The organism is Stenotrophomonas sp. GSD10 (assembly GCF_056172695.1).
Map to the genome: position 1 here is coordinate 121,140 of NZ_JAOCMC010000002.1, position 455,956 is coordinate 577,095.

At 67.2% G+C, this 455,956-nt stretch carries 392 protein-coding genes, 5 tRNA genes, 1 other RNA gene, 25 pseudogenes and 3 riboswitches (2 of these 426 only partly in view); of the genes and pseudogenes, 263 read left to right on the forward strand and 160 right to left on the reverse strand.

The window, feature by feature from the left end:
* Positions 1-586: the final stretch of a gluconolaconase gene (locus tag N4G47_RS00670; protein WP_475284590.1), read on the forward strand. Its footprint begins 1,496 nt before the window's first position; only the last 586 of its 2,082 coding nucleotides appear in the window; the start codon falls outside the window, past its left edge; its stop codon occupies positions 584-586.
* Here N4G47_RS00670 and N4G47_RS00675 read toward each other — a convergent pair.
* Positions 564-971, reverse strand: a complete 408-nt coding sequence (locus N4G47_RS00675; RefSeq protein ID WP_475284592.1) for a YciI family protein — start codon at positions 969-971, stop codon at positions 564-566. The genes N4G47_RS00670 and N4G47_RS00675 overlap by 23 nt on opposite strands.
* A 725-nt stretch (positions 972-1,696) precedes the next feature.
* Here N4G47_RS00675 and N4G47_RS00680 point away from each other — a divergent pair.
* From N4G47_RS00680 to N4G47_RS00715, 8 genes and pseudogenes are all read left to right on the forward strand, one after another.
* Positions 1,697-2,110, forward strand: coding sequence for a YciI family protein (locus N4G47_RS00680; protein WP_107232177.1), 414 nt, complete (start codon positions 1,697-1,699; stop codon positions 2,108-2,110).
* 63 nt (positions 2,111-2,173) lie between these two features.
* Complete coding sequence (locus N4G47_RS00685) at positions 2,174-2,596, forward strand: VOC family protein (RefSeq protein ID WP_249842071.1); 423 nt, start codon at positions 2,174-2,176, stop codon at positions 2,594-2,596.
* Positions 2,597-2,630: 34 nt separating this feature from the next.
* Positions 2,631-3,040, forward strand: a pseudogene (locus N4G47_RS00690) (VOC family protein).
* A gap of 23 nt (positions 3,041-3,063) precedes the next feature.
* Positions 3,064-3,420 (forward strand): DUF1428 domain-containing protein, encoded by a 357-nt coding sequence (locus tag N4G47_RS00695; protein WP_107232180.1) that lies wholly within the window; start codon positions 3,064-3,066, stop codon positions 3,418-3,420.
* A 45-nt stretch (positions 3,421-3,465) separates the two neighbouring features.
* Positions 3,466-4,720: pseudogene (locus tag N4G47_RS00700) on the forward strand (RNA polymerase sigma factor).
* A gap of 97 nt (positions 4,721-4,817) precedes the next feature.
* Positions 4,818-6,467, forward strand: a complete 1,650-nt coding sequence (locus N4G47_RS00705) for a M28 family metallopeptidase (RefSeq protein ID WP_475284595.1) — start codon at positions 4,818-4,820, stop codon at positions 6,465-6,467.
* A gap of 173 nt (positions 6,468-6,640) precedes the next feature.
* A complete protein-coding gene (locus N4G47_RS00710) occupies positions 6,641-7,900 on the forward strand; it encodes a sensor histidine kinase (RefSeq protein ID WP_249842066.1) in 1,260 nt (419 codons plus the stop codon).
* A complete protein-coding gene (locus N4G47_RS00715) occupies positions 7,890-8,660 on the forward strand; it encodes a LytR/AlgR family response regulator transcription factor (protein WP_309336045.1) in 771 nt (256 codons plus the stop codon). The genes N4G47_RS00710 and N4G47_RS00715 overlap by 11 nt, the downstream gene beginning before the upstream one ends.
* 78 nt (positions 8,661-8,738) lie before the next feature.
* Here N4G47_RS00715 and N4G47_RS00720 read toward each other — a convergent pair whose 3' ends face one another.
* Positions 8,739-9,353 carry a hypothetical protein gene (locus N4G47_RS00720; protein ID WP_249842064.1) on the reverse strand — a complete coding sequence of 205 codons (615 nt, stop codon included), beginning with the start codon at positions 9,351-9,353 and terminating at the stop codon, positions 8,739-8,741.
* A 309-nt stretch (positions 9,354-9,662) separates the two neighbouring features.
* Between N4G47_RS00720 and N4G47_RS00725 the strand changes: the two genes are divergently transcribed.
* Positions 9,663-10,592: an oxygenase MpaB family protein gene (locus N4G47_RS00725; RefSeq protein WP_475284598.1), complete on the forward strand. Its 930-nt coding sequence runs from the start codon at positions 9,663-9,665 to the stop codon at positions 10,590-10,592.
* A gap of 110 nt (positions 10,593-10,702) precedes the next feature.
* Here the strand turns inward: N4G47_RS00725 and N4G47_RS00730 are convergent, their stop codons facing one another.
* A complete protein-coding gene (locus N4G47_RS00730; RefSeq protein ID WP_475284600.1) occupies positions 10,703-12,814 on the reverse strand; it encodes a M13 family metallopeptidase in 2,112 nt (703 codons plus the stop codon).
* A 177-nt stretch (positions 12,815-12,991) separates the two neighbouring features.
* Between N4G47_RS00730 and N4G47_RS00735 the strand changes: the two genes are divergently transcribed.
* Complete coding sequence (locus tag N4G47_RS00735) at positions 12,992-16,054, forward strand: bifunctional diguanylate cyclase/phosphodiesterase (protein WP_475284603.1); 3,063 nt, start codon at positions 12,992-12,994, stop codon at positions 16,052-16,054.
* 84 nt (positions 16,055-16,138) lie between these two features.
* Here the strand turns inward: N4G47_RS00735 and N4G47_RS00740 are convergent, their stop codons facing one another.
* The gene (locus N4G47_RS00740) at positions 16,139-17,020 is read right to left on the reverse strand and encodes a LysR family transcriptional regulator (protein ID WP_475284605.1); all 882 of its coding nucleotides are present in this window, start codon (positions 17,018-17,020) and stop codon (positions 16,139-16,141) included.
* Between the two features lie 96 nt (positions 17,021-17,116).
* Here N4G47_RS00740 and N4G47_RS00745 point away from each other — a divergent pair, with 96 nt between their 5' ends.
* The 3 genes from N4G47_RS00745 to N4G47_RS00755 all read left to right on the forward strand — a co-directional run bounded on the left by N4G47_RS00745 (position 17,117) and on the right by N4G47_RS00755 (position 20,116).
* Positions 17,117-17,527 carry a DoxX family protein gene (locus N4G47_RS00745; protein WP_475284607.1) on the forward strand — a complete coding sequence of 137 codons (411 nt, stop codon included), beginning with the start codon at positions 17,117-17,119 and terminating at the stop codon, positions 17,525-17,527.
* A 31-nt stretch (positions 17,528-17,558) separates the two neighbouring features.
* On the forward strand, positions 17,559-18,347 hold the full coding sequence (locus N4G47_RS00750) for a dioxygenase family protein (protein ID WP_475284609.1): 789 nt from the start codon (positions 17,559-17,561) through the stop codon (positions 18,345-18,347).
* Positions 18,348-18,466: 119 nt separating this feature from the next.
* Entirely contained in the window at positions 18,467-20,116 is a 1,650-nt protein-coding gene (locus N4G47_RS00755) for a Na+/H+ antiporter (RefSeq protein WP_057498198.1), read from the forward strand.
* 142 nt (positions 20,117-20,258) lie between these two features.
* On the opposite strand, the gene N4G47_RS00760 is transcribed toward N4G47_RS00755, so the two are convergent.
* Positions 20,259-20,483: a DUF3297 family protein gene (locus N4G47_RS00760; RefSeq protein ID WP_475289870.1), complete on the reverse strand. Its 225-nt coding sequence runs from the start codon at positions 20,481-20,483 to the stop codon at positions 20,259-20,261.
* Between the two features lie 112 nt (positions 20,484-20,595).
* On the opposite strand from N4G47_RS00760, the gene N4G47_RS00765 reads away from it, so the two are divergent.
* Positions 20,596-21,138, forward strand: coding sequence for a DUF6630 family protein (locus N4G47_RS00765; protein ID WP_107232295.1), 543 nt, complete (start codon positions 20,596-20,598; stop codon positions 21,136-21,138).
* 64 nt (positions 21,139-21,202) lie between these two features.
* Here N4G47_RS00765 and N4G47_RS00770 read toward each other — a convergent pair whose 3' ends face one another.
* The 5 genes and pseudogenes from N4G47_RS00770 to msrB (N4G47_RS00790) form a co-directional block, all read right to left on the reverse strand.
* Positions 21,203-21,478 carry a DUF4031 domain-containing protein gene (locus tag N4G47_RS00770; protein ID WP_475284612.1) on the reverse strand — a complete coding sequence of 92 codons (276 nt, stop codon included), beginning with the start codon at positions 21,476-21,478 and terminating at the stop codon, positions 21,203-21,205.
* A 13-nt stretch (positions 21,479-21,491) separates the two neighbouring features.
* Positions 21,492-21,986 carry a hypothetical protein gene (locus N4G47_RS00775; RefSeq protein ID WP_475284614.1) on the reverse strand — a complete coding sequence of 165 codons (495 nt, stop codon included), beginning with the start codon at positions 21,984-21,986 and terminating at the stop codon, positions 21,492-21,494.
* Positions 21,987-22,114: 128 nt separating this feature from the next.
* Positions 22,115-23,053 (reverse strand): flagellar motor protein MotB, encoded by a 939-nt coding sequence (gene motB, locus N4G47_RS00780; RefSeq protein ID WP_475284616.1) that lies wholly within the window; start codon positions 23,051-23,053, stop codon positions 22,115-22,117.
* 3 nt (positions 23,054-23,056) lie between these two features.
* Positions 23,057-23,911, reverse strand: a complete 855-nt coding sequence (gene motA / locus N4G47_RS00785; protein WP_008264562.1) for a flagellar motor stator protein MotA — start codon at positions 23,909-23,911, stop codon at positions 23,057-23,059.
* Positions 23,912-24,002: 91 nt separating this feature from the next.
* Positions 24,003-24,469: pseudogene (gene msrB / locus N4G47_RS00790) on the reverse strand (peptide-methionine (R)-S-oxide reductase MsrB).
* Positions 24,470-24,608: 139 nt separating this feature from the next.
* Here msrB (N4G47_RS00790) and N4G47_RS00795 point away from each other — a divergent pair.
* Together N4G47_RS00795 and N4G47_RS00800 are read left to right on the forward strand one after the other, a co-directional pair.
* Complete coding sequence (locus N4G47_RS00795) at positions 24,609-24,980, forward strand: classical arabinogalactan protein 4 (RefSeq protein ID WP_475284618.1); 372 nt, start codon at positions 24,609-24,611, stop codon at positions 24,978-24,980.
* Between the two features lie 114 nt (positions 24,981-25,094).
* Positions 25,095-25,277 carry a hypothetical protein gene (locus N4G47_RS00800; RefSeq protein WP_032128744.1) on the forward strand — a complete coding sequence of 61 codons (183 nt, stop codon included), beginning with the start codon at positions 25,095-25,097 and terminating at the stop codon, positions 25,275-25,277.
* A 105-nt stretch (positions 25,278-25,382) separates the two neighbouring features.
* Here the strand turns inward: N4G47_RS00800 and N4G47_RS00805 are convergent, their stop codons facing one another.
* Positions 25,383-25,862 (reverse strand): winged helix-turn-helix transcriptional regulator, encoded by a 480-nt coding sequence (locus N4G47_RS00805; RefSeq protein WP_005407919.1) that lies wholly within the window; start codon positions 25,860-25,862, stop codon positions 25,383-25,385.
* Between the two features lie 149 nt (positions 25,863-26,011).
* Between N4G47_RS00805 and N4G47_RS00810 the strand changes: the two genes are divergently transcribed.
* On the forward strand, positions 26,012-27,316 hold the full coding sequence (locus N4G47_RS00810; RefSeq protein ID WP_475284620.1) for a D-amino acid dehydrogenase: 1,305 nt from the start codon (positions 26,012-26,014) through the stop codon (positions 27,314-27,316).
* Positions 27,295-28,362, forward strand: coding sequence for an alanine racemase (gene alr / locus N4G47_RS00815; RefSeq protein ID WP_475284622.1), 1,068 nt, complete (start codon positions 27,295-27,297; stop codon positions 28,360-28,362). Before N4G47_RS00810 ends, alr begins: the two co-directional genes overlap by 22 nt.
* Before the next feature lie 644 nt (positions 28,363-29,006).
* Here alr and N4G47_RS00820 read toward each other — a convergent pair.
* Positions 29,007-29,573: a DUF3016 domain-containing protein gene (locus tag N4G47_RS00820; RefSeq protein WP_107232198.1), complete on the reverse strand. Its 567-nt coding sequence runs from the start codon at positions 29,571-29,573 to the stop codon at positions 29,007-29,009.
* Between the two features lie 245 nt (positions 29,574-29,818).
* On the opposite strand from N4G47_RS00820, the gene N4G47_RS00825 reads away from it, so the two are divergent.
* On the forward strand, positions 29,819-31,807 hold the full coding sequence (locus tag N4G47_RS00825) for a hybrid sensor histidine kinase/response regulator (RefSeq protein WP_249842049.1): 1,989 nt from the start codon (positions 29,819-29,821) through the stop codon (positions 31,805-31,807).
* A gap of 43 nt (positions 31,808-31,850) precedes the next feature.
* Entirely contained in the window at positions 31,851-32,144 is a 294-nt protein-coding gene (locus N4G47_RS00830; protein WP_475284625.1) for a DUF3247 family protein, read from the forward strand.
* 126 nt (positions 32,145-32,270) lie between these two features.
* On the opposite strand, the gene N4G47_RS00835 is transcribed toward N4G47_RS00830, so the two are convergent.
* Positions 32,271-32,534, reverse strand: a complete 264-nt coding sequence (locus N4G47_RS00835) for a hypothetical protein (protein WP_005407925.1) — start codon at positions 32,532-32,534, stop codon at positions 32,271-32,273.
* A 238-nt stretch (positions 32,535-32,772) separates the two neighbouring features.
* On the opposite strand from N4G47_RS00835, the gene N4G47_RS00840 reads away from it, so the two are divergent.
* From N4G47_RS00840 to N4G47_RS00850, 3 genes and pseudogenes are all read left to right on the forward strand, one after another.
* On the forward strand, positions 32,773-33,756 hold the full coding sequence (locus N4G47_RS00840) for a class I SAM-dependent methyltransferase (RefSeq protein WP_475284627.1): 984 nt from the start codon (positions 32,773-32,775) through the stop codon (positions 33,754-33,756).
* Positions 33,753-34,453, forward strand: a pseudogene (locus N4G47_RS00845) (pseudouridine synthase). The gene N4G47_RS00840 and the pseudogene N4G47_RS00845 overlap by 4 nt, the downstream one beginning before the upstream one ends.
* Positions 34,450-35,133, forward strand: coding sequence for an HAD family hydrolase (locus N4G47_RS00850; protein ID WP_475284629.1), 684 nt, complete (start codon positions 34,450-34,452; stop codon positions 35,131-35,133). Before N4G47_RS00845 ends, N4G47_RS00850 begins: the two are co-directional and overlap by 4 nt.
* Before the next feature lie 250 nt (positions 35,134-35,383).
* On the opposite strand, the gene fabB is transcribed toward N4G47_RS00850, so the two are convergent.
* The gene (fabB, locus tag N4G47_RS00855; RefSeq protein ID WP_475284631.1) at positions 35,384-36,592 is read right to left on the reverse strand and encodes a beta-ketoacyl-ACP synthase I; all 1,209 of its coding nucleotides are present in this window, start codon (positions 36,590-36,592) and stop codon (positions 35,384-35,386) included.
* Entirely contained in the window at positions 36,592-37,107 is a 516-nt protein-coding gene (gene fabA, locus N4G47_RS00860; RefSeq protein ID WP_249842043.1) for a 3-hydroxyacyl-[acyl-carrier-protein] dehydratase FabA, read from the reverse strand. Before fabA ends, fabB begins: the two co-directional genes overlap by 1 nt.
* A 191-nt stretch (positions 37,108-37,298) precedes the next feature.
* On the opposite strand from fabA, the gene dinB reads away from it, so the two are divergent.
* Positions 37,299-38,393, forward strand: a complete 1,095-nt coding sequence (gene dinB / locus N4G47_RS00865) for a DNA polymerase IV (RefSeq protein ID WP_475284634.1) — start codon at positions 37,299-37,301, stop codon at positions 38,391-38,393.
* A 271-nt stretch (positions 38,394-38,664) separates the two neighbouring features.
* Here dinB and N4G47_RS00870 read toward each other — a convergent pair whose 3' ends face one another.
* Together N4G47_RS00870 and N4G47_RS00875 are read right to left on the reverse strand one after the other, a co-directional pair.
* Positions 38,665-39,576: an MBL fold metallo-hydrolase gene (locus tag N4G47_RS00870; protein WP_475284636.1), complete on the reverse strand. Its 912-nt coding sequence runs from the start codon at positions 39,574-39,576 to the stop codon at positions 38,665-38,667.
* 161 nt (positions 39,577-39,737) lie between these two features.
* Positions 39,738-40,376: an NAD(P)-dependent oxidoreductase gene (locus N4G47_RS00875; RefSeq protein ID WP_475284638.1), complete on the reverse strand. Its 639-nt coding sequence runs from the start codon at positions 40,374-40,376 to the stop codon at positions 39,738-39,740.
* A gap of 108 nt (positions 40,377-40,484) precedes the next feature.
* Between N4G47_RS00875 and N4G47_RS00880 the strand changes: the two genes are divergently transcribed.
* The 3 genes and pseudogenes from N4G47_RS00880 (at position 40,485) to gph (ending at position 42,923) form a co-directional block, all read left to right on the forward strand.
* Positions 40,485-41,414 carry a LysR family transcriptional regulator gene (locus N4G47_RS00880; RefSeq protein WP_475284640.1) on the forward strand — a complete coding sequence of 310 codons (930 nt, stop codon included), beginning with the start codon at positions 40,485-40,487 and terminating at the stop codon, positions 41,412-41,414.
* Positions 41,411-42,201, forward strand: a pseudogene (locus N4G47_RS00885) (class I SAM-dependent methyltransferase). Before N4G47_RS00880 ends, N4G47_RS00885 begins: the two are co-directional and overlap by 4 nt.
* A gap of 65 nt (positions 42,202-42,266) precedes the next feature.
* Positions 42,267-42,923, forward strand: a complete 657-nt coding sequence (gene gph / locus N4G47_RS00890; protein ID WP_475284642.1) for a phosphoglycolate phosphatase — start codon at positions 42,267-42,269, stop codon at positions 42,921-42,923.
* A 123-nt stretch (positions 42,924-43,046) separates the two neighbouring features.
* On the opposite strand, the gene btuB is transcribed toward gph, so the two are convergent.
* The gene (gene btuB / locus N4G47_RS00895) at positions 43,047-44,888 is read right to left on the reverse strand and encodes a TonB-dependent vitamin B12 receptor (RefSeq protein WP_475284644.1); all 1,842 of its coding nucleotides are present in this window, start codon (positions 44,886-44,888) and stop codon (positions 43,047-43,049) included.
* 111 nt (positions 44,889-44,999) lie between these two features.
* A riboswitch (cobalamin riboswitch) is annotated at positions 45,000-45,221 on the reverse strand.
* 59 nt (positions 45,222-45,280) lie between these two features.
* Here btuB and N4G47_RS00900 point away from each other — a divergent pair.
* The 3 genes and pseudogenes from N4G47_RS00900 to N4G47_RS00910 all read left to right on the forward strand — a co-directional run.
* Positions 45,281-45,517, forward strand: a pseudogene (locus tag N4G47_RS00900) (acyltransferase family protein); the annotation flags it as partial.
* A 95-nt stretch (positions 45,518-45,612) separates the two neighbouring features.
* The gene (locus N4G47_RS00905) at positions 45,613-46,404 is read left to right on the forward strand and encodes an acyltransferase family protein (protein WP_475284646.1); all 792 of its coding nucleotides are present in this window, start codon (positions 45,613-45,615) and stop codon (positions 46,402-46,404) included.
* A gap of 131 nt (positions 46,405-46,535) precedes the next feature.
* A complete protein-coding gene (locus N4G47_RS00910) occupies positions 46,536-47,114 on the forward strand; it encodes a histidine phosphatase family protein (protein WP_107232213.1) in 579 nt (192 codons plus the stop codon).
* Positions 47,115-47,205: 91 nt separating this feature from the next.
* On the opposite strand, the gene N4G47_RS00915 is transcribed toward N4G47_RS00910, so the two are convergent.
* Together N4G47_RS00915 and N4G47_RS00920 are read right to left on the reverse strand one after the other, a co-directional pair.
* Positions 47,206-47,568 carry a TfoX/Sxy family protein gene (locus N4G47_RS00915; RefSeq protein WP_475284649.1) on the reverse strand — a complete coding sequence of 121 codons (363 nt, stop codon included), beginning with the start codon at positions 47,566-47,568 and terminating at the stop codon, positions 47,206-47,208.
* A complete protein-coding gene (locus tag N4G47_RS00920) occupies positions 47,565-48,047 on the reverse strand; it encodes a GAF domain-containing protein (protein WP_110710949.1) in 483 nt (160 codons plus the stop codon). The genes N4G47_RS00915 and N4G47_RS00920 overlap by 4 nt, the downstream gene beginning before the upstream one ends.
* A 68-nt stretch (positions 48,048-48,115) precedes the next feature.
* On the opposite strand from N4G47_RS00920, the gene bioD reads away from it, so the two are divergent.
* A complete protein-coding gene (gene bioD, locus N4G47_RS00925; RefSeq protein ID WP_475284651.1) occupies positions 48,116-48,802 on the forward strand; it encodes a dethiobiotin synthase in 687 nt (228 codons plus the stop codon).
* A 51-nt stretch (positions 48,803-48,853) separates the two neighbouring features.
* Here bioD and N4G47_RS00930 read toward each other — a convergent pair whose 3' ends face one another.
* The 4 genes from N4G47_RS00930 to msrB (N4G47_RS00945) all read right to left on the reverse strand — a co-directional run bounded on the left by N4G47_RS00930 (position 48,854) and on the right by msrB (N4G47_RS00945) (position 53,601).
* Entirely contained in the window at positions 48,854-50,302 is a 1,449-nt protein-coding gene (locus N4G47_RS00930) for an aminotransferase-like domain-containing protein (protein WP_475284653.1), read from the reverse strand.
* 202 nt (positions 50,303-50,504) lie between these two features.
* Positions 50,505-51,242 (reverse strand): peptide-methionine (S)-S-oxide reductase MsrA, encoded by a 738-nt coding sequence (gene msrA, locus N4G47_RS00935; protein ID WP_475284655.1) that lies wholly within the window; start codon positions 51,240-51,242, stop codon positions 50,505-50,507.
* A gap of 14 nt (positions 51,243-51,256) precedes the next feature.
* Complete coding sequence (locus tag N4G47_RS00940) at positions 51,257-53,026, reverse strand: cytochrome c biogenesis protein DipZ (protein WP_475284657.1); 1,770 nt, start codon at positions 53,024-53,026, stop codon at positions 51,257-51,259.
* Between the two features lie 2 nt (positions 53,027-53,028).
* Positions 53,029-53,601 carry a peptide-methionine (R)-S-oxide reductase MsrB gene (msrB, locus tag N4G47_RS00945; RefSeq protein ID WP_475284659.1) on the reverse strand — a complete coding sequence of 191 codons (573 nt, stop codon included), beginning with the start codon at positions 53,599-53,601 and terminating at the stop codon, positions 53,029-53,031.
* A 144-nt stretch (positions 53,602-53,745) separates the two neighbouring features.
* On the opposite strand from msrB (N4G47_RS00945), the gene N4G47_RS00950 reads away from it, so the two are divergent.
* Together N4G47_RS00950 and N4G47_RS00955 are read left to right on the forward strand one after the other, a co-directional pair.
* Positions 53,746-54,465: a response regulator transcription factor gene (locus N4G47_RS00950; protein WP_014035866.1), complete on the forward strand. Its 720-nt coding sequence runs from the start codon at positions 53,746-53,748 to the stop codon at positions 54,463-54,465.
* Positions 54,462-55,931 carry a sensor histidine kinase gene (locus N4G47_RS00955; protein ID WP_249842028.1) on the forward strand — a complete coding sequence of 490 codons (1,470 nt, stop codon included), beginning with the start codon at positions 54,462-54,464 and terminating at the stop codon, positions 55,929-55,931. The genes N4G47_RS00950 and N4G47_RS00955 overlap by 4 nt, the downstream gene beginning before the upstream one ends.
* Here N4G47_RS00955 and N4G47_RS00960 read toward each other — a convergent pair.
* Both N4G47_RS00960 and N4G47_RS00965 read right to left on the reverse strand, forming a co-directional pair.
* Complete coding sequence (locus N4G47_RS00960) at positions 55,928-57,274, reverse strand: ATP-binding protein (RefSeq protein WP_475284662.1); 1,347 nt, start codon at positions 57,272-57,274, stop codon at positions 55,928-55,930. The two genes, N4G47_RS00955 and N4G47_RS00960, sit on opposite strands and share 4 nt — an antisense overlap.
* Positions 57,271-57,960, reverse strand: coding sequence for a winged helix-turn-helix domain-containing protein (locus N4G47_RS00965; protein WP_057498295.1), 690 nt, complete (start codon positions 57,958-57,960; stop codon positions 57,271-57,273). The genes N4G47_RS00960 and N4G47_RS00965 overlap by 4 nt, the downstream gene beginning before the upstream one ends.
* 350 nt (positions 57,961-58,310) lie before the next feature.
* On the opposite strand from N4G47_RS00965, the pseudogene asnB reads away from it, so the two are divergent.
* Positions 58,311-60,210 (forward strand): annotated as a pseudogene (gene asnB / locus N4G47_RS00970) (asparagine synthase (glutamine-hydrolyzing)).
* A 626-nt stretch (positions 60,211-60,836) separates the two neighbouring features.
* On the opposite strand, the gene N4G47_RS00975 reads toward asnB, so the two are convergent.
* Positions 60,837-61,184: a phasin family protein gene (locus N4G47_RS00975; protein ID WP_475284665.1), complete on the reverse strand. Its 348-nt coding sequence runs from the start codon at positions 61,182-61,184 to the stop codon at positions 60,837-60,839.
* 116 nt (positions 61,185-61,300) lie between these two features.
* A complete protein-coding gene (gene queD / locus N4G47_RS00980) occupies positions 61,301-61,663 on the reverse strand; it encodes a 6-carboxytetrahydropterin synthase QueD (protein ID WP_475284667.1) in 363 nt (120 codons plus the stop codon).
* Between the two features lie 196 nt (positions 61,664-61,859).
* Here queD and N4G47_RS00985 point away from each other — a divergent pair, with 196 nt between their 5' ends.
* Both N4G47_RS00985 and N4G47_RS00990 read left to right on the forward strand, forming a co-directional pair.
* Positions 61,860-64,499, forward strand: coding sequence for a TonB-dependent receptor (locus N4G47_RS00985; protein ID WP_475284669.1), 2,640 nt, complete (start codon positions 61,860-61,862; stop codon positions 64,497-64,499).
* 74 nt (positions 64,500-64,573) lie between these two features.
* On the forward strand, positions 64,574-67,168 hold the full coding sequence (locus tag N4G47_RS00990; RefSeq protein ID WP_475284671.1) for a M14 metallopeptidase family protein: 2,595 nt from the start codon (positions 64,574-64,576) through the stop codon (positions 67,166-67,168).
* Positions 67,169-67,690: 522 nt separating this feature from the next.
* Here N4G47_RS00990 and N4G47_RS00995 read toward each other — a convergent pair.
* Positions 67,691-69,106, reverse strand: a complete 1,416-nt coding sequence (locus N4G47_RS00995; protein WP_107232229.1) for a DEAD/DEAH box helicase — start codon at positions 69,104-69,106, stop codon at positions 67,691-67,693.
* A 949-nt stretch (positions 69,107-70,055) separates the two neighbouring features.
* Here N4G47_RS00995 and N4G47_RS01000 point away from each other — a divergent pair.
* Positions 70,056-71,045: a fumarylacetoacetate hydrolase family protein gene (locus tag N4G47_RS01000; protein ID WP_475284674.1), complete on the forward strand. Its 990-nt coding sequence runs from the start codon at positions 70,056-70,058 to the stop codon at positions 71,043-71,045.
* A gap of 14 nt (positions 71,046-71,059) precedes the next feature.
* On the forward strand, positions 71,060-71,728 hold the full coding sequence (gene maiA / locus N4G47_RS01005; protein WP_475284676.1) for a maleylacetoacetate isomerase: 669 nt from the start codon (positions 71,060-71,062) through the stop codon (positions 71,726-71,728).
* 70 nt (positions 71,729-71,798) lie between these two features.
* On the opposite strand, the pseudogene N4G47_RS01010 reads toward maiA, so the two are convergent.
* Positions 71,799-72,928 (reverse strand): annotated as a pseudogene (locus tag N4G47_RS01010) (PilT/PilU family type 4a pilus ATPase).
* A 121-nt stretch (positions 72,929-73,049) separates the two neighbouring features.
* On the opposite strand from N4G47_RS01010, the gene N4G47_RS01015 reads away from it, so the two are divergent.
* The 15 genes and pseudogenes from N4G47_RS01015 to N4G47_RS01085 all read left to right on the forward strand — a co-directional run bounded on the left by N4G47_RS01015 (position 73,050) and on the right by N4G47_RS01085 (position 87,654).
* Entirely contained in the window at positions 73,050-73,415 is a 366-nt protein-coding gene (locus N4G47_RS01015; RefSeq protein WP_057496724.1) for a DUF4398 domain-containing protein, read from the forward strand.
* Positions 73,412-74,305: an OmpA family protein gene (locus N4G47_RS01020; protein WP_475284678.1), complete on the forward strand. Its 894-nt coding sequence runs from the start codon at positions 73,412-73,414 to the stop codon at positions 74,303-74,305. The genes N4G47_RS01015 and N4G47_RS01020 overlap by 4 nt, the downstream gene beginning before the upstream one ends.
* Before the next feature lie 322 nt (positions 74,306-74,627).
* Entirely contained in the window at positions 74,628-74,864 is a 237-nt protein-coding gene (locus tag N4G47_RS01025) for an HP1242/YdcH family protein (RefSeq protein WP_057496722.1), read from the forward strand.
* Between the two features lie 301 nt (positions 74,865-75,165).
* Positions 75,166-76,536 carry a pyridoxal-phosphate dependent enzyme gene (locus N4G47_RS01030; protein ID WP_107232235.1) on the forward strand — a complete coding sequence of 457 codons (1,371 nt, stop codon included), beginning with the start codon at positions 75,166-75,168 and terminating at the stop codon, positions 76,534-76,536.
* 123 nt (positions 76,537-76,659) lie between these two features.
* Positions 76,660-77,844, forward strand: coding sequence for a cystathionine gamma-synthase (locus N4G47_RS01035; RefSeq protein WP_475284681.1), 1,185 nt, complete (start codon positions 76,660-76,662; stop codon positions 77,842-77,844).
* 3 nt (positions 77,845-77,847) lie between these two features.
* Positions 77,848-78,630 (forward strand): ABC transporter permease, encoded by a 783-nt coding sequence (locus N4G47_RS01040; RefSeq protein ID WP_249842011.1) that lies wholly within the window; start codon positions 77,848-77,850, stop codon positions 78,628-78,630.
* Positions 78,631-78,650: 20 nt separating this feature from the next.
* Positions 78,651-79,859, forward strand: coding sequence for an ABC transporter ATP-binding protein (locus N4G47_RS01045; protein ID WP_475289871.1), 1,209 nt, complete (start codon positions 78,651-78,653; stop codon positions 79,857-79,859).
* A pseudogene (locus N4G47_RS01050) lies at positions 79,840-80,106 on the forward strand (class I SAM-dependent methyltransferase); the annotation flags it as partial. The gene N4G47_RS01045 and the pseudogene N4G47_RS01050, both read left to right, overlap by 20 nt.
* A gap of 48 nt (positions 80,107-80,154) precedes the next feature.
* Positions 80,155-81,087: a wsae gene (locus N4G47_RS01055; protein ID WP_475289872.1), complete on the forward strand. Its 933-nt coding sequence runs from the start codon at positions 80,155-80,157 to the stop codon at positions 81,085-81,087.
* Between the two features lie 52 nt (positions 81,088-81,139).
* Positions 81,140-82,972, forward strand: a complete 1,833-nt coding sequence (locus N4G47_RS01060; RefSeq protein WP_475284684.1) for a glycosyltransferase family 2 protein — start codon at positions 81,140-81,142, stop codon at positions 82,970-82,972.
* Positions 82,969-83,109: a hypothetical protein gene (locus N4G47_RS01065; RefSeq protein ID WP_475284685.1), complete on the forward strand. Its 141-nt coding sequence runs from the start codon at positions 82,969-82,971 to the stop codon at positions 83,107-83,109. Before N4G47_RS01060 ends, N4G47_RS01065 begins: the two co-directional genes overlap by 4 nt.
* Before the next feature lie 5 nt (positions 83,110-83,114).
* Positions 83,115-84,221 carry a rhamnosyltransferase WsaF family glycosyltransferase gene (locus N4G47_RS01070; RefSeq protein WP_475284687.1) on the forward strand — a complete coding sequence of 369 codons (1,107 nt, stop codon included), beginning with the start codon at positions 83,115-83,117 and terminating at the stop codon, positions 84,219-84,221.
* Positions 84,222-84,288: 67 nt separating this feature from the next.
* On the forward strand, positions 84,289-84,513 hold the full coding sequence (locus N4G47_RS01075; RefSeq protein WP_475284689.1) for a hypothetical protein: 225 nt from the start codon (positions 84,289-84,291) through the stop codon (positions 84,511-84,513).
* Positions 84,514-84,545: 32 nt separating this feature from the next.
* Positions 84,546-86,501, forward strand: coding sequence for a hypothetical protein (locus N4G47_RS01080; RefSeq protein ID WP_475284691.1), 1,956 nt, complete (start codon positions 84,546-84,548; stop codon positions 86,499-86,501).
* Between the two features lie 55 nt (positions 86,502-86,556).
* Positions 86,557-87,654 (forward strand): glycosyltransferase family 2 protein, encoded by a 1,098-nt coding sequence (locus N4G47_RS01085; RefSeq protein WP_475284693.1) that lies wholly within the window; start codon positions 86,557-86,559, stop codon positions 87,652-87,654.
* Here N4G47_RS01085 and N4G47_RS01090 read toward each other — a convergent pair.
* From N4G47_RS01090 to N4G47_RS01150, 13 genes are all read right to left on the reverse strand, one after another.
* Positions 87,647-88,603 (reverse strand): hypothetical protein, encoded by a 957-nt coding sequence (locus tag N4G47_RS01090; RefSeq protein WP_475284695.1) that lies wholly within the window; start codon positions 88,601-88,603, stop codon positions 87,647-87,649. The genes N4G47_RS01085 and N4G47_RS01090 overlap by 8 nt on opposite strands.
* Entirely contained in the window at positions 88,600-89,622 is a 1,023-nt protein-coding gene (locus tag N4G47_RS01095) for a hypothetical protein (RefSeq protein ID WP_475284697.1), read from the reverse strand. Before N4G47_RS01095 ends, N4G47_RS01090 begins: the two co-directional genes overlap by 4 nt.
* Positions 89,619-90,743, reverse strand: coding sequence for a dTDP-4-amino-4,6-dideoxygalactose transaminase (rffA, locus tag N4G47_RS01100; protein WP_279919831.1), 1,125 nt, complete (start codon positions 90,741-90,743; stop codon positions 89,619-89,621). The genes N4G47_RS01095 and rffA overlap by 4 nt, the downstream gene beginning before the upstream one ends.
* 34 nt (positions 90,744-90,777) lie before the next feature.
* Entirely contained in the window at positions 90,778-91,143 is a 366-nt protein-coding gene (locus N4G47_RS01105) for an EamA family transporter (protein WP_249842005.1), read from the reverse strand.
* Between the two features lie 4 nt (positions 91,144-91,147).
* Entirely contained in the window at positions 91,148-92,374 is a 1,227-nt protein-coding gene (locus N4G47_RS01110; protein ID WP_475284700.1) for an acyl-CoA reductase, read from the reverse strand.
* Positions 92,371-93,474, reverse strand: coding sequence for a LuxE/PaaK family acyltransferase (locus N4G47_RS01115; RefSeq protein ID WP_475284702.1), 1,104 nt, complete (start codon positions 93,472-93,474; stop codon positions 92,371-92,373). Before N4G47_RS01115 ends, N4G47_RS01110 begins: the two co-directional genes overlap by 4 nt.
* The gene (locus N4G47_RS01120; RefSeq protein WP_475284704.1) at positions 93,471-94,868 is read right to left on the reverse strand and encodes an AMP-binding protein; all 1,398 of its coding nucleotides are present in this window, start codon (positions 94,866-94,868) and stop codon (positions 93,471-93,473) included. Before N4G47_RS01120 ends, N4G47_RS01115 begins: the two co-directional genes overlap by 4 nt.
* Positions 94,869-95,615 (reverse strand): SDR family NAD(P)-dependent oxidoreductase, encoded by a 747-nt coding sequence (locus N4G47_RS01125; RefSeq protein WP_475284706.1) that lies wholly within the window; start codon positions 95,613-95,615, stop codon positions 94,869-94,871. It abuts the gene before it with no gap.
* Between the two features lie 2 nt (positions 95,616-95,617).
* Positions 95,618-95,866 carry an acyl carrier protein gene (locus tag N4G47_RS01130; protein ID WP_475284708.1) on the reverse strand — a complete coding sequence of 83 codons (249 nt, stop codon included), beginning with the start codon at positions 95,864-95,866 and terminating at the stop codon, positions 95,618-95,620.
* Positions 95,863-96,591 (reverse strand): GNAT family protein, encoded by a 729-nt coding sequence (locus tag N4G47_RS01135; protein WP_475284710.1) that lies wholly within the window; start codon positions 96,589-96,591, stop codon positions 95,863-95,865. Before N4G47_RS01135 ends, N4G47_RS01130 begins: the two co-directional genes overlap by 4 nt.
* Positions 96,592-96,620: 29 nt before the next feature.
* Complete coding sequence (locus N4G47_RS01140; protein WP_309336146.1) at positions 96,621-97,592, reverse strand: glycosyltransferase family 2 protein; 972 nt, start codon at positions 97,590-97,592, stop codon at positions 96,621-96,623.
* 155 nt (positions 97,593-97,747) lie between these two features.
* A complete protein-coding gene (locus tag N4G47_RS01145) occupies positions 97,748-98,686 on the reverse strand; it encodes an electron transfer flavoprotein subunit alpha/FixB family protein (RefSeq protein ID WP_107232252.1) in 939 nt (312 codons plus the stop codon).
* Positions 98,686-99,432 carry an electron transfer flavoprotein subunit beta/FixA family protein gene (locus N4G47_RS01150; protein WP_032127985.1) on the reverse strand — a complete coding sequence of 249 codons (747 nt, stop codon included), beginning with the start codon at positions 99,430-99,432 and terminating at the stop codon, positions 98,686-98,688. The genes N4G47_RS01145 and N4G47_RS01150 overlap by 1 nt, the downstream gene beginning before the upstream one ends.
* A gap of 289 nt (positions 99,433-99,721) precedes the next feature.
* Here N4G47_RS01150 and rfbB point away from each other — a divergent pair, with 289 nt between their 5' ends.
* From rfbB to rfbD, 4 genes are read left to right on the forward strand one after another with little or no spacing between them, the layout of a single operon-like run.
* Complete coding sequence (rfbB, locus tag N4G47_RS01155) at positions 99,722-100,777, forward strand: dTDP-glucose 4,6-dehydratase (protein WP_475284713.1); 1,056 nt, start codon at positions 99,722-99,724, stop codon at positions 100,775-100,777.
* Between the two features lie 14 nt (positions 100,778-100,791).
* Positions 100,792-101,679: a glucose-1-phosphate thymidylyltransferase RfbA gene (gene rfbA, locus N4G47_RS01160; RefSeq protein WP_249841996.1), complete on the forward strand. Its 888-nt coding sequence runs from the start codon at positions 100,792-100,794 to the stop codon at positions 101,677-101,679.
* Positions 101,676-102,233 carry a dTDP-4-dehydrorhamnose 3,5-epimerase gene (rfbC, locus tag N4G47_RS01165; RefSeq protein ID WP_249841995.1) on the forward strand — a complete coding sequence of 186 codons (558 nt, stop codon included), beginning with the start codon at positions 101,676-101,678 and terminating at the stop codon, positions 102,231-102,233. Before rfbA ends, rfbC begins: the two co-directional genes overlap by 4 nt.
* Positions 102,230-103,129 carry a dTDP-4-dehydrorhamnose reductase gene (gene rfbD, locus N4G47_RS01170; RefSeq protein ID WP_475284716.1) on the forward strand — a complete coding sequence of 300 codons (900 nt, stop codon included), beginning with the start codon at positions 102,230-102,232 and terminating at the stop codon, positions 103,127-103,129. The genes rfbC and rfbD overlap by 4 nt, the downstream gene beginning before the upstream one ends.
* Before the next feature lie 75 nt (positions 103,130-103,204).
* Here the strand turns inward: rfbD and N4G47_RS01175 are convergent, their stop codons facing one another.
* Both N4G47_RS01175 and N4G47_RS01180 read right to left on the reverse strand, forming a co-directional pair.
* On the reverse strand, positions 103,205-104,608 hold the full coding sequence (locus tag N4G47_RS01175; RefSeq protein ID WP_475284718.1) for a mannose-1-phosphate guanylyltransferase/mannose-6-phosphate isomerase: 1,404 nt from the start codon (positions 104,606-104,608) through the stop codon (positions 103,205-103,207).
* 12 nt (positions 104,609-104,620) lie between these two features.
* Positions 104,621-105,967 carry a phosphohexomutase domain-containing protein gene (locus N4G47_RS01180; RefSeq protein WP_475284720.1) on the reverse strand — a complete coding sequence of 449 codons (1,347 nt, stop codon included), beginning with the start codon at positions 105,965-105,967 and terminating at the stop codon, positions 104,621-104,623.
* Between the two features lie 139 nt (positions 105,968-106,106).
* Between N4G47_RS01180 and N4G47_RS01185 the strand changes: the two genes are divergently transcribed.
* Complete coding sequence (locus N4G47_RS01185; RefSeq protein WP_249841991.1) at positions 106,107-106,841, forward strand: CoA transferase subunit A; 735 nt, start codon at positions 106,107-106,109, stop codon at positions 106,839-106,841.
* A 1-nt stretch (position 106,842) separates the two neighbouring features.
* Entirely contained in the window at positions 106,843-107,475 is a 633-nt protein-coding gene (locus N4G47_RS01190; RefSeq protein ID WP_475284722.1) for a CoA transferase subunit B, read from the forward strand.
* A gap of 35 nt (positions 107,476-107,510) precedes the next feature.
* Here N4G47_RS01190 and N4G47_RS01195 read toward each other — a convergent pair whose 3' ends face one another.
* Complete coding sequence (locus tag N4G47_RS01195) at positions 107,511-109,559, reverse strand: glycoside hydrolase family 99-like domain-containing protein (protein ID WP_475284724.1); 2,049 nt, start codon at positions 109,557-109,559, stop codon at positions 107,511-107,513.
* Positions 109,560-109,677: 118 nt separating this feature from the next.
* On the opposite strand from N4G47_RS01195, the gene N4G47_RS01200 reads away from it, so the two are divergent.
* Positions 109,678-110,268: an alpha-ketoglutarate-dependent dioxygenase AlkB family protein gene (locus N4G47_RS01200; protein ID WP_475284726.1), complete on the forward strand. Its 591-nt coding sequence runs from the start codon at positions 109,678-109,680 to the stop codon at positions 110,266-110,268.
* 68 nt (positions 110,269-110,336) lie between these two features.
* On the opposite strand, the gene N4G47_RS01205 is transcribed toward N4G47_RS01200, so the two are convergent.
* Genes N4G47_RS01205 through N4G47_RS01220 form a run of 4 tightly spaced genes read right to left on the reverse strand, consistent with a single transcriptional unit; the run spans position 110,337 to position 113,792 of the window.
* On the reverse strand, positions 110,337-110,975 hold the full coding sequence (locus N4G47_RS01205) for an ABC-type transport auxiliary lipoprotein family protein (RefSeq protein WP_107232262.1): 639 nt from the start codon (positions 110,973-110,975) through the stop codon (positions 110,337-110,339).
* Positions 110,972-111,898, reverse strand: coding sequence for an MlaD family protein (locus N4G47_RS01210; RefSeq protein WP_057496696.1), 927 nt, complete (start codon positions 111,896-111,898; stop codon positions 110,972-110,974). Before N4G47_RS01210 ends, N4G47_RS01205 begins: the two co-directional genes overlap by 4 nt.
* Before the next feature lie 3 nt (positions 111,899-111,901).
* Entirely contained in the window at positions 111,902-112,729 is an 828-nt protein-coding gene (locus tag N4G47_RS01215; protein WP_475284729.1) for an ABC transporter ATP-binding protein, read from the reverse strand.
* Between the two features lies 1 nt (position 112,730).
* Complete coding sequence (locus N4G47_RS01220) at positions 112,731-113,792, reverse strand: MlaE family ABC transporter permease (protein ID WP_475289873.1); 1,062 nt, start codon at positions 113,790-113,792, stop codon at positions 112,731-112,733.
* A 151-nt stretch (positions 113,793-113,943) separates the two neighbouring features.
* On the opposite strand from N4G47_RS01220, the gene N4G47_RS01225 reads away from it, so the two are divergent.
* On the forward strand, positions 113,944-115,203 hold the full coding sequence (locus N4G47_RS01225) for a threonine/serine exporter family protein (protein WP_475284731.1): 1,260 nt from the start codon (positions 113,944-113,946) through the stop codon (positions 115,201-115,203).
* 79 nt (positions 115,204-115,282) lie between these two features.
* Here N4G47_RS01225 and N4G47_RS01230 read toward each other — a convergent pair whose 3' ends face one another.
* From N4G47_RS01230 to N4G47_RS01240, 3 genes are all read right to left on the reverse strand, one after another.
* On the reverse strand, positions 115,283-115,666 hold the full coding sequence (locus N4G47_RS01230) for an H-NS histone family protein (RefSeq protein ID WP_049398421.1): 384 nt from the start codon (positions 115,664-115,666) through the stop codon (positions 115,283-115,285).
* Positions 115,667-115,890: 224 nt separating this feature from the next.
* Positions 115,891-117,594, reverse strand: coding sequence for a proline--tRNA ligase (locus N4G47_RS01235; protein WP_475284733.1), 1,704 nt, complete (start codon positions 117,592-117,594; stop codon positions 115,891-115,893).
* Between the two features lie 610 nt (positions 117,595-118,204).
* Positions 118,205-118,579, reverse strand: a complete 375-nt coding sequence (locus N4G47_RS01240) for a DUF4124 domain-containing protein (RefSeq protein ID WP_475284735.1) — start codon at positions 118,577-118,579, stop codon at positions 118,205-118,207.
* 80 nt (positions 118,580-118,659) lie between these two features.
* Here N4G47_RS01240 and pssA point away from each other — a divergent pair, with 80 nt between their 5' ends.
* From pssA to rimI, 3 genes are read left to right on the forward strand one after another with little or no spacing between them, the layout of a single operon-like run.
* The gene (pssA, locus tag N4G47_RS01245; RefSeq protein ID WP_475284737.1) at positions 118,660-119,436 is read left to right on the forward strand and encodes a CDP-diacylglycerol--serine O-phosphatidyltransferase; all 777 of its coding nucleotides are present in this window, start codon (positions 118,660-118,662) and stop codon (positions 119,434-119,436) included.
* The gene (locus N4G47_RS01250) at positions 119,433-119,939 is read left to right on the forward strand and encodes a hypothetical protein (protein ID WP_475284738.1); all 507 of its coding nucleotides are present in this window, start codon (positions 119,433-119,435) and stop codon (positions 119,937-119,939) included. The genes pssA and N4G47_RS01250 overlap by 4 nt, the downstream gene beginning before the upstream one ends.
* Complete coding sequence (gene rimI, locus N4G47_RS01255) at positions 119,936-120,433, forward strand: ribosomal protein S18-alanine N-acetyltransferase (RefSeq protein WP_475284739.1); 498 nt, start codon at positions 119,936-119,938, stop codon at positions 120,431-120,433. The genes N4G47_RS01250 and rimI overlap by 4 nt, the downstream gene beginning before the upstream one ends.
* A 36-nt stretch (positions 120,434-120,469) precedes the next feature.
* Here the strand turns inward: rimI and N4G47_RS01260 are convergent, their stop codons facing one another.
* The 5 genes from N4G47_RS01260 to N4G47_RS01280 all read right to left on the reverse strand — a co-directional run bounded on the left by N4G47_RS01260 (position 120,470) and on the right by N4G47_RS01280 (position 126,495).
* On the reverse strand, positions 120,470-121,291 hold the full coding sequence (locus N4G47_RS01260) for an EamA family transporter (RefSeq protein ID WP_475284740.1): 822 nt from the start codon (positions 121,289-121,291) through the stop codon (positions 120,470-120,472).
* A gap of 144 nt (positions 121,292-121,435) precedes the next feature.
* Complete coding sequence (locus tag N4G47_RS01265; RefSeq protein ID WP_475284742.1) at positions 121,436-124,264, reverse strand: valine--tRNA ligase; 2,829 nt, start codon at positions 124,262-124,264, stop codon at positions 121,436-121,438.
* 33 nt (positions 124,265-124,297) lie between these two features.
* Positions 124,298-124,489, reverse strand: a complete 192-nt coding sequence (locus N4G47_RS01270) for a YqaE/Pmp3 family membrane protein (protein WP_014035920.1) — start codon at positions 124,487-124,489, stop codon at positions 124,298-124,300.
* 19 nt (positions 124,490-124,508) lie between these two features.
* Positions 124,509-124,934: a DNA polymerase III subunit chi gene (locus tag N4G47_RS01275; RefSeq protein WP_014645876.1), complete on the reverse strand. Its 426-nt coding sequence runs from the start codon at positions 124,932-124,934 to the stop codon at positions 124,509-124,511.
* A gap of 82 nt (positions 124,935-125,016) precedes the next feature.
* On the reverse strand, positions 125,017-126,495 hold the full coding sequence (locus tag N4G47_RS01280; protein WP_475284743.1) for a leucyl aminopeptidase: 1,479 nt from the start codon (positions 126,493-126,495) through the stop codon (positions 125,017-125,019).
* 104 nt (positions 126,496-126,599) lie between these two features.
* Here N4G47_RS01280 and lptF point away from each other — a divergent pair, with 104 nt between their 5' ends.
* A complete protein-coding gene (lptF, locus tag N4G47_RS01285; protein ID WP_475284745.1) occupies positions 126,600-127,682 on the forward strand; it encodes an LPS export ABC transporter permease LptF in 1,083 nt (360 codons plus the stop codon).
* Positions 127,679-128,785 carry an LPS export ABC transporter permease LptG gene (gene lptG / locus N4G47_RS01290; RefSeq protein ID WP_475284747.1) on the forward strand — a complete coding sequence of 369 codons (1,107 nt, stop codon included), beginning with the start codon at positions 127,679-127,681 and terminating at the stop codon, positions 128,783-128,785. The genes lptF and lptG overlap by 4 nt, the downstream gene beginning before the upstream one ends.
* A 123-nt stretch (positions 128,786-128,908) precedes the next feature.
* Here the strand turns inward: lptG and N4G47_RS01295 are convergent, their stop codons facing one another.
* On the reverse strand, positions 128,909-129,400 hold the full coding sequence (locus N4G47_RS01295; protein WP_475284749.1) for an RDD family protein: 492 nt from the start codon (positions 129,398-129,400) through the stop codon (positions 128,909-128,911).
* A 56-nt stretch (positions 129,401-129,456) separates the two neighbouring features.
* On the opposite strand from N4G47_RS01295, the gene xerD reads away from it, so the two are divergent.
* Entirely contained in the window at positions 129,457-130,434 is a 978-nt protein-coding gene (gene xerD / locus N4G47_RS01300; RefSeq protein WP_475284751.1) for a site-specific tyrosine recombinase XerD, read from the forward strand.
* A gap of 99 nt (positions 130,435-130,533) precedes the next feature.
* Positions 130,534-131,319: a DsbC family protein gene (locus N4G47_RS01305; protein WP_475284753.1), complete on the forward strand. Its 786-nt coding sequence runs from the start codon at positions 130,534-130,536 to the stop codon at positions 131,317-131,319.
* A 108-nt stretch (positions 131,320-131,427) separates the two neighbouring features.
* On the opposite strand, the gene N4G47_RS01310 is transcribed toward N4G47_RS01305, so the two are convergent.
* Positions 131,428-133,527: a glycosyl hydrolase family 18 protein gene (locus N4G47_RS01310; RefSeq protein WP_475284755.1), complete on the reverse strand. Its 2,100-nt coding sequence runs from the start codon at positions 133,525-133,527 to the stop codon at positions 131,428-131,430.
* A gap of 806 nt (positions 133,528-134,333) precedes the next feature.
* Here N4G47_RS01310 and purL point away from each other — a divergent pair.
* From purL to pncB, 17 genes are all read left to right on the forward strand, one after another.
* Positions 134,334-138,218, forward strand: coding sequence for a phosphoribosylformylglycinamidine synthase (purL, locus tag N4G47_RS01315; protein ID WP_475284757.1), 3,885 nt, complete (start codon positions 134,334-134,336; stop codon positions 138,216-138,218).
* Between the two features lie 427 nt (positions 138,219-138,645).
* The gene (locus tag N4G47_RS01320; RefSeq protein WP_475284759.1) at positions 138,646-146,763 is read left to right on the forward strand and encodes an ESPR-type extended signal peptide-containing protein; all 8,118 of its coding nucleotides are present in this window, start codon (positions 138,646-138,648) and stop codon (positions 146,761-146,763) included.
* A gap of 185 nt (positions 146,764-146,948) precedes the next feature.
* Positions 146,949-148,811 (forward strand): S8 family peptidase, encoded by a 1,863-nt coding sequence (locus N4G47_RS01325; protein ID WP_475289874.1) that lies wholly within the window; start codon positions 146,949-146,951, stop codon positions 148,809-148,811.
* Between the two features lie 135 nt (positions 148,812-148,946).
* On the forward strand, positions 148,947-150,668 hold the full coding sequence (gene gspE, locus N4G47_RS01330) for a type II secretion system ATPase GspE (RefSeq protein ID WP_475284761.1): 1,722 nt from the start codon (positions 148,947-148,949) through the stop codon (positions 150,666-150,668).
* 24 nt (positions 150,669-150,692) lie between these two features.
* Entirely contained in the window at positions 150,693-151,913 is a 1,221-nt protein-coding gene (gene xpsF, locus N4G47_RS01335) for a type II secretion system protein XpsF (RefSeq protein ID WP_249841971.1), read from the forward strand.
* Between the two features lie 48 nt (positions 151,914-151,961).
* Positions 151,962-152,405 carry a type II secretion system major pseudopilin GspG gene (gene gspG, locus N4G47_RS01340; protein WP_107232281.1) on the forward strand — a complete coding sequence of 148 codons (444 nt, stop codon included), beginning with the start codon at positions 151,962-151,964 and terminating at the stop codon, positions 152,403-152,405.
* An 83-nt stretch (positions 152,406-152,488) separates the two neighbouring features.
* Positions 152,489-152,905 carry a type II secretion system protein XpsH gene (xpsH, locus tag N4G47_RS01345; RefSeq protein ID WP_475284763.1) on the forward strand — a complete coding sequence of 139 codons (417 nt, stop codon included), beginning with the start codon at positions 152,489-152,491 and terminating at the stop codon, positions 152,903-152,905.
* Positions 152,902-153,327, forward strand: a complete 426-nt coding sequence (gene xpsI / locus N4G47_RS01350; protein ID WP_107232302.1) for a type II secretion system protein XpsI — start codon at positions 152,902-152,904, stop codon at positions 153,325-153,327. Before xpsH ends, xpsI begins: the two co-directional genes overlap by 4 nt.
* Positions 153,324-153,956, forward strand: coding sequence for a type II secretion system protein J (locus N4G47_RS01355; RefSeq protein WP_475284766.1), 633 nt, complete (start codon positions 153,324-153,326; stop codon positions 153,954-153,956). Before xpsI ends, N4G47_RS01355 begins: the two co-directional genes overlap by 4 nt.
* The gene (locus N4G47_RS01360; RefSeq protein ID WP_475284768.1) at positions 153,953-154,816 is read left to right on the forward strand and encodes a type II secretion system minor pseudopilin; all 864 of its coding nucleotides are present in this window, start codon (positions 153,953-153,955) and stop codon (positions 154,814-154,816) included. The genes N4G47_RS01355 and N4G47_RS01360 overlap by 4 nt, the downstream gene beginning before the upstream one ends.
* On the forward strand, positions 154,813-155,955 hold the full coding sequence (locus N4G47_RS01365; protein WP_475284770.1) for a PilN domain-containing protein: 1,143 nt from the start codon (positions 154,813-154,815) through the stop codon (positions 155,953-155,955). Before N4G47_RS01360 ends, N4G47_RS01365 begins: the two co-directional genes overlap by 4 nt.
* Positions 155,930-156,649 (forward strand): type II secretion system protein GspM, encoded by a 720-nt coding sequence (gspM, locus tag N4G47_RS01370; protein WP_475284771.1) that lies wholly within the window; start codon positions 155,930-155,932, stop codon positions 156,647-156,649. The genes N4G47_RS01365 and gspM overlap by 26 nt, the downstream gene beginning before the upstream one ends.
* A complete protein-coding gene (locus tag N4G47_RS01375; RefSeq protein ID WP_475284773.1) occupies positions 156,639-157,427 on the forward strand; it encodes a hypothetical protein in 789 nt (262 codons plus the stop codon). Before gspM ends, N4G47_RS01375 begins: the two co-directional genes overlap by 11 nt.
* A gap of 9 nt (positions 157,428-157,436) precedes the next feature.
* Positions 157,437-159,635, forward strand: a complete 2,199-nt coding sequence (gene gspD, locus N4G47_RS01380; protein ID WP_107232287.1) for a type II secretion system secretin GspD — start codon at positions 157,437-157,439, stop codon at positions 159,633-159,635.
* A 610-nt stretch (positions 159,636-160,245) separates the two neighbouring features.
* Positions 160,246-161,097: a glycosyltransferase family 2 protein gene (locus N4G47_RS01385; protein ID WP_475284776.1), complete on the forward strand. Its 852-nt coding sequence runs from the start codon at positions 160,246-160,248 to the stop codon at positions 161,095-161,097.
* Entirely contained in the window at positions 161,094-161,933 is an 840-nt protein-coding gene (locus N4G47_RS01390) for a glycosyltransferase family 2 protein (RefSeq protein WP_249841961.1), read from the forward strand. The genes N4G47_RS01385 and N4G47_RS01390 overlap by 4 nt, the downstream gene beginning before the upstream one ends.
* 105 nt (positions 161,934-162,038) lie before the next feature.
* The gene (pncB, locus tag N4G47_RS01395; protein WP_475284778.1) at positions 162,039-163,220 is read left to right on the forward strand and encodes a nicotinate phosphoribosyltransferase; all 1,182 of its coding nucleotides are present in this window, start codon (positions 162,039-162,041) and stop codon (positions 163,218-163,220) included.
* 18 nt (positions 163,221-163,238) lie between these two features.
* Here the strand turns inward: pncB and N4G47_RS01400 are convergent, their stop codons facing one another.
* Positions 163,239-163,604 carry a hypothetical protein gene (locus N4G47_RS01400; RefSeq protein ID WP_107229806.1) on the reverse strand — a complete coding sequence of 122 codons (366 nt, stop codon included), beginning with the start codon at positions 163,602-163,604 and terminating at the stop codon, positions 163,239-163,241.
* A 457-nt stretch (positions 163,605-164,061) separates the two neighbouring features.
* Between N4G47_RS01400 and N4G47_RS01405 the strand changes: the two genes are divergently transcribed.
* The 13 genes and pseudogenes from N4G47_RS01405 (at position 164,062) to bcsZ (ending at position 183,304) form a co-directional block, all read left to right on the forward strand.
* Positions 164,062-164,601, forward strand: coding sequence for a fimbrial protein (locus N4G47_RS01405; protein WP_107229807.1), 540 nt, complete (start codon positions 164,062-164,064; stop codon positions 164,599-164,601).
* A gap of 85 nt (positions 164,602-164,686) precedes the next feature.
* The gene (locus N4G47_RS01410) at positions 164,687-165,415 is read left to right on the forward strand and encodes a fimbrial biogenesis chaperone (RefSeq protein WP_475284781.1); all 729 of its coding nucleotides are present in this window, start codon (positions 164,687-164,689) and stop codon (positions 165,413-165,415) included.
* 92 nt (positions 165,416-165,507) lie between these two features.
* On the forward strand, positions 165,508-168,072 hold the full coding sequence (locus N4G47_RS01415; protein ID WP_475289875.1) for a fimbria/pilus outer membrane usher protein: 2,565 nt from the start codon (positions 165,508-165,510) through the stop codon (positions 168,070-168,072).
* A 128-nt stretch (positions 168,073-168,200) separates the two neighbouring features.
* A pseudogene (locus tag N4G47_RS01420) lies at positions 168,201-168,254 on the forward strand (hypothetical protein); the annotation flags it as partial.
* 98 nt (positions 168,255-168,352) lie between these two features.
* A pseudogene (locus tag N4G47_RS01425) lies at positions 168,353-168,567 on the forward strand (fimbrial protein); the annotation flags it as partial.
* 120 nt (positions 168,568-168,687) lie between these two features.
* A complete protein-coding gene (locus N4G47_RS01430) occupies positions 168,688-169,095 on the forward strand; it encodes a fimbrial protein (RefSeq protein WP_475289876.1) in 408 nt (135 codons plus the stop codon).
* 195 nt (positions 169,096-169,290) lie between these two features.
* Positions 169,291-172,656 (forward strand): cellulose biosynthesis protein BcsG, encoded by a 3,366-nt coding sequence (bcsG, locus tag N4G47_RS01435; protein WP_475289877.1) that lies wholly within the window; start codon positions 169,291-169,293, stop codon positions 172,654-172,656.
* Positions 172,656-172,850, forward strand: a complete 195-nt coding sequence (gene bcsR, locus N4G47_RS01440) for a cellulose biosynthesis protein BcsR (RefSeq protein WP_475284783.1) — start codon at positions 172,656-172,658, stop codon at positions 172,848-172,850. Before bcsG ends, bcsR begins: the two co-directional genes overlap by 1 nt.
* Positions 172,847-173,602 (forward strand): cellulose biosynthesis protein BcsQ, encoded by a 756-nt coding sequence (gene bcsQ, locus N4G47_RS01445; protein ID WP_475284785.1) that lies wholly within the window; start codon positions 172,847-172,849, stop codon positions 173,600-173,602. The genes bcsR and bcsQ overlap by 4 nt, the downstream gene beginning before the upstream one ends.
* Positions 173,602-176,226 carry a UDP-forming cellulose synthase catalytic subunit gene (gene bcsA, locus N4G47_RS01450; RefSeq protein ID WP_475284787.1) on the forward strand — a complete coding sequence of 875 codons (2,625 nt, stop codon included), beginning with the start codon at positions 173,602-173,604 and terminating at the stop codon, positions 176,224-176,226. Before bcsQ ends, bcsA begins: the two co-directional genes overlap by 1 nt.
* On the forward strand, positions 176,223-178,607 hold the full coding sequence (gene bcsB / locus N4G47_RS01455) for a cellulose biosynthesis cyclic di-GMP-binding regulatory protein BcsB (protein ID WP_475284789.1): 2,385 nt from the start codon (positions 176,223-176,225) through the stop codon (positions 178,605-178,607). The genes bcsA and bcsB overlap by 4 nt, the downstream gene beginning before the upstream one ends.
* A 686-nt stretch (positions 178,608-179,293) precedes the next feature.
* Positions 179,294-182,187: pseudogene (gene bcsC, locus N4G47_RS01460) on the forward strand (cellulose synthase complex outer membrane protein BcsC).
* Positions 182,171-183,304, forward strand: a complete 1,134-nt coding sequence (gene bcsZ / locus N4G47_RS01465; protein WP_475284791.1) for a cellulose synthase complex periplasmic endoglucanase BcsZ — start codon at positions 182,171-182,173, stop codon at positions 183,302-183,304. Before bcsC ends, bcsZ begins: the two are co-directional and overlap by 17 nt.
* Before the next feature lie 61 nt (positions 183,305-183,365).
* Here bcsZ and N4G47_RS01470 read toward each other — a convergent pair whose 3' ends face one another.
* Positions 183,366-184,682: an NCS2 family permease gene (locus N4G47_RS01470; protein ID WP_005408048.1), complete on the reverse strand. Its 1,317-nt coding sequence runs from the start codon at positions 184,680-184,682 to the stop codon at positions 183,366-183,368.
* A 162-nt stretch (positions 184,683-184,844) separates the two neighbouring features.
* Complete coding sequence (gene ettA, locus N4G47_RS01475; protein WP_010481992.1) at positions 184,845-186,509, reverse strand: energy-dependent translational throttle protein EttA; 1,665 nt, start codon at positions 186,507-186,509, stop codon at positions 184,845-184,847.
* Positions 186,510-186,762: 253 nt separating this feature from the next.
* On the opposite strand from ettA, the gene N4G47_RS01480 reads away from it, so the two are divergent.
* The 7 genes from N4G47_RS01480 to ribD all read left to right on the forward strand — a co-directional run bounded on the left by N4G47_RS01480 (position 186,763) and on the right by ribD (position 192,451).
* The gene (locus N4G47_RS01480; protein WP_107229822.1) at positions 186,763-187,239 is read left to right on the forward strand and encodes an RcnB family protein; all 477 of its coding nucleotides are present in this window, start codon (positions 186,763-186,765) and stop codon (positions 187,237-187,239) included.
* A 185-nt stretch (positions 187,240-187,424) separates the two neighbouring features.
* Positions 187,425-188,678 carry a serine hydroxymethyltransferase gene (gene glyA, locus N4G47_RS01485; RefSeq protein ID WP_053509807.1) on the forward strand — a complete coding sequence of 418 codons (1,254 nt, stop codon included), beginning with the start codon at positions 187,425-187,427 and terminating at the stop codon, positions 188,676-188,678.
* A 65-nt stretch (positions 188,679-188,743) separates the two neighbouring features.
* Positions 188,744-189,178, forward strand: a complete 435-nt coding sequence (locus tag N4G47_RS01490) for a hypothetical protein (RefSeq protein WP_475284794.1) — start codon at positions 188,744-188,746, stop codon at positions 189,176-189,178.
* A 569-nt stretch (positions 189,179-189,747) separates the two neighbouring features.
* Entirely contained in the window at positions 189,748-189,951 is a 204-nt protein-coding gene (locus N4G47_RS01495) for a hypothetical protein (protein WP_475284796.1), read from the forward strand.
* Positions 189,952-190,025: 74 nt separating this feature from the next.
* Positions 190,026-190,460: a hypothetical protein gene (locus N4G47_RS01500; protein ID WP_475284798.1), complete on the forward strand. Its 435-nt coding sequence runs from the start codon at positions 190,026-190,028 to the stop codon at positions 190,458-190,460.
* Positions 190,461-190,690: 230 nt separating this feature from the next.
* Positions 190,691-191,212 carry a transcriptional regulator NrdR gene (gene nrdR / locus N4G47_RS01505; protein WP_004143350.1) on the forward strand — a complete coding sequence of 174 codons (522 nt, stop codon included), beginning with the start codon at positions 190,691-190,693 and terminating at the stop codon, positions 191,210-191,212.
* A gap of 153 nt (positions 191,213-191,365) precedes the next feature.
* A complete protein-coding gene (ribD, locus tag N4G47_RS01510) occupies positions 191,366-192,451 on the forward strand; it encodes a bifunctional diaminohydroxyphosphoribosylaminopyrimidine deaminase/5-amino-6-(5-phosphoribosylamino)uracil reductase RibD (RefSeq protein WP_475284800.1) in 1,086 nt (361 codons plus the stop codon).
* A 55-nt stretch (positions 192,452-192,506) separates the two neighbouring features.
* Here ribD and N4G47_RS01515 read toward each other — a convergent pair whose 3' ends face one another.
* From N4G47_RS01515 to N4G47_RS01555, 9 genes are all read right to left on the reverse strand, one after another.
* Complete coding sequence (locus N4G47_RS01515; protein ID WP_475284802.1) at positions 192,507-193,427, reverse strand: hypothetical protein; 921 nt, start codon at positions 193,425-193,427, stop codon at positions 192,507-192,509.
* The gene (locus tag N4G47_RS01520) at positions 193,403-193,744 is read right to left on the reverse strand and encodes a hypothetical protein (RefSeq protein ID WP_475284804.1); all 342 of its coding nucleotides are present in this window, start codon (positions 193,742-193,744) and stop codon (positions 193,403-193,405) included. The genes N4G47_RS01515 and N4G47_RS01520 overlap by 25 nt, the downstream gene beginning before the upstream one ends.
* Positions 193,745-193,811: 67 nt before the next feature.
* Positions 193,812-194,504 carry a hypothetical protein gene (locus N4G47_RS01525; RefSeq protein ID WP_475284806.1) on the reverse strand — a complete coding sequence of 231 codons (693 nt, stop codon included), beginning with the start codon at positions 194,502-194,504 and terminating at the stop codon, positions 193,812-193,814.
* Between the two features lie 71 nt (positions 194,505-194,575).
* Positions 194,576-195,115: an energy transducer TonB gene (locus tag N4G47_RS01530; RefSeq protein ID WP_475284808.1), complete on the reverse strand. Its 540-nt coding sequence runs from the start codon at positions 195,113-195,115 to the stop codon at positions 194,576-194,578.
* Positions 195,112-195,978, reverse strand: a complete 867-nt coding sequence (locus N4G47_RS01535) for a hypothetical protein (protein ID WP_475284810.1) — start codon at positions 195,976-195,978, stop codon at positions 195,112-195,114. Before N4G47_RS01535 ends, N4G47_RS01530 begins: the two co-directional genes overlap by 4 nt.
* Before the next feature lie 168 nt (positions 195,979-196,146).
* On the reverse strand, positions 196,147-196,743 hold the full coding sequence (locus tag N4G47_RS01540; protein WP_475284812.1) for a hypothetical protein: 597 nt from the start codon (positions 196,741-196,743) through the stop codon (positions 196,147-196,149).
* Positions 196,744-196,792: 49 nt separating this feature from the next.
* The gene (locus N4G47_RS01545; protein WP_475284814.1) at positions 196,793-197,332 is read right to left on the reverse strand and encodes a hypothetical protein; all 540 of its coding nucleotides are present in this window, start codon (positions 197,330-197,332) and stop codon (positions 196,793-196,795) included.
* A gap of 91 nt (positions 197,333-197,423) precedes the next feature.
* A complete protein-coding gene (locus N4G47_RS01550) occupies positions 197,424-198,305 on the reverse strand; it encodes a hypothetical protein (protein WP_475284816.1) in 882 nt (293 codons plus the stop codon).
* A gap of 150 nt (positions 198,306-198,455) precedes the next feature.
* Entirely contained in the window at positions 198,456-199,079 is a 624-nt protein-coding gene (locus N4G47_RS01555) for an outer membrane beta-barrel protein (protein WP_475284818.1), read from the reverse strand.
* A 200-nt stretch (positions 199,080-199,279) separates the two neighbouring features.
* A riboswitch (FMN riboswitch) is annotated at positions 199,280-199,424 on the forward strand.
* Positions 199,425-199,501: 77 nt separating this feature from the next.
* On the opposite strand from N4G47_RS01555, the gene N4G47_RS01560 reads away from it, so the two are divergent.
* The 5 genes from N4G47_RS01560 (at position 199,502) to thiL (ending at position 203,392) form a co-directional block, all read left to right on the forward strand.
* Positions 199,502-200,149 (forward strand): riboflavin synthase, encoded by a 648-nt coding sequence (locus N4G47_RS01560; RefSeq protein WP_475284820.1) that lies wholly within the window; start codon positions 199,502-199,504, stop codon positions 200,147-200,149.
* The gene (gene ribB, locus N4G47_RS01565) at positions 200,146-201,246 is read left to right on the forward strand and encodes a 3,4-dihydroxy-2-butanone-4-phosphate synthase (RefSeq protein ID WP_475284822.1); all 1,101 of its coding nucleotides are present in this window, start codon (positions 200,146-200,148) and stop codon (positions 201,244-201,246) included. The genes N4G47_RS01560 and ribB overlap by 4 nt, the downstream gene beginning before the upstream one ends.
* 117 nt (positions 201,247-201,363) lie before the next feature.
* On the forward strand, positions 201,364-201,831 hold the full coding sequence (gene ribH / locus N4G47_RS01570) for a 6,7-dimethyl-8-ribityllumazine synthase (protein ID WP_107229832.1): 468 nt from the start codon (positions 201,364-201,366) through the stop codon (positions 201,829-201,831).
* On the forward strand, positions 201,828-202,307 hold the full coding sequence (nusB, locus tag N4G47_RS01575; RefSeq protein ID WP_005408062.1) for a transcription antitermination factor NusB: 480 nt from the start codon (positions 201,828-201,830) through the stop codon (positions 202,305-202,307). The genes ribH and nusB overlap by 4 nt, the downstream gene beginning before the upstream one ends.
* Before the next feature lie 122 nt (positions 202,308-202,429).
* A complete protein-coding gene (gene thiL / locus N4G47_RS01580) occupies positions 202,430-203,392 on the forward strand; it encodes a thiamine-phosphate kinase (protein ID WP_475284825.1) in 963 nt (320 codons plus the stop codon).
* A gap of 254 nt (positions 203,393-203,646) precedes the next feature.
* Here the strand turns inward: thiL and N4G47_RS01585 are convergent, their stop codons facing one another.
* Positions 203,647-204,018 carry a DUF805 domain-containing protein gene (locus tag N4G47_RS01585; protein WP_475284827.1) on the reverse strand — a complete coding sequence of 124 codons (372 nt, stop codon included), beginning with the start codon at positions 204,016-204,018 and terminating at the stop codon, positions 203,647-203,649.
* 201 nt (positions 204,019-204,219) lie between these two features.
* On the opposite strand from N4G47_RS01585, the gene N4G47_RS01590 reads away from it, so the two are divergent.
* The 5 genes from N4G47_RS01590 (at position 204,220) to N4G47_RS01610 (ending at position 209,395) form a co-directional block, all read left to right on the forward strand.
* A complete protein-coding gene (locus tag N4G47_RS01590; protein ID WP_475284829.1) occupies positions 204,220-204,951 on the forward strand; it encodes a CS1 fimbrial subunit B flags: Precursor in 732 nt (243 codons plus the stop codon).
* Positions 204,952-205,127: 176 nt separating this feature from the next.
* Positions 205,128-205,565, forward strand: coding sequence for a CS1 type fimbrial major subunit (locus N4G47_RS01595; RefSeq protein WP_475284831.1), 438 nt, complete (start codon positions 205,128-205,130; stop codon positions 205,563-205,565).
* 53 nt (positions 205,566-205,618) lie between these two features.
* Positions 205,619-207,832 carry a TcfC E-set like domain-containing protein gene (locus tag N4G47_RS01600; RefSeq protein ID WP_475284833.1) on the forward strand — a complete coding sequence of 738 codons (2,214 nt, stop codon included), beginning with the start codon at positions 205,619-205,621 and terminating at the stop codon, positions 207,830-207,832.
* Complete coding sequence (locus N4G47_RS01605) at positions 207,832-208,122, forward strand: CS1-pili formation C-terminal domain-containing protein (RefSeq protein WP_475284835.1); 291 nt, start codon at positions 207,832-207,834, stop codon at positions 208,120-208,122. The genes N4G47_RS01600 and N4G47_RS01605 overlap by 1 nt, the downstream gene beginning before the upstream one ends.
* A gap of 493 nt (positions 208,123-208,615) precedes the next feature.
* Positions 208,616-209,395 carry a hypothetical protein gene (locus N4G47_RS01610; protein WP_475284837.1) on the forward strand — a complete coding sequence of 260 codons (780 nt, stop codon included), beginning with the start codon at positions 208,616-208,618 and terminating at the stop codon, positions 209,393-209,395.
* Between the two features lie 147 nt (positions 209,396-209,542).
* On the opposite strand, the gene N4G47_RS01615 is transcribed toward N4G47_RS01610, so the two are convergent.
* From N4G47_RS01615 to N4G47_RS01625, 3 genes and pseudogenes are all read right to left on the reverse strand, one after another.
* Complete coding sequence (locus N4G47_RS01615) at positions 209,543-209,953, reverse strand: hypothetical protein (RefSeq protein ID WP_475284839.1); 411 nt, start codon at positions 209,951-209,953, stop codon at positions 209,543-209,545.
* 537 nt (positions 209,954-210,490) lie between these two features.
* On the reverse strand, positions 210,491-212,455 hold the full coding sequence (locus N4G47_RS01620; RefSeq protein WP_475284841.1) for an autotransporter family protein: 1,965 nt from the start codon (positions 212,453-212,455) through the stop codon (positions 210,491-210,493).
* Between the two features lie 821 nt (positions 212,456-213,276).
* Positions 213,277-213,369 (reverse strand): annotated as a pseudogene (locus N4G47_RS01625) (FAD-linked oxidase C-terminal domain-containing protein); the annotation flags it as partial.
* On the opposite strand from N4G47_RS01625, the gene N4G47_RS01630 reads away from it, so the two are divergent.
* On the forward strand, positions 213,329-213,454 hold the full coding sequence (locus N4G47_RS01630; protein WP_475289994.1) for a hypothetical protein: 126 nt from the start codon (positions 213,329-213,331) through the stop codon (positions 213,452-213,454). The pseudogene N4G47_RS01625 and the gene N4G47_RS01630 overlap by 41 nt on opposite strands.
* 92 nt (positions 213,455-213,546) lie before the next feature.
* Here N4G47_RS01630 and N4G47_RS01635 read toward each other — a convergent pair whose 3' ends face one another.
* Positions 213,547-215,943, reverse strand: coding sequence for an autotransporter family protein (locus tag N4G47_RS01635; protein WP_475284843.1), 2,397 nt, complete (start codon positions 215,941-215,943; stop codon positions 213,547-213,549).
* 346 nt (positions 215,944-216,289) lie between these two features.
* Here N4G47_RS01635 and N4G47_RS01640 point away from each other — a divergent pair, with 346 nt between their 5' ends.
* The 5 genes from N4G47_RS01640 to N4G47_RS01660 all read left to right on the forward strand — a co-directional run bounded on the left by N4G47_RS01640 (position 216,290) and on the right by N4G47_RS01660 (position 222,667).
* Positions 216,290-217,204: a hypothetical protein gene (locus N4G47_RS01640; RefSeq protein WP_475284845.1), complete on the forward strand. Its 915-nt coding sequence runs from the start codon at positions 216,290-216,292 to the stop codon at positions 217,202-217,204.
* Positions 217,105-217,923 carry a right-handed parallel beta-helix repeat-containing protein gene (locus tag N4G47_RS01645; protein ID WP_475284847.1) on the forward strand — a complete coding sequence of 273 codons (819 nt, stop codon included), beginning with the start codon at positions 217,105-217,107 and terminating at the stop codon, positions 217,921-217,923. Before N4G47_RS01640 ends, N4G47_RS01645 begins: the two co-directional genes overlap by 100 nt.
* Complete coding sequence (locus tag N4G47_RS01650; RefSeq protein ID WP_475284849.1) at positions 217,881-219,515, forward strand: autotransporter family protein; 1,635 nt, start codon at positions 217,881-217,883, stop codon at positions 219,513-219,515. Before N4G47_RS01645 ends, N4G47_RS01650 begins: the two co-directional genes overlap by 43 nt.
* A 153-nt stretch (positions 219,516-219,668) precedes the next feature.
* A complete protein-coding gene (locus N4G47_RS01655) occupies positions 219,669-220,649 on the forward strand; it encodes a hypothetical protein (protein WP_475284851.1) in 981 nt (326 codons plus the stop codon).
* A 65-nt stretch (positions 220,650-220,714) separates the two neighbouring features.
* Positions 220,715-222,667, forward strand: a complete 1,953-nt coding sequence (locus N4G47_RS01660) for an acyltransferase family protein (protein ID WP_475284853.1) — start codon at positions 220,715-220,717, stop codon at positions 222,665-222,667.
* Between the two features lie 101 nt (positions 222,668-222,768).
* On the opposite strand, the gene N4G47_RS01665 is transcribed toward N4G47_RS01660, so the two are convergent.
* From N4G47_RS01665 to N4G47_RS01680, 4 genes are read right to left on the reverse strand one after another with little or no spacing between them, the layout of a single operon-like run.
* Positions 222,769-224,154: an FAD-binding oxidoreductase gene (locus tag N4G47_RS01665; protein WP_475284855.1), complete on the reverse strand. Its 1,386-nt coding sequence runs from the start codon at positions 224,152-224,154 to the stop codon at positions 222,769-222,771.
* Positions 224,151-224,759: a metal-dependent hydrolase gene (locus tag N4G47_RS01670; RefSeq protein ID WP_475284856.1), complete on the reverse strand. Its 609-nt coding sequence runs from the start codon at positions 224,757-224,759 to the stop codon at positions 224,151-224,153. The genes N4G47_RS01665 and N4G47_RS01670 overlap by 4 nt, the downstream gene beginning before the upstream one ends.
* Complete coding sequence (locus N4G47_RS01675) at positions 224,759-225,127, reverse strand: YraN family protein (protein ID WP_475284858.1); 369 nt, start codon at positions 225,125-225,127, stop codon at positions 224,759-224,761. The genes N4G47_RS01670 and N4G47_RS01675 overlap by 1 nt, the downstream gene beginning before the upstream one ends.
* On the reverse strand, positions 225,117-226,838 hold the full coding sequence (locus tag N4G47_RS01680; RefSeq protein ID WP_475284860.1) for a penicillin-binding protein activator: 1,722 nt from the start codon (positions 226,836-226,838) through the stop codon (positions 225,117-225,119). Before N4G47_RS01680 ends, N4G47_RS01675 begins: the two co-directional genes overlap by 11 nt.
* An 81-nt stretch (positions 226,839-226,919) precedes the next feature.
* Here N4G47_RS01680 and rsmI point away from each other — a divergent pair, with 81 nt between their 5' ends.
* Entirely contained in the window at positions 226,920-227,738 is an 819-nt protein-coding gene (gene rsmI / locus N4G47_RS01685; RefSeq protein ID WP_475284862.1) for a 16S rRNA (cytidine(1402)-2'-O)-methyltransferase, read from the forward strand.
* A 142-nt stretch (positions 227,739-227,880) separates the two neighbouring features.
* Positions 227,881-228,232, forward strand: an RNA gene (rnpB, locus tag N4G47_RS01690) — RNase P RNA component class A.
* 145 nt (positions 228,233-228,377) lie between these two features.
* Here rnpB and N4G47_RS01695 read toward each other — a convergent pair.
* Entirely contained in the window at positions 228,378-228,857 is a 480-nt protein-coding gene (locus N4G47_RS01695; protein ID WP_475284864.1) for a DM13 domain-containing protein, read from the reverse strand.
* A gap of 101 nt (positions 228,858-228,958) precedes the next feature.
* Positions 228,959-229,734, reverse strand: a pseudogene (locus N4G47_RS01700) (NRDE family protein).
* A gap of 323 nt (positions 229,735-230,057) precedes the next feature.
* On the opposite strand from N4G47_RS01700, the gene mraZ reads away from it, so the two are divergent.
* From mraZ to lpxC, 15 genes and pseudogenes are all read left to right on the forward strand, one after another.
* Positions 230,058-230,504: a division/cell wall cluster transcriptional repressor MraZ gene (gene mraZ, locus N4G47_RS01705; RefSeq protein WP_004143635.1), complete on the forward strand. Its 447-nt coding sequence runs from the start codon at positions 230,058-230,060 to the stop codon at positions 230,502-230,504.
* A gap of 14 nt (positions 230,505-230,518) precedes the next feature.
* Positions 230,519-231,487, forward strand: coding sequence for a 16S rRNA (cytosine(1402)-N(4))-methyltransferase RsmH (gene rsmH / locus N4G47_RS01710; protein ID WP_329892164.1), 969 nt, complete (start codon positions 230,519-230,521; stop codon positions 231,485-231,487).
* Positions 231,484-231,747 (forward strand): cell division protein FtsL, encoded by a 264-nt coding sequence (gene ftsL / locus N4G47_RS01715; RefSeq protein ID WP_005412242.1) that lies wholly within the window; start codon positions 231,484-231,486, stop codon positions 231,745-231,747. The genes rsmH and ftsL overlap by 4 nt, the downstream gene beginning before the upstream one ends.
* Positions 231,744-233,588, forward strand: coding sequence for a peptidoglycan D,D-transpeptidase FtsI family protein (locus tag N4G47_RS01720; RefSeq protein WP_107229851.1), 1,845 nt, complete (start codon positions 231,744-231,746; stop codon positions 233,586-233,588). Before ftsL ends, N4G47_RS01720 begins: the two co-directional genes overlap by 4 nt.
* The gene (locus N4G47_RS01725) at positions 233,585-235,144 is read left to right on the forward strand and encodes a UDP-N-acetylmuramoyl-L-alanyl-D-glutamate--2,6-diaminopimelate ligase (RefSeq protein ID WP_475284867.1); all 1,560 of its coding nucleotides are present in this window, start codon (positions 233,585-233,587) and stop codon (positions 235,142-235,144) included. The genes N4G47_RS01720 and N4G47_RS01725 overlap by 4 nt, the downstream gene beginning before the upstream one ends.
* Positions 235,141-236,535, forward strand: a complete 1,395-nt coding sequence (locus N4G47_RS01730) for a UDP-N-acetylmuramoyl-tripeptide--D-alanyl-D-alanine ligase (RefSeq protein WP_475284869.1) — start codon at positions 235,141-235,143, stop codon at positions 236,533-236,535. Before N4G47_RS01725 ends, N4G47_RS01730 begins: the two co-directional genes overlap by 4 nt.
* A complete protein-coding gene (gene mraY / locus N4G47_RS01735) occupies positions 236,525-237,610 on the forward strand; it encodes a phospho-N-acetylmuramoyl-pentapeptide-transferase (RefSeq protein WP_057498482.1) in 1,086 nt (361 codons plus the stop codon). Before N4G47_RS01730 ends, mraY begins: the two co-directional genes overlap by 11 nt.
* A 1-nt stretch (position 237,611) precedes the next feature.
* Positions 237,612-238,934, forward strand: a complete 1,323-nt coding sequence (gene ftsW / locus N4G47_RS01740; protein WP_475284872.1) for a putative lipid II flippase FtsW — start codon at positions 237,612-237,614, stop codon at positions 238,932-238,934.
* Positions 238,931-240,016, forward strand: coding sequence for an undecaprenyldiphospho-muramoylpentapeptide beta-N-acetylglucosaminyltransferase (murG, locus tag N4G47_RS01745; protein WP_107229854.1), 1,086 nt, complete (start codon positions 238,931-238,933; stop codon positions 240,014-240,016). Before ftsW ends, murG begins: the two co-directional genes overlap by 4 nt.
* A 40-nt stretch (positions 240,017-240,056) precedes the next feature.
* Complete coding sequence (gene murC, locus N4G47_RS01750) at positions 240,057-241,493, forward strand: UDP-N-acetylmuramate--L-alanine ligase (protein ID WP_475284874.1); 1,437 nt, start codon at positions 240,057-240,059, stop codon at positions 241,491-241,493.
* Entirely contained in the window at positions 241,490-242,452 is a 963-nt protein-coding gene (locus N4G47_RS01755; protein ID WP_475284876.1) for a D-alanine--D-alanine ligase, read from the forward strand. Before murC ends, N4G47_RS01755 begins: the two co-directional genes overlap by 4 nt.
* Positions 242,449-243,126: pseudogene (locus tag N4G47_RS01760) on the forward strand (cell division protein FtsQ/DivIB); the annotation flags it as partial. The gene N4G47_RS01755 and the pseudogene N4G47_RS01760, both read left to right, overlap by 4 nt.
* A 68-nt stretch (positions 243,127-243,194) precedes the next feature.
* Positions 243,195-244,430, forward strand: coding sequence for a cell division protein FtsA (gene ftsA, locus N4G47_RS01765; protein ID WP_005408083.1), 1,236 nt, complete (start codon positions 243,195-243,197; stop codon positions 244,428-244,430).
* 162 nt (positions 244,431-244,592) lie between these two features.
* Positions 244,593-245,828 carry a cell division protein FtsZ gene (ftsZ, locus tag N4G47_RS01770; protein ID WP_107229858.1) on the forward strand — a complete coding sequence of 412 codons (1,236 nt, stop codon included), beginning with the start codon at positions 244,593-244,595 and terminating at the stop codon, positions 245,826-245,828.
* 192 nt (positions 245,829-246,020) lie between these two features.
* A complete protein-coding gene (gene lpxC / locus N4G47_RS01775) occupies positions 246,021-246,932 on the forward strand; it encodes a UDP-3-O-acyl-N-acetylglucosamine deacetylase (protein WP_475284878.1) in 912 nt (303 codons plus the stop codon).
* Positions 246,933-247,212: 280 nt separating this feature from the next.
* Here lpxC and N4G47_RS01780 read toward each other — a convergent pair whose 3' ends face one another.
* A complete protein-coding gene (locus N4G47_RS01780; RefSeq protein WP_014035989.1) occupies positions 247,213-247,662 on the reverse strand; it encodes a DciA family protein in 450 nt (149 codons plus the stop codon).
* Between the two features lie 12 nt (positions 247,663-247,674).
* Between N4G47_RS01780 and N4G47_RS01785 the strand changes: the two genes are divergently transcribed.
* The 3 genes from N4G47_RS01785 (at position 247,675) to N4G47_RS01795 (ending at position 252,650) form a co-directional block, all read left to right on the forward strand.
* A complete protein-coding gene (locus N4G47_RS01785) occupies positions 247,675-248,631 on the forward strand; it encodes a M23 family metallopeptidase (RefSeq protein WP_475284881.1) in 957 nt (318 codons plus the stop codon).
* A gap of 230 nt (positions 248,632-248,861) precedes the next feature.
* Entirely contained in the window at positions 248,862-251,594 is a 2,733-nt protein-coding gene (secA, locus tag N4G47_RS01790; protein WP_107229862.1) for a preprotein translocase subunit SecA, read from the forward strand.
* Positions 251,595-251,693: 99 nt separating this feature from the next.
* Positions 251,694-252,650 (forward strand): Nudix family hydrolase, encoded by a 957-nt coding sequence (locus N4G47_RS01795; protein WP_475284883.1) that lies wholly within the window; start codon positions 251,694-251,696, stop codon positions 252,648-252,650.
* 19 nt (positions 252,651-252,669) lie between these two features.
* Here N4G47_RS01795 and N4G47_RS01800 read toward each other — a convergent pair whose 3' ends face one another.
* The 3 genes from N4G47_RS01800 to N4G47_RS01810 form a co-directional block, all read right to left on the reverse strand.
* Positions 252,670-253,254 carry a DUF4124 domain-containing protein gene (locus N4G47_RS01800; protein ID WP_475284885.1) on the reverse strand — a complete coding sequence of 195 codons (585 nt, stop codon included), beginning with the start codon at positions 253,252-253,254 and terminating at the stop codon, positions 252,670-252,672.
* A 40-nt stretch (positions 253,255-253,294) separates the two neighbouring features.
* On the reverse strand, positions 253,295-254,122 hold the full coding sequence (gene metF, locus N4G47_RS01805; RefSeq protein WP_475284887.1) for a methylenetetrahydrofolate reductase [NAD(P)H]: 828 nt from the start codon (positions 254,120-254,122) through the stop codon (positions 253,295-253,297).
* A gap of 110 nt (positions 254,123-254,232) precedes the next feature.
* Positions 254,233-255,750: an amidohydrolase family protein gene (locus N4G47_RS01810; RefSeq protein WP_475284889.1), complete on the reverse strand. Its 1,518-nt coding sequence runs from the start codon at positions 255,748-255,750 to the stop codon at positions 254,233-254,235.
* A 136-nt stretch (positions 255,751-255,886) separates the two neighbouring features.
* Here N4G47_RS01810 and N4G47_RS01815 point away from each other — a divergent pair, with 136 nt between their 5' ends.
* On the forward strand, positions 255,887-256,444 hold the full coding sequence (locus N4G47_RS01815; protein ID WP_475284891.1) for a DUF3228 family protein: 558 nt from the start codon (positions 255,887-255,889) through the stop codon (positions 256,442-256,444).
* A gap of 112 nt (positions 256,445-256,556) precedes the next feature.
* Positions 256,557-257,180 (forward strand): TonB family protein, encoded by a 624-nt coding sequence (locus N4G47_RS01820; RefSeq protein WP_475284893.1) that lies wholly within the window; start codon positions 256,557-256,559, stop codon positions 257,178-257,180.
* A 68-nt stretch (positions 257,181-257,248) separates the two neighbouring features.
* Here N4G47_RS01820 and N4G47_RS01825 read toward each other — a convergent pair whose 3' ends face one another.
* The 3 genes from N4G47_RS01825 to ahcY all read right to left on the reverse strand — a co-directional run bounded on the left by N4G47_RS01825 (position 257,249) and on the right by ahcY (position 259,865).
* Positions 257,249-257,734 carry a hypothetical protein gene (locus N4G47_RS01825; protein WP_475284895.1) on the reverse strand — a complete coding sequence of 162 codons (486 nt, stop codon included), beginning with the start codon at positions 257,732-257,734 and terminating at the stop codon, positions 257,249-257,251.
* Complete coding sequence (gene ybaK / locus N4G47_RS01830; protein WP_475284897.1) at positions 257,734-258,207, reverse strand: Cys-tRNA(Pro) deacylase; 474 nt, start codon at positions 258,205-258,207, stop codon at positions 257,734-257,736. Before ybaK ends, N4G47_RS01825 begins: the two co-directional genes overlap by 1 nt.
* 212 nt (positions 258,208-258,419) lie before the next feature.
* The gene (ahcY, locus tag N4G47_RS01835) at positions 258,420-259,865 is read right to left on the reverse strand and encodes an adenosylhomocysteinase (RefSeq protein ID WP_475284899.1); all 1,446 of its coding nucleotides are present in this window, start codon (positions 259,863-259,865) and stop codon (positions 258,420-258,422) included.
* Between the two features lie 36 nt (positions 259,866-259,901).
* Positions 259,902-259,985, reverse strand: a riboswitch (S-adenosyl-L-homocysteine riboswitch).
* 120 nt (positions 259,986-260,105) lie between these two features.
* On the opposite strand from ahcY, the gene N4G47_RS01840 reads away from it, so the two are divergent.
* Both N4G47_RS01840 and ppc read left to right on the forward strand, forming a co-directional pair.
* Positions 260,106-262,622: a S9 family peptidase gene (locus N4G47_RS01840; RefSeq protein ID WP_475284901.1), complete on the forward strand. Its 2,517-nt coding sequence runs from the start codon at positions 260,106-260,108 to the stop codon at positions 262,620-262,622.
* 233 nt (positions 262,623-262,855) lie between these two features.
* A pseudogene (gene ppc, locus N4G47_RS01845) lies at positions 262,856-265,566 on the forward strand (phosphoenolpyruvate carboxylase).
* Positions 265,567-265,600: 34 nt separating this feature from the next.
* Here the strand turns inward: ppc and N4G47_RS01850 are convergent.
* Together N4G47_RS01850 and metK are read right to left on the reverse strand one after the other, a co-directional pair.
* Positions 265,601-266,107, reverse strand: coding sequence for an acyl-CoA thioesterase (locus tag N4G47_RS01850; protein WP_475284903.1), 507 nt, complete (start codon positions 266,105-266,107; stop codon positions 265,601-265,603).
* 123 nt (positions 266,108-266,230) lie between these two features.
* A complete protein-coding gene (metK, locus tag N4G47_RS01855; protein ID WP_010481882.1) occupies positions 266,231-267,442 on the reverse strand; it encodes a methionine adenosyltransferase in 1,212 nt (403 codons plus the stop codon).
* Between the two features lie 334 nt (positions 267,443-267,776).
* Here metK and olsF point away from each other — a divergent pair.
* The 3 genes and pseudogenes from olsF to N4G47_RS01870 all read left to right on the forward strand — a co-directional run bounded on the left by olsF (position 267,777) and on the right by N4G47_RS01870 (position 271,487).
* A pseudogene (gene olsF, locus N4G47_RS01860) lies at positions 267,777-269,490 on the forward strand (bifunctional ornithine lipid synthase OlsF).
* Complete coding sequence (locus N4G47_RS01865; protein WP_475284905.1) at positions 269,487-270,287, forward strand: UDP-2,3-diacylglucosamine diphosphatase; 801 nt, start codon at positions 269,487-269,489, stop codon at positions 270,285-270,287. The pseudogene olsF and the gene N4G47_RS01865 overlap by 4 nt, the downstream one beginning before the upstream one ends.
* Positions 270,288-270,455: 168 nt before the next feature.
* Entirely contained in the window at positions 270,456-271,487 is a 1,032-nt protein-coding gene (locus N4G47_RS01870) for a metal-dependent hydrolase (RefSeq protein WP_475284907.1), read from the forward strand.
* Between the two features lie 26 nt (positions 271,488-271,513).
* On the opposite strand, the gene N4G47_RS01875 is transcribed toward N4G47_RS01870, so the two are convergent.
* The 5 genes from N4G47_RS01875 to N4G47_RS01895 form a co-directional block, all read right to left on the reverse strand.
* A complete protein-coding gene (locus tag N4G47_RS01875; RefSeq protein WP_107229881.1) occupies positions 271,514-272,341 on the reverse strand; it encodes a methyltransferase domain-containing protein in 828 nt (275 codons plus the stop codon).
* A gap of 193 nt (positions 272,342-272,534) precedes the next feature.
* On the reverse strand, positions 272,535-273,530 hold the full coding sequence (gene dusB / locus N4G47_RS01880) for a tRNA dihydrouridine synthase DusB (RefSeq protein WP_475289878.1): 996 nt from the start codon (positions 273,528-273,530) through the stop codon (positions 272,535-272,537).
* A 147-nt stretch (positions 273,531-273,677) separates the two neighbouring features.
* On the reverse strand, positions 273,678-274,109 hold the full coding sequence (locus N4G47_RS01885) for a hypothetical protein (RefSeq protein ID WP_475284909.1): 432 nt from the start codon (positions 274,107-274,109) through the stop codon (positions 273,678-273,680).
* A 146-nt stretch (positions 274,110-274,255) separates the two neighbouring features.
* Positions 274,256-275,221: a ribokinase gene (locus N4G47_RS01890; RefSeq protein WP_475284911.1), complete on the reverse strand. Its 966-nt coding sequence runs from the start codon at positions 275,219-275,221 to the stop codon at positions 274,256-274,258.
* 25 nt (positions 275,222-275,246) lie between these two features.
* Entirely contained in the window at positions 275,247-276,545 is a 1,299-nt protein-coding gene (locus tag N4G47_RS01895) for a NupC/NupG family nucleoside CNT transporter (protein WP_107229884.1), read from the reverse strand.
* A gap of 193 nt (positions 276,546-276,738) precedes the next feature.
* Here N4G47_RS01895 and N4G47_RS01900 point away from each other — a divergent pair, with 193 nt between their 5' ends.
* The 5 genes and pseudogenes from N4G47_RS01900 to N4G47_RS01920 all read left to right on the forward strand — a co-directional run bounded on the left by N4G47_RS01900 (position 276,739) and on the right by N4G47_RS01920 (position 282,104).
* The gene (locus N4G47_RS01900) at positions 276,739-277,710 is read left to right on the forward strand and encodes an aldo/keto reductase (RefSeq protein WP_409460922.1); all 972 of its coding nucleotides are present in this window, start codon (positions 276,739-276,741) and stop codon (positions 277,708-277,710) included.
* Between the two features lie 238 nt (positions 277,711-277,948).
* Entirely contained in the window at positions 277,949-278,143 is a 195-nt protein-coding gene (hemP, locus tag N4G47_RS01905; protein ID WP_005412278.1) for a hemin uptake protein HemP, read from the forward strand.
* A 153-nt stretch (positions 278,144-278,296) separates the two neighbouring features.
* Positions 278,297-280,488, forward strand: a pseudogene (locus N4G47_RS01910) (TonB-dependent hemoglobin/transferrin/lactoferrin family receptor).
* Positions 280,489-280,492: 4 nt separating this feature from the next.
* Positions 280,493-281,095 carry a Hemin transport protein gene (locus tag N4G47_RS01915; RefSeq protein ID WP_475284914.1) on the forward strand — a complete coding sequence of 201 codons (603 nt, stop codon included), beginning with the start codon at positions 280,493-280,495 and terminating at the stop codon, positions 281,093-281,095.
* Positions 281,096-281,168: 73 nt separating this feature from the next.
* Positions 281,169-282,104 (forward strand): DUF6607 family protein, encoded by a 936-nt coding sequence (locus tag N4G47_RS01920; RefSeq protein WP_475284916.1) that lies wholly within the window; start codon positions 281,169-281,171, stop codon positions 282,102-282,104.
* 33 nt (positions 282,105-282,137) lie between these two features.
* On the opposite strand, the gene N4G47_RS01925 is transcribed toward N4G47_RS01920, so the two are convergent.
* The 3 genes from N4G47_RS01925 to N4G47_RS01935 all read right to left on the reverse strand — a co-directional run bounded on the left by N4G47_RS01925 (position 282,138) and on the right by N4G47_RS01935 (position 285,720).
* Complete coding sequence (locus N4G47_RS01925; protein ID WP_106550131.1) at positions 282,138-282,491, reverse strand: DMT family protein; 354 nt, start codon at positions 282,489-282,491, stop codon at positions 282,138-282,140.
* A 68-nt stretch (positions 282,492-282,559) separates the two neighbouring features.
* Positions 282,560-285,076: an ABC transporter permease gene (locus tag N4G47_RS01930; RefSeq protein WP_475284918.1), complete on the reverse strand. Its 2,517-nt coding sequence runs from the start codon at positions 285,074-285,076 to the stop codon at positions 282,560-282,562.
* Positions 285,073-285,720 (reverse strand): ABC transporter ATP-binding protein, encoded by a 648-nt coding sequence (locus tag N4G47_RS01935; protein ID WP_309334487.1) that lies wholly within the window; start codon positions 285,718-285,720, stop codon positions 285,073-285,075. The genes N4G47_RS01930 and N4G47_RS01935 overlap by 4 nt, the downstream gene beginning before the upstream one ends.
* A 75-nt stretch (positions 285,721-285,795) precedes the next feature.
* Between N4G47_RS01935 and N4G47_RS01940 the strand changes: the two genes are divergently transcribed.
* The 3 genes from N4G47_RS01940 to N4G47_RS01950 all read left to right on the forward strand — a co-directional run bounded on the left by N4G47_RS01940 (position 285,796) and on the right by N4G47_RS01950 (position 288,668).
* On the forward strand, positions 285,796-286,440 hold the full coding sequence (locus tag N4G47_RS01940) for an arylesterase (RefSeq protein ID WP_475284921.1): 645 nt from the start codon (positions 285,796-285,798) through the stop codon (positions 286,438-286,440).
* Positions 286,441-286,527: 87 nt separating this feature from the next.
* Positions 286,528-287,241, forward strand: a complete 714-nt coding sequence (locus N4G47_RS01945) for a response regulator transcription factor (protein ID WP_002811889.1) — start codon at positions 286,528-286,530, stop codon at positions 287,239-287,241.
* Positions 287,242-287,396: 155 nt separating this feature from the next.
* Positions 287,397-288,668 carry a sensor histidine kinase gene (locus N4G47_RS01950; protein WP_475284923.1) on the forward strand — a complete coding sequence of 424 codons (1,272 nt, stop codon included), beginning with the start codon at positions 287,397-287,399 and terminating at the stop codon, positions 288,666-288,668.
* Positions 288,669-288,802: 134 nt separating this feature from the next.
* Here the strand turns inward: N4G47_RS01950 and N4G47_RS01955 are convergent, their stop codons facing one another.
* On the reverse strand, positions 288,803-289,504 hold the full coding sequence (locus N4G47_RS01955; protein ID WP_475284925.1) for an SGNH/GDSL hydrolase family protein: 702 nt from the start codon (positions 289,502-289,504) through the stop codon (positions 288,803-288,805).
* Positions 289,505-289,714: 210 nt separating this feature from the next.
* On the opposite strand from N4G47_RS01955, the gene N4G47_RS01960 reads away from it, so the two are divergent.
* The 9 genes and pseudogenes from N4G47_RS01960 to N4G47_RS02000 all read left to right on the forward strand — a co-directional run bounded on the left by N4G47_RS01960 (position 289,715) and on the right by N4G47_RS02000 (position 297,150).
* The gene (locus N4G47_RS01960; RefSeq protein ID WP_107230410.1) at positions 289,715-290,110 is read left to right on the forward strand and encodes a diacylglycerol kinase; all 396 of its coding nucleotides are present in this window, start codon (positions 289,715-289,717) and stop codon (positions 290,108-290,110) included.
* A gap of 33 nt (positions 290,111-290,143) precedes the next feature.
* Entirely contained in the window at positions 290,144-290,893 is a 750-nt protein-coding gene (locus N4G47_RS01965; protein ID WP_106467106.1) for a TerC family protein, read from the forward strand.
* 243 nt (positions 290,894-291,136) lie between these two features.
* Positions 291,137-292,295 (forward strand): annotated as a pseudogene (locus tag N4G47_RS01970) (MFS transporter).
* A 572-nt stretch (positions 292,296-292,867) separates the two neighbouring features.
* On the forward strand, positions 292,868-293,488 hold the full coding sequence (locus N4G47_RS01975) for a LemA family protein (RefSeq protein WP_069139522.1): 621 nt from the start codon (positions 292,868-292,870) through the stop codon (positions 293,486-293,488).
* A 3-nt stretch (positions 293,489-293,491) separates the two neighbouring features.
* A complete protein-coding gene (locus N4G47_RS01980; protein ID WP_475284928.1) occupies positions 293,492-294,379 on the forward strand; it encodes a TPM domain-containing protein in 888 nt (295 codons plus the stop codon).
* A complete protein-coding gene (locus N4G47_RS01985) occupies positions 294,379-294,873 on the forward strand; it encodes a TPM domain-containing protein (RefSeq protein ID WP_249841882.1) in 495 nt (164 codons plus the stop codon). The genes N4G47_RS01980 and N4G47_RS01985 overlap by 1 nt, the downstream gene beginning before the upstream one ends.
* 95 nt (positions 294,874-294,968) lie before the next feature.
* On the forward strand, positions 294,969-295,862 hold the full coding sequence (gene lgt, locus N4G47_RS01990; RefSeq protein WP_475284930.1) for a prolipoprotein diacylglyceryl transferase: 894 nt from the start codon (positions 294,969-294,971) through the stop codon (positions 295,860-295,862).
* Positions 295,859-296,653, forward strand: a complete 795-nt coding sequence (locus N4G47_RS01995; RefSeq protein ID WP_475284932.1) for a thymidylate synthase — start codon at positions 295,859-295,861, stop codon at positions 296,651-296,653. Before lgt ends, N4G47_RS01995 begins: the two co-directional genes overlap by 4 nt.
* Positions 296,654-296,658: 5 nt before the next feature.
* Positions 296,659-297,150: a dihydrofolate reductase gene (locus tag N4G47_RS02000; RefSeq protein ID WP_475289879.1), complete on the forward strand. Its 492-nt coding sequence runs from the start codon at positions 296,659-296,661 to the stop codon at positions 297,148-297,150.
* A gap of 116 nt (positions 297,151-297,266) precedes the next feature.
* Here the strand turns inward: N4G47_RS02000 and N4G47_RS02005 are convergent, their stop codons facing one another.
* The 10 genes and pseudogenes from N4G47_RS02005 to N4G47_RS02050 all read right to left on the reverse strand — a co-directional run bounded on the left by N4G47_RS02005 (position 297,267) and on the right by N4G47_RS02050 (position 307,152).
* A complete protein-coding gene (locus N4G47_RS02005) occupies positions 297,267-297,917 on the reverse strand; it encodes a DUF1287 domain-containing protein (protein WP_475284933.1) in 651 nt (216 codons plus the stop codon).
* Positions 297,914-298,948, reverse strand: a complete 1,035-nt coding sequence (locus N4G47_RS02010; protein ID WP_475284935.1) for a symmetrical bis(5'-nucleosyl)-tetraphosphatase — start codon at positions 298,946-298,948, stop codon at positions 297,914-297,916. The genes N4G47_RS02005 and N4G47_RS02010 overlap by 4 nt, the downstream gene beginning before the upstream one ends.
* Positions 298,949-298,963: 15 nt before the next feature.
* A complete protein-coding gene (apaG, locus tag N4G47_RS02015) occupies positions 298,964-299,347 on the reverse strand; it encodes a Co2+/Mg2+ efflux protein ApaG (protein ID WP_249841877.1) in 384 nt (127 codons plus the stop codon).
* A 13-nt stretch (positions 299,348-299,360) separates the two neighbouring features.
* Positions 299,361-300,164 carry a 16S rRNA (adenine(1518)-N(6)/adenine(1519)-N(6))-dimethyltransferase RsmA gene (gene rsmA / locus N4G47_RS02020; RefSeq protein ID WP_475284937.1) on the reverse strand — a complete coding sequence of 268 codons (804 nt, stop codon included), beginning with the start codon at positions 300,162-300,164 and terminating at the stop codon, positions 299,361-299,363.
* On the reverse strand, positions 300,161-301,141 hold the full coding sequence (pdxA, locus tag N4G47_RS02025) for a 4-hydroxythreonine-4-phosphate dehydrogenase PdxA (RefSeq protein ID WP_475284939.1): 981 nt from the start codon (positions 301,139-301,141) through the stop codon (positions 300,161-300,163). The genes rsmA and pdxA overlap by 4 nt, the downstream gene beginning before the upstream one ends.
* A 3-nt stretch (positions 301,142-301,144) precedes the next feature.
* Positions 301,145-302,490 (reverse strand): annotated as a pseudogene (locus N4G47_RS02030) (peptidylprolyl isomerase).
* Positions 302,487-304,967 carry an LPS-assembly protein LptD gene (gene lptD / locus N4G47_RS02035; RefSeq protein WP_475284941.1) on the reverse strand — a complete coding sequence of 827 codons (2,481 nt, stop codon included), beginning with the start codon at positions 304,965-304,967 and terminating at the stop codon, positions 302,487-302,489. Before lptD ends, N4G47_RS02030 begins: the two are co-directional and overlap by 4 nt.
* Before the next feature lie 89 nt (positions 304,968-305,056).
* Positions 305,057-305,995 (reverse strand): histone deacetylase family protein, encoded by a 939-nt coding sequence (locus N4G47_RS02040; protein ID WP_475284943.1) that lies wholly within the window; start codon positions 305,993-305,995, stop codon positions 305,057-305,059.
* A 9-nt stretch (positions 305,996-306,004) separates the two neighbouring features.
* Positions 306,005-306,559, reverse strand: a complete 555-nt coding sequence (locus tag N4G47_RS02045) for a cob(I)yrinic acid a,c-diamide adenosyltransferase (protein ID WP_475284945.1) — start codon at positions 306,557-306,559, stop codon at positions 306,005-306,007.
* A gap of 8 nt (positions 306,560-306,567) precedes the next feature.
* On the reverse strand, positions 306,568-307,152 hold the full coding sequence (locus tag N4G47_RS02050) for a hypothetical protein (RefSeq protein ID WP_107229907.1): 585 nt from the start codon (positions 307,150-307,152) through the stop codon (positions 306,568-306,570).
* 107 nt (positions 307,153-307,259) lie between these two features.
* Here N4G47_RS02050 and ubiH point away from each other — a divergent pair, with 107 nt between their 5' ends.
* Entirely contained in the window at positions 307,260-308,468 is a 1,209-nt protein-coding gene (gene ubiH / locus N4G47_RS02055) for a 2-octaprenyl-6-methoxyphenyl hydroxylase (protein WP_475284947.1), read from the forward strand.
* On the forward strand, positions 308,465-309,646 hold the full coding sequence (locus N4G47_RS02060; RefSeq protein WP_475284949.1) for a UbiH/UbiF family hydroxylase: 1,182 nt from the start codon (positions 308,465-308,467) through the stop codon (positions 309,644-309,646). Before ubiH ends, N4G47_RS02060 begins: the two co-directional genes overlap by 4 nt.
* A gap of 124 nt (positions 309,647-309,770) precedes the next feature.
* Here the strand turns inward: N4G47_RS02060 and N4G47_RS02065 are convergent, their stop codons facing one another.
* The 6 genes from N4G47_RS02065 to N4G47_RS02090 form a co-directional block, all read right to left on the reverse strand.
* Positions 309,771-310,166, reverse strand: a complete 396-nt coding sequence (locus N4G47_RS02065; RefSeq protein WP_475284951.1) for an EF-hand domain-containing protein — start codon at positions 310,164-310,166, stop codon at positions 309,771-309,773.
* A gap of 49 nt (positions 310,167-310,215) precedes the next feature.
* Positions 310,216-311,283 carry a 23S rRNA (cytidine(2498)-2'-O)-methyltransferase RlmM gene (rlmM, locus tag N4G47_RS02070; protein WP_475284953.1) on the reverse strand — a complete coding sequence of 356 codons (1,068 nt, stop codon included), beginning with the start codon at positions 311,281-311,283 and terminating at the stop codon, positions 310,216-310,218.
* Positions 311,267-311,827 carry a nucleoside deaminase gene (locus N4G47_RS02075; protein ID WP_004154307.1) on the reverse strand — a complete coding sequence of 187 codons (561 nt, stop codon included), beginning with the start codon at positions 311,825-311,827 and terminating at the stop codon, positions 311,267-311,269. Before N4G47_RS02075 ends, rlmM begins: the two co-directional genes overlap by 17 nt.
* 97 nt (positions 311,828-311,924) lie before the next feature.
* Positions 311,925-312,647 (reverse strand): DUF6348 family protein, encoded by a 723-nt coding sequence (locus tag N4G47_RS02080; RefSeq protein WP_475284955.1) that lies wholly within the window; start codon positions 312,645-312,647, stop codon positions 311,925-311,927.
* 48 nt (positions 312,648-312,695) lie between these two features.
* A complete protein-coding gene (locus N4G47_RS02085; RefSeq protein ID WP_475284957.1) occupies positions 312,696-313,358 on the reverse strand; it encodes a hypothetical protein in 663 nt (220 codons plus the stop codon).
* Positions 313,359-313,401: 43 nt separating this feature from the next.
* Positions 313,402-315,150, reverse strand: coding sequence for a glutamine--tRNA ligase/YqeY domain fusion protein (locus tag N4G47_RS02090; protein ID WP_475284959.1), 1,749 nt, complete (start codon positions 315,148-315,150; stop codon positions 313,402-313,404).
* A gap of 158 nt (positions 315,151-315,308) precedes the next feature.
* Here N4G47_RS02090 and N4G47_RS02095 point away from each other — a divergent pair, with 158 nt between their 5' ends.
* Both N4G47_RS02095 and msrA (N4G47_RS02100) read left to right on the forward strand, forming a co-directional pair.
* On the forward strand, positions 315,309-315,572 hold the full coding sequence (locus N4G47_RS02095) for a putative signal transducing protein (RefSeq protein ID WP_106550103.1): 264 nt from the start codon (positions 315,309-315,311) through the stop codon (positions 315,570-315,572).
* Positions 315,573-315,602: 30 nt separating this feature from the next.
* A complete protein-coding gene (msrA, locus tag N4G47_RS02100) occupies positions 315,603-316,268 on the forward strand; it encodes a peptide-methionine (S)-S-oxide reductase MsrA (protein ID WP_475289880.1) in 666 nt (221 codons plus the stop codon).
* A gap of 494 nt (positions 316,269-316,762) precedes the next feature.
* Here msrA (N4G47_RS02100) and N4G47_RS02105 read toward each other — a convergent pair whose 3' ends face one another.
* The 5 genes from N4G47_RS02105 to ahpC form a co-directional block, all read right to left on the reverse strand.
* Entirely contained in the window at positions 316,763-317,719 is a 957-nt protein-coding gene (locus N4G47_RS02105) for a transaldolase (RefSeq protein WP_475284961.1), read from the reverse strand.
* A gap of 50 nt (positions 317,720-317,769) precedes the next feature.
* Positions 317,770-318,174 carry a nucleoside diphosphate kinase regulator gene (gene rnk / locus N4G47_RS02110; RefSeq protein ID WP_475284963.1) on the reverse strand — a complete coding sequence of 135 codons (405 nt, stop codon included), beginning with the start codon at positions 318,172-318,174 and terminating at the stop codon, positions 317,770-317,772.
* 123 nt (positions 318,175-318,297) lie between these two features.
* Positions 318,298-319,263 (reverse strand): LysR substrate-binding domain-containing protein, encoded by a 966-nt coding sequence (locus tag N4G47_RS02115; RefSeq protein ID WP_107229918.1) that lies wholly within the window; start codon positions 319,261-319,263, stop codon positions 318,298-318,300.
* An 85-nt stretch (positions 319,264-319,348) separates the two neighbouring features.
* Entirely contained in the window at positions 319,349-320,941 is a 1,593-nt protein-coding gene (gene ahpF, locus N4G47_RS02120; protein ID WP_475284966.1) for an alkyl hydroperoxide reductase subunit F, read from the reverse strand.
* A gap of 224 nt (positions 320,942-321,165) precedes the next feature.
* Complete coding sequence (ahpC, locus tag N4G47_RS02125) at positions 321,166-321,729, reverse strand: alkyl hydroperoxide reductase subunit C (protein ID WP_107229920.1); 564 nt, start codon at positions 321,727-321,729, stop codon at positions 321,166-321,168.
* Positions 321,730-322,075: 346 nt separating this feature from the next.
* Between ahpC and prmC the strand changes: the two genes are divergently transcribed.
* Together prmC and pip are read left to right on the forward strand one after the other, a co-directional pair.
* Entirely contained in the window at positions 322,076-322,933 is an 858-nt protein-coding gene (gene prmC, locus N4G47_RS02130) for a peptide chain release factor N(5)-glutamine methyltransferase (RefSeq protein WP_475284968.1), read from the forward strand.
* 48 nt (positions 322,934-322,981) lie between these two features.
* Positions 322,982-323,923 carry a prolyl aminopeptidase gene (gene pip / locus N4G47_RS02135; protein WP_014646006.1) on the forward strand — a complete coding sequence of 314 codons (942 nt, stop codon included), beginning with the start codon at positions 322,982-322,984 and terminating at the stop codon, positions 323,921-323,923.
* Between the two features lie 109 nt (positions 323,924-324,032).
* Here pip and N4G47_RS02140 read toward each other — a convergent pair whose 3' ends face one another.
* Entirely contained in the window at positions 324,033-324,917 is an 885-nt protein-coding gene (locus tag N4G47_RS02140; RefSeq protein WP_475284970.1) for a LysR family transcriptional regulator, read from the reverse strand.
* A 104-nt stretch (positions 324,918-325,021) separates the two neighbouring features.
* Between N4G47_RS02140 and N4G47_RS02145 the strand changes: the two genes are divergently transcribed.
* Positions 325,022-326,440, forward strand: a complete 1,419-nt coding sequence (locus N4G47_RS02145; RefSeq protein WP_475284972.1) for an MFS transporter — start codon at positions 325,022-325,024, stop codon at positions 326,438-326,440.
* 170 nt (positions 326,441-326,610) lie between these two features.
* Here the strand turns inward: N4G47_RS02145 and N4G47_RS02150 are convergent, their stop codons facing one another.
* The 4 genes and pseudogenes from N4G47_RS02150 to N4G47_RS02165 form a co-directional block, all read right to left on the reverse strand.
* A complete protein-coding gene (locus N4G47_RS02150) occupies positions 326,611-327,408 on the reverse strand; it encodes an N-formylglutamate amidohydrolase (protein WP_475284974.1) in 798 nt (265 codons plus the stop codon).
* A complete protein-coding gene (locus N4G47_RS02155) occupies positions 327,401-327,955 on the reverse strand; it encodes an NUDIX hydrolase (protein WP_475284976.1) in 555 nt (184 codons plus the stop codon). The genes N4G47_RS02150 and N4G47_RS02155 overlap by 8 nt, the downstream gene beginning before the upstream one ends.
* Before the next feature lie 31 nt (positions 327,956-327,986).
* A pseudogene (locus tag N4G47_RS02160) lies at positions 327,987-328,919 on the reverse strand (5'-3' exonuclease); the annotation flags it as partial.
* Positions 328,904-329,482 (reverse strand): nitroreductase family protein, encoded by a 579-nt coding sequence (locus N4G47_RS02165; RefSeq protein ID WP_107230412.1) that lies wholly within the window; start codon positions 329,480-329,482, stop codon positions 328,904-328,906. The pseudogene N4G47_RS02160 and the gene N4G47_RS02165, both read right to left, overlap by 16 nt.
* A gap of 331 nt (positions 329,483-329,813) precedes the next feature.
* Between N4G47_RS02165 and N4G47_RS02170 the strand changes: the two genes are divergently transcribed.
* Together N4G47_RS02170 and N4G47_RS02175 are read left to right on the forward strand one after the other, a co-directional pair.
* Entirely contained in the window at positions 329,814-332,129 is a 2,316-nt protein-coding gene (locus N4G47_RS02170; protein ID WP_475284979.1) for a DUF1631 domain-containing protein, read from the forward strand.
* A 52-nt stretch (positions 332,130-332,181) separates the two neighbouring features.
* The gene (locus N4G47_RS02175) at positions 332,182-333,261 is read left to right on the forward strand and encodes an NAD(P) transhydrogenase subunit alpha (RefSeq protein WP_475284981.1); all 1,080 of its coding nucleotides are present in this window, start codon (positions 332,182-332,184) and stop codon (positions 333,259-333,261) included.
* 102 nt (positions 333,262-333,363) lie between these two features.
* Here N4G47_RS02175 and N4G47_RS02180 read toward each other — a convergent pair.
* From N4G47_RS02180 to N4G47_RS02190, 3 genes and pseudogenes are all read right to left on the reverse strand, one after another.
* Positions 333,364-333,824, reverse strand: a pseudogene (locus N4G47_RS02180) (DUF3106 domain-containing protein).
* 3 nt (positions 333,825-333,827) lie between these two features.
* Positions 333,828-334,154, reverse strand: coding sequence for a hypothetical protein (locus tag N4G47_RS02185; RefSeq protein WP_475284983.1), 327 nt, complete (start codon positions 334,152-334,154; stop codon positions 333,828-333,830).
* Positions 334,151-334,735: an RNA polymerase sigma factor gene (locus N4G47_RS02190; protein WP_475284985.1), complete on the reverse strand. Its 585-nt coding sequence runs from the start codon at positions 334,733-334,735 to the stop codon at positions 334,151-334,153. Before N4G47_RS02190 ends, N4G47_RS02185 begins: the two co-directional genes overlap by 4 nt.
* A gap of 97 nt (positions 334,736-334,832) precedes the next feature.
* Here N4G47_RS02190 and N4G47_RS02195 point away from each other — a divergent pair, with 97 nt between their 5' ends.
* Positions 334,833-335,153, forward strand: a complete 321-nt coding sequence (locus tag N4G47_RS02195) for an NAD(P) transhydrogenase subunit alpha part 2 (protein ID WP_475284987.1) — start codon at positions 334,833-334,835, stop codon at positions 335,151-335,153.
* A complete protein-coding gene (locus N4G47_RS02200) occupies positions 335,150-336,610 on the forward strand; it encodes an NAD(P)(+) transhydrogenase (Re/Si-specific) subunit beta (RefSeq protein WP_475284989.1) in 1,461 nt (486 codons plus the stop codon). Before N4G47_RS02195 ends, N4G47_RS02200 begins: the two co-directional genes overlap by 4 nt.
* A gap of 101 nt (positions 336,611-336,711) precedes the next feature.
* Here the strand turns inward: N4G47_RS02200 and N4G47_RS02205 are convergent, their stop codons facing one another.
* Entirely contained in the window at positions 336,712-337,131 is a 420-nt protein-coding gene (locus N4G47_RS02205) for a hypothetical protein (RefSeq protein WP_107229935.1), read from the reverse strand.
* A gap of 122 nt (positions 337,132-337,253) precedes the next feature.
* On the opposite strand from N4G47_RS02205, the gene sufT reads away from it, so the two are divergent.
* The 3 genes from sufT (at position 337,254) to N4G47_RS02220 (ending at position 341,148) form a co-directional block, all read left to right on the forward strand.
* The gene (gene sufT / locus N4G47_RS02210; protein ID WP_004144911.1) at positions 337,254-337,805 is read left to right on the forward strand and encodes a putative Fe-S cluster assembly protein SufT; all 552 of its coding nucleotides are present in this window, start codon (positions 337,254-337,256) and stop codon (positions 337,803-337,805) included.
* Between the two features lie 59 nt (positions 337,806-337,864).
* On the forward strand, positions 337,865-338,959 hold the full coding sequence (locus tag N4G47_RS02215) for a branched-chain amino acid aminotransferase (RefSeq protein ID WP_475284992.1): 1,095 nt from the start codon (positions 337,865-337,867) through the stop codon (positions 338,957-338,959).
* Between the two features lie 449 nt (positions 338,960-339,408).
* Positions 339,409-341,148 (forward strand): S8 family peptidase, encoded by a 1,740-nt coding sequence (locus N4G47_RS02220; protein ID WP_107229937.1) that lies wholly within the window; start codon positions 339,409-339,411, stop codon positions 341,146-341,148.
* A gap of 88 nt (positions 341,149-341,236) precedes the next feature.
* Here N4G47_RS02220 and N4G47_RS02225 read toward each other — a convergent pair whose 3' ends face one another.
* From N4G47_RS02225 to wrbA, 3 genes are all read right to left on the reverse strand, one after another.
* Entirely contained in the window at positions 341,237-341,722 is a 486-nt protein-coding gene (locus tag N4G47_RS02225) for an asparaginase domain-containing protein (RefSeq protein ID WP_010481766.1), read from the reverse strand.
* Positions 341,723-341,801: 79 nt separating this feature from the next.
* Positions 341,802-342,137: a DUF2069 domain-containing protein gene (locus tag N4G47_RS02230; protein ID WP_107229938.1), complete on the reverse strand. Its 336-nt coding sequence runs from the start codon at positions 342,135-342,137 to the stop codon at positions 341,802-341,804.
* Positions 342,134-342,727, reverse strand: a complete 594-nt coding sequence (gene wrbA, locus N4G47_RS02235) for an NAD(P)H:quinone oxidoreductase (protein WP_329833165.1) — start codon at positions 342,725-342,727, stop codon at positions 342,134-342,136. The genes N4G47_RS02230 and wrbA overlap by 4 nt, the downstream gene beginning before the upstream one ends.
* 77 nt (positions 342,728-342,804) lie before the next feature.
* Here wrbA and N4G47_RS02240 point away from each other — a divergent pair, with 77 nt between their 5' ends.
* Both N4G47_RS02240 and N4G47_RS02245 read left to right on the forward strand, forming a co-directional pair.
* Complete coding sequence (locus N4G47_RS02240) at positions 342,805-344,079, forward strand: YihY family inner membrane protein (protein ID WP_107229940.1); 1,275 nt, start codon at positions 342,805-342,807, stop codon at positions 344,077-344,079.
* Complete coding sequence (locus tag N4G47_RS02245) at positions 344,076-344,651, forward strand: TlpA family protein disulfide reductase (RefSeq protein ID WP_475284995.1); 576 nt, start codon at positions 344,076-344,078, stop codon at positions 344,649-344,651. The genes N4G47_RS02240 and N4G47_RS02245 overlap by 4 nt, the downstream gene beginning before the upstream one ends.
* Positions 344,652-345,198: 547 nt before the next feature.
* On the opposite strand, the gene ppk2 is transcribed toward N4G47_RS02245, so the two are convergent.
* The 4 genes from ppk2 to hemA all read right to left on the reverse strand — a co-directional run bounded on the left by ppk2 (position 345,199) and on the right by hemA (position 350,218).
* Positions 345,199-345,981 (reverse strand): polyphosphate kinase 2, encoded by a 783-nt coding sequence (gene ppk2 / locus N4G47_RS02250; RefSeq protein ID WP_107229942.1) that lies wholly within the window; start codon positions 345,979-345,981, stop codon positions 345,199-345,201.
* Positions 345,982-346,157: 176 nt separating this feature from the next.
* Positions 346,158-347,870 carry an O-linked N-acetylglucosamine transferase, SPINDLY family protein gene (locus N4G47_RS02255; protein WP_475284997.1) on the reverse strand — a complete coding sequence of 571 codons (1,713 nt, stop codon included), beginning with the start codon at positions 347,868-347,870 and terminating at the stop codon, positions 346,158-346,160.
* A 4-nt stretch (positions 347,871-347,874) separates the two neighbouring features.
* On the reverse strand, positions 347,875-348,957 hold the full coding sequence (prfA, locus tag N4G47_RS02260) for a peptide chain release factor 1 (protein WP_409460940.1): 1,083 nt from the start codon (positions 348,955-348,957) through the stop codon (positions 347,875-347,877).
* Positions 348,935-350,218, reverse strand: coding sequence for a glutamyl-tRNA reductase (gene hemA, locus N4G47_RS02265; protein WP_475285000.1), 1,284 nt, complete (start codon positions 350,216-350,218; stop codon positions 348,935-348,937). The genes prfA and hemA overlap by 23 nt, the downstream gene beginning before the upstream one ends.
* Before the next feature lie 63 nt (positions 350,219-350,281).
* Here hemA and N4G47_RS02270 point away from each other — a divergent pair, with 63 nt between their 5' ends.
* From N4G47_RS02270 to ychF, 8 genes are all read left to right on the forward strand, one after another.
* Complete coding sequence (locus N4G47_RS02270; RefSeq protein WP_475285001.1) at positions 350,282-351,967, forward strand: tetratricopeptide repeat protein; 1,686 nt, start codon at positions 350,282-350,284, stop codon at positions 351,965-351,967.
* Positions 351,964-352,623, forward strand: a complete 660-nt coding sequence (lolB, locus tag N4G47_RS02275) for a lipoprotein insertase outer membrane protein LolB (protein ID WP_475285003.1) — start codon at positions 351,964-351,966, stop codon at positions 352,621-352,623. The genes N4G47_RS02270 and lolB overlap by 4 nt, the downstream gene beginning before the upstream one ends.
* Entirely contained in the window at positions 352,620-353,489 is an 870-nt protein-coding gene (ispE, locus tag N4G47_RS02280; protein WP_475285005.1) for a 4-(cytidine 5'-diphospho)-2-C-methyl-D-erythritol kinase, read from the forward strand. Before lolB ends, ispE begins: the two co-directional genes overlap by 4 nt.
* 11 nt (positions 353,490-353,500) lie before the next feature.
* Positions 353,501-353,577, forward strand: a tRNA-Gln gene (locus N4G47_RS02285).
* A gap of 139 nt (positions 353,578-353,716) precedes the next feature.
* Positions 353,717-354,676 carry a ribose-phosphate diphosphokinase gene (locus tag N4G47_RS02290; protein ID WP_005415400.1) on the forward strand — a complete coding sequence of 320 codons (960 nt, stop codon included), beginning with the start codon at positions 353,717-353,719 and terminating at the stop codon, positions 354,674-354,676.
* Positions 354,677-354,786: 110 nt separating this feature from the next.
* The gene (locus N4G47_RS02295) at positions 354,787-355,401 is read left to right on the forward strand and encodes a 50S ribosomal protein L25/general stress protein Ctc (RefSeq protein ID WP_107229949.1); all 615 of its coding nucleotides are present in this window, start codon (positions 354,787-354,789) and stop codon (positions 355,399-355,401) included.
* Between the two features lie 48 nt (positions 355,402-355,449).
* Positions 355,450-356,028, forward strand: coding sequence for an aminoacyl-tRNA hydrolase (pth, locus tag N4G47_RS02300; protein ID WP_008268208.1), 579 nt, complete (start codon positions 355,450-355,452; stop codon positions 356,026-356,028).
* Positions 356,029-356,128: 100 nt separating this feature from the next.
* On the forward strand, positions 356,129-357,220 hold the full coding sequence (gene ychF, locus N4G47_RS02305) for a redox-regulated ATPase YchF (protein ID WP_010481740.1): 1,092 nt from the start codon (positions 356,129-356,131) through the stop codon (positions 357,218-357,220).
* Positions 357,221-357,951: 731 nt separating this feature from the next.
* Here ychF and N4G47_RS02310 read toward each other — a convergent pair.
* On the reverse strand, positions 357,952-360,690 hold the full coding sequence (locus N4G47_RS02310; protein WP_475285008.1) for a TonB-dependent receptor plug domain-containing protein: 2,739 nt from the start codon (positions 360,688-360,690) through the stop codon (positions 357,952-357,954).
* A gap of 171 nt (positions 360,691-360,861) precedes the next feature.
* Here N4G47_RS02310 and N4G47_RS02315 point away from each other — a divergent pair, with 171 nt between their 5' ends.
* The 47 genes and pseudogenes from N4G47_RS02315 (at position 360,862) to N4G47_RS02545 (ending at position 397,515) form a co-directional block, all read left to right on the forward strand.
* Positions 360,862-361,881 carry a cyanophycinase gene (locus tag N4G47_RS02315; RefSeq protein WP_475285010.1) on the forward strand — a complete coding sequence of 340 codons (1,020 nt, stop codon included), beginning with the start codon at positions 360,862-360,864 and terminating at the stop codon, positions 361,879-361,881.
* Between the two features lie 138 nt (positions 361,882-362,019).
* Positions 362,020-363,036, forward strand: coding sequence for an isoaspartyl peptidase/L-asparaginase family protein (locus N4G47_RS02320; RefSeq protein WP_475285012.1), 1,017 nt, complete (start codon positions 362,020-362,022; stop codon positions 363,034-363,036).
* Positions 363,037-363,173: 137 nt separating this feature from the next.
* A tRNA-Tyr gene (locus N4G47_RS02325) sits at positions 363,174-363,259 on the forward strand.
* A gap of 24 nt (positions 363,260-363,283) precedes the next feature.
* Positions 363,284-363,357, forward strand: a tRNA-Gly gene (locus tag N4G47_RS02330).
* A 49-nt stretch (positions 363,358-363,406) separates the two neighbouring features.
* Positions 363,407-363,482, forward strand: a tRNA-Thr gene (locus tag N4G47_RS02335).
* Between the two features lie 41 nt (positions 363,483-363,523).
* Positions 363,524-364,714 (forward strand): elongation factor Tu, encoded by a 1,191-nt coding sequence (gene tuf, locus N4G47_RS02340; RefSeq protein WP_057497303.1) that lies wholly within the window; start codon positions 363,524-363,526, stop codon positions 364,712-364,714.
* Positions 364,715-364,816: 102 nt separating this feature from the next.
* Positions 364,817-364,892: transfer RNA gene (locus N4G47_RS02345), tRNA-Trp, on the forward strand.
* 49 nt (positions 364,893-364,941) lie between these two features.
* Positions 364,942-365,355 carry a preprotein translocase subunit SecE gene (gene secE / locus N4G47_RS02350; protein ID WP_107229953.1) on the forward strand — a complete coding sequence of 138 codons (414 nt, stop codon included), beginning with the start codon at positions 364,942-364,944 and terminating at the stop codon, positions 365,353-365,355.
* A gap of 10 nt (positions 365,356-365,365) precedes the next feature.
* Complete coding sequence (nusG, locus tag N4G47_RS02355) at positions 365,366-365,926, forward strand: transcription termination/antitermination protein NusG (protein WP_004154362.1); 561 nt, start codon at positions 365,366-365,368, stop codon at positions 365,924-365,926.
* A gap of 313 nt (positions 365,927-366,239) precedes the next feature.
* Positions 366,240-366,668, forward strand: coding sequence for a 50S ribosomal protein L11 (rplK, locus tag N4G47_RS02360; protein ID WP_004145248.1), 429 nt, complete (start codon positions 366,240-366,242; stop codon positions 366,666-366,668).
* A gap of 4 nt (positions 366,669-366,672) precedes the next feature.
* On the forward strand, positions 366,673-367,371 hold the full coding sequence (gene rplA, locus N4G47_RS02365) for a 50S ribosomal protein L1 (RefSeq protein WP_004154350.1): 699 nt from the start codon (positions 366,673-366,675) through the stop codon (positions 367,369-367,371).
* A gap of 386 nt (positions 367,372-367,757) precedes the next feature.
* Positions 367,758-368,294, forward strand: coding sequence for a 50S ribosomal protein L10 (rplJ, locus tag N4G47_RS02370; protein ID WP_005408203.1), 537 nt, complete (start codon positions 367,758-367,760; stop codon positions 368,292-368,294).
* Positions 368,295-368,357: 63 nt separating this feature from the next.
* Positions 368,358-368,726, forward strand: coding sequence for a 50S ribosomal protein L7/L12 (rplL, locus tag N4G47_RS02375; RefSeq protein WP_057497299.1), 369 nt, complete (start codon positions 368,358-368,360; stop codon positions 368,724-368,726).
* Between the two features lie 326 nt (positions 368,727-369,052).
* A pseudogene (gene rpoB, locus N4G47_RS02380) lies at positions 369,053-373,206 on the forward strand (DNA-directed RNA polymerase subunit beta).
* An 87-nt stretch (positions 373,207-373,293) separates the two neighbouring features.
* Positions 373,294-377,514 carry a DNA-directed RNA polymerase subunit beta' gene (gene rpoC / locus N4G47_RS02385; RefSeq protein ID WP_475285016.1) on the forward strand — a complete coding sequence of 1,407 codons (4,221 nt, stop codon included), beginning with the start codon at positions 373,294-373,296 and terminating at the stop codon, positions 377,512-377,514.
* 283 nt (positions 377,515-377,797) lie between these two features.
* Positions 377,798-378,172 carry a 30S ribosomal protein S12 gene (gene rpsL / locus N4G47_RS02390; RefSeq protein ID WP_004145320.1) on the forward strand — a complete coding sequence of 125 codons (375 nt, stop codon included), beginning with the start codon at positions 377,798-377,800 and terminating at the stop codon, positions 378,170-378,172.
* Between the two features lie 12 nt (positions 378,173-378,184).
* The gene (rpsG, locus tag N4G47_RS02395; protein ID WP_004145321.1) at positions 378,185-378,658 is read left to right on the forward strand and encodes a 30S ribosomal protein S7; all 474 of its coding nucleotides are present in this window, start codon (positions 378,185-378,187) and stop codon (positions 378,656-378,658) included.
* Between the two features lie 138 nt (positions 378,659-378,796).
* The gene (fusA, locus tag N4G47_RS02400) at positions 378,797-380,938 is read left to right on the forward strand and encodes an elongation factor G (RefSeq protein ID WP_107229956.1); all 2,142 of its coding nucleotides are present in this window, start codon (positions 378,797-378,799) and stop codon (positions 380,936-380,938) included.
* Between the two features lie 52 nt (positions 380,939-380,990).
* A complete protein-coding gene (gene tuf / locus N4G47_RS02405) occupies positions 380,991-382,181 on the forward strand; it encodes an elongation factor Tu (RefSeq protein ID WP_057497303.1) in 1,191 nt (396 codons plus the stop codon).
* Between the two features lie 331 nt (positions 382,182-382,512).
* Complete coding sequence (gene rpsJ / locus N4G47_RS02410) at positions 382,513-382,824, forward strand: 30S ribosomal protein S10 (RefSeq protein ID WP_005408208.1); 312 nt, start codon at positions 382,513-382,515, stop codon at positions 382,822-382,824.
* A gap of 11 nt (positions 382,825-382,835) precedes the next feature.
* Complete coding sequence (gene rplC / locus N4G47_RS02415) at positions 382,836-383,486, forward strand: 50S ribosomal protein L3 (RefSeq protein WP_004145336.1); 651 nt, start codon at positions 382,836-382,838, stop codon at positions 383,484-383,486.
* Between the two features lie 12 nt (positions 383,487-383,498).
* Complete coding sequence (gene rplD / locus N4G47_RS02420) at positions 383,499-384,104, forward strand: 50S ribosomal protein L4 (RefSeq protein ID WP_057497304.1); 606 nt, start codon at positions 383,499-383,501, stop codon at positions 384,102-384,104.
* Positions 384,101-384,400 (forward strand): 50S ribosomal protein L23, encoded by a 300-nt coding sequence (gene rplW, locus N4G47_RS02425; protein ID WP_004145338.1) that lies wholly within the window; start codon positions 384,101-384,103, stop codon positions 384,398-384,400. Before rplD ends, rplW begins: the two co-directional genes overlap by 4 nt.
* Before the next feature lie 10 nt (positions 384,401-384,410).
* Positions 384,411-385,237, forward strand: a pseudogene (gene rplB / locus N4G47_RS02430) (50S ribosomal protein L2).
* 6 nt (positions 385,238-385,243) lie between these two features.
* Positions 385,244-385,513 (forward strand): 30S ribosomal protein S19, encoded by a 270-nt coding sequence (gene rpsS, locus N4G47_RS02435; RefSeq protein WP_005415413.1) that lies wholly within the window; start codon positions 385,244-385,246, stop codon positions 385,511-385,513.
* Positions 385,514-385,525: 12 nt separating this feature from the next.
* Entirely contained in the window at positions 385,526-385,861 is a 336-nt protein-coding gene (rplV, locus tag N4G47_RS02440; RefSeq protein ID WP_080375339.1) for a 50S ribosomal protein L22, read from the forward strand.
* An 18-nt stretch (positions 385,862-385,879) separates the two neighbouring features.
* Positions 385,880-386,614, forward strand: coding sequence for a 30S ribosomal protein S3 (gene rpsC, locus N4G47_RS02445; RefSeq protein ID WP_004145350.1), 735 nt, complete (start codon positions 385,880-385,882; stop codon positions 386,612-386,614).
* Between the two features lie 5 nt (positions 386,615-386,619).
* Positions 386,620-387,033, forward strand: a complete 414-nt coding sequence (gene rplP / locus N4G47_RS02450; protein WP_025879305.1) for a 50S ribosomal protein L16 — start codon at positions 386,620-386,622, stop codon at positions 387,031-387,033.
* Positions 387,033-387,218: a 50S ribosomal protein L29 gene (gene rpmC, locus N4G47_RS02455; RefSeq protein WP_004154487.1), complete on the forward strand. Its 186-nt coding sequence runs from the start codon at positions 387,033-387,035 to the stop codon at positions 387,216-387,218. The genes rplP and rpmC overlap by 1 nt, the downstream gene beginning before the upstream one ends.
* Positions 387,219-387,229: 11 nt before the next feature.
* The gene (gene rpsQ, locus N4G47_RS02460) at positions 387,230-387,499 is read left to right on the forward strand and encodes a 30S ribosomal protein S17 (RefSeq protein WP_053519744.1); all 270 of its coding nucleotides are present in this window, start codon (positions 387,230-387,232) and stop codon (positions 387,497-387,499) included.
* A gap of 12 nt (positions 387,500-387,511) precedes the next feature.
* Entirely contained in the window at positions 387,512-387,880 is a 369-nt protein-coding gene (gene rplN, locus N4G47_RS02465) for a 50S ribosomal protein L14 (protein WP_010483978.1), read from the forward strand.
* A gap of 16 nt (positions 387,881-387,896) precedes the next feature.
* Positions 387,897-388,214 carry a 50S ribosomal protein L24 gene (gene rplX / locus N4G47_RS02470; RefSeq protein WP_053519745.1) on the forward strand — a complete coding sequence of 106 codons (318 nt, stop codon included), beginning with the start codon at positions 387,897-387,899 and terminating at the stop codon, positions 388,212-388,214.
* 11 nt (positions 388,215-388,225) lie between these two features.
* Positions 388,226-388,768, forward strand: a complete 543-nt coding sequence (gene rplE, locus N4G47_RS02475) for a 50S ribosomal protein L5 (protein WP_004145361.1) — start codon at positions 388,226-388,228, stop codon at positions 388,766-388,768.
* 18 nt (positions 388,769-388,786) lie between these two features.
* Complete coding sequence (gene rpsN, locus N4G47_RS02480; RefSeq protein ID WP_057497305.1) at positions 388,787-389,092, forward strand: 30S ribosomal protein S14; 306 nt, start codon at positions 388,787-388,789, stop codon at positions 389,090-389,092.
* A 255-nt stretch (positions 389,093-389,347) separates the two neighbouring features.
* Positions 389,348-389,746 carry a 30S ribosomal protein S8 gene (gene rpsH, locus N4G47_RS02485; protein WP_005408210.1) on the forward strand — a complete coding sequence of 133 codons (399 nt, stop codon included), beginning with the start codon at positions 389,348-389,350 and terminating at the stop codon, positions 389,744-389,746.
* Positions 389,747-389,764: 18 nt separating this feature from the next.
* Positions 389,765-390,289 (forward strand): 50S ribosomal protein L6, encoded by a 525-nt coding sequence (gene rplF / locus N4G47_RS02490; protein WP_107229958.1) that lies wholly within the window; start codon positions 389,765-389,767, stop codon positions 390,287-390,289.
* 80 nt (positions 390,290-390,369) lie between these two features.
* Positions 390,370-390,729, forward strand: a complete 360-nt coding sequence (gene rplR / locus N4G47_RS02495) for a 50S ribosomal protein L18 (protein ID WP_197583409.1) — start codon at positions 390,370-390,372, stop codon at positions 390,727-390,729.
* A gap of 161 nt (positions 390,730-390,890) precedes the next feature.
* Entirely contained in the window at positions 390,891-391,433 is a 543-nt protein-coding gene (gene rpsE, locus N4G47_RS02500) for a 30S ribosomal protein S5 (protein ID WP_005415419.1), read from the forward strand.
* Positions 391,426-391,617 carry a 50S ribosomal protein L30 gene (rpmD, locus tag N4G47_RS02505; protein ID WP_004145412.1) on the forward strand — a complete coding sequence of 64 codons (192 nt, stop codon included), beginning with the start codon at positions 391,426-391,428 and terminating at the stop codon, positions 391,615-391,617. The genes rpsE and rpmD overlap by 8 nt, the downstream gene beginning before the upstream one ends.
* 6 nt (positions 391,618-391,623) lie before the next feature.
* Positions 391,624-392,067, forward strand: a complete 444-nt coding sequence (gene rplO / locus N4G47_RS02510) for a 50S ribosomal protein L15 (RefSeq protein ID WP_004154498.1) — start codon at positions 391,624-391,626, stop codon at positions 392,065-392,067.
* 7 nt (positions 392,068-392,074) lie between these two features.
* Positions 392,075-393,442, forward strand: coding sequence for a preprotein translocase subunit SecY (gene secY / locus N4G47_RS02515; RefSeq protein ID WP_005415420.1), 1,368 nt, complete (start codon positions 392,075-392,077; stop codon positions 393,440-393,442).
* Positions 393,443-393,788: 346 nt separating this feature from the next.
* Entirely contained in the window at positions 393,789-394,145 is a 357-nt protein-coding gene (rpsM, locus tag N4G47_RS02520) for a 30S ribosomal protein S13 (protein ID WP_004154500.1), read from the forward strand.
* Between the two features lie 11 nt (positions 394,146-394,156).
* The gene (gene rpsK, locus N4G47_RS02525; RefSeq protein ID WP_004145443.1) at positions 394,157-394,546 is read left to right on the forward strand and encodes a 30S ribosomal protein S11; all 390 of its coding nucleotides are present in this window, start codon (positions 394,157-394,159) and stop codon (positions 394,544-394,546) included.
* A gap of 15 nt (positions 394,547-394,561) precedes the next feature.
* Positions 394,562-395,191 (forward strand): 30S ribosomal protein S4, encoded by a 630-nt coding sequence (rpsD, locus tag N4G47_RS02530; protein WP_004145446.1) that lies wholly within the window; start codon positions 394,562-394,564, stop codon positions 395,189-395,191.
* A 55-nt stretch (positions 395,192-395,246) separates the two neighbouring features.
* Complete coding sequence (locus tag N4G47_RS02535; RefSeq protein WP_004145453.1) at positions 395,247-396,245, forward strand: DNA-directed RNA polymerase subunit alpha; 999 nt, start codon at positions 395,247-395,249, stop codon at positions 396,243-396,245.
* A gap of 193 nt (positions 396,246-396,438) precedes the next feature.
* Positions 396,439-396,822, forward strand: coding sequence for a 50S ribosomal protein L17 (gene rplQ, locus N4G47_RS02540; protein WP_053519752.1), 384 nt, complete (start codon positions 396,439-396,441; stop codon positions 396,820-396,822).
* A 186-nt stretch (positions 396,823-397,008) separates the two neighbouring features.
* Positions 397,009-397,515 carry a disulfide bond formation protein B gene (locus N4G47_RS02545; RefSeq protein ID WP_409460948.1) on the forward strand — a complete coding sequence of 169 codons (507 nt, stop codon included), beginning with the start codon at positions 397,009-397,011 and terminating at the stop codon, positions 397,513-397,515.
* A gap of 88 nt (positions 397,516-397,603) precedes the next feature.
* On the opposite strand, the gene N4G47_RS02550 is transcribed toward N4G47_RS02545, so the two are convergent.
* Positions 397,604-399,730 carry a TonB-dependent receptor gene (locus N4G47_RS02550; protein WP_475285021.1) on the reverse strand — a complete coding sequence of 709 codons (2,127 nt, stop codon included), beginning with the start codon at positions 399,728-399,730 and terminating at the stop codon, positions 397,604-397,606.
* 217 nt (positions 399,731-399,947) lie between these two features.
* Between N4G47_RS02550 and N4G47_RS02555 the strand changes: the two genes are divergently transcribed.
* Positions 399,948-401,339 (forward strand): class II 3-deoxy-7-phosphoheptulonate synthase, encoded by a 1,392-nt coding sequence (locus N4G47_RS02555; protein ID WP_475285023.1) that lies wholly within the window; start codon positions 399,948-399,950, stop codon positions 401,337-401,339.
* A gap of 605 nt (positions 401,340-401,944) precedes the next feature.
* On the forward strand, positions 401,945-403,132 hold the full coding sequence (locus N4G47_RS02560) for a mechanosensitive ion channel family protein (RefSeq protein WP_475285025.1): 1,188 nt from the start codon (positions 401,945-401,947) through the stop codon (positions 403,130-403,132).
* A 158-nt stretch (positions 403,133-403,290) separates the two neighbouring features.
* On the opposite strand, the gene N4G47_RS02565 is transcribed toward N4G47_RS02560, so the two are convergent.
* The 3 genes from N4G47_RS02565 to typA are packed head-to-tail and all read right to left on the reverse strand — an operon-like array spanning position 403,291 to position 407,281.
* The gene (locus N4G47_RS02565; protein ID WP_475285027.1) at positions 403,291-404,913 is read right to left on the reverse strand and encodes an amidase; all 1,623 of its coding nucleotides are present in this window, start codon (positions 404,911-404,913) and stop codon (positions 403,291-403,293) included.
* A 41-nt stretch (positions 404,914-404,954) separates the two neighbouring features.
* Complete coding sequence (locus N4G47_RS02570) at positions 404,955-405,422, reverse strand: DUF2127 domain-containing protein (RefSeq protein WP_049467554.1); 468 nt, start codon at positions 405,420-405,422, stop codon at positions 404,955-404,957.
* An 11-nt stretch (positions 405,423-405,433) separates the two neighbouring features.
* On the reverse strand, positions 405,434-407,281 hold the full coding sequence (gene typA / locus N4G47_RS02575; RefSeq protein WP_107229964.1) for a translational GTPase TypA: 1,848 nt from the start codon (positions 407,279-407,281) through the stop codon (positions 405,434-405,436).
* Positions 407,282-407,553: 272 nt separating this feature from the next.
* Between typA and N4G47_RS02580 the strand changes: the two genes are divergently transcribed.
* The 6 genes from N4G47_RS02580 to N4G47_RS02605 all read left to right on the forward strand — a co-directional run bounded on the left by N4G47_RS02580 (position 407,554) and on the right by N4G47_RS02605 (position 414,194).
* On the forward strand, positions 407,554-408,045 hold the full coding sequence (locus N4G47_RS02580; RefSeq protein ID WP_005408225.1) for a peptidylprolyl isomerase: 492 nt from the start codon (positions 407,554-407,556) through the stop codon (positions 408,043-408,045).
* A gap of 117 nt (positions 408,046-408,162) precedes the next feature.
* On the forward strand, positions 408,163-409,149 hold the full coding sequence (locus N4G47_RS02585; RefSeq protein ID WP_004153634.1) for a malate dehydrogenase: 987 nt from the start codon (positions 408,163-408,165) through the stop codon (positions 409,147-409,149).
* A gap of 114 nt (positions 409,150-409,263) precedes the next feature.
* On the forward strand, positions 409,264-409,878 hold the full coding sequence (locus N4G47_RS02590; protein WP_475285029.1) for an RluA family pseudouridine synthase: 615 nt from the start codon (positions 409,264-409,266) through the stop codon (positions 409,876-409,878).
* Between the two features lie 636 nt (positions 409,879-410,514).
* Positions 410,515-412,395: a propionate--CoA ligase gene (gene prpE / locus N4G47_RS02595; RefSeq protein ID WP_475285031.1), complete on the forward strand. Its 1,881-nt coding sequence runs from the start codon at positions 410,515-410,517 to the stop codon at positions 412,393-412,395.
* A 193-nt stretch (positions 412,396-412,588) separates the two neighbouring features.
* Complete coding sequence (locus tag N4G47_RS02600) at positions 412,589-413,092, forward strand: hypothetical protein (RefSeq protein WP_475285033.1); 504 nt, start codon at positions 412,589-412,591, stop codon at positions 413,090-413,092.
* Between the two features lie 46 nt (positions 413,093-413,138).
* The gene (locus N4G47_RS02605; protein WP_475285035.1) at positions 413,139-414,194 is read left to right on the forward strand and encodes a suppressor of fused domain protein; all 1,056 of its coding nucleotides are present in this window, start codon (positions 413,139-413,141) and stop codon (positions 414,192-414,194) included.
* 56 nt (positions 414,195-414,250) lie between these two features.
* Here N4G47_RS02605 and N4G47_RS02610 read toward each other — a convergent pair whose 3' ends face one another.
* The 5 genes from N4G47_RS02610 to N4G47_RS02630 all read right to left on the reverse strand — a co-directional run bounded on the left by N4G47_RS02610 (position 414,251) and on the right by N4G47_RS02630 (position 419,692).
* Positions 414,251-414,862 (reverse strand): glutathione S-transferase N-terminal domain-containing protein, encoded by a 612-nt coding sequence (locus N4G47_RS02610; protein WP_249841822.1) that lies wholly within the window; start codon positions 414,860-414,862, stop codon positions 414,251-414,253.
* Between the two features lie 84 nt (positions 414,863-414,946).
* Positions 414,947-415,405, reverse strand: a complete 459-nt coding sequence (locus N4G47_RS02615) for a cell wall hydrolase (RefSeq protein WP_004154513.1) — start codon at positions 415,403-415,405, stop codon at positions 414,947-414,949.
* 297 nt (positions 415,406-415,702) lie between these two features.
* Positions 415,703-417,733: an FAD-dependent oxidoreductase gene (locus tag N4G47_RS02620; protein ID WP_475285037.1), complete on the reverse strand. Its 2,031-nt coding sequence runs from the start codon at positions 417,731-417,733 to the stop codon at positions 415,703-415,705.
* A gap of 101 nt (positions 417,734-417,834) precedes the next feature.
* On the reverse strand, positions 417,835-418,467 hold the full coding sequence (gene yczE, locus N4G47_RS02625; RefSeq protein ID WP_475285039.1) for a membrane protein YczE: 633 nt from the start codon (positions 418,465-418,467) through the stop codon (positions 417,835-417,837).
* A gap of 235 nt (positions 418,468-418,702) precedes the next feature.
* Positions 418,703-419,692, reverse strand: a complete 990-nt coding sequence (locus N4G47_RS02630) for a zinc-binding alcohol dehydrogenase family protein (RefSeq protein WP_475289881.1) — start codon at positions 419,690-419,692, stop codon at positions 418,703-418,705.
* Between the two features lie 383 nt (positions 419,693-420,075).
* Here N4G47_RS02630 and N4G47_RS02635 point away from each other — a divergent pair, with 383 nt between their 5' ends.
* The 4 genes and pseudogenes from N4G47_RS02635 to N4G47_RS02650 form a co-directional block, all read left to right on the forward strand.
* On the forward strand, positions 420,076-421,167 hold the full coding sequence (locus N4G47_RS02635; protein ID WP_107229974.1) for an OmpA family protein: 1,092 nt from the start codon (positions 420,076-420,078) through the stop codon (positions 421,165-421,167).
* 218 nt (positions 421,168-421,385) lie between these two features.
* Positions 421,386-421,892 carry a hypothetical protein gene (locus N4G47_RS02640; protein ID WP_249841818.1) on the forward strand — a complete coding sequence of 169 codons (507 nt, stop codon included), beginning with the start codon at positions 421,386-421,388 and terminating at the stop codon, positions 421,890-421,892.
* 94 nt (positions 421,893-421,986) lie between these two features.
* Positions 421,987-422,721 (forward strand): pseudouridine synthase, encoded by a 735-nt coding sequence (locus N4G47_RS02645; protein ID WP_249841817.1) that lies wholly within the window; start codon positions 421,987-421,989, stop codon positions 422,719-422,721.
* Positions 422,722-422,806: 85 nt separating this feature from the next.
* Positions 422,807-423,133: pseudogene (locus tag N4G47_RS02650) on the forward strand (hypothetical protein); the annotation flags it as partial.
* Positions 423,134-423,264: 131 nt separating this feature from the next.
* Here the strand turns inward: N4G47_RS02650 and kbl are convergent.
* Complete coding sequence (kbl, locus tag N4G47_RS02655) at positions 423,265-424,473, reverse strand: glycine C-acetyltransferase (protein WP_475285043.1); 1,209 nt, start codon at positions 424,471-424,473, stop codon at positions 423,265-423,267.
* Positions 424,474-424,671: 198 nt separating this feature from the next.
* Here kbl and N4G47_RS02660 point away from each other — a divergent pair, with 198 nt between their 5' ends.
* Positions 424,672-425,364 (forward strand): TorF family putative porin, encoded by a 693-nt coding sequence (locus tag N4G47_RS02660; RefSeq protein WP_475285045.1) that lies wholly within the window; start codon positions 424,672-424,674, stop codon positions 425,362-425,364.
* A gap of 131 nt (positions 425,365-425,495) precedes the next feature.
* On the opposite strand, the gene tdh is transcribed toward N4G47_RS02660, so the two are convergent.
* Entirely contained in the window at positions 425,496-426,518 is a 1,023-nt protein-coding gene (gene tdh, locus N4G47_RS02665; RefSeq protein ID WP_032955954.1) for an L-threonine 3-dehydrogenase, read from the reverse strand.
* Between the two features lie 432 nt (positions 426,519-426,950).
* Here tdh and N4G47_RS02670 point away from each other — a divergent pair, with 432 nt between their 5' ends.
* The 7 genes from N4G47_RS02670 (at position 426,951) to N4G47_RS02700 (ending at position 435,497) form a co-directional block, all read left to right on the forward strand.
* Positions 426,951-429,116: a S46 family peptidase gene (locus tag N4G47_RS02670; protein ID WP_475285047.1), complete on the forward strand. Its 2,166-nt coding sequence runs from the start codon at positions 426,951-426,953 to the stop codon at positions 429,114-429,116.
* A gap of 180 nt (positions 429,117-429,296) precedes the next feature.
* Positions 429,297-429,941, forward strand: a complete 645-nt coding sequence (locus N4G47_RS02675; protein ID WP_008268389.1) for a histidine phosphatase family protein — start codon at positions 429,297-429,299, stop codon at positions 429,939-429,941.
* Between the two features lie 41 nt (positions 429,942-429,982).
* Positions 429,983-431,254, forward strand: coding sequence for a bifunctional tetrahydrofolate synthase/dihydrofolate synthase (gene folC / locus N4G47_RS02680; RefSeq protein ID WP_475285049.1), 1,272 nt, complete (start codon positions 429,983-429,985; stop codon positions 431,252-431,254).
* A gap of 81 nt (positions 431,255-431,335) precedes the next feature.
* Positions 431,336-432,361 (forward strand): SPOR domain-containing protein, encoded by a 1,026-nt coding sequence (locus tag N4G47_RS02685; RefSeq protein WP_475285051.1) that lies wholly within the window; start codon positions 431,336-431,338, stop codon positions 432,359-432,361.
* A 43-nt stretch (positions 432,362-432,404) separates the two neighbouring features.
* Entirely contained in the window at positions 432,405-433,166 is a 762-nt protein-coding gene (locus tag N4G47_RS02690) for a CvpA family protein (RefSeq protein ID WP_475285053.1), read from the forward strand.
* A 30-nt stretch (positions 433,167-433,196) separates the two neighbouring features.
* Positions 433,197-434,663, forward strand: a complete 1,467-nt coding sequence (gene purF, locus N4G47_RS02695; protein ID WP_057497638.1) for an amidophosphoribosyltransferase — start codon at positions 433,197-433,199, stop codon at positions 434,661-434,663.
* A 9-nt stretch (positions 434,664-434,672) separates the two neighbouring features.
* Positions 434,673-435,497, forward strand: coding sequence for a ferritin-like domain-containing protein (locus tag N4G47_RS02700; RefSeq protein ID WP_475285055.1), 825 nt, complete (start codon positions 434,673-434,675; stop codon positions 435,495-435,497).
* A 65-nt stretch (positions 435,498-435,562) separates the two neighbouring features.
* Here the strand turns inward: N4G47_RS02700 and N4G47_RS02705 are convergent, their stop codons facing one another.
* Entirely contained in the window at positions 435,563-437,020 is a 1,458-nt protein-coding gene (locus N4G47_RS02705) for a phospholipase effector Tle1 domain-containing protein (protein ID WP_475285057.1), read from the reverse strand.
* 226 nt (positions 437,021-437,246) lie between these two features.
* On the opposite strand from N4G47_RS02705, the gene N4G47_RS02710 reads away from it, so the two are divergent.
* The gene (locus tag N4G47_RS02710) at positions 437,247-438,500 is read left to right on the forward strand and encodes a M12 family metallo-peptidase (protein ID WP_475285059.1); all 1,254 of its coding nucleotides are present in this window, start codon (positions 437,247-437,249) and stop codon (positions 438,498-438,500) included.
* A gap of 87 nt (positions 438,501-438,587) precedes the next feature.
* On the opposite strand, the gene lpxH is transcribed toward N4G47_RS02710, so the two are convergent.
* The 9 genes from lpxH to N4G47_RS02755 form a co-directional block, all read right to left on the reverse strand.
* Complete coding sequence (gene lpxH / locus N4G47_RS02715; protein ID WP_309333425.1) at positions 438,588-439,334, reverse strand: UDP-2,3-diacylglucosamine diphosphatase; 747 nt, start codon at positions 439,332-439,334, stop codon at positions 438,588-438,590.
* A gap of 94 nt (positions 439,335-439,428) precedes the next feature.
* Positions 439,429-439,968: a phosphatase PAP2 family protein gene (locus tag N4G47_RS02720; RefSeq protein WP_309333427.1), complete on the reverse strand. Its 540-nt coding sequence runs from the start codon at positions 439,966-439,968 to the stop codon at positions 439,429-439,431.
* Positions 439,949-441,094 (reverse strand): glycosyltransferase family 4 protein, encoded by a 1,146-nt coding sequence (locus tag N4G47_RS02725; RefSeq protein ID WP_475285062.1) that lies wholly within the window; start codon positions 441,092-441,094, stop codon positions 439,949-439,951. The genes N4G47_RS02720 and N4G47_RS02725 overlap by 20 nt, the downstream gene beginning before the upstream one ends.
* Positions 441,095-441,263: 169 nt before the next feature.
* Positions 441,264-444,203 carry a TonB-dependent receptor domain-containing protein gene (locus tag N4G47_RS02730; protein WP_475285064.1) on the reverse strand — a complete coding sequence of 980 codons (2,940 nt, stop codon included), beginning with the start codon at positions 444,201-444,203 and terminating at the stop codon, positions 441,264-441,266.
* A 316-nt stretch (positions 444,204-444,519) separates the two neighbouring features.
* Positions 444,520-446,046 carry an exopolyphosphatase gene (gene ppx / locus N4G47_RS02735; RefSeq protein WP_475285066.1) on the reverse strand — a complete coding sequence of 509 codons (1,527 nt, stop codon included), beginning with the start codon at positions 446,044-446,046 and terminating at the stop codon, positions 444,520-444,522.
* A gap of 361 nt (positions 446,047-446,407) precedes the next feature.
* On the reverse strand, positions 446,408-448,465 hold the full coding sequence (gene ppk1 / locus N4G47_RS02740; RefSeq protein ID WP_475285068.1) for a polyphosphate kinase 1: 2,058 nt from the start codon (positions 448,463-448,465) through the stop codon (positions 446,408-446,410).
* Positions 448,466-448,515: 50 nt separating this feature from the next.
* On the reverse strand, positions 448,516-449,829 hold the full coding sequence (gene phoR, locus N4G47_RS02745) for a phosphate regulon sensor histidine kinase PhoR (RefSeq protein WP_475285070.1): 1,314 nt from the start codon (positions 449,827-449,829) through the stop codon (positions 448,516-448,518).
* A 106-nt stretch (positions 449,830-449,935) separates the two neighbouring features.
* On the reverse strand, positions 449,936-450,625 hold the full coding sequence (phoB, locus tag N4G47_RS02750; RefSeq protein ID WP_005408258.1) for a phosphate regulon transcriptional regulator PhoB: 690 nt from the start codon (positions 450,623-450,625) through the stop codon (positions 449,936-449,938).
* A 116-nt stretch (positions 450,626-450,741) separates the two neighbouring features.
* Positions 450,742-452,388 carry a M48 family metalloprotease gene (locus tag N4G47_RS02755; RefSeq protein ID WP_475285072.1) on the reverse strand — a complete coding sequence of 549 codons (1,647 nt, stop codon included), beginning with the start codon at positions 452,386-452,388 and terminating at the stop codon, positions 450,742-450,744.
* A 142-nt stretch (positions 452,389-452,530) separates the two neighbouring features.
* Here N4G47_RS02755 and grxC point away from each other — a divergent pair, with 142 nt between their 5' ends.
* From grxC to N4G47_RS02780, 5 genes are all read left to right on the forward strand, one after another.
* Positions 452,531-452,821 (forward strand): glutaredoxin 3, encoded by a 291-nt coding sequence (gene grxC / locus N4G47_RS02760; RefSeq protein ID WP_049400919.1) that lies wholly within the window; start codon positions 452,531-452,533, stop codon positions 452,819-452,821.
* Positions 452,818-453,210 carry a carboxymuconolactone decarboxylase family protein gene (locus N4G47_RS02765; RefSeq protein ID WP_005408260.1) on the forward strand — a complete coding sequence of 131 codons (393 nt, stop codon included), beginning with the start codon at positions 452,818-452,820 and terminating at the stop codon, positions 453,208-453,210. Before grxC ends, N4G47_RS02765 begins: the two co-directional genes overlap by 4 nt.
* 319 nt (positions 453,211-453,529) lie before the next feature.
* Positions 453,530-454,534, forward strand: coding sequence for an isocitrate dehydrogenase (locus N4G47_RS02770; protein WP_107229995.1), 1,005 nt, complete (start codon positions 453,530-453,532; stop codon positions 454,532-454,534).
* Positions 454,535-454,760: 226 nt separating this feature from the next.
* Positions 454,761-455,504: a cysteine hydrolase family protein gene (locus N4G47_RS02775; protein WP_475285075.1), complete on the forward strand. Its 744-nt coding sequence runs from the start codon at positions 454,761-454,763 to the stop codon at positions 455,502-455,504.
* Between the two features lie 53 nt (positions 455,505-455,557).
* On the forward strand, positions 455,558-455,956 hold the 5' end (the start) of the coding sequence (locus N4G47_RS02780) for a LysR family transcriptional regulator (RefSeq protein ID WP_475285077.1). The gene runs 510 nt beyond the window's last position; the window shows 399 of its 909 coding nt (coding positions 1-399); its start codon is at positions 455,558-455,560; its stop codon lies beyond the right edge, outside the window.

Below are 455,956 nucleotides of genomic sequence, written 5' to 3' on the forward strand. Positions count from 1 at the left end.
GGCCCATGTGCACCTGGCGGTGGGCACCGGCGGTTTCGAGACCAATGCGGTGGCGCTGGGCTTCCACAACTACGCCGATCACTTCGCGCCACGCATCACCGATGTAGCGCTGCTGGACGACAACGACCAGCCGCTGGCCGCCGGCGCCGATGGCGTGGTGATGCTGGCGCGCCAGGGCCGTGGTGTGCAGATCGTGGTGGAGGCCTGGGACCAGGTCGACAACAACCTGCCGCGCCGTCGCCTGGGCATGTACCAGGTGGGTTACCAGATCCTCGATGCCGGCGGCCAGCCCTTGCAGGGCTACGAGCAGCCACGCTGGAACATCGTTTTCAACCGCATGCCGCCGCAGATGGAAGCGGTGCGCGTGGCCTATGCGCCGGACAGCGGCATCACCGTGCATGGCAGCGCGGTGACCCGGTTCCGCTACCTGGCCACCAACACCGTGCGCGATGGCCTGATGGAAACCGGGCGCTGGCAGCCGGCGGCGCTGCCGCCGGGCGAGTACATCGTGCGTGCCAGCGTGCGCGACTACAGCGGCAACGAAGGCGTCGGCCCGCGCGAGATCAGAGTGCGGTTGCTGCCATAGCGGCGGCCGGGGCGCCGCAGCGTTCGCGCTCGGCGTCCATGTCTTCCAGCGGCCGCACTTCGATGCTGCCGAAGCGTGCCCACGGGAACTGGCGGGCGATGCGCATGGCTTCGTCGCGGTCGCGGGCCATGATCAGGTTGAAGCCGGCCAGCAGCTCGCGGGTTTCGGCGAACGGGCCATCGAGCACGCGGCTGTGGCCGTCGCGCACGCGCAGGGTCTGTGCGGTGTCGACTGGCTGCAGCTTCTGTGCAATCAGCAGGGTGCCTTCGGCCTGCAGCTGGTCGGCGTGGGCGAGGCAGTCGCGCATCAGCGCGTTGAATTCTTCGGTCGGCAGGGCCTGCAGCAGGGCAGGCTCGATATAGATCAGAAGCAGGTACTGCTGCATGGCACGGTCCTGGCGGGGGCGGGGGCGGGTGCCCATGATGGCGCAGGTCTGCGCACGGGCATGTTGCAGCGCGGGAAGCGCGCCTTCGGCGGATGGCGGCGAACGGCGGAGCCCCTCCGTGGTGGGGTGGGTGGGTCGCTGAAAGCGGGTTTCCTGAGGGTGGGCCGGGCGGGTGGGATTGGCGGGGACGCCGTGAACCCGTCCTTGGGGGCTTAGCCGCGCCATCCATGGCGCGGATACCCCGCCAACCCCACCCGCCCGGCCCCAGACAGATTCCGGCGGCCGATCCACCACGGGAAATCAACAACAACAGCAGAAGCGGGTCGCTGCGCTCGCAAAGCCGAGGCCGCCAGCCAATCGTTGCTGCTGCTGTTGCTGTTGCCTTTTCTCTTGATCTTCCCGTGGTGCGTATCGGAGGCGGGAAACTGTCCGTGGCCGGGTGGGTAGGCGGGGCGGGGGTGTCCGCGGCATGGATGCCGCGGCCAAGCCCCCATGGACGGGTTTACGGCGTCCCCCGACCCGCCTACCCACCCGGCCATACCCATGAGCCGGAGCTTTCAGCGACCCACCCACCCCACCACGGAGGGGCTGCGCCGTTCGCCGACCCCGCCGGAGGCGCGCTTTCTGCGGAAGAAAAAATTTCCAACAGACGTGTCGATTCCCAGCCCGCTGGTTCGTTGTACCCAGTGAAGGGCACGCACCACGCGTCCCCACGGGAGACCGAAATGAAAGTGATGGTGATCGTGAAGGCCAACGCCGACTCCGAAGCCGGCCGCATGCCCAGCGAACAGGACCTGTCTGAAATGGGCGCCTTCAACGAGCAGCTGGTCGCCGCCGGCATCATGCTGGCCGGTGAGGGCCTGCATGCCACCCAGCGCGGCCGCCGCATCCACTTCGGCCACGGCGCGCCGAAGGTCGAGTCCGGCCCGTTCGGCCCGGCCGACCAGCAGATTGCCGGCTTCTGGCTGTGGAACGTGCGCTCGCTGGAGGAGGCGGTGGAATGGGCCAGCCGTGCGCCGTTCCGCAGTGGCGGCACGCTGGAAGTGCGTCCCCTGATCGCGCCGGAAGATTTCGGCGAAGCCTTCACCGCCGACTTACAGCAGCAGGAACAGCGTCTGCGTGCACAGCTGCAGGATTGACCCGGATTCCCCGCCGGGCGTGGCCCGGTGCAACCGACCTGAACCACACAACGGAGTAGTGCGATGAAACTGATTCCCTTCCTCGGCTTCAGCGGCCAGACCCACGATGCGATGGCGTTCTACGCCAAGGCACTGGGCGGCCAGGTCACCTCGGAAATGAAGTACCGCGACATGCCGCCCTCCGATGGCGCGCCGGGCTGCAATGAAATGCCGCCGGAAACCCTGGACCACGTGGCGCACAGCCAGCTGGAGATCGGCAACGCGATCCTGATGGCGGCCGACGGCCCCGGCGGTGGCGAGGGCGGCTCGACCACCATCAACGTCGATGTCGACAGCATCGAGGAAGCCGAGCGTGTGTTCGCCGCACTGGCCGAAGGTGGCCAGGTGCAGATGCCGATCGCGGAAACCTTCTGGGCCCATCGCTGGGGCATGCTGATCGACCGCTTCGGCAAGCCGTGGATGGTCAACTGCATGAAGCAGCCCTGATCCCTCTGTCTTCCGTCCACCAGGAGCGTTACCGATGAGTGCACCACAACCGCAGATGATCTTCGTCAACCTGCCGGTGAAGGACCTGGAAAAATCCAAGGCGTTCTTCAGCGCGCTGGGCTACAGCTTCAATCCCACCTACACCAATGACGTAGCGGCCGGCATGGTCATCAGCGAGAGCATCTACGTGATGCTGCTGACCCAGCCTTTTTCCAGCAGTTCACCAACAAGCCGATTGCCGATGCGCACACCCACACGGAAGTGATCAATGCACTTTCTGCGCCCAGTCGCCAGGCTGTTGACGTGTTGGTGGACAAGGCACTGGCCGCAGGTGCCAGCGAGCCGCAGCCGGCGCGCGACCTTGGCTTCATGTACCAGCGCGGCTTCCAGGACCTGGATGGGCACCTCTGGGAAATCGCACACATGGACGGCGAGCCGGGCTGACCGCCGCCGCACGGAGAACCCTCATGGCTTACGTGGATGCCTACGTGCTGCCGTGCCCGCAGGACAAGGTGGCGGCTTACCGCCGCCTTGCCCGCAAGGCCGGCACGGTGTGGAAGGAACATGGCGCGCTGCAGTACATGGAGTGCGTGGCCGACGATGTGGAGCCGGGGAAAACCACCTCGTTTCCGCGCGCGGTGAAGGCCAGGGCCGGTGAGACGGTGATCGTCGCCTTCGTGGTGTTCCGCTCGCGCGCCGCGCGCGACCGTATCAACGCGAAGGTGATGGCCGACCCGCGGCTGGCGTCACTCGGCCCCAAGGACATGCCGTTCGATACCCGGCGCATGTTCTGGGGCGGCTTCAAGCCGATCGTTGAAGCGTGAGCGGCGGCGCTTGTGCAGGCCGGGCGTGCGTGCTGTGATCGGCGCATGCTCGAGCCCGCACTGACGCAGCGTCTGGAAACCCTCTGGCGGATGGAGTCGCCAGTGTTGATCGCGCGCCTGGCGCGGCTGCTCGGCGGCGATGTCGGCCGTGCCGAGGAGCTGGCCCAGGACACCTGGCTGGCCGCGCTGGAGCGTTGGCCGGAGCAGGGCATCCCGGACAATCCCGGAGCCTGGCTGATGACCACCGCGCGCAACCGTGCCATCGATGTGCTGCGCCAGCACCAGCGGGTGGCGCAGCAGCACGCGCAATGGGGCGAGGAACTGCATCCGGCCGCGCTGCCAGCGCCGGATGACAGCCAGGCGCTGGAAGACGACCTGGGTGACGATCTGCTGCGGCTGATGTTCGTGGCCTGTCATCCGGTGCTGCCCGCCGATGCGCGGGTGGCGCTGACCCTGCGCCTGCTGGGGGCTGACCACGCTGGAGATCGCCCGCGCCTTCCTGCAACCCGAGCCGACCATTGCCCAGCGCATCGTGCGTGCCAAGCGCACGCTGGCGCAGAAGCAGGTGCCGTATGAAGTGCCACGCGCCGAGGCGATGCCCGAGCGGCTGGGCTCGGTGCTGGAGGCGATCTATCTGGTGTTCAACGAAGGCTATGCCGCCAGCAGCGGGGATGACTGGATGCGTCCGGCGCTGTGTGAGGAAGCGTTGCGGCTGGCGCGCATCCTGGCCTACCGCATGCCGGTGGCACCGGTGCTGGGTCTGCTGGCGTTGATGGAACTGCAGGCCTCGCGTGCGGCGGCGCGGGTGGATGCCCGCGGCGCGGCGGTGGTGCTGGACCAGCAGAACCGTGCCCGCTGGGACTGGTTGCAGATCGAGCGCGGCCAGCAGCTGCTGGCACGCGCGCTGGCGGCCGGTGGCAGTGACGATCCCTACGTGCTGCAGGCCCGCATTGCGGCCTGCCATGCCGGTGCGCGCCGTGCCGAGGATACCGACTGGCCGCGCATTGCCTCGCTCTATGCGCAGCTGTTGCAGGTGCAGCCCTCCCCGGTGGTGGCGCTGAACCGGGTGGTGGCGGTGCTGCGCAGTGACGGCGCCTTCGCCGCATGGGCGCAGTTGCAGCCGTTGCTGGTCGAGCCCCGGTTGCAGGACTACGCGCCGTTGCAGGTGGTGCGGGGCGAACTGCTGCAGCAGCTGGGCCGAACCGATGATGCCCGCCAGGCGTTCACCGCCGCCGCCGCGCTGACCACCAACGCACGCGAACGCGAGCACCTGCTGGCCCGCGCGCAAGGACCGGGATGACCATCGGGGTCAGATCCCTCTCCCGACGGGAGAGGGATCTGACCCCTCTTTCCGAATCCCATTACACTCCGGAAGGATTTCCCTGCTGGAGAGAGCAATGAAGCGAGTAGCACTGGGCGTGCTGGCCCTGTCGGTGTCGAGCGCACTGATGGCGGCCACCCCGAAATTCGATGGCGCGCGGATTTCCGCCGACGTCAAGGAACTGGCCTCTGACGCCTACGAAGGCCGCTCGCCGGCCACTGCCGGCGAAGAGAAGACCGTTGCCTATCTCAGCAAGCAGTTCGCCGAAGCCGGCCTGCAGCCGGGCGGCGACCTGAAGGACGGCAAGCGCCTGTGGACCCAGGCCGTGCCGCTGCGCAAGGGCGACATCGTCGGCACCCCGCAGCTGGCGCTGCACCAGGGCGGCAAGACCATTGCGCTTGAGCAGGGCAAGCAGATTGCCGTGCGTGCGGCGATGAACGGCGCCAGCAACGTCGACATCAGCAAGGCACCGCTGGTGTTCCTCGGCTACGGCGTGAAGGCGCCGGAGCGCAACTGGGATGACTTCAAGGGCGTGGACCTGAAGGGCAAGATCGCCGTGGTGCTGATCAACGATCCGGACTTCGAGAGCGGCCAGGGCGACTTCGACGGCAAGGGCATGACCTACTACGGCCGTTGGACCTACAAGTACGAGGAAGGCGCCCGCCAGGGCGCGCTGGGCGTGCTGATCGTGCACGAGACCGCGCCGGCATCGTACGGCTGGGCCACCGTGGCCGGCTCCAACACCAACACCATGTTCGACGTGGTGCGCGACAACCCGGCCGGCAGCCATCCGCTGCTGGAAGGCTGGATCCAGCGTGACCTGGCGGTGGAGCTGTTCCGCTCGGCCGGGCAGGACTTCGAGGCGCTGAAGAAGAAGGCGCAGCAGCGCGACTTCACCCCGGTGGCGCTGACCGGCGCCAGCCTGGATGCGAAGTACGCGGTGAAGACCGAAGTGATCACCTCGCACAACGTGGCCGCACGCCTGGAAGGCAGCCGCCATCCGGATGAGACGATCATCTACAGCGCGCATTGGGACCACATCGGCGTGGGTGAGCCGGACGCACGCGGCGATCGCATCTTCAATGGCGCGCTGGACAATGCCAGCGGTACCGCCTCGCTGATCGAACTGGCGCGTGGTTTCGCCAAGGCCAAACGCCCCGAGCGCTCGCTGCTGTTCCTGGCGGTGACCGCCGAGGAGAAGGGCCTGCTGGGTTCGGAGTATTACGCCACGCACCCGCTGTATCCGCTGGAAAAGACCGTAGCGGTGATCAACATGGACGGCATGGCGCCGTTCGGCCCGTCGCGTGACTTCGGCATCTACGGTGCCGCACGCTTCGAGCTGCTGGACCAGCTGAAGGATGTGGCCAAGGGCTGGGACATCCGCTACACCCCGGACCCGAAGCCGGAGGCCGGCCTGTTCTTCCGCTCCGATCACTTCCCGTTCGCCAAGCGCGGCGTGCCGGCACTGTCGTGGTCGGCCGGCCAGGACTGGGTGGACGGTGGCGTGGCCGCCGGCAAGAAGGCCTCGGAGGACTACACCGCCAAGCGTTACCACCAGCAGGGCGACGAATGGCAGCCGGACTGGGTGTTCGCCGGTGCCGCCCGCGACCTGGAAGTGCTGTACACGCTGGGCAACCAGCTGGCCAATTCCCGTGCCTGGCCGAACTGGAGCAAGGACGAGTCGTTCCGCGCCGTGCGTGACGCCAGCGCCGACCAGCGCAAGTAACGGCGTTGGGTAGTGCCGGCCGCTGGCCGGCATTGCCGCCCCGGAAACGCCGGGCCATGCCCGGCGTTCCGGTAACGGCTTCCATCCCCGCTTTCCGGCCCTTCGTCGCAACCCGCTTGTTTGCCCGGCGGGCCGCCCTATGCTCGGCTCACCCCTTCCTCCAAGGCGCTGCCGTGTTCGCCAGCCTCTCTCTCCTGATTCGCCACCTGCTGGCCTGGGCCGCCGCGCTGGTTGTTGCCGGCATGGTCTGGAGCGGCATCTTCAGCGGCATGAACGACGGCCCCGGCTGGGTGTTCGGCCTGCTGGCGATGTTCCTGATGATCTCCGCGCTGGGCAGCGCGATCACCCACATCCGCCGGGTCTGGCTGGTGGCCGGACGACTGGATGCGACCACCCTGTCCGGGCGCCAGCGCCGCCAGGTGGAACTGCCGATGGATGCCGGCCACGCCTACGCGGTGGTGGAAGCGGCCATCGCCGAACTGCCGCGTGTGGAAGAGGTGGAAAGCTCGGCCGGCAGCCTGCAGGTGCGCGCCTACGTGCGCCGCGTCGATCTCTGGAACGGCCGCCAGCCCTCGCGCTGGAACCTGCCGGCGCGGCTGGCGATCAAGCGCAACAGCGTGCTGGCCACAGTCACCCCGGGGCAGGGCACCAGCACCGTCACCCTGCTGTTTGAACCCGATGCCGGCTGGTGGGCCGACCTGCTGGCGCTGGACGAGGGCAGCAACTTCGAGAACGCCGAAGCGGTCACCCGCGCGATCAGCCGCCGCGTGGCCGACCAGCGTCGTGACGAGCAGGCGGCGGCCGAACAGACCCAGGTGGAAAAGGAACTGTCGGTGGCGCGCTTGAACCTGCTGCATGCGCAGGTCGAGCCGCACTTCCTGTACAACACCCTGGCCAACGCGCAGGTGCTGACCCGCACCGATCCGGCGCGCGCTGAACAGATGCTCGGGCACCTGATCCAGTACCTGCGCAGTTCGTTGCCGCAGGTGGATGAATCGGTGTCCACGCTGGGCGTGGAGCTGGATCGCACCCGTGCCTACCTGGAGATCCTGCGCATCCGCATGGGCGCACGCCTGGCGGTGGAGGTGCAGGTGCCCAACGAGCTGCACGGCGTGCACCTGCCGGCGATGGCGCTGCAGACGCTGGTGGAGAACGCGATCAAGCATGGCCTGGAGCCGAAGCCGGGCGGTGGCACGATCTGGATCCTGGCGCGTGGTTTCGAGGACCACGTGACGGTGACCGTGGCCGACGACGGCCTCGGTTTCGGCCAGGGCACCAGCGGCACCGGCATCGGCCTGAAGAACCTGCGCGAGCGCCTGCGCCTGACCTGCGGCGAGCAGGCCGGTGTGGCGATCGTCGCCAATTTCCCCAGCGGCGTGGCCGCGACCATGACCCTGCCGCAGTCGCACAAGGAGCGCAGCCATGCCGCTTGAAGCCCTGATCGCTGAAGACGAAGAGCTGCTGCGGCAGTCACTGCTGGAGCAGCTGCGCCGGCTGTGGCCGGAACTGAAGGTGGTGGCCGAATGCGAGGATGGGGCCAGTGCGCTGGAGCAGCTGGCCGAGAAGCAACCGGACATCGCCTTCCTCGATATCCGCATGCCTGGCATCAGTGGCATCGAAGTAGCGCGTTCGCTGTCCGAATTGAGCCCGCGCACGCAGGTGGTGTTTGTGACCGCCTACGACCAGTACGCCATCGATGCGTTCGAGCAGGGCGCGATGGATTACCTGCTCAAGCCGGTCAGCGACGAGCGCCTGCTGGCCACCCGCGAGCGCATCCTGTCGCGGCTGCCATCGACGCGCCAGGACGATGCCGTGCTGGAGCGCCTGCTGCAGCGGCTGGGCCCGGCGCAGGGCGCGGCCGAACGCCCGCCGCTGGCCTGGATCACCGCCAGCAATGGCCGCGAGACACAGCTGATCATGCTGGAAGACGTGGCCTACTTCCGCGCCGACAACAAGTACACCACGGTGGTCACCGCCGCAGGCGAGAGCCTGCTGCGCACGCCGCTGCGTGAGCTGCTGGATGTGCTCGACCCGCAGCACTTCCGCCAGATCCACCGCTCGACCATCGTCAACATGAAGGCGGTGGCCGCGGTGAGCCGCGACGATACCGGGCGCGGCGTGCTGCGCCTGCGCGAGCGTGCCGAGACGCTGGTGGTCAGCCAACCGTTCATGAGCCTGTTCCGCGGCATGTGATCCACGCCGGCGGCTGAAAGAACAATGCCACCGTGATCGCGCACGGTGGCATTGTGGGTCCCCCGCTTTCCCGAAGGGTCAGTAGGCAGGCTGCAAGGTCAGGTCGTGGTGATGCTCGTTCTCACCGACATGGTTCAAGCGGCCGACCAGTTCGGAGTGCTGCTTCATGCGCCCGATCTCGGTCATGATGCGGATGTCCTCGTGGCGCAGTTCGCGCTTGGCGGTGACGGCCTGCTTGTAGTCCAGCACTTCCGGGTAGTGCTCGGCCAGGTCCAGCGCCTCGGCCACGTGCTCCACGCTGTCGGCCTTGGAGCTGATGCGGGCGCGGCTGTTGAATGCCTTCATCCAGCGCTCGAAACCGGCCGTGCGGTCGAACATGTTGGCCATGAACCAGATCACGAACAGGATCGATACCCACGAACCGAACACGATCACCACGCGGGTGAAGGTGATATGGAAGTCGTCGCGCCACAGGTAGTTGGCGATCAGGCCCAGGATCAGCAGCGATGCCGCCTGCCAGCCGACGATCGAGGCGATCAGCCATTGGCACTTGGCCTGTGCCATCACCGCTACTTCATCGCGGATCTGCTGCTCGCTGAGATTGCGCCAGTGCGCGACCTGTTTGTCGAACGGGCTGCTGTAGAGCTCGTTGTCGCGAAGCAGAATTCCCAAACCCTTGAACAAAGCAATCATGGCTGGCTCCTTGTGGAACGTGCGTCGATCAGCATTTGACGGTGTGGCGGGTTCAGTTCTAGCACTTCCAGCGAGCGGTGCAATGGGCGCAATGCCAAGCGGCGCAAGGGTTTTATCTGAATGGGTGAAGATTGGTGCGATGCAGCATCGGGGCCGCAGCCTGCGACAGGATGTCGCAGGGTGAAACGTGCTGCGGCCGCACATGAAACCGCGACTGAGTGCGCAGGCTCGCCGCCGGCGTCGTGATCGCCCAGAATCGGGGCCGACCGCGCAAGGCGTGGCCCTACTTCCGCCGTTTCTGGACCTGTGATGCCCGCTCTGCTGCAGCGACTGTCCCGCCCCGTCACCGCGCCGATCCGGCGCTGGGTGCTGGAGGCCTTCCCGCGTGGCCAGAGCGGCATCGACTATGACCATCCGCCGGGCGACCCGGGCTGGTTCGGCCCGGACAGCGTGACCTGGCGGCTGCACGCCGAATTCCCCTCGATGCTGGCCGGTGGGTTATGCGCGCTGATGCTGCAGACCCTGCACCCACGCGCGCTCGCCGGCGTCTACGACCACTCCAATTTCCGCCAGGACCTGGTGGGCCGGCTGCGCCGCACCACCGCGTTCGTCGCCGGCACCAGCTATGCGCCGCGCGGCGAGGTGGAGGCGCTGGTGGGCAAGGTGCGCCGCATCCATGCGCAGATCCATGGCCAGACCGCGCAGGGCGAGCCTTACGCCGCCGATGATCCGCAGTTGCTGACCTGGGTGCACGTGACCGAAGCGTTTGGCTTCCTGCAGGGCTTCCGTCGCTACGGGCGCGAGGTGCCGGAGCCCATCGCCGACCGCTACTACGACGAGTATCGCCGCGTGGCTGAAGCACTGGGCGCGGTGGATGTGCCGCGCAGCGAAGCGGAAGTGGCGGCGTATTTCTGCGCGCGGCAACCGCAGCTGCGGGTGGATGAGCGCTCGCGCGAAGTGCTGGAGGTGTTGTCCGGCGTGCGCCTGCCGGTACCGGTGCCGGGGCTGTCGCGCGAGGTGTTCCTCGGCGCCGGCGCGGCACTGCTGCCGGACTGGGCCGAGGCCATGCTGGGACACACGGGCCGCCAGCGCGCGCAGGCCGCAGCGTCGGCGAAACTGATGCAGGGCATGGCACCGCTGTTCCGCCGCGCGCTGCCCGATGGCCTGGCCAGCCGCGCCTGCGCGCGCATGGGCGTGCCGGTGGAGATCCTGCGCGAGTGGCCCGACGCGCGTGGGTAGATGCCGACCTGGGTTGGCACGCATTTCGCGCGGTGCCGCAGAAGCGCCAACCAAGGTCGACACCCACCCGCAAATGAAACGGGCGCCTTGCGGCGCCCGTTCCGGTTACATCACCACACCTTGACCCGCTTGTCCGGGGCCAGGTACAGCTTCTGGCCTTCCTTTACTTCGAACGCCGGGTACCAGGCGTCGATGTTGCGCACGGTCAGTGCGCGGAACTGGCCCGGTGCGTGCACATCGGTCAGCAGCGAGTTGCGCAGCGCCTGCTCGCGACTCTTGCTGCGCCAGGCCTGGGCGAAGCCGAGGAAGAAGCGCTGGTCCGGGGTGAAGCCTTCCAGGGTCTGGCCCGGCTTGCCCTGCAGCGACAGCTGGTAGGCGTCATAGGCGGTGCCCAGGCCGGCCACGTCGGCGATGTTCTCGCCCAGGGTCAGCCTGCCGTTCACATGCACGCCCGGGAACGGCTCGTAGCTGCTGAACTGCGCGGCCAGCGCGTCGCCGGCGGCGTTGAACTGCTTCAGGTCCTCGGCGGTCCACCAGTTGTGCAGCTTGCCGGTTTCGTCGAACAGCGCACCGGCGTTGTCGAAGCCGTGGCTGATCTCATGGCCGATCACCGCGCCGATCGCACCGTAGTTCACCGCATCGTCGGCAGCGCCGTCGAAGAACGGCGGCTGCAGGATCGCCGCCGGGAACACCAGGCGGTTTTCCAGCGGCACGTTCATGGCGTTGATGGTCTGCGGCAGCATCGCCCACTCGCTGTGGTCGACCGGCTTGCCCAGCTTGGCGATGTTGCGCTGGTACTCGAACAGCTCGGCGCGCTGTGCATTGCCCAGCGCGTCATCGCGGCGGATCTCCAGGCCGGTGTAGTCGCGCCACTTCTCCGGGTAGCCCATGCCCACGGTCAGCCCGGCCACCTTGGCCTTGGCGTGCGCCTTGGTCTGCGGCGACATCCACGACAGTGCATCGATGCGCTTGGCGAAGGCGGCGATGATGTTCTTGGCCATCTCGTCCGCACGTTCCTTGGTCTTGGCGTCGAAGTGCTTCTCGACGTAGCGCTTGCCGATGGCCTCGCCAACCGCGTGGTTGGCATCGTCCACCGCGCGCTTCCAGCGGTCGCTCTGCTGCGGCGTGCCGCTCAGTGCGGTGCCATGGAAGGCGAAGCGGGCATCGGCGAATTTCTTCGGCAGGTAGGCGGCGGCGCGGTCCAGCGCGTGGAACGCCAGGTAGTCCTTCCACACCTCCAGCGGCTCGGTGGCCACCAGCTTGGACAGGCCGGCCACGGCCTTGGGCTGCCACACGATGAAGTCCTGCTGCTGGCCCAGCTTGGCCGCCTCCAGGAACGCGGCCCAGTCCATGCCCGGCGCCTTGGCGCTGAAATCGGCCTGGGTCCACGGGTTGGCACCCTTGGTCACGTCGTTGGTTTCTTCCTGGGTGGCGTGCGCCTGCGCGATCTTCGTTTCGAGTGCGAGGATGCGCTGCGCCTTGCCGGCCGGGTCGGCGACACCGGCCAGCTGCAGCATCTGCGCGATGTAGGCCTGGTACTGCTTGCGCAGCTCGGCCATGCGGCCGTCACCGAGGTAGAAGTCGCGGTCGGGCATGCCCAGCCCGCCCTGCACCAGGTAGGGCGCGTTGCGGTCCGGCTGCAGCAGGTCCACCGATACCCACAGGCCGAACAGGCGGTCGGTGTAGAAGTTGGTTGCGTTGAGCAGGTCGACGTCGGCGCGCACGTCGCCGCCGAGGGCACGGGCCAGGCCGGCCTTGTCGGCGATGGCATCGATCGCCTTCAGCTGCGGCTGCACCGGGGCGACGCCGTGCTGCTCGATGCCGGCCTCGTCCATGTAGGCGGCGTAGTAGTCGCCGATCAGCTTGTCGTCACCGCTGGCCTGGGTGTTGCCGGCGGCGCCTTCGAGGATGGCGCGGGTGTCGGCCAGGGTCTTCTCGGCGATGACATTGAAACTGCCGAAGCGCGAGCGGTCGGCCGGGATCTCGGTGTTCTTCACCCAGGTGCCGTTGGCGAAGCCGAAGAAGTCGTCACCGGCGGCGATGCTGCGGTCCATGCCGCTGGCATCGAAGCCGAAGCTGCCCAGCATCGGCTTGGCGGCCACGGGGGTGGCATCGGCCGGCGCGGCGGTGCCGGCTGCCGGATCGGCCGGACGGTCGCAGGCGGCCAGGGACAGGCTGGCAACGATGGCCAGCGCCAGGGTGGGACGGCGCAGCTTGGACATGGACTTCTCTTGCAGCGGGAAAACACTAAGTCTAATCCGCCGCGGGGCGGCTGGCCGCTCCTGCATGCCGGCTGTGCTGTGCAGCATCTGGCTGAACGCGCGGGCGTGATCTTCACGCCGTCATCGGTGTGGTGCATGCTGGCCGCTGGCGCCCTGCGCGGACACGGGGAGGTGACCATGCGGGGCAGGGTCAGGCGTCAAGAATGGCGTCCGCCGGCCGTTGAGGTCGGGGATGTGGAGGATTCGTTCGCGCATGAAGCCAGCCGACTGCACAAGGACACCCAACCGATGCCCGCGTTGAAACGGGCGTTGGCCCGACCCCTGCGCGCCATCACCTGGGGCGGCGTGCTGCTGGGGGTGCTGCTGGTGGCCGGCTTGACCACGATGCTGGTCAACGACCACCACCGCCGCCTGGAAGCCGCGCAGCGGCAGAGCCGTGCGCTGGCGGTGGGCAGCGAACGCCTGCTGGCGCTGGAACTGCGCAATCTGGAGCGGGCGATGACCGGCATTGCCGGCGATGCCGGCGAGCTGTTCCGCAGCGTGCCGGCACAGGCACCGGCCTTGCTCGATGCCGCCATCGGCGGCGTGCTGCGCCGCCACGCCGAGCTGCACAGCATCGTGGTGCTCGACCGCCATGGGCGCGCACTGACCGCCGGCAGCGGCGACCTGCAGCTGCCGCTGTGGACCGACCCGCAGCGACGCGGCCAGGGCAGCGCGCTGTACATCGGCCCGCCGCTGCGGGCCAGCGACGGCGGCTGGGTGGTGCCGCTGGCCTTGCCGATGAGCGGTGAGCGCTGGCTGCTGGCGCGGCTGCGCTGCGCCGAGCTGCAGCGCATTGCCGGTGGTCTGGACGTGGGCCCGAACGGGCTGGTTTCGATCAGCGACGCCGAAGGCTACATGCTGGCCCGTGTGCCCGATCCGCATGGCACGGTCGGCCGCCGTTACGATCTTCCGCGGCGTGAGCTGCTGGGCCAGCAGACCGTGGTCGAACTGGGCAGCCTGGCCGGCGTGGTGGATGGCGTGCCGCGCATCACCACCATCAGCACGCTCGACCGCAGCCCGCTGGCGGTGCAGGTGGGGTTGGCCGACGAGGACGTGCTGGCGCCGTGGTGGCCGTACCTGCAGGCGTCGGTGGCGATCGTGCTGGCCTACGTGCTGGTGTTGCTGGTGCTGCTGTATGCGGTGCGCCGCACCACGCGCCGCCAGCAGTCGATGGCCGAGGAACTGAAGGCCGGCCATGCCGAGCTGCGGCTGGCCCACCAGGTCGGGCGGGTCTGCACCTGGTACGTGGACGAAGACGCGGCATTGCTGCGCTGGTCGCCGTTGGCACGCGAAATTTTCGGGGTGCACACCGACGCGCTGCCGGTGGCGGACTTCTTCGCACGGGTGCACCGCGACGACGCCGCGCACCTGCAGCAGGCGTTCGACCAGGCCTTCGCCGGTGGTGCGGTGCTGGATGAGGTGTTCCGCCTGGTGTTGCCCGGAGGCGATGTGCGCTGGGTGGGGGCGCGCGGCCAGCGCGTGGAGGTGGCCGACAGCGAGCGGCGCATGATCGGCGCGCTGACCGACCTGAGCGAGCGCTACCAGGCGCGCGAACAGATGAGCGAGGTCGAACGCCGTTTCCGCCTGTTGTTCGACCGCAACCCGGCGCCGTTCTGGGTATTCGATCCGGACACGCTGCGCTTCATCGAAGTCAACGACGCTGCGGTGCGGCAGTACGGCTACAGCCGCGAGGAATTCCTGGCGATGAGCATTCTCGACATCCGCCCCCGCGAAGGCTGGGACGAGGTGAAGGGCGCCATTGCCAAGGCCCGCGTCGGCGAGCTGCAGGACGCAACGGTGCGCCTGCATCGGCGCAAGGACGGCAGCGTGTTCGAAGTGCGCGCACACCTGTCCAAGCTCGATTTCGATGGCCAGCCGGCCTGTCTGGTGCTGGCCGAGGACGTCAGCGAACGCCTGGCCTACGAACGCGACCTGGCCTACCAGGCGCGGCACAACCCGGCCACCGGCCTGCTCAATGTGCGCGCGCTGACCGGGCAGCTGGACGAGCGCGATGTCGGCTACACCATCGCCTTCGTGCAGCTGCGCGGCCTGCAGCTGGTGGCCGATACGCTGGGGCGCGAGATCGGCGATGCCGTGCTGCAGTCGATGGCGACCCGGCTTGGTGGGCTGGGGGCCCGCTGCGGCACGCTGGCGTTCCAGCCGGCCGAGGACTTCGTGTTCGCCATCGCCGCCGAGCACGATACCCAGCGCGTGCTCGACGACCTGCTGCAGATCGTATCGGCACCGATGCGCGGCAAGGATTCGCTGCACCAGTTCGAGCCGCGCGTGGGCGTGGCCGTGCATGTGGCCGGTGATGGCCACAGCGCCGAACAGGTGATCGGCATGGCGGCGCAGGCGGCGCATGCGGCACGCGCCGAGGGCAACGTGGTGGTGTGGTTCGATGCCGCGGTGACCACGCGGCTGGCCGACCGCCTGCGCCTGGCTGGACGTATCCATGCGGCCATCGACAACGAGTTCCAGCTGTACTTCCAGCCGATCCGGCATGCCGGTGACGGCAGCCCGGCGGCGCTGGAGGCGCTGCTGCGCTGGCCACAGGCCGACGGCAGCTTCATTCCGCCCAACGAGTTCATCCCGTTGTGCGAGGACACCGGCCTGATCCTGGCCCTGGGCCGCTGGGTGATCCGCGCGGCGGCGAAGGCGCAGCGGCGGTTGGTCGAGGCCGGTTGGGGCGAGCTGCCGATTGCGGTCAATGTCTCGGCCGTGCAGTTCTTCAACAGCGATCTGGTGGCCGAGTTCACCCGCGCCCAGCAGGAGTTCGGCCTGGCCCGCGGTGCGCTGCATGTTGAATTGACCGAGAGCAGCCTGATGCGCAAGCCGGCGCAGGCGATGCAGACCATGCAGCGCCTGCACGAGCAGGGCATCAGCGTGTCGCTGGATGATTTCGGCACCGGTTATTCCAGCATGTCCTACCTGCAGCACCTGCCGCTGGACATCCTGAAGATCGACCGCAGTTTCGTCGCCGACGTGGAAACCAATCCGCGCAACGCCTCGATCTGCCGCGCGCTGCTGTCGCTGGGCCACAGCATGGGGCTGACCATCATCGCCGAGGGCGTGGAGACGCCAGGGCAGCTGGACTGGCTGGCCGCGCACGGCTGCGACCAGGTGCAGGGCTACCTGCTGGGACGGCCGGCACCGCTGGAACGGATCATCGACGCGTTGGATGAAGTGGCGGCGTGATCGATCATGCCGGCCAGCGGCCGGCACTACCGGACCGAACCACGACGGTAGTGCCGGCCGCTGGCCGGCAAACGCCAGACCCGGCTACACCCCGTTTTCCACCAGGTGGTCGATGAAACTGCGCACCTTCGGTGCCAGGTGGCTGCGGCTGGTATAGACGGCGAAGATGCCGATCGGCGCGGCTTCCCATTCGGGCAGGATGCGCACCAGCCGGCCATCGGCCAGTGCGTCGTGCAACAGGAAATCCGGTTGCAGGATCACCCCCATCCCGGCAATCGCCGCCTCGCGCAGCACATCGCCGTTGTTGGCGTGCAGCAGGCTGTGCACCGCCACTTTCACTTCGCCGCCCGGTCCCTGCAGCGGCCAGTGATCGCCGGCCGACCAGTAGCTGTAGCCCAGGCAGGCGTGCGCTTGCAGGTCCTGCGGGACCTGCGGGGTGCCGTGTGCGGCCAGGTACGACGGCGCGGCACACAGGCTCACCCGGGATTCGCCCAGGCGGCGCGCGATCAACGCCGGGCTCGGCTCGCGGGTGATGCGGATGGCCACGTCGTAACCTTCCTCGACCATGTCCACCAGCCGGTCGGACAGCGCCAGATCCAGTTCCACCTGCGGAAAGCGCTGGCGGTAGCCGGCCAGCAATGGCCCCATCCGGGCGATGCCCCAGCTGACCGGTGCGTTGATGCGCAGGGTGCCGGAGGGCTCCAGCGCCTGCGCGCCGATGCTGGCCTCCAGCGCGTCGAACTCGGCCAGCAGGCGCACGCACTGGGCGTAGTAGGCCGCGCCGGCACTGGTCGGGCTGACCCGGCGCGTGGTGCGGTGGAGCAGGCGGGTGGACAGGCGCTTTTCCAGCGCGGCCACCTGGCGGGTAACGCCGGCGGTGGACATGTCCAGGGCCTGGGCGGCGGCGCTGAAGCCGTTGCGCTCGACCACCGCCACGAACACACGCATCGCCTCGAGGGTGTCCATTGTTGCGCCTTTTGAAATAAATACGGTCAAACGATCGTATTTATCGGCCGGTGAAGGCGCAATAACCTGTGCCCATTCCTTCCGAGGTGCTTCCCCATGCACACCACGACTGCTCCTGTTTCTTCGCTGGCCCCGTATGGCGCCACCCTGCTGCGCCTGGCCCTGGGCGTGCTGTTCCTGGTCCATGCGCTGACCAAGCTGCTGGTCTTCACCCCGGCCGGAACCGCCGCGTTCTTCGAGTCGATCGGCCTGCCCGGCGTACTCGGCTACCTCACCATCGGCGTGGAGCTGGCCATCACCGCTGCACTGCTGCTGGGCATCTATGCGCGCTGGGTCGGCCTGGTCGGCGTGCCGCTGCTGCTGGGCACCATCGTTACCGTGCACGGCGCCAATGGCTTCAGCTTCGCCAACGCCGGTGGTGGCTGGGAATATCCGGCCTTCTGGGCACTGGCGCTGGTGGTGCTGTTCCTGGTCGGCGATGGCAAGTGGACCCTGCGTTCGCGCTGATCGCCGCCTGATCCTGCAACTGGAGAATTCCATGTCCCGTCTGCCTTCGCTGTACATCTCGCATGGTTCGCCGATGACCGCCCTGCATCCGGGCCAGGTCGGCGTGCGCCTGGCCGAGCTGGCGCGCGACCTGCCGACCCCGCGTGCCATCGTGATGGCCTCGGCGCACTGGCTGGGCCGGCAGCCGCTGGTCGGCGCGCATCCGCAGCCGCCCACCATCCACGACTTCGGTGGCTTCCCGCGCGCGCTGTTCGAACTGCAGTACCCGGCGCCGGGTGATCCGGCGCTGGCCGAAGAGGTGGCCGGCCGCATCGCCGCCGCCGGCCTGCCGGTGGCCATCGACCCGCAGCGCGGCCTCGACCACGGCGCGTGGGTGCCGCTGCGCCTGCTGCGCCCGCAGGCCGATATCCCGGTGGTGCCGGTGTCAATCCAGCCACTGCTCGGCCCCGAGCACCAGTTCGCGCTGGGCCGGGCACTGGCGCCGCTGCGCGAGCAGGGCGTGCTGCTGGTCGGTTCGGGCAGCATCACCCACAACCTGCACGACTGGGGCGACTACCAGGACGGCAAGGAAGCGCCGTATGTGCGGCCCTTCATCGAGTGGGTGGAACAGCGCCTGGCCGCCGATGACCGCCAGGCCCTGTTCGACTATCGCCGGCAGGCGCCGTTCGCCGAGCGCGCGCATCCAACCGACGAGCACCTGCTGCCGCTGTTCTTCGCGATGGGCGCGGCGGGCGAGGGCGGCTTCGGTGCACGTCGCATCGATGCCGGCATCGATGCCGGCTTCCTGGCCATGGATCTGTATCGCTTCGACGGGGCATGAGCCGGGGCTGACGCGCGGCCGCGCCCGTTGTCGCGGGTGCGGCCGCGTGTGGTAGTTTTTCCCGGGTTTCCGGCGCTGGCCTTCGAGCCTCTCCCCGCGCGCCGCTTCCTGGAAGAAGCATGCATACCATCGAAGTCGTCCTGGCGATGCTGGTGGCCGTTGTCGCCAGCGGCTACCTGGTTCGCGTCCTGCCGTTCTCGTTGCCGCTGCCGCTGGTGCAGATCGGCCTGGGCGCGGTGATTGCCGGGGTATTCAACCGTGGCCACGCGCTGGAGCCGGAGGTGTTCTTCCTGCTGTTCCTGCCGCCGCTGCTGTTCCTCGATGGCTGGCGCATTCCCAAACAGGGCCTGTTCCGCGACAAGGGCGCGATCCTCGAGCTGGCGTTCGGCCTGGTGGTGTTCACCGTGATCGGTGCGGGCTTCCTGATCCATTGGCTGATTCCGGTGATGCCGCTGGCGGTGTGCTTCGCGCTGGCGGCGATCGTCTCGCCCACCGATCCGGTGGCGGTGGGTGCGATTGCGTCCAAGGCACCGATCCCCAAGCGCCTGATGCACATCCTGGAAGGCGAATCGCTGCTCAACGATGCGTCCGGTCTGGTCTGCTTCCGCTTCGCGGTAGCCGCAGTGATGACCGGCACCTTCTCGCTGGCCACCGCCTCGCTGACCTTCGTGTGGGTGGCCGTGGCCGGCCTGGCGGTGGGTGTGGCGGTCACCCTCGGCGTGTCCACCTTCCAGCGCTGGCTGTGGCGCCGCTTCGGCGAAGAGCCGGGCGCGGCGATGCTGGTCAACCTGCTCATTCCGTTCGCGGCCTACCTGTTGGCCGAAGAAATCCATGCTTCGGGCATCCTCGCCGCCGTCGCCGCCGGCATCGCGATGAGCTACGTGGAGCTGACCGGCCGCGTCTCCGGCAGCATGCGCGTGCAGCGCGCCGGGGTCTGGAACATGCTGCAGTTCAGCTTCAACGGCATCATGTTCGTGCTGCTGGGCGAGCAGCTGCCGGGCATCGTTGAACGTGCCACCACCACCATGAACGAAAGCGGCCACCAGAGCGCGTGGTGGCTGCTGGTGTACGTGGTGGTGATCAACCTGGCGCTGATCACCCTGCGCCTGCTGTGGGTGTGGCTGTCGCTGCGCTGGAACCTGCTGCGTGCACGGCGGCGTGGCCTGGAGCGCGGCGAAGCGCCGAACTGGCGCATCGTGGTGGCGACCTCGGTGGCCGGTGTGCGTGGTGCGATCACCCTGGCCGGTGTGTTGACCCTGCCGCTGTTCCTGCCCGACGGCAGTGCCTTCCCGGCGCGCGACCTGGTGATCTTCCTGGCCGCCTCGGTGATCCTGTTCTCGCTGCTGGGCGCCAGCATCGCGCTGCCGCAGCTGCTGAAGGGCCTGCAGCTGCCGGCCGATTCGGGCGAACGCAAGGAAGAGGACCTGGCGCGCCGGCTGTCGTCGAAGGCCGCGCTGGCCGGGGTCGAGCGCATGCGCCAGCAGCTGGTGATGAACCAGAACACCGAGAACGTGCAGCTGTACAACGACGCCGCGTCGCGGGTGAGCCTGCTCTACCAGCGCCACCTGGAGCGCGACAGCGAGGGGCCCGACGTGGACCCGGAGAAGGTGCGGCGCATGGAAATGGGCTACCGCCAGCTGCGCAGCGCCGGCCTCAATGCCGAGCGCGAGGAACTGTTCCGGCTGACCCGGCGCGGGGTGATCTCCGATGAGATCTCGCGGCGCCTGATCCGCAACCTGGACCTGCTGGAGTCGCGCAAGCGCGAATGATGCCCGGGCCGGGCCGTGCTGGCGCCGATGCGGATCCGGCATTGGAATGTAGAGCCGAGCCTATGCTCGGCTGCTCTTGCTTCAGGCGTCATGAACCCGGAACGGAAAGCAGTCGAGCATGGCTCGACTCTACAAGAGCCGCTTATTCCGGCTTCGTTTCCAGGAAATACGCCTCGACCTTGCCCTTGACCTTGATGGTCATCGGGTTGCCGCGGCGGTCGCGGGCCTTGCCGGCCTGCACGCGGATCCAGCCTTCGCTGACCGAGTATTCCTCGACATTGTCGCGCTCGACGTCGTTGAACCGCACGCCGACGCCGCGCTCCAGCGCCTGCGCATCATGGAAGGGGCTGGCCGGGTTGATCGCCAGGTGGTCGGGAGGGTATCGCTCATCGCTTCATTCACAGTGACGGCCACCAAGGCCGGCTTCAGCGGCACAGGATAAACCGTAGAATGCCGGCCTGCCCCAAGGAATGCCGACCATGCCCGACAACAGCGACTATTTCGACTTCGAGGAAGACGCCCACGATTTCGACGAGGACGATTTCGAGGCGCGGGTCTGGAACCTGCTGGTGCTGATCAACCCGGGCGACGAGGAACTGGCCCTGCAGCAGTTCAACCGCTGGCGCGAGCACCTGGCCGAGGACGGGCAGCCGCTGGAAGCGGACAGCGACTGGCTGCCGGCGCTGTTCACGGCCATCGCCTGGCAGTCCGGTTTCGAGGTGGAGCGCGATGACCTGGAGTCGCTGCAGTCGGCGGTGAACGAGCTGTCGGCGCGCTTCAACCTGCAGCTGGACTGGGGCGGCGACCTGGACGATGAGGATTTCGCCGCCGATCTGGACGGGGTGCAGCTGATGTCCACCGCCTTTGATCGCCTGCGCGAGCACAACTACACGCTGTGGAGCGTGGATGCCGGCAACGGCGGCTTCAGCGGCGTGATGGCGCTGACCCGCGACGACGACGCGATGCTGGCGCTGTGCTCGCTGCTGAACGTGGAAATCCGGCTGGGCAGCGACCCGTTCTGAGGGATGGGCCGATCTGCCGGACCCCGTGGGTTCGGACCTTGGTCCGCACGCTTTGTGCGCCGGCCTACGGCCGGTACTGCGCCCTGGCGTTGGCGATCACCGCTTTGAGCAGCTCGCGGTCGGTGTGCCGGGAAATCGCCCGTGCACCGAGCGCAATGGCCTGCGCGCGCAGCTCGGCGGTGACATCGTAGTGGGCGCCGCTGGCCTTGTTCTGGAAGGCCCGCGGTGGGATGCCGAGCTGCGCCGCCATCGCGTGCAGCTCGGCCAGGGTGTCGGCCATCAGGTGCGCCCAGCGCTGTCCGCGCCAGGCATGCACCGCGTCATCGACGTAGACCGTCACCGCCGCGGCCGGTTCAGGCCTGCGGCTTGCTGTCGCTGTCGGCGGCCGGGGCGGCCTCGGCGTCGGCAGCAGCGGCTTCGGCCACGTCGCCTTCGGCGGCTGCGTCGTCCTCGCCCTCGCTGGCTTCGACGCCTTCGAACTCGGCAACCAGCTTGTCCAGGTACTCGTCAGCGGTCTGGCCGGACTCTTCGGCCAGGGTGTCCAGCAGCTTCTGCAGCAGCTCGGAGTATTCCAGGTTGACCTTGCGGCCTTCCTTCTCCTGCACGTTGGCCAGGTGCTTGAGCATGGCCAGCATCGGCACCGGGTTCTCGGCATTGCCCATGGTCTGGCCGCCGATGGCCAGCAGCCACTCACGGCCCTGCAGGCCGATGGCCGCGACCACCTGGCCGTCTTCGCTGGTCAGCACGGCGTGGTTCTGCACCTGCTGCTGGGCGTTCAGACGGAGGAACGGGCGCTTGCCCTGCTGCTTCTTGCGCTTGTCGCGCTTGGCCTTGGAGTTCTGGGACATGAGGTGGGGTCACCTGGAAACGGAAAGACCGCCATTGTAGCCGGTGTGCCGGGCCATGCCCTTGGTAGGTGCGGACCTTGGTCCGCACGCTTTTCCCGGATGTGCGGACCAAGGGCCGCACCCACCGTTTACCTTGCCTCGCCCTGCGCGGCCTGCACGTCCGGATCGGCGGTGGGCGCCGACAGCCCCACCTGCGGGCCGGCGCCGGCCAGGGCGGCTGCTTCGGCGGCCTGGGTCATCACCACGATGCTGATGCGGCGGTTGATCGGGTTCTGCGGGTCGGCCTTGTCAAACAGCACCGACGAGGACAGGCCGACCACGCGGGTGATCTTGCCGTCGTCCAGGCCACCGTCGATCAATGCGCGCCGCGCGGCATTGGCGCGGTCGGCGCTCAGTTCCCAGTTGCCGTAGCCGTGTGCGGCCGAATACGCGGTGATGTCGGTGTGGCCGGTCAGGCTGATCCGGTTCGGCACATGGTTCAGGTAATTGGCCAGCTCGTGCAGGATCTGCTGCGTGTACGGCTTCAGCGTGGCGCTGCCGAGGTCGAACATCGGCCGGTTCTGCTTGTCCACGATCTGGATGCGCAGGCCTTCCGGGGTCAGGTCCAGCAGCAGCTGGTCCTTGAACGGCTCCAGCGCCTGGCTCTTGCTGATCGCTTCCTGCAGCTCCTTCATCAGCTGCTCCAGCTGCTGCTTGTCGCGCTGCTGCTGGTCCACCGGCTGCGGCACCGCTTCCTTCTGGTTCTGGAAGGGATCGTTGCTGCTGCCGCGCGAGATGTCGGTGGCACCGCCCAGCTTGATCATCGAGGTACTGGCGCCGCCCGGGCCGGCCATGCCGGGGGCCGGCGTGGCGCTCTGCCCGCTCAGCGGGCTGGGGTTGCGGAAGTACTCGGAAATGGCGGCGCGGTCATTCTTGTTGGTGGTGGCCATCAGCCACAGCACCAGGAAGAAGGCCATCATCGCGGTCACGAAGTCGGCGTAGGCCACCTTCCACGAGCCGCCATGGTGGGCGGCGTGGCCGGCCTTCTTGACCCGGCGGACGATGACGGTGGGCTTGGTCTCGGCCATGGCTTACTTGACCGTCTTCAGGTGCTGCTCGAAATCGGAGAAGGCCGGACGCACGTTCGAGGGCAGCGTCTTGCGGGCGAATTCCAGCGCGATCTTCGGGTTGTAGCCGCGCAGGCAGGCCAGCAGGGCGGTCTTCACCGATTCATAGATGCGGCTGTCCTGTTCGGCGCGGGCTTCCATCGCCGCCGCCATCGGGCCGACGAAGCCGTAGCCCAGGAGGATGCCGAGGAAGGTACCGACCAGCGCACCGGCGACGTGGCCACCGACCTCGACGATGTCGCCGCCGATCGAGCCCATGGTGATGACGATGCCCAGCACCGCCGCCACGATGCCGAAACCGGGCAATCCGTCGGCGACCTTGGTCAGCACCTGCGACGGCGCCATGGCCTCGGCGTGGTGCTTTTCCAGCTCCAGTTCCAGCAGCGGCTCCAGCTCGTGCGGCTCGATGTTGCTGCCGATCATCAGGCGCAGGCAGTCGGTGATGAAGTCGATCAGGTGGTGATCGGCCTGCACCTTGGGGTAGTTGCCGAACAGTGCGCTCTCGGCCGGGCGCTCGACATGGTCTTCCAGCGCCATGAAGCCTTCGCGGCGGGCCTTGTTGAGCAGTTCGTAGAGCAGGCTGAGCACATCGATGTAGTCCTGCTGCTTGTAACGCGGGCCCTTGAACACGCCCACCATCGCCTGCAGGGTCTGCTTGACCGTCTTGGCCGGGGTGCCGACCAGGAACGCACCCAGCGCGGCACCGCCGATGATGACCAGCTCATACGGCTGCCACAGCGCCCCCAGGCGGCCATGTGCGCCGAGGTAGCCGCCCAGCACGCTGATGATGACAACCAGGAATCCAACGATGATGAGCATGGCGCAACGCAAGGAGCGGGGATATCTCCTTGTCGGCCCATCACCGGGTTTTCTGAAGAGGGAATTCTGTGAAATCGGTCAGCGGGGTGTTTCAGCCCGCCACGCCGCTTTCGGCGCCGCCACGCTGCAACGGATCAGGCCACGGCTCGCCGTTGCCGGTGAACGAAAGTGAGACGGAGTTCAGGCAGTGGCGCTCGTAGGTCGGCGGCGGGCCGTCCGGGAACACGTGGCCCAGATGGCTGCCGCAGCGGGCGCAGGTGATTTCGGTGCGGACCATGCCGTGGCTGGTGTCGCGGATCTCGCGCACGTGCGCCGGGTCGAACGGCGCGAAGAAGCTGGGCCAGCCGGTGCCGGAATCGAACTTGGTGCTGGAGCGGAACAGCGGCAGCGCACACAGCCGGCAGCAGTAGACGCCCTCGCGCTTGTTGTCCAGGAACACGCCGCAGAACGGAGCCTCGGTGCCGTGCTGCAGCAGCACGCGGCGCTCTTCGCCGCTGAGGCCGGCGACCAGCGCCTCGGTCTGGGTGGCAGTGGGGGCGTCAGGTCGAAGGCGGTCATGGCGGCGCTCCGTGGGTTCGTGGCCTGGGGATGCGGGAAAAGGTGGGGGTGCCGGCCCCGGCTTGCAAGTGTGATGGCCGTTCATGGGGGGCACACGCGCACGGGCGCAAGGTGAAGCCGATCCACGCCGGAGCGTGCCATGAAACCGACTCTTTCCCTGCTGTTGCTCGCCCTGCTGCCGGCGATGGCGCTGGCCCAGGTGCCGACTGCCGACCCGACCGCCACCCGCAGCGCCACCACCGTGGCGCCCGCGCCGGTGACGCCGCCACCCCAGCCGGCACGCCCGCAGCCGCAGGTGCTGCCCAGCCCGCAGCCGGCGCAGCCGATCAAGTCCACCGGCCCGGCCCAGGTTGCGCCGATGGCGGTGCCGAAGCCGGCCGACAAGGTCTACGACCGCAACGGCCGCATCATTCCCGGGGTGCGCCCGGCCGGGCCGAACCGGGTGTTCGACTCGCGCACAGGTCGCTATTACGACAGCGTGCCGCAGGGCGACGGGCAGCAGGTCCGGTAGCGCCGGGCGGTGTAGCTGAACTGCCGAAAACAGCCTGCGGGCGATCACTGCTTTTTCGCCTGCGATTAACCGTTCCGGGACCACCGTGGCCCTGCGCCGGCATTTCGCCGCCGCATGTCCTTCGTCCACTGGATCGCGATCATGAAAAACCAGCAGAACCGTCATCCCGGCAAGGAACCGCAGGGCCGCAACCCGCAGCAACAGCAACAGCAACAGCAGCAGATGGAGCCGCAGCAGCCGCACAAGGGTGGCAAGCAGCAGGAACAGCGCTCGCAGAAGCATCCACAGCAGCGCTGACGGATCTGGGGTCAGAGCCCGCGTTGCGGGATCTGACCCCTCGCAGCACCCCGTCCGGGGTCGGATCCCGCACAGCGGGCTCTGGCCCCCAACCGTTTTCCGGCCTCAATCCGGAATCGGCAGGCTCAGCGTTTCCTTCACTTCTTCCATCACGATGTAGCTCTTCGACTCACGTACGTGCGGCAGTGTCAGCAACGTGCTGCCGAGCAGCTTGCGGTAGGAGGCCATTTCGCTGATCCGCGCTTTCAGCAGGTAATCGAAGTCGCCGGACACCAGGTGGCACTCCAGTACGTTGGGCAGCTTCAGCGCCGCGCGCCGGAACTCCTCGAAGATGTCACCGGATTTGTAGGCCAGGCTGATCTCCACGAACACCAGCAGGCTGGCCTTCACCGCAGCCGGGTCGAGGTGGGCGTGGTAGCCAGTGATCACCCCTTCGCGCTCCAACCGGCGCACGCGCTCGGTGCACGGCGTGGTCGACAGGCCGACCCGCTCACCCAGTTCGGTGAAGGAAATACGGCCCTCGGCCTGCAGGATGCGCAGGATCTTGCGGTCGATCTTGTCCAGTTCGCGGGTACGGGTGGCCATGGCCGTCAACCTTGGGGAATGAATTGCAGGAGAACATCCTGCCGGTGTATTTCAAAACAGGCAAATCAACTGGTATCGGCTGTCTATACTTCCCCAATTCTGGTCCCTGCACGCTCCAGTGCAGGGAATGATCGGGTTGGAGAAGTCCCATGCGAGTCCTAGTTCTCGGCAGCGGCGTGATCGGCACCACCAGTGCCTGGTACCTGCGACAGGCCGGGTTTGAAGTCACGGTCATCGACCGCCAGCCCGGCCCGGCGCTGGAGACCAGCTTCGCCAACGCCGGCCAGCTGTCGTTCGGCTACACCTCGCCGTGGGCGGCCCCGGGCGTGCCGAAGAAGGCGATCGGCTGGCTGTTCGAGAAGCACGCGCCACTGGCGATCAAGCCGGGCATGGACCTGGCCCAGTACCGCTGGCTGTGGCAGATGCTGCGCAACTGCACCCACGAACGCTATGCGATCAACAAGGCGCGCATGGTGCGCATGTCCGAGTACAGTCGTGACTGCCTGAACGAGCTGCGCGCGCAGGTCGGCATCGAATTCGAAGGCCGCGACCTGGGCACCACCCAGCTGTTCCGCACCCAGCAGCAGCTGGACGCCTCGGCGCAGGACATCGAGATCCTGGCCCAGTACGGGGTGCCGTACGAGGTGCTGGACCGTGCCGGCATCATCCAGGCCGAACCGGCCCTGGCCCACGTCGATGGCCTGGTCGGCGCGCTGCGCCTGCCGCGCGACCAGACCGGTGACTGCCAGCTGTTCACCCGCCGCCTGGCGCAGATGTGCGTGGACGCCGGCGTCGAATTCCGCTTCGACCAGGACATCACCGGCCTGGAGTTCGACGGTGACCGCATCACCGGCGTGCGCATCGACGGCAAGCTGGAAACCGCAGACCGCTTCGTGGTCGCGCTCGGCAGCTATTCGCCGGCGCTGGTGGCACCGCTGGGCATGCGCCTGCCGGTGTACCCGCTGAAGGGCTACTCGCTGACCCTGCCGATCACCGACCCGGCGATGGCGCCAACCTCGACCATCCTCGATGAGAGCTACAAGGTGGCGGTGACCCGCTTCGACGACCGCATCCGCGTCGGTGGCATGGCCGAAGTGGCCGGCTTCGACCTGTCGTTGTCGCAGCGCCGCCGCGAGACCCTGGAGCTGGTGGTCCGCGACCTGTACCCGAAGGGCGGCGACCTGTCGCGCGCGCAGTTCTGGACCGGCCTGCGCCCGGCCACGCCGGATGGCACGCCGGTGATCGGCGCCACGCCGTTCCGCAACCTGTTCCTCAACACCGGCCATGGCACGCTGGGCTGGACCATGGCCTGCGGTTCGGGCCGCTACCTGGCCGATCTGATGAGCGCGCGCCAGCCGCAGATCAGCACCGAAGGCCTGGATATTTTCCGCTACGGCCAGTACGGTCACGCGCCGCAACATGAGAACCGCACATGCGTCCTGCCCGCGCGCTGATCGACCTGGGCGCCCTGCGCAGCAACTACCGGCTCGCCCGCGAACTGGGCGGTGGCAAGGCCCTGGCGATCATCAAGGCCGATGCCTATGGGCATGGCGCGGTGCGCTGTGCTCAGGCGCTGGAAGGCGAGGCCGATGGTTTCGGCGTGGCCACCATCGAGGAGGCGCTGGAGCTGCGCCAGGCCGGCATTGGTGCGCCGATCCTGCTGCTGGAAGGCATCTTCGAACCCAGCGACATGGCGCTGGTGGCCGAGCACGATTTCTGGTGCGCGGTCGGTTCGCCGTGGCAGCTGGAAGCGCTGGCCGCCTTCGACAGCCCGCGCCCGCTGACGGTGTGGCTGAAGCTGGACAGTGGCATGCACCGCCTTGGCCTGGACGTGGACAGTTTCCGTGCCGCGCATGCGCGCCTGTCGGCGCTGTCGCAGGTCGAGCGCATCGTACTGATGACCCACCTGGCGCGTGCCGATGAGCTGGACAGCGAACGTACCCACGAGCAGGCGGCCACCTTTGCGCGTGCCATCGATGGCCTCGAGGGTGAGACCAGTGTGTGCAATTCGCCGGCGCTGCTGGGCTGGCCGGATGTGCGCAGCGACTGGGTGCGCCCGGGTTTGATGCTGTACGGCGCCAACCCGCTGCCGGACAACAGCGCGCTGACCGAGCGCCTGCGCCCGGTGATGACCATGCAGTCCAAGGTGATTGCCGAGCGCTGGATCGAGCCCGGAGAGCCGGTCGGCTATGGTGCGCGCTTCGTGTCCAAGGTGCGCACCCGCGTGGGCGTGGTTGCGCTGGGCTATGCCGATGGCTATCCGCAGTTCGCGCCCAACGGCACACCGGTGTTGATCGATGGCCAGCCCGGTGCGCTGATCGGCCGTGTATCGATGGACATGCTGACCGTGGATCTGACCGCACACCCGCAGGCTGCAGTCGGCAGCGTGGTGGAGCTGTGGGGCACTGCGCCCACCCTGGCGGAACTGGCACCGCGTTGTGGCGTAAGCGCCTATCAGCTGCCGTGCGCGGTCAAGCGCGTGGCCAAGGTGTACGTGTAGAGCCGAGCTCATGCTCGGCTCTGGTAGCGGCCGACCTTGGTCGGCGCCGTACATGCGTGTCGACCAAGGTCGACACCTACCGAGGGCCTACCGCGCAGCGGTAGCCTGACGATGGTCGCCATGCGCGGCTCTGGTAGCCGCCGACCTTGGTCGGCGCCGTACGTGCGTGTCGACCAAGGTCGACACCTACCGAGGGGCCTACCGCGCAGCGGTAGCCTGACGATGGTCGCCATGCTCGGCTCTGGTAGCGGCCGACCTTGGTCGGCGCCGTACATGCGTGTCGACCAAGGTCGACACCTACCGAGGGGCCTACCGCGCAGCGGTAGCCTGACGATGGTCGCCATGCTCGGCTCTGGTAGCGGCCGACCTTGGTCGGCGCCGTACATGCGTGTCGACCAAGGTCGACACCTACCGAGGGGCCTACCGCGCAGCGGTAGCCTGACGATGGTCGCCATGCGCGGCTCTGGTAGCCGCCGGCCGCTGGTCGGCGCCGTACGTGCGTGTCGACCAAGGTCGACACCTACCGAGGGGCCTACCGCGCAGCGGTAGCCTGACGATGGTCGCCATGCGCGGCTCTGGTAGCGGCCGACCTTGGTCGGCGCCGTGCATGCGTGTCGACCAAGGTCGACACCTACCGAGGGGCGTTACCGCGCAGCCGTAGCCTGCGCCGTCAGCTCGCGCTTCACCCAGTCATCGATCAGGCGCTTCTCGTAGCGCAGCGGGTCGCTGTCACTCCTCAGCCCGAGGTTGTGCAGGTAGCCACTGTCGCTGAGCTTGGCTTCGCCTTCGTCGACGATGCGGCCACTGGCGTCCTTCAGCGTGTACTGCAGCGTGATGCGCGGTGGGTAGATGTCGCGCATGACCCGGATATCGCTGCCGCGCGGGCCGTGCCAGGGTTCATAGTCGCCCGCACGCTTGATGTCGACCAGGGTCACATCCAGGGTCTGCCCCGGCTGCAGCGGCTTGGCCGCCGTGTCCTGCACATAGCTGGCCAGCTGCTGCACCCAGTTGCCGCGTTCGGCCTCGAAGCGGTTGGTGCTCTGGCGGATCTCGGTGAAGGTGGCCGGATCGTCCCACTTCACGCTGACCGGGCCCTTGGCCTGCAGCGCGCGCGGTGCATCCGGGGCGGTCACGGTGCGTGGTGCCGCGTGCGCACCACCGGCCAGAAGAGCACCTGCCAGCAGCAGGGCAGTTGCACGTGTGAGTTTCATGACGGTCTCCTGCGTCCCGCAACGGGGCGCGACGTTGATCACGGATTCGAGTGTGATCCTGCTGCCAGAGCGCCGCAATGGCCGATTGCGACATGCGCAAGAGCGGTTGCCGCCAATTCATCCTCGTCAAGCATGACTGACGGCGCTTGACGCTGTGAATACGCCCTTTGGAAGATGCTGTGCCTCCAACCCGGCCTGTCCAGACGCCCTTGTCCACTCTGCCGCCCCTCGTGGAGCGCCCACCGATGATGGTGCCGGCGCCCGAACCCGACCTGCATCATGGCGTGCTTGAGCGCATCAACGCCGGCTTCTGTGTGATCCAGGTGCTGTTCGAGGGCGAGCGTGCCGTCGACTACCGTTTCATCGAAGTCAACGACGCCTTCGAACGCCATACCGGGCTGAAGGATGCGCGGGGCCAGCGCATGACCGCGCTGGAGCCGAACCATGAGCAGGACTGGTTCCGGATCTACGGCGACGTGGCCCGCAGCGGCCGCCCGGCCCAGTTCGAGATGGAAGCGCGCGCGCTGGGCCGCTCGTTCGCGGTCGATGCGGTGCGCGTGGGCCGGCCCGGCGAGGACAAGGTCGGCATCCTGTTCTTCGACATCACCGCCCGCAAGCAGATGGAAGTGGAACTGGGCGAGAGCGAAGCGCGCTTCAGCGCACTGGCCGACGGCCTGCCGATGCCGGTGTGGGTGCTCGACGAACGTGGCCACGCCCGCTTCGTCAACAGTGCCTTCAGCGAATTCTTCGGTGGCGACGAAACGCGCGTGCCGGAGGATGTATGGCGCGGCCTGGTGCATCCCGATGACGCCTCGGTGTTCGAGTACGAACTGCAGGAGGCGTTGAAGGCGCAGCGTTCGATGCATGCGCTGGTGCGTGCACGCCGTGCCGATGGCCAGTGGCGCTGGCTGGAGATGAACGCGCGGCCGCGTTTTTCGCGCATGGGCCGGTTCATCGGTCTGGCCGGCAGCAGCCCGGACGTGACCGAACGTCGCGAGATCGAGCTGGCGCGCGAGGAGCTGCTGCAGTCCGAGCGGGCCGCGCGCAGTGCCGCCGAGAACATGGCGCGGTTGAAGGACGAATTCCTGGCCACGCTGTCGCACGAACTGCGCACGCCGCTGACCACCATCCTGGGATGGAGTGAACTGCTGCTGCAGCGCGTGGACAACACCAGCCCGCTGTTCAAGGGCCTGAATGTGATCGCCAACAGCGCCGCGGCGCAGAAACGCCTGATCTCGGACATGCTCGACCTCAGCAGCATGCTGCTGGGCAAGGTGCAGCTGGAAGTGGAAGTGTTGGACCTGCGCGACCTGCTGGGTGAAGCCATTGGTGCGCAGGAACTGGTGGCCGAAGGCAAGGCGCTGGACGTCACCCTGCAGCTGCCCGAACAGCCCAGCCAGGTGCTGGGCGACGCCACCCGCCTGCAACAGGTGTTCTGGAACCTGCTGTCGAACGCGATCAAGTTCACTCCGGCCGAAGGCCGCATCGATCTGCAGCTGCAGTCCGACGGCAACCACTGGGTGATCACCGTGCGCGACAGCGGCGACGGCATCGCGCCGGAATTCCTCAACCACCTGTTCAGCCGCTTCCGCCAGGCCGATGGCACCACCACCCGCCGCCACGGCGGCCTGGGCCTGGGCCTGGCGATCGTGCAGCAGCTGGTGGAACTGCATGGCGGCACCGTCACGGCGGCCAGCGAGGGCCATGGCCACGGCGCCACCTTCACCGTGCGCCTGCCCAAGCACATCCCGGATGCCGAACGACGGCCGTTGCGTGAAGTGATCAGCGGGCCGATCCTGGAACCGGTGATCGTCGAGCCCTATCCGTTGCGTGGCATGCATGTGCTGGCGGTGGAAGACCAGCCGGAAGTGCTGGAGTACCTGCGGCGCATGCTGGAAGAGCAGGGCGCCAGCGTGTCGGCAGCCAGTTCGGCCGGCGAAGCCCTGGCGCTGCTGGCCGACACCGGCCACCTGCAGTACCACGTGATGCTGACCGACATCGGCATGCCCGGCATGGACGGCTATGGGCTGGTGCGCACGCTGCGCGAGGACATGGGCGTGGATGCGGCTACCCTGCCGGCGGTGGCGGTGACCGCGCTGGCACGTGCCGATGATCGTCGGCGCGCGCTGGCATCGGGCTTCCAGGAACACGTCGCCAAGCCGTACTCGGTGGCACAGCTGGTGTCTGCGGTACGCAAGGTGCAGGTACCGCGCGTCGACAGCGCGCTGCACTGAGCATTCACGGCCGATCGGCGACCCTGTACGCAGGAGGTCGCCGATGTCCCGCTTAGCTCCCCGCATCCATACCGATCTGGCGCAGATCGCGCGCCTGGAAGCCCTGCTTCCACAGCTTGAAGGTGAAACACAGGTGCAGCTGACCCTGCACGATGGCCGCCGCCTGCTCGGTACGGTGGCGGTGAAGCCGACCGTGCAGCAGTACCGCAACGATGCCGGTGATGAAGGCAGCAATGGCCAGCTGCGCCTGGATGACTACGACACGCCGGTGCAGCAGCACCATGTGTGGCTGGATGAGATCGCCAGCATCGACCGGTTGCCGCCGAAGGCGCCTTGATCCGAAACGCCGTCGGCGTGGCCTCGAACCGCCGGTTTGATCCTGATGTGGAGCCGAGCCCACGCTCGGCTGTGGTCTGCGCGGCTGCGCCGTCGCCCGAGCATGGGCTCGGGCGCTACAGGTGTGTCAATGCTCGAACAGCGTTGGCGTAGCCTCGAACCGCCGCGCATAGGCGCGTTCCTCGGCCACCCGCGCCACCTCGTCATCGGCCAGGTCCGGTGCACCGTACACCGCATAGGCCACGCTGCCGTCGGCGCCATGGCCGACCTGGTGCAGCCGATAGCGCGAATGGCCGCCGCCGGTGTCCTCGGGGTAATGCACGGGCGGATGGCTGCCTTCCAGGTCCATTTCACTGTTGTCGACCACGCCACCGACGAACAAGGCTCGCATGCAGGTTCTCCTGAGGTTTGCGGGGGAGCCTCTACCCTGAACGTTTCAATGTTTCTGGCGGATCAAGGCCCCGTTCGGGTTTTGCAAAGCGGCCTGCCGGGGCCGGCCCGGCCAAGCCGGTACAATGGACGGCCCTCACGCTTGAAGTACCCGCGCCGATGGCCTCCAGCGACGACGCCCCCTGCAGACCCTGTTCCTGCCGTTCTCCCAAGGCGCCCTGCGCTGGCCGGAGGGCACGGTGGCCTTCCTGCGCGCCCGCGATGGCTGGCCGCTGCGCGAGGTGGCCGGCAACCGCGAGCTGCACTGCGAACAGAGCTTTGCCCCGTTTGCGCAGCCGCTGCAGCAGGCCGCTGGCTGGACCGTCAGCGGCCTGCTGGACGACGTGGCCGGCAAGGGCCGCTACCCGCTGGTGCTGGTGCTGCCGCCGCGCCAGCGCGAGGAAGCCCGGGCGCTGTTCGCCCGCGCCCTGGCGCTGGTGGCCGACGGCGGCCGCATCGTCGCCTGCCAGTCCAACAATGAAGGCGCGCGCTCGGGCGAGGGCGACCTCAAGCAGCTGGCCGGCCTTGGCGGCAGCCTGACCAAGAACCACTGCCGCGTTTACTGGACCGCACCGCTGCAGGGCCAGCACGACGCCGACCTGGCCAAGCGCTGGGCCGCCCTGGACGCGGTGCGCCCGATCGTCGGCGGGCGCTTCCTCAGCCGCCCGGGCGTGTTCGCCTGGGACCGCATCGACCCGGCGTCGGCGCTGCTGGCCGAGCATCTGCCGGCTGACCTGGCCGGCCGCGCCGCCGACCTCGGTGCCGGCTACGGCTACCTGTCGCGCGAGCTGCTGGAGCGCTGCCCGAAGATCACCGCGCTGGACCTGTACGAGGCCGAGCAGCGTGCCCTGGCGCTGGCCGAACTGAACCTGGCACCGCCGCCGCGCCCGCTGCCGCTGCGCTTCCTGTGGCGTGACGTCACCGCCGGCATCGAGCCGGGCTACGACGTCATCATCAGCAATCCGCCGTTCCATACGCCCTCGCGGGCCGACCGCCCGGATATCGGCCAGCGCTTCATCGCCGTGGCCGCGCAGGCGCTGCGCCCGGGCGGGCGCCTGTATGTGGTGGCCAACCGCCATCTGCCGTACGAGCACACCCTCAACGACAGCTTCGGCGCGGTGCGCGTGGTGGCCGAGCGCGACGGCTTCAAGCTGGTCGAAGCAGTGAAGGGGAAGGGCCGATGAAACTGGTCAAGCACATCGCCAACCTGGGCTATGGCAGCCGCAAGCAGGTGCAGTGGATGTTCCGCGAAGGCCGCGTCACCGACGCCGAGGGTGAAGTGCTGTACGCCGATGACCAGGTGCCGCACGAGGCCATCCGGGTTGATGGTGAGCCGCTTGATCCCCCGGTGGGCCTGTCTATCGCGCTGCACAAGCCGGCCGGCTACACCTGCTCGACCAAGGACACCGGCCGCCTGATCTACGATCTGCTGCCGCCGCGTTTCCGCGACCGCGACCCGGTGCTGTCCACCGTCGGCCGGCTGGACCGGGACACCAGTGGCCTGCTGCTGCTGACCGACGACGGTGGCCTGCTGCACCGGATCATCTCGCCGAAGTCGAAGCTGCCCAAGGTCTACGAAGTGGAACTGGGCGAGGATCTGCGCGGCGACGAAGTGGCGCTGTTCGCCAGCGGCACGCTGATGCTGGAATCGGAGAAGACCCCCTGCTGCCGGCTGAACTGGAAGTGCTGGACGCGCGTCGTGCGCGCCTGGTGCTGCACGAAGGCCGCTACCATCAGGTACGCCGCATGTTCGCCGCCACCGGCAACCACGTGCAGGCCCTGCATCGCAGCCGCGTTGGCGGCCTGGACCTGCAGGGGCTGGACGAGGGGCAGTGGCGGCAGCTCACGTCCACCGACCTGGATACGCTGTTCGCTCCATGACCGCCATCGCTGCGCTGCCGTTCCTGCCCGCTGCCGTCATCTTCGATATGGACGGCCTGATGATTGACAGCGAGCGGGTCTCGCTGGCCTGCTGGAGCGAGGCGGCTGATGCATTCGGCCTGGGCCTGGACGACTCGGTATTCCTGCGCATGGTCGGACTGGGCGACCGCGATTCGCACGCGCTGCTGCGTGCGCAGGGCATCGAGGACAGCGTGATCGAAGCGGTGGCCGCACACTGCCATGAGTTGTACGAAGCGCGCACCCAGACCGGCCTGCCGCTGCGGCCGGGCATCGTGGCGCTGCTGGAACTGCTGAAGGTGCACGCAATTCCGCGTGCGGTGGCGACCACCACGCGGCAGCCGCGCGCCAACCGCAAGCTGGCCGCTGCCGGCCTGCTGCCGTACTTCGATGCGGTGATCACCAGTGGCGATGTGGCGCGGCCGAAGCCGGCACCGGATATCTATCTGCTGGCCGCGCAGCGGCTGGGCCAGGCACCGGAACGCTGCCTGGCGCTGGAGGATTCACCGGCCGGTACGCGCGCCGCATTGGCGGCGGGCATGACCGTCATCCAGGTGCCGGACCTGGTGCACCCGGACGAGGAACTGCGCGCGCTGGGCCACCGCATCGTCGGCTCGCTGGTGGACGCGCACGCGCTGCTGCTGCCGCTGCTGCCGAAATAACCGGGTTGGCAGTCGAGCAAGCTCGACTCTACATTCAAGGGTGGGTGCCAACCTGGGTTGGTACTGAGCCGAGCATGGGCTCGGCTCTACATCCATGGCAACCGCTCCGGTGGGCGCCGACCGTTGGTCGGCACGCTTCACCGCTCTGGTAGGTGCCAATCTTGGTTGGCACGCTTTTCGATGCAGTCGAGCAAGCTCGACTCTACATCCACCGGTGGGTGCCGACCGGTGGTCGGCACACCTGTCCCCATCACACGCGCCCGAACACCAGCGCCGCGTTGGTGCCACCGAAACCGAAGCTGTTGGACATCACCGTGTCCAGCTTCTGCTCGCGGCTCTCACGCAGGATCGGGAAGCTCTCCACCTTCGGGTCCAGCTCGCCGATGTTGGCCGAGCCGGCAACGAAGCCATCGCGCATCATCAGCAGGCAGTAGATCGCCTCGTGCACGCTGGCCGCACCCAAGGAGTGGCCGGACAACGCCTTGGTCGACGACAGCGGCGGCACCGCATCGCCGAACACTTCGCGGATCGCGTTGAGCTCGGTGACATCACCCAGCGGGGTCGAGGTGCCGTGGGTGTTGAGGTAGTCCAGCGGGCGATCGACGCCCTGCAGTGCCATCTTCATGCAGCGCACCGCGCCTTCGCCGGACGGCGCCACCATGTCGGCACCGTCGGAGGTGACGCCATAGCCGATCAGTTCGGCATGGATGTGCGCACCGCGCGCGACCGCGTGCTCGTAATCCTCCAGCACCAGCATGCCGCCGCCACCGGCGATGACGAAGCCGTCGCGGTCCTTGTCATAGGGGCGCGAGGCGCTGGCCGGGGTGTCGTTGAAGCTGGTCGACAGCGCGCCCATCGCATCGAACATCACGCTCATCGACCAGTGCAGGTCTTCGCCGCCACCGGCGAACATGATGTCCTGCGCGCCATGACGGATCATGTCCGCGGCCGCGCCGATGCAGTGCGCCGAGGTCGCGCAGGCGGCCGACAGCGAGTAGCTGACGCCCTTGATCTGATAGGCGGTGGCCAGGCAGGCCGAGACCGTCGAGCACATCGTGCGCGGCACCATGTACGGGCCGACCTTGCGCACGCCGCGCTCGCGCAGCAGATCAACCGCACCGATCTGCCATTCGCTGGAGCCGCCGCCAGAACCGGCGATCAGGCCGGTACGAAGGCTGCTGACCTGCTCGGCGCTGAGCCCGGCATCGGCGATGGCATCGCGCATGGCCAGGTAGGCGAAGGCCGCCGCATCGCTCATGAAGCGCTTCTGCTTGCGGTCGATCAGTGCTTCCAGTTCGAGGTCGACGCGACCACCCACCTGGCTGCGCAGGCCGGCCTCGGCATGGTCGGCCAGTGCGGTGATGCCCGAGCGGCCTTCGCGCAGCGCGCTGGAGACCGTATCCAGATCATTGCCGAGGCAGGACGTGATGCCCATGCCGGTGATGACGACGCGACGCATCAGAAGCTCCCGGTTTCGGTGAACAGGCCGACGCGCAGGTCGCGGGCGCTGTAGATTTCGCGATCATCCACGTACATGCGGGCGTCGGACTGGGCCATCACCAGCTTGCGGTTGATCACCCGGCTGATGTCGATCTCGTAGCGCACGAGCTTGGCCTCCGGCAGCACCTGGCCGGTGAACTTCACCTCGCCACAGCCGAGCGCGCGGCCCTTGCCGGGGGCGCCCAGCCAGGTCAGGTAGAAGCCGGTCAGCTGCCACATGGCATCCAGGCCCAGGCAGCCGGGCATCACCGGGTCGCCGATGAAGTGGCAGCCGAAGAACCACAGGTCCGGGCGGATATCCAGTTCGGCGCGTACCATGCCCTTGCCATGCGGTCCGCCGTCCTCGCGGATTTCGGTGATGCGGTCGAACATCAGCATCGGGTCGTTGGGCAAACGGCCGGCAGCGGTGCCGAACAGTTCACCGCGTGCGCTGGCCAGCAGCTGTTCGCGGTTGAACGCGTGGAGACGGGTCATGAAGCACAATCCTGGAAGCGGGGAAACAGGGAAACAAGCGCTCGAGGATGCCCGTGGAAACTGCGCCGAGCAAACATTTCAACCGTACGCAACCGTAGTGTTTTCAAGGGAATACGCGCATCCTGTTGATGTGCAACGACCATACTTCGGCGTGTGGCCCGCACCGCCTGCCCCCGCCTCTCCCACCTGACATGACCCGACTGCGCAAGATCATCCACGTCGACATGGACGCGTTCTACGCGTCGGTGGAGCAGCGCGACGATCCCTCGCTGCGCGGCAAGCCGGTGGTGGTGGCCTGGCGCGGCGCGCGTTCAGTGGTCTGCGCGGCGTCGTACGAGGCGCGGGTGTTCGGCGTGCGTTCGGCGATGCCTGCGGTGCGCGCTGAACGCCTGTGCCCGGACGCGATCTTCGTGCCGCCCGACTTCGCACGTTACAAGGCGGTGTCACAGCAGGTGCGGGCGATCTTCCTGCGCCATACCGACCTGGTCGAGCCGCTGTCGCTGGACGAGGCCTATCTGGATGTGACCGAACCGAAGAGCGGCATCGAACTGGCCACCGAGATCGCCCGCACCATCCGCGCGCAGATCCGCGAGGAAACGAACCTGACTGCTTCAGCCGGGATTGCGCCGAACAAGTTCCTGGCCAAGATCGCCTCGGACTGGCGCAAGCCCGATGGCCAGTTCGTGATTCCGCCGCAGCGCGTGGATGCGTTCCTGGCACCGCTGCCGGTGAACCGCGTGCCGGGTGTGGGCAAGGTGATGGAAGGCAAGCTGGCCGCGCGCGGCATCGTCACCTGTGGCGACCTGCGGCAATGGGCACTGATCGATCTGGAAGAGGCCTTCGGCAGCTTCGGCCGCAGCCTGTACAACCGCGCACGCGGCGTCGACGAGCGCCCGGTGGAACCGGACCAGCAGGTGCAGTCGATTTCCTCGGAAGATACTTTTGCCGAAGACCTGCTGCTGGAAGACCTGGGCGAGGCCATCGTGCAGCTGGCTGAAAAGACCTGGAAGGCCACCCGCAAGACCGAGCGCATCGGCCACACCGTGGTGCTGAAGCTGAAGACCGCGCAGTTCCGGATCCTTACCCGCAGCTTCACCCCGGAGCGCCCGCCGGAGTCGATGGAAGAGCTGCGCGACATTGCGTTGGCGCTGCGCGCGCGCGTCGACCTGCCGGCCGCGACCCGTTACCGCCTGGTCGGTGTCGGCCTGGGTGGCTTCCGCGAAAAGGAGCCGGTGGTGCAGGGGGAATTGTTCGAGCACGAACCCAACGATTCCCCGCGAAGCTGATCTATGTGTCGACCAAGGTCGACACCCACCAAGAGCAGGCCATGCCATCCAGACAGATTGCGGAGATCTGTCGAAGGCGGGGTGGGTCCGGTTGCGGGGGCGCGAGCGCCATGGATGGCGCGACCGAGCCTCCATGGACGGATTCACGGCGTCCCCCGCAACCGGATCCACCTCGCCATCCCACGGATAGCCAGCTGTTGCTGTTGCTTCGGCTGTGGCCGTTGCATTGAGCAGGTGCAGGGCGCAGCCCTGCAAAAGAAAACTCCCTACCTCACGGCCATTGCATCTCGCCCTTGGCCACCTTCGCGCTCAGCTCCAGCGAACTTTCGCCGGCCAGCGTCGGGTAGCGCGCCTGCATCGCCTTCACCAGTGCCGCACTGTCCCTGGCCTTCGCCGTCTCGGCATCGAAGGCACGGATGTAGTCGGCGGTGAAGCGCAGCGCGCTGGTGTCCAGCGCCGCACCGGGTGCGTAGTGGCCCGGCACCACCACCTTCGGCTTCAGTGCCTGCAGGCGTTGCAGCGTCTGCAGCCAGTCGGCGTGCGACTTCGGCGTCTGCGTATCGGCCATCCACACATGTTCACCGGCCACCACCGGAATGCCGCCGACGATCGCACGCAGCGACGGCACCCACAGCACGCTGCGGTCCGGGGTCGGGCCGTCCAGACCGATCAACGGCAGGCGTTGGCCTTCCAGCTGCAGGGCATCGCCGTCGAGCACCTGCGGCAGCACAATGCGTGCGGGTGCATCGGCGCCCATCTTCGGCCCCCAGTAGGCCAGCTTGCCGGCCTGGGTCTGCTGGATGTGGGCGACGGTCTGTGCGGTGGCAACGATGCGCGCCTGCGGGAACGCATCCTGCACGGTGGCCAGGCCGAAGTAGTAGTCCGGATCGCCGTGGCTGATGTAGATCGTGGTCAGCTGCTTGCCGCTGGCGCGGATCAGGTCCACCAGCCTGCGCGCATCGCTGGCACCGAACTGCGCATCGACCAGGATCGCGTCGTGGCGGCCCTCGATCAGCACCGAAGACACCGAGAACATCGCCTGCGGGCCAGGATGGAAGGTCTGCAGGTGCAGCTGGGATTTCGCCGCCGTGGCGTGCGCCGGGCTGGCCGGCGCGGCCAGCAGCGGGGCACTGGTGAAACTGGCGGCCAGTGCGAAGGGAAGCAGCAGGGCAGCGGTGCGCATGGGCAATTCCTTGTGTCGGATGGGGAGCCGAGCGTGGGCTATGCCGGGCGTCCTTGCCCGGCCCCCTACGGGCCGTCGCAAGCGACGTTGGCAACGGCTCCTGCCGTTGCCTTCGGCTCTACAGGTAGGTAGCGCCGGGCCAAGCTCGGCGGACGGCATGATCAATACGCGGCAGTGATGATCTGCTTCGGGTACTGGTGCGCCTCCAGCTCGGCCACGAACGCCGCGCCGTAGTCGGCGTAGCTGATGCGGCTGTGGCCGCTGGCGTCGGCCAGGAAGGCCCTGGGCTGCACGCGGTACTGGCCACGTTCTTCGCCCGGGCCGATTTCAGCGGCCGGCGAGAAGAAGGTCCAGTCCAGGTCGTCCACCGCCTGCAGGCGCTTGAACGCTTCGCGGTGGGCCAGCGCGTACGGCTTGTAGGCCTCCGGGAAGTTCGGGGTATCGACCAGCTGCATGCCCGGCGCGACTTCCAGGCTGCCGGCGCCACCGACCACCACCAGGCGCGGCACACCGGCCTTGCGTGCGGCCGCAGCCAGCTGCGCGGCCACTTCGCCGACGCGGCCGACGTCATCACCCGGGCGCGGGCCGTAGGCGCTGGCCAGCACGTCGTGGCCGGCGATGGCGGCCACCAGGGCGTCCTGGTCATCCAGCGAGGCGATCACCGGATGCGCGCCGGCCAGTTCGGCCGGCAGGTCCTGCGCGCTGCGCACGATGACGGTGAGTTGATGGCCGTGGGCCAGCGCGTGGCGGGCGATCTGGCGGCCGATATTGCCGGTGGAACCAACGAGGGCGATCTTCATGGCAGGACTCCGTGGGGCGGTGTGGGGTGGGAATGGGGTCACTCTAGGCCGCTGCAGTCGCTCGAAAAACAGCGTATAACGCGCTTGTTTGTTGCAGGAATCGAGCAGATGGACCGATTGACCGCCATGACCGTGTTCGTCGAGGTGGCCGAGCGCGGCAGCCTCACCGCCGCCGCCGAGGTGCTGGACATGTCGCGGGCGATGGTCACCCGCTACCTGGCCGAGGTCGAGGGTTGGCTGGGCGTGCGCCTGCTGCACCGGACCACGCGCCGGATCAGCCTGACCGGTCCCGGCGAAGCGGCACTGGCGCGCTTCCGGCAGATGCTGGCCATCGGCGAGGAGCTGCAGGGCGAACTGGCCAGCGACGATCCCGAGCCGCACGGCACGCTGCGGGTGACGGCCAGCGTGTCGTTCGGACAGAGTCACCTGGCGCGCGCGGTGGCCGGCTTCGTCGCGCGGCACCCGGCGGCGCGCATCGAGCTGCTGCTGGTCGACCGCACGGTCAACCTGGTGGAGGAACGGGTGGACCTGGCGGTGCGCATCGCCCGCCAGATCGACCCGAGCCTGATCGCGCGACGGCTGGCCACCTGCCGCTCGGTGCTGTGCGCGACCCCCGCCTACCTGCAGTTGCACGGTACTCCCACGGCGCCCGAACATCTGGCCGCGCACAACTGCCTGACCCATCACTACGTGGGCAAGAGCCTGTGGCAGCTGCACCGCGATGGCCGCTCACTCTCGGTGGCGGTGGGCGGCAACATCAGCGCCAACGAGGCGTCGCTGTTGCTGGAAGCGGTGCGTGCCGGCGCCGGCATCGCCATGTTGCCGACCTACCAGGTGGCGCCGCTGCTGCGCAGTGGCGAGCTGATCGAGCTGTTGCCCGAGTTCAGTCTGGACGAGCTGGGCATTCATGCGGTGTACGCATCGCGGCGCCAGCAGCCCGTTATCATGCGGCGATTCCTGGACTTCCTGGCCGAATGCTTCGCCAGCCCGTCCTTCCAGGATCTGGATTGGCGCCCACCGGGCAAGGAGAACGCATGAACCATGGACAGGCCCTGATCGACCACAACCGTGCTGCCTGGGATCGCCAGGCCAGCGAGGTGCGCGAATGGTCGCGCCCCGTGGACAGTGCCACCGTCGCCGCCGCCCGCGAAGGGCGATGGCAGGTGCACCTGACCCGCGCGCGCTGCCGCTGGACTGGCTGGGTGATGTGCGCGGCCGCCGCATCCTGTGCCTGGCCTCTGGCGGCGGCCAGCAGGCGCCGGTACTGGCGGCGGCCGGTGCCGAGGTCACCGTGTTCGACCTTTCCGATGGGCAGCTGGAACAGGACCGTGCGGTGGCCGCGCGCGATGGCCTGCAGCTGCGCACCGTGCAGGGCGACATGCGCGATCTGCACGCCTTCGCCAGCGGCAGCTTCGATGTGGTGTTCCAGCCGATCTCCAATCTGTACGTGCCCGACGTGCGCCCGGTGTGGAACGAGTGCCACCGCGTGCTGGCCCGCGATGGCCTGTTGATGGCCAGCTTCTACAACCCGGTGCTGTTTGTCGGTGCACGCGATCCGCAGCTGGATGCGCAGGGCCTGATCCGGCCGCAGTACGCCATTCCCTACTCGGATCTGGAAGACCTGGCGCCGGCCGAGCGCGAAGCGAAACTGGCCCGTGGCGATGCATTGACCTTCGGCCACAGCCTGACCGAACTGCTCGGCGGCCAGCTCGATGCCGGCTTCGTCATCGATCGCTTCATGGAAGACTGGCAGCCACAGCCACGCTTCCTCATCGATCGCTATCTGCCCACTTTCCTGGCCACGCGCGCGCGCCGCATCGGTTGAGGCCGGTCTGGCAGGAAAACGGGCGGCGTACAATGGACGGCTCCACGTCGTGCAGGTGCCGTCCCTTGTCGTATCCCTATCCGCTGGTTGTGTTCGACCTTGATGGCACGCTGGTGGACAGCGCTGCCGATATCGCTGAAGCGCTGAACCGCACGCTGGAGCAGATCGGCATGGCGCGCGTGCCCGAATCCACCGTGCTGGGCTGGATCGGCGACGGCGTGGGCCGGCTGGTTGAACAGGCCATGCAGGCGGCCGGTCGCAAGGTCGATCTGGCTGCCGTGATGCCGGTGTTCATGGTGCATTACCGCGACTGCCTGCTGCGCAGCCCGCAGCTGTTCGAAGGGGTGACCGGGGCGCTGGCGCAGCTGCGTGCCCGCGACGTGCCGTTGGCAATCTGCACCAACAAGCCCGAAGCCCTGGTGCCGCCACTGCTGCAGCACCTGGGCATCGCCGACGCGTTCGCGCTGGTGCTGGGCGGTGATTCGCTGCCACAGCGCAAGCCCAGCGGCGAGCCGCTGCGCCACATCGCCGCCCATTTCGGGCTGCCGGTGGAGGACTGCCTGATGGTCGGTGACTCGCTCACCGATTTCCGCGCCGCCGAAGATGCCGGCATGCCGATCGCACTGGTGCGCTACGGCTATCCGCGCGGCCTGGATCTGGCCACCGCGCATGCGGTGGCGGTGATCGATGACCTGCGCGAACTGCCGGGGTTGCAGCGTTGATTCAACGGACAACGCCGGTCGTCGGGCGGTAACCCGGGCCAACGCACTGGGTAGTGCCGGCCGCTGGCCGGCACCCCGGAATGCGTTGCCGAAGATCCCGATGTTGCCGGCCAGCGGCCGGCACTACCTCGGCTGGTAGCGCACGCTCAACTGGTACTCGCGGCCGGGCTGGTTGAACCACGCCACCGTCTCGTACCTGCGGTCAAACACGTTGGCCGCGCGCGCCAGCAGCGACCACGACGGCGTCAATGCGTACTCGGCGCGCAGATCCAGCGTGCCGTAGCCGCCGACCTTCACCGTGTTGGCGGCATCGTCATAGCGCTTGCCCGCACCCTGCACGGTCAGCCCGGCGCGGAAATCACCGAAGCGACGGTCGATGTCCAGGCGAGCGGTCTGCTGCGCGCGGCGCGGCAGCCAGTTGTCGAACTGGGCATTGTCAGCGGTGCGGTTGCGCGGGTCGGTGTAGCTCAGCTGCGCGGTGATGTCGAAGCCGGCCAGCAGCGCGCCACCGGTCAGTTCGGCGCCGCGGATGCGCGCCTTCTCCACCTGCTGCATCCGGAACGTCGCGGCATCGTAGGTGATCAGATCGTCGATGCGCGTTTCGTACACGTCCAGGCCCCAGTGCCAGCCCTGGCCCTGCTGCGAAACGCCCAGATTGGCGCTTCTGGACTTCTCCGGATCCAGGGTCGGCACGCCGCTCCATGGGTCGTACAGGTCGCTGAAGGTCGGTGCCTTGAAGGCGGTGCCGTAGCTGGCGTTGAGGCGCAGGCCGTGGCCCAGCTCCATCGCCCAGCCGACGCTGCCGGTGGCGTGGTTGCCGAACTGCTGGTTGTCGTCGTTGCGCGCGCTGGCCTGCAGCTGGTGGCGACCGAAGCGACCCTGGTACTGCACGAACACGCCGGTATTGCGGCGGCTGTCGACGAGGTAACCGGCGCTGCTGCCGTCCAGATTGTCTTCGCTCCAGTCGACGCCGGCGCTCAGCAGCTGGCCTTCGGCCACGCTGAAATCACTCTGCAGCGAAGCGCTGTCACGGTGGGTCTGCGCGCTGCCACGCACATCGAAGGCGCCGAAGTTGTCCGATTCGTTGTCGCTGCGTCCGACGTTGGCGGTGACGGCCACGCGCTCGGACGGGGTGTAGCGCACCTTGCCGGCCAGCACCTGCTGGCGGGTTTCCGAATAGTTGTAGTAGCCGTCGTAATGGTTCTTGCCATCGGCGCGCAGCGCGCTGCCTTCCACGTTCCACTGCTCGTTGAAGGTATAGCCGCCGCGCAGACTCTTGGACAGGTTGCGGTAGCCGTCGCGGTCAGGCTCGTCGGCGAAGCAGCCGGTGAACAGCGTGGCCGAGCCACGGCAGGCATCAATGCCATCGGAATGCTGGTAGGCGATGTCGGCGCCGAACCAGCCGCGCTCGCTGCCGCCGCCGATGCCACCGCTGGCCTCGCGCAGGCCATTGCTGCCGCCACCGAGCTGGAAGTGCGGGGCGAAATCGCCCTGGTTGCGGCGGGTGAAGATCTGGATCACGCCACCGATGGCGTCGGCACCGTACAGGCTCGACTGCGGACCACGGACGATTTCCACGCGCTCGATCTGCGCCAGCGGCAGGTCCTGGTACATGGCCAGACCGAGATCGGCGCTGTTGATGCGCACGCCATCGACCAGCACCACGGTATGGCCCGAGTTGGTGCCGCGCAGGAACAGCGAGCTCTGCTTGCCGAGGCCACCGGCATTGGTCAGGTTGATGCCGGCACGGCCGCGCAGCAGTTCCTGCAGCGAGGTGGCCTGGCTGGATTCGATCTGCGCACGGTCGATCACCTGCGCTGGCGCGATGCTGTCCTGCAGGGCGATCGGGGTGCGGGTGGCGGTGACCAGGATCTGGTCGAGCGCGGTGGTGTTTTCGTTGGCCTGCGCCAGCGCGGGCAGGGCGGCCAGCACGGCCAGGGACAGCATTCGGGACTGCAGCTTCATGGGGGACTCCAGGTGCCACGCACGCCCGCGTGGCGAAGGGGAGAAGCCGTGAAGGCAGGCACGCGCCGATGCCCGCAGGCTGCAGGCATCCGGCGCCATGCCCACCGCATCGCGACCTGAGGCTTCCGGGCCGGTCTCCGGGCTCGCCGCCGGGTGGCGCGAGGCCACCGTCCAGGCGCCTTCCCGTGCGCGCGGCACAGTGGCGTATTGCCTGGAACTGACGTGCTTACCGTTGCGGGGGCAGCGCCGGCATGGCGCGGAATCACGCGTCACCGGCTTCCCGTTTCAACCTGCCGGCCGAAGCCGCAGGTCACCTGGAAGTGCGCGCAGTCTAAGTCATTGCCTGCCGCGGGCGTTAGAGTAGTGGCCTCTTCAGGTTCGTGCGAGTGGCCATGGTTGCGAAGGATCGCCTGCAGTTTCTCGATGCCCTGCGCGGCCTGGCGGCGGTGTACGTGGTGCTGTACCACGTACAGTCGATGCCGGCACCGGCCCTGCCGGTAGCGGCGGCCTGGCTGCCGGCCGTGCACATGGGGGCCACCGGCGTTGCGCTGTTCTTCGTCATCAGTGCGTTTTCCCTGTGTTACACCATGCCCCGGCACCAGGCCAGTGGCCGGCCGCTGCTGAGCTTCTACCTGCATCGATTCCTTCGCATCGCGCCGCTCTTCTATGTGCTGTTGATGTTCTCCCTGTTCCGCGATGGTCGCGGCGACCATGCCGGCCATTCATGGGGGAGATCGCGGCCAACCTGTCCTTCACCTTCAACCTGTTCCCGGGATGGGAAGCGGGCATCGTGTGGGCCAGTTGGGCGGTGGGCGTGGAGATGCTGTTCTACGCCATCTTTCCCGCGCTCTACGTGCTGGTCGGCAAGGCGCGCAGCGCCTGGGCCCTGTTGATCGGGTTGCTGGCGCTGGTGGCGTTGGCCTGGACGGGCGTGCTGGGCCCGAGCCTCCAGGCCTCGCTGGGTGACTACGGTTGGCTGCGCCATGCCCCCGTCTTCGCGATGGGGCTGGTGGGCTTCCATGCCTTTGCTGCATTGGCGCGGTTGCCGGCACCGCGCGCGCGGCGCTGGGCAAAGGGGTTGAACCTGGCGGGTGTGCTGTTGTTGCTGCTGGCCGCGTCCTCAGCCGCGTGGGCTGCCGCCGGCCCCTGGCAGTGGCAGTTGTCGGGGCTGGGCTACCTGTGCCTGCTGCTGGGCTTCTCGCAGTGCCCGCCGCGTTGGCTGGTGAATCGCTTCTCCGCCTGGCTGGGCACGGTGAGCTATTCGCTTTATCTCGGGCATCCGATCGTCATCGCGGTGCTCGGTCCAGTGTTCGCGCGGGTGCTTGCCGTCCAGGGCGGCAGTGTCGGCTACCTGTTGTGCGCGGCGATGACGCTGCTGGTGGTACTGCCGCTGGCTGCACTCGGCCATCGCTTCGTCGAAGCACCGATGATCCGTCTCGGCAAACGGCTGATGTCGCCCGCCACGCCGGTGCGCAGCGCCGTTGCAGGTGGGCAGCCAGAGGGCGGCGCACGCTAGAATGATGCGCCCCGTCGCGGGGCATCCGTTCTGGAAGTGTTGCCGATGATTCTGTTCCAACCGCTACCGATCCCCGCCGCTGGCCTGTCCGAGGCGCTGCCGCGCCGGCAGGTACAGACCGGCCGGCAGCGATGATTCTCGATCTGGTCCGCCACGCGGGCAACGGCCGTGATGAATACCTCGATGGCCGCAGCGATCCGCCGCAGCTGGCGCGCCTGCCGCAGGAACTGGTGGAGGCTTACGCCGGGCAGGAATGGCAGCGGGTGATCAGTTCGCCGCGCCTGCGTTCGCTGCATACGGCGATGGCGCTGGCCACCCCGCGCGGACTGGATGTGGAAGCAGACGAGGAATGGGAGGAGCTGGATTTCGGCGATTGGGACGGGCAGTCGCTGTTCGACCTGCCGGAGGACGCGCTGGCAGCCTTCCACGCCGATCCGCATGCGTTCCCGCCGCCCAACGGTGAAAGCTGGGGCCACTTCGAACGGCGCATCGCGCGCGCGCTCGACCGGCTGCTGGACGAGGAGGAGCCGCTACCGACGCTGGTGGTCAGCCACGGTGGCCCGCTGCGCATGGTGCTGTCGCAGGTCTGCGGTCTGCCGATGTCGCTGTGCTGGGCCTTGCGCATCGACCACGGTACCCGTCTGCGGGTGTGGCTGGAGCGCGGTGAGGTGGGCCTGGTGGGCGAACTGCTGGAGCTGCAGCAGCCGTAACCCTGTTGGTGCTTCGGCCGTCCGTAGAGTCGAGCTTGCTCGACTGCTTTCGGCAGAAGTCGAGCAAGCTCGACTCTACCGGCGCGCGCCGTCAATCCTCGTCGGCGTCGTCCGCTGCGCTGTCCTCAGCGTCACCGTCGTCATCGAAGCGCTGCTCATGCACCGGACCCGAGGCCGGGCCGGCTGCCTTCAGCGGATGCGCGGCGATGCGTGCCTCGTAGTCCTGCACCAGCGCTTGACGCTGCGGCTCGCTCAGTTCCTGCCAGTGGCAGTCCAGCAAGGCCCCTTCCAGCGAGTACAGCAGGTTCAGGCTGGGCTTGAAGCCGGCCCGCTTGACCTTGACGAACGCACCGACCGCACCGATCGCGGCCAGGTCCTCGCGGCTGCGCAGGCCGACCTGGCGCAGCCAGGCTGCACTTTTCGGGCCGATGTTGCGCAGCTTCGGTGCGCTCATCCCAGCGCCTCGACGAACACGCGCGCGATGGCTTCCAGGCCGGCCTGGTCGTCGGCATCGAAGCGGCCGACCTTGGGGCTGTCGATGTCGAACACGCCGATCAGCTCATCGCCGCGCAGCAGCGGCACCACCAGTTCCGAGCGTGAGGCCGAATCGCAGGCGATATGGCCGGGGAAGGCATCGACGTCCTCCACACGCTGGGTTACGCGCTGGCTGGCAGCGGCGCCACACACACCCTTGTCCAGCGGAATGCGCACGCAGGCCGGCAAGCCCTGGAATGGGCCGACCACCAGCTCCTTGCCGTCGTACAGGTAGAAGCCCACCCAGTTCAGGTCGGGCAGGGCGTGGTAGACCAGTGCGGAGAGGTTGGCCGCATTGGCAATGCGGTCGGACTCACCGTAGACCAGGCCACGGGCCTGCTCCAGCAGCTGGGCGTATTGTTCCGGCTTGCTGCCGGTCAGCGAGGCATTGGCGAACATGCATGCAGTCTAGCAAGCGCACCGGGCCGGCGATAATGAACGCTCTGTTGCCCTGTTGGAGCCTGTCGATGCCGTTGCCTGCCACCCTGCCGCCCGCGCTGTTCGTGACCGGCACCGATACCGAGATCGGCAAGACCGCCACCAGCACGGCGCTGCTGCATGCCCTGCGCCGGCGCGGCCTGCGTGCCGTTGGCATGAAGCCGGTGGCCAGCGGCAGCGAAGACCGGGGGCAGGGCCTGCGCAACGAGGATGCGCTGGCGCTGCAGGCGGCCAGCTGGCCGGTACCGGACTATGCCGACCTCAACCCCTATGCGCTGCGGCAGCCGCTGGCCCCGGAACTGGCGGCCGCCGAGGACGGCGTGCAGGTGCAGCTGGCACCGATCGTGGCCGCGTTCGAACGCCTGCGCGCGCAGGCCGACATCGTGGTGGTGGAGGGCGTGGGCGGCTGGCTGGCGCCGGTCTCGGCCACGCTGGATCAGCTCGATCTGGTGCGTGCGCTGCAGCTGCCGGTGCTGCTGGTGGTGGGCATGCGCCTGGGCTGCGTCAACCACGCGCGGCTGACCGCGCAATCGCTGCAGGCCAGCGGCGTGGAATGCCTGGGCTGGATCGGCAATCACATCGACCCGGCCATGCAGCGCCAGGACGAGAACATCGCCACGTTGCAGCAGCGCTTGCCGATGCCGTGCTGGGGCCGCCTGCCGCATCTGCCGGGGGCGGACGGCCAGATCCTGGGCACGCATCTGCTTGACCGTTGAGGGTAGTGCCGGCCGCTGGCCGGCAGTGCAGTTGCCGGCCAGCGACCGGCACTACCGTGTTGCAGCCGCCAGCTCGCACGCCATCGCTCCCAGGCGCTCCACCGCGCCAACGAAGCGCACGTCCAGCGTCTGGCAGCACGACAGGCGCAGGGCATGGCGGTAGCGCGCGCCGCGCGAATACACCTGGCCGGGCATGAACACGATGTCCTCCACCAGCGCACGCTCGAACAGCTCGCGGGTATCGACGCCGGGAAGTTCCAGCCACAGCAGGAAGCCGCCCTGCGGTTCGGTGGCACGGGTGCCGGCCGGGAAGTGCTCGGCCACCAGTTGGCGCAGCCGTCCGACCTGTTCGCGATACAGGCGGCGCATGCGGTGCAGGTGGTGCTCGTAGCTGCCCGCTTCCAGATACGCGGCCACTGCGTCACCCAGCAGCTGCGGTTCGCCGCCGGTGGACTGGAATTTCAGCAGTGCGATGCGCTCGGCGAAGCGGCCGCCATCGAGCCAGCCGATGCGGTAGTCCGGCGCCAGCGTCTTGGAAAAGCCACCGACCACCATCACCCAGCCGTCGCGATCGAAGGCCTTCAGCAGCGGTGCCGGTGGCTCGCAGAACTGCAGCTCGGCATACACCGCATCTTCGATCAGCGGCAGCTGGCGCGCGTTGACCAGTTCGGCCAGGCGCTGCTTGGCGGCCATCGGCATGGTGCAGCCCAACGGGTTGTGCACCGTCGGCATCACCACCAGTGCCGCCAGTGGCGTGTGCTCCAGCAGCGCCTCCAGCGCGTCCACGTCCAGGCCGTGTTGTGGATGGGTCGGCAGTTCGATGGCCTGCAGGCCCAGCGTGGCCAGCAGCGGGTAAAGGTTGAAGTACGACGGCGCTTCGATGCCCACCGCATCACCGGGCTGGGTGACCGCACGCAGTGCCAGCTGCAGGGCCTCCATCGCGCCATGGGTGAGCAGCAGACGCTCGCTGTGGGTGTGCAGGCCCATGCGCGGGCCGCGCCGTACGATCTGCGCCAGCAACCGCGGTGATCCATTCGGGCGTGCGTAGGTCTCCACTGTCTGCTGGCCATGGCGCAGCACCTGCGCGGTGTGCTTGGCCAACTGCGCGCCGGGATAGAACTGGCGACCGCGCGGGCCGGCGAAGGCCAGGTCGATCACACCGGGGCGCCGTTGCGCTTCCAGTACACGGGCCATCAGCACCTGCTGCAGCGGCGCGGTCGGTGCCGAGGGCACATCGCGCAGCGAGCGATCCGGCACTGACAGCCGCGGCGCCACCTCGAAGCCGGCCTTGGGCCGCGGAATCACCAGGCCGGCATCCTCCAGCTGGCGATAGGCGGCGATCACGGTGTTCAGGCTGAGCTGCCGCTGCGATGCCATCTGCCGCAACGACGGCAGGCGGCTGCCTACGGGCAGGCGGCCACCGTGGATGGCCTCGGCCAGTTCATCGGACAGCCGCTGGTAGCGGGGAGGGATCATCGCGCTGCGGTCATCTGTATCCATCGAATGTCCCGTCATCTGGAGCTGTACCCATGATGACGGCGAGCCTAGCATGCTGTTGTCGGCCAGGCCTGATCGGTGCCCGGGCGATACTTTCCATGCGCACGGCTGGATGGCCGTGCGCTTTTTTGTTGTGTAGGTAGTGCCGACCGCTGGCCGGCAATCCCTTTGTCGGGACGGCGGGGTAGCCGGCCAGCGGCCGGCTCTACCGCATCGGCACCAGCACCGCATCGCGCCGGTACAGCGCTGGGAACTGCCTGCCCAACGCCGCCAGCTTGGGCGCGTCGTAATAGCGGATGTAGGCCGCCTGCGGGTAGTTGCTCATGTAGTTCTGGTGGTAGCTCTCGGCCGGGTAGAAGTGCTGGCCGCTGACCAGCTGGGTGACGATCGGTGCGGAATAACTGCCGGCCTGGCCGAGCTGGGCAATGTAGGCACGGCTGGCCGCCTGCTGGCGGGCGTCGTCGCTGAAGATGGCCGAGCGGTACTGGCTGCCGTGGTCCGGGCCCTGCCGGTTGAGCTGGGTCGGGTCATGGGCCACCGCGAAGAACACCTGCATCAGCTGCCCGTAGCTCACCTGGCGCGGGTCGTAGTCGATCTTCACCGCTTCGGCGTGGCCGGTCTGGCCACTGCTGACCCGTTCGTACCGCGCGTTGGCAGCGCTGCCGCCGATATAGCCGGACACCGCATTGCTCACGCCCTTGACGTGCTGGAACACGCCCTGCACGCCCCAGAAGCAGCCGCCGGCAAAGACCACGCTGGCATGAGTGGCGTCATCGCCGAACGCAGCGTCGCCGGTGGGTGCGGGCAGCGCTTTCAGCGATGCCGCCGCCTCGGAAGGGGCCGCCATCGCGCCGTGATCGACCAGCAGCACTGCAGCGATCAGCGCGGTGGCGACCAGCCCGGCAACACCCGCGGCGACGCCCTGTTCAAAGGAGAGTTTCATCATGTCCTCCTGGTTCAACCGAAGGTGAAGGCATAGGCCTGTACGCCCGCATCGAGGAACTCGATCTCGAAGCGGTGCGGGCCGACCGTGCCGCGCTGGCGCACCAGCTGGTACAGCCGGTGTTCGTCGACCACGCCACTGCCGTCGGCGCCGACATCGCTGCCGGCGTCGGTGGCCGGCAGCGGCTTGCCATCGAGCAGCACGCGGAAGCGCACCGGCTTTCCTTCCTGGCTCGGCGCCAGCACCAGGTGCAGGTCGCGCGCATGGAACTGGAAGGCGATACGGCCGCCGGCCTGTTGCAGCTGTGCCGCCTCGTCGGTGACCGTCCAGTGGCCGGACAGCCCCCACTGGTTCAGCGCCAGCGCAGTGGGCAGCGAGTAGTCGAAGGCGGTATCGGCACGCTGTCCACCGGGCGAGGCGAACTGCTCGGCGCGGGCGTGGCCCAGGTAGGTCTCCGGCGAACGCAGGTTGCCCATGTCGGCCTGCGCGGCCACGCCCTTCAGTTCGGCAGCGGCCGGGTCGGCCGGCGGCGGCAGATGGGTCTGGCCGGCCTCGGCCAGCAGGCGGCGGATCACCTGTTCCGAACGCGCGTAGTTGCCTTCACCGAACTGGTGGCCACGGATGTTGCCCTGGGCATCGACGAAGTACTGCGCTGGCCAGTAGCGGTTGTTGAACGCGCGCCAGATCGTGTACTGGTTGTCCAGCGCCACCGGGTACGCGACCTTCAACTGCTCAACCGCCTTCATGACGTTGCGTGGGTCACGTTCGAAAGCGAACTCCGGGGTGTGCACACCGATCACCACCAGGCCGTGGTCGCGGTAGCGCCGCTCCCATTCGTGCACGAACGGCATCGCGCGCAGGCAGTTGATGCAGGAGTACGTCCAGAAATCGACCAGTACTACCTTGCCGCGCAGCTGCTGGGCGCTCAGCGGCGGGCTGTTGAGCCAGCCGGTGGCACCGTCCAGCGCGGGCAGGGTGCCTTCCACCGGCAGCGGTGCATCGGCAGCGGCGTTGGCACCGGCCATCATCATCATCGGCGGTGCCGCCGGCTGCGCGCCGGGCACCGCATCGAGCAGGCCCTGTTCGATGCGCGCCGTGCTGAGCGTGGACAGGCGGGTCAGCAGGCCGGTATCCCAGCCCAGACCGATCGCCACCACCGCCAGCAGCGCGGCCACGCCCAACATCTTGCGCAGCACGTCACCCAGACCGAGGCGCGCCTGCAGGGCGCGGAATACGCGGCCACCCACCCAGACCGCCAGCGCCAACGCGGTGATCGCACCGAGCGCATAGGCCAGCAGCAGCGTGCTGGTGCCGACGCTGGCACCGTGCAGGGCCGCGCCGGTCAGCACCAGGCCAAGGATCGGCCCGGCGCAGGGCGCCCACAGCAGGCCGGTGGCGATGCCGATCAGCAGCGAGGTCCACGCGCCGCCACGGCCGGCGGCATCAGCGGCATCGGCGCGCGCACTCAGCCGCGCACCCACGCGCTGGAACGGCGCCAGCAGATGGTCGGCCAGTCGTGGCCACAACAGTGCCAGCGCGAACAGCGCCATCAGCAGCAGGGCGATCCAGCGTCCGACCTGGTTGGCCTGTGCCACCCACTGGCTGCCCACCGCGGCCAGGCTGGCAACCACGGTGAAGGTCAGTGCCATGCCCAGCAGCAACGGCAGCGTGCTGCGCAGGAAGGGGCGGTCGGCGCGTGCGAACACGAACGGCAGCACCGGCAGGATGCACGGGCTGAGCAGGGTCAGCGCACCGCCCAGGTAGGCAAGCAGCAACAGCAGCATGGTCAGGCTCCGGAAACAGGGGAAGAACCGACCGGCACGCGCCAGCCGTCGGCAGCGCCATCACCGGCGCCGGGAACAAACACCATGGCCACACCGTTCATGCAGTAACGCAGCCCGGTCGGGCGCGGGCCATCGTTGAAAACGTGGCCGAGATGGCCACCACAGCGCCGGCAGTGCACTTCCACCCGCAGCATGCCGAAGGTGACGTCGCGGTCCTCGCCGATTGCGTTGTGCAGCGGTGCCCAGAAGCTGGGCCAGCCGGTACCGCTCTCGAACTTGGTGGAGGAGGAGAACAGCGGCAGCGCGCAGCCGGCGCAGGCGAAGGTGCCCTGCCGGTGTTCCTTGTTGAGCGGGCTGCTCCAGGGCCGTTCGGTGGCCTGCTGGCGCAGCACCGCGTACTGCGCTGGGGTCAGCTGCTGGCGCCATTGCGCATCGCTGTGCATGACCTCGAACTGGCGCACCGGCCGTGCCTCGGCGGCGGCCGGTGCGGCACGGCTGCAGGCGCCCAGTCCGAACAGGCCGGCGGCGGTGGCGACACCGCCCAGGCCCAGCAGATGGCGTCGGGTGAGGGGCATGGCGGACTCCGGGAAGGGGCGACGGGGCCATGCTGCGCTTGCCCGGGTCAACGAATCCTCACGCAGGATTCAATTTTTCGTGAGGTATCGGCGGCCGTCCCGCGCCACAATGCGGGCAGCCTCCCCACTGGCCCTGAGCTGCCGATGTCCACCAAACGCGTGCTGATCGTTGAAGACGATGCCCACATCGCCGACCTGCTGCGCATGCACCTGGGCGATGAAGGCTACGACGTCGCCCACGCCGCCAGCGGCGACGCCGGCCTGCGCCTGCTCGAACAGGACGGACCGTGGGATGCGCTGGTGCTGGACGTGATGCTGCCCGGCGTGGATGGCCTGCAGGTGTGCCAGCGTGCACGCGCGATGGCGCGTTACGTGCCGATCATCATCATCAGTGCGCGCGGCAGCGAGACCCAGCGCATCGTCGGCCTGGAACTGGGTGCGGACGACTATCTGGCCAAGCCGTTTTCGATGCCGGAGCTGGTGGCGCGGGTACGTGCGCTGTTGCGCCGTGCCGAGGCGATGGCGCAGAGCGCACGCATTGATGCCGGTGCGATCGAGCTGGGCGGATTGCAGCTGGACCCGGTGGCACGCACCGCTTCGGTGGATGGCAACGCGCTTGAGCTGACCCCGCGCGAGTTCGACCTGCTGCTGTTCTTCGCGCGCCACCCGGACCAGGTGTTCGCGCGCATGGAGCTGCTCAACCAGGTCTGGGGCTACCAGCACGATGGTTACGAGCACACGGTCAACACCCACATCAATCGGCTGCGCAGCAAGATCGAGCCGGACCCGGCCAACCCGCGGCGGCTGCTGACGGTGTGGGGACGCGGCTACAAGCTGGTCGATCCGGCCGGGGCGGCGGCATGATCAAGCCCAACCTGTGGCAGAAGCTGGCGGCGGTGATCGCCGCGCTGATGCTGATGTGCTGCATGGCGCTGCTGGCCCTGCAGATGCGCGCCAACACGCGCCACGAACAGGAAGTCGTGCAGCGGCTGTCGCTGGGCCTGGCCGAACATATCGCCCAGCGCAGCGAGCTGATGGACACCAGCGGCATGCGCGATGCCGCGGTACGTGCGCTGTTCGGCCAGCTGATGGCGGTCAATCCCAGCGTCGAGGTGTATCTGCTGGACGATCAGGGCCGCATCCTCGGCCACGATGCGCCCAGCGGCCATCTGGTGCGCAACCGGGTGGACGTGGCGCCATTGCGTCGCCTGCTGTCCGGTGCGCCGTTGCCGATCCTTGGCGATGACCCGCGCAGTGCGGACGGGCGCAAGGTGTTCAGTGCCGCGCCGCTGATCGTGCAGGGACGCCAGGCCGGTTACGTGTACGTGGTGCTGGTGGGCGAGCACCGGCAGATGCTGTCCGATGATCTTGCCGCCGGCAGCCAGTGGAACACCACATGGTGGTCGGTGGTGCTGGTAGGTGGCCTCGGCCTGCTGGCCGGGCTGGTGGCCTTCTACTGGGTGACCCGGCCGCTGCGCCGGCTGACCCGTCGCATCCAGGCCTTCGACATCGACGCCCCCACACCGTTGCCGCCGCCGGAACCGCTGCGGCCGGGTGAGCGCGACGAGCTGGTGATCCTTGAACACGCGCATGCGCAGATGGCGCAGCGGCTGGGAGAGCAATGGCAGCAGCTGCGCCAGCAGGACCTGCAGCGGCGCGAGCTGGTGGCCAACATCTCGCATGACCTGCGCACTCCGCTGTCATCGCTGCACGGCTATCTGGAGACGCTGGCGTTGAAGGATGCCACGCTGTCGCCGGACGAGCGCCGCCGCTACCTCGGCATCGCGCTGGCGCAGAGCGCCAAGGTCGGCCGCCTTGCACGCGCGCTGTTCGAGCTGGCGCGGCTGGAGCATGGCGAAGTGCGGCTGGAGTGGGAGGTGTTCGCGCTGCCGGAGCTGCTGCAGGACGTACTGCAGAAGTTCGAGCTGGCCGCGCAGGCCCGCAACCAGAGGTTGCATGCGGACTTCCCGCCGGGCCTGCCACTGGTGCGCGCCGACCTGGGCCTGGTCGAGCGGGTGTTGACCAATCTGCTCGACAACGCCCTGCGTCATGCGCCCGAGGGTGGCCGGATCGAGGTACGCCTGCGTGCGACACCGGACAGCGTCGAGGTGAGTGTGGCCGATGATGGCCCGGGTGTAGCGCCGGCACTGCGCGCGCAGCTGTTCCAGGCACCGGCTGCGCTGGGCGCGCGCCGTGGCGAGAACGGTGGCCTGGGCCTGTTGATCGTGCAGCGCATCGTGCAGCTGCATGGCCGCCGCATCGAACTGCGCGACAGCGAGCAGGGTGCGTTGTTCGTGTTCGCGTTGCCGCGCGCGGAAGCGGCAGCCTAGCAGGCCCCCTCGCACTCCACCACGCCGCTGCTTTCCAGCGGCAGGTGCAGGCGGATGCAGGCGCCGCCCAGCTCGGAATCGGTCACCTCGACGTGGCCGTCGTGCTTGTCGGCCACCACCTGCACCAGGGCCAGGCCCAGCCCGAAGCCGGGGCTGCCGGGGTCGAGCCGCACGTAGGGCTGCAGCACCTGGCCACGCAGTTCGGGCGCGATGCCGGGGCCGTCGTCCTCTACCTGCAGGCACAGCCAGCCATCATTGACCGTGCTGGCAATTCGGATCTGCCGGCGTGCATAGCGCAGCGCGTTGCCCAGCAGGTTGCGCAGGGCCAGCTCCAGCATGTGCCGGTTGACGTTGACCAGGCCGGCCGGCGACAGCGCCTGCTGCACCGGCATCGGCAGCGGCGCGAACTGGGCGACCACGCCGCGCACCAGCGCGGCCAGCTGCAGGCGCTGGCGGGTCAGCTGATGACAACGGCCGAGCGCGGCGTACTGGACGCCGGCATCGGTCAGGTGCTGCAGACGATCGACATCGGTGCGCAGCCCGCCCAGGGCATCGCGCTGGATCTCGTCCAGCGCGGTGTCCTCCAGGTCGGCCAGGCCGAAGCGCATGCGGGCCAGCGGCGTGCGCACTTCATGTGCCACCGCCTGCGCCAGCACGCGCTGGCTTTCCAGCAGCTGCTGCAGCTGTTCGGCCATGTGGTTGAAGGCATTGGCCAACGGCCGCACCAGTGCGGTGCCGGCGCGCGGCGCACGCGTATCCAGCTGGCCATCGCGCATGCGCCGCGCGGCCTGTGCCAGCTGCGAGACATCGCGCCACAGGCGGTAGACCATCACGTACATCGGCAGCGCCACGGCCACCATCAGGATCAGCAGCAGGATCGCCACGCCGGAGACATCGCTGTCCTGCCAGCCTTCGTCGGGCAACGCTTCGTCCAGTGGGCCCAGCATCACCGCATAGTCGCTGTCGCCGATGCGCTGCAGGCTGCGCATGTGCTCCAGATCGATCTGCACCCGGCCATTGTTGAAGGGCGGGCGCTGGCTGGCGGGCAGTTCCTTCACTGCCTCGGCCAGCGGCACCATGCGCAGGGCATAGGCGAAATCGGTGTCGAGCTGGCGCGCCAGTGCCGGCCACTGTTCGCGCGGCGTCTCGGCGAAACGGTGCTGCAACAGCGCATGGGTACCGCGCATCTCGGCCTGCAGGCCCGCTTCGGTGCGGTCTTCCAGCAGCGCGTCCCAGGCCCACAGGCCAAGCACGATCAACAACAGGTGGGCGACCAGGAAGCCGATGCCATAGCGCAGGAAATGAAAGGCGTGACCGCGCATCGCCGAGGGCGTGCGCTTCATCCCCATGCCGAGCGGCTGAACAGGTAGCCGCGCCCGCGGACGGTCTTGATCCGTTCCGGTTGCTCGGGGTTGTCGCCCAGCTTGCGCCGCAGGCGCGAGATGCGCGCATCGATCGAGCGGTCCAGGCCGTCGAAGGCAATCCCGCGCAGGCCGCGCAGCAGCGCGTCGCGGTCCAGGATCTGGCCGGCGTTGCTGGCCAGCAGGAACAGCAGGTCGAACTCGGCGGTGGTCAGTTCCAGCAGGCCGCCCTGCAGGTGCACGTTGCGCGTGGACGGGTCGATGTTCAGCTCGCCGAAGCGCAGGCTGCCGTCACGCGGTTCAACCCGGCGGTGGCGGCGCAGGTGGGCGCGCAGGCGGGCCAGCAGGACCCGCGGTTCGATCGGCTTGCCGATGTAATCGTCGGCACCCAGTTCCAGCCCCAGCACCTGGTCGATGTTGTCGGTGCGGGCGGTCAGCACGCAGATGATGCCGTCATAGTGGGGGCGGATCTGCCGACACACTTCGAAACCATCCTGGTCGGGCAGGCCGACGTCGAGCAGCACCAGCGCCGGCTTTTCGGCCAGGATGCGGGTCACTGCACGCGCTCCGCTGCGCTCGTGGGCCACCTGGTAGCCATGCCGCTGCAGATAGTCGCTGACCATCGTACCCAGGCGGGCATCGTCTTCGACCAGTACGATATCCAGCATTCTCAAGGCCTCCGTGGGCGCAAACGTACCGCCACGGCACGAGCGCGGCGATCCTATCCCAGCCTTCGGGCCGCCCGGGTCCCGGGGGCGGGCGCCATTCAGCCGGGGTTGCTGACGCGCGGGCCGGGTCTCAGTCCCGGCAACACCTTGCCGCCCAGCATAGCCGGTTGCCGTTACAAAACGTTACGTGGCGGCCACGGCCGGTGACGATCGCTGACAGCAAAGCGACTGACAGCGCACGCCGGCCGCGCCGAGCATGGAGTCTCCTCCGCTCCGCGTGCCGTCCCCATGTCAGCCGCTGCCCCCTGCCTGCCGAACCTGTCCTGCCGCCGCCGTCATGGGGGCCTGCGATGAGCGGCGTGGTTGGCGCCTGGCTGCCGCCCGCCGACGATGAGCAGCTGCTCCAGCAGCTGGCGCCGATGCTGCGGGCCCTGCAGCAGCGCGGTCGCGGTCGCATCGGTTACTGGACCGACGCTGACGCCGGCCTCGCCCTGGGCCACTGCCGGGCACCCAGCGATACGCCGCTGCAGCCGCTCAGCTCGGACTGTGGCCGCTACGTGCTGTGCCTGGATGGCCGGCTGTACAACCGCGCCCATCTGCAGGGGCAACTGCGCGACCTGCCACGCAGCTGCAGCGACGCGCGGTTGCTGTTGCAGGCAATCGTGGAATGGGGCGTGCAGCGGGCGCTGTCACGCATCGAAGGCGCCTTCGGGTTCAGTGTCTGGGATCGCCAGTCGCGCGAACTCTGGCTGGCCCGCGACCCGGTGGGCGAGCGCCCGTTGTACTACGGCTGGCACCAGGGGCAGTTCCTGTTCGCCTCCGAGCTGAAGGCGCTGCAGGCATTCGCTGGTTTCTCGCCCAGCATCGACCAGGACGCGCTGAGCCTGCTGCTGCGCCACGACTACGTGCCGGCACCGCACACGATCTATCGCGGCATCCACAAGCTGGTGGCCGGCGCCATGCTGCGCATCGATCTTGCCGACCACGCCGCGCGCGGTTCCGCGCAGGCCGCGCAGGGCGGTTCGCGCTACTGGTGCGCGCGCGATGCGATGCACAGCGCGCTGCAGGAACCGCTGCAGCCGGCACCCGACCTTGAGCAGGCCACCGATCAGCTGGAGGCCGTGCTGCAGAAGGCCATCGCCGCGCGCATGCACTCGCCGCTGGCCTGTGGCGCGTTCCTGTCCGGCGGCACCGATTCGTCGCTGGTGACGGCGATGATGCAGGCGCAGTCGGCGCTTCCGATCGAAGCGTGGACGGTGGGCTTCGACGATCCCGGACATGACGAGAGCGACTGGGCCTCGCAGGTCGCGCGGCATCTGGGCGTGCAGCACCACCTGCACCGCATGGATGCGCGCCAGGGCCTGGACCTGCTGCAACGCCTGCCGCAGGTCTGGTGCGAGCCATTCGCCGACGCTTCGCAGCTGCCGACCCTGTTGGCCAGCGAACTGCTGGGTGCGCGCAAGCCGGTGGCGTTGACCGGCGACGGCGGCGACGAGCTGTTCTTTGGCCATCCCAGTTACGGCCGTGCGCTGCGCAACGCCCGCCTGTGTGGTGGCCTGCCGGACTGGGTGCGCGATCTGGCGCGGCGCAGCGGCACGCGCATGAACGCCGAACGCGGCCGCCTGGGGCTGGCGCGCGCTGGTGGCCGAAGTGGCGGCCAACGATGTGGAAGGCCACTACCTGCAGCGCGTCACCCGCTGGCGGCAGCCGGCGCAGGTGGTGCTGGGGGCACGCGAACCGATGACGATCTTCCAGCAGCAGGACACCGGGCTGCCGGCGGAGGCGCGCATCCAGCTGCTGGATTTCCGCATGGATCTGGCCGAGGGCATCCTGGCCAAGGTCGATCGTGCCGGCATGGCGGCGGGGGTGGAAACGCGCGCGCCGCTGCTGGACATGGACGTGGTGCGTCTTGCCTGGCGCCTGCCGCAGCACCTGAAGTACCACGATGGCGAGCACAAGCGGATCCTCAAGCATCTGCTGGCGCGCTATCTGCCCGAGCCGCTGGTGTACCGTCCCAAGCGCGGCTTCGGGCCGCCGATGGCGCGCTGGCTGGCCGGCCCGCTGCGCGACTGGGCCGAGGCATTGCTGGATCCGCAGCGGCTGCGCAACCAGGGCTGCTTCGATGCAGTACGCGTGCGCAGCATCTGGGAGGCGTTCCTGCGCGGCGAGCGCAAATGGCACACGCACCTGTGGAATGTGTTGATGTTCCAGGCGTGGCACCAGCACTGGCACGGCGGCCGGGGGCGCTGAGCCGTTCCTGCATCGCGTGTGGCGGATTCATTCTGCGTGGCGCAGGGCGGAGGCCCGTGCGTACGAATGTCCTCCGGCGCCGGCCGTTGGCCGTCACCTCCCCTTTACTTCGTACGCACGGGCCTCCGCCCTGCGTTCGGAATCTATCGGCGCCTCATTGAAAGGCTGCCGCGAGCACTGCGCGTTAGCTACCGCAAGCCGAGCCTCGTCGGGGCGGGCAGGGGTCTGGGCAAAGTAAAGGAGGAGGGGACGGCCAACGGCCGGCGCCGGGGGACATTTGCCCAGACCCCTGCCTGCCCCGGCGGGGCCGATCAGTTCGCGGGGAAGTGCGTCGAAGAAGTGCTCTGCAATCCAGACGTCAGACAAAAGCACGACGGGTTCTGCGCGGTGCAGGGCCTCCGCCCTGCGTTCGGAATCTATCGGCGCCTCATTGAAAGGCTGCCGCCAGCACTGCGCTCTACCTGCCGCAAGCTGAGCCCCGGCGGGGCCGATCAGTTCGCAGGGAAGTGAGACGAAGAAGTGCTCTGCAATCCAGACACCAGGCAAAAAAAGACCCGGCAGAGGGAGGGATCTGCCGGGTCCGGATTGCATGGGGGAGGGACCCATGCAATGAGCGTTGCGTCGCGTCAGTGGTTGTTCGCGTCCGCCGTTGATTCGTTGTAGCCCTGCACCAGTTCGGACCAGGCCTTGCTGGCCTGCAGGCCGAGACCGACCACGTCCTGCTGCGCCTGGCCCAGTCGCTGCAGGTTGTCCTGCCACAGCTGTGCGCCCCTGGAGAGTGCACCGGCCGCGTCATCGCTGCGGGCCAGCTCGCCCAGCCAGCCGCCGGTGGCGGTCAGGTTGCGCTCCATCGCCTTCAGCTGCACGCCGAACATGCTTTCCGCGTTCTCCAGCGCCAACCGGTTCGCGCGCGTTGCTGCAGCGGCGAGCTGGCGGGTGGCATCACTGAAGCGATCGCTGAAGGCGGCGGCCATGGGGCATCAGGGAGTGACTTGATGCAATGCAGCATACGCCGTTGATGCGGCAATGCAACAAAAATAACAAAGGCGCCCAAGGCGCCTTTGAAAATCCTTGAAGATCAATGGGTTGATCAGGCGGACGGGCCGCGGTAACGACAGCCGGAAGTGCAGGTTTCGTGCACGGTGATCTCGCTCAGCGCCGGCAGGCCGGGCTTGAGTTCGTTCCAGATCCACACCGCCAGGTTCTCGCTGGTCGGGTTCTCCAAGCCAGGGATATCGTTGAGGTAGTGGTGGTCCAGGCGGTCGTAGATCGGCTGGAAGGCGGCCTTCACGTCTCCGAAATCCATGATCCAGCCGGTCTGCGCGCCCGGCTCGCCCTCGACCTTCAGTTCCACTCGGAACGAGTGTCCATGCAGGCGCGCGCACTTGTGCCCGGGCGGCACGTTGGGGAGGCGGTGCGCCGCCTCGATCATGAAGACTTTGAAGATTTCCATGGCGCCCATTGTACGTTGCAGGTGTCGCTTACGGCCGGTCGGCGCGGGCACACCCGTGAAGAAATTCTTTCCATCCGGATGAAGAGATGTTAGCTTCTCTTATATCCGTATGAAGAGATGTTATTGGCCGGACCCCGGCCAGGCATGGACTACTGCGGAACTTACGTCGTCCTTCCACTACCTCCCCCACATCGTCATGCCCCAGCACACCCTGCTTGTGGCGGCCCTGGCCGTCGCTCTGGCCGCGCCTTTGTCCGCCGCCGCCGAAACCTCCGCCGACGCCAGTGGCGAAGCCAGCACACTGGCTGCCGTGCGCGTCACCGGCTCCAACATCAAGCGCGCCGATACCGAAGCCTCCAACCCGGTGCAGGTGATCGGCCGGCAGCAGCTGGAGCAGACCGGCAAGGCCACCGTGGCCGATGTGCTGCGTTCGATCTCGGCCAACACCGGTAATGCGGCCAACGAAACCACCAACAATGGCTGGGCCTCCGGTTCGGCCGGCATCGGCCTGCGTGGCCTGTCGCAGAAGAACACGCTGGTGCTGCTCAACGGTCGCCGCCTGGCCAACTACGGTTTCCCGGCCGGTGGCCTGTCCGACACCTTCGTCGATCTCAATGCACTGCCGCTGGTGGCGGTGGAGCGCATCGAAGTGCTCAAGGACGGCGCCTCGGCCGTGTACGGTTCCGACGCGGTGGCCGGCGTGGTCAACATCATCACCCGGCAGAACTTCGAAGGCGTCGAGATCGGCGGCAGCTTCGGCGGTGCCGACCAGGGCGGCCTGCACGAGCAGAACCTGAAATTCGTCGGCGGCCTGGGTGATCTCGACACCGACGGCTACAACATCCTCTTCAGCCTGCAGGGTTACAACCGCGAACGCCTGGACCAGGACGAACGCAACCTCACCAAGAGTGGCATCTACAGCGACCAACCGGGCGGCCGCTGGAACGGCTGGTCGGCCAAGGGCGCGCGTTACCTGGTCAACGGCGTGTCGGTGCCGATGCTCGATGCCAGCGGCAACTGCCCGGCCGGCACCACCCGCGTCGCCAGTGCGCCGATCGACGGCCTGGCCGGCGATACCTGCGGTTTCAACCAGGCGCCGTTCACCACGCTGATTCCTTCAACCAAGCGCTACCAGGCCTATGCCAACGGCACCTTCCGCCTGAACGACAACGTCGAAGCCTTCGGCGAAGTGCTGTACAGCCAGATCAAGAGCGCTGCGTGGTTCGGCAGCAGTCCGTTCTTCACCCTCGAAAGCGGTCGCTTCGCGTTGAACGCCAACAGCGGCCTGGCCGAGCCGGTGTCGTCGCTGCTGCCGGCCAGCAATCCGTACAACCCGTACGGCCGCGCGATCCCGATCGAGTACACCTTCTTCGACCTCGGCGGCACCATCAAGACCAACCGCTCCACCGCCTATCGCGGCGTGTTCGGCCTGCGCGGCACCACTGCGAACTGGGACTGGGAAGTGGCCGCATTCGGCGCGCGCAGCAGCGAGCGCGAGACCGTGTCCGGTGGTTTCGCCAACCGTTGGGCACTGGCCGATGCGCTGGCCACGGGCAGCTACAACCTGCTCAACCCCGCCGCGACGGCGCAGTCGGTACGCGATGCGATCAACATCGCCACGTTGCGCCCGGCCGAGTCCAAGCTGCAGGGCATCGACGCGAAGATCTCCGGCACGCTCGGCCACACCTGGGCCGGTGACATCGGCTTCGCCGCCGGTGCCGAGTGGCGCCGCGAGAAGCTCGACTCCAACAACCCGTGGCAGATCGACGCCGGCCTGCAGGTACGCCCGGCCATCGCCGAAGTGCACGGCGAGCGCCAGGTCAGCGCCGCCTACGCTGAGGTGAATGTACCGCTGGCCTCGACGCTGGAGCTGTCCGCCGCTGCGCGCGCCGACCATTACGACGATTTCGGTGACGCGTTCTCGCCGAAGATCGGCCTGCGCTGGCAGCCGCTGGACTTCCTGCTGGTGCGCGCCTCGGCCTCGAAGGGTTTCCGTGCACCGTCGCTGTCGGAGAACTCCAACAGCACCAGCATCGCCTACGGCAGCGTGGTCGACCCGCGTGATCCGGACGTGCCGGGCTCGCGGCAGAACCCGACCTTCTTCACCGTCGGCAACAACGCGCTGAAGCCCGAGCGCACCAGGAGCGTGAACTTCGGCGTGGTGCTGTCGCCGTGGGCCAACACCAACCTGAGCGTGGATTACTACCGCATCCAGCTGGACAACCTGGTCGGCACCAACAACACCCAGACCCTGGTCAATGACAACGTGGCCGGCGCGGTGCAGCGCGACGAGCGCGGCAAGCTGCAGGCGGTCTACAACCGCTACCAGAACCTGAGCGAACTGAAGACCTCCGGCATCGACGTTGAACTGCGCCAGCGCATCCCGACCGCTGCACTAGGCGACTTCACCGTGTCCTCGGCCTACACCCATGTGCGCGATTACCGTCGGCCGACCGTGGTCGGTGGCCCGCTGGTCGATTACGCCGGCAGCAATCTCGGCGCGACCCTGCCCAAGGACAAGGCCACCACCACGCTGGACTGGAAGCTGGGCGACTTCAACGCGGCAGTGACCTGGTACTACACCAGCGGCTACCGGCAGGAAGCCAGCACCGCGGCCAAGGCCGTGCAGACGCGCGTCGGCAGCTACAGCCAGTACGACCTGTACCTGGCCTACACCGGCGTGGACAAGCTGACCGTGTACGCCAAGGTGCAGAACCTGGCCGACAAGACGCCGCCGTATGACGCCTCGTTCCCGGGCATCCGCGCGCCGTACGACTTCAGCCAGTACGACCTGCGCGGCCGCTACTTCACGCTGGGCTTCGATTACCGCTTCTGATCCATCCGCCGCGGCCGGTCACCTTCAGGGGCCGGCCGCGCGATTGCCTGCCGTTGTGTTCCTGGGGAGTTACCGTGTCCTTGCATCGCCGTGCCGTTCTTCCGTTGCTGATCGCCGTCGCCACCGCACTGTCCTGCCCGCAGCCGGCGCAGGCACAGAGTGCGTACTTCTTCCCGCAGGCCACCGACGCGGCCGCATTCGATACGTCCATTCCCACGCCGGAGCAGTTCCTGGGCTATCCGATCGGCAGCCGCTACACCCGGCATGACCAGCTGGTGGCGTACCTGCAGGAACTGGCCCGCCGTTCGGACACGATCAGCGTGCGCGAGATCGGTCGCAGTTACGAGGGTCGCCCGCTGCTGATCGTTACCGTCACCGCCGCCAGCAACCACGCGCGGCTGGAGCAGATCCGCCAGCAGCACGCCACCCTGGTCGATCCGGCGCAGCCGCGCAGCGCCGCCGGCGACAGCCCGGTGGTGGTCTGGCTGGGCTACAGCGTGCATGGCAACGAAACGTCCAGCGCCGAAGCGGCGATGCTGACCGCTTACTACCTGGTGGCCAACCGCAGCGCCGAAACCCGGCAGTGGCTGCAACAGGCGGTGGTGCTGTTCGACCCGGCGCAGAATCCCGATGGCCGCGACCGTGCCGCCAACTGGCACAACGCCTGGGCCTCGGACCCGGCTTCGGCCGACCCGGCCGACAAGGAACACGTCGAGCCCTTCCCGCAGGGGCGCACCAACCACTACTTCACCGATCTCAACCGCGACTGGCTGGCCCTGACCCAGCGCGAGTCGCGGCCGAAGGTGGAGGTGTTCCATCAGTGGTATCCCAACGTGCAGATCGACTTCCACGAAATGGGCAAGGACAGCACGTACTATTTCGAGCCCTCGCCGAAGAGCATGCACAGCCCGCTGATTCCGCCGGCGTCGTACGAGTTCAACAAGACCCTGGCCAAATACCACGCGCAGGCGCTGGATGCGTTGGGATCGCTGTACTACACCGGCGAGAATTTCGACAACTTCTCACCGGTGTACGGCTCGACCTATCCGGACTTCCACGGCGCTGTCGGCGTCACCGTCGAACAGGCCAGCTCGCGCGGCCGCGTGCAGGAATCGGTGAATGGGCTGCTGACGTTCCCGTTCACCATCCGCAACCAGGTCGCCACCGGGCTGGGCACCGTGCGTGGTGCGGTGACCGAGCGCAGCGGCCTGTTCGATCTGCAGAAGCAGTTCTTCCAGAGTGCACTGAAGCAGGCCGCACAGCAGCCGGTGAAAAGCTTCGTGTTCGGTGATGCGCATGACCCGGCACTGACCCGTCGCCTGCTGGAACTGTTGCTGCTGCATCGCATCGAGGTGCACGCTCTGGATCGTGCCGTCACTGTCGATGGACAGCGTTTCGATGCCGGCAGCGCCTACGTGGTGCCGGTGCAGCAGGCGCAGTTCCGCCTGGTGCATTCGATCTTTGCCGAGACCCCGCCGATCAAGGGCGATGTGTTCTATGGCAGCACCAGCTACGCGATTGCGCCCGCCTACGGTGTGGCGTTCGCGGGTAGCCGCAGCCGTATCGACGGGGGTGCCCGCGTGACCGCGCTGCCGGCGGAGCTGGGCACAGTCAATGGCGGCCAGGCCAGCTTCGCCTATGCCATCGACTGGCGCGATTACAACGCCGGGCGCGCATTGGCGGTGCTGCAGGGCAAGGGGTTGAACGCGCGTGCGGCGTTCCAGCCCTTCACCACCGCGACCGCACAGGGCGAGGTCCGCTTCGCCACCGGCAGCCTGGTGATTCCGGTGGCCGGGCAACCCCTGCAGGGCGCCGCGCTGCTGGAGGCCATCACCTCCGCCGCGCGCGAGGCCGGTGTGCAGGTGCAGGCACTGTCCAGTGGCCGCAGCCGCGAAGGCATCGATCTCGGCAGCGATGGCGTCAGGGCGCTGCGCACGCCAGCCGTGGCACTGGTGATGGGCGAGGGCGTGGCCGCCACCGAGATCGGCTCGGCCTGGTTCCTGCTCGACCAGCAGCTGCGGCTTCCCGCCAGCAAGCTTGACCCGCTGCAGCTGGGCAAGGTGCCACTGGATCGTTACACCACCATCGTGCTGTCTGGTGGTACCTACACCGGTGTTGATGCCACGGCAGTGGCTGCACTGAAGCGCTGGGTGCAGGCCGGAGGCTCACTGGTGACCTACGGCAGCGCCTCCAAGTGGGCGATCGAGCAGAAGCTGGCCGACGGCGAGACGCTGGGCAAGGAGGAAGAGGCGGCCGATGCAGGACGTCGCGCATTCGGCGACCAGCGTGACATCGCCGCGATCGAGCGGGTCAGCGGCAACATCCTCAGTGCCGACGTCGATACCAGCCATCCGCTGGCCTTCGGCGTGCCGCGCCGGCAGCTGGCGATCAACAAGGAGAACACGGTGACGCTGCAGCCGAGCGCGAACCCGTTCTCGACGGTGGTACGCATCGACACGCCGCCGCGGGTGAACGGTTATCTGTCAGAGCGCAACCGCGCGCGGGTGGCGGGCAGTGCGTGGCTGCTGGTGTCGGCGCAGGGGCAGGGCAATGTGGTGCTGTTTGCCGATGACCCGGCGCACCGCAAGTACTGGCACGGGACGGATCGGCTGCTGATCAACGCGATCTTCTTCGGGAATCTGGTGAATCCGAGTAAAGCGCGGAGTTGAGGTTTTACGCGCCTTGATTGATGCGTGTGGGGAGGCCGGGCGGACTGCGCAGGACACGCTGAAAATACGTCCATGTAAGCTCGATCGGCGCATCCATGCGCCTCACGGTCCCGCGCAGCCCGCCCGGCCTCCCCTCGACAGGCTCCTGCGGGCGCGGACGCATCGAACCGCAAGGCGGGAGCAAAAGCGAAAGCGGGCACTGCGGCTTCGGCTTTTGCCTTTGCCTTTGAATTTGAATTTGATCTTTCTTCTCCCGACTACCCGGCGGGAGAAGAAGGCGCAGGCAATGCTTGAAGCGGATGGGCGTGGGGCCAGCGCAAAACCGTGAGGCGCATGGATGCGCCGACCGAGCCCCCATGGACGGGTTTACGGCGTGTTTTGCGCTGGCCCCACGCCCATCCGCCCTCAGCGCAGCATACCGCCGGCTTCTACTCACGGTAGCCCGCAACAAAAAAGGACGGCGCGTCAGCGCCGTCCTCGATAGCCCCGCGCAGCGGGAAGCACCATCCATGTCAGCTGGGATCAGCCGGCGCGACCGCCGCCGTTGCCACCCTGGCCGCGGCCACGGCCGCCACCATTGCCGCCGCCGCCACGACGCTGGCCCTGACCCGCACCGGCGCGCTGCTGGCCATTGCCACCGCCCTCGCGACGGCCGCCGCCGGCCTTCTTCGGGCCCGCATGCGCATGGCGCGGCGCATCGCCGTGCGGACGGCGTGCGTGGCTCTTGCGCGGCGCGCGCTCGCCGGTATCGTGCTCGGCCTTGCCCGGCGCACTGTTGCCCCAGCGGATCGGCACCTGCAGCTCGAAGCCCGGCACATCGCGGATGTCCATGTCGCGGCCCAGCAGGCGCACGATTGCGCGCAGCAGCTTCACTTCATCCTGCGCCACCAGCGAAATCGCCTGGCCGGTGGAACCGTTGCGGCCGGTACGGCCGATGCGGTGCACGTAATCCTCGGCCACCATCGGCAGATCGAAGTTGATCACCTTCGGCAGCTCGTTGATGTCGATGCCACGCGCGGCGATGTCGGTGGCCACCAGCACGGTCACGCGGCCGGCCTTGAAATCGCCCAGTGCACGCAGGCGCTGGCCCTGGCTCTTGTTGCCATGGATCGCCGCAGTCTTGATGCCGGACTTTTCCAGGAACGTGGCCAGCTTGTCGCTGCCGTGCTTGGTCCGTGCGAACACCAGGGTCTGTTCGCGGCTGTCCTGCGCCAGCAGGTGCAGCAGCAGGTCGCGCTTGCGGCCGGCATCGACCGGGTGCACGCGGTGGGTGATGGTTTCAGCCACGGTGTTCTTCGGCGTCACCTGGATCTGTTCCGGGTTGCGCATGAACTCCAGCGCCAGCTGGCGGATGTTGTCCTCGAAGGTGGCCGAGAACAGCAGGGTCTGGCGGTTCTGCTTCGGCAGTTTGGCCAGGATGCGCTTGATCGACGGCAGGAAGCCCATGTCGAGCATGCGGTCGGCTTCGTCCAGGATCAGCACTTCGATGCCGGACAGGTCGACGCTGCGACGCTCCAGGTGGTCGATCAGGCGGCCCGGGCAGGCCACCAGCAGGTCCACGCCGCGACGCAGGATGTCCAGCTGGTTGCCCATGCCGACGCCGCCGTAGATGCAGGCGCTGGGGATGCGCAGGTACTTGCTGTAACCGCGCAGGCTGTCATGCACCTGGGTGGCCAGCTCACGGGTCGGGGCCAGGATCAGCGCGCGCGGCTTGCGCGGGCCGGCGCGCACTTCCTGCGAGGCGGTGCCCAGGTGCTGCAGCAGCGGCAGGCCGAACGCGGCGGTCTTGCCGGTGCCGGTCTGGGCGCCGGCCAGCAGGTCGCGACCGGCCAGCGCCAACGGGATTGCCTGCTGCTGGATCGGGGTCGGGTTTTCGTAGCCCTGCTCGGCGAGCGCACGCAGCAGGAAGGGCGCCAGGCCCAGCGATTCAAAAGACATTGAGTTTGCTCCAAGTACAAGAAACGCCTGTCCGAACGGACAGACGGGGGCAGATCAGAGTGATCGGCTGACTCGGAGCGTTCCCGTGAACCGCGCTGCGAGAAGTTGGGTGCAGCCGGCGCGGAGCGCAGGCTGGAATGCGTGACGAACGGTGTCGGAGTGGGGGCGGGCGACGGGGCGGACCCCGGACGCCGGCGATCCCGAAGGGAAACGGACGGCCGCTGCAGACCTGCCTAGTCTAACCGATGGCTGAGACCTCGCGCAAAAAGCCCCGTTCAGGTAGGGGCTCTCTGCAGGGCTGCGCCCTGCACCCGCAGAGGCCGAAGCGACGTCAACGTCAACGTCAAAAGCGGGCTTGCTGAGGGTAGGCGGGGTGGGTCCGGTGGCGGGAGACGCCGTAAACCCATCCATGGGGGCTTGGCCGCGGCATCCATGCCGCGGACACTCCCGCCACCGGACCCACCCCGCCTTCGACAGTTTTCCGCGATCTGTCAGATCTCATTCGATCAATTTCGATGTCTGATCGATTTCGACGGTGAATGATGTGGATGTTCGATCCGTCATCGGGAAATTGTCGGGGGTGGGGAGGTGTGGGCGGGCAGGACCGTTGGCGCCATGGATGGCGCCATCGAGCCCCCAGGGGTGAGGGCGCTTTGCTTGCGAAGCACTGCTTCGCAAGCGCCCGAACGCCCAGCCGCTAGCGGCTGGGCCGGACCGCGGAGCGGGGTTTACAGCGTGTCCTGCCCGCCCACACCGCCCCGCCAACCCGCGGACAACCCAGAGCCGGCTGTTGCCTTTGACGTTGCCGTTGCATTGAGCAGGTGCAGGGCTGCAAGCCCTGCCGAACCCCCACTACGGTAGGGTGGGCTGATGCCGCGCTGCAGCTTGGCGCCGCCGCATATTTGATTACACTTGAAACTTGTTTGCCCACGACTCCGGACACCCACCCATGAAGCTTGGTTCTTTGAAGGAAGGCGGCCGCGACGGCACCCTGATCGTCGTCTCGCGTGACCTGCGCCACGGCGTGCGCGCCACCGGCATTGCCGCCACCCTGCAGCAGGCCCTGGAGGACTGGAGCCACATTGCGCCGCGCCTGAACGCCCTGTCCGAATCGCTCAATGCCGGCGACGCCGATGGCGTGTTCGACCTCGATCCGCAGGCGCTGGCCGCGCCGATGCCGCGCGCCTATGAATTCGTCGATGGCAGCGCCTACCTGCCGCACGTCGAGCGCGTGCGCCGCGCCCGCGGCGCCGAAGTGCCGGAGAGCTTCTACACCGACCCGCTGATGTACCAGGCCACCAGCGCCGGTTTCTACGGCCCGCGCGATGCGGTCAAGGTGGTCAGCGAGGACTACGGCATCGACCTGGAAGCGGAGATCGTGGTGATCACCGACGACGTGCCGATGGCGGCCACCCCGGAACAGGCTGCCGGCCACATCCAGCTGGTCGGCCTGGTCAACGATGTCTCGCTGCGCAACCTGATCCCGGGCGAGCTGGCCAAGGGTTTCGGCTTCCTGCAGTCCAAGCCGCGTTCGGCGCTGTCGCCGGTGTTCGTCACCCCCGATGAGCTGGGCGCTGCGTGGCAGGACAGCAAGGTGCACCTGCCGCTGTTGACCCACATCAACGGCCAGTGGTTCGGTGCGCCGGAAGCAGGCGTGGACATGCAGTTCAACTTCGCCCAGCTGGTCGCGCATGCGGCCAAGACCCGTCCGCTGGGCGCTGGCACCATCGTCGGCTCGGGCACCATCGCCAACGAAGACACCAGCAAGGGTGCATCGTGCTTCGCCGAGCAGCGCGTGGTGGAAACCCTGCGCGACGGCAAGCCGAGCACGCCGTTCATGTCCTTCGGCGATGTGGTCCGCATCGAGATGCTCGATGCCGCCGGCAACAGCATCTTCGGTGCCATTGAACAGCGCATCGAGCAGGCGGCCAAGCCCTGAGCATGGAGGCGGCGATGGACATCCCGGTCGACGACGGCATCGTGCTGTACACCTACTGGCGATCCAGCGCCGCCTACCGCGTGCGCATCGGCCTGGAGCTGAAGGGCCTGGCCTGGGAAGCGCGGCCGGTGCACCTGGTGCGCGAGGGCGGCGAGCAGCATCTGCACGCCTATCGCGCGCTCAACCCGCAGCAGCTGGTGCCGACCCTGCTGCACGAGGGACACACGCTGACCCAGTCGCTGGCGATCCTGGAATACCTGGACGAGCGCTTCCCGCAGGTGCCGCTGCTGCCGGCCGACGCTGCCGGCCGCGCACGGGTGCGGGCGCTGGCCCAGCTGGTGGCCTGCGATATCCATCCGATCAACAACCTGCGGGTGATGCAGTACCTGGAACGCGACCTGAAACTGCCGGCCGACGCCCGCACGCAATGGACCCTGCACTGGATCGCCGAAGGCTTTGCTGCGATGGAAGCGATGCTGGCCAACAGCCGCGATACCGGCACCTTCTGCCACGGCGACCGCCCCGGCCTGGCCGACCTCTGTCTGCTGCCGCAGCTGTACAACGCCCACCGCTTCGGCCTGGACCTGGCGCCGTACCCGACTCTGCGCCGCATCGAAGCGGCGTGCCAGGCATTGGACGCCTTCGATCGCGCGCGCCCGGAAAACCAGCCCGACGCCACCTGAAAGCAGAAGGGGCGGAGGGGATCAAGTCGTAAGTGCATATACGACTTGATCCCTTCCGTCCCTTTTTAGCTCAGAACCCGTGGGTGATGGTGGGCTGGGTTGGCGAGGAGAAATCCGCGTACGGATCGTGCTCGCCGCTGCTGCCTTCGGACAGGCGGAACTTCAGCGCCAGGCCATCGCGCGAATCGGCTGCACGCAGCGCCTCTTCCTGCTCGATCACGCCGCTCTTGGCCAGCCGGAACAGGCACTGGTCGAAGCTCTCCATGCCTTCCTCCAGCGAACCTTCCATCGCCGCCTTGATCTCGTGCACCTGGCCGCGGCGCAGCAGGTCGCGGATCATCGGCGTGTTGATCAGCACCTCGGTGGCCGGCAGGCGACGGCCTTCCTTGTTCTTCACCAGGCGCTGGCTGATCACCGCGCGCAGGTTCAGCGCCAGGTTCATCAGCACGTTCTTGTGCGCGCTTTCCGGGAAGAAGTTCAGGATGCGCTCGATGGTCTGGTCGGCGTTGTTGGAGTGCAGGGTGGCCAGGCACAGGTGGCCGGTCTCGGCGAAGGCGATCGCCGCCTCCATCGTTTCCGCATCCAGGATTTCGCCGATCAGGATCACGTCCGGCGCTTCACGCATCGCGTTCTTCAGCGCGTTGTGGAAGGCATGGGTGTCCAGCCCGACCTCGCGCTGGTTGACGATCGACATCTTGTGCTTGTGCAGGTACTCGATCGGGTCCTCGATGGTGAGGATGTGACCGGTGGTGGTGCTGTTGCGGTGGTCGATCATCGACGCCAGCGAGGTGGACTTGCCCGAGCCGGTGGACCCCACCACCAGCACCAGCCCGCGCGGGGTCATGATGACGTCCTTCAGCACCTGCGGCAGGTTCAGCTCCTCGATGCTCGGGATGCGGCTGCGGATGGCGCGGATGACCATGCCGACCTCGCCGCGCTGCTTGAACACGTTGACGCGGAAGCGCCCGGCATCGGGCAGGGCAATGGCCATGTTGAGTTCCAGCTCGCGCTCGAACTGCGGCACCTGGCCTTCGTCCATCAGCGAGTAGGCGATCTTCTTGACCATGCCCGGCGGCAGGCCGGTGTTGCCCAGCGGATAAAGCTTCCCTCGATCTTGATGTAGACCGGTGCTCCGGTGGTCAGGAACATGTCCGAAGCGTTCTTTTCGGTCATCAGCTTCAGGAAGTAGCCGATATCCATTGCGAATTTTCCCCAACGAAACGGCCGACGCCCGTTGCCAGCACGGTGTCGGCTTGACGACAATGGCCGTGAACCGACAACCGGTACGGCCTCCCCAATGAAACGACTTAGCTTCGCACGAATGCGCCATGTCCTGTATGTGATGGCGTTTGCATTCGCACTGTCTGCCCCCGCCTGGGCGCAGGACGCCGCCCTGGAACTGGCGCAGGCCCGGCAGGCGGTGGACAAGGCCACCCAGGCCGATGCCGACCAGTACGCCCCGGACCTGATCGGCCTGGCCCGCCAGGGCCTGGAGCAGGCCCAGCGTGCCGCCGCCGACCGCCGCGAGCGCAAGAACGCCCCGGCGATGGCCCTGCGTGCCGCTGCCGACGCCGACCTGGCGCGTGTGCGCAGCGAGGAAGCCACGGCCACCGCCCAGCTGCAGCTGCGCCGCAACGAGGTCAACCAGCTGCAGCGCCAGCTGTCGACCGGGGAGGACCGCCGATGAAGCCGATGACTGCCGCAACCCTGGCCGCGCTGCTGGCGCTGCTGGCGCTGCCGTCGCTGGCCATGGCCGCCGACAACCCGATGGTGGCGCAGCTGAGCCAGCGCCTGATGGTCATCCAGGCCAACCCGGACACCGCCGAGCTGGGCGCCTTCGAGCGCATGCAGGCGCAGCAGGCCATCGCCACCCTGGACAAGGCCAAGCGCCGCGATCAGGAGCTGGCCACCTACCTGGCCGAGCGCCGGGTGGAGATTGCCGAGACCGCCGTGCGCACCGCCCTGGCCGCGCGCGAGGTTGACCGTCTGGAGCGGACCCGCAGCGACCTGCTGATCGAGGCCAGCCGCCGCGATGCTGCCCGTGCCCGCCAGGAAGCCGAGCAGCTGCGCATGCAGGCGCAGATGCAGGCCGAGGAGGCCGAGCGCCTGCGCCAGGCCGCCGAGGCCGAGACCCTGGCCCGCCAGGATGCCGAGAATGCCCTGACCAGCGTGGCCGGCAAGCAGCAGCAGCGGCTCAGCGCCGCCCAGCAGAACGCGGCCAAGCTGGCCCGCGAAGAAGCCGAGCTGGTGTCCGGGCAGAAGCTGCCCGGGTCGAAGTTCGACGGCCGTGGCGAGGTCTTCACCTTCACTGGTGATGCCTTCGCCGCCGGTGCCTCCAGCCTGTCCGGCGGCGCCCGCAACCAGGCAAAGGCGCTGGCCGAATACCTGAACATCGGCAAGAAGGGCCGCCTGCGCATCGAGGCCTATGACAGCGCCAACGGCGTCGGCCAGAAGCGGGCCGAAGCGCTGCGCGACGCACTGGTCGCGGCCGGTGTCGCAAGCAACCGCATCCAGCTCAGTGGCAAGAAGGCGGCCTCCACCCGGGCGCGCTCGGCCGAGGTCATCATCGCCCCGTAATTGCTTGATATTGTTTGTTTTTCGTTGCAATGAGCATTCAGCCTGAACCCCGCCCCGGCGGGGTTCGGTCTTTTGCCGCAGGGGCTTGAACCCCGCCCGGAGCAGGCGTAGGGTCAATCGTCCGGGACGCAATGCTGCGGACCGGACGATGGGAGGGCCGGGCCGATGCAAGCAGGGCGCGAACCGCAGCAGATCGACGTGCGCAGGCCAGTGCCGCAGGTCGTTGCAGGCGTCCAGGTGGCCATCGACCGGCGCTCCTCCATGAACAACGCCCCGTGCCTTGCGGCCGGGGCGTTCGTGTATCTGTCGAAGGAGGTCCATCATGTTTGAAGATCAGCCCCAGAGCGAGATCGACGCACGTCGTGCGCGGGATCCGGAGTTCAGGGCACTCCATGACCAGCACCGCAAGTTGAACAAGAAGTGCATGGATGCGGAGTTGGGTGTACTCCCGATCGATGATGTCACCCTGGGTCGCATGAAGCGCGAGAAGCTGCTGGCCAAGCAACGACTTCTGCGAATGTACGCAACACCGCTCTCAGCACCATCCCCCACGCTTTGACGCACCCCGTCACGCCCGGAACGGCGTGGCCCGGCCATTGATGGCCCCGCCAGGCGCTCCTGCCCTGGCATCGCGGCACCGCCGATGAGGCGGCCGCGCCAAGGCACCACAGGCCGTGGTGCCTTGGCCTGCAGGCACAACTCACCGATGCGGGCGGTACCGGTCTCCTCGTCGATCCGGGGCCGTCCGCATCCCTTTTCCGGGCAGGATGCGGGCGCCCGCGCGCCGACCTGACTTTCCGCGCCATCCGTCGGATAATCATCGGTCCGGCCCTGTGTGGCGCGAATCGAAAGTCCTCCGAATGCCCATCCATTCCTCCGTCCTCGAACTCATCGGCCAGACCCCGATCGTCAAGGCCCAGCGCCTGGATACCGGTGTCTGCGAGCTCTACCTGAAGCTCGAAAGCGCCAACCCGGGCGGATCGATCAAGGATCGCATCGGCCTGTCGATGATCGAAGCGGCGGAGCAGCGCGGCGAGCTGAAGCCCGGCGCCACCCTGGTGGAGGGCACCGCCGGCAACACCGGCCTGGGCCTGGCGCTGGTGGCCCAGCAGAAGGGCTACAAACTGATCCTGGTCGTTCCCGACAAAATGAGCCGGGAAAAGATCTTCAACCTGAAGGCGATGGGCGCCGAGGTGCGCCTGACCCGTTCAGACGTGGCCAAGGGCCACCCGGAGTACTACCAGGATCTGGCCAAGACCATCGCCGAGCAGACCCCCGGCGCGTACTTCATCAACCAGTTCGGCAACCCGGACAATCCGGCCGCGCACGAATTCGGCACCGGCCCGGAAATCCTGGAGCAGATGGGCGGCGATCTCGACGCCATCGTATTCGGCTGTGGCAGTTCGGGCACCATGACCGGCCTGTCGCGGGCCTTCGCCAAGCTGTCGCCGAAGACCGAACTGGTGCTGGCCGACCCGGTGGGCTCGATCCTGGCCGAGTACATCAACGACGGCACGCTCAACGACAAGTCGGGCAGCTGGCTGGTGGAGGGCATCGGCGAGGATTTCCTGCCGTCGATCTCCGATTTCAGCCGGGTGAAGAAGGCCTACGCCATCACCGATGCGGAAAGCTTCCATACGGCCCGCGAACTGCTGGGCAAGGAAGGCATCCTGGGCGGTTCGTCCACCGGCACCCTGCTGGCCGCCGGCCTGAAGTACTGCCGCGAGCAGACCACGCCGAAGAAGGTGCTGGTGCTGGTGCCCGATACCGGCAACAAGTACCTGTCCAAGATGTACAACGACTACTGGATGCTGGACAACGGCTTCCTGCAGCGCCCGCAGCACGGCGATCTGCGCGACCTGATCCTGCGCCCCTACGGCCAGCGCGACACCGTGGTGATCGGCCCGAACGATCTGCTGACCACCGCCTACCAGCGCATGAAGCTGTACGACGTGTCGCAGCTGCCGGTGATGGACGGCGACCAGCTGGTCGGCATCGTCGATGAAAGCGACGTGCTGCTGCACGTCTACGGCGACGAAGCGCGCTTCCGCGACTCGGTGGCCACCGCGATGGTCAGCAAGCTGGACCGGTTGGACGTCAAATCGCCGATCGAAGCGCTGCTGCCGGTGTTCGACCGCGGGCAGGTGGCGATCGTGATGGACGGCGACGCCTTCCTGGGCCTGATCACCCGCATCGACCTGCTGAACTATCTGCGCCGTCGCGTGCAATAAGCCGCTGATCGCCGACATTCGCCACTGAATCCCGGTTTATCTGCGTCAAAGGTCGTTAAGGCCGCGCTGATAGACTCCCGATCCTTTGACGGCGCCGCCTGCCGGCGCCCACCAGGAAAGAACATGTCCAACGCTACTTCCCAGGATCGCGCCCTGGCCCTGGCTACCCTGGCCATCCACGGCGGCCAGTCGCCGGACCCGAGCACCGGCGCAGTGATGCCGCCGATCTACGCCACTTCGACCTACGCCCAGTCCAGCCCGGGCGAGCACCAGGGCTTCGAGTACTCGCGTACGCACAACCCGACCCGCTTCGCCTATGAGCGGTGCGTGGCGTCGCTGGAAGGCGGCACCCGCGGCTTCGCCTTCGCCTCGGGCATGGCGGCCAGCTCGACCGTGATCGAACTGCTGGACGCCGGCAGCCACGTGGTGGCGATGGACGATATCTACGGCGGCAGCTTCCGCCTGTTCGAGCGCGTGCGCCGCCGCACCGCCGGGCTGGATTTCAGCTTCGTCGACCTGACCGATCTGGCGGCCTTCGAAGCGGCCATCACGCCGAAAACGAAGATGGTGTGGATCGAGACCCCGACCAACCCGATGCTGAAGATCGTGGACATCGCTGCGGTGACCGCCATCGCCAAGCGCCGTGGCCTGATCGTGGTGGTCGACAACACCTTCGCCTCGCCGATGCTGCAGCGTCCGCTGGAACTGGGCGCCGACCTGGTGCTGCATTCGGCCACCAAGTACCTCAACGGCCACTCGGACATGGTCGGCGGCATGGTGGTGGTCGGCGACAACGCCGAACTGGCCGAACAGATGGCCTTCCTGCAGAACTCGGTGGGTGGCGTGCAGGGCCCGTTCGACAGCTTCCTGGCCCTGCGTGGCCTGAAGACCCTGCCGTTGCGCATGAAGGCGCACTGCGCCAACGCGCTGGCCCTGGCGCAGTGGCTGGACAAGCACCCGGCGGTGGAGAAGGTGATCTACCCGGGCCTGCCGTCGCACCCGCAGCACGAGCTGGCCGGCAAGCAGATGGCCGGCTACGGCGGCATCGTCTCGATCGTGCTCAAGGGCGGTTTCGAAGCGGCCAAGCGCTTCTGCGAGAAGACCGAGCTGTTCACCCTGGCCGAGTCGCTGGGCGGCGTGGAAAGCCTGGTCAATCACCCGGCGGTGATGACCCATGCCTCCATTCCGGTCGCGCGCCGCGAGCAGCTGGGCATCAGCGATGCGCTGGTGCGCCTGAGCGTGGGCGTGGAAGACCTGGGTGATCTTCAGGTGGATCTGGAACGCGCACTGTCGGCAGGGAACCGCTGATTCATGCAGAAGCACGCCAATCTCCTGTTCCTGTTCCGCCAGCTGCTGGGGCGTGAGTTGGCAGCACGGTACCGCACCACCACGTTGGGTGTTCTGTGGCTGGTGCTGCAACCGTTGCTGATGTTGTGCGTGTACACGCTGGTGTTCAGTGGTGTGTTCAAGGCGCGATGGGCGGGGGCCGAATCCACCGGCGACTTCGCCCTGATGCTGTTTGCGGGCCTGGTGCCGTTCACGCTGCTGTCCGAAGTGCTGATCACCGCACCGGGGATCATCGCCGGGCAACCCAACTTCGTGAAGAAGGTGGTCTTCCCGCTGCCGGTGCTGTCGATCGTGAAGGTGGCCGCAGCGCTGACCACCGCCGGCATCGGCCTGACCATCCTGCTGGTCGCGCAGACCTGGCAGTCGGGGCTGCCGTCGGCGTGGGCGCTGGCCTCGCCGCTGATCCTGCTGGAAATGACCCCCATGCTGCTTGCGATCGCCTGGTCGCTGTCGGCGCTGGGAGTCTATCTGCGCGACATCAGCCAGTTCGTCGGCATCCTCAGCAGCGTGCTGCTGTTCCTCAGCCCGATCTTCTTCCCGGCGCATGCCATGCCCGAGGCGGCGCGGGGCCTGGTGTTCTTCAACCCGCTGGTCACGCCCATCGAACAGCTGCGCGCGGTGACGGTGCAGAACTCGGCGCCCGATCTGGCCGCGCTGTTGCCGCACTTCCTGCTTTCCGTGGTGGCGGCGATGCTGGCCTACGCGCTCTTCCGTCGCCTCTCGCGCGGCTTCTCGGACGTCCTATGAACAACCCGCAGACCACCACGATGCATGGCTCACCCGACGCGGCCATCGAAGTGGTGGGCGTGACCAAGGACTATCCGGTCTACGCCAACCCGCGCGAGCGCCTGCTGTCGCTGCTCAAGCCTTCCGGTGACCGTGCCAGCCGCACCTTCCGTGCGCTGGATGGCATCAACCTGGTTGTGCCGAAGGGCGAAACGGTCGGCATCATTGGCCGCAACGGCGCCGGCAAATCGACCCTGCTGCAGATCCTGTGCGGCACGGTGCGCCCGACCTCCGGCTCGGTCAGCATCCGCGGGCGCTTTGCCGCACTGCTCGAACTGGGGGCCGGCTTCAATCCGGATTTCTCCGGCCGCGACAACGTGTACCTGAGCGCCTCGCTGCTGGGCCTGAGCCGCAAGGAAGTGGACGACAAGCTGCAGTCGATCATCGACTTCGCCGATATCGGCGATTTCTTCGACCGGCCGGTCAAGACCTATTCCAGTGGCATGTACGTGCGCCTGGCGTTCTCGGTGGCCATCCACACCGAGCCGGATGTGCTGATCATCGACGAAGCGCTGTCGGTGGGTGACATCCGCTTCCAGATGAAATGCCTTGCGCGCATCGAACAGATCCGTGCACGCGGCGCCACCATCCTGTTCGTGTCGCATTCGCTCGAGCAGGTCAAGCGCTTCTGCCAGACCGCGCTGTGGCTGGAAGGCGGCAAGGTCAAGCTGCACGGTGAAGCCAGCTTCGTGGCCGACCGTTTCCGCGACTACGAACTGGGCAAGGACCTGGCCGTGGCGCAGGACGCCGAAGTGCGCCAGGCACCCGCCCCGGGCAGCATTCCCGCGCATCTTGAAACGGTTGCACTGAGCACCGACATGCTGGCGCCGTTCGAGCCGCTGACGGTGGACATCAGCTATACCGTCGGCGATGAGACGGTCGATGGCCTGCTGCTCGGCGTAGCGATCAAGGGCATGGATGGCCTGCATATCTTTGGCCCCAACACCTATCTTGAGCGGGTGGTGATTCCCACCTCGCGCGGCTCGCACCGCGTCAGCTACTGCATCCCGTCGATGACCCTGCTGACCGGCAGCTACCGCGTTGACGTGGGACTGTTCACCGACAAGGGCCTGGTCTGCCTGGACTACCTGTCCGAAGCCAGTGTCTTCACCGTGGCCGCGCCCTACTTCAGTGAGGGCGTGGTCTATATCCCGCATGAGTGGAAGGTCCATGACCCCGACGCTGCTTGAAATTCCCTTTGACCATTACCAGCGCTACGGTGCGGCCACGCATCTGCTGCAGGCGCTGGATCTGCCCGCGCCGCGGGTGCTGGAAGTAGGGGCCAACCGTCAGCGTCTGCTCGGGCAGTTCCTGCCGCAGGCAACGTTCCTGTACACCGACCTGCATGCCGAAGGGGACGAGAAGGACTTCGTGGTGGCCGACGCCACCGCGCTGCCGTTCCCGGAGCAGGGCTTCGACGCCGTGGTGTCGCTGGATGTGCTCGAGCATATTCCCGCGCCGCTGCGTGCCAAGGCCGCGGCCGAGATGGCGCGTGTCGCCGGCCGTGCGGTCATCGTCGGCTTCCCGCCGGACCAGCCGTGGGTGCGCGACGCTGAAGTGGATGCGAATGGCCGCTGGCATGAGCTGTTCGGCGAGGACTACGTCTGGCTGCAGGAGCACAAGGAATTCGGCCTGGTCGACACCGCCGAGATCGTGGCTGCGTTTGAGAGTGCCGGCATGACGGTGCTGCGCTTCGGCCAGGGCAATGCCGCATTGTGGTCCAGCCTGATGGGCGCACACTTCATCAAGGTGAGGTTCCCCGAGCTGGAGCCGCTGGTCAGCGCCGCCGACCGTCTCTACAACAGCCGGGTGTTCGCTGGCGACCACAGCGACCAGCCTTACCGCGAATACTGCGTGGCCGTGCGCCTGCCCAGCGATGCAGCGCGCCTGCAGGCCAACCCGCCGTTCCGTGCCGACCTCGACGCGGAAGCGACTGCGCTGCTGAGCGGTCTCGCCGGCGGCTTGCGTGAGCTGGCGGTACGTACCGCCAATTCCGAGAAGGAATGGGAATCCACGGCGCGGATGCTGGATGCCTATATCGCCGATCTTGCCGTGGCCAAGCGCGAGTGGGGCGCCACCGCCGCCTATGCGCAGCAGCTGCAGCAGGGCAAGGACGAGGCCGATGCCGGGTGGATCGCCCGCCATGCCCAATGGCAGCAGCGCGAGCAGGAGCTGCAGGCGCGTGTGGCCGATGAGCTGCAGCAGTTGCAGAGTGCCCAGGCCCGCATGGCGGAACTGGTGGACGCCGCCGAGGCCGCCCGCCTGCAGGCACGGGATGTGGAGCGCGAGCTCGAGCAGCGCCTGCAGCAGCGCACGGCGGACTACCAGCGCTCGCGCCGCAAGTGGAAAGCCGCCATGGTGGTGTTGGCGCTGGGCAGCCTGGTCATTGGCGCGCTGGTGGGTTGGGCCGTGTCTTGAAGCGATGGGGCAACCGGGAAGTGACCGTACTGAATCAACGAGGTAATGCCTGATGTCCAAGATGGGTAATCTGCTTCGCGGAATCTACTGGAGCATTCGTCGCGCACAGGGGCAGGGTGTCTCTGTCGGCACCATCCTCTCGGCCCTGGCGCGCGCCGCACGCCGGGGGCCGAAGCATCTGGCCCGGTCGATTCTTGCCTATGCCAATGGATCGCACACGGCAGCAGCGACCACGCCGCCGGACGTCTACGCCGAATGGCTGCGCCAGCAGGCACCGGCCGCAGTTCCGGCCGACGCCGGCCTGATCAGCATCGTCATGCCGGTGTGCAACACGCCGGAGGTGTTCCTGCGCGAGGCCGTGGCCAGCGTCGAAGCGCAGACCTACCCGAACTGGGAGCTGTGCATCCACGACGACGCATCCGATCAACCGCATGTGGCACGCGTGCTGGGCGAACTGTCGCAGCGCCTGCCGAACCTGCGGGTTTCGCGCTCAAGCGAACGGCAGGGCATTGCGGCCACGACCAACGCGGCGGTCGCACTGGCCAAGGGGCGCTGGATCACCTTCCTCGACCATGACGACCTGCTGGAGCCGGATGCACTGGCGGCGGTGGTTGCCTGCCATGTGGCCACCTCGGCCGGGGTCGTGTATACCGACCACGACGTGCTGGGCGAAGATGGCCGCCTTCGCCATCCCTACTTCAAGCCCGACTGGAACCTGGACCTGTTCCTGTCGCAGATGTACCTGGGTCATCTGGTCAGCTTCGATGCCGCGCTGGTGGCGCAGCTGGGCGGGCTGCGCAGCGACTGCGATGGCTCGCAGGACTACGATCTGGTGCTTCGCTGTGCCGCTGCCGGCGCCACCATCGCCCATGTGCCCAAGGTGCTCTATCACTGGCGCGCGCACGCCGGTTCCACTGCGGCCAATGCCGGCTCCAAGCCCTACGCGCACCACGCCGGCCGCCGCGCGCTGCAGCAGCATGTGCAGGCGGCCCACCCCGGGGCGCAGGTGGACGATGGCGAGCAGCTGTTCTGCTACGACGTGCGCTACCCGTACGCAGACAAGGGGCCTCTGGCCAGCATCATCATTCCCACCCGCGACGGCCTGGACCTGCTGCGCACCTGCGTGGAATCGCTGTACGCCAAGACCGACTACCGTGCGTTCGAGATCATCGTGGTCGACAATGGCTCAACCCAGGCCGAAACGCTGCAGTGGCTGGAGGCGATGTCCCGCCGCGAAAGCTTTCGGGTGATCCGCGCCGATGTGCCGTTCAACTGGTCTGCACTGAACAACCTGGCGGCGCGCGAAGCGCAGGGCGAGGTGCTGGTGTTCCTCAACAACGACACCGAGATCATCGATGGCCAGTGGTTGCAGCGGCTTGCCGAGAATGCGCTGCGGCCGGACGTGGGCGTGTGCGGCCCGTTGCTGCTGTACGGCGATCGCACCATCCAGCACGCCGGCGTGGTGATCGGCATGGGCGGCTGGGCCGACCATGTATTCAAGGGTGAAACGCCGGTGCACAACCAGAACCTGTTCGTTTCCCCGGTACTGCAGCGCCAGGTGCTTGCGGTCACCGGCGCCTGCATGGTGGTGGCGCGTGACACGTTCGCGTCACTGGGCGGGTTCGATGAAACCTTCATCGTCTGCGGCAGCGATGTGGAGCTGTGCCTGCGCGCGCATGCGCGTGGCCTGGCCACTGTGTACGTCGCACGTTCGGTGATGATCCACCACGAATCCAAGACGCGTGATCCGCGTGCGATTCCGGAAAGCGACTTCGTGCGCTCGGCCGAGGCGTACTCGCCGTATCGCGAAGAAGGCGATCCGTTCTTCAGCCCGAATCTGGATTACATGGCGTCTTCGCCGCGCCTGCGCGGAGGCGTGCAATGAGCCGTCTGGGTCACCTGCTGCGGCGCATTGCCGCGCGCCTGGATGCGAGCGCTCCCGGTGTGCCCACGCCCAACACCCACGTTGCCGAGATCACCCCCTGTACCCCCGGCATGACCCCTGGGAGGGCAAGCGGCTGAATCTGGTGCTGCCATCGATCAACAAGCAGCATTACTTCGGCGGTATCCATACCGCCGTGCTGATCTACCGCGAACTGTGCCGCTACTTCCCCGCATCGCGGATCATTCTGGTTGACAGTTCGCCGGATGAAGAAGCGCTTTCGCGCTTCTCCGACCACGTGCTGGTGCCTGCGGACCAGACCTCCACGGCGATGCGGCAGATCGTGCCGTTCAGCGATCGCTACCAGAAGACCCTGCCGGTGGCCGGTGAGGACATCTGGGTGGCCACCGCCTGGTGGACGGCGTATGCCGCACAGCGCATGTCGCAATGGCAGGGCGACCACGGCGGCATTGATCGCCCGATGATCTATCTCATCCAGGACTTCGAGCCCGGGTTCTATGCCTGGTCGAGCCAGTACGCGCTGTCGCTGAGCACGTATCGCCCTGCGCGCGACATCGGCATCTTCAACACGGCCCTGCTTGCCGGGTTCTTCGAGCAGCATGGCCTGCAGTACGAGAAGCGTTCGGTGTTCGAACCGGTTCTGCATGACGGGCTGCGTCCAGCGCTGCAGCAGGTGCGTGATGCGGCTGTTCCCCGCCAGCGCCGCATCGTTGTCTATGCGCGCCCGGGCACCCCGCGCAATGCGTTCGAGCTGATCTGCGAGGGCCTTCGCCTGTGGGGCTGGAAGGACCCGCGCGCGGGGCAGTGGGAAGTGGCGGCGCCGGGTGAACTGCAGGCCGATCTGGATCTGGGCCCGTTCGCGTTGAAGGCGCTCGGCAAGCTGGATATCGATGCGTACGCCCGGTTGCTGTCGACCTCGGCGATCGGCCTGTCGTTGATGGTCTCGCCGCACCCCAGTTACCCGCCGCTGGAAATGGCCGCGTTCGGCATGGAGGTGCTGACCAACCGCTATGACAACAAGCGGCTGGACCAGACCGTGGCCAACGTCCATTCGCTCGACAGCATGACCCCCGAGGCGATCTGTGCAGGGCTTGTGGCGCTGGTGGATGCGTTCGAACAGCGTGGCATGATGCAGAGTGCCGTTGCCGGAAGCGATCACGCCCTGCTCGGCCAGGGGGAGTTCGGCCGAATTGCCAGCGACGTGCACAGCCGCGTGCTGGCAGACGGCTGACTACATGTTCGCCAGCGCAGGGAACGGGCCAAACCATGGCGTGCTGGGGCGCAGCCGCGGCAGGTGGGTGGCCGCCGGCGTCCTGATCTTCATCCTGCTCTGCTCGCGCAGTGTTTCCCAGTTCCAGTTCGTCATTCTGCTGGCGGTCTCCCTGTTGTCCATGGGGTGGTTCGGTGACCGGGTACTGGCATGGCTGGGGTTGGCAAGGACCGCGATGGGGTCTGGCCTGTTCCTGAAGGCCTGGCTGGGCCAGTTCGCACTGCTGCTGGTCTGGCTGGTTTCGGCTCCCTGACCTGGGCCTGGACGACACAGGCCCACCTGCCGTTGGGCCTGCCGTTGCTGGTGATGGCGGCGCTGTCGATCAGCCTGCTGGCGCATCGAACGCAGGCACGCCGGTTTGTGCGCAGCCTGGTGCCCTCATCCGGTGGTTCTTCGCTGCCGAGCCTGCTGGGCGTGTTCGCCCTGGTCGCCACCGCCGCGCTGTACTCGCGGCGTGCCGGCGCGCTGGGCCTTGATACCCACCAGCATATTGCCTTCACAACGGCCATGTACGAAGCGGGCTATCCGCTGCTGACCGCCGGCGGCACCGCCTGGCTGGAGAAGTACCCGAAGCTGCTGCATGTGTTGGCCTCGCTGTGGGCCTGGCCCGGCATGGGTCATCACCTGGGGCCGTTCCTGAAGGTGCAACCGGCTCTGCAGGCAACCCTGGCCGTGGTCGGGCTGACCGAGCTGGTGTGGGGGCGCTTGCGCTCAGGGGGCCTGTCGCCGGCGCTGTCGATGGCCGGTGGTGTGGTGCTGCTGGCGGGCCTGGGCGCGCTCATGCTGCGCGGAACCACGTACTTCTATCCCGTGGCAGACCTCAACAGCACCGGGCGCCTGAGTGCGCTGGCGGTGCTGTTGCTGCCCGCCCTGGCGGCCACCCTGCACGGGATGGCGCGGAACCGGCGCAGCGCCGCGTTCTGCTGGGCCGCGCTGCCCTTTGCCGGGGCCATGGCGGTCAAGCTCAATCCTTCACTGGCAGTGGCCTACGTGGGTTTCTCCGTGCCGCTGTTCGTCTGCGTCGCGGTGTTGCCGTGGGTGTACACGCGCGGTCTGTCCCTGCGCCTGCTGATGCCGCTGCTGGGTCTGTTCACCGGAACGGTGGCCGGTGTTGTGCTGCTGCTGGCTGATCCTTACTACCTCCAGCTTGTGGCAGAAGCCGTGCCGCAGGTGCACGCGGGGCTGCAGCAGTTGCTGGGGCTGCGCCTGTACATGCCACCTTCGGTTCCACTGGTGGAGGGTTCACTGCCGGAGGCGCTTCGAGCTGCAGTGATGTGGGAGCTCTGGCACGGCCCCCAGCCGGCGCCCTGGACGCAGTGGATGCCCGCTTCCAGCCAGTTCCTGTGGCGCGCCATCCATCCGCTGGGACATGCGCTGGCGCTCGCCAGCATTGCAACGGGCCTGGCAGCGCTGCTCTGGCGGCGCTGGGCCGCGGAAAGCCGGTGCCTGCTGGTGTCGATTCTGGGGTGGCAGATTGGCTTGCTGCTCTCGGTGCTGTGTGCGCAGCGGCTTGCCAACATCGTCCTGCTCGCGCTGGGCCACAGTTCGCTGGAAGCAAGCCTGCTGAGCACCTACTCGCAGCGCTACATCGATCTGCTGGGCATGTATGCGCTGCTCATCCAGTCGATGCTGGCACTGGCGTCGCTGTTGCTGCTGCTGGACGCGGTAGGCGTGGGCCTTCGCCTGCGTGCCCTGCCCAAGGCCAGCCTGCGCCGCGCCACCGCCGTTGTGGTCGCCCTGGGGGCCCTGGCCTTTGCCTTGGTGCCACCGCCCGCACCACGGGCCAGGACCATGGGCTGGCCCTATCCGGTGGACGAAACGCAGGTGCGGGCGTTCCAGCAGGCCGAGGCGCGCTTGCCGGCCGATGCGGTTGTGCTGGTACCGGCCTACTCGGTCATGCTCAACGGGCGCGAAGACTGGGTGCTGCCCTCGGCCAGCGTCGCGCCCTATCTTCCGTTCGGCCACCATGACTATCTGTTCAACGTCCGACTGGGTGCCGGTTATCCGTTCACCGCGCGTGATCTCCGGCAGCTGCTCTGCAGCAACAAGCCCGCCGCAGCGCGTCAGCAGCTGCGCCGGCTTGGGGTGACCCATGTGCTGATCGATCGCTCCGGCCGCGCAACCGATCGTGACCTGCTGGAAACACGGCTGTGCATGACCGAGCTCGGCAGGCTGGGCCTGAGTGTGCAGGATGCGATTGCCGCACCGGGCGACCTCTTCTTCTATCCTCTGCAACCATGACCGCTGCTCTCTCGCCCGACTCCCCCAGGCCGCTGCCTGCGCACTGCGCATCGCGGTGATCATCCCCTGCTACAAGGTTACCCGCCACATTCGGGATGTGCTGGCAGCGATCGGCCCCGAGGTGACGGCCATCTACTGCGTGGACGATGCGTGCCCCGAGGCGTCGGGTGATTTCATCCAATCGCACACCGTTGATGCCCGGGTACGGGTGTTGCGCCATGCGCGGAACAAGGGCGTCGGCGGTGCGGTGGTGACCGGCTACCGGGCTGCCATTGCCGACGGCATGGAGATCCTGGTCAAAGTGGACGGCGACGGGCAGATGGATCCGCGACTGCTGCCACTGTTCGTGACCCCGATCGCGCGCGGGCAGGCCGACTATGCCAAAGGCAACCGCTTCTGGGATCTGGGCCAGATCAGCCGCATGCCCTGGCTCCGTCGCCTGGGCAACCTGGGGCTTTCCTTCCTGGCCAAAGCATCCACCGGCTACTGGGACCTGTTCGATCCCACCAATGGATACACCGCCATCCATGCCGCGGTCGCCGCGCGCCTGCCGCTGGCAAAGCTCAGCGAGCGCTACTTCTTCGAAACCGACCTGCTGTTCCGGCTCAACGCCGTGCGTGCGGTGGTGGTGGACGTGCCGATGGACGCGCACTACGGCGAAGAGGTCAGCAACCTCAGTGTAGGCAAGGTGCTGGGCGAGTTTGCCCTGAAGCACGCACGCAACTTCGCCAAGCGCATCAGCTACAACTATTTCCTGCGCGACCTGTCGGTGGCATCGCTGCAGCTGGTGGCCGGTGTCGTGCTGTTGCTCGGCGGCGGTGCCTACGGCGCTGTTCGCTGGTTCGAACTATCCGCGGCGGGGCTGGCAGCCCCCGTGGGTACGGTGGTGCTGCCTGCCATGGCCATTCTCAGTGGACTCCAGCTGATCCTGGCCTTCCTCAACTACGACATCGCGCTTCGCCCGCGCGATGTCCTGCACACCGGCTGCCGCCACTGGTGTCAGACCAGGTGCGGCAGCGCGATATGGGTGAATGAAGCGGCTGACAGTACAAACAGCAGCAGCGCCACAGCGGTGAACAGGACCCGACCCCATTGCGATTCACCGGTGCGCATGAACAGCGGCACCATCATCACCACCAGGCCCATCACATAGCGCCCCTGCGGCTGGAAATCATAGGTCCAGCTGTGCAGGAACGAGGCCAGTACCAGTGCCAGCCCGCAGCCGACACTGGTGATGGCCAGGGCAGGGAGAGCGTGCGGGTGCCCAGTCCCCAGCCAAGCGCGAGCACCAGCACCCCGAGCACGCACCAGCCGACGAACCGATAGGCGTCCTCGGTGTCGAAGTACTCCATGTAGCCATAGACGCCAAAGAAGCTGCGGAACGTTCCCACGTGCCACTCCTTCGGTGCGTCGAGCAGTTGCCCGATCTGCACGCCCTTCTCCTGCAGCTTGAACCCGGAGACCTCTGCGGACAGCGTGCGGGTCACCGAGGGCTTGAATGCGGGCTCGGCGAAGCGCTCGCGCTGCTGTTCGATCAGTGCGGTCTTGCCTGGGCCGTCGCGGTGCTTGTAGGCATCGGCGGCGATCCACGGCAGGGCCACCGCCGCCGACAGTGCGAGGGTCAGACAGATGCGCCCGATCGCCGCGCGGCTGTGGGACTCGCGCAGCAGGACCCAGGCTGCATAGACGCAGTAGAGCAGCGACAGGCCGGCCATGATGCCCACCACCGTGAGCAGGGAAGAGCCCGCCGCAGCAGCCAGCCCCGCGCCGGCGCCGTTGGCGGCAACGCCGGCCAGCAGCAGCACCACCAGGGACAAAGCCAGCAGGGCGCGCAGTCGCAGCGCGACGACCGACATCGACAACGCGATGAACGCTGCGACCGGCCAGTAGTTCTTCTTCGACAGAAGCAACAGGCCCAGGCAGGTGCAGAACACCAGCAGATGCCCCAGCGTGGCTGCATCGAAGGGCCCGCGGCGCTGCAGGAAGCGCTGCAATGGGCCCTCGGGCATCAGTGCGATCACCGTGGCCAGCATGCCCAGCGCGAACGGCAGTGCATCGCCATTGAAATAGGAGAACACGTACCAGAGCTGTGGCGTGATCAACAGCGGGATGTAGCTGCCCGCGGCGCGCGGATCACCACCAGGCCAACGAGCATCAGCGCAAACAGCGCCAGATTGAACGCGCGGTAGGACAGCATCACATCCAGGCCCAGCTCGCCAAAGATCCGTGAGGTCTTGGCGGCGAACAGGTAGACGACGTTCCATTCGGAAAGATAGGTCACGCCATACGGACTGCTGGTGAAGCTGGTTGCCAGGTCCGGTGCATCCATGCGCGGCGGCGCCCAATGGTGCTGGAAGTACCCCGCATCGGCATCGTGCAGCAGCTCATCGGGGTGCACCGAACGGCCCGACGTCGGCGAGAACATCGACAGCGCGGTGCACAGCCCGAGCACGATCAATGCCAATGCCAGCAGCGGCATGGGCCGGCGCAGGAACTGCAGACTGATGGCCACCAGCAGGCTCAACCAGAATGCCCACCACAGCAGGTTCCAGGTAGCCGGTGCCACGCCGGAGTTGCTCTGCATCGGCACCGCCAGCGGGATCGCCAGCTGCGGGTCGGTGGCATCGGCGGCGATCAGGAACCGAGCCTGTTCCGGGTCGGCACTGCTATCGCGTGCCATCTGCACGCCTTCCAGCTGCAGCGGGTCGGCGAGCGTCTGCCGTTCGCGGCCGCCGAAGCCAACCGCCCCGATGTGCGTGAAGACGATGGGTGCTGCGCCGGGATCAGGGTCCATCCGGACGCCGTGCAGCGTGCCGCGTGGCAGCTCGTAGCGCAGTTCGGTTGGGCCGGTCTGATAGCGCTTGACCGTGGACAGGGCCTCGGAGAGTCCCTGCCCCATGTCGAAATAGACCTGCAGCCGCCCGGGCTGGGCGCTCTCCAGGTCAATGACCAGCACCTGCCGGTTGTAGGGCACGACCAGCAGGATCAGCAGCAACAGACCCGCTACCAGCAGCATCAGCCCTTGCAGGCGACGGTGCACGGACAGGCCGGCGTACCAGGCGGGCAAGCCCTTGAGCAGCTCCCGGGCTTCGCGTGCTGCTGAACTGGCCGGTTGATTCATGCGAGCACGTCGTCGGCAGCTGCGAAGATCGCCTCAAGGTGCTCTTCCACGCCCACCCACAGCGGCATGCGCACCAGCCGCTCACTGAGCGCGTCGGTATTGTGCAGCTCGCCATGGGTACGGCCGGCCTGCAGGCCGGCAGGTGCCGAATGCAGCGGGATGTAATGGAAAACGGTCTGCACGCCGCGGTTTTTCATCTCCGAGATGAAGCGGGTGCGCGCGTCGAGGTCGGGCAGCAGCATGTAGAACATGTGCGCGTTGTGCTGGCAGTCGGCCGGCACGATCGGACGGCGCAGCCGGCCAGCCGCTTCATGCGGCGCGGCCCATTGCTGGTAACGGTCCCAGATGGCCAGGCGGCGCGCGGTGATCTGGTCTGCTTCTTCGATCTGCGCGCAGAGGAACGCGGCGGTGATCTCGCCGGGCAGGAAGGAGGATCCGACGTCCACCCAGGTGTACTTGTCGACCTGGCCGCGGAAGAAGCGGCTGCGGTTGGTTCCCTTCTCGCGCAGGATCTCCGCGCGTTCGCCGAACCGGGCGTCTCGGCAGAGCAGGGCGCCGCCTTCACCTGAAATGATGTTCTTGGTTTCGTGGAAGCTGAGGGCCCCCAGTTCGCCAATCGTGCCCAGTGGCCGCCCCTTGTAGGTGGACATGATGGCCTGTGCGGCATCTTCGACGATGGCCAGGCCGTGGCGGGCGGCGATGTCCAGCAGGCTGTCCATTTCGCAGGCGACACCGGCATAGTGCACAACGCAGATGGCGCGGGTGCGCGGCGTGATCGCGGCCTCCACCAGGCGCTCGTCCAGGTTCAGCGTGTCCTCGCGGATGTCCACGAACACCGGCACCGCCCCTCGCAGTACGAATGCGTTGGCGGTGGACACGAAGGTATAGGACGGCATGATGACTTCGTCACCGGGCTGCAGGTCGAGCAGCAGCGCGGCCATTTCCAGTGCCGCCGTGCAGCTGTGGGTCAGCAGGGCCCGCTGCGCCCCGGTGCGCTGTTCAAGCCAGGCGTGGCTGCGCTTGGTGAACTGGCCGTCGCCGGACAGGTGGCCGTTGGCGTGCGCCTGCGCAATGTGCCAGAGCTCACGACCGGTCATGAAGGGCTTGTTGAAGGGAATCAAGAGTGTGCCTCGCAGGGTGGGCGTTGTAATGGTGTCAGGCGACCGATCGTGACAGCACGACCACACCCAGCATGATGATCAGCGTTCCGGCGATCTTGTATCCATCCAGCTGCTCACGGAAGATCACGCTGGCAAACAGCGCAACCAGGAAGAAGTTGATCGCCATGTACGGGTAGGCCCGGCTGATCGGCATCTTGCTGATGGCCGCCATCCAGCACAGCGATGCACCGAAGGCCGCCGCAAAGGCGGAAATGACCCATGGCTTGAGCAGCAGTTGCAGCACGTTCAACGGCTGCAGCGGCGCGGAAAGCAGGTGGCCGTGGATGCCCACCTGCCATTTCAGGATCAGCTGGCCGTAGACCGTCAGCATGATCGTCAACGCGATGAAGAGGTAGCTCATCGTCTCAGTTCCCAGGCAGGGTGATCTTGCGGGTCAGCACGTCCAGCAGATCGGTGCCGTCCCAGACCGGATGGAAGTCGAGTGCGCGGCCGAAGGGCACGATGCGGTCGATGGCGCGATTGCCGAGCCGATCAAGCAGCCTGATCAGCGATTCCCGCGCGAAACCCTGCACGACCAGCGTCTGGTCGCGATCGTCCAGTTGTGGCGCAAGAGCTTCCAGTGCGTCCAACTGGACGTCCACCACCAGGCCGTGGCCGCTCTGCAGTTCGCGCAGGTTGCCATCAGCGCGGGTGGCGTCCAGGGTAAGGGGATAGCTGCCCAGGAAAGAGCCGGAATGCAGGTCGTCCGAGGAGAGTGCAGCCATCAGGTGGGCATCGGTCACCCGGGCCATCATCGCCGCAGGTTCATCTGCGACCACGCCGGACTGCGAGCGTACTGCAGGCCAGAACCGCGCACGCGCGGCCTGCACGATGTCCTGCGCGCCAACCCAGTACAGGGTGCGGGGTGAGGAGCACGCCTGCTGGCCGAACCAGAGAACATCGTTGATGAACCGGTGGGCGAGCTGCTGCAGGTCCGCATCGCTGCTCTGCAGTACATGCGCGGCATCAATGGCGGCGACACCGAAACGATCCGGGAAGGCCAGTTCAACGGCCAACGGCGCCAGCGGCAGGGAACGAATCTTGGCCACCGTCGCATCGCCGCCCCAGATGATCCGCGCATGGCAGCTGCGGGAGATCAACGTGGTCACCGCATCATCATGCGGATAGGTCAGCAGCACGCTGCGCTGCAGGACGTCGGCATGCAGCCCTTCGTCGCGCATGGCGTGCAGGATCGAGACCAGTGCTTCGCGCTGCGGGCTGTGCTTCTGCGACAGGCGGGCAACGTTGCGATTGCCGGCCAGTACGGACATCAGCCAGGCATAGGCGAACAACACATCGACGTTGGCCGGCGCAAGATGGAACACCAGGCCACGCGCCAGCAGATGTTCGGTGGCCGGTGCCAGCAGGCGCCGCGACAGCTGCTCCTGCGCCGCCGGGCGGAACCAGTGTGCCAGCGTCGCCAGTTCGGGATGCTCGCGCAGTACCGGCAGCGCGAATACACGTCGTGCGAAATCGGCGACGAACGCACGCGCCTCCGCGCTGAAGGGTGACAGCGGCGGCAGGCTGGCCAGGCGCGCCAGCTGATCCGGCAGCGCTGCGTCGGCGTCCATGGAAAACAGGATCTGGGTCATGCGCGGGGTACCGTTCGTGTGTCACTGCAGCCGCGCACTTCAACGTTCTTGATGCGGCCCAGTACGCTGAAATGCTTTCCGAGTCGACCGCAGGGGCAATCGTCCTCGCCGTGGATCACGCCCAGGTCTTCGGTGAGCAGGCTGTGCCCGGGGTAGCTGCCAGGCAACAGGCTCAGGACCTGCACGGCACCTGCGGTTCCATTGGCCGTTGGGCTGAGATCCTGCAGGTCACGGATGATCACATCGGCATAAGCCGGTGCATGAAGATGACCGTGCTCGCACTCGAAGAAGATCGAGCCGACCTGCTCGACCATGCCGTAATAGTTGTGGACGCGATCAATACCGAAGGTGCTGGAGAGCGAGGCCTTGTACGCGGCATTGTCCACCTTCTGTTCGTCCATCTTCTTCCAGCCGCCGCCATGCACCAGCATGCTGCCTTCCGGAAAGCGCAGCGTTACGCCGTCGCGCGCGGCAGCCTGGACAAAGGACTGCCAGACGATGAAGGTGAAGCCGAACAGCAGCACCGGTTCGTCCGGCGCCTTGGCCAGCCAGCTCTCCAGTGCTGCCCAATCAGGCTGCAGCTGCTCATCGAGCAGGTACAGATGGTCGCGGCCGAAGTTGGAGAAGCCCAGGATGCCGGCCGCACGTGCGTTGAAGCGGCTGCGATCGCGCAGGAACGAGTCGTCGTCGACCACCAGCATGCGCATCCGGCGGTTGCCGGCAAAGTGGGAGAAGATCCGCGTCAGGGCGCGGGTCTGCGCGCGCGCAGTTTCCGCATCGAGGAAGATCCTGGAAACGGCAGCGCCGGTGGTGCCGCTGGAAACCAGCGTACGCAGCACCTGGTCGTCGGCGACGCTCTTCAGGTCGAGCTGCTTGAACAGCCGGACCGGCAGCCAGGGCAGCGATTCCAGCGAGTCCGCCTGGCCGCCGCGCCACAGCGCATCGAGCATGGCGCGGTAGGGCGGGCAGGACCGGTGGTGATGCCGGGTGAGCGACTGCAGGCCATCCAGCAGCCATTCGCGCTTGGCCTGGCGGCCCAGCCCATAGACCTCCGCTTCCAGCGCAGCCGCTGCCAGCGAACTGTCCGTGCCTGCGTTCATTGACGTGCTCCTTGCGCGGCAAGCTGCCGCAGCGACAGGTAGTCGATCTTGCCGCTGGACAGCAGCGGCAGCGAATCCAGATGGATGCAGCGGACAAAGCCGCCGAACAGCTTGTAGCGCGCCTGCACCAGCTGGCGGACGGTGTCCTGCGCGGCCGGCGCATCGCCATGGCTGAACACCACCAGATCGTCGTCATTGCCCGAGCAGGCGATCTGACGGCCGAGCGCGGCCGACAGCATCGCTTCGACTTCATCGAGATTGACGCGGTTGCCGGAGATCTTCAGGAACCGTTTGGCGCGCCCGGTGATGTAATGGAACCCTTCGTCATCGACACGGGCCAGATCGCCCGTGCGAAGCAGGCCGTGCAGTTCGTCGGGGTGCGCAAGCTCTTCGCGCGAGGTGGCATAGCCCATCATGACATTGGGCCCCTCGTAGACCAGTTCGCTGCTTTCCGCATCGACCTGCATCCGACCGCCGGGCACCGGAATGCCGATGCTGCCGATCTTGTCCAGAAGGCGCTCGGAGGGAACGTAGCTGATGCGCGGGGAGGCCTCGGTCTGGCCGTACATGACGAAGAACTGCAGGCCATGGTCCCTGGCGGATTCGGCAAAATGCTGGACCAGTTCGTCGCGCAGGCGGCCACCGGCCTGGGTCAGCATGCGCAGGCTGGGCAACTGCAGGCGGGCAAGGCCCATGCGGCGCAGTATTTCGTAGGTGGCCGGAACCCCGGACAGGGAGGTGACCGCGTTGCCACGTGCGGCTTCCCAGAACTCGCGGGTCATCAGGCTGTCTTCGCTCAGCACCACGCAGCCACCGCAGCCCAGATGGCTGTTGAGGATGGACATGCCGAACGAATAGGCCAACGGCAATGTGGTGATGGCGCGGTCGTCCGGACCCAGGCCGAGATAGGCAACGATCGATGCCGTGTTCGCGGCCAGGCCCTGCGCGGACAACCGCACCAGCTTGGACGAACCAGTACTGCCCGATGTGCTCAGCAGCAGCGCAAGGTCGCCATGCGGCGATGGGAACGTGACCTGGTTTTCGCGCAGGTGGATGCCCAGCGTGCCGGCGGCATGCACCGTCCGGTATCCCGCAGGCGCCGGGCCCGGCATGGCAACCCAGTCCGGCGCGTACTGCGCCAGCAACGCGTCCAGCAGCCCGGGGTCGACATCGGGTTGGATCAGCAGGGGCACCTGGCGGGTACTGCGCAGGGCACCCAGATAAAGCGCGACTGCATCGATCGTGCTGGGCATTGCCAGCACGCCCATCCCGCGCCCGGCGGGCAGGTGCATGGCCAGGGTATCGGCCAGCACGCCCAGCTGGTCATAGCTGAGCGTCCGTGTTCCCTCGATGAGCGCAGTGCGATTGCCGTGCGCCAACTGCCAGAACTGCATTCAGACCACCATCTGTCCGTCGATGCCGATGATCTGGCCGGTGATGTAGGCGGAGCTGTCGCCGAGCAGGAACGCGACCAGCTCGGCCACTTCGCGCGGCGTGCCTGCGCGGCCCATGCCGATCGATTCCACCCGCTTGGCGTGGGCAGCCTGCGGCATGGCGCGGGTCATGTCGGTATCGATGAAACCCGGCGAGATCGCGTTCACGCGAATGCCCTTGGCAGCCAGTTCCTTCGACGCAGACCGGGTCGCGCCGACCAGTGCCGCCTTGCTGGCCGAGTACAGGCTCAAACCTGCTGCGCCATTGACGCCCATGATCGAGACCAGGTTGACGATGCTGCCCGTTCGGGACCGCGCCATCATCCGGCTTGCATACTGCATCATCATCAACGGCGCTTTGACATTCACCGCCAGCACGCGGTCGATGTCTTCGGCACGGATCATGCCCAGCAGCCCTTCGTGCAGGACCCCGGCGTTGTTCACCAGCCCATCCAGGCGGCCGAACTGGCTGAATATCTGTTTGAACACGGCGGCCACCGCGTCGACGTCGGCCAGATCGATGGCCGCGACCATCGGTTCCGGTGCCCCCTGCGCGGTGACCTCGGCGGCGAGCGCGCGCAGCGCCTCGTCATCGCGGGCGACAATCACCAGCTGGACGTGCTGTGCTGCCAGCCGATCGCAGATGGCCCGGCCGATGCCGCGTGAGGCCCCGGTAACCAGGACGACGGGAGCGTGGGTGCCGGTCATTGTCAGACAGCAGCGCCGTGCTTGCGCAGGATTTCACGCGCCTTGCCGACCGAGCTCATGTCGATCACTTCGTCCATGTCGATCATGACGTTGAACGCTTCTTCCAGCGCCGCGACCACGGACATGTGCGCGATCGAATCCCACTGCGGAATCGTGTTGTAACGCAGTTCGTCGGTCACCTGCGCGGTATCGATGCCCAACACGCGGGCGAACACGGCCACAACCTGATCTTCGTTGCTGGAGTTGCTCATAGGAATTTCCGGAATCCGTTAAGAGATGAATTGAATTGGAAGCCAAGCCGGGCATACAGATTGATGATGCCGGTATTGGCGGCGGACACCAGCGTCGTGCAGCGCTGGATATCCCGGGCGGCCAGTGATTGCAGTGCCGTGACCCATAGCGGCATGGCCAGCATGGCGTACGGGGCGGCGGCGCCGGTCAGCAGCAGCTCTGCCCTGTGCTCGTCAGCGAAGACACGCTCTGCATGGAAGCCAATGACGCGGCCGCGTGATTCGGCGGTCTGCACCAGCTGGGCGTTGACCAGGTCCTCGATCCAGTTGGCGGTGCGAAGACGCGCGTGTGCAGGGTCGATGGCAGGGTCTTCCAGAAAACGGCCATGCCCGAAATCGTCGGCGGCGATGGACCGCAGCAACGGGATGTCTGCGGCAACTGCCGGTCGCAGCGCAGGCAGCATCCCGCGCGGGACCGCGGGCAGCTGTCCCATGCCGCTGCGCGACACCGTCAGTGAGGTTTCAACGAACTGGAAGCCACAGCCGAGCACCGCGGCACGCAGCGCATGCGCATTGGCATCGATGCGGCCGAACAGGTAGTGGACACCCTGTTGCCTGGCCCAGGCCTGGGTCTGGTCCAGCAATGCGGCCGCCTGGTCGGTGGTGGCCGCATCCAGACGGGTGATCTCGGCGGTGGTGAAAGCCAGCGCGCGCTCGTCCCAGGGCGTCAGGCGCGCCTCGACCACGCCGCCGTCCGCCTGCACAGACAGGTGGGTCATGGCGCCGCTCCGTGAACGGTCGTTTCAGAGACGATGTAGTAGGGGCGCCGCTGCACGTTGCGGAAGACCTGGCCGACGTACAGGCCCACAACGCCCATGGAGAACATCATCAAGCCGCCAATCAGCCAGATGGCGGCGATGATCGAGGTGTAACCTGCAACCTGGATGTCCCCGTCCCACCAGCGCCAGAGGCTGATGGCAACCATGACGAAGGCGACCAGCGCGCAGAACATGCCGGTGCCGGCCACCATGCGCAGCGGCTTCTCCGAATAACCCAGAGCGATGTTCATGGCCAGGCGCAGCAGGCGTCGCAGGGTGTAGGACGATTCACCCTCTGCACGTTGCTGGTGGCGTACGGGAAGCTTGCCGGTGCGGAAGCCGGCCCATTTCACCATCAGCGGGAACGAGCGATCACGCTCCGGCATTGCACAGACCGCATCGATGACCTTGCGGTGGAAAATGCCGAAATTGGCGGTGGAAGGGTCCTGCGGTACGCCGGTCAGCCAACCCAGCACCGCAAAGAACCCCCACGACGAGAGGCGCTTGAGCGGAGAGTCCATCCGCTGTACCCGCTGCGCGAACACGGCTTCAAACTGCTCATCCACGGCCTTGCGGTACAGGCCGGGAATTTCTGCAGGTACATCCTGCAGATCGCAATCCATGACGACCGTCCAACGGCCTTGCGCGTGCTCGATGCCGGCCGAAATGGCCGAGTGCTGCCCGAAATTGCGCGAGAGCTTCAGGCCCTTGAGCCAGGGCCGGCTGGCAGCCAGTTCCTGGATGCGCGGCCATGCGCCGTCGGGGCTGGCGTCGTCGACCAGAATCATCTCGAACGACACGCCCATGGATCCTGCCGCAGCCTGGACCTGATCGACGAGATCTTCCAGGCACCCTTTACAGCCATAGACAGGTGCGACGACGGACAGTTCGACGTGCGGCTGCGGAGGGGAAGGCGGAACAGCGGTCATGGAGTGGTGGGCCTCGGCGCCATCTTCAGGGAAATCGGATCCATCGCGCCGGCGCTTCCGCCAGGAGGGGATAAATCCGGCAACGGAAGAGTATAGACGCCCGGGCAGAGTCCGGCATGACGGCGGCGGCGCAGGCGCCGCCACCGTCGCGTGAGTCAGAGCGCCTTTTCCAGCTCCGGCAGGATTGCGAACAGGTCGCCGACCAGGCCGATGTCGGCAATCTCGAAGATCGGCGCATCGCCGTCCTTGTTGATTGCCACGATGGTGCCGGCGTCCTTGATGCCGGTGAGATGCTGGATCGCACCGCTGATGCCCACGGCCACATACAGCTCCGGCGCGATGATCTTGCCGGTCTGGCCGACCTGCAGATCGCTGGGCACATAGCCGGCATCGACGGCGGCGCGCGAGGCACCGACGGCGGCACCGAGCTTGTCGGCCAGCTGGAAGATGACCTTGAAGTTCTCTTCCGAACCCACGCCGCGGCCACCGGAGACCACGCGCTTGGCGGCCTGCAGGTCCGGGCGGTCGCTGGCACCGGCGGCCAGTCCGACGAAGCGGGTGTGGGTCGGCAGGGCCGCGTCGACGCTGGCCGCTTCAACGGTGGCGTTGCCACCCTGGGCGGCTTCCGGCCAGGACGCGGCGCGCACGGTGGCGACCACGATCTGGTCGGCCGGGGCTTCCACGGTGATGATCGCGTTGCCGGCGTAGATCGGGCGCTTGAAGGTGTGGCTGCCTTCCACGCTCATCAGGTCAGAGACCTGGTTGACGCCGAGCAGGGCGGCCACGCACGGCATCAGGTCCTTGCCGAAGGTGGTCGACGGGCCGAACACATGGGTATAGCCCTTGGCCAGCTGCGCGATCTGCGGCGCCAGCACCTGGGCGATGGCCTGCGCGTTGGCGGCGTTGGCCACGGTCAGGACCTTGGCGACGCCGGCGATTTTCGCCGCTTCGGCGGCAACGGCGGCCGGGTCGGCGGCCAGCACCAGCACGTCGATGCTGGCACCGCTGATGGCGGCGGCGGCGCTGACGGTCTTGGCGGTGGCGGCGTTGAGCTTGCCGTCGTGGTGCTCGGCGATGACGAGAATCTTGCTCATTACAGCAGCCCCTTCTGCTTGAGTGCGGCAACCAGTTCGGCCGCGTCCTTGACCATCACACCCTTGCTGCGCTTGGACGGCGCGGCGTACTGGGTGGTCTTGAAGGTGTCGGCGGCTTCAACGCCGAGGTCGGCCAGCTGCAGGGTCTCCAGCGGCTTGGCCTTGGCCTTCATGATGTCCGGCAGCTTGATGAAGCGCGGCTCGTTCAGGCGCAGGTCGGTGGTGACCACCGCCGGCAGATCGACTTCCAGCGTTTCCAGGCCGGCATCGACTTCGCGGGTCACCGTGGCCTTGCCGTCGGCAATGTCCAGCTTGCTGGCGAAAGTCGCCTGCGGGCGGCCCCACAGCGTGGCCAGCATCTGGCCGGTCTGGTTGGCGTCGTCGTCGATGGCCTGCTTGCCCAGGATCACCAGGTCCGGCTGTTCCTTCTCGATCAGCTTGAGCAGGGTGCGCGAGGCGGTCAGCGGCTGGATGGCCTGGTCGGTGACGACGTGGATGGCACGGTTGGCGCCCATGGCCAGGCCGTTGCGCAGGTGCGCCTGGGCGTCGGCCGGAGCGATGGTGGCAACCACGACTTCGCTGGCGATGCCCTTGTCGCGCAGGCGCAGAGCTTCTTCCAGGGCGATTTCATCGAAGGGATTGGGAGACAGCTTGACGCCGTCGGTGACCACGCCGGAACCGTCCGGCTTGACCTGAATGCGGACGTTGTAGTCCACCACGCGCTTGTACGCGACGAGGATTTTCATCTGGTACGGGGTCCTTGTAGTGCCGGCCGCTGGCCGGCTCACATTTGCTGGGGGGAACATCCGGTCCTGCAACAGCAACCGGTTCGGGGGTGGGATCCCGATTCTAGCTGGCTTGGGGCGACCATGCGAATGCGTATGGTGATGCTGCATCGCGGCATGAAACGGGCCTGCCAGGAGCGCCATTCACGCCACACTGGCAGTCGTGAAGACGGGGGCATGTATGCTGTGCCGCTGTGCGGGAGCGCCCACGTGCGCCCCATGGATGACATTTCGATCAGGAGAACAGGTAGTGCCCACATGGCTTGTCACCGGCGGCGCCGGATTCATTGGCGGTAATTTCGTTCTTGAAGCCGTCGCTCGCGGCATCAAGGTCGTCAACCTTGACGTGCTGACCTACGCCGGCAACCTGAAGACCCTGTCCAGCCTGGAGGGCAACCCCAACCACGTGTTCGTGCAGGGCGACATCGGCGACCGTGAGCTGGTCGCCCGCCTGCTGGCCGAGCACCAGCCGGACGCGGTGCTGAATTTCGCCGCCGAAAGCCACGTCGATCGTTCCATCGATGGCCCGGGCGCCTTCATCCAGACCAACGTGGTGGGCACCCTGGGCCTGCTGGAAGCCGTGCGCGACCATTGGAAGGCGCTGCCGGCCGAGCAGGGCGCGGCGTTCCGCTTCCTGCACGTGTCCACCGACGAGGTGTACGGCACCCTGGGTGAGACCGGCAAGTTCAGCGAAACCACCCCGTATGCGCCCAATTCGCCGTACTCGGCGTCCAAGGCCGCTTCGGACCACCTGGTGCGTGCGTTCCACCACACCTACGGGTTGCCGGTGCTGACCACCAACTGCTCCAACAACTACGGCCCGTACCACTTCCCGGAAAAGCTCATTCCGCTGGTGATCGCCAAGGCGCTGGCCGGCGAGCCGCTGCCGGTGTACGGCGATGGCAAGCAGGTGCGCGACTGGCTGTTCGTGTCCGACCACTGCGAGGCGATCCGCACCGTACTGGCCAAGGGCCAGGTGGGCGAGACCTACAACGTGGGCGGCAACTCGGAAAAGCAGAACATCGAAGTGGTGCAGGCCATCTGCGCACTGCTGGACCAGCGCCGCCCGCGTGCGGACGGCCAGCCGCGCAGCAGCCAGATCACCTATGTCACCGACCGCCCCGGCCATGACCGCCGCTATGCGATCGATGCCTCCAAGCTGAAGAACGACCTGGGCTGGGAGCCGGCCTACACCTTCGAGCAGGGCATCACCTTCACCGTCGACTGGTACCTGGACAACCAGGAATGGGTCAACGGCGTGCTGGACGGCAGCTACCGCCTGCAGCGCATCGGCACCGCGGCCTGAACCCAGGAGACGACATGACCCAACGCAAAGGCATCATCCTGGCCGGCGGTTCCGGCACCCGGCTGTATCCGATCACCAAGGGCGTCAGCAAGCAGCTGCTGCCGGTGTATGACAAGCCGATGATCTATTACCCGCTCAGCGTGCTGATGCTGGCGGGCATCCGCGAGGTGCTGATCATCAACACCCCGCACGAGCAGGCGCTGTTCCAGCAGCTGCTGGGCGACGGCTCGCAGTGGGGCATGGACATCCAGTACGCCGTGCAGCCCAGCCCCGATGGCCTGGCCCAGGCCTACCTGATCGGCCGCGATTTCGTGGCCGGCAAACCGAGCTGCCTGGTGCTGGGCGACAACATCTTCCACGGCCACGGTCTGCGCGAGGTGCTCAAGCGCGCCGACGAGCGCACCGACGGTGCCACTGTGTTCGGCTACTGGGTGAATGACCCGGAACGCTACGGCGTGGCCGAGTTCGACAAGACCGGCAAGGTCATCGACCTGGTCGAGAAGCCGGAGAATCCGCGTTCGAACTATGCGGTGACCGGCCTGTACTTCTATGACGGCAATGCCAGCGCGCACGCCGCCGAACTGAAGCCGTCGCCGCGTGGCGAACTGGAGATCACCGATCTCAACAAGCGCTACCTGGCCGAGGGCAACCTGCACCTGGAAGCGCTGGGCCGCGGCTATGCCTGGCTCGATACCGGCACCCACCAGTCGCTGCTGGAAGCGTCCAACTTCATCGAAACCATCCAGACCCGGCAGGGCCTGCAGGTCTGCTGCCCGGAGGAAATCGCCTTCGGCCAGGGCTGGATCAACGCCGAACAGCTGGAAGCGCTGGCGGCGCCGCTGATCAAGAATGGCTACGGCCAGTACCTGCACAAGCTGGCATTGCGTGGAGTTGTTCCGTGAAAGTGATTGAAACCAAGTTGCCCGGCTGCGTGGTGATCGAGCCGGCCGTGTTCGGTGATGCGCGCGGCTATTTCTTCGAGACCTGGAACGCCGAGCGCTTCGCTGCGCTGGGCCTGCCGGATCGCTTCGTGCAGAGCAATGTTTCCACTTCGGCGCAGGGTGTGCTGCGTGGCCTGCATTACCAGTGGCCGCGCCCGCAGGGCAAGCTGGTCAGCGTGCTGGAAGGCGAGGTCTATGACGTGGCCGTCGACATCCGTCGCGGTTCGCCGACCTTCGGCCAGTGGGAAGCGGTGGTGCTGAGCGCGGAGAACAAGAAGCAGTTCTGGATTCCCGAAGGCTTCGCCCACGGCTTTGCCGTGCTGTCCGAGCGCGCGGTGTTCAGCTATCTGTGCACCGAGGTCTACCTGAAGGACTTCGATGCCGGCGTGCGCTGGAACGATGCCGACATCGCCGTGGATTGGCCGATCAGTGCGCCGACGTTGTCGGCCAAGGACGAGAACGCGCCATTCCTGAAGGACATCGCTGAAGACCGCCTGCCGGTCTACACCCCATGACGGTGCTGGTGTTCGGCGGCAACGGCCAGGTCGGCCAGGAACTGCTGCGCGCGCTGGCGCCGCTGGGTGCAGTGGTTGCCACCACCCGCAGCGGCCAGCTGCCCGACGGCAGCGCCTGCGAAGTGGCCGACTTCGGCCAGCCCGACAGCCTGCCGGCGCTGCTGGACCGGCTGCAGCCGTCGGTGGTGGTCAATGCCGCCGCCTACACGGCGGTGGATCGTGCCGAACAGGACGCCGAGGCCGCGTTCGCGGCCAACGCGCAGGCGCCGGGTGTGCTCGCGCGCTGGTGCGCGGCCCACGACGTGCCATTCGTGCACTACTCGACCGACTACGTGTTCGACGGGCAGGGCACTGCGCCGTATCGCGAGGACGAGCCGACCGCACCGCTGGGCGTGTACGGCACCAGCAAGCGCGACGGTGAGGATGCCGTGCGTGCCGCAGGCGGGCGCCATCTGATCTTCCGCACGGCGTGGGTGTATGCCTCGCACGGCGCGAACTTCATGCGCACCATGCTGCGCGTGGGGGCCGAGCGTGACCAGCTGCGGGTGGTGGCCGACCAGATCGGTACGCCGACGCCGGCCGCGCTGATTGCCGATGTCACCGCGCAGGCACTGCAGCATCCGGGCCAGCTTTCGGGCACCTGGCATCTGACTGCCAGTGGCCAGACCAGCTGGCATGGCTTCGCCGAGGCGATCTTCGCGCAGGCATTGGCGACCGGCGTGCTGGCCAAAGTGCCAGCGGTGGAAGCGATTGCCAGCTCCGAGTACCCGACCCCGGCCCAGCGTCCGGCCTGGTCGGTGCTGGACAACCGCAAGCTGCAGCAGGATTTCGGCATCGTGCTGCCGGCGTGGCAGGACGGCCTGAAGCGGGTGATGGCCGAAGTGGCCAGCGCGTAGCGTCGAGCTTGCTCGACGGCGCCTGCACCGTGTGCCGACCAACGGTCGGCACCCACCCCACCCACGGGCGCCGGATCAGCTGCGCCCGTAGGTGTCCTCGAAGCGCACGATGTCGTCTTCGCCGAGATAGCTGCCCGACTGCACTTCGATCAGTTCCAGCGGCAGCTTGCCCGGGTTGCGCAGGCGATGGGTCACGCCCAGCGGGATGTAGGTGCTCTGGTTCTCGCTGAGCAGGATCACCTCGTCGCCGCGGGTTACCTCGGCCGTGCCGCTGACCACGATCCAGTGCTCGGCGCGGTGGTGGTGCATCTGCAGGCTCAACGTACCGCCCGGCTTGACCGTGATCCGCTTGACCTGGAAGCGCTCGCCGTTGTCGATCGAATCGTAGGCGCCCCACGGACGATAGACCTTGCGGTGCCAGGTGGCCTCGCTGCGGCCTTCGGCCTTGAGCTGCGCCACCACTGTCTTGACGTCCTGCATGCGGTCGGCCTTGCCGACCAGCACCGCGTCATCGGTTTCCACCACCACCACATCGTCCAGCCCCACCAGCGCCACCAGGCGCTGCGCGTAGGCATAGGTGTTGCGGCAATCAATGGCGATCACATCGCCGTGGTGGGCGTTGCCGTCGCCGTCCTGCTGCGAGACATCGCGCAGCGCCGTCCACGAGCCGACGTCATTCCAGCCCGCATCCAGCGGGATCACCACCGCATCGGCGGTCTTTTCCATCACCGCGTAGTCGATTGAATCGGACGGCACCGCACTGAAAGCGTCCTTGTCCAGGCGGGTGAAGTCGGCATCGCGGCGGGCCTGCTGCCAGGCGCTGCGGCTGCCGGCCAGCATCGCCGGCTGGAAGCGTTCCAGTTCCTGCAGGTAGCGCGAGGCCTTGAACAGGAACATGCCGCTGTTCCAGTAGTACTGGCCGCTGGCCACGTAGCCGGTGGCGGTCTCCAGGTCGGGCTTTTCGACGAAGCGCTCGACCGCACGCAGGCCCTGGCCGTCGGCCGCCTTGATGTAGCCGTAGCCGGTTTCCGGGCCGGTCGGCACGATGCCGAAGGTGACCAGCTTGCCGGCTTCGGCGGCACCGCCGGCGGCCTGAACCGCTGCGCGGAACGCCGCTTCGTCGGTGATCACGTGGTCGGAGGGCAGCACCAGCAGCAGCGCATCGGCGCCGTCGCGGGTGGCTTCCAGCGCGGCCACCGCGATCGCCGGCGCGGTGTTGCGGCCGACCGGCTCGAGGATGATCGCGGCCGGTTCGGCGCCCACCTGCTGCAGCTGCTCGGCGGCGACGAAGCGGTGTTCTTCGTTGGCGATCACCAGCGGGCCACGCGCGGCGAGCGGCGCCACGCGCTGCCAGGTGGCCTGCAGCATCGTCAGTTCACCGGCCAGCGGCAGGAACTGCTTCGGGTAGGCCTCGCGCGAAAGCGGCCACAGGCGGGTGCCGGATCCGCCGGACAGGATGACAGGCTGGAGGCTGCTCATGGTCTTCCCCGGTTACTGCTGGATGAGGCGGGAGAGCTCATCGGTGCGCGCCTGCATCAGCGCGGCATCGCCGCGCGACTCGACGTTCAGGCGCAGCAGCGGCTCGGTGTTGGAACTGCGCAGGTTGAAGCGCCAGGCACCAAAGTCGGCACTGATGCCATCGGTGTGGTCCAGCGCCGGCGACTGCGCGGCGAAATGCTCCATCACGCGCGCCACGGCAGCCTTGGCATCGGCCACCTTGAAATTGATCTCGCCGCTGCACGGATAGGCAGCCATGCGGTCCTCCACCCAGTCGGCCAGCGAGCGGCCGCTTTCGGAAACCAGCTGTGCGATCAGCAGCCACGGGATCATGCCGGAGTCGGCATAGGCAAACTCGCGGAAGTAGTGGTGGGCGCTCATCTCGCCGCCGTACACCGCGTCCTCGGCGCGCATCTTTTCCTTGATGAAGGCGTGGCCGCTCTTGCACTGCACCGGCACGCCGCCGGCCTGCTCAACCATGTCCACGGTGTTCCAGACCAGGCGCGGGTCATGCACGATCTTGCCGCCGGGGTTGCGCGCCAGGATTGCCTTGGCCAGCAGGCCGACCAGGTAGTAGCCCTCGATGAAGCGGCCGCTGTGGTCGAAGAAGAAGCAACGGTCGAAGTCACCATCCCAGGCGATGCCGAAATCGGCGCCGTGTTCGCGCACCGCGTCGGCGGTGGCGGCGCGGTTTTCCGGCAGCAGCGGATTGGGGATGCCGTTGGGGAAGCTGCCATCGGGTTCGTGGCAGATGCGGATGAACTCGAACGGCAGGTGCGGGGCGAGCAGGTCGACGATGGCGCCGGCGCCACCGTTGCCGGCATTGACCACCAGCTTCAGCGGCTTGAGCTTGCCGGCATCGACGTAACTCAACAGATGGTCGATGTAGGCGCTCTTGTCGTGCTGCTCACTCTGCCCGGCGCGCGGCGGCTCTGCCGCGGAGGTATCGGCGGCCACCGCATCGGAAATCGCGAACAGGCCGGTATCGGAGCTGATCGGCCGTGCGTTTTCCTTGACCAGCTTCATGCCGTTGTAATCCATCGGATTGTGGCTGGCGGTGACCATCACGCCGCCGGCCGCACCCAGATGATCGGTCTGGAAATAGACCTCTTCGGTGCCGCACAGGCCGATGTCGATCACCTCGCGGCCGGTGCCGCGCAGGCCGGCCGCCAGCGCGTCCTGCAGCGCCGGGCTGGTCAGGCGCACGTCGTGGCCGAGGACCACCGGGCCCGGCGCGAGCTGCGCGGCCAGGGCCACGCCGATGCGGCGTGCCAGGTCTTCGTTCAGTTCTTCCGGCACGCGGCCGCGGATGTCGTAGGCCTTGAAGGCGGGCAGGGGCATCGATCGGATCCTTGGTGAGCTCAGCCCCCGATTGTAGTGCCTGCGCTGTATGGGAAGCGTTTCCATGCCGCAACGCCACGTGACCGGTGCAGCGGCTGGCCTAGAATGGGCGCATTACATCAACGAGGTGAGGGCGTAGATGAGCAACCCGGCAACGACCGGCGGCAGGCGCAGCAAGCGCTTTGCCAGCGCGGCCCAGGCGCTGGAGGGCGTGGTCGCCGATGGCCAGACCCTGGCGGTGGGCGGCTTCGGCCTGTGTGGCATTCCCGAGGCGCTGATCGCTGCACTGCGTGACAGCGGCGCCAAGGGCCTGACCGTGATCTCCAACAATGCCGGCGTCGATGGCTTCGGCCTGGGCCAGCTGCTGGAAACGCGGCAGATCAGCAAGATGATCTCGTCCTACGTGGGCGAGAACAAGGAATTCGAGCGGCAGTTCCTGGCCGGTGAGCTGGAGCTGGAGTTCAATCCGCAGGGCACCCTGGCCGAACGCCTGCGTGCCGGCGGCGCGGGCATTCCGGCATTCTTCACCGCCACCGGCTACGGCACGGTGGTGGCCGAAGGCAAGGAAACACGCGAGTTCGACGGCAAGCACTACGTGATGGAAACCGCGCTGCGCGCCGACGTGGCGCTGGTCAAGGCGTGGAAGGCCGACGAAGCCGGCAACCTGGTGTTCCGCAAGACCGCGCGCAACTTCAACCCGGCCTGTGCGATGGCCGGCAAGGTCTGCATCGTGGAAGTGGAGGAGGTGGTGCCGGTGGGCGCCATCGATCCGGACCAGGTGCATCTGCCGGGCATCTATGTGCACCGCATCGTGCACAACGCGCACCCTGAGAAACGCATCGAACAGCGCACCATCCGCGCGGAGGGCAACTGACATGGCGTGGACCCGTGACGAGATGGCGGCGCGCGCTGCCCAGGAACTGACCGATGGTGCCTACGTGAACCTGGGCATCGGCCTGCCGACCCTGGTCGCCAACCATATCCCCGAGGGCGTGGATGTGTGGTTGCAGTCGGAGAATGGCCTGCTCGGCATCGGCCCGTTCCCGACTGAAGCCGAAGTCGACGCCGACCTGATCAATGCCGGCAAGCAGACCGTCACCGCCCGCGCCGGCGCCAGCTATTTCGGCAGCCACGACAGCTTCGCGATGATCCGCGGTGGCCACGTCAACCTGGCCATCCTCGGGGCCATGCAGGTGACCGACAAGGGCGACCTGGCCAACTGGATGGTGCCCGGCAAGATGGTCAAGGGCATGGGCGGTGCGATGGACCTGGTGGCCGGCGTACAGCGCGTGGTGGTGCTGATGGAGCACACTGCCAGGAACGGCGAACACAAGATCCTGACCGAATGCACGCTGCCGCTGACCGGCGTGGGCGTGGTCGACCGCATCATCACCGATCTGGCGGTGTTCGATGTCACCGATGACGGATTGCGGCTGGTGGAAGCCGCGCCGGGTGTCGGCGATGACGAGCTGAAGGAAAAGACCGGCGTCGCTTTCCAGCGCGCCTGACTGGTACCGGCAGGGGCCCATGCGGGCCCCTGCGTTCAGCTGCGCCGTGCGTAGGTGTAGTCGCCGTCGTCGATGTCGGGCTCGCCCAGGCACGCCGCTGCACTGATCATGCGCAGCCCGGCCTGCTCGCAACAGGCGCCCAGTGCACGCTCGATGGCATGGGCGAGGGTGCCATCGATCTGGCCGTGTTCGGCCTCGAAGTCACTGCGATAGAGGTGTGCGTCCAGCAACGGGCGCAGCGCCTGCAGCCGCCACCACCCCATGCTGCCGGCCGCAAAGCGGCTGGCCTGCAGCGGTTGCCGCAGACCCAGTCGGGCCTGCAGGCGCGCCAGCGCGGGACCGTTGCCGCCCACAAAACCGCTCACCGGCAGCAGGTGGCCCTCAGCGGCCACCATGCCCAATGCAGGGTCGGCCTGGAAGGCGGCGTGGAGGCGTGCGGCGCGCCCGCCCTGTACCAGCCGTTGCAGCAGTTCCTGCCGCCATTGATCGCCGTCGGCGCGGTGGGTTGAACGCTTGGTATGCAGCTTCAGCACCACATCGTGGTGATCCTGGAGCAGCCGCTCGGCCACTTCGAGGAAGGGCAGGATGTCGCGTCCCCGGTTTTCCACCGCGCTGACCTCACCCTGCAGCCCCTGTGCCGACAGTGCCTGCTGGACCGCCTCGACCTGATGCGCCGGCGTGGTCACGATGATCCGCCACGGCAGCGACGCCTCGCGCAGCGCGCCCAGCACCTCCGGCAGCGTTTCCAGATACCAGGCATGGATGTGCACCGCCGGTTGCCGATTCCCGGCCGGTGCCGGTGACAGCGCATCGCGCGTTGCCTGCAGCCAGGCGTGGCCGAGCCGTGCGTCGGGCTCCAGTACGGCGCCTTCGGCCCATTCGTTCCAGGCGTTGATGAAGACCAGGCGTTGGTTCTGCGCTGCCGTCGACAGGCGCTCATGCACGGTACTGCGCAGCCAGTCGCGGTAGCCGCGCGGCGAGGCGTGCAGGTACACGCGGCCACGCCCGGAGCGGCGTGCCTCGTTGTCCCAGCCGGGGTTCACGCCGGGATAGAGCGGATAGTCCGGCAGCGGGCGTGCAGCGATGTCGGCCGCCAGTTCGCGCCAGTCGCGGACATCGCCATGGAACTCCGGGTTGAGCAGCCACTGCTGTGCCGACAACGAGCCGGGATTGCTCATGTTCGGCGGAAACTCGATGGCCGCGTCGAAGCCGATGTCGCGCGGATCCGGGCGTTCGAACCCCTGTACGTAGGCCAGATGGATCTCGCCGATGCCGTTGTCGCGGCACCAGTGGCGCCAGCGCTCGCCGGTGGCGCGTGCGTCGGGCAGCAGATTGGGGCGGTAGACCAGCAGCATCGGCCGGCCATCGACCTTCAGGGCGCGGCGGTCGCGCAGGTACGGCGCCACGTGGGCGATGAAGGCCAGATCGTCTTCAGCGCTGTGCTGCTGGCCGATCAGGATGTCTTCGTCGCGGCCATCCCAGCGGCGTGCCCAGTTTTCGTTGGCCCAGCACAGGCAGAACGGCAGTTCGATGCTGTCATCGGCCAGCCACTGGCGCACCGGATCTTCCATCAGGGTGCGGCCGCTGAACCAGTAGAAATAGAAGCAGAACGCGCCGATGCCGTGCTCGGCCGCAAGTTGCGCCTGGTCACGCATTACCTGCCGGTTGCGCAGATCGTAGAAGCCCAGGTCCGCCGGCAGGCGTGGTTGCACGTGCCCTTCAAACTGCGGCAGTGCACGCGTGACGTTGCGCCATTCGGTGAAGCCCTTGCCCCACCACGCGTCATTCTCGGGGAAGGTATGGAACTGCGGCAGGTAGAAGGCGACCAGCGTGGCCGGCAGCGTGGAAGGCAGTGCCTGCGACAGCTGCGGGCGGTATCCGATGGCCGCCTCGTCGGCCCGCCAGCGCAGTTGCGCGTTGGCCGGCGCACCCTCGGCATCGCGCTGGCCCCGCGGTGGCGGCGGCACCCAATCGGCATGCCGGGCCAGCAGCCGCGCGCGCAACCGGTCGCGCTGTGCCTGTGGCAGCGGCAGCGCCCGGAACGCGGCGCGCAGCAGCGGGAACAGTGTCTGGCGCAGGCTCATCGGGGGTGGCACCAGGACGGCAGGCGGAACACGGGGATCGGCATCGGGGCAACGGTCATGCGGGCATTTTCAGCGCTGGCGGCCGTGACGGCAAACACCGGCATGCTAGCGTGTGGCCATGCTCTTCCCCCACCACCTGCCCGATGCCGATGTCCAGCACCTGCCGGGCTGGCTGGCCGCTGCCCGGGCCGATGCCCTGATGGCTGGGCTGCAGGCCGACGTGCCCTGGGAGGTGCATCGCATCCGCATGTTCGGCCACTGGGTGGACTCGCCACGGTTGAGCTGCTGGATCGGCGACCCACAGGCCCGCTATCGCTACTCCGGCGCCGACTTCGTGCCGCAGCCGTGGCCGCCTGCGCTGCAGGCTCTGCGTGAGCAGCTGCAGGCCGACGGTGTCGGCCGCTTCAACAGCGTGCTGCTGAACCGCTACCGCAGTGGCGGCGATTACATGGGCTGGCACAGTGACGACGAACCGGAGCTGGGGCCGGCACCGGTGATCGCCTCGCTGACCCTCGGTGCGGCACGGCGCTTCCTGTTGCGCCGGCGCGATGATCCGGCGCGCAAGGCCGAATTCGTGCTGGGCCACGGCGACCTGCTGGTGATGGCCGGGCCGACCCAGCGCTATTACCAGCATGCGCTGCCGAAGATGGCGCGGGTGCAGGGCGAGCGCATCAACCTGACGTTCCGCTGGATCACGCCGCGCGGGTGAGGGCGGGGTCAGTGCAGATGGGGTCAGAGCCCTTTCGCGGTGCGAAAGGGATCCGACCCCGCTGCGCTTCAGCGCTTGCTGCCGGCGTCCGCCTGGCCGCTGGTCAGGGTCCAGCCAACCACGTCCTGCGCCAGCTGCTGCAGGCCGCGTTCGAAGGCGGCGGTCACCGCCGGCACGTCCGTGCTGCCGACCGGTTGTGCCTGACGGAACGTGCGGTCGGCGACCACACGCTGGTCGGCCACGTGGATCAGCTTGGCGTTGAGCTCGATCACCACCGTCGGCGTCGCCTGGCCCTGGTAGTCCGATTCGAAGCGGCGCACGTCGGTGGACAGCTTGTAGTCGGCACGGATGCCGGCAGCGCTGCGGGCCACCCCGCCGATGCGGCCGGAGTCCTCGAAGCCGCGCAGCAGGGTGTCTTCGATCATGTCGGTGGCCGGCTGCGCCCAGCTGGCACCCTTGTAGATCTCCAGCTGCGAAGGCGTCGGCCGCACATTGATGCGCGGGCTGTCGACCATGCGTGCGGCGCTGGGCTTGGCCAGCACCAGCTGCCAGCTGGCCTGCGGCCACGACGGATCGGCCTTGACCTGCACGGCCGGCGAGTACAGCGTCACCGCCGTTTTCTCGCTGCTGCCCAGGATGGAGCAGCCACCCAGCAGGGCGACCATCGAAGCGGCCAGCAGCAGGCGCGGAAGCGGCATCGGGTTCATTTGGGTTCGAACTCCTTCGGTGCGTCGCGGCCCAGCAGGTAGCGCGCGGGGTTGTTCTCGAGGCGGTCGCTGACCCGGCGCAGGTCGCGGATCAGGCCGCGCAGTTCGGTCAGCGTCGGGCCCAGCTGGCCCAGGCCATCGTTGGCGAAGCTGTTGATGGCCGCGCGGTTCTCGCCCAGGATCGAATCGGCGTTGCCGGCCGCCGAATCGAGCTTGGCCAGGGTCGCGTCGAGCTTGTCGATGATGCCCGGCAGCTGCTGCACCAGGTTCTTGTCCAGGCGCTCGATGGTGCCGTTGGTTGTCTTCAGCGTGGTATCGAGGCTGCGCGCGGCATCACGCGCGCTGAGCAGCAGCGCCTGGGTGCCCTGGTCGCGGTCGGCCAGGCCCCCACTGATGGTTTCCAGGTTGGCCAGGGTGGCGTTGATCGAGGCCACGTTGCGGTCGCTGAGAATCTGGTCCATGCGCTCGACGATGCGGTTGGCCACATCGGTGATGTTCTGCAGCGCGGAGGGCGTGGTCGGGATGATCGGTGCCGGGTCCTTGTTGACCGTGGTCAGCGCCGGCGACTGCGGCGTGCCGCCACTGAGCTGGATGATCGACGGCCCGGTCAGGCTGGTGATCGCCAGCTTGGCGCGGGTATCGGTCTTGACCGGCGTGGTCGAATTGAGGCGGATGCGCGCAACCACCTGGCGCGGGTCATCGGGGACCAGATTCAGCTCGGTGATCGAGCCGACCGCGATGCCGTTGTACTGCACCGGGCTGCCGACCGACAGGCCGGTCACCGCCTCGCGGAACACCACGCGGTATTCCTGCCAGGTGCGGTCGGACGAATACTTGGCCGCCCACAGGCCGAAGGCCAGCAGGGCCAGGCCGGTGATCAGGGTGAACGCGCCGATCAGCACGTAGTTGGCTTTGGTTTCCATGGCTCAGGCACTCTCGATCTGTTCGCCGCGCGCGGCACGCGCACGCGGTCCGTGGAAGTATTCCTGGATCCACGGATGATCCAGTTTCTCGATGTCCGGCAACGGCGCGTTGGCGACCACCTTGCGGTCAGCCAGCACGGCGACGCGGTCGCAGATGGCGTACAGCGTGTCCAGGTCATGGGTGATCAGGAACACGGTCAGCCCCAGCGCTTCCTGCAGGGTCTTGATCAGGCGGTCGAACGCCGCCGCACCGATCGGGTCCAGGCCGGCGGTGGGTTCATCCAGGAACAGCAGCGGTGGGTCCAGTGCCAGCGCACGGGCCAGCCCGGCGCGCTTGCGCATGCCGCCGGACAGCTGCGAGGGCAGCTTGTTGATCGCATCGGCCGGCAGGCCCGCCAGCTTCACCTTCAGCAGCGCCAGTTCGTAGTGCCAGCGCTCGGGCAGCTCGCGGTGGTGCTCCTTCAGCGGCACCTGCACGTTCTCGCCCACGGTCAGCGAGGAGAACAGGGCGCCGTCCTGGAACAGCACGCCGGTATTGCGCTCGATGTGCAGGCGGCTTTCGGCATCGTCGGCACGCGCGTCGCGGCCGAGCACTTCGATCTGCCCCGCATCGGGTGTACGCAGGCCGAGGATGGAGCGCATCAGCACCGACTTGCCGGTACCCGAACCCCCGACCACGCCGAGGATTTCGCCACGGCGCACGTCCAGGTCCAGGTCTTCGTGCACGGTCTGGCTGCCGAAGCGGTTGACCAGCCCGCGCACGCGGATGGCCAGCTCATGGCCGTCGCCATCGCGCATGTCGAGGGTTTCGTTGGCAGGCGATAGGGTCATCTCACCAGTCCATGTGCATGAACCACAACGCCGCGAAGGCGTCGATGATGATCACCAGCGAGATGGTCTGCACCACGCTGGAGGTGGTGCGTTCGCCCACCGACTGCGCGGTGCCTTCCACCTTCAGCCCTTCCAGGCAGCCGATCAGGCCGATCACCAGCGCGAACACCGGCGCCTTGGACAGGCCGACCAGCATGTGCCGCACTTCCATCGTCTCGTGCATGCGCGCGATGTACATCTGTGGCGGAATATCCAGGTCGAACGCACCCACGGTGATGCCACCGGCCAGGCCGGCGATCATCGCGATGAAGGTCAGCAGCGGCAGCGTGACCAGCAATGCCAGCAGGCGCGGCAGCACCAGCAGATCGACCGGGTCCAGCCCCAGCGTGCGCATCGCATCGATCTCCTCGCGTGCCTTCATCGCACCGATCTGCGCGGTGAACGCACTGGCGGTGCGGCCGGCCAGCACGATCGCGGTCAGCAGCACGGCGAACTCGCGCAGGAAGGCGATGTTGACCAGCTCGACCACGTAGATCTCGGCGCCGAAGTCGCGCAGGATGGTCGAGCCGAGGAAGGCGATGACCGCGCCGACCAGGTAGGACAGCAGCGCCACCAGTGGCACCGCATCCAGGCCCACCTGTTCCATCTGGTGCACGGTGGCGGTGAGCCGGAACCGGCGCGGTTCCTTGACCAGGCGTGCGGCCTTGACCAGGTTCTCGCCGAGGAAGCTGCACAACGCCTTGATGTTGTGGCCGGTGGCATGCACGCTGACACCCAGGCGCTCCAGCGCGGCCAGCACGCCGAAATCGCGCTTGGGCTTGGGCCGGTCATCGGCCACTTCCTCGATGGTGCACACCAGCGCCTGATGATCCGGACGGAACTGCAGGGCCTCTTCGCCCAGGTCGGCGCGGTGGGCCACACGCAGCACCTGCAGCACGCCGGCCGAGTCCAGCTGTTCGATGCCCGTGGCATCGATGCCGGTCAGCTTGTCGGGAACGCCATGCAGGACCTCGGCCGCGGCCAGCGCGGTCTTCAAGGTCCAGGTGCCGGACAGGTGGATCAGGCCCGGGTCATGGGCGTCCTGCTCGAGCTGGGGGCGTGGTTCGGGGTCACGTGGGCCATTCGGATCGCAGCATAACCGTTCTGTAGCGGACGTCGGGTCGAACCCGGCTGAATTTATCCGGCAGGGCCCGGCGTAGGTAATACTACGGCGCATGTCCGCAGACGCTCACACGATCCCCACGCCCCAGGCCACCTACGCACAGCGCGTGGCCTTCGTTTCCGAGATCGCCGGACGCCTGCACAGCTATGGCACCACGGCCCAGCGCCTGGAAGCGGCGGTGGTGGCACTGGCACGCCAGCTCGATCTGGATTGTGAACCGTGGTCGAATCCCACCGGTATCATCCTCAGCTTCAGCGACCCGGCACAGGCGATCGGTTCCAGCGACATCACCCGCGTGATCCGCCTGGCGCCCGGTGAGAACGACCTGCACAAGCTCAGCGTGGCCGACCACATTGCCGAGGAAGTGTCCAACGGCCGGATGAGCATCGCCCAGGGTCACACCGCGCTGCGCCAGCTGGACAAGGACCCGGGACGGCGCGGCAAGCTGCGCACCATCCTGTCCTTCAGCCTGGGCGCGGCCGGCGTGGCCGGCATGTGGAAGCTGCCGTGGCTGGACATCGCCACCGCCGGTGTCATCGGCCTGATGATCGGCCTGCTCGGCATGGTCACCGACCGTCGCCCGGCCACCCGCGAGGCGGCCGAGGCGCTGGCTGCGCTGCTGGCGGGCATGGTCGCCACGCTGGTGGCCTCCTTCATCGGTGCGCTCAACCTCAACACCGTGATCATCGCTTCGCTGGTGGTGCTGCTGCCCGGCATGTCGCTGACCAATGCGGTCAACGAACTGGCCAGCCAGCATTGGGTATCGGGCACGGCGCGCTTTGCCGGCGCGCTGACCACCATCATGAAGCTCAGCGTCGGCGCGATGATCGCGGTGACCCTGGCCGATGTGCTCGGCCTGGACCCGGTGATCCGCGCCGCGCGGCCGCAGGGGCCATGGGTGGAGTGGGGCTCGCTGCTGACCGCGGCATTCGCCTTTGCGATGCTGTTCAAGGCCAACCGTCGCGACTATCCATGGGTGATCGCCGCGTCGGTGGCCGGCTATGCCATCTCCAAGTTCGGTGGCCATGCCTGGGGTGCACCGGCCGGCATCTTCCTGTCGGCGATGCTGTTGACCGCCGGCGGCAATCTGTTCGGCCGCCTGGTCGGGCGCCCCGGCGCGATCATCCGCCTGCCGGGCATCATCATGATGGTGCCCGGCAGCACCAGCCTGCGCGGCGTGCTGACCCTGGTCCAGCAGCAGGACGTGGGCGCCGGGCAAAGCGTGTTCCTCACCGTGCTCAACGTGGTGATGGCGCTGGTGGCCGGCCTGCTGTTCGGCAACCTGCTGATGCCGGCCCGCAAAACCCTGTAGGTGTGGACCGTTGGTCCACACACCGGGAATGAAAAACGCCGGCTTTCGCCGGCGTTTTTCATTGCATCCCGATCCGGCCTCAGGCCTTCTTGATCAGGAAATCTTCCGGCTTCTTGTTGCCCTTGGCGGTCAGCTCGGCCATCCAGCGCGGCTGCTTGCCACGGCCGGTCCAGGTTTCCTTCGGGTTGGCCGGGTTGCGGTACTTCGGCGCCACCTTGCCCAGCTTGCGGCCGGCGGTCTTGGACGGCGCCTTGGCGGCCTTGGCCACCTTGCGCGCGCGCGGTGCCGGGGCGTCGCCGAACAGTTCCTCGATCGTGTAACCCTCGGTCTTGGCCAGCTTGGTCAGCTGGGCGCGAACCTTGGTGATCGGCCGGCGCTTGGCAACGATGGTCTGCTGCTTCTTCGCGGTGCGGATCAGGGCGCCCAGCTCGCGTGCCGACAGGCCGGTCAGGTCAATGCTCATTTACGGTTACTCCAGAAACTAATGTGTGGACGGGACGAGCCAGTCCATGGCGTCGCGGGACAGAATAGAGATGAATTATTCCAAGCACAAATACTGCCGGGACAGGTCTTGGCGAGCTGCCGGCTGCAACGCGGGCATTTTGACCGGATTATGTCTGCTGCCATATTCCGGCGGGCCGATCACCGGCAAAAAAGACCGGGGCATGCCCCGGTCCTGTGTGCCGATCAACCCTGCAGGCGCTGCAGCAGGGAGGCCTTGTCCAGGCTCTCGGCTTCGCTGGCACGGCGCGAACGGTACTCGTAGGTGCCCGCGGCCAGGCCACGTTCGCTGACCACCACGCGGTGCGGAATACCGATCAGTTCCATGTCGGCGAACATCGCGCCCGGGCGCAGGCCACGGTCATCGAGCGCCGCATCCAGGCCGGCGTCGCGCAGTTCCTGCAACAGGCTGGCCGCCGCTTCGGCCACCGCAGCGTCACCCTTCGGGTTGATCACGCACACCACCACCTGCCACGGCGCCATCGCGTCCGGCCAGATGATGCCGGCATCGTCATGGTTCTGTTCAATTGCGGCAGCCACCACGCGCGAGATGCCGATGCCATAGCACCCCATCGCCATCACTGCGGCCTTGCCGTTCTCGTCCAGCACGGTGGCGTCGAGTGCTTCGGCGTACTTGCGGCCAAGCTGGAACACGTGGCCGACTTCGATGCCGCGGGCGATCTTCAGCTCGCCACCATCCAGTGCCCGGTCACCGGCACGCACGTTGCGGATGTCGGCCACTTCCGGTTCCGGCAGATCGCGGCCCCAGTTGACGCCGGCCAGGTGGAAGCCGGCTTCGTTGGCGCCGACGACGAAGTCGGACATCGCCGCCACTTCGCGATCGGCGACCACGCGGATGGCCTTGGCCGGGGCGACCGGGCCGAGGAAGCCGGGCACGCTGCCCAGGTACTCGGCGATCTCCGCTTCGCTGGCGAAGCGCTGTTCGTCCAGGCCGGCCACCTTGGCCAGCTTGATCTCGTTGACCTCATGGTCGCCGCGCACCAGCACCAGCACGAACTGCTGCGCCTGGCCTTCGCCGGCGACCAGCGCCACCGACTTCACGGTGCGCTGCAGGTCGATGCCGAGCAGGGCGGCGACGTCCTCGCAGGTCTTCTGGGTGGGCGTGTCGAGCTTGCGCATCGCTTCGGTGGCGGCCGCACGCGGCGCCGGATCGGCCGCGATCGCCGCCTCCATGTTGGCCGCGTAGTCCGAGCCGGTGGAGAACACCAGCGCGTCTTCGCCGGAATCGGCGATCACGTGGAATTCCTGCGAGGCATCGCCGCCGATCGCGCCGGAGTCGGCCTGCACCATGCGGAAGTCCAGGCCGAGGCGGGTGAAGATGCGGCTGTAGGCCGACTTCATGTTTTCGTATTCGCGCACCAGGCATTCATCGTGCAGGTGGAACGAATAGGCGTCCTTCATCAGGAACTCGCGCGAACGCATCACGCCGAAGCGCGGGCGGATCTCGTCGCGGAACTTGGTCTGCACCTGGTAGAAATTCACCGGCAGCTGCTTGTAGCTGGACAGCTCGCTGCGCGCGAAGTCGCAGGCGGCTTCCTCGGCGGTCGGGCTGTAGCAGAACACCTGGTCCTTGCGGTCCTTGATCTTCAGCAGCTGCGGGCCGAACTTCTGCCAGCGCCCGGTCTGCTCCCACAGTTCCTTCGGCTGGATGGTGGGGATCTGGAATTCCACCGCGCCGGCACGGTCCATTTCCTCGCGCACGATACGTTCGACCTTGCGCAGCACGCGCAGGCCCAGCGGCGACCAGGTGTACAGGCCGGAGGCGAGCTTGCGGATCATCCCCGCGCGCAGCATCAGCCGGTGGCTGGTCAGCTCGGCGTCGCTGGGGGTTTCCTTGGTGGTGTGCAGGTGGAACTGGGAGAGGCGCATCGTCGGCTTCGGATAACGGCAGAGACGCCTATTCTGCCAGCCCGGCCGGGGTGGGGGTACTGGCAGGGCTGCGCCCTGCACCCGCCTCAAGCAACGTCAACTGCAACAGCCGAAGCAACGGCAAAGGCGGGCTTCCCGTGGGATGGCGGGGTGGGTCCGGTTGCGGGGGACGCCGTAAACCCGTCCGTGGGGGCTTGGCCGCGGCATCCATGCCGCGGACACCCCCGCAACCGGACCCACCCCGCCTTCGACAGTTTCCTGCGATTTGTTGGGCATGCCATTGGGGTCAGATCCGTTTTCCGCCGGAAAACGGATCTGACCCCGGATTCAATTCGATCTCTGACAGATTTCATCCACGCATGGCGTGGATCTACCGCCGTCACCTGGAACCTGTCGAAGGCGGGGCGGTGTCGGATTGCGGGGTGTCCGCGGCATGGATGCCGCGGCCAAGCCCCCAGGGATGGGTTTACGGCGTCCCCGCAATACGACACCGCCCCGCCAAACCCGCAGAAAGCCCAGAGCCGGCTGTTGCCGTTGCTGTTGCTGCTGAGGTTGCCGGCCAGCGGCCGGCACTACCGCAGGTGCAGGGCTGCAAGCCCTGCCGATACCCTCACTCCGCCGGGCAGTACGCCTTGATCGCCGCTTCCGCCAACCCCTTCTGCGCGCTGCGCTGTTCCGGGGTCAACGCGGTATCGGGCTTGCCGTCGCCATCGGTGTCGTGCATCACCTGGCCGGTGCCTTCCAGCAGGGCCAGGTTGGCGCGGGCGGTACTGCACGGCTCGGGCACCGTCGCAGCCGGAGCCTCGGCGCTGGCCGCAGCCTGGGGGCTGCGGGCCTGCTCGCGGGTCTCATACTTCCTGCCCGCCGGAGGGGTCTCCGAGTACTGCGTAACGCCATTGGCGTCCTTCCACTTGTACACCGGGCCGGCCACGGCGTTGGCACTGGCCAACAGCAGCAGGCATCCAAGGCTGGACAGGGCACGCATGGCAAACTCCGCAGAATGGGCGTAGAACGCCGATTGCAGCATTGGCGCCGACGGCTGGCAAGTCGATTAAACTGGATTCCATGGACCCGATCACACCGCCGCCGCGCTCGCGCACGATTTACCTGCTGCCCAACCTGTTCACCACGGCCGGCCTGTTCGCGGGCTTCTACGCGATCATCGCTGCCGCCAACGGCGATTTCGTCAACGCCAGCATTGCGGTGTTCGTGGCCGCAGTGATGGATGGGCTGGACGGGCGCGTGGCGCGCCTGACCGGTACCAGCAGCGAGTTCGGCGTGCAGTACGACTCACTGGCCGACCTGGTCAGCTTTGGCATGGCGCCGGCGCTGGTGATGTATCACTGGTCGCTGTCGTGGCTGAAGTTCGATGACCCGCTGCTGGGCCGCGTCGGCTGGGCGGTGGCATTCCTGTATGCCGCGTGCGCGGCCCTGCGCCTGGCCCGCTTCAACACCCAGGTGGCGGTGGTCGACAAGCGCTGGTTCGTCGGCCTGGCCAGCCCGGCCGCGGCCGGCCTGATGATGTCCTTTGTCTGGGCCTTCGCCGACGGCAATCTGGGCTGGGATGGCAATCAGCTGCGCTACGTCGCACTGGCGGTGACCCTGGTCGCCGCGCTGCTGATGGTCAGCCGTATCCGCTTCTGGAGCTTCAAGGGCGGTGCCGCCAAGGACGGCCGTGCTGACCGTGTGCCGTTCCTGGTGCTGGCGCTGGTGCCGGTGGCCATCGCCATCGCGGTGATCGACCTGCCGCGCGTGCTGTTCGCGGTCGGCATCCTGTACGCCCTGTCCGGCCCGGTGATGTGGGCCGTACAACGCCTGCGCAAGAAGTCCGAGGCCGCGTGAGCCAGGACCTGCCCGTGCTGTGGTCGCCGGCCCAGCAGGCCTGGCTGCAGGCCATGGGCTACACCGTCTATCACGACGGCCAGCTGGCTGCCGAGCTGGATGCCGCGCTGCAGCTGAGCGTGGCCAACGCCGAAGCCCGTGCCGCGCCGCCGGCCGGGCCCGCTCACGTGGACGCCGCCGCGAACGAACGCCATGGCGGCGCCGAAGCTGTGGCGCGCCCGGAACGCCCGGCACCGTCACGTCGCGAACCTCCGGTCACCGCACCGGATACCGCACCGGCTTCGGCACGTCCGTTGCCCAGCGGCAACGCCCGGCAACCGGTGGTGCGCCTGCCGGACCGGCTGCAGATCGCCTTGCTGCGTGCGTCGGGCTGCAACCCGAACGACCCGGCCACCCAGGCGCTGATGGACAGTTGGCCGCTGGACCAGCTGCGCGACGATCCGGCCGCCAAGCGCGCGCTGTGGCCGCAGCTGCGTGCCCTGCGCAAGCGGGGTGCCGCATGAGTGCGGTCAGCCAGCCGGGGCCGGTGCGCCTGCGCGCGCTGCGCGAGAGCGATCTCAATGCGGTGATGGCGATCGAGCTGCGTGGCTATCCGTTTCCGTGGACCCGCGGCATCTTCATCGACTGCCTGCGCGCCGGCTACCCCGGCCTGGCGATGGAGCGCGACGGTCAGCTGATCGGCTACGGCGTGCTCAGCCTCGCCGCCGATGAGGCGCACGTGCTGAACATCTGCATCGATCCGCTGGCGCAATCGCGTGGCCTGGGCCGCCAGCTGCTGCGCGCGCTGGTCCAGCTGGCCCGTGATCGGGGCGCGCAGCGGGTGTTCCTTGAGGTGCGCCCGTCGAACACGCCGGCATTGGCGCTGTACCACAGCGAAGGCTTCAACGAGATCGGCCGCCGGCCGCGCTATTACCCGGCCGCACAGGGGCGGGAGGATGCGGTGGTGATGGCCATCGAACTGGTCGACGGCGACCTGCAGGCGATGCCGCCGCTGTAACGGGGAAGGGTTGCCGGCCAGCGGCCGGCACTACCTCTACGCCAACCGCAAGGCCAGCACCCCACCGACGATGAGCGACGCTGCCAGCCAGCGCGCGCGCGGTATGCGTTCGCGCAGCAGGAACACCGAGATCAGCAGCGCGAACAGGATCGAGGATTCGCGCAGCGCCGAGACCATGGCCACCGGTGCCTGGGTCATGGCCCACAAGGCCATCGCATAGGAGGCCGTGGTGCCGACGCCACCGGCCAGTCCCAGCGGCCAATGCTGCCGCGCATAGTCCAGCACCGCGCCGCCGCGCGTGTACAACGCCCACAGCGGCAGCGGAATGCCCGACAGCAGGAACAGCCACAGCGTGTAGCTGAGCGCGTTGCCAGACTGGCGTGCGCCCTGCGCATCGACCAGGGTGTAGGTGGCGATCATCGCGGCGGTCAGCAGCGGCAGGCGCAGTTGGCCGCCGCGTGCACCCAGTGCCATGCACAGGATGCCGGTACCGACCAGCAGCACGCCCAGCCAGGCCGCCGGTGGCAGCCGTTCGCCGAGCAGGGTGCCCGCCAGCGCGACCAGGATCGGCGCACTGCCACGCATCAGCGGATAGGCCAGGCTCATATCGACCTGCTGATAGCAACGTGCGACCAGGCCGTAGTAGGTCACCTGCAGCAGCACCGATGCGCCCAGCCAGGGCCAGCTGTGCGCGGCGGGAAAAGGCAGGAAGGGCAGGGCGGCGGCCGACAGCAGCGCGGCGCTGCCGGTAACCAGCACGGTGCCGAGGAACTTGTCCGGCCCGCGCTTGACGATCGCATTCCAGCTGGCATGCAGTGCCGCCGCGGCGAGAACCAGCAGGAAGATCGAAAGAGGCATCGGGCGATGATGCCATGCGGGCGAAATGGAAACGCCGGGCATCGCCCGGCGTTTCTTGAAACGATGTGCCAACCAAGGTTGGCAGCTACCACTGCAGAACGGGTAGCGCCGGGTCATGCCCGGCGTGCGTATGCCCGCGTGGCGTTACAGCTTCGCGCGCTGCTCGCGCAGGCCGGCCAGCTGGGTGTTCCAGTCGGCCAGGCGCACACGCTCCTGCTCGACCACGGCCGGCGGCACCTTGTCGGTGAACCTGGCCAGCTTGGTCTCGCTCTTCTCCTTTTCTGCTTCGACGCGGGCGATTTCCTTGTCCAGGCGCACGCGCTCGGCATCGAGATCGACCAGGCCTTCCAGCGGCACCAGCAGCTTCAGCTCACCGACGATGGCCGCAGCGGCCGGCGGTGCGCTTTCACCCTCGGCCAGCCACTGGATGCTGTCCAGCTTCAGCAGGAACGACAGCGAGGCACGGAAGCGTTCGATGCGCACGCGGTCCTGTGCCAGCCCGGCCTGCAGGCGCAGCGGCACCAGCTTGGACGGGGCGACATTCAGCTCGCTGCGCACGCGCCGCACCGCGCTGATCACCGCCTTCAGCCACTCCACGTCGGCCTCGGCCTGGGCGAAATCGCCTTCGAACTCGGCGGCGGTCGGGTATGGGCGCAGCGACAGCGTGGTTTCGGCCAGGCCCAGACGCGGCGCCAGCTGCTGCCACAGCTGTTCGGTGATGAACGGGGTCAGCGGATGCAGCAGGCGCAGCAGTGCTTCAAGCACGTACAGCAGGGTGTGGCGGGTGCTCTCGGCGTCGGCGGCGTCGGCACCGTTCAATGCCGGCTTGCTCAGTTCCAGGAACCAGTCGCAGAACTCGTTCCAGGCGAACTCGTACAGGCACTGCGCCAGCAGGTCGAAGCGGTAGTTGGCGTAGTGGCCCTGTGCTTCGGCCGACACCGCCGCCAGGCGCGACAGGATCCAGCGCTCGGCGTCGGTGCGCGGCGTGGGCACGCCGGTGAACGCGGCGCCCTCGGTGTTCATCAGGGCGAAGCGGCTGGCGTTCCACAGCTTGTTGCAGAAGTTCTTGTAGCCTTCCGCGCGGTTCATGTCGAACTTGATGTCGCGGCCGTGGGTGGCCAGCGCGGCGATGGTGAAGCGCAGCGCATCGGCACCGTGGGCAGCAATGCCGTCCGGGAACTCCTTGCGGGTGGCCTTCTCGATCTTCTCCACCATCTTCGGCTGCATCAGGCCGCCGGTGCGCTTGGCGACCAGATCGTCGATGCTGATGCCATCGATGATGTCCAGCGGGTCGAGCACGTTGCCCTTGCTCTTGGACATCTTCTGGCCCTGGCCGTCGCGGATCAGGCCGGTGAAGTAGACGTCCTTGAACGGGATCTTCCCGACCAGGTTGTCGGTGGCCATGATCATGCGCGCCACCCAGAAGAAGATGATGTCGAAGCCGGTGATCAGCACCGACGACGGCAGGTAGCGGTCGAAGCCACGCTCGGCCATGGCCTGCTCATTCGGCCAGCCCAGGGTGGAGAACGGCCACAGCTGCGAGGAGAACCAGGTCTCCAGCACGTCGCTTTCCTGGTTCAGCACCACGTCGCTGCCGAGGTTGTGCTTGGCGCGCACTTCGTCTTCGCTGCGACCGACGTAGCAGCTGCCGGTGGCGGCGTCGAACCACGCCGGAATGCGATGGCCCCACCACAGCTGGCGGCTGATGCACCAGTCCTGGATGTTGTTCATCCAGTGGCGGTAGGTGTTGATCCAGTTCGGCGGCACGAAGGCGATGGTTCCGTCTTCGACCAGTTCCAGGCCACGCTTGGCCAGGTCGTCCATCTTCACGAACCACTGGTCGGTCAGGTACGGCTCGATCACCTGGCCGGTACGGTCGCCGCGCGGCACCTGCAGCTTGTGCGCGCGGGTCTCGACCAGGATGCCCAGGTCTTCCAGCTCGGCCAGCACCGCCTTGCGCGCGGCGTAGCGGTCCAGGCCCTGGAAGCGCTCCGGCGCGTTTTCGTTCAGCGCGGCCACCGGGGTGAACAGGTTGATCATCGGCAGGCTGTGGCGCACGCCGACTTCGTAGTCGTTGAAATCGTGCGCCGGGGTGACCTTGACCACGCCGGTGCCGAACGCACGGTCCACGTAGTCGTCGGCGATCACCGGCACGCGGCGGCCGGTCAACGGCAGCACCACCTGCTTGCCGATCAGGTGCGCATAGCGCTCGTCTTCGGGATGCACCATCACCGCGGTATCACCCAGCAGGGTTTCCGGGCGGGTGGTGGCAACGACCAGGTAGTCGCGGGTTTCGCGCAGGGTTTCCACGCCGTCGGCATCGCGCTCGACGTGCTCGTAGCTCAGGCCGTCATCGAGCGTGTAGGCGATCGACCACAGGAAGCCGTCTTCCTCGGCGCTCTCCACTTCCAGGTCGGAGATGGCGGTCTTCAGCACCGGGTCCCAGTTGACCAGGCGCTGGCCACGGTAGATCAGGCCCTGCTCGTACCAACGCACGAAGGCTTCGTTGACCGCCGCCGACGGCTGCGGATCCATGGTGAAGGTGCTGCGCGACCAGTCGGCGGAGGTGCCAAGGCGGCGCATCTGGCGTTCGATGGTGTCGCCGGACTGCTGCTTCCACTCCCAGACCTTGCCGATGAAGCCCTCGCGGCCCAGCGAATCACGGGTCTCGCCCTTGCCTTCCAGCGCCAGGTTGCGGCTGACCACCATTTCGGTGGCGATGCCGGCGTGGTCGGTACCGACCTGCCACAGCGTGTCGTAGCCGCGCATGCGGTGGTAGCGCACCAGCGCATCCATCAGGGTCTGCTGGAAGGCGTGGCCCATGTGCAGGGTGCCGGTCACGTTCGGCGGCGGCAGCAGGATGGTGTACGGCTCGCCCGTGCCGGACGGCTTGAAGTGGCCGGCCTTCTCCCAGGCCTCGTAGAGGTCGGTCTCGAAGGACTTCGGGTCGTAGCTGGAGGCGAGTTGGGTCATGCGGGGGAACCGGTAATCAAGGCGGAAGGGAGATCAGCGCGACCCGAGGGCGCGCCGGATCTTCTGGTCGGTGTGGTACTGGCTGACCGCATAGGCGGCCCAGATGGCGGCGGGCAGCCAGCCGATCAGGGTGATCTGCAGGATCAGACAGACGATCCCGGCCAGCGGTCGGCCGATGGTGAAGAAGGACAGCCAGGGAAGAATCAGGGCGATCAGCAGGCGCATCAAGGGGTCCTCGCAGGGCTTACATGTCGTGCTTGTTCAGGTCGTAGCCGGCGGCCTTGTACTGGCGCCAGCGCTCGCGCAGCGGTTCGCGCGCTTCCGGATCGGCCGGGACCACTTCCAGCACGCGCTCGCACTGGCCCAGCCAGGGCTCATCGCGCAGGTTGATCACCAGCGGACGTGCCGGCGCATCGGTGCCGGGTACGGCGATCAGCACCAGCGCCTCTTCCTCGTCCATGTCTTCGCCGGCGATCTGGTGCGGGATGTAGGCATCGTTGTCGAACGCCCACAGCAGCTCGTCCAGCTCTTCGGCCTGGGCCTGGTCGCGGGCCAGCACCAGGGTGAACAGCCCGGCGTCGTTGGCCTTGCGCGCCAGCTCGCAGACCAGGCGCAACGGCTCGGTCAGGAAGCGGGGCTTGGCGATCAGGTAGAAGTCGGCGCGGGGCATGGCAGGGTCCGGGTCAGGCAGGGGCCCGGTCGTGCCGGGCGAGGCCCTGGCCGGCGGTTGCCGGCCAGGGTCGGGTACGGCATCAGGCGCGGGCGGCCTGGTCCAGCAGCCACTGGCTCAGCAGGCCGACCGGGCGGCCGGTGGCCATGCCACGCTTGCCTTCATCGCTGGCCACGCCGGCAATGTCCAGGTGCGCCCAGCGCTGGCCTTCGGCAAAGCGCGACAGGAAGCAGCCGGCGGTGATCGCACCAGCCCAGCGGCCGCCGATGTTGTAGACGTCGGCGAAGCTCGAATCCAGCATCGGCTGGTACTCGTCCCACAGCGGCAGGCGCCAGGCGCGGTCGAACACGTGCTCGCCGGCGGCCAGCAGCTCGTTGGCCAGGTCGTCGTGCTTGCTCATCAGGCCGGCGGTCTGGTGGCCGAGGGCGACCATGCAGGCACCGGTCAGGGTGGCCACGTCGACCAGGGCCTGCGGCTCGAAGCGCTGCGCGTAGGTCAGCGCGTCGCACAGGATCAGGCGGCCTTCGGCGTCGGTGTTGCCCACTTCGATGGTCTTGCCCGACATCGAGGTGATCACGTCGGACGGACGATAGGCGTTGCCATCGATGGCGTTTTCCACCGCCGGGACCACCACGACGAGGTTCAGCGGCAGCTTGGCCTTGACCGCAGCGACGAAGGTGCCGATGACGTTGGCGCCACCGCACATGTCGTACTTCATCTCTTCGATGCCGCCCTGGGTCTTCAGGTTGACGCCACCGGTATCGAAGGTGATGCCCTTGCCGACCAGCACATAGGGCTTGGCGTCGCCCGCACCGGTCCACTTCAGCACCACCAGGCGCGGGCGGTTGGCCGAGCCACGGGCCACGGCCAGCAGCGAGCCCATGCCCAGCGCTTCCATCTGGTGCTCGTCGAGGATCTCGGCTTCGGCACCCTCGTGCTCGCCGGCGAACTTCACGCCCACCTCGGCCAGGTAGGCCGGGGTGCAGTAGTTCGGCGGCAGGTTGCCCAGCTCGCGGGCGAACTCGACACCGGCGGCGATGGCCTGGCCCTGGGCCAGCGCCTGCGCGTCGTCACCGGCGATGGCCAGCTGGGTCAGGCCGGCGTCGTCGGCCTTCTTCTTGCCCAGGGTGGCGGTGTAGCGGTAGGCGGCGTGATCGGCGGCGATCACCGCCTGGCGGATGGCCCAGGCCGCGTCGCGGTCCTTGATCGCCACCTCGGACAGGGTGAACAGCGCGCTGCGGGTGGCGCCGGCCTTCAGCGCGCGCACGGCGTCGCCCACGGCCTTCAGGTACTGCGGCACGCCGAAGCGGGCGGCGTCGCCCAGGCCGACCACCAGCACGCGCGCGGCGCTCACGCCCGGCAGGTCGTGCAGCAGAGTGGTGGCGCCGGTCTTGCCGGACAGGTCGCCACGCTGGGCCAGGGCGGCCAGGCGGCCACCGCTGGCGGCGTCCAGGGCCTGCGCGGCCGGGGTCAGGGTATGGTCGGCGTACGCGCCGACCACCAGGCAGTCAACGCTGGCGGCGGCCGGAGCGAGGTGGTTCAGGGTGAATTCGAGGGCCATTGAGCAGATTCCATTGGCGAGTCCGTACAATCGCAGGCCGTTTACGCCCAGACAGTAGACTGGGCGGCACCGCGAACGAACCCCAGAGTTTAAACCACCGCCCCATGCTGAAGCTCGACCGATACCTGCTGGGCGATTTCGTCCAGAGTTTCCTGGCTACCCTGATCGTCCTGCTGGTGGTCAGCGTGGGCGGCGTGCTGGTGGACATCCTCGGCAACATCGCCGACGGGCGCCTGCCGGCCAAGCTGCTGTTCTCGCAGCTGGGCCTGCAGTTCATCGCCTACCTGCCGCTGATCCTGCCGCTGGCGCTGATGCTGGGCCTGCTGCTGGCGATCGCCCGGCTGTACCGCGACTCGGAAATGGCGGTCATCACCGCCATTGGCGTGGGCCCCAAGCGCCTGCTGCGGCCGCTGCTGATGCTGGTGGTGCCAGTGGTGCTGCTGGTCGGCGCCTGTTCGCTGTGGCTGGGGCCCTGGGCCGGGCGGGTGGCCGAGCAGATGATCATCGAGGCCAACCGCAGCGTGCTGATGGCCGGGCTGGAGCCGGGTCGCTTCACCCCGCTGCCCAATGGCGGGGTGGTCTACCTGTCCTCGATCTCGCCCGATGGCACCCAGCTGGGCAAGGTGTTCCTGCAGCGGCAGAAGGATGACCGCCTGGAAGTGGTGTCGGCCAACGGCGGCCGCATGTACTTCGAGGGCACCCGCCAGCGCTTCCTGGAGCTGGATGACGGCCACCAGGTGGAAGGGCCGGTGGCCGGTGGGCTGGATTACCGGCTGGCGACCTTCGCCCGCAACGACGTGGCCCTGCCCGATGGCGCACAGGCCCGCACCGAGGATGATCCCGAACTGATGCCGACCCTGCAGTTGATCGGAGATGCGCGGCCGCAGGCGCAGGCACAGCTGCACCGCCGCCTGGCGCCGCCGCTGATCGCGCTGGCGTTTGCCTTGTTGACCGTGCCGCTGGGCCGCAGCTCGCCGCGCCAGCAGCGCTATGGACGCATGATGCTGGCCCTGATGGCCTACATGGTGGGCACCAACCTGATGTTCATCGGCAGCGGCTGGATCGCCAACGGCAAGATCCCGGCCGCACTCGGCCTGTGGTGGCTGACTTTGCCGCTGCTGGCGCTGGCAATCTGGATGTATGCACGTGATGGCCGCCTGGGCCGCCCGAAGGGAGCCCGCGCATGAGGCTGCGCCCGATGCGTTTCGACCTGTACCTGGGGCGCTCGGTGTTCACCACCGTGCTGCTGACCTGGGCGGTGCTGGTGGGCCTGGACGTGGTGATGGCCTTCTCCGGCGAATTCAAGGACATCGGCAAGAACGGCTACACGCTGGGCCACGCTGCGGCCTGGGTGCTGTACACCGTGCCGCGCCGTGCCTACACCTTCTTCCCGACCGCCGCGGTGATCGGCTCACTGATGGGCCTGGGGCAGCTGGCGGCGACCTCGGAGCTGACCGCGCTGCGCGCGCTGGGCCTGTCGCGCAAGCGCCTGAGCGTCTCGGTGGCGATCGCCCTGTCGCTGTTGACCGGCGTGATGGTGCTCAGCGCCGAGACGCTGGGGCCGTGGGGCCAGGACCGCGCCGATGCGCTGAAGACCAGCGCCAAGTGGGGGCTGGATATCTCGACCACCCGCTATTCCGGGCTGTGGGCACGCGAGGGCGATACCTTCCTCAATGCGCAGAGCGGCGAGGAGCAGCTGGTCGGTGACAAGGGAACCCGCTTGATCCTGCGCGACGTGCGCCTGTACCGCGTCGCCGAGGACGGCCAGATCGCCTCGTTGACCCACGCCGCCACGGTCGAGCACGACAGGGATGGCTGGGTGCTGACCGGGGTGCGCCGCGATACGTTCGGCGAACGCTCGGCCACCCGCCAGGAAGTGGCACGTGAACCGTGGAACTCGAAGTTGGACCCGGCCGCGCTGGCGACCGGCATCGCCAAGCCGCGCAACCTCAGCGTGTCCGAGCTCAGCACCAGCATCGCCTACCGGCAGCGCAACGGGCTGGACGCGCGCGATTTCGAGGATGTGTACTGGAGCCGCTGGTTCTACCCGGTGAACGTGCTGGCGCTGTGCCTGGCCGCCGTGCCGTTCGCGTTCGGTTCCCTGCGCAGTGGCGGCATGGGCAAGCGCCTGTTCCTGGGCATCCTGTTCGCGCTGGGCTTCTGGCTGCTGCAGCTGTTCTTCGGCCGCATGGCCGGCGCGTTGAAATTCGATTACCGCATTGCCTATGCGCTGCCGCCGATCGTGATGCTGGCCGTGTCCGGACTGCTGTTCCGGCGCAAATCGGGCTGATCCTGTCTGTTGTAGAGCCGAGCCCATGCTCGGCTGATGCGATGTGAGCGAATCGCAGTCGAGCATGGCTCGACTCTACAAAGCAGGTCAGCCGAGCATCGGCTCGGCTCTACAGGTCCTGCATCAGCGCTTCGGCATGCGCACCAGGCGGGTACCGCTGGCGCGGTCGTGCCAGGTCAGGTGCTGGCGATCGAGCCACGCCCACCAGAACCCCAGCCCGCCCAGCAGCAGCGACAGCGTGCCCACCGCGAAGCGCAGCCACAGCTGCGCGCGCTGCAAGGGCGTGCCATCGCTTGATTCCAGCTTCAGGCGCCAGGGACGCATGCCCAGCGTCTGCCCGCCACGGCGCCAGCTGGCCGTGGCGTACCACCCGGTCACCGCCCAGCACACTGCCCACAGCAGCCACTGCCAGGCGCTGAACGGGGCGATGTTCTCGCGCTGGGCATGGCCGCTGAAGGTGTAGGCCAGGGTGAACAGGGTGCCGGCCAGCATCCACAGGGCCAGCACCGGCAACGCGTCGTAGACCATCGCCAGCATGCGCCACAGCAGCAACGCACGCGGGCGGGGCATCTCGGTGGTGGCCGCAGCGGCGGCCTCGGGGGCAGGGCGGGACATGCGCCGAGCATACGCAATGCTGGCCGCATCCGCAGTTGCGCTCGTATCCTGCACGCATGGCTCTTGTTTCCACCCCCGCCGAACGACGCCAGCTGGTCCAGCAACTGCCCGAGCTGCGCGCCGACGACAGCGTGCGCATCCAGCGCTTCCTCGACGCGATCTGGGCCGAGAACGGTCTGGCCCGCGCCACCCTCGACAGCTACCGGCGCGACCTGGAAGGGCTGGCGCGGTGGATGGATGGACGCGAGGGCGGGCTGGCCGGCATCGAGCGCCCCGGCCTGTTCGACTACCTGGCCTGGCGTACCCGGCATGGCTGGTCGCCGCGCAGCAACGCGCGCCTGCTGTCGGCGCTGCGCGCGTTCTTCGCCGATGGCGTGCGCCGTGGCGAACGCAGCGAGGACCCCAGCGCGCTGCTGGACCCGCCGAAGCTGCCACGGCTGTTGCCCAAGGCGCTGGCCGAAAGCCAGATCGACGCGTTGCTGGCCGCGCCGGACATCGACAGTCCGCTGGGCCTGCGTGATCGCGCCATGCTGGAACTGATGTATGCCGCTGGCCTGCGCGTGAGCGAGCTGGTGCTGCTGCCGGCCACCGCGGTCAACCTGCGCCAGGGCGTGCTGCGGGTCACCGGCAAGGGCAGCAAGGAACGGCTGGTGCCGCTGGGCGAGGAATCACAGCACTGGCTGGAGCGCTACCTGCAGCAGTCGCGGCCGCAGCTGGTCGGCAAGGGCAAGGTGCAGGCGTTGGCCGACGGGCAGACGCCGCTGTTCATCGAGCCGACGCTGCATGCGCTGACCCGCCAGGCCTTCTGGCACCTGGTCAAGCGCCACGCGCAGGTGGCCGGCATCGACCCGGCGCGGATCAGCCCGCACGGCCTGCGCCACAGCTTCGCCACGCATCTGCTCAACCGCGGCGCCGACCTGCGCGCGCTGCAGATGCTGCTGGGCCACAGTTCGCTGTCCACCACCCAGATCTACACCCTGGTGGCGCGCGAGCATCTGCAGAAGCTGCACGCCCGCCATCATCCGCGCGGCTGAGCGAGGGCCTGAACCCTGCCTTGCGCCGTGCCCGGCGTCGCGGCCCGGCTGCGGTGGCTGTGTCAGAATCCGGGGTCTTCTTCTGTCGCGGACCGTTCCATGCTCCGATTTGCCATCGCCGCCGTGTTCGGTGCGCTCAGCCTGACCGCCTGTGCCCAGCCGGCCCCGCCGGCCGCCAAGGCACCCACCGCCGCACCGGCCAAGGCCAGCCCGGCCGCCAACGGTTCGGCCGACCAGGCCGTGCGTGCCGCGCTGACCGCGCTCAACCCCGGCTTCGAGGTGGACTACATCGGTGCCGCGCCGTTCCCCGGTTTCCGCGAGGTGGTGGTCTCCGGCCAGCTGCTGTATGTATCCGATGATGGCCGCTACCTGTTCCAGTCGCAGCCGTACGACACCCGTGCCAAGGGCCCGGCCAACAGCGAAGGCCTGCTCGGCTACCGCCGCGACCTGCTGGCCAAGGCCAACCACGGTGATCGCATCGTGTTCGCCGCGCCGAACGCCAAGTACACCATCAGCGTGTTCACCGACATCGAGTGTGGTTACTGCCGCAAGCTGCACCAGGACATCGCCGAGCTCAACCGCAACGGCATCAGCGTCGAGTACCTGGCGTTCCCGCGCATGGGCCTGGGCAGCAAGGACTACACCGACATGATTTCGGTCTGGTGTGCAGCCGACCGTCGCCAGGCGCTGACCAACGCCAAGCGCGGTGGCAGCGTGCCGGCCAAGAACTGCACCAACCCGGTGGCGATGCAGTACGCACTGGGCCAGCAGCTGGGCGTGAACGGTACGCCGGCGATCTTCGCGCCCGATGGCACCCAGCTGGGCGGTTACCTGCCGCCGGCGCAGCTGCGCGCGGCGCTGGAAAAGCTGTCGGCCAAGCGCTGACCTTTTTCTGTAGAGCCGAGCCCATGCTCGGCTGCGGAAACATCAGCCGAGCATGGGCTCGGCTCTACAGGTAGGAAGCCGGGGCGCGCTGCACCCCCGGCCTTTTTCTTACTTCAGGCCGTCACTGACCGCCTTGGTCAGCGTGCCCTGCGCATCGTCACCACTGAACTCCCAGACGAACGCGCCGCCCAGGCCCTGGGTCTTCACATAGCCCATCTTGCGGGTGATGTTGGCCGGGGTATCGAAGCTCCACAGCGTGCTGCCGTTGTAGATCCAGGTGGCGCCGGCGGTGTTGTCGGTGTAGCCCGGCCACGCCAGGTTCTTCAGCACCTTCCAGTCTTCGATGCCGGCCTCATACGTGCCCGGGGCAGCGCCGGTCGCGGTCTGGTACAGGCCGTTGTTGGCGTTGGCCACGCCGGTCCAGCCACGCCCGTAGTAACCGATGCCCAGGTTGAGCTTGGCGGCGGGCACGCCACGGCTGATGAAGGCCTCGATGGCGTCGTTGCTGTTGTACAGCTTCTGGTCGCCGGTGGACGGGTCATTCGGCGAATCGAACAGCGCCGACTGGTGATTGGTCTTCGCATCCCACGCGCCGTGGAAGTCGTAGGTCATCACGTTGATGTAGTCCAGGTACGGGTGGTACGCGGCCGGATCGGTGACGCGGATCTTGTCGATGCCGGCACCCACCGCCACCGTCAGCAACAGGCCCGGACGCACTGCATCGAGCTGGCGGCGGAACTCGGCCATCAGCGCGGTGAAGTTGGCGTTGTCTTCCGGCTTGCCGCATTCGATACCGCAGGCCACCGGGTACTCCCAGTCGATGTCGATGCCGTCGAACACGCCCAGCGCGGCACCGGCACCACCGGCACCGTCGGTCACCGGCAGGTTGCCCTTGATGTAGGCATCGATGCACGAGGCGACGAAGGCCTGGCGGTTTTCCGGACGTGCCGCGCTGGAGAAGCCGCGCGACCAGGTCCAGCCGCCCAGCGAGATCAGCACCTTCATGCCCGGGTACTTGGCCTTGAGCTGCTTGAGCTGGTTCCAGTTGCCGCGCAGCGGTTGGTCCCAGGTATCGGCGCTGCCGCTGACGCTCTCGGCGGCGCTGAAGGCCTTGGTGTAGTCGGCGAAGGCATCGCCACCGGCACCGCTGTTCGGATCCGATGGCTGGGTGATGCCCACTTCGCAGCGGTTGTTGCGCACGTTGCCGAAGGCGTAGTTGATGTGGGTCAGGCGTGCGGCCGAACCGCTGCTGTCGATGTTCTTGACCCGGTAGTTGCGGCCGTAGATGCCCCACTGGGTGAAGTAGCCGATGACCCGCTTGCCGGTGGTGCCACCGTCACCGGCCAGCGTGGTGGCGCTGATCTCGGTGCCCTGGGCGGACGCGTTGCCGGCGTTGTCGCGGGCGCGCACGCGGTAGCGGTAGGTGGTCGATGCGGTCAGCCCGCCATCGACGTAGCTGGCACTGGACGGCGAACCGACCAGGCTGCCGTTGCGGTACACGTCATAGCCGGCCACGCCGCTGCCGCCGGTGTTGTCGGTGGACGGGCTCCAGCTGAGCGCGATGCTGTTGGCGGTCCGCGTTCCCACCGCCAGCCCGCCCGGCACGCTGGGCGCGGTGGTATCGCCACCGGCGGCGTTGACGGTGATGGTGATGGTCGCGGTGCTGCTGGTGGCGTTGTTGTTGTCGGTGGCCACCGCGCGCAGGGTGTGGCTGCCGGCGCTGGCATTGGCCCAGCTGGCGGCGTACGGCGCACTGGTGGCCACGCCCAGGGTGCTGCCGTCGCGGAAGAACTCGACCTTGGCGACGCTGCCGTCCGGGTCGCTGGCGTTGGCGGTCACATTGACCGTGCTGCCGGCGCTGAAGGTGGCGCCGTTGGCCGGCGAGGTCAGGCTGACCACCGGCGGCTGGTTGGTGCCGCCGCCATCACAGGCGCCGAGGTTGGTGTAGTAGGGCGCACCGGCCGGATGGTCCGGCGGCGCGTTCCAGATGTCCTGGTTCGCCCGATAGAGGACGCCTCCTTTCTGCAGGGTATCGCCGGCCCGGTAGATCTTGGCCTGGTCCCACTGGGCCACCCCGGCACAGCTGGCAGCCTGCGCCAGTCCGGGCAGGGCAGCGGCACCGGCGGCCACGGCAAGCAGCCAGGCCAGGCGGCGGGGACGACAGCTTCGGGTCGCACGTTCGGCACTGCGCACAATCGGGTCGTACATGGGTAAGTCTCCGATCAAAGGGCGCGCGGGCCCCGATGGCGCCGCGCGTGACGCAGGTCCGGGCGTCGCCCGGGAAGGCGACGGAGGGGGCGGACGGAGGTACCTGGGAGGCCGGGGAGAGAGTCCGGCACCAGGTAGGGACAACGTTGTCATCAATCGTGTGGTCAATCCGTGAGCAAGCGCATGGTTCGGGGAATCGGGCGGAGAGCGCGCTGCGCGCGGTCGACGGCCATCGGCGGAGCCCCTCGTGGCTGGGGCTTTCCGCGAACAGCGGGTTTCTGGAGGTTGGCCGGGGGTGGGCTGCGCAGGGGACGCCGTGAATACGTCCCTGTAGGCTCGGGCGCGCCATCCATGGCGCTTACGCCCCTGCGCAGCCCACCCACCCGGCCACGGACAGGTTCCTGCGCGGCCAGCCACGGAAGACAGAACAGAAAATCAAAAGCAAACGCCGGTCGCTTCGCTCTTCAATGCCTGATTTCTGAAATTTCCTGGTTGCCGGCCAGCGGCCGGCACTACAGGGAGCATCCACGCATGGCGGCAGATCGCGGAAATCTGTCGGGGCGGGGTGGTGGGGGCCAGCAGGACCGTTGGCGCCATGGATGGCGCCATCGAGCCCCCATGGACGGGTTTACGGCGTGTCCTGCTGGCCCCCACCACCCCGCCATCCCACGGGAACCCAGCTTTTGCCTGGGCCGTTGCTGTGGTCGTTGCCCTGGCCTCGGCGGGTGCCGGGCGCCGCCCGGCCAAAGCCCTCCCCCGCTTCCGGTACAATGTCGGGCCCGTTTCCCAACTACGGTTCCCCGGACATGATGGTCCTCGAGGGCGCGCCCGCCCTGTCGCTGTTCCGCCGCGAACGTCTTGAATCCCGCCTGCAGTCCATCGCGCCCTCCCTGCGCATCAGCGGTGCCTGGCACGTCTACTTCGTGCAGACCGAAGGTGCCGCCGCCCCCGACCTGACCACCCTGTGCCGCATCCTCGAGGCTGCGCCGCAGGCGCAGGCCGTGGCCGACGGTGCGGTCAGCCGCATCGTGGTGCCGCGCCTGGGCACGCTGTCGCCGTGGTCGAGCAAGGCCACCGAACTGGTCCGCGGTGCCGGCCAGCCGGTGAGCCGGGTCGAGCGTGGCCTGCGCATCGACGTGCAGGGCTGGCCGACCGATGCCGCTGCCCAGCAGGCGCTGGTCAAGGCGCTGCACGACCCGATGACGCAGTCGGTGCTGGAGACCGTCGAGCAGGGCCAGGCCCTGTTCTCGACGCCGGCCCGTGGTGAACTGGAACGCGTGCCGGTGGATCAGCTGGAGGCCGCCAACCAGCGCCTCGGCCTGGCCATGGCCCAGGACGAGATCGACTACCTGCGCGAACGCTTCACCGCGCTGGGCCGCTCGCCGTCGGACGTGGAACTGATGATGTTCGCGCAGGCCAACTCCGAGCACTGCCGGCACAAGATCTTCAACGCCAGCTGGACCATCGACGGCCAGGAACAGGACCGCTCGCTGTTCCGGATGATCAAGAACACCCACCAGCAGACCCCGCAGCACACGCTCAGCGCGTACAGCGACAATGCGGCGGTGATCGAAGGCCATCCGGCCTCGCGCTACCGTCCGGATCCGGCCAGTGGCGAATACCGCCGCGAGCCGCAGGTGCCCAGTGCCTTCCAGATCAAGGTGGAAACGCATAACCACCCGACCGCGATCGCGCCGTTCCCGGGCGCCTCGACCGGTGCCGGTGGCGAGATCCGCGACGAAGGCGCGACCGGCCGCGGTGGCAAGCCCAAGGCCGGCCTGACCGGTTTCTCGGTCTCGCACCTGCGCATTCCCGAACTGCCGCAGCCGTGGGAAGCGCCGCGCGCGCTGAACCCGCGCATGGCACCGGCGCTGGAAATCATGACCGACGGCCCGCTCGGCGGCGCCGCGTTCAACAACGAGTTTGGCCGCCCGAACCTGCTCGGCTACTTCCGCAGCTTCGAACTGCCCGAAGGTGCCGACCTGGTCCGCGCCTACGACAAGCCCATCATGCTGGCCGGTGGCCTCGGCGCCATCGACCGCATCCAGGTCGACAAGATCCAGCTGCAGGCCGGTGATGCGGTCATCGTGCTCGGTGGCCCGGCGATGCTGATCGGCCTCGGCGGTGGTGCCGCCAGTTCGGTGGCCTCCGGCGAAAGCGCCGAGGACCTGGACTTCGCCAGCGTGCAGCGCGACAACCCGGAGATGGAACGTCGCTGCCAGGAGGTCATCGACCGCTGCGTGGCGATGGGGGCCAACAACCCGATCAAGTTCTTCCACGACGTCGGTGCCGGTGGCCTGTCCAATGCCATTCCCGAGCTGCTGCACGATTCGAGCGTGGGCGGTGTCATCGACCTGGGCAAGGTGCCCACCGATGATCCGTCGCTGTCGCCGATGCAGCTGTGGTGCAACGAATCGCAGGAACGTTACGTGCTGGGCGTGGCCCAGGAACGCCTGGCCGAGTTCGCCGCGCTGTGCGCGCGCGAGCGCTGCCCGTTCGCTGCGGTCGGTGTAGCCACCGCCGAGGAACACCTGGTGGTGGCCTACGGCGCCGTGCCCGGCCACACCCCGGCTGACGCGCCGATCGACCTGCCGATGGACGTGCTGTTCGGCAAGCCGCCGAAGATGCACCGCGACACCGCGCACCCGCCAGCCCCGCGCTGGCCGGCGCTGAAGACCGGCGGCCTGGATCTGCACGAAGCGGGCCTGCGCGTGCTGGCGCACCCGACGGTGGCCTCGAAGAACTTCCTGGTCACCATCGGTGACCGCAGCGTCGGCGGCCTGACCGCACGCGAACAGATGGTCGGTCCGTGGCAGCTGCCGGTAGCCGACGTGGCAATCACTGCGGCCGACTTCGACGGCGTGGCCGGCGAAGCCATGTCGATCGGCGAGCGCACCCCGCTGGCCCTGCTCGATGCCGCAGCATCGGCGCGCATGGCGGTGGGCGAAGCACTGACCAACCTGTGCGCGGCGCCGGTGGATGCGTTGGATGAGATCAAGTTGTCGGCGAACTGGATGGCCGCTGCCGGTCACCCGGGCGAAGACGCGCTGCTGTACGACGCAGTGAAGGCGGTGGGCATGGAGCTGTGCCCGCAGCTGGACATCAGCATCCCGGTGGGCAAGGACTCGCTGTCGATGCAGGCGCAGTGGCACGACCAGGGCGAAGCGCACAAGAGCGTGTCGCCGGTGTCGCTGGTGATCTCGGCGTTCGCGCCGGTGCTCGACGTGCGCCAGCAGCTGACCCCGCTGCTCGACCGTGATGTGGACAGCGAGCTGTGGCTGATCGGCCTCGGCGCCGGCAAGCAGCGTCTGGGCGGCTCGATCCTGGCCCAGGTGCATGCCGATCACGGCGATCTGCCGGCGTTCGCCGGTGCCGCGCCGGACCTGGACGATCCGCAGCGCCTGCGTGCCTTCTTCGAACTGATCCGCGATGCGCGCCAGTCCGGCCTGCTGCTGGCCTACCACGACCGCAGCGACGGTGGTGCCTTCGCCGCGCTGTGCGAGATGGCCTTCACCTCGCGCATGGGCCTGGACATCACCCTTGATGCCTGGGGTGATGACCCGTTCCGCAGCCTGTTCAATGAAGAGCTGGGTGCAGTGGTGCAGATCGCACGCGAAGACCGTGCCGCCTTCGCCGACCTGGTCGAGCGCCATGCACTGACCGAATGCGCACAGCGCATTGCCAGGCCGACCACCGCACCGGTGGTGCGCGTGTCGCTGGCCGGCGAGAACCTGGCCGAATGGCGCTGGGACGCGCTGTTCGACGCCTGGTGGTCGGTCACCCACGCCATGCAGAAGCGCCGCGACAACCCCGAAAATGCCGATGCCGAGCGCGACATCGCCCGAGCCTTCAACGCACCGGGCCTGAAGCCGAAGCTCAGCTTCGATCTCAACGAGGATGTGGCGGCACCGTTCATCAACACCGGTGCGCGCCCGCGCGTGGCGGTGCTGCGCGAGCAGGGCGTGAACGGCCAGATCGAAATGGCCAACATCTTCGAACGTGCCGGCTTCCGCGCGTTCGACGTGCACATGAGCGACCTGATCGAAGGCCGCGTGGCGCTGCAGGACTTCACCGGCCTGGTCGCCTGCGGCGGCTTCAGCTACGGCGACGTGCTCGGTGCCGGCCGCGGCTGGGCCACCTCGATCCTGGAGCGCAGCGCGCTGCGTGATGCCTTCGCCGCGTTCTTCGCGCGCGAGGACAGCTTCGCGCTGGGCGTGTGCAACGGCTGCCAGATGATGAGCCAGCTCAAGGGCATCATCCCCGGTGCCGAGCACTGGCCGCAGTTCCGCCGCAACGGCAGCGAGCAGTTCGAAGCCCGCACCGCGCTGTTGGAAGTGGTGGAATCGCCGTCGATCCTGCTGCGTGGCATGGCCGGCTCGCGCCTGCCGGTGGCGGTGGCGCATGGCGAAGGCCAGGCCGTGTTCGACAGTGCCGTCGACCAGGCCGCGGCGCGTGTTTCGCTGCGCTACATCGATGGCCACGGCAACGTGGCCAGCCAGTACCCGCTGAACCCGAACGGTTCGCCGGACGGCATCACCGGCCTGACCAGCACCGACGGTCGCGTCACCATCATGATGCCGCACCCGGAACGCACCCCGCGTGCGCTCAACCTGAGCTGGGCGCCGGCCGAGTGGCAGGGTGATTCGCCGTGGATGCGCATGTTCCGCAACGCACGGGTCTGGTGCGGCTGATCGCGCAACCGACAATGCCTGTGCGTATGGGAAACCCGCCGGACTTCCGGCGGGTTTTTCTTTGCCATCAGGAAAATGCTGACGCGACCATCAGTTACATGCGTTTTCATGCGTCGGATAATCATCACGCACGCCTAACAAAATACTTTCATAAACAGGTGAAACAGTGAACTGCTTCACGGCAATAGGATTTGCCATGTCAAAGTCTTGACGTTTTTCAAAGTTGCCGTTAACACTTGAACCCCGTTTCAGAACCATTCATTCCGCAGTAACCGTCTGGCGCACGCGCTCGGTTTCTTTCGCTGCGCGCCGTTCGGCAATACCCCGTAGTAAATCACGCGAATAAACGCCCCCAGGGGACGTTGGGCCAGAAGGCCCGGCGGTGGCGTTGCTTTGCCCAAAACCAGTCCACTCAGGAGCCGTACCGATGAATCGGATTTATCGCAAGGTCTGGAACAAAGCATTGGGTCAGTTGGTGGTGGCCTCGGAATTGGCCTCCTCCGACAGCAGCGGAGGTGTTGTCGACCAACGCGCCGCGACGACGCAGGCAACACCGGCCCTGCTGGCCGTTGCCCTGGGCCTGGTACTGGGAGTGGGCATGGCCGGCACTGCGGCAGCGCAGTCGGTGCAGATCGGTGGCAGCGCCACCTGCGTGGCGTTCAGCGGCAAGCTGCTGGAAAAGTGCCTGATCGAGGGCAGCGCCAGCGCCAAGGGCAGCAACGCGGTGGCCATCGGCGCCGGTACCAGCGCCAGCGCGGCCAACAGCGTGGCGCTGGGCGCCGGCTCCAAGGCCACCCGTGCCAACACCGTGTCCGTCGGCGATGCTGGCAAGGAACGGCAGGTCACCAACGTCGCCGCCGGTACCCAGGCCACCGACGCCGTGAACAAGGCGCAGCTGGATGCGCAGGCGCGTGCCACCCAGGCCGCGCTGGCCGATGTCGCCGCCGATGGCAACCGCTATTTCAAGGCCGATGGCGCCGGTGATGACAGCGACGCGGCGAAGATCGAAGGGCAGGGTGCCGTGGCCGCAGGCGCCGGCGCGCAGTCGCTGGCCAACGCCACCACCGCCATCGGCACCCAGGCCATTGCCGCCGGCCTTGGCGCCAGCGCATTCGGCCAGGGCGCATTGGCGCTGGGAGATGCCAGCGTGGTGGTGGGGCAGAGCGCGGCTGCGTTCGGTCTGGGTGACACTGCGGTGGGCGCCAGTGCCACCGCCGCCAGCGAGAATGGCGCGGCCACCGCACTGGGCGCGTTGTCCGAAGCGACCGCCGATGGCGCAACCGCCGTCGGTGGCGGTGCCGTGGCCATGGGCCCGGGCAGCACGGCACTGGGTCGTGGCGCCACGGCCGCCAATGAAGCCTCGATCGCGGTCGGCGCGTTCAGCACGGCCGTGGGCGAGTACAGCACCGCGCTGGGTTCCAATTCGGCGGCGGTGGCCACCGGCAGCGTGGCGCTGGGCGCCGGCTCGCTGGCCGATCGCGTCGATACCGTCTCGGTCGGCGCTGTCGATTACGGCCTGACCCGGCAGATCACCAGCGTCGCTGCCGGTACCGAAGACACCGACGCGGTCAACGTTGGCCAATTGAAGGATGTCGCTGCGGTGGCTGACGCGACGGCCAAGCGTTTCCAGGCGACCGGCAGCAGCAACAGTGATGCCGGCGCGCTGGCCGAGGGCGATGACGCGCTCGCGGCCGGCGAAGCCGCCAACGCCATCGGCAACGGCGCTACCGCCGTGGGCGCCGGTGCAACGGCGGTTGCGCAGAACGCCACGGCGGTGGGCACCAACGCGCTGGCGTCGGGCCAGAACAGTGCCGCGTTCGGCAACAACGCGCAGGCCAACGGTCCGGGCAGTGTCGCCGTGGGCGGCGCTGCGGTGGATGCCAACGGCAACCCGCTGATCACCAGCGGCGGCGTGCCGGTGGAAACCGGGGCGACCAGTGCCGGGGTCGGCGGCACCGCAGTGGGTGCCAGTGCCGAGGCCGGTGGGTTTGCTGCCTCCTCATACGGTGTCGGCGCCTACGCCGCCGGCGCGCAGGCTTCCGCGTTCGGTGCGGTGGCCAATGCCATCGGTGATTACTCCACCGCGCTGGGTACGCAGAGCAATGCCACCGGCACCAGCAGTGTGGCCATCGGCGGTCCGGCCGATCTGATTCCGGGCCTGGGCTTCTTCGTGCAGACCCAGGCCAGTGGCGAAGCCGCCACGGCGGTCGGCGCCGGTGCCATCGCCAGTGGCAACTACGCCGTGGCCAACGGCAGCCTGACCGAAGCGTCCGGTGCCGAGTCGGTGGCCGTGGGCTACTTCGCCTACGCGCCTGGCGAAAATGCCAGCGCACTCGGTGCACAGACCTGGGCCAGTGGCGCGCAGAGTACCGCGGTGGGCTACTACGCCACGGCACGCGGCGCCAACAGTGTCGCATTGGGTGCCAATTCCGAAGCCGTGCGCGCCAACAGCGTGGCCGTGGGCAGCGCGGGCAACGAACGGCAGATCACCAATGTGGCCGCTGGCAGTGAAGCCACCGATGCGGTGAACAAGGCGCAGCTGGATGCGGTGGCCACGACCGCCGACAGCACCGCGCGCTTCTTCCAGGCCCAGCCGGAAACCGGCAGCGATGCCGGGGCCTATGCCGAAGGCGAGGGTGCGGTGGCGGCCGGTTCGGCCAGCAATGCCATCGGTGCCGGCGCCGTGGCACAGGGCGCCGGCGCGTCGGCGCTGGGCGATGACAGTGTGGCCCTGGGCCGCAACACCAGTGCTACCGGTGCTGGCGGGGTGGCCATTGGTGGCCTTGGCCAGGCCTACGACGCGTTCAACCAGCCGCTGGTCGATGACCAGGGCAACCCGGTGCGCGTGGGCACCACGGCTGCCGCGGATGCGACGGCGGTGGGCAACGCCGCACAGGCCACCGGCGCAACCAGCAATGCGTTCGGCAGCGCCGCCAAGGCCAGCGGCGACAACAGCCTGGCGGCCGGTGGCAAATCACGCGCCACCGGCAGCTACGCCGTCGCGCTCGGCGACAGCGCGTTCGCCAGCAGCGATGACAGCACCGCGGTGGGCGGCTACAGCTGGGCCACGGCCAGTGGCGCCAGCGCGTTCGGTGCCGGTGCGTGGGCCACGGCCACCAACGCATCCGCGTTCGGCAACGCGGCCTGGGCCAGTGGCAACGGCGCCACCTCGATCGGCTACAACAGCTGGGCCAACGGCAACAGTGCCACCGCTGTCGGCCGTGGTGCGTTCGGCTATGGCGACAACAGTGTCGCGCTGGGCTTCCAGGCGCTTGGCAACAGCATCAACAGCATTGCCATCGGCACCAACACGGTGGCCGGCGGAGAGAGTGCCATCGCGGTCGGTGCCGGCAGCAACGCCAGCGGCAACAACGCGGTCGCGCTGGGCGCCGGCTCCGTGGCCAGCCGTGACCGCAGCGTGGCGGTGGGCAGCGCAGGCAACGAGCGGCAGATCACCAGCGTGGCCGCCGGTACCCAGGCCACCGATGCGGTGAACAAATCGCAGCTCGATGCGGTAGCCGCCAGTGCGGCCAACACCAGCAAGTACTTCCAGGCCAGCGGCAGCGACGACAGCGACGCCGGTGCCCACGTGGAAGGCGACAACGCGCTGGCCGCGGGTGAAGCGGCCACGGCCATCGGCAATGGTGCGACCGCGCTCGGCAGCGGCGCCAACGCCCTGGCCGGCAATGCGCAGGCCATCGGCTTCAATGCACTGGCCACGGCCGCCAATGCCAGCGCCATCGGCGCCAACGCACAGGCCACCGGCGAGTACGCCACCGCCCACGGTGCCGAGAGCGAAGCCAGCGGTGAACAGAGCGCGGCGTTTGGTGCGGCCGCGGTGGCCAGCGGCGCCGGCAGCACCGCGACCGGCGTGCTGTCTGAAGCCAGTGGCGAGGAAGCCGTGGCGGTGGGCTACTTCAGCAACGCCAGCGGCGAAGCGGCGACCGCCGTAGGCAGCGAAAGCGTGGCCAGCGGCACGGCCTCGGCGGCGTTCGGTATCGGCGCCGAAGCCACCGGCGGTTACAGCACTGCCATCGGCGGCTATGCGCAGGCTTCGGCATTCAACGCAACCGCCTTCGGCAACTTCGCCAATGCATCCGGTTCCAACAGCGTGGCGCTTGGCGGCGATTCGGAAGCATCCGGCGCCTACAGCACCGCGACCGGCCAGGGCAGCCTGGCGTCGGGCACCAATGCGGTGGCCGTCGGTGGTTCGCTGTTTGGCCTGCTGGCCACTGAAGCATCCGGCGACTACTCCACTGCCGTGGGTGGTGGTGCCTATGCGCCCGGCATCAACAGCACCGCGCTGGGCAACGCGGCCGAATCGCGCGGTGCCAACAGCGTGGCGCTGGGCGCCGACTCGATTGCCGACCGCGACAACACGGTCTCGGTGGGTGGCGGCGGCAACACCCGCCAGGTCACCAACGTGGCGGCGGGCACCCAGGGCACCGATGCGGTGAACAAGGACCAGCTGGATGCGGTCGCCGCCGAGGGCGCAACCACCCGCAAGTACTTCCAGGCCAGTGGCAGCGCAGACAGCGATGCCGGTGCCTATGTGGAAGGTGACAGCGCGCTGGCTGCTGGCGAAGCGGCCAATGCCATCGGCAATGGCGCCACGGCGCTGGGCAGTGGCGCCACAGCCGTCGCAGCCAACGCCACCGCAATCGGCTTCAACAGCCTGGCCACCGGCACCAACGCCGCGGCCGTCGGCAACAACGCGCAGGCCAGCGGCGATGACAGTGCCGCACTGGGCAGCGGTGCTGCGGCCAGCGGCATCAGTGCCACGGCCACCGGCGCTGCGGCGCAGGCCAGTGGCGTGTACAGCACGGCCAACGGTGCAGAGTCCATCGCCAGCGGTGCGCAGTCGCTGGCCAGCGGCTTCCGTGCGGCGGCGTCGGCTGACGGCACCACGGCCGTGGGCGGTTACAGCGAAGCCAGCGGCCGTCTCGGCACCGCACTGGGCTACGGCTCGGCGGCGACCGGCGCCAACACCACCGCCGTCGGCTTCGGTGCTGCGGCTGCGGGGACCGGTGCGGTGGCAGTCGGCCAGTCCAGCGAAGCCAGTGGTGCGGAGAGTGTCGCCATCGGCGGCAGCACCTTCTTCGGCCTGATTCCGTCGCGCGCCAGTGGTACCGGTGCTGCGGCCTTCGGTGCCGGTGCCTGGGCCACCGAGGATTACGCCACGGCAATCGGCTGGAATTCGTGGGCCGATGGCGCCGATTCGACCGCCCTGGGCGCCAGCGCTACCGCCACTGGCCTCAACAGCGTCGCACTCGGTGCCGGCTCCAAGGCCGAGCGTGACAACAGCGTGGCCGTCGGCAGTGCCGGCAGCGAGCGCCAGGTCACCCATGTCGCTGCCGGTACCGAAGGCACCGACGCGGTGAACAAGAACCAGCTCGACGCGGTGGCCGCCACGGCGGACAAGACCAGCCGCTACTTCCAGGCCAGTGGCAGCGCCGACAGCGATGCCGGTGCCTATGTGGAAGGTGACAGCGCGCTGGCTGCTGGCGAAGCGGCCAACGCCATCGGCAACGGCGCCACGGCGCTGGGCAGTGGTGCCACCGCTGTTGCAGCCAACGCCACGGCGGTGGGCTTCAACAGCCTGGCCACCGGCACCAACGCCGCGGCCGTCGGCAACAACGCGCAGGCCAGCGGCGATGACAGTGCCGCACTGGGCAGCGGTGCCGCGGCCAGCGGCATCAGTGCCACGGCCACCGGCGCTGCGGCGCAGGCCAGTGGCGTGTACAGCACGGCCAACGGTGCAGAGTCCATCGCCAGCGGTGCGCAGTCGCTGGCCAGCGGCTTCCGCGCGGCGGCGTCGGCTGACGGCACCACGGCCGTGGGCGGTTACAGCGAAGCCAGCGGCCGCCTCGGCACTGCACTGGGTTACGGCTCGGCGGCGACCGGCGCCAACACCACCGCCGTCGGCTTCGGTGCCGCCGCTGCGGGGACCGGTGCAGTGGCCGTCGGCCAGTCCAGCGAAGCCAGTGGTGAGGAGAGTGTCGCCATCGGCGGCAGCACCTTCTTCGGCCTGATTCCGTCGCGCGCCAGTGGCACCGGTGCTGCGGCCTTCGGTGCCGGTGCGTGGGCCACCGAGGATTACGCCACGGCAATCGGCTGGAATTCGTGGGCCGATGGCGCCGATTCGACCGCCCTGGGCGCCAGCGCTACTGCCACTGGCCTCAACAGCGTCGCACTCGGTGCCGGCTCCAAGGCCGAGCGTGACAACAGCGTGGCCGTCGGCAGTGCCGGCAGCGAGCGCCAGGTCACCCATGTCGCTGCCGGTACCGAAGGCACCGACGCGGTGAACAAGAACCAGCTCGACGCGGTGGCCGCCACGGCGGACAAGACCAGCCGCTACTTCCAGGCCAGTGGCAGCGCCGACAGCGATGCCGGTGCCTATGTGGAAGGTGACAGCGCGCTGGCTGCTGGTGAAGCGGCCAACGCCATCGGCAACGGCGCCACGGCGCTGGGTGGTGGTGCCACCGCTGTTGCAGCCAACGCCACGGCGGTGGGCTTCAATGCGCTGGCCACGGGGGCCAACGGCGCTGCACTGGGCAACGCGGCGCAGGCCAGTGGCGTGGACAGCCTGGCGCTGGGCAGTGGCGCGGTGGCCAGTGAACTTGGCGCCAGTGCCACCGGCGCCGGTGCACAGGCCAGCGGTGCCTACAGCACCGCCAGCGGTTCGCAGGCCGTCGCCAGTGGCACGCAGTCGCAGGCCAACGGTTTCCGTGCCAGCGCCACGGCCGATGGTGCCGCCGCACTGGGCGGCTACACCGAAGCCAGCGGCCGCCTGGGCACGGCGGTCGGTTACAGCGCCAAGGCGACGGCGGCCGGTGCCACGGCGGTCGGTTTCGGCGCCACGGCCAGCGCCGCCGGCAGCACCGCGCTGGGCGCGTCCTCGGTGGCCGATCGTGCCAACACCGTATCGGTGGGCAGTGCCGGTGCAGAGCGGCAGATCACCCGCGTCGCGGCCGGTACCCAGGCCAACGATGCGGTGAACCGCGCCCAGCTCGACGCGGTGGCATCCACCGCAGACGCCACCAGCCGTCACTTCCGCGCCAGCGGCAGCGGCACCGCGACCGCCAGTGGCAGCGATGCCATCGCGGTGGGCTCGGCCGCCACCGCCAGTGGCAACCGCAGCAACGCGCTGGGCAGCAACGCCAGCGCCATCGGCAACGCGACCCTGGCACTGGGCGCCAACACCGCGGTGACCGGCAGCAACGCGGTCGCCCTGGGTGCCGGCTCCCGCGCCGTGGAGGCCAACGTGGTCTCGGTCGGCGGTGGCAACGGCACCGATGGCCCGGCGACGCGCCGCATCGTCAATGTGGCCGACGGTCGCATTGCCGCCGGCAGCAGCGATGCGGTCACCGGTTCGCAGCTCAACGTGACCAACCAGCGCGTGGGTGCGGTGGAAACCCGCGTCGGCGACTTCGATTCGCGCATCGCCACGGTTGAAACCACTGCCGCCAGTGCAGTCGGCTACGACGACGCCAGCCGCGATCGCCTGACCCTGGCGGGGATCCAGGGCACCACCCTGGACAACGTCGGTGCAGGCAGCATCGCTTCCGGCAGCCGTCAGGCCATCAACGGCGGGCAGTTGTTCCAGTCGCTCAGCGATGCCGCCAGCTTCCTGGGCGGCGGTGCCAGCGTTGGCCTGCAGGGCGTGTTCGTTGCGCCGAATTATGTGATCCAGGGCTCCACCTACAACAACGTCGGTGATGCGCTGGGCGCACTGGATCGCAAGGTCAGCGAGATCGACCGCCGCACCGCCAGTGGCAGCCGTTCCGGTGCATCCAGCCTGCGCGCCATGTCCGCCTCGCTCGATGCTGAACCGTCCAGCGCCGCGCTGGGCCTGGCCGGTGAGGATGCGAGCGTGGCCGACACCGCGCCTGCCGCCAGCACGGCCCGCGTGCAGGGCACCCCGACCGCCGCCAGTGCGGGCACTGCGCAGCCTGTCCTGGCCAGCGGTGGCGGGCTCAATGCGGTCGCGATGGGTGAAGGTGCCGTCGCCAGCGGCGCCTCGTCCACCGCGCTGGGGCAGGGCGCCAGTGCAACGGCGGCCAACGCCGTGGCACTGGGCCAGGGCTCGGTGGCTGACCGTGCCAACACGGTCTCGGTCGGCAGCGAGGGCAACGAGCGCCAGGTCACCAACGTTGCAGCCGGTACCACGGCCACCGACGCGGTCAACAAGGGCCAGCTGGATCGTGGCATCACCACGGCCAACAGCTATACCGACAGCCGCGTGCAGGCCGTGTCCGACAGCTTCGACGTGTTCAAGGGCGAAGTGGATGGACGTCTGCGTCACATGGACCGTCGCATTGATCGCCAGGGTGCGATGAGCGCCGCGATGCTCAACATGGCCACCAGTGCCGCCGGCATCCGTACCCAGAACCGGGTCGGCGTCGGCATCGGTTTCCAGGGCGGCGAGTCGGCGATGTCGCTGGGCTACCAGCGCGCGATCAGTGATCGCGCCACGGTCACCATCGGCGGCGCCTTCAGCAGTGATGACAGCTCGGTCGGCGTAGGCGCCGGCTTCGGCTGGTAAGTGTGCAACCGCGTGCCGATGGTTCTGCCATCGGCACGCCATGCAGTGAGCGCCAAAGGGGCGTGGCACGGCAACCTTGGTGGGCCAGCCAGGGCAGTCGCAGGGAGTGATGGCCGTAGTGAGCTCCGTCCGTGCAATGGACGGAGAAGGAAAGCTCAACCATGACCTTGAAGAGGATTTCGAACGTGACCAACAAGCAGACCCTTCGCATCAATGTGCTGGCTGCCGCCGTGCTGTCGCTGACGGTGGGCGTCGGTGCCGCGCACGCGGCAACCCCGGGCGTGGCCAAGGAGCCGTCGCGTCTGGCCAGCGCTGCCCAGCAGAGCGTGGACGGCGTCATCGTCAAGTACCGCAGCGGCACCGCCGCCGCCAGTGACCGCTCGGCCAAGCTGTCGGTGGTCCAGTCGGCGCTTTCGCGCGCCATCGTCAGCAGCGGCAACACCAGCCGCGCCACTGCGCTGGCCCCGCAGGTGGAACGCAGGCTGGGCACCGGCGCCGATCTGGTGCGGTTGAAGTCCAGGCTCGGCAATGCCGACATGCAGAAGGTGCTGGCCGAACTGAACGCCGATCCTTCGGTGCAGTACGCGGTGGCCAACGTACGCCTGCAGCGCTCGGACCTGCGCGCGGCGAACGCCCAGCCCGCGCTGGTTCCCAATGATCCGGACTACCAGCGCCTGCAGTGGAACTTCCACAACGCCACTGGTGGCGTGAATGCGCCGGCGGCATGGGACGTATCGCAGGGCGAGGGCATCGTGGTGGCCGTGCTCGACACCGGCATCATTCCCAATGTCCCGGACTTCGGCACGAACCTGCTGGAAGGGTACGACTTCATCAGCGACAAGGAATCCTCGCGCCGGCCGACCGATGGTCGTGCACCGGGCGCCACCGACTATGGCGACTGGGTGGAGAATGCCAACGAGTGCTACACCGGCTCGCTGCCCGATGACAGCTCCTGGCACGGCACGCACGTGGCCGGCACCATTGCCGAAGTGGCCAACAACGGTTCGGCCGTGGCGGGTCTGGCCTACAAGGCCAAGGTTCTGCCGGTGCGCGTGCTGGGCAAGTGCGGTGGCACCCTGGCCGACATCAGCGATGCCATCACCTGGGCATCGGGCGGCACCGTACAGGGCGTCCCGGCCAATGCCAATCCGGCCGAGATCATCAACATGAGCCTGGGCGGTGGCGGTGCGTGCGATCCGGCCTACCAGGATGCGATCAACGGCGCGGTCTCGCGTGGCACGCTGGTGGTGGTGGCCGCCGGCAATGAAACCGACAACGCCGCCAACTACCGTCCGTCCAGCTGCGCCAATGTGGTGGCGGTGGGCGCAACCCGTGTGACCGGTGGCATCACCTACTACTCCAATTACGGCACGGTGGTCGATCTGGCGGCGCCGGGCGGTGGTGGCAGCGTGGATGGCAACCCGAACGGTTACATCTGGCAGATCGGCACCGATGCCACCCAGGGCCCCACCGGTGGCCAGTGGATCTACATGGGCAAGGGCGGCACCTCGATGTCCTCGCCGCATGTGGCTGCCGTGGCCGCGATGGTGCAGAGCGCGCTGATCGCCAGGGGCAAGGAGCCGCTGGCGCCGGCCGCGCTGGAAACCCTGCTCAAGCAGTCCGCGCGTCGCTTCCCGGTCACCATCCCGGCAGCGACGCCGATCGGCAGCGGCATTGTCGATGCCAAGGCCGCACTGGACGCCGCGCTGAAGGAGCCGTGCACCGAGAACTGCGAACCGGAAGGCATCCCGCTGACCAACAAGGTGACCGTGGGTGGCCTGGCCGGCGCAGCCGCCAGCGAAACCGTGTACACCTTCGAAGCGGCAGCGGGCAAGGCGCTGAGCGTGCTGACCTACGGCGGCAGCGGCAACGTGTCGGTGTACCTGGCCCAGGGCCGCGTGCCGACCGCCACCGACAACGACGCCAAGTCCACCCGCCCGGGCAATACCGAAACCGTGCGCGTGGCCAAGACCGTGGCCGGCACCTATTACATCAAGGTGGTGGGTGAGTCGGCCTACAGCGGGGTGAGCATCCTGGCGACCCAGTAATTCAGGGACGTCGTAGATGAACACGCGAAGCCCGTCACGCAGGTGACGGGCTTCGTGTTTTTGCGAATGGCCTGCCGGGGAGGGCGGAATCCACTGCCGAACTGCTAAAGTCGGACCGATTGACAGGAGAGTCATGTGAACGCGCTCGCTGCTACCGTTACCGACGACGCCGAAGGCCGCATCCTGGATGCGCTGCTGGCGCGTGGACGGCTCAAGGAAGCCGACCTGGCGCGCGCGCGACCGCTGCACGCCGAAGCCGGCGGCAGCCTGCTCGGGCTGCTGGTGCGGTTGGGCCTGGTGTCCGAACGCGACCAGGCGCAGGCCAGCGCCGATGTGCTGGGCCTGCCGCTGCTGGAGGGCCGGCAACTGCCCGAAGCGCCTCCGCAGGCGCTGGCCGATGGGTTGCCGCTGTCGCTGCGTTTCCTCAAGCAGTTCCATGTGTGCCCGCTGGACGTCAATGAACAGGGCATGCGGCTATGGCTGGCCGATGCCCACGATCCCTACCCGCAGCAGGCCGTGCAGTTGGCGCTGGGCGTACCGGTCATCCCGGTGCTGGGCATGCGCGCGGAAATCGACGATCTGGTGGAACGCTGGTTCGGTCAAGGGCGCAGCGCGATGGGCGCGATCGTCGAGACCGCCGACGGCGAGGGTGGTGCGGTCGACGACATCGAGCACCTGCGCGACCTCGCCTCCGAAGCGCCGGTGATCCGCCTGGTCAACCTGGTGATCCAGCGTGCGGTGGAACTGCGCGCTTCGGACATCCATGTCGAGCCGTTCGAAAGCCGCCTGAAGGTACGCTACCGCGTTGACGGCGTGCTGGTGGAGGGCGAAAGCCCGCCGGCCAACCTCACCGCTGCGGTGATCAGCCGCATCAAGATCATGGCCCGGCTCAACATCGCCGAGCGTCGCCTGCCGCAGGACGGCCGCATCATGCTGCGCGTGCAGGGCAAGGAGCTGGACCTGCGCGTGAGCACGGTACCGACCGCGCATGGCGAAAGCGTGGTGATGCGCCTGCTCGACCGCGAAACGGTGGTATTCGATTTCCACCGGCTCGGTTTCACCGACGCGTTCCTGCCGCAGTTCCGCAAGGTGCTGGAACAGCCGCACGGCATCCTGCTGGTGACCGGCCCGACCGGTTCGGGCAAGACCACCACGCTGTACACCGCGCTGAGCCAGCTCAACACCGCCGACGTCAAGATCATCACGGTCGAGGATCCGGTCGAGTACCAGATCGAAGGCATCAACCAGATCCAGGCCAAGCCGCAGATCGGCCTGGATTTCGCCAACGCTCTGCGCAGCATCGTGCGCCAGGACCCGGACATCATCATGATCGGCGAAATGCGCGACCTGGAAACCGCGCGCATCGCCATCCAGTCGGCGCTGACCGGCCATCTGGTGCTGTCCACCCTGCACACCAACAATGCGGCCGGCGGCATCACCCGCCTGCTCGACATGGGCGTGGAGGATTACCTGCTCACCTCCACCATCAACGGCATCCTGGCCCAGCGCCTGGTACGCCGGCTGGAGCCGACCCACGCCGAGCGCTACCAAGCCTCGCCGGAGGAGATCGAGCGTTTCGAGCTGCGCCGCCTGCAGCCGCACGGGCCCATCCATCTGTACCGTCCCGTGCCGTCGGCGCTGGCGCCAACCGGTTACCTCGGCCGCACCACCATCATGGAATTCCTGGTGATGAACGATGCGCTGCGGCGGGCGGTGATGCGCCGCGATGGCATGGGCGAAATCGAACGCATCGCCCGTGAAGCGGGCATGCGCACCATGTACGAGGATGGCCTGGCCAAGGCACTCAGTGGGCAGACGACCCTCGAGGAAGTGCTGCGCGTCACCGAGGAAAGCTGATGCGCGCAGGATTCCGGGGCTGACATGCCGAACTACCGTTACAAGGCGCTCAATCCGCACGGCGAGATCTTCGACGGGCAGATGGAGGCCGCCAGCGAGGCCGAGCTGGTGGCGCGGCTGCAGGACCAGGGCCATCTGCCGATGGAAACGCAGCTGGCCGACGGCGGCGCCCTCGGTGGCAGCAGCTGGCGCAACCTGCTGCGCCAGCGCCCGCTGCAGGGGCCGGCACTGCTGCAGTTCACCCAGCAGCTGGCAACCCTGCTCGGCGCCGGCCAGCCGTTGGATCGCGCGCTGTCGATCCTGCTCGGCCTGCCGGAGGACGAACGCTCGCGGCGCGCGATCACCGACATCCGCGACGTGGTGCGCGGTGGCGCGCCGCTGTCGACCGCGCTGGAACGCCAGCATGGCCTGTTCTCGCGCCTGTACGTGAACATGGTGCGCGCCGGTGAAGCCGGTGGCAGCCTGCATGAGACGCTGCAGCGCTTGGCCGACTACCTCGAGCGCAGCCGTGCGCTGCAGGGCAAGGTGATCAACGCGCTGGTCTATCCGGCCATCCTGCTGGTGGTGGTGGGCGGTGCGCTGCTGTTCCTGCTCGGCTACGTGGTGCCGCAGTTCGCGCAGATGTACGAGAGCCTGGACGTGGCGCTGCCCTGGTTCACCAACGCGGTGCTGCAGCTGGGCCTGTTCGTGCGCGATTGGTGGATCGTGTTGCTGGTGGTGCCGGCGGTGCTGGCGCTGCTGTTCGAGCGCAAGCTGCGGCAGCCGGCATTCCGCCTGGCGCTGGATGGCTGGCTGCTGCAACGGCGCGGCATCGGCCGCCTGATGGGCGAACTGGAAACCGCGCGGCTGGCGCGCACGCTCGGCACCCTGCTGCGCAACGGCGTTCCGCTGCTGGGCGCGCTGGGCATCGCCCGCAACGTGCTCGGCAACCGTGCGCTGGCCGCCGACGTGGAAACGGCCGCAGACGAAGTGAAGAACGGCGCCGGGTTGTCGCTGGCGCTGTCACGCGGCAAGCGTTTTCCGCGCCTGGCGCTGCAGATGATCCAGGTAGGCGAGGAGTCCGGCGCCCTCGACACGATGTTGCTGAAGGCGGCCGACACCTTCGAACAGGACAGCGCCCGCCGTATCGACCGCCTGCTGGCGGCCATGGTGCCGGCGATCACCCTGGTGCTGGCCTCGGTGGTCGGCGCGGTGATCGTCGCCGTGCTGGTGCCGCTGTACGACCTGACCAATGCCATCGGTTGACGATGGAATGCCCCGCAACCCCGATACCCGCAACAGAAAGGACCGTCCATGATTGCTTCCCGTCGACCGATCCGCCTTTCCTTCACCGCTGCACGCCACCAGTCGGGCATGAGCCTGCTGGAAATCATCATCGTCATCGTGCTGATCGGCGCGGTGTTGACCCTGGTCGCCAGCCGCGTGCTGGGCGGCGCTGACCGCGGCAAGGCCAACATCGCCAAGGCGCAGGTGCAGACCGTGGCCTCCAAGATCGACAACTACCAGATCGACACCGGCAAGCTGCCGGGTGCGCTCAATGATCTGGTGACCGCACCGGCCGGCGTCGGTGGCTGGCTGGGCCCGTATGCCAAGCCGGCCGATCTGAACGATCCGTGGGGTCACGCGCTGGAGTACCGCGCACCGGGCGAAGGCCAGCCCTATGAGCTGGTCAGCCTGGGCAAGGACGGCAAGACCGGCGGCAGCAGTGTCGACGCCGATATCCGCTACCAGCCGTAAGCCTGCATGAGCGCTTTCCTGCCGCGCCGGCTGCCCCGCCCGCGCCTGCACGGCAGGCGCGCAGGGGGCTGTCGCTGCTGGAAATGCTGCTGGTGATCGCCTTGATCGCGGCGATCGGCCTGATCACCGCGGCCGGCCTGTCGCGCGGCTTTGCCGGCATGCAGCTGCGCAGTGCCGGCAAGGACATCGCCAATCAGCTGCGCATGGTGCGCGCGCAGGCCATCGCCCGCGGCGAACCGCAGCGCTTTGTGATCGAACCGGCGCGGCGGCGCTGGGAAGGTGCCAACCAGCGTCAGGGTGACGTCCCGGCGCAGCTGCAGGTGCAGTTCGAAGGCGCCGCACAGCTGGCCACCGCGCCGGGCCAGGGCGTGATCGAGTTCCATCCCGATGGCGGTTCCAGCGGTGGCCGCATCCGCCTGCAACGCGACGGCGCCGAATGGCGCATCGATGTCGGCTGGCTTACCGGTGAGGTCCGATCGGGCCCATGGCGGGCACCATGAAGCGGCGCGCACGCGGCTTCACGCTGCTGGAAGTGATCATCGCCTTCGCCCTGCTCGGCCTGGCGTTGACCCTGCTGCTGGGCAGCCTGTCCGGTGGCGCCAGGCAGGTGCGCGAGGCCGAGCTGCGTACGCGCGCGGTGCTGCATGCGCAGTCACTGCTGGCCGAAGCCGGTGTTGCCGCACCGTTGCAGGCGGGTCGCCAGCAGGGCGAATGGGAGCAGGGCCGCTACCACTGGGAGCTGCAGGTGCAGCCGTGGGTGGAGCCGCGCGCGGGCAACGCCGCGCAGGCACAGGCGCAGTCGCCCGGCACGCCCTGGCTGGCCGAACTGCAGCTGCAGGTGCGCTGGGGCGACAGCGAGCGCGAGCAGTTGCGCTGGCGCAGCCTGCGCCTGCTGCCGCCAGACCTGGAGAGCGCACGATGAAGCGACGCGCCGCCGGCTTTACCCTGGTCGAAGTGATGCTGGCCACCGTGCTGCTGGCCGGTGGCCTGGCCCTGGCCTTCGCCAGCGTGCGCTCGGCGATGGCCGTCAGCCAGCGCGGCGAACAGATCGCGGCCGACAGCGAACGCATGCGCGCGGTGCAGGCGCTGCTGCGGCGGCAACTGGCCGGTGCGCTGCGCACACCGCTGGAGGTCCCCGATCCCACCCGCGAGCCGGTCTTCTTCCAGGGCGAGGAACAGCGCATGCAGTTCGCTGCCGACCTGCCGGGCTATCTCGGTCGTGGCGGCCCCTATCTGCATGCGCTGCAGGTCGATGGCCGCCCGGGTCACCGCCGCCTGCTGCTGGACCTGGTGCTGCTGCAGGAAGGCGAGCGCATCGCCGAGACGCCGCCGCGCCCACCGGAGCTGCTGGTGGACGAGCTGAAGTCGGTGCAGCTGCGCTATCGCGGCATCGACGCCGGTACCGGCCAACTGACCGAGTGGCTGCCGCGCTGGGACGATACCCGGCGGCTGCCGATGCTGGTGGAGATCCAGATCGTGCCGGCCCGTGGCGCGCCCTGGCCCGCACTGGTGGTGGCGCCGCGCGTGGGTGGCAGTGGGGGCCCGCGATGAGGCGTTCACGCGGCGCGGCACTGGTACTGGTGCTGTGGCTGATTGCGCTGATGACCGCGCTGGTGGGCGCATTCGCACTGAGTGCACGGGTTGAGCATCTGCAGCAGCGTGTGCTCGATGACGGCGCGCGGGGCCAGGAGCGCGCGCGTGCCGGGCTGGAGTACGCGCTGACACGCCTGTCCGCCGATCCGCAGCGGGCGCCCTGGCGCGCCGATGGCCGCCTCTATCGCTGGCAGTTCGACGACGCCACCATCGAGATCAAGGTGCTGGACGAAAACGGCAAGATCAACCTGAATCTGGCCGATGTGGCCCTGCTGACAGCTTTCCTCAAGGCGCTGGGCGAGGACGACGGCGCGGCCCGGCAGTTGGCTGGCGCGATCGTCGACTGGCGTGACGAGGACAGTCTGGTACAGGCCGGTGGCGGTGCCGAAGCGCCCGACTATGCTGCAGCAAGGCTGCCCTATGGCCCGCGCAACAAGCGTTTCGAGACCCTGGGTGAGCTGCAGCGGGTGCTGGGCATGCGCGGACCGTTGTATCGGGCGATGCTGCCGCATGTGACGCTGTACAGCCGTCAGGCGCGGCCCGATCCGCAGTTCGCCGGTGCGCCGGTATTGACTGCGCTGGGCCTGGATGCGGAGCAGGCGTTGGCGCAGCGCGCGCAACAGGAGCGTGACGCCGGTGGCGAAGCGGGTGCGACAACGCTTGCCAGCGCCAGCGGCACCTATAGTATCGAGTGCCGTGTCACCGACGGCAGTGGACGCCGGTCGGTGCTGCAGGCAGTGGTACGCAATGGCTCGGGCGGGGCTCCCGGGCAGACCTACACAGTGCTTCGCTGGGAGCAGGGAATGGCAGCAAGATGACAGCTTGGCAGGACAGTCTGCGGCAGGTGCAGGGCCGGATCGGCCCGGGCACGGGCCGTTTCCTGCGTTGGTGGCGGCACGGGTTGCTGGCCTGGGTGCCGGTGCGTTGGCAGTGGGCGCTGGGCTGGGGCCAGGCGCGCCTGCTGTTGCTGCGTGACGGCGATCACCTGCAGGTCTGGCGTGAAGCCGGCGAGCGCCGCGAAGACGTGGTGCGCCTGCCGTGGCCGCTGTCGCCGCAGGCGCTGGACCGGGTGCTGGAGCCGCGCCTGCGCGGCCTGCCGCGGGTATGGTTGTTGCCGGCCGCGGACGTCCTGCGGCGCACCCTGCGCCTGCCGGGAGCGGCCGCCGACCGCCTGCGGGCCGTGGTCGGCTTCGAGATCGACCGGCAGACACCCTTCGAATCGTCCCAGGTCAGTTTTGACGTACGCGAACTCGGCCCGGCCGGCGAAGGCCAGCTGCAGGTGGAGCTGGTCGCCTGGCCGTTGCGCCAGTTGGACGCCTGGCGCGCCAGCGTGGGCGAGTGGGCCGATGCGCTGGCCGGTGTCGATGCCATCGACGCGCAGGGCAGGGCGCTGCAGGTGAACCTGCTGCCCCCGGCGCAGCGCCAGCGGCGACCGGACCCGATGCGGCGCTGGAACGTGCTGCTCACCGTGGCGGCCCTGCTGATGCTGGTGCTGGCGGCCCTGCAGCTGCTGGACAACCGCCGCGCCGCCGCCGATGAACTGCGTGCGCAGGTCGAGCGCAGCGCGCGCAGTGCGCGTGGCGTGGCCAGCGAGCGGGCGCAGCTGCAGGCCCTGGTCGAAGGCGCGGCGTTCCTGGAGAAGCAGCGCAACCAGCGTGCAGGCACGGTCGAAATCTGGAACGAATTGACCCGGCGCCTGCCCGAAGGCACCTACCTGGAAAAACTGGCCATCGAAAGCAACAACCTGCAGCTGATCGGCCTCAGCCGCGAAGCCTCGCAGCTGGTGCAGCTGCTGCAGGACGCGCCGCAGTGGCGCAAGGTCAACCTGACCGGCGTGCTGCAGGCCGATGGCGCCGCCAGTGGCCGCGACCGCTTCACCATGACCGCCGAGCTGCAGCCGCTGGCCGCCGCCCGCACCGAGGAGGCGGCCGATGCTGATGCCAAACGCACGCCGTGACCGCTGGCTGGCGCTGGCCCTGCTGCTGGCCGTGCTGGGCCTGGCCTACCTGCTGCTGGTGCATCCCTGGTTCACCCAGCCGCTGCGTGAGATCGATGCCGATGTCGCGTCGTTGCGCGAACGCGAAGCGCGTGTGCAGGCGCAGCTGCAGCAGCAGCCGCAGATCGAACAGCGCCTGCGTGCCACCCGCGAGGCCCTGCTGCAGCGTCCCGGCTTCCTGCGCGAGGCCACCGCCGAAGCCGCCGCGGCCGCGCTGGGTGCCAAGCTGCAGGATGCGGTGGCGATGGCCAGCCCAGGCAACCGCAGTTGCACCATCAGCAACCGCACGCCGTTGACCGACAACCGGCGCGATGCCGAGTTCGTCCGCGTTGCCATGCAGGTGCGGCTGCGCTGTGGCGTGGCCGAACTGGCCACGGTCCTGCACAGCCTGGAAACCGGCAGCCCACGCCTGTTCGTGGACAACCTCAACCTCATTGCACAGCGTTTCCAGCAATCACCGAACGAATCGGGGCTGGGCCTGGACGTGTCCTTCGAACTGGCCGGTTATCTGTTGCCGGGTGCTGCCGGCGAAGGTGCGGCACCGGAGCCGGCACCGGCGCCGGCCACCGAAGCCGCGCCGACGCCACCGGCCGAGGCGCCCACACCCGCACCGCTGCCGCCGCCCGATGGACAGGAGGTGGCCGATGAAGCGTGAGCAGATCAGCCTACGCACCGGTTTCCTGCTGGCCCTGGCCGGCTGGGCCGGCGCCGTCTGGCTGGCCACCCTGTTCGGGCTGGGCAGCGATCTGCCACAGGCCGGCGGCGATGCCGACGCGGCGCCACCGCTGCCCACCCTGGCGCCCCTGGCCGCCGAACGCATGGCCAGTGCCGACAGCTACAGTGCCATCGCAGCGCGCCCGCTGTTTGCCGAAGACCGCCGCCCCCGTCCGTACCTGCTGGGCGGCAGCGAACCGGCGGCCAGCGCCGCGCTGCGCCTGACCGGCGTGCTGCTCAGCGGCGATTTCGGCATGGCCACCTTCAGCACCGAGCAGAACCGATCGCTGCGCCTGCGCCTGAACGGAGAGGCGGTGGACGGCTGGCAGCTGGTGGCCCTGCAGCCCCGCCAGGCAACGGTGATCGGGCCGGGAGGCAACCAGGTGCTGGAATTGGCCGTGTTCAATGGCCAGGGCGGCGAGCCGCCGACCGTGCTGCGTGGCGCCAACGGCGTGCCCCCTGCGGCCGGTGGTGCCGTGCCGTCGCCGGTTCCGCCGCCGCCGCCGGCAGCGGCCGCCCCTCCGGCGCAGACGGCACAACGCCCGGCCACCGCCACCGCCGCAACCCCGGCCGCACAGACACCTCCCGCCGACACCAACGGCCCCAGCGAAGCGCAGATGCAGGCCATCCGCGAACGCATCCAGGCCCGTCGCCGCCAGCTGCAGCAACAACAGCAGCAACAACCGTCGCCGCCCCCGGGCGATGGCACCAACCGATAGAGTGAATGCATGAACCTGCGTTTTCTTCCCTGGTCCTTTGCCCTTGCGCTGCTGGTCGGCTGCAGTACGGTGTCCGCGCCGCACGTGCAGCGCAACGGCAACCTGTCGCCCAGCGCCGCTGCCGGGCAGGCGGCCGACGTCGCCGCCGATGCCGCCCGTGAGAGCCAGGGCGCGCCGCAGGCGGTGATCCGCCGCGGCACCGGCACCATGATCAACCGCGAAGCCGCGCGCGCACCGGCGCCGGCGCTGCACGGGGCCAGCACCGGCGAGGCCACGTTCAACTTCGAAGGCGAATCGCTGCACGCGGTGGTCAAGGCGATCCTGGGTGACATGCTGGGCCAGAACTACGTGATCGCTCCGGGTGTGCAGGGCACGGTCACCCTGGCCACGCCCAAGCCGGTATCGCCGGCGCAGGCGCTGAATCTGCTGGAGATGGTGCTGGGCTGGAACAACGCGCGCATGGTCTACAGCGGCGGTCGCTACAACATCGTTGCCGCCGACCAGGCATTGGCTGGTACGGTGGCGCCCAGCACGGCCCCCGCCGCCAGCGCACGCGGCTTCGAGGTGCGGGTGATCCCGCTGCAGTTCATCTCGGCCACCGAGATGAAGAAGGTGCTCGAGCCGTACGCGCGGCCCAACGCCATCGTCAACGTCGACAGCGGCCGCAATGTGATCACCCTGGGCGGCACCCGTGCCGAGCTGGAAAACTACATGCGCACCGTCGAGATCTTCGACGTCGATTGGCTGTCGGGCATGTCGGTAGGAGTGTTCCCGATCCAGTCGGGCAAGGCCGAGCAGGTCGCCGCCGACCTTGAGAAGGTGTTCGGTGAGGAGAGCAAGACGCCCAGCGCCGGCATGTTCCGTTTCCTGCCGCTGGAAAACGCCAATGCCGTGCTGGTGATCACCCCGCAGGTGCGGTACCTGGACCAGATCCAGCAATGGCTGGACCGGATCGATACCGCAGGTGGCAGTGCGCGCCTGTTCTCCTATGAACTGCGCTACATCAAGGCACGCGATCTGGCCGAGCGCCTCAGCGAAGCCTTCGCCAGCAGTGGCAACCGTGGCGGCTCCAGCCCGGCGTCGCTGGCACCGGGTGCGATTCCGTCGCAGCTGGGCGGCGAGAGCGACCGCGGCATGGACAGCAGCAACAGCAGCCTCGGTTCCACCACAGGGGGAACCGGCAGCGGCAGCAGTGGCGGCAGCATGAACCTGCCGCAGCGCCAGTCCGGCAATGTCAGTGTCAGCCTGGAGGTGGAAGGCGACCGTGTCGGCGTGTCGGCGGTGGAGGAAACCAACACGCTGCTGGTGCGTTCGACGCCGCAGGCATGGCGCTCGATCCGCGAAGTGATCGAGAAGCTGGACGTGATGCCGTTGCAGGTGCACATCGAAGCACAGGTGGCCGAAGTCGCACTGACCGGCGACCTGAAATATGGCGTGAACTGGTTCTTCGACAACGCCGTGGCCGGGCGCGCGCTGACCGGTGCGCTCAGCGGGCTGACCCTGCCGCCTGCGGCCGCCGGCGCCTGGAACACCTTCGCCGGCGGCGTGACCGGCAACGATGGCGTGGGCTGGGCCTTCACCGGGCACAATGCCGCGGCCGTGGTCAGCGCACTGGACAAGGTCACCGACCTGCGTCTGCTGCAGACCCCTTCGGTGTTCGTGCGCAACAACGCCGAAGCCACGCTCAATGTGGGTGACAAGGTGCCGATCAACACCACCACGGTGAACACCGGTGTGGGCACCAGCACCTACAGTTCGGTGCAGTACATCGATACCGGCGTGATCCTCAAGGTGCGCCCGCGGGTGACCCGCGATGGCACCGTGTTCCTGGACATCGTGCAGGAAGTGAGCAGCGCCTCGGAGATTCCGGAGACCTGCAACCCCAACGAGCGCAACTGCAACCCGCGCATCTCGACCAAGAAGCTGTCCACCGAGGCGGCGGTGCAGAGCGGTGACACCATCATGCTGGCCGGTCTGATCACCGATTCGGCCACCGATGGCAGCAGCGGCATTCCGGGCCTGAGCAGGATTCCGGTGATCGGTGCGCTGTTCGGCCAGAAGACCCGTACCAGCCGTCGTTCGGAGGTGATCGTGCTGCTGACCCCGAGCATCGTCCGCAATGGCCAGGAAGCGCGCAATCTGACTGACGAGTACAGCAAGCGTTTCCGTGCGATGGAACCGCTGAACCAGCCGCGCGCGAAGAAGTAAGGGGTTTATGGCCGGGCTGCGCCCGGCACCCGCGGTAGTGCCGGCCGCTGGCCGGCAACCTCAGAAGCAACAGCAACAGCGGGTCTTCTGAGGGATGGCGGGGCACTGTGGGTATGCGGGGACGCCGTAAACCCATCCATGGGGGCTTGGTCGCCGCATCCATGCGGCTCACACCCCGCAAACCCACAGTGCCCCGCCTTCGACAGATTCCCGCGGTTGTTGGCAGGTGTCGACCTTGGTCGACATGGTAGATCCACGCCATGCGTGGATGACTGTCTGTCAGATTTCGAAATCAGGAAATGGGGTCAGATCCGTTTTCCGAAGGAAAACGAATCTGACCCCAGGAGCCATTCCGACAGATCGCAGGAATCTGTCCAAGGCGGGGTGGGTCCGGTTGCGGGGGTGTCAGCCGCATGGATGCGGCTGCCAAGCCTACAGGGACGTATTCACGGCGTCCCCCGCAACCGGACCCACCCTGCCATCCCTCAGAAAACCCGCTGTTGCTGTTGCTGTTGCCGGCCAGCGGCCGGCACTACCACGGGTGCCGGGTGCAACCCGGCCGATACCCTCCCAGTGCTAGGCTGTGGCCACCGACAACCACGGAGGCGGGATGGGGGCGATCGTGTTGTTGCCGCTGTGCGTGGACGATGCCGCGCTCGACCGTTGCCTGGCTGCACTGGATGCCGGCACCGCGCCGGGTACCGCGGTCTGGCTGGCCGACGATGCGCAGACCGGTCCGCGTGCGCAGGCGGTGGTGGAACACTGGTTGGCGCATACGCCACTGCAGGCCGAGTACACCCGCCGTGCGCGGCCGCTCGGCGAGGTGGCCCATCTGGACGAGATGCTGCGCGCCTGCGATGGCATGGACGTGGTGGTGCTGGCACCGGACAGCGTACCGGCGCCGGGTTGGTTGCAGCAGCTGCAGGACGCCTTTGCCCGCGACGCCGCCATCGCGACCGCAACCCCGTGGTGCAACGCGGGCGAAACCGCGGCGTGGCCACGTTTGGGCGAGATCAACCCCGAGCCCGATGACGCCGAACTGCTGGCGCACGTCTGTAGCGGGTTGCCGACGCTGCACCCGGAGCTGCCATCAGCGGTCACCCATGCGGTGCTGGTGCGTGGCAACGCACGCCGTCGCGCCGGTGGCCTGGATGTGGACAGCTACGCCGGCTGGAACGCGGCGCTGGTCGACCTGAGCCTGCGCATGGCCGGGCTGGGCTGGCGCAACGTGCTGTGCGAGACCGCCTTCGTCAGCCGCGCAGGCGAGGCGGTCAGCCGCGACGGCGATCTGGAAGCGCTGGCCGCGCGCTGGCCGGGCTGGGTGCCACGCCTGGCCGACTTTCTGATGCATGACCCGTTGCACGGGCTGCGGGCCGATCTGCAGCAGCGCATCCGGCAGGTGATAATGCCGCGGGAACAGGGCGACCTGTTCGTCCCGTCCGTGCCGGAGCCTCCCGTTTGAATGCTGCCATTGCCGCCGTTGTCGTCACCTTCCAGAGCGGCAGCACCATCGATGCCTGCCTCTCGCGCCTGCGCCAGGCGCAGGATGTGGCCGAGATCCGGGTGATCGACAACGGTTCGCTGGATGGCACGCTTGAGATCGTGCAGCGCCATGCCAGCCATGACCCGCGCGTGCGCTTTGTCGGCAACCCGGACAACCCGGGCTTCGCTGCGGCCAACAACCAGGGCGTGGCCGATTCGCGCAGCCCGTGGCTGGCCTTCATCAACCCGGACCTGATGGTCGAGGCCGATACCCTGGCCGCGCTGCGCGCCCGTGCCGATGCGCTGGGCGACTGCCTGCTGGGCGTGGAACAGGTGGATGAGCAGGGCCATGCCGATGAAGCGGTGCGGCGCCGTGACCCGGACTTCCTGATGATGCTGCGGTCGCCAGGCAAGGGCTCGAAGCTGGCCGTTCCGCGCGACCCTTCGCAGGCGTTGCAACGGGTGCCGGCGCTGTCCGGCGCACTGCTGATGATGCCGCGTACGCTGTTCGACCGCATCGGCGGCTGGGACGCGGGCTATCGCCTGCATGCCGAAGACCTGGACCTGTGCCGGCGCGCGCGTGCGGCCGGGGCGGTGGTGGCCATCGCCAACGACCTGCAGGTCACCCATGTGCGCGGTGTCTCCAGCCGGTCGCGTCCGTTCTTCGTTGAATGGCACAAGCACAAGGGCCTGTGGCGCTACTTCCAGAAGTTCGAGGCCGGGCAGCGCTCGCTGCCGGTGCGTGTGGCGGTGTTTGCGGCAATCTGGGCCCATGCGCTGATGCTGGTGCCGCGCCTGCTGCGCAGGTCGTTGTAGAGCCGAGCCCACGCTCGGCTCAGGCAAATCCAGCCGAGCGTGGGCTCGGCTCTACGAAAGGCGGGCGCGCCCACGGTTCACGCCGCCGGGCGCATAATCCGCCCCATGCCTATCATCCAGTCCCTGCTCGATACCGACCTGTACAAGTTCACCATGATGCAGGCGGTGCTGCACCAGCATCCCGGCGCCCAGGTGCAGTACCGGTTCAAGTGCCGTACCCCCGGCATCGACCTGGCCCGCTACATCGATCAGATCGACGAAGAAATCGACCACCTGTGTGCGCTGCGCTTCAGCGATGCCGAGCTGGATTACATGCGTGGCCTGCGATTCGTGAAGCCGGACTTCGCCGACTTCCTCGGCCTGTTCCATCTCGATCGCAAGTACATCCAGCTGCGTGCGTCGAAGACCGTGCCCGGCGAGATCGAGCTGGACATCACCGGGCCGTGGCTGCACACCATCCTGTTCGAGGTGCCACTGCTGGCGATCATCAACGAGGTCTGGTTCCGCAACACCACCACCGCCGACTTCGCCGAGGGTGAGCGCCGGCTGCAGGCCAAGGCCGCGCTGCTGCGCGATACGCCCGGTTTCGAACAGTGCCGCATTGCCGACTACGGCAGCCGCCGGCGCTATTCCCGCGACTGGCACGCGCGCCTGCTGCCGTTGCTGCGCGATGCACTGGGGCCGCAACTGGTCGGCACCAGCAACGTACACTTCGCACGCCTGTACGGCATGACGCCGCACGGCACGATGGCCCATGAGTACCTGCAGGCGTTCCAGGCGCTGGGCCCGCGCCTGCGCGATTCGCAGGTGGCCGCGCTGGATTCGTGGGCGCGCGAGTATCGCGGCGACCTGGGCATCGCGCTGTCCGACGTGGTGGGCCTGGACGCGTTCCTGCGCGACTTCGACATGTACTTCTGCAAGCTGTTCGACGGCGTCCGCCACGATTCGGGCGATCCGTTCGACTGGGGCGATCGCATGCTCGCGCATTTCCAGCAGCGCCGGGTCGATCCGCGCAGCAAGGTGCTGGTGTTCAGCGATGGTCTCGACATCGCCAAGGTGATGCGGCTGTACGACTACTTCCGCGGCCGTTGCCAGGTCGCGTTCGGGGTCGGCACCCATCTGACCAATGACCTGGGCCCGACGCCGCTCAACATCGTCATCAAGATGGTCCGCTGCAATGGCCAGCCGGTGGCCAAGCTCAGCGATTCGCCCGGCAAGAGCATGTGCGACGACCCCGGCTACCTGGCCTACCTGCGACAGGTCTTCGAGCTGCCTCAGCCCGAGTAGGGGCGTCGCCCCGGCGCCTTACAGGTAATCGACCACCACCAGGTACGCGCCCTGCAGCGGCTGCTGCCGGGCCGCTTCCACCCGGTAGCGCTCGGAGAAGGCGATATCGCCGGCGCGCAATGCGCTGGCCGACACCGACAGCTTCTGGCCCTGGCGCTTGCCGTCGCGCAGCGTGGCGGCCTGGCCGTCGGCCAGCGCCGTCACCGCCACCGTCGAACCCTTGGCCGACGGCGGGCAGGCCGCCAGGCTCAGCTCGCCCTGGGACAGGTTCGTCGTGCAGCCCGGTTCGGCGATGCGGCCACTGAAGCGGATGCTGCCGCTGCTGGCCTGGGCCACGGCACTGAGCGACATCAGCGCCACGCACAGCAGAAGGGAGTTCCTCATGACACGTTCTCTGGTTCGGTGTGTCCTAGTTAGCGACAGCTTCGATCCAGCTTTAATAGGACGATTCCGAATCTGCTAGGGCCATCACCAACAAAGAGTGATGCGCATCAAATAAGCCGATTTTCCCCTGAAAACGTACGGTTTCCCGCGCGTGCCGGTAGCGTCACTCGTTGCGTCAGAAGACGTCACTTCTCGCTCGATGGCGGCACCGTCAACGTTCCTGCGCCGACGCGCTCTCAATCCGGGTAACACGTCACACATGGGGCGTCAATGAATTGACGTTCAGAAAAATAATGAGACTTTCATCACACTTGTGCATATACTTTCGTCACGGATCCAGGGAGGTACATCCGGATCCGGCCACAGGTGAGACGCAAGGATGGGTCTTGTTAGCCCGGCAGTGCTCCTTGCTTCCTCCTCTACTTCTCATCTCTTCAGTAGGGTTAGGTAAAAGCGAATGCACAAGATCAACCTCATTGCCGCTCTGATGCTGGCCGCCGCTCCGCTGGCCGCCAACGCCGCCGACGGCACCATCACCTTCAATGGCAAGGTGACCGACAAGACCTGCACCATCTCGACCCCGGGCGGCAAGGATTTCGCCGTGACCCTGCCGACCGTGTCCAAGAACACCCTGGCCACCGCCGGTGCCGTGGCCGGTCGTACCCCGTTCGCCATCAACCTGACCAAGTGCAGCGCCGGCAACGTCGCCACCTACTTCGAGCCGGGTTCCACCGTTGACTTCAACAGCGGCCGCCTGGTCAACCAGGCCTCGGCCAACGCTGCCACCAACGTGCAGCTGCAGCTGCTGGGTTCGAACAACCAGTTCCTGCCGGTCAAGGCTGCCGGCGCTGGCCTGGCCCAGACCAACTCGCAGTGGGTCACCGTCGGCACCGATGGTTCGGCTGACCTGAACTACTACGCCGAGTACTACGCCACTGCCGCCGCCACCCCGGGCGACGTCACCAGCAGCGTCAAGTACACGATCATCTACAACTGATCGTCGCCGTACCCGCATTGGCCGGCGTACACGCCGGCCAGTGCTCCGCGGCCTCTGGCCACACCCCTCGAGCGTAGTCCTTCCGATGAAAGCACTCTTTCCCCGGGCGCTGCTGCTGGCAGCGTTCACGCTGCCCTTCTGCCAGAACGCTCTGGCCGGCGTGGTGGTCAATGGCACCCGCGTGATCTACCCGGCGCAGGCGCGCGAAGTCACCGTGCAGGTCGACAACGTGGGCGACTCGCCTGCGCTGGTACAGGCCTGGATTGACAGCGGCGATGCCAACCAGACCGCCGACACCAGCGATGCCCCGTTCGTACTGACGCCGCCGATCGCGCGCGTCGAACCGGGTCGCAGCCAGGCGCTGCGCGTGATCTTCTCCGGCGCGCCGCTGCCGACCGACCGCGAGACGGTGTTCTGGCTCAACGTGCTGGATGTGCCGCCGTCGCCGGACAACGCCGACAGCGGCGACCAGAATTATCTGCAGGTCGCGTTCCGTTCGCGGCTGAAGCTGTTCTACCGGCCGCAGGGCCTGAAGGGCGTCGCCAACGACGCACCGGCAGCGCTGCGCTGGACCCGCACCGGCGACCGCCTGCGGGTGGAAAACCCCAGCCCCTTCCACGTCACGCTGGCCGAAGTGCATGCGCTGACCGGCAGCAGTGAAAAGGCAGTGGAGGACAAGGGCGCAATGGTCGCGCCGAAGCAGAGCCTGGAGTTCGCCGCACCGGCGGGCACCGACCAGGTGCGCTTCATCACCATCAACGATTACGGCGGCCGGGTGGAACACACGATCCGCCTCGGCAGCACCGGGGGCTGAACGCGCCGCGCCGGCCATCGGCCCGCGCATCCCGCCACCGCCGCCGTGCGGCGAATTGAAGGAATGTCAGTGTGATCGGAAACAGATTGACATTGTCGATCCATCAGGCGATCTGCCTGTTGGCTGCCGGCGTGGCCTGCCCAGGATGGGCGCTGGCTGCACCGGCCAATCTCGGCGAACAGGCGCTGATGGCGCAGAGTGGTGCGGCCACCGCGCGTGCGCCGGAGTCGGCCCAGTTCAATTCCAGCTTCCTGTCCGGCCAGGCCAAGCAGGTCGATCTGGCCGCTTTCAGCAACGGCAACCCGATGGTGGCCGGCAGCTACCGTGTCGACGTCTACGTCAACGGTGCCTGGCAGGGCCGTCGTGACCTGCAGTTCAAGGCCGATGCGCAGGGCCGTGTCGACGCCTGCCTGCCGCTGCCGATGCTGGAGGAAATGGGCGTGGACAGCGAGGCCGTGCTGCTGCAGCAGGACCCGTCCGTGCCCACCGACACCAGCAGCTGCGTGCCGGTGCAGCAGCGTATGGCCAACGCCTACGGTGTCTACGACAGCGGCAATCTGCGCTACGACCTCAGCATCCCGCAGGTGTTCCTGCGCCGCGAGGCGCGCGGCTACGTCAATCCGGCGCTGTGGGACCGTGGCATCAATGCCGGTTTCGTCGGCTACAGCTTCAATGCCATCGACAGCAACAGCCGTGTCGAAGGTGGCCAGCGCAACCGCAGTGCCTACTTGGGCCTCAATGCCGGCCTGAACCTGGGCGGCTGGCAGTTCCGCCATGATTCCAACCTGACCTGGAGCGATGGCGACGGCCGCCATTGGCAGAGCATCGCCACCTACGCCCAGCGTGGCATTCCGCAGGTGCGCGGCATGCTCACCCTCGGTGAGGCCTACACCACCGGCGAACTGTTCGATTCGATCGGCTATCGCGGTGCCAGCCTGGCCAGCGACGACCGCATGCTGCCTGATTCGCTGCGCGGTTACGCGCCGGTCGTGCGTGGCATCGCCGAGACCAACGCACGCGTGGAAGTGCGGCAGAACCAGCAGCTGATCTATTCCTCCACCGTCTCGCCGGGCAGCTTCGTCATCGATGACCTGTACCCGACCGGCTACGGCGGCGATCTGGAAGTGAGCGTGATCGAGGCCGACGGCCGCCGCCGCGAATTCAAGGTGCCGTTCGGTTCGGTGCCGCAGATGCTGCGCGAAGGCGTGTCGCGCTACGCGCTGACCGCCGGCCAGGTGCGCAACAAGCTGTTGGCCGACGAACCCTGGCTGGTGCAGGGCACCTACCAGCGCGGCATCGGCAACCAGCTGACCGTGTACGGCGGCAGCGCACTGAGCGAAGGCTACCTGTCGCTGCTGTACGGCGTCGGCCTGTCCACGCGCATCGGCGCGTTCGCCGCCGATGTCACCCACGCGCGTACCTCGTTCGACCACTACGGTGACCACACCGGTGCCAGCGTGCGCCTGAGCTACAGCAACATGATCGGCGAGACCGGGACCAACCTGACTCTGGCCGCCTACCGCTACTCCACCGAAGGCTTCTACAGCCTGCAGGACGCGCTGTATGGTCGCGACGCGGACACCCGCGGCATCGATCCGACCACCCGTGGCCGCCAGCGCAGCCAGTTCCAGCTGACCCTGAACCAGCCGCTGGGCCGCCGTGGCGGTGCCCTGTATGTGACCGGCTCGGTGCGCGACTTCTACGACCGCAGCGGTACCTCCAAGCAGTACCAGGTGGGCTACAACAATGCCTGGCGTTCGGTGAACTACGGTTTCTCGGCGCTGCGCACCGAAGAAGGCGTGCTGGGCCGCTCCGACACCCAGTACCTGTTCTCGATGAGCGTGCCGCTGGGTCGCGGTACCCATCCGGTGTCGTTCAGCGCCGACCTCGGCGCGCGCGACCGTGGTGGCTATGACAACAGCCGCGTCGGCATCACCGGTTCGGCCGGCGTGGACAACAACTTCAGCTACGGCGCGGCGCTGTCGGACTCGCGCGAGGGCGGCACCACCGCCGTCGGCAACGTCGAGTACCGCAGCCGTTACTCCGCGTTGAACGCCACCTACAGCCACTCGCGCGACTTCCGCCAGGCCTCGGTCGGCGCCAACGGCAGCGTGGTGGTGCATCCGGGCGGCTTCACCTTCACCCCGCAGCGTGGCGACACCATGGTGCTGGTCGAGGCGCCGGGCGCGCGTGACGCCATGGTCAGCAATGCGCCGGGCCTGCGCGTGGATGGCCGTGGCTACGCGGTGGTGCCTTACGTGTCGCCGTACCGCCTCAACACCGTCACCCTCGACCCGCAGGGCATGGCCCACGACGTCGAGCTGGAAAGCACCAGCCAGTCGGTGGCGCCGTTCGCCGGTGCCATCAGCTACCTGCGCTTCGATACCCGCAAGGGCAACGCACTGCTGATCCAGGTACGCAACACCGATGGCCGCACGATGCCGTTCGGTGCGCAGGTCAAGGACGAGCAGGGCCAGCCGGTGGGCATGGTCAGCCAGGGCGGGCGCCTGTACGTGCGCAGCGAGCACAACCAGGGCCGCCTGCAGGTGGAGTGGGGTGCCGGTGCCGAACAGCGTTGCACCATCGACTACCAGGTTCCGGCGGGCGCCGACGCGTCCAAGACCGGTTTCATTCCGCTGGAGGCAGCATGCCGTTGATTTCTTTCCGAGGCCGCAAGGCGCTGGCCGCGCTGGCGATGCTGGGCGGCGTGCTGCTGGCGCAGCAGGCCAGTGCCGCCTGCCGCATCCAGAGCAGCTGGTTCGTGGCCCAGGACGTGACCATGGACATGGGCCAGATCGTGATCCTGCCCAGCACCCCGGTCGGTGGCGTGATCAAGGAGATCAGCGAGCCGATCAACCAGCAGAACAGCGTGGCGCGCTGCGACTGGTCCGGGGGCGCTCGATCGGCGAGTACGTCAATGCCGCACAGAAGCGCCCGGTGGCCGGATTCTCCAACGTCTATGAAACCGACGTGGCGGGCGTGGGCATCCGGCTGTACCGCGACTCCGGCGCAATCCAGACCTATTACCCGCACACCATCAATTTCGGCAGCAACAACACCATCTCGCTGGTGGGGGTACCTTCCGCATCCAGCTGATCAAGACCGCCGCGCAGACCGGCTCGGGCGTGATCGCACCGAACGGCCGTTTCACCACCTACTACTTCGATGGCGACGGTGCGGGCCGGCCGGTGCTGACCTCCACCTTCAAGGGCTCGGGCACCACCGTGGTCAGCCCCACCTGCGAAGTGCAGGCCGGCAGCCGCAACATCGCCGTGGATTTCGGCAGCGTGCCCAACACCACCTTCACCGGCGTCGGTTCCAAGGCCGTCAACCGCGACTTCGAGATCCGCCTGAACTGCCAGGGCAGCAATGTAGCGGCTTACCAGAGCAAGATCGGCATCCGCCTGGACGCCGACCAGGACAGCTCCAACATGGCGGGCGTGCTCAAGCTCAGCGCGGCCAGCAACAGCGCCACGCGCATCGGCATCCAGATGGTCCAGCGCGACGGCACCACCGAACGCGAAGTGCGCTTCGGCCAGACCATCAATGTCGGCACCACCGCGCCGGGTACCAGCGTCATGGCGCTGCCGCTGCGCGCCCGCTACATCCAGACACAGGCCGGTACCGTCGGTGCCGGTGTCGCAAACGGCCAGGCAACGTTCACCATCCAGTACGAATAACGCGGCCAACGGCCGCCTTCCACCACCGCTGCGCCGCACCCCAACGTCGCCTGCCTGCAGGCGGCGTTGACCGCGTCTTGATCCCGCAAGCGTGAAGATCGGAGCTATCATGACCGTACAGCAACATGAATGTGATGTACGTCATGAAAGCGAGCTTCCCTTCACCACAGTGCCGCCACCGGGTACTCCGCCCGGCTGAGCGCCGCTGAAAGGACCCGGCGTGACAGCGACCCACCTTGCCATTGCCGGACTCCCGCGGAATACGTTGAGATGCGCAGCGGCGGCCTGTACTGGGTGGTCGCCGCCGGCAGCGCGCCGACCGATCTGCTCGGTGCCGGCGTGCTGGCCGCTGCCGACGCACTGCACGACGCCGTGCTGATCACCCTGGGGCGTGGTGCCGAACCGATGCTGTCGCTGTTGCCGGCCGCACAAGGGCCGGCGCAGCTGCGCCTCTTCCAGCGTTCGCACCGTGGCATGCAGCAGGCACTGCGCGGTCTGGTCGGCGATCTGCCGCGCACCGCGTCGGCACAGACACGGCTGAGCCTGGTGCAGTTCCCGGTTGCAGCGCTGGATGGATGGGATGACGCGCGCCTGGCACGCTGGTGCGCGCAACTGCAGGCGTGGGCCGAGCAGGCGCGCCAGGTGCTGCTGTTGTTGTGCCACGGCGAAGTGGCCACCCTGGCCCCGCGCCTGCTGGCATTGAACCGCACCTGCGCGGGCGTGGCCCAGCTGCATCCGCACCGGGGCGCGCTGCAGCTGCTGCTGCACTACTGGTCCAACAGCCACGGCGTGGTCGCGCAGCAGTCCTTCGGCGTGGTGCAGGAGGGCAACGCGCTGCACCATCGGCGCAGTGACGATGCCGTCCTCGCCCCCGCCCACGATGTCAGCGGCAGCGATCGCGATGTGTTCCTGGCCCAGGCCGAGGTGCTGGAGGGGGCGCCACCGCTGTCGGCCGCATGGCGCCTGTTCGATGGCTGGGGCGGCCTGTTGCCGGCGGCACTGCAGGCGCGCGAGGCGACCGTGGTGCTGGCCATCACCGAAAACGCCCAGGTCGATGCGCTGGCGCGGCTGCTGCATCGCCTGCGCCGCGAGCGTGGCAACGCGTTGAAGCTGGTCGTGCGTGAGCTGCAACCCTGTCTTCGTTATGCCGATGAGCGGCTGCTGATGCAGTGCGGTGGCAGCCTGGTAGTGCCGGCCGATACGCCGTTGCCGCGCCTGTTGACCCTGCTTGAAACCGTGCAGAGGCAGCGCTGGCAAGGCCAGCTTGCCGACGATCCGGAACCGTTGATCCGTGCCCACCGTCCTCCCGCGCTCAGTGGCCTGGTCAATGTGGCGCGCTTCCGCCAGATTGCCGGCGAGCGCATCGACCAGGATGGCAGTGCGGTGGAGAGTGCGGTGCTGGCGCTGCAACCGGTTGCCGGGCTGCGCGCCGAGCAGACGCTGCAGCAGCTGCGCATCCGCCGCCAGGGCGATCTGGCCTGCATCTATCGCGGCCAGGTACGCCTGTTCCTGTTCGGTTGCCGCCGCGATGCCGTCGAGCAGGCGCTGGGCAACCTGTTCCGCCTGCCGTGGCGCGAGCTGTTCGATGGCTACCAGCGCCTGGCCGAATATGACATTGCAGCCATGAATGCCAGTGGCAGCGATCCCGACGCCGATGTGCTGCCGCCCCTCCGGCGGCACTGCCGGTGGTGGCCGCGGCCGTGGAAGGGCCGTCCTTCACCGCTCCAACGCCGCTGCGGCTGGGAGATTCCGCATGACCACCGACCAGCAGCTGTGGACCCTGATCGTCGCCTGTGCACTGGTGATGATTCCCTTTGGCGTAATGCTGGGCAGCCTGTGGCGCGCCCTGCGCCGCAGCGTTGCGCGTGCGCTGCCACCGCGCCACCTGCGCCGGGTTGGCGTGCGCAGGCGTTCACCGCGGGGCGCTGCATGAGTCCGCAGACCGTTCCCGCATCACCGTTCGCGTGGGCCGACCTGCGCGGCTGGAATCTGTACTTCCTGTCCAAGGTGGTGCTGGCCTGGATGGGCGCACTCGACCTGAAGATCCTGCCCAACCTGCTGTTCCTCGGTGCGTTGCTGGTGCCGTTGCGCTGGCGCTGGGCGCGCATCGTGCGCACCGTGGTGGCGGTACCGGTGGGCGTGGCGCTGTATTACCAGGACACCTGGTGGCCACCGTTCAAGCGGCTGCTGGTGCAACCGGGCGTGCTGGATTTTTCGGCCGACTACTGGCTCGAGCTGGCGCAGCGCTTCATCAACTGGCAGATGGTGGCGGTACTGGCGGTACTGCTGGTGGCGTACTTCCTGCTCAAGCCCTGGCTGCGCATCACCACCCTGAGCGTGCTCGGCATGCTCGGCATGGCCGTGCTGGCGATACCGATGCCGGCTGGCCTGGGCTGGGTGCAGGGCGCCGCCACGGCGTCGGCGCGTAGCGATGGCGGCGGCGGTGGTGGCAGCCTGCCACCGGCCAACAATGAAAACCTGAACGCCTGGCTGGCCAGCTTCTACCAGCAGCAGGCCAGGTTGAAGACCAACTTCCCGGCGCCGTCCAGCGGCGCGCCGTTCGACGTGATCATCCTCAACATCTGTTCGCTGGCCTGGAGCGACCTGGATGAGGTGGGGCTGCGCCAGAACAACCTGCTCGACCACATGGACGTGGTGTTCGACGATTTCAACTCGGCCACCGCCTACAGCGGCCCGGCGGCGATCCGCCTGCTGCGCGCCAGTTGTGGCCAGACCTCGCATACCGCGCTGTTCGATCCGGTGCCGGCCGAGTGCCAGCTGTTCTCCAACCTGCAGCGTCTGGGCTTCCAGAGCGAGCTGGCGATGAACCACGACGGCCACTTCGACGACTTCATCGGCGAACTGCACCAGTACGGCGGCCTGCAGGCGCAACCGATGGACATCAACGCGTTCCCCAAGGCGCTGGTGGCCTTCGACAAGTCGCCGCTGCGGCGCGATGGCGACGTGCTGATGGCCTGGTGGAAGCAGCGCCAGGCCGAGGCGTCGCAGCAGGTGGCGCTGTTCTACAACACGATCTCGCTGCACGACGGCAACCGCATCGTCGGTGCCGACGGTCGCTCCAACGCCGCCGACTACAAGGCGCGCGCGGAAATGGTGCTCGGTGACATGGCCGGTTTCGTCGATGCGGTGGAGAAGAGCGGGCGCCGCGCGATGATCGTGGTGGTGCCCGAACACGGCGCGGCCCTGCATGGCGACCGCATGCAGATTCCGGGCATGCGTGAGATTCCCAGCCCGTCGATCACCCACGTGCCGGTGGGCGTCAAGCTGGTGGGCATGGGCGAGCCGGCCGCCGGCGGACCGCGCCACGTGCCCGAGCCGAGCAGCTATCTGGCCCTGTCCGAACTGGTGTCGCGCGTGTATGCGCTCAACGCGCAGTCGCCGCCGAGCGAACGCAACTGGGACACCCTGCTGAAGGGCCTGCCGCAGACCCCTTCGGTTTCCGAGAACGAAGGCGCCAAGGTCATCGACTACGACGGCAAGCCGTGGCTGCAGTTGCAGGGCAGCCAGACCTGGAGCCCTTATCCGGAGGACGCGCGCTGATGGCCGCCGACATTCTTGCCGTGCCTACCACGCTGTCGGTGGAAGAGGATGACATCGACCTGCTGCGTCGCAGCCTGGATATGCCCGGCCTGCCGTACGTGGATTTCTCGGCCCAGCACGAGCGTGCGCAGGCACTGGCGCGCTGGCCGTTGCTGGCCGAACTGGAGCGGGCCGAACTGGAGCCGCGCCGATGAGCACCGTGCTGTCGCTGCAGGGTATCCACGGTGGAACCGGGGTGACCACGGTGCTGGCGGCGCTGGGGCAGGGCCTGCACGCCCAGGGCGTGCGCGTGCTGCTGATCGAGTGCAGTCCCGATCAGATGCTCGGCCTGCATCTGGGCCTGGCGGCCGATGTGGAGGGTGGCTGGGCGCGCGCGCTGCTGGAGGGCAGCGACTGGCGCGATGCCGCCTTCGCCTGCGCGCCGGGCCTGGCCGTGCTGCCGTATGGGCGGGTCGATGCCGAGGGCGCGATGCAGGTGGAACGCCACCTGCACGACACGCCGACCCTGTGGGCTGATCGGCTGCCACAACTGGCCAGCCAGTTCGACTGGCTGTTGTTCGATCTGCCGCAGCGGCTGCCGGCCCATGCGGCCGCGATCAACCAGCACGCACGCTGCACTTTGCCGCTGCGGTTGGCCTGCGTCGACCCGGTCAGCCATGTGTTCCTGCAGCGCCAGCGCGACGACGATCGCCTGTTGCTGGCCAACCGCTACGACCCGGCGATCACGGTGCAGCGCGATCTCATGCAGCTGTGGCTGCATGCGCACGCGCGGCGGTTGGTGCCGCAGCCGCTGCATGAAGATGCCCAGGTGCCGGCGGCGCTGGCCAGCAAGCAGCCGCTGGGGCGGCATGCCGCCAACTCGCTGGCCGCCGCCGATGTCGATGGGCTGGTGTTGTGGTGCCTGGCCGAAGCCGCGCGCCGGCAGGGCAGGGCAGGGGAGCGCTGATGAGCAGCCGCGTCTACTACCTGGGCTGGAGCCGAATGCGCGAGCGCGTCCATGCCGCGTGGCCGACGCGCGCCGTGCTGTGGCTGTTGCAGCTGCTGGGCTGGGCGTTGCTGCGGCTGGAGGGTCCGGCCTGGCAGGCACTGGCGCCGCGCCTGCGCACGGCGTTTCCGCAGGTGCAGGGTGACCGGCGCTGGCGGCTGGGTGACCCGCTGCGCCTGCTGATCCAGGCCGTGTGGCTGTCGGTGGTGCGGCTGGTACCGAAGGCTTCGAGGCGGCGGCTGCGCCTGGCTGAAGCCCGCCGCCAGCGCATTGCCGAGCTGCGCGGTGCCGCCGGGCGCGGCCGCCTGCGCTACCTGCGCGCGATGCGCGATGCGCCCAGCGAATTCTGGAACAGCCGCCTGGCGCACTGGTTCGGGCAACGGGCGCGCGCGCTGTCGCCACGGTCGCGGCAGCTGCTGACGCTGCTGATCGGGCTGGCCACGCTGGGGCTGGCCGTGCTGTGCATCACCCAGCCGTTCACCTATGTCGCACAGTTCGTGTTCGTGCTGCTGCTGTGGGCCATCGCGCTGCTGGTGCGGCGCATGCAGGGCCGCTACGCCACGCTGGTGCTGGTGGTGCTGTCGATCACCGTGTCCTGCCGCTACCTGTGGTGGCGCTACACCGCCACGCTGAACTGGAACAGCACCTTCGACCTGGTCTGCGGCGTGGTGCTGCTGGCGGCCGAGACCTATTCCTGGCTGGTGCTGATGCTGGGCTACGTGCAGGTGGCCTGGCCGCTGCGGCGGCGCCCGGCGGCGCTGCCGCAGGACATCCGGCAGTGGCCGACGGTGGATGTGCTGATTCCCACCTACAACGAAGACCTCGCGCTGGTGCGGCACACCGTGTACGCGGCGATGGGCCTGGACTGGCCGGCCGACAAGCTGCGCATCCATATCCTGGACGACGGCAAGCGCGAGGAATTCCGCGCATTCGCCGCGCAGACCGGGGTCAACTACATCACCCGCAGCGACAACCGCCACGCCAAGGCCGGCAATCTGAACCACGCGCTGACGCTGATCGACGGCGAGCTGGTGGCGATCTTCGACAGCGACCACCTGCCGGTGCGCTCGTTCCTGCAGATCACCTGCGGCTGGTTCCTGCGTGATCCCAAACTGGCCCTCGTACAGACCCCGCATCATTTCTTCTCGGCCGACCCGTTCGAGCGCAACCTGCAGGTGTTCCGCAGCGACCCCAATGAAGGCGAGCTGTTCTATGGGCTGGTGCAGGACGGCAACGACCTGTGGAATGCGGCCTTCTTCTGCGGCTCGTGCGCGGTGCTGCGGCGCGAGGCCATCGATGCGATCGGCGGCTTTGCCACCGAAACCGTCACCGAGGATGCGCACACCGCGCTGCGCCTGCATCGCGGTGGCTGGAACTCGGCCTACCTGCGCATTCCGCAGGCGGCGGGCCTGGCGACCGACAGCCTGGGCGCGCACGTCAACCAGCGCATCCGCTGGGCGCGTGGCATGGTGCAGATCTTCCGCATCGACAACCCGTTGCTGGGCAAAGGCCTGAGCCTGTTCCAGCGCTTCTGCTACGCCAACGCCATGCTGCACTTCCTGGCCGGCATTCCACGCCTGGTGTTCCTGACCGCGCCACTGGCGTTCCTGCTGCTGCACGTCTACATCATCTACGCACCGGCGCTGGCCATCCTGTTGTTCGTGGTGCCGCACATGGCGCACGCCAGCCTCACCAATGCCCGCATCCAGGGCAAGTACCGGCGCCCGTTCTGGGGCGAGGTGTATGAAACGGTGCTGGCCTGGTACATCGCGCGGCCGACCACGGTGGCACTGTTCAGCCCGGGGCGGGGCAAGTTCAACGTGACCGACAAGGGCGGTACGCAGGCCGGTGATCGCTTCGACTGGCGCGTGGCGCGGCCGTACCTGGTGCTGGCGCTGCTCAACGTGCTGGGCCTGTGCTTCGCCGTGTGGCGCTTCATGCACGGGCCGGCCGACGAGCGTGGCACGGTCGTGGTCAGCTCGCTGTGGGTGCTGTACAACCTGCTCATCATTGGTGGCGCGCTGGCCGTGGCCGCCGAAGTGCAGCAGGTGCGGCGCACGCACCGGGTCACCACGCGCCTGCCGATGGCGCTGCAGATTCCCGATGGCCGTCGTCTGCGCGGTGTGCTGCAGGATTACTCCAATGATGGCGTCGGCATCGAGCTGGGCGAGGATGCGCTGCTGGCCGAGGGCGAGCGCGTGCAGGTGCTGCTGGGGCGTGGACGCCGCGAGTTCGCGTTCCCGGCCCGCGTGCAGCGCACCGTCGGCCATCGCCTGGGCCTGTTGCTGCTGTTCGAGAGCGAGCGCCAGCGCGTGGAGTTCGCCCAGTGCACGTTCGCCCGCGCCGATGCCTGGCTGGACTGGCATGCCGGCTACCAGCCCAAGAGCCTGCCGCGCAGCCTGTGGAGCGTGCTGGTGCTGGGCTGGCGTGGTTACCGGCGGATGGGCGACTTCACGCCGTTCGACCTCGACCGTCCGATGCATTGGAGCCGTCGCCTGCTGCGATGGATGGCCAGCTTCGCCCCGCAACGTCCGCTTCCTTCCCACCCGGCTGACCCAGCCGCTGATCCAGGGCTTCGTCCATGAGCACTCCTCTTTCTCTGCGCTGGCTGCTGCTGCCCTTGCTGGCCCTGCCCGTGGCTTCGGGCAACAGTGCGCCGGCGCCGGCCCTCCCCGCCACCCTGCCTGCCGCGCGCGCTGCGGCGGCCGCACTGCCGCCGCCGTCGTCGTCGCCGACCGGGACGGCGGCCGTGCCCGCCGCGCCTGCCGCAGGCAGCGAACCGGCGCTGGCGCAGACCTGGGCCGGTAGTGCCTGGCCGTGGCAGCGGCAGAACACCTTTGCCCAGCTCGGGCGGCGCCAGGACACGCTGCTGTCCGGCGTGCGCAATGCCACCACGTTCGAGTTCCAAGTGCGCCGTGACCGCCTGGTGCGCGACGCCGAACTGGATCTGAGCTTCACGCCCTCACCGTCGCTGCTGCCGACCCTGTCGCATCTTCGGGTCTATCTCAACGACGCGATGATGGGCGTGGTGCCGATCAGCAACGATCAGCTGGGCCGCCCGGTGCAGGCCAAGCTGCCGCTGGATGCGCGCCTGATCGCCGATTTCAACCAGGTGCGGCTGGAGTTCGTCGGCCACTACACGGATATCTGCGAAGAGCCGACCCACAGCTCGCTGTGGGTCAACCTGTCCAGCAACAGCACCTTGCGCCTGGGCGGCCAGCCGCTGGCGATGCAGGACGATCTGGCCAATTTCCCGCTGCCCTTCTTCGACCCGCGCGATACCGCACGTCTGGAACTGCCGGTGGTGTTCGCCGCCGCACCCAGCCTGGGCCAGCAGCGTGCAGCGGCGGTGATGGCTTCCTATTTCGGCAGCCTGTCCGGCTGGTGGCGCCAGGCGCGCTTCCCGGTGAGCTTCGGTGCACTGCCCGACAGCGGCCATGCGGTGGTATTGGCGGTCAACGGCAGGTTCCCGCCGGTGATCGCCAACCATGCACCGGTGAAGGGGCCGGTGATCGAACTGATGGCGCTGCCGGAAGACCCGCAGCGCAAGCTGCTGCTGGTGCTCGGCCGCAACGATGAGGACCTGCAGAAGGCGGTGGCCGCGATGGCCGCCGGCAACGTGTTGTTCCGCGGCCGCCAGGTCAGCATCGACGAGATCAAGCCGCTGGCCCCGCGCAAGCCGTACGATGCGCCGAACTGGGTGCGCACCGACCGTGCCGTGCGCCTGGCCGAGCTGCTGGACTACCCGCAGCAGCTGCATGCCAACGGCGTGTCGCCGCAGCCGATCACGGTCAACCTCAACCTGCCGCCGGATCTGTTCATCTGGCGCAACCAGGGTATTCCGCTGAATCTGCGCTACCGCTACACGCCGCCGTTCGGCAGCGATGAATCGCGGTTGGGGGTCGCGATCAACGACCAGTTCATCTCCAGCTTCCCGCTGGTGCGGCGCAACGGCAAGCAGGGCCTGGAGGAAATCCGCCTGCCGGTGCTGGCCGGCGATGCCGGTGCCGATGACGGGCGCCTGCTGATTCCGGCATTGAAGCTGGGTGACCGCAACCAGCTGCGCTTCGATTTCAACTTCGCCAGCGTGATGGGCAGCGCCCAGCGCGACCATTGCCAGACGGTGCTGCCGCCGAACCTGCAGGCGGCCATCGAGGAAGACTCGACCATCGACTTCTCCGGCTTCCATCACTACATGGGGCTGCCGGACCTGTCGGCGTTCGCACTCAGCGGCTTCCCGTTCACCCGCATGGCCGACCTGTCCGAGACCGTGGTGCTGGTGCCGTCGGTTTCCAGCGAAGCGCAGGTGGGCCTGCTGTTGAACCTGGTCGGCGGCCTGGGCGTGCAGAGTGGCTACCCGGCCTACGGTCTGCGCCTGTCCGATGACTGGAAGCAGGCCAGTGCGCTGGATGCGGACCTGCTGATGCTGGGCGCGCTGCCGGCCGAGCTGCGCGGCAGCCAGCAGCTGTCGCTGCTGATCGACGACCAGCGCACGCGCCTGCTCAATGGCCAATCGCCTTCACCGCAGGCGGCGATGGAACAGGCGCGGCGCGGCAGCCGTGCCGGCGACCCGGCGGTGACCGAAGTGGCCGTGACCGCGCAGGCCCCGTTCGCCGCGATCATCGGCATGCAATCGCCGCACCATGCGCAGCGCAGCATCGTTTCGTTGGCTGCCAGCAATGCCGCCGACTATGGCCTGCTCGATGACGCGCTCAGTGATACCGGCAAGCGTGAGGCGATCGCCGGATCGGTGGCGATCCTGCGCAGTTCGGGTATCCACAGCCAGTTCGTCGGCGAGCACTACTACGTGGGCGCGCTGCCGTGGTGGCTGCTGCTGTGGTACCACCTGGCCGACCACCCCGCGCTGCTGGCCGTGCTGGCCACGGTGGTGGTGCTGATGGTGGCCTTCCTGCTGTGGCGCACGCTGCGCTGGGTGGCAGCCAAGCGTCTGGATCCGGGGCACTGATGGCACGCAGGCGGCACCCGTTGGTCACCGCATCCGGCCTGGTCCTGCTTGGGCTGGCCGGGGCCGCCCCGTGTGCGGCGCAGGCGCTGCCGGAGACCCCCGGCGGCACCGTGGCCGAGCAGCGGCAATGGCTGCTGCAGCAGGTGCGCATCGGTGAGGCCACCGGCCGCCAGAGCCTGATCGAGGACGCACTGGCGCGGCTGCGGATGCTGGCCCCGGATGATCGCGCTACGTTGGTGGCGATCCTGGAGGTGCAGCTGTCGCAGCAGAAGCTGGACGATGCCGAGGCCACGTTGAAGCGGCTGCGCCAGCTCGGCGCCGGCAGCCGCGAACTGGCGGCCGGTGAACGCCTCTGGCGCGCCTACCGTGGCGATCTGCAGCAGGAGTTGCAGCAGGCCCGCCTGTTTGCCGCCGGCGGCCGCAGTGCCGAAGCGCTGACGATCTACCGTCGCCTGTTCAATGACGACCCGCCCGGCCTGCAGCTGGGTCTGGAGTACTGGCGCCTGCGTGGCAGCCAGGCCGATGGACGCGCCTTGGCGATCCGTGCGCTGAGCGAGCTGGATCGCAGCTACCCGGGCAATGTGACGCTGCTGCAGACGCTGTCGCAGCTGCTGTTCGCCGCCGGCCGCGACAACGAAGCGCTGGCCGCGCTGCAACGGATGGGACGCAATCCGGAGGCGCGTGGCATGGCCGCCGATGCCGAGTGGGCGTACCTGAAGGAGCAGCCGGCCGATGAACGCAGCGTGCGCCGCCTGCAGGATTTCATCACCCGCAACCCCACGTTCAACGATCTGGCATTGGTGCGCGAACGCTATGCCGATCAGCACAAGCGGGTGAGCGACCCGGCATGGCGTGCGGGCCTGCGTGGCCAGCAGCTGCTGGATGCCGGTCGCAACGCCGAAGCCGAGCGCGCCTTCCTGCAGGCCCTGCGGGGTTATCCACGAGAGGCCGATCTGCTGGGCGGGTTGGGCATGGCGCTGATGCGGCAGGGACGGCGTGAGCAGGCCATCGGCTACTTCCAGCGTGCGGTGCAGGCCACCCCAGCCGGTGACAGCAGCGACAAGTGGCGTGATCTCATTGCCAGCACGCGCTACTGGCTGCAGCTGGACCAGGCCGATGCTGCGCTGGCCGCAGGCCGGTTGGACGAGGCCGAGCGCCTGTATGCCCAGGCACGCCGTCAGCAGCCCCGCGACGTCAATGCGGCGCTGGGCCTGGTTGACGTGGCCGTGGCCCGCGGCGATGACGCGGCCGCCGAACGGCAGCTGCAGCTGGCACGGCGGATGGCCCCCAACGATGCCAACGTGATCCGCAAGCTGGTGCAGCTGTATGGCCGCACCGACCCGCAGCGGTTGGAAGCCTTCATCAACGCATTGCCCGCTGCCCAGCGCAGGTTGTATGCCGAAGACCTGCGCCAGCTGCAGATCAGCCGCCTGCGCGAGCGCCGCGAACAGGCGCTGGCCAGCGGTGATGCCACCACCGCCATCGCGCTGGGGCAGCAGCTGCGCAGCGAACTGCCGGCCGATGCCTGGCTGGCCTACGCGCTGGGCAACGAGCTGCGCAGCGCGGGCCGGCAGGACGAGGCCGATGCCGTGGTGGCCGACATGGCGGCCCGCAACGACAGTGCCGAGGCGCGCTACGCACAGGCGTTGTATCTGTCCGGCTCTGATCGCCTGCCGCAGGCGCTGGCGGTGCTCGACGCGCTGCCGCAGGCGCAGTGGGACGATGACATCCGCGCGCTGTCCACCCGCCTGAAACGCCAGCAGCTGGTCGACCACCTGTGGGAGCTGCGTGCGCAGGGACGTGAGGCCGAGGCCATCGCGCTGCTGCAGCAGCAACCGCCCAGCACCGACAACGATCTGCTGATGGCCGAATGGGCGCGCCTGCGCGGTGACCACGCACAGGCATTGCACTACTACCAGCGCGTGCTCGCCGCGCAGCCGGACAATGTGGATGCGCAGCTGGGCCAGGTACAGGCCTGGATCGGCAGCGGCGACCTGGCCAGCGCACGCCGCCAGATGCACGACGCACCGCCGGCAGTGGACGATGCCGAGATCGGCCAGCAGCGCCAGCTCGCCACGATCTGGACTGACCTGCGCGAAGACACCAAGGCGCTGGCGATCCTGCGCGCACTGCTGGCGCGCAGGACCGGGCCCGATGCACAGTCCTGGCGCGACGCGGCACGGCTGGTGCGCCGCGATGATCCGCAGCAGGCGCTGGACATGTACGCGCAGGCGATGGCCGACAATGGCCTGCTGGCCCCCGCCCAGGCCACGCCACGGGACAATCGTGCGCTGACCCTGGCCAGCCGCGAGACCGCCGGCGATGACTGGTTGCGGCGCAGCCTGCGCAGCGACGTGGAGACCCTGTACCAGCAGGAGAATCCGACCCTGACGGTGATGCAGGATACCGGCCGGCGCAGTGATGGCACCCCGGGCATTTCGCGGCTGTCGCGCGATACCCGCATCGCCCATCTCGATGCCCCGTTCGCCGGTGGCCTGGGCTGGGCGCGCATCGAGCAGGTGAACTTCGATGCCGGTCGTTTCCAGACCGACGCGAATGGGGCCTACGACGAGGATTTCGGCAGCTGCGACCTCGATCTGCTGCGGGCCGACGGCAGCAGCCTGCGTGCACCGGGCTGCACCCGCTTCGTGCACCAGCGGCGCAGCTCTGGTGCCGGTTTCGCCGTCGGCTGGCGCACGCTGGACGACCGCTGGAACCTCGACATCGGCCACACCCCGTCCAACTACGTGGTGGGCAACTGGCTGGGGGCGTCACCCTCAATGGCGATCTCGGCCGGTTCGGCTGGGGCGCCACGGTGTCGCGGCGGCCGATGACCAATTCGCTGCTCTCCCAGGCCGGTGCCATCGACCCGCGCAGTGGCATCGCCTGGGGCGGGGTCACCGCCAACGGCGCCACCTTCAGCCTCGGCTACGACCAAGGCGGCCGCAATGGCGTGTGGTCGAACTGGAGCTGGCACCGGCTGACTGGCCGCAACGTGGTCGACAACACCCGTGCACGCGCGATGGTGGGCTGGTACCACAAGCTGATCCAGCGCACCGACATGCGCCTGGACGTGGGCACCACTGCCATGTACTGGCGCTACCAGAAGGACCTGGGCGGCTACTCGCTGGGCCAGGGCGGTTACTACAGTCCGCAGCGCTACGCCTCGCTGAGCCTGCCGGTCAGCTTTGCCTGGCGTAATGATGTGTGGTCGGTGCGCCTGGATGGCTCGGTCAGTGTGTCCAGTGCGCGTACCGCTTCGATCAGCCGTTTCCCCGATCAGGCATTGATCGAGCGCGTGATTGCACAGCTTGAGCCGCAGTACGGCCCGTTGCGGCTGGACGAGACTGGCCTGTACACCGGCGACAGCAGCAGCACCGGTACCGGCTACCGCCTGTACGGCGCGGTGGAACGCCGCCTCGGCGATCACTTCGTGCTGGGCGCGGCCGGAACCCTGCAGCGCAGCCGCGATTTCTCGCCGAATTCGTTCCAGTTCTATCTGCGCTATACCTTCAAGCCCTGGCAGGGCAACCTGCCGTTGCCTGTGTCTCCGCTGGTGCCCTATGGCGAATTCCGCTGATCTGCGCCGCCGTCGCCTGTTGCAGGCGGCCGCTGTGCTGCCGATGCTGGGCTGGTCGCGCGTGCAGGCGCAGCCGGCGCCGCGTTGGCCGGCCTGGAGGGTGCTGGTGGACAGCAGCCTGAGCCGCGACGGGCGCATGATCGACCGCAGCCAGCAGGACCAGCGCAGCACCTCGGAAGGGCAGTCGTACGCCTTGTTCTTCGCGCTGGTGGACAACGACCAGGCGGTGTTCGATCGCATCCTCGGCTGGACCCAGGACAACCTCGCCGGTGGCGACATGGGCAAGCGCCTGCCGGCCTGGCTGTGGGGACGCGATGACGCCGGAGCGTGGCGGGTACTGGACGACAACCCGGCTTCGGACTCCGATCTGTGGCTGGCCTACGCGCTGCTGGAAGGCGCGCGCCTGTGGCGCCGTCCCGCTCTGAAGGCCATCGCCGAGGGCATGCTGGCGCAGGTGCGGGCACGCGAGATCGTGGACCTGCCCGGGCTTGGCCCGATGCTGCTGCCCGGCCCACAGGGGTTCATCGAAGGGGACGCCACGCGGGTCAACCCCAGCTATCTGCCCCTGCCGCTGCTGCGTCGCTTTGCGGCGGAGGATCGCAGCGGGCCGTGGCAGGCGCTGGCGCGCAATAGCGTGCAGCTGTTGCAGCAGAGCAGCCCGCACGGCTTCGCACCGGACTGGGCAGCGTGGAAAGGCGATCGCTTCGTCGTCGACCCGGTGCGCGGCGCGGTCGGCAGCTACGATGCCATCCGCTGCTATGCCTGGGCCGGCATGACTGCCGCACGCGATCCGTTGTTCCGTGCGCAGTTGGCCGCCTTGTCCGGGCCGCTGCAGCGCCTGCGCAGTGGTGCGCCGATGTGGGAAAAGATCGATACCCGCAGCGGACAAGGGCAGGGCGAAGGCAATTACGGTTTCCGTGCAGCGCTGCTGCCGTACCTGATCGCCCAGGGCGAAGCGGAGCGCGCGCAGTCGCTGCGGGCCAGCCTGCCCAGCGCCGAACAGCAGCGTGCTGAGGCACCGGCCTACTACTCGCAGATGCTGGCCCTGTTTGGCCTGGGCTGGGCCGAAGGGCGCTGGCGTTTCGCTGCCGACGGCCGCCTGCAGCTGCGCAGGTAACTGCAGTGCTGCGGGGTCAGAGCCCTTTGCGTTGCACAGGGCTCTGACCCTCAGCCAGGCATCATTCCAGCGCGTAGCGCAGGGTGAACAGCACCGCCACCAGCCACACTGCTGGATGCACTTCGCGCCAGCGCCCGGTACCGGCCTTCAGCGCGGCATAGGCGATGAAGCCGAACGCCAGGCCGTTGGCAATCGAGTAGGTGAACGGCATCGCCAGCGCACACAGCGCCGCCGGCACCGATTCGGTCAGGTCGCTCCAGTCCACTTCCACCAGCTCGCGCAGCATCAGGCCGGCCACGAACAGCAGCGCCGGTGCGGTGGCATAGCTGGGCACCATCGCTGCCAGCGGCGAGAACAGCAGTGCCGCCAGGAACAGGGCCGACACCACCAAAGCGGTCAGCCCGGTGCGCCCGCCCACCTGCACGCCCGAGGCGCTTTCGGCGAAGGCGGTGGTGCTGCTGGTGCCGAGCATCGAGCCTGCAACAATCGCGGTGCTGTCGGCCAGCAAGGCGCGGCCGAAACGCTTCTGCGCGCCCGGCAGCTTCAGCAGGCCGGCGCGGCCGACCACGCCGTACAGCGTGCCGGTGGCATCGAACACTTCCACCAGCACGAACACCAGCACCACCTGCAGCAGCACGGCGATCGGTGCGCCGCCGTCATGGTGCAGCAGGCCCGGCAGGTCCAGCTGCAGGAAGGTCGGGGCCAGGCTCGGCGGCAACGACACCAGGCCCTGGTACTGCACGTCGCCCAGCGCCCAGCCCGCGCCGGTCACCGCCAGGATGCCGATCAGGATCGCACCGCGGATGCGCCGCGCTTCCAGCACCGCGATCAGCAGGAAGCCGGCCAGGGCCAGCAGCGGCGGCGCCGTGTTCAACGGGCCCAGCGCCACCAGCGTGTCTTCATTGCCGACGATCACGCCGGACTTCTGCAGCGCGATGATCGCCAGGAACAGGCCGATGCCGGCCACGATGGCCGAACGCAGCGAGGAAGGAATACCGGATACCAGCCAGGCGCGCACACCGGTCAGCGACAGCACCAGGAACACCAGGCCGGAAATGAACACCGCACCGAGCGCCTGCTGCCACGGCAGGCCCGCAGCGCCGACCACGGTGAAGGCGAAGAATGCGTTCAGGCCCATGCCCGGCGCCATGCCCACCGGGAAGTTGGCGGCCAGCGCCATCACCGCCGAACCCAGTGCCGCCGCCAGGCAGGTGGCCACGAACACCGCACCGGCATCCATGCCGGTGGTGCCGAGGATCTCGGGGTTCACGAAGACGATGTAGGACATCGTCAGGAAGGTGGTGACACCGGCCAGCAGCTCGGTGCGCACGGTGGTGCCGTGCTGCTGCAGCTGGAACAGGCGCTCGAACAGGGACATCGCGAAATCTCAATCCGTTGGTGGTGGGTACCGACTGTGGGTGGTGGGTACCGACCGTTGGTGGTGGGTACCGACCGTTGGTCGGTACGCTCCAAGCGTCACCACCAACGGTGGTGACCTACCGAAGAGAAAGGCCGCGCGAGCGCGGCCTTTCCGGTTGCCTTATTTCAGCGCCTTGAAGCGCAGGCGCTTGGGCGCGGCGTCGTCGCCCATGCGGCGGCGCTTGTCTTCTTCGTACTCGCGGTAGTTGCCCTGGAAGAACTCCACGTGCGAGTCGCCTTCGAACGCCAGGATGTGGGTCGCGATGCGATCCAGGAACCAGCGGTCATGCGAAATGACGAAGGTGTTGCCCGGGAACTCCAGCAGCGCATCTTCCAGCGCACGCAGGGTTTCGATGTCCAGGTCGTTGGACGGTTCGTCGAGCAGCAGCACGTTGCCACCCTGCAGCAGGGTCTTGGCCATGTGCAGGCGGCCACGCTCACCACCGGACAGCGAACCGACCATCTTCTGCTGGTCCTGGCCCTTGAAGTTGAAGCGGCCGATGTAGGCGCGCGACTGGATCTCGATGCCGTTGATGTTGAGGATGTCCAGGCCGCCAGCGATTTCCTGGAAGACGTTGTGGTTGCCTTCCAGCGCGTCGCGGCTCTGGTCCACGTAGGACAGCTTCACCGTCGGGCCGACCACGATCTCGCCGGTGTCCGGCTTTTCCTGGCCGGTGATCATCTTGAACAGGGTCGACTTACCGGCACCGTTGGGGCCGATGATGCCGACGATGGCGCCGGCCGGCACCAGGAAGCTCAGGTTGTCGAACAGCAGGCGGTCGCCGAACTTCTTGGAGACGTTCTTGAACTCCATCACCGCATTGCCCAGGCGCTCGCCCGGCGGGATGAAGATTTCATTGGTCTCGTTGCGCTTCTGGTAATCGACCGACTGCAGCTCTTCCAGGCGGGCCAGACGCGCCTTGCCCTTGGTACGGCCACCCTTGGCGTTCTGGCGCGACCATTCCAGTTCCTTCTGGATCGCCTTCTGGCGAGCCTTTTCCTGGTTGTCTTCCTGCTTCAGGCGCTCGTCCTTCTGGGTCAGCCAGTCGGTGTAGTTGCCCTTCCACGGAATGCCGCGGCCGCGGTCCAGTTCCAGGATCCACTCGGCGGCGTTGTCCAGGAAGTAACGGTCATGGGTAACGGCCACCACGGTGCCGGTGTAGCGGGCCAGGAACTGCTCCAGCCATTCCACCGACTCGGCGTCGAGGTGGTTGGTCGGTTCGTCGAGCAGCAGCATGTCCGGCTTCTGCAGCAGCAGGCGGCACAGCGCCACGCGGCGCTTCTCACCACCGGACAGCTTGCCCACGACGGCATCCCACGGCGGCAGGCGCAGCGCATCGGCGGCCACGTCCAGCTGGTTTTCCAGGGTGTGCGCGTCGCCGGCGGCCAGGATCGCCTCCAGGCGCTCCTGTTCCTTGGCCAGCGCGTCGAAGTCGGCGCCTTCCTCGGCGTAGGCGGCGTACACCGCTTCCAGCGCGGCCTGGGCCTGCAGCACTTCGCCCACGCCTTCCTCAACCGCTTCACGCACGGTCTTGGTCGGGTCCAGCTCCGGTTCCTGCGCCAGGTAGCCGACCTTGATGCCCGGCTGCGGGCGGGCTTCGCCCTCGAAATCGGTGTCCACGCCGGCCATGATCTTCAGCACGGTGGACTTGCCGGCGCCGTTCAGGCCCAGCAGGCCGATCTTCGCGCCCGGGAAGAACGACAGCGAGATGTCCTTGATGATCTGCCGCTTGGGCGGGACCACCTTGGACACGCGGTTCATGGTGTAGATGTATTGCGAGGACATGCGGTCTCCGTAGGCGCGGCCCTGCGCCCGGCCCGTCACGGGAAGATCCCGATGCGGCAGCGGGCACAGACTGAAATGGAATACCGCCAATTATAGCCGGAACCGGTTCCGGGCCGCGCCCGGCAGGGGGCGCCGGACTGGCTGCGGCCTGAATACTCGGTCACAGTCCCGCAGCGGGAAGCGTTTCCAGCCGGAAACCGTTCAGACCGTATGCGCAATATGGGCTCACCACCCACCCAAGCAGAGGTCCGATATGCGCATCAATCGAGTAATGGCCAGTGCCGTGGCCTCTGTGCTGGCGCTCGGCGCAGTGGCCCCCGCCTTCGCCGACAACGACCACCGTGACCGCCGTGAATGGCGCGAAGACCGCCGAGAGTGGCGCCAGGACCGCCGCGACTGGGAACGCGACCGCCGCGAGGCACGCCGTGATTACCGCGAAGACCGCCGCGACTGGCATCGCGACCACGACCGTTACTACCGCCCGGCACCGCCGCGCGTGGTCTACCGGCCGGCGCCGCCGCCGCCGCGTTATGGCAACTACGGTTGGCGGGTCGGTTCGCCCTACCGCAATTACTACTCCGGCCCGGTCTACGTGGTGAACGACTACCCGCGCTACCACCTGCGCCGCCCGCCGTATGGCCACCACTGGATCCGCGATGACCGCGGCAACATGCTGCTGGTGGCCATCGCCACCGGTGTGATCGCCCAGTACGTGCTCAGCGGCCGCTGAGCCGGCCACGGGGTCGGATCCCGTTCCAAAGGAACGGGCTCTGACCCCACAACACCCATCGAAACCATACGGGGCCGGATTCCTTCGGGGATGCCGGCCCCGTCCGTTTCGGCCCCAGCGGCGCGGTGCGGGGCTACAATCAAGGGCTGAGCCGTACCCCTTTTCCCTGCCTGCTGGAGTACCCGATGTTCCCGCGTGACGTCCGCATCGAATCCTACGATCCCGAACTGGCCAAGGCCATCGCCGCTGAGACCCAGCGCCAGGAAGACCACGTCGAGCTGATCGCCAGCGAGAACTACACCAGCCCGGCGGTGATGGAAGCCCAGGGCAGCCAGCTGACCAACAAGTACGCCGAAGGCTACCCGGGCAAGCGCTACTACGGTGGCTGCGAATACGTGGATATTGCCGAGCAGCTGGCGATCGACCGCCTCAAGCAGCTGTTCGGTGCGGACTACGCCAACGTGCAGCCGCACAGCGGTTCGCAGGCCAACCAGGCCGTGTACTTCGCGCTGCTGCAGCCGGGTGACACCATCCTCGGCATGAGCCTGGCCCACGGCGGCCACCTCACCCACGGCGCCAAGGTCAATGCCTCCGGCAAGCTGTTCAACGCCGTGCAGTACGGCGTGAACGACCAGGGCCTGATCGACTACGACGAAGTCGAGCGCCTGGCCCTGGAGCACAAGCCGAAGATGGTCGTGGCCGGCTTCTCGGCCTACTCGCAGGTGATCGACTGGGCGCGCTTCCGCGCCATCGCCGACAAGGTCGGTGCCTACCTGTTCGTGGACATGGCGCACGTCGCCGGCCTGGTCGCCGCCGGCGTCTACCCGAGCCCGCTGGAACACGCCCACGTGGTCACCTCGACGACCCACAAGACCCTGCGCGGCCCGCGCGGCGGCATCATCGTCGCCAAGGGCGCCGACGAAGACCTGGTCAAGAAGCTGCAGTCGATCGTGTTCCCGGGCATCCAGGGCGGTCCGCTGATGCACGTCATCGCCGGCAAGGCCGTGGCCTTCAAGGAAGCGCTGGAACCGGGCTTCAAGGCCTACCAGCAGCAGGTGGTGAAGAACGCCCAGGCGATGGCCAACACGCTCATTGCGCGTGGTTACAAGATCGTCTCCGGTGGTACCCAGAACCACCTGATGCTGGTGGACATGATCGGCAAGGACGTGTCCGGCAAGGACGCGGAAGCCGCGCTGGGCAAGGCCCACATCACCGTCAACAAGAACTCGGTGCCGAACGACCCGCGTTCGCCGTTCGTCACCTCGGGCCTGCGCCTGGGCACGCCGGCGGTGACCACCCGTGGTTACGTCGAACAGGACTGCGTGGATCTGGCCAACTGGATCGCCGACGTGCTCGACGCACCGGCCGATGAAGCCGTCATCGCCCGCGTGCGCGACGCGGTCAGCGCGCAGTGCCGCAAGTACCCGGTCTACGGCTGATCGAAGCAGGGGTCGGATCCCTTCCCGCAGGGAAGGGCTCTGGCCCGCCATCAGGAATCCCGCGCATGGATGAAAGCGGACACAAGCGCATGGTGGCGGTTGGCGGTCTGTTGCTGGGCCTGCCGGCCCTTGCCGCCGCAGGCACCGTCGCGGTGCTGGGGCTGATGGTCGTGGCGGACGGGAAGTATCTGTCCGGCAACGAACCCACCGTGCTGCTGCTGTGGTCGTCGGGCGGCGTCATCGGCCTGCTGTCGTGGTTGTGGCTGAGCGGTGTGTTCCTGCGCCGTGGCCGCGCCGGTCTGCGGCAATCGTCGCCTGCTGTGTGGGTGGGGTTGGGGCTGGGCGTCCTGGCGGCGTTGGCTGTGGTCGCGGTCACACTGCACCTGGTGTTCAAGCAGGGCGAATTCGCGCTTTTGAGCTACCTGGGCTTGGGGCCACCGTTCCTGCTGCCGGCCGCACATCTGGCCTGGTTGCGACGGGGCGCGACCGACGCTGTATGACTGCTGGTTGGAAGTTTCAAAGAAATTGCATGGTGTGTTGCAGGCGTCAGAACTAGGGTCTTCCGAACGACTGAGTGGAGCCCCCGATGCAACCCTGGCGCCGCCGACACGGCCTCTACCTGCTTCTCCACAGCCTTCTTTTTTCCATTCCCTGCGCGTTGGCTGGCCTGTTGGGTTCGCTGCTGTTTCTATGGGTATGGGCGCACGGAGGTGACAACAGCGCACTTCTTGCATTGCTTGCGATGTGGGGTCTGCTCTCTGTGACGGCGATCCCGCTTGTTTTCCAGCTCGCAAACACGTGGCAGCTGCGCGGACCGGATGGATTGAAGCCCGCCGCGCCAGTGCTGGGGACGCTGTTTCTAGTGTCAGCTGCTCAGGCTGTGTCCGCGTTGGTGATAACAGTTTCAAGTCTTGGAGTGCATCCGATACTGCTGATATTGGCAATCGGTTGGGGGCTCCCTGGATCAGCCTCGCCTGCCACCTCCGATGGCTGTCGAAGGCCAGCGGACCAGTGAAGTGAAGCGGAGTTTGCTGGTTGGGACCTTCTCAAGTGCTGTTGCGACTCTGTCATGACCGTGCCAGCAGGTATTCCCCTGAGCCAGGCGTTCCGATTCGCCTTCGGCGTCGTCGCCGCCACGCTGTACTTCACCTTCAAGCAGGGTGAGATAACGACGCTGGGCTTCCTCGGGCTTGGGCCGCCGTTGCTGGTCATGGTGGGGCACTTGGCGTGGCTGCGCTGGGGAGCGCGAACGTCGACTCTGTCGAGCAGCTGACTTTCAGACAATTTGCATGGAGTGCGGAAAACCCGCCGCCTACCCTTTCCGCAGTCTTCACTCCGGGGTAACCCATGAACACGCCGGGTCGCCAGAAGCCTGTTGGTTTGCTTCTGCATCTCCTGCTGTTTTCCATTCCATGTGCTCTGGCGGGGGCATTGATCGCGTTGGTGCTTCTGATGGCATGGCTCAGCCGCCAGCCATCGGAAGTGTTTCTGATGGCCGCCGCAAGTTGGGCGCTCATGTCGGTATGGAGTGCCTACGCAGCGCCGATGCTGGCGAACACCTGGCGGACTGCAGGTGCCAAAGGGCTGTGTTCCAAAGCTGCCTGGTTGGAGGCTTTGCCCATTGTTTCTGCAGTCCAGGCGGCGGCAGGTGCGGCGATGCTCTTTGCGGCGATTGGGTGGGACCCCGGGCTATTGCTGGTTATGCCTTTCCTGATCGTCTTCGGTGCGCCTTGGGCCAGCCTGAGCTTGCACTTGCGATGGTTGGCAAGGCTGGAGAAATGAGTTGCCCGGTGTGCGCGCCGCCGGTATCTCCGCCCCGAAAGGCCATTCTCCGCCGAGCAGCGATGGGGCGTTGGGTCTACGGTCTGCGCATCACGGTGGTAGTGCTGGCGCCCGACACTCCCCGACCACGGCCGAGCGCTGCCCGGATTTGCTGCCGAACGCTTTCTCAGGTACCTTTGCGACGCTGCCATGACCGTGGCAGTAAGGTTGCTCCCTGAGCCAGGCGTTCCATGCACTGCCCCTTCTGCCAACATGCCGATACCCGGGTCATCGACTCGCGCGTCTCCGAAGACGGCGCGACGATTCGCCGTCGGCGTGAATGCGAAGCGTGCGGCGAGCGTTTCAGCACCATGGAAACGGTCGAGCTGAAGCTGCCGGCCATCGTCAAGAGCGATGGCACCCGCGAAGCGTTCGATCAGCGCAAGGTACGTGCCGGCTTCGATCGCGCGCTGCAGAAGCGTGCGGTGGCCGAAGACAAGATCGAAGCGGCGGTGCGCGCAGTGGTCCACCAGCTGCGCATCAGTGGCGAGCGCGAAGTGCCCTCGATCAAGGTTGGCGAGTTCGTGATGAACGAACTGCGCAAGCTCGATCATGTCGGGTATGTGCGCTTTGCATCGGTGTACCGCAGCTTCGAGGACGTGGCCGATTTCCGCGAGGAGATCGAGAAGCTCGAACGTGACCTGCCGTCCAGTACCGAACAGCTGCAGCTGCTGGGCGATGTGATCGCCCTGACCAAGAAGAAGAAGGGCTGACGCTCTGGTAGCTGCCAACCTTGGTTGGCGCGGAGACACCCATCCACGCGTGGCGTGGATCTACTTTGGCCTGGTGGGTGCCAACCTTGGTTGGCGCTTTGATCTACATCCACGCATGGCGTGGATCTACGCCAACGGCGCTACCATGGCGGCATGACCGCCCCGTTCTCCGTCCTCGACCACCTGCACATGGCCACCGCATTGCGGCTTGCCGAGCGTGCCGCCTACACCACCCGTCCCAACCCGATGGTCGGTTGCGTGATCGCCCATGGCGAACGCGTGGTCGGGCAGGGCTGGCACCAGCGTGCTGGCGGTCCGCATGCCGAAGTGTTCGCGCTGCGCGAAGCAGGTAGTGAAGCACGTGGCGCCACTGCCTACGTCACCCTGGAGCCCTGCGCGCATTACGGGCGCACGCCGCCGTGCGCGTTGGCGCTGATCGAGGCGGGCGTGTCGCGCGTGGTCGCGGCGATGCGCGATCCGTTCCCGAAAGTCGATGGTGGGGGTTTCGACCTGTTGCGCGAAGCCGGCATCGAGGTCGTCGAGGGCTTGATGGCCGCGCAGGCGCGCGAACTCAACAAGGGCTTCCTGTCGCGCGTGCAGCGCAACCGCCCATGGCTGCGGGTGAAGCTGGCCGCCAGCCTGGATGGCCGCACCGCGATGGCCGACGGCACCTCCAAGTGGATTACCGGCCCGGCCGCGCGTGAGGACGTGCAGCATTGGCGCGCACGCGCGGGCGCGATCCTGACCGGTGCCGACACCGTGCTCGCCGACGACCCGATGCTGACCGTGCGTTTGGCCGATACCGAGGTGATGCCGCCGCTGCGCGTGGTGCTCGATTCGCGCCTGCGCTCGCTGGAATGCAGCCGCGTGCGCGAGGGTGGAGCACCCACGCTGTACCTGCACGATGCGATGGTCAGCCCTCCCGACGCAGCCGATGCGGCATTTGCCAGCGTGGCGGTGCGCCACGGCCGGCTTGATCTGGGCGCGGTGCTGGCACTGCTCGCCGAGCGCGGCATCAATGAAGTGCACACCGAAGCCGGCGCGACGCTGGCCGGTGCACTGCTGCGCGGTGGCTGGGTGGACGAATTGCTGCTGTACCAGGCCCCCACGTTGCTGGGTGACAGCGGCCGGCCGCTGCTGGCCGGACTGGGCATTGATGCGATGGACCAGCAGCGCCGCCTGCGCGTGGTCGACCAGCGGCAGTTGGGTGAGGATCTGCGTCTGCTGCTGCGCGCCTGACGGCACCGCCGGGCCGTTGCCCTCACCACCGACATCGCGATCGTCGCGGTGTGCCTCAACGGCACTGCTCCCATCCGGGTTGCGCATGGATGCGAGGTGCAATCTGCAAGTTGCAGTATTCCAGCAGCTGGCGCGCATCCATGCCGACGACGTGCCGAAGGACTTCTGACTGCAACAGGTCGACTCGGCCGATCTGATCCGGGCTGAACTGATTCACGCAGCGACGGTACTGGTAAAGGGGCCAATCACATGCGTTCGACCCGGTCAGGCGGGGAGCATCTTCTTCCAGCATGCGTCGATCCCAGCCAGGGTAGGGGATGAATGCATCCAGCAACTGCCGTTCCAGCGCATCGACGCCGCTGCTCAGCCAGGTGCTTCTGCCGTGGCGGAAGAATTCCAGATTGCCTGAGACCGTTCTGGTGGTCGCGCTTTGCAGCAACTCCATCTGCTGGCGGTAGACCGGCGCCATGGCCGCTGGCGTGACGGCTACCGCGCCGTTCTGGCTTGCCTTGCGGTAGACGGGGTACAACGATTCGAACGCTGGCACCGCACAGCGGTAAGCCAGCGTGGCCGTCGTTCTGCGCGGATGGATGCTGATGGTCATGATGTCGCATGCGAGCTGGCTCCACCGGGATGCAGCCGCCGCACCCAGTGGGGGTGCCGTCAGCTGGGCCCTTTTGAAGGCACTCCGGATCGCACCGTCATTGCCGATGTGCGCCTTCGTTGTCTGCAGGCGTTCGAGATAGCCGGGGCGGGAATACGTTCCCTGCCACTGCGCATCGAGCGTGCGCCGCGCCGCAGGATCGCCATGGATGACCAGTGCCAGATACAGCTGGAAGTTCTCCGCAACCATTTTCTCGACAATGGCGGTGCCCGCAGCGTCGGCGGGCAGGTTGACCATGCTCGCAAGCATGCACAGCGCCACCAGCCAGCGACATCCCGGGGTGGACACTACAACGGACACTTTCCAGCCCATTGCCGCTTCCAGAACGCCTGCATGTCCTTGCAATAGGGACCAAGTTCATCATCGTGCAACTGCATGGCCTGCAGCTGCAGAATACGCCGCGTCGCACCATCGTCCCGTTCCCCGAGAGCGGCGATGCAGGCGTCGTGGTAGTCAAGGAACGTGCGACACGGGGCATTCTGCTCAATCCGTGTCTCCAGCCCTGCCATGCGCACGCTGACCTCTTCACTGGCCGCAGGCGGGGCGGAAAAAGTGATCTCTGGCGCCGCTGCCGGTTGGCAGGCCGTCGCAGCGGAAACCAAGAGCATCGTGGGAAGGCGCTTCAGCATCACATGGCCAGGTCAGTCAGAATCGGGGTGCCGAGGATGGGGGTTGATCGCCGGAGGGTCCATGCAACTAGTCCGAAATCTTCCCATCACGCCGGGCCGCGCGCGGCAGCACACCGGCATTCCGATCATCCTGCGGATGGTGTGCGGGTTCACAGACCTCTTCCGCATTGGCCACAATCGGCTGCCCCAGCCACGTATCAAGCGGCAGCAGCCGTCCCAGAACGACCTGATGCAACTGGTGCGCGCGCTCAGCATGTGCGAATTCATGGCGCGCCTGGTACCAGCCGGTGACCGGCGTGCAGTGCGGGGCATCCGGCGCCTCGCGCAGCAGTGCTGCCCAGCGCGAGAAAAGCCTATCGACGTGCGCCTGCTGCTTGCTCTTCGGAATGTCGCGCAGTGCCAGATACGCCTGCCGCAACGGCTCGACGTCGGGATGCCGGCACAGCAGCCGGTACATGCCGATTTCCGGAGATCCCAGCGCGACGAAGTCCTGCGCGGTGCAGCGCACGTGCGGCAGGCGTAACGCCAGGGCCTCGGCAAACGCGTGGATGATGGTCGGAGAGGGAACGGACAGTGGCTGTCGCGCCAGCCACGCTGGAACGTCGTCGACAATGGGCTGCCAGTCGATGCTGCTGGCGGGGGCTGCGCGTTCGTCCAGCACCCGCAGCGCATGCCGCGCCTCGGTATCGTCCTGCAGCAGCACACGTGCCTGCAGGCTGTATTCCTGCTCGGGAGGCAGGGCGACGGCGTGGCCGCTCAACACGGCCATTACCATCGAAAGGACAGCGACAGCCCACCGTTTGCCTGATCGAGGTGCCCCGGCCAACACGGTCACTGCACACCCTTGGGCTTCTTCTGGCCGTGCACCGGCCAAGTGGAAACATTGAAGTGAAACAGTGCTTCCACGTCGCCACCGACATCGCGACCATCGCGGTGTGCCGGCAGGTAGCACCAGTCCCGTACCGCGTCCGTAGCTGCTGCGTCCAGCAGGGTGTTGCCGCTGGATTCGAGTATCCGCGTATCCAGCAGACGCCCGTCTACGTCCACCCGCATCCGCAGGCGCACCACGCCGCCCTCGCGCGCCTCCGCAGGGAACCTGGCAGGATGCGCATCACGTGTGCGGGGTTCGATCATCACTTTGTCGCCCCGTTCGGTGAATGCGCTGCAATCGGCGCGCGCGGTGAATGTGCGCACAGGCGCCGATGCGAACCGCAGCAGACAGCTCCGTGCGTCGTCTTCATCAGTGCAGCGTGGCGCTTCCGGATGCGGGTGATTGCGGACCCGGTTGGTGGCTTCATCTGAATCCGCCAGAGGCATGCACGCGCAGAGACCCGCTGCAGTGAACAGAAGCGCCGCTCCCCGCAGGCTCACTCGATCATCCCGGCAGCAGGTGCACCGCTGGCATTGGCTTCCAATACAGGACGGTTCTGTTCATGAGTGAGCCGGCAGTAGGTGGCTGCCCCCTCGGGGCCCAACATCGCAACTTTTCCCGCCACGTTGTCCTGCAGTGCTGTTCCGCGTTGCAGTGGGTTTCCCGGGTCGTAGCGCTCGGCGAACTTCAACTGTGCATCCAGCAGAAGATCGCAGGCGGGAATGCCGGAAAAGGCGGTGACGGACTCTGCCCGGATGCGCTCGTTCCAATCGTCGAACGGCATCAGTCTTCTCAACAGACTCATGCCGAGGAGCAGCATGTCGGTGCTGGCCCATGGGCCACTGTCGCCGATACGGGAGAACTGCGCGCTCGACATGTACTTGATCTCAGGAGCATTGCCCAGCGTTGCGGCATGCACGGCCAGGAAGGCCTTGAACCCATCGTCATCCGGATCTCCTGCGCGTGATCGTGTCAGTTGCTCCCGGTAGGCATCAAAGGCTGCAGAAACATCGGGAAGCGTGCACTGGTAGGTCACGATGCCCTGGCGGGATGAGCTGTCCTCTTCGATTCCGACCGCACGGCAGTGGATGGTCTTCAGGCGTGCGTTGACCGTACTGGCAGCAGCTGCATCGAAACCTGAGGCAAGATTCCCGAATGCATGGCGCACGTCGGCGGTGGCCCCGGCACAGGGAAATGCGCCCGGATCCGCCGTGCGCAGGCTGTTGCGCAGTGCGATCCTGGCGCCCTGGTCATTCTGGGTGACGACGCGCACATAGGCATCGAACGTGGCTTCCAGTGACATCGCAGAAGCATTCGCGGCGAAGGGCGCGCACAGCAGCAGGGCAAGGATGGTTCTCAACATGGCACGGACGAAAGCGGGAGACATCCGCGAGGATCAGCGCCTTGCGCCTCCCGGTCCATGCAATTTGTCCGAAATTCCGCGGGCCCTGCTGCCGGCGCGCGCACAGCCTGCACGGCCTGCAGGAATCGGCCGGACAAGATCCGGTGCTGCCGCAGGCGCGGGCTGCACCTACTCCGGCAACGTCAGCAGCATCTGCACCCACAGGTACAGGGGCGTCATGTCCTGCAGCACCCAGGCATCACCATCGCCCTCGCGTGCCAGGGTCGCGCTGTCGGTATGGGGGCGCTTGGGCGCACGCTGCAGCATATCGGCCAACATGCGGATGGCGGCCGGCTCGTCGCGCTCGCCCAGTGCGGCAAGCTGGGCCGCCGTGAGGCCGCCCTGCAGTGCCGCCAGGTCGGGCACCTGGCAGCTGTAGGCCACCCGGGCAACCTGCAGATCGTCACCGTCCTGGCGTTCGCTGCCGGTGCTGCGGCAGCCGGTCTGCCGCAGTGCCTGCGCCACCTGCGCCGACAGTTCACGCCCGGCCTGCGTGCGCGCGTTGTCTGCGCGGGCATCGCCCAGCAGCACCCGGCCCACCGCATCTTCCCAGCGTTCGGTGGGCATCGGCGTGCCGGTCAATGCGGCGACCTGCGCGGCAGCTTCGGCATCACCTTCCAGCATGAAGCGGGCGAACAGGTCGAAGCTCTGCCCGGACGTCGGCGGCGGTGACTGCGCCGACGCAGAGGAAACCACGAACAACAGCAGCATCAGCAGGCGTGACAACGGCGGGTACTCCACGGATCGGCAAACAAGGGTGGTGAATGGCCTGGCATCAGCGCGCGTCGTCGGGCAGGTGCTCGTTCCATTCAAAGAACGGCAGGAACGCGTCAGCCAGCCCGCTCATCAGCGGTGTCGGGTTCTGTATGCGCCAAGGGGCACGGTCATGGTCGCGATGGAACGACACGGTGATGATCTTTTCCCGCTCCGGTGCCACGCCGATCATCTGCGTGTACGCCATCGCAAGCTCCTTCGCCATCTGTGGCGGATGCGGCCCATTGAACGGCACGCGATGCTGTCGATAAACGGGCAGCAGTGCCGACAGGTCGGGCAGGTGGCATCGATAGTCGACGTCGGCGCTGTCGGTCTGCGGATGGCGCACGCTGTCGATGGCGCAGTGCACTGACGTCTGCCGCTCGCGTAGTGCTGCAGCAGCCTTCGGCCAATCAGCCAGTTCGGGCGCTTCTTCCAGATGGCTTGCCGCTGCCAGTGCCGCGGCGAAGGCAGGCCCGTTGTCGGTATCGAGATAGCGGGCCAGCGTAGCCTGCGCGGCCGTATCACCGTGCACTATCACCTGTGCATACAGGTCGAACACCTGCCCAGGCGTCAGCGCAGGTGCCGACGCCAGGGAGGCAACAGGGGCCAGCAGCAGTGCTGCCAGTCCCAGTCGTTTCAGCGCTGTGGCCTCACGCGCACTCATCGGTCCACATCATTTCGGCCATCGGACGCAGCGACTTGCACTCCTGCGTCATCTCCTCGGCCGACATCACCTGCGCCTTGGCCTTCAGCTCTTCGGCCATCGCATCAACACCGCTGATCTGGTCCGGCGCGATTTTCGCCACGCAGCTGCGATGCTGCTGCAGCAGCAGGTCGCAACCCGGTACACCGGTCACCTTCGGTGCTTTGGCCGCTTCAACGTCCTGCAGCCATTCTTCGAACGGCGCCAGCGCCCCCAGCACCGGGTCCACCAGGTCGTCGAAGTTGCTGCTGTACCAGTAAGCCTTGTCCTTGGCGGTGTACAGAGTGAGGGTGCCGGTCACGGCCTTGCGCGGGCCACTCTGCAGGCCCTTGGTGTAGGCCTCGGTGAACTGCGTGCGTGCGGCCTTGTCATCGCCGCTCAAGCTGGCAGTGAACAGCGGGCGTACGCTGTCCAGGTCGGCCAGCTGGCAGCTGAAATCAACCCGGGCGATCTTCTGGTCGTCCACGTACTCGTTGTCTTCCACCGTGCTGCGCGTGGCACGGCACTGCGAGGCCTTCAGCGCCTTGGCGTACATCGCTTCAGCGGCGGCGGGATCGCCCTTCGCGCCAGCGACGGCCAGCACCGTCTGCCACGGTTCGGCCAGCGCCAGGGCCATCATGCCCGGCACTGGCGTCAGCGAATCCTGGCCATCGAATGCCGGCTTCAGGGCGTCGTTGAGGGTGCGGGTGGCGGCGGCATCGTCTTCCAGCAGCGCACGTGCATACAGATCGAAGGTCTGTTCGGGCGTCAGCTGCGCCGGTGCAGCCGCAGCGAACAACGGGGCGCACAGCAGTGCGGTGGCCAGCAGGCCGCGGATGGGGGTCTTCATGACGGTGTTCCTGTTCCAGAGGGCGGCAAGCCTAGCGCACTTGTCATGGCATTCGATGGCGCACGGCAGCCAAGCGCATTGCGCGCGATGGCCAACAGAAAAACGGGCCCCTTGCGGGACCCGTTCGATCACACGACGAGGATCGGGCAATCAGAAGCTGGCGCGAACGCCGGCCGAGTACTGGGTGACGTCACGGTAGCCGGAGATCTCGCCGACCAGGCCCCAGGTACGGGTGAAGTTGATCTGGCCGCCGAGGGTGCCGACCCATGTGCCCTTGAACTCGTTGCCGCCGTCCATGTAACCGGCCTTGATCCAGGCTTCGGTCATGCGCGAGGGCTTGCCGCGCAGGCCCATGGTGGCACGCACCAGGTTGGTGTGGTCCTTGCTGCTGAAGCGGCCGTAGTCCACGTCCTTGACGGTGAGTTCGGCCTGCTGACGCACCCAGGCGATGTCGGCGGTGTAGTCGACGCGGTCGCTGAAGGGCATGTGGTAACCAACGCCCAGCTCCGGCTGGTTCAGCTTCAGCTTCAGCGAGCCGTAGTCGTAGTCGTAGCTCTTGCTGGCGTAGTTCCAGCCGCCGAACACGTGCACCTGCTCGGACAGCGCGATCGAACCGCGCACATAGCCGCCATCAACCTTCGGATCGTTGAACACGTCGTCGTCGGTCTTGACCTGGGTCCAGCCGCCTTCGACGTAGGTGTAGCTCAGGGCGTCGGCCGAGGCCGAGAACGGGGCGGCAGCCAGCAGGGCGGCCACGATCAGGATCTTGCGCATGGGAATTCCTGGGAATTTCAGTCCATTGGCGGTCCACCTATGCGGCAGTCCGTGGCGACCTCATGTCGTCCGACCGCCGATTTTAATGAAAGTTTTACGAAATGCGAGCGACGGCGGTCACAGGCCAGGGCACGCCCCGCTGTATCCCGACCCCGTTCAGCCCGGGCTGGTACACTGGGCGCGCCGGTTCGCCGGTACACAAACGTCTTCAGGGCGGGGTGCGATTCCCCACCGGCGGTAGGTGCGCAAGCACGAGCCCGCGAGCGCCCCGGTCTACGGCCGGGGGTCAGCAGATCCGGTCCAACGCCGGAGCCGACGGTATAGTCCGGATGAAAGAAGACGGTGCCACAGGGCCTTTGCGGCCCTGCGCCCGCCTGTTTGCCTTGCGGCGTTTTTCGCTCACTTTCCGCGGAGAACGTTTCTTGTTTACTGGAATCATCGAAGGCGTCGGCCGTCTGGCCGCACGCGAAGCCATCGGCGGCGATGTCCGCTTCACTTTCAACGTCGGCAACCTGCCGTTCGACCACGTGCAGATGGGCGAGAGCATCGCCATCAACGGTGTCTGCCTCACCGTCATCGCGTTCGACGCCAGCAGCTTCCAGGCCGATGCCTCCACCGAGACCCTGGGCCTGACCACGCTGGGCCAGTTGGCTGAAGGCGCCGTCATCAACCTGGAACGCGCCATGCGCCCGACCGACCGCCTCGGCGGCCATCTGGTCAGCGGCCATGTCGATGGCCTCGGCCAGGTGCTGTCCATCCATGAAGATGCCCGCGCCCAGCGCTGGCGTTTCGCCGCGCCGGCCGCGCTGCGCCGCTACATCGCCAAGAAGGGCTCGATCTGCGTGGACGGCGTCAGCCTCACCGTCAATGAAGTGGACGATGAAGGCTTTGAAGTCGCGCTGATCCCGCACACCGTGGCCAATACCGCGTTTTCCGCCACCGGCGTGGGCAGCGCGATCAATCTGGAAATCGACCTGGTCGCTCGGTATGTCGAGCGGTTGATCGGTGTGCCGACCAACGGTCGGCACCCACCTGTCGAGGGTCAGCACCCACAGGGAGATGCAGCATGAACTTCGCCCCGATTCCCGACATCCTGGAAGACATCCGCCTCGGCCGCATGGTCGTCATCGTCGATGACGAAGACCGCGAGAACGAAGGCGACCTGATCATGGCGGCCGAGCTGGTCAAGGCCAGCGACATCAACTTCATGGTGACCCACGGCCGCGGCCTGGTGTGCCTGCCGCTGACCCGCACCCGCGCCGCCGACCTCGGCCTGGCGCCGATGGTGCAGGCCAATACCGCGCAGTTCCAGACCAACTTCACCGTCAGCATCGAAGCGGCTGAAGGCGTGACCACTGGCATTTCCGCCCACGACCGCGCGCACACCATCCGGACCGCGGTGAAGCCCAACGCCAAGCCGGCCGACCTGCACCAGCCGGGCCACATCTTCCCGCTGATCGCCCAGCCCGGTGGCGTGCTGACCCGCGCCGGCCACACCGAAGCCGGCGTGGACCTGGCGATGCTGGCCGGGCTGGAACCGGCCGGCGTGCTGGTGGAGATCCTCAACCCCGACGGCAGCATGGCGCGCCGCCCGGAGCTGGAAGTGTTCGCCCGCGAGCACGGCCTGAAGATGGGCTCCATCGCCGACCTGATCGCCTACCGCTTGGCCACCGAGAAGACCGTCGAGCGCGTCGACGAGCGTGACATCGACACCGAGTTCGGCCCGTTCAAGCTGGTGACCTACCGCGACCGCATCGCCCACGACCTGCATTTCGCGCTGGTGCGCGGCACGCCGGACGCGGACACCCCCACGCTTGTGCGCGTACAGGTGGAAAACCCGCTGGCCGACCTGCTGCACTGGCGCCGTGATGATTTTGGCGTGGCCGCGACCGATGCCCTGCGGGCCATCGATGCCGAAGGCAGTGGCGTGATGGTGGTGCTGCAGGCCCCGCGCGACGGCGAAAGCCTGCTGGCCCGCCTGCGCCAGCAGCCGGCGCCGGTGGTACCGGGCAAGGACAAGGACGTGAGCCAGTGGCGCCGCAACGGTGCCGGCGCGCAGATCCTGTCCGACCTGGGCCTGGGCAAGCTGCGCGTGCTGGGCACCCCGCGCCGCCAGATCGGCCTGGCCGGGTATGGCCTGGAAGTGGTGGAGACGGTGGCCCTGTAATCCCCTCGGCGTGCCGACCAACGGTCGGCACCCACGGTGGGTGCCGACCGTTGGTCGGCACGCCCCCTGGGCCCATCCACGCTAGAATTACCCCCTTATCGAACCCCCAAGCCGCATATGAGCCACTACGAAGGCGATCTTCGCACCCCCGAGACGGCGCGCTTTGCCATCCTGGCCAGCCGCTGGAACGCCCGCATCACCGATACGCTGGTTGCTGGCGCCCGCCAGAGCCTGGCGGGCAACGGCATCACCGAAGCCAACATCGACGTGATCCGCGTGCCGGGTGCCTGGGAACTGCCGCTGGTCGCCGCGCGCCTGGCTGCCGCCCATGAACACGCCGCCATTCTCACCCTGGGCTGCGTGATCCGTGGCGACACCCGCCACTACGAACACGTGGCTGACCGCTGCGCCGAAGGCCTGATGCGCGTGCAGCTGGATTTCGGCGTGCCGGTGCTGAACGGCGTGCTGGCGGTGGAACGCGTTGAAGACGCCGAGGCCCGCGCAGGCGGCAGCCACGGCAACAAGGGCGAGGAAGTCGCACTCGCCGCATTGGAAATGGTCAATCTTCTGGAGCAGCTGCCATGAACAAGAACACCCAGGGCAAGCCCTCCGGTAAACCCGTCCGCCGCGATGGCGTCGATCCGGTGCTGCGCTCGCGCGCCCGCCGTCGTGCCGTGCAGGCCATCTACGCCTGGCAGATCTCCGGTGGCAACGCGCAGTCGCTGATCGCCCAGTTCGCCCACGAGCAGGCTCGCGAAATCGCCGATCTGGCGTATTTCGAGGCGCTGCTGCACGGCGTGCTCGACAACCGTCGTGACATCGACGAAGCGCTCGGCCCCTATCTGGACCGTGGCATCGAGGAAGTGGACGCGATCGAACGCGCCGTGCTGCGCCTGGCGGCGTACGAGCTGCGTTACCGCCTGGACGTGCCGTATCGCGTGGTGATCAACGAAGCCATCGAATCGGCCAAGCGCTTTGGTTCCGAACACGGCCACACCTACGTCAACGGCGTGCTGGATCGTGCCGCCGTGGAATGGCGCAAGGTCGAATCGGGTCACTGACCCATACCTGTGGTAGTGCCGGCCGCTGGCCGGCAGCTGCGGGGAACCTGAGGTTGCCGGCCAGCGGCCGGCACTACCGCCCACCGCGCATTGCGCGGCATGCATAACCGCGGGAGCGCCCCATGTCCCTGGCCGAATTCGCCCTCATCGACCGCATCCGCGCCCGTACCCTGGAGCGCGACGACATCCTGCTCGGCATCGGCGATGATGCCGCGCTGCTGCAGCCGCGCGCAAACGAGCAGCTGGTCGTCACCGCCGATACGCTCAACAGTGGCGTGCATTTCCCAGTGGAAACCCCGGCTTTCGACATCGGCTGGAAGACCCTGGCGGTCAATCTTTCCGATCTGGCCTCGATGGGCGCGCGCCCGGCCTGGTGCACGCTGGCGCTGTCGTTGCCGGAGGCCACCGAAGACTGGATCGAAGCCTTCGCCGACGGCTTCTTCGCGCTGGCTGATCAGCACGACATCGCGCTGATTGGTGGCGACACCACGCGCGGCCCCCTGTCGTTGTCAGTTACCGCGATGGGCCAGGTCGGTCGTGGCCAGGCACTGCGCCGCGACCGCGCGCAGGTCGGTGATGACATCTGGGTCAGCGGTACGCTGGGTGATGCCGCCGGTGCGCTGCGCCTGTGGCAGCAGGGCGCGCTGAACGTGGCCACGGCAACGCTGCTGGCCGACTACGAAAGCCTGCGCCTGCGCCTGCTGCGGCCGACGCCGCGCGTCACCCTCGGCCTGCGCCTGCGTGCGTTCGCGCATGCGGCGGTGGATGTGTCCGATGGCCTGCTGGCCGACCTGGGCCATATCGCAACGCGCAGCGCGGTGGCCGCACATGTCGATGCCGATCTGCTGCCGATTTCGAATGCGCTGCGTGAGTTGTTGGGCCGCGAAGGCGCCCGAGAATGCGCACTGCGTGGTGGCGACGATTACGAGCTGTGTTTCACCGCTGCCGCCGATCAGCGCGACGCGCTGCATTACCTGGCCGAATCACTGGACCTGCCGCTGACGCGTATCGGCCGCATCGCCGAAGGGCAGGGCGTGCACGTGGATGGTGAAGCCGCCGATGGCGGTTACCAGCACTTCGCGTAACTGAAGACGCCGGGCATGGCCCGGCGCTACCTTGCTGCTGCGGTAGGTGCCAACCTTGGTTGGCACGTCTGTGTCGACCAAGGTCGACACCTACCAGAGCGGAGCAGCTGCACCGAAGCGCTGCTGTGGTGGGTGCCAACCTTGGTTGGCACAGATCTGTCAGGCCTCCTTGCCAGCCTCGTGTCGACCAAGGTCGACACCTACCAGAGCGGGGGCGACAAACAAAAACGCCGGGCATTGCCCGGCGTAATCGCTTATACGTGTGGCACCGGCGAACCGAACCGGTTGTCCCCTGGCGTGCTGGGCAGCACCAGGAACACCAGCAGCACCAGGCTCGCAAACGGTACGAACCCCAGCAGAAGCCACCAGCCCGAGCGATCGGTATCGTGCAGGCGACGCACGGATGCGGCCAGGCAGGGCAGCACGAAGACCAGCGCCATCACCAGGCTCAAGCCAGTCGAAACCAGTGCCAGGCTCTGCGAACCGGTATAGCCGGCAATGAAGCTCAGGATGTACGACGGGATCGAAACGATCAGGATGAACAGCTGGAACCACCAGAACTCACTGCGGCTGGCGCGCCCGTTGAACTGCGTGTAGCGCTTGAGCGGCGTCATCATCTTGTGCATCGGGTTTACTCCTTCAAATGAGAGCCCCGCACTATCTATCTGCATGAAGCCCCAGGCCATACAACTTGTTGCAGTTCCGAGGAACGAAGTGATCCGCCCTTCTCTCCAAGCGAACTCCGATCACGCTTAGAAAAAACGCAACAATTTGTATGTTACCGGCCTGGGGTCTTCATAGAATCGTCTCCCTTCAAGGAGCCATTCATGCGTATCGCCCTCTTTCTGGCGCTGCTTGCCGCTGCCGTCAGCGCTGCCGCCAGCCCGCCCAGCATCAACGTTGGTCCGCTGTTTGATTATCTGCAGCCCGCCAACAGCAATCTGCTCAAGCGCATCCGCAACACGGGTGAGGGCACCGCCTACGTGCGTGTTGAAGTCACCCGCATGCAGTTTGATGCCGCGGGAAAAGCGGCGGAATCCCCTGTGGATACGACGTCATTGGCCCGAAATGTGGCGGGCGCGCAGGGTGTCATCGCCAGCCCAAGCCGTTTGATCATTGCCGCCAATGGCCAGCAGGCCACGCGGCTGGTGCATCGCGGTGATCGCAACGAAGAGCAGTACTACCGGTTGCGCTTCATTCCGGTTGCGCCAACCGCCGAAGAGTTTTCGCTCACCGAAGAGCAAGCGCGTGCGGCGGTGGAAGTAACGTCCTCCATCCAGGTATTCACCGGTTTCGGCACCATTCTGTTCGTTGCGCCGGACAACGTGCGCTACGACACGCGTATCGAAGGCAACCGGATCCAGAACGATGGCAACGCCACGATCGTGCTGGACAACATGCGGCAGTGCGATCGCGCTGCGCCAGATGTCTGCGACGCCGGTGTGCTGGTCCACGTGCGGCCCGGCCGCAGCCATGTTCTTGCAGAAGACCCGTCACGTTTCCATCGGTTTGAACTGATGGAGGGCGGCAGCCGGCGCAGCATCGACTCCCGTCGCTGACGCGAACTCCATACCAAGTACTTCCCGCGATCGGGTCCGCCAGGAGCCCGTCGGGCAGCTGTGTCCTGTTCCTGGCTTTTCTCTCTGTTCCACAACCATTAGGAGCGCATTCCCATGCACCGCAAGAACTTCGCTTTGGCCGCCGCCGCGCCCTGTTGATTGCCCCGGCCATCAGCATGGCCGCCGTTGAAACCAAGAGCATCACCGTGAACGTCCAGGCCGATGTGCCGAACACCGCCGGCCTGCAGGTCTCCACGCCGGATGGCTGGGAAGGCCTGCCGCAGACCCTGCCGTGGGACACCGCCCGCGAGACCCTGGGTGAGCTGACCGGTCGCGTGATCAACGTGAAATCGCCGGCCGAAATCAGTGCCTACCTGACCGCCCCGGCACAGATGTCCTCTGCCGCCGACGTGGTGGACCTGACCGTGAAGCTGGACAACGTCGTGGTTCCGGCCACCGCCGCGTCCAAGATCATCGTCGCCACCGCGGCCCAGGCGGCCGCGGGCAAGTCGCTGGCCTTCGCCATTGCGGCGACCGCGCCGGGCGGCGGCTACAAGCAGGGCAGCTACGGCGGTCAGTTCCACATGATCTTCGAAAGCGATATCGCTCCCTGAGTGATGGGATCTCCCTGCGGTGCTGGCCGCCGCAGGGAGTTCCGGATGACATGATGACATCGCCCCCTCTCTCCGCACGCACACCGCTGCGGCGGCTGACCATCGCCGTCGTCGCTGCGCTTTCGGCGGCCTCTGCTCACGCAGCCGGGCTGGCGGCGGGCGAGCTGCCCAGCCTGCTGGAGCAGCGCCAGCGCATGCCGGCCGAGTTCCGCGATCACCTGTTCGGCAGCCCGCTGACGGTGCGCGTCGAGCTGGACGGCCGCTATCTGGGCGATGCCGAAGTGATGCTGCACGACGACAACCGCGTGCAGGTGATTGGCTTTGGCGACAGCCATGACAGCCCCTGGCCGGAAACCGAACGCGCGCGCTGGGCCGAGCAGTTGGCCGAGCCGATGGCGCTGGGCGTCTGCAGCACGTCGTGCCGTGGTCTGTCCGCGCTGCATTACAGCCTGTCCAACTCCCTGCTTACGCTGCTGACCCCCGGCGGCGCGCAGGCCGAAACACGCCATATCGCGCTGCCCGAGGGCGGCAGCCACGGGTTGATCGTACGCAACAGCCTGGCCGTGCATGCTGGCGAGGACCAGCCGCGCGCGGTCCGCTACAGCGCCGAACTGCAGGGCAGCATCGGCCACTGGAGCACGGTTGGCAGCTACCAGTACTACGCGCAGGCCGGCATGGCCGAGCACTACCTCAGCGCGTTGTACGCACAGCGCGAACTCGGCGATCACTTCCTGCGGGCGGGCTACTTCCTGCCGACGTTCGAGGGCATCATCCGCCAGCCACGCGCGCCGGGTACCCAGAACGACACGGCATTCGGCGTGATGGTCGGTTCGTCGGATGTGCTGTTGGCCGACAGCCGCAGCCCTGCGGCATACCCGGTCTACGTCACCGCCAGCCGCGAGGGGGTGGTCGAGATCTACCGCAACGGCAACCTGCTGGCCACCCAGGCCGTCAGCCCTGGCATCCAGGAGGTGGATACCCGACGCCTGCCCGCCGGCATCTACGACGTCGAACTGCGGGTGATCGAGGACGGCCGCGAGGCCTCGCGCGAAACCGCGGCGGTGCACAAACCCAACCGCTGGCGCGACCCGACGCGACGCTGGCGTTACAGTCTTTTTGCAGGGCAACAGCGCGGCCTGCTGGACAGCGCCGGTGAGGGGCGCGAGGGCACGGTCGCCGCAGGCGCGGTGGTCAACTACCTGGTGCATCCGCGTGCCGTGGCCGGCGCCACCGTACAGCAGATCGGCGAGCGTCGCTCGGCCGGTCTGTCGATGGACTGGCAGGCCAGTGAACGCCTCAGCACCTATACCAACTTCTATACCTCCAGCGATGCCGGGCGTGGTGTCGATCTGCAGGGCTTGTACCGCTACAAGGCGGGCACCATCGTGGCCAACCATGCGCGGGTCTGGGCAGAGCAGCGCCAGCGTGTGGTGCCCGGTGCAGGACAGCCACCGCATTGGGAAACCCGTGGCGGCTGGCAGGACACCACCGCCGTGTCGATCACCCATCGGTTCAGCCATCGCGACAACGCCAGTGTGCGTGTGGCGCGCAGTTCCGGCTTTACCCGCGGTACCGGCATCGACGTGTCCTACGGCCGCCGCGAAACCCTCTTCGGCAGGCACGACGTGAACTGGCGCGTGTCCGCCTACGATCGACCGGGCAGCCGGGTGACGCATTACCGCCGCGACCGCGGCATCGATCTGACTCTCAGCCTGTCGATGGGCAGCGAGCAGCGCAGCTACAGCGGCAGCCTCGGCAGCCGCAGCGGCGATGCAGGCAAGCGCGAAACGTATGTAAGCGCCACGGCCAGCCAGCAACTGGACGGCCGCGTGCTGCGCAGCGTGAACGGCACCGCCAGTGTCGAGCGGGACGGCATCAGTGCCGGTGCCGGTGCCTATCTGCAGAGCCCGCTGTTGGAAGGGGACGTGCAGATCCTGCGCGCGGCCGGCACGGGAGCGGTCAGTGGCAGCGCCAACCTGGACAGCACCGTGGTGTTCGGCGCGGGCCGCGCGGCAGTGCTGGGCCAGGGGCGCAGTGGCCGCGCCGATACCGGCATCATCGTGGATGTGCGCAGTGACTACCCCGGGTTGCAGCTGCGCGCCGATGACAGCGCCGGTGGCGGCGTGAGGCTGCGCCCGGGGCGCAACTTCGTGCCGGTGGCTGCCTACCGTGCTGGTCACGTGCAGTTCGATTTCCAGGGCGGCCAGGCGCCTGCCGCCACCCTGCAACCGTCAAGCGTGCACTACCACCTCAACAAGGGGGCGTGATGCACACCACGCTGGACGTGCTGCGCACCTTCACCGTGATGGGCCAGGTGTTGGATGCCGAAGGGCGTGGCGTGCGTGGCGTGCAGGTCATCAACCATGCCGGGCGCAGCGTCAGCCAGGAAGAAGGCTTCTTCACCCTGGAACTGAGTGCGCGCGCGCCGGTGGTCGAGCTGCGCTACCCGAATCTGGTCAGCTGCACGTTGACCATGGAAGAAGGCCAGTACCCACGCGAAGGCGATGTGCTGATGGTGGGCGGACTGACTTGTCCACCGGTGGTAGCCGGTCCATGAACTTCACTTCAGGGTGTGAAATGAAATCCACGATAGCCACCATGCTCTCCCCGGCTCGATGCGCAATGACAATGCTGCTCGCACTCATCAGCACGAACGGAGCCGCGGCAGATCTGAGTATTACTGCTGAGTTCCGTCCAAACGCGCTGGATCCGACACACGTCAAATTCGTGAACACCACGCCGAACTCAGGGATATGCAGACGTCAGCCCTCCTGGTGTGTGGGGCGTGGCGTCAATGGAAGCATCGAGGTTCCGTTGGGGTTGAAGTACGGTGAGTTCAGAATTGGAGCCGCCGATCGTCAACAGGCGTACTTCAGGTTTCCAAACCATTGGCAGACGCTTCGGGTGGCCCATGTGGGGAGCGGCCGGGAGTTTGACCTGAAATGGAGAATCGTTCTCTTTGGTGGTCGCTACGTGCTTGGGCGCCCGGCAAGTGAGATCACCGGGTCGACGTCGGTGAATGGTCATGGTCCGCTCTGGAACAGAGGAATATGGACCTATCCGCCGCCTGGTTGTCAGGGGTGGGTACCATCTCTTCAGGTCCGACGTGGTACGACTTCCAATGGTACGTACCCACTGAGGGAAATTCCTGTACGAAGACAACAGCCTTCGATTTTGAAGGCATGCATATCGAAGATGTTGGAATCGGCTATGAAATGATTGCTCCAGATCCGCTTGCAATGGAGAGTGGAATGTACGTGGCTTCAGTTGGCTATGGCGTAGGTCCCGGTCGTGATTTCGACTTTGGAGACAATGCGACAACTGAGGTGGACATGATCAACATCGACTTCGCCTTGACAGTGGAACACTCGTTCAAGGTTCAGTTCGCGGCGGCTGAGCCAGTTGCACAGCTTGCACCGGAAGGTGGTTGGCAGCGATGGGTGGATCATGGGATCGCGCCTGCACGACTTTGGCAGGAGCTGCCGTTCCATCTGACCACCTCGATGGATTTCAGCATGCGCCTGCGTTGCGAACATGAGGCGGCCGGACGCTGTGGCATCCGCAATGAAATGAGCAGTGAAGTGGTACCGGTGGATGTGGATGTGACCTTGCCTGGCATGAGCAGCGTGTACGATGGCCGTCCTGCGCAGAACACCCCACTGCCGCCGGAAGGCGGCCCCTCGCCGCGCTTCACCCCGGACGGTTATCTGATGGGCCGGCGCTCCACGCTGCGGTTCACTGCCGGCCGCGAGGCGGTTACCGAGATGCTGAAGGCGCCGGGGTCGCGCTGGGCAGGGGACGTCACCATCGTGTTCGACGCCAATCCCTAGGCGGGCAGCTTCGTGCAGAGCCGAGCCATGCTCGGCTCCCGCGCAACGCGCGGGCTTCTTCGTGGTCTGACCCGGAAGCAGCCGAGCATGGGCTCGGCTCTACGCTGTGGCGCCGACGTCGGTCGCGTCGGGTCCTGGCCGGCGTTGCTACGCCGCCTGCAACTGCACATCCACATACTCGGCCAGCCCACGGCAGGCCAGCAGCAGTCCTTCGCGCGCGCCGTCTCCCATCTGCTGGTCCACCTCGCCATCCACGCGCACGCGTTCTGTAGCGTGCAGCAACTCCAACAGAAACGTCAGCCCGGCGTTGGCGCGGTCGATGCGCGCCAGTGCCAGCCGCTGCCCCGGCGTGCGGCCTTTGCCGGGCCATGGCTGGCCATCGGCGCCATCGCCCTGGCGGATGTGCTGCAGGCAGGCCTGCAGCGTGATGCTGCCCGGGGCCTGGCCCTCCTGCAGGGTTTCGAAGGTGCGTTCCAGCGTGCGCGCCAGATCGTCAGGCAGGCGCGTGGCGGCGTCGCCGTGGGTGGCGAACAGGTGCGGATACTTTGACTTGGTCATGGCAGCTTCCTTATGCATGCGGCAAAGAAGCCACCCCGCTTAACAGCGAGGGTGGCGGACGGTGCGTGGTTGCAATACCGGTGGTAACTACGCGAAACGCCGGCGGGCACTAGGCCCCCACGCACCGTCCGCCATGTACGAGCGAACAGAATGCCTGCCGGCGCCGCCCGAGGGATGAGCGACGCCGACAGACAAGCGTAAACAACGTAGTTACCAAACGGGATTGCAAGCCCGTGCCACCCGTTGTCGGTGGCCATCCATCATGTGCACAGGAGTGCTGCTGTACCAATCAGAAAAGTTTCAAATTCAAAGTTGTTGTAATGCGTATGGGCGCGAATTGTCGCCATGCAGAGTGAGGCGAATGCGTCAAAGTTCATGCAGCTTACTTGTAGAGCCGAGCCATGCTCGGCTTACCGCGCGAAGCGCGGCGCTCTTCGCGATCTGATCGGAAAGCAGCCGAGCATGGCTCGGCTCTACAGAAAGCGCATCGCGCACAGTGGAACGGCGCTGGATTGCTCGGGCGCCGTTTTCGCTTCATTACCAGTTGTAGGCCACAGACAGATTGGCAGTCGCTTCACGATAACCACTGTCACCACGCATCACGCCGAAGCCACCCCAGGCACTGAAACCGGAACGGAATTGCACCCGTGCACCCGCGCTCAGTTCATAGCGGTTGCGCGGAATGCCGGCCTTCAGCACTTCGTCGTCAAAGGCGATGCCATTACCCGCGCCATCGCGGTACCAGTTGGCCGCCAGGTACGGGCTGACCGAGGCACCCGCGGCCGAGCGTGATTCACCCTGCAGGCGCAGGCCGGCGCGACCAGACAGGCCGTTGTTGCCCGCTGCACGCACCACCGTGCCGTTGGTTTCGGTATGCACATCCGTCTTCGCATCGGTGTAGACCAGCTGCAGCTCCGGCTGCAGGCTCAGCGCGGTGTTGCCGATCTGACCGATGCCGAAGCGGTAGCCCGCTTCCATCGACGACTGCCAGATATCCGAGTCGTAACGCTCCTCGGCCAGGCCGTCGCCCTGCACGCGGTTGCGGAACTGGCCGCGCTGCACGCTGGCATCCACGTACATCGCATCGTTGGCCCAGTTGCCGTACATACCCAGCGCGCCACCTTCCACCTTGCCGCGTGCACTGAAGCCGGTCACGTCCGAGCGCGAGGTGGCGCTGCTGCGTGCAGCGGTGCCCATCACGCCGACGCGGCCACGGCCGTCATCGAACACGCCGATGTCCGCACCCAGCTGCAGGCGCGAGCGGTCCACGCGCAGGTCCAGCTGGTCATCCACTGCACCCAGCTTGCTCTGGGTGGCGTCCACACGGGCCCAGCCACGGATGCCGTCCGCGGCAGCGGCGCCGCCCTGGCGGTCGCGGTAGCTGTGGCGCAGCATCTGGTCCATCGCGAACTGGTTGGCCAGGTAGGCGCCGGTTTCCGGTCGCAGGATCGGCAGCGGCGGCTCCACAGGGTCAACAGGATCGACAGGATCGACAGGATCGACAGGTTTGCACTCCGGCAGGCTCGGGTCCACCACGCACGGGTCCGGCGCGGTGGCCAGCTCCGAGCGCAGGTACCAGTTGCCGTTGGCGTCCTTCACCAGGAAATATTCGTACTGCCCACCCACGGCGCGGCCGACCAGATCGAACTGCGCGTTGGACGCGCCGCCGATATCGATCAGCTCGATGCCGCGATCGGTCTTGGCACCGGCGCCGCCGGCATTGAGCACGCGTACATTGGCCTGGCCATTGGCATCGCCGGCAATCACCAGTTTGTCGGTCAGCGATGTGTCGTCACCCAGCTGGGTGTTGAACAACAGCGTGCCGCCGTTGCCGGTGAACTGGTCCAGGTTGAGGGTGTTGAACGCGCTGCCGTTGCCCAGCGCCACGGTGCCGCCGGCGCCCAGAGTGAGGTGGCCGACAGTGCTGTCGCCGGTCATCAGCCAGGTGGCATCGCTGTCGATGCTGGCGGTGGTGACGTTGATGAAGTGGCCGTCGATCTGGGCTTTGTTGCGCAGGGTCACGTCCAAGCTGCCGTTGGTGACGGAGGTCCGGTCGAAGGTGAGGTTGCCTGCCAGGCGCGAATCATCAACGGTGAAGTTCACATCCGTACGTGCACTGCTGGTGTAGTCAGCCCCCACCAGCAGCAGATTGTCGTCGCCACCTGCAAGATGGGCATTGTTGACCACGGCGATGTCGTAGGTGTTGTCAGTCAGTGGCATTACCTGCACGGCGGCGCCGCGCCCGGAATACAGGAAGGAGTCATCGACGGCCAAGCGGACAACGCCGGTTCCGTTGGCTGCGCCCCATAGCAGGGCGCCCACGTTCGCCCCGCTGACGCTGGAGCCGTTCACGATGTCGATCGCGCCCACCTGCAGGCGCACGCCCAGGCCGCTGGCGTACGGCGACGGTGCAGCAGGAACGTCCTGCACATCGATGCGGCTTCCGTCTATCCGCGCGTAGGGATTGGCGCCGGAGGTGGCGCCAAGGCTGATCAGATCCACACCGATCGATTTCTGCGCGGTGGGAAGCAATTGGTTGGTGTGGACGATGACGCTGCCGCCGACTAGCCGGGCCGATGCGCCCGGGCCATCCAACGTGATGCCCCCCGGTGAATCGGCTGCGGGTGGCATCCAGAGAGGCACTGCCATACAGATTGATGGCACTCTGGGAGGTGCCGGCCAGTCCCGTTCGATGGACCTCTGCCCCGTCCAGGATGATGGCGGAGGTGTCGCTGGCGGCGATCTGGTTGCTGCGCGCACCGGTCACAGTCAGCTTCGATCCGTTGATCAGGGTCCAGGCCTCGACCGGATCGCCTGCGACAACGTCGGCCGTCTGACCATCAAGGTCCCCCGCCAGCGCGGTGGCGGCGGGCAGGGTCGCCACCGCGATCAGCAGGCTGCGGAGGAGCGGGCGCACGGTGGGCCCGCAGATTGAGCGGGTATCGGGGGCGATCTGCATGGATGAATCCTTGTGTCAGGGGGAGACACGCGCCACCACACCGGGCCAACCGTATTCAGGTCAGGAGCCGTATTGCCTCGGTTCCTGTGAAACTCCCGTGAGGATGGGGACTCAAAGCGATAGCACGTGTCTTTGTTGGCCGCAGTGTCACGGCCAGCGCTCCGCCGTCCCATGCAAAAAGTTGCAAAGCGCGCTCAACACCCGGCATCGCTTCAGGCACTGTGCAGGACTGCGACACGGTGTCGCATGTGTGTTGCGGCGCGTTCTATCGCCGCGGCTTGTACCGACGCGTCAGGTCCGGCAACGCGGGGGGCAGACCATGCTCCGCGCCCACGCGCCCACCTGCTACCTTGATGAGGCACCCCGGAGGTAACACTTTGCCCAGGTTGAGAACTCCGTTCGGATCGAGCGTGGCCTTGATCGCGCGCATCGTCGCCGGGCTGAACGCCTGCGCCATGAGAATGAAGGCAACGCGGAAAAATTTTGTAGAGCCGAGCCATGCTCGGCTTGCCGCGCAAAGCGCGGCACTCTTCATGATCTGACCGGAAAGCAGCCGAGCATGGCTCGGCTCTACAGAAAGCGCATCGCGCGTAGTGAAACGGCGCCGGATTGCTCCGGCGCCGTTCTCTTTCCATTACCAGCGGTAGGCTACCGACAGATTGCCGGTCGCTTCGCGATACCCACTGTCACCGCGCATCACACCAAACCCGCCCCAGGCGCTGAAGCCGGAGCGGAACTCCACCCGTGCACCCGCGCTCAGTTCATAGCGGTTGCGCGGAATGCCGGCCTTCAACACTTCGTCGTCAAAGGCGATGCCATTACCCGCACCATCGCGGTACCAGTTGGCCACCAGGTACGGGCTGACCGAGGCACCCGCGGCCGAGCGCGATTCACCCTGCAGGCGCAGGCCGGCACGGCCGGAAAGACCACTGTTGCCCTGCGCACGCACCACGGTGCCGTTGGTCTCGGTATGCACATCGGTCTTGGCGTCGGTGTAGATCAGCTGCAGCTCCGGCTGCAGGCTCAGCGCGGTGTTGCCGATCTGGCCGATGCCGAAGCGGTAGCCGGCTTCCACCGACGACTGCCAGATATCCGAGTCGTAACGCTCCTCGGCCAGGCCGTCGCCCTGCACGCGGTTGCGGAACTGGCCGCGCTGCACGCTGGCATCCACGTACATCGCATCATTGGCCCAATTGCCATACACGCCCAGTGCGCCACCTTCCAGCTTGCCGCGTGCACTGAAACCGGTCACGTCCGAACGCGAAGTGGCACTGCTGCGTGCCGCAGTGCCCATCACGCCGACGCGGCCACGGCCGTCATCGAACACGCCCATGTCGGCACCCAGCTGCAGGCGAGAGCGGTCCACGCGCAGGTCGAGCTGGTCATCCACTGCGCCCAGCTTGCTCTGCGTAGCGTCAACACGGGCCCAGCCACGGATTCCATCCACCGGCGCGGCGCCGCCCTGGCGGTCGCGGTAGCTGTGGCGCAGCATCTGGTCCAGCGCGAACTGGTTGGCCAGGTAGGCGCCGGTCTCCGGACGCAGGATCGGCGTCGGCGGGTCGATCGGATCGACCGGGTCCACCGGCTTGCACTCCGGCAGGGTCGGGTCGACCAGGCAGGGGTCCGGCGCACCGCCCAGTTCCGAACGCAGATACCAGTTGCCGTTGGCGTCCTTCATCAGGAAGTACTCGTACTGACCGCCCACGGCGCGGCCGATCAGATCGAACTGCGCGTTGGATGCGCCGCCGATATCGATCAGTTCGATGCCGCGATCAGTCTTTGCACCGGCGCCGCCGGCATTGAGCACGCGCACGTTGGCCTGGCCGTTGGCATCACCTGCAATCACCAACTTGTCGGTCAGCGAGGTGTCGTCGCCCAGCTGGGTGTTGAACAGCAGCGTGCCGCCGTTGCCGGTGAACTCATCCAGGCTGAGCGTGTTGAAGCTGCTGCCATTGCCCAGCGCCACCGTACCGCCCGCGCCCAGGGTGAGATGGCCGACGTTGCTGTCGCCGGTCATCATCCAGGTGCTGTCGGTGTCGATGCTGGCGGTGGTGACGTTGATGAAGCGGCCATCGATCTGCGCCTTGTTGCGCAGGGTGACGTCCAGAGTACCGGCGGCAGTGGCGGTATCGAAAGTGAGGTTGCCGGCCAGCCGGGAATCATCAACGGTGAAACTGACGGTGTTCTGCGCGGCCACTGGAGTGCCGCTGAGCGAGTTGATCAGCAGCAGGTTGCCATCGCCGCCGGATACCTGCGATCCATTGCGGATGTTGATGTTGAACGTTCCATCCTGCACCGCGCCGATGCGGATGGCCGCACCACGGCCCGACTGCACGGTCGAAGCATCGATGTTCAGTCGCACCGGGTCGGCTACGATCGGTGCCCGCCCATAGAGCAGCGCGCCATTGTTGGCCGCTTCGATGCGCGAACCGTTGACGACGTCGATCTGCCCATGCGACATGCGCAGGCCGAGGCCGCTGAAGAAATCATTGGGCGCCGCGGCATCGCTGACCTGGATCAGGGTTGAATCGAGAATCGCGCGGCCGTCCAAAGGGGCCGGCAGCAGACCGCTGTCCACCATGTCCACGCCGATGCTCAGGGTTTGCGCCGGATCCATGCCATTGGTGGGGGTTACAAGGATGCGACTGCCCACCAGATGAGCTGACGAACTGTGGCCGACGAAGATGCCACCGCCGAGGAAGGTGGTATCGGTGGCGTTGAGGATCGCACGGCTGTTCAGTGAGGCCGCGTGCGAACTGGTTCCACTGCGGCTGACTGATGCTTCTTCCAGATTGATGATGGAATCGTCGCCGGCGGTCAGTCGCAGTGTCGATCCGCCCTTGACCAGCAGCAGCGAGCCGTTGATCAGCGTCCATTCCTCAACGGGATCGCCCGCGTTGACGGTTGCGCTCTGTCCATCCAGATCGCCTGCAAGGACAGGGGCGGTGGATACGGCGGCCAGGGCCAGCAGCAGCCCTCGGGCCAGCGGGCGCAGGGTGGGCAGGGTGAGGTGGGCAGTGTGACGGTTCATCGTCTTGTCCTTTGTAGGGAAAGCGTGGGCACAGGTGGGCCGCCACGTATTGATTCACCCATGTGGCCTTTTCGGCTTGATGGCGTGATGTCGATGTGATGGGCTGAAATCGCCGGCCTGTGTCTTGTTCGGCACGAATTCTGGGCGGAGCGCAGGCCGCAACCCATGCAATTAGTTGCAAAGCACCGACGCAATCGAGGCCCGGGACGGCTGCTGTTCAGCGCAGTGAAGCTGCCACGCCTACAGGTGCGACACGTCGCCGCAGCCGCGATGGGTTGCAATCATTTCGATGGGCGCGGCCAGTGCACTTGACTACGGTGGTCCCCCTTCCATTGGATCACTCCGCATGCGTCCTGGGCTTCCCCGTCCCCATCTGCTGGTCGTGGCGTTGTCTGCTGCGTTGGCATCGCCCTTCGCTCTGGCTCAACAGGTCATCGCCGATGGCGACGATCAAACCCCGCCAGCCGGCGATTACCACACCACCGACCCGGTGGAGCCTGGCAATCCCGCAGGCCACGCGTTCCTTGCCATCAATGCAGGTAGCCTCATTCCGTCTGGCGCGGTCAACCTGCGCACCGAGGGGCAACGCGCCGCCGCTGCGCGTTCCGAAGGGGCAGGCAGCCGCATCCAGCTGCAGGCTGGCAGCGTACTAACGACCGGCTATGGCGCCGCAGGCCTCTCCGCTGCCAGCGGTGGGCAGGTACAGGCCAGCGGAACGCATATCGAAACCCAAGGCACTGCGTCGCATGGCGCAGAAGCCGTGGCCGGCACGCTTTCACTGGACAACGTGCACATCAGCACCCGTGGCGGGCTGGCCCATGGCATCCACGTGCAGCAGGGTCAGGCGGTGGTGCGCGACAGCGTGATTGCAATCCAGGGCGACCAGTCCAACGCGCTGGATGTGCACGGAGGCTCGCTGCTGGCCGAACGTGTACGCATCGATCTCGCCGGCAGCGGCGCCGGCGTATGGGCGCAGCCGGGTAGCGATGTGACGCTGCGCGATGTGCAGATCCACGCTGCCGCTGCAGGTGGCAGTGGCGTGCTGTCGGCGCAGGGCAGCACGTTGTTGCTGGAAAATGTGGATATCGTGCTCAGCCATGAGCGGTCTGGCTCTGGACTGATCGTGGGGGCGACCTGCAGATGCACGGTGGGCGCCTGCACGTGGACGGCAACCATGCTACCGCCATCAGCTTTGCCCAGCAGGGCGGCAACGTGGTGCTGGACGGCGTGGATGTGCGTGGCCATTTCGGTGCAGCGATGATGCGTGATGCCGCGCTGACCCTGCGCAACACCACGCTGGCCAGTGTCGGTACGGCGATCGATGCGAACCAGGACAACGGTCAGGTGGCCGTAGAGAGTTCCCGCGTTGCAGCCAACGCCGGCGTGGGCATCTCCCTGCGCGGCGGCTCACAGGCGCAGGTGCATGCCTCGGAGATCGCGGCCGGTGGCCAGTTCAACCAGGCCATTGCGGTACTGGGCGGCACTGCCACAGTGCGCGGCAGCCGCCTGCACACCACCGGTGCCAACGGCCATGGGCTGTATGCGGAAGGGGGCTACGGTGTGCCTTCAGTGGCCGGTGCCGCCTACAGCGAGCTGCACACCGAAGGCGACGGCGCCATCGGTGCCATCGCCCGGCTGGGCGGCACGGTGGCCCTTGCCGACAGCTTGATCCGTACCGGCGGCGTGCAGGCGCATGGCGTACTGTCGGGCGGTGCCGGCGAGATGACGCTGACCAACACCCACGTGCGCACCGAAGGCGAGGGCGCGTGGGCGGCGGTGATCAATGACAACGGGCGGATGAGCATCGATGGAGGTTCGCTGGCCAGTGCACGGCACGGTGGCGTGTGGGTGCGCAGCAGCCGCGTTGCGGGGCTGACGCTGGGTAACGGCGCGGTGCTGGTGGGGGCAATGGCACCGCGCTGGCGCTGGACGCGGCCGTGTCCGGGCGCTTCGATGTGGCCCTGGCCGATGGGGCGGTGATGGAAGGCGATATCGTGATTACACCGGAGGACCTGGATGCGGGTCTGGTGCCGCAGTCGCAGGTGCACATGACCCTGCGCGACGGTTCGCAGTGGTGGGGGAGTTCCGACCGGGTGCAGGCGCTGTCGCTGCAGGAGGGCAGCCAGTGGACGCTGCGCGGCGATGCCAGCGTGGGCGCGCTGGAGGCACGCGACAGCGCGGTGCTGCTGTCGGCCGGCTTGGGTGATGGCTTCAACACCCTCACCGTGGAAGGCGACCTGCACAGCAGCGGCAGCACTTTCCTGTTCCATGGTGCGCTGGCCGATGATGGCTCGGCCGTCGACCGCCTGCACGTGCGTGGTGATACACACGGTGATGGCGCAGTCGTGGTGCGCAACATCGGTGGCGGCGGTGCGGCCACGCTCGATGGCATCCCGCTGATCGAGGTGGACGGTGCTTCGTTGGCGCAGTTCACGCTGTCCGGCCGCGCTGTTGCCGGAGCCTACGAGTACTTCCTGTTCCAGGGTGGTCTGAGCGACCCGGGCGATGGCCACTGGTACCTGCGCTCGCAATGGTTCGATGTCTGCGAAGACGACCCGGCAGCGCCAGGCTGCGTGGTCAATCCCGGCCCGGGTCCGGACCCGATTGAAGGTGGCGAGGGCGAGGACGGTGGCATCGTCGATCCCCTCCGGCCACCGCCGGTATTGCGTCCCGAACCGGGTGCCTATCTGGCGAACCAGTCCGCTGCGGTGAACATGTTCGCGCACCGGATGCATGACCGCACCGGCGCCCTTGCGGGTGAGCGCACTGCATGGGCACGCGTGGGCCGCAGCAATGCGGACTTCACTGCGGTGGGGGGCGAGCTGTCGGTGGATGGCAATACGTCGGTGCTGCAGCTTGGCAGCGACCTGGTGCGTCGTGGCAATGCCGCGTTTGGTGTGATGCTGGGCAACGGCCGTGCTGACAATCGTGTCGCCTCGGAGCTGACCGGCTACACCGCCACCGGCCGCGTGCTGGGCACCGCCGTGGGCGTGTACGGCACCTGGCTGCAGGATGCAGGAGCAACCCATGGCGCCTACGTGGACGCAACCATGCAGTTCGGTCGCTTTGACAACCGTGTGCAGGGTATCGGCTTGGAGCCGGAGCACTACGATTCACGCGTGGCCACTGCGTCACTGGAAATGGGCCATACCTTCAACGTGTGGCAGGGCACTGGCAGTGCGCTGTACGTGCAGCCGCAGCTGCAGCTGACGTATGCAGACTACCGCGCGGATCGCCACGTGGAGGCGAATGGCACGGTTGTCGATCATGCAGATGTGGGCGGTCTGAGTGGGCGCCTGGGCGTGCGCGTGTTCGGTCATGGCACTGCGGCCGGCAACACGGTGCAGCCGTACCTGGGCGTGAACTGGCTGCGCGGCCGCGGTGCCAGCACCCTGCAGTTCAACGATGAAGGGCTGGGCGCGGACGTGCCGCGCAATCGTTATGAAGTGCAGGCCGGTGCCGAGTTGAAGCTGGGCCAGCGCTGGGGCGCATGGGGCGGGCTGAGCGTACAGCGTGGTGACCATGGCTACCGCAACGTAGGTGGTCAGGTGGGCATACGCCGCCGCTGGTGACTGCGCCGGCGCCCAGTCGCTACTTGGCAGGTCCATCATGGGGGCTTGCAACTTTTTGCATGGAACGGGCGACGGATCATCGCCACGATGTGCGTCCTTCGTTGTCATCGGCAGCACGCCATGCATGTTTCCCGTTCGCTGCCATGGGCCCCCATGGCAGCACTCCTGTTCGCACTGCCCTGGGCAAGTGCGCACGCCGCCTGCGTGCCCGACAGCACCAGCGTGGTATATGCCGAAACCGTGCCTGTGCGCTTCGTGCAGGCGCCGGATGTACTGCTGCACCGCGCCTCCAGCCGTGGTATCCGCTTCCAGTGCGATGCCAGCGAGAGCATCGCGCTGCGCCCGATGTTTGCCGGGTTGACCTATGTGCGCGATATCGACGGCGTACCCGCCTACGAGATCAGCCCCGATTCGCCGCTGATGACGGTGTCGTTCGAGAGCCTGCCGGAGCATGACGAAGGTCTGGAAACCGACATGGATGCGATGCGTGACAGCCCCTGGTACCTGCATGGCGGCCGCACCGATCACTGGGCACGACTGAACTTCTACTCGCGGGGCGGGCCGATGCGCCCGCTGCCGCAGCGCGCGGTCGGCAGTGTGCTGATGACCGCCTCGCAGCCGGTGCAGTTCCAGTTCGAGATCGGCTACGAGTTCCACGGCACCACCTGCACGCTGTCCGATGCGAACGTGGTGCTGGATCCGATCAGTGCCGATGTGCTGGACACCTCGCTGGTGGGTGGGCACAAGGCCTTCGACGTGCTGATGGATTGCGGCGTTCCGGGCCGCCCGGTGTCGCTGGAGATCCAGGACGCGGTGGACCGCAGCAACATGACCGATATCCTGGCCCCGGCGGCCGGCTCGGACGCGCGGGGGTGGGTCTGCAGATCCTGCACCAGGGCCAGACCCTGCCGATGGGGCGGGTCTGGGCGCACACCGATTCAACCGGCGCCAGCGAACGCATTCCGTTTGCCGCGCGCTACGTGCGCGTGCCGTCCGAACCGCTGCAGGCCGGGGCCATCGTCGGCCAGGCGGTGCTGGTGGCCAACTACTACTGAGCCGGTGTTGCTTCCTGCGCGGAACAGATCGCTTGATGGGAGCCCAACGCACGTCCTGGCTGTCGTCATTGCCAATTGATCGCCCATGGCACGCCATCAATGCTGTGCACCTTCACGGCACTGGGCCCGATCATGTCGACTGCAATGAGATCCCACAACGCGTCCATCGACGGCATGCGTGCCGTGGCCGTTCTGGCGGTGGTGCTGTTCCATGCCAACGCCAGCTGGCTGCCCGGCGGCTTTGCCGGGGTAGATCTGTTCTTTGTCATTTCCGGGTTCGTGATCAGCCAGTCATTGGCGTCTCGCCCGGATGCGCCGTGGAGGGCGCTGCTGCTCGACTTCTATCGGCGACGGGTGCTCAGGCTGTTGCCTGCACTGCTGGTCATGCTGATGGCCACGTTCGTGCTGGCTGCGCTGTTCATTCCGCGTGCCTGGCGGAACGAGCAGTTCGACCACACCGGTTGGGCGGCACTGGTCGGCGTCAGCAACCTGGTTCTGGCCGGGCAGCAGGATGACTACTTTTCGCCGGGCGCGGAGCTCAATCCGTTCCTGCACACCTGGACGCTGGGTGTGGAGGAGCAGTTCTACCTGCTGTTTCCCTGGCTGTTCATCGCGTGGCTGCGCCTTCGTGATCGTTGGCAGGCGATAGGCTGGATACTGCCTGGGGTGAGCGTATTGTCCCTGGCGCTCGCTGCGTGGCAGAGCATGAACGCGCCCGCCGCAGCGTTCTATCTGCTACCCGCGCGCTTCTGGGAGCTTGCTTCGGGTGCGCTGCTGTATCAGTGCCTCATGCAGCGTGACGAAGGGCGTTCGCTGGCGTGGCTGGCGCTGCCGGGAGTGCTGCTGACAGCGCTGGGTCTGTGGGGTGCTGCGCAGATGGCGTTGCCCTTTCCCGCTGTCGTGCCGGTCGTCGTCGGGGCGCTGTTGCTGCTTGCCGGCATGCACGCGCCTGGCGGCCGCGTCGCGCACGTGATGGCCTGGACACCGTTGGCCTATCTGGGGCGATTGTCCTACTCGCTGTACCTCTGGCACTGGCCGCTGCTGGTGCTGCTGCGCTGGACCCATGGTCTGCATGGCGTAGCGTTGTGGGCCTACCCGCTTCTGCTGCTGGCGGTTTCGGTGGCCTCCTACCATTGCATCGAGCAACCGATGCGTCGCTCGGGGCGGTGGCTGCGGATGGCACCGGCCAAGGTCCTGGCACTGGCCCTGACCATGCTTGCAGTCTGCACCGCAGGAGCCTGGGCCACGGTGGCCTACCACGAGCAGATCACGCTGAGCGTCACGGGTGACAGTGATGCCTGGCAGGCGCGCCGCTACCCGGCCTGGCGCCCGCTGGAGCTGTTCGCCGCGCCGATGCTGGACGGGCGACGCCTGTTCGTGACCGGCGACTCCCATGCTGCCGCCTATCGCACGATGACCAGCATGGTGGCGCGACAGACCGGCATGACCGTGCAGCAGAGCGACCAGGGCGGCTGCAGCTTCGTGAACCTGCTGCGCGCCAGCCCTGCAGATTGTCAGGGCTTCATCGAGCAGGCGCTTTCGCAGATTGAGCGCGAGGCGCGCCCAGGTGACATCGTGCTGCTGGCGGCATTGCGCATGCCGGAGCTGCGTGGATTCGACTGGCAGCGGCAGGATGCACAGGATATCTATCGGCAGTTGCTGGCCGAGCGCACGCCGGCCCATGCACAGGCCGCGCGCGATGAAGCAGATCGCGTGCTGGGGCGGCTGCAGCGGTTGGGTGTACGCGTGGTCATCGATGCGCCACTGCCGTTGTTCAAGGCGGGTGCGTACCGCTGTTCGGACTGGTTCAATCGCCACAACCCGGCATGCGCCGGAGGCCTGAGTATGTCGCGTGCTGATCTGGAGAGGCTGCGCGCGCCGCAGATGGCGTTGCTGGCTGAGCTGGCAGTGCGCTATCCATCGCTGACGGTGTGGGATCCGCTGCCGCTATTGTGCGGGCCGCAGACCTGTTCGGCGGTGGAAGAGGGTGAACCGCTGTTCTTCGACAACGATCATCTGAGCGGACATGGCAACCGCGTGCTGTTGCCCAGCTTCAGGCAGACCCTGATCGATCTCGCCAGCGACAAGCCTTTGTAGAACCGAGCCGACGCTCGGCCTGCCGCGCGCAGCGCGGGCGTCATCGCGATCGGGTCGAAGAGCAGCCGAGCATGGCTCGGCTCTACAGGAGTGCGCGCGGTCTATGCCGGCGGCAGCACCTTGCCCGGGTTGAGAATCCCATCCGGGTCCAGCGCGTGCTTGATGGAACGCATCGCCGCCAGCGTGGCCGGGGTGAACGCCTGCGCCATGAAATCACGCTTGGCCAGGCCAATTCCATGTTCGCCAGACAACGTGCCGCCCAGCGCCAGTGTCAGTTCGAAGATCTTCGGCAGCGCGGCATGCGCGCGTGCGTTCTCGTCGGCATCGTCCGGGTGGTAAAGAATGTTGACGTGCAGGTTGCCGTTGCCGGCATGACCGAAGGTCACGATGGTCAGTGTGTACTCGCGTGCCAATGCCTGCACACCAGCCACCAGGTCGGGAATGCGCGACACCGGCGCCACCACGTCTTCATTGATCTTGCCGGGCGCGACGGTACGCAGTGCGGGCGACAAGGCCTTGCGCGCGGCCCACAACTGGTCACGCGCGCGACCTTCCATTGCCACGTCCAGCTCGATCATGCCGTCGCCTTCGGCGGCGCTGGCCAGTGCCTGCAGCAGGTAGGGCAGGGTGTCGTGGTCACCATCGGCTTCGACCAGCAGCATCGCGCCGGCCTCGGGTACTTCGGCACCGTTCAAGCGCAGCAGCTCCAGGCTGCGTGCATCCATGAATTCCAGGCGCGTGGGTACCACCGGCTGCGACATCAGGCGTGACACCGCGGCTGCGGCCGCATCGGCATCGCGGTACAGCACGCGCAGGCCAGCCTGGCTGACCGGCAGCGGGGTGAGCTTGAGGGTGGCTTCCACGATCAGCGCCAGCGTGCCTTCGCTGCCCACCAGCAGGTGGGTGAGGTCGTAGCCGGTGGAATCCTTGGTGTAGGCGCCACCGCAGCGGATCACCTCGCCGGTGCCGGTGACCGCCACCAGGCCGAGCACGTTGTCGCGGCTGGTGCCGTACTTCACCGCGCGCGGGCCGCCGGCGTTGCAGGCCAGGTTGCCACCCACGCTGCAGATCTCCGCGCTGGACGGGTCCGGCGCCCAGAACAGACCGTGCGGTGCCAGCGCCTGCTGAAGCGTTCCATTGAGCACGCCCGGCTGCACCACGGCGCAGCGGTCGCCGGCACGGATCTCGACAATGCGGTTCATGCGGGTGAACGACAGCACGATGCTGCCCGGCAGCGGCACGGCCGCGCCAGTGGTGCCGGTGCCGGCACCGCGCGCGACCAACGCCACGTGATGTGCACGGCACGCGCGCACCAGTGCCTGCACCTGTTCGACGTTGGCGGGCAGTGCGACGGCGGCAGGGCGCTGGTGGCGCCATGAGTTGTCCTGCGCATTCGCCTCCAGCGCGTTGTCATCCATTCGCCAGCCCTCCGCGCCCAGCAGGGCAGACAGTTCGGCAACCAGGGCGGTGGGCAGGGCAGTACTCATGACGGTTCTCGCGGGGCAGCAGGAGCGGGTTGGATCAGTTTCCAGGCAACAACGGCGCCGGCCAGCGGCAGCCACACCCAGCGCAGTTCCGACAGCAGGGTGGCGATGCCGCGCGCGCTGAAGAACTGCGGCGCGAACGGGGAGACGCGGATCGGCCGCCATGGGGCGAAGAAGCGTTGGTCGCTCCACGGCCAGGCCAGGGCAACGCCCAGGCCGCCGGAGGTCATCGCGTCGAGCAGCGGATGGCTGGCGGCGCAGATGAAGACGAATACCGCCGCCTGCACGGTGGACGCCACCGCTGGCCGCGCCGTGGTAGGTGCCAACCTTGGTTGGCACGAAACCGCCAACCAAGGTCGGCCGCTACCAAAGAACGCCAGCAACGCCGCCAACACCGCCAGCACCCCGGCAAACAACAGCGAATGGCTGGCCCCTCGATGGCCGAACGCATCGGCATAGGGAATGTGCAGCGCGAACGCCAGCACATCGGCGTCGGGCAACATGGCAGCGACCACCCCGGCAGCCAGCAGCCATGCCGGAACGCGGCCACGATCTGCGGCGCACCACAGCGCCAGCGGCACAGCGGCATGGGTGATGATCGAAGGCATCAGCAATCATCCAGCCGGAACGCATCGCGCAGCCAATGCAGCTGCGGTGGTTCTCCCGTGGCTTCCACCACATCAAAGCGGCACGGCGCATCGGCCAGCGCGGGATGGTCCTGCAGGTACAGCGACGCGGCATGCGCCACGCGTCGGCATTTGCGCGTATCCACCGAGGCCGCACCGCCACCGAAATCGGATCGCGCGCGGTAACGCACTTCCACGAACACCACGGTGCCGGCATCGTCCATCACCAGGTCCAGTTCACCGCCGCGATAACGCACGTTGCGTGCGCGCGGCAACAAGCCGGCCTGTTGCAGATGCTGCTCGGCGGCGGCTTCCACCGCCGAGCCCCGTTGGCTGCGCTCAGCGACCACCGACGATCGGCATCGGCCGGCCGCCATTGAAGGTGGACCAGGCCGGCTGGCGCAGGATGTTGCCATTGCTGTCCAGGAACAAGGTGCCGGTCGCACCATCCAGGCCGCCCTCGTTGGACAGCTTGTCCAGGTAAGCGGTGATCTTCCAGGCGTCGGCACCGAAGGCGAACAGGCGGCCGGCCGCACCGCGTGCGCTCGGCAGGGTGCTGGCCACCTGGCTGGCCGACGGCAGGCCCGACACGCTGCGCACGTTCCAGGCTTCGTTCGGGTAGACGATGCCGTCCAGCGCCACGTCTTCTTCGACCTTGCCGCTGCCGACGGTCAGCTGCGAGGTGCCCACGCGGGTGGCACCACCGGCGCCGGCCAGTGCCAGCTGCGGCGCCAGCAGGCGGGCCTGCGGCGCGCGCACGGCCAGGAACACGGCATCGACCTGGCCGGCATTGCGCACCTGCGCACCGACATCGCCGACCGCATCGCTGACGCCGATCGTGGCCACCACCTGGCCGCCACGCTGGGCGAAGCGCTGGGCGAAGGCGGTGGCGGCACGGCGGCCGGTGTCGTCGGCGCTGTTGATCACCAGCGCCTTGCCGCGCTCGCGGCCACGCAGGTATTCGGCGGCGACGATGCCGTCGTCTTCCGGCGCCAGCGAGAAACCGGCGCTGCCGGCCGGCGGTGCGTCCTTGCCACGGTTCAGCGCCAGCACCGGCACTTTCAGCTGCTGGCGGCCATACACCGCGTCCACTTCGTCGCGCCCGAGCGGGCCGACCACGAAGTCGGCGCCGGCGCTGACGGCCTTGTCATAGGCGGCCAATGCACCGGCTGCGGTGCCGGCGGTATCGATGAAGGTGATGTCCGGGCGGCGGCGGGTCTCGCCGTAGTAGGCGGCCAGCAGGCCATCGCGCACCGGCTGCGCGGCGGTGGCCAGGCGGCCGCTGAGCGGCAGCAGCACGGCCAGCTTGACCGGCGGGCGGTAACCGTCGCTCAGTGCCGGTGGGCGCTTGCTGGTATCGAACTGGGCGGCGCCGTCGCGGTCGAACGGGCGCGGCAGCGGCAGGCCACGCGCGATCAGTGCGCGGCCGGCGAAGTTGTACAGCGGGTCGTTGGCCGGCAGCGCGGCGGCGCGGCTGCGCAGGGTGGTGTCGTCGAGGGTGCCGAGCAGGCCGGCGATGGCCGACTGGTTCTCGTTGCGGGCGGTGCCGGTCAGGCCGGCATGCGCGCGGGCACGTTCGGCAGCGGCGCCGAAGCTGTCACCGGTACCCTGCAGGGCACTGGCGCGGGCCAGGTACCAGCGCGTGCGCAGCGCCGGCAGCACGTTGTCGCCACTGTCCTTCAGCAGCGCCAGCGCCTGCGCCGGCTGCTTGTCGGCCAGTGCCAGCTCGGCGCCGGTCAGCTGGTAGCGCTGCAGGCTGGCACCGGTCAGCTGGCGGGCGGTGAGCTGGCCCAGCAGGCTGCGTGCGCGGGCACTGTCGCCGGCCAGGTTCCAGGCCCAGGCGGCATCGGCCAGGGCGTTGGCGCGGGCACCGCCGCGCAGGGTGGCAGCCAGGCCTTCCAGCTGCAGTGCGGCGTCGCGCGGCTTGCCCTGTTCGATCAGTGCCAGCGCCTGGCTCTGGGCCGGCGATTCGGGCGCGCTGGTCAGGCTGGTGGTGGCACAGCCGGCCAGCAGCATCAGCGACAACGACAGGGCGGAGATCCGTGCGGCGGGCTTGTTCATGATCGGGTCCATGCGATGAGGGCAGCGGCCTTGGCCGGGTACACGCTACGATTCTACCCTTGCCCCGTGAGTACCGCTGAAATGAGTGTCCCAACCCTGTACGTCGTCGCCACCCCGATCGGCAACCTGGCCGATCTGAGCCCGCGCGCGCAGGAGGTGCTGCGTTCGGTGGCGGCCATCTGTGCCGAGGACACCCGCCGCAGCGGCCAGCTGCTGTCCCATTTCGGCATCCAGCAGCCGCTGGTGGCCCTGCATGAGCACAACGAAGAGGCCCTGTCGCAGCGGCTGGTCTCGCGCCTGCAGGCGGGCGAATCGCTGGCGCTGGTCAGCGATGCCGGCACCCCGCTGGTCAGCGACCCCGGTTTCCGCCTGGTGCGTGCTGCCCGCGCGGCCGGCATCAAGGTCAGCCCGATCCCGGGCGCCTGCGCCGCCATCGCCGCGTTGAGCGTGGCCGGCCTGCCCAGCGACCGTTTCAGCTTCGAAGGTTTCCTGCCGGCCAAGGCCAGCGGCCGCCGCGACCGCCTGCAGGCGCTGGCCGGCGAAGTGCGCACGATGGTGTTCTATGAATCCTCGCACCGCATCGCCGAATCGCTGGCGGACATGGCGGCGATCTTCGGCGGCGAGCGCCCGGCAGTGCTGGCACGCGAACTGACCAAGCTGTTCGAGACCGTGCTCGACGGCGATCTGGCGGGCCTGCTGGCCCGGGTCGAGGCCGACGACAACCAGCGCAAGGGCGAGTTCGTGGTGATGGTGCAGGGCGCCGGCGATGACGAGGAAGCACAGCTGGCGCACGGCCGCCGGGTGTACGCCAAGCTGAGTGAACATCTGCCGCCGTCTACGGCCGCCAAGCTGGCCGCCGAGTTGACCGGCGCGCCGCGCAAGGCGTTGTACGGGAGTTGATGGATCGTGCGGACCAAGGTCCGCACCCACCAAAGCGGAATCGGCGCGGCATCGGTAGATCCACGCCACGCTTGGATGGATGAACGACGCGCCGCGATCAGCACGGCAGGAAGGGCGTGCGTACGCTAGAATATGCGCTGGCGGAGTCGGCCAGACAGTCGCGTCATCCTTTCGGGGATGCCGAGGAAAGTCCGGGCTCCATAGGGCAAGGTGCCAGGTAACGCCTGGGCGGCGCAAGCCGACGGAAAGTGCAACAGAAAGATACCGCCTACGTCTTCTTCGGAAGGCCGGTAAGGGTGAAATGGTGCGGTAAGAGCGCACCGCGAGTCTGGCAACAGACCGGCACGGCAAACCCCACCTGGAGCAAGACCAAATAGGGATCCTTTGGCGCGGCCCGCGTTGGATCCGGGTAGGTTGCTTGAGCGTTGCGGTGACGTAACGCCTAGAGGAATGACTGTCCACGACAGAACCCGGCTTATCGGCCGGCTCCGCCTCCTTCTTCCATCCACGCATGGCGTGGATCTATCGATGACCATCGCCCGCGCGGTGGGGCGTAGAGTCGAGCTCGCTCGACTGCTCCCTGCAATCGGCGAACAGCGAAAGGCAGTCGAGCAAGCTCGACTCTACGCGGGCGTGCAATCAGCTGGGCGTACGGTACTGCCCGGCGGAAATGAACTGCTCGAAGCGTTCGCACCACACCACGACGGTGGTGTAGTCGTCCACGTTGACGCTTTCAGGCACGTCGACCAGGAAACGGTTGAAGGTCTTCACTTCGCCGATGCGCTGGGCTTGCGCCTTGATCTTCAGGAAGTCGGCCTTGTTGTCGACGAAGTCGCGCACCAGGTAGACCTTGTAGTCCGGCCCCGGGCCCATCTTGCCGTCGAAGGCGACCTGGCGTGGGCTGACGCTGACCTTGCCGTCGGCCCAGTGCACCGCGTCGCTGCCCTTGAGGTCGCGGCGGAAGGTGGTGTGGTAGCGGGCTTCGCCCATGGCGGCCTGCACCTGTGCGACCGGCGGGTCGTCGGGGGCGATCAGGATCGGCAGCAGGTACACGCCCAGGCCGAAGCCGAGGCCGAGCGTGAGCAGGTGGGTGGCGACAAGTACGAGAACACGGCGCATCGATGACTCCCTGTGGATCGGTGGGGCGCGCGGCAGGACCGCGCCCGGTCATCGTGTGGCGTGTGGGCAGACATTTATAGACACAGAAAACAGGTACAGGGTCAGAAGTCGACGCGACTCTGGCCCAGTGCGACGCCCTGCGGGCCGAAGCGGCGTTCGTGGATCTGGCCGTGGCCGTCGGCGTCGATCAGCAGCACGGTGCTGGCGCGGGTGCCGTAGTCGTCACCGCGGATGAAAGCCGGGCTCAGCCAGCGCTCGCGCTCCAGGCCGATGCCGGTGTCGGGCAGGTCGCTGTCGGCGGGGCGGTGTTCGTCGGCGAGGGCCTGCCAGAGCGGGGTCAGATCCCTTTCCCTCGGGAAAGGGATCTGACCCCGTCTTCCTTCAGCCAGGCGGAAAGCGCGGCCATCAGCCGGCGGGTCTTCGGCCAGGGGGCGTCCAGCGCGCCGTTGGACATGCCGTGCACGCCGGGGGCCAGGTGCTGGCGTTCGGCGGGGTGGTTGCCCAGGAACTCCAGGCTGTCGCTATCGGCCAGCAGGAGATTGAACGGGGCATAGGCGCCGGCCACGGTCGCCAAACGCTCGATATGGACTGCGGCTGGGTCGCGGCCACGCAGGAAGTCGGCCACCAGCGCGCCGCGCGATGGGCCGGTCTGTGCGGCCAGCGGGTCGCGGACATTGGTGACCACCGCCATCCGGCCGCCGGCACCGACGCCGGCCCAGCCACCGCCGGAGCGCAGGTCGCGCCCACCGATGACGGAGGTCTCATCTTGCCAGGGGGCCAGCGCCGCCGTCGGGCGGGCGTGGAACTCATCACGGTTGCCGATCATCACCAGCCGCCAGTGCGGGTGGTGCATCCAGCCAAGAGCGAGCAGGCACATGGCCTCATTGTGCACGGTTTGCGCAGTCTGACGCCGTTTTCGACCCGCTGCGGATGAATGCGCGGCCGATGTTTCACGCCCTGTCCACACCCCTGAACTTCCGTTCAATCTCAAAAATTGAGACGGATCAGCAACTTGTGGATAAGCCTTGAACAATTCTCTAAAGGTTGTTGCAAGCCATTGATGTGGCTGGCGATTTCCCTGCTGAAAAGTTGTTGACAACCCTCGGTCCGCTGCTAAGGTGGGCATCAGAGGGAAATCCGGGTGTTTTGTGGGTTTTCGTGGTTCAATGTTTCACCGGGCGAAGGATAGGTGCACGCGTCGTGTTCCAGGGCGAGACGGCCATCACAGTTGACGACAAAGGGCGCATGGCGGTTCCCACCGCTTACCGCGACCTTGTCGCGCGCGCCAGCAACAACCGTCTCGTCTTGACCTACAACCCGTTCGAAGCCGGCTGCCTGTGGCTGTATGCAGAGTCGGAATGGGAGCGGGTCCGCGACGACGTCATGTCCAAGCCCAACACCCAGCGCGTCGTGCGCCTGTTGCAGCAGAAGCTGGTCGGCTCGGCCGCCCATCTGGAGCTGGACGGCAACGGTCGCATCAGCATCCCCGCCAGCCACCGCGGTGCGGTGGGCATTGAGAAGAAGGCGGTATTGCTCGGTATGGGCGACAAGTTCGAATTGTGGAGCGAGCAGGCGCATCGGGCCCTGATCCAGCAGACGTTGTCTGACGAGGATCTGGGTGATGGGTTGCTCGACCTGAAGTTGTGAGCCGGGGTGCCCGGATGCGCCCAGAAGCGCAGACCGGTCACCTTCCGGTGTCGCAGTCGCCGGCGGTGCACCTGCCGGTCCTGTACACCCAGGTCATCGAAGGCCTGAGGGTGATCGAAAACGGACGTTATCTGGATGGCACGTTCGGTCGTGGCGGTCATGCACGTGGCGTGCTCACCCAGCTCGGTCCCGAGGGGCGCCTGCTGGTCATGGACAAGGATCCGGAAGCCATCGCCGTTGCCGAGCGCGATTTCGCGCCGGATGCGCGCGTGTCCATCTTCCGTGGCAGCTTCGCCCAGCTGCTGCAGTGGGATGCGACGGCTGAAGGCCTGGACGGTGTGCTGTTCGACCTGGGCGTGTCGTCGCCGCAGCTGGACGTGGCCGAACGTGGCTTCAGCTTCGGCAAGGATGGCCCGCTGGACATGCGCATGGACCCGGACAGCGGTGAAAGCGCCGCGCAGTGGATCAACCGCGTGGAAGAGCGCGAGATTGCCGACGTGCTGTGGACCTACGGCGAAGAGCGCCAGAGCCGCCGCATCGCCCGTGCCATCGTGGCACGCCGCGAGAAGCAGCCGTTCACCCGCACCGCCGAACTGGCCGAGCTGATCGCTTCGGTGATGCCGCGTGGGAAAGACAAGATCCACCCGGCCACGCGCAGCTTCCAGGCCATCCGCATCCACATCAACCGCGAGCTGGCCGATCTCGAAGCCGGCCTGGATGCGGCGGTGGAACGGCTCAAGCCCGGTGGGCGGCTGGCGGTGATCAGCTTCCACTCGCTGGAAGACCGCATCGTCAAGCAGTACATGAACCGCCTGGCCAAGGCGCCGCCGGCCAACCGCCGCCTGCCCGAGGCGGTGGCGTTCGTGCCGACGCTGGACCTGATCGGCGGTGCCATCAAGGCCACCGACGAAGAGCTGGCGGCCAATCCGCGTGCCCGCAGCGCCGTGCTGCGCGTGGCGCAGAAGCGGGAGGCCAGCGCATGAGCCGGCTGCTGCTGATCATCCTGTTGGCCTCGACCGTGGCCTCGGCGATCGGCGTCGTGTTCGTGCGTCACCGCCATCGGCAGACGTTCATCGAGCTGTCGCGCGCCGAACGCAAGCGCGATGACATCAATCTGGAATTTGGCCGCCTGCAGCTGGAACAGGCCACACTGGCCGAAGCCAACCGCGTCGATCGCATCGCCCGCGAGAAGCTCGGCATGAAGTTCCCCGAGGCCGCCGACATCGTGGTGGTGCGGCCATGAGCAAGACCGGCCGCAACCGCCCGCGCAACGCCTTCAACCTGCGCCAGCGCCTGCGCTGGGTCGCGCTGGCGCTCGGCCTGTGCTCGGTGTCGCTGGTCGGTCGTGCCGCCTACGTGCAGATCATCAACAGCGATTTCTACCAGCGCCAGGGCGAAGCCCGTTACCTGCGCGAGCTGCCGATCAAGACCTCGCGCGGCATGATCACCGACCGCAACGGCGAGCCGCTGGCGGTATCCACGCCGGTCGCCTCGATCTGGGTCAACCCGCAGGACCTGCTGCGCTCGCCCGAGCGCATCCCGGAGCTGGCCCAGGCGGTCGGCATGTCGGTGGACGAGCTGAGCAGCCGCCTGTCGCAGAAGTCGGACAAGGAATTCATGTACCTGCGCCGCCGGATCAATCCGGACGAAGCAGAGAAGGTGGTGGCGCTGAAGATTCCGGGCGTGGCCGCGCAGCGCGAGTTCCGCCGCTTCTACCCGCAGGGTGAGGCGATGGCGCACGTGCTGGGCTTCACCAACATCGACGACCGCGGCCAGGAAGGCCTGGAGCTGGCGTTCGACGAATGGCTGCGCGGCAAGGCCGGTGCCAAGCGGGTGATCCGCAACCGCAAGGGCGAGACCGTCGAGAGCGATCTGCTGCGCGCCGCCGAACCGGGCAAGGACCTGACCCTCAGCATCGACCGCCGCATCCAGTACCTGGCGTTCAAGGAACTGCGCAACGCGCTGGTGGCCAACAAGGCGGCCGGCGGTTCGATGGTGATCATGGACGTGACCACCGGCGAGATCCTGGCCATGGTCAACCTGCCGACCTACAACCCGAATTCGCTGACCGGCGCGCTGCCCGATGCGCGCCGCAACCGTGCGGTGACCGACCTGGTCGAGCCGGGTTCGACGATGAAGCCGCTGACCATCGCTACCGCGCTGCAGGCCGGTGCGGTGACCAAGGACACCATCATCGACACCAACCCGGGTTACATGACCCTGGGCCGCTTCACCATCCGCGACGTGCCGCGCAACAACGGCGTGCTGAACGTGACCGGTGTGATCACCCGCAGCTCGAACGTGGGCGCGGCCAAGGTCGCGGCGAAGATGCCGGACCAGGTGTTCTACGACGGCGTGCGCCGCTTCGGTTATGGCTCGGTGCCGCACAGTGGTTTCCCGGGTGAATCCGGCGGTGTGGTGCTGCGCCCGGCGCGCTGGTCGGGCACCACCAAGACCACGATGTCCTACGGCTACGGCCTGAACGTCACTCCGCTGCAGATCGCTACCGCCTATTCGGCATTGGCCAACGGTGGCCGCTTGATCGCGCCCACCTTCGTCAAGGGCCAGCGCAATGAAGGCCAGCAGATCATCGACGAGAACGTCGCCAAGCAGGTGGTGGCGATGATGGAAACGGTGGTGACCCAGGGCGGCGCCAAGCAGGCGGCGGTGCTGGGCTACCGCGTGGCCGGCAAGACCGGTACCGCACGTAAGGCCGGCCCCGGCGGTTACGAGCGCGGTCATTACAACGCGCTGTTCGCCGGTGTGGTGCCGGCCACCAACCCGCGCTTCGCCACCGTCATCGTCATCAATGACCCGCAGGCCGGCAAGTTCTACGGCGGCCTGGTGTCGGCGCCGGTCTATCACAACGTGATGGAAGGCACCCTGCGCCTGATGGACGTGCCGCTGGACGACCTGCAGTCGTGGCTGGCCGCACAGCAGTCCGGCAAGGTCGGCCACTCGGCTTCGATCCTGCCCGCGCCGCCGGCCGAGGCCGCGCTGCCGGCTGATGCCGCCGCCGAATTCGATGCTGCGCTGCCCAGCGCGCACGCCCAGACGCCGCCCGCTACGGGAGGCACGCAATGAGTCCTTCGATGTTGCTTTCGCAGTTGCTTCCGGACGTGGCCCTTGCAGGGCACGACCCCGTTCTGACCGGCCTGGTGCTGGACAGCCGCGCTGTGCGCCCCGGCAATGCCTTCGTCGCCATTGCCGGTTTCGGCGCGCATGGCCTGGGCTTTGTCGAGCAGGCCCGTGCGGCTGGCGCCGGCGTCATCCTGTTCGAACCGCCGGCCCCTGCCGAACTGCCGGCCCCGGCCGATGCGATCGCGGTGCCGGGCCTGCGCGCGCGCATGGGCGCGATGGCCGACCAGTTCCATGGCGCACCGTCGCGGGCGATGGCGATGGTCGGGGTGACCGGTACCAACGGCAAGACCTCCACCGTGCAGCTGCTGGCCCAGGCCTGGCACCTGCTCGGTACGCCCAGTGGCAGTATCGGCACGCTGGGCGCCGGACTTTATGGCGCGGTCGAGCCGACCGGCTTCACCACCCCACTGGTGCTGCAGATGCATGCGCTGCTGGCGCAGCTGCGCGATGCCGGCGCGCGCGCGGTGGCGATGGAAGTCAGCTCGCACGCGCTGGACCAGGGCCGCGTCGATGCCGTGCACTACGACGTGGCGGTGTTCACCAATCTCACCCGCGACCATCTGGACTACCACGGCGACATGGCCAGCTACGGCGCGGCCAAGGCGCGGCTGTTCCATCGCCCGGGCCTGAAGGCGGCGGTGATCAACCTGGACGACGCCTTCGGTCGCCAGTTGTTCGCCGGCCTGCCGGCGGGCGTGCAGCCGATCGGCCTGAGCTCGCGCGGTGCCAGCGAGGCCAGCGTGCGCGCCGAAGCGCTGCAGCTGGATGGCCGTGGCATCGCCTTTGAACTGGTCATCGACGGCCAGCGCGCCGCGGTGCAGTCGCCGCTGCTGGGCCGCTTCAACGTGGACAACCTGCTGGCCGTGGCCGGCACCCTGCATGCGCAGGGCCAGCCGCTGCCGCGCATCGCCGAGGTGCTGTCGGCGCTGCAGCCGATCCGCGGCCGCATGAACCGCCTCGGCGGCGAAGACGGCCTGCCGACCGTGGTGGTCGATTACGCACATACCCCGGACGCGCTGGAACAGGCGCTGGACAGCCTGCACGGCCATCTGCAGGGCACGCTGTTCTGCGTGTTCGGCTGCGGTGGCGAGCGTGATACCGGCAAGCGTCCGCAGATGGCCGCGATTGCCGAGCGCCTGGCCAACCAGGTCATCGTCACCGACGACAACCCGCGTGGCGAGGACGGCGACGTGATCGTGGCCGACATCCTGGCCGGCTTCCAGAACGCCGATGCCGTGACCGTGCAGCGCAGCCGCGCGCGTGCGATCGGCCTGGCGGTGAAGCGTGCCGGTGCCGGCGACATCATCCTGATCGCCGGCAAGGGCCACGAGCCGTACCAGGAGGTCAATGGCGTGCGCCATGACTTCGACGACACCGAAGTGGCGGCGGCTGCACTGGCGGCCAAGGCCGGTGTTCTAGCGGCGACGCGCATGGATGCGCTAGTGGCCCGGCCGCAGGACGCGGAAGAGGGCCCCCAGGCCGGGGAGGGCGCCGCATGAAGCGCACCCTGCTTTCGCTGATCGCACATTGGGCCGGCGGCGAGATCCACGGCGACGACGTGGCCATTGATGCGGTCAGCAATGACACCCGTAGCCTCGGCCCGGGCAGCCTGTACGTGGCGCTGCGCGGCGAACGTTTCGATGGCCATGATTTCGCCGCCGACGCGCTGGCGCGTGGTGCCAGCGCGCTGCTGGTCGAGCGCCTGCTGCCGATCGAACTGCCGCAGGTGCTGGTGGCCGACAGCGAGCTGGCGCTGGCGAAGATCGCCACCGGCATGCAGCGCGACCGCGGCACCGAGGTGTTCGCGATCACCGGCAGCAATGGCAAGACCAGCGTGAAGAGCCTGCTGCTGTCGATCCTGCAGCAGGTGGCGCGCGAGGCACACAGGGTGGTCTACGCCAACCCGGGCAACCGCAACAACGAGATCGGCCTGCCGCTGGCAGTGATCGACGCGCCGGAAGATGCCGACTACGCCGTCTACGAGATGGGTGCCGGCAAGCCGGGTGACATCGCTTACCTCACCGACATCGCCCGCCCGCGCTATGCGCTGGTCAACAACATCGCCCCGGCGCACCTGGAGCGCATGGGCAGCCTGCTCGGCGTGGCGGTGACCAAGGGCGCGATCTACGCGGCACTGCCGGCCGATGGCGTGGCGGTGATCAACGTGGACGATGCCTACGGGCGCTGGTTCGAACAGCATTTCGTCGGCACTCCGCCGCGCTGCCGCGTACTGCGCTACGGCCTGGAGCACACCGCCGAGGTCACCGCGCGCGATATCCGCGGCGGTGCACAGGGCAGCCAGTTCGTGCTGGTTGCGCCGACGGGAGAGGCCCGCGTGGTGCTGGGCCTGCCGGGGCGCCACAACGTCAGCAACGCGCTGGCCGCCGCCAGCCTGGCGCTGGCCGCCGGTATCGATCTGGCGCTGATTGCGGCCGGGCTGGCCGAGGCACAGCCGGTGCCGGGCCGTCAGATCGCCCATCAGCTGCACAACGGTGCGGTGCTGGTGGACGACAGCTACAACGCCAACCCGGGTTCGCTGGCCGCCGCCATCGACGCTCTGGCCGCTGCGCCGGAAGAGGGCTGGCTGGTACTGGGCGACATGCGTGAGCTGGGTCCGGATGCCGAGGCGCTGCATGCCCAGGCCGGTCTGCGCGCCCGCGCGGCCGGTCTCAAGCGGCTGTACGCGCTGGGTCCGCTCAGTGCCGCCGCTGCGGCCGCCTTCGGTGAAGGTGGCCGCCATTTCGCCACCCATGATGCGCTGTCACAGGCGCTGCAGGACGAGTTGCACGCTGGTGTGCGCTGCCTGGTCAAGGGTTCCCGTGGCAGTGCCATGGACCTGATCGTCAAAGCGCTGCTGGCGCAAGGAGAGGAATCCCCGCATGTTGTATGAACTGGCTCGATGGTTGCAGCAGTTGGAGAGCCTGTTCGGGCTGTTCAACTACCAGACGTTCCGCGCCATCCTTGCCGCGCTGACGGCGCTGTTCCTGTCGCTGTGGCTGGGCCCGGCGATGATCCGCAAGCTTGCCCAGTTCAAGGGCGGCCAGCCGATCCGCAGCGACGGCCCGCAGACCCATTTCTCCAAGGCCGGCACGCCGACCATGGGCGGCTCGCTGATCCTGCTTACCGTCACCCTGTCGGTGCTGATGTGGGCCGACCTGCGCAACCGCTACGTGTGGCTGGTGCTGGCGGTGATGCTGTGCTTCGGCGCCATCGGCTGGTATGACGACTGGATCAAGATCGTCCGTCGCGACCCGAACGGCCTGAAGTCGCGCTGGAAGTACCTGCTGCAGTCGATCTTCGGCCTGGCTGCGGGCATCTTCCTGTTCCAGACCGCCGACGTACCGGCGGCGCTGACCTTCTATATCCCGATGTTCAAGTCGGTGGCGCTGCCGCTGGCCGGCATCGGCTTTGTGGCCATCGCCTATTTCTGGATCGTCGGTTTCTCCAACGCGGTGAACCTGACCGACGGCCTGGACGGCCTGGCCATCATGCCGACCGTGCTGGTGGCCTGCGCGCTGGGCGTGTTCGCCTATGCTTCGGGCAACGTGGTGTTCGCCAACTACCTGCAGATCCCGCAGATTCCGGGGGCCGGCGAGCTGGTGATCATCTGCGCGGCCATTGCCGGCGCCGGCCTGGGCTTCCTCTGGTTCAATACCTATCCGGCCATGGTCTTCATGGGCGACATCGGCGCGCTGTCGCTGGGCGCGGTGCTGGGCACGATCGCGGTGATCACCCGCCAGGAGCTGGTGCTGGTGATCATGGGCGGCGTGTTTGTCATCGAAACGCTGTCGGTGATGATCCAGGTCGCCTCGTTCAAGCTGACCGGCAAGCGCGTGTTCCGCATGGCGCCGATCCACCACCATTTCGAACTGAAGGGTTGGCCCGAACCGCGCGTGATCGTGCGCTTCTGGATCATCTCCGTCGTGCTCGTGCTGATCGGCCTGGCCACGTTGAAGGTGCGCTGAGATGAACGACCTGTCCCGCCAGGCAACACGCCTTGAAGCCATCGAAGGCAGCTACGACAAGTGGCTGCTGGGCGCGATCATCGCGCTCACCGGTGTCGGCGTGGTGATGGTGGCGTCCAGCTCGATCGCCTTGATGAGCAGCCCGTTCTACTACCTCAACCGCCACCTCATCTTCCTGGCGGTCGGCATCGTGCTGGCGGTGGTGGCCGCGCGTACCGAGCTGAAGTCCATCGAGCAGTACAACCAGATGCTGCTGCTGGGTTGCTTCGTGCTGCTGCTGGCGGTGTTCGCGCCGGGCCTGGGCAGCACCGTCAACGGCGCGCGCCGCTGGATCAACCTGGGCATCTCCAAGTTCCAGACCGTGGAAGCGGTGAAAGTGCTCTACATCGTGTGGCTGTCCAGCTACCTGGTGCGCTTCCGCGATGAAGTGAACGCGACCTGGCCGGCCATGCTCAAGCCGCTGGGCGTAGCCGGCGCGCTGGTGGTGCTGCTGCTGCTGCAGCCGGACTTCGGTTCTTCGACCCTGCTGCTGGCGATCACCGCCGGCATGCTGGTGCTGGGCGGGGTGAACATGCCGCGCATGTCGATGCCGGTGATCATCGGCCTGGTCGGCATGAGCGCACTGGCGATCATCGAGCCGTACCGCATGCGCCGCATCACCTCGTTCCTGGACCCATGGGCCGACCAGCAGGGCGACGGCTACCAGCTGTCCAACGCGCTGATGGCAGTGGGCCGTGGCGAGTGGACCGGCGTCGGCCTGGGCAACTCGGTGCAGAAGCTGTACTACCTGCCCGAAGCGCACACCGACTTCATCTTCTCGGTTACCGCCGAGGAATTCGGCTTCCTGGGCACCTGCGTGATCGTGGCCCTGTACGCGCTGCTGGTGGGCCGCACCTTCTGGCTGGGCATGCGCTGCGTGGAAATGAAGCGCCACTTCTCCGGCTACATCGCCTTCGGCATCGGCCTGTGGATCAGCATGCAGACCTTCGTTTCGATCGGCGTGAACCTGGGCATCCTGCCGACCAAGGGCCTGACCCTGCCGCTGATCTCCTCCGGCGGTTCGTCGGTGCTGATGACCTGCGTGGCGATGGGCCTGCTGCTGCGCGTGTCCTATGAACTCAAGCGCGCCGAGCGCCGCCAGGCCGTGCGTATCGGCGGTGGCACCGAAGACGCCGTTGCCGAGCCGATGGACGAACCTGCTGCACCTGCGGCGGCCAGCGTACCGATGAGCGCCGAGCCGGCGGCCACCACTGCGCCGAATGCCGCGCGTGGCACCAGCCGCCTGCAGTCGCGCATCGAACCGACGTTCGGGAGGCTGTCATGAGCAGCGCCTCCAACGCCCGCCCGGTGATGATCCTGGCCGGTGGTACCGGCGGCCACATCTTCCCCGGCCTGGCCGTGGCCCGCGTGCTGCGCGAGCGCGGCGTGCCGGTCACCTGGATGGGCGCCGAGGGCGCGATGGAAACCCGCCTGGTGCCGCAGCACGACATCGCCATCGACACGCTGGCCATTACCGGCCTGCGCGGCAAGGGCAAGCTGGCGCTGCTGGGTGCACCGTGGCGACTGATGCGCGCGCTGCGTGCGGCCGGCATGATCATCCGCAAGCGTCAGCCGCGCGCGGTGGTGGCCTTCGGCGGCTTTGCCTCCGGCCCCGGTGGCATGGCCACGCGCCTGCATGGCCTGCCGCTGATCGTGCATGAGCAGAACCGCGCGCCGGGCCTGACCAACCGCATCCTGTCGCGCTACGCGCGCCGCCTGCTGACCGGTTTCCCGGGCACCTTCGCCAAGGGCGAGGAGTTCGTCGGCAACCCGGTGCGTGCGGAAATCGCCGCCATCGCACCGCCCGAGCAGCGCTTTGCCGACCGCCACGGCCCGCTGCGCGTGCTGGTGGTCGGTGGCAGCCAGGGCGCGCGTGCGCTCAACACCGGCGTGCCGCAGGCCATCGCGGCGCTGGGCGCGGACGTGCCGGTGCAGGTGCGCCACCAGAGTGGCGAGAAACTGCATGCCGAAGCGGTCGAGGCCTATGCCAAGGCCGGCGTGCAGGCTGAAATCACGCCGTTCATCGCCAACATGGCCGAGGCCTTCGCCTGGGCCGACCTGGTGGTATGCCGTGCCGGCGCGTCGACCCTGGCCGAGCTGTGCGCGGTCGGTGTCGGCAGCGTGCTGGTGCCATTCCCCGCTGCCGTCGACGATCACCAGACCCGCAATGCGGAGTACCTGGTCGAGCGCGATGCGGCGGTGTTGCTGAAGCAGGACGGAACGCTGGCCGACGGCATTGCCGCACTGCTGCGCGATCTGTCCGAAAATCCCGCCCGCCGCATGCAGATGGCGCAAGCCGCGCGTGCCCTGGCCAAGGTCGATGCCGCCGAGCGCATCGCCGATATCATTCTTGAGGAAGCTGTATGAAGAAGGCATGCCACCGCGCCTGCCCTGCGCGAGGCCGCGCATGATCCGTCGCCTGCACGACACCAACGACCTGGTGCGCGCGTTCCCGCGCGTGCACTTCGTCGGTATCGGCGGCACCGGCATGAGCGGTATCGCCGAAGTGATGCTGACGCTGGGCTATGAAGTGTCCGGCTCGGACAATGCTGACAACGGCGCCACCCGCCGCCTAGCCAGCCTCGGCGCGCGGATCATGCGCGGCCATTCGGCGGCCAACGTGTTGGGCACCGACTGCGTGGTGGTGTCCAGCGCCATCCGCGAAGACAACCCGGAACTGATGGAAGCGCGCAGCCAGCGCATTCCGATCATGCCGCGTGCGGCCATGCTGGCCGAACTGATGCGCTTCCGCCGCGGCATCGCGGTGGCCGGTACGCACGGCAAGACCACCACCACCAGCCTGACTGCGGCGGTGCTGAGCGAAGGCGGCCTGGACCCGACCTTCGTGATCGGTGGCCAGCTGCTGGCCGCCGGTGCAAACGCCAAGCTGGGCGGTGGCCAGTGGCTGGTGGCCGAGGCCGACGAAAGCGATGGCAGCTTCCTGCGCCTGAACCCGCTGATGTCGATCATCACCAACATTGATGCCGACCACCTGGAAAACTACGGCAACGATTTCGCCCGCGTGCAGGCGGCGTTCGCCGAGTTCCTGCAGCGCCTGCCGTTCTACGGCCTGGCCGTGCTGTGCATCGATGACCCGGAAGTGGCTGCGCTGGCCGCCAAGACCCCGCGCCACGTGATGAGCTACGGCATGAGCCCGCAGGCCGACGTGCGCGCCGAGAATGTGGTGCAGGAAGGTTCGCGCATGCGCTTCACCCTGCGCCTGCCGCAGGGCACCAGCCAGGAAGTGGTACTGGCGCTGCCGGGCAAGCACAACGTGCTGAACGCACTGGCCGCTGCGGCCGTGGGCTGGCAGCTGGGCGTGGCCCCCGACGCCATTGCGCGTGCGCTGGAAAGCTTCGCCGGCGTTGGCCGTCGCTTCAACGATCTGGGCGAAGTGACCACCGCCAGTGGTGCCAAGGTGCGCATCATCGACGACTACGGCCATCACCCCAGCGAGCTGGAAGCGGTGTTCGCCGCCGCCCGCGGTGGCTGGGCCGACAAGCGCCTGGTGGTGGCCTTCCAGCCGCACCGTTACAGCCGTACGCGTGACCAGTTCGACAAGTTCGCCGCCGTGCTGTCCAGCGTCGATGCGCTGGTGCTGAGCGAGGTCTACCCGGCCGGCGAGGAACCGATCGCCGGTGCCGATTCGCATGCGCTGGCGCGCGCCATCCGTGCGCGCGGCCGCAGCGAGCCGGTGGTGGTGGGCAAGGCCGCCGAACTGGCCAGCGTGCTGCCGGACGTGCTGCAGGACGGCGACCTGCTGCTGATGATGGGCGCCGGCGACATCGGTGCCGTGGCCACCCAGATCGCGGTGGAAGGCTTCAAGGCGGAGGGCGAGGCGTGAGCACGCTGACCTTCCCGCCGCTGCGCGTGACCGACCCGGCCGTGTTCGGCCGCGTCGCCGTGCTGCTCGGCGGCAGCTCGAGCGAACGCGAGGTGTCGCTGGATTCGGGCCGCAACGTGCTCGAAGCCCTGCAGTCGCGCGGCATCGATGCGTTCGCGGTGGATGGCATCCCGGCGCTGGCCAAGGCGCTGGCCGCCGGTGGCATCGACCGCGTGTTCAACATCCTGCACGGCCACAACGGTGGCGGTGAGGATGGCATCGTGCAGGGCCTGATGGACGCCTTCGGCGTGCCGTACACCGGTTCGGACGTGCTGGGCTCGGCGCTGAGCATGGACAAGATCCGCACCAAGCAGGTGTGGCTGTCGCTGGGCCTGCCGACCCCGCAGTACCGGAAGGTCGATGCCTCCAACGTGCATGCGCTGGCTGCCGAACTGGGCCTGCCGGTGGTGGTGAAGCCGGCCAATGAAGGTTCCAGCGTGGGCATCAGCCGGGTCACCGACGAGGCCGGCCTGGATGAGGCGGTGGCGCTGGCCGCGCGCTACGACGGCCAGCTGCTGATGGAGCAGATGGTGGTCGGCGACGAACTGACCGTGGCCATTCTCGGCGATGTCGCGCTGCCGTCGATCCGCATCGTGCCCAAGGGCCAGTGGTACGACTACAACGCCAAGTACATCGCCGAAGACACCCAGTACCTGTGCCCGGGCCTGGACGGTGACGCCGAAGAAGAAATCCGGCGCATCGCGCTGGCCGCGTTCCGCGCTGCCGGCTGCCGTGGCTGGGGCCGCGTGGACGTGATGCGCGACCGCAGCAGCGGCCGTTTCTTCCTGCTGGAAGTGAACACCGCGCCGGGCATGACCAGCCATTCGCTGGTGCCCAAGGCCGCACGCCAGGCCGGCATCGGTTTCGAGGAACTGGTGTGGCGCGTGCTGGAGCAGACCCTGGAGGCCAGGCACGCATGAACGCGCTGCTGCGCATCTTCGTCTGGCTGTTGGCGCTGTCGGTGGTTGCACTGCCGGTGGTGGCCGTGGTCAATGGCTGGGTCGGCGCCGAGCGCTGGCCGCTGGCGAAGCTGCGCGTGCATGGCGAGTTCAAGCGGGTACCGGCCGAGCAGCTGCAGCAGGTGCTGCTGCCGTACGCGCGCGCCGGCTTCTTCGCGGTCAAGCTGCAGGATGCCCAGGATGCGCTGGAAAACCTGCCGTGGGTGGAGAGTGCGCGGGTGCGCAAGCAGTGGCCGGACGTGCTGGAAGTGACCCTGGTCGAGCACAAGCCGTTCGCGCGCTGGGGCAACGATCGCCTGGTCTCCGAGCAGGGCAAGCTGTTCCCCACGCCGAAGAAGTTGTCCGACCTGGCACTGCCCGAGCTGGACGGCCCGGACAGCCAGACCGAAGAAGTGATGAAGCTGTACAGCGACTCGCGTGCATTGTTCGCACCGGCCGGTGTGGACGTGCGGCGGGTCACGATGGACGCGCGCGGCAGCTGGTCGCTGGTGCTGAGCAACGGCACCGAGGTGGTGGTCGGCCGTGACGACGCGCGCTCGCGCCTGCAGCGCTTCGTCAAGGTGCTGCCGCAGCTCAACCGCCAGGACGCGCCGATCGAGCGCGCCGACCTCCGTTACACCAATGGTTTCACGCTGAGCTGGGGTACCCCGGCCACGCCGGCGAAAACGCCGGCGACCCCGGCCAGCAGGACGCAGGAAAGGACATGAATCGCAAGGGTGACAAATCGCTGATCGTTGGCCTGGACATCGGCACCTCCAAGGTGGTGGCGCTGGTGGGCGAGTATTCGCCGGGCAACCCGATCGAAGTGATCGGCATCGGCTCGCACGAATCGCGCGGCCTGAAGCGCGGTGTGGTGGTGGATATCGAATCGACCGTGCAGTCGATCCAGCGCGCGGTGGAAGAAGCCGAGCTGATGGCCGGCTGCGAGATCCGCTCGGTGTACGCCTCGATCTCCGGCAACCACGTGCAGTGCAAGAACTCGCCCGGCATCGTGCCGATCCGCGACGGCGAAGTGACCTGGGGCGACCTGGATCGCGTGCTGGACGCGGCCAAGGCGGTGGCGATTCCGGCCGACCAGAAGATCCTGCACGCCATTCCGCGCGAGTACGTGCTGGACGATTCGCAGGAAGGCATCCGCAACCCGGTCGGCATGACCGGCGTGCGCCTGGAAGTGCACGCGCACCTGGTGGTGTGCGCGCAGTCGGCCGCCGCCAACATCAGCAAGTGCGTGCAGCGCTGCGGCCTGCAGGTGGACGACCTGGTGCTGTCCTCGCTGGCGTCCAGCGTGGCCGTGCTGACCGCCGACGAGCGCGAACTGGGCGTGGTGCTGGTCGACATGGGCGCCGGCACCACCGACATCGCGGTGTTCGTGCAGGGCGCGATCTGCCACACCGCCTCGCTGCCGATCGCCGGCGACCACGTGACCAACGACATCGCGCACATGCTGCGCACGCCCACGCCGGAAGCCGAGCAGATCAAGGTGCGCTACGCCTGCGCGCTGGCCCAGCTGGCCACGGCCGAGGAGAGCATCCAGGTGCCGTCGGTGGGTGACCGCCCGCCGCGCCGCATGCCGCGCCATTCGCTGGCGCAGGCGGTGCAGGGCCGTTACGAGGAGATCTTCGAAATGGTGCAGGCCGAACTGCGCCGCTCCGGTTTCGAGGAACTGGTGCGCGCCGGCATGGTGCTGACCGGCGGCGCTTCGAAGATGGAAGGCGTGGTCGAGCTGGCCGAGGAAATGCTGCAGATGCCGGTGCGCGTGGGCATCCCGCAGCACGTGACCGGCCTGGGCGAAGTGGTCGGCAACCCGGTGCACGCCACCGGCGTGGGCCTGCTGCTGATGGGCAGCCAGATCGAGCACCCGCGTCGCCCGTCGCTGCCCACCGGGCGCGCCGGCAGCATGTTCAAGAAATTGAAGACCTGGTTCCGCGGCGAGTTCTGACGCGGCACCGGCACCACCCGGGTGACCCCCGGCAGCAACACCGGCAACACGACGCAACACCGGCAACACACAACCCACACAGCCGCAACGTCGGCATGCAGCAGGACGGCAGGACGCCTGAATGCCCATGCCAGCCAAAGCGGATACAACGAGGACACGGACATGGCGCATTTTGAACTGATCGAAAAGATGGCACCCAATGCGGTGATCAAGGTGGTTGGCGTGGGCGGCGGCGGCGGCAATGCCGTGGCGCACATGGTCAACTCGGCGGTGGATGGCGTGGAATTCATCACCGCCAACACCGACTCGCAGGCCATCAAGAATTGCGGTGCCAAGCTGCAGCTGCAGCTGGGTACCAACGTGACCAAGGGCCTGGGCGCAGGCGCGAACCCGGAAGTCGGCCGCCAGGCCGCGCTGGAAGACCGTGAGCGCATCATGGACGCGCTGCAGGGCGCGGACATGGTGTTCATCACCGCCGGCATGGGCGGCGGCACCGGCACCGGCGCGGCACCGGTGGTGGCCCAGCTGGCCAAGGAAATGGGCATCCTGACCGTGGCCGTGGTCACCAAGCCGTTCCCGTTCGAAGGCCGTCGCCGCATGCAGGTGGCGCTGAAGGGCATCGAGGAGCTGAGCCAGCACTGCGACTCGCTGATCACCATCCCGAACGAGAAGCTGATCACCGTGCTGGGCCGCAACGCGACCATGATCCAGGCCTTCCGTGCCGCCAACGACGTGCTGCAGGGCGCCGTGCAGGGCATCGCCGACCTGATCGTGCGTCCGGGCCTGATCAACGTCGACTTCGCCGACGTGCGCACCGTCATGTCCGAAATGGGCCTGGCGATGATGGGTACCGGCACCGCCCGTGGCGATGACCGCGCCCAGGCCGCCGCCGAAGCCGCGATCCAGAACCCGCTGCTGGATGATGTGAACCTGGCCGGTGCCAACGGCATCCTGGTCAACATCACCGCCGGCGCCGACTTCACCATGGCCGAGTTCGACGAGATCGGCCGCACCATCGATGGCTTCGCTTCCGAAGACGCCACCGTGGTGGTTGGCACCGTGCTGGATCCGGACATGCAGGACGAAGTGCGCGTGACCGTGGTCGCCACCGGCCTGAACCGCGTCTCGGCCAGCAAGACCCAGCGTCCGGGCGAGCGCGCGCCGATCAAGCTGGTCCGCAACGCCACCACCGGCCAGCCGGAGTTCGGCGACTTCGACAACGGCGGCGACGCCGTGTCCAAGGCGGTGGGCGGCATGGGCCTGGGCCTGCGCCGTGCCAGCAGCGATACCGCGGCCGCTTCGACCCCCTCGGCGCCGGCCTCCTCGGCCCCGGCCGCAGCGGAGCTGCCCAACGACTACCTGGACATCCCGGCGTTCCTGCGCCGCCAGGCGGACTGAGCGGAGTCGCCCGGGGCTTGTCCTCCCCGGGTTGCGCCACCATGTCCTGAAAACGCGGGCGCCGGGCCAGGATGGGCCCGGCCGCCCTGCTTCACGCGCGTCCCATCGGCGCGCCGGTGTGTCCTGCCTGCCTTTCAGCCAGGGTAGGGGACCGCGCGTGTTAATCTAATGTGTCACTTCCGGCCATCCCCCATGATCCAGCAACGCACCCTCAAGAACACGATCCGCGCCACCGGCGTTGGCCTGCACAGCGGCGACAAGGTCTACATGACCCTGCGCCCGGCACCGGTCAACCATGGCATCGTGTTCCGCCGCGTCGATCTGGACCCGGTGGTGGAAGTGCCGGCCAAGGCCGAGCTGGTCACCGAAGTGACCCTGTGCACCGGCCTGACCTGCAACGACGCCAAGATCCAGACCGTCGAACACCTGATGTCGGCGCTGGCCGGCCTGGGTGTGGACAACATCATCGTCGAACTGTCCTCGGCCGAGCTGCCGATCATGGACGGTTCGTCCGGCCCGTTCGTGTTCCTGCTGCAGTCGGCGGGCATCGTGGAACAGGATGCGCCCAAGCGCTTCATCCGCGTGCTGAAGACCGTGGAAGTGACCGAGGGCGACAAGGTGGCCCGCTTCACCCCGTACGAGGGCTACAAGCTGGGCTTCACCATCCAGTTCGACCACCCGATGATCCCGGCCAAGCAGTCGCGCCAGGAAATCGAGTTCTCCACGCTGGCCTACACCAAGGAAATCTCCCGCGCGCGCACCTTCGGTTTCATGCGCGACCTGGAGTACATGCGCGAGCGCAACCTGGGCCTGGGCGGTTCGATGGACAACGCGATCGTGCTGGACGAGTTCCGCGTGCTGAACGAAGACGGCCTGCGCTACGCCGACGAATTCGTGCGCCACAAGATCCTCGACGCGATCGGTGACCTCTATCTGGCCGGTGGCCAGGTGCTGGGCGCCTATGAAGGCTTCAAGTCGGGCCATGCGCTCAACAACAAGCTGGTGCGGGCGCTGATGGCCGACGCTACGGCCTGGGAATGGGTCACCTTCGAGTCGCCGGCCACGCCGGATCCGGTTGAGTACGCCACCCCGGCCTACGCCTGATCTGCGTAAATAATTGAATTAAAAGAAAAACGCCGCCTGACAGGGCGGCGTTGTCGTTTCCGGGGCCGTTGCCGCATTCAGCGTGCTTGGCGATCGTCAAGCCGGGTTCGAGGTCACGATTTTGTGAACCTGTTGGATCGGAAGCCTGAATTTAACGTTGTTTTAACAACAATCTAACGACAGGGCCCCGGATGGCAGATAGGATGCGACCCGGCCCCCGAAATGTTTCACGCCGTGGTGACACGTGCGACGGGGAGCGGAGCCGGATGCTCCGTTGCCCTCAGGATCGCTTCTTCGGCTTCGAAGGAATGTCCTGCAGGCAAGCCAAGGCGTCGCGTAGCCCTTTGTGCGTGGCGGCTGAAACTGCGTGGGGGCCATTCCGGTTGTCGATCGCTGGGGAGCGTGAGGGAGTGGTGGACGCAGTCTTGATGGTCACCCTGGTGGCCTTCAGCCCGATGGAACGGGCCGCGTCGAGCAACTGGGCCTCGGCAAGCCGCAACTTGGCATGCCAGACCGGGGATTCGACGAGAAAAACGAGGTGTTCCCCGTCCACATTGGCCAGCCGGCAACGGCTGCGCAGAGGTGGCGGCAACTGGGGGCGCAACTGACGGTCCAGCGCGTCGAGCCACAAGGCACGCCGCAGCGGGTTCCCGCTTTTGTCCGCCATCACCGCATCCAGCGCCGGTTTCGGCACTGACGCGGGGCGAACGCTGGATTTCGGCTCAGACATGAAAACTCACTGATGGCATTCAAAAAGATCGTAATCAAAACGCGTGAAGGACAGGCCAAGGCGTCGCCGATCACGCGTTTGCGGTTCTATTTCGAGGACCGCCCCCGCGCCCTGCTGGGCACCGTGCTCGGGGTAGGCTGCATTATCGGCCTTGCCGGCGGCATTGGCGCCAGCGCGCTGAATGATTCGCGCCTGCAGGCCAAGGTCGAGCGCCAGGACGCGGAGCTGGCCAAGGTCAAGCGCGATGCGCAGACCCAGGTCAACGCATTGGCGGCCCGCCTCGGCGAGCTGCAGGCCCAGGCCACCCGCCTCAACGCCCTGGGCGAACGGCTGACCCAGATGGGCAAGCTGGAAGACGGCGAATTCGACTTCAACGAGACCCCCGGCCTCGGTGACGGCGATGCCGGCGGCCCGACCGCCGACATCCCGGTGAAGGACGTCAACGCCGACTTACAGGTGCTGGAGCAGCGCTTCGCTGCTTCAGGCCGCCAGCTGTCGGTGATGGAATCGCTGATGTTCGACCACCAGCTGCAGCAGAACGCCGTGCCCTCGCGCATGCCGATCCGCAACAGCTATGTGACCTCCGGTTTCGGCACCCGTGCCGACCCGTTCGGCCGCGGTGCCGCCACCCACAAGGGCATGGACTTCCACGCCAGGGTCGGTGACCCGGTGATGGCGGTGGCCGAGGGCGTGGTCAGCTTCGCCGGCGTGAAGGGCGGCTACGGCAACGTGGTCGACGTCGACCACGGCAATGGCTATGTCACCCGCTACGCGCACAATTCGCGCTTGGTGGTGAAGGTCGGCGATCTGGTCCGTGCTGGCCAGGAAGTGGCCAAGGCCGGTTCCACCGGCCGTTCGACCGGCGCCCACGTGCACTTCGAGGTGTGGGAAAACGGCAACGTGGTCAATCCGCGCAAGTTCCTCGGCGACGGTGGCAACACGCCGGTCGGGCGCATCAGCCGCGGCTGATCCCTTGCCTGGGGTAGTGCCGGCCGCTGGCCGGCAAACCCTTGAGGGGACCGAAGCAGGTTGCCGGCCAGCGGCCGGCACTACCCAAAGCGGGGTTGAAACCTCAGCCGCCCGTCCCAAGCTACAATGGGTGTTGCCATCGACAGGGCGCCAGGCGCCCTGTTTCGTTTGCGGCGGACGGATCCCAAGGGGAGGCCGGGCCGCTGTGTCCATCCAACCCGGTTCCTTCAATGATCAACAGCCTGCTTACCCGCGTATTTGGCAGTCGTAACGAACGACAGCTGCGCCAGCTCAACCGCATCGTCGCCAAGATCAATGCGCTGGAGCCGGAGATCGAGAAGCTTTCCGACGAGCAGCTTCAGGCCAAGACGCCGGAGTTCAAGCAGCGCATCGCTGGCGGTGAAGCCCTGGACAAGGTGCTGCCCGAAGCCTTCGCGGTCTGCCGCGAAGCCGGCCGCCGCGTGCTGGGCATGCGCCACTACGACGTGCAGCTGATCGGCGGCATGGTGCTTCACCTGGGCAAGATCGCAGAAATGCGCACCGGTGAAGGCAAGACCCTGGTGGCGACCCTGCCGGTGTACCTGAACGCGCTGGAAGGCCAGGGCGTGCACGTGGTCACCGTCAACGACTACCTGGCCCGCCGCGACGCCGCGCAGATGGGCAAGCTGTACAACTGGCTGGGCCTGAGCGTGGGCGTGGTCTACCCGGGCATGCCGCACAGCGACAAGCGCGAAGCCTACGCCGCCGACATCACCTACGGCACCAACAACGAATTCGGTTTCGACTACCTGCGCGACAACATGGCGCTGTCCAAGGCCGACCGCTACCAGCGCGGCCTGCACTACGCCATCGTCGACGAAGTCGACTCCATCCTGATCGACGAAGCGCGTACCCCGCTGATCATCTCCGGCCCGGCCGACGATTCCCCGGAGCTGTACATCCGCGTCAACCGTGTCGTGCCGAACCTGGTCAAGCAGGAAGCCGAAGACGGCGAGGGCGACTTCTGGGTCGACGAGAAGGGCAAGCAGGTGCACCTGTCCGAAGCGGGCATGGAGCACGCCGAGCGCCTGCTGGTCGAGGCCGGCATTCTGAACGGTGAGACCGAGGGCCTGTACGCGGCACAGAACCTGACCGTGGTCCACCACCTGAATGCCGCACTGCGCGCGCACGCCATCTACCAGCGTGATGTGGACTACATCGTGCGCGACGGCGAAGTGGTCATCGTCGATGAGTTCACCGGCCGCACCCTGTCCGGCCGTCGCTGGTCCGACGGCCTGCACCAGGCGGTGGAAGCGAAGGAAGGCGTGCCGGTGCAGCGCGAGAACCAGACGCTGGCCAGCATCACCTTCCAGAACCTGTTCCGCATGTACAAGAAGCTGTCCGGCATGACCGGTACGGCCGATACCGAAGCGTTCGAATTCCAGAGCATCTACGGCCTGGAAGTGGTGGTGATCCCGACCAACCGCCCGACCATCCGCAAGGACAGCCCGGACCAGGTGTTCCTCAACCGCAAGGGCAAGTTCAATGCGGTGCTGGCCGACATCGAAGAGTGCGCCAAGCGCGGCCAGCCGGTGCTGGTGGGTACCACCTCGATCGAAACCTCGGAAATGCTGTCCGAGCACCTGCGCAAGGCCGGTGTGAAGCACGAAGTGCTCAACGCCAAGCAGCATGACCGCGAAGCGACCATCGTGGCCAACGCCGGCCGTCCGGCGGCGGTGACCATCGCCACCAACATGGCCGGCCGTGGTACCGACATCGTGCTGGGTGGTTCGCTGGAAGCGGAAATCCACGAGCTGGGCGAAGGCGCGACCGACGAGCAGAAGGCGGCGATCAAGGCCGAATGGCAGAAGCGCCATGACGCGGTGAAGGCCGCCGGCGGCCTGCACATCGTCGGTACCGAACGCCACGAATCGCGCCGTATCGACAACCAGCTGCGTGGCCGTTCCGGCCGCCAGGGTGACCCGGGTTCGTCCCGTTTCTACCTGTCGCTGGAAGACAACCTGATGCGCATCTTCGCCTCCGACTGGGTGCAGAAGGCCATGCGCATGATGGGCATGAAGGAAGACGACGTCATCGAGGACCGCCTGGTCAGCCGCCAGATCGAAAAGGCGCAGCGCAAGGTGGAAGCGCACAACTTCGACATCCGCAAGAACCTGCTGGACTTCGACGACGTCAACAACGACCAGCGCAAGGTGATCTACGCCCAGCGTGACGAACTGCTGGACGCCGAATCGGTGAAGGACAACGTCGATGGCATCCGCGACGACGTGATCTTCGACATCGTGGCCCGCTTCGTGCCGCCCAATTCGATCGACGAGCAGTGGGACCTGCGCGGCCTGGAAGCGACCCTGGAGTCGGACTTCGGCCTGCAGATGTCGCTGACCGATCTGGTCAAGTCGCACGAGGAGCTGGACGCCGAAGCCATCGCGGTGAAGGTGCAGGAGCGCGTCAACCAGCACTTCGCCGAGAAGGAAGCCGGGCTGGGCGAAGAGACCATGCGCGCGCTGGAAAAGCACGTGATGCTGACCGTGCTGGACCAGAGCTGGAAGGAGCACCTGGCCCGCATGGATTACCTGCGCCAGGGCATCTACCTGCGCGGCTACGCACAGAAGCAGCCGAAGCAGGAGTACAAGAAGGAAGCCTTCGAGCTGTTCTCGGACATGCTGGAGAACGTCAAGCGCGAAGTGGTGACCCTGCTGGCCCGCGTGCGTATCCGCAGCGACGAGGAAGTGCAGGCGCTGGAAGCGGCCGAGCGCCAGCAGGTCGAAGCACGCCTGAGCCAGTCGCAGTTCCAGCACCAGGATGCCGGTGGCTACAGCGCCGACGAGGAAGCCGCGCAGGTGCAGGCCGCGCAGCAGGGTGTGGCGCAGATGCAGCGCGACGAGCCCAAGATCGGCCGCAACGACCCGTGCCCGTGCGGCAGTGGCAAGAAGTACAAGCACTGCCACGGCCAGCTGAGCTGACCCCGGAAGGCCCCGCGAAAGCGGGGCCTTTTCTTGTGCAGGACGATGCGGCCTTCCGATGCGATTGCGCCGGTCGCCCTGTTCTGGGCATGCTCCCCCATGCCTTCTCCCACCCGATCGATCCACGTCGTGGCCGCCGTCATCACCGACGCCCGTGGCCGTGTGCTGCTCAACCGCCGTACCGGCAACCGCGACATGGCTGGGCTGTGGGAGTTTCCCGGCGGCAAGCGCGAGCCTGGCGAAACCTCCGAACAGGCACTGGTGCGCGAACTGCGCGAGGAACTGGGCATCGAGGCCGATGTCGGCGAGTGGCTGATGGATGTGCCGCAGCGCTACCCGGACAAGCACCTGACCCTGGAAGTGCGCCACGTGCGCAGCTGGAAGGGCACGCCCCGCGGCCGCGAAGGGCAGGCGATCACCTGGGTGGCGCAGGACAAGCTGGGCCGCTATTCGATGCCGCCGGCCGACCTGCCGGTGGTCGCCGCGCTGCGCCAGCCCGACCGTTACCTGATCACTCCGGCGCCGGCGGACGCGGCCGATGGCGTGCAGCGCTGGCACGATCAACTGCAGCACGTGGTGGCGTCGGGCCAGCAGCGCATCCAGCTGCGCCTGCCGCCGGACCATCCACAGCGGCAGGCGATGCTCGAACAGGCACTGCGCACGCATCGGCGCAGCGGCGTGCAGTGGTTGCTCAACCGCGATATCGAACTGGCGCGTGCGCTGGGGGTGGGGGTGCATCTGGGCAGTGAACAGCTGCTGGCGCTGCCGCAGCGCCCATTGCCGGAAGGGCAGCTGGTGGCGGCATCCTGCCACGACCTGCAGCAGCTGCAGGCGGCACAGCAGCTGGGCTGTGACTTCGCGGTGCTCGGCCCGGTGCAGGCCACCGCCAGTCATCCCGAGGCCGTGCCGCTGGGGTGGGATGCGTTCGCCGAGCTGCGTGCGCAGGTGTCACTGCCGATCTACGCGCTGGGTGGCCTGGGCAGTGGCCACATCACCGAAGCGCGCCGCCATGGCGGGCAGGGCATCGCTGCCATCCGCGGGCTGTGGCCGGCGTAACGCCGCACGCGGAGTCGGATCACAACGTGATCCAGAAACACCCGTATTGCCGCCGCAGGCCCAGCACGGTGGACGCACGCGCCACGCTGCCCGGCAGCGTCTGCTCCAGGCGCAGGCCGACCGGATGGCGCACGGCTGGCGGCTCAGGGTCGGATCCCTGCGCAGCAGGGCTCTGAGCCTCGTCCCGCAGGACGTCCTGATCCTGCCGCGGATACACCGGTACCACGTCCACCAGCGGCCGCCGCGCCAGCGATTCCAACTGGCCCAGGATGCGCTGCGCACCCGCGTCCGACACCGCGCCCCACAGGTACAGCGAGGACAGCCGATTCACATCGTTGCTGACGATACCGGTGCGCAGTGCCTCCACCAGCTCGCTCAGGCGCCGTGGGCAGCGCGCACCCAGGGTGTCGGGCGGGGCGGTGTTGCCGCTGGGTGCCGGTGGCGGCAGCCGTGACCGTGCACCCACGCTGTCACAGGGCCGGTCGGTGTAGACGCTCTGCCCCTGCGCATCGGTGCAGCGGTTCAGGCGCGAGGACTGCGCATGGGCGACAGGGGCCATCGACGACAGCAGCACCAGCACCAGCGGGAAGGACATCCGGATCATCGACGCAGGGTAGCGCCGATCGTGGCTGCGCGGCGTGCTTTCAGCCCTGCAGCAGTTTCAGCACTGACGTGGTCGGCTTGGCCAGGTTCAGGGTGTAGAAGTGCAGGCCAGGTGCGCCGCCTTCGATCAGGCGCTGGCACAGACGGGCCACCACCTCGGTGCCGAAGGCGCGCACCGATTCGGCGTCATCGCCGTAGGCCTGCATCTTGCGGCCGATCCAGCGCGGGATCTCCGCCCCGCACTGCTCGGAGAAGCGGCGCAGCTGGCTGAAGTTGGCGATCGGCATGATGCCCGGCGTGATCGGTACCTGCACGCCGAGCCGGCGCACCTCATCGACGAAATGGAAGTAGGCATCCGGATTGAAGAAATACTGGGTGATCGCCGCGTCGGCGCCGGCATCGATCTTGGCCTTGAAGTGCTTCAGGTCGGCCAGCGCATCGCTCGCCTGCGGGTGCGTCTCCGGATACGCACCCACTTCGATGTGGAAGGCGTCGCCGTGCTCGGCGCGGATGAAGGCGATCAGCTCGGCGGCATAACGCATGTCACCGGGAAAGCCCATGCCCGAGGGCAGGTCGCCGCGCAGCGCGACCAGGCGCCGGCAGCCGATGGCGCGGTACAGCTTGAGCAGTTCGCGGATTTCCTGGCGGGTGCCGCCGACGCAGGACAGGTGCGGTGCGGCATCGAAACCGTGGTGCTGGTTGAGGTGGCGCACGGTCTCGGAGGTGTAGCTCAGGGTCGAACCACCGGCGCCGAAGGTGCACGACACGTAGTCGGGGGCGTAGTCCTTCAGCCGGGTCGCGGCACGGTCGAGCTGGCTGCGCTGTTCATCGGTCTTGGGCGGATAGAACTCGAAACTGATGGCGGTCATGGCGCGGGCGGCGGCGGCGGATGTGTATCAGTATATCGCTTCATCAAGATGGATGTGCAACGAAGATGTGAGGGCGCGGCCGCTGCCGGGCGTTCACACGGGAAAGGCGGCTACAGCTCGGCGCTGACCGGGCTGGTGATGAAGCCCCAGAGCAGGCGCGCCATCACCGCCGGCGAGCGTGCCTGCGCATGGGCATACGCCCGCAGTGCGTCCAGGCGCGGGCGGTCGTACAGGTGGCCGGCCAGCAGCACAGCGTGGATGCGGCGGGTGTTGCCGGTGTCCCGCAGCGGATCGCCATCGAGCAGCACCAGGTCGGCGGCCCGGCCGACCTCGACGCTGCCATGTGATGCCTGCAGTTGCAGATGGCGCGCGGCCTGCAGCGTGGCCGCTTGCAGCACGTCAGCCTGGCTCAGCCCGGCCTGCCGCAACCACTGCAGTTCGTCGTGGTAGCGCAGTCCACCCAGCCCGGTATCGGTGCCGACCAGTACGGTCACGCCGGCCCGATGCGCGGTGCCGGTGAGCGCCAGGCCATGGGCGAAGTACGCCTTCAGCGCCTGTTCGCCGCGCGGGCCCGGATAGCGCGCCACGGTGGCGTTCAGATCGTCGCGCCACGCCCAGCGTGAGAGCGGATCCAGATAGGCCAGGCGCGGGTTGTCGATGAACGCCGGATCGCGCGCACGTGCATCCTCTTCGCGGATGACATGGGTCGGTACGAACGCCGCACCGCTGGCCTGCATCAGGCCGAACGCTTCGTTGCAGAGCGCCGGCCGGTAACCACTCACCATGGCTTCGGCGAGCGCGGTCGGGTTCTCGTCGTCGAGCGTGCCCTCGCGCCAGGCGGCAGCGTTGTCCACGCAATGGCGCACGAACAGATGGGCGTGCTCGAAGCTGCGCTGGCCGGCATGCAATGCGGCGTCCAGCGGGACCGCCCTGGGCAGGTGGCCAACCAGGGGCCGATGCAGCTGCCGCGCTTCGCTGGCCAGCCGCTGGTAGGTCTCGGCGCGAAGGCGGTTGTAGACCTTGAACGCATCGACGCCGCGTGCGCGGTACAAGTGTGCACGTGCCGCCGCTGCATCCGGCGTCAGCGCCGGGTCTTCAAAATAGAAGCTGGCGATCTGCACGAAGCGCGGTGCGACCTGTTGCCCGGCGATGGCCTGTGCGGTCCAGCGACGCTTGTCGGCCACGCAGGCGATCAGCGGATCGGTGGCCTGCGGGCAGTCCATCATGTCGCGGGTACCGGTGATGCCGTTGGCCAGCATCAGTGGGAACTGCAACTGCGGTGACAGCTGCAGTGCGTGGGTGTGCATGTCCCAGAAGCCGGGCAGCAGCCAGCGGCCATCGGCATCGAGAACCGGCAACATGGTCTCGCGCGGGTCTTCACCGATGGCGGTGATGGTGCCGTCGCGCACGGTCACCGTGGTGGGTTCGCTGGCCTGGCCGCGGGCGATGTCCAGCACGCGTGCGTTGACGATCACATGGCTGTTGCCGGGGTCGGGCAGCGGTGGTGCCGACAGTGGCCAGAGCAGGGCGGCGGTGAACAGCAGGGGCGGTGCCAGCAGAAGCACGGCCAGCACGCGCGGCCAGCGGCGACGGCGGACGGAGCGGGGTGACGCGCGTGCTGCATCCATGAGCCGGCGATCCTTGCATGGGGTCGCCCGCAGGGTGCGGCAACACGGGTGCCTATGCCAGTGACCATCGGCATCCCGCCCTCCATGCCGCGTGGGCAGGTACCCTGTGCAACGGAATTCCTGATTGCGCCATGCCATGTCCATCGTCCTCACCGACTTCGCCCGCCCCCGCCTGTTCCCGCGTGTACCGCGCGGCAACACCATCCAGGACTGCACTGCCGAGCAGTTCGAAGCCCACCTCAACGCGCATGCGCCGCTGAAGGTGCTCGATGGCTACGCGCCGTTCTGCAAGCTGTTCGTCTATGAGAACTGGACCAGCACGCGCTGCCTGACCGTGCCGATCACCGAGGCCAACCGCCACCAGCTGCGCAGTGGCTACGAGGCGCGCAATCGTGACGAGCTGCCGGTGCTGGTGCGCTGGTTCGAAGGCGTGGAATCGCCGCGTGCGAACTACCTGGTGGTGATCCTGTACAGCGCCGAACAGCTGGCCAAGGAAGGTTCACCGATCGAGGCCGACTGGGGCATCGTCGGCTGCATCTACACCGCCGAGCCGGAAGAGGTGCCGATGGCGCCGATCACGATGATGCGCAATGCGCTGGGCGTGGAGGAGGGCGGTTCCGGCGTGCCGCTGGACCGCGAGGCGTACCAGCGTGCGGTGGCGTTCTGGGAGAGCAACGCCAACTGGCGGCCGTAGGTGGCCCGGGTCGGCCCCCGTACTGCGGGACTCTGACCCGATCATCCGACCCCATGCGCCCGCTATGATCGGGGCCAGGCAAACCGACCAGGGATGGAGCATGGATATCTGGATGAGGATGATTCCGGTGGTGCTGGCAGGCCTGTTGCCCGCGGCCACGGTGTTGGCGGCGAAGCCCGCTGCTGACACCGCGTGTGCGCCACTGGCCACGGTTCCCGGACTTCGCGATGCAAGCGTGACTGCATTGTCGATGCAGCCCCGGGACGGTCGCTGCGTGGTAGAGGTGACGGCGAGCGACGGCAAGGCGTTGCTTCGGCAGCGACAGATGCTGGAGGTGCTGGTGCAGCATGCTTGCGCCGCACCTGCGGAGGTGACGGTAGACAGCCTGCGGCCATCACTGCTGCTGCGCACGCCGAAGCGATGTGCCGCGCGCAGCAGCCAGGACCTGTTCGCCGGCGAAGGTGTGCCCTGGATGCAGCCGCGTGGCAAGCTGCCGCGCTATCCGCGCGAAGCCATGGAGCAGGGGCTTTCCGGGCGCAGTCTGCTCAAGGTGCTGGTCGATGTGCACGGCGCGGTGGCTGCGGTGGTCGTGGAGACCTCCAGTGGCCATGCGGTGCTGGACGAGGCGGCGGTGGAAGAGCTGCGCGGTTGGCGATTCGTGCGTGGCGATACCGGAAGCCCGGCGCCGGCGCTGACCATCGTGCGCGTACCGATGCGGTATGAATTTGTGGAATGATCGGCATCCACGCATGGCGTGGATCTACCTGGCTGCAGTAGAGCCACCCCATGCGTGGATGCATCCGGTCAGGCGGTTTTCCATTCCCACCACGGATAATGGTATTCGCGGTCGATTGCCTGCCAGCGCTGGCCACAGTGTGCACAGGCGACCGTGTGACAATCTCCCCAGCCATCCTCGGCCTCCTGCAACGAAAGCAGCTGCATCTGCCCTTGTTCGATCAGACGACGCGGATCGAAGAACGGGTAGGTGGGGTTGAGCGCGCACAGGCAACCCTCGCGCGCCAGCCAGTAGCGCAATCGTTGCAGCGCGGCCTTGAGGTGGGCCTGGTTGCTGATCAACATGCCGCCGAGCGCGATGCCCTGGCAGCGCTGTTCGACCAGGTCTGCATGCGCGGCCAATGCATCCAGCGAGGACGTGGTGAACAGCCGTGCGACCGTGCGTGCAGCGTCGGTGATGCGCTTGCCATCGCGTGACAGCAGGTCCTGCAGCAGGACATCGGCCTGAGCGTCCTCAAGCCGGGGCGACGGCGCTGCAGACCACGGCCAGCGCATCAGCGTGCCTTGCCGATGGCGGCGTAGTGGCCGGCGGTCAGCCGCAGCAGGTCGGCCGGGGCGAGCTCCACTTCCAGGCCACGACGACCGGCGCTGACATGCAGGCTGGACAGCGCCTGTGCGCTGGCATCCAGGAACGTGCGCAGGCGCTTCTTCTGCCCGAGCGGGCTGATGCCACCGACCAGGTAACCGGTCGCGCGCTGCGCGGCATCGGCGGCGGCCATCTCGCACTTCCTGCAGCCGGCGGCTGCGGCCAGCGCCTTCAGGTCGAGTTGACCGGCGACCGGCACGATCGCCACCAGCAGTTCGTGGGTTTCAGTGCTGGCCAGCAGCGTCTTGAACACCTGGGCCGGGTCCAGGCCGAGCTTGTCGACAGCTTCGCCGCCATAGGATTCGGCGTGTGTGTCGTGCACGTAGCTGCGCACGGTGTGGGCGATCTTCTCGCGCTTGAGCAGGTTGATGGCCGGGGTCATGGGCGCATCGTAGCGCGTGCGGAATGTGTTGCCTTGACCGAGGCTATTGCGGGTGGATGCGTGATGTACGGCCACACGTAAACGCAGAACGGGCGCCCGAAGGCGCCCGTTCTGTCCGAACCGTTGCTGGGGCCAGCGCCCTTTCCTGCGGAAAGGGATCCGACCCCGCGCACGCAGGTAGTGCCGGCCGCTGGCCGGCACCGCGCGCGGCATCAGTAGCGGTAGTGGTCCGGCTTGAACGGGCCTTCCACCGGCACGCCGATGTAGTCGGCCTGTTCCTGGCTCAGGGTGGTCAGCTTCACGCCGATCTTCTCCAGGTGCAGGCGCGCCACTTCTTCGTCCAGCTTCTTCGGCAGCAGGTAAACCTTCTTCTCGTAGCTGTCCTTGTTCGCCCACAGGTCGATCTGGGCCAGGGTCTGGTTGGCGAACGAGTTCGACATCACGAAGCTCGGGTGGCCGGTGGCGCAGCCCAGGTTGACCAGGCGGCCTTCGGCCAGCAGGAAGATCGCGTTGCCGTTCGGGAAGATGTACTTGTCCACCTGCGGCTTGATGTTCACGTGCTTCACGCCCGGGAACGCGACCAGCGCATCGACCTGGATCTCGTTGTCGAAGTGGCCGATGTTGCAGACGATGGCCTGGTCCTTCATCGCGCTCAGGTGTTCGATGCGGATGATGTCCTTGTTGCCGGTGGTGGTGACGTACAGGTCGGCACGGCCCAGGGTCGATTCGATGGTGTTGACTTCATAGCCTTCCATCGCCGCCTGCAGGGCGCAGATCGGGTCGATCTCGGTGACGATCACGCGTGCACCGTAGGCACGCAGCGAGGCGGCGCAGCCCTTGCCGACGTCGCCGTAACCGCAGACCACGGCCACCTTGCCGGCCAGCATCACGTCCATCGCGCGCTTCAGGCCATCGGCCAGCGACTCGCGGCAGCCGTACAGGTTGTCGAACTTGCTCTTGGTGACCGAGTCGTTGACGTTGATCGCCGGGATCAGCAGGGTGCCGGCCTGGGCCAGCTGGTACAGGCGGTGCACGCCGGTGGTGGTCTCTTCGGAGACGCCCTTCCAGTCCTTCACCACGCGGCCCCAGTAACCCGGACGTTCCTTGGCCACGCGCTTGAGCAGGTTCTTGATGACCTGTTCTTCGTGCGAGGACGAGGCGGTGTTGACCCAGTCGCTGCCGTTTTCCAGCTCGTAGCCCTTGTGGATCAGCAGGGTCACGTCACCGCCGTCGTCCACCACCAGCTCCGGGCCGGTCAGGGTGCCGTCGGCCAGGGTGAAGGTCAGCGCGTCCAGGGTGCAGTCCCAGTACTCTTCCAGGGTCTCGCCCTTCCAGGCGAACACCGGGGTGCCGGTGGCGGCGATGGCCGCAGCGGCGTGGTCCTGGGTCGAGAAGATGTTGCACGAGGCCCAGCGCACGTCGGCGCCGATGTCCTTCAGGGTCTCGATCAGCACCGCGGTCTGGATGGTCATGTGCAGCGAGCCGGTCACGCGCACGCCCTTCAGCGGCAGCTCGGCCTGGTACTTGCGGCGGATCGACATCAGGCCCGGCATTTCATGCTCGGCGATGTCCAGTTCCTTGCGGCCCCAGTCGGCCAGGGTGATATCGCGGATCTTGTAGTCGCCTTCGGTGGAGAAGGTCTTGGCAACAGCGTTCATGCAGTAGCTCCGGTTGTGGGCGAGCGGGTGCTCGCATCTAGCCGGGCGCCGTTGTTACAAAGCCACCTTACCGAGCCTGGCCGGGCCTCGTGGGATCCGGTCGCAGCGCCCCTCGGCAGGGGAGAACCCCCATTATATCGCGGCCCCGGCATGAGATCGGGATGACCCAACCATCGGCAGGTGGGCCGGCGTGCACGGCCTGTTAAGGTCGGTGTTTTCACGCATCACACAGGTGGAACGATGAGCATGCACGCGCGCCGTACGCGGCGCTGGACCGGCCTGGTCCTGTCGATGGGACTGCTGGCCGTGGCCCCGCTGGCCTGGGCGGCGGCACCGCAGGCCGCCACGACGCAGGCGCAGGGCGTCAACGGCTACGAGCTGCCTTCGGCCGCGCTGCAGGCGGTGGTCGACGCCCCGCGCGCGCCCTCGCTGTTCCTGTCGCCGCGCCGCGACGTGGCCGCGCTGATGCAGATGCCGTCGCTGCCGTCGATCCAGGTGGTGGCGCAGCCGGAGCTGAAGCTGGCCGGCCTGCGCATCAACCCGCGCACGTTCTCCGACAGCCGCTTCAGCTTCGGCGAGAAGCTGTGGCTGATGAACGTGGCCGATGGCAAGGAGCGGCAGATCAGCGGCCTGCCGGCCACGCTGTCGATCGCCAGCCTGATGTGGTCGCCGGACCAGAAGTGGCTGGCCTTCAACCAGCTCGACGCGGCCAGTGGCGCCAACGAGCTGTGGCTGGTGGATGTGGCCGGCGGCAGCGCCCGGCGCCTGGTGGCGGGCCTGAACACGGTGATCGGCAGCGGTTACCAGTGGCTGCCGGACAGCCGTGGGCTGGTGGTGTTCACCCGCCCGGCCAACCTCGGGGCCGCACCGGCCGCCGATGGCATCCCGACCGGACCTGCGGTGCAGCAGACCAGCCAGGGCGGCGGCGTGGTGTCGATCCGCACCTACCAGGACCTGCTGAAGAACGAGGCCGACGCGCGCCAGTTCGATTACTACGCCACCACCCAGCCGATGGAAGTCGGCCTGGATGGCAGCACCCGCGCAATCGGCGCGCCGGGCATCTTCATGGGCTTTGCGGTGTCGCCCGATGGCCGCTTCGTGCTGCGCCAGCCGGTGCAGCGCCCGTATTCCTACGTGGTGCCGGTGAGCAGTTTCCCGCGCCGCATCGAAGTGATCGACCGTACCAGCGGCAAACTGGTGCACACCGTGGCGGTGCGGCCGCTGGTGGAAGGCCTGCCGACCGGCAACGACGCTGAAGTGACCGGCGTGCGCGATATCAGCTGGCGGGGTGATGCCGATGCCACCCTGGTCTGGGCCGAGGCACAGGATGGTGGTGATCCGAACCGGGAGGCCAAGGTGCGCGATGCGGTGCTGATGCAGGCCGCGCCGTTCGACACGCCGCCGGTGACCCTGGCCCAGCTCGGCAGCCGTCTGGTGGGCATCAACTGGGGCCGTGGCGACCTGGCCCTGCTGACCGAGTCGTGGTGGAAGACGCGCAAGACCAGGACCTGGCTGATCGCCCCGGACAACGCCAGCGCCGAACCGCGCCTGCTGTGGGACCGGGATGCGCAGGACCGCTATTCCGATCCGGGTCGGCCGCTGTTGTCCAGCGACGACCGCGGGCGCTCGCTGCTGCAGACCAGCCCGGATGGCAGCAGCCTGTACCTGGCCGGTGCCGGTGCGTCGCCGGAGGGCGACCGCCCGTTCGTGGACCGCTTCGACATCGCCAGTGGCAAGGCCACCCGCCTGTTCCACTCGCAGGCGCCCAGCTACGCCGCGCCGGTGGCGCTGCTGGACGACCAGGGCAGCTCGCTGCTGCTGAGCCGTGAGAGCCCGGATGAGCCGGCCAACTTCTACGTGCAGTCGCTGGCCGATGCCGGTGCCGCACCGCGCGCGCTGACCCACTTCGCCCACCCGCTGCCGCAGCTGAAGGGCGTGCAGAAGGAGCAGATCCGCTACAAGCGCAAGGACGGCGTCGATCTGACCGCAACCCTGCTGCTGCCGCCGGGCTACGACCCGAAGCGCGATGGTCCGCGTCCGCTGCTGATGTGGGCCTACCCGGGCGAGTTCAAGAGCGCGGCGGCGGCCAGCCAGGTGACCGATTCGCCGTACCGCTTCAATGCGGTCAGCTACTGGGGCCCGCAGGCGTTCCTGGCCAAGGGCTACGTGGTGCTGGCCAGCCCGTCGATGCCGATCATCGGCGAGGGCGACAAGGAGCCCAACGACACCTACATCGAACAGCTGGTGGCCAATGCACAGGCGGCGGTGGATGAAGTGGTGCGGCGTGGCGTGACCGATCGCGACCACATCGCCATCGGTGGCCATTCCTACGGTGCGTTCATGACCGCCAACCTGCTGGCGCATACGCGCCTGTTCAAGGCCGGCATCGCGCGCAGCGGCGCCTACAACCGCACGCTTACCCCGTTCGGCTTCCAGGCCGAGGAACGCAATTACTGGCAGGCGCAGGACGTGTACCAGAAGATGGCGCCGTTCAACTACGCCGACAAGATCAAGGATCCGATCCTGTTCATCCATGGCGTGGACGACAACAACTCCGGCACGTTCCCGATCCAGAGCGAGCGCATGTTCGCTGCGGTAAAGGGCCTGGGCGGCACCGCGCGGCTGGTGATGCTGCCCAACGAATCGCACGCCTACCGTGCACGCGAATCGATCATGACCATGCTGGCCGAAAGCGAGCGCTGGCTGGAGCAGACCATCGGCCCGGCCGGGCAGGGCAAGGTGAAGAAGAAGCGCTGACGCGCATGACGGCGGCCCCTGCAACGGGGCCGCCTGTGCGGCTGCGCCGCCGCCCGGGCATGGGCTCGGGCGCTACACGGTATCCCGCGCCATGACGCTTGTAGAGCCGAGCCCATGCTCGGCTGCGTCCGCCGTGATACGTGCAGATGAAACCATTTTTGCATCGCAGCACGACGCCCGATCTGGGATAGGCTTGGGCTCAGGATCCGTTGACCGAGGCCCGTGCGTCGCCGATGAACGAGTACCGCAGCAGCATCGAATTCGCTTCCCCGATCTTCCGCTTCGCGATGATGTGCGCCGGCTCGGCGCGCTGGTCGGCGACCTGCTGGTGGAACAGGTATCGGCCGCTTTCCTCGACGACGTCGAAGAGGTACGGACCCGCGCCATCGCCCGCCGCGAGAACCAGGCGCCGCTGTCGGAGCTGGCCGAAGGCCTGGCCGGGCGCACGCCGCAGCAGGCCGAAACCATGGTGCGTGCGTTCAGCACCTACTTCCAGGTGGTCAACATCGCCGAGCGCGTGCACCGCATCCGGCGCCGCCGCGATTACCAGCGCGCCGGCACCGCCGCGCCGCAGCCCGATGGCCTGCAGGATGCCCTGCAGCACCTGAAGGCGCAGGGTGTGAGCCTGGATGAACTGGCGCAGTGGCTGCCGCGCATCGACATCGAACCGGTGTTCACCGCGCACCCCACCGAAGCGGTGCGCCGCGCGCTGCTGGAAAAAGAGCAGCTGATGGTGGCCAGTCTGGTCGACAACCTCGACGGCCAGCGTACGCCGGGCGAGGCTGCCGCCGATGCTGCGCGCTTCCGCATGGCGCTGACCGCCTCGTGGCAGACCACCGATTCCTCGCCGGTGCGGCCCACGGTGGATGACGAACGCGAACACGTGGGTTTCTACCTGGTGCAGGTGCTGTACCGGGTGATTCCGGTGCTGTACGAATCGCTGCAGCAGGCGCTGCGCGATACCTATGGCGAAGAACTGCCGTTGCCGCGCCTGCTGCGTTTTGGCACCTGGGTGGGCGGTGACATGGACGGCAATCCGAACGTGGATGCCCACACCATCCGCAACACGCTGGATGCACAGCGGAAGGCAGTGCTGGGGCGCTACCAGAAGGAACTGCTGCAGCTGGCCAGCCTGCTCAGCCAGTCCACCGAGCGGGTGGGTGTCAGTGATGCGCTGCAGGCGCGCGTGGCGCATTACCAGCAGCTGTTGCCGCAGGTGCAGTCGCGGCCGCGCCATGCCGACATGCCGTATCGCCTGCTCAACGACCGCATGCGGGCGCGCCTGCAGGCCACGCTGGATGACGGCCAAGGCGCCTACGCTGGCCCTGATGAACTGATCGAGGATCTGCAGTTGATCCTGGACAGCCTGCGCGCCCACCGCGGTGAGCATGCCGGTGGCTTTGCCGTACAGCGCCTGCTGTGGCGGGTGAAGACCTTCGGCTTCCATCTGGCACGCTTGGATGTGCGGCAGGAATCGAGCGTGCATGCACGTGCACTGGCCTCGGTGCTGGGCGGTGAGGAGGCGTGGCAGGCGCTGGATGCGCTGGGCCGTGCGCGGCTGCTGGGCCCGCATGCCAGCGGTGAGACACCGCTGCCGGTCGGCAACGACGAAGGCAACGTGCGCCTGGATGCGGTGTTCGCCGCGCTGGCCGATGCGCGCGCACGGCATGGTGGCGATGCACTCGGCAGCTACATCATTTCGATGGCGCACGACCGCAGCGACGTGCTGGCGGTGCTGGCGCTGGCGCGCCGTGGCGGGCTGGTGGAAGAGGGCGGATCGGTACCGCTGGACATCGCCCCGCTGTTTGAAACCGTGGACGACCTCAAGCGCGGCACCGCCACCTTGCGTGACCTGTTGGCCGACCCGGTGTATCGCGCCCATCTGCGTGCGCGTGGCGATGTGCAGATGGTGATGCTCGGCTACTCGGACAGCAGCAAGGACGGTGGCATTGCGGCATCACGTTGGGGCCTGCAACGCGCGCAGGTGGAGCTGCTGGAGGTGGCGGCCGAGGCCAGCATCGGGTTGACGTTCTTCCATGGCCGTGGTGGCTCGATCAGCCGTGGCGGCGGCAAGACCACGCACGCGGTCGATGCGTCGCCGCGCGGCAGCATCGATGGACGCCTGCGGGTGACCGAGCAGGGCGAGGTGATCCACCGCAAGTACGGCATCCGTGCGCTGGCGCTGCGTTCACTGGAACAGGCCGCCGGCGCGGTGCTGCGCGCCAGCCTGCGCCCGCGTGCGGCCGAGCCGCGCGAGGATGACTGGCGGCCGGTGATGGACCAGGTGGCAGCGGCGAGCAGTGAAGTCTATCGCGCGTTCGTGGGCCAACCGCAGTTCATGGACTATTTCCGCACCGCCACGCCGATCGATGTGATCGAACGGATGACGCTGGGCTCGCGGCCTTCGCGGCGGCTGGGCCAGGATGCGGCGCTGGGCAACCTGCGCGCGATTCCCTGGGTATTTGCCTGGAGCCAGGCGCGCGCGGTCATTCCCGGCTGGTACGGCGTGGGCAGTGGCCTGCAGGCGGCGGTGGATGCCGGCCACGAACAGACCCTGCGCGATATGGCGCGGGACTGGCCGTTTTTCCGTACGTTCCTGGACGACATCGCGATGGTGCTGTCCAAGGGCGACGTCACCATCGCCGAGCAGTTCTCGAAACTGTCCGGCGACCTGCACGCGCGCTTCTTCCCGCAGGTGCAGCGCGAGCTGGAACTGACCCGGCATTGGCTGCTGGCGCTGATGGGCCAGCAGACGCTGCTGGACCATGACGCACGGCTGGCGCTGTCGATCCGCCTGCGCAATCCCTACGTCGATCCGATCAGTGTGTTGCAGGTGGATCTGCTGCAGCGCTGGCGGGCCAGCGGGCGCGAGGATGACGATCTGCTGCGCGCGTTGGTGGCCTGCGTGAACGGTGTTTCGCAGGGCGTGCAGAACACCGGGTGAAATGCATCTGCCGGGCCATGCCCGGCGAACGCGATCATTCCTCCGGCGAAGGCGGGTTCGACGCCAGCAGTTCCAGATGGCGCTGTTCCATTTCCTGGCGCAGCTGGCGGCGGATCTGTGCAGCAGCCTGGCGGCGCTTCTCGTCGGAGGTGGTCGGCTGCAACGCCGGCACCGGCGTCGGCCGGCCTTCCTCGTCCACCGCCACCATGGTGAAGAAGCAGCTGTTGGCGTGGCGCACGCTGCGCTTGAGGATGTCCTCGGCCACCACCTTGATGCCGATTTCCATCGACGAGGTGCCGGTATGGTTCACCGAGGCTAGGAAAGTGACCAGTTCACCCACCGCGATCGGCTGGCGGAACATCACCTGGTCCACCGACAGAGTGACCACGTAGCGGCCGGCGTAGCGGCTGGCGCAGGCGTAGGCCACCTGGTCGAGCAGGCGCAGGATGGCGCCGCCGTGGACCTTGCCAGAGAAATTGGCCATCTCCGGCGACATCAGCACGGTCATGGACAGCTGGTGGGTTTTCAGTTCGGTCGACATGCGCTGATTGTATCGACCCCGGCCCCGTAGAGTCGAGCTTGCTCGACTGCGGCTGCCAGGAGCAGTCGAGCAAGCTCGACTCTACATAAAGAGAAGGGCCGCTTGGGCGGCCCTTCGAGTTTCTTACTTCAGCTTCGCATCGGCGCGCAGGGCGGCGGCGCGGTCGGTCTTCTCCCAGGAGAAGGCCGTGGCGTTGACGGTCTCGCCTTCGCCGTTGAGGTAGCTGAATTCCTTCGGCTTGCGGCCGAAGTGGCCGTAGGCGGCGGTCTGCTGGTACATCGGGTGCACCAGGTCCAGCATCTTGATGATGCCGTACGGGCGCAGGTCGAAGTGCTTGCGGATCAGCTTCTCGATCTTGTCGTCGCTGATCTTGCCGGTGCCGAAGGTGGTGACCGAGATCGAGGTCGGCTCAGCCACGCCGATGGCGTAGGAGACCTGCACTTCGCAACGGTCGGCCAGGCCGGCGGCAACCACGTTCTTGGCAACGTAGCGTGCGGCGTAGGCAGCCGAACGGTCGACCTTGGACGGGTCCTTGCCGGAGAACGCGCCACCACCGTGACGGGCCCAGCCGCCGTAGGTGTCGACGATGATCTTGCGGCCGGTCAGGCCGCAGTCGCCCACCGGGCCGCCGATCTCGAACTTGCCGGTCGGGTTGATGTGGAACTTGGTGCCCTTGTGCAGCCACTTGGCCGGCAGCACCGGCTTGATGATCTCTTCGCGGACGGCCTCGATGAGGTCCTTCTGCTTGATGCCCGGGGCGTGCTGGGTCGACAGCACCACCGCGTCGATGGCCGAGACCACGCCGTTTTCATAGCGCAGGGTGACCTGGCTCTTGGCGTCCGGGCGCAGCCACGACAGCGGCGAGTTCTTCTTCTTGCGGATCTTGGCCTGCTGCTCGACCAGGCGGTGCGACAGGTGGATCGCCGCCGGCATGTAGCTGTCGGTCTCGTTGGTGGCGTAGCCGAACATCAGGCCCTGGTCGCCCGCGCCCATTTCTTCCGGCTTCTTGCGGTCCACGCCCTGGGCGATGTGCGGCGACTGCTTGCCGATCAGGTTCAGCACGCCGCAGGTGGCGCCGTCGAAGCCGACGTCGGAGCTGTCGTAGCCGATGTCCGTGATGACCTTGCGGGTCAGCGCTTCCAGGTCGATCCAGGCGCTGGTGGTGATTTCACCGGCCACAATGGCAACACCGGTCTTGACCATGGTCTCGCAGGCCACGCGGGCGCGCTGGTCCTGGGTCAGGATCGCGTCCAGCACCGCATCGGAGATCTGGTCGGCAACCTTGTCCGGATGGCCTTCGGAGACCGACTCGGAGGTGAAGAGATAGCTGGACATCAGGCGGTATATCCCTTGATTCGGATGGAAAGATGGGCGCGCATGATACACGGGGTGCGCCGCCTGTGCATTGTGAACCGGTACCGGTTGCCGGTGGTTAAGCCCGCGTAGGCCCGCAGGGGCCGCCAGCGCGGGATTGGGGCCCAGCCTCGAGGCCCAGTGTTCCACCAGCGTGACAACGGCCGGGCGGTCTGGCGGCCCCGGCCGCGCAGGTCGCGACGCCGACGGCCAGGCGGGCCGGCGTCATCGTTCTGCCCCAAAACCGCCATCTGGCTGCCGCCTGCCGGGCGCAGGCTGTCGGCCAATCCGGCCGCCGGGCATGAGTGGATCCGCCATGCAGGAACTCGAACAGCGTCTCCAGCAACGCTTCCCCGATTGGTTCCATGGCCGTCGTGGCCAGCTGGCGCGGCCGTTGCTGCGCAGCGTCGGCCGCTGGTCGCGGCTGGACCAGATCGAGGCCTTCCTGCAGCGCAGCTCAGGCCTGCGCGGCTTCGGCTTCGTCGCCGCCGGCCTGGAGTTCATCGACGGCCAGTACCAGGTGGATCCCGCCGCCCTGGCGAAGATTCCGGCCAGCGGCCGCCTGCTGATCGTGGCCAATCACCCGTCCGGGGCGCTGGATGCACTGGCGCTGCTGGACGCGGTCGGCCGCATCCGCCGCGACGTGCGCATCGTGGCCAATGACCTGCTGGGGGCGATCGCGCCACTGCAGGACCTGCTGCTGCCGGTGCGCATCCTCGGTGGCAAGGCGCAGCGCGGCAGCCTGCATGCGGTCGAAGAAGCGTTGGCGGCCGAGCAGTGCGTGATCGTGTTCCCGGCCGGTGAGGTCTCGCGGCTGTCGCTGCGTGGTATCCGCGATGGCCGCTGGCAGCGCGGGTTCGTCCGCTTTGCCCGCGCCGCGGCGCGCCGGTGCTGCCGGTGCGGGTGGAGGCGCGCAACTCGGCGCTGTTCTACGGCGCCTCGACCCTGTTCAAGCCGGCCGGCACCGCGCTGCTGGCGCGCGAAATGTTCACCCGTCGTGGCCGCCCGCTGCGGCTGAGCATCGGCGAGCCGATGCAGCTGGGCAAGGGCGGTGATCCGGGCGCACAGCTGCTGGCGGTGCGCCGTGCGCTGTATGCGCTGGGCCGCAACGGTGTGGCCGGCAATGCTGCCGCCTTCGCAGGCCCCGAGCCGCTGGCGTCCCCGTGCCGCCCTCGCAGGTCGCCGCCGGCATTGCCGCGGCCACCCAGCTGGGCCAGACCGCCGACGGCAAGCAGATCCTGCTGGCGACCTGTACCGCCGATTCGCCGCTGCTGCTGGAACTGGGCCGCCTGCGCGAGCTGACCTTCCGCCAGGTGGGTGAGGGCACCGGCCGCAGCCGTGACCTGGACGACTACGACCCACAGTACGAGCACATCGTGATCTGGGACGCGGCCGCGCAGCGCATCGCCGGCGCCTACCGGATCATGCGCGGCGCGCAGGCGCTGGCCCGGCACGGCCTGTCCGGGCTCTACAGCGCGTCGTTGTTCCGCTATTCCGACGACGCCATCACCCACATCGCCGAGGGCCTGGAACTGGGCCGCAGCTTCGTGGTGCCCGACTACTGGGGCAGCCGTAGCCTGGACTACCTGTGGCAGGGCATCGGCGCCTACCTGCAGTGCCGGCCGGGCATCCGTTACCTGTTCGGCGCGGTGTCGATCAGCGCGGCGCTGCCGCGCGATGCGCGCGAGCAGCTGGTGGCGTACTACCAGCGCTACTACAGTGGCGCCGCAGGCCTGGCCGAGTCGAACCGGCCCTTCCAGTACTTCGCCGCGCCGCCGAGTTTCGGCGAACTGGATGCAGGCGCAGCCTTCGACGTGCTCAAGGCCAACCTGGCCGCACTCGGCACCGGGGTGCCGACGCTGTACCGCCAGTACACCGATCTGTGCGAACCCGGCGGTGCGCGTTTCCTGGCTTTCGGCGTCGACCCGGACTTCAGTGATTCGATCGACGGCCTGATCGAAGTGGACCTGTGCGCGATCCGGCCGAACAAGCGCAAACGTTATCTGCGCGACGCGGGGACGCCGGCATGAGCACGCTGGCGAACCTGTTGCCGCACCGGCGCGCAGTGTTCGTCTCCGACGTGCACCTGGGTTCGCGTCATTGCCATGCCGCCGAGCTGGCGCGGTTCCTCTCCCAGCTGCGCTGTGATCGGTTGTACCTGGTCGGTGACATCATCGACCTGTGGTGGATGGCCCATCGCCGTGCCAACTGGCGGCAGTCGCACAGCGAAGTGATCCAGGCCCTGCATGCGCTGCGCCGTGCCGGCACCGAGATCATCTACATCCCCGGCAACCACGATGCCTCGCTGCGCCACGTGTGCGGGGTGATGCTGCCGGCGATGCAGGTGCGCCGCCGTGCCATCCACGTGACCGCCGACGGCCGCAGGTTGCTGGTCGCACACGGCGACGAGTACGACGGCGTGACCCACTTCGGTGGCCTGCAGGAGAAGTTCGGCGACTGGCTGTACTACCGCATCCTCACCGGCAACCAGGCGCTGAACGCGGTGCGGCGCCGGCTGGGCATGCGCTACTGGTCGCTGTCGGAGTTCCTGAAGAAGCGCAGTGGCGCGGCCGAGCGTTATATCGAGCGCTTCGTGCAGGCCGGGTTGGACGACGTGCGCAGGCGCGGGCTGGACGGCATCGTCTGCGGGCATATCCACCGCGCCGCGCTGGTGGAGCGCGATGGCCTAGTCTACGCCAACGACGGCGACTGGGTGGAGAGCCTGACGGCGCTGGCCGAGGACCATGATGGCGCGCTGCGCCTGCTCGATCACAATGGCCAGACCCTGGTGGAGCTGCCGGGCGCGCGATTGTCACAGGCGGCGTAGCCCGCTTTTGTCCCCTTGTAGAGCCGAGCCCATGCTCGGCTGCCGTGCATGCAATGTGATTCTGTAGCGTCGAGCTTGCTCGACTGTTCTTCGCTCGGACCCCGTCGCATACGGCAGTCGAGCAAGCTCGACTCTACAAAAGCGTATGCAAGCCGCTAGCATCGGTGCATGGATTCCCTGACCCAGATCGTACTTGGTGGCGCCGTCGCCGCTGCCATCGCCCCGCCCGGCCATCGCCGTGCGGCCCTGCTGGCCGGTGCCGCGCTGGGTACCCTGCCGGACCTCGATGCGTTGTGGCTGGGCTTCACCGCCGCCGACCCAGTGGCGAACATGATCGAGCACCGCAGCTTCAGCCATTCGCTGCTGGTGCTGCCGTGGGTGGCCGCGTTGATCTGGTGGCTGTTCAAGCGCTTCGGCAACGGTCGCGTCGCGCAATCGCCGACGCGCTGGTTCTGGGCGATCCAGCTGGCGCTGGTCACCCATCCGGTACTGGATGCGTTCACCGTGTATGGCACGCAGCTGTGGTGGCCGCTGCGGCCGCATCCGGCGATGGGCTCGAGCGTGTTCATCATCGATCCCGCCTACACGGTGTGGCTGCTGCTGGGCTGCGTGCTGGCCTGGTTCGGACGTGCACGGCCGTGGGCGGGCACGGTGCTGGGCGTGGCGCTGCTGCTCAGCAGCGCCTACCTGGGCTGGGGCCTGATCGCCAAGGCGCAGGTCGACCGTGTCGCGCAGCAGAGCCTGGCGGCGATGGGGCTGGGCGACGCGCCACGCTTCTCGGTGCCGATGCCGTTCAACACGCTGCTGTGGCGGGTGGTGGCGATGACACCCAGCGGCTACGTGGTGGCTGACCGTTCGCTGGTGGCCGACCAGGGCCCCATGCAGTTCGCAGGCCATGCGTCCAACGTGCAGGCGCTGCGCGAAGCCGCGGCGATTCCAGCGGTGCAGCAGCTGCAGTGGTTCAACCGCGGTTTCATGCGTGCGCAGGTGGTGGAAGGCCGGCTGGTGCTGAGCGACCTGCGCATGGGCCTGGAACCGGACTACACCTTCAATTTCGTGGTGGCCGAGCAGGTGGACGGGCGGTGGCAGGCGATCGTGCCCGAGCAGCGCCGCACCGATTACAGCAGCCCTCAGGCACGGGCCGAGATGAAGGGCCGGCTGGCAGCGATGTGGCAGCGGATCTGGCACACCGCGCCGTAGATCCACGCCATGCGTGGATCGAGCCCTCAATACACCGTGGCGCGCCCCTGCACGAACGAATAGAAGAACACCGCATTCGGATCGTTCTGCACCAGGCGGAACTCGCGGCGCATGCCTTCCACCGTTTCCTCATCCACCGTGCCGGCCTGCAGCAGCTGGTCGGCGGCCGACAGCAGCAGCTGTTCCCAGAACGCGATCATCGTCTTGCGACGGGCCGGTTCGCGGTTGTCCAGGTGGATGGTCTTGATCTCGGTGTGCACATCGCGGAAACCGCCGGCCAACAGCAGGTTGCCCAGCTTGGCACCGACGAACGGATCGCCGCCATGGTCGTACTGGAAGTCGTTGAAGGCCATCCAGTAACGCCAGATGTGCGGTGAGTACGGATCGAGCAGGAACGAGGCGTTCATCACTTCGGTGATGTACACCGGCGATCCGGGGGCGAGTACGCGGCGCACTTCACTGAGCACGCGCGCCGGCGACGGTACATGCTCCAGCACCCAGCACAGGAACGCGGCATCGAAGCTGCGCGCTTCGAAGGGCAGCTCGCCTGCGTCGGCCTGCTGCAGCGTGTAGCGGTCGCTGCACCACGGCGTGCGGGCCAGGTTTTCGCGGGCAGTGGCCAACTGGGTCTCGCTCAGGTCTACGCCGGTCACGTGCAGTTCGGGGAAGCGGCGCAGCAGGATCTCGGTCTGCGCCCCCACGCCGCTGCCCACTTCCAGCAGGCGCCGCGCGCCGCTGTAGTCGATCTGGCCGAAGATGCTCGATTCCAGCAGGCGGGCCTGGGTCATCAGGCGCTGCTGCTCGGTGCCGGAGAATCCGTGCAGGTAGGTCGGGGAAGAGATCGGCGGGGTCATGGCGGGCTCGTGTGGAGGTCGAGTTTGCTGATGGGGTGTTGCGCCGCGGGCGGCGCAACGTTGCGTAGAGTCGAGCTTGCTCGACTGTTCTGAAAACCAGTCGAGCAAGCTCGACTCTACAAATGCGCCAGTCGAGCAAGCTCGACGCTACAAATGCGCTGGTCGAGCAAGCTCGACGCTACGGTAGGTTCGGTCAGGCGGCCGACGGCAACGCCGGTTCCCCGGCGATCAGGCGGTCGAAGTACTCGGTGGTCAGCGCGATCTGGCTCTGCGGGTCTTCGGCACGGTTGACCACCGCACGGAAGGCGGCGTTTTCCGGCCGGTCCTTGGCATACCAGCCCAGGTGCTTGCGCGCGATGCGCACACCCTGTGGTTCACCATAGAAGGCATGCAGCGCGTGCAGGTGGCCCAGCAGGATGTCGCGCACTTCGGCCAGCGAGGGCGGTGGCAGTTCCTGCCCGGTGGCCAGGTAATGCGCCACTTCGCGGAAGATCCACGGCCGGCCCTGCGCCGAGCGGCCGATCATCACCGCATCCACGCCGGTCTGCTGCAGCACGTAGGCGGCCTTCTGCGGTGAATCGATGTCGCCGTTGGCGATCACCGGAATGCGCAGCGCGGCCTTGATCTCGGCAATGGTGCTGTATTCGGCCTGGCCGGTGTAATGCTGGTCGCGGGTGCGGCCGTGCACGGCCAGCGCGGCGATGCCGCTGTCTTCGGCAATGCGGGCAATGAGCGGGCCATTGCGGTGGTCGCAATCCCAGCCGGTGCGGATCTTCAGGGTGACCGGCACCTCCACCGCGTTGACCACCGCTTCCAGGATGCGCGCCACCAGCTGCTCGTCGCGCATCAGCGCCGAACCGGCCCAGGCGTTGCACACCTTCTTGGCCGGGCAGCCCATGTTGATGTCGATGATCTGCGCGCCATGGTCGACGTTGTAGCGCGCCGCCTCGGCCAGCTGCTGCGGCTCGGTGCCGGCGATCTGCACGCTGATCGGCGCCGGCTCGCCGTCATGGTCCATGCGGTGGATCGACTTGCGCGTGTTCCAGAAGCGCGGGTCGCTGATGGTCATTTCCGAGGCGGCCAGGCCCGCGCCCAGCCGTTTGCACAGCAGGCGGAACGGCTTGTCGGTGACGCCGGCCATGGGCGCCAGCACGACGTTGGGGGCAATGGTGTACGGGCCGATCTGCATGCGCCCATTGTAGAGCGCGGGCGGCGGCACGGCGGTGTCGGCGGGCCCCGGGTTCAGGCCGATCGGCACCGACCTCATGCCGTACCGGCATCAGTAGATGCTTGACGGTTGCTTCCGCCGCCCCCACGGGCAGGCGATGGTGAGCGGCTAGCCCAGGCTTTCCCAGGCCTGGCCGGTGCCGATGGCGAAGGCCAGCCCCAGGCCCAGGCAGACCAGCGAACTGACCACCCAGAAGCGCCGGCCGTTGTAGCCGGGGCGGAGCAGCGCCAGCACCAAGCCCATCGCGGCACGTAGCAACAGCAGCGCGGCGATGCCGGGCAGCACCAGGCGGCTGGCCGGCAGCGGCGAGTGCCAGCCAGCGGCAGCCAGTGCGTACAGGGCCCAGGCCACCAGCACAGCGGTGATGCCGGCTGTCATCAGCGAGGGCCACCAGTGCCCGGCCTGTGCCAGCCGGACCATGCGCGCACCGGCACCGAAGCGTTCGTACCACGGGGCACCGAAGGCAATGCAAGCAATGTGTAGCAGCGCCGCGACGGCACTGCCGGCGGCCGCGACCAGCAGCCAGGGGAATCCGTCCATGTCCTGCCCAAGCGGGAAGCTGCGCGAATGGTGGGCGCAGGCCAGGGGGACGGCAATGCGACCGGCGGTCGCAGGAGCGTGGGGATGGGCAAAGAAAGCCCGGGTGCCTGCGCCCCCGGGCTTCTTCATCCACGCATCGCGTGGATTTACTTTGCTTCGGAATCGGCCGGGGTGAAGCGCGGCATCGCCGCAGCGGCGCCTTCCTTTTCGGTCGAGCGGCCGGCGAACTGGTTGGCGAAGCGCACGTGGCGGGCGAACGGGGCGTCGGCCACCTGCGCCAGCGAGGCCGCCAGCGCACCGTTGAAGGCGTCACCGGCACCGGTGGTGTCGATCGCCTGCACCTGCTCGGCGCCCACGCGGTAGTACGGCTGGGTGTCGCCGCGCAGGTTTTCGTCGGCATGCGAGACGAACACGCCCACCGAACCCAGGGTCACCACCACCGTGCCGTTGCCCACCAGCTTGCGACACAGCGCATGCAGGCTGGCGCCATCGAGCGCGGCCACGTCGTTGGCATCCACGCGCTCGCCGACATGGCGGCCGAGCAGGGCGGCGAACTCGGTCTCGTTCGGGGTGATCACATCGGCCAGCTTGAGCAGGCCGATGGTCGAGGGCGCGTCGGCCGGCGCGGTGTTGAGCACGGTGATGACACCGGCCTCGCGGGCGGTGGCCAGTGCCGCTTCAATGGTCTGCACCGGCGATTCCAGCTGCACCAGCACCACCTTGGCGGCGGTCAGCCGCGCCTGCTGCTGCTGCAGGAAGTCGGTGCTGAGCGCGGCGTTGGCGCCGGGGCCGATGACGATGGTGTTGCGGCCACGCGCGTCCACGTAGATGCCCGCGGTGCCGGTCGGCTCGCTGCTGGCCTCGGCGATCAGCCCGAACCCATCCTGCGCGGCCAGTTCGCGTGCGGTGGCGCCACCGGCGTCATCGCCGAGCGCGCACACGAAGTGCGTCTCGGCGCCGGCGCGGCAGGCGGCCACGGCCTGGTTGAAGCCCTTGCCACCCGGGCCGGTGCTGTAGCGGCCGGCAATGGTCGCACCCGGTGCCGGCAGCGACTCGCACCGCCACACGTGATCGACATTGAAGGAACCGACGACAACGACACTGCTGCTCATAGGGAATCTTTTCTCAACCAAGGGTTCAACTGAAGTGCGTCAGCACGCCGGCGATGGTGGCCGTCATGAAGGTGGCAATGGTACCGCCCAGCACCGCGCGCAGGCCGAACTTGGCCAGGTCGTGGCGACGTTCCGGGGCCAGGCCGCCGATGCCGCCGATCTGGATGGCGATCGAGCTGAAGTTGGCGAAGCCGCACAGCGCGTAGGTGGCGATCAGGCGGCCTTCGTCGGACAGGGTCACGCCGGCGATCTGGCCGTTCACGATCTGCGACAGTTCGGTGTAGGCCACGAATTCGTTGATCACCACCTTCTGGCCGATCAGCGAACCGACGGTGGTGGCATCGGCCCACGGGGTGCCGATCACCCAGGCGATCGGGGCCAGCACGTAACCGAAGATGGTCGACAGGTTGGTCGGCTTGCCGATCATCGCGGCCAGGCCGGTGACATCACCGATCCAGGTCAGCGGGGCGTTCAGCAGGGCGATCAGGGCGATGAAGGCCAGCAGCATGGCGCCGATGTTCAGCGCCAGCTTCAGGCCGTCACCGGCGCCGGCGGCGGCCGCGTCGATGATGTTGCTGGAGGTCTTCTCCACTTCCATCTTCACCGTGCCACGGGTCAGCGGGGTGCCGGTTTCCGGAATCAGCAGCTTGGCCACGACCAGGGTGGCCGGCGCCGCCATGATGCTCGCCGCCAGCAGGTGCTTGGCGTAGAACGCCTGCTGCACCGGGTCGCCGCCGCCGAGCATGCCCACATAGGCCGCCAGCACGCCGCCGGCGATGTGCGCCATGCCGCCGATCATCATGGTCAGCAGCTCGGACTGGGTCATCTTGGCAATGTACGGGCGCACCGTCAGCGGCGCCTCGGTCTGGCCGATGAACACGCTGGCGCAGACGCTGGTGGTTTCCGCACCGGACACGCGCATCACCTTGGTGATCGCCCACGCCATCACGCGCACGATCGCCTGCATGACGTTGAGGTGGTACATCACGCCCATCAGCGCCGAGAAGAAGATGATGGTCGGCAGCACCTGGAAGGCGAAGATGAAGCCGTAGTTCTGGGTGTCCATCAACGAGCCGAAGATGAACTTCGAGCCTTCGTTGACGAAGCTCAGGACCTTGACGAAGCCGTGGCCCAGCGCGTCGAACACGTCGCGGCCGCCCGGCACCAGGATCACCAGCGCCGCAAAGGCGATCTGCAGGGTGATACCGGTGGCAACCAGCTTCCAGTCAACCGCGCGCTTGTTGTTGGAAAACAACCAGGTGATGCCGATCAGCACCGCCAACCCGAACAGGCCGAAGCCGATCCTGCCCAAACCTTCGACCATGTGAGTGACTCCCCTGGGGCGTCGCGAAAAACGGGAAGCCTAGTGCAGGGCCGGGGCGGGGGCAAGGAAAAGCAGCGTGCAGGCGGCCATCGGTACCGATCAGGCCAGCAACGGCAAGGGCTTGCGGCCGGCGCCGGCAGGTAGAATGGGGTTCGATCCCGGCCCGGATGCGGGCCCGCAGCAGGAGATTTGCATGCACTACCGTCGCCTGGGCTCCACCGGCCTGCCGATTTCCGCCCTGTCCTTCGGCGCCTGGGTGACCTTCGGTGACCAGATCCCGCGCGACGAGGCCCGCAACCTGGTGGCCGCCGCCTGGGACCACGGCGTCAACTTCTTCGACAACGCCGAGGGCTATGCCAACGGCCGCGCCGAACAGGTGATGGGCGATGTGATTGCCGACCTGCGCCTGCCGCGCGATGGCTTCTGCGTGTCCAGCAAGGTGTTCTTCGGTAGCGCCAAGGACCCGCGGCCGACCCAGCGCGGCCTGTCGCGCAAGCACGTGACCGACGCCTGCCACGCCGCGCTCAAGCGTCTGCGGGTGGACTACCTGGACCTTTACTACTGCCACCGCCCGGACCCGGACGCACCGGTTGCCGAGACCGTGCATGCCATGGACACCCTGGTGCGGCAGGGCAAGATCCTCTACTGGGGCACTTCGGAATGGTCGGCTGCGCAGATCCAGCAGGCGCTGGACGTTGCCGAAGCACACAACCTGCAGGGCCCGTCGATGGAGCAGCCGCAGTACAACCTGCTGCACCGCGAGCGGGTCGAGGTCGAGTACGCGCCGCTGTACGCCCGCGCCGGCCTGGGCACCACCATCTTCTCGCCGCTGGCCTCGGGCCTGTTGACCGGCAAGTACGACCAGGGCATTCCCGCCGATGCGCGGCTGGGCCGGGAAGGGATGGAATGGCTGCAGGACCTGGTGCTGGGGGCCGACGCCGAGGCGCGCCTGGCCCAGGTACGCCGTTTCAGCGAGGTGGCGCGCGCGCTCGGCCAGGCCCCGGCCACGCTGGCCATCGCCTGGTGCCTGCGCAACCCGAACGTGTCCAGCGTGATCCTCGGCGCCAGCCGGGTCGGGCAGCTGCTGCAGAACCTGCAGGCGCTGGACGTGCTGGAGCAGGTGGATGCCGCCGGCTGGGCGCAGGTAGAAGCCGCGTTCGCCTGAACGACTGGGCCTCTCGCCTCTGCCTCTCGTAGCGTCGAGCTTGCTCGACGGCGCTTGCGAGTGGATCGCAAACGTCAGTCGAGCAAGCTCGACGCTACACGTGCGGATTTTGATTGATGATATCTATCGAAATTACGAATTCGATCATTAATCCCATCAATGAAAGTGAGAATGGTTGTTGATTGTCAACTGAGAATCATTATCATTTAACTCGTCCCTCGCACGAGTCCAGATGCTCATGAATGCTCAACCTGTACTGCTGCGCCCCGAAACGCTGACCCTCCGCGATCGTCCGGTCCGCGTCGTTCCGCCGGAAGAGGTCATCGACAGCGAAGCCCTGCTCAAGGGCCGTCGCGAAATCCTGATCCAGCACGGCGACCGCTTCTACCGCCTGCGGCACACCAGCAACGACAAGCTGATCCTGACCAAGTAACCGCGGTCTGGTCGCCCGCCTCCCTCCCTCCTGCCGGCAGCGCCGGCAGGGTGGGCGACCCGTCCGCGCCCGCTCTCTCCCCCTCGGTCTACCGCGTGCACCTTCCGGGTGTGCCGGTAACCGGGGGTTCCCCTGCCTGACCGACCGAACCCGATGACCCGCCATACCGCCCTCTGCCTTGCCGTCTGGATCGCGCTGCCGCTGTCCGCCCACGCCGCTGCTGCGGCCAGCGCCGCCCCGAGGCGCGCGAATTCGACCGCGTGCAGGTCACTGCCACGCGCACCGAGCGCGCGGTCAGCGACGTAGCCGCCACCGTCGATGTGATCGACCGCGAACAGATGGATCGCCATCTGGTGCAGGACATCAAGGATCTGCTGCGCTACGAGCCGGGCCTGTCGGTCAGCCGCAGCGCGGCGCGCTTCGGCCTGGGCAGCATCCGCATCCGCGGCCTGGACGGCAATCGCGTGCGCGTGCAGACCGATGGCATCGCAATGCCGACCAGCTTCAACATCGGCTCGTTCTCCAACGCCAACCGCAACTTCACCGATCTGGACACGCTCAAGCGCGTGGAGATCGTGCGCGGCCCGGCCAGCTCGTTGTACGGCTCGGACGCACTCGGTGGTGTAGTGGCGTTCGTCACCAAGGATCCGGCCGATTACCTCAAGGACGGCAAGGACAGCTACGTCGGCCTGAAGTTCGGCTACGACGGCGAGTGGAAAGGTCTGCTTGGCGGGGTGACCAGCGCCTTCGGTGGTGAGCACTGGAGCGGCATGGTCAACATCAACCATCGCCAGGGCCAGGAAACCGACAACAAGGGCGACGTGCGCAGCCTGGACAACACCCGCACCGCCCCCAATCCGCAGGACCGCGACGGTCGCAGCGGCCTGGCCAAGCTGGTCTACGCACCGAGCGAGGACCAGCGCTTCCGCTTGACCGTGGAAGGCAACGAAGACAACACCGACACCAACGTGCTGTCCTCGATCGACCGAACCACCACCACCGGCATGAAGGCACGCGATACGCAGAACCGCACCCGCGTGTCGTTCGCGCATGAAATGGATGCGCTGGACAAGGGCTTCGCCGACAGCCTGCACTGGCAGTTGTACACCCAGCACAGCGAAACCACCCAGATCACCGACGAAGACCGTGCCAACCGCAGCCGTCGCCACCGCGAGTTCAACTTCGACCAGCGCGTGTATGGCCTGCAGGCCCAGTTCAACAAGGCCTTCAGCACCGGCAGCGTCGAGCACGCGCTGACCTATGGCTTCGAGGGCGCACGCACCGAGATCCGCCAGAAGCGCGATGGCTTCCAGGTCCTGGCCAACGGCCAGACCAGCACCACCATCCTGCCCGATGCGTTCCCGGTCCGCGATTTCCCGATCAGCAAGACCACCGAGCTGGGCCTGTACGCACAGGATGAAATGCGCCTGGCGGACGGCAAGCTGTCGCTGGTGCCCGGCGTGCGCGTGGACCGCTACGAACTGAAGCCGGAGGTGGACAGCATCTTCGCCGAAGACAACCCGGGCGTGGCAGTGGCCAAGCTGACCAAGACCAGCGTCTCGCCGAAGTTCGGCCTGGTCTACCGCTTCACCGACCAATGGTCGCTGTTTGCCGGCTACTCGCACGGCTTCCGTTCGCCGCCGTACAACGACGTCAACCTCGGCTTCACCAATTTCGCCTTCGGCTACACCGCCATTCCCAATCCGGACCTGAAGCCGGAAACCAGTGATGGCATGGAACTGGGCCTGCGCTTCCTGTCGCCGGCCGCCTACGTCAGCGTCAGCGGCTACTACAACGAGTACAAGGACTTCATCGAGTCGCAGTCGCTGGTGGGTACCAACGCACAGGGCCTGATGGTGTTCCAGTCGCGCAACATCGCCGACGCCCGCATCTACGGCGCCGAACTGAAGGCCGGCGTCGACTTCGGCCAGATCAGCCCGAGCCTGCAGGGCTGGGCACTGCGCAGTGCGGTGGCGTGGTCGCGTGGCGACAACAAGACCGAGGATGTACCGCTGGATTCGGTCGACCCGCTGCGTGGCACCGTCGGCCTGATGTATGACACCGACACCTGGGGCGTGGAACTGGCCGGCACCTTCGTCAAGCGCAAGGACCGCGTCGCTTCGGCCACGGTGTACCGCCCGGCCGGCTACGGTGTGGCCGACCTGATGGCGCACTGGAACTTCGCCCCGGGCGCCACCTTCAACGTCGGCGTGTTCAACCTGGGCGACAAGCGCTACATCGATTGGTCCAACGTCGGGTCGACGCTGTCGCCGACCAGCCGCGTGCTGGACCGCTATACCAGCCCTGGCCGCACCCTGTCGGCCAGCCTTGCCGTGTCCTGGTGATCCCATGAGCCGAGCCCTGTCCGCCCGTCGTCTGCCGTCCATCCTGCCGCACCCTGCGCAGCAGGCCTGGCCCACGCCGGCGCAGCTGGCAGCGCTGGGCACCGTGTTGTGCCTGTACCACGCCGACGGCAGCGAACTGGGTGGCTGGCACCAGGCGGTGCGCGTACATGCCTGCCAGGGCGTGGACAGCGAGGGGCTGCGCGAAAGCCTGTGCTTCCTCGATGGCCGTGGCCGCTGCGTGTGGCGGCTGTACCTGCTGCCGGACAGCGATTTCCTGGCCTGGGACCGGCTGGTCGCATCGCTGCCACCGGGCCCGGAGCACGACAGCGATGGCAGCGTGGGCGAACGCCTGTGGCGGCGCCTGGCCGGTCATCTGGGCGGGCAGCGCTGGCGCCTGTGCGCACTGCGCCTGCACGCTGCCGACGAGGGCCGCACGCTGGCCGCGAGCCTGTCCACGTTGTCGTCACTGGGCGCGGCCACGGCACGCCGCATCGCACGCATGGAAGGTGCCGAGGGTGAACTGGCGATCGACGACTGCTGCTGCGCCGATGCGGCGCGGCGCCCGGCGCCACGCGTCCCCGGCGATCTGCCGCTGATCCGCCTGTGATCCCTCTTTGATGGAACGCCCGACGGCCACGGATGGCCTCTCAACGAACCTGCAACCCCGAAGGAAGACCCCGATGAAGTTCCAGACAGCCAGCGCCCTGCTGTTGCTCGCCGCCAGCGGCGTGGCCAGCGCGCAGCCCTCCGACATCGCCCGCGACCATGACAGCATCCTGGCCATGCAGGGCGAGTACACCGTCGATTTCGCCTTCGACGAAACCGTGCTGCTGAAGCCGGGCTACGAGCGTGCGCCGGCGATGCGCAGCGGCGGCAACGAAGTGGTCATCGTGGTCGAGGACACTCCGAAGCGCATCGTGCTGCAGCACCTGCTGCTGGACGAGAAGAGCGGCCACATCACCAAGCACTGGCGCCAGGACTGGGTGTACGAAGCGCCCAACCGTTTCGAGTTCAGCGCCGACCAGACCTGGCAGGTGCGCAGCATTCCGGCCGCCGTGAACCAGGGCGCCTGGACCCAGTGCGTGTACGAAGTGAGCGATGCCCCGCGCTACTGCGGCACCGGCAAATGGAGCTACACCAACAACGTGCCGAGCTGGACCAGCGACCTGAGCTGGCGTCCGCTGCCGCGTCGTGAGTACACCAAGCGCAGCGACTACAACGCGCTGGCCGTGATCAACCGCCACACGCTGACCCCGAACGGCTGGACCCACGAACAGTTCAACACCAAGGTGCAGCGCAACGCCGATGGCAGCCAGGTGGAGATCGCCCGCGAGTTCGGTTTCAACGACTACGTGAAGACCACCGAGATCGACTTCACGCCGGCGCGCAACTACTGGAAGGCCACCGCCGGCTACTGGGCCAAGGTGCGCCAGCGCTGGGACGGCTTCCTCGGCCAGGCCCCGGGCGTGCACCTGAAGACCAAGATCGACGGCATGGCGATGATCATTCCGCTGTTCACCCAGGCCGAAGAGATCCAGGCCGGCAAGAAGGTGAAGGACACGCAGATCGACGCGGTGTTCGCCGAGTTTGTCGAAAAGGCGCCAAAGGAAGGTTGATCGGCACCGCATCCACGCCATGCGTGGATGCCTTCATTCCTTGAACATCAAGAACGCCGCCGCCACGATCAACCCGAACGCCGCATAGTGGTTCCACTTCAGCGGCTGGCCCAGGTAGAACGCGGAGAACACCGCGAACACCAGCAGCGTGATCACCTCCTGCATGCCTTTCAGCTGCGGCGCCGAATACACCGCGCTGCCCAGCCGGTTACCCGGCACCTGCAGGCAGTACTCGAAGAAGGCGATGCCCCAGCTGACCAGGATCACCGTCATCAGCGGTGCGCTCTTGTACTTCAGGTGGCCGTACCAGGCGAAGGTCATGAAGATGTTGCTGCCCAGCAGCAGCAACACCGGGTACAGGTAGGCGGCGAACGACGTGCCAGGCATCCGGGCGATCTCATGGGGTGGGGCGCGCAGCATAGCTGCTGCCCCACCCGCAGCGTGTCACGACCGCGTCAGGCTTCGCGCAGGGCCAGCGCCGGCGGCGTGTGCAGGATGCGGCGGGTGCCCCACCAGCCGGCCAGCAGGCTCAGCCCGATACCGGCCAGCCCGCCCAGCAGCAGGCCCGGCCACGGCGGCAGCAGCGGCAGCTCGAACACCTTCTGCGAAACCACCACACCGATGGCCGCGGCCGCGCCCACCGCAAGCAACGCGGCCAGCGTGCCGAGCGCACCGAACTCGACCAGCACCGCGCCACGCAGCTGGCGCCGGGTCGCGCCCAGCGTGCGCAGCACCGCGCTGTCATACCGCCGCTCGCCGGCGGTGGCCTGCAGCGCTGCCAGCAGCACCAGCACGCCGGCCAGCAGGCTGAACACCATCACCAGCTGCACCGCCTGCGCCACCCGCTCCATCACATCGCGCACCTGCGAGATCACCGCATCCACATCCAGCAGCGACAGGTTCGGCTGCGCGCGCACCAGCTCGCCCAGCCCGGCGGCCTTGCCGGCCGGCAGGTGGAACGCCGACAGCAGGTTGTGCGGGGTGTCACCCACCGCATTGGGGTTCAACAGCACGAAGAAGTTGGGCCGGAAGGTGTTCCAGTCCGCCTTGCGTACGCTGGTGACGGTGAATTCGCGCTCCTGCTCGCCCACCGCAATGCTGATGCGGTCGCCGGGGTACACGCCGTAGCGCTTGGCCCAGCCGATCTCCACCGAGGCTTCCGGTGCGGTGCTGTCGGCCTTCCAGAACGTGCCATTGACCAGCGTGTTGGCCGGCGGGAAGGTGCTGCGCCAGCTGAAGTTCAACGGCCGGTTCTCATCATCGTCGTCGCGCTGGCCTTCGCCCTGATCCGCTTGGCCGCTCTGTTCCGGCGTGCGGTCCACCCGCAGCGGCGGCTTGCCGTTGATCGCGATCAGGCGCCCGGTGGCCATCGGTTCGATGCTGGCGTCGTTGGCGCCGAGCCCGCGCAGCGTGGCCAGTACGTCCTGGCGCTGTTCGGGCTGGATGTTGATCAGGAAGTAGTTCGGTGTATCGGCCGGCAGTCGCTCGCGCCACTGTTGCAGCAGGCCGGGTCCGGTCACCGCCAGCAGCAGCAGCGCACACAGCGACAACGACAGCCCGACCAGCTGCATCACCGCCAGCAGCCGGCGCCGGGTCAGTGCGGCCAGACCCAGCCGCCAGTTGCCGTGCAGGCGGTGCTGCAGGCCGCGCAGCAGCTGCAGCAGCACGAAGCCGACCGCGCCGGCCGCCACCGCCAGCGCGGCCAGGCCGCCCAGCACCCACAGCGCCAGTTTCAGGTCACCGGTGACCTGCACCGCCAGCAGCAGGCTGGCGCCCAGCGCGGCCACGTAGGCCAGCAGCGAGGCCGGCGGCAGCGCGGCGAAGGAGCGGTTGAGCACGCGCATCGGCGGCACCCCGCGCAGGCGCAGCAGCGGCGGCAGGCCGAAGCCGAACAGCAGCAACAGGCCGATGCCCGCGCCGGTCAGTGCCGGCATCGCTTCGGGCAGCGGCAGGCGCTGCGGCACCAGGCTGCCCAGCACCTGCACCAGGCCTTCCTGCGCGGCCATGCCAAGGCCGATGCCGAGCGCGCAGGCCGGTACCGCCAGCATCAGCAGCTGCAGCGCCAGGCCAAGCAGGACGTCGCGCTGGCGTGCGCCCAGGCAGCGCAGCACCGCCACCTGGTCGATGCGGCGCAGGGCGAAGCGGTTGGCCGCCAGTGCGGTTGCCACGCCGGCCAGCAGCACCGCCAGCAGCGCACTCAGGCCGAGGAAGCGGCCGGCCAGGTCGAAGGCCTGGCGCACGCCGCGCTGGGTGTCGTCCACACTCAGCAGGCGCTGGCCCTTCACCTGTGGCAGCAGCCACTGGCGCAGCACGGCAACCTGGTCGGCCGGACCGGCGAACATCAGGCGATAGTTGACCCGGCTGCCGGGGCCGAGCAGCCCGGTGCCTTCCACATCGGCGCGGTTGACCAGCAGGGTGGGCGAGAGCGTCAGCAGATCGCCGCCGGTGTCCGGCTCGGCCTCGATGATGCCGGCGATACGCAGCGTGCCGCTGCCGAATTCGAGGTCATCGCCGGCCTTCAGCCCCAGCCCCTGCAGCAGGCGCGGGTCGGCATAGGCCTGGCCCTGCGGCGGCATGCCAGCGTTGTCGATCAGCGCACCGCCGGGTGTGGCGCGCACCCGCAGCGTGCCCCGCAATGGGTAGCCGGCCTGCACCGCCTTGATGCTGGCCATCTGGCTGGCATCGCCCTGGAACAGCACACTGCCGAAACTGGCGATGCGGGTGTGTGCCAAGCCACGGCGCTGCGCTTCTTCGGCGAAGGCCGCCGCCGGATCGGTGCGGCCGGCAATGCCGAGGTCGCCGCCGAGCATCTCCGCTGCGCTGCCGGTCAGCGCCAGGTTGACCCGGTTCACCAGCGTGCCGACCGCGGTCATCACCGCCACGCCCAGCACCAGCGCGGCGAACACGGTCAGCAGGTCGCCGGCCAGGGCTTCGCGACGCAGCGCGCGCCACGCATGCCGCAGCAGGTTCATGCCTGGGCCCCGTGTTCGACCGGCAGCAGGCGGCCGTTGTCGATGCGGTGGATGTACTGGCAGCGCTGGGCCAGGCGCAGGTCATGGGTGACCAGCACCAGCGTGGTGCCGCTGCCGGCATTGAGTTCGAACAGCAGGTCGCTGATGTGCTGGCCGGTGGCGTGGTCCAGCGAGCCGGTCGGTTCGTCGGCAAACAGGATGTGCGGGCGGGTGACGAAGGCGCGTGCCAGTGCCACCCGCTGCTGCTCGCCACCGGACAACTGGCGCGGATAGTGGCGGGCGCGGTGGGACAGGCCGACCTGGGCCAGCACCTCATCGACCCGCGCGCGGTCCTCGCGGCCGGCCAGTTCCAGTGGCAGCGCGACGTTCTCGGCGGCGGTCAGCGCCGGCAGCAGGTGGAAGCTCTGGAACACGAAGCCGACGGTGCGCGCGCGCAGCTGCGCCCGCGCTTCTTCATCCAGGCTGCCCAGATCCTGCCCGGCCACCGCGATGCGGCCACGGCTGGGCAGGTCCAGCCCGGCCAGCAGGCCGAGCAGGGTGGTCTTGCCGGAACCTGAAGCGCCGACGATGGCCACGCTGGTGCCTTCATGGACGGTCAGGGTGATGTTGTCCAGTATGTGGACTTCACCCTCCGGGCCCTGCACGGATTTGCCGACCTGGTCGACGGCGATGGCGACGGACGCGCTGCGGGGGGACAGGCTGTCGATGAGGAGACTCCAATGCGCAAGACGGGATGGAGCCGGCGAGCCGGCGCGATGATGGTGCTGCTGCTAGCGTTGCTGCTGTTGCCCGGGCTGGCCTGTGCCAAAGGTCCGGCCGGTACCGTGCTGGTGCTCGGCGACAGCCTCAGTGCTGCCCACAATATCCCCGCCGATGCCGGTTGGGTCAGCCTGCTGGACAAGCGGGTCAGGCAGCAGTCGAAAACCCCGCCGCGCATCGTCAATGCCAGCATGAGCGGGGAAACCACCGCCGGTGCGCTGACCCGCCTGCCGGGCCTGCTGGCGAAGGAGAAGCCGAGCGTGGTGGTGATCGCGCTGGGCGGCAACGACGCGCTGCGCGGGCTGACCCCGCTGCAGGTGCAGGCGAACCTGGAAAAGATGGTGCAGGCCAGCCAGAAGGCCGGGGCCAAGGTGCTGCTGCTGGGCATCGACGTGCCGCCCAACTATGGCCCGGCCTACCGCCAGCGCCTGGCCGCGGTCTATCGCGCGCTGTCCACGCAGTACAAGGTGCCGCTGCTGCCGTTCCTGCTCGAAGGCGTGGCGCTGCAACCGGGCATGATGCAGGCCGACGGCCTGCACCCTACGGCACAGGCGCAGCCGAGGGTGCTGGACAACGTCTGGCCGTTGCTCAGGCCGCTGCTCTGAACTGTTTGTTTTCCTCTTGACGGAACTTCACATCACGTCCACCGTCGATGCGGCATGTTTCACAAAGCTGAAGTTAGAGGGAATCACATGCGTCAGACGAAGGAGACCTCCGGCTTGGTGCTGGTGGTCGAAGACAACCGCAACATCTCCGAGATGATCGGGGAATACCTGGAAGGTCGCGGCTTCGAAGTCGACTATGCACAGGACGGCCTGGATGGCTACCGCCTTGCGGCGGAAAACAGCTATGACGTCGTGGTGCTCGACTTGATGTTGCCGCGCCTGGATGGCATCGAAGTGTGCCGTCGCCTGCGCAACGATGCGCGCAAGTCCACCCCGGTGCTGATGCTCACCGCACGCGACACGCTGGACGACAAACTCACCGGCCTCGGTTTCGGTGCCGATGACTACCTGACCAAGCCGTTCGCGATCCAGGAACTGGAAGCCCGCCTGCGCGCGCTGATCCGCCGCGAACGTCGCCAGGTCGGTTCGGAAGTACTCAAGGTCGCCGACCTGGTGCTCGATCCGGTCAGCATGCGTGCCACCCGTGCCGGTACCGAGCTGCAGCTGTCGCCGATCGGCCTGCGCCTGCTGACCATCCTGATGCGCGAATCGCCGCGCGTGGTCACCCGCCAGGAAATCGAACGCGAGATCTGGGGCAATGGCCTGCCCGATTCGGACACCCTGCGCAGCCATCTGTACAACCTGCGCAAGATCATCGACAAGCCGTTCGACCGTCCGCTGCTGCACACCGTGCAGAGTGCCGGTTACCGCATTGCCGACATCGCCCAGCCGATGGCCTGAGCGGAGCCCGCGCCGGTGCAGATGCAGGCACGGCCGGGCAACGGCCCAGCAGGATCAGGCCGATGAGCCGCCGGCAGCGCCGGCGGTCATCTGTCGTGCACGACTACGGCGCGGTGCGCTGCCTATAATCGCAGCGCTCTGACCGGGACTCCGTAATGCCGCACGGCCTGCCGCGCAAGATCCGTATCGCTTTCATCCTGCAGGCAGTGCTGGCCAGCCTGGGCATCCTGCTGGGTGCCTGGCTGGTATCGCTGGTGATCAAGCACAGCCTGGTCGGCGCCGCCCTGCGCGAGGAGGCGGCGTACTACTGGACGCTGCACGACGCCTCGGCGGTGCAGCCACCGCCGAACACCCAGAACATCCGCGGCTATCTGCTGGAAAACGGGCAGTCGGCGCTGAGCCTGCCGGCCAACCTGCGCAACCTGGAACCGGGCTTCCACGAGCTGCCCAAGGACGACCAGCTGGTGCTGGTGGATGTACGCCCCGCCGGCCGCCTGTACCTGGTGTTCCTGCGTTCGCGCGCGGAGATGCTGGCGTTCTGGTTCGGCATCGTGCCGGTGCTGTTGACCCTGCTGGCGGTGTATGGCGCCAGCTGGGTGACCTATCGCGCGTCCAAGCGCCTGGTATCGCCGGTGAACTGGCTGGCACGGCGGGTGTCGCGCTGGGACCCGGGTCACCCGGAGGCGGCCGATCTGGAGCCGAACAAGCTGCCCGCCGACATGCAGGGCGAGACCCGTCAGCTGGCCGCCGCACTGCATTCGCTGGCCAACCGGGTCAGCGCGCATGTGGCGCGTGAACGCAACTTCACCCGCGATGCCAGCCACGAACTGCGCACGCCGCTGACCGTCATCCGCGTGGCCAGCGACATGGCGCTGGGCGATGAGACCCTGGAGCCGCGCCTGCGCCGCAGCCTGCAGCGCATCCAGCGCGCCGGGCGCGACATGGAAGCGGTGATTGACGCGTTCCTGATCCTGGCCCGCGAGGCCGATGTCGAGCCGCAGATCGAACTGTTCGACGTCAACGACATCGTCCGCTACGAAGTGGACAACGCCAACGAGCTGCTGGGCAGCCGTCCGCTGTCGGTGCACCTGCACAGTGATGGCCCGGTGCAGCTGCATGCGCCGCCGCGGGTGCTGCAGGTGGTGGTCAGCAATCTGGTGCGCAATGCCTGCAGCTACACCGACGAAGGGCGCATCGACGTGTCCGTGCATAACGATCGGGTGGTGGTGCGCGATACCGGCATCGGCATGTCGGCCGAGGCACTGGCGCGGGCGTTCGAGCCGTTCTACCGCGCCGAGCCGAGCCGCCCGCAGGGCACCGGCCTGGGCCTGTCGATCGTGCGCCGGCTGTGCGACCGCTTCGGCTGGAAGGTCAGCCTGAGCAGCGAACCGGGGCAGGGCACCGAAGCCACGGTGATCTTCCGCTGACGCGGCACCTGCCGCCTCGGTAGATGCCGACCTTGGTCGGCGCGTTCAACAGGATTCACGCCGGTGCCCTATGCCAACCAAGGTTGGCATCTACCGGAGCGCGTGCGCGTGGCAACCTCCGGCACACGCCTACCTCAGTTGCAGTTGACCTTCGGCGCCAGCGCCTGGGTCCAGATCGCATAGCCGGCCGGGGTCATGTGCAGCATGTCCTCGCGGAACAGCTTCGGATCCGGCTGGCCGTCGGTACCGAGCATCGGCGTGTAGATGTCGGTGTAGCCGGTATTGGGCAGTCTGGCCAAGGCGGCCTTGATCAGCGTGTTGGCCTGGTTGATCGCCGGCAGCAGGTGCGCACGCGATGGGCTCGGCTTGATCGACAGGTACTCCACCGTGGTCTTCGGCAGGTAGCGATGCACGCGCTGCACGAAGGCGACCACGTCGTCGCGCACCTGGGTCGCGCTGCGGCCGCTGTTGAGGTCGTTGTCACCGGCGTAGAAGAACACCTTGCACGGTGCATACGGCACTACGATGCGGTCGGCATACCAGGTACTGTCGCGCACTTCCGAACCGCCGAAGCCGCGATTGAACACCGGCTGGCCGGGGAAGTCGGTGGCCAGGCTCTCCCAGTAGCGGATGGAGGAGCTGCCGATGAACTCGATGCCGCCGCGCGGTGGCGGGTTGGCGCGGTCAGCGCGGGCGAAACGGGCCATGTCGTCGGCCCAGGCCACGTTGGAGACCTGTTCGGGCACATGCGGTGCCGAGGGAGGGCTCAGGGCCTGCGCCAACGGTGCGGCGCTCAGCAGGCCCAGCATCAGCAGGCAGGTAGGGCGGCGGGACATCAGGTGCTCCAGCAGGCGGGGACCCCATCTTAGAAGGGCGCGGCGATGCGGTGCTTGCCTCTGGCAGGCCATTCGCCGGGGCGATCCAGGGTATGGCGGCTGGCCTTGTGGCAAAATGGCGTCCATCTGCCTATTCCTGTGCACCCATGATTCCCTGCCGTGCGTCTGAGCGGTCGCTGCGCCGCGCCCCTGTTGCTGGATGCTTCGCCCGTGGCTGACCACTTCGGCCACATGCCCCGGGGCCCGCGTCGCATCTTCCAGGCCGCCCGCTGGTCCTGGCAGGGCCTGCGTGCCGCCTGGCTGCACGAGTCCTCGTTCCGGCTCGAGGTCTACCTGCTGGTGCTGTTGACCCCGCTCGCGATCTGGCTGGGCCAGACCCCGGTGGAGCGCGCGCTGCTGATCGGCTCGATGCTGCTGGTGCTGGCGATGGAGCTGGCCAACTCGGCCATCGAGGCGGTGATCGAACGCTATGGCAGCGAGATCCACGAGCTGGCCGGCCGCGCCAAGGACATGGGCTCGGCGGCGGTGTTCGTGCTGATGATGAACGTGCTGCTGTGCTGGGCCCTGGTCGTGGTTCCGCACGCGCTGGCCGGAACCTACGGCTGAAACCCCATTCCCCCACTGCCTTGAAGAGATTCCATGTCCTTTGAGTTCCTCGCCGACCCCAACGCCTGGGTGACCCTGTTCACCCTCAGCGCGCTGGAAATCGTGCTCGGCATCGACAACCTGGTGTTCATTTCCATCGCGGTCAGCAAGCTGCCCGAAGAGCGCCGTCCGTTCGCACGCAAGCTCGGCATCGCCGTGGCGTGCATCACCCGCATCGCGCTGCTGGTGTCGCTGGCCTACCTGGCACACATGTCGGCCAACCTGTTCACCGTGGCCGGCATGGGCATCTCCATCCGCGACCTGGTGCTGATCGTCGGTGGCCTGTTCCTGATCATCAAGGGCTACATGGAGATCAAGGAGCTGATCACCGGTGGCGAAGACGAGAACCCGGCCACCAGCAAGGCGTCGGGCGTATTCGGCATGGTCATCCTGCAGATCGCCATCATCGACATCGTGTTCTCGCTGGACTCGGTGATCACCGCCGTCGGCATCGCCGACCACATTCCGGTGATGGTCGCCGCCATCCTGCTGTCGGTGCTGGTGATGCTGCTGGCCGCCAACCCGCTGGGCCGCTTCATCGATGCCAACCCGACCGTGAAGATGCTGGCGCTGGCCTTCATCCTGCTGATCGGTGCGGTGCTGATCCTGGACGGTCTGGACGTGCACGTGCCCAAGCCCTACATCTACGCCGCGATGGGCTTCTCGGTGCTGGTGGAGTGGCTGAACCTGCTGATGCGCCGCCGCGCACGCGAACACCACGTGCCGGGTGCCGGCGACTGGTAATCGCATGACCCCGAACCCCCGGCCAACGCCGGGGGTTCTGCGTTCTGCCTTGTAGAGCCGAGCCCACGCTCGGCTGCTTTTGCCGCGGTGTACGGCAGCCGAGCGTGGGCTTGGCTCTACAGGGATGGGTGCAGCGGCCACTTGTGAACGCGGATCAACAGTGTTTTCCCGGGGCGAGGCTTAATCGCCCGCAGCAAAGCGCGCAGGCTACGCACCTGCCCGTTTCCGCCCCCAGGAACCCCCATGAACTCCCGAGCCGCCCTGCTGGCCCTCGCCGTCGGCGCTTTCGCCATCGGCACCACTGAATTCGCACCGATGGGCCTGCTGCCGGTCATCGCCGACGGCGTCGGCGTCGGCATTCCCACCGCCGGCATGCTGATCACCGCCTATGCCGTGGGCGTGATGCTGGGCGCCCCGGTGATGACCCTGCTGATGGGGCGCTTCGGCAAGCGCACCGCGCTGATGCTGCTGATGTCGATCTTCGTGGTCGGCAACCTGCTGTCCGCGCTGGCGCCGAACTACGGCCTGCTGCTGTTGTCGCGGCTGGTCACCAGCCTCAACCACGGTGCCTTCTTCGGCATCGGCGCGGTGGTCGCCGCCAGCCTGGTACCGAAGGAAAAGCAGGCCGCTGCCGTGGCCACCATGTTCATGGGCCTGACCATCGCCAACATCGGTGGCGTGCCGCTGGCCACCTGGGTGGGCCAGCAGCTGGGCTGGCGCCTGTCCTTTGCCGGCACGGCGGTGCTGGGCCTGATCGCGATCACCGCGCTGGGGCTGGCCCTTCCGGCCTCGGCGCCGGGCCCGCGCCCGGACGTGCGCCGCGAGTTGAAGGCCATTGCGCAGCCGCAGGTGCTGCTGGCGATGGCCACCACGGTGCTGGGTGCGGGCGCGATGTTCACCCTCTACACCTACGTGGCGCCGGTGCTGACCGAACTGACCGGCGCCTCCAATGCCTTCATTGCGATGTCGCTGGCGCTGATCGGCATCGGTTTCACCTTCGGCAACGGTATCGGTGGCCGCATGGCCGACTGGTCGCTGGATGGCGCCACCCGCATCCTGCTGGCGGTCCTGGCCGTGCTGATGTTCGTGCTGCCGTTGGCCTTCATGAGCCACGCCACCGCCGCGGTGGGTGTGTTGCTGTTCGGTGCGGCGACCTTCGCCATCGTGCCGCCGCTGCAGATCCGGGTGATGCAGGCGGCCAGCGAAGCGCCGGGCCTGGCCTCGTCGATCAACGTGGGTGCGTTCAACCTGGGCAATGCGCTGGGGGCTGCGCTGGGGGGCGGTGATCAGCCTGGGCCTGGGCTACGCCGCGATTCCGGTGGCCGGTGGCCTGCTGGCGGCTGCCGCGCTGGTGTTGGCGTGGTGGGGGCGGGTGCGTTCCCCGGTGGCCGAAGCCTGCTGAGGGGTGGGTTCCGGCAGGGCTTGCAGCCCTGCACCCGCCTTGGATCAACGTCAACATCAAGAGCGGGTGTGCTGAGGGATGGCGGGGTGGGTCCGGTGTCAGGGGACGGCGCAAGTACGTCCATGTAGCCTCGGTCGCGCCATCCATGGCGCTCACGCCCCTGCCACCGGACCCACCCCGCCTTCGACAGTTTCCTGCGGTCTGTCGGAACGGCATCCCGCTTGGGTGCGTGTCGACCTCCCGCTCTGGTAGGTGTCGACCTTGGTCGACACGAATGCCTGAAGCATGGGCTTTTGCTTCTGCTCTTTCTTTTGATCTTCCCGCGGTGCGCAGGAAACCGTATGAGGCCGGGCGGGTGGGCATGGTGGGGGTATCCGCGCCATGGATGGCGCGGTTAAGCCTCCATGGACGGATTCACGGCGTCCCTCGCCATGCCCACCCGCCCTGACTACCCCGGCCATCCATGAGCACCACCACCGCGGAGGGGCAGCGCCCGATGGCCGACACTTTCCACACGCTCATTAACACCGGCCATGGCATGCTCGGCGCCAAGCCCACCCGGAACCTCCGCCATGCGCCTGTTCACCCGTGTCCTGCCCCTGATGCTGCTGGCCTCCCTGTTGTCCGGCTGTGGCTACAACGCGATCCAGCAGAAGGATGAAGCGGTCAAGGCCAGCTGGTCCGAAGTGCTCAACCAGTACAAGCGGCGCGCCGATCTGGTGCCCAACCTGGTGCAGACCGTGAAGGGCTTCGCCAGCCAGGAAGAGCGCGTGCTGACCGAAGTCACCAACGCCCGTTCGCGCGTCGGCCAGATCAACGTCAACGCCGATGACGAGGCTTCGCTCAAGCAGTTCCAGCAGGCCCAGGGCGAACTCGGCAGTGCGCTGTCGCGGCTGCTGGTGGTCACCGAGAACTACCCGGTGCTGAAGTCGGACCAGAACTTCCGCGACCTGCAGGCGCAGCTGGAAGGCACCGAAAACCGCATTACGGTGGCTCGTGGCCGCTACATCCAGCAGGTGCAGGACTACAACACCTACATCCGCTCGTTCCCGCAGGTGATCACCGCCAAGATCTTCGGCTACAAGACCAAGCCGAACTTCACCGTGGAAAACGAAGCGCAGATCTCCAACGCGCCGGCGGTCGATTTCGGCAACGCACCGCAGCAGCAGCCGGCCCCGCAGCCGGGTCACTGACCCATGCGCCTGACCACTGCGCTGCTGGCCCTGCTGCTGTGGCTGCCGCTGGCGTCGCAGGCGCAGCAGCTGGCGCCGATTCCGGCGCTGGATTCGCCGGTGGTCGATACCACCGGCACGCTCGATGCCACGCAGAAGCAGGCGCTGGTACAGCAGGCGCTGGACCTCCAGCAGCGCAAGGGCAGCCAGCTGCAGGTGCTGGTGATACCCACGACCCAACCGGAAGACATCGCGCAGTACACCACGCGTGTCTTCGACCAGTGGCAGATCGGCCGCAAGGGCGTGGATGACGGTGTGCTGCTGGTGGTGGCCAAGGACGACCGGCGCGTGCGCATCGAACCGGGCTACGGCCTGGAAGGGGCGATCCCCGACGCCATCGCCAACCGCGTCATCCAGGAATATCTGGTGCCGCGTTTCCGCGCCGGCGACTACGCCGGTGGCATCACCGATGCCACTGCGGTGCTGGTGAAGATCGTCGAGGGTGAAGCACTGCCTGCGCCGGTCAGCAGCCAGCGTGGCCGCGAGCCCGAGGGTGGCGGCGATACCTGGTTCCTGGCGCTGTTCATCGGCGTGTTCGCCGGCAGCATCCTGCGCGGCGTGTTCTCGCGCGTACCGCGACCGCTGCGTGGCCTGCTGGGCGGTGCCGGTGCAGCACTGGCGGCGTTCCTGTTCACCTCAACCCTGCTGGCCAGTGGCCTGGCGGGCATCGTGGGCCTGATTGTGGCGATGCTCTCCGGCCACCCGGGCCGCTTTGCCGGTGGCGGCGGCTGGGGCGGGGGCAGCTGGGGCGGCGGAGGCGGCTTCGGCGGAGGGGGTGGATTCGGTAGCGGCGGTGGCTGGGGCGGCGGCGGTGGCCGTTCCGGCGGCGGCGGTGCTTCGGGAGGCTGGTGATGATCCAACGTCTGTGTCGCCATGTGTTCTCGCCCTCGGTACGGCGGGCGTTCCCGCCGGCCACGCTGCAGGCGATCACCGAGGCCATCGCCGCCGGTGAGCAGCGCCATGGCGGGCAGGTGATGTTCGCGGTGGAGGCCGACCTGCCGCTGGACGCGCTGTGGCAGCGGGTCACCCCGCGCCAGGCCGCCGAGCAGGCGTTCGCCCGACTGCGCACCTGGGATACCGCCCATAACAATGGCGTGCTGATCTACCTGCTGCTGGCCGACCACGCCATCGAGATCGTGGCCGACCGTGGCCTGCACGGACGGGTCAGCCCGGCGCAATGGCAGCGGGTCTGCACCCATCTGCGCGAGGGCCTGCGCGGTGCCAATCCGGTGGCGGCGCTGCAGGGGGCCATCGATGAGGTGTCGAGCCTGATTGAAGGGCACTTTCCGGCCGCGGCGCGGTCCGAGGATGACGCGTTGCCGGACACCCCGCAGATCCTGGGCTGAACCCCGTTCTGCGATGTGTGGGCCGACCCGTGCCGATGCCGGCCCGGGGCCGGGCCGGGACGCTAAAATGTCCGTACTCCTGCCAGGCGTCTTCCATGATCTATTTCCACGACATCGACCCCATCGCCCTCTCGCTGGGGCCGATCAAGGTGCATTGGTACGGCATCATGTACCTGCTGGGCTTTACTGCGGCCTGGCTGCTGGGCCGTAAGCGCATTGCCGACGGGCGCCTGCCGGGGGTCGATGCCAATGGCTTCTCCGACCTGCTGTTCTACGCCATGCTGGGCGTGGTGCTGGGCGGGCGCATCGGCTACATGCTGTTCTACGCGCTGGGCGATTTCCTGCACAACCCGCTGCTGCTGTTCAAGGTGTGGGATGGCGGCATGAGCTTCCACGGCGGCCTGCTGGGCGTGCTCGGTGCCTGCTGGTGGTGGTCGCGCAAGCACAAGCTGCATTTCTTCGACACCATGGATTTCATGGCGCCGCTGGTGCCGCTGGGCCTGGGCTTCGGCCGCATCGGCAACTTCATCGGCGCCGAGCTGTGGGGCAAGTACACCGATGGCACGTGGGGCGTGGTGTTCCCGTCCGGCCTGCCGGCGCCGCTGAACCAGCTCGATCACGCGACGCTGCAGGCGCAGTTCGCCAGCGGCGGGCTGAACCCGTTCGCCCGTCATCCCTCGCAGCTGTATGAAGCCTTCCTGGAAGGCCTGGTGATGTTCGTGGTGCTGTGGGCGGTGTCGGCCAAGCCGCGCCATCGCTACCTCGTCGGTGGCCTGTTCGCGCTGATGTACGGCCTGTTCCGCTTCGCGGTGGAGTTCGTGCGCATGCCCGACAACGGTGTCTACGTCGCGTTCGACTGGCTGACCCGGGGCCAGATCCTGAGCCTGCCGCTGATCGCCTTCGGCCTGGTGCTGCTGGTGATGTCGCGCCGTGCGCCGGTGTTGCAGCCGCAGCCGCAGCCGCCGGTGGCCGCCGAGGGCAAGGCATGAAGCCCTACCTGGACCTGCTCTCGCATGTGCTCGAACACGGCGCGGAGAAGAGTGATCGCACCGGCACCGGCACCCGCAGCGTGTTCGGCTGGCAGATGCGCTTCATCCTCAACGAAGGCTTCCCGCTGGTCACCACCAAGAAGCTGCACCTGCGCTCGATCATCCACGAGCTGCTGTGGTTCCTGAAGGGCGACACCAACATCGGCTACCTGAAGGACAACCAGGTGCGGATCTGGGACGAGTGGGCCGACGCCAACGGCGATCTCGGCCCGGTGTACGGCAAGCAGTGGCGCAGCTGGGCCACTGCCGATGGCGGCGCGATCGACCAGATGCAGTGGCTGGTGGACGAGATCAAGCGCAACCCCGATTCGCGGCGGCTGGTGGTCAGCGCCTGGAACGTGGGCGAGCTTTCGCAGATGGCGCTGATGCCGTGCCACAACCTGTTCCAGTTCTATGTGGTGGACGGCAAGCTCAGCTGCCAGCTGTACCAGCGCAGCGGCGACATCTTCCTCGGCGTGCCGTTCAACATCGCCAGCTACGCGCTGCTCACCCACATGGTGGCGCAGGCCACCGGCCTGGGTGTCGGCGACTTCGTGCATACGCTGGGCGATGCGCACCTGTATTCGAATCACTTCGAGCAGGCGCGCGAGCAGCTGTCGCGCGAACCGCGCGCACTGCCCAGGTTGTGGTTGAACCCCGAAGTGACCGATCTGTTCGGTTTCCAGTTCGACGACATCCGCATCGACGGCTACGACCCGCATCCGGCGATCAAGGCACCGGTGGCGGTGTGAGCGCGATGAAGCTGTCGATGATCGTGGCGCTGGACCGCAACCGTGGCATCGGCCAGGGCAATGCGATGCCCTGGCATCTGCCGGACGACTTCAAGCACTTCAAGGCGCTGACCCTGGGCAAGCCGATCTTGATGGGGCGCAAGACCGCCGAATCGATCGGGCGGGTGTTGCCGGGGCGGACCAACCTGGTGCTTACCCGCAGCGGCCAGGTGCCGTTCGAGGGCATGCGTGCGGTGGCGTCGCTGGAGGAGGCCAAGGCGATTGCCGAAGGCGAGGGCGCCAGTGAGCTGTGCATCATCGGCGGCGGCGAGATATTCCGCCAGCTGCTGGACCAGGCCAGCGACCTGTACCTGACCTGGGTCGATGCGGAGGTGCCGGCTGACACCCATTTCCCTGAAGTGGATGCGCAGGACTGGCAGGAAGTGAGCAGCGAGCCGCACCCGGCCGACGAGCGCCACGCCTACGCGTTCCGCTTCGCGCACTACACGCGCCGCTGAGGGCAACGCACGAGTAGAGTCGAGCTTGCTCGACTGCTCTTGGCGGATACACACGGCTTCGTCGAGCAAGCTCGACGCTACGAGGCCTGTACCGGCACCGTCGAGCAAGCTCGACGCTACGGCCCGGGCATCCGGTAATGGCCGATGATCGTGTGCTGGAACAACAGGTTCTCCTCGCGCGTGCCGCGCGCGATGTTGTGCAGCACCAGCGGCGTGCCATCGGCCAGTCGCCGGTCGGAGACGATGCCCACATGCAGCAGGCCGTTGCCGTTGAGCTTCCAGGCGACGATGTCGCCCGCCGCGTAGTCGGCGGCAGCGGCAGTGATCGGCTGCTGCCACCCCTGCCGCTCAAACCAGCGCATCAGGTTCGGCACACGTCGATGGTCGATGTTGCGGTCCGGCCGTGACAGGCCCCAGATCGCTGGATAGGCGCTGAAGTCGTCGCGCATGTCCTCATGCACGCGGGCCTGCAGGTCCAGGCCTTGGCTGCGCAGCGCTCGCACCACCACGTCGGTGCAGACCCCACGATCGGCCGGCACGTCGCCGCCGGGGTAGGCCAGCACCCGGTAGGCCGGGTCGTAGCGGGTGGTGACGCCGATCTGCGCACGCGCGGCGGCCACCAGTGGCGGCGATGCAGCCTGCTGCGCCGGGCGGCGGTCTTCGCTCTGCGCTGTGCCGGGGGAGGGAGGCGGAGCAGGCTGGCAGCCGCTGGCGATGGCCAGCGTCAGCAGCAGCACCGTCCCTGGTGCCCGGCCCGTGCGCATCATGCCTGCGGCGGGGCGCCGTTGTTGCCTGGGCCTGCGGAGCCACCGCCGCCACCGCCGCCACCGCCGCCACGCCGGCGACGACGACGCGGTCCACGGTTGCCCGGATTGGCCGTGGGCGTGTTGCCGCCGCCGTGATCCTTGCCCTGCGAAGCCGCCGCCGGCCGCTCGTGCGCCGGGCGCGCCGGCGGGCGGGCATTGGGCACCGGTGCCGGTACATCGCGGCCCGGCACCTGCACCACGCGCAGTTCATCGGTGTCCAGCTGCAGTGCGGTCAGCTTGCCGCCCCACACCGCGCCGGTATCGATGGCGTGCACGCCCTGGGTGATGGTCAGGCCCAGCGCCGACCAGTGGCCGCAGACGACCTTGAGGTCGCGCTCGACCCGTCCCGGTACTTCGAACCAGGGATACAGCCCCTGTTCCTGGGTGCCCGGCGTGCCCTTGTCCTCGATGCCGATACGCCCGCGCGGCGTGCAGTAACGCATGCGGGTGAGCACGTTGATGATCGCCCGCGAGCGGTCATAGCCGGACAGGTTCGGCGCCCAGCTCGGCTTGTCGCCGTACATGTTGCGGAACAGCTTGCGGTAGCCAGCGCCGTGCAGCTGCACTTCCACTTCGGCGGCATGCTTCTCGGCCATCTGCGTGGTCCACTTCGGCGCCAGGCCGGCATGCACCATCATCCAGCCCAGCTCACGGTCCACGTGCACCAGCTTCTGCAGGCGCAGCCAGTCCAGCAGTTCGTCGCGGTCTTCGGCCTGCACGATGCGCAGCAGGTCCGGATTGACCTTGCGCTGTTCCTCTTCGGTGCGTGCACCGACGGCCAGCAGCGAAAGATCATGATTGCCCAGCACCACCACGCTGTGCTCGCGCAGCGAGTGCACCAGCCGCAGCGTTTCCAGCGACTGGCCGCCACGGTTGACCAGATCGCCGCAGAACCACAGGGTGTCCTGCGCCGGGTCGAAGCGGATCTTCTCCAGCAATCGCTGGGTGACGTCATAGCAGCCCTGCAGGTCGCCGATCGCCCACACACTCATCGTTCGGCCTCCGTGTCAGTGCAGGGTACGCGGCACGGCCAGCACGAACGGTGCGACCGGCGCGGCGAATTCGGTGCCATCGTCAGCGACCATGTCGTAATGCCCCTGCATGGTGCCGTGATCGGTCCCCAGCATGACACCGGACGTGTAACGGAAGTCTTCACCGGGGCGCAGTCGCGGCTGCTCGCCGATCACGCCATCACCATCGACATGCTCGACGCGACCGTTGGCATCGGTGATGCGCCAGTGGCGTGCGACCAGGCGCGCGGCGACCTGCCCCTGGTTGTGGATGCGGATCGTGTAGGCGAACGCATAGCGGCCGTCTTCCGGCGCGGATTGATCGTCGAGGAAGCGCGGCGCGACTTCGACGGAGATGGCGTAAACGTCAGCGTCTTCCATACCGGCAGTGTAATCAGGAGGCATTGGCCAAAGCGATGAATTCGGCCACGTCCAGCTGTTCGGCGCGGGCATCGGGGCGCACGCCGGCGGCAACGAACTGCTCGGCGGAGACCACGTTGTTGAGCGCGTTGCGCAGGGTCTTGCGACGCTGCCCGAACGCGGCCTTGACCACCTCGGCGAAGCGCTTGTGGTCGTGGATGTTGATCGTGGCCGGGTCGCGCGGCACCAGCCGCACCACGGCCGAGTCGACCTTCGGCGGCGGCCGGAACGCGCCCGGCGGCACCACGAACAGCGAGGTCACCTGGCAGTACGCCTGCAGCATCACGCTGAGCCGGCCGTACACCTTGCTGCCCGGGCCGGCGGCCATGCGGTCGACCACTTCCTTCTGCAGCATGAAGTGCATGTCGCGGATCACCGCGGCGTGCTCCAGCGCATGGAACAGGATCGGCGAGGAGATGTTGTAGGGCAGGTTGCCGACCAGGCGGATCGGCTGGCCGGCGGCCAGCTCGGTGAAACCCACGCGCAGCACGTCGCGGTGGACGATGGTCAGCTCGCCCAGCGGCTCGGCGGCGGCGGTCAGCGGCGCGATCAGGTCGCGGTCGAACTCGATCACCGTCAGCTTCGGATGCACGCGCAGCAGCGGCAGCGTGATCGCGCCCTGGCCGGGGCCGATTTCAACCAGACGATCGCCTTCTTTCGGATTGACCGCCATCACGATCTTGTCGATGTAGTGGCGATCGGCCAGGAAATGCTGGCCAAGCTGCTTCTTGGCCGGGGCGGTAAACACCGGGCCGGAGGGGGAATGCGGGGAATTCATGCGCTCAGTGTACGTTGCCGCGCAAGCTGCGCACACAGCGCCGTCGCCGCCTGCAGGCTGGAGGGGTCGGCAATGCCGCGCCCGGCCAGGTCCAGGGCGGTGCCATGGTCCACCGCCACACGCGGGTAGGGCAGGCCCAGGGTCAGGTTCACGGCCTGCTCGAAGCCGGAATACTTCAGCACCGGCAGGCCCTGGTCGTGGTACATCGCCACCACGGTGTCGAAACCGGCCAGCTTGGCCGGCAGGAAGGCGGTATCGGCCGGCAGCGGGCCGATCAGCTCCATGCCTTCGGCGCGCAGGCGCTGCAGCAACGGGATGATCAGGTCCAGCTCCTCGCGGCCCAGGTGACCGTCTTCGCCGGCATGCGGGTTCAGGCCGAGCACGGCGATGCGCGGTGCCGGCAGGCCGAACTCGCGGCGCAGCGCGGCATGCACGGTGCGCAGGGTATGTTCCAGGCCGGGCGCGGTGATGGCATCGGCCACCTCGCGCAGCGGCAGGTGGGTGGTGGCCAGGGCCACGCGCACGATGCTGTTGGCCAGCATCATCACGACCTTCACCCCGGCCTGGTCGGCCAGCAGTTCGGTGGTGCCGCTGTAGGCGATGCCGCCGTCGTTGATGACCGCCTTGTGCACCGGGCCGGTCACCACGCCCTGCAGTTCACCGGACAGGCAGGCCTGGCCGGCGCCGAGCAGGGCGCCGATGACCGCGCCGGCATTGGCCGGGTCGGCCTGGCCGAAACGGCTGGGCACGGCATTGGCCACCACGCGCAGGCGCAGATCGCCGGGGACGCGGGCTTCGGCGTCTTCGGGCAGCAGTTGCAGGGGCAGGTTCAGCGCGGCAGCGGCCGCGCGCAGGGTGTCCGGGTCGGCGAAGGCCAGCAGCCGGCAATCTTCACGCGGCTGCTGGACAAGGCGGACACACAGTTCCGGGCCGATCCCGGCGGGCTCGCCCGGTACCAGCGCGAGCTCGGGGCGCATCGGTCAGGACTGCGGCGGCGTGGCGGTGTTTTCCGCGCGGTCGCCGCTGCGGAAGCTGACGTAGGCTTCGCCACGCAGTTCCTGCAGGAAACGGTTGTACTCGTCTTCCAGCTTGCGGCGGCCGATGGTCTCGCGGACCTGGGCGCGCTGGTTGTCAGTGGTCACGTCGGTCTGGCGGGTGGCCACGCGCTGCACGATGTGCCAACCGGCGTCGGTGCGGAACGGCTGGCTGACGCCACCGTCCTGCAGGCCACCCACCTGCTGGCCGAAGGCCGGACCGAACGCGTCGGCCGGGAACCAGCCCAGGTCACCGCCCTGGCCCTTGCTGTTGTTGTCCTCGGAGGACTCCTTGGCCACGGTCTGGAAGTCGGCACCGCCGGCGATGCGTGCACGCAGGGTGTCGATCTTGGCCTTGGCAGCGGCGTCGGTCTGGTTATCGTCCACGCGCACCAGGATATGGCGACCGTGATACTCGGTGACGGTGTGCTCGCCGGCAGCGGCTGCGCTGGCATCACGCACTTCCACCAGCTTCAGCAGCTGGAAGCCGCTGGGGCCACGGATCGGGCCGACCACGTCGCCGGCCTTCATCTTTTCCATCAGCTGGGCGAAGGCCTGCGGAATTTCATCCAGGCTGCGCCAGCCCAGGTCGCCTCCTTCCAGCGCGTTGGGGCTGTCCGAATAGCGCACGGCGGCGGCGTTGAAGTCCAGCTCGCCCTTGTCGAGCAGGGCCTTCACGCCGTCGGCCTTCTTCTGGCCGGTGGCGATCTGGTCGGCATTGGCGCCGTCGGGCAGGGCCACCAGGATGTGCGCCAGGTGGTACTGGTTGCCCACGGTGGCCTGCTGCTTCAGCGCGGCATCGACTTCGCCCTCGCTGACGCTGATGCGGCTCTGCGCAAAGCTCTGGCGCAGGCGCTGCACGGTGATCTCGTCGCGGACCGAGGCACGGAAATCATTGAAATCCACGCCGTCATGGGCCAGGCGCTGGCGCAGGGCGTCCAGATTGGAACCATTCTGCTGGGCGATGGCATTCATCGCCTGGTTCAGCTCCTGGTCGCTGATGCGAATGCCGCTGCCCTGGGCGCGCGCCACCTGCAGCTTGACCAGCACCAGGCGCTCCAGCACCTGGCGGCTGAGCACGTCTTCCGGCGGCAGCTGGTTCTCACGGCCGACGTACTGGGCCTTGATGTTGGCGATCGCGCGCTGGAGTTCGCTCTGCAGGATCACGTCCTCATCGACGACGGCGGCGATGCGGTCAAGCGGCTGCGCCTGCTGGGCAAGCACCTGCAGGGGGCGGACACGCTGGACACCGCCAGCAGCGAGGCGAGAAGAACGGGGAAGCGCTTGGTCATGGGATCAGGTTCGGATCGTAGTCGTCCCGGGTCGCCCCGGTGTTGCTCGGCGGCACCAGATAGAGGTCGTCGCGGTTGTAGCCGAGGATAGCACGGCGCAGGGTACGGTCCGTGTCCTGGCCGAGAGAGCTCAGGCCCTTGAGCACGAACTCCAGCTGGATGGCGTTGTTCATCTCGCCCTCGCGGTTGCGCACGTAGCGGCGGGCGACCGCGCGCACGGCCAGGCAGCAGCTGTCCCACTGCACGCCGGCGATGATTTCCAGCGGTTCCTTGTCCTGCAGGGAGTAGTAGTAGCGGCCGACCAGGCTCCAGCGCGCATTCAGCGGGTACAGGAACGACAGGTCGGCCTGTTCCAGCAGGGTCCGGTCATGCTTGTTGGCGTTGGCCGGGGCACCGGAGTTGATGCGGTAGCGGTAGCTCAGGTTGACCACGCCATCGTTGGGCATCAGGTAGCGGGCACGGACGCTGGCCAGATCCTCGCGCTTGTACTTGGGGTCCCACTGGTAGGTGGCGCCCAGCGTCCAGCGGTCGTTGATCATGTAGTTGCCGTCGGCGATCCAGGCCGACTTGCCCTTTTCCACCGGCGCACCGCCGGGGGTGACGGTCACCCGCGACTCGTCGAAGTACTGGATCTGGCCGATCGCGGCCGAGAACCGTTCCTTGCCGGTGGTCTGGTCGATGAAGCGGGTGCCAAGGGCCAGAGTCAGCTGGTTGGCATCGTTCTGGCGGTCGGCACCGGTGTAGCGCGAGTCGCGGAACAGCTGGCCCCAGCTGAAGGTGAAGTCGCGGGTGTCGAAGATCGGCAGGTCGTCCTGGTTGCGGTACGGCGTGCGCAGGTAGAACAGGCGCGGCTCCAGGGTCTGCAGGAACGACTTGCCGCCAATGCTCGTCTCGCGGTCGAAGAACAGGCCGGCGTCGATGCTGCCGATCGGCAGGCTGCGGCTGGGCGAGGTATTGCCGCGCAGCTGTTCCGGGGTGGCGGTGGTCACATCCACGCCCTCCGAGGTCAGCACGGTGCTGCGTATCCTGTCGGCCAGGCCACGGTCCAGCTGGTAGGCCGTGTAGCGGTACGCCAGGGTCGGGGTGATGTACCAGGCCGCGCCACTGATGGGGAAGGACACGTACGGCTTGACGTCCAGGCGCGAGCCGCCATAGGCGCGCACGGTCTGGCCGGTACGGGTGTACTGCAGGTCGGGGCCGGCATCGGTACCGTACTTGAGGTTCACGTCGTCGTGGGTGAATCTCACCGCTTCGGCGTACAGGCCGGTTTCCAGCCACGGCCTGATCGGCTTGTCCCAGTTGAAATACACCCGCGGCTGGCGGTTGTAGGGCAGGGCATTCTCGTCAAGCGTGTAGTCGGTCAGCTGCCAGCGGTCGGCCATGATGCCGGCCGTCCAGTTCGTGCCCGTGCCGTACAGGCCCACGGTGCTCTGCAGATTGGAGGCGGTCACGCCGACCAGGCGGTTGGCGAAGTCCTCGACATAGCGCTCGTCGCTGACCCAGGCCAGGCTCGCGCGCGCCTGCCAGTGCTCGTCCACGTTGTGGTAGCCGCTGAACATCACCCGGCCGCGGTCACGGTCGCGCAGCTTGTCGTTGGGCATGAAGGCGGTCAGCAGTTCGCCGCGGCCACCGTTGTAGAGGTAGCGGAACTCGTTGTCGAGCATCAGGCCGCGCCGGCTCATGTAGCGCGGGGTCAGGGTGTCGTCGTAGTTCGGCGCCAGATTGAAGTAGATCGGCTGCGCGTAGTCGAAACCGTTGCGCCCGGACATGCCCAGCTGCGGGAACAGCAGGCCGGTCTTGCGGCGGTCATCGATCGGGAACTTGAAATACGGCGCCCACAGCACCGGCACCTTGCCGATGCGCAGCACGGCATTGCGCGCGGTGCCGAAGCCTTCGTCGTTGTCCACTTCGATCTGCGGCGCCGACAGCTTCCACACCGGCTGCGAGGGGTCGCAGGTGGTGTAGGTGGAGCGGTGCATCTGCCCGACTGCACCCTGCAGGTCCACCGACTCGGCATCGCCGTTGCCGCGGCGCGAGACCAGCTGGTACCTGATGTCGGTGATCTTGTGGGTATCGCTTTCCTGGTTGCCCTCGGCGCGCTTGGCGACCATGCGGATCGAGGAGTCCTGGTAGCGGACATTGCCGTCGGCGATGTAGTTGCCGGTCTCGGTGTCGAAGCTGAGCTTGTCGGTACCGACGAACTGGTCGCCCCGGCGCAGCGCCACGTTGCCCTCGTACTGCGGCACGGTGGTGGTGCCGAGCAGCTGGTCGCCCTCGATGTCGGTGGGCTGCTGCTCGCGCGCGGCGCTGGCGGCGGCCTTGTCCTGCCCCGGGACCGGGGTGGGCGCATCAGAAAACGCGGGAATGACGTCGGTGGCCGGGCACAGGCCCCAGTTGAGCGGCTTTTCATCGGCCATTGCCGGCAGGCAGATGGCGATGCTCAGAGGCAGGGGAAGCAGGCGGAGGGCTCGGCGCACGCGGTTCGGATTCGGGCGAAAACGGACGGTAGCTTGCCCCATCCCTTGCATAGGGGCAATGAAGGAGGCCGGGTCGCGCCGGTTCGGGTTCATCCGGCGGGGGCGTCCCGGGCCGGCGACATCAGGGCCCGGACATGGGCGACGCTGCACTCGGCAAGGGCCTGCAGGTCGTAGCCGCCTTCCAGCATCGACACCACCCGGCCGGCCGCGTGGCGCCGTGCCAGCGCGTGCAGTTCAGCGCTGATCCAGGCGAAATCGTCGGTTTCCAGCATCAGGTCGGCCTGGGGATCGCGCAGATGGGCATCGAAGCCGGCCGATATCAGCAGCAGCTGCGGGCGGAAGTCGTCGATGGCCGGCAGCATCTCGTCGGCCCAGACATTGCGGAAGCGGAAACCGCCACTGCCGGGGGGCAGCAGGATGTTCATCAGGTTGCCGGCACCGCGGTCGCGGCGCAGGCCGGAATTGGGGAACAGGCCGGCCTGGTGGGTGCTGTAGTAGGAGACCCGGGCGTCGTGCTGGAAGATGTCCTGGGTACCGTTGCCGTGGTGCACGTCGAAGTCGACCACCGCGATCCGTTCCAGGCCATGGCGATCGCGCGCGTAGGCGGCTGCGATGGCGATGTTGTTGAGCAGGCAGAAGCCCATGGCGGTGCTGCTGGTGGCGTGGTGGCCCGGCGGCCGCACCGCGCAGAAGGCCAGCGGATCCTCGCCCAGCATCACCGCATCGACGGCGGCCACACCGGCGCCTGCCGCGTGCACGGCGGCACTGGCCGAACCCGGCGAGGTCCAGGTGTCCATGTCCAGTTGGCGCAGCGGCGCGGTCTGCGGCTGCAGCACGAAGTCGAGCAGCGCACTGTCGTGGACGCGGCTGAGTTCACCGAACTTGGCCGGCGGTGCTTCGCGCCAGTCCAGCTGGCCCGGGAAGGCGGCCTGCAGCGCATCGAGCACGGACTGCAGGCGTTGCGGGCATTCCGGGTGGCCCGGGCCGGGATCGTGCAGCAGGCAGGCGGGATGGGTGAAGACCAGCATCGTGCCGACTCAGCGCGTACGCGGCTGGGGCTGCCACAGCACCTCGCCGTGGCCGTCGGCACGGGCCAGTACCCGGGCCAGCACGAACAGCAGGTCCGACAGCCGGTTGAGGTACTGCAGCGTTTCGCTGCGTACCGCTTCCTGGCGGGCCAGGGCAACGGTCTCGCGCTCGGCGCGGCGCACGATGGTGCGCGCCAGATGGCAGCGTGCGGCGGCCTCGCCGCCGGCCGGCAGGATGAACTCCTTCAGCATCGGCAGGCCGGCGTTGTAGTGGTCCAGCTGCTGCTCCAGCGCCGAGACGTCGGCGGCGTGGATCGCGGCATGGCCGGGGATGCACAGCTCCGCACCCAGGTCGAACAGCTGGTGCTGCAGATGCACCAGCAGCGCCCGCACATCGTCGGGCAGCGTGGTGGCCAGCAGCAGCCCCAGCGCGGCGTTGGCCTCGTCAACGGTGCCATAGGAGGCGACACGGGCGTCATCCTTGGCCACGCGGCGGCCGTCGCCGAGGCCGGTGCTGCCGTCGTCGCCGGTGCGGGTATAGATGCGCGAGAGGCGGTGGCCCATGGCGCGGCTCAGTGATGGATGTCGCGGCGGGCCTGCTGGAGCTTCAGCACCTGCTCCACGGCCAGCTGCAGCGCTGCGGCCAGCGCCACATAGATCGCGGTGGTGCGCAGGTAAGGGCCGAACCACTGTGCATAGTTCTGTGCCCAGCCGGCCAGCGTCGGTTCGGCCACGTTGCGCGTGGTCCAGTAGAAGCCGCCCTGCGCCAGCAGATGGCAGAGCGCCACCGAGGCCACCAGCAGCAGCGCACCCTTGGCCAGCACCGGCCAGCGTGCACCCTGGTAGTTGCGGCCGAGCAGCAGGCCACCGGCCCACAGCGAGAAATACGCCGGCAGCAGCAGCCAGTAACCGGGCGATACGCAGTAGTGCTGCCAGAAATCCAGGCCGCTGCTGCGGATCACGATCCAGTCCACCAGCACCGCAAACACCATCAGCAGCGGGAACGCCCAGCGCGTCCAGCGCGCCAGGTAGAAGCCGCCGATGAAGAACACCGCCCAGGACGCGTCGGGGATGGCCGCGAAGTGGTTGACCCGGGTCGCCGCCAGCAACAACACGAGCACGGACAGGACGAAAGCGCGGTTGGCGGTGTCGGACATGGGGGCGGGCCCGGAGCGGATTCAGCTTTCATTCTAGCCCGCCACGCCGGTTGGCGCAGGTGGGGGCGGTGGGGCTGCCGGTGGAGCGAGCGCGTATCATCCACGCCATGAGTGAACGACATGACGTGTTGATCGTCGGCGGCGGCCTGGTCGGCGCCAGCCTGGCCATTGCCCTGGACCGCCTGGGGCGCGATGTAGGCCTGCTCGAGGCCAGCCCGGCCGGCGAGCTGCCGGCGGTGTTCGACCAGCGCAACCTCAGCTTTGCCGCAGCCACCGTCAACGCGCTGACCGCGCTGGGGGTGATGCAGAAGCTGGCGATGGCGCCGGGCCCGATCCGCCGCATCCACGTCAGCCGCGCCGGCGATTTCGGCCGTGTGCAGCTCGAAGCAGCCGATTACGACCGGCCGTGGTTTGGCCAGGTGGTGGTCGCCCGTGACTTCGGCCAGGCGCTGGAAGCGCGCTTGCAGGAACTGCCGCGCCTGCGCCGTTACCGGCCGATGCGGTTCCTGGGGCTGGGCGAGGTGGTTGACGGCTACCGTCAGGTGCGGGTGGCCGACGAGGCCGGCGAACGCGTGCTGCTGGCACGATTGGTGGTCGGTGCCGATGGCACGAACAGCGGCGTGCGCGATGCACTGGGCATCGAGGTCGACCGCCATGATTTCCAGCAGACCCTGTTCGTGGCCCGCGTGCGCAGCCAGCGCGCGCCGGACGGCACGGCCTGGGAGCGCTTCACCGATACCGGTCCGACCGCCCTGCTGCCGCGTGGTGATCGCCACTTCGGCACCGTGCATGGCGTGGCGCGGGACCAGGCCGATGCGGTGATGGCGCTGGACGATGCGGCGTGGCTGCAGCGATTGCAGCATGCGATCGGCTGGCGTGCCGGCCGCCTCCTCGACTCCGGCCCGCGCAGTGCCTATCCGCTCATCCAGGTGCTGGCACGCGCGCTGATCGGGGAACGCGCGGTGCTGCTCGGCAATGCCGCACAGACCATCCACCCGCTGGGTGCGCAGGGTTTCAACCTGGGCCTGCGCGACGCGCTGACCCTGGCCGAACTGCTCGAAGAGGGCGGCGACGATGCCGGCAGTGAGGCGCTGCTGCAGGCCTATATTGCCCGTCGCGAGGAAGACCGCCGGCAGACGGTGGCCTTCTCCGGAGGCCTGGCGCGGTTGACCAGCAACCCGGCGCCGTTGATGCGGCCGTTGCGCAGTCTTGGCCTGGTGGCCGCACAGCGCGCGTCGGTGCAGTCGATGCTGGTCGGTGGTGCGATGGGCTTCCGCGGCGAGGTGCCGCGCCTGTGCCGGGGAGAAGCCGCATGAGCCGCCGCGGGCGCCTGGATGTGGCCATCGTCGGCGGTGGCGTGGTCGGTGCCGCGTGCGCGCTGGCGCTGGCCGACGCGGGGCTGTCGGTCGCGTTGGTGGAAGGCCGCGAACCGACGCCGTGGCAGGCTGCGCAGCCGGAGCTGCGCGTGTTCGCCTTCGCCGCTGACAACGTGCAGCTGTTGAACCGCCTCGGCGTGTGGCCGGCGATCGCGCAGGGCCGTGCCTGGCCCTACCGGCGCATGCAGGTGTGGGACGCGGCCGGTGGCGAGGATCTGCTGTTCGACGCCGATCGTTTCGGCCGGCGCGAACTGGGTTACATCGTCGAGAACGGCCTGCTGCAGGACCGCCTGTGGGCGGCGCTGCCGGCGGCGGGCGTGCAGCTGCATTGCCCGGCACGGGTGGAAGCGCTGGAGCAGGACGAGGACGGCGTGCGCCTGCGCCTGGATGACGGGCGTCGCCTGGAAGCGTCGTTGGCGGTGGCCGCTGACGGTGCCGAATCGACCCTGCGCCAACTGGCCGGGATCGAGGTTGAAAAGCACGACTACCACCAGCGTGGCGTGGTGGCGTATGTGGACAGCGAGCTGCCCAACCAGGCCACGGCCTGGCAGCGCTTCCTGCCGACCGGGCCACTGGCGCTGCTGCCAGTGGCCGAACGCCGCAGTTCCATCGTGTGGACCCTGCCCGAGGATGAAGCGGCACGCGTGCTGGCGCTGGACGACGCCGCGTTCAACCGCGAACTGACCCGCGCCTTCGCCGCGCGCCTGGGCGAACTGCGGCTGGTCTCGGCGCGTGCGGCGTTCCCGCTGCGCCGGCAGTTGGCCCGCCACTATGTGGCCGGCCGCGTGCTGGCGCTGGGCGATGCGGCGCATGTGGTGCATCCGCTGGCGGGGCAGGGCGTGAACCTGGGCCTGCGTGATGTGGCCGCCCTGCAGACGTGGCTGGCGCCGTCAGCCGAACGCCGCGGCCAGCCGCGCCTGTCGCCGCAGCGCCTGCAGCGCTGGGCGCGCGAACGGCGCAGCGACAACCAGATTGCCGCCTACAGCTTCGACGCGATCAATCGACTGTTTTCCAACGATGAGATGCATCTGACCCTGGCCCGTGGTCGCGCATTGGGCTGCGTGGGCAAGTGGCCACCGCTGGTGCAGGCATTCTGGAAGCGCGCCGCCGGCGTGTAACCGGATCGCTGGCGGGCTACCAAGCGCAGCGTACTGCTCTGGTAGGTGCCAACCTTGGTTGGCACGCCTCCGACATTGTGCCAACCAAGGTTGGCACCTACCCAGAGCGGGCTCCGTCCCCTTTTCAATCGACCAGCCAACCGGCCAGGTCGGCGCGGTCGAGCTTGCCGCGGTGCTGGCGGTCCAGCGCGTTGAATTCGTCGGCCAGCGCCGGGTTGGCCTGCGCTTCCTGGCGGCTGATGAAGCCATCGCCATCCACGTCCAGGTCGTTGAAGCGGATGCGGTACTGGTCGAGCACGCTGCTCGGTTCCAGCGAGCGCACGGTCACCTGCGCCTCACCGACGGGCTGTGCGATCTGCACGCTGCCGGTGACCCGGCCAGCATCCAGCGGCTGCTGGCGGATCGCGCCACCGGTCGGCCCCAGTGGTTGGCTCTGGGCGGGTGTATGCGGCAGCTGCTGGGCCATCGCCGGGGTGGCTGCCAGCAAGGTGATCAGCAGGGTGAGCGAGTGGTATCGCATGGTTCCGTTCCCCGGTAGCGCCGGGCCACGCCCGGCGGATGCAATGGGTTCAGCGCAGCGGCGAAGCCAGTACGGTGATCTCTTCGCGGTCGTGGTACAGCTGCTTGGCACGCACCACCAGCGGCTTGCCGGCCTGGTCCTGGAACAGGTCCAGGCACAGCCGGGTCTCGTCCCAGCGCTTCTTCATCGGCAGCTTCAGATTGAAGATGGCGTGCCGGCACCAGCCTTCGCGGAACCAGGTGGCCATGCGCTCGGCCACGCGGCGCGGCTGCTCGACCATGTCGCAGACCATCCAGTCCAGCGGCTGTTCCGGGTGCCAGTGGAAGCCATCGGCGCGCAGGTGCTCGACCAGTCCAGTGTCCAGCACGTGCTGGCGCAGCGGGCCATTGTCGATGCTCAGCACCTGCATGTGCTGGCGGGTCAGCACCCAGGTCCAGCCACCGGGCGCGGCACCGAGGTCGGCCGCGCGCATGCCGGGCTTCACCAGCGCTTCGCGCTCTTCTGGCGTCAGCAGGGTCAGCAGCGCTTCGTCCAGCTTCAGCGCCGAACGCGAGGGCGCTTCGGGCAGCAGCTTCAGGCGCGGAATGCCCAGTGCCCACGGCGCGCTGTCGGCCGGGTCGGCGATGCAGACGAAGGCGTGGGTGCCGTCGACGAACACCACGTGCAGGCGCGGCAGCCGGTTGTTCGGCTTGTCGCTGAGTTTGCCGGCCTTGCGCAGCGCCGGGCGCAACGCATTGCCGAAGGCGCGCGCCAGCCCGGACAGCGGCTTGCCCGCATCCGAATCGGGATGTTCCACCCACAGGTCGCCGAAGCGCGGCGCATCGGCCAGTACCTCGAGCATCGGGGTGATGCGGTCGGCCGGGTCCAGCTGCGGCAATTCGGCCAGCACCACCAGCTTCTGCCGCGCGAAGATCAGCTCGCGCCAGCGCAGGCGTGGCGCCAGTGCAGCCGCCTCCTCGCACATGAACAGCACGTAGCCGTCATTGCGCTGGGTGCGCGCATAACCGGCGAAACCGGCTTCACCGGCACGGAACTGCAGTTCGCCGGCCAGCTCGGGCTCGAAGCCCTGCCGGCACAGGCACAGCAGGCCGATGCCGGACTCAGTAACGGGCGCCATCGCTTTCCCCATAGGCACGCAGCACGCTGCGTGCCGCGTCGCGGTTCAGGCCCTGCACCACCTCGATGCCGCGCTTGTTGAGTTCGCCGACCCAGTCGGCCGGCAGCGGGCCTTCGTCGAACGGGGTCAGCTCTTCGACGTCGGCCGAGTTGGCGCCGATCAGCAGGCGGTCGATGCCGGCCCACACGGTGGCGCCGTAGCACTGGCAGCACGGCTGCGAGCTGGTGGCCAGGGTGACCGGCGACAGCACCGCGTTCAGGCGCGGGGTCTGCAGGCGCTGCTGGGCCAGCATGTAGGCCATGTTCTCGGCGTGCGCCAGCGAGGTCGCATGCGGCATCACCCGGTTCACACCGGCGGCGATCACCTTGTCGTCCGGTCCGAACACCACAGCGCCGAACGGGCCGCCACTGGCGTGCTCGACGTTCAGCCGCGACAGCTCGATCGCCAGCGCGACCTTGGCCTCATCGCCGGGATATCGACGATCCAGGTCGATCTGGTCGTGGATCCAGGCGGGAAGGGTCAGGTGGACTTGCGCGTACAGCATCGCGGGGGTGCCTCGTAGTGGGATGGAAGAAAGTGCGGTTGCTTGGGAAACCGGCGCGCAGTGTAGCCGCACCGGCCTGTACCGGGTGTGGGCGGGATCAGGCGGGCGCGCCGGTGCGGATCACCACGTACTGCTTGCGGAACTCCAGGCCGGCCTGCGGCCAGCTGGCGGCGTAGGCGCGCAGCAGCGGCAGCGCGGCGGCGAAGTCATGGCCGTTGACCCGGCAATCGGCCTCGCACAGGCCCTCGGCGTCGCGCGAGGCGAACAGGCGGATGGCCAGGAACTGGCGCGCCTTCAGCAGGTTGTCGAAGGCGTCCATGCTTTTGGTAAACAGGCAGCAGGGGCAGGAACCATGGTCGTCCTCGCTGCAGGTGGCGGCATCCACCTCCTGCGCGCGGTAGTGCGCCAGCGGCCCCAGCACCACGGTGCGCTGCAGTTCCTCGCCTTCGTCGCCGGCCGGATAGGTCAGGCCCAGCATCGGCAGGCCCTGCGCATCGGCGGCGCCGACCGCGGCCTGCAGGGTCGCCAGGTCCACCCGCACCCAGGTCTGCAGGCCGGACAGCAGCGACGCCCGCTCATCGGCACCGTTGGCGTGCTGGTACTCGAACAGGCCATCGGCGAACAGGGTGGGGTGCTGGATCTCGATGATCGTGGAGGTCTGCCAGCCGCCGTTGTCGCGCGCGTGGGCCGCCATCGCATGCGGGGTCAGGCGCAGGCCGCTGTCCAGCTGCAGTGCGCTGCCGTCGACGCGGCAGGCGATGCCGTCTTCCTGCAGCACCTGCTGCAGCAGCGGGAGAAGGGCGATGGAGCCGGTGGTCATGTCAGGCCTGTCAGTGGATGGGGTGGGGCATCCAGGCCGGGCCTGGGGCTAGCGGTCGAGCGCGTCGAGCGCGTCGAGTTCTGCGCGATAACGCTGCGCGTCCGTCTGTTGCTGCGGATCATCGCCCTGGTCGCGCAGCCAGGTCTGCAGTTCGCGGCGATAGTCCGCGCGGAAGTCGGCATTGCCCGGGCTGAAATGCAGCTTGCGCGCCGCCACCTCCACCCGCTCGCGTGCACTGGCACGGGCCTGGGCGATGCCGTGCGGCGATTCATCGGTGAGGATGACGAAGTTGCGCGGGAAGCCCGGCGTGTACTTCACCACGAATGGCTGGTCCTGCGCCGGGATGCGGATCGTGTTCTCCAGCGGCCACAACGAGGCGGTGTTGGTATGGAACACCACCTCCACGTCGCGGCCCTCGGCGGTGCGCAGCACCGCTTCGTAGCGCCAGATGTACTGTTCGTTGAGCGTGGAATTGGTTTCCTCGGCCTTGACGATCACCGCTTCACCGCGCTCGCCCACCGCATTGAGGAAGGTGGCGTTGAGGAAGCTGCCGAGGAAGATGTTGAGCATCGCCAGCGGGAACACCACGATGGCGTAGACCGGTGAACGCCGCCACCACGAGACCAGTACGGCCAGCACCATCGCTGCAAAGAACGTCAGCAGCGGATGCTGCGAGATGAACCAGAGCAGGGCGGACAGGGCGGTGATCATCGTCGCGGTCGTGCGGGCGCCGCGCGGGCGCCCGCGCCGTTGCTCAGGCCGACCAGGTGTCGCGCAGGGTCACGCTGCGGTTGAACACCGGTTTGGCTTCGGTGTGGTCGCGGCGGTCGGCGACGAAGTAGCCGGTGCGCTCGAACTGGAACGACTGTTCCGGTGCAGCGCTGGCCGCGGCCGGCTCGACATAGCCGGTGACGGTGCGGCGCGATTCCGGGTTGAGGTAGTCGCGGTAGGTCTTGCCTTCCGATTCGTCGTCCGGGTTCGGCACCGAGAACAGGCGGTCGTACAGGCGGATCTCGGCCGGCACGCCATGCGCGGCGCTGACCCAGTGGATGGTGCCCTTGACCTTGCGGTTGGCGCCTTCCATGCCCGGACGCGATTCCGGATCCAGCCAGCCGTGCAGCTCGGTGATGGTGCCGTCGGCATCCTTGATCACTTCATCGCAGCGGATGATGCCGGCGCCGCGCAGGCGCACTTCGCCGCCCGGCACCAGGCGCTTCCAGCCCTTGGGCGGCACTTCGGCGAAGTCCTCGCGATCGATCCACACTTCGCGTGTGAACGGCACTTCGCGGGTACCGAAGCTCTCGTCCTTCGGGTGGTTGCTGAAGGTCAGCTGCTCTGCGTGGCCTTCCGGCAGATTGGTCAGCACCAGCTTGACCGGGTCGACCACGGCCATGCGGCGCGGTGCGGCACTGTCCAGGTCTTCGCGCAGCGCGCCTTCCAGCACGCTGAAGTCGATCAGCGAATTCTGCTTGCTGATGCCCACGCGCTCGGCGAACAGGCGCATCGCCGCCGGGGTGTAGCCGCGGCGACGCAGGCCCTGCAGGGTCGGCATGCGCGGATCTTCCCAGCCGTCCACCAGCTGTTCGGTGACCAGCGCCATCAGCTTGCGCTTGCTCATCACCGTGTAGTTGATGTTCAGGCGCGAGAACTCGATCTGGCGCGGCTTGGCCGCTTCGCGCGGCAGGCCGGCATCGACCAGCGGCTGGGTCAGCGCGTCGTCATGGGCAAAATCGACGTTGTCCACGCACCAGTCGTACAGCGGGCGGTGGTCTTCGAATTCCAGCGTGCACAGCGAGTGGGTGATGCCCTCGATCGAATCGCCCAGTGCATGGGCGAAGTCGTACATCGGGTAGATCGGCCACGCGTTGCCGGTGTTCTGGTGCTCGACGTGCTTGATGCGGTACAGCGCCGGATCGCGCAGGTTGATGTTGCCGCTGGCCATGTCGATCTTGGCGCGCAGGGTGCGCGCGCCATCCGGGAATTCACCGGCGCGCATGCGGCGGAATAGGTCGAGGTTTTCCTCGACGCTGCGGTCGCGCCACGGCGACGGGCGGCCCGGCTCGGTCAGGGTGCCGCGGTAGGCGCGCACTTCCTCGGCCGACAGGTCGCAGACATACGCCTTGCCCTGTTCGATCAGCTTTTCGGCGGCCAGGTAATAGGTCTGGAAGTAGTCCGAGGCGTGGCGCAGCTCGTTCCACTCAAAGCCCAGCCAGCGCACGTCGTCCTGGATCGCGGCCACGTATTCCGGATCTTCCTTGGCCGGGTTGGTGTCGTCGAAACGCAGGTTGCAGACGCCGCTGAACTCGCCGGCGATGCCGAAATTCAGGCAGATCGACTTGGCGTGGCCGATGTGCAGGTAGCCGTTCGGCTCGGGCGGGAAGCGGGTCTTGATCGCCTGGTGCTTACCGCTGGCCAGGTCCTCGCGCACGATCTGGCGGATGAAATCGCGCTTCTCGTGGCTGTCGGCGGGGGTCTCGGGGCTGGCGGGGGTGTGCTCGGACATGAGTCTGGGGCGAAAAAGGGCAGAAAGACCAACAGTCTAGCGCGTACCGGGCGGAGCTGCCCGGTGGGCCAGGGGCTGCCGGCCAGCGGCCGGCAGAACGCACCACCGGCATTCAGCCCCCAGGCGTATGCTGGACCCCTGTCCCACGGAGCCGCCCCATGCACATCGTGTACAAGGCCGACAACCTGTTCGACGCCCACCTGGTCAAGCACGCGCTGGAAGATGCCGGCATCCCGGCCTTCGTGTTCGGCGAGTCGCTGCTGGGCGGCATGGGTGAGCTGCCGCTGTTCGGCGTGCTGCGGGTCGGCATCCCCGATGCCGCGCGCCCGCAGGCCGAGGACATCGTGGCCGCGCTGGACTTGGGCCAGGCCCCGTCCGACCCCATCTCCGATGCAGACGACATTGCCGGACTGCCGGCGTAGGAGCGCATCATGTTGGGTATTGGCCAGGGCATTCTCGGCATCGGTGCGTTCAAGCAGCGCCTGCCGCGTGCGGAAGAAGCGTTGCCGGGGCGCGAGCAGCCGCTGCCGCTGCACAGCAACCAGCACTTCGTGAACAGCCATCCGCTGAAGGACCGCTTCGCCGGCCTGCAGCAGATCCGTTTCGCGCTGGGCTGCTTCTGGGGCGCCGAGCGCAAGTTCTGGACCGAGCCGGGCGTGTACAGCACCTCGGTCGGCTATGCCGGTGGCATCACCCCGAACCCGACCTATGAAGAGGTCTGCTCGGGCCTGACCGGCCACACCGAAGTGGTGCAGGTGGTGTTCGATCCGGCCGTGGTGAGCCTGGAGCGCCTGCTGCAGCTGTTCTGGGAAAGCCACGACCCGACCCAGGGCATGCGCCAGGGCAACGACACCGGCACCCAGTACCGCTCGGCCATCCACGCCACCGACGAGGCGCAGTACAAGGCCGCGCTGGCCAGCCGCGAGGCCTACCAGGCGCAGCTGGATGCGGCCGGCTACGGTCCGATCACCACCGAGATCGTGTATCCGGCGCCGGCGTATTACTACGCCGAGGATTATCACCAGCAGTATCTGGCGAAGAATCCGAACGGCTACTGCGGCATTGGCGGCACCGGCGTGAGCTGCCCGATCGGCCTGGATGTGGAGGCGCCGCGCTGACGCGCGGAGGTCCGCCTGCGGCGGGCAGACGCCAAAGTCTGGTAGAGCCGACTGTTAGTCGGCTGAAAGCCAAAGCGGCTCTGGGTTTTCATCGGTTTGGCAGGGCGGGCACAGATGGCGGGACACGCCGTAAACCCGTCCATGGGGGCTCGGCCACGGCATCCATGCCGTGGACGGTCCCGCCATCTGTGCCCGCCCTGCCTTCGATCCTTTCCCGGTGACGGTGGGAAACAGCATTGGGGTACTGACGAACTGATGGAAAAGAAAAAGGACGCGGCCTTCGCCGCGTCCTTTTTCTTTGGTCGTGCATTGCCCCGTAGAGTCGAGCTTGCTCGACTGCAAGCAATCGAAGCGCGCGACCCGCTGTTGCTCTTCTTTCTTCCTTCCGTGGCGGGCGATCACAGGAAACTGTCAGAGGGCGGGTTGCTCCAGCAGTCAGTCGAGCAAGCTCGACTCTACCCTCCCCGCCACGGGGGCTCAGCCGCTGGCCGGAATCACAGTGCCTCGCGGATCCGCTGGCGCAGCGCTTCCAGATCCTTGGCAAACGCATCGATGCCGGTGGCCAGCTTCTCGGTGGCCATCGGATCGGCCGCCAGATCCGCCGCGAACTTCGCTGCGTCGATCGGGGTCACCGCCACGCCGTCGGCGGCACCGGCCACCAGCTTGCGCGGCAGCTCGCCGTGGTCGGCGTCCAGCTTCTCCAGCAGGTCCGGCGAAATGGTCAGGCGGTCGCAGCCGGCCAGCGCTTCGATCTGCGCGGTGGAACGGAACGAGGCGCCCATCACCACCGTCGGCGAACCACGGCGCTTGAACTCGGCGTACACGCCGCGCACGAACTTCACGCCCGGGTCTTCGTCGATGGTGGCCGGGGTCTGGCCGTTGGCCACGTACCAGTCGAGGATGCGGCCGACGAACGGCGAGATCAGGAACGCGCCGGCTTCGCTGCAGGCCAGCGCCTGGGTCGGGTTGAAGATCAGGGTCAGGTTGCAGTCGATGCCTTCGGCCTGCAGGATGCGCGCGGCTTCCACGCCTTCCCAGGTCGCGGCGATCTTGATCAGGATCTTCTCGCGCGGCACGCCGGCATCGGCGTACATCTGGATGAACTGGCGGGCCTTGGCCACGGTGGCGGCGGTGTCGTGGGCCTGGTCGGCGTCCACTTCGGTGGACACGCGGCCCGGCACCAGCGTGCTCAGCAGCGCGCCGACGCCGATGGTCAGGCGGTCGGCCACAGCGTGCACCACGGCTTCGCGGTCACCGCTCTGCTGGCGGCCCCAGGCCAGTTCGCGTTCGATCAGCTCGGCGTAGACCGGCAGGTCCAGCGCCTTCTTCACCAGGGTCGGGTTGGTGGTGCAGTCCACCGGCTGCAGGCGCTTGATGGCGTCGTAGTCACCGGTATCGGCAACGACCACGGACAGTTCGCGCAGCTGGGACAGTTTGGACGGGGTACTCATTACGGCTCCTGGTGCAGGGGGATCGAATCGCGCGCGGTGCGCAGCGGTAATCAGGGGCGGTCGTTGTGGACCGCGGTCACGCGCAGGCGCAGCTTGCGGCCGCCGGGCGCATTCCAGTCGATGCTCTGGCCGATGGCCAGGCCAAGCAGGGCACTGCCGACCGGGGCCAGCACGGACACCTTGCCCTCATCGACGTTGGCTTCGCGGGGGAAGACCAGGGTCAGGACATGCGTTTCGCCCGACACTTCATCTTCGCACTCCACGCGCGAATGCATCATGACGATGCCTTCGGGAATCTGGTCCGGCGCCAGCACGTTGGCCCGGTTGAGTTCTTCGGCAAGCGCGAGCGCGGCAGGCGTCTGGCTCAGCGCAGGGGAATCGAGCATGGCCTCCAGGCGGTCCATGTCGAAGGTGGATACAGTAATCGACGGCGGCAGGCCGCTGGCGGTGTTCATGGTGACGCTCCTTGGTTGAAAGCCATGCAAAAGGCGGCACCTGCTGGCGCCGCCTGTCTGTATTGTGGGGACAAATGCGGCCGGAATCGACTCCTGCCGATTCCAGGCCCGCGCCGCAGGGGCTCAGCCGTTCAGCACCGGGCCGGGCAGCGCGGTGGCGTCGCCCACGCCGGCATTCACCGCATCGAGGGTGAACAATGCCTGTGGCAGGCGCTTGAACTGGTCGGCCAGTTCCATCAGGAAATCGTTCATCGCCGAGCTGCGGCGCCAGATCATCGCGATGCGGCGGCTGGGCCGGCCTTCGCCGGTGAAGTCGAGCAGGCGGATGTTGTTCGAGCGTGGCACCGGCGGCTGCACCGACAGGCTCGGCAGCAGGGTGATGCCGACGTCGGCGGCCACCATCTGGCGCAGGGTTTCCAGGCTGGTGGCGCGGAACTCGGACTTCTCGTTGGCGCCGAACAGGCGGCACACTTCCAGCGCCTGGTCGCGCAGGCAATGGCCGTCTTCCAGCAGCAGCAGCTTCTGCGTGGCCAGCTCCTGCACGTCCAGATGTTCGCGGCGGGCCAGCGGGTGGCGCCCGGACACGGCCAGCAGGAACGGCTCCTCGAACAGGAACTCGGCGTGCAGCTGGTCGTCGATCACCGGCAACGCCAGCAGTGCGGCGTCCAGCTTGCCCTCGCGCAGGCGGTCCAGCAGCACATCGCTCTTTTCCTCGACCAGCAGCAGTTCCAGTTCGGGGAAGCGCTCGCGGATGCGCGGGATGACATGCGGCAGCAGGTACGGGCCCAGGGTCGGGAAGATCCCCAGGCGCACCGTACCGGCTTCCGGATCGCGGCTGCGTCGCGCCGCTTCCTTCAGCTGTTCCACTTCGGACACGATCACCCGTGCCCGCGCAGCAGCCTCCTGGCCGGCCGGGGTCAGCATCACCTTGCGCGGTGCGCGTTCCACCAGCGGCAGGCCCAGCTCTTCTTCCAGCTTGCGGATCTGCGTGGACAGCGTGGGCTGGCTGACGAAGCAGGAAGCGGCAGCCCGGCCGAAATGCTTGTGGTCGGCCAGGGCTACCAGGTACTTCAGATCACGTAGGTTCATCCTTACACCCCAGGGGCAACGGACCGGCTGACGGCTTGGTTACCCGGCAGGCAGACAAGGTTCCCGCTGATCTGGGAACGGTGGATCAGGCAGCTTCAGCAACGGCACCGCTGCTGCTGCTCACCGACGAGCGGATCAGATGATCGAACGCGCTCAGTGCGGCGGTGGAACCGGCGCCCATGGCGATGATGATCTGCTTGTAGGGTACCGTGGTGCAATCACCGGCAGCGAACACACCCGGCAGATTGGTCTGGCCGCGGTCGTCGATGACGATCTCGCCGCGCGGCGACAGCGCCACCACATCCTTCAGCCACTCGGTGTTGGGCAGCAGGCCGATCTGCACGAAGATGCCTTCCAGCTCGACACGGTGGGCATCGCCGCCGACGCGGTCCTTGTAGACCAGGCCGGTGACCCGGCTGCCATCGCCCAGCACTTCGGTGGTCTGGGCGCTGGTCAGTACGGTGACGTTGGCCAGGCTGCGCAGCTTCTTCTGCAGCACTTCATCGGCGCGCAGGCTGGAATCGAACTCCAGCAGGGTCACATGCGACACGATGCCGGCCAGGTCGATGGCCGCTTCCACGCCGGAGTTGCCGCCGCCGATCACCGCCACGCGCTTGCCCTTGAACAGCGGGCCATCGCAGTGCGGGCAGTAGGCCACGCCCTTGTTGCGGTACTGGTCCTCGCCCGGCACGTTCATCTGCCGCCAGCGCGCACCGGTGGACAGGATCACCGAACGCGACTTCAGCACCGCGCCGTTCTCCAGCTGCACCTGCACCAAGCCGTCTTCGCCGGCCGGCACCAGCGCAGTGGCGCGCTGCAGGTTCATGATGTCCACCTCGTACTCGCGCACGTGCTGTTCCAGCGCGGTGGCCAGCTTCGGGCCTTCGGTCTCCTTCACCGAAATGAAGTTCTCGATCGCCATGGTGTCCAGCACCTGGCCACCGAAACGCTCGGCGGCGATACCGGTGCGGATGCCCTTGCGCGCGGCGTAGATTGCCGCAGCCGCGCCGGCCGGGCCACCGCCGACCACCAGCACGTCGAAGGCGTCCTTGGCGGCGATCTTCTCGGCATCGCGCTTGCCGGCGTTGGTGTCCAGCTTGGCCACGATCTGTTCCAGGGTCATGCGGCCCTGGTCGAACACTTCACCGTTGAGGTACACGGTCGGCACCGACATGATCTCGCGCTGCTCGACTTCGTCCTGGAACAGCGCGCCATCGATGGCCACGTGCTGGATGCGCGGGTTGAGCACCGCAGCCAGGTTCAGTGCCTGCACCACGTCTGGGCAGTTCTGGCAGGACAGCGAGAAATAGGTTTCAAACCTGTAGTCGCCTTCCAGGCTCTGCACCTGCTCGATCAGCTCGGCAGTGGCCTTGGACGGGTGGCCGCCGACCTGCAGCAGCGCCAGCACCAGCGAGGTGAACTCGTGGCCCATCGGCAGACCGGCGAAGGTCAGGTGGATGTCCTGGCCCGGGGTGCCCAGGTCGAACGAGGGGACGCGGCCCTGGCCATCGCGCAGCACCTGCAACGAGATCTTGTCCGACAGGCTTTCCAGGGTCTGCAGCAGTTCCAGCATTTCCTGCGACTTGGCGCCGGCGTCGGCGTGCGCGGTGATCTGGATCGGGCGGGTCACGCGCTCCAGATAGGTCTTCAGCTGCGACTGCAGGTTGGCGTCCAACATCGGGTCTTCTCCTGGCTTCAGGCAAACAGGGGGCGTGGCACCGCTGTAGAAGGTAGCGGACCAGCAGGGGGTAGGGGTGAACCCAAGACAGCGACCGTGGAAGGGGCTGGCTGGCCAAGGCTGGCGCGCGTTGGCTGTCTTGGGTTCACCCCCACGCCGGCGGGGGACCGGCACGGGGATGAAGGGCGCGCGGTGGCGTGGGGCCACCGCAGGCCGGTACTGCTTTAGATCTTGCCGACCAGGTCCAGCGACGGGGTCAGGGTCTTCTCGCCTTCCTTCCACTTGGCCGGGCACACCTGGTTCGGGTTGGCGGCGGTGAACTGGGCAGCCTTCAGCTTGCGCAGGGTCTCGGCGACGTCACGGGCGATCTCGTTGGAGTGGATCTCCTGGGTCTTGATCACGCCTTCCGGGTTGATGATGAAGGTGCCGCGCAGGGCCAGGCCTTCTTCTTCAATGTGCACGCCGAAGGCGCGGGTCAGCTTGTGGGTCGGGTCGCCGACCAGCGGGAACTGGGCCTTGCCGACGGCCGGCGAGGTTTCGTGCCACACCTTGTGCGAGAAGTGGGTGTCGGTGGTGACGATGTAGACCTCGGCGCCGGCCTTCTTGAACTCGGCGTAATGGTCGGCGGCGTCTTCGATCTCGGTCGGGCAGTTGAAGGTGAAGGCGGCCGGCATGAAGATCAGGACGGACCACTGGCCCTTCAGGCTGTTGTCGGAAACCTTGATGAACTCGCCGTTGTGGTAGGCATTGGCTTCGAACGACTGGATCGGAGTGTTGATCAGGGACATCGTTTTTCCTCTGGGTGAAGGGGAGTGGGTGAATCGACAGGCGCTAGGTTACCGATTCAATTGCGATAAGAACAATCCATTGATTGCATCTATTTGATAGATGCAGACTATCAAAATGCAATGAGCAGGCACTGAACCTTGCCGCTCACCTCCTGCAACTGTCTGTATGACAAGGAAAATCCTTCCCGGCGGGTGAAGGCGGCCGATAGCCCGTCCTTATCCCGTTCGCCAGAACCTGAACGGATTCCGGCTTCTGTAGCGTCGAGCTTGCTCGACGGCTTTTCCGGACCCGCCCGTCATCTCGATCAAAAGCAGCCGAGCATGGGCTCGGCTCTACAATTGCGGCATGTCTGTCAAAACCGAACCCACCCTGCGCCAGGTCGTGGCCGAGGCCAGCGCCCGCCTGGGCGGCATCGAGGCCCGCCACGAGGCCGAACTGCTGCTGCTGCATGTACTGGACCGCCCGCGCAGCTGGCTGTTCGCGCACGCCACCGATCCGCTGGCCGCGGCCGACCAGGCCGCCTTCGAAGCTCTGCTGGCACGCCGCGCGGCCGGCGAGCCGGTGGCCTACCTGACCGGGCGTCGCGGCTTCTGGACGCTGGACCTGGAGGTCGACCCGGCCACGTTGATCCCGCGCCCGGAAACCGAGCTGCTGGTGGAACTGGCGCTGGAGCGCCTGCCGCTGGACCGCGCGCTGCAGCTGGCCGACCTCGGCACCGGCAGCGGCGCGATCGCGTTGGCGCTGGCCAGCGAGCGGCCGCAGGCGCAGGTGCTGGCCACCGATGCCAGCCCGGGCGCGCTGGCAGTGGCCGCGCGCAATGCCGCCCGTCATGAACTGCGCAACGTGCGCCTGGCCGAGGGCGGGCACGACTGGTATGCGCCGTTGCAGGGCGCGCGCTTCGACCTGATCGCCAGCAACCCGCCGTACATCGCCAGCGACGATCCGCACCTGCAGCAGGGCGACCTGCGCTTCGAACCGGCCACCGCGCTGGCCTCGGGTCCGGATGGCCTGGCTGACATCCGCCGCATCATCGACGGCGGCCCGGCGCATCTGCTGCCCGATGGCTGGCTGCTGATCGAGCACGGCTGGGACCAGGGCGAGGCGATCCGCGCGCTGTTCGACGCCGCTGGTTTCGCCGACGTGCAGACGGTGCAGGACCTGGAGCAGCGCGACCGCATCACCCTGGGCCGGCGACCGGCCTAGAATGGAGGTTCTCCTGCCCCGGCAGGGCATCACCCTGGAGCTGCAAGCATGCGTACGCTGTACCCCGCCATCACCCCCTACGACGTCGGCACCCTGAAGGTCGACGACCGCCACACGCTGTACTTCGAACAGTGCGGCAACCCGGACGGCAAGCCGGTGGTGATGCTGCACGGTGGCCCGGGCGGTGGCTGCAGCGACAAGATGCGCCAGTTCCACGACCCGTCCAAGTACCGCATCATCCTGTTCGACCAGCGCGGTGCCGGCCGTTCCACCCCGCACGCCGACCTGGTGGACAACACCACCTGGGACCTCGTCGCCGATATCGAAAAGCTGCGCGAGCACCTGAAGGTCGATCGCTGGCAGGTGTTCGGCGGCAGCTGGGGTTCGACCCTGGCGCTGGCCTACGCCGAAACCCACCCGCAGCGCGTGACCGAACTGGTGCTGCGCGGCATCTTCATGCTGCGTCGCTGGGAACTGGAGTGGTTCTATCAGGAAGGTGCCAACCGCCTGTTCCCGGATGCGTGGGAGCATTATCTGAAGCCGATCCCGTCGGTGGAGCGTCATGACCTGATCTCGGCCTTCCACCGCCGCCTGACCAGCGACGATGAAACCACGCGCCTGGAAGCGGCCAAGGCGTGGGCGGTGTGGGAAGGCGCGACCAGCTTCCTGCACGTGGACGATGACTTCATCAACAGCCACGAAGACCCGCACTTCGCGCTGGCGTTCGCCCGCATCGAGAACCACTACTTCGTCAACGGCGGCTTCTTCGAAGTGGAAGACCAGCTGCTGCGCGACGCGCACCGCATCGCCGACATCCCGGGCGTGATCGTGCACGGCCGCTACGACGTGGTCTGCCCGCTGGCCAACGCCTGGGACCTGACCAAGGTGTGGCCGAAGGCCAAGCTGGAAATCACCCCGGCCTCGGGTCACTCGGCGTTCGAAGCCGAGAACGTCGACGCGCTGGTGCGCGCCACCGATAGCTTCGCCTGATCGTTGGCATTGCGTTGACGGCCTGATCCAACGCAGCTCGGTAGTGCCGGCCGCTGGCCGGCAACCCGAAAATGGTTGGATCGGCAAAGACGCCGGCCAGCGGCCGGCGCTACCACTCCCCGGCCAACAACGCGTCGGCCAGCACCTGCAGTTTCGGCGAGTGCTGCCGCGACGGCGGGTAGATCAGCGACAGTGCGCGGCTGCGGCCTTCGAACGGCTGCAGCACGCGCTGCAGGCGGCCATCGGCCAGTGCGTCGGCCACGGCGAAATCCATGACCTGCACGATGCCGATACCGGCGATCGCCGCTTCCACCAGCGGGTCACCGCTGTCGAACACCATCCGCGTCGGCGGCGTGAACTCGTACAGCTGGCCCTGCTGCAGGAACTGCCAGTCGACCACACGGCCACTGCGCAGATTGCGCACGGCCAGGCACGCATGGTGATGCAGATCCTCGACAACGGCGGGCGTGCCGCAGCGGGCCAGGTAGTCCGCGCTGGCCACGGTCACCCAGCGCAGGGGCCGCAGCGCGCGCGCGACGATGCGCTGGTCAGCGATCACGCCGGTACGCAGCGCGGCATCGAAGCCTTCCTCGACCAGATCGACCAGGCGATCGCTGAGCACGGCTTCCACCTGCAGCTGCGGATGCCGGTCCAGCAACGGTGCCAGCAGCGGCACCAGCACCTTGCGCCCGAACATCGAGGGCGCGCTGATCTTCAGCGTGCCCGAGGGCGTGCAGGGGCGGTCGGCCAACTGGCGCTCGGCATCTTCGAAGCCGCACAGCAGCGGCGCGACCTGATCGACGAACTGGCGGCCATCCGGGGTCAGCGCCACGTTGCGGGTGTTCCGCTGCAGCAGTTTCACCCCCAGCGTGGCCTCCAGCCGGCTGATCGCGCGCGACAGGCCGGATTGGCTCAGGCCCAGCTGGCCGGCCGCCACGGTGAAGCTGCGCGCTTCGGCCACCTGCACCAGCATGCGCACGGCATTTAGGTCCATCGCGGTTCCATTCATGCTGAAAATCATGACAGATATGGCTGCACGGGGGTTTATTGATTGTGCTGCATCAATGAGACTGCGCTCCCCCTTGCTCCAGACCACCGATGCCTTCCCTCAAATACCCCCGCAGGGCGCTGGCCCTGTTGGCCACTGCCCAGCTGATCATCGCCCTGGACGCCACCATCATCTTCGTCGCCCTGCACGACATGGGGCGCGCGTTGCAGATCAACGCGCAGCAGCTGCAATGGGTGGTCAGCGCCTACACCGTGGCCTTTGGTGGCAGCCTGATGCTGGGCGGACGTGCCGCCGACCTGATCGGTCGCCGTCGCTTCTACCGCCTGGGCATGCTGCTGTTCGCGCTGGCCTCGCTGCTCGGCGCGCTGGCGCCCAATGCCACCCTGCTGATCATCGCGCGCGCGGCACAGGGTGTCGGCGCCGCGCTGCTGTTCCCGGCCACGCTGGCGCTGATCAACACGCTGTATGCCGAAGGCCCGGTGCGCAACCGCGCGCTGGCGATCTGGAGCATGGCCAGCGCGGTCGGGCTGGCGCTGGGCACGCTGCTGGGCGGGGTGCTGACCCAGGCCTTCGGCTGGCCGGCGGTGCTGGCGGTGATCGTGCCGTTGGCCACGGCCTGCGCTGTTGCCGCAGGCGTGTGGTTGCCGGCCGACGGTCCGCGCGTGCGCGGCCGCTCCTTCGACCTGGCCGGGTGCCTCACCGTTACCGCCGGCGGCAGCCTGCTGGTCACCACCCTGGTGCAGGGGCCGGAGTGGGGCTGGACGGCGCCGGCCACGATGATCTGCCTGCTGCTTTCAGCGGTACTACTGACGGTGTTCGTGCAGATCGAGAAGCGCAGCCGTGACCCGCTGATGCAGTTCGCGCTGTTGCGCCTGCCCGGCCTGCGCGCAGCACTCGGCCTCACCTTTGCGTTCATGAGCAGCTACGGCGTGCAGTACTACTTCCTGGCGCTGTACTTCCAGGACGGTTACGGCTGGAGCCCTTTGCAGGCCGGCCTGGCGTTCCTGCTGCCGACCCTGGTGTGCACCTTCGGCATCCGCATTGCCGAACGCATGCTGCATCGCAGTTCCGCGCGCCATGTACTGGCCTGGGGATTCGCGGCCGGTGCCGTGGGCATTGCAGGCGTGGCGCTGGCGATGCCGCATGGCGCCAGCTACTGGGCGCTGCTGCCGGGCATCGTGATCCTCAGCGTGGGACAGGGCATGAGCTGGACGGCGATGTGGATCGTGGCCGGGCAGGGCGTGCCGGGGCCGCAGCAGGGGGTCGCGTCCGGCATGGCCGCCACCGCCCAGCAGATCGGCGGCGCGTTGGGCCTGGCGGTGCTGGTGATGGTGGCCAACGCCGCGCGCGGCACACAGGCGGCGACCAGCCCCGACGCCCTGCAGGGCATGGTCAACGCCCAGTACGGTGCCGCGCTGTTTGCCGCGCTCGGCGTGGTCATCGCGCTGGGCCTGCGCCCGGCGTCGGTCGAATCGGCCGCGACCGTCTGCCCGGCCAACGAGGCATGATTGAAGCCGTTCCCGTGGATGCGCCGCGCCTGTGGTAGTGCCGGCCGCTGGCCGGCAACTGCAATGATCCTACCCTGAGGTTGCCGGCCAGCGGCCGGCACTACCGGTTCGGGATGGATCCACGTGCGTTCAACCGGACGCAAGCAGTTCCGGGGTGGATGCCCGCGCGTTCAACCGAACGCCAGCAACTGCGGCTGCAAGGCGCTGAAGATCCGCGCCAACCGCTCCGCCCACGCCTGCTGCCCGGCCACGTCGGCAATCAGGTCCTGGCGGATCTCCAGTTCCACATGCACCAGCCCGCGGCCTTCACCATGCACCGGTACCGCGTAGTCGCTGGTACTGCTGACCGAATACGGTTCGTTGTCGCCCACCACCAGGTCGCCTTCGCCGCGCAGCGCCTGCAGCAGGGCATGGGCAAACCGGGTGTCCTGGTGGTACAGCACGCCGGCATGCCACGGCCGCTGCACGCCGTTCATCGCCGGGGTGAAACTGTGCATCATCACCAGCAGCGTGGGGCGGCCGGCGGCGCGGCGTGCATCCAGTTCGGCGTCGATGCGCGCGTGGTAGGGCGCGTGGATCGCATCGATGCGCTGCTGCCGCTGTGCCGCCGACAGCGAGGCATTGCCCGGCACCACGGTGTGGTCGCTCACTTCGGGAATCAGCGTCGGCGATGCCAGCGGGCGGTTGCAGTCGATCAGCAGCCGCGAATAGGTCTGCTCGATCGCCCACGCATCCAGCCGTTCGGCCAGTGCACGAGTGGTGCCGGCGATGCCGATGTCCCAGCCGATATGGCGGTCCCGTTCGGCCTGCGGCAGACCGAGGCCTGTGAGGGCACGCGGCACCTGCTGGCCGGCATGGTCGGCCAGCAGCAGGAACGGTGAGGCGCCCTGCGCCCGGTGGATCGAATAGATCGCCGGATCGTCGGCGCCGAGCAGTGCCGGCAGTGGGTGCAGATCGGCGTCAGCCACGCGGGCGGCCGTCCAGATGGTGCTCGATCATCCACAGCCCGGCCCACAGCTTGGCGTCCAGCGCGTAGCCTTCGCCCATCTTCTGTACCAGCCAGGCCGCGGCCCGGCTGCGTGGAATCTCGTGCACGGTGATGTCCTCGCTGTCATCACCGCCCCCTTCGCCGATCCGGCGCAGGCCGGTGGCGCGCACGAAGGCGATCTGCTCGCTGCTGGCACCGGACGAGGTCGGCCCGATCATCAGCACTTCGGCGTGCTCGGCGGTCCAGCCGGTTTCTTCTTCCAGTTCGCGCACGGCCGAGACTTCGATGGATTCGCCGGCATCGACGTCACCGACCAGTCCGGCTGGCATCTCGATGGTCGGTGCCTGCAGCGGCACGCGGAACTGTTCGACAAACAGCACCTTGTCCTCGGGTGTGACGGCGATGATGATCGCGGCCAGGCCACCGGCATGGGTGCGCTCGCTGTATTCCCAGGTGCCGCGCACGACCATGCGCTGGTACTTGCCTTCGTAGACCACTCGCGGTGCTTCGGTGTTGCGCTGGCTCATGCGGGCTCGCCGGAATTGGAAAAAGAGGGAGTGGGAAGGGGTCTGCCACCCCGGCAGCATCGAACAGCCGGCGGCGGGTCATCGGGCCGAAGCGCAGGGTCTGGCACAGGCCGCCCAGCAGTTCGGGGTCGGCCGGCTGGCGTGGCATGCCGCTCTGGCAGCCCTCCAGCGGTGCGTCCAGCGCGATGGTGGTCAGCTGGCGCCAGAGCTGGGCATGCTCGCGCTGTTCACGCAGCCGCACCGCCATCTGTGCCGCGCCGCGCAGGCGCAGGAACGGCACTTCATCGATACGGTCAAACAGGGCATCCATGCTGCCGAAGTGGGCCAGCAGTACCGCCGCCGATTTGGCGCCCACGCCACTGACACCGGGAATGTTGTCCACCGCGTCGCCACACAGCGCCAGGTAGTCGGCAATCTGGTGCGCGTGCACGCCGTGGCGGGCCTTGACCCCGGCCACATCCCAGCGCTGGTTGCGCGCGTAGTCCCACTGTTCGTCGTGGTCGAGCAGCAGCTGCGACAGATCCTTGTCGGCGGAGATGATCACCCCGCGATGGCTGCCACGGTGGCGGTGCAGGGCGCTGCCGATCAGATCGTCGGCCTCGAAATCATGATGGGCCAGCACCGGCAGCCCCAGCGCCGCACACAGGGCCTTGCAGTGTACGAACTGGCGCTTGAGCGCCTCCGGCGCCGGATCGCGGTTGGCCTTGTAGGCCGGGTACAGGCGATGGCGGAAGCCGCTGTCCAGCGCTTCGTCGAAGGCGATGGCGATATGCCGTGGCCGCTCGCGCTCCAGCAGGTCCAGCAGGAAGCGGGCGAAGCCATGCACCGCGTTGGTCGGCCAGCCCTGGCTGTCCTGGAACTGGTCGGGCAGCGAATGCCAGGCACGGAACACGTAGATGCTGGCATCGACCAGATACAGCGGCGGTGCGGGCTGGGCGCTCACCGCGCTCACGGTGCGGTCCATTCCTGAAGCAGCGTGGCCGGATCGGGACGCTCGCGCTCGGGCACTGCGGCCTTGGGCGTGCCGATGTGGATGAAGCCGGCGATGCGCTCGCCTTCGGCCAGGCCCAGATGCGCCTGCACGGCCGGGTCGAACGCCATCCACGCGGTCAGCCACTGCGCGCCGAAGCCCAGCGCCTGCGCGGCCTGCAGCAGGGCAAAGCAGACGCAGCCGGCGGTCATCAGCTGTTCCTGCTCGGGCACCTTGGGGTCCGGGCGCGGGCTGGCCACCACGACGATCACCAGCGGCGCATGGCTGAAACGCTGGCGGTCCTTCTCGAAGACCGCATCGCCGGCCTGCGGGTCGCGCTGGCGGCTGCGCTCGGCCAGGAAGTCGCCCAGAGTGTGACGTGCATCGCCGGCGATTTTCAGGAAGCGGAACGGCACGCGCTTGCCGTGGTCGGGCACGCGTACCGCCGAGGCCAGCATCCGCTGCAGGGTGGCCGGGTCCGGCCCGGGTTCGCCCAGTTGCCGCGAGGGCACCGAGCGGCGGGCATCCAGGGCGAGCAGGGCGGCGGGGTCGGGCATGGTGTCTGAACCGGTCATCACGGGCATTTGATTATAGTCGGGGCGGTCAATGACGCCGTCTGTGTCGCGTCTGCACCCTGAATATCAAACTGTGATGAACATCATGCCACTGGCGGGAAACGGACGGCCGCTTCCCCTCGCCTCATGGGCCTTGCACGGCTTACGATATCGGTCTTGCCGGGCCGCCGGTCATGAGGTTTGAAGTGAGGACTGTTTCACTGTCCGTGACGGGCTGGCCGGCCTACCATCGACGTACCGGTGCATGGGGTGTGCCGGTCGTCGCGATGTCCATGGTGTCTGTCGTACCAGAGAAGGTGGGGAGCCTTCCCGAATGATGAGCGTGCCCACACCGATGGGATCGCCGGGCCGCGACCCGGCCCAGCTCCAGCGTGCCCGGGACATGGTCCTGCCCGCGCTGTGCCAGGCGTTCGGGGCCGCGCTGGCGCGGTTCGATGATGCGTTGTTCGACCGTGCGGGCAATGCCGGTTCCTCGCAGCTGCTGTTCCTGGATGCGATGCGCGAGCTGCGCCGCCGCCGCGAGGAGATCGCCGCCGCCTTTGCCGGCCACCTGCAGCGGGCCTGGGAGGCGCTGGCCGCCGGCGAGCCGCTGTCGGCCGATGCCACCCTGTCCGGCCAGGCCGAAGACGGCTTGAGCCTGCTGGCCGAGCACGTGCTGGAATCGCGGCTGGCGGTGCGCAATTTCGCCACCGTGCTGCTGCGCGACTTCAAGCCGGTGCTGGCGCGGCTGGACCGCCGCCTGGGCCGCCTGATCGGCGGTGCCGAGCTGGACGCCGACCACAACCCGATCAGCCCGGAACATCTGGGCGTGGCCATCCACGAGGCGTTTGCCGGCTGTGAACTGGCCCCGGAAGTGCATCTGGTGCTGATCAAGCTGTGCGAACGCGACCTGCGCGCGCCGATCGGCCGCATCTACGAGAAGCTGGACGAGCAGCTGGCGGCGGCCGGCGTGATGTCGCAGATGGGCACGCCGCAACGCCCGCTCTCGGCCGCACCCGAGCCGCGCAGCGCTGGCGCGCTGGAAGATCTGGTCGAGCACCGCCAGGGTGCCGATGCCGGCTTCGCCGATGACGAGCAGGCCGCTCCCGCCTGGGCGCAACGCTTCGCCGCGCGCTGGTCGGAACGTCGCGGCCACATGCAGCAGCACCTGGGAGGCGAGGACAGCGGCAGCGGCGAGCCCTATCCGGGCCAGCAGGGCATGCTGCTGGAAGCGCTGCACGAGTTGCTGCAGCAGACCCGCCATGTACGCGAGGACGCCACGTCGGCCGCCCAGGTGGCCATTGGCCAGCAGCGCCCGTTGAGCCAGCGCGAAATGATGTCGGTGCTGTCGCTGCTGCAGGCCACGCCCAGCGCAACCCTGCGCGCGGCGATCGGCGAGGATGGCGAATCGCTGGCGCAGCGGCTGAAGAGTGAAGTGCTGTCCAGCGCCACCCGGCTCGGCGTCGATCCCGGCCAGACCCGGCTGGATCCACAGGACGAAGATGCGATCGATCTGGTCGGCATGCTGTTTGACGTGATGCTGGACGAACGTGAACTGGAAGGCCGCTCGCGCGAACTGATCGGCCGCCTGGTGGTGCCGTTCGTGAAGGTGGCCATGCTCGACCGCCGCATGTTCGTGCAGAAGACCCACCCGGCGCGCAAGCTGCTCAACTCGCTGGCCGAGGCCTGCGAGGGCAACACCGGCGAAAGCCAGGCCGAGCGCATGCTGATGGCCAAGGTGGAGGAAATCATCGAGCGCCTGGTGGCCGAGTTCAACGAGAACCTGGCGATCTTCCTGACCCTGGAAGAAGAGTTCCGCGAGTTCCTGGTGCAGCATCGCCGCCGCGTGGAAATCGCCGAGCGCCGCGCCGCCGAGACGCAGCGCGGCCAGGAAAAGCTGGAGATGGCCCGCACCCGTGCCGGTACCGAACTGGATCGGCGCATCGGCGACGCCACGCTGCCGCCGGCCATCGCCGCGTTCCTGCGCCAGCCGTGGCAGCACCATCTCACCCTGGCGCTGCTGCGCGAGGGCGAAGAGGGTGCGTCGGTGGCCGAGGCCCTGAGCCTGGGCGACGGCCTGCTGGAAGAAGTGGCTGAGGCCCGTCGCCAGATCGTCGGCAAGCCGTGGCTGCAGGCCTGGCAGCCGGTGCTGGCCAAGGTGTTTGCCAGCGTGGGCGTGCACGGCGACGCCGCCACCGGCGCCATCGATGCTCTGCATGACACCCTGCAGGGCATCGCCGAATCGCGGCCGGAACTGCAGCGCGCGCTGCCCGAGCTGCCGCAGGTCGCGTTGCCGGCACCGCCGGTGGCCGAATCGCCGGCGGTGGAACTGAGCGGGCAGATCGACGCCGATGACTTCGACAACGCCGACGCCGACCGCTTCCGCCGCATGGAGATCGGCAACTGGCTGGACTTCGTCGACAAGGACGGCAAGGTGCAGGCCGGCAAGCTGTCGTGGGTCAGCCCGATTTCCTCGCGCCTGCTGTTCGTCAACCGCCGTGGCGTGCGCTTCTGCGTAGCCTCGCCGGAAGAACTGGCAGTGATGGTGCGGCTGGGCCGCTTGCGCGCCCATGTGGATGACGGCGCCTTCGACAGCGCCATGCAGGGCGTGATCGACCGCCTGGACCCGGGCAGCGCGACGCTGCACTGAGCACGGGCCGCCTGCTAGGATCGGGAAAACTCACCGATCAGCGGGGACCTGCATGGCCGTGGCGTTGCTGGGGATCAAGGAGACCGCGCCGGGCGAACGGCGCGTGGCGCTGACGCCGGAAACGGCGAAGAAGCTGGGCGCACTGGGCATCACCGTCTGGTACGAAGCCGGCGCCGGCCTGGCTGCCGGCTTCCCTGATGCCGCCTATGACGATGCAGGCGCACGCGCGTTCGACGCCGCGCGCTGGCCGGAGATCGACATCCTGCTGTGCGTACAGGCGCCGCCGGCGACCGTGTTGCAGCAGCTCAAGCCCGCGGCCAGTGTGATCGGCCTGCTTGCGCCGGCGGCCGATCCGGCCTTGGCCGCATTGGCGGCCGACGACCGCCTGCGGCTGTTCCCGCTGCAGCAGTTGCCGCGTACCACGCGTGCGCAGGCGATGGACGTGCTCAGTTCGCAGGCCGGCATGGCCGGCTACAAGGCCGCGCTGATCGCCGCCGAACGCGCGCCACGCTTCTTCCCGATGCTGACCACCGCCGCCGGCACCGTGCGTCCGGCCAAGGTGCTGGTGATCGGTGCCGGCGTGGCCGGGCTGCAGGCGATTGCCACCGCGCGCCGTCTCGGCGCACAGGTGGAAGGTTTCGACGTGCGCCCGGAAACCCGCGAGCAGATCCAGTCGTTGGGCGCGCGCTTCCTCGACCTGGGCGTCAGTGCGGCGGGCGAGGGCGGCTACGCACGTGCGCTGACCGACGAGGAGCGGGCCGAGCAGCAGCGCCGCCTGGCCGACCACCTGCGCAGCGTCGATGTGGTGATCTGCACCGCGGCGGTGCCGGGCCGCCCGGCCCCGACCATCGTCACCGCCGCGATGGTGGAAGGCATGGCCGCCGGCAGCGTGATCGTCGATCTGGCCGCCGAAAGTGGCGGCAACTGTGCGCTCACCCAACCCGGGCAGTGCATCGAACACCAGGGCGTGACCATCGATGGCCCGCTGGGCCTGGCCAGCCGTGGCGCGACCCAGGCCAGCGAAATGTATGGGCGCAATCTGCTGAACTTCGTCGCGCTGTTCGTGCGCGAGGGCCAGCTGGCGTTCGACTGGGAGGACGAGCTGCTGGCCAAGACCCGCTGGCAGGCGTGAACCTGATATGCCTCCTGTAGAGCCGAGCCCATGCTCGGCTTGCGCAGGCGCGACAAAGCAGCCGAGCGTGGGCTCGGCTCTACAAAGGGTTGAACGCTGCCTTTACCTCGGCTTGGCCGGCGGCGGGTTGTCGCGCACCCAGTCCCTGCGCTGTTCCGGCGTCATCTGCGACCAGCGCTCGCGCAGCGCTTCACGCTGCGCCGGCGGCATATCGCGCATCTGTCCGAACAGGGCGCGGGCCTGCTCGCGCTGTTCCGGGCTCATGTGCTCGAAGCGGCGCAGGCCCCGGCGGGCCTTGTCGCGCTCTTCCGGGCTCATCGACTGCCAGCGCTGGCCATGCGAGAGCATGCGCTGGCGCTGGCCGGCATCGGCGCTGTTCCAGCGGTCGCGCAAGGGGCCAGCAGCGATTCGCGCTGGGCCTCGCTCAGCTGCTCCCACGCCGGCAGCGGCGCGGCCGGTGCGGGACGTGCGGCCGGAGTGGGGGCGGCGCTCTGCGCCAGCGCGGGGACGGCCGGCAGCAGCGACAGGGTCAGCAGCAGCGGCAGGAGGTTGATTCGGGGCATGGTTCACTCCATCGCCAGGTCGGTGTCGCCCAGCCACAGGTACAGATCGGGATTCTCGTCGTACAGTGCGCTGTTGTCTTCCGCCGCCGCAAGCACCGGTGCCGGCGCGGGCCCCACCAGGGTGCCATGGCCGGTGAACTGCAGGCCGATGCCCAGTGCCACCACCAGCGAACAGGCGCTGGCCAGCCACCAGCGCAGGCGCCCGCGTTGGTGCGCGCGGGCGCCGTGACGGGCCTGGCGCAGGCGCGCCAGCGTGGCCGGCGACAGCGCCTGCAGCGACTGCGCGTGCAGGCTGCGCAGGGCGTCATCGGAAGGCAGGGAGCGGTTCACGGGTGGGTCTCCAGGTAATCCTGCAGCGCCTGCCGGGCGCGTGCCAGGTGGGTTTTCACCGCGCCTTCGCTGCAGCCCATGGCGCGGGCGGTGGTGGCCCCGTCCAGGTCCTGCAGCACGCGCAGGGTAAAGGCTTCGCGCTGGCGGGCGGGCAGGGTGCGCAACGCCTCCACCAGCTGCTGGTACTGCTGGCGCTGCTCATGCGCCTGTGCCGGGCCCGGGCCAGGGTCGGCCCAGTCGATCTCACCGCCCTCGGCGTCCTGGTTGTCGCGCCAGAACGGCAGGCGGAAGCGGCGCCGGCGCTGCAGGTCGATCACCCGCCGGCGCAGGATGCTCCAGAACAGCGGCGCCCACTCGGCGGCCGGCTTGTCGGCGTAATCCAGCATGCGCAGCAGGGCATCCTGCACCGCGTCCAGGGCGTCGTCGCGCTGGCGCAGGCCGGCCTCGGCGAAGCGGAAGGCGCGCGGGCCGACGCCGGCCAGGAACGCCTCCAGCGATGCCGGCAGGGCATCGGTCTCGGCGCTCGGGGGGACAGGGCTGCTCACCAGCACAGGGTACGGTTCCTCGCTCGGGGTCACCATCGACAACGCGTGAGCGCGGCATCGGTTGACCCGGATGCGCGCCAGGTTCAGCCCGTGGTTATGATGGGGCGACGAAGACAGAGCGGGAGCGTTGCCAGTGAGTGACGGGTTCGTGGCGCTGTACATCTTCATGCTGGCGGCCATCGCCGGCCATGTGATCATTTCGCGGGTGCCGGTGATCCTGCATACCCCGCTGATGTCCGGATCCAACTTCATCCACGGCATCGTGCTGATCGGCGCGATGGTGGTGCTGGGGCACGCGCAGACGCCGCTGGAAAAGGTGCTGGGCTTCCTTGCCGTGGTGCTCGGCGCCGGCAACGCCGCCGGTGGCTATGTGGTCACCGCGCGCATGCTGGAGATGTTCAAGCCGAGTGCGCCCAAGGGCGCCAAGGACGAACCGAAGGAGCCGCAGGCTTGAACATCAGCACCGTTGAACTGCTTGATTGGCTGGTCAAGGCCAGCTACCTGGTGGCTGCCACGTTGTTCCTGCTCGGCCTGCAGCGCATGGCCTCGCCGCTGACCGCGCGCAGCGGCATCCGCTGGGCCGGGCTGGGCATGCTGCTGGCCACCGTGGCCACCTTCTTCCTGCCCGAACTGCACAACGTGCCGCTGATCCTGGTGGCGCTGCTGCTCGGCGCCGGCCTGGCCTGGTGGTCGGCCGGCAAGGTCGCCATCACCGACATGCCGCAGATGGTGGCGCTGTACAACGGCATGGGCGGCGGCTCGGCGGCGGCGATCGGCGCGGTGGAACTGCTGCGCTATGCCTTCCTGGCCCACCGCGACACCACGCACTGGAGCGCGCAGGCGCTGGCCGACCTGGCCGCGCGCCAGCCGTCGGGCACGGTGCTGCTGCTGGCGGTGGTCGGCGCGGCCATCGGCGCGGTGTCGCTGTCCGGCTCGGTGATCGCCTGGGCCAAGCTTGATGGCCGCCTCGACAAGCGCGTCACCTGGCCGGGCCAGCAGGTGATGAACCTGATGGTGGCGCTGGCGGTGGTGGTGCTGGCGATCATCGCCGCCAGCACGCTCAGCACCTGGGCGATCGTCGCCTTCTTCGTGCTGGCACTGGCGCTGGGCGTGCTGATGACGCTGCCGATCGGTGGCGCCGACATGCCGGTGGTGATCTCGCTGTACAACGCGTTCACCGGCCTGGCGGTGTCTTTCGAAGGCTACGTGCTGGGCAACGAGGCGCTGATCATCGCCGGCATGATGGTGGGCGCGGCCGGCATCCTGCTGACCCGGTTGATGGCCAAGGCGATGAACCGGCCGATCCGCAACGTGCTGTTCTCCAACTTCGGCGGCACGGCCGGTGGCGAAGCGCAGGCGATCAGCGGTTCGCAGAAGCCGATCGACGCGGCCGACGTCGCCGCGATGATGGCCTTTGCCGAGCGCGTGGTGATCGTGCCCGGCTACGGCATGGCGGTGGCGCAGGCGCAGCACAAGATCTGGGAGCTGGCGCAGCGGCTGGGCCAGCGCGGGGTCAAGGTGAAGTTCGCCATCCACCCGGTGGCCGGGCGCATGCCCGGGCACATGAACGTGCTGCTGGCCGAGGCCGGCGTGCCCTACGACCTGATTGCCGACATGGACGACATCAACCCCGAGTTCGCCAACACCGACGTGGTGCTGGTGATCGGCGCCAACGATGTGGTCAACCCGGTGGCGCGCACCGACCCGGCCAGCCCGATCTACGGTATGCCGGTGCTGGACGTGGTCAACGCGCGCAACGTGGTGGTGATCAAGCGCGGCAAGGGCACCGGCTTTGCCGGCATCGAGAATGCGCTGTTCTACGCCGACAACACGCGCATGCTGTACGGCGACGGTGCCGAAGCGGCGGCCTCGCTGGTGAGCGAGCTGAAGGCGCTCGACGGCGGGCATTGAGATCCGGCTGCTCCCGGTGGGTGCGGGCCTTGGTCCGCACGTTTCTGCCGGCCAGCGGCCGGCACTACCACCCCATCCACGCATGGCGTGGATCTACGCGCTCAGCGCGCCAGCCAGGCGCCCACGGCCACACCCAGCGCCAACCACAGCCACTCCATCGCGCCATTGGCCAGGGTGACCAGGGTCCAGGCCAGGTGCGGGCCCATCCGCATCGTGGCGTCCCACAGATCCAGCCCGATCGAGCCGCCCATCCAGGCGCTGGCGATGGTCCAGTTGGCCACGGCGGCCACCAGCAGGGTGCCCAGCACGACCAGGGCGATGCGCAGCCGGCCGGGGCCGAGCGTGCCCAGGCGCAGCATGAACACCAGTTCCAGGGCGGTCACCACCGCCATCCAGCCGACCTGTCGGCCGGTCATCAGCGCCAGCACCAGCCAGGCGAGGGGAGCAACAACCAGGCCCAGCAACAGCATGAAGGGCCAGAGCCAGGTCACGGTCCTGGCACGCGCGGCATTGGAGGACATCGAAGCTCCCTGAAGATCACCCACAGGATACTGTGGTTTGCCGCGGTGCACCGGCGGGGGCAGGGCGGCTGGGCTAGAATGCGTGCTTGCGTGGCTGCAGCCACGGCCCCATATCGGTCCCCATGTATTCCCGTAGCAGTGAACCTGTCCACTTCGAGCGCGATTGCGAGGCCGTGATGGTCCCGCAGGGCGATACCGTGACCCTGCCCGCCGGCAGCTATGGGTACATCACCCAGGCGCTCGGTGGCAGCTATTCGGTGTTCGTCGAGGGCAACCTGTTCCGCATTGCCGGCAAGGACGGTGATGCCATCGGCAAGGAGGCGCCGGCACCGCTGGAACTGCCCGCCGACGCCACCGATGAACAGGTGGAACAGCTGGTATGGCAGCAGCTTCGCACCTGCTTCGATCCGGAAATTCCGGTGAACATCGTCGAACTGGGCCTGGTCTACGAGGTCGAGATCAAGCATCTGGACGAGGGCCAGCGCGAGATCGACGTGAAGATGACCCTGACCGCGCCGGCCTGTGGCATGGGCGACATCCTGGTCGACGACGTGCGCAGCAAGCTTGAAATGATCCCCACGGTGGCCGAGGCCGACGTCGAGCTGGTGTTCGACCCGCCGTGGAACCAGCACATGATGTCCGAAGCGGCCCGGCTCGAGACCGGCATGCTTTGACCCAGGGCCCGCAGTGACGCGGGCCCGGCACTACCCGCAACCAGAACAGGAATCCTCCGGTGTCCCAGTCCATTCCCAGCTTCGCCGTCACCCGTTCGGACCACCCGCGCAGCGCTGAAGAGCGCGCCCAGATCCTGGAGAAGCCCGGCTTCGGCCTGCACTTCACCGATCACATGGTGGAAGTGCGCTGGGACAAGGACGCCGGCTGGCACAACGCCAACGTGCGTGCCTATGGCCCGCTGCAGCTGGACCCGGCCGCAGCCGTGCTGCACTACGGCCAGGAAATCTTCGAAGGCATCAAGGCCTACCGCCACGCTGACGGCTCGATCTGGACCTTCCGCCCGGACGCCAACGGCCGCCGCCTGCAGCGTTCGGCGCAGCGCCTGGCGCTGCCGGAACTGCCGGTGGAGATCTTCGTTGAATCGCTGAAGCAGCTGATCGCCGTGGACAGCGCCTGGGTGCCGTCGGCCGATGAGTCGAGCCTGTACTTCCGTCCGTTCATGATCGGCGACGAAGCCTTCCTCGGCGTGCGTGGCGCACACAAGGCCGGCTACTACGTCATCGCCAGCCCGGCCGGCCCGTACTTCGCCAAGGGCGTTGCCCCGGTGTCGATCTGGCTGTCCACCGAGTACGCGCGTGCGGCCAAGGGCGGCACCGGCGCCGCCAAGTGCGGCGGCAACTACGCGGCTTCGCTGCTGCCGCAGCAGAAGGCACAGGCGCAGGGTTGCTCGCAGGTGCTGTTCCTCGACCCGGTCGAAGGCAAGTACCTGGAAGAACTGGGCGGCATGAACGTGTTCCTGGTCTACAGGAACGGCACGCTGGTGACCCCGGAACTGTCCGGCAGCATCCTCGAGGGCATCACCCGCGAGAGCATCCTGCAGCTGGCCCGCGACCGCGGCATGAAGGTTGAAGAGCGCATGGTCAGCATCGACGAGTGGAAGCAGGGCGTGGCCTCGGGCGAGATCGCCGAAGTGTTCGCCTGCGGTACCGCTGCGGTGGTCACCCCGATCGGCCAGCTCAAGGGCGAAGGTTTCTCGGTCGGCGACATCAACGCCCCGGCCGGCGAAGTGACCATGTCGCTGCGCAAGGAGCTGACCGACATCCAGTACGGCCGCCTGCCGGACCGCCACAACTGGCTGGTCAAGCTGGGCTGATCGCCCGCATGGATCGGTAGCGTCGAGCTTGCTCGACGGCTCTTCCGGAAAGCCCGTCCCCGTGACGGGCTTTCTGCGTTTCGGCCCCGGGTCAGATCCCTCCCCTGCGGAAAAGGGATCTGACCCCCGAATCAGCGGACGCCGATGTCGGCAAAGTCATCACAGGACACGTGATGACCCAGTCAGGTGCGTGCAGGACGCGAGAAAGTTCCTTCACCTTCACAAACCCTCGACCCGAAAAGTCTCAGAACGAACATTTCATCTTGCTGAAAAGACACTGAAAATCTTGTGGTGTCCGGTTTTGGTCATTAGCGTCGTCTGCACGGCGGATCAATAGGGGGATCCGCTGACTCACCGGTCTTCCGAACCTCGCCAATGCAAGCCAGCCCATGGTTCGGGCCGGTGCTTCTGCCGATTCCGGCATTCACACCACAAGAAAGGGAAATACGATGTCCCAGGTAACGCAACCGCGTGTGCGTCGAGTGTGGGTGGTCCTTGGTGCGTCCGTTCTGTCATCGCTGCTGCTGGCCACGCCTGCGCTGGCCGGTGATGTCCAGCTCAGCGGCCTGCAGTCCGCACCGACGCACCAGCGTTTCATCGTGAAGTACCGTGATGGCAGCGCCCCGGTGGCCAACACCACCGCGCTGGCTTCTTCGCTGAAGAGCGCCGCCGCCGGCCTGGCCAGCAGCCAGGGCCGCGCGCTGGGCCTGCAGGAAGTCCGCAAGCTGGCCGTCGGCCCGACCCTGGTCAGGACCGACCGTCCGCTTGACCAGGCCGAATCCGAACTGCTGATGCGCAAGCTGGCGGCCGACCCGAACGTGGAATACGTCGAGGTCGACCAGATCATGCGCGCCACGCTGACCCCCAACGACACCCGCTTCAGCGAACAGTGGGGCTTCGGTACGTCCAACGCGGGCATCAACATCCAGCCGGCCTGGGACAAGTCCACCGGCACTGGCGTGGTGGTGGCGGTGATCGACACCGGCATCACCAACCACCCCGATCTGAACGCCAACATCCTGCCCGGCTATGACTTCATCAGCGATGCGGCGATGGCGCGCGACGGCGGTGGCCGCGACAACAACCCGAACGACGAAGGCGACTGGTACGGCGCCAACGAGTGCGGCTCGGGCATTCCGGCCTCCAACTCCAGCTGGCACGGCACCCACGTCGCCGGCACCGTGGCGGCAGTGACCAACAACGCCAGCGGCGTCGCCGGCACCGCGTTCAACGCCAAGGTCGTGCCGGTGCGCGTGCTCGGCAAGTGCGGCGGTTACACCTCCGACATCGCCGACGCGATCGTGTGGGCCTCCGGCGGCACCGTCAGCGGCGTGCCGGCCAATGCCAATCCGGCCGAGGTGATCAACCTCTCGCTGGGCGGTGGTGGCAGCTGCTCGAGCACCTACCAGAACGCGATCAACGGCGCGGTCGGCCGCGGTACCACCGTGGTGGTTGCCGCCGGCAACAGCAACGCCAACGTGTCCAGCTCGGTGCCGGCCAACTGCCCGAACGTGATCGCAGTGGCCGCGACCACCTCGGCCGGTGCGCGTGCCAGCTTCTCCAACTACGGCGCCGGCATCGATATCTCCGGCCCGGGCCAGAGCATCCTGTCCACCCTCAACACCGGCACCACCACCCCGGGCAGCGCCAGCTACGCCTCCTACAACGGCACCTCGATGGCGGCCCCGCACGTGGCCGGCGTGGTTGCGCTGATGCAGTCGGTCGCCCCTAGCCCGCTGAGCCCGGCGCAGGTGGAGAGCATCATCAAGAGCACGGCCCGTCCGCTGCCGGGCGCCTGCTCGGGTGGCTGCGGCGCCGGCATCATCGATGCCAACGCGGCGGTGGCCGCCGCGATCAATGGCGGCGGCACCAATCCGGGCGGCAACGTTCTGCAGAACAACGTGCCGGTGACCGGCCTGGGCGCCTCGACCGGTGCCGAGCTGAACTACACCGTCGCCGTTCCGGCCGGCAGCACCCAGCTGCGCGTGGCGATCAGTGGCGGCAGCGGTGATGCCGACCTGTACGTGCGCCAGGGCAGTGCCCCGACCGATACCACCTACACCTGCCGTCCGTACCTGAGCGGCAACAGCGAAACCTGCACCATCAACAGCCCGGCCGCCGGCACCTGGTATGTACGGGTGAAGGCATACAGCACCTTCTCGGGCGTGACCCTCAACGCCCAGTACTGAGCCCAAGACCCTCTCCAAGGGCACGCCCTGGCTTCGGCCGGGGCGTTTTTGCTCTGGTAGGTGCCGACCTTGGTCGGCACGCGGTTCCTCAAACCGATTCGAAGCGGTTTGCTGCCACGTTCTTGCGCACGTGCTGCGGATCGAAGATGCGGCCGTTCATGGCGATGTACACGCCGCTCGGCAGCGACTGCACCGCGCCGATCGCGCATCCGATGTTGAACTCCGCATCCGAACCACGGAACCGCGCCGGGCTGAGCGCGCCGGTCATCACGATGGTCTTGTCCGGGATCGTCGCCAGCACCTTGCCGGTCTGCACCATCGAATCGGTGCCGTGGGTCACCAGCACGTGACGGGTCGGCTGCGCGGCAATGGTGGCGCGGATCAGCTCGCGGTCCTCATCGTTGATGTGCAGCGAGTCCTTGCGCAGGATCGGAATCACGTTGAAGCGGAACGTCACGCCCAGCTCGCGCAGGATCATACCGATCTGCGGATCGCCGATCTGGTAGTCCGACTTGTCGTCGAAGTAGATCTTGTCGATCGTGCCACCGGTGGTGACGACCAGGAGCTCTTCCATCATGTGCATGCGCGAAACCAGGACAGGTACTGCGGCGCGGGGCCAGGAATGCAGATGATACGGCCCAGCGGGCGCAGCGTCAGCGTCGCTTGCCGAAGCGGGCGCGCAGGCCGGGCAGGCTGGCGCTGAAGATCACCAGCAGTGCCAGTGCGATCTCGATCAGCGCCAGCCAGCGCGTTTCCGGGTGGCTCCAGGCGCTCATCACGCCATGGCTGAACCAGCCCAGCGCCAGCACCGAGGCCCAGAAACCGGCCTTGCGCCAGCCCAGTCGCAGCGCCACGGCCAGCAGCAGCGGCGGTGCTGTGAACACCAGCTGGGTGGCCAGCCAGTGCTTGTCATTGATGAACCAGCCGGCGAACAGCGCGGCCAGCCCCATCAGGGCCAGCAGCAGGACCGTGCGCGGCGCGGCGCTCATCGGGCCAGCCGCTGCGCGATATCGGCCACCCGCCGGCCCAGCGCGCGCGCCAGCACGGCCTCGTCGTCGGTCGGCTGCGGGTCGTCGGCGGCACCGGCTACGTGGCTGGCGCCGTAGGGCGTGCCGCCGCTGGTGGTGTGGCTCAGCGCCGGTTCGGTGAAGGGAATGCCGACGATCACGCAGCCGTGGTGCAGCAGCGGCACCTGCATCGACAGCAGGGTCGATTCCTGGCCGCCATGCATCGATGCGGTGGAGGTGAACACACCGGCCGGCTTGCCGGACAGGGTGCCGTTGACCCACTCGGCGCCCAGGCCATCGAGGAAGTGCTTGACCGGCGCGGCCATGTTGCCGAAGCGGGTCGGGCTGCCGAGCAGCAGGCCCTGGCACTCGGCCAGGTCCTGCACGCTCACATAGGGGGCGCCATCGTCGGGCACCGGCGGCTGCGCGGTCTGGGTCACCGCGGCCACCGGCGGCACCGTGCGCAGGCGCGCGCTCATGCCCGGCACTTCGCCGATGCCCCGCGCGATCTGGCGCGCCAGCCGTGCCACCGAACCGCCCCGGCTGTAGTACAGCACCAGAATCTCGCCCATCGTGCCCGCTTCTCCTCGTCGTGTGGCCCCCAGTATGGCTATCCTGCCAGCATTCCGCATCGGGTACCCTTCCACCGATGGAACCTTTGGATACGCTCAACCTGTGGATGGAGCGCGCGCGGGATCGCGCACGGGCCATCAGCTTCGGCCGCTTCCTGTGGCACCGCTTCCTCGACGACCGCCTGTTCCAGGCAGCGGCGGCGCTGGCGTACACCACGGTGTTCGCACTGGTGCCGCTGGCCATCGTGGTGTTCGGCGTGCTCTCGGCCTTCCCCGTCTTCGACCGCTGGAGCGATCAGCTCAGCGATTACGTCTTCTCCAACTTCGTGCCCAATGCCGCGCGCGCGGCCGAGGGCTACCTGCGGCAGTTCTCGGCCAGTGCCGGCCAGCTCACCGCCGCCGGCTTCATCGCGCTGGTGGTATCGCTGCTGATCACGCTCAACAGTGTGGAAGAGACCTTCAACCAGATCTGGCGGGTCGGCTCGACCCGGCCCAAGCTGACCCGTTTTCTGGTCTACTGGACCGTGCTGACCCTGGGCGCGATGCTGGCGGCCGCTTCACTGGCGGTGTCGGCGCGGGTGTTTGCGATGCCCCTGTTCGGTACCCAGGAGGGCCGCTGGCTGGCCGAGCTGGCGTTGCGGCTGGCACCGATCCTGATCGAGTTCGTGTGCATCACCCTGATGTACCGGGTGGTGCCGCACCACACGGTGAAATGGCGGCATGCGGTGCCCGGCGCGATCCTGGCCGCGGTGATCCTGGAGGTGGTGAAGTGGGGCATCGGCGCCTACCTGGGCAGTTTCCAGTCCTACCAGAAGCTCTACGGCACGGTGGCCTTCGTGCCGATCCTGCTGCTGTGGATCTACCTGTGCTGGGTGGCGGTGCTGCTGGGCGCGTCGCTGGCCTCGTCGATGGCCGCCTTCCGCTACCAGCCGGTTGAGCTGCGCCTGCCGCAGGGCTACGAGTTCTACGGTCTGCTGCGCCTGCTTGGGCGCTTCCATCATGCGCGTGCGCAGGGCCGGGGTCTGGCCGATGACGAGATCCTGCGGCTGGAGCCGATGCTGACCGACTCGTTGCTGCAGGATCTGGCCTGCAACCTGCAGGAGATCGGCCTGCTGCGCCGCGATGAGCGCGGCGAGTGGCTGCTGTCGCGCGACCTGGATCAGGTCAGCCTGGCCGATCTGTACGAATGCACCCAGCTGCGCATCCCGGTGGCCGAACAGCATCTGCCGTACCGCGACGACAGCCTGGGCCGCGCCGCGCTGGCGGCGCTGGACGAATTGCGGCTGCCCCTGCGCGAACGCCTCAAGCGCAAGGTCAGCGATATCTATCCCGATTCCGGAGACACCCCATGACCCGCAAGACCTCGTTGCCGCTGCTGCTCCCGCTGGCCCTGCTGTTGGCGCTGGCGGCCTGCAAACCGGCCCAGGAGCCGACCCCGGCCAGCAGCCAGCCACCGGCGCAGGCACCGACGCCGACCACGCCGGCACCGGTGGCAGAGACCCCGGCCGAGCGCACCACCGCCGAGTTCCCGACGCTGAAGATGAAGGCGGTGGACGGCAGCGACTACGACCTGGCCGCGCATCGTGGCAAGTGGGTGGTGGTGAATTTCTGGGCGACCTGGTGTGCGCCGTGCCGCAAGGAAATGCCGGAGCTGTCGGCGCTGCATGCGATGCGCAGCAACATCGAAGTGGTCGGGCTGGCCTATGAGGACATCGAAGCGCCGGAGATGCAGGCGTTCCTGACCAAGCATCCGGTGACCTATCCGATCGTGATCGTGGATCCCTACGATCCGCCGGCCGACTTCGCCACGCCGCGCGGTTTGCCGTTGACCCATCTCATCGATCCGCAGGGCAAGCTGGCGCACAGCTTCCTCGGCCCGGTGACCGCCGCCGACATCGAAAAGCAGATCGCCGCTGCCAAGTAGGTGGGGTATCGGCAGGGCTGCGCCCTGCACCCGCGGTAGTGCCGGCCGCTGGCCGGCAACCTCAGCAACAGCCAAAGCAACAGCCAAAGCGCGATTTCGGTGTGGTGGCGGGGCGGTGTCGGAGTGCGGGGACGCCGCAAGTACGTCCATGTAGGCTTGGCAGCCGCATCCATGCGGCTGACACCCCGCACTCCGACACCGCCCCACCTCTGACAGATTTCTGCGATCTGGTAGATCCACGCCATGCGTGGATGAATCTCCATCGAGTTCGAATACTTCGACAATTGAACAAAGAGCATCCACGCATGGCGTGGATCTACAGAAAGCAATGCCGACAGATCGCGGAGAACTGTCGAAGACGGGGTGGGTCCGGTTGCGGGGGCGTGAGCCGCATGGATGCGGCGACCGAGCTTACATGGACGTACTTGCAGCGGCCCCCGCAACCGGACCCACCCCGCCTACCCACAGGTAAGCCGCTTCTGATTCGGCTGTTGCTGTTGCCTTGGTTCGTAGCAGGTGCAGGGCCGCAGGCCCTGCCGAACAACCCCTAGTCTTCGACCGGAAAGTCCTCGATCGGTTTCAGCACGTCGTAGTGCTCACGATGCAGCTTGCCCTTCAGCTTCGGCAGCTCCGGCAACGGCGCATCCACGCGCGTATCCGGCAGCCGGTCCAGCAGGTTGCGCACCAGGGTCAGCCGGCCCAGCCGCTGGTCGTTGAAATCCACCAGCGTCCAAGGTGCTGCCTCGCGGTGGGTCGCGCGCAGCATTGCCTCGCGGGCTTCGGTATAGGCGCTGTACTTGCTGCGCGATTTCAGGTCCACCGGGGAGAGCTTCCAGCCCTTCAGCGGATCGAGGTGGCGTTCGGCAAAGCGCTTCTCCTGCTGCTCCTGGTCCACGCACAGCCAGTACTTGAACAGCAGCAGGCCGTCGTCCACCAGCAGCTGTTCGAACACCGGCGCCTGGCGCAGGAACTGCTGGTACTCGGTTTCGCTGCAGTAGCCCATCACCCGCTCGACGCCAGCGCGGTTGTACCAGCTGCGGTCCATCAGCACGATCTCGCCGGCGGCCGGAAGATGCGCGGCGTAGCGCTGGAAATACCACTGCGTGGCTTCGCGGTCGGTGGGCTTGGGCAGTGCCACCACCCGGCACTGGCGAGGGTTGAGATGCTGGCTGATGGCCTGGATCGCGCCGCCCTTGCCGGCCGTGTCGCGGCCCTCGAACAGCACCAGCAGGCGCTGCCCGCTGTGCTGCACCCAGCGCGCCATCGCGGTCAGTTCCAGCTGCAGCGGCAGCAGCAGTTCGTCGTAGTCCTTGCGCTTGAGCTTGGCCATCGTCACACCACGCGGGAAGGAAGCCCGAGCGTAGCGCAGGCGGCGCTCAGGTGATGTCGATGCCGGGTAGAGTCGACTGTCAGTCGACTATCGCGCGCAGCGCGGGGTTTTGCGTTCTGCCCCTAGGGCAGTCGACTAACAGTCGACTCTACCCAGTCGACGTCATCCAATCGACGTTACCCAGCCGACGCCTCTGTTCCCAACCAGCCGTGCTCGCGCGCCAGCTGCTGCAGCAACGCCGACAGATCGCGGGCAAACCCGCCCATGTCGAACAGCCCGCTGCGCTCGCGTGCCTGCGCCAGTTCAGCGCGCAGCGCGGCCAGCGTCGCCGGGTCGTTGCCCAGTGCACTGGCGGTGGCGATGAACGCGGCATCGTCGGCGACGTTCATCCGGGCCAGGCCGAGGTGATGGTTGAGGCTGCCGGCCACGCGCGCGGCAAAGGTCTCGCCGGGACAGGTCAGCACCGGGCAGCCGGCCCAGAGCGCGTCCGACGCGGTGGTATGCGCGTTGTACGGATGGGTGTCGAGGAACAGGTCGGCCAGCGCATAGCGGACCAGGTAATGCGGATGCGGCAGCTTGGCCATGAACACCAGGCGCGCCGGATCCAGGCCGGCGGCCTGTGCGGCCGCACGCAGCCGCGCATCGGCCTGTCCTGGGCCGGACAGCAGCCACAGTACGCTGCCGGGCACCGCCTGCAGCACCGCGAAGGCGCGGCCCATGCTGCGCGGGTTGAGCTTGTAGCTGTTGTTGAAGCAGCAGAACACCACGCCCTGCGCGGGCAGGCCGCAGTCGGCACGGCTCGGCGCTGGCTCCAGCACGCGCGTGTTGTCCGACGGCTGGAACGCGCGCGGCAGGCGCAGCACACGTTCGCTGTAGTGCGGCTCCAGTGCGGGTGGCAGGGCGAAGGCATCGCCGACCACCGCATCCATCCACGGCGCGCCCGACGTGCCCGGGTAGGCCAGCCAGTTCACCTGCAGCGGGGCCGGGCGCATCGCCAGCACCTCCGGGGTGCCGCCACCGCCCCAGCCACGCAGATCGAACAGCAGGTCGATGCCGTGCGCGCGGATGCGTGCAGCCGTGTCAGCGTGTCGCAGCCCTGTTACATCGTGCAGCTGGGTCGCCGCCTGCAGGCGCTGGCGGATGCGGCTGCCGTCATCGCGGTTCAATGCGTACAGATGCAGCTGCAACGCCGGGTCGTGGCGCAGCTGTTCGAACAGGGCCACGGTCAGCAGCCCGGTCGGATGCGCGCCGAAGCCATTGGAAAGGAAGCCGACCCGCAGCGGGCCACGCGCGCGCACCGTCACCGGCGGCAAGGGCCGCACCGCGGCGGCCACGGCCAGTGCGCGGGTACGTGCGCAGGCCAATTGCTCTGCGGCGCTGGCGTCCTCGCTGAGAAAGGCGAACGGTTCGACCACGCCCTGGCCGGATGCTGCGGCGGCACGCACCTGAGCGGCCAGCGCGTCCACATCCTGCCAGTCGCACAGGCGGCGCTGCCAGGCCAGGCGCTGGGCGGCGATGTAAGGCTCGGCCGGCATCAGCGTGTGCGCGCGCCGATAGGCCGCAGCCGCGCCTTCGGCATCGTCGGCGTCTTCCAGGGCATGGCCCAGCCACAGTGCGATGCCCGGGTGCTGCGGGGCCAGCGCCGAGGCCTGGCCAAGCAGCTTCGCCGCATCGGCATGCGCACCGGCCATCCAGGCCACACGGCCCAGCCGCGCCAGCGCTTCCGGATGGTTCGGGCGCAGTTGCAGCGCGCGTCGCGCGGCCTGTTCGCCGGCAGCGATGTCGCCGGCTTCCAGTTCCAGGTCGGCCAGCATCACCCAGGCGACGAAGTCGCCGGGCTGGCGTGCGATCGCCTGCTGCAGGTGCTGCCGCTGCTGCCAGGCCGACATCGGGTCAACCCGCCGACAGCTGGGCCAGGGCGTCGACCTGGTGCTCGTGGCTGAGCCGCTGCAGCAGCGGGTCGAGATCGCCGGCCAGAATGTTGGGCAGGTCGTACAGGGTCAGGCCTTCCACGCGATGGTCGGTGATCCGGCCCTGCGGGAAGTTGTAGGTGCGGATGCGCTGGCTGCGGTCGCCGCTGCCGACCTGCAGGCGTCGCGATTCGGCCTGCGCCGCGTCCTGGCGCTGGCGCTCGGCATCGAGCAGCTGCGCCTTCAGTCGCTTCATCGCCTTGTCGCGGTTGGCGTGCTGGCTGCGCTCGGTCTGGCACTCCACCACCACGCCGGTGGGCACGTGGGTGATGCGGATCGCCGATTCGGTCTTGTTGACGTGCTGGCCGCCGGCGCCGGACGAACGGAAGGTATCCACCTTCAGGTCGGCCGGGTTGATGACGATGTCATCGACTTCGTCGGCTTCGGGAATGATCGCCACCGTGGCGGCAGAGGTGTGGATGCGGCCCTGCGATTCGGTGGCCGGCACACGCTGCACGCGGTGCGTGCCCGATTCGAACTTCAGCCGCGAGAACGCACCACGGCCGACCACGCGCGCCACCACTTCCTTGTAGCCGCCATGCTCGCCGGGGTTGTCCGATTCGATCTCGACCTTCCAGCCCTGGCGCTCGGCATAGCGGGCGTACATGCGGAACAGGTCGCCGGCGAAGATCGCCGCTTCGTCGCCGCCGGTGCCGGCGCGCACTTCCAGGAACAGGTTGCCTTCATCGCGCGGGTCGCGCGGCACCAGCAGCAGCGCCAGTTCCTGTTCCAGCTCCTGCAGGCGAGACTGTGCGGAGGTGATTTCCTCGTCGGCCAGCTCGCGCAGATCGGGGTCGGCGCGCATGCCTTCGGCGGCGGCCAGGTCGGCCTTGGCACGGGCTTCGTCGGCGAGTGCGGTGGCGACCGGTTCAAGTTGGGCGAATTCGCGCGAAAGGTCGCGGAAACGGGTGTTGTCGGCGACCACATCGGGTTCGGCGAGCAGGCGTTCCAGTTCTTCGCGGCGCTCGGCCAGCGCTTCCAGCTTACGGCGCAGGGTCGGCGTCATCGGGTCTCACGGAGGGATGGTGGTAACCCGGCGTGGCCGGGAACAGGCGCTGCGCGGCGCGGGTCAGGTCGGCATCGCCGCTCAATGCGGCCGCACGCAACGCAGCGGTGGGCGGGTGCAGCAGGCGGTTGGTCAGGCCATGGGCCAGCAGTTCCAGCACTTCATCGGCCGGCTTGCCGTTGGCCAGCTGCTGGCGCGCGCGCTCCAGCAGCTCGGCGCGTGTGGCCTCGCCGAACGCGCGCAGCTGCCGCAGCGGAGCCTGGTGGGCGCTGGCCTGCTGGGTCTCGACGAAGCGCGACACCTGCAGGTCGATGATCGCCTCGGCTTCGGCGGCCGCCTCGCGACGGCCACGGCGGTTGTCTTCCACCGCGCGTTCAAGGTCATCGACGGTGTACAGGAAGGCATCGTTGAGCGTGCCGACCTCCGATTCGATGTCACGCGGCACGGCCAGGTCGAACAGCAGCATCGGCTTGTGCCGGCGCGCGCGCAGCGCCTTGGCCACCATCTCGCGATGGATCACCGGCTCGCGCGCGGCGGTGGCCGAGAACACCACGTCGGCCTCGGCCAGGTGGCGGTCCAGCTCGGTCAGCGGCAAGGCCACGCCACCATGTCGGCTGGCCAGCTCCTGGGCATGGGCGAGGGTACGGTTGGCGATCAGCAACCGCCGCACCTTGCCTTCGCTCAGGTGGCGCGCGGCCAGCTCGATGGTCTCGCCCGCACCGACCAGCAGCACGGTGGAGTCGTCCAGCCGGGCGAACGCGTTCTGCGCCAGGCGCACGGCCGCCGAGGCCACTGACACCGGGTTGGCGCCGACCTGGGTATCGGTGCGCGCACGCTTGGCTACAGAGAAGGTCTGCTGGAACAGGCGGTCCAACCGCTGGCCGAGCAGGCCGTGGTCGCGCGCGGTCGACCACGCATCCTTCACTTGGCCCAGGATCTGCGGCTCGCCCAGCACCATCGAGTCCAGCCCGGTGGCGACCCGGAACAGGTGGCGTACCGCCTCGGCATCGGCGTGCTGGTACAGGTAGCCCTGCAGGTCGCCGGCCTGGGTGTGCAGCCACTGGTCCAGCGCCTGTGCCGAATCGGCCACGGCGTACAGTTCGGTGCGGTTGCAGGTGGACAGCAGCACCGCCTCGGCAATCTGCGGAGTGTCGCGCAGCGAACCGAGCGCGCGCGGCAACGCCTCACCGGCGAAGGCCGCGCGCTCGCGCAGCTCCACCGGTGCGGTCTGGTGATTCAGTCCGAGCACCCACAGGGTCATTGTTCAGTTGCTTGCGATAAGCTGCTGGCCATTGGACGACATTTTAAGGCCCCGATGCCGACGATGCCCGCATTGATTCGCATCCCCAGTGTTCTGCTGCTGTCCCTGGCCTGCGGCCAGGCCCTGGCGGCGGTGCCGGCCAAGGCGCCCGTACGGGTCCCGGCCACTGAGGAACTGGCGCTGGAACCGGTGATGGCCGGTGAGTTCGCCCTGCAGGCCGGCAAGCTGGCCGAGGCCGCGCGCTGGTACCTGCAGGCGGCGCAGCAGACCGACGGCGACGCCGGCCTGGCCGAGCGTGCCACCCGTATCTCCATGCTGGCCAACGACGATGCCAGCGCCGCCAAGGGCCTGGCCCTGTGGCAGAAGCGCGCCCCCAGTTCGCTGACCATGCGCAGTGCGGCCGGTGCGCTGGCCATGCGCCAGGGTGATGTGAAGGCCGCGCGCGCCGAGCTGCAGGGGCTGCTGGCCGACCCCGACGAGCGCGGCTGGAAGTTCGCCCTGGCCGCGCTGATCGGCGGCGGTCGCGATCCGGCGGTGCCGGCGCAGGTGCTGGGCGAACTGGTCGACGCCAACGCCATTCCGCCGAAGATCGAGGCCTGGCAGGAGTTCGGCCGCCTTGCCCTGCGCATGGACAAGCCCGAACTGGCGCGGCGGATGATCGACGAAGTGGTCAAACGCTTCCCCGAAGAGCCGCGCGTGGCGCTGCTGCGGGCCAGCCAGCTGCAGCAGGCCGGGGAGACCGACAAGGCGTTGTCGCTGCTGCACGACGTCGAACCCAAGACCCGGCAGGACCCGGAGCTGCGCAACGCGGTGGCCATCGCCTACGACAGCCTTGGCCAGCCGTCCGCGGCCGAGCGCGTGCTGGCGTTCGGCCCGCAGGACGTGCAGACCTGGGGCATGCGCGCCTCGCTGCTGGCCAAGCAGGGCGACAAGGCTGCCCTGTCCAACCTGTACAACGAACTGTCGCGGCAGGCGGCCAAGCCGGATCCGGCGCAGCGCCTGCTGCTGGGCAAGATTGCCGAGTACCTCAAGCGCTATCCCGAGGCGGTGCAGTGGTACCACAGCGTGCCCGGCGGTGATGAGCTGAGCGAGGCGCGCCTGCGTGCGGCCAACGCCCAGGCCCTGGCCGGGCGCCTGCCGCTGGCGCTGGATGAAGTGCACGCGATCCAGTCCGATGCGGTCGTTGATGACGATGTGCGCCGCGACGCCTATCTGCTGGAAGCCGAACTGCGCCAACGCGGTGACGACAGCGCCGGTGAGCTGGACGCGCTGGCCCGCGGCCTGGCCGCTTTCCCGGATGACAACGGCCTGCTGTATGCGCGTGCGCTCACCTGGGAGCGCCGCGATGACATCCCGCGCGCCGAGGCCGACCTGCGCAAGATCCTGGTGACCGACCCGGAAAACGTACCGGCGCTGAATGCACTCGGTTACACCCTGGCCGACCGCACCGGGCGCCTGCAGGAGGCGCTGGAGCTGATCGACCGCGCCCGCGTGGCCGAGCCGGACAACGCCGCCATCGTCGACAGCTACGGCTGGGTGCTGTATCGCCTGGGCCGCAAGGACGAAGCGCTGGTACAGCTGCGCCGCGCCTGGACCCTGGCCAAGGACCCGGAGATCGCCGCCCATGTCGGCGAAGTGCTGTGGGTGCTGGGCAAGCATGACGAGGCCCGTCACTTCTTCGACGAAGCGGCCAAGCTCGACCCTGAAAACCGCGCGCTGCTGCGCGCCCGCGAGAAATTCAATCCATGAGTGTTTCCCTGATCCGGCCGCTGCTGTTGGCGGCCGCGACCCTGGCCGTTTCCGCATGTACCAGCGTGGGCACGCAGAAGACAGCGCCGCCGGCCGTGGTCGAAACGGTTTCGGCCGAAGCCGCGCAGGCCGAAGCGGCGCGCGTGGCGGCCCTGCATGCGCAGCCGGACTGGGCGTTCCAGGGCCGGGTCGCGGTCAGCAAGGGCAAGGATGGCGGCAGTGGCCGCATCGACTGGAAGCAGGAAGGCCGGCGCTATGTGGTCGAACTGAGCGCGCCGGTGACCCGGCAGAGCTGGAAGCTGACCGGCGATACCCATTCCGAAGCCGGCCGCCTGGAAGGGCTGGCGGGAGGCCCACGCGACGGTGAGGACGCCCAGCAGCTGCTGCTGGAAGCGACTGGCTGGGACATCCCGGTCAACCAGCTGCCGGAGTGGATCCGCGGGCTGGTGGCCGGTGACGCCGCCGGCCCCGAGACCGTCGAACGCGATGGCGAGGGCCGGCCGCGCCGCATGCAGCAGATGGGCTGGCAGGTGCAGTACCTGGACTGGTACCCGGCCGACGCCGGACGGCCGGCGCTGCCGCGCCGGATCGAGGCCAGCAATGGCGACGCCAAGGTGCGCCTGCTGGTGGACCAGTGGGGGCAGGGCGCCCCATGAGTGGGGTAGCCGACGACGCGGGCTGGTCCTGGTGGCCGGCCCCGGCCAAGCTGAACCTGTTCCTGCACATCACCGGCCGCCGTGCCGATGGCTACCACGAGCTGCAGACCGTATTCCGCCTGTTGGACTGGGGCGACCGCATCGGCCTGCGCCTGCGTGAAGACGGCCAGGTGGGCCGGCAGGGCGAGGGCTTGGCTGGCGTGGCCGAAGCTGACGATCTCGCGGTTCGTGCCGCGCGATTGCTGAAAGATGTTGCCAATGTCGCGCAAGGCGTGGACATCATCGTCGAAAAACATGTTTCTGCCGGCGGTGGCTTCGGTGGCGGCTCATCGGATGCCGCCACTGTGCTGGTCGCCCTGAACCGGCTCTGGCAGGTCGGCCTGGACGAAGATGCGCTGGCTGCGCTGGGTCTTCGGCTGGGCGCCGACGTGCCGGTGTTCGTGCGTGGCCGCAATGCCTGGGCTGAAGGGGTGGGCGAGCGGCTGCAGCCGATCACGCTGGCCCCGGCCTGGTATGTGGTGGTTGAACCGGGCGTTCATGTTCCCACGCCGGCCCTGTTCGCAGACCCGGATTTGACGCGCGACAGCCCAGTGGCGAAAATAGAGGACTTCGCTTCCGGGACCCTGGTCGGGAACGCGTTCGAACCGGTGCTGCGCCGCCGTGAGCCTGCCGTCGAGGCAGCGCTCGCCGCGTTGAGCGACATCGGTACGGCGCGGCTGACCGGTTCGGGAAGTGGTTGTTTCGTCGAGTTCGCGTCGCAGTCTGCTGCAGAGCAGGGACGATCGAAGTTGCCGAAGGAGTTGCGGGCAAGGGTGGCAGCGGGCGTTGCGCGTTCGCCACTGCTGGATGCACTCGAGCAACACTGATTTATCAATGCAGGGGCGTCGCCAAGAGGCCCAAGGCACCAGGTTTTGATCCTGGCATTCGTAGGTTCGAATCCTACCGCCCCTGCCAATAGCGGCTGTGTCCGCGCCTTCCAGCGCATCACCTGCGCGGGACGTGGAAACAACCGCGGTGTTGTCAGCAGCAAGGGTCCATCGGGTCCTTGCCGACCCCGGATCCCCGCCACTCGTCCCCGCCCGAGACAATCATGATGCAAGAGTCCCCGAACCTGCTGGTCTTTTCCGGCAACGCCAACAAACGTCTGGCGCAGAACATCTGCAAGGAACTGGGGGTTCGCCCGGGCAAGGCGCTGGTCTCGCACTTCTCCGATGGTGAAGTGCAGGTGGAGATCGAAGAGAACGTCCGCAAGCAGGACGTGTTCGTGATCCAGCCGACCTGTGCGCCGAGCGCGGAAAACCTGATGGAACTGCTGGTGCTGATCGACGCGCTCAAGCGCGCATCGGTGGCCAGCGTGACCGCCGTGGTGCCGTACTTCGGCTACTCGCGCCAGGATCGCCGCATGCGTTCCTCGCGCGTGCCGATCACCGCCAAGCTGGCGGCGAAGATGTTCAGCACCGCTGGCGCTGATCGCGTGCTGACCGTCGACCTGCACGCCGACCAGATCCAGGGCTTCTTCGATATTCCGGTGGACAACGTGTATGCGTCCCCGCTGCTGCTGGCCGACATCTGGCGCGCCTACGGCACCGAGAACCTGATCGTCGTCTCGCCGGACGTGGGTGGCGTGGTCCGCGCCCGTGCGGTGGCCAAGCGCCTGGATGACGCCGATCTGGCGATCATCGACAAGCGCCGCCCGCGCGCCAACGTCTCCACCGTGATGAACATCATCGGTGACGTCGAAGGCAAGACCTGCGTGATGGTCGATGACATCGTCGATACCGCCGGCACCCTGTGCGCCGCTGCCGCTGCCCTCAAGGCGCGCGGTGCGCTCAAGGTCGCCGCCTACTGCACCCACGCGGTGCTGTCGGGCCCGGCGGTGGACAACATCACCAATTCGCAGCTGGACGAACTGGTGGTGACCGACACCATCCCGCTGAAGGACGCCGCGCGCGTGTGCAGCAAGATCCGCCAGCTGAGCGTGGCGGAAATGCTGGCCGAAACGATGCGCCGCATCGCCTTCGGCGAGTCGGTCAGTTCGCTGTACGTCGATTGAGTTTTTCGCCCCTGCCGGCAACGGTGGGGGCACACCCCGGATGCTTCTGGTCGCGGAAGCATCTTCAACCGCCAAGCCGCGAGGCGAGGCAACAACCTGAGTAGTCGAAAATGTCGAAGACCCATGAAATCAAGGTCACCAAGCGTGAACTGCAGCGTAAGGGTGCGAGCCGCCGCCTGCGTCACGCTGGTGTGATCCCGGCCATCGTGTACGGCGGCAACGCCGAGCCGGTCGCCATCAGCCTGGACCACAACGAAATCTGGCTGGCCCAGCAGAACGAGTGGTTCTATGCCTCGATCCTGGACCTGAACCTGGACGGCCAGGTGCAGAAGGTCCTGCTGCGTGACATGCAGCGCCACCCGTACAAGCAGCTGATCATGCACCTGGACTTCCAGCGCGTGAACGAGAACGAAGCCCTGACCGCTTCGGTCCCGCTGCACTTCGTCAACGAAGACACCTCGCCGGCCGGCAAGGCTGCCGACGTCGTGGTCACCCACGAACTGAAGGAAGTGACCATCACCTGCCTGCCGAAGGACCTGCCGGAGTCGATCGAAGTCGACCTGGGCGAGCTGAAGGCCGGTGACGTGGTGTACCTGTCCAACATCAAGCTGCCGAAGGGCGTGGAAATCCCGGCGCTGGCGCTGGGCAAGGACCACGACGACGCCATCGTCACCGCCAAGGCCGGCAAGGCCGACGCGGCCGACGAAGAAGCGGCTGCCGAGTAATACCGCTACGGTGCCTGCCTCCGGGCAGGCACCGTATTGGAAGGAACCATGGCAGGACTGCGACTGATCGTCGGTCTGGGCAACCCCGGATCGGAACACGCCCGGACCCGGCACAATGCCGGGTTTCATTTCGTTGAGGCCCTGGCGGAAAAGGCCGGTGCACGATGGAATGTGGACAGCAAACTGTTCGGCGAGACCGCCAAGGTCGAGATTGCCGGGCAGACGGTGTGGCTGCTCAAGCCCGCCACCTTCATGAACCTCAGCGGCAAATCGGTCACCGCCGCACAGCGGTTCTGGAAGATCGAGCCGGAGGAAACCCTGCTGGCCCATGACGAACTGGACCTGGCGCCCGGCGTGGCGCGGCTGAAGTTCGACGGTGGCCATGGCGGCCAGAACGGCCTGCGCGACACCATCCGCCTGCTCGGCCACGGCAAGTTCCATCGCCTGCGCGTGGGCATCGGCCATCCCGGCCACAAGGACCGCGTGGTGGGGTGGGTGCTCGGCCGCCCGTCCAAGGACGATGACGTGCTGATCGCGCGCGCCATCGACGATGCGATCGACGTGATGCCGCTGGCGGTGCAGGGCGATTTCAGCGAAGCGATGAAGCGCCTGCACACCCCGAAATAAACGGTAGGTACCGACCGTTGGTCGGTACGGAGAATGATTGGAAAAGCAGCGCCCATGCCGCTGCTTTCCCAATCACTTTCACCCCAGAGAGCTGTCACCCATGGGTATCAAATGCGGCATCGTCGGCCTGCCCAACGTCGGCAAGTCGACCCTGTTCAATGCGCTGACCAAGGCGGGTATCGCCGCGGCGAATTTCCCGTTCTGCACCATCGAACCGAACGTCGGCATCGTGCCGGTGCCGGATCCGCGCCTGGGCGAACTGGCAGCGATCATCAACCCGCAGAAGGTCATCCCGACCGCGGTCGAGTTCGTCGACATCGCCGGCCTGGTGGCGGGTGCGGCCAGCGGTGAAGGCCTGGGCAACAAGTTCCTGGCGCACATCCGCGAAGTCGATGCGATTACCCACGTGGTGCGCTGCTTCGAGCATGGCGACATCGTGCACGTGGCCGGCAAGGTCGACCCGATCTCGGACATCGAAACCATCGACACCGAACTGGCGCTGGCCGACCTGGACAGCGTCGAGAAGGCGCTGAACCGTGCCGAGCGTGCGGCCAAGGGCGGTGACAAGGACGCAGCGGCGCGCAAGCCGGTGCTGGCCAAGCTGCAGGCGGCGCTGTCGGATGGCAAGGCTGGCCGTTCGGTCGGCCTGGACGATGAAGAAAAGGCGCTGGTCCGTGACCTGTTCCTGCTGACCCTGAAGCCGGTGATGTACATCGCCAACGTGCTCGAGGACGGCTTCGAGAACAACCCGCACCTGGAAGCCGTGCGCGCGCACGCCGCCGCCGAAGGCGCGCAGGTGGTGCCGGTGTCGGCCGCGATCGAAGAAGAGCTGTCCCAGCTCGACGATGAAGACCGCGATACCTTCCTGGCCGACCTGGGCCTGAGCGAGCCGGGCCTGAACCGCGTGATCAACGCGGCCTACAGCCTGCTCGGCCTGCAGACCTACTTCACCGCCGGCGTGAAGGAAGTGCGCGCGTGGACCGTGCGCAAGGGCGCCACCGCCCCGCAGGCCGCCGCGGTCATCCACACCGACTTCGAGAAGGGCTTCATCCGCGCCGAAACCATCGCGTATGACGACTTCATCAAGTACAAGGGCGAAGCTGGCGCCAAGGAAGCCGGTCGCCTGCGCCTGGAAGGCAAGGAATACCGCGTGCAGGAAGGCGACATCCTGCACTTCCGCTTCAACGTCTGATCCAGCGGTAACGGATCGACCCCGGACGCCCCGCCTCGTGCGGGGCGTTCGCGTTTCCGGGTATGGACAAAAAAGCACCACGCTGCGAAACGCTTGCGGTGTGATGTTCGCCGGCACTTGTCCACAGCAAACTCCCATCGCTTTCCACGCCGGGTGTGGAAAACCCCGTGTGCCGCTGTAGAGCCGAGCCCATGCTCGGCTGATGCCGGCCGGAGCCGAGCATGGGCTCGGCTCTACAGGGCTTGTCCGCGCAGTGTGGATAAATATTCGCCACGCTTCCAAACGCTTGCCTGGCAACACTCACAGCCACTTGTCCACACCTGGTTCCCATCGCTCTCCACGGCGCATGTGGAAAACCCGGATTCTGCATGGACAAAAAAACACCACCCTTTGAAACCATTGCAATGCGTGGCTCGCCGCGACTTGTCCACACCAAACCCCCACCGCTTTCCACGCCCGGTGTGGAAAACCCCGTGTGCCGCTGTAGAGCCGAGCCCATGCACGGCTGATGCCGGCCGGAGCCGTGCATGGGCTCGGCTCTACAGGGCTTGTCCGCGCAGCGTGGATAAATATTCGCCACGCTTCCAAACACTTGCCTGGCAACACTTACAGCCACTTGTCCACACCTAGTTCCCATGGCTCTCCACGGCCTGTGTGGAAAACCCCCGGCATGAAAAAGGGACGGAGGCCTGCGCCTCCGTCCCCGCGCCCACATCGCGATGCAGTGCGCCTTACAGCGCGCTGCCACCGAACTTGTGGGTGTACTGCAGATTGATCGTGCGGCCGACGCTGTCGAACCAGGACACGTCGTAGTACGGATAGGCCGTATAGGTCAGGTCCTTCGGCGGCATCTTGTTGAACACGTTGACCACCGACAGCGACAGGCGCGAATGGTCGTCGAAGCGGTACTGCACCGACGCGTTGTAGCGGTAGGTTGCCTTGACGTACGGGCTGTCGCCGCTGTCCCAGTCGAACACCTGGTCGTAGCTGTCCGAAGTCGGCAGCTTGCCCAGGCGCGAGCCGTAGACCGTGGCTGACCACGCGGCCTTCTCCCAGGTCACGCTCAGGCTGGTCTTGGTGCGCGGAATATCGAAGCCGCTGTTGACCGCGAACTGGTCCTCGGTCACATCGCCGGCGAAGCGCTGGAAGTCGTGCTTCTTCACCCAGGTATGGGTGCCGTTGAGGATGAAGTCACCGATACCGGTCTGCAGGCGGTAGCGCAGGCCGACGTCGATGCCGGAGGTGGACTCGCGGGCCACGTTGATCGGCTCCACGCGCACGCCGTACAGGCGGCCGTCGGCGGTACGGGTGATGCGGCCGAGCGCGTCCACGCAGGTGGGCGAGCTGATGTCTGCGCTGCCAAGGCGGCAGTTGGCTTCATTGGCCAGGATCGTGCGCACGTCCATGTCCTGCACCTGGTTGCGCATGTCGATGTCGAACCAGTCCACCGACAGGTCCAGGCCGATGGCCGGCGACCAGACGAATCCGGCACTCCATGAGGTGCTGGTTTCCGGATCAAGCTGGCGGTTGCCGGTGCGGCTGCGGACCAGATCGCGCTCGTAGTCGGCACAGTCGCTGGCCTCTTCCAGGCGGCAGGTGTACAGATCTTCAGCGCTGGTCTCGTCGTTGCCCGGGCCTGCGAACACGTAGTGCAGGTCCGGCGCCCGGAACGCGGTGCCGTACGAACCGCGCACCAGCAGGGTATCGATCGGGCGCCATTCCAGGCCGCCGCTCCAGGTCGCCTTGCCGATGGTGTGGCCGGAATAGCGGTACTGGTCGTAACGACCGGCCACGCTCAGGTTCACCGTCTCATGCAGCGGCATGCGCAGCTCGGCGGCGGTGGCCCAGCGGTTGCGCGAGCCCTTGCCGTCCGAATCCTTCCAGCTGTAGTAGTAGTACTGCGTCGCCAGCGGATCGGGATTGAGCGAGTACGCCTGCTGGCCCACTTCCACGGTCGCCGCGAAGCCGGCATCACCGCCGGGCAGGCTGAACAGTGCGCTGTTGGTCAGGGTGAAGGCGGCCGTCTCCGTGCGCGACTTTGGCGTGTAGGTGGTGCGCGCGGCGATCGAATCGTACTCGGCGCGGGTCAGCGGCCGGTACAGGCGCGACGGGTCGGCGTTGTAGATCGGGAAGCCTTCATCATCCTCGCCCAGCTGCGGGCCCAGGAACAGGTCATTGGCCTTGGCGGCGACGATCTGCGCCCAGCTGATCCGCGACTGGTACTGCGAATGGCTCAGTGCTGCTTCGTAGTCCCAGTTGCCGGCCAGATTGCCCTTGAAGCCGGTGGTCACGCTGAAGGTGCGCTGCGTGCTGCGCACCATGGCGTTGCGCAGCCCACCCATTTCCTCCGGCGAGAACTGCCGCTGCCAGAACTCGATCTCGCCGGTGGCTTCGTTGTTGAAGTAGCCCGACTCATCGCCGTTGGCGTCCATGCGGCCCCACGAGGTGACGTCGCGCATCAGCGACAGCGTGTGGTAGCCCAGCTGTACATCGGCGAACCACTGCTGGCCGTTGTCGAAGTCGTAGCTCAGCGACGCATAGCCGTTGGCGCCGCGGCGCTTGTTGAGGATGGTGCCGTAGCCGATCGATGCATCGCTGCCGCAGTAGTAGCCGTAGCGCGGCCGGTAGGCGTGGTAGGTGCTGCCCTGGTTCTGCGCGGCCAGCGCATCGCAGGTGGCGGCACCCGGGTCGAGGTAGTCATCGTTGTAGTCGGTACGCAGGTAGGCGCGACGGCCGATGCGCGAACCTTCGGTGGGACCGTCCTGGGTCGAATCCTGGATGTCGCGCTGGTAGGCCCACAACGGGGTCTGCGACTGCAGCTCGACGCTGTACACGGCGTTGAAGCCACCGTGGCTGAATCCACTGGCGATGCTCATGTCGAACGACTCGCCACCGCCTTCGGTGGTGGTGCCCATGCGCAGGTCAACTGTGGTGCCGTCGGCCTTCTTCTTCAGGATGAAGTTGACCACGCCGGCGATCGCATCCGAACCATAGATGGCCGAAGCGCTGCCGGTCAGCACTTCGATGCGCTCGATCATGCCCAGCGGGATGTTGGAGACGTCGGTGAAGTTGCTGCGGCCCTTGAACGGCATCGGGAAATCGGCGATGCGGCGGCCATTGACCAGCACCAGGGTGTGGTTCGGGCCCAGCCCGCGCAGATCGACCTGCTGTGCGCCGGGCGAGAAGTCGGCGCCACTGGACGACTGCTGGCTCTGTGTCTCACCGCCGTTCTGGGTCATCGCACGCAGCACGTCCGGCACGCTGGTGAAACCACTGGAGCGGATCTGCTCGGCATTGATCACCGTGATCGGCGCGGGGCCTTCCACCTGGGCGCGCGGAATGCGCGAGCCGGTGACCTGCACCGCGTCCAGTTGTTGAACCGAAGAGGAAGCCGGTGCCTGGGCCGCCGCGGAAGCAGCCACGCCCATCAACGCCAGCTGGATCGACCACGCCATCGCCTGTCTACGCATGAGGAATTCTCAAAAATGATGCCGGCCCGCAGAGGAGGGGCCCCTGTCCCCCATTCATGTTTCAGCAATGGGCGCGCGCATTTAACGCCTTTTTCATGCTCTTGACTACTGGGTGTCCATCTGGCAAAGAATGAAAACGCTTGCAGGTCGATTTTGTTCAGGGAGATCAAGATGCGACGCCTCCATCAGGCCTGGTTTGCCCCGATCACCTGGCTGGTGGTCCTGGTGTTGGCCTGGCCGTTGGCCACGTCCGCGCAGGACCTGCACGGTCCCGGCTTTGCCTATTACGAAGTGGGCGATCTGGACGCGCCGCGCCCCGGCCCGCGCGCCCCGGCCATGATGTTGATGGGCGGTGGGGAGTGGGTGCCCGATGCCTTCCAGTGGTGGTTGCGGCAGGCCGGCAACGGCCGCGTGCTGATCCTGCGCGCCTCCGGCAGCGATGAACTGCAGGACCGGCTGTACCACGACATCGGCGGCACCACCGCCGTGCAGACCCTGGTCTTCGACAACCGCCGTGGCGCCGACGATCCGGCCGTGCTGCGCGTGGTGGCGGCGGCCGATGCCATCTTCATCGCCGGTGGCGACCAGTCGCGCTACATCCGTTTCTGGAAGGGCACCGCGCTCAACCGTGCGCTCAATGCACACGTGCGTGCCGGCAAGCCGATTGCCGGCACCAGTGCCGGCCTGGCGATCCTGGGCGGCTATGCCTATGGCGCGCTCGATGGTGGCAGCGTCACCTCGGCCGGTGCACTGGCCGATCCCATGGGCAGCGCGGTCACCCTGGACCATGGTTTCCTGCAGATGCCCTACCTGCAGCGCGTGGTCACCGACACCCACTTCGACAAGCGTGACCGGCTCGGCCGCCTGATCGTGTTCGTGGCGCGCGCCGCGCAGGACAGCGGTGACCCCGGCATCGTCGGCATCGGCGTGGACGAAGACACCGCCCTGTGCGTGGAGCCCGATGGCCAGGCCCAGGTCTACAGCGCCGATGGCGAGGGCAAGGTCTGGGTGGTCAGCCCCGGCCGCGATGCCGACCGGCTGGTCGAGGGCGAGCCACTGCGCTTCCATGCGGTGCCGGTGACGGTGGTCGCCAGCGGCAGCCGCATGCGGCTGGACGATTTCGAGGCCGAGGCCGACTACCAGGCGGTGGCCGACATCAACGACGGCGAGATCGAAGTCATCCGCCGCTGACCCGGCGATCCTGTGGCTACGCATGGGATGCTGTAGAGCCGAGCCCACGCTCGGCTGCCTTTCAATCGAGGCATCAGCCGAGCATGGGCTCGGCTCTACGATGATGCCTCCCTTGCCCACCTGTTGGAGACGTACCCGATGAAACTGCGCCTTGCGCTGTCCACGCTGTTGTCCCTGCCGCTGCTGGCCCAGGCCGCGCCGGCGGCTTCGCCGCTGCTGGTCATCCATGGCGGTGCCGGTGTCGAGCGCAAGGATCTGTCACCGGCCGAAGAGAAGGCCGCGCGCGAGGCGCTGCGCGCCGCGCTGCTGAAGGGCCATGCCGAACTGGCCGCCGGCCGTCCGGCGCTGGCCGCAGTCACGGCGGCGATCACCGTGCTTGAGGACGATCCCACCTTCAATGCCGGCAAGGGGGCGGTGTTCACCCACGACGGCCGCAATGAGCTGGATGCTGCGGTCATGGACGGTGCCACCCAGGCCGCCGGCGCAGTGGCCGGCGTGCAGCGGGTGCGCAACCCGATCCTGCTGGCGCAGACGGTCATGCAGAAGTCCAGGCACGTGATGATGGTCGGGCAGGGTGCCGAGGCGTTCGCAGTGGAGCAGGGCACGGTGTTGGTCGATCCGTCCTACTTCCGCACCGAAAAGCGCTGGCAGCAGCTGCAGCGTGCACTGAAGGAAGAGGCCAGCGGCCAGGCGCACGCCGATCTGGAGACCGCAAGACACTTCGGTACCGTCGGAGCGGTCGCGCTGGATGCGCAGGGGCAGCTCGCCGCAGGCACTTCCACCGGCGGCATGACCAACAAGCGCTATGGACGGGTGGGTGACTCGCCGATCATCGGTGCCGGCACCTGGGCCGATGCGCGCTGCGCGGTATCAGGCACCGGCTGGGGCGAGTACTACATCCGCACGGCCGCCGCGCACGAGATCTGTGCCCGCATGCGCTACCAGGGGCAGACCCCGGAACAGGCCGGCAAGGGCGTGATCAACGAGACGATTCCGCAGATGGGCGGCGACGGCGGCGCGATCGTGCTTGCTGCAGACGGAAAAATGGCCACGCCGTTCAACACCCAGGGCATGTATCGGGGCTGGATCGGCGCCGACGGTGTCCCGCATGTCGCAATTTTCGCCAGCGAGAGCCTGCCGGTCCCCGGGCAATAACCTTGCGTATCAATGGGTTTGCGACAACGTGTGAAAAAGATGGAAAAAAGCGTTGACAGGCCTCCGTCCCATCAGCAGAATAAGCGGCTCACCACCACACACCGCAACGCTTCGGCGGCAACGGAATGGGGTGGTAAGGAGGGATACCCAAGCGGCCAACGGGGGCAGACTGTAAATCTGCTGGCTTACGCCTTCGGTGGTTCGAATCCACCTCCCTCCACCAGTTTCACGTTGTGACATTCCCGGCGCGGGAGTAGTTCAATGGTAGAACCTCAGCCTTCCAAGCTGATGGTGCGGGTTCGATTCCCGTCTCCCGCTCCATTGAATGAACTTTGAATCTTATCGAGTTCATGTCATAATGCAAAACTCGGCTCACGTAGCTCAGTCGGTAGAGCACTTCCTTGGTAAGGAAGAGGTCGAAGGTTCGATTCCTTTCGTGAGCACCATCTTAAGCATCACCTCTCAGACGAATTCGAGATAAGCAGCCATGGCCAAGGGTAAGTTCGAGCGCACCAAGCCGCACGTCAATGTCGGCACCATCGGTCACGTCGACCACGGCAAGACCACGCTGACCGCCGCACTGACCAAGATCGGTGCCGAGCGCTTCGGTGGCGAGTTCAAGGCATATGACGCCATCGACGCCGCGCCGGAAGAAAAGGCTCGTGGTATCACGATCTCGACCGCGCACGTCGAATACGAATCCCCGACCCGTCACTACGCCCACGTTGACTGCCCGGGCCACGCTGACTACGTCAAGAACATGATCACCGGTGCTGCCCAGATGGACGGCGCGATCCTGGTGTGCTCGGCCGCTGACGGCCCGATGCCGCAGACCCGCGAGCACATCCTGCTGTCGCGTCAGGTCGGCGTGCCGTACATCGTCGTGTTCCTGAACAAGGCCGACATGGTTGACGACGCCGAGCTGCTCGAGCTGGTCGAGATGGAAGTTCGCGAACTGCTGAGCAAGTACGAGTTCCCGGGCGACGACACCCCGATCATCGCCGGTTCGGCCCGTCTGGCGCTGGAAGGCGACCAGAGCGACATCGGCGTGCCGGCCATCCTGAAGCTGGTCGACGCCCTGGACACCTGGATTCCGGAGCCGGAGCGTGCGATCGACAAGCCGTTCCTGATGCCGGTGGAAGACGTGTTCTCGATCTCGGGCCGCGGCACCGTGGTGACCGGTCGTATCGAGCGCGGCATCATCAAGGTCGGCGACGAAATCGAAATCGTCGGTATCCGTCCGGTGCAGAAGACCACCGTGACCGGCGTCGAAATGTTCCGCAAGCTGCTGGACCAGGGTCAGGCAGGCGACAACGCCGGTCTGCTGCTGCGCGGCACCAAGCGTGACGACGTCGAGCGTGGCCAGGTTCTGGCCAAGCCGGGTTCGATCAAGCCGCACACCAAGTTCGAAGGCGAAGTCTACGTCCTGTCGAAGGACGAGGGCGGCCGTCACACCCCGTTCTTCAACGGCTACCGTCCGCAGTTCTACTTCCGCACCACCGACATCACCGGCGCTGCCAAGCTGCCGGAAGGCGTCGAAATGGTGATGCCGGGTGACAACATCAAGATGGAAGTCACCCTGATCAACCCGGTGGCAATGGACGAAGGCCTGCGCTTCGCCATCCGCGAAGGCGGCCGTACCGTCGGCGCCGGCGTGGTCTCGAAGATCATCGAGTAAGCCTGCAGTACCGGTGGTTGCATAGCGCCGCCGGTTACGCGAATGGCGGGCCGGGAACCTCGGTCCGCCTTCGCCGTCTAAGGGAAGGCAAGTTTCAAACGTACGCCAGTAGCTCAATTGGCAGAGCAGCGGTCTCCAAAACCGCAGGTTGGGGGTTCGAGTCCCTCCTGGCGTGCCATCTGCCCACCTTATCCAGCGGCCTGGGCCGCTAAAGCAGACACAGCCGGATGAATAGCAAGATCGAACACTCCAAGGACACCTCCGCCACGGGTGGGGATATCGTCAAGTATGTCGCCGCATCGCTGCTGGTGCTGGCCGGTCTGTTCGTCTGGTTCTGGTTCTCCGCCGACTCCGGTCGCGCCGCCCAGCTGGGTGCGTGGGCCGGTCAGTTGCGTGCGTTGGCGGTTGTGGTCGGCCTGGTTGGCGGTATCGGCGTGTTCATGCTGACCGGCAAGGGGCGCGACACCCGCGAATTCCTCTCCGAGTCGCGTTTCGAACTGCGCAAGGTGGTCTGGCCGACACGCCAGGAAGCCATCCGCATGACCTGGGTCGTGATGGTGGTGGTAACCATTCTCAGCCTGCTGCTGGGCGGGTTCGATTACGTTATTCAGTGGCTGGTTCAGCTGTTCCTGAGCCGCTAAGGAGATTTGCATGAAGCGTTGGTACGTCGTTCACGCCTATTCGGGCTTCGAGAAGTCGGTGGCGCAGGCTCTGCGCGATCGCATCGTCCGTGACGGCATGGAAGAGCGCTTCGGCGACGTCCTGGTCCCGACCGAAGAAGTGGTCGAGATGCGCGCTGGCCAGAAGCGCCGCTCCGAGCGCAAGTTCTTCCCGGGTTACGTGTTGGTCCAGATCGAGACCCACGAAGAAGCCGGCATTCCGCGCATCGACAACGAAAGCTGGCACCTGGTCAAGGAAACCCCGCGTGTGATGGGCTTCATCGGCGGCACCGCCGACCGCCCGCTGCCGATCGCCGATTCCGAGGCCGAAGCCATCCTGAATCGCGTTCAGGAAGGTGTCGAGAAGCCGCGCCCGAAGGTGCTGTTCGAGCCGGGCCAGATGGTCCGCGTCACCGACGGCCCGTTCAACGATTTCAATGGCGTCGTCGAAGAAGTCAACTACGAGAAGAGCCGTCTGCGCGTCTCGGTGCTGATCTTCGGTCGTGCCACCCCGGTCGAGCTCGAGTTCGGCCAGGTCGAAAAGGCCGTCTGACCGCCGGTAGAGTCGAGCTTGCTCGACTGAACGGAAAGTCGAGCAAGCTCGACTCTACGACCGCGGAAAGTCGAGCAAGCTCGACGCTATGTCAAGGAACCGGGCATCGCCCGGTTTCCTTCGTTTATGTGCCGCTTCAGGCATGTGAAGAAAAACCTGCTATAGTTCGCGGCTCCCTGCTGGGATGCCGGCAGGACGAGGCCGCCGCGAGGTGGCCTTCGGCATGATTTCAAAACGCGATGCCGGGACGCGTGATTCCCGGTCCGATGGGGAGCCTGTTGTCGAAAGGCGCTAGCACCCGGAGAGCACTCACATGGCAAAGAAAGTTGTCGGTTACATCAAGCTGCAGGTGAAGGCCGGTCAGGCCAACCCCTCGCCGCCGGTCGGTCCCGCGCTGGGTCAGCGTGGTCTGAACATCATGGAATTCTGCAAGGCGTTCAACGCTGCCACGCAGAAGCTCGAGCCGGGTCTGCCGGTTCCGGTGATCATCACGGCCTACTCGGACCGTACGTTCACCTTCATCACCAAGAGCACCCCGGCCACCACCCTGCTGAAGAAGGCCGCTGGCATCTCGTCGGGCTCCAAGCGCCCGAACACCGAGAAGGTCGGCAAGGTCACCCGTAAGCAGCTGGAAGAGATCGCCAAGGCGAAGGAACCGGATCTGACTGCCGCCGACCTGGACGCCGCCGTGCGTACCATCGCTGGCTCTGCCCGTTCCATGGGCCTCGTGGTGGAGGGTTAATAAGATGGCACAGACCAAGCGTGAGAAGGCCATCAAGGCCGCCGTCGTTCCGGGCAAGGCATACGCCTTCGAGGACGCGATCAACATCCTGAAGAGCGCCACCAAGGCCAAGTTCGTCGAGTCGATCGACGTTGCCGTGCGCCTGGGCGTCGATGCGAAGAAGTCCGACCAGCAGGTCCGTGGCTCCACCGTGCTGCCGGCCGGTACCGGCAAGTCGGTCCGCGTCGCCGTGTTCGCTCCGGCCGGTGCCAAGGCTGACGAAGCCCTGGCCGCTGGCGCCGAAGCCGTCGGTATGGATGACCTGGCCGAGAAGATGCAGGCCGGCGATCTGAACTACGACGTCGTCATCGCGACCCCGGACGCCATGCGCGTTGTCGGTAAGCTGGGCACCGTGCTGGGCCCGCGCGGCCTGATGCCGAACCCGAAGGTCGGCACCGTTTCCCCGAACCCGGGTGAAGCCGTGAAGAACGCCAAGTCGGGTCAGGTCCGTTACCGCACCGACAAGGCCGGCATCATCCACTGCACCATCGGCAAGGCCGACTTCGCCGAAGACGCGCTGAAGTCGAACCTGACCGCGCTGCTGCTGGACCTGATCAAGGCCAAGCCGGCCACCTCGAAGGGCACCTACCTGCAGAAGGTTTCGGTCAGCTCGACGATGGGCCCGGGCGTCACCGTCGACCAGTCGTCGCTGACCCTGAAGTAATTGTTTCAAGCGGTCACGGTGCCTTCGGTGCCGTGGCCGTGACATTTGAAGGCATCGCAGGCAGCACATCGCCGGCGGTAGCCGTCAAAGACCGCAGGTGCGGTCGTGGCAATACCGGCGACGGGCACGGAAGCTCGATCTGGCAAGGAGTCGCCGCCGGAGCAGTCATGAGCGCTTAATCGATTCCCCGGAATCACCCTGCGTAGATGGTGCCCTTCTGGAGTTTTTCTGGTTCACGCACGTCTGGGTTTCCCAGGTTGGCCCACTCCAGGTCTAGAACGGCCCACCCCCGGAACATCATCCCGATGTTCCCGGCGTCCAGGACGGATGCCGCACAGGACCGCACACGGCAGGAGCCGTAAGCGGAGTTCAATAGGAGGAGTGCAATGGCTCTCAATCTGTCCCAGAAGCAAGAAGTAGTCGCCGAGCTGGCAGACGTCGCCGCCAAGGCCCACTCCTTGATCGCAGCCGAATACGCTGGCACCACGGTCGCCCAGATGACCGCGATGCGCAAGCAGGCTCGTGAAACCGGTGTTTTCTTGAAGGTTGTCAAGAACACCCTGGCTTCGCGCGCCGTTGAAGGCACCGAGTTCGCAGTCGCCCAGGACCAGATGGTTGGTCCGCTGCTGTACGCGTTCTCGCTCGAGGAGCCCGGCGCTGCCGGTCGCCTGATCAAGGAAGCCGCCAAGGGCAACGACAAGCTGAAGGCTAAGGTCGTCGCCATCGGTGGCGAAGTGTTCCCGGCAAGCCACGTTGACGTGCTGGCCTCGCTGCCGACCCGCGATCAGGCCCTGGCCATGCTGGCCCGCGTCCTGACCGAGCCGGTCACGATGTTCGCCCGCGCGATCAAGGCTGTTGGCGAGAAGCAGGGTGGTGGCGACGTCGCCGCCGACGCTGCCGAGCCGGCCGCCGAGACCGCCTGAGTTTCGACTTACCGTGGTTCCTGACGGAACCTCAACCCAGAAAATCATCCAAAGGTATTTATCATGTCCCTTACCAACGAACAGATCGTCGACGCCATCGCCGAGAAGTCCCTGATGGAAGTGATGGAGCTGGTCAAGGCCATCGAAGAGAAGTTCGGCGTCTCCGCCGCTGCTCCGGTTGCCGTGGCTGCTGCCGCCGGCCCGGCTGCTGCTGTTGAAGAGCAGACCGAATTCACCGTCACCCTGAAGACTGCCGGCGAGAAGAAGGTCGAAGTCATCAAGGCCGTCCGTGCCATCACCGGCCTGGGCCTGAAGGAAGCGAAGGACCTGGCCGAAGCCGGTGGCGTCCTGAAGGAAGCCGCTTCGAAGGACGAAGCCGAGAAGATGAAGAAGGACCTGGAAGCTGCTGGCGCGACTGTCGAAGTCAAGTAAGCACTTCCCTTGCGTCGTCATCGATTCACGGCGATGCAGCCAAGGCTGGGGGCGTAAGCCCCCGGCCTTTGGTCGTTGTTGCGGTGTCGGTAGAGTCGACTGTTAGTCGACTGTTCAAGCAAGAAAAAGCCCAACACGGGCTGCAGTCAAACCCTGGCCGGCCAGCGCAGAGCGCGGCAGCGGGGAGTGGTAGCAGACGAGTTGGCAGTTGGAAGTAGCGGGAGAAGGCGTGCTGGTGCCGGCAATACCAGCGACTTCCAACTGACAATTTCAAGTTCCCTTCAGGGTCGTGGACGCACGGCCCGCACAACAAGGTGGAAGACCTCATGACGTCCTATTCGTTCACCGAAAAAAGCGTATCCGCAAGGATTTCGGCAAGCAGCGCTCGATTCTCGAAGTGCCGTTCCTGCTCGCCATCCAGGTGGATTCCTATCGTGAATTCCTGCAGGAAAACGTCGATCCGGCCAAGCGCACGGACCACGGCCTGCACGCTGCGCTGAAGTCGGTCTTCCCGATCGCCAGCTACAGCGGCAATGCTGCCCTGGAATACGTCGGGTACAAGCTGGGCGAACCGGTCTTCGACGAACGTGAATGCCGCCAGCGCGGCATGAGCTACGGCGCCCCGCTGCGCGTCACCGTGCGCCTGGTGATCTACGACCGCGAGTCGTCGACCAAGGCCATCAAGTACGTGAAGGAGCAGGAGGTCTATCTGGGCGAAATCCCGCTGATGACCGAGAACGGCACCTTCATCGTCAACGGCACCGAGCGCGTCATCGTCTCGCAGCTGCACCGCTCGCCGGGCGTGTTCTTCGACCACGACCGTGGCAAGACCCACAGCTCGGGCAAGCTGCTGTACAGCGCCCGCATCATTCCTTACCGCGGTTCCTGGCTGGACTTCGAGTTCGACCCGAAGGACGCGCTGTTCACCCGTATCGACCGCCGCCGCAAGCTGCCGGTGTCGATCCTGCTGCGCGCGCTCGGCTACAGCAACGAAGAGATGCTGGCCGAGTTCTTCGAGATCAACACCTTCCACATCAACCCGGATGAAGGCGTCCAGCTGGAGCTGGTGCCCGAGCGCCTGCGTGGCGAAACCCTGGGCTTCGACCTCGCCGACGGCGACAAGGTCATCGTGGAAGCCGGCAAGCGCATCACCGCGCGCCACATCAAGCAGCTGGAAGCCTCGGGCATCGCCGCCCTGGCCGTGCCGGACGACTACATCGTCGGCCGCATCCTGTCGCACGACGTTGTCGATGCCTCGACCGGCGAACTGCTGGCCCAGGCCAACGACGAGATCAGCGACGAGCAGCTGCAGAACTTCCGCAAGGCCGGCGTCGATGCGGTGGGCACCCTGTGGGTGAACGACCTGGATCGTGGCCCGTACCTGTCCAACACCCTGCGCATCGATCCGACCAAGACCCAGCTGGAAGCCCTGGTCGAGATCTACCGCATGATGCGTCCGGGCGAGCCGCCGACCAAGGATGCCGCGCAGAACCTGTTCCACAATCTGTTCTTCACCTTCGAGCGCTACGACCTGTCCGCGGTCGGCCGCATGAAGTTCAACCGTCGCGTGGGCCGCAAGGAAACCACCGGCGAAGCCGTGCTGTACGACAGCAAGTACTTCGGTGAGCGCAACGACGAAGAGTCCAAGCGCCTGGTTGCCGCCCATGGCGACAGCTCCGACATCCTGGACGTGATCAAGGTCCTGACCGAGATCCGCAACGGTCGCGGCGTGGTCGACGATATCGACCACCTGGGCAACCGTCGCGTGCGTTCGGTCGGCGAAATGGCCGAGAACGTGTTCCGCGTGGGCCTGGTCCGCGTCGAGCGCGCGGTCAAGGAGCGCCTGTCGATGGCCGAGTCCGAAGGCCTGACCCCGCAGGAGCTGATCAACGCCAAGCCGGTCGCTGCGGCCATCAAGGAGTTCTTCGGCTCCTCGCAGCTGTCGCAGTTCATGGACCAGAACAACCCGCTGTCGGAAGTGACCCACAAGCGTCGCGTCTCGGCCCTCGGCCCGGGCGGTCTGACCCGTGAGCGCGCCGGCTTCGAAGTGCGCGACGTGCACCCGACCCACTACGGCCGCGTCTGCACCATCGAAACCCCGGAAGGCCCGAACATCGGCCTGATCAACTCGCTGGCCGTATACGCCCGCACCAACCAGTACGGTTTCCTCGAGACCCCGTACCGCAAGGTCGTGGACGGCAAGGTCTATGACGAAGTCGAGTTCCTGTCGGCCATTGAAGAAAACGAGTACGTCATTGCGCAGGCCAACGCGCTGACCGACGCCAACAGCGTGCTGACCGAGCAGTTCGTCCCCTGCCGTTACCAGGGCGAATCGCTGCTGAAGCCGCCGGCGGAAGTCCACTTCATGGACGTCTCGCCGATGCAGACCGTGTCGATCGCGGCCGCGCTGGTTCCGTTCCTGGAGCACGATGACGCCAACCGCGCACTGATGGGCGCCAACATGCAGCGTCAGGCCGTGCCGACCCTGCGTGCGCAGAAGCCGCTGGTCGGTACCGGTATCGAGCGCGCCGTGGCGCGTGACTCCGGCGTGACCGTGAACGCCCGCCGTGGTGGCGAGATCGTGCAGATCGACGCCGCCCGCATCGTGGTCAAGGTCAACGAGGAAGAAATCGTTGGCGCCACCGACGCCGGCGTGGACATCTACAACCTGGTCAAGTACACCCGCTCGAACCAGAACACCTGCATCAACCAGCGTCCGCTGGTCCAGGTGGGTGACGTCATCGCCCGCGGCGACGTGCTGGCCGACGGTCCGTCCACCGACATCGGCGAACTGGCCCTGGGCCAGAACATGCTGATCGCGTTCATGCCGTGGAACGGCTACAACTTCGAAGACTCCATCCTGCTCTCCGAGCGCGTGGTGGAAGAGGATCGCTACACCACGATCCACATCGAAGAGCTGACCTGCGTCGCGCGTGACACCAAGCTGGGGCCGGAGGAAATCTCGGCCGACATCCCGAACGTTTCCGAGCAGGCGCTGAACCGCCTGGACGAGAGCGGCGTGGTGTACATCGGTGCCGAAGTCCGCGCCGGCGACATCATGGTCGGCAAGGTCACCCCGAAGGGCGAAAGCCAGCTGACCCCGGAAGAGAAGCTGCTGCGCGCGATCTTCGGCGAGAAGGCTTCGGACGTTAAGGACAGCTCGCTGCGCGTTCCGCCGGGCATGGACGGCACCGTCATCGACGTGCAGGTCTTCACCCGCGACGGCATCGAGAAGGACAAGCGCGCCCGTCAGATCGAAGAGTCTGAAATCAAGCGCGTCAAGAAGGACTTCGACGATCAGTTCCGCATCCTGGAAGCGGCCATCTACATGCGTCTGCGTTCGCAGATCGTGGGCAAGGTGGTCAACGGTGGCGCTGGCCTGAAGAAGGGTGACGTGATCTCCGACGCCTTCCTGGACGGCCTGAAGAAGGCTGACTGGTTCGCCCTGCGCATGAAGGACGAGGACGCTTCGGAAGCCATCGAGCGCGCGCAGAAGCAGATCCAGGCGCACGAGAAGGAATTCGAGCGTCGCTTCGCCGACAAGCGCGGCAAGATCACCGCCGGCGACGACCTCGCCCCGGGCGTGCTGAAGATGGTCAAGGTGTTCCTGGCCGTGAAGCGCCGCATCCAGCCGGGCGACAAGATGGCAGGCCGCCACGGTAACAAGGGTGTGGTGTCCAACGTGGTGCCGGTCGAGGACATGCCGTACATGGCCTCGGGCGAAACCGTGGACATCGTGCTGAACCCGCTGGGCGTGCCGTCGCGTATGAACATCGGCCAGATCCTGGAAGTGCACCTGGGCTGGGCTGCCAAGGGTCTGGGTCGCAAGATCCAGGCGATGATGGAAGCCCAGGCGGCCGTGGCCGACCTGCGCAAGTTCCTGGACGACATCTACAACCACGACGACACCAACGTGGCCAACCGTGTCGACCTGTCGCAGTTCAGCGACGAGGAACTGCTGCGCCTGGCCCGCAACCTGACCGACGGCGTGCCGATGGCTACCCCGGTGTTCGACGGCGCCACCGAAGCGGAAATCAAGCGCATGCTGGAACTGGCCGACCTGCCGAGCAGTGGCCAGACCCAGCTGTACGACGGCCGCACCGGTGAAGCCTTCGATCGCCACACCACCGTTGGCTACATGCACTACCTGAAGCTGAACCACCTGGTCGACGACAAGATGCATGCCCGTTCGACCGGCCCGTACTCGCTCGTCACCCAGCAGCCGCTGGGCGGCAAGGCGCAGTTCGGCGGCCAGCGCTTCGGTGAAATGGAAGTCTGGGCGCTGGAAGCCTACGGCGCGGCCTACACCCTGCAGGAAATGCTGACGGTGAAGTCCGATGACGTGCAGGGCCGCAACCAGATGTACAAGAACATCGTCGACGGTGAGCACGAGATGGTCGCGGGCATGCCGGAATCCTTCAACGTGCTCGTGAAGGAAATCCGCTCGCTGGCCATCAACATGGAACTGGAAGACAACTGATCCATGCCGGCGCGGCGGTCCGCCGCCGCGCCGCTGGCAGTGACCTGAAAGCCCATCGACACAGCATTCCTCCTTCTGGAGAACACCATGAAAGACCTGCTCAACCTCTTCAACCAGCAGCGCCAGACGCTGGACTTCGACGCGATCAAGATCGCGCTGGCCTCGCCGGACCTGATCCGTTCGTGGTCCTTCGGCGAAGTGAAGAAGCCGGAAACCATCAACTACCGTACCTTCAAGCCGGAGCGTGACGGCCTGTTCTGCGCCGCCATCTTCGGGCCGGTCAAGGACTACGAGTGCCTGTGCGGCAAGTACAAGCGCATGAAGCACCGCGGCGTGGTCTGCGAAAAGTGCGGCACCGAAGTGACCCTGGCCAAGGTGCGTCGTGAGCGCATGGGCCACATCGACCTGGCCTCGCCGGTCGCGCACATCTGGTTCCTGAAGTCGCTGCCGTCGCGCATCGGCCTGATGCTGGACATGACCCTGCGCGACATCGAGCGCGTGCTGTACTTCGAAGCCTACGTGGTGACCGAGCCGGGCCTGACCGCCCTGGAGCGCCGCCAGCTGCTGACCGAAGAACAGTACCTGCAGGCCCGCCAGGAGCACGGTGACGACTTCGACGCCGCCATGGGCGCCGAGGCCGTGTACGAACTGCTGCGCACCATCGACCTGCAGTCGGAAATGACCCGCCTGCGCGAGGAAATCGCCGCTACCGGTTCGGAAACCAAGCTCAAGCGCCTCACCAAGCGCATCAAGCTGATCGAAGCCTTCCTGGAATCGGGCAACCGTCCGGAGTGGATGGTCATGACCGTGCTGCCGGTGCTGCCGCCGGACCTGCGTCCGCTGGTGCCGCTGGACGGCGGCCGCTTCGCGACCTCCGACCTGAACGACCTGTACCGCCGCGTCATCAACCGCAACAACCGCCTGCGCCGCCTGCTCGAACTGAGCGCGCCGGACATCATCGTGCGCAATGAAAAGCGCATGCTGCAGGAATCGGTCGATGCGCTGCTGGACAACGGCCGTCGTGGCCGTGCCATCACCGGCACCAACAAGCGCCCGCTGAAGTCGCTGGCCGACATGATCAAGGGCAAGCAGGGTCGCTTCCGCCAGAACCTGCTGGGCAAGCGCGTGGACTACTCGGGCCGTTCGGTCATCGTGGTCGGTCCGTACCTGCGCCTGCACCAGTGCGGCCTGCCGAAGAAGATGGCGCTGGAGCTGTTCAAGCCGTTCGTCTTCGCCAAGCTGCAGCGTCGTGGCCTGGCCACCACCATCAAGGCCGCCAAGAAGCTGGTCGAGCGCGAAGAAGCCGAAGTCTGGGACATCCTGGAAGAGGTCATCCGCGAACACCCGGTGATGCTGAACCGTGCGCCGACCCTGCACCGTCTGGGCATCCAGGCGTTCGAGCCGGTGCTGATCGAAGGCAAGGCCATCCAGCTGCACCCGCTGGTCTGCACCGCGTTCAACGCCGACTTCGACGGTGACCAGATGGCCGTCCACGTGCCGCTCTCGCTGGAAGCCCAGCTGGAAGCGCGTGCGCTGATGATGTCCACCAACAACATCCTGTCGCCGGCCAACGGCGAGCCGATCATCGTGCCGTCGCAGGACGTCGTGCTGGGTCTGTACTACATGACCCGATCGCTGGAAAACAAGAAGGGCGAGGGCATGGCCTTCGCCAACATCGCCGAAGTCAAGCGTGCCTACGACAACCGCGTGGTGGAACTGCACGCGCGCGTCAAGGTCCGCATCACCGAGGTGGTGACCGACGAAGACGGCAACAAGCAGCCGAAGACCTCGATCGTGGACACCACGATCGGTCGCGCCCTGCTGGCTGAAATCCTGCCGGAAGGCCTGCCGTTCGCGCTGGCCAACACCGAGCTGACCAAGAAGAACATCAGCCGCCTGATCAACTCCAGCTACCGCCAGCTGGGTCTGAAGGACACGGTCGTGTTCGCCGACAAGCTGATGTACACCGGCTTCGCCTACGCGACCCGCGCCGGTGTCTCGATCGGCATCGACGACATGCTGATCCCGGACGAGAAGAAGGGCATCCTCACCGAGGCCGAAGCCGAAGTGCTGGAAATCCAGGAGCAGTACCAGTCGGGTCTGGTCACCGCCGGCGAGCGCTACAACAAGGTGGTCGACATCTGGTCGCGCACCAACGAGCGCATCGCCAAGGCGATGATGGACACCATCGGTACCGAGAAGGTGGTCAACGCCAAGGGTGAGACCATCGACCAGAAGTCGATGAACTCGCTGTACATCATGGCCGACTCCGGTGCGCGTGGTTCGCAGGCGCAGATCCGTCAGCTGGCCGGCATGCGTGGCCTGATGGCGCGTCCGGACGGCTCGATCATCGAGACGCCCATCAAGGCGAACTTCCGCGAAGGCCTGAACGTGCAGGAGTACTTCAACTCCACCCACGGTGCCCGTAAGGGTCTGGCCGATACCGCGCTGAAGACCGCGAACTCGGGTTACCTGACCCGTCGTCTGGTCGACGTGGCGCAGGACGTGGTGATCACCGAGGTGGATTGCGGTACCACCGAAGGCCTGATCATGACCCCGATCGTGGAAGGCGGCGACGTGGTCGAACCGCTGAAGGACCGCGTGCTGGGTCGCGTGGTTGCCGAGGACGTGTTCCTGCCGGGCAACGACGAAGATCCGATCGTGACCCGCAACACCCTGCTCGACGAAGCCTGGGTCGCCAAGCTGGAAGATGCCGGCGTGCAGAGCATCAAGGTCCGCTCGACGATCTCGTGCGAATCGGCCTTCGGTGTCTGCGGTCGCTGCTACGGCCGCGATCTGGCCCGTGGCCACCTGGTCAACATCGGTGAAGCGGTCGGCGTCATCGCCGCCCAGTCCATCGGTGAGCCGGGTACCCAGCTGACCATGCGTACGTTCCACATCGGTGGTGCGGCGTCGCGTGCGGCTGCGGTCGACAACATCACGGTCAAGACCACCGGTTCGGTCAAGTTCAACAACCTCAAGTCGGTCGAGCACGCCAATGGCTCGCTGGTTGCGGTGTCGCGCTCGGGCGAAATCTCGGTGCTCGACGCGCACGGCCGTGAGCGTGAGCGCTACAAGCTGCCCTACGGTGCCAACATCACCTCCAAGGACGGCGAAGCGGTCAAGGCTGGCCAGACCGTGGCCAACTGGGATCCGCACAACCACCCGATCGTTTCCGAAGTGGCCGGTTTCGTGCGCTTCGTGGACTTCATCGACGGCATCACCGTCATCGAGAAGACCGACGAACTGACCGGCCTGGCGTCGCGTGAGATCACCGATCCGAAGCGTCGTGGTTCGCAGGGCAAGGATCTGCGTCCGCTGGTGCGCATCGTCGATGCCAAGGGCAACGACCTGTCGATCCCGGGCACCGATCTGCCGGCGCAGTACCTGCTGCCGCCGCGCTCGATCGTCAACCTGCAGGACGGCGCCCCGGTGGGCGTGGGCGACGTCGTCGCCAAGATCCCGCAGGAAGCCTCGAAGACCCGCGACATCACCGGTGGTCTGCCGCGCGTGGCCGACCTGTTCGAAGCGCGCAAGCCGAAGGATCCGGCGGTGCTGGCCGAGCGTTCGGGCATCATCAGCTTCGGCAAGGACACCAAGGGCAAGCAGCGCCTGATCATCAAGGACACCGATGGTTCGGAGCACGAAGAGCTGATTCCGAAGTACCGCCAGGTCATCGTGTTCGAAGGCGAGCATGTCACCAAGGGTGAAACCATCGTGGACGGCGAGCCGAGCCCGCAGGACATCCTGCGTCTGCTGGGTGTCGAACCGCTGGCGGCCTACCTGGTGAAGGAAATCCAGGACGTGTACCGCCTGCAGGGCGTGAAGATCAACGACAAGCACATCGAGGTGATCACCCGCCAGATGCTGCGCAAGGTCGAGATCACCGATCAGGGCAGCAGCAAGTTCCTGAACGGCGAACAGGTGGAGCGTCAGCGCGTGATCGAGGAGAATGCGCGCCTGTCGACCCGCAACGAGCTGCCGGCCCAGTTCGATCCGGTGCTGCTGGGTATCACCAAGGCCTCGCTGGCGACCGAGTCGTTCATCTCGGCGGCGTCCTTCCAGGAAACCACCCGCGTGCTGACCGAAGCGGCCGTCCGCGGCACCTCGGACAACCTGCGTGGCCTGAAGGAAAACGTCATCGTCGGCCGCCTGATTCCGGCCGGTACCGGCCTGGCGTACCACAGCAACCGCCGTCGTGGCGCGTCTGGTCTCACCGAGTCGGAGATGCAGACCCTGGCCGGCACCCCGGCCGCAGTCGAGGCACCGGCAGCCGAAGTGGAAGCCGAACAGGCTTCGGAAGACTGAAACACCGGTCCGGCCGGTAGGGTCGAGCTTGCTCGACCACACCGATCGGGCCAAGGACAGGGCAGGGTGGACCGCTCGCGGTTCACCCCGCCAACCTGAACGGGGTACATGGAGGCCCCCCAGTAACGTTCCGGGATCAGGAACGGGCTTGACAGGAGGCGTTTGACTGCTTTCCTGGCAGGTTGCTACAATCGTCTGTCTCAGCAGGCCAAAATTTCGGCCTGCTTTAACATTTCCGCATCTCTGGTCGGATTTTCCGGCCACCAATCAGAAGAACCTACTGATGGCGACGATCAACCAGCTGGTCCGCAAGCCGCGGCAAGCGACCACCTACAAGAGTGCCTCGCCGGCGCTCGACAAGTGCCCGCAGCGCCGTGGCGTCTGCACCCGTGTCTACACCACCACTCCGAAGAAGCCGAACTCGGCTCTGCGCAAGGTTGCCAAGGTCCGCCTGACCAACCAGGAAGAAGTGATCTCCTACATCGGTGGTGAAGGCCACAACCTGCAGGAGCACTCCGTGGTCCTGATCCGCGGCGGTCGCGTCAAGGACCTGCCGGGTGTGCGTTACCACACCGTTCGTGGCTCGCTCGACGCCGCCGGCGTTGCCAAGCGTCGCCAGGCCCGTTCCAAGTACGGCGCCAAGCGTCCGAAGGCATAAGGAGAGAGCACTATGTCGCGTAAGGGTAATACTCCGCAGCGTTCCGTCCTGCCCGATCCGAAGCACGGAAGCGAAACCATCGCCCGCTTCATCAACATGGTCATGCAGAGCGGCAAGAAGTCCGTCGCCGAAAAGATCGTGTACGGCGCCATGGACGTGATCACCGAGAAGAACAGCAGCGCCAACGCCATTGAGCTGGTGCAGAAGGCGCTGGACAACGTCGCTCCGGCGGTCGAAGTCAAGTCGCGCCGCGTCGGTGGTGCCACCTACCAGGTGCCGGTCGAAGTGCGTTCGTCGCGCAAGATGGCTCTGGCCATGCGCTGGCTGATCGACTCCGCGCGCAAGCGTGGTGAGAACACCATGCCGAAGAAGCTGGCTGCTGAACTGATCGACGCCTCGGAAAACCGTGGCGGCGCCATCAAGAAGCGCGAAGAAACCCACCGCATGGCCGAAGCCAACAAGGCATTCGCCCACTACCGCTGGTGAGTTTGACGGCCTTGTAAAACAGGCAGGGCAGCACCATTACGGTGCTGCCTCGCGGCCCCAGAAGGGCTGCGCCAATCCGAAGGCCGCCGCAAGGCGGCGTTCGGCCATCCGAATTCCAAGAAATCTGAGAGGCTCCCCGTGGCCCGTTCCACTCCCATCGAGCGTTACCGCAACTTCGGCATCATGGCCCACATCGATGCCGGCAAGACCACCACGTCCGAGCGCATCCTGTTCTACACCGGCAAGAGCCACAAGATCGGTGAAGTGCATGACGGCGCCGCCACCATGGACTGGATGGAGCAGGAGCAGGAGCGTGGCATCACGATCCAGTCCGCTGCCACCACCGCGTTCTGGAAGGGCATGGACAAGTCCCTGCCGGAGCACCGCTTCAACATCATCGACACCCCCGGGCACGTCGACTTCACCATCGAAGTGGAGCGCTCGCTGCGCGTGCTCGACGGTGCCGTCTTCGTGCTGTGTGCCGTCGGTGGCGTGCAGCCGCAGTCGGAAACCGTGTGGCGCCAGGCCAACAAGTACCACGTGCCGCGCATTGCGTTCGTCAACAAGATGGACCGCACCGGTGCCAACTTCCAGAAGGTCGTCGGCCAGCTGAAGGCCAAGCTGGGCGCCGTTGCCGTGCCGATGCAGCTGCCGATCGGCGCTGAAGACAACTTCAAGGGCGTCGTCGACCTGCTGAAGATGAAGGCCATCCACTGGGATGAAGCCTCGCAGGGCATGAAGTTCGAATACAGCGACATCCCGGCCGACCTGCAGGGCCCGGCGGAAGAAGCTCGCCAGTTCATGGTCGAGACCGCTGCCGAAGCCAGCGAAGAGCTGATGGAAAAGTACCTGGGCGGCGAAGAGCTGGCCGAGGCTGAAATCATCAACGCGCTGCGTACCCGCACCCTGGCCACCGAAATCGTGCCGATGTACTGCGGCTCGGCCTTCAAGAACAAGGGCGTGCAGGCCATGCTGGACGGCGTGATCCAGCTGCTGCCGTCGCCGGTCGACGTGCCGGACGTGAAGGGCGTGGACGTTGACGACGACACCGTCGAAATGACCCGCAAGTCGGACGACAAGGCTCCGTTCTCGTCGCTGGCCTTCAAGATCATCACCGACCCGTTCGTCGGCGCGCTGACCTTCTTCCGTGTCTACTCGGGCACCCTGAACGGTGGCGACACCGTGCTGAACTCGGTGAAGGGCAAGAAGGAGCGCATCGGCCGCATCCTGCAGATGCACTCGAACAACCGCGAGGAAATCAAGGAAGTTCTGGCCGGTGACATCGCCGCGGCCGTGGGCCTGAAGGACACCACCACCGGTGACACCCTGTGCGCCGTGGACGCCCCGATCATCCTGGAGCGCATGACGTTCCCGGAGCCGGTGATCTCGATGGCTGTCGAGCCGAAGACCAAGTCGGACCAGGAAAAGATGGGTCTGGCCCTGGGCCGTCTGGCGCAGGAAGATCCGTCGTTCCGCGTCAAGACCGACGAAGAATCCGGCCAGACCATCATCTCGGGCATGGGCGAGCTGCACCTGGACATCATCGTCGACCGCCTGAAGCGCGAGTTCAACGTTGAAGCCAACGTCGGCGCGCCGCAGGTGGCCTACCGCGAAACCATCACCCTGGCCGACGTCAAGTCGGACTACAAGCACGCCAAGCAGTCCGGTGGTAAGGGTCAGTACGGTCACGTCGTGATCGAGCTGTCGCCGATCACCGCTGCCGACCGTGCCGATCCGAAGCTGGCTCCGGCCATCAAGGACGACTTCCTGTTCATCAACGACATCACCGGCGGCGTGATCCCGAAGGAATTCATTCCGTCGGTCGAGAAGGGCCTGCGCGAAACCATCACCAGCGGTCCGCTGGCTGGCTTCCCGGTCGTGGACGTCAAGGTGAAGCTGGTGTTCGGTTCGTACCACGACGTCGACTCCTCGGAAATGGCGTTCAAGCTGGCTTCGTCGATGGCCTTCAAGCAGGGCTTCGCCAAGGCCAAGCCGGTGCTGCTGGAGCCGATCATGAAGGTCGAGATCGTGACCCCGGAGGATTACCAGGGTGACGTGATGGGCGACGTCAGCCGTCGTCGCGGCGTGCTGCAGGGTTCCGACACCACTGGTGACGGTTCGGCCAGCATCATCAACGCGATGATCCCGCTGGGTGAAATGTTCGGCTACGCCACTGCGCTGCGTTCGCAGACCCAGGGCCGCGCCACCTTCACCATGGAATTCGATCACTACGAGCCGGCGCCGACCAACATCGCCGAAGCCGTCATGAAGAAGGGCTGAGCCTCGCTCAGCCTCTCTTGAAACCACTTACGAACAATCAAGGTATAGAACAATGGCAAAGGGTAAGTTCGAGCGCACCAAGCCGCACGTCAACGTCGGCACCATCGGTCACGTCGACCATGGCAAGACCACGCTGACCGCCGCACTGACCAAGATCGGTGCCGAGCGTTTCGGTGGCGAGTTCAAGGCGTATGACGCCATCGACGCCGCGCCGGAAGAAAAGGCTCGTGGTATCACGATCTCGACCGCGCACGTCGAATACGAATCCCCGACCCGTCACTACGCCCACGTTGACTGCCCGGGCCACGCTGACTACGTCAAGAACATGATCACCGGTGCCGCCCAGATGGACGGCGCGATCCTGGTGTGCTCGGCCGCTGACGGCCCGATGCCGCAGACCCGCGAGCACATCCTGCTGTCGCGTCAGGTCGGCGTGCCGTACATCGTCGTGTTCCTGAACAAGGCCGACATGGTTGACGACGCCGAGCTGCTCGAGCTGGTCGAGATGGAAGTTCGCGAACTGCTGAGCAAGTACGAGTTCCCGGGCGACGACACCCCGATCATCGCCGGTTCGGCCCGTCTGGCGCTGGAAGGCGACCAGAGCGACATCGGCGTGCCGGCCATCCTGAAGCTGGTCGACGCCCTGGACACCTGGATTCCGGAGCCGGAGCGTGCGATCGACAAGCCGTTCCTGATGCCGGTGGAAGACGTGTTCTCGATCTCGGGCCGCGGCACCGTGGTGACCGGTCGTATCGAGCGCGGCATCATCAAGGTCGGCGACGAAATCGAAATCGTCGGTATCCGTCCGGTGCAGAAGACCACCGTGACCGGCGTCGAAATGTTCCGCAAGCTGCTGGACCAGGGCCAGGCAGGCGACAACGCCGGTCTGCTGCTGCGCGGCACCAAGCGTGACGACGTCGAGCGTGGCCAGGTTCTGGCCAAGCCGGGTTCGATCAAGCCGCACACCAAGTTCGAAGGCGAAGTCTACGTCCTGTCGAAGGACGAGGGCGGCCGTCACACCCCGTTCTTCAACGGCTACCGTCCGCAGTTCTACTTCCGCACCACCGACATCACCGGCGCTGCCAAGCTGCCGGAAGGCGTCGAAATGGTGATGCCGGGTGACAACATCAAGATGGAAGTCACCCTGATCAACCCGGTGGCAATGGACGAAGGCCTGCGCTTCGCCATCCGCGAAGGCGGCCGTACCGTCGGCGCCGGCGTGGTCTCGAAGATCATCGAGTAATCTGGTAGTATCTGCGCCCCGATGTTGCCTGGGTAGGGCATCGGGGCGTATCAAATGGGAAAGCAGGCACAGGATGTGCCTTGTGTTCCCGGACCAGGAAGGGTCAATGCCATTCAGGCGGCGTCAACAGGCGACTGTTGACAGCTGCCTTGCGTGCCATTATGCTTCTACGTCTGGGCAGGCCTGGGAACGGGTCTGCCTACGTTTTTGAGGTCTACGGATTGACCTTGTCGGCCTGCAGGAGTGTGGGCCGTCCGTATTCAGGAATTTCATGGGACAAAGCAACCCAGAGGCTTTGTCTGTCGCTCTTTTAACGAAGGAACCTACCGCCATGGCGGACCAAAAGATCCGGATCCGGCTGAAAGCGTTCGATCATCGTCTGATCGACCGTTCGGCCAGCGAGATCGTTGAAACGGCAAAGCGGACCGGCGCGCAAGTGCGTGGCCCGATCCCGCTGCCGACCAAGATCGAGCGTTACACCGTTCTCGTCTCCCCGCACGTCGACAAGGACGCGCGTGACCAGTACGAGACCCGCACGCACAAGCGCGTGCTCGATATCGTTGACCCGAATGACAAGACCGTGGACGCGCTGATGAAGCTCGAACTGGCTGCCGGCGTCGACGTTCAGATCAAGCTGACCTGAGGACTACGACCATGACGAAGAAGTATTCGTTGGGCTTCGTGGGCCGCAAGGCCGGCATGAGCCGCGTGTTCACCGAAGATGGTCGTTCCATCCCGGTGACCCTGATCGAAGCAACCCCGAACCGCATCGCGCAGATCAAGACCGTCGAAACCGACGGCTACAGCGCCGTGCAGGTGACCGTCGGCGCGCGTCGCGCTGCCCTGGTCAACAAGCCGGAAGCCGGCCACTTCGCCAAGGCGAAGGTGGAAGCGGGTCGTGGCCTGTGGGAATTCCGCGTTGAAGACGCGCAGCTCGGCGATTTCGCCGTTGGCGGCGAAGTCAAGGCGGACATCTTCGAAGTCGGCCAGATCGTCGACGTCCAGGGTGTCACCAAGGGTAAGGGCTTCCAGGGCACCATCAAGCGCCACAACTTCCGTATGGGCGATGCAACCCACGGTAACTCGCTGTCGCATCGCGCGCCGGGTTCGCTGGGTCAGCGCCAGACCCCGGGTCGCGTTTTCCCGGGCAAGAAGATGTCGGGCCACATGGGCGCGGTGCAGCAGAGCACCCAGAACCTGGAAGTGGTCAAGGTCGACGTCGAGCGCGGTCTGATCGCGGTTCGCGGCGCCGTTCCGGGCGCGGCGGGTGGCGATGTGATCGTCCGTCCGGCGAGCAAGGCATAAGGAGAGATGACGATGGAACTCGTTATCACGGGTAGCAACAACAAGGTCTCGGTCTCCGAAGCCGTGTTCGGTCGCGATTTCAGCGAAGATCTGGTCCACCAGGTCGTCGTTGCTTACCGCAACGCCGGTCGCGCCGGCACCAAGGCACAGAAGACTCGCTCCGAAGTGGCTGGTACCACCAAGAAGTCGAAGAAGCAGAAGGGCGGCGGCGCGCGTCATGGCGCACTGACGGCTCCGATCTTCGTCGGCGGCGGTGTCACCTTCGCGGCCAAGCCGCGCAGCTTCGAGCAGAAGGTCAATCGTAAGCAGTACCGTGCCGCCATGTGCGCGATCCTGTCCGAGCTGAACCGTCAGGGCCGTCTGACCATCGTGGAGGCATTCGATGTCGAAGCCACCAGCACGAAGGGTCTGATCGCCAAGCTGGCCGGCCTGGAAGTGGGCAAGCGCCCGCTGATCGTCACCGAAGATGCCTCCGAGCACCTGTACCTGTCCGCCCGCAATCTGCCGTACGTGCAGGTGCGTGACGTCCAGGGCCTGGATCCGGTGTCGCTGGTCGGTGCCGACACGGTCGTCATCACCGCTGACGCGGTCAAGAAGGTCGAGGAGTGGCTGGCATGAACAGCAACGAAAAAATCTTCAGCGTGCTGCGTGCCCCGCGTGTCTCCGAAAAGACCGCGCGCCTGCAGGAACTCTCCAACCAGTATGTCTTCGAAGTTTCGAACGAAGCCACCAAGGCCGATGTAAAGGCCGCGGTTGAGCAGCTGTTCGACGTCAAGGTCGAAGCCGTCAACGTGGTCAACGTCAAGGGCAAGAACAAGTCCTTCCGTAACCGTGCTGGCCGCCGCGGCGATTGGCGCAAGGCGTACGTTCGCCTGGCCGACGGCCAGTCGATCGATGTAACGGCCAAGGCCTGAGGTACATCCCATGCCATTGATGAAATTCAAGCCCACTTCCCCGGTCGTCGTTCGGCCGTGCGCGTGGTCACGCCCGACCTGCACAAGGGTGCTCCGCACGCCGCACTGGTCGAGTCGCAGAGCCGCTCGGGTGGTCGTAACCACCACGGCCGCATCACCGTGCGTCACGTCGGTGGTGGTGCCAAGCAGCACTACCGCATCATCGACTTCAAGCGCAACAAGCTGGGCATCCCGGCGCGCGTGGAACGCATCGAATACGATCCGAACCGCACCGCCCACATCGCCCTGCTGTGCTACGTCGACGGTGAGCGCCGCTACATCATCGCCCCGAAGGGTCTGAAGGCTGGTGATCAGGTGATCGCTGGTTCGGACGCCCCGATCAAGGCCGGCAACACCCTGCCGCTGCGCAACATCCCGGTCGGTACCACCATCCACTGCATCGAACTGAAGCCCGGCAAGGGCGCTCAGATCGCCCGTGCCGCGGGTGCGGCCGTGCAGCTGGTGGCCCGTGAAGGCATCTACGCCACCCTGCGCCTGCGCTCGGGTGAAATGCGTAAGGTTCCGGTCGAGTGCTGCGCCACCATCGGCGAAGTCGGCAACGACGAGCACAGCCTGGAAAAGCTGGGCAAGGCCGGTGCCAAGCGCTGGCGCGGCGTCCGCCCGACCGTTCGTGGTGCTGCCATGAACCCGGTTGACCACCCGCACGGTGGTGGTGAGGCGAAGGCCGGCCAGGGTAACCCGCACCCGGTCACCCCGTGGGGTGTCCCGACCAAGGGTTACAAGACGCGCCATAACAAGCGCACTCAGCAGTTCATCGTCCGCGATCGTAGGGGCTAATCGACCATGGCACGTTCACTCAAGAAGGGCCCGTTCGTCGATCACCACCTCGTCAAGAAGGTGGAGGCCGCTGCGGGCAGCAAGAAGCCGATCAAGACCTGGTCGCGCCGTTCGATGATCCTGCCTGACATGGTAGGCATCACCATTGCCGTGCATAACGGCAAGAACCACATCCCGGTTCTCGTCAACGAGAACATGGTCGGCCACAAGCTCGGCGAATTTGCCATCACCCGGACCTTCAAGGGTCACGGTGGTGACAAGAAGTCGGGCAAGTAAGGAGAGATGACAATGGAAGCGAAAGCCATCCTGCGCACTGCGCGCATCTCCCCGCAGAAGGCTCGTCTGGTCGCTGACCAGGTGCGCGGTCTGCCGGCCGAGCGTGCGGTCAACCTGCTGAAGTTCTCGGACAAGAAGGCTGCCCACCTGATCAAGAAGGTGGTGGAGTCGGCTATTGCCAACGCCGAGAACAACCAGGGCGCCGACGTCGACGAGCTGAAGGTTCAGACCATCATGGTTGATGAAGGTCCGACCCTGAAGCGTTTCATGGCGCGGGCGAAAGGCCGCGGTACCCGCATCCTCAAGCGCACCAGCCACATCACTGTGGTTGTGGGCGCCGGCAAGTAAGCGGATAAGGAAAAGACCATGGGTCATAAAGTTCATCCGATTGGTATCCGTCTCGGTATTTCCAAGGACTGGAACTCCAAGTGGTACGCCAACAAGGCCGAGTTCGCTGGTTACCTGGCAGCCGACCTGAAAGTGCGCGAAATGCTGCGCAAGAAGCTGGCTCAGGCCGGCATCAGCAAGATCCTGATCGAGCGTCCGGCCAAGACCGCTCGCGTGACGATCCACACCGCCCGTCCGGGCGTGGTGATCGGCAAGCGCGGTGAGGACATCGAGAAGCTGCGCAAGGAAGTGAGCGAGATGATGGGCGTCCCGGCGCACATCAACGTCACCGAAGTGCGCAAGCCGGAACTGGACGCGCAGCTCGTTGCCGAGTCGATCGCCCAGCAGCTTGAGCGTCGCATCATGTTCCGCCGCGCCATGAAGCGCTCGGTCGGCAACGCGATGCGCCTGGGTGCCCTGGGCATCAAGGTCAACGTGGGTGGCCGCCTCAACGGTGCAGAAATCGCCCGTTCGGAGTGGTACCGCGAAGGCCGCGTGCCGCTGCACACCCTGCGTGCCGACATCGACTATGGCTTCGCTGAAGCCAAGACGACCTACGGCATCATCGGCATCAAGGTCTGGATCTACAAGGGCGAAGTCTTCGATTTCTCCCAGGTTGGCCAGGAAAAGCAGGACGACACCCCGTCGCGCAACGATCGTCACGATCGCGGCGACCGTGGTGACCGTCAGCGCCCGGCTCGTGAAGCGAGGTAACGACAATGTTGCAACCCAAGCGAACCAAGTACCGCAAGGTACACAAGGGCCGTAACGAAGGCCTGAGCTGGAGCGCCAACGCTGTCAGCTTCGGCGAATACGGCCTGAAGGCAACCGCACACGGTCAGCTGACCGCGCGTCAGATCGAAGCGGCCCGCCGCTCGATCAGCCGCTACGTCAAGCGCGGCGGCAAGATGTGGATCCGCGTGTTCCCCGACAAGCCCATCACCAAGAAGCCCATCGAAGTTCGAATGGGTTCGGGTAAGGGCAACGTGGAATACTGGGTGGCCCAGATCCAGCCCGGCCGCATGATCTATGAAATCGAGGGTGTTACCGAAGAAGTGGCACGCGAGGCGTTCCGCCTGGCCGCCGCCAAGCTCTCGGTCACCACCACTTTCGTGACCCGTACGGTGCGCTGATGGATATCAAAACTCTCCGTGAAAAGTCGGCTGACGAACTGAAGGCCCACCTGATCGACCTGCGTAAGGAACAGTTCTCTGTCCGTATGCAGCAGGTCACCGGCCAGCTGCCGAAGACCCACGACATCCGCCGGGTCCGTCGCGAGATTGCTCGCGTCAAGACCCTGCTCGGCAGCACGAAGTAAGGATGGCCGCTATGAGCGACAATACTGAAAACAAGACGCTGCGCACGGTCGAAGGCCGTGTCGTCAGCAACAAGATGGACAAGACGGTTACCGTCCTGGTTGAGCGTCAGGTCAAGCACGCGCTGTACGGCAAGTACATCAAGCGCTCGACCAAGCTGCACGCCCACGATGCCGACAACGCCTGCAAGGAAGGCGATGTCGTCCGCGTGACCGAGATTGCTCCGATGTCCAAGACCAAGAACTGGCGCGTGGTGGAAGTCATCACGCGTGCGGCTGAATAAGGAGTCTGAATCATGATCCAGATGCAGAGCTACCTTGACGTCGCGGACAATTCGGGTGCCAAGCAGGTGATGTGCTTCAAGGTGCTGGGTGGTTCCAAGCGCCGTTACGCCGGCATCGGCGACATCATCAAGGTCACCGTGAAGGATGCGATTCCGCGCGGCAAGGTCAAGAAGGGCGAAGTGTATGACGCCGTCGTGGTGCGTACCCGCAAGGGTGTGCGTCGCGCCGACGGCTCGCTGATCCGCTTCGACGGCAACGCTGCCGTTCTGCTGAACAACAAGCAGGAGCCGATCGGCACCCGTATCTTCGGGCCGGTGACCCGTGAACTTCGTTCGGAGAAGTTCATGAAGATCGTCTCGCTCGCTCCCGAAGTGCTGTGAGCGACAGGAGATAATCATGGCTAACCGTATCAAGAAGGGCGACCAGGTCGTCGTCAACACCGGCAAGGACAAGGGCAAGCAGGGCGAAGTCGTCCGCGTCGACGGCGACCGTGTGGTCGTCGCCAACGTGAACATCGTCAAGCGCCACACCAAGCCGAACCCGCAGGCAGGCGTTGCCGGCGGCGTGGTCGAGCGTGAAGCTTCGATCCATATCTCCAACGTGAATGTGCTGAACCCGGCTTCGGGCAAGGGCGAACGCGTTGGCTTCAAGGTGCTGGAGGATGGACGCAAACTGCGTGTGTTCCGCTCCAGCGGTGAGGCGCTCGACGCCTGAGGAATGTGAAGATGACTTCCCGTCTCGAAAAGTTCTACAAGGAAGAAGTGGTGCCGGCGCTGATGAAGCAGTTCGGCTACACCAATCCGATGGAAGTGCCGAAGCTCGTCAAGGTCACCCTGAACATGGGTGTCGGCGAAGCGGCCACCAACAAGAAGATCCTGGAAAACGCCGTCGGCGACATGACCAAGATTTCCGGCCAGAAGCCGGTTGTCACCAAGTCGCGTATCTCGGTTGCGTCGTTCAAGATCCGTGATGGCTGGCCGATCGGCTGCAAGACCACGCTGCGTCGCCACAAGATGTACGAGTTCCTGGACCGCCTGATCAACATCTCGCTGCCGCGCGTGCGCGACTTCCGTGGTGTTTCCGGTCGTTCCTTCGACGGTCGCGGCAACTTCAACATGGGTGTGAAGGAACAGATCATCTTCCCGGAAATCGACTTCGACGCCGTCGACGCGATCCGCGGTATGGATATCGCCATCACCACCACTGCGAAGACCGACGCGGAAGCGAAGGCGCTGCTGGCAGCGTTCAAGTTCCCGTTCCGTAACTGATCTGTCGAGGAAACCGAAATGGCAAAGACCTCCATGGTCAACCGCGACATCAAGCGGGAAAAGCTGGCCAAGAAGTACGCTGACAAGCGTGCGGCTCTGAAGAAGATCGTGTCCTCGGTGGACGCGACCTACGAAGAGAAGATCGAAGCCGCTACCAAGCTGGCCAAGCTGCCGCGCGACTCGTCGCCGAGCCGCCAGCGCAACCGCTGCGAGCTGTCCGGCCGTCCGCGTGGCGTTTACAGCAAGTTCGGCCTCGGCCGCAACAAGCTGCGTGAAGCCACCATGCGTGGCGACGTCCCGGGCCTGCGCAAGGCCAGCTGGTAATCCCAGCCGGCCCTGCGATCAGGAGCCCCCTGGGGGTTCCTGAACCGGGGAGGGAGGCGTTCAGCTTCCCTTCTGCGAAAAACCCGAAGAGCCCGACGCAAGTCGGGCTCTTTTGGCGTATACTCCCGCGTCTTGCCCTGTGCAAACCGGGTTTTAGGGCGGGCCACTGGCCTGCCGCAAGAAGGGACCTGGCCCGTTTCCAGGAGACAACAGATTTTCGCGAAAGCGGATATCGGTGCACTCAAAGGTACTCATATGAGCATGACTGATCCCATCGCCGACCTGCTGGTCCGCATCAAGAATGCGGCTGCGGTTGGCAAGCAGACGGTGAAAGCCCCGTCGTCCAAGATCAAGGTTGCGATCGCCCAGGTCCTGAAGGACGAGGGTTACATCACCGACCTGCGCGTGACCCAGCTGGAAAACAACAAGTCCGAGCTGGAAATCGTGCTGAAGTATTTCGAAGGCAAGCCGGTCATCGCGACCCTGAAGCGCTTCTCGCGTTCGGGCCTGCGCCAGTACCGCGGCAAGAGCGAGCTGCCGAAGGTCATGAACGGCCTGGGTATCTCCATCATTTCCACCTCCAAGGGCATCATGACTGATGCGCAGGCGCGCCAGCTGGGCGTCGGCGGCGAAGTCCTGTGCTTCGTGGCCTAAGGCGAAAGGAGTAGAACTATGTCCCGCGTAGCCAAGAAGCCCGTCGACCTGGGTAAGGTTGAACTGAACGTCCAGTCCGAATCCGTCACCGTCAAGGGCCCGAAGGGCACCCTGTCGCTGGCCAAGCCGGCCGGTATTGCCATCAACGTCGACAACGGCGTTGCCACCCTGAGCACCGAGAATGCTGAGCTGGTCGCGCTGACCGGTACCGTGCGTGCGATCCTGTCCAACATGGTCAAGGGCGTGTCCGAAGGCTTCGAGCGCAAGCTGGAGCTGGTCGGCGTGGGTTACCGCGCCGCCATGCAGGGCAAGGACCTGAGCCTGTCGCTGGGCTTCTCGCACCCGGTCGTGTTCGTGGCGCCGGAAGGCATCACGCTGTCGACCCCGACCCAGACCGAGATCCTGGTCCAGGGCGCTGACAAGCAGGTCGTCGGTGAAGTCGCCGCCAAGATCCGTGCGTTCCGCAAGCCGGAGCCGTACAAGGGCAAGGGCGTGAAGTACTCCGACGAAGTCATCATCCGTAAGGAAGCCAAGAAGGCGTAAGTGCGAGTCCCTCGCAAGAGCCCGCACATCCCTGTGCGGACTCCTCAGGGAACAGCCCAACCTTCAGCTTTCAAGGAACAATCAAAATGAACAAGAACATCGCCCGCCTGCGTCGCGCCAAGTCGACCCGCGCCCACATCCGTGAGCTCGGCGTTGCCCGTCTGTCGGTGCTGCGCACCGGTCAGCACCTGTACGCCCAGGTCTTCACTGCCGACGGTTCCAAGGTGCTGGCTGCTGCCAACACCACCCAGGCCGACATCAAGGAAGGCCTGAAGAACGGCAAGAACGCTGACGCCGCTGCCAAGGTCGGCCGCATCGTCGCTGAGCGCGCCAAGGCCGCCGGCGTCGAGAAGGTTGCCTTCGATCGTTCGGGCTACCGCTACCACGGCCGCATCAAGGCCCTGGCAGAAGCCGCCCGCGAAGCCGGCCTGCAGTTCTAAGGGATAAGGGCAGGGGACTTCGGGTCCTCTGCCCGCCTGCTCGCCAGCCTGAGTGAGGCTGGACGGCGCCGCTCTTCTGCAGCGGCCCACCGGAACGACGCGTCACTTCACAACCATAAGCGGCCTCGAGCCGTACATACCCAAACAACCAAGGAATCAACATGGCAGAAGAGCGTCAGCAGCGGGGTCGCGATCGCGACCGTAACCGCGAAGAGAAGATCGACGACGGCATGATCGAAAAGCTGGTCGCGGTCAACCGCGTCAGCAAGACCGTCAAGGGTGGCCGCCAGTTCACCTTCACCGCCCTGACCGTGGTCGGCGACGGCGAAGGCAAGGTCGGTTTCGGCTATGGCAAGGCCCGCGAAGTGCCGGTCGCCATCCAGAAGTCGATGGAACAGGCTCGCAAGAACCTGGTCAGCGTTGACCTGAACAACGGCACCCTGTGGCACACCATCAAGGATGGTCACGGCGCAGCCCGCGTGTTCATGCAGCCGGCTTCGGAAGGTACCGGCGTCATCGCCGGCGGTGCCATGCGCGCCGTGCTGGAAGCGGTTGGCGTGAAGAACGTGCTGGCCAAGGCCACCGGCTCGCGCAACCCGATCAACCTGGTGCGTGCCACCGTGAAGGGCCTGACTGCAGCGCAGTCGCCGGCTCGCATCGCGGCCAAGCGCGGCAAGAAGGTGGAGGAACTCAACCATGGCTAATGAGTCCAACAAGACTGTGAAGGTGCGCCTGGTGCGCGGCCTGCGTGGTGCTCAGTCGCGTCACCGCCTGTCGGTGCGTGCTCTGGGTCTGAACAAGCTCAACGATGTGCGTGAACTGAAGGACAGCCCGCAGGTTCGCGGCCTGATCAACACCGTTCACTACCTCGTCAAGGTTGAGGAGTAATCGATCATGACTCTGCGTCTCAATGAACTGAGCCCGGCACCGGGCGCCCGCACCGAGCGCACCCGCGTCGGTCGCGGTATCGGCTCGGGCCTGGGCAAGACTGCCGGCCGCGGCCACAAGGGTTCGTTCGCCCGCAAGGGTGGCGGCAAGATCAAGGCTGGCTTCGAAGGCGGCCAGACCCCCATGCAGCGTCGTCTGCCGAAGATCGGCTTCCGTTCGCCGATCGCCAAGGACACCGCTGAAGTGCTGCTGTACGCGCTGGACAAGCTGCCGGCCGGTGAGATCGACTTCGCCGCCCTGCGTGCTGCCAAGCTGGTCCCGAGCACTGCCAAGAAGGCCAAGGTCGTCGTCAAGGGCGAAGTGACCAAGGCGTTCACCCTGAAGGGTATTGCTGCCACGGCTGGTGCCAAGGCCGCGATCGAAGCTGCCGGCGGCAGCGTAACGGAGTAAGAAAATCATGGCGCAAGCTGGCATCGGTAACCTCGCGGGCGGAATGGGCAAGTTCACTGAACTTCGCCAACGTTTGCTGTTCGTCGTCGGGGCTTTGATCGTCTATCGCATCGGCTGCTACGTGCCGGTGCCGGGCGTCAATCCCGATGCCATGCTTGCCATGATGCAACAGCAGGGCGGCGGCATCGTGGACATGTTCAACATGTTCTCGGGCGGCGCCCTGCACCGTTTCAGCATCTTCGCGCTGAACGTGATGCCGTACATCTCGGCATCGATCGTGATGCAGCTGGCCGTGCACATCTTCCCCGCCCTGAAGGCGATGCAGAAGGAAGGTGAGTCCGGTCGCCGCAAGATCACCCAGTATTCGCGCATCGGCGCCGTGCTGCTGGCTGTGGTGCAGGGCGGTTCGATCGCGCTGGCCCTGCAGGGCCAGGTCTCGCCGTCGGGCGCTCCGGTCGTGTACGCGCCGGGCATGGGCTTCGTGCTCACCGCCGTGGTCGCGCTGACCGCCGGCACCATGTTCCTGATGTGGGTCGGTGAGCAGGTCACCGAGCGCGGCATCGGCAACGGCGTGTCGCTGATCATCTTCGCCGGTATCGTGGCGGGCCTGCCGGGTGCGGTCATCCACACCTTCGACGCCTACCGCGACGGCAACATCCAGTTCATCCAGCTGCTGCTGATCGCCATCGTCGTGCTCGCCTTCACCTTCTTCGTGGTGTTCGTCGAGCGTGGCCAGCGCCGGATCACGGTCAATTACGCGCGCCGCCAGGGTGGTCGCAACGCGTACATGAACCAGACCTCGTTCCTGCCGCTGAAGCTCAACATGGCTGGCGTCATCCCGGCGATCTTCGCCTCGAGCCTGCTGGCCTTCCCGGCCACCCTGGCCATGTGGTCCGGCCAGGCGGCCAACCAGAGCAGCTTCGGCCAGGTTCTGCAGAAGGTCGCCAATGCCCTGGGCCCGGGCGAACCGCTGCACATGATCGTGTTCGCCGCACTGATCACCGGCTTTGCGTTCTTCTACACCGCGCTGGTGTTCAACTCGCAGGAAACCGCCGACAACCTGAAGAAGTCCGGCGCGCTGATTCCGGGCATCCGTCCGGGCAAGGCCACCGCCGATTACATCGACGGCGTGCTGACCCGCCTGACCGCGGCTGGCTCGGCCTATCTGGTGATCGTCTGCCTGCTGCCGGAACTGATGCGCACGCAGCTGAACGCCTCGTTCTACTTCGGTGGTACTTCGCTGCTGATCGTGGTGGTGGTGGTGATGGACTTCATCGCCCAGGTGCAGGCGCACCTGATGTCGCACCAGTACGAGAGCCTGTTGAAGAAGGCCAACCTGAAGGGCGGCAACCGCGGCGGCTTTGCCCGCGGCTGATTGGCCTGTTATACTTTCGTCTTCCTGACGTGATGGTCCCTCCGCTTCGCGGACTCCGGCCACACAAACGAAGGGCGGCCCCCGCAGCGGTTCCGGGTGGGGGTGTGATGAGGTGGTCCCGCGCTGGAGTAGCGCGGGCGGCTCCGGGGAAACCCCAGGTCCAACCCCATCCGGCGCCGGAGCCTGGGCACACTCCCCAGGCCGGGTTCATGAAACCAATGGTTTCACGGGCTTCCATGTAAACCGGAACCTTGTTAGTATCGCTAGTTCACTTTTTTGATCCATCCTGCCGGATTGGCGTGCCCGAGGCGCGCTGTCGGCCATCACTCAGCTGGAGAACCGCGTCATGGCGCGTATTGCAGGCGTCAACCTGCCAGCCCAGAAGCATGTCTGGGTCGGGTTGCAAAGCATTTACGGCATCGGCCGTACCCGTTCGAAGAAGGTCTGCGAAGTCGCAGGCGTTGCTTCGACCACCAAGATCCGCGATCTGTCGGAGCCGGAAATCGAGCGCCTGCGCGCCGAAGTCGGCAAGTACATCGTGGAAGGCGATCTGCGTCGTGAGATCGGCATCGCGATCAAGCGCCTGATGGACCTGGGCTGCTACCGCGGCCTGCGTCACCGTCGTGGCCTCCCGCTGCGTGGCCAGCGCACCCGTACCAACGCCCGCACCCGCAAGGGTCCGCGCAAGGCGATCAAGAAGTAAGGGACTGAGAAATGGCTAAGCCCGCTGCTAAGACCAAGAAGAAGATCAAGCGCGTCGTCACTGACGGCGTTGCCCACGTCCACGCTTCGTTCAACAACACCATCGTCACCATCACCGACCGCCAGGGCAACGCTCTGTCGTGGGCGACCTCCGGTGGCGCTGGCTTCCGCGGTTCGCGCAAGTCGACCCCGTTCGCTGCCCAGGTGGCTGCTGAAAAGGCCGGTCGTGCTGCGCTGGACTACGGCGTGAAGTCGCTGGAAGTCCGCATCAAGGGCCCGGGTCCGGGCCGTGAGTCGGCCGTGCGTTCGTTGAACAACGTCGGCTACAAGATCACCAACATCATCGACGTGACGCCTATCCCGCACAACGGGTGCCGTCCGCCGAAGAAGCGTCGCGTCTAAAGGGAGCGATAAGAAATGGCTCGTTATATCGGTCCTACCTGTAAGCTCGCCCGTCGCGAAGGCGCCGACCTGTCCCTGAAGAGCCCGGCGCGTGCGCTGGACTCCAAGTGCAAGCTGGAGCAGAAGCCCGGCCAGCACGGCGCCACTGCCCGCAAGGGCAAGCTGTCCGACTACGCCACCCAGCTGCGTGAAAAGCAGAAGGTCAAGCGTATCTACGGCCTGCTGGAGCGTCAGTTCCGCAACTACTACAAGAAGGCCTCGACCAAGAAGGGCAACACCGGCGAGAACCTGCTGCAGCTGCTGGAAACCCGCCTGGACAACGTCGTCTACCGCATGGGCTTCGCCGTGACCCGTCCGGCTGCCCGTCAGCTGGTGTCGCACCGCGGCGTCACCGTGAATGGCAAGTCGGTCAACCTGGCTTCGTACCAGGTCAAGGCTGGCGACGCCATCGCTCTGTCTGAAAAGGCTGCCAAGCAGCTGCGCGTCCAGGAAGCCCTGACCGTCGCCGCCCAGCATGACCTGAGCCCGTCGTGGGTTGAAGTGGATTCCGGCAAGTTCACCGGCATCTTCAAGGCTGTTCCGGATCGTTCGGATCTGCCTGCGGACATCAACGAAGCGCTGATCGTCGAGCTGTATTCGAAGTAATTCACATTGGAGAGCCCCCGGCGACGGCCGGGGGTTCACTAGGAGAACCCGCAACATGACGGTTACCGCCAACCAGGTTCTGCGTCCTCGCGGTCCGCAGATCGAACGCCTTACCGACACCCGTGCAAAGGTCGTTATCGAACCTTTGGAGCGGGGTTACGGGCATACGCTGGGCAATGCCCTGCGTCGCGTGCTGCTGTCGTCCATCCCGGGCTTCGCCATCACGGAAGTCGAAATCGACGGCGTGTTGCATGAGTACACCACGGTCGAAGGTCTGCAGGAGGACGTGCTGGAAGTCCTGCTCAACCTGAAGGACGTGGCCATCCGTATGCACTCCGGCGACAGCGCCACCCTGTCCCTGTCCAAGCAGGGCCCGGGCGTTGTCACCGCTGCCGACATCAAGGTTGACCACAATGTGGAAATCTTGAACGGCGACCATGTGATCTGCCACCTGACCAAGGACACGGCAGTCAACATGCGTCTGAAGATCGAACGTGGTTTCGGCTACCAGCCGGCTGCCGCGCGTCGTCGTCCGGACGAAGAAACCCGTGCCATCGGCCGTCTGGTCCTGGATGCCTCGTTCTCGCCGGTCCGCCGCGTCGCCTATGCCGTGGAAGCGGCTCGCGTCGAGCAGCGCACCGACCTGGACAAGCTGGTCATCGATATCGAGACCAACGGCACCATCGATGCCGAGGAAGCCGTGCGCACCGCCGCCGACATCCTCAGCGACCAGCTGTCGGTGTTCGGTGACTTCACCCACCGCGACCGCGGTGCGGCCAAGCCGGCCAACAACGGCGTGGATCCGGTGCTGCTGCGCCCGATCGACGATCTGGAGTTGACCGTGCGTTCGGCCAACTGCCTGAAGGCCGAGAGCATCTACTACATCGGCGATCTGATCCAGAAGACCGAAGTGGAGCTGCTGAAGACCCCGAACCTGGGCAAGAAGTCGCTCACCGAGATCAAGGAAGTGCTGGCTCAGCGCGGCCTGTCGCTCGGCATGAAGCTGGAGAACTGGCCGCCGGCCGGCGTCGCCAGCCACGGCATGCTGGGCTGATATCGGCAATGCCTGAAGGCTCCACCGGCAACGGTGGAGCCTTCAACCGGTTTACCAAACATGCCACGACGAACCCCAGGTTCGCGGGCAGGGCGTCCAGGACGGGCGACCAGGACCATCCGCAGTCCACGCAGCAACGCCAGGATGGCGACAACGATCCGCACAGTCTCATCATTAACCAAGGAATATCACCATGCGTCACCAGAAGTCTGGCCGTAAGTTCAGCCGCACCAGCGCCCACCGCGAAGCGATGTTCAAGAACATGGCCGCCTCGCTGTTCAAGCACGAGCTGATCAAGACCACCCTGCCGAAGGCCAAGGAACTGCGCCGCGTTGCCGAGCCGCTGATCACCCTGGCCAAGGTCGACTCCGTCGCCAACCGCCGTCTGGCCTTCGCCCGCCTGCGCGACAACGAAGCCGTGGGCAACCTGTTCACCATCCTGGGCCCGCGCTACGCGAACCGTCCGGGCGGCTACCTGCGTCTGCTGAAGTGCGGCTTCCGCGCCGGCGACAACGCACCGATGGCCTACGTCGAGCTGGTTGACCGTCCGGCCGTGGCCGAGGAAGTGGCCGAGTAATCGGACCGCTCCAACGCGACACAGTGAAAGCCCGGCATCCGCCGGGCTTTTGCATTTCTGCGGGGGCGGAACGCGTGCCGCAGGTACGGGCTCTGACCCTCACCGTTCCGACAGGCGTCACCTGTGGCGGTTCGAATGGCGCGCTCTCTCGGTTACGCTTGGCGCCTGATCACTTGAGCGTTGACGATGAATCCACTGCGCTGGCCCTTCCGCGCCCAGTTCTTCCTGGGCTTCCTGATCTGCGCGGGCCTGCTGGGCTACGCGATCTTCCTGCAGCTGAAGATGGGCCTGGAGCCGTGCCCGCTGTGCATCTTCCAGCGCCTGGCGTTCGCCGCCCTGGGCCTGTTGTTCCTGATCGGTGCGTTGCACGGTCCGTCCAACCGCCCTGGCCGGGCGACCTACGGCATCCTCGCCTTCATCGCTGCGGCGGTGGGCGTGGGCATCGCCGCGCGCCACGTCTATGTGCAGATGCTGCCGCCGGAGATGGGCGCGACCTGCGGCCCGCCGTTGAGCTTCCTGCGCGAGACGATGGGCCCGCTGGAGGTGTTCCGCACGGTGCTGACCGGCACCGGCAACTGCGGCAACATCGACTGGACGTTCCTGGGCCTGACCATGCCGATGTGGTCGGGCGTGTGGTTCGTGCTGCTGGCGCTGTGGGCGCTGGTGGTGTCGCTGCGCAAGGTCAAGCGCTGAACGTAGCCACGCATGGCGTGGCTCTACCGGGTAGTGCCGGCCGCTGGCCGGCATACCGTGGAATTGCCGGCCAGCGGCCGGCACTACCTCAGAAGTCCTGCTGCAGGCTCAGGTAGGCGCCGCGGCGCGGTCCCCATTGCGGGGCAAATACACCGACGCCGCCGCCGTCGCGCAGCTGGTAGCTGCGATCCAGTGCGTTGATCACGGCCACCTGCACGTGCAGCGGATGCGCGCTGTCGGCGTTGAAGTCATGCCCGGCGCTGAGGTTCACCTGCAGGTACGACGGCAGCTCGCCGCCGTTGGGCACACCCTCGATATCCGAACGCAGGCCACTGCCGAACACGTAGTTCGCACCGATCCGGTTGTGGCCGGCGAAGGCATAGCTGAGGCCGCCGGACGAGGTCAGTTTCTGGTCGTGGTCCAGGTGGATCCAGTGGTCGGCGACGTAGGCCAGGGCGTCAGGGTCGAGGTTGTACTGGCCGGTGATGACCTGGGTGCCGAGGGCCTTGTTGTATGCCGCATTGAAGTAGGCGCTGAACGGGCCGTTGCTGTAGTCGGCACTGAACTCCAGGCCACGGATGTGGCCGCGGCCATAGTTGAAGGTCGAGTAGATGTACGCGGCGCCGAACTGGCCTTCGTCCTGCAGGCGTGCAACGCGGCGGTCGTACGCGTCCAGGCCCAGGGTCAGGTGTTCGCCCAGCTGCTGCGAGACGCCGATGTCGTAATAGTCACTGCGCTCGGCCAGGGGCGTGGTGTTGCCGCCGCTGGGCTGCTGGTTGGTGGTGCCGTCGTACAGCGCGATGTCGCTGCTGGCGATCAGCTCGCTGGCCGGTGGCGTGAAGTAGCGTGAATAGCCGGCGTGCACGGTGGTGCTGTCGCTGGCATTCCAGACCACGCCCACGCGCGGGCTGAGCTGGCCTTCGGTGTGGCCGAAGGCCTTGTAGCGGTCGCCACGCAGGCCGTAGTTCACCGTCCAGTCGTCGCCGATCTTCCATTCGTCCTGCACGTACAGTGCCAGCGTGCTGGCATGGAAGGCGCTGCGGTCGGGGATCAGCCGCGGCGTGGTACTGGACTGCTGGCCGCTGTCGTCCACCGGGAACACCCAGCTGTTGTTGCTGGCCTGTGCGTTCTCGTAATTGCCATACAGGCCATAACGCAGGGTGTGGTCGTTGCCCAGTGGCGTGGAGAAATCGGCCTGCAGGGTGTTGGCGCGGTTGCTGCGCTGCACCTGCGAGGCGACGCCGCTGAACACCAGGTCGCCGACGACATCCGGATTGAACGCCACATCGCTGTAGCGCTGCCCGGCCGAGAGCTGATAGGCGGTGGCGCCGAGCGTTCCCTGCAGCACCAGCATGCCGAAGCGGGTGGTCTCGCGCTGGGTCTGGTCCAGTTGGCTGGAATCGAAGGTGGTGGTGTCGAGATAGCCGAACTGCGGCGTCTGGCCCGGATTGACCGGAATCTGGAAGCGGTTGTTGGCGAAGCCGGCAAACACACTCAGGCGCGAGCTGTCGTTGACCAGGTAGGTGAGGTCGGCGAACGCCTTGCCCTGATGGGTATCGTCATGCAGCGGCCTGCGCGCGTTGGTGGGGTTCTCCAGGCCAACATCGTTCTGGTCGTAGTTGCCGGTCAGGAACCAGCTCCAGCGCCCCTGGCTGCCCCACCAGGAGGCATTCGGGTTGAGCTTGCCGAATGATCCGGCGGTCAATCCGGCACTGCCGCCGTTGCCAAGCTCGGCGCCGCTGCGGGTGGTGATGTCGACCACCGCCGCCGTGCGCTCGCCGAACTGTGCCGGCAGCGCGCCGTCCATCAGGCGGATGCTCTTGATGGTGCGGGCGTCCAGGGTCTGGCCGAAGCCGGAAATCGACTCGGGCAGCAGGACGCCGTTGATGCGGTACTGCAGATTGGCGTGGTCACCGCGGACATGTACGCCGCCGTAGGAGTCCTGCACCACGCCGGGCGCCTGCAGCAGCACCTGGCTGAGCGGCGCGGAGGCGCCCAGCGGCTGCTTCTGGATGTCCTCGGCGGTGATCTGGTACTGGCTGGCGCCGATGTCCGGCGACAGTGCATTGCGGGCCTGGTCGAGCTGGGCGTGGACGGTGACCGCGTCCAACTGGGTGACCGGCGCGGCCGCATCATTGGCGGCGGCAGCGAAGGCTGGGAGGCTGGCCACGGCCAGGACGAGGGTGATGCCGGTAGCAAGAGGCGAGGGCTTCATGGGAGGGGCGGAGCCTGGGGCGTAGGAGGGGCCGGTCCGTGACGTGTCAGTGTTACTCCGTAACAAATCATGCGCCTGTTGGAGCCGCCATGGACATGCCGTGTCTGGCCGCTCGCGGTGCCCTTTCCCCGCCGTTCAGGCTGCCGGGCGCCGCCCTGGCCCTTTGCGACAGCCGCCAGCTCTGCGACCATGACCGCCCCCACCCCGGAAGTCTGCAATGAGCCTGTCCGCCGTTCCGCCCGTGTCCGATCCTGCCGCAGGCGCTGTTGGCGCCGCCTGGACGCCGGAGAGCTGGCGTGGCAAGACCGCGCTGCAGATGCCGACCTATCCCGATCCGGTGGCGCTGGACGCGGCGCTGCACGAACTGAAGCGGCTGCCGCCGCTGGTCACCTCCTGGGAGATCCTGGCGCTGAAGCAGCAGCTGGCCGAGGCCCAGGAGGGCAAGCGCTTCCTGCTGCAGGGTGGCGACTGTGCGGAGAATTTCAGTGACTGTGAATCGGGCACCATCTCCAACCGCCTGAAGGTGCTGCTGCAGATGAGCCTGGTGCTGGTGCACGGCCTGCGCCAGCCGGTGATCCGCGTGGGCCGCTTCGCCGGCCAGTACGCCAAGCCGCGCTCGGCCGACACCGAGACCCGTGACGGCGTGACCCTGCCCAGCTACCGCGGCGATGTGATCAATGCGCCGGCGTTCACCGAAGCGGCGCGCCTGCCGGACCCGAAGCGGATGCTGCAGGCTCACGCGCATTCGGCGATGACAATGAACTTCGTGCGGGCGCTGATCGACGGTGGCTTCGCCGACCTGCACCACCCCGAGTACTGGAACCTGGAGTGGGTGCGGCATTCGCCGCTGGCCGCCGAGTACCAGAAGATGGTGGCCTCCATTGGTGATGCGGTGCACTTCATGGAGACCCTGGCCGGGGCCCGCGTGCACAACCTCAACCGCATCGATTTCTACACCTCGCACGAAGCGCTGCTGCTGCCCTACGAGCAGGCGTTGACCCGGCAGGTGCCGCGCCAGCAGGGCTGGCTGAACCTGAGCACGCATTACCCGTGGATCGGCATGCGCACCGCCGCGCTGGATGGCGCCCATGTCGAGTACCTGCGGGGTGTGCGCAACCCGATTGCGATCAAGGTCGGGCCGTCGGTGTCGCCGGACCAGCTGCTGCGCCTGATCGACGTGCTCAACCCGCACGACGAACCGGGCCGCCTGAGCTTCATCCACCGCATGGGCGCGGCACAGATTGCCGAAAAGCTGCCGCCGCTGCTGGATGCGGTCAAGCGCGACGGCCGCCGCGTGCTGTGGGTGTGCGATGCGATGCATGGCAATACCGAAAGCACGGCCAATGGCTTCAAGACGCGCCGCTTCGACAACGTGCGTGGCGAAGTGGAGATGTCGTTCGACCTGCATGCGGCCGCAGGCACGCGCCTGGGTGGCGTGCATCTGGAGCTGACCGGCGAGGACGTGACCGAATGCACCGGTGGTGCGCGCGAACTGACCGAGCGTGACCTGGAGCGTGCGTACCGCTCGACGGTGGACCCGCGGTTGAACTACGAGCAGTCGCTGGAGATTGCGATGGCGATCGTGCGCAAGCAGGAACAGGTGCGGTAAGTGTGTTGCGGCAGGGCTTGCAGCCCTGCACCTGCTGCAATCAACGGCAACGGCAACGGCAACGGCAACGGCAAAAGCAGAAGCGGCATTCCGTGGGATGGTGGGACGGTGTGGGTAGTCAGGACACGCCGTAAACCCATCCATGGGGCTCGATGGCGCCATCCATGGCGCCAACGGTCCTGCCTACCCACACCGTCCCACCTCTGACGGATTCCTGCGGCGGTTGGTAGGTGTCGACCTTGGTCGACACGGTGGATCCACGCCTTGCATGGATGAATCTCCATCGACATCGAATATTTCGATTTCGGAACGATTTGAGCCGAGCGTGGCTCGGCTCTACAGAAGAGCGGGCAGATCGCGGAACACTGTCGAAGGCGGGGTGGGTCCGGTTGCGGGGGCGTGAGCCGCATGGATGCGGCGACCGAGCCTCCATGGACGGATTCACGGCGTCCCCCGCAACCGGACCCACCTCGCCATCCCACAGGAAATCCGCTTCTGCTTCGGCTGTTGCTGTTGCTGTTGCTCCAGCTCGCAGCAGGTGCAGGGCTGCAAGCCCTGCCGACCAACACCCTGCTTACGAACGACTGACGCGACGCTCATGCCCCATGCGCGAGGCTGTCCGCTTGGCTGTTCGAGTGGAGGTAGCAGCGGTGCACTGGCAAAGCGCACAGGCCTACGCATGGCCGTTGGGATTGGCCGCATTGGTCGGCGGCATCGGTGCGTGGTTGATCCTGTGGATCTACCATCGATTGAAGGGACGTGATCGTCGGCGTGCGCGCATCGGGCGTGTGCTGGGGTTGCCGATGGCGACCGCCTGGCCGCTGCTGCTGCTGATCCCTGCATTGCAGGCCACGCCCCTGCAGGATCCGTTGCTGGGCCACCTGCAGCATGTGCTGCACATCGCACTTACGGCCTGCTTCATCTGGTTGCTGGTGCGTGCGGTGGCGGCCGGCGAGCGGGCGATCCTGCGCAGCCATCCCATCGATGTCGCCGACAATCTGGAAGCGCGCCGCATCCAGACCCAGACGCGGGTGCTCAGTCGCGTGTTGATGGGCGGCATCATCGTGCTCGGCGCATCGCTGGTGCTGTTGACCTTCCCGATGGTGCAGAAGATCGGCACCGCGCTGCTGGCGTCGGCGGGCCTGATCGGCCTGGTGGCGGGTATCGCGGCCAAGCCGGTGTTCGGCAACCTCATCGCCGGTCTGCAGATCGCGCTGACCCAGCCAATCCGGCTGGATGACGTGGTGATCGTCGAAGGTGAGTGGGGGCGTGTCGAGGAAATCGGCAGCAGCTATGTGGTGGTGCGGGTCTGGGACGAGCGGCGCATGGTGGTGCCCCTGACCTGGTTCATCGAGAATCCGTTCCAGAACTGGACGCGACGCAGCGCGGATCTGCTGGGGACGGCATTCCTGTGGTTGGATTATCGCGCGCCTATCGCGGCGATCCGCAGTGAGCTGGAGCGCATCTGCCGGGGTGAAGCGCTGTGGGATGGACGCGTCTGCGTGACCCAGGTAACCGAGACCAGTGAACGCGCGATCCAGGTACGCCTGCTGGTCAGCGCGCGCAGTTCCGGTGATGCGTTCGACCTGCGCTGTCTGGTGCGCGAACGCATGCTCGATTTCCTCGCGCGTGAGCATCCACAGTCATTGCCGCAGGTACGTGCGCGCGTGCAGCACGAGGACGAGCAGGACATGCCGCGCGGGCCGCGGGCACGCACGGCGGATGTGCGCTCGCCGGGTGCGGAAGACGGCGAGGCGGCGATCGTGCCGGTGGAGGCCGACCCGCTTCTGTAGAGCCGAGCCGTGCTCGGCTGCTGTCGATCTTGCGTTGAAGCCGAGCGTGGGCTCGGCTCTACAGAAGCAGGGTCACGTTGCGCGAACGGCGGGATGATCGAGCTGCCGGCCAGCGGCCGGCACTACCGGAGGTCAGGATTCGCCGGCGTCACCGCAGGTCACGGCTCGTCGGCGTCGATCAGGGTGTCGGTATCAAAGTGCGGTGGCCGTCGCGCACGCGTGCGTTGTTCATAGGCGTAGGCCATTTCGATCAGCTTCGGTTCGCTCCAGGCGGTGCCCATGAACAACAGGCCCACGGGCAGGCCGTTGATCTGGCCCATCGGCACGCTGAGGCTGGGATAGCCGGCCACGGCGGCGGCGCCATAGCTCTCGCCGGGGAAGTCGTCTCCTTCGCTGCGGATCGGCCAGGCCACACCGGTGGTCGGCGCTACCAGTGCATCCAGCTGGTGGGCGGCGAGGGCGGCATCGATGCCTTCCGGGCCGGCCAGCCGGCGCGCATCGCTGCGTGCACGGATGTAGGCGGGGTCGGCCAGGCCGGCGGTGGCGTCGGCCTCCACCAGCAGCTCCTGGCCGAACAGGCCCAGCTCCTGCTTGTGGTGCGCCTGGTTGAAGGCGATCAGGTCGGCCAGGCGCCGCAGTGGCGCCCGGTGCGTGTTGAGGTAGCGCTCCAGGCCGGCCTTGAACTCGTACAGCAGCACCGTGCGCTCGGCCTCGGCCCACGCGCCCTGGTTGGGCAGTTCCACCGGCACCACCACCGCACCGGCGCGGCGCAGTTCGGTGGCCGCCTGTTCCATCAGCGGTGGCATGCCCCGGTAGGTCAGCAGCGGCGTCTGCAGCAGGCCGATGCGCTTGCCTCGCAGGCCCTGCGGGTCCAGGCGCGCGGTGTAGTCATAGACCGCGCGGCCGGGCATGGTCGCGGTGGCCGGGTCGGCGTCGTCGCGGCCGGCGATCGCGGTCAGCACGGCCGCCGCGTCGGCCACGCTGCGCGTCATCGGCCCGGCGGTGTCCTGGCTGAAGGAGATCGGGATGATGCCGTCGCGGCTGACCAGCCCGACGGTGGGCTTCAGGCCAACAACCCCGTTGATTGCGGCCGGGCAGACGATGCTGCCGTCGGTTTCGGTGCCGATGGCCACGCTGGCCAGGTTGGCCGCCATCGCCACCGCGCTGCCGCTGCTGGAGCCGCAGGGGGAATGGCTGAGGCGGTAGGGGTTACGGGTCTGGCCGCCGCGCGCACTCCAGCCGGAGATCGAGTCGTTGCCGCGGAAGTTGGCCCACTCGCTGAGATTGGTCTTGCCCAGCACCACGGCGCCGGCCTCGCGCAGGCGTCGCACCAGGTAGGCATCGTCAGGACGGAAGCCCTGCAATGCCAGCGAGCCGGCCGTGGTGCTCATCGGGGCGGCGTTGATGTTGTCCTTCAGCAGCACGGGAATGCCGTGCAGGGCACCGCGCACGCGGCCGTCGCGGCGCTCGCGGTCGCGCGCGGCGGCTTCTTTCAGTGCATCGGGGTTGAGCTCGATCACCGCGCGCAGGCGTGGCCCGGCACGGTCCAGGGTGGCGATGCGCTGCAGGTAGGCCTGGGTGAGGGTGGTGCTGTCCAGTTCGCCGGCGGTCATCCGCGCCTGCAGGTCGGCCACATCGGTTTCGGCATAGGGGAAGGGCACGTTGCGGCTCGCAGGTTCGGCGGCATGCGCGGTGGACGCGGCCGGACTGCAGCCAGCCGAAAACAGCGCAGGCAGCGCGCCGAGCAGGCAGATCAGCAGAGGCGGCAAGGACGGGCGCATGGGGCGGCTTGGTCGGCTCCAATCCCCAGTGTAGCCGGTGCTCAGCGGTGACGCTTGCGCAGGTCGCGGGCCAGTACGTAGACCACGATCAGGTTGATCGCCAGGATCGTCCAGGAGGGCCAGCCGGGGTGGCGGATGATCGCGAAGATATCGAAAGGCAGGTACAGCGAGGCGGTCAGGCAGCCCAGCCAGGAGGCCCAGGCCTTGGCCCGCCACAGGCCCCAGGCTTCGACCAGGTGCAGCAGGCCGTAGCCGATCATCCCCGCCGCGGCCAGGTGCACCGCGTCGGGGCTGATCATGTGCAGCAACGAGGGCAGGGTGCCATGGTCCGGATCCAGGCTGAAACGCCGGATCAGGACCATGATGCCGTGCCGTAGCGGCTGCGGTCCGAGCACTTCCAGCCCGGTGGCAGCCAACAGCGCCAGCATCGCCTTGCTCGCTTCGAGCAGGGCGATGACGTGGAGACCCGGATGCCGGTGCGGATCCGGGTTGTAACCGCTCGGGTTCACGGGGTGCTGGCTCAGCCGCCGCGCGAAGCCTTCTTGCGGTCGCTTTCGGTCAGGAACTTCTTGCGCAGGCGGATCTCCTTCGGGGTGATCTCGACCAGCTCGTCGTCTTCGATGAAGTCCAGGGCCTGTTCCAGCGAGTACTTGATCGCCGGGGTCAGCTGGATCGCATCGTCCTTGCCCGAAGCGCGCATGTTGGTCAGCGGCTTGGTCTTGATTGCGTTGACGGTCAGGTCGTTGTCCTTGGAGTGGATGCCGACCAGCTGACCTTCATACACGTTGTCGCCTTCAGCAGCGAAGAGCTTGCCGCGCTCCTGCAGCGGGCCCAGCGAGTAGGCCGGCGTGGCACCCGGTGCATTGGCGATCATCACGCCGTTGATGCGCTTGGCGATCGCGCCCTGTTCCTTCGGACCGTAATGGTCGAACACGTGGAACAGCAGGCCCGAACCCTGGGTGAGGGTCTTGAACTCGTTCTGGAAGCCGATCAGGCCACGGGCCGGGATCTGGTATTCCAGGCGCACACGGCCCTTGCCGTCCGGCTCCATGTTCTTCAGCTGGCCCTTGCGGGTGCCCAGCTTTTCCATCACGCCGCCCTGGTGCACTTCTTCGATGTCCACCACCAGCTGTTCGATCGGCTCCATCAGCTGGCCGTCGATTTCCTTGATGATCACTTCCGGGCGCGACACGGCCAGCTCGTAGCCTTCGCGACGCATGTTCTCGATCAGCACCGACAGGTGCAGTTCGCCACGGCCGGAGACCAGGAACTTGTCGGCGTCTTCCAGCTGTTCGACCTTCAGGGCCACGTTGTGGACCTTTTCACGGTCCAGGCGGTCCTTGATCTGGCGGCTGGTCAGGAACTTGCCACCGGACAGGTCCTTGTTGCCGGCGAACGGCGAGTTGTTGACCTGGAAGGTCATCGAGATGGTCGGCTCGTCGACGGTCAGCGCCGGCAGTGCTTCCGGGGTATCCGGGGCGCAGAGGGTGTCGGAGATGGTCAGCTCCTGGATGCCGGAGATGGCCACGATGTCGCCGGCTTCGGCCGAGTCCTGCTCGATGCGCTCCAGGCCCAGGAAGCCCAGCACCTGCAGCACCTTGCCGTTGCGCTTCTTGCCTTCACGGTCGATGACCGCGACCTGCATGTTCTTCTTCAGGGTGCCGCGCTGGATGCGGCCGATGCCGATGACGCCCACGAAGTTGTTGTAGTCCAGCTGGCTGATGCGCATCTGGAACGCGCCTTCCGGGTCCACTTCCGGCTTCGGCGCGTGCTGCATGATCGCTTCGTACAGCGGGGTCATGTCGCCGTCGCGCACGGTGTCTTCCAGGCCGGCGTAGCCGTTCAGGGCCGAGGCGTAGACGATCGGGAAGTCCAGCTGCTCATTGGTCGCGCCGAGCTTGTCGAACAGGTCGAAGACCTGGTCGATCACCCACTCCGGACGCGCGCCCGGACGGTCGATCTTGTTGACCACCACGATCGGCTTGAAGCCCATCGCGAAGGCCTTCTGGGTGACGAAGCGGGTCTGCGGCATCGGGCCGTCCATCGCGTCGACCAGGATCAGCACGGTGTCGACCATCGACAGCACGCGCTCGACCTCACCGCCGAAGTCGGCGTGGCCGGGGGTGTCGACGATGTTGATGCGGTTCTTGACGCCGGTCCGCTTGTCTTCCCAGGTGATGGCCGTGTTCTTGGCCAGGATGGTGATGCCGCGTTCCTTTTCCTGGTCGTTGCTGTCCATCACGCGCTCGGCGAGGACGGTGCGCTCGGACAGGGTGCCGGACTGCTTCAGCAGCTGGTCGACCAGGGTGGTCTTGCCATGGTCGACGTGGGCGACGATGGCGATGTTGCGAAGATTTTCGATGGACATACGAAAGGGGCCAGTCGGCGCCGGATTTGGAAAAAGAAGTCCAACATTATACGTCGAACTTGACGATTCGCGAAAAGGTCGATTTCACGCCCGGGCTGGCGCCCATTCAGCTGGCTGTCCGGCGGGCCCCGGGCGGGCCGTCGGGGAGGCGCTTGGGGTGACCCTGCCGGCGGCTGAAGCCGGGGCCTGCGCCGATGGTCGAAGCCGCCGCCGACACGAGGCGGGTGTAAACTAGGTGGCTAGACGCATTCCCCTTTGCATCAAGGATCTTCATGTCCCTCATCGCCACTTTCGACACCACCCAGGGCCCGATCAAGGTCGAGCTGTTCGCCGACAAGGCGCCGCTGACCGTGGCCAACTTCGTGAACCTGGTCAAGCACGGCTTCTATGACGGCCTGATCTTCCACCGCGTGATCGCCGACTTCATGATCCAGGGCGGCTGCCCGCAGGGCCGTGGCACCGGCGGCCCGGGCTACAAGTTCGAAGACGAGAAGAATGGCGTGAAGCACGAGGTCGGCTCGCTGTCGATGGCCAACGCCGGCCCGAACACCAACGGCAGCCAGTTCTTCATCACCCACATCAAGACCGACTGGCTGGACGGCCGCCACACCGTCTTCGGCAAGGTCCTGGAAGGCCAGGCCATCGTCGATTCGGTCAAGCAGGGCGACGTGATCCATTCGATCACCCTGGAAGGCGACGTCGACGCCGTGCTGGCCGCCCAGGCCGACCGCGTCGCCGAGTGGAACAAGCACCTCGCCGCCTGATCCCCTTCGAAACGGCCACCCACGGGTGGCCGTTTCCCTGTTCCCCGCCGCCCGCCAGGCCTGCGTGGCTCCGCCCGCGGCGTCCCATCAAACGCTTGCAAGCAAGAGGAAACCCCCATGAAAGCACCCGTTCGTGTTGCCGTGACCGGCGCCGCCGGCCAGATCGGTTATGCCCTGCTGTTCCGCATCGCCTCCGGCGAAATGCTGGGCAAGGACCAGCCGGTCATCCTGCAGCTGCTGGAACTGCCGGTCGACAAGGCCCAGGCCGCCCTGAAGGGCGTGATGATGGAGCTGGAAGACTGCGCCTTCCCGCTGCTGGCCGGCATGGTCGGCACCGATGACGCCGAAGTCGCGTTCAAGGACGCCGACATCGCCCTGCTGGTCGGCGCACGTCCGCGTGGCCCGGGCATGGAGCGCAAGGACCTGCTGCTGGAAAACGCCAAGATCTTCACCGCCCAGGGCGCGGCGCTGAACAAGGTCGCCAGCCGTGACGTGAAGGTGCTGGTGGTCGGCAACCCGGCCAACACCAATGCCTACATCGCCATGAAGTCGGCCCCGGACCTGAAGCCGGAAAACTTCACCGCCATGCTGCGCCTGGACCACAACCGCGCCCTGAGCCAGCTGTCGACCAAGCTCGGCAAGCCGGTTGGTGGCATGGAGAAGCTGGTGGTGTGGGGCAACCACAGCCCGACCATGTACCCGGACTACCGTTTCGCCACTGCCGATGGTGCGTCGATTGCCGATGCGATCAACGACCAGGAGTGGAACGCCAACACCTTCATCCCGACCGTGGGCAAGCGCGGCGCGGCCATCATCGAAGCCCGCGGCTCGTCCTCGGCGGCTTCGGCGGCCAACGCTGCCATCGACCACGTGCGTGACTGGGTGCTGGGCAGCAACGGCAAGTGGGTCACCATGGGCGTGCCGTCCGACGGTTCCTACGGCATTCCGGAAGGCGTGATCTTCGGCTTCGCGGTCACCACCGAGAACGGCAAGTACACCCTGGTGAAGGATCTGCCGATCGACGACTTCAGCCAGAAGTACATCGACAAGACCCTGGCCGAGCTGGAAGAAGAGCGCGCCGGCGTCGCCCACCTGCTGGGCTGATACGGGCGGTACCTCCACCGCCACGGTGGGTGCCGACCGTTGGCCGGTACGCTCACCGCAGAAAACGGGGAAGCTTCGGCTTCCCCGTTTTCGTTTGAACCGATACGGAAACCGATGATCCACCTGCACTACATCGACGACGCGCTGCTGGTGGCCGAGAAGCCGGCCGGCCTGCTGTCCGTGCCCGGCCGCAGCGAAGAAAACCAGGACTGCGTGGTCACACGCCTGCAGGCGGTGTACCCGGATGTGCTGACCGTGCACCGGCTGGACCAGGTGACCTCCGGCCTGTTGCTGCATGCGCGCGGCAAAGAGATGCAGGCCGCGTTGTCGATGCAGTTCGAGCAGCGCCGGGTCGGCAAGCGCTACGAGGCTATCGTGCAGGGTGTGATCGAAGGCGAGGCCGGCGAAGTGGACCTGCCGCTGATCGTGGACTGGCCGAACCGACCGAAGCAGGTGGTCGACCATGAGCGCGGCAAACCCGCACTGACGCGTTGGCGCGTGCTGGCCCGTGATGCGGGAGCGCAGCGCACGCGCGTGGAGCTGGAACCGATCACCGGCCGCAGCCATCAGCTGCGCCTGCACATGGCCAGCCTCGGCCATCCCATTGTCGGTGACGTGCTGTACGACGCCGCACCGGCGCAGCGCGTGCATCTGCATGCGCGCAGCCTGCGGTTCACCCACCCGATGACGGGCGAAGCGCTCGCGTTCGAGTCTGCGGCTCCGTTCTAGAGAGTAGGTGTATCGGCAGGGCTGCGCCCTGCACCTGCTACGAACCGGTGCAACGTCAAAGGCCAAGGCGGCTCTGGTTTTCTGCTTGTTGGGCGGGGCGGTGTGGGTTGGCAGGACACGCCGTAAACCCATCCATGGGGGCTCGATGGCGCCATCCATGGCGCCAACGGTCCTGCCAACCCACACCGCCCCGCCTTCGACAGATCTCCGGTGACGGATGGTCTATCCACGCTTTGCGTGGATCAAATCCATCGGAATCGAATACTTCGACAATTGATCGAAAAGGATCCACGCATGGCGTGGATCTACCGTGTCGACCAAGGTCGACACCCACCAGCGCAATATGTCGTACCGACAGCTCGCAGAAAACTGTCGAAGGCGGGGAGGGTCCGGTTGCGGGGGCGTGAGCGCCATGGATGGCGCGACCGAGCCTACAGGGACGTATTCACGGCGTCCCCCGCAACCGGACCCACCCCGCCAACCCTCAGCAGCCCAGCTTTTGACGTTGACGTTGATTCTGCAGGTGCAGGGCTGCAAGCCCTGCAGAACAAACCCACCCCCTACCAAGGTAGGGCGGCCCGCGCGCCAGCGCCGGACTATCCTCGAACCCATGACTTTGTCTGGGAGGGCTGCGTCATGAACTACGAGGAAACCTACCGTCGCTCGATCGACGAACCGGAGGCCTTCTGGGGCGAGGAAGCCAAGCGCATCCATTGGCACAAACCGCCACAGCAGGTGCTCGACTACAGCAACCCGCCGTTCCGGCGCTGGTTCGTCGGCGGCGAAACCAATCTCTGCTACAACGCCGTCGACCGCCACCTGGCGGAGCGTGCGGACCAGCTTGCACTGGTCGCCATTTCCACCGAAACCAACAGCACCCGCGAGATCACCTATCGCCAGCTGTACCGCGAAGTGAATGACTTCGCCGCGGTGCTCAAGCACCTCGGCGTCGGCCACGGCGATCGCGTTGTGATCTACATGCCGAACATGGCCGAGGCCGTGTTCGCGATGCTCGCCTGCGCGCGCATCGGTGCGGTGCATTCGGTGGTGTTCGGGGGCTTCGCCGCACACAACCTGGCGCTGCGCATCGACGATGCAAAACCCAAGCTGCTGATCGCAGCCGATGCCGGCATGCGCGGTGGCAAGCTGATTCCGTACAAGCCGATGGTCGATGCCGCCTGCGCCGAAGCCACTGCACCGCCACCGCATGTGCTGATCGTCTCGCGCGGACTGGACGCAGCCGAACCGCGCGTGCCGGGCCGTGATGTGGAGTACGCCGCGCTGCGTGCGCAGATCGGGCAGGTTGATGTGCCGGTGCAATGGCTGGAAGCGAGCGAGCCGAGCTACCTGCTGTACACCTCCGGCACCACCGGCAAGCCCAAGGGCGTGCAGCGTGATGTCGGTGGCTATGCGGTGGCGATGGCGCAGTCGATGGAAACCGTGTTCGACTGCAAGCCGGGGCAGGTGATGTTCTCCACCTCCGACGTGGGCTGGGCGGTCGGTCATTCCTACAACGTGTACGGCCCGCTGATCGGCGGTTGCACATCGCTGCTGTACGAAGGGCTGCCGACCAACCCCGATCCGGGCATCTGGTGGGCGCTGTGCGAGCAGTACAACGTGCGCACGATGTTCTCTTCGCCCACCGCGATCCGCGTGCTGAAGAAGCATGATGCGGACTTCATCCATCGCCACGACCTGCGCGCGCTGAAGTACCTGTTCCTGGCCGGCGAGCCGCTGGATGAGCCGACCGCGCACTGGATCAATGACGCACTGGGCAAGCCGATCATCGACAACTACTGGCAGACCGAAACCGGTTGGCCGGCGCTGACCCTGCTGCCCGGCCTGGAGATGAAGCCGGTGCGCTTCGGCTCGCCCGGCTTCCCCAACCTCGGTTACCGGATGAAGGTGATCGACGAGAACACCGGCGAAGAAGTCGCGCCGGGTCAGAAGGGCGTGCTGGTGGTGTCGCCGCCGCTGCCGCCGGGCTGCATGAGCACGGTGTGGAACGACGACAGCCGTTTCCTGCAGAGCTACTTCAGCCACTTCAAGGAACTGCTGTACAGCTCGCTGGACTGGGCGATCCGCGATGACGATGGCTATACCTTCATCCTCGGCCGCACCGACGATGTGATCAACGTGGCCGGGCATCGCCTCGGCACGCGTGAGATCGAGGAAGCCATCTCCAGCCACCCGCGCGTGGCCGAGGCCGCGGTGATCGGCGTCAAGGACGAGCTGAAGGGGCAGGTGCCGCTGGTGTTCGTCACCCTCAAGCAGGGGCTTGGGGGCGAAGATCCCGCGCCGGTGGTGGCCGAGATGATGGCCACGGTGACAACCTCGTTGGGTGCGGTGGCACGCCCGGCGCACATACACGTGGTCAACGCGCTGCCCAAGACCCGTTCCGGCAAACTGCTGCGGCGCTCGCTGCAGGCACTGGCCGAGCAGCGCGACCCGGGCGACCTGTCGACGCTGGATGATCCCGGCGCGCTGGAGGAGATCCGTCGCGCGCTGGGCCGCTGACCTGCTTCTGTAGAGCCGAGCCGATGCTCGGCTCAACATGCCTCGCCAAAGCAGCCGAGCATGGGCTCGGCTCTACAGATGAGGGTGTTGCTGCACCGCAGCTTCCTCCCTGCAACCGGTGCGCTAAGCTCGGCCCCAGGGGAGCGCGCCCGCCAGGGCACGCCGGCATGGCGCATCAAGGGAGGGGGATGCAATGGCATTGCTGCACGCCAAGACGGCTGCTGGCCGTCAGGAAATCGAAGACCGTGGCCGGCGTCTGCCGGCGGCATTGCGATCGATCCTGCTGATGGTCGACGGCCATCGCGACGATACCGAACTGCGCGGCCTGTTCGAAGGCCTGCGCGCACCGCTCGATGCGCTGGAGCAGCTGGCAGCGCAGGGCCTGATCGAGGTGATCGGTGGCAGCGCCGAGGCGGTGCCGATGCGTGGCATCAGCAGCGGCCGCGAACAGGACCCGGCGTTGTACCAGCAGCTGTACGAGGCGATGAGCGACGCCGTGCGGCGTCATCTCGGCCTGAAGGGCTACTTCATGCAGTTGAAGATCGAGCGCTGTACCGATGCGCTGGCGCTGGAACGCCTGTGCCCGGAACTGCTGGCTGCCGTGGGCAAGGCACGCAGCCCGGCGCTGGCGCAGCGCTGGTGGCAGGAAACCCAGGCGGCGATGGCGATCGATGGTGGCCAGGTCGTGCAGGCCTGAGCCAGCGCGTAAAGTGATCGGTTCACTTTCCCACAAGGAGTCCCGCGTGCAGGACGACCACCACGACAGCGACACCCCGGGCTGGGACGCGATCAACGCCGCGCTGGCGCCGCTGTATGCCGGCCAGGAACCGCGCCATTTCGGTACCGCGCTGCCGTACACGCTGGGTGGCCAGGATCCGCTGGATGGCATCAGCGTGTACTGGGCGGATGCGCCGGTACCGCATTGGCACTACATCACCTATGGCTTCTCCGAGCTGTACGCCAAGGAGAGCGAGGACCCTGGCATCAGTGGCTACGGTTTCGAGCTGACCTTCCGGCTGGCGGCCGAGGCCGGCGAGCGCGCGGACAGCCCGCCGCCGGTGTGGCCGATGAACCTGCTGCAGAACCTGGCGCGCTACGTGTTCGGCAGCGGTAACGTGTTCGAGGACGGTCACCATCTCAATGCCAACGGCCCGATTGCGCTGGAGACCGACACGCGCCTGTGCCATCTGGCGTTCATTGCCGATCCGCAGCTGCCTGCGCGCGAGACGGCCAATGGCTACCTGCAGTTCCTGCAGCTGGTGGGCCTGACCGATGAAGAGATGGAAGCGGTCAAGCGCTGGTCGACGCGTGGCGTACTGCAGGCATTGCTGCCGGCGATGCCGCTGTGGATCAACGACCTGCATCGCGGGGACCTGCTGGACGATCCGGCGCTGGCCGGGCAGATGCAGGCGGGCAGCCAGCGTGAGGGTTCCAGCACCGGCATGCTGTTCATCGAGACGCTGGACTGGCGGCAGCAGGCCGGCGTGACCACGCTGGTGCTGGGCGCCGGGCAGGTGCCCAGCGTCTGCGAGTTGCTGCCGCTGCGGCTGCGCCATGGCAAGTCGCTGGAGCTGGCCAGCCGCGAGCGCCACTGGGAGTTCACGCCGCCCGCAGCCGGTGAAACCGCTGAGGTGGGGACGGACCGCGCGCGCTGGCTGCTGGACGAAGCCGGATTGCAGGCGTTGGCCGACGTGCGTGCCGAGCGTGGCACTTATCCGGTGTCCGCCGCGCTGCACATTGAAGTGGTGCCGACCTTCCTGCGGGATGCCAAGGGCGGCGTGATCCGGCAGATCGGTTGATGGCGAAGATGGGGCCAGGGCCGTCTGGTGCAGACGGCTCTGACCCCAGCCAAGCCTCAGGCCAGGCCTTCGGCCTTCAGCGCGGCCTGCACGCCGGCATCGGCGTCCATGCGCGCCTTGTAGGCGGCCAGGTTGTCCAGGCCGGACAGGTCGACCTTGGTGCCGGCGGCCCAGCGCAGGGTGATGTAGAAGTACGGGTCGGCGAAGCTGCGGAAGCCGGCCAGCCAGGGCTTGTCGGCCAGCTGCCGGTCGGCCGTCTCGAACAGGCCACGCAGGCGCTTGTGCGCGGCGGCGCGGATGGCGTCGTACTGGCCTTCGTCGGCAATGAACTTGCCCGGCGCGAACAGCGGCGAGAAGGCCGGGTGCACGTCGGAATTGACGAAGGCCAGCCAGCGGGTGGCTTCGGCGCGCTGGCGCGCGCTGCCGTCGCCGCCGAGGCCGGCCTGCGGGAAGCGGTCGGCGATATAGCCCATGATCGCGGCGTTCTGCAGCAGCACGAAATCGCCATCGACCAGCGCGGGCACCGCGCCGGCCGGGTTGATCTTGAGGAATTCCGGACCCTTCAGGGTGTCCTTGTTCAGCAGTTCAACCTCGAACGGCTGGCCGGTCCACTGCAGGGCGATGTGGTCGGCGGTGGAACAGGCACCGGGCTTGCTGTACAGCTTCATGGGAACTCCAGGTGATGCGGGCGGGAAACGCCCACTATCCCAGAGCCTGGCGGCGGGCGGCAACGCTGCCGCCGGCACGGATCGTTACGACTGTCGCGGCTTGAGGTTCTGCACCTTATAGAAGGTGTGATCGCCGATGGTGGCCACCTGGTAGGCATTGCGCCAGTTCGGGCTGGCGATGGACAGCGCGGCGAAATGGCTGGCACCGGGCACGATCTCGCGGCGCTCGCCGGCCGGCAGCGCCCAGTTGCGCTCGGCGTCGAAGGCGACGTTCATCGCCTCGCTCCAGGCCGCGTCATTGCCCAGCTGGGTGCCGGGGGAGACGATGGTCGGTGCGAACTGCTTGCGCGCGGTGACGACCTGGCACATCGAGTCGCCCCACAGGCCGCTGTCGAGGCGGCGCAGGGCGACCTCGGCGACGGCCTGTTGGCCGCGCAGGGTCTGGTCGCGAGCTTCCAGGTACACGGTGGTGCTCAGGCACAGTGAATCGGCGGCCGGCTGCGGCAACAACTGCGACAGCCAGAGAATCCAGGCCAGTTTCATATAACTCCTTGCTCCGTATGGGCCGCACTCGCCGGTTCCGGCCGCGGGGGCGACGGGAAGCGGGGCACGACTTGGCGTCATGGGGAGGCGGCCATCGGGGCCGCCCCGTGGGCAGCCCCAAAAGAAACGATCAGTACCGATCGTGGGGGCTGCGCCGGCTCACCGGAAACTGGCTGGTGAGCGGAAAGATGGCGCAAGGTAGGGGGCATAGCCGAACGCATCGTGAACCGCTCGGCTTGACATTCAGGTTCAACAGGGGTGACGGAAATCACATTCCGCCCCCCATTCAGGTGCTCATCAGAGCGCGGCGGCGACCCGGCTGCCTTGGTCGATGGCGCGTTTCGCATCGAGTTCGGCGGCCACATCGGCACCACCGATCAGCTGCGCATTGATGCCGGCCGCCTGCAATTCGGCCTGCAGCGAGCGGTTCGGTTCCTGCCCGGCGCAGATCACCACATGGTCGACCGGCAGCAGCTGTTCGCTGCCTTCCACGCGGATGCGCAGGCCTTCGTCGTCCACGCCCAGGTACTCGACGCCGCCCAGCATGCGCACGCCCTTGGCCTTCAGCGTGGCGCGATGGATCCAGCCGGTGGTCTTGCCCAGACGCGCACCGGGCTTGCCCGGGCTGCGCTGCAGCAGCCACAGCCGACGCGGCGAGGCCTCGGCCTGCGGTTTTGCCAGCGAGCCACGCGCTTCGAAGCTGGCGTCCACACCCCATTCGGCCATCCAGCGCTGCGGGTCGAGGGAGGGAGACTCACCGGCGTGGCTGAGGAACTCGCCGACATCGAAGCCGATGCCACCGGCGCCGATGATCGCCGCATTGGCGCCCACTTCGACCCGGCCCAGCAGCACGTCCAGGTAGCTCACCACCTTGGCGTGGTCGGCACCGGGGAAGTCGACCTTGCGCGGGGTGATGCCGGTGGCCAGCACCACCTCGTCGAAGCCGGCCAGGCTGGCCGCGTCGGCGCGGGTGCCGAGGCGCAGCTGCACGCCGGTCTCCTGCAGCGTGTGGCGGAAGTAGCGCAGGGTCTCGTGGAACTCTTCCTTGCCGGGGATGCGCTTGGCCACGTTGAACTGGCCGCCGATCTCCTCGTTGGCATCGAACAGGGTGACCTGGTGGCCGCGCTGGGCAGCGACGGTGGCACAGGCCAGCCCGGCCGGACCGGCGCCGACCACCGCGATCTTCTTCGGCGTGGGGGTGGGGCGGTAGACCAGCTCGGTCTCGTGTGCGGCGCGCGGGTTGACCAGGCAGCTGGCCAGCTTGTTCTCGAACACGTGGTCCAGGCAGGCCTGGTTGCAGGCGATGCAGGTGTTGATCGCCTCGGCGCGGCCTGCACGGGCCTTGTTCGGCCACTGCGGGTCGGCCAGCAGCGGGCGTGCCAGCGACACCATGTCGGCGCCGCCATCGGCCAGGATGCGCTCGGCGACGTCGGGCATGTTGATGCGGTTGGTCGCCACCAGCGGCACCTTCACATGCGGCTTGAGCTTGGCGGTGACGCCGGCGAAGGCAGCCCGGGGCACCGAGGTGGCGATGGTCGGAATGCGCGCTTCGTGCCAGCCGATGCCGGAATTGATGATCGTCGCGCCGGCCGCCTCGATCGCCTGCGCCTGCTGTACGATCTCTTCCCAGTTGCTGCCGTCTTCCACCAGGTCCACCAGCGACAGGCGGTAGATGATGATGAAGTCCGGCCCGCAGGCCTCGCGGATGCGGCGCACGATCTCCACCGCAAAGCGCATGCGCTGGCGGACGTCACCGCCCCAGGCATCGGTGCGCTTGTTGGTGCGCGGGGCGATGAACTCGTTGATGAGATAACCCTCCGAGCCCATCACTTCCACGCCGTCGTAGCCGGCCTCGCGGGCCAGCTTCGCGCTGCGTGCGTAGTCGGCGATATGGCGCTCGACACCCCCGGCTGACAGTGCGCGCGGGGTGAACGGGTTGATCGGCGCCTTCAGCTTCGACGGCGCCACCGACAGCGGATGGTAGGCATAGCGACCGGCATGCAGCAGCTGCAGGCAGATCTTCGCGCCGTGCTGGTGCGCGGCGGCGGTCAGCTGCCGGTGCGGGCGCACTTCCCATGGCCAGGACAGCTTGCCGCCGAACGGCTTCAGCCAACCGACCACATTTGGCGCGAAGCCGCCGGTGACGATCAGGCCGACGCCGCCTGCGGCGCGCTCGGCGAAGTAGGCCGCCAGGCGTGGGAAATCACGGGCGCGGTCTTCCAGCCCGGTATGCATCGAGCCCATCAGGACGCGGTTGCGCAGCTGGGTGAAGCCCAGGTCCAGCGGGGCGAACAGGTTCGGGTAGGCGGCTTCGTTGGCTGGCGACATGATCGATACGCTTGCGTACGGAAGCGCGAAGCGTGCCGGGAAACGGCCGCCGGGGCAAGGGGCGCGGGGTAGCGCCGGCCGCTGGCCGGCATTGCAGGCGGTCAGGGCGACTGCGGTTGCCGGCCAGCGGCCGGCACTACCGGCAGTGGCCGGCCGATCCCGAACCAGCCCAGGGTCACCCCGCACAGCGGGCCGATCAGCAGAGCAAAGACCAGGGTGCCGACACCGACGTTGCCGCCCAGCCACCAGCCCAGCAGCAGCACGCTGCCTTCGATCAGGCTGCGCACCTTCCAGATCGGCCAACCGGTGCGGGCATGCAGTCCGGTCATCAGGCCGTCGCGCGGGCCAGGGCCGAGGCGCGCGCCGATATACAGGCCGGTGGCCAGCGCGACCAGCAGCATGCCGGCGCAGAACATCGCCAACTGCCAGCCCAGGCCGTCCGCTGGCGGCAGCAGCCACAGGCCGAACTGCGCCGAGGGACCGATCAGCAGCACATTGAGAACCGTGCCCACCCCCGGCTTCTGCCGCAGCGGCCACCACAGCAGCAGCACCAGCGCACCGATCACATTGGTCGCCAGGCCGAAGGACAGCGGCGTCTGCGCAGCGATGCCCTGCGACAGCACATCCCAGGGCGCCACGCCGATCGCCGCACGGATCATCAGCGAGGCGCCGAACCCGTACAGGAACAGGCCGGTGATCAGTTGCAGCAGGCGCAGGGGCAGGGCGGTGGGCATGGCGGGCTCGGGGGAGGGGGGCTGTTTCCACCGTAGATCCGAATCAGCCGCCAGCATAGATACAGATGCCGGCTAATCCGCCCGCACAGGCGGGGGCGGATGGGGAGGGTAGAGTCGAGCTTGCTCGACTGCGCCATGCAACAGTCGAGCAAGCTCGACTCTACCGAGCGTGCCAGTCGAGCAAGCTCGACTCTACCGAGCGTGCCAGCCGAGCAAGCTCGACTCTACCCGGCCGTCATTCCCAGCCGGCCAGCGCCAGCTTGCCCACCGTGCGTCCGCTGGCCAGGCGCTGATGGGCGATGTCCAGGTTGGCGGCGTTGATCGTGCCCAGCGTCTCGCTGAGCGTGCCGCGCAGCTGTCCGGCGTCGATCATGCTGGCCGCGCGGCTGAGGATGCGGTGCTGTTCGATGCGGTCGGCGGTGGCAAAGCGCGCACGCGCGAACATGAATTCCCAGTGGATGCCGATGCACTTGGCTTTGTACGGATCACCGATCCGCAGCGCACCGCGGGGTTCGACGATCAGGCCGACATGGCCCTGCGGTGCCAGCAGCTGGCCCAGCTCATCCCAGTAGTGGTCGGTGTCGGCCAGGTTCAGCGCGACCTGCACCTCGGCGATGCCCAGCGCCTGCAGCTGGGGATGCAGGGGCTGCCGATGATCGATCACATGGCGGGCGCCCATCTGCCGGCACCAGTCGACCGAGGCGTCACGCGAGGCGGTGGCGATCACCTCGAAGCCCGCATGGCGGGCGAGCTGGATCGCCATCGATCCCACACCGCCGGCCCCGCCGATCACCAGCAGGTGCTGCCCGGCATGACGACGGTCATCGAGCTGCAGGGGCATGCGCTGGAACAGCAGTTCCCAGGCGGTGAGCGTGGTCAGCGGCAGTGCGGCAGCCTCGGCGAAATCCAGCGTAGTGGGCTTGCGAGCCACCAGCCGTTCGTCCACCAGTTGATACTGCGCATTGCAGCCCGGACGGGTGACATCCCCGGCGTAATAGACCTCGTCACCGGAGGCGAACAGGCTGGCCTCGTCGCCAATGGCCTCGACCACGCCGGCGGCATCCCAGCCCAGCACGCGCGGGGTGTCGAGTGTGGCCGGAACGGTGGCGGCACGCTGCTTGCCATCGACCGGATTGACCGACACCGCTTCGACCCGGATCAGCAGGTCGCGGCCACCCGGCGGCAGCGGCGGAGGCAGATGGACATCGTGCAGGAGGGGGCGGATTCACGACTCAGGGCGACAGCTTTCATGACGGCTCCGGCTGGGTGCGTTCCCTCATCATAAGGTTCCTCACGTTTCCGGAAATGCGCTGAACACGGTCATCCGTGGTGTTGCGCAGTATGTCGTTTTCCGCACTTAAACCCCGTCAAACCCTTGCAGCGTGAGGGTCTTGCGGATTTTCATCATCCTGTATAGGGTTTCAACGTCGGACCGGTGGACGGTCGGGCGCAACACTTCACATGTTACGGGACTGTTAACATGACCTTCACCCGCCTGAGCATAATGTTCGCGGCGGTGGCGTGCTGAATCGGCTGTCGAGCTTCGACGCAGTAGTGCTGGCCCATGCCTCTACCGGTTTCATACCCCCGAAATAGGAGCTGTACTCAATGAACAAGAAGATCCTTACTGCAGCGCTGCTGGGCGGCCTGGCTTTTGCCCAGGCAGCTTCTGCGCAGGAGTTCGATGACCGCTGGTACCTGACCGGTTCGGCCGGCTTCAACTTCCAGGACAGCGACCGTCTGACCAATGACGCTCCGTTCGTGACCCTGGGCCTGGGTAAGTTCATCAGCCCGAACTGGTCGCTGGACGGTGAGCTGAACTACCAGAACCCGAACTTCGACAGCAACCAGGACCTGAACTGGTCGCAGTACGGCATCTCGCTGGACCTGCGTCGCCACTTCATCAAGGAAGGCCGCGGCTGGAACCCGTACATCGTCGGTGGCCTGGGCTACCAGAAGTCGGAAGAAGAGTACGCCGCGCTGGACAACAACGGTCCGCGTGAGCGCAAGGACGGCAACGTTGCCGCCAAGCTGGGCGTCGGCCTGCAGACCACCTTCGACAAGCGCGTTGCTGTCCGCGCCGAAGTGGCCTACCGCGCTGACTTCGACGACCAGAGCGTTGCCGCCCGCAACGAAAGCTGGTTCGGCGACGTGCTGGCTTCGGTCGGCGTCGTGATCCCGCTGGGCCCGGCTCCGGTCGCGGCTGCTCCGGCTCCGGCTCCGGTTGCCCCGAGCTGCGCCGACCTGGACGACGACGGTGACGGCGTCAACAACTGCGACGACAAGTGCCCGAACTCGCAGCCGGGTCAGACCATCGGTCCGGACGGTTGCCCGGTGCCGGTCTCCATCGACCTGAAGGGCGTGAACTTCGACTTCGACAAGTCGAACCTGCGTCCGGACGCCGTGGCGATCCTGAGCGAAGCCACCGAGATCCTGAAGCGTTACCCGGATCTGCGCGTTGAAGTTGCCGGTCACACCGACTCGAAGGGTACCGACGCTTACAACCAGAAGCTGTCCGAGCGTCGCGCCACCGCCGTGTACAACTACCTGACCAAGAACGGCGTTGACGCCGGTCGCCTGGTCGGCCCGATCGGCTACGGCGAGAGCCGTCCGATTGCTCCGAACACCAACCCGGATGGTTCGGACAACCCGGAAGGTCGCGCCAAGAACCGTCGTACCGAGCTGAACGTCCAGAACTAAGTTCTGACGCTCTGCCCGTAAGACACAGCAGGACCCGGCTTCGGCCGGGTCTTGTTGTTTGTGCGGCCCGGATTCTGGCCGCACGCCGATCGGGCAGACCGTTCGTCGGTAATTTATCCATGAAACCAATGAGTTGGCGTATTCATTGAAAGTGGCGCTTGAAAGCTGTCGCGGCATTGCTACACTCGCCGCGTCACTTCCTTCCGTGGATGCCCCTCATGCTGCGCTCTGCATCGGCCGCCGTCCTGGCGCTGGCCCTGGTTCCCGCCGCCCACGCTGCGGTTGATTGCTCGGTCAACACCAGCGCCACGCCGCTGCCGTTGCCGGCTACGACCATCGCACCGGTGGCCGACGAGCTGTACATCCGTGGCAATCAGCTGGGCATGCCGGCCGGCGTGCTGAGCAGCAGCTATGACCCCTCGCAGTCGCTGGACCAGGTGCTGCAGCGTCTGCGCATCGATGGTTGCCAGAACATCGCCAAGGCCATCCCGAGCGCACCGGCGGTGAAGCCGAACGATCCGGCGGCGTACAAGCCGCAGACCGAATTCGACAACACGCCCTGGCGCTTTGACATGAGCCAGAACGGCAAGCGCATGACCGCCGAGGAGTTCGACGCCTGGATGAAGGCGCGCGGCGTGCGTGTGGTCAAGGCGCGTCCGGCACCGGCGGCTGCCCCGGCCGCCGCCGAAGCACCGGCTGAGACCAAGCCGGGCGAGAAGAAGTAAGGCGCGCGGGGAGCAGAGGCTTGCGCACGCGCCGCCCCCTGCTGCCCCCGCTGCCCGCTCCCACGCACCGCGTGGGCGTGCGACGCCCGCTGCCATGCCGGCCGGTGTCCGTCATGGCCTGGCGCGTGTGTTGTCCAAGGCCGGTGTGTGCTCGCGCAGCGAGGCCGCGCGCTGGATCGCCGATGGCCGCGTACGCGTGTCCGGCCGCATCGTGCGCGATCCGGAATTCCCGATTGGCCAGCCGGCGCCGCCGATCGAGGTCGACGGCCAGCCGATGGGCGCGCCGCAGCGCCTGTACCTGATGCTCAACAAGCCGCGCGGGGTGGTGACCACCGCGCAGGACGAGCGTGGGCGCGACACCGTGTACCGCTGTTTCGATGGTGCCGGTCTGCCCTGGATCGCCCCGGTCGGGCGCCTGGACAAGGCCAGCGAAGGGTTGCTGCTGTTCAGCAACGACCCGCAATGGGCGGCGCGGCTGACCGACCCGCAGACCGGGCCGGACAAAACCTACCACGTGCAGGTCGACCATCTGCCCGATGAGGCGACGCTGGCGGCCCTGCAGGCCGGCGTGCAGGACGATGGCGAGTTCCTGGTGGCCCAGGCCGTGCGTGTGCTGCGCAGCGGCGACAAGACCGCGTGGCTGGAGGTGGTCCTCGACGAGGGCCGCAACCGCCACATCCGCCGCCTGCTGGCGGCCTTCGACCTGCAGGTGCTGCGCCTGGTCCGGGTCGCGATCGGCGGGCTGGCGCTCGGTGATCTCGGCAAGGGCCAATGGCGGGTGTTGCAGGTCAGCGACCAGCAGCGGCTGGGGGCCGCTGCAGCGGGCTGATCATCGCCCGCGGCCGGCAGCCGCCGGCCACCGTTCCAGGCGTAGGGGGCGCCTGGCTTTCGATCTACTTGAACGGAGCGTGCCCATGTACCTGACCCTCAACCAAACCCTGCGCTGCGCCGGCCTGCTGCTGCCGGTCGTACTGCTGGCCGCCTGTGGCGGCCACAAGAAGGTGGCCAAGGCGGAAACGCCGGCCGAGACCCCGGTGGTGGAAGTGAAGACCCCGGAGCTGGATGGTCGCGGCAGTTACCGCTTCATGATGAGCAACGGCGACCAGAAGATGACCGCCGACCAGTTCGATGCCTGGATGAAGGCCAACGGCATCCGCGTGGCCAAGGGCAACGCGCAGGATGCTGCCGCCAAGCCGGTGGTGGTGGCCAGCAAGGACGAGCCGAAGGGCAAGAAGAAAAGAAGTGACGCCGACAGGTGCCGACCCTGGTCGGCACGCCATCTGGCTCCGGTAGGTGCCGACCTTGGTCGGCACGCTCTGCCCGGTGGGGTCAGAGCCCTTTCCTGCGGAAGGGGATCCGACCCCGGACCTGATCAGGCCTTGATCACGCCCAGCTCGACGCCGATGCGGGTGAACGCATCGATCGCGCGATCCAGATGCTCGCGGCTGTGCGCCGCGCTGATCTGGGTGCGGATGCGCGCCTGGCCCTTGGGGACTACCGGGAAGAAGAAGCCGATCGCATAGATGCCTTCTTCCAGCAGGCGCTCGGCGAACTTCTGCGCCAGTGGGGCGTCGTACAGCATCACCGGGCTGATCGGGTGCACGCCGGGCTTCACGTCGAAGCCGGCCGCGGTCATCTTCTGGCGGAAGTAGGCGGTGTTCTCGGCCAGCGTGCTGCGCAGGTCATCGGCGGCGGCCAGCATCTCGAACGCCTTGATGCCGGCGGCGACCACGTGCGGCGGCAGCGAGTTGGAGAACAGGTACGGGCGCGAGCGCTGGCGCAGCAGCTCGATCACCTCGGCGCTGGCGCAGGTGAAACCGCCCAGCGCGCCGCCCATGGCCTTGCCCAGGGTGCCGGTGATGATGTCGATCTTCTCCAGCACACCCTTGACCTCGGCCGAGCCGCGGCCGGTGGCGCCGAGGAAGCCGGTGGCATGGCACTCATCGATATGCACCAGCGCGTTGTACTTCTTCGCCAGCGCGGTGATCTCGTCCAGCGGCGCGATGAAACCGTCCATCGAGAACACGCCATCGGTGGTGATCAGCTTGGTCTTGCAGCCGGCGGCATCGGCAGCCTGCAGCTGCGCTTCCAGATCGGCCATGTCGCAGTTGGCGTAGCGGAAGCGCTTGGCCTTGCACAGGCGCACGCCGTCGATGATCGAGGCGTGGTTCAGCGCATCGGAAATGATCGCGTCGTTCTCGCCGAGCAGCGGCTCGAACAGACCGCCGTTGGCGTCGAAGCAGGCCGCATACAGGATGGTGTCCTGCTTGCCGAAGAAGTCGGCGATCTGCTTTTCCAGCTGCTTGTGCAGGTCCTGGGTGCCGCAGATGAAGCGCACCGAGGCCATGCCGAAGCCGTGGCTGTCCAGCGCATCCTTGGCTGCCTGGATCAGGTCCGGGTGGTCGGCCAGGCCCAGGTAGTTGTTGGCGCAGAAGTTCAGCACCGTGCGGCCGTCGTCGAGGGTGATCTCGGCGGACTGCGGGCTGGTGATGATCCGCTCGGACTTGAACAGGCCCTGGGCGCGGATGGCGTCCAGTTCGTCTGCATAGTGGCGGGTCAGGGCGGAGGAGGCGTCGGTCATGGCGTGGGCACGGCTCAGCACGGGAAACCGCTGATTCTACCGGGCATCGGTGACCCCGGACCGGGTGATCGGCGGCCCCGCCATGGCCGGCACATGTTGCATCGCAATAGCAAACGGGTTAAAAATTCGTGAACCGGACCTGTCTGGCTCCGGTTCCCGCATCCGCCTTCCACGCCACCGCCCCCACCGGAGACGCCCATGAAGCACGCCCGTGCCTGCCTCGCCATTGCCGCCGCCCTGACCCTTGCGCCGTTCGCGGCCAGCGCCCAGGACAACGAATCGCCGTACAGCTGGAACGTCACCGCCGTGTCGGACTACCTGTTCCGTGGTGTGTCGCAGACCGACGAGAAGCCGACCCTGCAGGCGGGCTTCACCTACACCTCGCCGGTCGGCCTGTATGCCGGTGTCTGGGGTTCGGGCGTGGACTTCGGTCCGGGTGACCCGAACACCGAGGTCGACTACCAGATCGGTTACGGCGTGGACGTCACCCCGCGCGTCAACTTCGACGTGCTGCTCAACCGCTACACCTACATCGGTGCCAGCAACCAGAACTACAACGAACTGGTCACCACCACCACGCTGGATGAGACCTACAAGCTGACCGTGGCCTACACCAACGACCAGTGGAACAGCGGCACCGATGGCTGGTACTACGGTGTCGGTGGCCAGTGGGGTCTGCCGAACGACTTCGCACTGAGCGCCAATGTCGGCCGCAGCAGCTTCGAGCAGGGCCTGGCCAAGGACTACACCGACTGGAACGTCGGCGTCAGCCGCCAGTTCGGCCTGTTCAACGTCGGCCTGGGTTACTACGGCACCGACAGCAATGGCCGCGAGAACTCGGGCAAGCTGGCACACAGCCGCGTGCTGCTGACCGTGGCGGTCGGAAAGTAACGCCGCAGGCATTACGGTAGGTGCCAGGCTTGCCTGGCACGCTCTACGAAAAAGGCGCCCATCGGGCGCCTTTTTCAATTTCAAGGTGTGCCGAGCAAGCTCGGCACCCACCCATCGCGCGCGGCGAAGGATCAATTCCAGCTGAGGACGACCTTGCCGGCCTTGCCTTCTTCCATCAGGTCAAAGCCCTTCTGGAACTCGTCGATCGGCAGCTGGTGGGTCATCACCTTGCCGAGCGGGAAACCGGACAGCACCAGCTGGGTCATCTTGTACCAGGTCTCGTACATCTTGCGGCCGTAGATGCCCTGCACGGTCAGGCCCTTGAAGATGATCTTGTCCCAGTCGCAGCCGGCACCCTTGGGCATGATGCCGAGCATGGCGATCTTGCCGCCGTGGTACATGCAGTCGAGCATGTCGTTGAACGCACGCGGGTTGCCGCTCATTTCCAGGCCCACGTCGAAGCCCTCCATGTGCAGTTCCTTCATCACGTCCTTCAGCGACTGGTTGGCGACGTTGACCACGCGGGTGGCGCCCATGTCGGCGGCCAGCTTCAGGCGGAAGTCGTTGACGTCGGTCACCACCACGTTGCGTGCACCGATGTGCTTGCAGATGCCCGCGGCGATGATGCCGATCGGGCCGGCACCGGTGATCAGCACGTCCTCACCGATCACATCGAACTCCAGCGCACAGTGCGCGGCGTTGCCGTACGGATCGAAGAATGCGGCCAGTTCCGACGGAATCTGGTCCGGGATCGGCCACAGGTTGCTGGCCGGCATCACCATGTATTCGGCGAACGCGCCGTTGACGTTGACGCCGATGCCCACAGTGTTCGGGCACAGGTGCGGGCGGCCGCCACGGCAGTTGCGGCAATGGCCGCAGACGATGTGGCCTTCGGCCGAGACACGCTGGCCGATCTCGTAGCCGGTCACCGCCGAGCCGAGCGCGGCGATGCGGCCGACGAACTCATGGCCGATGGTCAGGCCCGGCTTGATGGTGCGCTGGCTCCACTCGTCCCACAGGTAGATGTGCAGGTCGGTGCCGCAGATTGCGGTCTTCTCCAGCTTGATCAGGACCTCGTTGGGGCCCGGGGTCGGCACCGGAACTTCTTCCAGCCAGATGCCCTTGGCCGCTTCGCGCTTGACCAGGGCCTTCATCGTTTGCTGCGCCATCGGGGTGGAACTCATCAGGGGGAAAGCGCGGATTATAGGGTGCTGCGCGGATTTCCCATGTTGCGCTGCGGGTGCTTTGGCGGAACGAAAGGCTTGCGCCGGCGGGCGTTTCGAACGTACTGCGAACAGCGGCGTCGCTTCGCTCGCCGGGCATGGCTCGGCGCTACCGTCCGAGGCGAGGGGACTGTGGGGAGGCGAGAGGCCAGGCCGATGCAGGACCGTGAGCGCCATGGATGGCGCGACCGAGCCCCCATGGATGGGTTTACGGCGTGTCCTGCATCGGCCTGGCCTCTCGCCTCTGACCGATCGCAATGGAGAAGCTGAACGGTGGAAGCACCTGATTGCATGACTTCCGGGGTTCGGGCCGGGGCAGGGCGGCGGGCTACAATCGAGGGTTCCACTACCAGGGGCCGCTCCATGCGCTCTAACCTGCTTGCATTCTCCATCGTCGCCAGCCTCGGGCTGGCCCAGGTCGCCCATGCCGCTGAAGGCATGTGGGTGCCGCAGCAGCTGCCGGAAATTGCCGGCCCGCTGCAGAAGGCCGGCCTGAAGCTGTCCCCGGAGCAGCTGTCCAACCTGACCGGCGACCCGATGGGCGCGGTCGTTGCCCTCGGCGGCTGCACCGCCAGCTTCGTCTCGCCGCAGGGCCTGGTGGTCACCAACCACCACTGTGCCTATGGCGCCATCCAGCTGAATTCGACCGCGCAGAAGAACCTGATCAAGGACGGCTTCAACGCGCCGAAGCACAGCGATGAACTGAGCGCCGGCCCGAACGCCCGCGTCTACGTGCTGGACCAGATCACCGACGTCACCGCGCAGGCCAAGGCCGCCATTGCCGCGGCCGGCAACGACCCGCTGGCCCGCAGCCGTGCGCTGGATGCCTTCGACAAGGCCCAGGTCGCCGCCTGTGAAGCCGAGGACGGCTTCCGCTGCCGCCTGTACACCTTCTCCGGCGGCAACACCTACCGCCTGTTCCGCAACATGGAAATCAAGGACGTGCGCCTGGTCTACGCGCCCCCGGGCAGCGTCGGCAAGTACGGCGGCGACGTCGACAACTGGATGTGGCCGCGCCACACCGGCGACTTCTCGTTCTACCGCGCCTACGTCGGCAAGGATGGCAAGCCGGCCGCGTTCTCGGCCGACAACGTGCCCTACCAGCCCAAGCACTTCCTGAAGTTCACCGACCAGCCGCTGGGCGCCGGCGACTTCGTGATGGTGGCCGGCTATCCGGGCCGCACCAATCGCTACGCACTGGCCGGCGAGTTCAACGAAACCGCCAACTGGACCTACCCGACCATTGCCAAGCACTACAACGCGGTGCTGAAGATGATCGACGAGGCCGGCAAGGCCGACGCCGACGTCAAGGTGAAGTACGCCGCCACCGCCGCCAGCATGAACAACGTGGCCAAGAACTACTCGGGCCAGCTGGAAGGCTTCAAGCGTATCGACGCTGCCGGCCAGAAGCAGGCCGAGGAAGCGGCCGTGCTGGCCTGGCTGAAGAAGCAGGGCGCCGCCGGCAAGCCGGCACTGGCCGCACACGCGCAGCTGGTCAAGCACCTGGACACCAGCAAGGCCACCCGCGAACGTGACCTGTTCGTCGGCCAGTTCAACAACACCCAGGCGGTCAGCACCGCCATCGGCCTGTACCGCCTGTCGATCGAGCGTGCCAAGCCGGACGCCGAGCGTGAAGTGGGCTACCAGCAGCGCGACCTGCCGACCCTGGAAGGCGGTCTGAAGCAGATGGATCGCCGCTACGTGGCGAAGATGGACCAGCAGCTGCAGACCTACTGGCTGGACCAGTACGTCGCTCTGCCGGCCGCGCAGCGCAACAACGAGGTGCTGAACAGCTGGCTGGGCGGCAGCGATGCCAACGCGGTCAAGGCGCTGGTCGGCAAGCTGTCGGGCACCGAGCTGGGCAGCCTGGACGCGCGCCTGAAGTGGTTCAAGGCCGACCGCGCCGCGTTCGAGGCCAGCAGCGATCCGGCCATCCAGTACGCGGTGGCGGTCATGCCCTCGCTGCTGAAGCAGGAAGAGCAGAAGAAGATCCGCGAAGGCGAATCGCTGACCGCGCGTCCGCTGTATCTGCAGGCGCTGGCCGACTACAAGAAGAGCCAGGGCGAGTTCGTCTACCCCGATGCCAACCTGTCGCTGCGCATCACCTTCGGCAACGTGATGGGCTATGAGCCCAAGGACGGCGTGGCCTACACCCCGTTCACCACGCTGGAAGGCATCGTCGCCAAGGACACCGGCGTGGATCCGTTCGATGCGCCCAAGGCGCTGCTCGATGCGGTCAAGGCCAAGCGTTACGGCGGCCTGGAAGACAAGCGCATCGGCTCGGTGCCGGTGAACTTCCTGTCCAACCTGGACATCACCGGTGGCAATTCCGGTTCGCCGGTGCTGGACGCCAACGGCAAGCTGGTTGGCCTGGCCTTCGACGGCAACTGGGAATCGGTCAGCTCCAACTGGGTGTTCGACCCGGTGATGACCCGCATGATCTCGGTCGACAGCCGCTATATGCAGTGGATCATGCAGGAAGTTGCGCCGGCACCGCAGCTGCTGAAGGAATTGAACCTGGCCAAGTAAGGTAGTGCCGGCCGCTGGCCGGCAACGCCTGCTGCCGGACCTGAAACCCCGCGACCCACGTCGCGGGGTTTTTTCATGCCCGGTCCGGCCCGGTGCGCCGAACAGGTATCATCCCTGTTCCGCGTACTTCACAGGATGTGAACGAAACGGAACCTTCCTCCCCCAGGACCCCTTGTTCGCATGCGCATCCTGCTTGCCCGTCACGGCGAAACGCCGTGGAACGCCGAAGGCCGCTACCAGGGCCAGATCGATATCCCGCTTTCGCCGATCGGTGAAGCCCAGGCCCAGGCACTGGGTGCCCGCCTGGCCTCGGTCGACATCACCCGTGCCGTCGCCTCGCCGTTGTCGCGCGCGCAGCGCACCGCGCAGCTGGCGCTGGGCGCGGCCCGTGCCGACATGCTGCTGACCGAGCCGGAACTGCAGGAAATCGCCCACGGCGAATGGGAAGGGCTGCTGGCCAGCGAGATCCACGAGAAGGATCCGTCGCGCCTGCAGGCCTGGCGCGAGGAGCCGGACACCGTGCTGATGCCCGGTGGTGAATCGCTGCGCCTGGTGCTGGAACGCAGCTGGCGTGGCCTGGCCCGTGCCACCGAAGGCCTCGGCGAGCACGACACCCTGCTGGTGGTCGCCCACGACGCGGTCAACCGGGTGATCCTGTGCAAGGTGCTGGGCTTGCCGATTTCCCGCCTGTGGACCTTCCGCCAGGCGCCGACCACGCTCAACCTGCTCGAAGGCGCCGACCTGGACAGCCTGGAAGTGGTGCGCCTGAACGACTGCGCCCACCACACGCCGTTCTTCGGTGAAGCCAAGCACCGCGCTCTCTGATCCATCCCCTCGCATCAACTGCTTCTGCTGGAACCGCTGCCGTGACGAACACCCCGACCACCCTGGCCGACTGGCTGGACTACATTGAACGCCAGCACCCGGCGACCATCGACATGGGCCTGGAGCGCGTACGCGCCGTGGCCACGGCGATGGGGCTGGGCGCGCCGGCCAAGCGCACCATCGTGGTCGGTGGCACCAACGGCAAGGGCTCCACGGTGGCCTTCATCGAGGCCATCGCGCGCGCCGCCGGCTGGAAGGTCGGCGCGTACACCTCGCCGCACCTGCTGCGCTACAACGAGCGCGTGCGCATCGACGGCCAGGACGTGGACGATGCTGCGCTGGTGGCCGCCTTCAACACCATCGAGGCCGCCCGCGGTGACACCACGCTGACCTATTTCGAGTACGGCACGCTGGCGGCACTGCAGCTGTTCGCCGACGCCGGGCTGGACCTGGCGGTGCTGGAAGTGGGGCTCGGCGGCCGCCTGGACGCGGTGAACATCGTCGACGCCGACGTCTCGGTGATCACCACCGTGGACATCGACCATGCCGAGTGGCTGGGCGAAGATCGCGAGACGATCGGTGCCGAGAAGGCTGGCATCATCCGTGGCTGGAAGCCGGTGATCCTCGGCGAGACCGATCCGCCCTCCAGCGTGCTGGCGCGCGCCTACCTGCTGGGGGCCAACGCCATCCGTGGCGGCAGCGATTATTTCTACGAGCCGATCGATGCCCAGCGCTGGCGCTGGCGCGATGTCGGCCTGCGCATGGAGCTGCCGACCCCGGCGATGGCCGGTCCGATCCAGCTGGCCAACGCCGGCGCCGCCGTGGCCGCGCTGCGCGCGCTGGACAAGCCGGTGCCACGTGCCGCGTGGGCGGCGGGTATCGCGGCGGCGCGCATCGCCGGCCGCCTGCAGGCCTTCGAGCGTGATGGCGTGCAGATCCGCGTCGATGTCGGCCACAACCCGCAGGCTGCCGGCCAGCTGGCCCGTGCACTGAAGGCCGAGGTGTGCAGCGGCCGCACGCTGGCGGTGTACGCCGCGCTGCAGGACAAGGACGCGGTGGGCGTGGTGCAGGCGCTGCAGGAGGTGGTGGGGGCGTGGACCCTGGCCGGCCTGGACGGCCCGCGCGGGCAGAGCGCGGCCCAGCTGCAGGATCGGCTGGCCGATACCGCAGCCGCCAGCGCGACCCTGGCCGGTACCGTTGAGCAGGCGCTGGCGCAGGTGCTGGCGAAGGCCGAGCGGGGCGACCGGGTGCTGGTGTTGGGTTCCTTCCATACCGCCGCCGCTGCACTGCAATGGCTGCAGGACCCGGCCTGATCCACGTTCAGCCAACGCCGACGCCGCCCGGTCCGGCACCCGTATAATCGACCGCAACCTCCGGACAGTTGCCTGCCTCACGTGGATACGCCTCTGAAACAGCGTCTGATTGGTGCCATCGTGCTGGTGGCACTGGCCGTGATCTTCCTGCCGATGCTGGTCAAGGGACCGGCGCCGGACAGCGGTGTCGCCAATGTGCCGATTGCCGCGCCGGACGCACCGGCCGACGGCCAGTTCGAAACCCGTGAGCTGCCGCTGGTCGCTCCGGCCGGTGGCGCCACCGGCCTGCAGAGCGGCCAGGCCAAGCCACTGGCCGATGCCGCCGCGCCGGCCACGCCGCCGACGGTGGATACCTCGCCGGCCGTGGCCGCCGGCAACTATGCAGTCACCTTCGGTGCCTACGGCAGCAAGGCCGACGCCGACGCGGTGATCGCCCACCTGCAGCGCTCGCAGTTGCCCGGTTTCAGTGAAACCACCACGCTCAATGGCCGCCCGGCCTGGCGTGTGCGCGTCGGGCCGTATGCCGACCGCGCGCAGGCCGAAGCCGGCCGGCTGCAGGCGGTGAAGATCCGTTCCGACGTGAAGGCCGAAGTGATCACGCTGGATGCGGCCACCGGCAGCACGGCCGCTGCGACCCCGGCGCCGGCCGCGCCGAACGCCAGCACCCCTGCCGCAGCCACCGCGCCGTCGGCCAATGGCAACCCGGTGCGCAGCGAATCCCTGCCGCCGAGCACGCCTACCGCCACCACCGCGCCGGCGGCCAAGCCGGAACCGCCCAAGCCGGCACCGAAACCGGAAGCCGCCAAGCCGGAAGCCACCGCCAGCAAGCCGGCAACCGCGCCGGTCACCCCGGCCGCACCGGCCGCGGCGGGCGTCGGCTTCGCCGTGCAGCTGGGCGCCTTTGGCCAGGCCAACGATGCCAACGCGTTGCGTGACAAGGTCCGTGCCGCCGGATTCAGCGCCTTCGTCGAACAGGTGCGCACTGAAAAGGGCACCCTGCATCGGGTCCGTGTCGGGCCGGTGGCCAACCGTGCCGATGCCGAACAGCTGAAGGCGCAGGTCGCCGCCAAGGTCGGCGTGGCCGGCATGGTCCGCCCGCACCCGTGACCCGACGCGCACTCCGCCGCTGTCGAAGGCAGGAGCGGGTCGCGTGATCGACATCGTGCTGGGCGTGCTGATCGGCGCGTCCGCCCTGTTCGGCTTCATCCGTGGGTTCGTCGGTACGGTGGTGGCGCTGGTGTCCTGGCTGCTGGCCGGCTGGGCGGCGTTCACCTTCGGCAACCAGGCCTCCCATTGGTGGGCGGCGCCGCAGCCGCCGGGCAGCGGTCATTACCTGGCCGGCTATCTGGGCGTATTCGTGGTCACCGTGGTGCTGGTAGGCCTGGTGGGCCTGCTGCTGAAGGCGGTGATCAAACTGACCCTGCTCGGTGGCGTCGATCGTCTGCTGGGCGGGGCGCTGGGTGTGGTCCGCGGTGCATTCTTCGCCTGCGTCCTGCTGTTGCTGGCCGGCTTCACCGCGCTGCCGGGTGAGCCGGCGTGGCAGCAGTCGCAGCTGCGCCCGGTGCTGCAACCGGCGGTGGCGTGGATGCAGGCGCAACTGCCACAGCTGGACGAGGTATTGCCGCAGGCGTTGCCGCTGCAGGCCCTGCTGCCGGAGCGGCTGCCCTTGCCTCTGGCCGAGGACGCCCCATCTTCGCAGCAGGTGTTGGGCAAGCCGACGGTGACAGGCGATAATGGCGTTCTCAACCAGGTAGTGGCGGGCGGCGGATGGCCGCGGCCCGTGGACGTGGAGCCGGAGCCCAGGCGGGCCCCCGCACTGCCCAGCAACATCGAGCCGGTGCCCGCGCGCCCGGCCCGGCCCGCGCCTGACGCGGGCGGGATCCCCGGCCAGGCACGGCCATCTTCCTTGTAACTGGGCACAGCCCAGCGGAGACCTCGCACCATGTGTGGCATCGTCGGAATCGTCGGCAACCAGAACGTCGCCGGGCAGTTGTATGACGGCTTGACCGTTCTCCAGCACCGTGGCCAGGACGCGGCAGGCATCGCCACCGCCAACGGCAGTCGCCTGCGGGTGCAGAAGGCCACCGGCCTGGTCCGGGACGTGTTCGATGCCCGCACCATGTCCACCCTGGAAGGCAGCGTCGGCATCGCCCACGTGCGTTATCCGACCGCCGGTTCGGAAGGCATGGACGAGGCGCAGCCGTTCTACGTCAATTCGCCCTACGGCATTGCGCTGGCGCACAACGGCAACCTGATCAACACCGAGGCGTTGCGCCAGCAGGTGTTCGAGCAGGACCGCCGCAACGTCAACACCGATTCGGACAGCGAAGTGCTGCTGAACGTGTTTGCCTATGAACTGGAGCAGCAGCGCCAGCTCAGCCCGGAAGCCGCGATCCGTGCGGTGGCCGGCGTGCACCGTCGCTGCAAGGGCGGCTATGCGGTGGTCAGCGTGGTGCTGGGCCTGGGTCTGGTGGCCTTCCGCGATCCGCACGGCATCCGGCCGCTGGTGCTGGGCAAGCGCAGCCATGCCGAAGGTGATGAGTACATCGTCGCCTCCGAGTCGGCCGCGCTGGACGTGCTGGGCTTCCAGCGCGTGCGTGACGTGCAGCCGGGCGAAGCGCTGGTGATCACCGCGCGCGGCGAACTGTTCTCGGAAATCTGCGCCGAGCCGGCCGAGCACACCCCGTGCATCTTCGAGTACGTGTACTTCGCGCGCCCGGATTCGATGATCGACAACGTCTCGGTGCACAAGGCGCGCATGCGCATGGGCATCAAGCTGGGCGAGAAGATCCTGCGCCTGCGCCCGGACCACGACATCGACACCATCATTCCGATTCCGGATACCTCGCGCGATGCCGCGCTGGAGATCTCCAACGTGCTCGGGGTGAAGTACCGCGAAGGCTTCATCAAGAACCGCTACATCGGCCGCACCTTCATCATGCCGGGCCAGGGTGAACGCGTGAAGTCGGTGCGCCGCAAGCTCAACCCGATCCACCTGGAGTTCCGCAACCGCGTGGTGCTGCTGGTGGACGATTCGATCGTGCGTGGCACCACCAGCCAGCAGATCGTGCAGATGGCCCGCGATGCCGGCGCGCGCAAGGTCTATCTGGCCAGCGCCGCGCCGCCGGTGCGGTTCCCGAACATCTACGGCATCGATATGCCGGCCGCCGAAGAGCTGGTCGCGCATAACCGCAGTGTGGAAGAGATCGAAGCCCACCTGGGCTGCGACTGGCTGATCTACCAGGACATCGAGGACATGGAAGCGGCGGTCAGCGAAGGCAATCCGGCGCTGCGCAGCTTCGATTCGTCCTGCTTCAACGGGCATTACCCGACCGGCATCGAACCGGGCTACTTCGAGCGCATCCAGCAGCTGCGTTCGGACGACGCCAAGCACAAGCGCCGCGCCTGAGGTCCAGGCGTGGTGGATGTAGCCGACGTAGGAGGCGATCTGCTGCGCGCTGCACAGCAGTGCCTGGCCGAAGCCGATCCGCTGCGCAAGGTGGCGCTGACCCAGGCCCATGCCGCCGCGTTCCGCGCCGGCCGCCTGAAGGTGGCCACCGATGCGCCAGCGCCGGAGCCGATCCGCATGCCCGGCCGGCCGGCGCAGCTGGTGCTGGTGCACCCGCGCGAAGTGCCGCGACGCGGACTGGGTGGCGTGGAGGGACGCGCCGCCTTCATCCACGCCATTGCCCACATCGAGCTCAACGCCATCGATCTGGCCTGGGATGCGGTGTATCGCTTCCGCGGGCTGCCGTCGGCCTTCCATGCCGATTGGGTCAGCTGCGCCGATGACGAATCGCGGCACTTCATGCTGCTGCGCGAACGGCTGCTGGCCCATGGCCATGACTACGCCGATTTTCCTGCGCACAACGGCCTGTGGGAGATGTGCGAAAAGACCGCGCACGATGGTCTGGCGCGCATGGCGCTGGTGCCGCGCGTGCTGGAAGCGCGTGGCCTGGACGTGACCCCGGGCATGATCGACAAGCTGCGCAATGTGGGCGACGGTGAAACCGCCGAGGTGCTGGAGGTGATCCTGCGCGAGGAAGTGGCCCATGTCGCCGCCGGTTCGCGCTGGTACCGCTGGTACTGCGACCGCGCCGGCGTCGAGCCGCGCGCACGCTTCAAGGAGCTGCTGGTGGAGTACGCCGGCGGCTACCTGCACGGGCCGTTCAACATCGAGGCCCGCCTGTTGGCCGGCTTCGACGCCGACGAGCTGGCCAACCTGGTCGAGCAGGCCGGCTGAAAAAAGCGACGGAGGGAATCAAGTCGCTTGTGCCGCAAACGACTTGATTCCCTCCGTCCCATTCTTCATGCGTTCGGCAGCACCACACGCTTGCCGTCCACGGTGGGGCGGTTGATGTAGAACAGTCCTGGCCCGGGCCGGTAGGGCAGTTCGCTGACCCCGGCGTCGGCGGCGTAGGTCAGCGCGGTGTCGCCCAGCGCGTCGAAATTCCAGTGCGCCGACTGCATCAGGTAACGCCGGCGCAGCAACGCTTCCTGCGGCTGGGTGAGTGCCTGCCCAGCCACCAGGCGACGCGCGATCGGCTGCAGCGCGGAGGGCAATGCCCATTCGGCAACATCGGCGGCATGGCCACGCCACTGCACGCCGGCGTCGATGGCGTGCTGCTGCATCACCTGCAGTGCGATCAGCTGGTAGCGCCAGTCGATGCGCCGGCGCAGCACCACCGCTGCGGTGACATACAGCGTCGGCGCCAGCAGCACGCTGCGGCTGCCCGCACGGCGCTGCTGCTGCCACTGGTGCCAGACGTCCACCCAGACCTCGTTCGCGCCCGCCCCCAGCTGTTGCCGCCAGCGCTCGGCATCGGCCTGCGCTTCGGCATAGGCCGTGGTGGCCTGCAATACCGCCAGCGGCGGTGTCTGGTAATCGGCCACGGCGGGGCGACGCAGCTGCTGGCGCCGTGGCCGGCTCAGCAGCTTCGGTCCTTCCTCCACCTGGTTGTAGCCGCCACCGATGTTGGCATGCACTCCCGGCAACGCGATTTCGGCAAACGGGGGCGCCACGCTGGTGAGCGGATAGTGCTGGCGATGCTCATCTCGCGCGGTCAACTGCACCACGTGCGCGGCCACGCCATCGCGCAGCCGTACCTGCGGCTGCTCGTCCGCGCGCCCACTGTTGACCGCTACCACCGTGTCGAACAGCCCGATGAAGCGCACCACCGGTGTGGCCGGTGCGAAGTCCTCCGTGCAGGCCAGGCCCGAGGCCTGCAACTGCTGCCGCCAGCGCGCGCTGTCCCAGCCCTGTAGCTGGTTGGCGACGTCACGTGCCGCAGCGGCACCGCGCGAGTAGCCGAACAGGTCCAGCTGCACGCGCCGCAGCGGCGTTGTCCAGCGCGCGGAAAGCGCGGCCAGCGCCGCCGGCAACAGCACCTGCAATGCGCGTTGCACTTTGGCGCGCACGCCGCTGGCGCCGATGCCGAACGCCAGTCCGATCAGATCGTCGTCGGCATCATCGCGGGTTCCCACCCCTTCCACGTAGATCGACAGCGAAGGTGAGGCATGGGTTTGGCGGCGGCTGTCCGGATACAGCTGCTGCAATCGCGCGATGTTGGTCAGACCGTTGTCGTAGCTGCTGGTCAGCCGGCTCTGGTAGGTCGAGTCATCGTCGGCCCGCATCTGCGCGGGTCGGGGCTGCGGTTGCTGCGGGCGGCCGCGCGCCAGGTTGTGCGCGTTGTTGCGGGTGCCGTCGAAGAACAGGCCAATCCGCAGCATGCCGACAGCTTCGTCCGTGTCCTGCGATGGTGCCATGTGCATTCCCCGTCGTGGCTGCGTCACGGTAGCGCGAAAGTGGTGTGTTGACGACGTGTAGTGACGCTTTTGACCTGCCTGAACGCAGATGCGGTCGATCACATTTCCCGATTTTCATTCTCATCATCTATTGAATTCACACGACCTGCGCAGGCCAGATGGCCAAACCCGGCAGATCCGGGTCGTGCTGCATCAACGCTGTTCACATCATTCAAGGAGCGACGCAATGTTGTCCAGATCGATTGGCAAAGCGGCAGGTGGCCTGGTGTTGGGATTGTCGGTGGTGGCGGCCGCACACGCGGCTCCCCTGTTCGAACCGGTGACGGTACTCAGTCGCGCCTCGGCGTCGAGCGAGCCCGCGCTGGGCAAGCTGCTGGCGACCCCGTCCACGGCCACGGTGCAGGAAGTCCGCGTTGATGCGGCAGCCACTGCATCGACGCAGCTGGAATTCGAGCTGCTCGGCCAGCGCGTGCAGGCAGTACGCAGCAAGCTCGAAGCGCTGCCCGACGGCGGCAGCATCTGGTATGGCCAGTTCCGTTCGCCTTCGGACAAGCTGACCGCCGCGACCTCCAACGGCCAGGACGATCCGGGTAATTCGCTGATCCTGGTGCGCTCGGGCAACACCCTCACCGGTTCGATCCGCAAGGACGGCAAGCTGTACCGGCTGCGCCCGCTGGGCAACCGCCATGTGCTGGTCGAGGTGGACGAATCGCGGATGCCGGCCGACCATCCGGCCGACTACAACCAGTTGCCGAAGATCCCGATGGGCGACAGCGACCGCATCGGCATCGCGCAGGCATCGTCGGGCACCCCGGCCACCATCCGAGTGCTGGTGGTGGCAACCAACGCAGCGGTGGCGGCCTACGGCGGCAACATGCAGTCGCTGGTGCAGCTGGCGGTGGCCGAGTCCAACCAGGGCTACACCAACAGCAACGTCGGCCTCACCCTGCAGCTGGCCGGCTACGAGACCACCAGCTACAGCGAGTCGGGCAGCTTCGATACCGACCTGGCGCGGTTCCGTGGCACCAGCGATGGCTACATGGACAGCATCCACACCAGCCGCAACAACACCACCGCCGACGTCGGCGTACTGCTGATCAACAACAGCGCCTATTGCGGCCTGGCATCGGGTATCGGCTCGACGGCGTCGACCGCGTTCGCGGCGGTGTACTGGGACTGCGCGACCGGGTACTACTCCTTCGCGCACGAGATCGGCCACCTGCAGAGCGCACGGCATGACATCGCCACCGACCCGAGCACCTCGCCCTATGCCTATGGCCATGGCTACCGCTATGAACCGTCCAGCGGCACCGGCTGGCGCACCATCATGGCCTACAACTGCACCCGCAGCTGCCCGCGCCTGAACTACTGGTCGAACCCGAACATCAGCTACAACGGCATCCCGATGGGCAATGCCAGTACCGCCGACAACCAGCGCGTGCTGGTCAACACCAAGCACACGATCGCCGCCTTCCGCTGAGCCCAGGCGCCGACCAGGGTCGGCGTCTACCAGGGCGCGTGCACCTGCTCTGGTAGATGCCAACCTTGGTTGGCACCCTGCGATCCATCAGTCGCGCGCGAGGGTCTCCAGCGACCAGCCGCTGGCATCCACGCGCAGTACCGAGCCTTGTTCGTACCAGTCGCCCAGCACGATGCGGGTGCGGTCGCGGCCGCCGGCCTGCAGTGCATGGATGGCGGGGCGGTGTGTATGGCCATGGATCATGGCGTCCACACCATGGCGCACGAAGGTGGCCTCGACCTCGGCCGGCGCCACGTCGGTCACGGTCTCGAACTGCGCACGATCGCCCTGCTTCATTTCCGACTGGCGGGCCTGGCTGGCGTCACGTGCCTTCTGTGCGAAGGCGATGCGAGCGGCCAGGGGCTGCGACAGGAACTGTGCCTGGAAGGCCGGATCGCGGGTCTGCGCACGGAACTGCTGATAGGGGATGTCATCGGTGCACAGCAGATCGCCGTGCTGCAGCAGCACCGGGCGGCCGTACAGCTCGATCACGCACGGGTCGGGCAGGATGCGCAGGCCGGCACGGCGCGCATAGTCCTCGCCGAGCAGGAAGTCGCGGTTGCCACGGATGAAGTACACCGGCACGCCACTGTCGGACAGCACCTTCAACGCATCGGCCACCGCATCGGCGGCGGGCGAGGGCGTGTCGTCGCCGATCCAGGCTTCGAACAGGTCGCCGAGGATGTACAGCGCATCGGCGCCGGGCGCCTGCTCGCGCAGGAAGCGCAGGAACAGGTCGGTGATCTCCGGACGGCTGGGGTCCAGGTGCAGGTCGGAAATGAACAACGTGGTCATGCCCGCATTCTAGGGCATCAACGATGACGGTAGCGCCGCAGGAGTAGCAGGGGTCAGATCCCTCTCCGAAGGAAAAGCGATCTGACCCCGGGGGCTACACCGGCAGCGGCAACCAGGCCAGGCTGGCCGAGGCCAGCCCGATGGCGATGCCGGTGGCGGCCAGCACATCGCTGGGGTAATGCAGCCCCAGTACCACGCGCGACAGGGCCACGCCGCAGGTGAACGGCACCAGCAGCGGCGCCAGCCACGGGTAGTAGGCCAGTGCGACGATGGTGAACGACACCGCGTGCAGCGTGTGCCCGGAGGGGAAGCTGAACTCGTCCAGCGGCGCCACCCAGGCGCGGATGCGCAGGTCGGCCGCGTACGGGCGCGGACGTCGGGTCCAACGCTTGAGGCCCTTGTACAGCAACAGCGCAGCCAGCCCGGTGGCGGCCATGTGCACCGACGCGCGCAGGCCGTCAAAGCCATCGATCAGCACCAGCGCACCCATCAGCACATACCAGAACACGCCATCGCCGAGCCGGCTGATCACCGCGAACAGTCGACGCACGCGGCGGCGCCGGCAATAGTGGTTGGCTCGCCGGCACAGGCGCGCTTCGCGACCGGCCAGCAGTTCAAGCGGCGTGGTGCGCATGACCGCTCCTCCGCGACTGGGCCAGTTCGGCCAGCAGGGCATCGAACTCGGCCACTACCTGCTGGGGATGCAGCCGCTTCATCGCACGTGCGGCGTTGCTGCCGAGCTCGCGCCGTTGCGCATCATCGCCCGCCAGTTGCACGGCGGCGTCGATGAACTGCTCATCGCTGTCCACCGCCGCGCCGTTCTCGCCGGTACGCAGGTATTCGCGCGCGGCACCGTAATCGAAGGCCACCGTCGCCACACCGCTGGCCATGCTTTCCAGAGTCACGTTGCCAAAGGTCTCGCTGCGGCTGGGGAACAGGAACAGGTCGCCGCTGGCGAAGTGCCGGGCCAGGGCATCGCCGCGCTGGATGCCACAGAAGATGAAGTCGGGGTTCTCATGCGCCAGCTTCTCGCGGGCGGGCCCATCGCCCACCCAGACGAAGCGCGCCTTCGGCCGGATCTGCTGCAGGCGGCGGAACGCCTTTACCGCAAGACCCAGATTCTTTTCGGCGGCAATGCGGCCCACATAGATGGCCACCAGGCCGTTGCCATCCACGCCCCATTCCTCGCGCAGCGCGGGATCGCGCCGGCCCGGATCGAACTGCTGGCTGTCGACCGCGCGGGCCAGCAGGCGCACCCGCTCGAAACCCTGCTCGCCGAGGAACTGCTGCAGTTCGCGGGTCGGCACCAGGGTGGCATCGGCCTGGTTGTGGAAGCGCCGCATCCAGCGCATCGCCGCAGCCTGCAGCCAGGCTACGCCGTAATCGGGAAGGTATTCGTCGAAGCGCGTGTGGAAGCCGCTGGCAACCGGAATGCCCAGGCGGCGCGCGGTGCGCAGCGCCGACCAGCCCAGCGGGCCTTCGGTGGCAACGTAGACCGCATCGGGGCGTTGCTGCTGCCAGTGCCGACCGAGCCGGATCGGCGCCGGCAGGCCGAAGCGCAGGCCCGGGTAACGGGGCAGCGCCGCGCCCGGCACCAGCAAGGTGCCCGGCGCCGAATCGAGCGCTTCGCTGGCCTGGCGGGGGCGTACCAGGTCGATCTCGTGCCCGGCCGCGCGCAGTCCCTGTTCCAGCCCCTGCACGGTAAGGGCAACGCCGTTCACTTCCGGCGGATAGGTCTCGGTGACGATGGCATAGCGCATGGCGGGCCTCCGGGTTTCGGGCATGCTCGGGCCTGGCGATGTAGCCAACATGACCGTATTGCGACCGCTGGATGACGCCGCTGCCGGCCACCGTATGGACGGCGCCGGGCAGAAAAACCACGGCCCCGAAGGGCCGTGGTCGTGGTGCTTCATGTCACAGCGCGATGGATCAGAAGCGCTGCTGGTACTTCATGTAGACGAAGCGACCGATGTCGTAGCCGCCGTAGTACGAGAAGGCCGAGTTCGGCTTGGTGTACATGATCGGGCCGGTCTTCTCGAACACGTTGTTGGCACCGACCGAGACGGTGGCATCCCACGGCAGCGAGTAACGGAACTGCACGTCGTGGAAGGTGACCGAACCACGCTCGTTGTAGTTGCGTGCACCCTTGTACCACGGGGCGTACACGCCCGGATCGGAGCACTCGTCCGGATAGGCACGGATGTCCACGCACTGTTCCTTCACGCCGGAGTAGTAGCGCGCGGTCCAGCTGACGCCGAAGTTGCCCAGATCCCAGCCCAGCACCAGGTTCGAACGGACGCGGAAGTTGCTGCCGATGCCGTTGGAGACGGTCGGCACCACCGTGCTGTCGTTGGTCGAGCGGAACTCGCTCTTGCTGACATAGGTGGTGGCCCAGCCGGCGTTGAACTTGCCGACGCTGGTTTCCAGGCGGTAGTTCAGGTCCAGGTCGTAGCCTTCGGTTTCCATGAAGCCGGCGTTGCGGCTGCCGAACTGCAGGGTATCGACGATGCCGGCGGTCGGGCCGGTCGACTTGTCACGGGTGAAGCGCTGGCAGCGTGCATCAATGCCCTGCTCGTAGCAGTCGATCAGGATCTGGGTCGGGCTGTCGGCAACGATGGTGTTGTCGATGCGGATCTTCCACCAGTCCAGCGAGGCGTTGAAGTTCTTGATGAAGCTCGGGCTCCAGACCAGGCCCAGCGTCTTGCTGGTCGAGGTTTCCGGGGTCAGGCTCGGGTTGGAACCGGACACGAACGGCACCGGCGTCGCATCGACGGAGGTGGCGACCGGCTGGTTGCCCTGGCGCAGCTGGCGGAAGGTTGCAGCGTTGGCGATGTCACGGGCGCAGCGTGCACGCACTTCGGCGCTGGTGCGCGAGGAGCCGAACTGCACGTCGCAGGGATCGCTGAACTGGGCGAAGGTCTGCGAGCCACCACCGTACAGATCGCTGATGGTCGGGGCGCGGAAGCCTTCAGCCCAGGTACCACGGACCAGCAGCTGGTCGAACGGCTTCCACTTGAAGCCGAACTTGCTGTTGAGCGTGTTGCCGAAGGTGTCGTAGTCGGAGAAGCGGGTAGCGCCGTTGAAGGTCAGTTCCTTCGCACCCGGCAGGTCGGCCAGCACCGGCACGTTGATTTCCAGGTACGCCTCGTTGACCTTGTAGCCGCCACCGGTCGGGCCTGCGGCCAGGTTGGTGGTGGCACCGGTCTGCGCCAGCGGATCCGGACGGTACTCACCGGTTTCCTTGCGGCTTTCCACACCGAAGGCGAAGCCCAGATCGCCGGCCGGCAGGGTCACGATGGAACCGGCGATGTTGGCGAAGAAGTTCTTGCTGGTGGTCTTGCCGGTGGTGACTTCCGGCGGGAACAGCCAGGCCTGCAGGTCGGCGTTGCCATCGATGCCGTTCGGATCGATCGTGCCGTACGGCACCAGCGGGTTCCACGGCTTGCACACGTCATAGGAGATCGGCGCGGCAGCGGTACCGCACTGGACCTTGCCGGTGGCCGCATTGTAGAACGACGGGCCGACGCCGCCGGCGACGCGGGCCTTGTGCAGGTTGCCGGTGGCGATGGTTTCCAGCTCGTTGCGGTTGTACTGGTAGCCCGCTTCCCAATCGAAGTAGCGGCTGCCGATCTCGAACGAACCGTCGAACGAAGCCACCGCGCGGTAGGTCTTCAGCTCGCTGGTGGTCACGCGCGGCACTTCCCAGGTGCGGCGGTTCCAGGCCACGGCGGTCGGGGTGGCGTAGCCGTGCTGGCGGCCGAACGGGTTGAAGTAGCTGTCGATCGACATCGAGCCCACGCCAGCGGTGCTCGACTGCAGCGGGTAGCCGGCGATCTGGCGCACGGCCTTGCGCTTGTTGTAGCCCAGTTCGGTGCGGAAGTTGACGTTGTCGGTGATCTTGAAGCGGCCATCGAAGTACACCGAATCACGCTTGAGCGGGAAGTTCAGGTGCATCTGGTCGTTGCTGTTGCTGACGTCGCCGGTGAACCCGGTCGGATCGGTGATGTGGTAATTGGCCGGGTTGGTCGGGTCGGTACCGCGGTTGAGCGAGTAGTTGCAGCCGCTGCTGGCGGTGCAGCCCGGGACACCCTTCACGCCGGTGAACTGGCCGTACTGGCTGATGGTGGCCCAGTTGGTCAGGTTGTCGGCATGGCGGTCGGTCAGGCCGTAGGCGCTGAAGCCACGGTCCTTGGCCCATACGGCCTTTTCTTCGGCATGTTCGGCCGCGACGGTCAGCGAGATGCGGTCATTGCTCCAGCCCGCCACCACGTCGAAGCGGTCGCGCGCGCCGTCGCCTTGGCTGAACTGGCCGTGGTAGACGTTGGCGGTCACACCGGTGACATTGGAGCGGGTGATGATGTTGACCACGCCGGACATGGCATCGGAACCGTAGATGGCCGACGCGCCATCCTTCAGCACTTCGATGCGCTCCACCGCCGACACCGGAATCGTGGAGATGTCCTGGTAGCCGGAGGTGCTGATGCCCAGGCGCTTGCCGTTGATCAGCACCAGCGTGCGCTGGGTGCCCAGGTTGCGCATGTCGATGTACGAGCCACCCGCGTTCTCACCTGCGGTCAGCGCGTTGGCGCGGCTGATCGCCGGGCTGCCCATCGCGGTGACGTTCTGCAGGATGTCGGCGACCGAGCTGAAGCCCTGCTGCTCGATGGCGGTGCGGGTGATCGCGAACACCGGCTGCGCGGTCTCCACGTCCACCTGGCGGATGCGCGAGCCGGTGATCTCGATGCGGTCGAGGTTGGTCGGGTTGGCGTTGCTGCCGTCCTGGGCAAAGGCGGGCAGGGCGGCCAGCGCTGCAGTGGTAGCCAGGGCGTAGCGGATGGCCTGCCCCAGTGCGGTGGTGCGTGAAGTCATGGCGAGCCTCTCTCTCAGGTCGTGCAAAGGACGCCAAAGCGGGCGTCGAAGGAAGCCGGCATGGCCAATGACCGAGCCGGTGACCCGATAGTAGTCTCGTTGGTTAATGCTCTGTAAAGAGTTCGTATCCATTTATGTCGTGACGCACCTGGTCTTTTCACGAAACGTGAACAAAAGCAGGCGGTTACGTGGGGTTCACGGAAACGCTCATGGCCTCGCCGTGCTGCGTGGCAGCACAAAAAACCGCCAGACTGCGCAAAGTCGGAGCGCGAAGCGCGTCACCTCGTGGCCCCGTGACCCGCACGGGGACGCGTATTCAGGCTACGAAGGGGCGGAACTGGATGCCCAGCCCGGCCAGGCCATCGTTCTCGCCGATCAGGTCGGCGCGCAGCAGTGGGCGGGCATCGATGAACGCCTGCGGCACGATCAGTGACAGCCGGTTGTCGTCAGCGGTCAGCTCCAGTGCCGGCAGCGGATCGTTCTCATGGGCGCGATTGAGCAGCACCGCCAGCCGCAGCAGGGCTGCCAGCCGGCGTGCGGTCAGCAGCAGGCGCTCGGGCAGGGCATCGAACGCGGTCTTGGGCACGCTGCGGCGATGGCTGCGCACCAGCGCGGCCAGCATCTGCTGCTCCTGTCGCGAGAAGCCGGCAATGTCCGAGTGCTCCAGTACATAGCTGCCATGCACGTGGTAGCCGCTGTGCGCGATCATCAGGCCCAGCTCGTGCAGGCGCGCGGCCCAGCCGAGCATGCGTGCGTCGTCGGCATCCAGGGCCCAGCGCTCCTGCACCTGCTCCAGCAGCGACAGTGCGGTGTCCTGCACGCGGTCGGCCTGTACGGCGTCGATGCCATAGCGCTGGCTGAGCGCAGCCACCGACTCCTCGCGCAGGTCGTTGTCGCCGGCACGGCCGACGATGTCATAGAGGATGCCTTCGCGCATCGCCGCCTTGCTGACCAGCAGCTTCTGCAGGCCCAGGGCCTGGAATGCGGCTTCCAGCACCAGGATGCCGCCGGCGATGATCGGGCGACGATCGCTGGACAGGCCGGGCAACTGGATGTCGTCGATCTTCTTGGCTTTCAGCAGTTCGTCGCGCAGCTGCGGCAGCGCTTCAGCGGTGATCGCGCCCTTGCTCAGCTTCATCGTCGCGCAGATCTCGCTGATCGCCTTGTGCGTGCCCGACGAACCCAGCGCCTCCTGCCAGCCCAGCGCGCGGTACTTGCTGGCGAAGGGCTGGAACTCGCGGCCGATCTCGGCCAGCGCGTCCTTCCAGCGCTTGCGGCTGAGCTTGCCGCCCGGGAAGAAGCGACGCGTGCTGGCGATGCAGCCGGCCTGCAGGCTCTCGCGTTCCAGGGTCTGCATGCCCATGCCGATGATGAATTCGGTCGAGCCGCCGCCGATGTCGATCACCAGCCGGCGCTGGCCGGGCTTGGGCGGCTGCGCATGCGCCACGCCGAGGTAGATCAGGCGCGCTTCTTCGCGGCCGCTGACCACTTCGATGGCATGGCCCAGCGCAGTCTCGGCCGGGACCAGGAACGATTGCGGCGAGCGCAGCTGGCGCACGGTGTTGGTGGCCAGCGCACGCACCCGGTGCGGCGGTACATTGCGGATGCGCTGGCCGAAGCGGGCCAGGCACTCCAGCGCACGTTGGCGTGCAGCGGAGGAGAGGCCACCCTTGCCATCCAGGCCATCGGCCATGCGCACCGTTTCGCGCAGGCGGTCGATCACCCGCAGCTGGCCGAGCGTGTAGCGCGCGATGACCATGTGGAAACTGTTGGAGCCAAGGTCGATGGCGGCCAGCAGGTCGCCATCCTGCAATGCGGGCGGAGTCGTGGTGGTATGCGGCATGGGCGAATGTTAGCCGAAGGGGCGGTGTGCTCGTCACCGCGTGGCCTTCACATTTTGGAAGAGGGAGTGCGGCAGGGCTGCGCCCTGCACCCGCAGAGGCCAGAGCAATGGCAACAGCAACAGCGGGCGATCCGTGGGATGGCGGGGTGGGTCCGACGGCAGGGGACGCCGTGAACCCGTCCATGGGGGCTTGTTCGCCGCATCCATGCGGCTCACACCCCTGCCACCGGACCCACCCCGCCTTCGACAGTTCTCTGCGATCTGATGGTGGGTGCCGACCGTTGGTCGGCACCGATCCAATCCCGATCAAAATCGGTGCCTACCGCCCCTGGTAGGTGTCGACCTTGGTCGACACACCGGGTCACAGCCCCTGCATCAACGCCATCTGTGCCGAATGCGGCGCCTCGTCATGGGCCGGGGCGCGCTTGTGGTACACGCCGTCGGCATCGAGCTCCCACGCGTTGAGGTTGTCGTCCAGATAGTTCTGCAGCACCTCGCGGTACACCCGCTTGGCCAGTTCCTGATCGAGGATCGGGAAGCAGGTCTCGACCCGGCGCAGCAGGTTGCGTTCCAGCCAGTCGGCGCTGGCGCAGTACATCTCCGGCGCGCCGTCATTGCCGAACCAGTACACGCGGCTGTGCTCGAGGAAGCGGCCGACGATCGAACGCACGCGGATGTTGTCCGACACGCCCGGCACGCCCGGGCGCAGGGTGCAGGCGCCGCGGATGATCAGGTCGATCTGCACGCCGGCCTGCGAGGCGGCGTACAGCGCACGCACCACCTGCGGTTCGTTCAACGCGTTCATCTTGGCGATGATGCGTGCCGGGCGGCCGGCGGCGGCGATGCGCGTTTCGCGCTCGATGCGGCCGAGGATGCCGGTGTGCAGGGTGAAGGGCGACTGCAGCAGGCGCTTGAGCTTCATCTTCGAGGCCAGACCGGACAGCTGCTGGAACAGCAGGTGCACGTCGTTGCCGATATCCGCGTCGGCGGTGATCAGGCTGATGTCGGTGTATGCGCGCGCGGTACCGCTGTGGTAGTTGCCGGTACCCAGGTGCACGTAGCGGCGCAGCTTGCGGCCCTCGCGGCGCACGATCAACAGCATCTTGGCGTGGGTCTTGTAGCCGACCACGCCGTACACCACCTGCACGCCGGCTTCCTGCAACCGATCGGCCAGGCCGAGGTTGGCCTCTTCGTCGAAGCGCGCGCGCAGCTCGACCACCACGGTCACGTCCTTGCCGTTGCGCGCGGCCTGGATCAGCGCGTCGACAATCAGCGAGTCCTTGCCGGTGCGGTACAGGGTCTGCTTGATCGCCAGTACGTTGGGATCGATCGCCGCCTGCCGGATCAGGTCCAATACCGCGCTGAAGGCATCGAACGGATGGTGCAGCAGCAGGTCCTGGCGCGCGGCGATCTCGAAGATGCCGTCGCTGTCGCGCAGGGTGCGCGGGGTCATCGGCGGATACTTCAGGTCCGGCTGCGCGATCAGGTCGTACAGCTGGATGATGCGGTTGAGGTTGACCGGGCCGTCGATGCGGTACACCGCGTTCTCGGTCAGGCCGAAGTTCTGCAGCAGGGTGCGCACGATCTCGCGCGGCATGTCATGGGCGATTTCCAGCCGCACCGCCGGCCGGTAGCCGCGGTCGACCAGTTCGTCGCGCAGCGCCAGCGCCAGGTTCTCCACTTCTTCCTCGTCCACCACCAGTTCGGAGTTGCGGGTGACGCGGAACTGGTAGGCGCCCTGGACTTCCATGCCCGGGAACAGCTCGTCGACGAAGGTGGACAGCACAGAGGACAGGAACACGAAGTTCTGCGAACCACCCAGCTTCTCCGGCAGCTGGATGATGCGCGGCAGCGAGCGCGGCGCGCGCACGATGGCCAGGTGGCCGGCACGGCCGAACGCGTCGGTGCCCTTCAGCACCACCACGATGTTCAGCGACTTGTTGAGGATCTTCGGGAACGGATGCGCCGGGTCCAGGCCCAGCGGCGACAGCACCGGCATGATCTCGTTGCGGAAGTAGGCGCGCAGCCAGCGCTTCTGGCGATCGGTCCAGGAATGGCGGCCGAGCACGCCGATGCCGGCGTCCATCAGCGCCGGGCGCAGCGTCTCGTTCCAGCAGCGGTACTGCTGGTCCACCAGTTCGGCGGCGCGTTCGTGGATGGCATTGAGGATGGCCTGCGGGCTCATCCCGTCCGGTGCCGGCGGCAGGCCGAATTCCTGCGCATGGCGGACCGCAGCGGCGCGGATCTCGAAGAATTCATCCAGGTTGGTGCAGGAGATGCACATGAAGCGCAGGCGCTCCAGCAGCGGCACCTGCGGGTCCATCGCCTGGGCCAGCACGCGGAAGTTGAAATCCAGCTGTGACAGCTCGCGGTTGATGTACAGCGCCGGGTCGCGCAACGGATCGTTATCCGGGCTCACGGGGAGGGGAGGGATCCGAGGCTGCTCATGGCGTCATTCTTCGATGGTGGTCAGGGGGCGGACTCACGTGGGCGCACGTGGTCGGCATCGAAATGGCAGGAGAACACCGAGCCCTTGCCGACTTCGCTTTCAATCTCCAGCCGCGCATGGTGCAGGCCGAGGATGTGCTTGACGATCGACAGGCCCAGGCCGGTACCGCCGCTCTCGCGCGAACGGCTGCTGGAAACACGGTAGAAGCGTTCGGTCAGGCGCGGCAGGTGGTTGGCCGGAATGCCATAGCCGGAGTCGCGCACCGCCAGCACCGCGCCGTCGCCTTCGCGGCGGAACTCCACCGCGATGCGGCCACCGGCCGGGGTGTAGCGCACGGCATTGGTGACCAGGTTGGAGAAGGCGCTGTGCAGTTCCTTGGTCGAACCCTGCAGGTCGACGCCGGCAAGATCGTCGATGCTGATCTGGTGGCGGCCCTGGCTGTGCGCTTCGGCCTCGCGGCGCAGCGTGGCCAGCATCGGCTGCATCGCCACGGTCTCCTCCTCGCTGTGTTCCTGCGATTCCAGCCGCGACAGGGTCAGCAGGTCTTCCACCAGCTGGGCCATGCGCTGGCTCTGCTTGCGCATTTCTTCCAGCATCGGACCGGTGCCCGGGAAATCTTCCGGGTCCATCATGTCCAGGTAGCCGTGCACCACGGTGAGCGGCGTGCGCAGCTCATGTGAAACGTTGGCCACGAAGTCGCGGCGCACCTGCTCCAGGCGCAGCAGCTTGCTGACGTCGCGGGCGATCAGCAGCCAGTAATCGGAGGAATAGGGAATCAGGCGCAGATTCAGCCGGATCGCCGGATCGACCGGCGAGGGCACGTCCAGGATCGGCTCGGCATTGCGGCCGCCGGCCAGCCAATGCGCCAGCGGCATCGGTTGCAGGCGTTCGACCAGCGCTTCGCCGAGGTCGCCGGGATGGTGCAGGCCGAGCAGGGCGGTGGCCGCTTCGTTGAACCACTGCACGCGCTGGCTGTTACGGTCCAGCACCACCACCGCATCGGGCAGCGCGGCGGCAGCGGCGCGGTAGCTGCGCAGCATGTCCAGCAGGCGGCGCTTGCGCACGCGCATTTCCACCTGGTTGCGGTACAGCAGGCGGTCCAGTTCGTTCCAGACACCGGTGCCTTCTTCGGCGGTATCCCAGCGCTGGCGCGCGGTCAGCCGGCGCAGCACGCTGCGCAGGCGCCAGTAATGCCAGGCCAGGGTGGCCAGCGCGCCCAGCGCGATGCACAACCACAGGTGGCCCGTGAACCATCCCACCAGTCCGGCGAACAGCAGTACCGCGGCAACGGTGGCCAGGGTCTTCAACCAGGCAGAGCGGATGTGGCGGGGCATTGCGATCTCGTCGTTGAGGTGCGGCGGTTCACTGGGGTGAACCGAGGGTTATAGCAGAGTTGCCGGCGCCGGCACCCGCGGGTGCGCGGCGCCGGCACGACGAGACTCAGGTGGCAGTGGAGAAGCGGTAACCGGCGCCGCGCACGGTCTGCACCATGTTTTCGGCGTTGAACGGTTCCAGCGTCTTGCGCAGGCGGCGGATGTGCACGTCGATGGTGCGCTCTTCCACATACACGCTGCCGCCCCATACATGGTCCAGCAACTGGGCGCGGGTGTAGACGCGCTCGGGGTGGGTCATGAAGAAGTGCAGCAGGCGGTACTCGGTCGGGCCGATCGGCACCGGCTGGTCGTTGGCGAACACGCGATGGGCGGCGCCGTCGATGCGGATCGGGCCGACCGCCACGCTGCCATCCTCATCGTCCTCGCGGGCACGACGCATGACCGCGCGGATGCGGGCCAGCAGTTCGCGCGCCGAGAACGGCTTGACCACGTAGTCGTCGACACCGGCTTCCAGGCCACCGACGCGGTCGTTCTCTTCGCCGCGGGCGGTCAGCATGATGATCGGCACTTCGCGGGTCAGTGTTTCCTTGCGCCAGCGACGGGCCAGGTCCAGGCCGCTGGTGCCGGGCAGCATCCAGTCCAGCAGGATCAGGTCGGGGACGCGGTCGGCGATCGCGGTCTGGGCCTCACGGGCATCGCCGGCGTGGACCGGTTCGTAATCGCCCTTGCGGAGGGCGAAGGCGACCATTTCACGGATCGCGGGCTCGTCGTCGACGATCAGGATGCGTTTCTGCACGAGGACACCGTAGGGCTCGGTTACTGGAGTGGTGCCAGTAGACTACGGTTTGATGACATGTTTGTGACTACCCGGCCGGAACCGGCCGTGATTGCCATCGGCCGGTCATGCGCGGCTCAGCGGCGGTCCAGATCCGGGTCCTGCACGCCCTGCCGGCGCAGTTCCAGCACGGTGGGGGTGATCGCCTCGATGCGCGCGTCCACCCGGGCGCGGCCAATGTAGTCCAGGGCCGGGTTGCGCTTGAGTGCCTGCAGCTGCATCAGCGCCTGCTCCGGGCGCCCGCTGAGGAAGGCGGCCTCGGCATAGGCCTCGCTGGCCCGCACGCTGTCACCGGCCAGCTCGCTGGCGCGGGCGTAGCGCTGCTGGAAGACCGGATCGTTACCACTTTGCGACAGCAGCGGCCGCAGCATGGCCTGGGCACGCTTGCCGGCATCGGGGTTGCCCTGTTCGTTGAGGATCTCGGCATAGGTCAGGGCCACCGGGCGGCTGTTGGGGTGCTCGCGCAGCAGCTGCTCGAACCGGCTGTTGGCCTGCGCGGACTGGCCCGCCCGCGACTCGGCCTCACCCAGGCCCAGGGCCAGCCACAGGTTGCCCGGATGGTCCTGCAACAGGCCGGCCAGCGTCTGCCGGGCCTGGCCGGCGCCGCTGCGGCCACCGCGCATCACTGCCAGGGCCTGGCCGTAGCGCTGTGCGTCGTTGAGGCCGTTCTTCTGGCGCTTGGCCAGGTCGGCATATTCGCGCTCCAGCTCGGGGGTCGAGTCGGCGCTGAGCACGCGCAGGCGCTCACGTGCCCAGTCGAAGTCGCCGCTGGCGCCACGGCTGAGCTGCCCCATCGGGACGCGCAGCACACTGGCCGGCAGCAACGGGTTGTTGCCGCGCAACAGGGGTTCGGCCAAGCCGGGGTCGGCCGGGTCCACCCGTTCCCTGCGCTCGCCGGTCGGCGTTGTGGTGGTCAGCAGCACCGTGTCCTTCTTCATCTGCTCGGCGCGGGCCTTGGCCTCGCTGATGCGGGTGATGTTGACCGGGTGGGTGCGCAGGAACTCCGGCACGCTGTAGCCGCCCTCGTTGCCGCGCATCGCTGCCGACATCCGCTCGAAGAAGCCGGCCATCGCATCCACGTCGTAGCCGCTGCGCGACAGGGTGCGGATGCCCAGGCGGTCGGCCTCGGACTCATTGGAGCGGGTGTAGTTGATCTGCCGCTGCTGCATCAGGCCCATGCCCGAGCTGATCGCGGCCATGGTGGCGTTGCCCGACGAGCTGCTGTTGCTGGCCTGGGCGGCCACCACCGCCGCCAGCATGCCCAGCAGGATCGGGATCTGGTCGCGCTGGGCGCGTTCGACCCCGCGCAGCACGTGCTGCTGGGTGACGTGGGCGATTTCGTGGGAAAGCACCGCGGCCACCTCGTCCTCGCGCTCGGCGGTCAGCACCAGGCCGGCGTTGACCCCGATGTAGCCGCCCAGGGTGGCAAAGGCGTTGATCTGGCGGTCCTTCATCACAAAGAAGGTGTAGGGCTGGCGCGGCTGGTCGCTGTTGGAGCCGAGCCGGGTGCCCATGGTCTGCAGCCAGTCGTTGACCAGCGGATCATCCAGCAGGTAACCGTAGTTGCGCAGTTCGCGCAGCATCATCGCGCCGTACTCGGCCTGGCGCGCCGGGGTCAGCAGCTCGCCGGCCGAGGAGCCGATGTCGGGCAGCTTCTCCTGGGCCCGGGCCAGCGGCATGGCCAGGGCCAGGGTGACGGCGGTAGTCAGCAGCAGGGCTCGCAAGCAGAAGGTCCTCGGGCGGGGCGCGCCCAGCGTGGCAGGGCAGGGGGCAACCATTCGTTAATCCACAGTGTTGCGGCCGTGGCGTGGAAATTCCAGCGCACCGGTACCATATGTAGACCGTCGATCCATCGTGGAGTTTCCCGTGACAGCCCAGACCGCCGGCGGTGCCCCCGCCATCACCATCTATTCCACCGCCGTCTGCCCTTACTGCGTGGCCGCCAAGAACTTCCTCAAGAGCAAGGGCCAGCAGTGGACCGAGGTCCGCATCGACCTGGACCCGGTCGAGCGCGAGAAGATGATGGCGCTGACCCGCCGCACCAGCGTGCCGCAGATCTTCGTCGGCGACGTCCATGTCGGCGGCTACGACGACATGATGGCCCTGCACCGTGAAGGCAAGCTCGAGCCGCTGCTGGCCGGGCAGGGCCAGGCATGAGCGCGGCCGACGACGGCAGCAAGGACCGCATCGCCGAATTCACCGACTTCCGCAAGCGCATGAACGAGCGCATCCTGGGCGAACCGAACCAGGTGGTGCGCCGCTTCTTCGCGCTGGACACGCAGACCTACCAGGCCGGCGCGCTGGACGTGAAGACCAAGGAGCTGCTGGGCCTGGTGGCCTCGATGGTGCTGCGCTGCGACGACTGCATCAGCTACCACGTGGCCCAGTGCAAGGACGCCGGGGTGACCCGCGAGGAGTTCTTCGAGACCTTCTCGGTCGGCCTGGTGGTGGGCGGCTCGATCGTGATCCCGCACCTGCGCCGCGCAGTCGACTTCCTCGACCAGCTCGAAGGCGGCGCCGCCGCCCCGGCAGCGCACGAGCACTGAGGTAGTGCCGGCCGCTGGCCGGCAACCCCGACCATGCCGGGTTCAGGCAATGCCGGCCAGCGGCCGGCACTACCGGGCCGGCGAGGGGGCCTGCCCCGCGATCCAACAGCCCAGGAGCCCCCTTGTTGTTCAAGGGGCGCGCCGACAGGCGCGGGGATAAGGTGGAATGCGCGGGCAATTCTGCCTTACCCGGCTCGGACTAATTGCCTATTTGGGGTCTCTGAGCCGGGTAAGGCATAATTGCCGGTGAAACTTCCTTTGCGCCGGCGTTTCCGGGCACGTCCGGACGGCGTTTTTCCCCTGTTCGGAACATCGATCAATGACGCAGAAAATTACGGTCATCCGCGGCGACGGCATTGGCCCGGAAATCATGGACGCCACCCTGTTCGTGCTCGACCAGCTCAACGCTGGCCTGGAGTATGAAGACGCCGACGCCGGCCTGGTGGCCCTGGAAAAGCACGGCGACCTGATGCCGGCGGTGACCCTGGAATCGATCGCGCGCAACAAGGTGGCGCTGAAGAGCCCGCTGACCACCCCGGTCGGTGGTGGCTTCACCTCGATCAACGTCAGCCTGCGCCGCCACTTCGACCTGTACGCCAACGTGCGTCCGGCCCACACCTTCCCGAACACCAAGTCGCGTTTCGACAACGTTGACCTGATCACCGTTCGTGAGAACACCGAAGGTGCCTACCTGGCCGAAGGCCAGGAAGTGTCGGCCGACGGCGAGACCGCTTTCTCCGGCACCCGCATCACCCGCAAGGGCTCCGAGCGCATCGTGCGCTATGCCTTCGAGCTGGCCCGCAGCGTCGGCCGCAAGAAGGTCACCGCCGTGCACAAGGCCAACATCATCAAGTCGACCTCGGGCCTGTTCCTGAACGTCGCCCGTGAAGTGGCCGCGCAGTACCCGGACATCGAGTTCCAGGAAATGATCGTCGACAACTGCTGCATGCAGCTGGTGATGCGTCCGGAGCAGTTCGACGTGATCGTCACCACCAACCTGTTCGGCGACATCATCTCCGACCTGTGCGCCGGCCTGGTCGGCGGCCTGGGCCTGGCCCCGGGTGCCAACATCGGCAAGGACGCGGCGATCTTCGAAGCCGTGCACGGCACCGCGCCGGATATCGCCGGTCAGGGCAAGGCCAATCCGTGCGCGCTGCTGCTGGCAGCCGCACAGATGCTGGACCACGTCGGCCAGCCGGAAAACGCCGAGCGCCTGCGCAAGGCCATCGTCGCCACCATGGAAGCCAAGGACTCGCTGACCGGCGACCTGGGCGGCACCGGCACCACCATGAGCTTCGCCAAGGCCATCGCCAGCCGCCTGTAAGCGGCCGGCCGACCTCGGTTGGATCCACAGCGGGGCGCCTTCGGGCGCCCCGTTGTGTTTCCGCGCTCTTGTAGAGTCGAGCCATGCTCGACTACGTAGAAGCAGTCGAGCATGGCTCGACTCTACAGTGCGTTTTTCGCACAGATCATGTGCTGTTACATGGCTGGTTCGTGCGCCAGGCGCTCCGCATCCTGTGCCCCACACCCATCGCACAGGAATCCGCACCATGAACCTCACCGCCTTTGGCCTGGCCAGTCTGATCGGCATGGCCGCCGCTGCCCCGGTTGCCGCCGTCGAGCCGTCCCACCCGACCATCCGCCACATGGCCGGCGCGCCGTCGGTGACCGCGCTGGATGCAGCGAAGACCGCCGTGCTGGTGATCGATTTCCAGAACGAGTATTTCGATGCCAGCGTCGCACCGGGCTTTGCCGGTGGCCGCATGGTCATCCCCGATGGCGTGGCCGCGCTGCGCCAGGCCAAGCGGGTGGTCGAATTTGCCGACGCCAACGGCATCCGCGTGATCCACGTGCAGCACGTGCTGCCGGCCGGTGCGCCGCTGTTCGCGCAGGGCAGCGTCAATGCGGCCTTCCATCGCGACCTGCAGCCGCGCAAGGGCGAGACGGTGGTACAGAAGGACAACGTCAGCGTGTTCGCTGGCAGCTCGGCCGCGGTGCTCGACACGGTGCTGAAGGACGCCGGCATCGACACGCTGATCGTCACCGGTCTGCAGACCCACGCCTGCGTGGCCGGTGCCGCGCGTGATGCCGCCGCCGCGCCGCGCGGCTATCGGGTGATCGTGGCCTCCGATGCCAGTGCCAGCCGTGACCTGGATCTGGCCAATGGCGGTCGCATCGATCATCGCGTGCTGCACGAGGCCTCGCTGGCGCAGATCGAAGACACCTTCGGTGATGTCATGCGTACCGATGCGATCCTGGCGCTGCCGGTGCGCAAGGCCGGCAACGGCGCTTGATAAGCTGGCGGGGTCCGCACGTCGCGGGCCCCGCCCTGTGGAGCCGACCACCGATGGACCACTTTGCCGCTCTGCGCGCGCTGCGCGCCATCGTTGATGCGGGCAGTTTCACCGCCGCCGCCGAGCGCCTGGGCACCACGCACTCGGCGATGTCACGGCAGCTGCGCCAGCTGGAAGAGCATCTGCAGGTTCGCCTGCTCGATCGCAACAGCCGACGGTTGTCATTGACCGAAGCCGGACGCGACTACTACCGGGAGGCCGGCGCGCTGCTGGACCGCCTGCAGGAAGCCGATGACCGCGCGCGCGCCGGGCAGGCGCAGCCCAGCGGCACCGTGCGGATCAGTGTGCCGCAGGTGGTGGCCAGCCAGGAGTTGCCACAATGGCTGCCATCATTCCTGCAGCGCTACCCGCAGGTGACGCTGGACCTGTCGGCCGATGACCAGCTGGTGGAC

Excerpts from the sequence above, each read along its gene's own strand:
- N4G47_RS01585 (WP_475284827.1), bottom strand. The coding sequence starts at position 204,018 with ATGCACAAGATGATGACGCCGCTCAAGCGCTACACGCAGTTCAACGGG.
- ftsL (WP_005412242.1), top strand. The coding sequence starts at position 231,484 with ATGAGCCGGCTGCTGCTGATCATCCTGTTGGCCTCGACCGTGGCCTCG.
- xpsF (WP_249841971.1), top strand. The coding sequence starts at position 150,693 with ATGCCGAACTACCGTTACAAGGCGCTCAATCCGCACGGCGAGATCTTC.
- N4G47_RS00995 (WP_107232229.1), bottom strand. The coding sequence starts at position 69,106 with ATGTCTTTTGAATCGCTGGGCCTGGCGCCCTTCCTGCTGCGTGCGCTC.
- rplE (WP_004145361.1), top strand. The coding sequence starts at position 388,226 with ATGACTTCCCGTCTCGAAAAGTTCTACAAGGAAGAAGTGGTGCCGGCG.
- msrB (WP_475284659.1), bottom strand. The coding sequence starts at position 53,601 with ATGCCCCTCACCCGACGCCATCTGCTGGGCCTGGGCGGTGTCGCCACC.
- N4G47_RS00910 (WP_107232213.1), top strand. The coding sequence starts at position 46,536 with ATGATTCTCGATCTGGTCCGCCACGCGGGCAACGGCCGTGATGAATAC.
- N4G47_RS01975 (WP_069139522.1), top strand. The coding sequence starts at position 292,868 with ATGCGCCTGTTCACCCGTGTCCTGCCCCTGATGCTGCTGGCCTCCCTG.
- N4G47_RS01870 (WP_475284907.1), top strand. The coding sequence starts at position 270,456 with ATGGATTCCCTGACCCAGATCGTACTTGGTGGCGCCGTCGCCGCTGCC.
- N4G47_RS01410 (WP_475284781.1), top strand. The coding sequence starts at position 164,687 with ATGAAAGCACTCTTTCCCCGGGCGCTGCTGCTGGCAGCGTTCACGCTG.
- thiL (WP_475284825.1), top strand. The coding sequence starts at position 202,430 with ATGTCCCTGGCCGAATTCGCCCTCATCGACCGCATCCGCGCCCGTACC.
- N4G47_RS01205 (WP_107232262.1), bottom strand. The coding sequence starts at position 110,975 with ATGAACCCGATGCCGCTTCCGCGCCTGCTGCTGGCCGCTTCGATGGTC.
- secA (WP_107229862.1), top strand. The coding sequence starts at position 248,862 with ATGATCAACAGCCTGCTTACCCGCGTATTTGGCAGTCGTAACGAACGA.
- rplK (WP_004145248.1), top strand. The coding sequence starts at position 366,240 with ATGGCAAAGAAAGTTGTCGGTTACATCAAGCTGCAGGTGAAGGCCGGT.
- N4G47_RS01500 (WP_475284798.1), top strand. The coding sequence starts at position 190,026 with ATGAACACGCCGGGTCGCCAGAAGCCTGTTGGTTTGCTTCTGCATCTC.
- N4G47_RS01210 (WP_057496696.1), bottom strand. The coding sequence starts at position 111,898 with ATGGAAACCAAAGCCAACTACGTGCTGATCGGCGCGTTCACCCTGATC.
- ispE (WP_475285005.1), top strand. The coding sequence starts at position 352,620 with ATGAGTGGGGTAGCCGACGACGCGGGCTGGTCCTGGTGGCCGGCCCCG.
- N4G47_RS01660 (WP_475284853.1), top strand. The coding sequence starts at position 220,715 with ATGAGATCCCACAACGCGTCCATCGACGGCATGCGTGCCGTGGCCGTT.
- N4G47_RS01295 (WP_475284749.1), bottom strand. The coding sequence starts at position 129,400 with ATGTCCCGCCCTGCCCCCGAGGCCGCCGCTGCGGCCACCACCGAGATG.
- pth (WP_008268208.1), top strand. The coding sequence starts at position 355,450 with ATGGCAGGACTGCGACTGATCGTCGGTCTGGGCAACCCCGGATCGGAA.
- N4G47_RS01280 (WP_475284743.1), bottom strand. The coding sequence starts at position 126,495 with ATGGCCCTCGAATTCACCCTGAACCACCTCGCTCCGGCCGCCGCCAGC.
- N4G47_RS02085 (WP_475284957.1), bottom strand. The coding sequence starts at position 313,358 with ATGATCACCGCCCTGTCCGCCCTGCTCTGGTTCATCTCGCAGCATCCG.
- N4G47_RS01095 (WP_475284697.1), bottom strand. The coding sequence starts at position 89,622 with ATGAATCAACCGGCCAGTTCAGCAGCACGCGAAGCCCGGGAGCTGCTC.
- N4G47_RS01865 (WP_475284905.1), top strand. The coding sequence starts at position 269,487 with ATGAGCACGCTGGCGAACCTGTTGCCGCACCGGCGCGCAGTGTTCGTC.
- ppx (WP_475285066.1), bottom strand. The coding sequence starts at position 446,046 with ATGCCGCATACCACCACGACTCCGCCCGCATTGCAGGATGGCGACCTG.
- lptF (WP_475284745.1), top strand. The coding sequence starts at position 126,600 with ATGCTGAAGCTCGACCGATACCTGCTGGGCGATTTCGTCCAGAGTTTC.
- N4G47_RS01065 (WP_475284685.1), top strand. The coding sequence starts at position 82,969 with ATGAGCCGTCTGGGTCACCTGCTGCGGCGCATTGCCGCGCGCCTGGAT.
- N4G47_RS02060 (WP_475284949.1), top strand. The coding sequence starts at position 308,465 with ATGAGCCGCCGCGGGCGCCTGGATGTGGCCATCGTCGGCGGTGGCGTG.
- N4G47_RS00745 (WP_475284607.1), top strand. The coding sequence starts at position 17,117 with ATGCACACCACGACTGCTCCTGTTTCTTCGCTGGCCCCGTATGGCGCC.
- N4G47_RS02545 (WP_409460948.1), top strand. The coding sequence starts at position 397,009 with ATGAATCCACTGCGCTGGCCCTTCCGCGCCCAGTTCTTCCTGGGCTTC.
- N4G47_RS02140 (WP_475284970.1), bottom strand. The coding sequence starts at position 324,917 with ATGGACCTAAATGCCGTGCGCATGCTGGTGCAGGTGGCCGAAGCGCGC.
- N4G47_RS01825 (WP_475284895.1), bottom strand. The coding sequence starts at position 257,734 with ATGCGCTGGCCGTGGTCTGCAGCGCCGTCGCCCCGGCTTGAGGACGCT.
- N4G47_RS01000 (WP_475284674.1), top strand. The coding sequence starts at position 70,056 with ATGAAGCTTGGTTCTTTGAAGGAAGGCGGCCGCGACGGCACCCTGATC.
- N4G47_RS02170 (WP_475284979.1), top strand. The coding sequence starts at position 329,814 with ATGATGAGCGTGCCCACACCGATGGGATCGCCGGGCCGCGACCCGGCC.
- N4G47_RS01615 (WP_475284839.1), bottom strand. The coding sequence starts at position 209,953 with ATGACCAAGTCAAAGTATCCGCACCTGTTCGCCACCCACGGCGACGCC.
- N4G47_RS01115 (WP_475284702.1), bottom strand. The coding sequence starts at position 93,474 with ATGAACGCAGGCACGGACAGTTCGCTGGCAGCGGCTGCGCTGGAAGCG.
- xerD (WP_475284751.1), top strand. The coding sequence starts at position 129,457 with ATGGCTCTTGTTTCCACCCCCGCCGAACGACGCCAGCTGGTCCAGCAA.
- rplV (WP_080375339.1), top strand. The coding sequence starts at position 385,526 with ATGGAAGCGAAAGCCATCCTGCGCACTGCGCGCATCTCCCCGCAGAAG.
- N4G47_RS02315 (WP_475285010.1), top strand. The coding sequence starts at position 360,862 with ATGCGACGCCTCCATCAGGCCTGGTTTGCCCCGATCACCTGGCTGGTG.
- rnk (WP_475284963.1), bottom strand. The coding sequence starts at position 318,174 with ATGAACACCGCCAGCGGCCTGCCGCCGTCGATTACTGTATCCACCTTC.
- N4G47_RS02725 (WP_475285062.1), bottom strand. The coding sequence starts at position 441,094 with ATGCGCTATGCCATCGTCACCGAGACCTATCCGCCGGAAGTGAACGGC.
- bcsA (WP_475284787.1), top strand. The coding sequence starts at position 173,602 with ATGAGCAGCCGCGTCTACTACCTGGGCTGGAGCCGAATGCGCGAGCGC.
- N4G47_RS01995 (WP_475284932.1), top strand. The coding sequence starts at position 295,859 with ATGAAGCCCTACCTGGACCTGCTCTCGCATGTGCTCGAACACGGCGCG.
- rfbA (WP_249841996.1), top strand. The coding sequence starts at position 100,792 with ATGACCCAACGCAAAGGCATCATCCTGGCCGGCGGTTCCGGCACCCGG.
- rsmA (WP_475284937.1), bottom strand. The coding sequence starts at position 300,164 with ATGAATTCCCCGCATTCCCCCTCCGGCCCGGTGTTTACCGCCCCGGCC.
- glyA (WP_053509807.1), top strand. The coding sequence starts at position 187,425 with ATGTTCCCGCGTGACGTCCGCATCGAATCCTACGATCCCGAACTGGCC.
- N4G47_RS01875 (WP_107229881.1), bottom strand. The coding sequence starts at position 272,341 with ATGACCCCGCCGATCTCTTCCCCGACCTACCTGCACGGATTCTCCGGC.
- N4G47_RS01795 (WP_475284883.1), top strand. The coding sequence starts at position 251,694 with ATGCCTTCTCCCACCCGATCGATCCACGTCGTGGCCGCCGTCATCACC.
- N4G47_RS02730 (WP_475285064.1), bottom strand. The coding sequence starts at position 444,203 with ATGACTTCACGCACCACCGCACTGGGGCAGGCCATCCGCTACGCCCTG.
- N4G47_RS01635 (WP_475284843.1), bottom strand. The coding sequence starts at position 215,943 with ATGAACCGTCACACTGCCCACCTCACCCTGCCCACCCTGCGCCCGCTG.
- N4G47_RS02205 (WP_107229935.1), bottom strand. The coding sequence starts at position 337,131 with ATGTCCTCCAATGCCGCGCGTGCCAGGACCGTGACCTGGCTCTGGCCC.
- N4G47_RS01060 (WP_475284684.1), top strand. The coding sequence starts at position 81,140 with ATGTCCAAGATGGGTAATCTGCTTCGCGGAATCTACTGGAGCATTCGT.
- rpsC (WP_004145350.1), top strand. The coding sequence starts at position 385,880 with ATGGGTCATAAAGTTCATCCGATTGGTATCCGTCTCGGTATTTCCAAG.
- N4G47_RS01215 (WP_475284729.1), bottom strand. The coding sequence starts at position 112,729 with ATGACCCTATCGCCTGCCAACGAAACCCTCGACATGCGCGATGGCGAC.
- N4G47_RS02290 (WP_005415400.1), top strand. The coding sequence starts at position 353,717 with ATGCAAGAGTCCCCGAACCTGCTGGTCTTTTCCGGCAACGCCAACAAA.
- N4G47_RS01945 (WP_002811889.1), top strand. The coding sequence starts at position 286,528 with ATGCGTCAGACGAAGGAGACCTCCGGCTTGGTGCTGGTGGTCGAAGAC.
- N4G47_RS00955 (WP_249842028.1), top strand. The coding sequence starts at position 54,462 with ATGATCAAGCCCAACCTGTGGCAGAAGCTGGCGGCGGTGATCGCCGCG.
- purF (WP_057497638.1), top strand. The coding sequence starts at position 433,197 with ATGTGTGGCATCGTCGGAATCGTCGGCAACCAGAACGTCGCCGGGCAG.
- N4G47_RS00725 (WP_475284598.1), top strand. The coding sequence starts at position 9,663 with ATGCCCGCTCTGCTGCAGCGACTGTCCCGCCCCGTCACCGCGCCGATC.
- ftsZ (WP_107229858.1), top strand. The coding sequence starts at position 244,593 with ATGGCGCATTTTGAACTGATCGAAAAGATGGCACCCAATGCGGTGATC.
- N4G47_RS01780 (WP_014035989.1), bottom strand. The coding sequence starts at position 247,662 with ATGTCTGAGCCGAAATCCAGCGTTCGCCCCGCGTCAGTGCCGAAACCG.
- N4G47_RS00915 (WP_475284649.1), bottom strand. The coding sequence starts at position 47,568 with ATGAGCGCACCGAAGCTGCGCAACATCGGCCCGAAAAGTGCAGCCTGG.
- rpsG (WP_004145321.1), top strand. The coding sequence starts at position 378,185 with ATGTCGCGTAAGGGTAATACTCCGCAGCGTTCCGTCCTGCCCGATCCG.
- rplD (WP_057497304.1), top strand. The coding sequence starts at position 383,499 with ATGGAACTCGTTATCACGGGTAGCAACAACAAGGTCTCGGTCTCCGAA.
- N4G47_RS02775 (WP_475285075.1), top strand. The coding sequence starts at position 454,761 with ATGAACCTCACCGCCTTTGGCCTGGCCAGTCTGATCGGCATGGCCGCC.
- N4G47_RS00715 (WP_309336045.1), top strand. The coding sequence starts at position 7,890 with ATGCCGCTTGAAGCCCTGATCGCTGAAGACGAAGAGCTGCTGCGGCAG.
- N4G47_RS00795 (WP_475284618.1), top strand. The coding sequence starts at position 24,609 with ATGAAACCGACTCTTTCCCTGCTGTTGCTCGCCCTGCTGCCGGCGATG.
- N4G47_RS02225 (WP_010481766.1), bottom strand. The coding sequence starts at position 341,722 with ATGGAAGAGCTCCTGGTCGTCACCACCGGTGGCACGATCGACAAGATC.
- N4G47_RS02095 (WP_106550103.1), top strand. The coding sequence starts at position 315,309 with ATGCACATCGTGTACAAGGCCGACAACCTGTTCGACGCCCACCTGGTC.
- lpxC (WP_475284878.1), top strand. The coding sequence starts at position 246,021 with ATGATCCAGCAACGCACCCTCAAGAACACGATCCGCGCCACCGGCGTT.
- N4G47_RS00985 (WP_475284669.1), top strand. The coding sequence starts at position 61,860 with ATGCCCCAGCACACCCTGCTTGTGGCGGCCCTGGCCGTCGCTCTGGCC.
- rimI (WP_475284739.1), top strand. The coding sequence starts at position 119,936 with ATGAGTGCGGTCAGCCAGCCGGGGCCGGTGCGCCTGCGCGCGCTGCGC.
- N4G47_RS00730 (WP_475284600.1), bottom strand. The coding sequence starts at position 12,814 with ATGTCCAAGCTGCGCCGTCCCACCCTGGCGCTGGCCATCGTTGCCAGC.
- N4G47_RS02295 (WP_107229949.1), top strand. The coding sequence starts at position 354,787 with ATGTCGAAGACCCATGAAATCAAGGTCACCAAGCGTGAACTGCAGCGT.
- N4G47_RS01920 (WP_475284916.1), top strand. The coding sequence starts at position 281,169 with ATGAAGTTCCAGACAGCCAGCGCCCTGCTGTTGCTCGCCGCCAGCGGC.
- N4G47_RS01785 (WP_475284881.1), top strand. The coding sequence starts at position 247,675 with ATGGCATTCAAAAAGATCGTAATCAAAACGCGTGAAGGACAGGCCAAG.
- bioD (WP_475284651.1), top strand. The coding sequence starts at position 48,116 with ATGCCGTTGCCTGCCACCCTGCCGCCCGCGCTGTTCGTGACCGGCACC.
- N4G47_RS01915 (WP_475284914.1), top strand. The coding sequence starts at position 280,493 with ATGAGCCGAGCCCTGTCCGCCCGTCGTCTGCCGTCCATCCTGCCGCAC.
- N4G47_RS01695 (WP_475284864.1), bottom strand. The coding sequence starts at position 228,857 with ATGCGCCGTGTTCTCGTACTTGTCGCCACCCACCTGCTCACGCTCGGC.
- N4G47_RS00685 (WP_249842071.1), top strand. The coding sequence starts at position 2,174 with ATGAAACTGATTCCCTTCCTCGGCTTCAGCGGCCAGACCCACGATGCG.
- rpsK (WP_004145443.1), top strand. The coding sequence starts at position 394,157 with ATGGCTAAGCCCGCTGCTAAGACCAAGAAGAAGATCAAGCGCGTCGTC.
- prmC (WP_475284968.1), top strand. The coding sequence starts at position 322,076 with ATGTCTGTCAAAACCGAACCCACCCTGCGCCAGGTCGTGGCCGAGGCC.
- sufT (WP_004144911.1), top strand. The coding sequence starts at position 337,254 with ATGTATTCCCGTAGCAGTGAACCTGTCCACTTCGAGCGCGATTGCGAG.
- nusG (WP_004154362.1), top strand. The coding sequence starts at position 365,366 with ATGAAGCGTTGGTACGTCGTTCACGCCTATTCGGGCTTCGAGAAGTCG.
- N4G47_RS01725 (WP_475284867.1), top strand. The coding sequence starts at position 233,585 with ATGAGTCCTTCGATGTTGCTTTCGCAGTTGCTTCCGGACGTGGCCCTT.
- N4G47_RS02105 (WP_475284961.1), bottom strand. The coding sequence starts at position 317,719 with ATGAGTACCCCGTCCAAACTGTCCCAGCTGCGCGAACTGTCCGTGGTC.
- N4G47_RS01850 (WP_475284903.1), bottom strand. The coding sequence starts at position 266,107 with ATGTCGACCGAACTGAAAACCCACCAGCTGTCCATGACCGTGCTGATG.
- lptG (WP_475284747.1), top strand. The coding sequence starts at position 127,679 with ATGAGGCTGCGCCCGATGCGTTTCGACCTGTACCTGGGGCGCTCGGTG.
- N4G47_RS01885 (WP_475284909.1), bottom strand. The coding sequence starts at position 274,109 with ATGGACGGATTCCCCTGGCTGCTGGTCGCGGCCGCCGGCAGTGCCGTC.
- N4G47_RS01025 (WP_057496722.1), top strand. The coding sequence starts at position 74,628 with ATGTTTGAAGATCAGCCCCAGAGCGAGATCGACGCACGTCGTGCGCGG.
- N4G47_RS02705 (WP_475285057.1), bottom strand. The coding sequence starts at position 437,020 with ATGGCACCATCGCAGGACACGGACGAAGCTGTCGGCATGCTGCGGATT.
- secY (WP_005415420.1), top strand. The coding sequence starts at position 392,075 with ATGGCGCAAGCTGGCATCGGTAACCTCGCGGGCGGAATGGGCAAGTTC.
- N4G47_RS00805 (WP_005407919.1), bottom strand. The coding sequence starts at position 25,862 with ATGGCCACCCGTACCCGCGAACTGGACAAGATCGACCGCAAGATCCTG.
- N4G47_RS00830 (WP_475284625.1), top strand. The coding sequence starts at position 31,851 with ATGTCCCGCTTAGCTCCCCGCATCCATACCGATCTGGCGCAGATCGCG.
- N4G47_RS01520 (WP_475284804.1), bottom strand. The coding sequence starts at position 193,744 with ATGCTGAAGCGCCTTCCCACGATGCTCTTGGTTTCCGCTGCGACGGCC.
- N4G47_RS02535 (WP_004145453.1), top strand. The coding sequence starts at position 395,247 with ATGACGGTTACCGCCAACCAGGTTCTGCGTCCTCGCGGTCCGCAGATC.
- N4G47_RS01310 (WP_475284755.1), bottom strand. The coding sequence starts at position 133,527 with ATGTACGACCCGATTGTGCGCAGTGCCGAACGTGCGACCCGAAGCTGT.
- dusB (WP_475289878.1), bottom strand. The coding sequence starts at position 273,530 with ATGCAGATCGGCCCGTACACCATTGCCCCCAACGTCGTGCTGGCGCCC.
- N4G47_RS01360 (WP_475284768.1), top strand. The coding sequence starts at position 153,953 with ATGAGGCGTTCACGCGGCGCGGCACTGGTACTGGTGCTGTGGCTGATT.
- N4G47_RS00775 (WP_475284614.1), bottom strand. The coding sequence starts at position 21,986 with ATGTCCCAGAACTCCAAGGCCAAGCGCGACAAGCGCAAGAAGCAGCAG.
- N4G47_RS02220 (WP_107229937.1), top strand. The coding sequence starts at position 339,409 with ATGTCCCAGGTAACGCAACCGCGTGTGCGTCGAGTGTGGGTGGTCCTT.
- rplW (WP_004145338.1), top strand. The coding sequence starts at position 384,101 with ATGAACAGCAACGAAAAAATCTTCAGCGTGCTGCGTGCCCCGCGTGTC.
- rpmC (WP_004154487.1), top strand. The coding sequence starts at position 387,033 with ATGGATATCAAAACTCTCCGTGAAAAGTCGGCTGACGAACTGAAGGCC.
- N4G47_RS02600 (WP_475285033.1), top strand. The coding sequence starts at position 412,589 with ATGGCATTGCTGCACGCCAAGACGGCTGCTGGCCGTCAGGAAATCGAA.
- N4G47_RS01730 (WP_475284869.1), top strand. The coding sequence starts at position 235,141 with ATGAAGCGCACCCTGCTTTCGCTGATCGCACATTGGGCCGGCGGCGAG.
- N4G47_RS01535 (WP_475284810.1), bottom strand. The coding sequence starts at position 195,978 with ATGTTGAGAACCATCCTTGCCCTGCTGCTGTGCGCGCCCTTCGCCGCG.
- N4G47_RS01900 (WP_409460922.1), top strand. The coding sequence starts at position 276,739 with ATGCACTACCGTCGCCTGGGCTCCACCGGCCTGCCGATTTCCGCCCTG.
- N4G47_RS02040 (WP_475284943.1), bottom strand. The coding sequence starts at position 305,995 with ATGCTGGTCTTCACCCATCCCGCCTGCCTGCTGCACGATCCCGGCCCG.
- mraY (WP_057498482.1), top strand. The coding sequence starts at position 236,525 with ATGTTGTATGAACTGGCTCGATGGTTGCAGCAGTTGGAGAGCCTGTTC.
- purL (WP_475284757.1), top strand. The coding sequence starts at position 134,334 with ATGATGGTCCTCGAGGGCGCGCCCGCCCTGTCGCTGTTCCGCCGCGAA.
- N4G47_RS01610 (WP_475284837.1), top strand. The coding sequence starts at position 208,616 with ATGGACCTATCCGCCGCCTGGTTGTCAGGGGTGGGTACCATCTCTTCA.
- N4G47_RS00675 (WP_475284592.1), bottom strand. The coding sequence starts at position 971 with ATGCAGCAGTACCTGCTTCTGATCTATATCGAGCCTGCCCTGCTGCAG.
- N4G47_RS01480 (WP_107229822.1), top strand. The coding sequence starts at position 186,763 with ATGCGCATCAATCGAGTAATGGCCAGTGCCGTGGCCTCTGTGCTGGCG.
- N4G47_RS00680 (WP_107232177.1), top strand. The coding sequence starts at position 1,697 with ATGAAAGTGATGGTGATCGTGAAGGCCAACGCCGACTCCGAAGCCGGC.
- N4G47_RS01840 (WP_475284901.1), top strand. The coding sequence starts at position 260,106 with ATGAGCATGCACGCGCGCCGTACGCGGCGCTGGACCGGCCTGGTCCTG.
- rpsN (WP_057497305.1), top strand. The coding sequence starts at position 388,787 with ATGGCAAAGACCTCCATGGTCAACCGCGACATCAAGCGGGAAAAGCTG.
- N4G47_RS02585 (WP_004153634.1), top strand. The coding sequence starts at position 408,163 with ATGAAAGCACCCGTTCGTGTTGCCGTGACCGGCGCCGCCGGCCAGATC.
- N4G47_RS01150 (WP_032127985.1), bottom strand. The coding sequence starts at position 99,432 with ATGAAAATCCTCGTCGCGTACAAGCGCGTGGTGGACTACAACGTCCGC.
- N4G47_RS01180 (WP_475284720.1), bottom strand. The coding sequence starts at position 105,967 with ATGCCCCTGCCCGCCTTCAAGGCCTACGACATCCGCGGCCGCGTGCCG.
- N4G47_RS01590 (WP_475284829.1), top strand. The coding sequence starts at position 204,220 with ATGCGTATCGCCCTCTTTCTGGCGCTGCTTGCCGCTGCCGTCAGCGCT.
- N4G47_RS01105 (WP_249842005.1), bottom strand. The coding sequence starts at position 91,143 with ATGAGCTACCTCTTCATCGCGTTGACGATCATGCTGACGGTCTACGGC.
- N4G47_RS02145 (WP_475284972.1), top strand. The coding sequence starts at position 325,022 with ATGCCTTCCCTCAAATACCCCCGCAGGGCGCTGGCCCTGTTGGCCACT.
- murG (WP_107229854.1), top strand. The coding sequence starts at position 238,931 with ATGAGCAGCGCCTCCAACGCCCGCCCGGTGATGATCCTGGCCGGTGGT.
- N4G47_RS01820 (WP_475284893.1), top strand. The coding sequence starts at position 256,557 with ATGAGGATGATTCCGGTGGTGCTGGCAGGCCTGTTGCCCGCGGCCACG.
- metK (WP_010481882.1), bottom strand. The coding sequence starts at position 267,442 with ATGTCCAGCTATCTCTTCACCTCCGAGTCGGTCTCCGAAGGCCATCCG.
- metF (WP_475284887.1), bottom strand. The coding sequence starts at position 254,122 with ATGACCGCCATCAGTTTCGAGTTCTATCCGCCCAAGACCGATGAACAG.
- N4G47_RS02230 (WP_107229938.1), bottom strand. The coding sequence starts at position 342,137 with ATGAGCGCCGCGCCGCGCACGGTCCTGCTGCTGGCCCTGATGGGGCTG.
- N4G47_RS01400 (WP_107229806.1), bottom strand. The coding sequence starts at position 163,604 with ATGAGGAACTCCCTTCTGCTGTGCGTGGCGCTGATGTCGCTCAGTGCC.
- N4G47_RS02245 (WP_475284995.1), top strand. The coding sequence starts at position 344,076 with ATGACCCGCAAGACCTCGTTGCCGCTGCTGCTCCCGCTGGCCCTGCTG.
- rplF (WP_107229958.1), top strand. The coding sequence starts at position 389,765 with ATGTCCCGCGTAGCCAAGAAGCCCGTCGACCTGGGTAAGGTTGAACTG.
- N4G47_RS02090 (WP_475284959.1), bottom strand. The coding sequence starts at position 315,150 with ATGTCCGAGCACACCCCCGCCAGCCCCGAGACCCCCGCCGACAGCCAC.
- N4G47_RS02045 (WP_475284945.1), bottom strand. The coding sequence starts at position 306,559 with ATGGGCCACCGCCTCTCGCGCATCTATACCCGCACCGGCGACGACGGC.
- N4G47_RS01175 (WP_475284718.1), bottom strand. The coding sequence starts at position 104,608 with ATGAGCAGCCTCCAGCCTGTCATCCTGTCCGGCGGATCCGGCACCCGC.
- N4G47_RS01600 (WP_475284833.1), top strand. The coding sequence starts at position 205,619 with ATGACATCGCCCCCTCTCTCCGCACGCACACCGCTGCGGCGGCTGACC.
- N4G47_RS02565 (WP_475285027.1), bottom strand. The coding sequence starts at position 404,913 with ATGCGCCCGTCCTTGCCGCCTCTGCTGATCTGCCTGCTCGGCGCGCTG.
- N4G47_RS01470 (WP_005408048.1), bottom strand. The coding sequence starts at position 184,682 with ATGTCCCTGTTCGAGCGCCTGTTCCAGCTGCAGCAGCACGGCACCACC.
- N4G47_RS02770 (WP_107229995.1), top strand. The coding sequence starts at position 453,530 with ATGACGCAGAAAATTACGGTCATCCGCGGCGACGGCATTGGCCCGGAA.
- ybaK (WP_475284897.1), bottom strand. The coding sequence starts at position 258,207 with ATGACCCCGGCCATCAACCTGCTCAAGCGCGAGAAGATCGCCCACACC.
- lgt (WP_475284930.1), top strand. The coding sequence starts at position 294,969 with ATGATCTATTTCCACGACATCGACCCCATCGCCCTCTCGCTGGGGCCG.
- N4G47_RS00960 (WP_475284662.1), bottom strand. The coding sequence starts at position 57,274 with ATGAAGCGCACGCCCTCGGCGATGCGCGGTCACGCCTTTCATTTCCTG.
- N4G47_RS01320 (WP_475284759.1), top strand. The coding sequence starts at position 138,646 with ATGAATCGGATTTATCGCAAGGTCTGGAACAAAGCATTGGGTCAGTTG.
- ettA (WP_010481992.1), bottom strand. The coding sequence starts at position 186,509 with ATGTCCTCGCAATACATCTACACCATGAACCGCGTGTCCAAGGTGGTC.
- rplL (WP_057497299.1), top strand. The coding sequence starts at position 368,358 with ATGTCCCTTACCAACGAACAGATCGTCGACGCCATCGCCGAGAAGTCC.
- ppk2 (WP_107229942.1), bottom strand. The coding sequence starts at position 345,981 with ATGGCCAAGCTCAAGCGCAAGGACTACGACGAACTGCTGCTGCCGCTG.
- N4G47_RS01800 (WP_475284885.1), bottom strand. The coding sequence starts at position 253,254 with ATGATCCGGATGTCCTTCCCGCTGGTGCTGGTGCTGCTGTCGTCGATG.
- N4G47_RS01225 (WP_475284731.1), top strand. The coding sequence starts at position 113,944 with ATGTCCGCAGACGCTCACACGATCCCCACGCCCCAGGCCACCTACGCA.
- pip (WP_014646006.1), top strand. The coding sequence starts at position 322,982 with ATGCGTACGCTGTACCCCGCCATCACCCCCTACGACGTCGGCACCCTG.
- N4G47_RS01140 (WP_309336146.1), bottom strand. The coding sequence starts at position 97,592 with ATGACCGCTGTTCCGCCTTCCCCTCCGCAGCCGCACGTCGAACTGTCC.
- nusB (WP_005408062.1), top strand. The coding sequence starts at position 201,828 with ATGAACAAGAACACCCAGGGCAAGCCCTCCGGTAAACCCGTCCGCCGC.
- N4G47_RS02660 (WP_475285045.1), top strand. The coding sequence starts at position 424,672 with ATGAAGCACGCCCGTGCCTGCCTCGCCATTGCCGCCGCCCTGACCCTT.
- rpsS (WP_005415413.1), top strand. The coding sequence starts at position 385,244 with ATGGCACGTTCACTCAAGAAGGGCCCGTTCGTCGATCACCACCTCGTC.
- N4G47_RS00950 (WP_014035866.1), top strand. The coding sequence starts at position 53,746 with ATGTCCACCAAACGCGTGCTGATCGTTGAAGACGATGCCCACATCGCC.
- N4G47_RS01145 (WP_107232252.1), bottom strand. The coding sequence starts at position 98,686 with ATGAGCAAGATTCTCGTCATCGCCGAGCACCACGACGGCAAGCTCAAC.
- N4G47_RS00880 (WP_475284640.1), top strand. The coding sequence starts at position 40,485 with ATGGACCGATTGACCGCCATGACCGTGTTCGTCGAGGTGGCCGAGCGC.
- N4G47_RS01595 (WP_475284831.1), top strand. The coding sequence starts at position 205,128 with ATGGCCGCCGTTGAAACCAAGAGCATCACCGTGAACGTCCAGGCCGAT.
- tuf (WP_057497303.1), top strand. The coding sequence starts at position 363,524 with ATGGCCAAGGGTAAGTTCGAGCGCACCAAGCCGCACGTCAATGTCGGC.
- N4G47_RS01670 (WP_475284856.1), bottom strand. The coding sequence starts at position 224,759 with ATGCCTTCGATCATCACCCATGCCGCTGTGCCGCTGGCGCTGTGGTGC.
- rplN (WP_010483978.1), top strand. The coding sequence starts at position 387,512 with ATGATCCAGATGCAGAGCTACCTTGACGTCGCGGACAATTCGGGTGCC.
- ahpF (WP_475284966.1), bottom strand. The coding sequence starts at position 320,941 with ATGTTGGACGCCAACCTGCAGTCGCAGCTGAAGACCTATCTGGAGCGC.
- N4G47_RS02640 (WP_249841818.1), top strand. The coding sequence starts at position 421,386 with ATGCTGCGCTCTGCATCGGCCGCCGTCCTGGCGCTGGCCCTGGTTCCC.
- nrdR (WP_004143350.1), top strand. The coding sequence starts at position 190,691 with ATGCACTGCCCCTTCTGCCAACATGCCGATACCCGGGTCATCGACTCG.
- ribB (WP_475284822.1), top strand. The coding sequence starts at position 200,146 with ATGAACTTCGCCCCGATTCCCGACATCCTGGAAGACATCCGCCTCGGC.
- N4G47_RS02005 (WP_475284933.1), bottom strand. The coding sequence starts at position 297,917 with ATGATGCGCACGGGCCGGGCACCAGGGACGGTGCTGCTGCTGACGCTG.
- N4G47_RS00870 (WP_475284636.1), bottom strand. The coding sequence starts at position 39,576 with ATGCGCACCGCTGCCCTGCTGCTTCCCTTCGCACTGGCCGCCAGTTTC.
- rsmH (WP_329892164.1), top strand. The coding sequence starts at position 230,519 with ATGCGCCCAGAAGCGCAGACCGGTCACCTTCCGGTGTCGCAGTCGCCG.
- N4G47_RS02050 (WP_107229907.1), bottom strand. The coding sequence starts at position 307,152 with ATGTCCGACACCGCCAACCGCGCTTTCGTCCTGTCCGTGCTCGTGTTG.
- N4G47_RS02080 (WP_475284955.1), bottom strand. The coding sequence starts at position 312,647 with ATGACCACCGGCTCCATCGCCCTTCTCCCGCTGCTGCAGCAGGTGCTG.
- N4G47_RS01185 (WP_249841991.1), top strand. The coding sequence starts at position 106,107 with ATGAGCAACCCGGCAACGACCGGCGGCAGGCGCAGCAAGCGCTTTGCC.
- rpsJ (WP_005408208.1), top strand. The coding sequence starts at position 382,513 with ATGGCGGACCAAAAGATCCGGATCCGGCTGAAAGCGTTCGATCATCGT.
- fabA (WP_249842043.1), bottom strand. The coding sequence starts at position 37,107 with ATGACCCGTCTCCACGCGTTCAACCGCGAACAGCTGCTGGCCAGCGCA.
- N4G47_RS01930 (WP_475284918.1), bottom strand. The coding sequence starts at position 285,076 with ATGAACCTGCTGCGGCATGCGTGGCGCGCGCTGCGTCGCGAAGCCCTG.
- N4G47_RS01980 (WP_475284928.1), top strand. The coding sequence starts at position 293,492 with ATGCGCCTGACCACTGCGCTGCTGGCCCTGCTGCTGTGGCTGCCGCTG.
- N4G47_RS02165 (WP_107230412.1), bottom strand. The coding sequence starts at position 329,482 with ATGCCCGACCCCGCCGCCCTGCTCGCCCTGGATGCCCGCCGCTCGGTG.
- tdh (WP_032955954.1), bottom strand. The coding sequence starts at position 426,518 with ATGAAGGCCCTGGTCAAGCGCGAAGCGGCCAAGGGCATCTGGCTGGAA.
- N4G47_RS02190 (WP_475284985.1), bottom strand. The coding sequence starts at position 334,735 with ATGGTGACCCCGAGCGAGGAACCGTACCCTGTGCTGGTGAGCAGCCCT.
- bcsZ (WP_475284791.1), top strand. The coding sequence starts at position 182,171 with ATGGCGAATTCCGCTGATCTGCGCCGCCGTCGCCTGTTGCAGGCGGCC.
- rpsH (WP_005408210.1), top strand. The coding sequence starts at position 389,348 with ATGAGCATGACTGATCCCATCGCCGACCTGCTGGTCCGCATCAAGAAT.
- prfA (WP_409460940.1), bottom strand. The coding sequence starts at position 348,957 with ATGACGCCGACCCTGCGCCGTAAGCTGGAAGCGCTGGCCGAGCGCCGC.
- N4G47_RS01940 (WP_475284921.1), top strand. The coding sequence starts at position 285,796 with ATGCGCAAGACGGGATGGAGCCGGCGAGCCGGCGCGATGATGGTGCTG.
- N4G47_RS01040 (WP_249842011.1), top strand. The coding sequence starts at position 77,848 with ATGCAGAAGCACGCCAATCTCCTGTTCCTGTTCCGCCAGCTGCTGGGG.
- N4G47_RS01965 (WP_106467106.1), top strand. The coding sequence starts at position 290,144 with ATGTCCTTTGAGTTCCTCGCCGACCCCAACGCCTGGGTGACCCTGTTC.
- N4G47_RS00750 (WP_475284609.1), top strand. The coding sequence starts at position 17,559 with ATGTCCCGTCTGCCTTCGCTGTACATCTCGCATGGTTCGCCGATGACC.
- apaG (WP_249841877.1), bottom strand. The coding sequence starts at position 299,347 with ATGGAAGACGCTGACGTTTACGCCATCTCCGTCGAAGTCGCGCCGCGC.
- yczE (WP_475285039.1), bottom strand. The coding sequence starts at position 418,467 with ATGCCCACCGCCCTGCCCCTGCGCCTGCTGCAACTGATCACCGGCCTG.
- maiA (WP_475284676.1), top strand. The coding sequence starts at position 71,060 with ATGGACATCCCGGTCGACGACGGCATCGTGCTGTACACCTACTGGCGA.
- N4G47_RS00975 (WP_475284665.1), bottom strand. The coding sequence starts at position 61,184 with ATGGCCGCCGCCTTCAGCGATCGCTTCAGTGATGCCACCCGCCAGCTC.
- gspM (WP_475284771.1), top strand. The coding sequence starts at position 155,930 with ATGCTGATGCCAAACGCACGCCGTGACCGCTGGCTGGCGCTGGCCCTG.
- phoR (WP_475285070.1), bottom strand. The coding sequence starts at position 449,829 with ATGCCCCGCCACATCCGCTCTGCCTGGTTGAAGACCCTGGCCACCGTT.
- N4G47_RS00810 (WP_475284620.1), top strand. The coding sequence starts at position 26,012 with ATGCGAGTCCTAGTTCTCGGCAGCGGCGTGATCGGCACCACCAGTGCC.
- prpE (WP_475285031.1), top strand. The coding sequence starts at position 410,515 with ATGAACTACGAGGAAACCTACCGTCGCTCGATCGACGAACCGGAGGCC.
- N4G47_RS02000 (WP_475289879.1), top strand. The coding sequence starts at position 296,659 with ATGAAGCTGTCGATGATCGTGGCGCTGGACCGCAACCGTGGCATCGGC.
- N4G47_RS01275 (WP_014645876.1), bottom strand. The coding sequence starts at position 124,934 with ATGCCCCGCGCCGACTTCTACCTGATCGCCAAGCCCCGCTTCCTGACC.
- rpsE (WP_005415419.1), top strand. The coding sequence starts at position 390,891 with ATGGCAGAAGAGCGTCAGCAGCGGGGTCGCGATCGCGACCGTAACCGC.
- N4G47_RS00720 (WP_249842064.1), bottom strand. The coding sequence starts at position 9,353 with ATGATTGCTTTGTTCAAGGGTTTGGGAATTCTGCTTCGCGACAACGAG.
- N4G47_RS01985 (WP_249841882.1), top strand. The coding sequence starts at position 294,379 with ATGATCCAACGTCTGTGTCGCCATGTGTTCTCGCCCTCGGTACGGCGG.
- N4G47_RS01925 (WP_106550131.1), bottom strand. The coding sequence starts at position 282,491 with ATGCCTGGCACGTCGTTCGCCGCCTACCTGTACCCGGTGTTGCTGCTG.
- N4G47_RS01375 (WP_475284773.1), top strand. The coding sequence starts at position 156,639 with ATGAAGCGTGAGCAGATCAGCCTACGCACCGGTTTCCTGCTGGCCCTG.
- N4G47_RS00820 (WP_107232198.1), bottom strand. The coding sequence starts at position 29,573 with ATGAAACTCACACGTGCAACTGCCCTGCTGCTGGCAGGTGCTCTTCTG.
- N4G47_RS01640 (WP_475284845.1), top strand. The coding sequence starts at position 216,290 with ATGCGTCCTGGGCTTCCCCGTCCCCATCTGCTGGTCGTGGCGTTGTCT.
- N4G47_RS01240 (WP_475284735.1), bottom strand. The coding sequence starts at position 118,579 with ATGCGTGCCCTGTCCAGCCTTGGATGCCTGCTGCTGTTGGCCAGTGCC.
- N4G47_RS02075 (WP_004154307.1), bottom strand. The coding sequence starts at position 311,827 with ATGCTGTACGCGCAAGTCCACCTGACCCTTCCCGCCTGGATCCACGAC.
- bcsR (WP_475284783.1), top strand. The coding sequence starts at position 172,656 with ATGGCCGCCGACATTCTTGCCGTGCCTACCACGCTGTCGGTGGAAGAG.
- motA (WP_008264562.1), bottom strand. The coding sequence starts at position 23,911 with ATGCTCATCATCGTTGGATTCCTGGTTGTCATCATCAGCGTGCTGGGC.
- lolB (WP_475285003.1), top strand. The coding sequence starts at position 351,964 with ATGAGTGTTTCCCTGATCCGGCCGCTGCTGTTGGCGGCCGCGACCCTG.
- rplC (WP_004145336.1), top strand. The coding sequence starts at position 382,836 with ATGACGAAGAAGTATTCGTTGGGCTTCGTGGGCCGCAAGGCCGGCATG.
- rpsL (WP_004145320.1), top strand. The coding sequence starts at position 377,798 with ATGGCGACGATCAACCAGCTGGTCCGCAAGCCGCGGCAAGCGACCACC.
- N4G47_RS02065 (WP_475284951.1), bottom strand. The coding sequence starts at position 310,166 with ATGCGATACCACTCGCTCACCCTGCTGATCACCTTGCTGGCAGCCACC.
- N4G47_RS01195 (WP_475284724.1), bottom strand. The coding sequence starts at position 109,559 with ATGAGCCTGCGCCAGACACTGTTCCCGCTGCTGCGCGCCGCGTTCCGG.
- rpmD (WP_004145412.1), top strand. The coding sequence starts at position 391,426 with ATGGCTAATGAGTCCAACAAGACTGTGAAGGTGCGCCTGGTGCGCGGC.
- N4G47_RS01810 (WP_475284889.1), bottom strand. The coding sequence starts at position 255,750 with ATGGATGCAGCACGCGCGTCACCCCGCTCCGTCCGCCGTCGCCGCTGG.
- rplX (WP_053519745.1), top strand. The coding sequence starts at position 387,897 with ATGGCTAACCGTATCAAGAAGGGCGACCAGGTCGTCGTCAACACCGGC.
- N4G47_RS01680 (WP_475284860.1), bottom strand. The coding sequence starts at position 226,838 with ATGAACAAGCCCGCCGCACGGATCTCCGCCCTGTCGTTGTCGCTGATG.
- N4G47_RS02710 (WP_475285059.1), top strand. The coding sequence starts at position 437,247 with ATGTTGTCCAGATCGATTGGCAAAGCGGCAGGTGGCCTGGTGTTGGGA.
- ribH (WP_107229832.1), top strand. The coding sequence starts at position 201,364 with ATGAGCCACTACGAAGGCGATCTTCGCACCCCCGAGACGGCGCGCTTT.
- N4G47_RS01950 (WP_475284923.1), top strand. The coding sequence starts at position 287,397 with ATGCCGCACGGCCTGCCGCGCAAGATCCGTATCGCTTTCATCCTGCAG.
- dinB (WP_475284634.1), top strand. The coding sequence starts at position 37,299 with ATGACCCGACTGCGCAAGATCATCCACGTCGACATGGACGCGTTCTAC.
- N4G47_RS01015 (WP_057496724.1), top strand. The coding sequence starts at position 73,050 with ATGCGCCATGTCCTGTATGTGATGGCGTTTGCATTCGCACTGTCTGCC.
- N4G47_RS02555 (WP_475285023.1), top strand. The coding sequence starts at position 399,948 with ATGAGCCTGTCCGCCGTTCCGCCCGTGTCCGATCCTGCCGCAGGCGCT.
- N4G47_RS00800 (WP_032128744.1), top strand. The coding sequence starts at position 25,095 with ATGTCCTTCGTCCACTGGATCGCGATCATGAAAAACCAGCAGAACCGT.
- N4G47_RS02620 (WP_475285037.1), bottom strand. The coding sequence starts at position 417,733 with ATGTCGCCAGCCAACGAAGCCGCCTACCCGAACCTGTTCGCCCCGCTG.
- N4G47_RS01235 (WP_475284733.1), bottom strand. The coding sequence starts at position 117,594 with ATGCGCCTCTCCCAGTTCCACCTGCACACCACCAAGGAAACCCCCAGC.
- xpsH (WP_475284763.1), top strand. The coding sequence starts at position 152,489 with ATGCTGCTGGTGATCGCCTTGATCGCGGCGATCGGCCTGATCACCGCG.
- N4G47_RS01265 (WP_475284742.1), bottom strand. The coding sequence starts at position 124,264 with ATGACCCAACTCGCCTCCAGCTACGACCCGAAGTCCTTCGAGACCGAC.
- N4G47_RS01125 (WP_475284706.1), bottom strand. The coding sequence starts at position 95,615 with ATGACCGGCACCCACGCTCCCGTCGTCCTGGTTACCGGGGCCTCACGC.
- N4G47_RS02580 (WP_005408225.1), top strand. The coding sequence starts at position 407,554 with ATGTCCCTCATCGCCACTTTCGACACCACCCAGGGCCCGATCAAGGTC.
- N4G47_RS00965 (WP_057498295.1), bottom strand. The coding sequence starts at position 57,960 with ATGCTGGATATCGTACTGGTCGAAGACGATGCCCGCCTGGGTACGATG.
- tuf (WP_057497303.1), top strand. The coding sequence starts at position 380,991 with ATGGCAAAGGGTAAGTTCGAGCGCACCAAGCCGCACGTCAACGTCGGC.
- N4G47_RS00905 (WP_475284646.1), top strand. The coding sequence starts at position 45,613 with ATGGGGGAGATCGCGGCCAACCTGTCCTTCACCTTCAACCTGTTCCCG.
- N4G47_RS01515 (WP_475284802.1), bottom strand. The coding sequence starts at position 193,427 with ATGGGCTGGAAAGTGTCCGTTGTAGTGTCCACCCCGGGATGTCGCTGG.
- N4G47_RS01890 (WP_475284911.1), bottom strand. The coding sequence starts at position 275,221 with ATGAGCAGCAGTGTCGTTGTCGTCGGTTCCTTCAATGTCGATCACGTG.
- N4G47_RS01955 (WP_475284925.1), bottom strand. The coding sequence starts at position 289,504 with ATGTCCCGCCGCCCTACCTGCCTGCTGATGCTGGGCCTGCTGAGCGCC.
- typA (WP_107229964.1), bottom strand. The coding sequence starts at position 407,281 with ATGTCCATCGAAAATCTTCGCAACATCGCCATCGTCGCCCACGTCGAC.
- rpoC (WP_475285016.1), top strand. The coding sequence starts at position 373,294 with ATGAAAGACCTGCTCAACCTCTTCAACCAGCAGCGCCAGACGCTGGAC.
- N4G47_RS02765 (WP_005408260.1), top strand. The coding sequence starts at position 452,818 with ATGAGCGCGGCCGACGACGGCAGCAAGGACCGCATCGCCGAATTCACC.
- ubiH (WP_475284947.1), top strand. The coding sequence starts at position 307,260 with ATGAGTGAACGACATGACGTGTTGATCGTCGGCGGCGGCCTGGTCGGC.
- N4G47_RS01490 (WP_475284794.1), top strand. The coding sequence starts at position 188,744 with ATGGATGAAAGCGGACACAAGCGCATGGTGGCGGTTGGCGGTCTGTTG.
- N4G47_RS01555 (WP_475284818.1), bottom strand. The coding sequence starts at position 199,079 with ATGCGCAAGATCCTGATCGTGGCCGCCCTGCTGGCTGCCGCCCCGTTC.
- rplQ (WP_053519752.1), top strand. The coding sequence starts at position 396,439 with ATGCGTCACCAGAAGTCTGGCCGTAAGTTCAGCCGCACCAGCGCCCAC.
- N4G47_RS01190 (WP_475284722.1), top strand. The coding sequence starts at position 106,843 with ATGGCGTGGACCCGTGACGAGATGGCGGCGCGCGCTGCCCAGGAACTG.
- ychF (WP_010481740.1), top strand. The coding sequence starts at position 356,129 with ATGGGTATCAAATGCGGCATCGTCGGCCTGCCCAACGTCGGCAAGTCG.
- N4G47_RS01055 (WP_475289872.1), top strand. The coding sequence starts at position 80,155 with ATGGCGCGTGTCGCCGGCCGTGCGGTCATCGTCGGCTTCCCGCCGGAC.
- rplJ (WP_005408203.1), top strand. The coding sequence starts at position 367,758 with ATGGCTCTCAATCTGTCCCAGAAGCAAGAAGTAGTCGCCGAGCTGGCA.
- pssA (WP_475284737.1), top strand. The coding sequence starts at position 118,660 with ATGGACCCGATCACACCGCCGCCGCGCTCGCGCACGATTTACCTGCTG.
- pdxA (WP_475284939.1), bottom strand. The coding sequence starts at position 301,141 with ATGCGCCCCGAGCTCGCGCTGGTACCGGGCGAGCCCGCCGGGATCGGC.
- rsmI (WP_475284862.1), top strand. The coding sequence starts at position 226,920 with ATGAGTGTCCCAACCCTGTACGTCGTCGCCACCCCGATCGGCAACCTG.
- rplP (WP_025879305.1), top strand. The coding sequence starts at position 386,620 with ATGTTGCAACCCAAGCGAACCAAGTACCGCAAGGTACACAAGGGCCGT.
- N4G47_RS01720 (WP_107229851.1), top strand. The coding sequence starts at position 231,744 with ATGAGCAAGACCGGCCGCAACCGCCCGCGCAACGCCTTCAACCTGCGC.
- gspD (WP_107232287.1), top strand. The coding sequence starts at position 157,437 with ATGAACCTGCGTTTTCTTCCCTGGTCCTTTGCCCTTGCGCTGCTGGTC.
- N4G47_RS01305 (WP_475284753.1), top strand. The coding sequence starts at position 130,534 with ATGCTCCGATTTGCCATCGCCGCCGTGTTCGGTGCGCTCAGCCTGACC.
- N4G47_RS01815 (WP_475284891.1), top strand. The coding sequence starts at position 255,887 with ATGTCCATCGTCCTCACCGACTTCGCCCGCCCCCGCCTGTTCCCGCGT.
- N4G47_RS01355 (WP_475284766.1), top strand. The coding sequence starts at position 153,324 with ATGAAGCGACGCGCCGCCGGCTTTACCCTGGTCGAAGTGATGCTGGCC.
- N4G47_RS02010 (WP_475284935.1), bottom strand. The coding sequence starts at position 298,948 with ATGAGTGTGTGGGCGATCGGCGACCTGCAGGGCTGCTATGACGTCACC.
- gspG (WP_107232281.1), top strand. The coding sequence starts at position 151,962 with ATGATTGCTTCCCGTCGACCGATCCGCCTTTCCTTCACCGCTGCACGC.
- N4G47_RS00765 (WP_107232295.1), top strand. The coding sequence starts at position 20,596 with ATGCCCGACAACAGCGACTATTTCGACTTCGAGGAAGACGCCCACGAT.
- N4G47_RS02175 (WP_475284981.1), top strand. The coding sequence starts at position 332,182 with ATGGCCGTGGCGTTGCTGGGGATCAAGGAGACCGCGCCGGGCGAACGG.
- N4G47_RS00875 (WP_475284638.1), bottom strand. The coding sequence starts at position 40,376 with ATGAAGATCGCCCTCGTTGGTTCCACCGGCAATATCGGCCGCCAGATC.
- ftsA (WP_005408083.1), top strand. The coding sequence starts at position 243,195 with ATGAATCGCAAGGGTGACAAATCGCTGATCGTTGGCCTGGACATCGGC.
- queD (WP_475284667.1), bottom strand. The coding sequence starts at position 61,663 with ATGGAAATCTTCAAAGTCTTCATGATCGAGGCGGCGCACCGCCTCCCC.
- N4G47_RS02310 (WP_475285008.1), bottom strand. The coding sequence starts at position 360,690 with ATGCGTAGACAGGCGATGGCGTGGTCGATCCAGCTGGCGTTGATGGGC.
- N4G47_RS02675 (WP_008268389.1), top strand. The coding sequence starts at position 429,297 with ATGCGCATCCTGCTTGCCCGTCACGGCGAAACGCCGTGGAACGCCGAA.
- N4G47_RS00735 (WP_475284603.1), top strand. The coding sequence starts at position 12,992 with ATGCGGGGCAGGGTCAGGCGTCAAGAATGGCGTCCGCCGGCCGTTGAG.
- N4G47_RS01035 (WP_475284681.1), top strand. The coding sequence starts at position 76,660 with ATGTCCAACGCTACTTCCCAGGATCGCGCCCTGGCCCTGGCTACCCTG.
- N4G47_RS02645 (WP_249841817.1), top strand. The coding sequence starts at position 421,987 with ATGCCGGCCGGTGTCCGTCATGGCCTGGCGCGTGTGTTGTCCAAGGCC.
- N4G47_RS02155 (WP_475284976.1), bottom strand. The coding sequence starts at position 327,955 with ATGAGCCAGCGCAACACCGAAGCACCGCGAGTGGTCTACGAAGGCAAG.
- btuB (WP_475284644.1), bottom strand. The coding sequence starts at position 44,888 with ATGAAGCTGCAGTCCCGAATGCTGTCCCTGGCCGTGCTGGCCGCCCTG.
- N4G47_RS02590 (WP_475285029.1), top strand. The coding sequence starts at position 409,264 with ATGATCCACCTGCACTACATCGACGACGCGCTGCTGGTGGCCGAGAAG.
- N4G47_RS01495 (WP_475284796.1), top strand. The coding sequence starts at position 189,748 with ATGACCGTGCCAGCAGGTATTCCCCTGAGCCAGGCGTTCCGATTCGCC.
- N4G47_RS02255 (WP_475284997.1), bottom strand. The coding sequence starts at position 347,870 with ATGTCGGCCTGGCAGCAGCGGCAGCACCTGCAGCAGGCGATCGCACGC.
- ribD (WP_475284800.1), top strand. The coding sequence starts at position 191,366 with ATGACCGCCCCGTTCTCCGTCCTCGACCACCTGCACATGGCCACCGCA.
- N4G47_RS01045 (WP_475289871.1), top strand. The coding sequence starts at position 78,651 with ATGCATGGCTCACCCGACGCGGCCATCGAAGTGGTGGGCGTGACCAAG.
- N4G47_RS01030 (WP_107232235.1), top strand. The coding sequence starts at position 75,166 with ATGCCCATCCATTCCTCCGTCCTCGAACTCATCGGCCAGACCCCGATC.
- rlmM (WP_475284953.1), bottom strand. The coding sequence starts at position 311,283 with ATGGCGCCCGTTACTGAGTCCGGCATCGGCCTGCTGTGCCTGTGCCGG.
- N4G47_RS01230 (WP_049398421.1), bottom strand. The coding sequence starts at position 115,666 with ATGAGCATTGACCTGACCGGCCTGTCGGCACGCGAGCTGGGCGCCCTG.
- N4G47_RS02670 (WP_475285047.1), top strand. The coding sequence starts at position 426,951 with ATGCGCTCTAACCTGCTTGCATTCTCCATCGTCGCCAGCCTCGGGCTG.
- N4G47_RS02270 (WP_475285001.1), top strand. The coding sequence starts at position 350,282 with ATGCCCGCATTGATTCGCATCCCCAGTGTTCTGCTGCTGTCCCTGGCC.
- ahpC (WP_107229920.1), bottom strand. The coding sequence starts at position 321,729 with ATGTCCCTGATCAACACTCCGATCCAGTCGTTCGAAGCCAATGCCTAC.
- wrbA (WP_329833165.1), bottom strand. The coding sequence starts at position 342,727 with ATGGGCGAGATTCTGGTGCTGTACTACAGCCGGGGCGGTTCGGTGGCA.
- N4G47_RS01895 (WP_107229884.1), bottom strand. The coding sequence starts at position 276,545 with ATGGTCGAAGGTTTGGGCAGGATCGGCTTCGGCCTGTTCGGGTTGGCG.
- N4G47_RS02560 (WP_475285025.1), top strand. The coding sequence starts at position 401,945 with ATGCGCGAGGCTGTCCGCTTGGCTGTTCGAGTGGAGGTAGCAGCGGTG.
- N4G47_RS02550 (WP_475285021.1), bottom strand. The coding sequence starts at position 399,730 with ATGAAGCCCTCGCCTCTTGCTACCGGCATCACCCTCGTCCTGGCCGTG.
- msrA (WP_475284655.1), bottom strand. The coding sequence starts at position 51,242 with ATGAAACTCTCCTTTGAACAGGGCGTCGCCGCGGGTGTTGCCGGGCTG.
- N4G47_RS01605 (WP_475284835.1), top strand. The coding sequence starts at position 207,832 with ATGCACACCACGCTGGACGTGCTGCGCACCTTCACCGTGATGGGCCAG.
- N4G47_RS00850 (WP_475284629.1), top strand. The coding sequence starts at position 34,450 with ATGACCGCCATCGCTGCGCTGCCGTTCCTGCCCGCTGCCGTCATCTTC.
- fabB (WP_475284631.1), bottom strand. The coding sequence starts at position 36,592 with ATGCGTCGCGTCGTCATCACCGGCATGGGCATCACGTCCTGCCTCGGC.
- rplA (WP_004154350.1), top strand. The coding sequence starts at position 366,673 with ATGGCACAGACCAAGCGTGAGAAGGCCATCAAGGCCGCCGTCGTTCCG.
- N4G47_RS00740 (WP_475284605.1), bottom strand. The coding sequence starts at position 17,020 with ATGGACACCCTCGAGGCGATGCGTGTGTTCGTGGCGGTGGTCGAGCGC.
- bcsB (WP_475284789.1), top strand. The coding sequence starts at position 176,223 with ATGAGCACTCCTCTTTCTCTGCGCTGGCTGCTGCTGCCCTTGCTGGCC.
- N4G47_RS01110 (WP_475284700.1), bottom strand. The coding sequence starts at position 92,374 with ATGACCCAGATCCTGTTTTCCATGGACGCCGACGCAGCGCTGCCGGAT.
- rfbD (WP_475284716.1), top strand. The coding sequence starts at position 102,230 with ATGACGGTGCTGGTGTTCGGCGGCAACGGCCAGGTCGGCCAGGAACTG.
- rplO (WP_004154498.1), top strand. The coding sequence starts at position 391,624 with ATGACTCTGCGTCTCAATGAACTGAGCCCGGCACCGGGCGCCCGCACC.
- N4G47_RS00755 (WP_057498198.1), top strand. The coding sequence starts at position 18,467 with ATGCATACCATCGAAGTCGTCCTGGCGATGCTGGTGGCCGTTGTCGCC.
- N4G47_RS00930 (WP_475284653.1), bottom strand. The coding sequence starts at position 50,302 with ATGGATACAGATGACCGCAGCGCGATGATCCCTCCCCGCTACCAGCGG.
- N4G47_RS02635 (WP_107229974.1), top strand. The coding sequence starts at position 420,076 with ATGAACAAGAAGATCCTTACTGCAGCGCTGCTGGGCGGCCTGGCTTTT.
- N4G47_RS00705 (WP_475284595.1), top strand. The coding sequence starts at position 4,818 with ATGAAGCGAGTAGCACTGGGCGTGCTGGCCCTGTCGGTGTCGAGCGCA.
- kbl (WP_475285043.1), bottom strand. The coding sequence starts at position 424,473 with ATGACCGACGCCTCCTCCGCCCTGACCCGCCACTATGCAGACGAACTG.
- N4G47_RS01130 (WP_475284708.1), bottom strand. The coding sequence starts at position 95,866 with ATGAGCAACTCCAGCAACGAAGATCAGGTTGTGGCCGTGTTCGCCCGC.
- N4G47_RS00835 (WP_005407925.1), bottom strand. The coding sequence starts at position 32,534 with ATGCGAGCCTTGTTCGTCGGTGGCGTGGTCGACAACAGTGAAATGGAC.
- ftsW (WP_475284872.1), top strand. The coding sequence starts at position 237,612 with ATGAACGACCTGTCCCGCCAGGCAACACGCCTTGAAGCCATCGAAGGC.
- N4G47_RS01020 (WP_475284678.1), top strand. The coding sequence starts at position 73,412 with ATGAAGCCGATGACTGCCGCAACCCTGGCCGCGCTGCTGGCGCTGCTG.
- N4G47_RS02720 (WP_309333427.1), bottom strand. The coding sequence starts at position 439,968 with ATGCGCACCACGCCGCTTGAACTGCTGGCCGGTCGCGAAGCGCGCCTG.
- pncB (WP_475284778.1), top strand. The coding sequence starts at position 162,039 with ATGCCTATCATCCAGTCCCTGCTCGATACCGACCTGTACAAGTTCACC.
- N4G47_RS01385 (WP_475284776.1), top strand. The coding sequence starts at position 160,246 with ATGGGGGCGATCGTGTTGTTGCCGCTGTGCGTGGACGATGCCGCGCTC.
- alr (WP_475284622.1), top strand. The coding sequence starts at position 27,295 with ATGCGTCCTGCCCGCGCGCTGATCGACCTGGGCGCCCTGCGCAGCAAC.
- lpxH (WP_309333425.1), bottom strand. The coding sequence starts at position 439,334 with ATGACCACGTTGTTCATTTCCGACCTGCACCTGGACCCCAGCCGTCCG.
- hemA (WP_475285000.1), bottom strand. The coding sequence starts at position 350,218 with ATGACCCTGTGGGTGCTCGGACTGAATCACCAGACCGCACCGGTGGAG.
- bcsQ (WP_475284785.1), top strand. The coding sequence starts at position 172,847 with ATGAGCACCGTGCTGTCGCTGCAGGGTATCCACGGTGGAACCGGGGTG.
- N4G47_RS01260 (WP_475284740.1), bottom strand. The coding sequence starts at position 121,291 with ATGCCTCTTTCGATCTTCCTGCTGGTTCTCGCCGCGGCGGCACTGCAT.
- N4G47_RS02320 (WP_475285012.1), top strand. The coding sequence starts at position 362,020 with ATGAAACTGCGCCTTGCGCTGTCCACGCTGTTGTCCCTGCCGCTGCTG.
- murC (WP_475284874.1), top strand. The coding sequence starts at position 240,057 with ATGATCCGTCGCCTGCACGACACCAACGACCTGGTGCGCGCGTTCCCG.
- N4G47_RS01120 (WP_475284704.1), bottom strand. The coding sequence starts at position 94,868 with ATGCAGTTCTGGCAGTTGGCGCACGGCAATCGCACTGCGCTCATCGAG.
- N4G47_RS01665 (WP_475284855.1), bottom strand. The coding sequence starts at position 224,154 with ATGAGTACTGCCCTGCCCACCGCCCTGGTTGCCGAACTGTCTGCCCTG.
- N4G47_RS00695 (WP_107232180.1), top strand. The coding sequence starts at position 3,064 with ATGGCTTACGTGGATGCCTACGTGCTGCCGTGCCCGCAGGACAAGGTG.
- N4G47_RS01405 (WP_107229807.1), top strand. The coding sequence starts at position 164,062 with ATGCACAAGATCAACCTCATTGCCGCTCTGATGCTGGCCGCCGCTCCG.
- N4G47_RS00920 (WP_110710949.1), bottom strand. The coding sequence starts at position 48,047 with ATGTTCGCCAATGCCTCGCTGACCGGCAGCAAGCCGGAACAATACGCC.
- hemP (WP_005412278.1), top strand. The coding sequence starts at position 277,949 with ATGAATGCTCAACCTGTACTGCTGCGCCCCGAAACGCTGACCCTCCGC.
- rpsQ (WP_053519744.1), top strand. The coding sequence starts at position 387,230 with ATGAGCGACAATACTGAAAACAAGACGCTGCGCACGGTCGAAGGCCGT.
- N4G47_RS00825 (WP_249842049.1), top strand. The coding sequence starts at position 29,819 with ATGATGGTGCCGGCGCCCGAACCCGACCTGCATCATGGCGTGCTTGAG.
- motB (WP_475284616.1), bottom strand. The coding sequence starts at position 23,053 with ATGGCCGAGACCAAGCCCACCGTCATCGTCCGCCGGGTCAAGAAGGCC.
- N4G47_RS02615 (WP_004154513.1), bottom strand. The coding sequence starts at position 415,405 with ATGAAACTGGCCTGGATTCTCTGGCTGTCGCAGTTGTTGCCGCAGCCG.
- N4G47_RS01655 (WP_475284851.1), top strand. The coding sequence starts at position 219,669 with ATGGCAGCACTCCTGTTCGCACTGCCCTGGGCAAGTGCGCACGCCGCC.
- N4G47_RS02240 (WP_107229940.1), top strand. The coding sequence starts at position 342,805 with ATGGAACCTTTGGATACGCTCAACCTGTGGATGGAGCGCGCGCGGGAT.
- N4G47_RS01365 (WP_475284770.1), top strand. The coding sequence starts at position 154,813 with ATGACAGCTTGGCAGGACAGTCTGCGGCAGGTGCAGGGCCGGATCGGC.
- N4G47_RS02610 (WP_249841822.1), bottom strand. The coding sequence starts at position 414,862 with ATGAAGCTGTACAGCAAGCCCGGTGCCTGTTCCACCGCCGACCACATC.
- N4G47_RS02115 (WP_107229918.1), bottom strand. The coding sequence starts at position 319,263 with ATGAACCTACGTGATCTGAAGTACCTGGTAGCCCTGGCCGACCACAAG.
- secE (WP_107229953.1), top strand. The coding sequence starts at position 364,942 with ATGAATAGCAAGATCGAACACTCCAAGGACACCTCCGCCACGGGTGGG.
- N4G47_RS00940 (WP_475284657.1), bottom strand. The coding sequence starts at position 53,026 with ATGCTGCTGTTGCTGCTTGCCTACCTGGGCGGTGCGCTGACCCTGCTC.
- N4G47_RS01270 (WP_014035920.1), bottom strand. The coding sequence starts at position 124,489 with ATGCGCCTGCTGATCGCCCTGATTCTTCCCTGGCTGTCCTTCTTCACC.
- rpsD (WP_004145446.1), top strand. The coding sequence starts at position 394,562 with ATGGCTCGTTATATCGGTCCTACCTGTAAGCTCGCCCGTCGCGAAGGC.
- ahcY (WP_475284899.1), bottom strand. The coding sequence starts at position 259,865 with ATGAACGCTGTTGCCAAGACCTTCTCCACCGAAGGCGACTACAAGATC.
- xpsI (WP_107232302.1), top strand. The coding sequence starts at position 152,902 with ATGAAGCGGCGCGCACGCGGCTTCACGCTGCTGGAAGTGATCATCGCC.
- N4G47_RS01200 (WP_475284726.1), top strand. The coding sequence starts at position 109,678 with ATGCTCTTCCCCCACCACCTGCCCGATGCCGATGTCCAGCACCTGCCG.
- rpsM (WP_004154500.1), top strand. The coding sequence starts at position 393,789 with ATGGCGCGTATTGCAGGCGTCAACCTGCCAGCCCAGAAGCATGTCTGG.
- N4G47_RS01550 (WP_475284816.1), bottom strand. The coding sequence starts at position 198,305 with ATGAAGACCCCCATCCGCGGCCTGCTGGCCACCGCACTGCTGTGCGCC.